The 461,373-nt window shown below is 42.4% G+C and carries 412 protein-coding genes, 6 tRNA genes, 2 other RNA genes, 13 pseudogenes and 2 riboswitches (2 of these 435 cut by a window edge); of the genes and pseudogenes, 230 read left to right on the plus strand and 203 right to left on the minus strand.

Annotated features, from left to right (window positions below; translation table 11 throughout):
* From AC30SF_RS03505 to AC30SF_RS03595, 19 genes and pseudogenes are all read left to right on the plus strand, one after another.
* Positions 1–4,057 carry the 3' portion of a two-partner secretion domain-containing protein gene (locus AC30SF_RS03505; RefSeq protein ID WP_489607566.1) on the plus strand. 7,148 nt of this gene lie to the left of the window's left edge, so the window shows 4,057 of its 11,205 coding nt (coding positions 7,149–11,205); its start codon lies off the left edge, out of view; it ends in the stop codon at positions 4,055–4,057.
* Positions 4,058–4,069: 12 nt separating this feature from the next.
* Positions 4,070–4,342 (plus strand): annotated as a pseudogene (locus tag AC30SF_RS03510) (cytidine deaminase-like fold-containing protein); the annotation flags it as partial.
* Entirely contained in the window at positions 4,332–4,757 is a 426-nt protein-coding gene (locus AC30SF_RS03515; RefSeq protein ID WP_021615123.1) for a DUF6911 family protein, read from the plus strand. The pseudogene AC30SF_RS03510 and the gene AC30SF_RS03515, both read left to right, overlap by 11 nt.
* Positions 4,758–4,943: 186 nt before the next feature.
* Positions 4,944–5,579 (plus strand): hemagglutinin repeat-containing protein, encoded by a 636-nt coding sequence (locus AC30SF_RS03520; protein ID WP_489607567.1) that lies wholly within the window; start codon positions 4,944–4,946, stop codon positions 5,577–5,579.
* 126 nt (positions 5,580–5,705) lie between these two features.
* On the plus strand, positions 5,706–6,155 hold the full coding sequence (locus AC30SF_RS03525; protein WP_489607568.1) for a hypothetical protein: 450 nt from the start codon (positions 5,706–5,708) through the stop codon (positions 6,153–6,155).
* Between the two features lie 931 nt (positions 6,156–7,086).
* Positions 7,087–7,902, plus strand: coding sequence for a hypothetical protein (locus AC30SF_RS03530; protein WP_489607569.1), 816 nt, complete (start codon positions 7,087–7,089; stop codon positions 7,900–7,902).
* 527 nt (positions 7,903–8,429) lie between these two features.
* Positions 8,430–8,621 (plus strand): annotated as a pseudogene (locus tag AC30SF_RS03535) (hemagglutinin repeat-containing protein); the annotation flags it as partial.
* A 27-nt stretch (positions 8,622–8,648) separates the two neighbouring features.
* Complete coding sequence (locus tag AC30SF_RS03540; RefSeq protein WP_489607570.1) at positions 8,649–10,748, plus strand: VENN motif pre-toxin domain-containing protein; 2,100 nt, start codon at positions 8,649–8,651, stop codon at positions 10,746–10,748.
* Positions 10,732–11,190 carry a ribonuclease toxin immunity protein CdiI gene (cdiI, locus tag AC30SF_RS03545; RefSeq protein WP_489607571.1) on the plus strand — a complete coding sequence of 153 codons (459 nt, stop codon included), beginning with the start codon at positions 10,732–10,734 and terminating at the stop codon, positions 11,188–11,190. Before AC30SF_RS03540 ends, cdiI (AC30SF_RS03545) begins: the two co-directional genes overlap by 17 nt.
* 443 nt (positions 11,191–11,633) lie before the next feature.
* Positions 11,634–12,077 carry a ribonuclease toxin immunity protein CdiI gene (gene cdiI / locus AC30SF_RS03550; protein ID WP_489607572.1) on the plus strand — a complete coding sequence of 148 codons (444 nt, stop codon included), beginning with the start codon at positions 11,634–11,636 and terminating at the stop codon, positions 12,075–12,077.
* Entirely contained in the window at positions 12,074–12,502 is a 429-nt protein-coding gene (locus AC30SF_RS03555; RefSeq protein WP_048750219.1) for a hypothetical protein, read from the plus strand. Before cdiI (AC30SF_RS03550) ends, AC30SF_RS03555 begins: the two co-directional genes overlap by 4 nt.
* 261 nt (positions 12,503–12,763) lie before the next feature.
* Positions 12,764–13,159: a hypothetical protein gene (locus AC30SF_RS03560; RefSeq protein ID WP_489606468.1), complete on the plus strand. Its 396-nt coding sequence runs from the start codon at positions 12,764–12,766 to the stop codon at positions 13,157–13,159.
* The gene (locus AC30SF_RS03565) at positions 13,128–13,766 is read left to right on the plus strand and encodes a hypothetical protein (protein ID WP_021615214.1); all 639 of its coding nucleotides are present in this window, start codon (positions 13,128–13,130) and stop codon (positions 13,764–13,766) included. Before AC30SF_RS03560 ends, AC30SF_RS03565 begins: the two co-directional genes overlap by 32 nt.
* A 381-nt stretch (positions 13,767–14,147) precedes the next feature.
* On the plus strand, positions 14,148–17,840 hold the full coding sequence (locus AC30SF_RS03570; RefSeq protein WP_489607573.1) for a hemagglutinin repeat-containing protein: 3,693 nt from the start codon (positions 14,148–14,150) through the stop codon (positions 17,838–17,840).
* A 380-nt stretch (positions 17,841–18,220) separates the two neighbouring features.
* Entirely contained in the window at positions 18,221–18,517 is a 297-nt protein-coding gene (locus AC30SF_RS03575) for a hypothetical protein (RefSeq protein ID WP_489607574.1), read from the plus strand.
* Positions 18,518–18,750: 233 nt separating this feature from the next.
* A complete protein-coding gene (locus AC30SF_RS03580; protein ID WP_485860635.1) occupies positions 18,751–18,957 on the plus strand; it encodes a hypothetical protein in 207 nt (68 codons plus the stop codon).
* 165 nt (positions 18,958–19,122) lie between these two features.
* Positions 19,123–19,470, plus strand: coding sequence for a polymorphic toxin type 50 domain-containing protein (locus AC30SF_RS03585; protein ID WP_489607575.1), 348 nt, complete (start codon positions 19,123–19,125; stop codon positions 19,468–19,470).
* 6 nt (positions 19,471–19,476) lie between these two features.
* Complete coding sequence (locus AC30SF_RS03590; protein ID WP_489607576.1) at positions 19,477–19,779, plus strand: MafI2 family immunity protein; 303 nt, start codon at positions 19,477–19,479, stop codon at positions 19,777–19,779.
* A gap of 695 nt (positions 19,780–20,474) precedes the next feature.
* On the plus strand, positions 20,475–22,154 hold the full coding sequence (locus tag AC30SF_RS03595; protein WP_489607577.1) for an ATP-dependent nuclease: 1,680 nt from the start codon (positions 20,475–20,477) through the stop codon (positions 22,152–22,154).
* A 189-nt stretch (positions 22,155–22,343) separates the two neighbouring features.
* On the opposite strand, the gene metH is transcribed toward AC30SF_RS03595, so the two are convergent.
* Positions 22,344–26,036: a methionine synthase gene (metH, locus tag AC30SF_RS03600; protein ID WP_489608306.1), complete on the minus strand. Its 3,693-nt coding sequence runs from the start codon at positions 26,034–26,036 to the stop codon at positions 22,344–22,346.
* Between the two features lie 216 nt (positions 26,037–26,252).
* Here metH and AC30SF_RS03605 point away from each other — a divergent pair, with 216 nt between their 5' ends.
* The 7 genes from AC30SF_RS03605 (at position 26,253) to pgi (ending at position 34,898) form a co-directional block, all read left to right on the plus strand.
* Complete coding sequence (locus AC30SF_RS03605; protein ID WP_489607578.1) at positions 26,253–27,437, plus strand: lipoprotein-releasing ABC transporter permease subunit; 1,185 nt, start codon at positions 26,253–26,255, stop codon at positions 27,435–27,437.
* 14 nt (positions 27,438–27,451) lie between these two features.
* Positions 27,452–28,138 carry a lipoprotein-releasing ABC transporter ATP-binding protein LolD gene (gene lolD, locus AC30SF_RS03610; RefSeq protein ID WP_489607579.1) on the plus strand — a complete coding sequence of 229 codons (687 nt, stop codon included), beginning with the start codon at positions 27,452–27,454 and terminating at the stop codon, positions 28,136–28,138.
* Positions 28,138–29,388, plus strand: a complete 1,251-nt coding sequence (gene lolE / locus AC30SF_RS03615; protein WP_489607580.1) for a lipoprotein-releasing ABC transporter permease subunit LolE — start codon at positions 28,138–28,140, stop codon at positions 29,386–29,388. Before lolD ends, lolE begins: the two co-directional genes overlap by 1 nt.
* A 102-nt stretch (positions 29,389–29,490) precedes the next feature.
* Positions 29,491–30,573, plus strand: a complete 1,083-nt coding sequence (aroG, locus tag AC30SF_RS03620; RefSeq protein ID WP_489607581.1) for a 3-deoxy-7-phosphoheptulonate synthase AroG — start codon at positions 29,491–29,493, stop codon at positions 30,571–30,573.
* 145 nt (positions 30,574–30,718) lie between these two features.
* Positions 30,719–32,125, plus strand: coding sequence for a replicative DNA helicase (locus tag AC30SF_RS03625; RefSeq protein ID WP_489607582.1), 1,407 nt, complete (start codon positions 30,719–30,721; stop codon positions 32,123–32,125).
* Positions 32,126–32,155: 30 nt separating this feature from the next.
* Positions 32,156–33,232 carry an alanine racemase gene (alr, locus tag AC30SF_RS03630; protein ID WP_489608307.1) on the plus strand — a complete coding sequence of 359 codons (1,077 nt, stop codon included), beginning with the start codon at positions 32,156–32,158 and terminating at the stop codon, positions 33,230–33,232.
* Positions 33,233–33,248: 16 nt separating this feature from the next.
* Positions 33,249–34,898 (plus strand): glucose-6-phosphate isomerase, encoded by a 1,650-nt coding sequence (pgi, locus tag AC30SF_RS03635; RefSeq protein WP_489607583.1) that lies wholly within the window; start codon positions 33,249–33,251, stop codon positions 34,896–34,898.
* Positions 34,899–35,561: 663 nt separating this feature from the next.
* On the opposite strand, the gene AC30SF_RS03640 is transcribed toward pgi, so the two are convergent.
* The 7 genes from AC30SF_RS03640 to serC form a co-directional block, all read right to left on the minus strand.
* A complete protein-coding gene (locus tag AC30SF_RS03640) occupies positions 35,562–40,550 on the minus strand; it encodes a DEAD/DEAH box helicase (protein WP_489608308.1) in 4,989 nt (1,662 codons plus the stop codon).
* Entirely contained in the window at positions 40,483–40,647 is a 165-nt protein-coding gene (locus tag AC30SF_RS03645) for a hypothetical protein (protein WP_489607584.1), read from the minus strand. Before AC30SF_RS03645 ends, AC30SF_RS03640 begins: the two co-directional genes overlap by 68 nt.
* Positions 40,648–40,827: 180 nt before the next feature.
* Entirely contained in the window at positions 40,828–41,178 is a 351-nt protein-coding gene (locus tag AC30SF_RS03650; protein ID WP_489607585.1) for a SirB2 family protein, read from the minus strand.
* Positions 41,179–41,238: 60 nt separating this feature from the next.
* Positions 41,239–43,896 carry a DNA topoisomerase (ATP-hydrolyzing) subunit A gene (gene gyrA, locus AC30SF_RS03655; RefSeq protein WP_489607586.1) on the minus strand — a complete coding sequence of 886 codons (2,658 nt, stop codon included), beginning with the start codon at positions 43,894–43,896 and terminating at the stop codon, positions 41,239–41,241.
* A 139-nt stretch (positions 43,897–44,035) separates the two neighbouring features.
* Positions 44,036–45,358 (minus strand): 3-phosphoshikimate 1-carboxyvinyltransferase, encoded by a 1,323-nt coding sequence (gene aroA, locus AC30SF_RS03660; protein WP_489607587.1) that lies wholly within the window; start codon positions 45,356–45,358, stop codon positions 44,036–44,038.
* A gap of 10 nt (positions 45,359–45,368) precedes the next feature.
* Positions 45,369–46,466, minus strand: coding sequence for a histidinol-phosphate transaminase (gene hisC, locus AC30SF_RS03665; RefSeq protein ID WP_489607588.1), 1,098 nt, complete (start codon positions 46,464–46,466; stop codon positions 45,369–45,371).
* Between the two features lie 80 nt (positions 46,467–46,546).
* Entirely contained in the window at positions 46,547–47,629 is a 1,083-nt protein-coding gene (gene serC, locus AC30SF_RS03670) for a 3-phosphoserine/phosphohydroxythreonine transaminase (RefSeq protein WP_489607589.1), read from the minus strand.
* Between the two features lie 197 nt (positions 47,630–47,826).
* On the opposite strand from serC, the gene AC30SF_RS03675 reads away from it, so the two are divergent.
* From AC30SF_RS03675 to AC30SF_RS03685, 3 genes are all read left to right on the plus strand, one after another.
* Positions 47,827–48,162, plus strand: coding sequence for a DUF496 family protein (locus AC30SF_RS03675; protein WP_021616916.1), 336 nt, complete (start codon positions 47,827–47,829; stop codon positions 48,160–48,162).
* A gap of 75 nt (positions 48,163–48,237) precedes the next feature.
* Complete coding sequence (locus AC30SF_RS03680; RefSeq protein WP_314170939.1) at positions 48,238–48,693, plus strand: DUF3290 family protein; 456 nt, start codon at positions 48,238–48,240, stop codon at positions 48,691–48,693.
* Positions 48,693–49,328, plus strand: coding sequence for a DUF421 domain-containing protein (locus tag AC30SF_RS03685; RefSeq protein ID WP_489607590.1), 636 nt, complete (start codon positions 48,693–48,695; stop codon positions 49,326–49,328). The genes AC30SF_RS03680 and AC30SF_RS03685 overlap by 1 nt, the downstream gene beginning before the upstream one ends.
* Positions 49,329–49,715: 387 nt before the next feature.
* Here AC30SF_RS03685 and modC read toward each other — a convergent pair whose 3' ends face one another.
* From modC to modA, 3 genes are all read right to left on the minus strand, one after another.
* Complete coding sequence (gene modC / locus AC30SF_RS03690) at positions 49,716–50,777, minus strand: molybdenum ABC transporter ATP-binding protein ModC (protein ID WP_489607591.1); 1,062 nt, start codon at positions 50,775–50,777, stop codon at positions 49,716–49,718.
* Positions 50,764–51,492 (minus strand): molybdate ABC transporter permease subunit, encoded by a 729-nt coding sequence (gene modB / locus AC30SF_RS03695; RefSeq protein ID WP_489607592.1) that lies wholly within the window; start codon positions 51,490–51,492, stop codon positions 50,764–50,766. The genes modC and modB overlap by 14 nt, the downstream gene beginning before the upstream one ends.
* 67 nt (positions 51,493–51,559) lie before the next feature.
* Positions 51,560–52,324, minus strand: a complete 765-nt coding sequence (gene modA, locus AC30SF_RS03700; protein WP_489607593.1) for a molybdate ABC transporter substrate-binding protein — start codon at positions 52,322–52,324, stop codon at positions 51,560–51,562.
* Between the two features lie 205 nt (positions 52,325–52,529).
* Here modA and AC30SF_RS03705 point away from each other — a divergent pair, with 205 nt between their 5' ends.
* On the plus strand, positions 52,530–53,309 hold the full coding sequence (locus AC30SF_RS03705; RefSeq protein WP_489607594.1) for a TOBE domain-containing protein: 780 nt from the start codon (positions 52,530–52,532) through the stop codon (positions 53,307–53,309).
* 106 nt (positions 53,310–53,415) lie between these two features.
* On the opposite strand, the gene yfbR is transcribed toward AC30SF_RS03705, so the two are convergent.
* The 6 genes from yfbR to AC30SF_RS03735 form a co-directional block, all read right to left on the minus strand.
* On the minus strand, positions 53,416–54,012 hold the full coding sequence (gene yfbR / locus AC30SF_RS03710; RefSeq protein WP_489607595.1) for a 5'-deoxynucleotidase: 597 nt from the start codon (positions 54,010–54,012) through the stop codon (positions 53,416–53,418).
* Positions 54,013–54,023: 11 nt separating this feature from the next.
* Positions 54,024–55,037: an outer membrane-stress sensor serine endopeptidase DegS gene (gene degS, locus AC30SF_RS03715; RefSeq protein WP_489607596.1), complete on the minus strand. Its 1,014-nt coding sequence runs from the start codon at positions 55,035–55,037 to the stop codon at positions 54,024–54,026.
* Between the two features lie 7 nt (positions 55,038–55,044).
* Positions 55,045–56,169: a bifunctional diaminohydroxyphosphoribosylaminopyrimidine deaminase/5-amino-6-(5-phosphoribosylamino)uracil reductase RibD gene (gene ribD / locus AC30SF_RS03720; protein WP_489607597.1), complete on the minus strand. Its 1,125-nt coding sequence runs from the start codon at positions 56,167–56,169 to the stop codon at positions 55,045–55,047.
* Positions 56,169–56,621 (minus strand): transcriptional regulator NrdR, encoded by a 453-nt coding sequence (nrdR, locus tag AC30SF_RS03725; protein WP_314170931.1) that lies wholly within the window; start codon positions 56,619–56,621, stop codon positions 56,169–56,171. The genes ribD and nrdR overlap by 1 nt, the downstream gene beginning before the upstream one ends.
* Positions 56,622–56,747: 126 nt before the next feature.
* Positions 56,748–57,836 carry a 23S rRNA (cytidine(2498)-2'-O)-methyltransferase RlmM gene (gene rlmM / locus AC30SF_RS03730; protein ID WP_489607598.1) on the minus strand — a complete coding sequence of 363 codons (1,089 nt, stop codon included), beginning with the start codon at positions 57,834–57,836 and terminating at the stop codon, positions 56,748–56,750.
* Positions 57,829–58,734 (minus strand): transcriptional regulator GcvA, encoded by a 906-nt coding sequence (locus tag AC30SF_RS03735; RefSeq protein ID WP_489607599.1) that lies wholly within the window; start codon positions 58,732–58,734, stop codon positions 57,829–57,831. Before AC30SF_RS03735 ends, rlmM begins: the two co-directional genes overlap by 8 nt.
* A gap of 282 nt (positions 58,735–59,016) precedes the next feature.
* Here AC30SF_RS03735 and AC30SF_RS03740 point away from each other — a divergent pair, with 282 nt between their 5' ends.
* Both AC30SF_RS03740 and AC30SF_RS03745 read left to right on the plus strand, forming a co-directional pair.
* Positions 59,017–59,151 (plus strand): hypothetical protein, encoded by a 135-nt coding sequence (locus tag AC30SF_RS03740; RefSeq protein ID WP_296027179.1) that lies wholly within the window; start codon positions 59,017–59,019, stop codon positions 59,149–59,151.
* A 39-nt stretch (positions 59,152–59,190) separates the two neighbouring features.
* Positions 59,191–60,210 carry a branched-chain amino acid aminotransferase gene (locus AC30SF_RS03745; RefSeq protein ID WP_489607600.1) on the plus strand — a complete coding sequence of 340 codons (1,020 nt, stop codon included), beginning with the start codon at positions 59,191–59,193 and terminating at the stop codon, positions 60,208–60,210.
* A gap of 95 nt (positions 60,211–60,305) precedes the next feature.
* On the opposite strand, the gene guaB is transcribed toward AC30SF_RS03745, so the two are convergent.
* Positions 60,306–61,772, minus strand: coding sequence for an IMP dehydrogenase (gene guaB, locus AC30SF_RS03750; protein WP_489607601.1), 1,467 nt, complete (start codon positions 61,770–61,772; stop codon positions 60,306–60,308).
* A 70-nt stretch (positions 61,773–61,842) separates the two neighbouring features.
* Between guaB and birA the strand changes: the two genes are divergently transcribed.
* The gene (birA, locus tag AC30SF_RS03755) at positions 61,843–62,856 is read left to right on the plus strand and encodes a bifunctional biotin--[acetyl-CoA-carboxylase] ligase/biotin operon repressor BirA (RefSeq protein ID WP_489607602.1); all 1,014 of its coding nucleotides are present in this window, start codon (positions 61,843–61,845) and stop codon (positions 62,854–62,856) included.
* Between the two features lie 70 nt (positions 62,857–62,926).
* Here birA and trpA read toward each other — a convergent pair whose 3' ends face one another.
* The 10 genes and pseudogenes from trpA to AC30SF_RS03805 all read right to left on the minus strand — a co-directional run bounded on the left by trpA (position 62,927) and on the right by AC30SF_RS03805 (position 74,477).
* Complete coding sequence (trpA, locus tag AC30SF_RS03760) at positions 62,927–63,733, minus strand: tryptophan synthase subunit alpha (RefSeq protein WP_489607603.1); 807 nt, start codon at positions 63,731–63,733, stop codon at positions 62,927–62,929.
* Entirely contained in the window at positions 63,730–64,929 is a 1,200-nt protein-coding gene (trpB, locus tag AC30SF_RS03765) for a tryptophan synthase subunit beta (RefSeq protein WP_209362716.1), read from the minus strand. Before trpB ends, trpA begins: the two co-directional genes overlap by 4 nt.
* A 9-nt stretch (positions 64,930–64,938) precedes the next feature.
* Entirely contained in the window at positions 64,939–65,379 is a 441-nt protein-coding gene (locus AC30SF_RS03770; RefSeq protein ID WP_448757066.1) for a hypothetical protein, read from the minus strand.
* On the minus strand, positions 65,372–66,127 hold the full coding sequence (locus AC30SF_RS03775; RefSeq protein ID WP_489607604.1) for an SDR family oxidoreductase: 756 nt from the start codon (positions 66,125–66,127) through the stop codon (positions 65,372–65,374). Before AC30SF_RS03775 ends, AC30SF_RS03770 begins: the two co-directional genes overlap by 8 nt.
* Positions 66,128–66,386: 259 nt before the next feature.
* The gene (locus tag AC30SF_RS03780; RefSeq protein ID WP_489607605.1) at positions 66,387–67,898 is read right to left on the minus strand and encodes a fused MFS/spermidine synthase; all 1,512 of its coding nucleotides are present in this window, start codon (positions 67,896–67,898) and stop codon (positions 66,387–66,389) included.
* Positions 67,834–68,501, minus strand: a pseudogene (locus AC30SF_RS03785) (fused MFS/spermidine synthase). The gene AC30SF_RS03780 and the pseudogene AC30SF_RS03785 overlap by 65 nt, the downstream one beginning before the upstream one ends.
* A 32-nt stretch (positions 68,502–68,533) precedes the next feature.
* Positions 68,534–70,159 carry a phosphoethanolamine transferase family protein gene (locus tag AC30SF_RS03790; RefSeq protein WP_489607606.1) on the minus strand — a complete coding sequence of 542 codons (1,626 nt, stop codon included), beginning with the start codon at positions 70,157–70,159 and terminating at the stop codon, positions 68,534–68,536.
* Positions 70,160–70,419: 260 nt separating this feature from the next.
* Positions 70,420–70,911 carry an acetolactate synthase small subunit gene (gene ilvN, locus AC30SF_RS03795; protein ID WP_021616948.1) on the minus strand — a complete coding sequence of 164 codons (492 nt, stop codon included), beginning with the start codon at positions 70,909–70,911 and terminating at the stop codon, positions 70,420–70,422.
* On the minus strand, positions 70,911–72,629 hold the full coding sequence (locus AC30SF_RS03800) for an acetolactate synthase 3 large subunit (protein ID WP_489607607.1): 1,719 nt from the start codon (positions 72,627–72,629) through the stop codon (positions 70,911–70,913). The genes ilvN and AC30SF_RS03800 overlap by 1 nt, the downstream gene beginning before the upstream one ends.
* Positions 72,630–72,944: 315 nt before the next feature.
* Positions 72,945–74,477, minus strand: coding sequence for a Na+/H+ antiporter NhaC family protein (locus tag AC30SF_RS03805; RefSeq protein ID WP_489607608.1), 1,533 nt, complete (start codon positions 74,475–74,477; stop codon positions 72,945–72,947).
* Positions 74,478–74,572: 95 nt separating this feature from the next.
* Positions 74,573–74,745, minus strand: a riboswitch (Lysine riboswitch).
* Between the two features lie 161 nt (positions 74,746–74,906).
* On the opposite strand from AC30SF_RS03805, the gene AC30SF_RS03810 reads away from it, so the two are divergent.
* From AC30SF_RS03810 to ftsH, 4 genes are all read left to right on the plus strand, one after another.
* A complete protein-coding gene (locus AC30SF_RS03810; RefSeq protein ID WP_489607609.1) occupies positions 74,907–75,323 on the plus strand; it encodes an H-NS family histone-like protein in 417 nt (138 codons plus the stop codon).
* Between the two features lie 68 nt (positions 75,324–75,391).
* The gene (purU, locus tag AC30SF_RS03815) at positions 75,392–76,228 is read left to right on the plus strand and encodes a formyltetrahydrofolate deformylase (RefSeq protein WP_489607610.1); all 837 of its coding nucleotides are present in this window, start codon (positions 75,392–75,394) and stop codon (positions 76,226–76,228) included.
* Between the two features lie 161 nt (positions 76,229–76,389).
* Positions 76,390–77,019, plus strand: a complete 630-nt coding sequence (gene rlmE / locus AC30SF_RS03820; protein ID WP_489607611.1) for a 23S rRNA (uridine(2552)-2'-O)-methyltransferase RlmE — start codon at positions 76,390–76,392, stop codon at positions 77,017–77,019.
* A 114-nt stretch (positions 77,020–77,133) separates the two neighbouring features.
* Complete coding sequence (gene ftsH, locus AC30SF_RS03825) at positions 77,134–78,954, plus strand: ATP-dependent zinc metalloprotease FtsH (protein WP_489607612.1); 1,821 nt, start codon at positions 77,134–77,136, stop codon at positions 78,952–78,954.
* Positions 78,955–79,042: 88 nt separating this feature from the next.
* Here ftsH and AC30SF_RS03830 read toward each other — a convergent pair whose 3' ends face one another.
* Positions 79,043–79,489 carry a LexA family protein gene (locus tag AC30SF_RS03830; protein ID WP_489607613.1) on the minus strand — a complete coding sequence of 149 codons (447 nt, stop codon included), beginning with the start codon at positions 79,487–79,489 and terminating at the stop codon, positions 79,043–79,045.
* Positions 79,490–79,716: 227 nt separating this feature from the next.
* Between AC30SF_RS03830 and sstT the strand changes: the two genes are divergently transcribed.
* From sstT to AC30SF_RS03845, 3 genes are all read left to right on the plus strand, one after another.
* Positions 79,717–80,964 (plus strand): serine/threonine transporter SstT, encoded by a 1,248-nt coding sequence (gene sstT, locus AC30SF_RS03835; protein WP_021616957.1) that lies wholly within the window; start codon positions 79,717–79,719, stop codon positions 80,962–80,964.
* Between the two features lie 126 nt (positions 80,965–81,090).
* Entirely contained in the window at positions 81,091–81,621 is a 531-nt protein-coding gene (locus tag AC30SF_RS03840) for a hypothetical protein (RefSeq protein ID WP_021616958.1), read from the plus strand.
* A 172-nt stretch (positions 81,622–81,793) separates the two neighbouring features.
* Positions 81,794–83,737: an ABC transporter ATP-binding protein gene (locus AC30SF_RS03845; protein WP_489607614.1), complete on the plus strand. Its 1,944-nt coding sequence runs from the start codon at positions 81,794–81,796 to the stop codon at positions 83,735–83,737.
* 84 nt (positions 83,738–83,821) lie between these two features.
* On the opposite strand, the gene tdeA is transcribed toward AC30SF_RS03845, so the two are convergent.
* The 3 genes from tdeA to AC30SF_RS03860 form a co-directional block, all read right to left on the minus strand.
* Complete coding sequence (tdeA, locus tag AC30SF_RS03850) at positions 83,822–85,192, minus strand: toxin/drug exporter TdeA (protein WP_489607615.1); 1,371 nt, start codon at positions 85,190–85,192, stop codon at positions 83,822–83,824.
* A gap of 87 nt (positions 85,193–85,279) precedes the next feature.
* Positions 85,280–87,211: a MacB family efflux pump subunit gene (locus tag AC30SF_RS03855; RefSeq protein WP_489607616.1), complete on the minus strand. Its 1,932-nt coding sequence runs from the start codon at positions 87,209–87,211 to the stop codon at positions 85,280–85,282.
* A gap of 19 nt (positions 87,212–87,230) precedes the next feature.
* Entirely contained in the window at positions 87,231–88,406 is a 1,176-nt protein-coding gene (locus tag AC30SF_RS03860) for an efflux RND transporter periplasmic adaptor subunit (protein ID WP_489607617.1), read from the minus strand.
* Between the two features lie 266 nt (positions 88,407–88,672).
* Between AC30SF_RS03860 and glnS the strand changes: the two genes are divergently transcribed.
* The 5 genes from glnS (at position 88,673) to infB (ending at position 95,216) form a co-directional block, all read left to right on the plus strand.
* On the plus strand, positions 88,673–90,343 hold the full coding sequence (gene glnS / locus AC30SF_RS03865) for a glutamine--tRNA ligase (protein WP_489607618.1): 1,671 nt from the start codon (positions 88,673–88,675) through the stop codon (positions 90,341–90,343).
* Between the two features lie 119 nt (positions 90,344–90,462).
* Positions 90,463–90,539: transfer RNA gene (locus tag AC30SF_RS03870), tRNA-Met, on the plus strand.
* 155 nt (positions 90,540–90,694) lie between these two features.
* Positions 90,695–91,150, plus strand: coding sequence for a ribosome maturation factor RimP (rimP, locus tag AC30SF_RS03875; protein ID WP_489607619.1), 456 nt, complete (start codon positions 90,695–90,697; stop codon positions 91,148–91,150).
* Positions 91,151–91,172: 22 nt separating this feature from the next.
* Positions 91,173–92,669, plus strand: coding sequence for a transcription termination factor NusA (gene nusA, locus AC30SF_RS03880; protein ID WP_315544569.1), 1,497 nt, complete (start codon positions 91,173–91,175; stop codon positions 92,667–92,669).
* Positions 92,670–92,684: 15 nt separating this feature from the next.
* A complete protein-coding gene (gene infB / locus AC30SF_RS03885) occupies positions 92,685–95,216 on the plus strand; it encodes a translation initiation factor IF-2 (protein ID WP_489607620.1) in 2,532 nt (843 codons plus the stop codon).
* 511 nt (positions 95,217–95,727) lie between these two features.
* On the opposite strand, the gene AC30SF_RS03890 is transcribed toward infB, so the two are convergent.
* The 4 genes from AC30SF_RS03890 to glpA all read right to left on the minus strand — a co-directional run bounded on the left by AC30SF_RS03890 (position 95,728) and on the right by glpA (position 101,725).
* On the minus strand, positions 95,728–97,251 hold the full coding sequence (locus tag AC30SF_RS03890; protein WP_489607621.1) for a YfcC family protein: 1,524 nt from the start codon (positions 97,249–97,251) through the stop codon (positions 95,728–95,730).
* Positions 97,252–97,470: 219 nt separating this feature from the next.
* On the minus strand, positions 97,471–98,745 hold the full coding sequence (gene glpC / locus AC30SF_RS03895; protein ID WP_489607622.1) for an anaerobic glycerol-3-phosphate dehydrogenase subunit GlpC: 1,275 nt from the start codon (positions 98,743–98,745) through the stop codon (positions 97,471–97,473).
* Between the two features lie 9 nt (positions 98,746–98,754).
* Positions 98,755–100,044, minus strand: coding sequence for a glycerol-3-phosphate dehydrogenase subunit GlpB (gene glpB, locus AC30SF_RS03900; RefSeq protein WP_489607623.1), 1,290 nt, complete (start codon positions 100,042–100,044; stop codon positions 98,755–98,757).
* A complete protein-coding gene (glpA, locus tag AC30SF_RS03905) occupies positions 100,034–101,725 on the minus strand; it encodes an anaerobic glycerol-3-phosphate dehydrogenase subunit A (protein WP_489607624.1) in 1,692 nt (563 codons plus the stop codon). The genes glpB and glpA overlap by 11 nt, the downstream gene beginning before the upstream one ends.
* 290 nt (positions 101,726–102,015) lie before the next feature.
* Between glpA and glpT the strand changes: the two genes are divergently transcribed.
* Together glpT and AC30SF_RS03915 are read left to right on the plus strand one after the other, a co-directional pair.
* Positions 102,016–103,455, plus strand: coding sequence for a glycerol-3-phosphate transporter (gene glpT, locus AC30SF_RS03910; protein ID WP_209362668.1), 1,440 nt, complete (start codon positions 102,016–102,018; stop codon positions 103,453–103,455).
* Positions 103,456–103,875: 420 nt separating this feature from the next.
* Positions 103,876–104,476: pseudogene (locus tag AC30SF_RS03915) on the plus strand (transposase); the annotation flags it as partial.
* Between the two features lie 54 nt (positions 104,477–104,530).
* On the opposite strand, the gene AC30SF_RS03920 reads toward AC30SF_RS03915, so the two are convergent.
* Both AC30SF_RS03920 and AC30SF_RS03925 read right to left on the minus strand, forming a co-directional pair.
* Positions 104,531–105,874: an FAD-dependent oxidoreductase gene (locus tag AC30SF_RS03920; protein WP_109128666.1), complete on the minus strand. Its 1,344-nt coding sequence runs from the start codon at positions 105,872–105,874 to the stop codon at positions 104,531–104,533.
* A gap of 153 nt (positions 105,875–106,027) precedes the next feature.
* The gene (locus AC30SF_RS03925) at positions 106,028–106,927 is read right to left on the minus strand and encodes a LysR family transcriptional regulator (RefSeq protein ID WP_489607625.1); all 900 of its coding nucleotides are present in this window, start codon (positions 106,925–106,927) and stop codon (positions 106,028–106,030) included.
* 120 nt (positions 106,928–107,047) lie between these two features.
* On the opposite strand from AC30SF_RS03925, the gene AC30SF_RS03930 reads away from it, so the two are divergent.
* The 4 genes from AC30SF_RS03930 (at position 107,048) to AC30SF_RS03945 (ending at position 110,441) form a co-directional block, all read left to right on the plus strand.
* Positions 107,048–108,013 carry a TIGR03571 family LLM class oxidoreductase gene (locus tag AC30SF_RS03930; RefSeq protein WP_003742240.1) on the plus strand — a complete coding sequence of 322 codons (966 nt, stop codon included), beginning with the start codon at positions 107,048–107,050 and terminating at the stop codon, positions 108,011–108,013.
* Between the two features lie 100 nt (positions 108,014–108,113).
* Positions 108,114–108,644, plus strand: a complete 531-nt coding sequence (locus AC30SF_RS03935; RefSeq protein ID WP_240075527.1) for an MBL fold metallo-hydrolase — start codon at positions 108,114–108,116, stop codon at positions 108,642–108,644.
* 37 nt (positions 108,645–108,681) lie between these two features.
* Positions 108,682–109,767: a monovalent cation:proton antiporter-2 (CPA2) family protein gene (locus AC30SF_RS03940; protein ID WP_489607626.1), complete on the plus strand. Its 1,086-nt coding sequence runs from the start codon at positions 108,682–108,684 to the stop codon at positions 109,765–109,767.
* 5 nt (positions 109,768–109,772) lie between these two features.
* A complete protein-coding gene (locus AC30SF_RS03945) occupies positions 109,773–110,441 on the plus strand; it encodes an NAD-binding protein (RefSeq protein WP_489607627.1) in 669 nt (222 codons plus the stop codon).
* A gap of 71 nt (positions 110,442–110,512) precedes the next feature.
* On the opposite strand, the gene AC30SF_RS03950 is transcribed toward AC30SF_RS03945, so the two are convergent.
* Complete coding sequence (locus tag AC30SF_RS03950; RefSeq protein WP_489607628.1) at positions 110,513–110,749, minus strand: hypothetical protein; 237 nt, start codon at positions 110,747–110,749, stop codon at positions 110,513–110,515.
* 110 nt (positions 110,750–110,859) lie between these two features.
* Here AC30SF_RS03950 and AC30SF_RS03955 point away from each other — a divergent pair.
* A pseudogene (locus tag AC30SF_RS03955) lies at positions 110,860–111,669 on the plus strand (IS5 family transposase); the annotation flags it as partial.
* A 414-nt stretch (positions 111,670–112,083) separates the two neighbouring features.
* On the opposite strand, the gene pta reads toward AC30SF_RS03955, so the two are convergent.
* Entirely contained in the window at positions 112,084–114,219 is a 2,136-nt protein-coding gene (gene pta, locus AC30SF_RS03960; RefSeq protein ID WP_489607629.1) for a phosphate acetyltransferase, read from the minus strand.
* A 71-nt stretch (positions 114,220–114,290) separates the two neighbouring features.
* The gene (locus tag AC30SF_RS03965; RefSeq protein WP_489607630.1) at positions 114,291–115,493 is read right to left on the minus strand and encodes an acetate kinase; all 1,203 of its coding nucleotides are present in this window, start codon (positions 115,491–115,493) and stop codon (positions 114,291–114,293) included.
* A gap of 292 nt (positions 115,494–115,785) precedes the next feature.
* Here AC30SF_RS03965 and yfbV point away from each other — a divergent pair, with 292 nt between their 5' ends.
* The 3 genes from yfbV to purF all read left to right on the plus strand — a co-directional run bounded on the left by yfbV (position 115,786) and on the right by purF (position 118,478).
* The gene (gene yfbV, locus AC30SF_RS03970; protein ID WP_209362664.1) at positions 115,786–116,229 is read left to right on the plus strand and encodes a terminus macrodomain insulation protein YfbV; all 444 of its coding nucleotides are present in this window, start codon (positions 115,786–115,788) and stop codon (positions 116,227–116,229) included.
* A 178-nt stretch (positions 116,230–116,407) separates the two neighbouring features.
* On the plus strand, positions 116,408–116,953 hold the full coding sequence (locus AC30SF_RS03975) for a CvpA family protein (protein WP_489607631.1): 546 nt from the start codon (positions 116,408–116,410) through the stop codon (positions 116,951–116,953).
* Positions 116,954–116,966: 13 nt separating this feature from the next.
* Positions 116,967–118,478 (plus strand): amidophosphoribosyltransferase, encoded by a 1,512-nt coding sequence (gene purF / locus AC30SF_RS03980; protein WP_489607632.1) that lies wholly within the window; start codon positions 116,967–116,969, stop codon positions 118,476–118,478.
* A 90-nt stretch (positions 118,479–118,568) separates the two neighbouring features.
* Here the strand turns inward: purF and AC30SF_RS03985 are convergent, their stop codons facing one another.
* From AC30SF_RS03985 to AC30SF_RS04000, 4 genes are all read right to left on the minus strand, one after another.
* On the minus strand, positions 118,569–118,874 hold the full coding sequence (locus tag AC30SF_RS03985; protein WP_489607633.1) for an ArsR/SmtB family transcription factor: 306 nt from the start codon (positions 118,872–118,874) through the stop codon (positions 118,569–118,571).
* 114 nt (positions 118,875–118,988) lie between these two features.
* Positions 118,989–119,519, minus strand: coding sequence for a rhodanese family protein (locus AC30SF_RS03990; RefSeq protein ID WP_489607634.1), 531 nt, complete (start codon positions 119,517–119,519; stop codon positions 118,989–118,991).
* Positions 119,520–119,588: 69 nt separating this feature from the next.
* Entirely contained in the window at positions 119,589–119,780 is a 192-nt protein-coding gene (locus AC30SF_RS03995) for a YgaP family membrane protein (RefSeq protein ID WP_290521763.1), read from the minus strand.
* Between the two features lie 565 nt (positions 119,781–120,345).
* Positions 120,346–120,900 carry a nitroreductase family protein gene (locus AC30SF_RS04000; protein ID WP_448757287.1) on the minus strand — a complete coding sequence of 185 codons (555 nt, stop codon included), beginning with the start codon at positions 120,898–120,900 and terminating at the stop codon, positions 120,346–120,348.
* 130 nt (positions 120,901–121,030) lie between these two features.
* Between AC30SF_RS04000 and sppA the strand changes: the two genes are divergently transcribed.
* The 5 genes from sppA (at position 121,031) to dapD (ending at position 126,542) form a co-directional block, all read left to right on the plus strand.
* Complete coding sequence (sppA, locus tag AC30SF_RS04005; RefSeq protein WP_489607635.1) at positions 121,031–122,917, plus strand: signal peptide peptidase SppA; 1,887 nt, start codon at positions 121,031–121,033, stop codon at positions 122,915–122,917.
* Between the two features lie 123 nt (positions 122,918–123,040).
* Complete coding sequence (locus AC30SF_RS04010; RefSeq protein WP_021616807.1) at positions 123,041–123,664, plus strand: L-threonylcarbamoyladenylate synthase; 624 nt, start codon at positions 123,041–123,043, stop codon at positions 123,662–123,664.
* A 38-nt stretch (positions 123,665–123,702) separates the two neighbouring features.
* Entirely contained in the window at positions 123,703–124,683 is a 981-nt protein-coding gene (gene rluB / locus AC30SF_RS04015; RefSeq protein ID WP_489607636.1) for a 23S rRNA pseudouridine(2605) synthase RluB, read from the plus strand.
* 25 nt (positions 124,684–124,708) lie between these two features.
* The gene (gene cysB, locus AC30SF_RS04020; RefSeq protein ID WP_021616805.1) at positions 124,709–125,680 is read left to right on the plus strand and encodes an HTH-type transcriptional regulator CysB; all 972 of its coding nucleotides are present in this window, start codon (positions 124,709–124,711) and stop codon (positions 125,678–125,680) included.
* Between the two features lie 34 nt (positions 125,681–125,714).
* Positions 125,715–126,542, plus strand: coding sequence for a 2,3,4,5-tetrahydropyridine-2,6-dicarboxylate N-succinyltransferase (gene dapD / locus AC30SF_RS04025; protein ID WP_489607637.1), 828 nt, complete (start codon positions 125,715–125,717; stop codon positions 126,540–126,542).
* Between the two features lie 543 nt (positions 126,543–127,085).
* On the opposite strand, the gene lysM is transcribed toward dapD, so the two are convergent.
* Complete coding sequence (lysM, locus tag AC30SF_RS04030) at positions 127,086–127,547, minus strand: peptidoglycan-binding protein LysM (protein WP_489607638.1); 462 nt, start codon at positions 127,545–127,547, stop codon at positions 127,086–127,088.
* Between the two features lie 137 nt (positions 127,548–127,684).
* On the opposite strand from lysM, the gene ypfJ reads away from it, so the two are divergent.
* From ypfJ to AC30SF_RS04050, 4 genes are all read left to right on the plus strand, one after another.
* A complete protein-coding gene (gene ypfJ, locus AC30SF_RS04035) occupies positions 127,685–128,512 on the plus strand; it encodes a KPN_02809 family neutral zinc metallopeptidase (RefSeq protein WP_489607639.1) in 828 nt (275 codons plus the stop codon).
* A 162-nt stretch (positions 128,513–128,674) separates the two neighbouring features.
* A complete protein-coding gene (locus AC30SF_RS04040) occupies positions 128,675–129,109 on the plus strand; it encodes a hypothetical protein (protein ID WP_489607640.1) in 435 nt (144 codons plus the stop codon).
* 290 nt (positions 129,110–129,399) lie between these two features.
* Positions 129,400–129,633: a DUF7683 domain-containing protein gene (locus AC30SF_RS04045; protein ID WP_489607641.1), complete on the plus strand. Its 234-nt coding sequence runs from the start codon at positions 129,400–129,402 to the stop codon at positions 129,631–129,633.
* Positions 129,634–129,763: 130 nt separating this feature from the next.
* The gene (locus tag AC30SF_RS04050; RefSeq protein WP_489607642.1) at positions 129,764–130,441 is read left to right on the plus strand and encodes a hypothetical protein; all 678 of its coding nucleotides are present in this window, start codon (positions 129,764–129,766) and stop codon (positions 130,439–130,441) included.
* A gap of 150 nt (positions 130,442–130,591) precedes the next feature.
* Here the strand turns inward: AC30SF_RS04050 and AC30SF_RS04055 are convergent, their stop codons facing one another.
* From AC30SF_RS04055 to AC30SF_RS04070, 4 genes are all read right to left on the minus strand, one after another.
* Positions 130,592–131,266, minus strand: a complete 675-nt coding sequence (locus tag AC30SF_RS04055) for a DUF799 domain-containing protein (protein ID WP_489607643.1) — start codon at positions 131,264–131,266, stop codon at positions 130,592–130,594.
* The gene (locus AC30SF_RS04060; protein ID WP_489607644.1) at positions 131,263–131,673 is read right to left on the minus strand and encodes a DUF4810 domain-containing protein; all 411 of its coding nucleotides are present in this window, start codon (positions 131,671–131,673) and stop codon (positions 131,263–131,265) included. The genes AC30SF_RS04055 and AC30SF_RS04060 overlap by 4 nt, the downstream gene beginning before the upstream one ends.
* A gap of 10 nt (positions 131,674–131,683) precedes the next feature.
* The gene (locus AC30SF_RS04065) at positions 131,684–132,349 is read right to left on the minus strand and encodes a CsgG/HfaB family protein (protein ID WP_314953621.1); all 666 of its coding nucleotides are present in this window, start codon (positions 132,347–132,349) and stop codon (positions 131,684–131,686) included.
* Positions 132,350–132,923: 574 nt separating this feature from the next.
* Complete coding sequence (locus AC30SF_RS04070) at positions 132,924–134,687, minus strand: DUF262 domain-containing protein (RefSeq protein ID WP_489607645.1); 1,764 nt, start codon at positions 134,685–134,687, stop codon at positions 132,924–132,926.
* 624 nt (positions 134,688–135,311) lie between these two features.
* Between AC30SF_RS04070 and AC30SF_RS04075 the strand changes: the two genes are divergently transcribed.
* The 9 genes from AC30SF_RS04075 (at position 135,312) to truA (ending at position 145,889) form a co-directional block, all read left to right on the plus strand.
* On the plus strand, positions 135,312–135,758 hold the full coding sequence (locus AC30SF_RS04075) for a YcgN family cysteine cluster protein (protein WP_489607646.1): 447 nt from the start codon (positions 135,312–135,314) through the stop codon (positions 135,756–135,758).
* Between the two features lie 129 nt (positions 135,759–135,887).
* Entirely contained in the window at positions 135,888–137,198 is a 1,311-nt protein-coding gene (locus tag AC30SF_RS04080) for an NCS2 family permease (protein ID WP_489607647.1), read from the plus strand.
* Positions 137,199–137,200: 2 nt separating this feature from the next.
* Positions 137,201–137,557 (plus strand): DsrE/DsrF/TusD sulfur relay family protein, encoded by a 357-nt coding sequence (locus AC30SF_RS04085; protein WP_111294819.1) that lies wholly within the window; start codon positions 137,201–137,203, stop codon positions 137,555–137,557.
* Between the two features lie 69 nt (positions 137,558–137,626).
* On the plus strand, positions 137,627–141,289 hold the full coding sequence (recB, locus tag AC30SF_RS04090; protein ID WP_489607648.1) for an exodeoxyribonuclease V subunit beta: 3,663 nt from the start codon (positions 137,627–137,629) through the stop codon (positions 141,287–141,289).
* Positions 141,289–143,268, plus strand: coding sequence for an exodeoxyribonuclease V subunit alpha (gene recD / locus AC30SF_RS04095; RefSeq protein WP_489607649.1), 1,980 nt, complete (start codon positions 141,289–141,291; stop codon positions 143,266–143,268). Before recB ends, recD begins: the two co-directional genes overlap by 1 nt.
* Before the next feature lie 10 nt (positions 143,269–143,278).
* The gene (locus AC30SF_RS04100) at positions 143,279–143,875 is read left to right on the plus strand and encodes a class I SAM-dependent methyltransferase (protein WP_489607650.1); all 597 of its coding nucleotides are present in this window, start codon (positions 143,279–143,281) and stop codon (positions 143,873–143,875) included.
* Positions 143,876–144,116: 241 nt separating this feature from the next.
* Positions 144,117–144,545, plus strand: a complete 429-nt coding sequence (gene rplM, locus AC30SF_RS04105; protein ID WP_006718336.1) for a 50S ribosomal protein L13 — start codon at positions 144,117–144,119, stop codon at positions 144,543–144,545.
* 17 nt (positions 144,546–144,562) lie between these two features.
* Entirely contained in the window at positions 144,563–144,955 is a 393-nt protein-coding gene (gene rpsI, locus AC30SF_RS04110) for a 30S ribosomal protein S9 (protein ID WP_005557091.1), read from the plus strand.
* A gap of 148 nt (positions 144,956–145,103) precedes the next feature.
* Positions 145,104–145,889 (plus strand): tRNA pseudouridine(38-40) synthase TruA, encoded by a 786-nt coding sequence (truA, locus tag AC30SF_RS04115; protein ID WP_489607651.1) that lies wholly within the window; start codon positions 145,104–145,106, stop codon positions 145,887–145,889.
* Positions 145,890–145,991: 102 nt separating this feature from the next.
* On the opposite strand, the gene AC30SF_RS04120 is transcribed toward truA, so the two are convergent.
* Entirely contained in the window at positions 145,992–147,449 is a 1,458-nt protein-coding gene (locus tag AC30SF_RS04120; protein WP_489607652.1) for a DASS family sodium-coupled anion symporter, read from the minus strand.
* Between the two features lie 209 nt (positions 147,450–147,658).
* Here AC30SF_RS04120 and AC30SF_RS04125 point away from each other — a divergent pair, with 209 nt between their 5' ends.
* Entirely contained in the window at positions 147,659–148,435 is a 777-nt protein-coding gene (locus AC30SF_RS04125; protein ID WP_489607653.1) for an MmcQ/YjbR family DNA-binding protein, read from the plus strand.
* 76 nt (positions 148,436–148,511) lie between these two features.
* On the opposite strand, the gene AC30SF_RS04130 is transcribed toward AC30SF_RS04125, so the two are convergent.
* The 10 genes from AC30SF_RS04130 to AC30SF_RS04175 all read right to left on the minus strand — a co-directional run bounded on the left by AC30SF_RS04130 (position 148,512) and on the right by AC30SF_RS04175 (position 159,371).
* Positions 148,512–149,996 carry an aldehyde dehydrogenase family protein gene (locus AC30SF_RS04130; protein WP_314401022.1) on the minus strand — a complete coding sequence of 495 codons (1,485 nt, stop codon included), beginning with the start codon at positions 149,994–149,996 and terminating at the stop codon, positions 148,512–148,514.
* 292 nt (positions 149,997–150,288) lie between these two features.
* Positions 150,289–151,710, minus strand: coding sequence for a surface lipoprotein assembly modifier (locus AC30SF_RS04135; protein WP_489607654.1), 1,422 nt, complete (start codon positions 151,708–151,710; stop codon positions 150,289–150,291).
* 66 nt (positions 151,711–151,776) lie between these two features.
* Positions 151,777–152,853, minus strand: coding sequence for a Slam-dependent surface lipoprotein (locus AC30SF_RS04140; protein ID WP_314401024.1), 1,077 nt, complete (start codon positions 152,851–152,853; stop codon positions 151,777–151,779).
* Between the two features lie 399 nt (positions 152,854–153,252).
* Positions 153,253–154,092: an NADPH-dependent 7-cyano-7-deazaguanine reductase QueF gene (gene queF / locus AC30SF_RS04145; protein WP_314401060.1), complete on the minus strand. Its 840-nt coding sequence runs from the start codon at positions 154,090–154,092 to the stop codon at positions 153,253–153,255.
* Positions 154,093–154,182: 90 nt separating this feature from the next.
* A complete protein-coding gene (locus AC30SF_RS04150; protein WP_489607655.1) occupies positions 154,183–155,022 on the minus strand; it encodes a DNA ligase in 840 nt (279 codons plus the stop codon).
* Between the two features lie 161 nt (positions 155,023–155,183).
* Complete coding sequence (locus tag AC30SF_RS04155; protein WP_376922670.1) at positions 155,184–155,927, minus strand: YdcF family protein; 744 nt, start codon at positions 155,925–155,927, stop codon at positions 155,184–155,186.
* 16 nt (positions 155,928–155,943) lie between these two features.
* Positions 155,944–156,198, minus strand: a complete 255-nt coding sequence (locus tag AC30SF_RS04160) for a Txe/YoeB family addiction module toxin (RefSeq protein WP_021616780.1) — start codon at positions 156,196–156,198, stop codon at positions 155,944–155,946.
* Positions 156,195–156,446, minus strand: coding sequence for a type II toxin-antitoxin system Phd/YefM family antitoxin (locus AC30SF_RS04165; protein WP_021616779.1), 252 nt, complete (start codon positions 156,444–156,446; stop codon positions 156,195–156,197). Before AC30SF_RS04165 ends, AC30SF_RS04160 begins: the two co-directional genes overlap by 4 nt.
* 448 nt (positions 156,447–156,894) lie before the next feature.
* Positions 156,895–157,851, minus strand: a complete 957-nt coding sequence (locus tag AC30SF_RS04170) for a polysaccharide pyruvyl transferase family protein (RefSeq protein WP_489607656.1) — start codon at positions 157,849–157,851, stop codon at positions 156,895–156,897.
* A complete protein-coding gene (locus AC30SF_RS04175) occupies positions 157,848–159,371 on the minus strand; it encodes an oligosaccharide flippase family protein (RefSeq protein ID WP_489607657.1) in 1,524 nt (507 codons plus the stop codon). The genes AC30SF_RS04170 and AC30SF_RS04175 overlap by 4 nt, the downstream gene beginning before the upstream one ends.
* A 136-nt stretch (positions 159,372–159,507) precedes the next feature.
* On the opposite strand from AC30SF_RS04175, the gene AC30SF_RS04180 reads away from it, so the two are divergent.
* From AC30SF_RS04180 to AC30SF_RS04275, 20 genes are all read left to right on the plus strand, one after another.
* On the plus strand, positions 159,508–160,278 hold the full coding sequence (locus tag AC30SF_RS04180) for a glycosyltransferase family 25 protein (protein ID WP_489607658.1): 771 nt from the start codon (positions 159,508–159,510) through the stop codon (positions 160,276–160,278).
* A gap of 8 nt (positions 160,279–160,286) precedes the next feature.
* Positions 160,287–161,486: a hypothetical protein gene (locus AC30SF_RS04185; protein WP_489607659.1), complete on the plus strand. Its 1,200-nt coding sequence runs from the start codon at positions 160,287–160,289 to the stop codon at positions 161,484–161,486.
* Positions 161,479–162,360, plus strand: coding sequence for a glycosyltransferase family 2 protein (locus tag AC30SF_RS04190; RefSeq protein ID WP_489607660.1), 882 nt, complete (start codon positions 161,479–161,481; stop codon positions 162,358–162,360). Before AC30SF_RS04185 ends, AC30SF_RS04190 begins: the two co-directional genes overlap by 8 nt.
* Positions 162,361–162,455: 95 nt before the next feature.
* Complete coding sequence (locus tag AC30SF_RS04195) at positions 162,456–163,259, plus strand: glycosyltransferase family 2 protein (protein ID WP_489607661.1); 804 nt, start codon at positions 162,456–162,458, stop codon at positions 163,257–163,259.
* A gap of 1 nt (position 163,260) precedes the next feature.
* On the plus strand, positions 163,261–164,379 hold the full coding sequence (locus tag AC30SF_RS04200; RefSeq protein ID WP_314401038.1) for a lytic murein transglycosylase: 1,119 nt from the start codon (positions 163,261–163,263) through the stop codon (positions 164,377–164,379).
* 22 nt (positions 164,380–164,401) lie between these two features.
* Positions 164,402–165,205 carry an exodeoxyribonuclease III gene (gene xthA / locus AC30SF_RS04205; RefSeq protein WP_489607662.1) on the plus strand — a complete coding sequence of 268 codons (804 nt, stop codon included), beginning with the start codon at positions 164,402–164,404 and terminating at the stop codon, positions 165,203–165,205.
* Positions 165,205–165,993, plus strand: a complete 789-nt coding sequence (locus tag AC30SF_RS04210) for a TIGR01619 family protein (RefSeq protein WP_314401041.1) — start codon at positions 165,205–165,207, stop codon at positions 165,991–165,993. Before xthA ends, AC30SF_RS04210 begins: the two co-directional genes overlap by 1 nt.
* Positions 165,994–166,099: 106 nt before the next feature.
* Complete coding sequence (gene rffG / locus AC30SF_RS04215) at positions 166,100–167,161, plus strand: dTDP-glucose 4,6-dehydratase (RefSeq protein ID WP_314401043.1); 1,062 nt, start codon at positions 166,100–166,102, stop codon at positions 167,159–167,161.
* A gap of 73 nt (positions 167,162–167,234) precedes the next feature.
* Complete coding sequence (gene rfbA, locus AC30SF_RS04220; protein WP_314401045.1) at positions 167,235–168,107, plus strand: glucose-1-phosphate thymidylyltransferase RfbA; 873 nt, start codon at positions 167,235–167,237, stop codon at positions 168,105–168,107.
* Positions 168,107–168,985: a dTDP-4-dehydrorhamnose reductase gene (rfbD, locus tag AC30SF_RS04225; RefSeq protein ID WP_314401047.1), complete on the plus strand. Its 879-nt coding sequence runs from the start codon at positions 168,107–168,109 to the stop codon at positions 168,983–168,985. Before rfbA ends, rfbD begins: the two co-directional genes overlap by 1 nt.
* A 2-nt stretch (positions 168,986–168,987) precedes the next feature.
* The gene (gene rfbC / locus AC30SF_RS04230; protein ID WP_314401049.1) at positions 168,988–169,530 is read left to right on the plus strand and encodes a dTDP-4-dehydrorhamnose 3,5-epimerase; all 543 of its coding nucleotides are present in this window, start codon (positions 168,988–168,990) and stop codon (positions 169,528–169,530) included.
* A 1-nt stretch (position 169,531) separates the two neighbouring features.
* A complete protein-coding gene (locus AC30SF_RS04235) occupies positions 169,532–170,317 on the plus strand; it encodes an ABC transporter permease (RefSeq protein WP_314401051.1) in 786 nt (261 codons plus the stop codon).
* A gap of 6 nt (positions 170,318–170,323) precedes the next feature.
* Positions 170,324–171,067 (plus strand): ABC transporter ATP-binding protein, encoded by a 744-nt coding sequence (locus AC30SF_RS04240; RefSeq protein ID WP_314401052.1) that lies wholly within the window; start codon positions 170,324–170,326, stop codon positions 171,065–171,067.
* 13 nt (positions 171,068–171,080) lie between these two features.
* Positions 171,081–173,000, plus strand: coding sequence for a rhamnan synthesis F family protein (locus AC30SF_RS04245; RefSeq protein ID WP_314401053.1), 1,920 nt, complete (start codon positions 171,081–171,083; stop codon positions 172,998–173,000).
* The gene (locus AC30SF_RS04250) at positions 172,997–173,809 is read left to right on the plus strand and encodes an NAD-dependent epimerase/dehydratase family protein (RefSeq protein WP_314401054.1); all 813 of its coding nucleotides are present in this window, start codon (positions 172,997–172,999) and stop codon (positions 173,807–173,809) included. Before AC30SF_RS04245 ends, AC30SF_RS04250 begins: the two co-directional genes overlap by 4 nt.
* Positions 173,810–173,819: 10 nt before the next feature.
* The gene (locus tag AC30SF_RS04255; RefSeq protein ID WP_314401055.1) at positions 173,820–174,869 is read left to right on the plus strand and encodes an acyltransferase family protein; all 1,050 of its coding nucleotides are present in this window, start codon (positions 173,820–173,822) and stop codon (positions 174,867–174,869) included.
* Positions 174,862–175,746 (plus strand): glycosyltransferase family 2 protein, encoded by an 885-nt coding sequence (locus tag AC30SF_RS04260; protein WP_021616758.1) that lies wholly within the window; start codon positions 174,862–174,864, stop codon positions 175,744–175,746. Before AC30SF_RS04255 ends, AC30SF_RS04260 begins: the two co-directional genes overlap by 8 nt.
* A gap of 9 nt (positions 175,747–175,755) precedes the next feature.
* Positions 175,756–176,679 (plus strand): glycosyltransferase family 2 protein, encoded by a 924-nt coding sequence (locus AC30SF_RS04265; protein ID WP_021616757.1) that lies wholly within the window; start codon positions 175,756–175,758, stop codon positions 176,677–176,679.
* Entirely contained in the window at positions 176,676–178,094 is a 1,419-nt protein-coding gene (gene wbaP / locus AC30SF_RS04270; protein WP_021616756.1) for an undecaprenyl-phosphate galactose phosphotransferase WbaP, read from the plus strand. The genes AC30SF_RS04265 and wbaP overlap by 4 nt, the downstream gene beginning before the upstream one ends.
* Positions 178,095–178,147: 53 nt before the next feature.
* Positions 178,148–179,485 (plus strand): NAD(P)/FAD-dependent oxidoreductase, encoded by a 1,338-nt coding sequence (locus tag AC30SF_RS04275; protein WP_489607663.1) that lies wholly within the window; start codon positions 178,148–178,150, stop codon positions 179,483–179,485.
* Between the two features lie 41 nt (positions 179,486–179,526).
* Here AC30SF_RS04275 and paeA read toward each other — a convergent pair whose 3' ends face one another.
* Positions 179,527–180,840, minus strand: coding sequence for a polyamine export protein PaeA (gene paeA, locus AC30SF_RS04280; protein WP_489607664.1), 1,314 nt, complete (start codon positions 180,838–180,840; stop codon positions 179,527–179,529).
* 24 nt (positions 180,841–180,864) lie between these two features.
* Between paeA and AC30SF_RS04285 the strand changes: the two genes are divergently transcribed.
* The gene (locus AC30SF_RS04285) at positions 180,865–180,990 is read left to right on the plus strand and encodes a hypothetical protein (RefSeq protein ID WP_489607665.1); all 126 of its coding nucleotides are present in this window, start codon (positions 180,865–180,867) and stop codon (positions 180,988–180,990) included.
* Positions 180,991–181,525: 535 nt separating this feature from the next.
* On the opposite strand, the gene AC30SF_RS04290 is transcribed toward AC30SF_RS04285, so the two are convergent.
* On the minus strand, positions 181,526–182,476 hold the full coding sequence (locus AC30SF_RS04290) for an alpha/beta hydrolase (RefSeq protein WP_489607666.1): 951 nt from the start codon (positions 182,474–182,476) through the stop codon (positions 181,526–181,528).
* 71 nt (positions 182,477–182,547) lie between these two features.
* Complete coding sequence (locus AC30SF_RS04295) at positions 182,548–182,883, minus strand: transposase (protein ID WP_489607667.1); 336 nt, start codon at positions 182,881–182,883, stop codon at positions 182,548–182,550.
* Positions 182,884–183,163: 280 nt separating this feature from the next.
* On the opposite strand from AC30SF_RS04295, the gene AC30SF_RS04300 reads away from it, so the two are divergent.
* Positions 183,164–185,191: a BCCT family transporter gene (locus AC30SF_RS04300; protein ID WP_489607668.1), complete on the plus strand. Its 2,028-nt coding sequence runs from the start codon at positions 183,164–183,166 to the stop codon at positions 185,189–185,191.
* Between the two features lie 80 nt (positions 185,192–185,271).
* Here the strand turns inward: AC30SF_RS04300 and AC30SF_RS04305 are convergent.
* The 3 genes and pseudogenes from AC30SF_RS04305 to AC30SF_RS04315 form a co-directional block, all read right to left on the minus strand.
* Positions 185,272–185,706, minus strand: a pseudogene (locus AC30SF_RS04305) (IS3 family transposase); the annotation flags it as partial.
* Positions 185,679–185,909 (minus strand): IS3 family transposase, encoded by a 231-nt coding sequence (locus tag AC30SF_RS04310; protein WP_489607669.1) that lies wholly within the window; start codon positions 185,907–185,909, stop codon positions 185,679–185,681. The gene AC30SF_RS04310 and the pseudogene AC30SF_RS04305, both read right to left, overlap by 28 nt.
* A gap of 41 nt (positions 185,910–185,950) precedes the next feature.
* A pseudogene (locus AC30SF_RS04315) lies at positions 185,951–186,124 on the minus strand (transposase); the annotation flags it as partial.
* A 255-nt stretch (positions 186,125–186,379) separates the two neighbouring features.
* On the opposite strand from AC30SF_RS04315, the pseudogene AC30SF_RS04320 reads away from it, so the two are divergent.
* Positions 186,380–186,538 (plus strand): annotated as a pseudogene (locus AC30SF_RS04320) (IS200/IS605 family transposase); the annotation flags it as partial.
* 112 nt (positions 186,539–186,650) lie between these two features.
* Here AC30SF_RS04320 and AC30SF_RS04325 read toward each other — a convergent pair.
* From AC30SF_RS04325 to AC30SF_RS04340, 4 genes and pseudogenes are all read right to left on the minus strand, one after another.
* A pseudogene (locus AC30SF_RS04325) lies at positions 186,651–186,854 on the minus strand (transposase); the annotation flags it as partial.
* A 55-nt stretch (positions 186,855–186,909) separates the two neighbouring features.
* The gene (locus AC30SF_RS04330; protein WP_489607670.1) at positions 186,910–188,865 is read right to left on the minus strand and encodes a site-specific recombinase; all 1,956 of its coding nucleotides are present in this window, start codon (positions 188,863–188,865) and stop codon (positions 186,910–186,912) included.
* 114 nt (positions 188,866–188,979) lie between these two features.
* Positions 188,980–189,711 carry an IS3 family transposase gene (locus AC30SF_RS04335; protein WP_489607671.1) on the minus strand — a complete coding sequence of 244 codons (732 nt, stop codon included), beginning with the start codon at positions 189,709–189,711 and terminating at the stop codon, positions 188,980–188,982.
* A complete protein-coding gene (locus tag AC30SF_RS04340; protein WP_489607672.1) occupies positions 189,708–190,082 on the minus strand; it encodes a transposase in 375 nt (124 codons plus the stop codon). Before AC30SF_RS04340 ends, AC30SF_RS04335 begins: the two co-directional genes overlap by 4 nt.
* 205 nt (positions 190,083–190,287) lie before the next feature.
* Between AC30SF_RS04340 and accD the strand changes: the two genes are divergently transcribed.
* Both accD and folC read left to right on the plus strand, forming a co-directional pair.
* Positions 190,288–191,175, plus strand: coding sequence for an acetyl-CoA carboxylase, carboxyltransferase subunit beta (accD, locus tag AC30SF_RS04345; protein WP_489607673.1), 888 nt, complete (start codon positions 190,288–190,290; stop codon positions 191,173–191,175).
* 2 nt (positions 191,176–191,177) lie between these two features.
* Positions 191,178–192,542, plus strand: a complete 1,365-nt coding sequence (gene folC / locus AC30SF_RS04350; RefSeq protein ID WP_489607674.1) for a bifunctional tetrahydrofolate synthase/dihydrofolate synthase — start codon at positions 191,178–191,180, stop codon at positions 192,540–192,542.
* A gap of 60 nt (positions 192,543–192,602) precedes the next feature.
* Here folC and ttcA read toward each other — a convergent pair whose 3' ends face one another.
* Positions 192,603–193,535 carry a tRNA 2-thiocytidine(32) synthetase TtcA gene (ttcA, locus tag AC30SF_RS04355; protein WP_489607675.1) on the minus strand — a complete coding sequence of 311 codons (933 nt, stop codon included), beginning with the start codon at positions 193,533–193,535 and terminating at the stop codon, positions 192,603–192,605.
* 188 nt (positions 193,536–193,723) lie between these two features.
* Here ttcA and AC30SF_RS04360 point away from each other — a divergent pair, with 188 nt between their 5' ends.
* On the plus strand, positions 193,724–194,032 hold the full coding sequence (locus AC30SF_RS04360) for an HI1450 family dsDNA-mimic protein (protein ID WP_489607676.1): 309 nt from the start codon (positions 193,724–193,726) through the stop codon (positions 194,030–194,032).
* 82 nt (positions 194,033–194,114) lie between these two features.
* Here the strand turns inward: AC30SF_RS04360 and AC30SF_RS04365 are convergent, their stop codons facing one another.
* From AC30SF_RS04365 to metX, 3 genes are all read right to left on the minus strand, one after another.
* Positions 194,115–194,651 (minus strand): elongation factor P hydroxylase, encoded by a 537-nt coding sequence (locus tag AC30SF_RS04365; RefSeq protein ID WP_021615240.1) that lies wholly within the window; start codon positions 194,649–194,651, stop codon positions 194,115–194,117.
* Positions 194,652–194,669: 18 nt separating this feature from the next.
* Complete coding sequence (purR, locus tag AC30SF_RS04370) at positions 194,670–195,671, minus strand: HTH-type transcriptional repressor PurR (protein ID WP_209362539.1); 1,002 nt, start codon at positions 195,669–195,671, stop codon at positions 194,670–194,672.
* Positions 195,672–196,004: 333 nt separating this feature from the next.
* Positions 196,005–197,099 (minus strand): homoserine O-acetyltransferase MetX, encoded by a 1,095-nt coding sequence (gene metX / locus AC30SF_RS04375; RefSeq protein ID WP_489607677.1) that lies wholly within the window; start codon positions 197,097–197,099, stop codon positions 196,005–196,007.
* Positions 197,100–197,280: 181 nt separating this feature from the next.
* Between metX and AC30SF_RS04380 the strand changes: the two genes are divergently transcribed.
* Positions 197,281–197,994 carry a SanA/YdcF family protein gene (locus AC30SF_RS04380; RefSeq protein ID WP_489607678.1) on the plus strand — a complete coding sequence of 238 codons (714 nt, stop codon included), beginning with the start codon at positions 197,281–197,283 and terminating at the stop codon, positions 197,992–197,994.
* On the opposite strand, the gene cra is transcribed toward AC30SF_RS04380, so the two are convergent.
* Both cra and ybaK read right to left on the minus strand, forming a co-directional pair.
* Entirely contained in the window at positions 197,978–198,964 is a 987-nt protein-coding gene (gene cra, locus AC30SF_RS04385) for a catabolite repressor/activator (protein WP_489607679.1), read from the minus strand. The genes AC30SF_RS04380 and cra overlap by 17 nt on opposite strands.
* Before the next feature lie 860 nt (positions 198,965–199,824).
* Positions 199,825–200,304 carry a Cys-tRNA(Pro) deacylase gene (gene ybaK, locus AC30SF_RS04390; protein ID WP_489607680.1) on the minus strand — a complete coding sequence of 160 codons (480 nt, stop codon included), beginning with the start codon at positions 200,302–200,304 and terminating at the stop codon, positions 199,825–199,827.
* Positions 200,305–200,363: 59 nt separating this feature from the next.
* Between ybaK and AC30SF_RS04395 the strand changes: the two genes are divergently transcribed.
* From AC30SF_RS04395 to AC30SF_RS04420, 6 genes are all read left to right on the plus strand, one after another.
* Positions 200,364–201,335 carry an oxidoreductase gene (locus AC30SF_RS04395; RefSeq protein ID WP_489607681.1) on the plus strand — a complete coding sequence of 324 codons (972 nt, stop codon included), beginning with the start codon at positions 200,364–200,366 and terminating at the stop codon, positions 201,333–201,335.
* A gap of 117 nt (positions 201,336–201,452) precedes the next feature.
* The gene (locus AC30SF_RS04400) at positions 201,453–201,698 is read left to right on the plus strand and encodes an ATP-binding cassette domain-containing protein (protein WP_021615249.1); all 246 of its coding nucleotides are present in this window, start codon (positions 201,453–201,455) and stop codon (positions 201,696–201,698) included.
* A 107-nt stretch (positions 201,699–201,805) separates the two neighbouring features.
* On the plus strand, positions 201,806–202,531 hold the full coding sequence (locus tag AC30SF_RS04405; RefSeq protein ID WP_489607682.1) for a substrate-binding domain-containing protein: 726 nt from the start codon (positions 201,806–201,808) through the stop codon (positions 202,529–202,531).
* 187 nt (positions 202,532–202,718) lie between these two features.
* Complete coding sequence (locus AC30SF_RS04410) at positions 202,719–204,125, plus strand: YcjX family GTP-binding protein (RefSeq protein ID WP_489607683.1); 1,407 nt, start codon at positions 202,719–202,721, stop codon at positions 204,123–204,125.
* A gap of 10 nt (positions 204,126–204,135) precedes the next feature.
* On the plus strand, positions 204,136–205,230 hold the full coding sequence (locus tag AC30SF_RS04415) for a TIGR01620 family protein (protein ID WP_489607684.1): 1,095 nt from the start codon (positions 204,136–204,138) through the stop codon (positions 205,228–205,230).
* Positions 205,231–205,326: 96 nt separating this feature from the next.
* On the plus strand, positions 205,327–206,298 hold the full coding sequence (locus AC30SF_RS04420; protein ID WP_489607685.1) for a sigma 54-interacting transcriptional regulator: 972 nt from the start codon (positions 205,327–205,329) through the stop codon (positions 206,296–206,298).
* Between the two features lie 159 nt (positions 206,299–206,457).
* Here AC30SF_RS04420 and hfq read toward each other — a convergent pair whose 3' ends face one another.
* The 14 genes from hfq to AC30SF_RS04490 form a co-directional block, all read right to left on the minus strand.
* The gene (gene hfq, locus AC30SF_RS04425) at positions 206,458–206,745 is read right to left on the minus strand and encodes an RNA chaperone Hfq (RefSeq protein WP_489607686.1); all 288 of its coding nucleotides are present in this window, start codon (positions 206,743–206,745) and stop codon (positions 206,458–206,460) included.
* Positions 206,746–206,861: 116 nt separating this feature from the next.
* The gene (gene miaA, locus AC30SF_RS04430; RefSeq protein ID WP_489607687.1) at positions 206,862–207,806 is read right to left on the minus strand and encodes a tRNA (adenosine(37)-N6)-dimethylallyltransferase MiaA; all 945 of its coding nucleotides are present in this window, start codon (positions 207,804–207,806) and stop codon (positions 206,862–206,864) included.
* A gap of 2 nt (positions 207,807–207,808) precedes the next feature.
* Positions 207,809–209,656 carry a DNA mismatch repair endonuclease MutL gene (gene mutL, locus AC30SF_RS04435; RefSeq protein ID WP_489607688.1) on the minus strand — a complete coding sequence of 616 codons (1,848 nt, stop codon included), beginning with the start codon at positions 209,654–209,656 and terminating at the stop codon, positions 207,809–207,811.
* On the minus strand, positions 209,656–210,993 hold the full coding sequence (locus tag AC30SF_RS04440; RefSeq protein ID WP_489607689.1) for a LysM peptidoglycan-binding domain-containing protein: 1,338 nt from the start codon (positions 210,991–210,993) through the stop codon (positions 209,656–209,658). Before AC30SF_RS04440 ends, mutL begins: the two co-directional genes overlap by 1 nt.
* A gap of 14 nt (positions 210,994–211,007) precedes the next feature.
* Positions 211,008–211,484 (minus strand): tRNA (adenosine(37)-N6)-threonylcarbamoyltransferase complex ATPase subunit type 1 TsaE, encoded by a 477-nt coding sequence (tsaE, locus tag AC30SF_RS04445; RefSeq protein ID WP_489607690.1) that lies wholly within the window; start codon positions 211,482–211,484, stop codon positions 211,008–211,010.
* Between the two features lie 195 nt (positions 211,485–211,679).
* Positions 211,680–213,002 carry an ISL3 family transposase gene (locus AC30SF_RS04450; RefSeq protein ID WP_479744502.1) on the minus strand — a complete coding sequence of 441 codons (1,323 nt, stop codon included), beginning with the start codon at positions 213,000–213,002 and terminating at the stop codon, positions 211,680–211,682.
* A 159-nt stretch (positions 213,003–213,161) separates the two neighbouring features.
* A complete protein-coding gene (gene merA / locus AC30SF_RS04455; RefSeq protein ID WP_296026244.1) occupies positions 213,162–214,802 on the minus strand; it encodes a mercury(II) reductase in 1,641 nt (546 codons plus the stop codon).
* 28 nt (positions 214,803–214,830) lie between these two features.
* Entirely contained in the window at positions 214,831–215,223 is a 393-nt protein-coding gene (merR, locus tag AC30SF_RS04460) for a mercury resistance transcriptional regulator MerR (protein ID WP_001863748.1), read from the minus strand.
* A gap of 324 nt (positions 215,224–215,547) precedes the next feature.
* Positions 215,548–216,852: a sodium ion-translocating decarboxylase subunit beta gene (locus AC30SF_RS04465; protein ID WP_489607691.1), complete on the minus strand. Its 1,305-nt coding sequence runs from the start codon at positions 216,850–216,852 to the stop codon at positions 215,548–215,550.
* 10 nt (positions 216,853–216,862) lie between these two features.
* Positions 216,863–218,641, minus strand: a complete 1,779-nt coding sequence (gene oadA, locus AC30SF_RS04470) for a sodium-extruding oxaloacetate decarboxylase subunit alpha (RefSeq protein WP_489607692.1) — start codon at positions 218,639–218,641, stop codon at positions 216,863–216,865.
* 16 nt (positions 218,642–218,657) lie between these two features.
* Positions 218,658–218,924 carry an oxaloacetate decarboxylase subunit gamma gene (locus tag AC30SF_RS04475; protein ID WP_296026251.1) on the minus strand — a complete coding sequence of 89 codons (267 nt, stop codon included), beginning with the start codon at positions 218,922–218,924 and terminating at the stop codon, positions 218,658–218,660.
* Between the two features lie 244 nt (positions 218,925–219,168).
* A tRNA-Lys gene (locus tag AC30SF_RS04480) sits at positions 219,169–219,244 on the minus strand.
* 49 nt (positions 219,245–219,293) lie between these two features.
* Positions 219,294–219,380 (minus strand) — tRNA-Leu (locus tag AC30SF_RS04485).
* Position 219,381: 1 nt separating this feature from the next.
* Positions 219,382–219,457: transfer RNA gene (locus AC30SF_RS04490), tRNA-Gly, on the minus strand.
* A 294-nt stretch (positions 219,458–219,751) separates the two neighbouring features.
* On the opposite strand from AC30SF_RS04490, the gene metF reads away from it, so the two are divergent.
* Positions 219,752–220,636, plus strand: a complete 885-nt coding sequence (gene metF, locus AC30SF_RS04495) for a methylenetetrahydrofolate reductase (RefSeq protein ID WP_295976630.1) — start codon at positions 219,752–219,754, stop codon at positions 220,634–220,636.
* A gap of 58 nt (positions 220,637–220,694) precedes the next feature.
* Here the strand turns inward: metF and rnd are convergent, their stop codons facing one another.
* Positions 220,695–221,846, minus strand: a complete 1,152-nt coding sequence (gene rnd / locus AC30SF_RS04500) for a ribonuclease D (RefSeq protein WP_489607693.1) — start codon at positions 221,844–221,846, stop codon at positions 220,695–220,697.
* 308 nt (positions 221,847–222,154) lie between these two features.
* Between rnd and pyk the strand changes: the two genes are divergently transcribed.
* Positions 222,155–223,594 (plus strand): pyruvate kinase, encoded by a 1,440-nt coding sequence (gene pyk / locus AC30SF_RS04505; protein ID WP_033002350.1) that lies wholly within the window; start codon positions 222,155–222,157, stop codon positions 223,592–223,594.
* A 148-nt stretch (positions 223,595–223,742) separates the two neighbouring features.
* Here pyk and bioD read toward each other — a convergent pair whose 3' ends face one another.
* Entirely contained in the window at positions 223,743–224,471 is a 729-nt protein-coding gene (gene bioD / locus AC30SF_RS04510) for a dethiobiotin synthase (protein ID WP_489607694.1), read from the minus strand.
* 307 nt (positions 224,472–224,778) lie between these two features.
* Between bioD and asnS the strand changes: the two genes are divergently transcribed.
* Positions 224,779–226,182: an asparagine--tRNA ligase gene (gene asnS, locus AC30SF_RS04515; protein WP_489607695.1), complete on the plus strand. Its 1,404-nt coding sequence runs from the start codon at positions 224,779–224,781 to the stop codon at positions 226,180–226,182.
* A gap of 73 nt (positions 226,183–226,255) precedes the next feature.
* On the opposite strand, the gene AC30SF_RS04520 is transcribed toward asnS, so the two are convergent.
* Together AC30SF_RS04520 and rplY are read right to left on the minus strand one after the other, a co-directional pair.
* Positions 226,256–226,759: a hypothetical protein gene (locus AC30SF_RS04520; RefSeq protein WP_021615268.1), complete on the minus strand. Its 504-nt coding sequence runs from the start codon at positions 226,757–226,759 to the stop codon at positions 226,256–226,258.
* A 64-nt stretch (positions 226,760–226,823) separates the two neighbouring features.
* Positions 226,824–227,111 (minus strand): 50S ribosomal protein L25, encoded by a 288-nt coding sequence (rplY, locus tag AC30SF_RS04525; RefSeq protein ID WP_296027948.1) that lies wholly within the window; start codon positions 227,109–227,111, stop codon positions 226,824–226,826.
* Between the two features lie 213 nt (positions 227,112–227,324).
* Here rplY and AC30SF_RS04530 point away from each other — a divergent pair, with 213 nt between their 5' ends.
* Positions 227,325–227,930, plus strand: a complete 606-nt coding sequence (locus AC30SF_RS04530; protein ID WP_021615270.1) for a DedA family protein — start codon at positions 227,325–227,327, stop codon at positions 227,928–227,930.
* A 172-nt stretch (positions 227,931–228,102) separates the two neighbouring features.
* Here the strand turns inward: AC30SF_RS04530 and glnE are convergent, their stop codons facing one another.
* Complete coding sequence (glnE, locus tag AC30SF_RS04535; protein ID WP_489607696.1) at positions 228,103–231,036, minus strand: bifunctional [glutamate--ammonia ligase]-adenylyl-L-tyrosine phosphorylase/[glutamate--ammonia-ligase] adenylyltransferase; 2,934 nt, start codon at positions 231,034–231,036, stop codon at positions 228,103–228,105.
* A gap of 246 nt (positions 231,037–231,282) precedes the next feature.
* Between glnE and cas3 the strand changes: the two genes are divergently transcribed.
* The 10 genes from cas3 (at position 231,283) to AC30SF_RS04585 (ending at position 245,723) form a co-directional block, all read left to right on the plus strand.
* Positions 231,283–233,574, plus strand: coding sequence for a CRISPR-associated helicase Cas3' (cas3, locus tag AC30SF_RS04540; RefSeq protein WP_489607697.1), 2,292 nt, complete (start codon positions 231,283–231,285; stop codon positions 233,572–233,574).
* A 147-nt stretch (positions 233,575–233,721) separates the two neighbouring features.
* Entirely contained in the window at positions 233,722–237,183 is a 3,462-nt protein-coding gene (locus AC30SF_RS04545; protein ID WP_489607698.1) for an SIR2 family NAD-dependent protein deacylase, read from the plus strand.
* Between the two features lie 87 nt (positions 237,184–237,270).
* Positions 237,271–237,945, plus strand: a complete 675-nt coding sequence (gene cas5c, locus AC30SF_RS04550) for a type I-C CRISPR-associated protein Cas5c (protein WP_489607699.1) — start codon at positions 237,271–237,273, stop codon at positions 237,943–237,945.
* Complete coding sequence (cas8c, locus tag AC30SF_RS04555; protein WP_489607700.1) at positions 237,942–239,720, plus strand: type I-C CRISPR-associated protein Cas8c/Csd1; 1,779 nt, start codon at positions 237,942–237,944, stop codon at positions 239,718–239,720. Before cas5c ends, cas8c begins: the two co-directional genes overlap by 4 nt.
* Positions 239,721–239,731: 11 nt before the next feature.
* Positions 239,732–240,598 (plus strand): type I-C CRISPR-associated protein Cas7/Csd2, encoded by an 867-nt coding sequence (cas7c, locus tag AC30SF_RS04560; RefSeq protein ID WP_489607701.1) that lies wholly within the window; start codon positions 239,732–239,734, stop codon positions 240,596–240,598.
* 15 nt (positions 240,599–240,613) lie between these two features.
* Positions 240,614–241,261 (plus strand): CRISPR-associated protein Cas4, encoded by a 648-nt coding sequence (gene cas4, locus AC30SF_RS04565; RefSeq protein ID WP_489607702.1) that lies wholly within the window; start codon positions 240,614–240,616, stop codon positions 241,259–241,261.
* Positions 241,262–241,291: 30 nt separating this feature from the next.
* On the plus strand, positions 241,292–243,238 hold the full coding sequence (locus AC30SF_RS04570) for a DUF2075 domain-containing protein (protein ID WP_489607703.1): 1,947 nt from the start codon (positions 241,292–241,294) through the stop codon (positions 243,236–243,238).
* 38 nt (positions 243,239–243,276) lie between these two features.
* A complete protein-coding gene (cas1c, locus tag AC30SF_RS04575) occupies positions 243,277–244,290 on the plus strand; it encodes a type I-C CRISPR-associated endonuclease Cas1c (RefSeq protein WP_489607704.1) in 1,014 nt (337 codons plus the stop codon).
* A 74-nt stretch (positions 244,291–244,364) separates the two neighbouring features.
* The gene (gene cas2 / locus AC30SF_RS04580) at positions 244,365–244,658 is read left to right on the plus strand and encodes a CRISPR-associated endonuclease Cas2 (protein WP_003685729.1); all 294 of its coding nucleotides are present in this window, start codon (positions 244,365–244,367) and stop codon (positions 244,656–244,658) included.
* Positions 244,659–245,510: 852 nt separating this feature from the next.
* Positions 245,511–245,723 carry a hypothetical protein gene (locus tag AC30SF_RS04585; RefSeq protein WP_314400881.1) on the plus strand — a complete coding sequence of 71 codons (213 nt, stop codon included), beginning with the start codon at positions 245,511–245,513 and terminating at the stop codon, positions 245,721–245,723.
* 284 nt (positions 245,724–246,007) lie between these two features.
* Here AC30SF_RS04585 and cspD read toward each other — a convergent pair whose 3' ends face one another.
* From cspD to AC30SF_RS04605, 4 genes are all read right to left on the minus strand, one after another.
* Complete coding sequence (gene cspD, locus AC30SF_RS04590; RefSeq protein ID WP_489607705.1) at positions 246,008–246,217, minus strand: cold shock domain-containing protein CspD; 210 nt, start codon at positions 246,215–246,217, stop codon at positions 246,008–246,010.
* A gap of 206 nt (positions 246,218–246,423) precedes the next feature.
* Entirely contained in the window at positions 246,424–246,585 is a 162-nt protein-coding gene (locus AC30SF_RS04595; RefSeq protein ID WP_033002552.1) for a YoaH family protein, read from the minus strand.
* A 48-nt stretch (positions 246,586–246,633) separates the two neighbouring features.
* Entirely contained in the window at positions 246,634–247,344 is a 711-nt protein-coding gene (gene truC / locus AC30SF_RS04600; protein WP_489607706.1) for a tRNA pseudouridine(65) synthase TruC, read from the minus strand.
* A complete protein-coding gene (locus tag AC30SF_RS04605; RefSeq protein WP_209362467.1) occupies positions 247,338–247,655 on the minus strand; it encodes a YqcC family protein in 318 nt (105 codons plus the stop codon). Before AC30SF_RS04605 ends, truC begins: the two co-directional genes overlap by 7 nt.
* Before the next feature lie 106 nt (positions 247,656–247,761).
* Between AC30SF_RS04605 and AC30SF_RS04610 the strand changes: the two genes are divergently transcribed.
* The 6 genes from AC30SF_RS04610 to AC30SF_RS04635 all read left to right on the plus strand — a co-directional run bounded on the left by AC30SF_RS04610 (position 247,762) and on the right by AC30SF_RS04635 (position 250,753).
* Complete coding sequence (locus AC30SF_RS04610; protein WP_489607707.1) at positions 247,762–248,544, plus strand: Zn-ribbon-containing protein; 783 nt, start codon at positions 247,762–247,764, stop codon at positions 248,542–248,544.
* 187 nt (positions 248,545–248,731) lie between these two features.
* Positions 248,732–248,817 (plus strand) — tRNA-Leu (locus AC30SF_RS04615).
* Positions 248,818–249,153: 336 nt separating this feature from the next.
* Positions 249,154–249,354 (plus strand): tyrosine-type recombinase/integrase, encoded by a 201-nt coding sequence (locus AC30SF_RS04620; protein ID WP_314116887.1) that lies wholly within the window; start codon positions 249,154–249,156, stop codon positions 249,352–249,354.
* Positions 249,314–249,568, plus strand: coding sequence for a tyrosine-type recombinase/integrase (locus tag AC30SF_RS04625; RefSeq protein WP_314116886.1), 255 nt, complete (start codon positions 249,314–249,316; stop codon positions 249,566–249,568). The genes AC30SF_RS04620 and AC30SF_RS04625 overlap by 41 nt, the downstream gene beginning before the upstream one ends.
* Positions 249,569–250,074: 506 nt before the next feature.
* Positions 250,075–250,458 carry a type II toxin-antitoxin system RelE/ParE family toxin gene (locus AC30SF_RS04630; RefSeq protein ID WP_314116880.1) on the plus strand — a complete coding sequence of 128 codons (384 nt, stop codon included), beginning with the start codon at positions 250,075–250,077 and terminating at the stop codon, positions 250,456–250,458.
* Positions 250,451–250,753 carry a helix-turn-helix domain-containing protein gene (locus tag AC30SF_RS04635; protein WP_314116879.1) on the plus strand — a complete coding sequence of 101 codons (303 nt, stop codon included), beginning with the start codon at positions 250,451–250,453 and terminating at the stop codon, positions 250,751–250,753. Before AC30SF_RS04630 ends, AC30SF_RS04635 begins: the two co-directional genes overlap by 8 nt.
* A gap of 203 nt (positions 250,754–250,956) precedes the next feature.
* On the opposite strand, the gene matP is transcribed toward AC30SF_RS04635, so the two are convergent.
* Positions 250,957–251,403, minus strand: coding sequence for a macrodomain Ter protein MatP (matP, locus tag AC30SF_RS04640; protein WP_314116878.1), 447 nt, complete (start codon positions 251,401–251,403; stop codon positions 250,957–250,959).
* 134 nt (positions 251,404–251,537) lie between these two features.
* Between matP and AC30SF_RS04645 the strand changes: the two genes are divergently transcribed.
* From AC30SF_RS04645 to AC30SF_RS04680, 8 genes are all read left to right on the plus strand, one after another.
* A complete protein-coding gene (locus AC30SF_RS04645) occupies positions 251,538–253,313 on the plus strand; it encodes an AAA family ATPase (protein ID WP_489607708.1) in 1,776 nt (591 codons plus the stop codon).
* A 141-nt stretch (positions 253,314–253,454) separates the two neighbouring features.
* Entirely contained in the window at positions 253,455–253,985 is a 531-nt protein-coding gene (gene fabA, locus AC30SF_RS04650; protein ID WP_489607709.1) for a bifunctional 3-hydroxydecanoyl-ACP dehydratase/trans-2-decenoyl-ACP isomerase, read from the plus strand.
* A gap of 191 nt (positions 253,986–254,176) precedes the next feature.
* Positions 254,177–254,566, plus strand: a complete 390-nt coding sequence (locus AC30SF_RS04655) for a hypothetical protein (protein ID WP_489607710.1) — start codon at positions 254,177–254,179, stop codon at positions 254,564–254,566.
* The gene (glgB, locus tag AC30SF_RS04660) at positions 254,563–256,752 is read left to right on the plus strand and encodes a 1,4-alpha-glucan branching protein GlgB (RefSeq protein WP_489607711.1); all 2,190 of its coding nucleotides are present in this window, start codon (positions 254,563–254,565) and stop codon (positions 256,750–256,752) included. The genes AC30SF_RS04655 and glgB overlap by 4 nt, the downstream gene beginning before the upstream one ends.
* 3 nt (positions 256,753–256,755) lie before the next feature.
* Positions 256,756–258,771, plus strand: coding sequence for a glycogen debranching protein GlgX (glgX, locus tag AC30SF_RS04665; RefSeq protein WP_489607712.1), 2,016 nt, complete (start codon positions 256,756–256,758; stop codon positions 258,769–258,771).
* A gap of 19 nt (positions 258,772–258,790) precedes the next feature.
* Positions 258,791–260,101, plus strand: coding sequence for a glucose-1-phosphate adenylyltransferase (gene glgC / locus AC30SF_RS04670; RefSeq protein WP_489607713.1), 1,311 nt, complete (start codon positions 258,791–258,793; stop codon positions 260,099–260,101).
* A 229-nt stretch (positions 260,102–260,330) separates the two neighbouring features.
* On the plus strand, positions 260,331–261,773 hold the full coding sequence (gene glgA / locus AC30SF_RS04675) for a glycogen synthase GlgA (RefSeq protein ID WP_489607714.1): 1,443 nt from the start codon (positions 260,331–260,333) through the stop codon (positions 261,771–261,773).
* 110 nt (positions 261,774–261,883) lie between these two features.
* Positions 261,884–264,349, plus strand: coding sequence for a glycogen/starch/alpha-glucan phosphorylase (locus tag AC30SF_RS04680; RefSeq protein WP_489607715.1), 2,466 nt, complete (start codon positions 261,884–261,886; stop codon positions 264,347–264,349).
* Between the two features lie 82 nt (positions 264,350–264,431).
* On the opposite strand, the gene AC30SF_RS04685 is transcribed toward AC30SF_RS04680, so the two are convergent.
* Positions 264,432–264,827, minus strand: coding sequence for a pyrimidine dimer DNA glycosylase/endonuclease V (locus AC30SF_RS04685; protein ID WP_489607716.1), 396 nt, complete (start codon positions 264,825–264,827; stop codon positions 264,432–264,434).
* Between the two features lie 38 nt (positions 264,828–264,865).
* Positions 264,866–266,890, minus strand: coding sequence for a bifunctional tRNA (5-methylaminomethyl-2-thiouridine)(34)-methyltransferase MnmC2/FAD-dependent 5-carboxymethylaminomethyl-2-thiouridine(34) oxidoreductase MnmC1 (gene mnmC, locus AC30SF_RS04690; protein ID WP_489607717.1), 2,025 nt, complete (start codon positions 266,888–266,890; stop codon positions 264,866–264,868).
* A 171-nt stretch (positions 266,891–267,061) separates the two neighbouring features.
* On the opposite strand from mnmC, the gene fabB reads away from it, so the two are divergent.
* The gene (gene fabB / locus AC30SF_RS04695; protein ID WP_489607718.1) at positions 267,062–268,282 is read left to right on the plus strand and encodes a beta-ketoacyl-ACP synthase I; all 1,221 of its coding nucleotides are present in this window, start codon (positions 267,062–267,064) and stop codon (positions 268,280–268,282) included.
* A 131-nt stretch (positions 268,283–268,413) separates the two neighbouring features.
* Positions 268,414–269,043 (plus strand): DUF1919 domain-containing protein, encoded by a 630-nt coding sequence (locus AC30SF_RS04700; RefSeq protein ID WP_311462692.1) that lies wholly within the window; start codon positions 268,414–268,416, stop codon positions 269,041–269,043.
* 97 nt (positions 269,044–269,140) lie between these two features.
* Here the strand turns inward: AC30SF_RS04700 and tehB are convergent, their stop codons facing one another.
* Entirely contained in the window at positions 269,141–270,001 is an 861-nt protein-coding gene (gene tehB, locus AC30SF_RS04705) for an SAM-dependent methyltransferase TehB (RefSeq protein ID WP_295973864.1), read from the minus strand.
* A gap of 404 nt (positions 270,002–270,405) precedes the next feature.
* Here tehB and aceE point away from each other — a divergent pair, with 404 nt between their 5' ends.
* The 3 genes from aceE (at position 270,406) to lpdA (ending at position 276,588) form a co-directional block, all read left to right on the plus strand.
* Complete coding sequence (aceE, locus tag AC30SF_RS04710) at positions 270,406–273,063, plus strand: pyruvate dehydrogenase (acetyl-transferring), homodimeric type (protein WP_314116868.1); 2,658 nt, start codon at positions 270,406–270,408, stop codon at positions 273,061–273,063.
* Positions 273,064–273,135: 72 nt separating this feature from the next.
* Complete coding sequence (aceF, locus tag AC30SF_RS04715; protein ID WP_489607719.1) at positions 273,136–275,049, plus strand: pyruvate dehydrogenase complex dihydrolipoyllysine-residue acetyltransferase; 1,914 nt, start codon at positions 273,136–273,138, stop codon at positions 275,047–275,049.
* 114 nt (positions 275,050–275,163) lie between these two features.
* Positions 275,164–276,588, plus strand: a complete 1,425-nt coding sequence (lpdA, locus tag AC30SF_RS04720; RefSeq protein WP_033002559.1) for a dihydrolipoyl dehydrogenase — start codon at positions 275,164–275,166, stop codon at positions 276,586–276,588.
* Positions 276,589–276,765: 177 nt separating this feature from the next.
* Here lpdA and AC30SF_RS04725 read toward each other — a convergent pair whose 3' ends face one another.
* The 3 genes from AC30SF_RS04725 to fnr all read right to left on the minus strand — a co-directional run bounded on the left by AC30SF_RS04725 (position 276,766) and on the right by fnr (position 279,549).
* Positions 276,766–277,596, minus strand: a complete 831-nt coding sequence (locus tag AC30SF_RS04725) for a DUF4198 domain-containing protein (protein ID WP_489607720.1) — start codon at positions 277,594–277,596, stop codon at positions 276,766–276,768.
* Between the two features lie 126 nt (positions 277,597–277,722).
* On the minus strand, positions 277,723–278,655 hold the full coding sequence (gene uspE / locus AC30SF_RS04730) for a universal stress protein UspE (RefSeq protein ID WP_314400907.1): 933 nt from the start codon (positions 278,653–278,655) through the stop codon (positions 277,723–277,725).
* Positions 278,656–278,775: 120 nt separating this feature from the next.
* Positions 278,776–279,549: a fumarate/nitrate reduction transcriptional regulator Fnr gene (fnr, locus tag AC30SF_RS04735; RefSeq protein WP_021616200.1), complete on the minus strand. Its 774-nt coding sequence runs from the start codon at positions 279,547–279,549 to the stop codon at positions 278,776–278,778.
* A gap of 110 nt (positions 279,550–279,659) precedes the next feature.
* Here fnr and AC30SF_RS04740 point away from each other — a divergent pair, with 110 nt between their 5' ends.
* Together AC30SF_RS04740 and dinB are read left to right on the plus strand one after the other, a co-directional pair.
* Positions 279,660–279,806 carry a hypothetical protein gene (locus AC30SF_RS04740; protein ID WP_297929419.1) on the plus strand — a complete coding sequence of 49 codons (147 nt, stop codon included), beginning with the start codon at positions 279,660–279,662 and terminating at the stop codon, positions 279,804–279,806.
* A 17-nt stretch (positions 279,807–279,823) separates the two neighbouring features.
* Positions 279,824–280,906: a DNA polymerase IV gene (gene dinB / locus AC30SF_RS04745; protein WP_489607721.1), complete on the plus strand. Its 1,083-nt coding sequence runs from the start codon at positions 279,824–279,826 to the stop codon at positions 280,904–280,906.
* A 7-nt stretch (positions 280,907–280,913) separates the two neighbouring features.
* Here the strand turns inward: dinB and AC30SF_RS04750 are convergent, their stop codons facing one another.
* Positions 280,914–281,375: an Lrp/AsnC family transcriptional regulator gene (locus tag AC30SF_RS04750; RefSeq protein WP_489607722.1), complete on the minus strand. Its 462-nt coding sequence runs from the start codon at positions 281,373–281,375 to the stop codon at positions 280,914–280,916.
* Positions 281,376–281,513: 138 nt separating this feature from the next.
* Between AC30SF_RS04750 and AC30SF_RS04755 the strand changes: the two genes are divergently transcribed.
* Together AC30SF_RS04755 and AC30SF_RS04760 are read left to right on the plus strand one after the other, a co-directional pair.
* Complete coding sequence (locus AC30SF_RS04755; protein ID WP_489606657.1) at positions 281,514–282,431, plus strand: EamA family transporter; 918 nt, start codon at positions 281,514–281,516, stop codon at positions 282,429–282,431.
* Between the two features lie 490 nt (positions 282,432–282,921).
* On the plus strand, positions 282,922–284,223 hold the full coding sequence (locus AC30SF_RS04760) for an ATP-binding protein (RefSeq protein ID WP_489607723.1): 1,302 nt from the start codon (positions 282,922–282,924) through the stop codon (positions 284,221–284,223).
* Positions 284,224–284,414: 191 nt separating this feature from the next.
* Here AC30SF_RS04760 and AC30SF_RS04765 read toward each other — a convergent pair whose 3' ends face one another.
* Both AC30SF_RS04765 and AC30SF_RS04770 read right to left on the minus strand, forming a co-directional pair.
* Positions 284,415–284,783 carry a rhodanese-like domain-containing protein gene (locus tag AC30SF_RS04765; RefSeq protein WP_109127836.1) on the minus strand — a complete coding sequence of 123 codons (369 nt, stop codon included), beginning with the start codon at positions 284,781–284,783 and terminating at the stop codon, positions 284,415–284,417.
* 217 nt (positions 284,784–285,000) lie between these two features.
* Positions 285,001–285,819, minus strand: a complete 819-nt coding sequence (locus AC30SF_RS04770) for a D-hexose-6-phosphate mutarotase (RefSeq protein WP_489607724.1) — start codon at positions 285,817–285,819, stop codon at positions 285,001–285,003.
* A 73-nt stretch (positions 285,820–285,892) separates the two neighbouring features.
* Between AC30SF_RS04770 and yoaA the strand changes: the two genes are divergently transcribed.
* The 4 genes from yoaA to fadD all read left to right on the plus strand — a co-directional run bounded on the left by yoaA (position 285,893) and on the right by fadD (position 290,908).
* Complete coding sequence (gene yoaA / locus AC30SF_RS04775) at positions 285,893–287,839, plus strand: DNA repair helicase YoaA (protein WP_489607725.1); 1,947 nt, start codon at positions 285,893–285,895, stop codon at positions 287,837–287,839.
* Between the two features lie 2 nt (positions 287,840–287,841).
* Positions 287,842–288,564 (plus strand): tRNA (adenosine(37)-N6)-threonylcarbamoyltransferase complex dimerization subunit type 1 TsaB, encoded by a 723-nt coding sequence (tsaB, locus tag AC30SF_RS04780; RefSeq protein WP_489607726.1) that lies wholly within the window; start codon positions 287,842–287,844, stop codon positions 288,562–288,564.
* Between the two features lie 31 nt (positions 288,565–288,595).
* Positions 288,596–289,150 carry a Slp family lipoprotein gene (locus tag AC30SF_RS04785; RefSeq protein WP_311463592.1) on the plus strand — a complete coding sequence of 185 codons (555 nt, stop codon included), beginning with the start codon at positions 288,596–288,598 and terminating at the stop codon, positions 289,148–289,150.
* A gap of 66 nt (positions 289,151–289,216) precedes the next feature.
* Positions 289,217–290,908 carry a long-chain-fatty-acid--CoA ligase FadD gene (gene fadD / locus AC30SF_RS04790; RefSeq protein WP_489607727.1) on the plus strand — a complete coding sequence of 564 codons (1,692 nt, stop codon included), beginning with the start codon at positions 289,217–289,219 and terminating at the stop codon, positions 290,906–290,908.
* Between the two features lie 250 nt (positions 290,909–291,158).
* Here the strand turns inward: fadD and AC30SF_RS04795 are convergent, their stop codons facing one another.
* Positions 291,159–292,544 carry a cytochrome c peroxidase gene (locus tag AC30SF_RS04795; RefSeq protein ID WP_489607728.1) on the minus strand — a complete coding sequence of 462 codons (1,386 nt, stop codon included), beginning with the start codon at positions 292,542–292,544 and terminating at the stop codon, positions 291,159–291,161.
* Between the two features lie 290 nt (positions 292,545–292,834).
* Between AC30SF_RS04795 and AC30SF_RS04800 the strand changes: the two genes are divergently transcribed.
* Positions 292,835–292,911 (plus strand) — tRNA-Val (locus AC30SF_RS04800).
* A 429-nt stretch (positions 292,912–293,340) separates the two neighbouring features.
* Here AC30SF_RS04800 and AC30SF_RS04805 read toward each other — a convergent pair.
* From AC30SF_RS04805 to purE, 4 genes are all read right to left on the minus strand, one after another.
* Positions 293,341–293,529 carry a TOBE domain-containing protein gene (locus AC30SF_RS04805; protein ID WP_489607729.1) on the minus strand — a complete coding sequence of 63 codons (189 nt, stop codon included), beginning with the start codon at positions 293,527–293,529 and terminating at the stop codon, positions 293,341–293,343.
* A gap of 167 nt (positions 293,530–293,696) precedes the next feature.
* Positions 293,697–294,887 carry an amino acid aminotransferase gene (locus AC30SF_RS04810; protein WP_489607730.1) on the minus strand — a complete coding sequence of 397 codons (1,191 nt, stop codon included), beginning with the start codon at positions 294,885–294,887 and terminating at the stop codon, positions 293,697–293,699.
* A gap of 89 nt (positions 294,888–294,976) precedes the next feature.
* Entirely contained in the window at positions 294,977–296,065 is a 1,089-nt protein-coding gene (gene purK / locus AC30SF_RS04815; protein WP_489607731.1) for a 5-(carboxyamino)imidazole ribonucleotide synthase, read from the minus strand.
* A 141-nt stretch (positions 296,066–296,206) separates the two neighbouring features.
* Positions 296,207–296,704, minus strand: a complete 498-nt coding sequence (purE, locus tag AC30SF_RS04820; RefSeq protein WP_489607732.1) for a 5-(carboxyamino)imidazole ribonucleotide mutase — start codon at positions 296,702–296,704, stop codon at positions 296,207–296,209.
* Positions 296,705–296,856: 152 nt separating this feature from the next.
* Between purE and pepN the strand changes: the two genes are divergently transcribed.
* From pepN to AC30SF_RS04840, 4 genes are all read left to right on the plus strand, one after another.
* Positions 296,857–299,466 carry an aminopeptidase N gene (gene pepN / locus AC30SF_RS04825; RefSeq protein WP_489607733.1) on the plus strand — a complete coding sequence of 870 codons (2,610 nt, stop codon included), beginning with the start codon at positions 296,857–296,859 and terminating at the stop codon, positions 299,464–299,466.
* Between the two features lie 77 nt (positions 299,467–299,543).
* A complete protein-coding gene (gene pyrD, locus AC30SF_RS04830; protein WP_489607734.1) occupies positions 299,544–300,563 on the plus strand; it encodes a quinone-dependent dihydroorotate dehydrogenase in 1,020 nt (339 codons plus the stop codon).
* Positions 300,564–300,575: 12 nt separating this feature from the next.
* Complete coding sequence (locus AC30SF_RS04835) at positions 300,576–301,196, plus strand: Type 1 glutamine amidotransferase-like domain-containing protein (RefSeq protein WP_489607735.1); 621 nt, start codon at positions 300,576–300,578, stop codon at positions 301,194–301,196.
* A gap of 8 nt (positions 301,197–301,204) precedes the next feature.
* Positions 301,205–302,041 (plus strand): PHP domain-containing protein, encoded by an 837-nt coding sequence (locus AC30SF_RS04840; RefSeq protein ID WP_489607736.1) that lies wholly within the window; start codon positions 301,205–301,207, stop codon positions 302,039–302,041.
* Between the two features lie 47 nt (positions 302,042–302,088).
* Here AC30SF_RS04840 and AC30SF_RS04845 read toward each other — a convergent pair whose 3' ends face one another.
* The gene (locus AC30SF_RS04845; protein WP_489607737.1) at positions 302,089–302,985 is read right to left on the minus strand and encodes a LysR family transcriptional regulator; all 897 of its coding nucleotides are present in this window, start codon (positions 302,983–302,985) and stop codon (positions 302,089–302,091) included.
* A gap of 98 nt (positions 302,986–303,083) precedes the next feature.
* On the opposite strand from AC30SF_RS04845, the gene topA reads away from it, so the two are divergent.
* Positions 303,084–305,690: a type I DNA topoisomerase gene (topA, locus tag AC30SF_RS04850; RefSeq protein WP_489607738.1), complete on the plus strand. Its 2,607-nt coding sequence runs from the start codon at positions 303,084–303,086 to the stop codon at positions 305,688–305,690.
* A 100-nt stretch (positions 305,691–305,790) separates the two neighbouring features.
* Here the strand turns inward: topA and ftnA (AC30SF_RS04855) are convergent, their stop codons facing one another.
* From ftnA (AC30SF_RS04855) to AC30SF_RS04870, 4 genes are all read right to left on the minus strand, one after another.
* The gene (gene ftnA / locus AC30SF_RS04855) at positions 305,791–306,291 is read right to left on the minus strand and encodes a non-heme ferritin (protein ID WP_314171222.1); all 501 of its coding nucleotides are present in this window, start codon (positions 306,289–306,291) and stop codon (positions 305,791–305,793) included.
* Positions 306,292–306,307: 16 nt separating this feature from the next.
* The gene (ftnA, locus tag AC30SF_RS04860) at positions 306,308–306,793 is read right to left on the minus strand and encodes a non-heme ferritin (RefSeq protein ID WP_314116806.1); all 486 of its coding nucleotides are present in this window, start codon (positions 306,791–306,793) and stop codon (positions 306,308–306,310) included.
* A gap of 817 nt (positions 306,794–307,610) precedes the next feature.
* Entirely contained in the window at positions 307,611–309,035 is a 1,425-nt protein-coding gene (gene sbcB / locus AC30SF_RS04865) for an exodeoxyribonuclease I (protein ID WP_489607739.1), read from the minus strand.
* 14 nt (positions 309,036–309,049) lie between these two features.
* A complete protein-coding gene (locus tag AC30SF_RS04870; protein ID WP_489607740.1) occupies positions 309,050–310,003 on the minus strand; it encodes an EamA family transporter in 954 nt (317 codons plus the stop codon).
* A 226-nt stretch (positions 310,004–310,229) separates the two neighbouring features.
* Between AC30SF_RS04870 and AC30SF_RS04875 the strand changes: the two genes are divergently transcribed.
* The 6 genes from AC30SF_RS04875 (at position 310,230) to AC30SF_RS04900 (ending at position 315,062) form a co-directional block, all read left to right on the plus strand.
* Entirely contained in the window at positions 310,230–310,640 is a 411-nt protein-coding gene (locus AC30SF_RS04875) for a CidA/LrgA family protein (protein WP_314116803.1), read from the plus strand.
* Entirely contained in the window at positions 310,637–311,332 is a 696-nt protein-coding gene (locus AC30SF_RS04880; RefSeq protein WP_489607741.1) for a CidB/LrgB family autolysis modulator, read from the plus strand. The genes AC30SF_RS04875 and AC30SF_RS04880 overlap by 4 nt, the downstream gene beginning before the upstream one ends.
* A 1-nt stretch (position 311,333) precedes the next feature.
* On the plus strand, positions 311,334–312,686 hold the full coding sequence (locus AC30SF_RS04885; protein WP_489607742.1) for an anti-phage deoxyguanosine triphosphatase: 1,353 nt from the start codon (positions 311,334–311,336) through the stop codon (positions 312,684–312,686).
* 169 nt (positions 312,687–312,855) lie between these two features.
* Positions 312,856–313,926: a peptide-methionine (R)-S-oxide reductase MsrB gene (gene msrB, locus AC30SF_RS04890; RefSeq protein ID WP_315542730.1), complete on the plus strand. Its 1,071-nt coding sequence runs from the start codon at positions 312,856–312,858 to the stop codon at positions 313,924–313,926.
* 2 nt (positions 313,927–313,928) lie between these two features.
* On the plus strand, positions 313,929–314,570 hold the full coding sequence (locus AC30SF_RS04895; RefSeq protein ID WP_021616234.1) for a cytochrome c biogenesis protein CcdA: 642 nt from the start codon (positions 313,929–313,931) through the stop codon (positions 314,568–314,570).
* 15 nt (positions 314,571–314,585) lie between these two features.
* The gene (locus AC30SF_RS04900; RefSeq protein WP_376922493.1) at positions 314,586–315,062 is read left to right on the plus strand and encodes a redoxin family protein; all 477 of its coding nucleotides are present in this window, start codon (positions 314,586–314,588) and stop codon (positions 315,060–315,062) included.
* 63 nt (positions 315,063–315,125) lie between these two features.
* Here the strand turns inward: AC30SF_RS04900 and AC30SF_RS04905 are convergent, their stop codons facing one another.
* Positions 315,126–317,426 carry a TonB-dependent hemoglobin/transferrin/lactoferrin family receptor gene (locus AC30SF_RS04905; RefSeq protein ID WP_489607743.1) on the minus strand — a complete coding sequence of 767 codons (2,301 nt, stop codon included), beginning with the start codon at positions 317,424–317,426 and terminating at the stop codon, positions 315,126–315,128.
* A gap of 147 nt (positions 317,427–317,573) precedes the next feature.
* Between AC30SF_RS04905 and AC30SF_RS04910 the strand changes: the two genes are divergently transcribed.
* Complete coding sequence (locus tag AC30SF_RS04910) at positions 317,574–318,944, plus strand: transferrin-binding protein-like solute binding protein (protein ID WP_489607744.1); 1,371 nt, start codon at positions 317,574–317,576, stop codon at positions 318,942–318,944.
* A gap of 445 nt (positions 318,945–319,389) precedes the next feature.
* Here the strand turns inward: AC30SF_RS04910 and mukB are convergent, their stop codons facing one another.
* The 11 genes from mukB to htpX form a co-directional block, all read right to left on the minus strand.
* Positions 319,390–323,883 carry a chromosome partition protein MukB gene (mukB, locus tag AC30SF_RS04915; protein WP_489607745.1) on the minus strand — a complete coding sequence of 1,498 codons (4,494 nt, stop codon included), beginning with the start codon at positions 323,881–323,883 and terminating at the stop codon, positions 319,390–319,392.
* The gene (gene mukE, locus AC30SF_RS04920; RefSeq protein ID WP_489607746.1) at positions 323,883–324,623 is read right to left on the minus strand and encodes a chromosome partition protein MukE; all 741 of its coding nucleotides are present in this window, start codon (positions 324,621–324,623) and stop codon (positions 323,883–323,885) included. Before mukE ends, mukB begins: the two co-directional genes overlap by 1 nt.
* Before the next feature lie 20 nt (positions 324,624–324,643).
* Entirely contained in the window at positions 324,644–328,105 is a 3,462-nt protein-coding gene (locus tag AC30SF_RS04925; RefSeq protein WP_489607747.1) for an acyl-[ACP]--phospholipid O-acyltransferase, read from the minus strand.
* A 336-nt stretch (positions 328,106–328,441) separates the two neighbouring features.
* The gene (gene mukF, locus AC30SF_RS04930; RefSeq protein WP_290521775.1) at positions 328,442–329,764 is read right to left on the minus strand and encodes a chromosome partition protein MukF; all 1,323 of its coding nucleotides are present in this window, start codon (positions 329,762–329,764) and stop codon (positions 328,442–328,444) included.
* A 135-nt stretch (positions 329,765–329,899) separates the two neighbouring features.
* The gene (locus tag AC30SF_RS04935) at positions 329,900–330,778 is read right to left on the minus strand and encodes a D-alanyl-D-alanine carboxypeptidase family protein (RefSeq protein ID WP_489607748.1); all 879 of its coding nucleotides are present in this window, start codon (positions 330,776–330,778) and stop codon (positions 329,900–329,902) included.
* Between the two features lie 89 nt (positions 330,779–330,867).
* Complete coding sequence (gene thiI, locus AC30SF_RS04940) at positions 330,868–332,322, minus strand: tRNA uracil 4-sulfurtransferase ThiI (RefSeq protein ID WP_489607749.1); 1,455 nt, start codon at positions 332,320–332,322, stop codon at positions 330,868–330,870.
* Positions 332,323–332,415: 93 nt separating this feature from the next.
* On the minus strand, positions 332,416–332,901 hold the full coding sequence (locus tag AC30SF_RS04945; RefSeq protein ID WP_489607750.1) for a C40 family peptidase: 486 nt from the start codon (positions 332,899–332,901) through the stop codon (positions 332,416–332,418).
* A gap of 60 nt (positions 332,902–332,961) precedes the next feature.
* A complete protein-coding gene (locus AC30SF_RS04950; RefSeq protein ID WP_021616246.1) occupies positions 332,962–333,258 on the minus strand; it encodes an integration host factor subunit alpha in 297 nt (98 codons plus the stop codon).
* 3 nt (positions 333,259–333,261) lie between these two features.
* Positions 333,262–335,652: a phenylalanine--tRNA ligase subunit beta gene (gene pheT, locus AC30SF_RS04955; RefSeq protein WP_489607751.1), complete on the minus strand. Its 2,391-nt coding sequence runs from the start codon at positions 335,650–335,652 to the stop codon at positions 333,262–333,264.
* 19 nt (positions 335,653–335,671) lie between these two features.
* Positions 335,672–336,661, minus strand: coding sequence for a phenylalanine--tRNA ligase subunit alpha (gene pheS / locus AC30SF_RS04960; protein WP_489607752.1), 990 nt, complete (start codon positions 336,659–336,661; stop codon positions 335,672–335,674).
* 241 nt (positions 336,662–336,902) lie between these two features.
* Entirely contained in the window at positions 336,903–337,772 is an 870-nt protein-coding gene (htpX, locus tag AC30SF_RS04965; RefSeq protein ID WP_489607753.1) for a protease HtpX, read from the minus strand.
* Here htpX and AC30SF_RS04970 point away from each other — a divergent pair.
* A complete protein-coding gene (locus AC30SF_RS04970) occupies positions 337,762–337,917 on the plus strand; it encodes a hypothetical protein (RefSeq protein WP_156901101.1) in 156 nt (51 codons plus the stop codon). The genes htpX and AC30SF_RS04970 overlap by 11 nt on opposite strands.
* Positions 337,918–337,935: 18 nt before the next feature.
* Here the strand turns inward: AC30SF_RS04970 and rnpB are convergent.
* Positions 337,936–338,324, minus strand: an RNA gene (rnpB, locus tag AC30SF_RS04975) — RNase P RNA component class A.
* A gap of 122 nt (positions 338,325–338,446) precedes the next feature.
* On the opposite strand from rnpB, the gene AC30SF_RS04980 reads away from it, so the two are divergent.
* Both AC30SF_RS04980 and AC30SF_RS04985 read left to right on the plus strand, forming a co-directional pair.
* Positions 338,447–339,382, plus strand: a complete 936-nt coding sequence (locus tag AC30SF_RS04980) for a KpsF/GutQ family sugar isomerase (RefSeq protein WP_489606624.1) — start codon at positions 338,447–338,449, stop codon at positions 339,380–339,382.
* The gene (locus tag AC30SF_RS04985; RefSeq protein ID WP_489607754.1) at positions 339,382–339,936 is read left to right on the plus strand and encodes a KdsC family phosphatase; all 555 of its coding nucleotides are present in this window, start codon (positions 339,382–339,384) and stop codon (positions 339,934–339,936) included. The genes AC30SF_RS04980 and AC30SF_RS04985 overlap by 1 nt, the downstream gene beginning before the upstream one ends.
* Positions 339,937–340,037: 101 nt before the next feature.
* On the opposite strand, the gene dapB is transcribed toward AC30SF_RS04985, so the two are convergent.
* The 9 genes from dapB to bcp all read right to left on the minus strand — a co-directional run bounded on the left by dapB (position 340,038) and on the right by bcp (position 347,484).
* Entirely contained in the window at positions 340,038–340,850 is an 813-nt protein-coding gene (gene dapB, locus AC30SF_RS04990; protein WP_489607755.1) for a 4-hydroxy-tetrahydrodipicolinate reductase, read from the minus strand.
* An 18-nt stretch (positions 340,851–340,868) separates the two neighbouring features.
* Entirely contained in the window at positions 340,869–341,489 is a 621-nt protein-coding gene (locus tag AC30SF_RS04995; RefSeq protein WP_489607756.1) for a LysE family transporter, read from the minus strand.
* 7 nt (positions 341,490–341,496) lie between these two features.
* The gene (locus AC30SF_RS05000) at positions 341,497–341,988 is read right to left on the minus strand and encodes a phosphatidylglycerophosphatase A family protein (RefSeq protein ID WP_489607757.1); all 492 of its coding nucleotides are present in this window, start codon (positions 341,986–341,988) and stop codon (positions 341,497–341,499) included.
* 10 nt (positions 341,989–341,998) lie between these two features.
* Positions 341,999–342,991 carry a thiamine-phosphate kinase gene (gene thiL / locus AC30SF_RS05005; protein WP_314401423.1) on the minus strand — a complete coding sequence of 331 codons (993 nt, stop codon included), beginning with the start codon at positions 342,989–342,991 and terminating at the stop codon, positions 341,999–342,001.
* A 24-nt stretch (positions 342,992–343,015) separates the two neighbouring features.
* On the minus strand, positions 343,016–343,441 hold the full coding sequence (gene nusB / locus AC30SF_RS05010; protein WP_209362341.1) for a transcription antitermination factor NusB: 426 nt from the start codon (positions 343,439–343,441) through the stop codon (positions 343,016–343,018).
* Positions 343,442–343,447: 6 nt separating this feature from the next.
* On the minus strand, positions 343,448–343,921 hold the full coding sequence (gene ribH / locus AC30SF_RS05015; protein WP_209362331.1) for a 6,7-dimethyl-8-ribityllumazine synthase: 474 nt from the start codon (positions 343,919–343,921) through the stop codon (positions 343,448–343,450).
* 857 nt (positions 343,922–344,778) lie between these two features.
* Positions 344,779–345,666, minus strand: a complete 888-nt coding sequence (gene hflC / locus AC30SF_RS05020; protein WP_376922442.1) for a protease modulator HflC — start codon at positions 345,664–345,666, stop codon at positions 344,779–344,781.
* Positions 345,666–346,931, minus strand: a complete 1,266-nt coding sequence (hflK, locus tag AC30SF_RS05025; RefSeq protein ID WP_489607758.1) for an FtsH protease activity modulator HflK — start codon at positions 346,929–346,931, stop codon at positions 345,666–345,668. Before hflK ends, hflC begins: the two co-directional genes overlap by 1 nt.
* A 79-nt stretch (positions 346,932–347,010) precedes the next feature.
* Positions 347,011–347,484, minus strand: coding sequence for a thioredoxin-dependent thiol peroxidase (gene bcp / locus AC30SF_RS05030; protein WP_021616263.1), 474 nt, complete (start codon positions 347,482–347,484; stop codon positions 347,011–347,013).
* Positions 347,485–347,622: 138 nt separating this feature from the next.
* Here bcp and dapA point away from each other — a divergent pair, with 138 nt between their 5' ends.
* The gene (gene dapA / locus AC30SF_RS05035; protein WP_021616264.1) at positions 347,623–348,516 is read left to right on the plus strand and encodes a 4-hydroxy-tetrahydrodipicolinate synthase; all 894 of its coding nucleotides are present in this window, start codon (positions 347,623–347,625) and stop codon (positions 348,514–348,516) included.
* A 100-nt stretch (positions 348,517–348,616) separates the two neighbouring features.
* Positions 348,617–349,627 (plus strand): NlpB/DapX family lipoprotein, encoded by a 1,011-nt coding sequence (gene bamC, locus AC30SF_RS05040; protein ID WP_448757630.1) that lies wholly within the window; start codon positions 348,617–348,619, stop codon positions 349,625–349,627.
* 591 nt (positions 349,628–350,218) lie between these two features.
* Here bamC and AC30SF_RS05045 read toward each other — a convergent pair.
* The gene (locus AC30SF_RS05045; RefSeq protein ID WP_489607759.1) at positions 350,219–351,745 is read right to left on the minus strand and encodes a catalase; all 1,527 of its coding nucleotides are present in this window, start codon (positions 351,743–351,745) and stop codon (positions 350,219–350,221) included.
* A 238-nt stretch (positions 351,746–351,983) separates the two neighbouring features.
* Here AC30SF_RS05045 and AC30SF_RS05050 point away from each other — a divergent pair, with 238 nt between their 5' ends.
* A complete protein-coding gene (locus AC30SF_RS05050; RefSeq protein WP_489607760.1) occupies positions 351,984–352,313 on the plus strand; it encodes a DMT family transporter in 330 nt (109 codons plus the stop codon).
* A 186-nt stretch (positions 352,314–352,499) separates the two neighbouring features.
* Here the strand turns inward: AC30SF_RS05050 and ygiD are convergent, their stop codons facing one another.
* From ygiD to AC30SF_RS05090, 8 genes are all read right to left on the minus strand, one after another.
* Entirely contained in the window at positions 352,500–353,285 is a 786-nt protein-coding gene (gene ygiD / locus AC30SF_RS05055) for a 4,5-DOPA-extradiol-dioxygenase (RefSeq protein WP_489607761.1), read from the minus strand.
* 489 nt (positions 353,286–353,774) lie between these two features.
* Positions 353,775–354,002: a zinc-binding dehydrogenase gene (locus AC30SF_RS05060; protein WP_489607762.1), complete on the minus strand. Its 228-nt coding sequence runs from the start codon at positions 354,000–354,002 to the stop codon at positions 353,775–353,777.
* Positions 353,999–354,247 (minus strand): hypothetical protein, encoded by a 249-nt coding sequence (locus AC30SF_RS05065; protein ID WP_489607763.1) that lies wholly within the window; start codon positions 354,245–354,247, stop codon positions 353,999–354,001. Before AC30SF_RS05065 ends, AC30SF_RS05060 begins: the two co-directional genes overlap by 4 nt.
* Positions 354,248–354,727: an alcohol dehydrogenase catalytic domain-containing protein gene (locus AC30SF_RS05070; RefSeq protein WP_489607764.1), complete on the minus strand. Its 480-nt coding sequence runs from the start codon at positions 354,725–354,727 to the stop codon at positions 354,248–354,250.
* Positions 354,728–354,774: 47 nt separating this feature from the next.
* Positions 354,775–356,292, minus strand: coding sequence for an ABC transporter permease/substrate-binding protein (locus tag AC30SF_RS05075; protein WP_489607765.1), 1,518 nt, complete (start codon positions 356,290–356,292; stop codon positions 354,775–354,777).
* A 101-nt stretch (positions 356,293–356,393) separates the two neighbouring features.
* Positions 356,394–357,218 (minus strand): ABC transporter ATP-binding protein, encoded by an 825-nt coding sequence (locus AC30SF_RS05080; RefSeq protein ID WP_489607766.1) that lies wholly within the window; start codon positions 357,216–357,218, stop codon positions 356,394–356,396.
* The gene (locus tag AC30SF_RS05085) at positions 357,208–358,068 is read right to left on the minus strand and encodes an SDR family oxidoreductase (RefSeq protein ID WP_489607767.1); all 861 of its coding nucleotides are present in this window, start codon (positions 358,066–358,068) and stop codon (positions 357,208–357,210) included. Before AC30SF_RS05085 ends, AC30SF_RS05080 begins: the two co-directional genes overlap by 11 nt.
* 357 nt (positions 358,069–358,425) lie before the next feature.
* Entirely contained in the window at positions 358,426–359,289 is an 864-nt protein-coding gene (locus AC30SF_RS05090; protein ID WP_489607768.1) for an AraC family transcriptional regulator, read from the minus strand.
* A gap of 130 nt (positions 359,290–359,419) precedes the next feature.
* Here AC30SF_RS05090 and AC30SF_RS05095 point away from each other — a divergent pair, with 130 nt between their 5' ends.
* Positions 359,420–359,638, plus strand: a complete 219-nt coding sequence (locus AC30SF_RS05095; RefSeq protein ID WP_489608328.1) for a hypothetical protein — start codon at positions 359,420–359,422, stop codon at positions 359,636–359,638.
* A 108-nt stretch (positions 359,639–359,746) separates the two neighbouring features.
* Here AC30SF_RS05095 and AC30SF_RS05100 read toward each other — a convergent pair whose 3' ends face one another.
* The 9 genes and pseudogenes from AC30SF_RS05100 to AC30SF_RS05140 all read right to left on the minus strand — a co-directional run bounded on the left by AC30SF_RS05100 (position 359,747) and on the right by AC30SF_RS05140 (position 363,480).
* Complete coding sequence (locus tag AC30SF_RS05100; protein ID WP_049352176.1) at positions 359,747–360,361, minus strand: CadD family cadmium resistance transporter; 615 nt, start codon at positions 360,359–360,361, stop codon at positions 359,747–359,749.
* A 309-nt stretch (positions 360,362–360,670) separates the two neighbouring features.
* Positions 360,671–360,853 carry a hypothetical protein gene (locus AC30SF_RS05105; protein WP_489607769.1) on the minus strand — a complete coding sequence of 61 codons (183 nt, stop codon included), beginning with the start codon at positions 360,851–360,853 and terminating at the stop codon, positions 360,671–360,673.
* Positions 360,854–360,871: 18 nt separating this feature from the next.
* Entirely contained in the window at positions 360,872–361,363 is a 492-nt protein-coding gene (locus tag AC30SF_RS05110) for an ATP-binding cassette domain-containing protein (protein WP_489607770.1), read from the minus strand.
* Positions 361,363–361,491 (minus strand): annotated as a pseudogene (locus AC30SF_RS05115) (ABC transporter permease); the annotation flags it as partial. The pseudogene AC30SF_RS05115 and the gene AC30SF_RS05110, both read right to left, overlap by 1 nt.
* A 304-nt stretch (positions 361,492–361,795) precedes the next feature.
* Positions 361,796–362,026 carry a helix-turn-helix domain-containing protein gene (locus AC30SF_RS05120; protein ID WP_489607771.1) on the minus strand — a complete coding sequence of 77 codons (231 nt, stop codon included), beginning with the start codon at positions 362,024–362,026 and terminating at the stop codon, positions 361,796–361,798.
* Between the two features lie 62 nt (positions 362,027–362,088).
* Complete coding sequence (locus tag AC30SF_RS05125) at positions 362,089–362,619, minus strand: DUF302 domain-containing protein (protein WP_489607772.1); 531 nt, start codon at positions 362,617–362,619, stop codon at positions 362,089–362,091.
* 125 nt (positions 362,620–362,744) lie between these two features.
* Positions 362,745–362,936: pseudogene (locus tag AC30SF_RS05130) on the minus strand (carboxymuconolactone decarboxylase family protein); the annotation flags it as partial.
* Between the two features lie 6 nt (positions 362,937–362,942).
* Positions 362,943–363,092, minus strand: a pseudogene (locus tag AC30SF_RS05135) (RNA methyltransferase substrate-binding domain-containing protein); the annotation flags it as partial.
* Positions 363,093–363,219: 127 nt separating this feature from the next.
* On the minus strand, positions 363,220–363,480 hold the full coding sequence (locus AC30SF_RS05140; RefSeq protein ID WP_226385942.1) for an AzlD family protein: 261 nt from the start codon (positions 363,478–363,480) through the stop codon (positions 363,220–363,222).
* Positions 363,481–364,027: 547 nt separating this feature from the next.
* Between AC30SF_RS05140 and aphA the strand changes: the two genes are divergently transcribed.
* Positions 364,028–364,735, plus strand: coding sequence for an acid phosphatase AphA (gene aphA / locus AC30SF_RS05145; RefSeq protein ID WP_314171275.1), 708 nt, complete (start codon positions 364,028–364,030; stop codon positions 364,733–364,735).
* A gap of 65 nt (positions 364,736–364,800) precedes the next feature.
* On the opposite strand, the gene AC30SF_RS05150 is transcribed toward aphA, so the two are convergent.
* A complete protein-coding gene (locus tag AC30SF_RS05150) occupies positions 364,801–365,145 on the minus strand; it encodes a transposase (protein WP_489607773.1) in 345 nt (114 codons plus the stop codon).
* A 314-nt stretch (positions 365,146–365,459) separates the two neighbouring features.
* Positions 365,460–366,332 carry an MBL fold metallo-hydrolase gene (locus AC30SF_RS05155; protein WP_489607774.1) on the minus strand — a complete coding sequence of 291 codons (873 nt, stop codon included), beginning with the start codon at positions 366,330–366,332 and terminating at the stop codon, positions 365,460–365,462.
* A gap of 140 nt (positions 366,333–366,472) precedes the next feature.
* On the opposite strand from AC30SF_RS05155, the gene AC30SF_RS05160 reads away from it, so the two are divergent.
* The 5 genes from AC30SF_RS05160 (at position 366,473) to cydC (ending at position 373,075) form a co-directional block, all read left to right on the plus strand.
* Complete coding sequence (locus AC30SF_RS05160) at positions 366,473–367,426, plus strand: GlxA family transcriptional regulator (RefSeq protein WP_489607775.1); 954 nt, start codon at positions 366,473–366,475, stop codon at positions 367,424–367,426.
* A gap of 189 nt (positions 367,427–367,615) precedes the next feature.
* Complete coding sequence (locus tag AC30SF_RS05165) at positions 367,616–368,473, plus strand: co-chaperone YbbN (protein WP_479744356.1); 858 nt, start codon at positions 367,616–367,618, stop codon at positions 368,471–368,473.
* 53 nt (positions 368,474–368,526) lie between these two features.
* Positions 368,527–369,483: a thioredoxin-disulfide reductase gene (gene trxB, locus AC30SF_RS05170; protein WP_479744355.1), complete on the plus strand. Its 957-nt coding sequence runs from the start codon at positions 368,527–368,529 to the stop codon at positions 369,481–369,483.
* A gap of 95 nt (positions 369,484–369,578) precedes the next feature.
* Entirely contained in the window at positions 369,579–371,342 is a 1,764-nt protein-coding gene (gene cydD, locus AC30SF_RS05175; protein WP_489607776.1) for a heme ABC transporter permease/ATP-binding protein CydD, read from the plus strand.
* Positions 371,342–373,075 carry a heme ABC transporter ATP-binding protein/permease CydC gene (gene cydC, locus AC30SF_RS05180; RefSeq protein WP_489607777.1) on the plus strand — a complete coding sequence of 578 codons (1,734 nt, stop codon included), beginning with the start codon at positions 371,342–371,344 and terminating at the stop codon, positions 373,073–373,075. The genes cydD and cydC overlap by 1 nt, the downstream gene beginning before the upstream one ends.
* A gap of 23 nt (positions 373,076–373,098) precedes the next feature.
* Here the strand turns inward: cydC and ffs are convergent.
* Positions 373,099–373,197: signal recognition particle sRNA small type (gene ffs / locus AC30SF_RS05185), an RNA gene on the minus strand.
* A gap of 135 nt (positions 373,198–373,332) precedes the next feature.
* On the opposite strand from ffs, the gene tesB reads away from it, so the two are divergent.
* Both tesB and AC30SF_RS05195 read left to right on the plus strand, forming a co-directional pair.
* On the plus strand, positions 373,333–374,199 hold the full coding sequence (tesB, locus tag AC30SF_RS05190) for an acyl-CoA thioesterase II (protein ID WP_032997833.1): 867 nt from the start codon (positions 373,333–373,335) through the stop codon (positions 374,197–374,199).
* 16 nt (positions 374,200–374,215) lie between these two features.
* Positions 374,216–375,088, plus strand: coding sequence for a ferritin-like domain-containing protein (locus AC30SF_RS05195; protein ID WP_489607778.1), 873 nt, complete (start codon positions 374,216–374,218; stop codon positions 375,086–375,088).
* 164 nt (positions 375,089–375,252) lie between these two features.
* Here the strand turns inward: AC30SF_RS05195 and AC30SF_RS05200 are convergent, their stop codons facing one another.
* From AC30SF_RS05200 to pntA, 3 genes are all read right to left on the minus strand, one after another.
* Positions 375,253–375,990, minus strand: a complete 738-nt coding sequence (locus AC30SF_RS05200) for a lipopolysaccharide kinase InaA family protein (protein WP_314170399.1) — start codon at positions 375,988–375,990, stop codon at positions 375,253–375,255.
* A gap of 77 nt (positions 375,991–376,067) precedes the next feature.
* Positions 376,068–377,492, minus strand: a complete 1,425-nt coding sequence (gene pntB / locus AC30SF_RS05205; protein ID WP_109103837.1) for a Re/Si-specific NAD(P)(+) transhydrogenase subunit beta — start codon at positions 377,490–377,492, stop codon at positions 376,068–376,070.
* A 10-nt stretch (positions 377,493–377,502) separates the two neighbouring features.
* Positions 377,503–379,038 (minus strand): Re/Si-specific NAD(P)(+) transhydrogenase subunit alpha, encoded by a 1,536-nt coding sequence (gene pntA, locus AC30SF_RS05210; RefSeq protein WP_489607779.1) that lies wholly within the window; start codon positions 379,036–379,038, stop codon positions 377,503–377,505.
* Positions 379,039–379,337: 299 nt separating this feature from the next.
* Here pntA and sfsA point away from each other — a divergent pair, with 299 nt between their 5' ends.
* The 6 genes from sfsA (at position 379,338) to AC30SF_RS05240 (ending at position 384,580) form a co-directional block, all read left to right on the plus strand.
* Entirely contained in the window at positions 379,338–380,069 is a 732-nt protein-coding gene (sfsA, locus tag AC30SF_RS05215; protein WP_489607780.1) for a DNA/RNA nuclease SfsA, read from the plus strand.
* Positions 380,070–380,303: 234 nt separating this feature from the next.
* Entirely contained in the window at positions 380,304–381,491 is a 1,188-nt protein-coding gene (tyrS, locus tag AC30SF_RS05220) for a tyrosine--tRNA ligase (protein WP_489607781.1), read from the plus strand.
* 89 nt (positions 381,492–381,580) lie between these two features.
* On the plus strand, positions 381,581–382,516 hold the full coding sequence (cscK, locus tag AC30SF_RS05225) for a fructokinase (RefSeq protein WP_489607782.1): 936 nt from the start codon (positions 381,581–381,583) through the stop codon (positions 382,514–382,516).
* Between the two features lie 14 nt (positions 382,517–382,530).
* On the plus strand, positions 382,531–383,001 hold the full coding sequence (locus tag AC30SF_RS05230; protein ID WP_489607783.1) for a thermonuclease family protein: 471 nt from the start codon (positions 382,531–382,533) through the stop codon (positions 382,999–383,001).
* Positions 383,002–383,003: 2 nt separating this feature from the next.
* Complete coding sequence (locus tag AC30SF_RS05235) at positions 383,004–384,203, plus strand: aminotransferase class V-fold PLP-dependent enzyme (RefSeq protein ID WP_489607784.1); 1,200 nt, start codon at positions 383,004–383,006, stop codon at positions 384,201–384,203.
* Positions 384,200–384,580: a SufE family protein gene (locus AC30SF_RS05240; protein ID WP_489607785.1), complete on the plus strand. Its 381-nt coding sequence runs from the start codon at positions 384,200–384,202 to the stop codon at positions 384,578–384,580. Before AC30SF_RS05235 ends, AC30SF_RS05240 begins: the two co-directional genes overlap by 4 nt.
* Before the next feature lie 61 nt (positions 384,581–384,641).
* Here AC30SF_RS05240 and pgsA read toward each other — a convergent pair whose 3' ends face one another.
* Positions 384,642–385,199 (minus strand): CDP-diacylglycerol--glycerol-3-phosphate 3-phosphatidyltransferase, encoded by a 558-nt coding sequence (gene pgsA / locus AC30SF_RS05245; RefSeq protein ID WP_314170391.1) that lies wholly within the window; start codon positions 385,197–385,199, stop codon positions 384,642–384,644.
* 33 nt (positions 385,200–385,232) lie between these two features.
* On the minus strand, positions 385,233–385,355 hold the full coding sequence (locus AC30SF_RS05250; protein ID WP_314116988.1) for a hypothetical protein: 123 nt from the start codon (positions 385,353–385,355) through the stop codon (positions 385,233–385,235).
* Positions 385,356–385,385: 30 nt separating this feature from the next.
* Between AC30SF_RS05250 and metC the strand changes: the two genes are divergently transcribed.
* The 5 genes from metC to AC30SF_RS05275 all read left to right on the plus strand — a co-directional run bounded on the left by metC (position 385,386) and on the right by AC30SF_RS05275 (position 392,156).
* Positions 385,386–386,579 carry a cystathionine beta-lyase gene (metC, locus tag AC30SF_RS05255; RefSeq protein ID WP_489607786.1) on the plus strand — a complete coding sequence of 398 codons (1,194 nt, stop codon included), beginning with the start codon at positions 385,386–385,388 and terminating at the stop codon, positions 386,577–386,579.
* A gap of 214 nt (positions 386,580–386,793) precedes the next feature.
* On the plus strand, positions 386,794–387,864 hold the full coding sequence (locus AC30SF_RS05260; protein WP_489607787.1) for a porin: 1,071 nt from the start codon (positions 386,794–386,796) through the stop codon (positions 387,862–387,864).
* Positions 387,865–388,006: 142 nt separating this feature from the next.
* Entirely contained in the window at positions 388,007–389,035 is a 1,029-nt protein-coding gene (locus tag AC30SF_RS05265) for an ABC transporter substrate-binding protein (protein ID WP_489607788.1), read from the plus strand.
* Between the two features lie 57 nt (positions 389,036–389,092).
* Complete coding sequence (locus AC30SF_RS05270; RefSeq protein WP_489607789.1) at positions 389,093–391,111, plus strand: ABC transporter permease; 2,019 nt, start codon at positions 389,093–389,095, stop codon at positions 391,109–391,111.
* 1 nt (position 391,112) lies between these two features.
* Positions 391,113–392,156: an ATP-binding cassette domain-containing protein gene (locus AC30SF_RS05275; protein WP_489607790.1), complete on the plus strand. Its 1,044-nt coding sequence runs from the start codon at positions 391,113–391,115 to the stop codon at positions 392,154–392,156.
* A 111-nt stretch (positions 392,157–392,267) separates the two neighbouring features.
* Here AC30SF_RS05275 and AC30SF_RS05280 read toward each other — a convergent pair whose 3' ends face one another.
* The 6 genes from AC30SF_RS05280 to moaA all read right to left on the minus strand — a co-directional run bounded on the left by AC30SF_RS05280 (position 392,268) and on the right by moaA (position 395,811).
* Complete coding sequence (locus AC30SF_RS05280; RefSeq protein ID WP_489607791.1) at positions 392,268–392,708, minus strand: ClpXP protease specificity-enhancing factor; 441 nt, start codon at positions 392,706–392,708, stop codon at positions 392,268–392,270.
* Positions 392,709–392,719: 11 nt separating this feature from the next.
* Positions 392,720–393,361 carry a stringent starvation protein SspA gene (gene sspA / locus AC30SF_RS05285; RefSeq protein ID WP_033002374.1) on the minus strand — a complete coding sequence of 214 codons (642 nt, stop codon included), beginning with the start codon at positions 393,359–393,361 and terminating at the stop codon, positions 392,720–392,722.
* A 200-nt stretch (positions 393,362–393,561) separates the two neighbouring features.
* Positions 393,562–394,017: a molybdopterin synthase catalytic subunit MoaE gene (gene moaE / locus AC30SF_RS05290; protein WP_489607792.1), complete on the minus strand. Its 456-nt coding sequence runs from the start codon at positions 394,015–394,017 to the stop codon at positions 393,562–393,564.
* The gene (moaD, locus tag AC30SF_RS05295; RefSeq protein WP_485860807.1) at positions 394,018–394,263 is read right to left on the minus strand and encodes a molybdopterin synthase sulfur carrier subunit; all 246 of its coding nucleotides are present in this window, start codon (positions 394,261–394,263) and stop codon (positions 394,018–394,020) included.
* Positions 394,263–394,745, minus strand: coding sequence for a cyclic pyranopterin monophosphate synthase MoaC (gene moaC, locus AC30SF_RS05300; RefSeq protein ID WP_489607793.1), 483 nt, complete (start codon positions 394,743–394,745; stop codon positions 394,263–394,265). Before moaC ends, moaD begins: the two co-directional genes overlap by 1 nt.
* A gap of 52 nt (positions 394,746–394,797) precedes the next feature.
* Positions 394,798–395,811: a GTP 3',8-cyclase MoaA gene (moaA, locus tag AC30SF_RS05305; protein WP_489607794.1), complete on the minus strand. Its 1,014-nt coding sequence runs from the start codon at positions 395,809–395,811 to the stop codon at positions 394,798–394,800.
* A riboswitch (molybdenum cofactor riboswitch) is annotated at positions 395,800–395,959 on the minus strand. Its footprint overlaps the gene before it by 12 nt.
* Before the next feature lie 223 nt (positions 395,960–396,182).
* On the opposite strand from moaA, the gene AC30SF_RS05310 reads away from it, so the two are divergent.
* From AC30SF_RS05310 to AC30SF_RS05385, 16 genes are all read left to right on the plus strand, one after another.
* Positions 396,183–397,151 carry a gluconeogenesis factor YvcK family protein gene (locus AC30SF_RS05310; protein ID WP_021615331.1) on the plus strand — a complete coding sequence of 323 codons (969 nt, stop codon included), beginning with the start codon at positions 396,183–396,185 and terminating at the stop codon, positions 397,149–397,151.
* A gap of 15 nt (positions 397,152–397,166) precedes the next feature.
* Entirely contained in the window at positions 397,167–397,415 is a 249-nt protein-coding gene (gene yfaE, locus AC30SF_RS05315) for a class I ribonucleotide reductase maintenance protein YfaE (RefSeq protein ID WP_021615332.1), read from the plus strand.
* A gap of 172 nt (positions 397,416–397,587) precedes the next feature.
* Complete coding sequence (trpE, locus tag AC30SF_RS05320; RefSeq protein WP_489607795.1) at positions 397,588–399,135, plus strand: anthranilate synthase component I; 1,548 nt, start codon at positions 397,588–397,590, stop codon at positions 399,133–399,135.
* 10 nt (positions 399,136–399,145) lie between these two features.
* Positions 399,146–399,730: an aminodeoxychorismate/anthranilate synthase component II gene (locus tag AC30SF_RS05325; protein ID WP_021615334.1), complete on the plus strand. Its 585-nt coding sequence runs from the start codon at positions 399,146–399,148 to the stop codon at positions 399,728–399,730.
* Positions 399,731–399,900: 170 nt separating this feature from the next.
* On the plus strand, positions 399,901–400,293 hold the full coding sequence (locus tag AC30SF_RS05330) for a tautomerase family protein (protein ID WP_489607796.1): 393 nt from the start codon (positions 399,901–399,903) through the stop codon (positions 400,291–400,293).
* 11 nt (positions 400,294–400,304) lie between these two features.
* On the plus strand, positions 400,305–401,306 hold the full coding sequence (gene trpD / locus AC30SF_RS05335) for an anthranilate phosphoribosyltransferase (RefSeq protein WP_489607797.1): 1,002 nt from the start codon (positions 400,305–400,307) through the stop codon (positions 401,304–401,306).
* A 34-nt stretch (positions 401,307–401,340) separates the two neighbouring features.
* Positions 401,341–402,771, plus strand: coding sequence for a bifunctional indole-3-glycerol-phosphate synthase TrpC/phosphoribosylanthranilate isomerase TrpF (trpCF, locus tag AC30SF_RS05340; RefSeq protein WP_489607798.1), 1,431 nt, complete (start codon positions 401,341–401,343; stop codon positions 402,769–402,771).
* A gap of 64 nt (positions 402,772–402,835) precedes the next feature.
* Positions 402,836–403,366 carry a hypothetical protein gene (locus tag AC30SF_RS05345; RefSeq protein ID WP_489607799.1) on the plus strand — a complete coding sequence of 177 codons (531 nt, stop codon included), beginning with the start codon at positions 402,836–402,838 and terminating at the stop codon, positions 403,364–403,366.
* A 287-nt stretch (positions 403,367–403,653) separates the two neighbouring features.
* Positions 403,654–404,802: a hydrogenase 2 small subunit gene (gene hybO, locus AC30SF_RS05350; protein WP_485861997.1), complete on the plus strand. Its 1,149-nt coding sequence runs from the start codon at positions 403,654–403,656 to the stop codon at positions 404,800–404,802.
* Position 404,803: 1 nt separating this feature from the next.
* Positions 404,804–405,844, plus strand: coding sequence for a hydrogenase 2 operon protein HybA (hybA, locus tag AC30SF_RS05355; RefSeq protein ID WP_489607800.1), 1,041 nt, complete (start codon positions 404,804–404,806; stop codon positions 405,842–405,844).
* Positions 405,837–407,063: a Ni/Fe-hydrogenase cytochrome b subunit gene (gene hybB / locus AC30SF_RS05360; RefSeq protein ID WP_314170372.1), complete on the plus strand. Its 1,227-nt coding sequence runs from the start codon at positions 405,837–405,839 to the stop codon at positions 407,061–407,063. Before hybA ends, hybB begins: the two co-directional genes overlap by 8 nt.
* Positions 407,063–408,772 (plus strand): hydrogenase 2 large subunit, encoded by a 1,710-nt coding sequence (hybC, locus tag AC30SF_RS05365; RefSeq protein ID WP_489607801.1) that lies wholly within the window; start codon positions 407,063–407,065, stop codon positions 408,770–408,772. The genes hybB and hybC overlap by 1 nt, the downstream gene beginning before the upstream one ends.
* On the plus strand, positions 408,772–409,251 hold the full coding sequence (locus AC30SF_RS05370) for a HyaD/HybD family hydrogenase maturation endopeptidase (RefSeq protein WP_489607802.1): 480 nt from the start codon (positions 408,772–408,774) through the stop codon (positions 409,249–409,251). The genes hybC and AC30SF_RS05370 overlap by 1 nt, the downstream gene beginning before the upstream one ends.
* Positions 409,252–409,479: 228 nt before the next feature.
* Positions 409,480–409,989, plus strand: a complete 510-nt coding sequence (gene hybE, locus AC30SF_RS05375) for a hydrogenase-2 assembly chaperone (protein ID WP_489607803.1) — start codon at positions 409,480–409,482, stop codon at positions 409,987–409,989.
* A 30-nt stretch (positions 409,990–410,019) separates the two neighbouring features.
* Entirely contained in the window at positions 410,020–410,295 is a 276-nt protein-coding gene (gene hybG, locus AC30SF_RS05380; protein WP_489607804.1) for a hydrogenase maturation factor HybG, read from the plus strand.
* 9 nt (positions 410,296–410,304) lie between these two features.
* Positions 410,305–410,796 carry a hypothetical protein gene (locus AC30SF_RS05385; RefSeq protein ID WP_489607805.1) on the plus strand — a complete coding sequence of 164 codons (492 nt, stop codon included), beginning with the start codon at positions 410,305–410,307 and terminating at the stop codon, positions 410,794–410,796.
* A 154-nt stretch (positions 410,797–410,950) separates the two neighbouring features.
* On the opposite strand, the gene AC30SF_RS05390 is transcribed toward AC30SF_RS05385, so the two are convergent.
* The 4 genes from AC30SF_RS05390 to AC30SF_RS05405 all read right to left on the minus strand — a co-directional run bounded on the left by AC30SF_RS05390 (position 410,951) and on the right by AC30SF_RS05405 (position 413,776).
* Positions 410,951–411,544 carry an FMN-dependent NADH-azoreductase gene (locus AC30SF_RS05390; protein ID WP_489607806.1) on the minus strand — a complete coding sequence of 198 codons (594 nt, stop codon included), beginning with the start codon at positions 411,542–411,544 and terminating at the stop codon, positions 410,951–410,953.
* 224 nt (positions 411,545–411,768) lie between these two features.
* Complete coding sequence (locus AC30SF_RS05395; protein WP_489607807.1) at positions 411,769–412,092, minus strand: zinc ribbon domain-containing protein YjdM; 324 nt, start codon at positions 412,090–412,092, stop codon at positions 411,769–411,771.
* A gap of 92 nt (positions 412,093–412,184) precedes the next feature.
* Positions 412,185–413,048, minus strand: a complete 864-nt coding sequence (locus AC30SF_RS05400; protein ID WP_489607808.1) for a DMT family transporter — start codon at positions 413,046–413,048, stop codon at positions 412,185–412,187.
* A 44-nt stretch (positions 413,049–413,092) separates the two neighbouring features.
* On the minus strand, positions 413,093–413,776 hold the full coding sequence (locus AC30SF_RS05405; RefSeq protein WP_489607809.1) for a TIGR01621 family pseudouridine synthase: 684 nt from the start codon (positions 413,774–413,776) through the stop codon (positions 413,093–413,095).
* Positions 413,777–413,909: 133 nt separating this feature from the next.
* Here AC30SF_RS05405 and AC30SF_RS05410 point away from each other — a divergent pair, with 133 nt between their 5' ends.
* From AC30SF_RS05410 to AC30SF_RS05445, 8 genes are all read left to right on the plus strand, one after another.
* Positions 413,910–414,818, plus strand: a complete 909-nt coding sequence (locus AC30SF_RS05410; protein WP_489608309.1) for a LysO family transporter — start codon at positions 413,910–413,912, stop codon at positions 414,816–414,818.
* Between the two features lie 15 nt (positions 414,819–414,833).
* Positions 414,834–416,291, plus strand: coding sequence for a cardiolipin synthase (gene cls, locus AC30SF_RS05415; protein ID WP_489607810.1), 1,458 nt, complete (start codon positions 414,834–414,836; stop codon positions 416,289–416,291).
* Positions 416,292–416,380: 89 nt separating this feature from the next.
* Positions 416,381–417,067 (plus strand): carbonate dehydratase, encoded by a 687-nt coding sequence (gene can / locus AC30SF_RS05420; protein WP_021615355.1) that lies wholly within the window; start codon positions 416,381–416,383, stop codon positions 417,065–417,067.
* Between the two features lie 152 nt (positions 417,068–417,219).
* Positions 417,220–418,908, plus strand: a complete 1,689-nt coding sequence (locus tag AC30SF_RS05425; protein WP_489607811.1) for an ABC transporter substrate-binding protein — start codon at positions 417,220–417,222, stop codon at positions 418,906–418,908.
* The gene (locus AC30SF_RS05430) at positions 418,908–419,873 is read left to right on the plus strand and encodes an ABC transporter permease (RefSeq protein ID WP_489606573.1); all 966 of its coding nucleotides are present in this window, start codon (positions 418,908–418,910) and stop codon (positions 419,871–419,873) included. Before AC30SF_RS05425 ends, AC30SF_RS05430 begins: the two co-directional genes overlap by 1 nt.
* Complete coding sequence (locus AC30SF_RS05435) at positions 419,863–420,750, plus strand: ABC transporter permease subunit (RefSeq protein ID WP_297931345.1); 888 nt, start codon at positions 419,863–419,865, stop codon at positions 420,748–420,750. The genes AC30SF_RS05430 and AC30SF_RS05435 overlap by 11 nt, the downstream gene beginning before the upstream one ends.
* Before the next feature lie 6 nt (positions 420,751–420,756).
* A complete protein-coding gene (locus AC30SF_RS05440) occupies positions 420,757–421,809 on the plus strand; it encodes a peptide ABC transporter ATP-binding protein (protein ID WP_314116896.1) in 1,053 nt (350 codons plus the stop codon).
* A 9-nt stretch (positions 421,810–421,818) separates the two neighbouring features.
* Positions 421,819–422,631 carry a peptide ABC transporter ATP-binding protein gene (locus AC30SF_RS05445; protein WP_021615360.1) on the plus strand — a complete coding sequence of 271 codons (813 nt, stop codon included), beginning with the start codon at positions 421,819–421,821 and terminating at the stop codon, positions 422,629–422,631.
* 96 nt (positions 422,632–422,727) lie between these two features.
* Here AC30SF_RS05445 and rsmI read toward each other — a convergent pair whose 3' ends face one another.
* Entirely contained in the window at positions 422,728–423,576 is an 849-nt protein-coding gene (gene rsmI / locus AC30SF_RS05450) for a 16S rRNA (cytidine(1402)-2'-O)-methyltransferase (RefSeq protein WP_489607812.1), read from the minus strand.
* Positions 423,577–423,650: 74 nt separating this feature from the next.
* On the opposite strand from rsmI, the gene AC30SF_RS05455 reads away from it, so the two are divergent.
* The 4 genes from AC30SF_RS05455 (at position 423,651) to dolP (ending at position 426,980) form a co-directional block, all read left to right on the plus strand.
* Positions 423,651–425,369 (plus strand): penicillin-binding protein activator, encoded by a 1,719-nt coding sequence (locus tag AC30SF_RS05455; protein ID WP_489607813.1) that lies wholly within the window; start codon positions 423,651–423,653, stop codon positions 425,367–425,369.
* 7 nt (positions 425,370–425,376) lie between these two features.
* The gene (locus tag AC30SF_RS05460; protein WP_290521258.1) at positions 425,377–425,736 is read left to right on the plus strand and encodes a YraN family protein; all 360 of its coding nucleotides are present in this window, start codon (positions 425,377–425,379) and stop codon (positions 425,734–425,736) included.
* Between the two features lie 5 nt (positions 425,737–425,741).
* Positions 425,742–426,326 carry a D-sedoheptulose-7-phosphate isomerase gene (locus AC30SF_RS05465; RefSeq protein ID WP_376921858.1) on the plus strand — a complete coding sequence of 195 codons (585 nt, stop codon included), beginning with the start codon at positions 425,742–425,744 and terminating at the stop codon, positions 426,324–426,326.
* 66 nt (positions 426,327–426,392) lie between these two features.
* The gene (gene dolP, locus AC30SF_RS05470) at positions 426,393–426,980 is read left to right on the plus strand and encodes a division/outer membrane stress-associated lipid-binding lipoprotein (RefSeq protein ID WP_209362176.1); all 588 of its coding nucleotides are present in this window, start codon (positions 426,393–426,395) and stop codon (positions 426,978–426,980) included.
* A gap of 136 nt (positions 426,981–427,116) precedes the next feature.
* Here dolP and folK read toward each other — a convergent pair whose 3' ends face one another.
* The 3 genes from folK to dksA all read right to left on the minus strand — a co-directional run bounded on the left by folK (position 427,117) and on the right by dksA (position 429,618).
* Positions 427,117–427,623 carry a 2-amino-4-hydroxy-6-hydroxymethyldihydropteridine diphosphokinase gene (gene folK / locus AC30SF_RS05475; RefSeq protein WP_489607814.1) on the minus strand — a complete coding sequence of 169 codons (507 nt, stop codon included), beginning with the start codon at positions 427,621–427,623 and terminating at the stop codon, positions 427,117–427,119.
* On the minus strand, positions 427,616–429,070 hold the full coding sequence (gene pcnB, locus AC30SF_RS05480; protein ID WP_489607815.1) for a polynucleotide adenylyltransferase PcnB: 1,455 nt from the start codon (positions 429,068–429,070) through the stop codon (positions 427,616–427,618). The genes folK and pcnB overlap by 8 nt, the downstream gene beginning before the upstream one ends.
* 110 nt (positions 429,071–429,180) lie before the next feature.
* A complete protein-coding gene (dksA, locus tag AC30SF_RS05485; RefSeq protein WP_021615370.1) occupies positions 429,181–429,618 on the minus strand; it encodes an RNA polymerase-binding protein DksA in 438 nt (145 codons plus the stop codon).
* Between the two features lie 299 nt (positions 429,619–429,917).
* Here dksA and AC30SF_RS05490 point away from each other — a divergent pair, with 299 nt between their 5' ends.
* The 8 genes from AC30SF_RS05490 (at position 429,918) to AC30SF_RS05525 (ending at position 439,607) form a co-directional block, all read left to right on the plus strand.
* Entirely contained in the window at positions 429,918–432,347 is a 2,430-nt protein-coding gene (locus AC30SF_RS05490; RefSeq protein WP_489607816.1) for a DNA internalization-related competence protein ComEC/Rec2, read from the plus strand.
* A 41-nt stretch (positions 432,348–432,388) separates the two neighbouring features.
* Positions 432,389–434,140: a lipid A ABC transporter ATP-binding protein/permease MsbA gene (msbA, locus tag AC30SF_RS05495; protein ID WP_485860840.1), complete on the plus strand. Its 1,752-nt coding sequence runs from the start codon at positions 432,389–432,391 to the stop codon at positions 434,138–434,140.
* A gap of 18 nt (positions 434,141–434,158) precedes the next feature.
* A complete protein-coding gene (gene lpxK, locus AC30SF_RS05500; protein ID WP_489607817.1) occupies positions 434,159–435,139 on the plus strand; it encodes a tetraacyldisaccharide 4'-kinase in 981 nt (326 codons plus the stop codon).
* A 6-nt stretch (positions 435,140–435,145) separates the two neighbouring features.
* Entirely contained in the window at positions 435,146–435,325 is a 180-nt protein-coding gene (locus AC30SF_RS05505; RefSeq protein WP_314953214.1) for a Trm112 family protein, read from the plus strand.
* A gap of 1 nt (position 435,326) precedes the next feature.
* Positions 435,327–436,103, plus strand: coding sequence for a 3-deoxy-manno-octulosonate cytidylyltransferase (gene kdsB / locus AC30SF_RS05510; RefSeq protein ID WP_489607818.1), 777 nt, complete (start codon positions 435,327–435,329; stop codon positions 436,101–436,103).
* Between the two features lie 218 nt (positions 436,104–436,321).
* Entirely contained in the window at positions 436,322–438,151 is a 1,830-nt protein-coding gene (gene uvrC, locus AC30SF_RS05515; protein ID WP_489608310.1) for an excinuclease ABC subunit UvrC, read from the plus strand.
* A gap of 85 nt (positions 438,152–438,236) precedes the next feature.
* Positions 438,237–438,710 carry a transcriptional regulator ArgR gene (gene argR, locus AC30SF_RS05520; RefSeq protein WP_489607819.1) on the plus strand — a complete coding sequence of 158 codons (474 nt, stop codon included), beginning with the start codon at positions 438,237–438,239 and terminating at the stop codon, positions 438,708–438,710.
* Between the two features lie 6 nt (positions 438,711–438,716).
* A complete protein-coding gene (locus tag AC30SF_RS05525; protein ID WP_489607820.1) occupies positions 438,717–439,607 on the plus strand; it encodes a TIGR01777 family oxidoreductase in 891 nt (296 codons plus the stop codon).
* An 852-nt stretch (positions 439,608–440,459) separates the two neighbouring features.
* On the opposite strand, the gene AC30SF_RS05530 is transcribed toward AC30SF_RS05525, so the two are convergent.
* From AC30SF_RS05530 to greA, 5 genes are all read right to left on the minus strand, one after another.
* Positions 440,460–440,972: an NlpC/P60 family protein gene (locus AC30SF_RS05530; protein WP_314116907.1), complete on the minus strand. Its 513-nt coding sequence runs from the start codon at positions 440,970–440,972 to the stop codon at positions 440,460–440,462.
* 174 nt (positions 440,973–441,146) lie between these two features.
* Positions 441,147–442,001 (minus strand): 3-deoxy-8-phosphooctulonate synthase, encoded by an 855-nt coding sequence (gene kdsA / locus AC30SF_RS05535; protein WP_489607821.1) that lies wholly within the window; start codon positions 441,999–442,001, stop codon positions 441,147–441,149.
* A gap of 9 nt (positions 442,002–442,010) precedes the next feature.
* A complete protein-coding gene (gene prmC / locus AC30SF_RS05540) occupies positions 442,011–442,910 on the minus strand; it encodes a peptide chain release factor N(5)-glutamine methyltransferase (RefSeq protein ID WP_489607822.1) in 900 nt (299 codons plus the stop codon).
* Positions 442,911–442,954: 44 nt separating this feature from the next.
* A complete protein-coding gene (gene prfA, locus AC30SF_RS05545) occupies positions 442,955–444,037 on the minus strand; it encodes a peptide chain release factor 1 (protein WP_489607823.1) in 1,083 nt (360 codons plus the stop codon).
* 156 nt (positions 444,038–444,193) lie between these two features.
* Positions 444,194–444,670, minus strand: coding sequence for a transcription elongation factor GreA (gene greA, locus AC30SF_RS05550; RefSeq protein ID WP_209362153.1), 477 nt, complete (start codon positions 444,668–444,670; stop codon positions 444,194–444,196).
* Between the two features lie 152 nt (positions 444,671–444,822).
* Between greA and dacB the strand changes: the two genes are divergently transcribed.
* The 3 genes from dacB to guaA all read left to right on the plus strand — a co-directional run bounded on the left by dacB (position 444,823) and on the right by guaA (position 448,747).
* Positions 444,823–446,265: a serine-type D-Ala-D-Ala carboxypeptidase gene (gene dacB, locus AC30SF_RS05555; protein ID WP_489607824.1), complete on the plus strand. Its 1,443-nt coding sequence runs from the start codon at positions 444,823–444,825 to the stop codon at positions 446,263–446,265.
* A gap of 209 nt (positions 446,266–446,474) precedes the next feature.
* Entirely contained in the window at positions 446,475–447,179 is a 705-nt protein-coding gene (locus AC30SF_RS05560; RefSeq protein ID WP_489607825.1) for an NYN domain-containing protein, read from the plus strand.
* Positions 447,180–447,187: 8 nt separating this feature from the next.
* Positions 447,188–448,747, plus strand: coding sequence for a glutamine-hydrolyzing GMP synthase (guaA, locus tag AC30SF_RS05565; RefSeq protein ID WP_489607826.1), 1,560 nt, complete (start codon positions 447,188–447,190; stop codon positions 448,745–448,747).
* 121 nt (positions 448,748–448,868) lie between these two features.
* Here guaA and AC30SF_RS05570 read toward each other — a convergent pair whose 3' ends face one another.
* The 15 genes and pseudogenes from AC30SF_RS05570 to AC30SF_RS05640 all read right to left on the minus strand — a co-directional run bounded on the left by AC30SF_RS05570 (position 448,869) and on the right by AC30SF_RS05640 (position 456,946).
* Positions 448,869–449,447: an NAD(P)H-dependent oxidoreductase gene (locus tag AC30SF_RS05570; protein ID WP_489607827.1), complete on the minus strand. Its 579-nt coding sequence runs from the start codon at positions 449,445–449,447 to the stop codon at positions 448,869–448,871.
* A gap of 886 nt (positions 449,448–450,333) precedes the next feature.
* Positions 450,334–450,636 carry a helix-turn-helix domain-containing protein gene (locus AC30SF_RS05575; RefSeq protein WP_005651224.1) on the minus strand — a complete coding sequence of 101 codons (303 nt, stop codon included), beginning with the start codon at positions 450,634–450,636 and terminating at the stop codon, positions 450,334–450,336.
* Positions 450,620–451,003 carry a type II toxin-antitoxin system RelE/ParE family toxin gene (locus tag AC30SF_RS05580; RefSeq protein WP_489607828.1) on the minus strand — a complete coding sequence of 128 codons (384 nt, stop codon included), beginning with the start codon at positions 451,001–451,003 and terminating at the stop codon, positions 450,620–450,622. Before AC30SF_RS05580 ends, AC30SF_RS05575 begins: the two co-directional genes overlap by 17 nt.
* Before the next feature lie 124 nt (positions 451,004–451,127).
* Positions 451,128–451,271: a Mor transcription activator family protein gene (locus tag AC30SF_RS05585; protein ID WP_489607829.1), complete on the minus strand. Its 144-nt coding sequence runs from the start codon at positions 451,269–451,271 to the stop codon at positions 451,128–451,130.
* Positions 451,272–451,474: 203 nt separating this feature from the next.
* Positions 451,475–451,777, minus strand: a complete 303-nt coding sequence (locus AC30SF_RS05590; protein ID WP_489607830.1) for a hypothetical protein — start codon at positions 451,775–451,777, stop codon at positions 451,475–451,477.
* Entirely contained in the window at positions 451,774–452,082 is a 309-nt protein-coding gene (locus AC30SF_RS05595; protein WP_489607831.1) for a hypothetical protein, read from the minus strand. Before AC30SF_RS05595 ends, AC30SF_RS05590 begins: the two co-directional genes overlap by 4 nt.
* Positions 452,072–452,206, minus strand: coding sequence for a hypothetical protein (locus AC30SF_RS05600; protein ID WP_489607832.1), 135 nt, complete (start codon positions 452,204–452,206; stop codon positions 452,072–452,074). The genes AC30SF_RS05595 and AC30SF_RS05600 overlap by 11 nt, the downstream gene beginning before the upstream one ends.
* Before the next feature lie 65 nt (positions 452,207–452,271).
* The gene (locus AC30SF_RS05605; protein ID WP_489607833.1) at positions 452,272–452,454 is read right to left on the minus strand and encodes a DUF2681 domain-containing protein; all 183 of its coding nucleotides are present in this window, start codon (positions 452,452–452,454) and stop codon (positions 452,272–452,274) included.
* Positions 452,454–452,678: a DUF2644 domain-containing protein gene (locus tag AC30SF_RS05610; protein WP_489607834.1), complete on the minus strand. Its 225-nt coding sequence runs from the start codon at positions 452,676–452,678 to the stop codon at positions 452,454–452,456. The genes AC30SF_RS05605 and AC30SF_RS05610 overlap by 1 nt, the downstream gene beginning before the upstream one ends.
* Before the next feature lie 204 nt (positions 452,679–452,882).
* Positions 452,883–453,420 (minus strand): annotated as a pseudogene (locus AC30SF_RS05615) (N-acetylmuramoyl-L-alanine amidase).
* 77 nt (positions 453,421–453,497) lie between these two features.
* Positions 453,498–454,655 (minus strand): hypothetical protein, encoded by a 1,158-nt coding sequence (locus AC30SF_RS05620; RefSeq protein WP_489607835.1) that lies wholly within the window; start codon positions 454,653–454,655, stop codon positions 453,498–453,500.
* Positions 454,652–455,779 carry a nucleoid-associated protein gene (locus tag AC30SF_RS05625; protein ID WP_489607836.1) on the minus strand — a complete coding sequence of 376 codons (1,128 nt, stop codon included), beginning with the start codon at positions 455,777–455,779 and terminating at the stop codon, positions 454,652–454,654. The genes AC30SF_RS05620 and AC30SF_RS05625 overlap by 4 nt, the downstream gene beginning before the upstream one ends.
* Positions 455,780–455,800: 21 nt before the next feature.
* Positions 455,801–456,022 (minus strand): excalibur calcium-binding domain-containing protein, encoded by a 222-nt coding sequence (locus tag AC30SF_RS05630; protein WP_489607837.1) that lies wholly within the window; start codon positions 456,020–456,022, stop codon positions 455,801–455,803.
* A 21-nt stretch (positions 456,023–456,043) separates the two neighbouring features.
* On the minus strand, positions 456,044–456,436 hold the full coding sequence (locus AC30SF_RS05635; RefSeq protein WP_489607838.1) for a hypothetical protein: 393 nt from the start codon (positions 456,434–456,436) through the stop codon (positions 456,044–456,046).
* Positions 456,437–456,946, minus strand: a complete 510-nt coding sequence (locus AC30SF_RS05640; RefSeq protein WP_489607839.1) for a helix-turn-helix domain-containing protein — start codon at positions 456,944–456,946, stop codon at positions 456,437–456,439. It abuts the gene before it with no gap.
* A gap of 110 nt (positions 456,947–457,056) precedes the next feature.
* On the opposite strand from AC30SF_RS05640, the gene AC30SF_RS05645 reads away from it, so the two are divergent.
* The 4 genes from AC30SF_RS05645 to AC30SF_RS05660 all read left to right on the plus strand — a co-directional run bounded on the left by AC30SF_RS05645 (position 457,057) and on the right by AC30SF_RS05660 (position 458,771).
* Complete coding sequence (locus tag AC30SF_RS05645) at positions 457,057–457,248, plus strand: DNA-binding protein (protein ID WP_489607840.1); 192 nt, start codon at positions 457,057–457,059, stop codon at positions 457,246–457,248.
* 84 nt (positions 457,249–457,332) lie between these two features.
* A complete protein-coding gene (locus AC30SF_RS05650) occupies positions 457,333–457,485 on the plus strand; it encodes a hypothetical protein (protein WP_489607841.1) in 153 nt (50 codons plus the stop codon).
* On the plus strand, positions 457,482–457,781 hold the full coding sequence (locus tag AC30SF_RS05655) for an IclR family transcriptional regulator (protein WP_489607842.1): 300 nt from the start codon (positions 457,482–457,484) through the stop codon (positions 457,779–457,781). Before AC30SF_RS05650 ends, AC30SF_RS05655 begins: the two co-directional genes overlap by 4 nt.
* Before the next feature lie 9 nt (positions 457,782–457,790).
* Positions 457,791–458,771 carry a hypothetical protein gene (locus AC30SF_RS05660; protein ID WP_489607843.1) on the plus strand — a complete coding sequence of 327 codons (981 nt, stop codon included), beginning with the start codon at positions 457,791–457,793 and terminating at the stop codon, positions 458,769–458,771.
* A gap of 652 nt (positions 458,772–459,423) precedes the next feature.
* Here the strand turns inward: AC30SF_RS05660 and AC30SF_RS05665 are convergent.
* Positions 459,424–461,373, minus strand: the 3' portion of a protein-coding gene (locus AC30SF_RS05665; RefSeq protein WP_489607844.1) for a calcium-binding protein. It continues 1,419 nt past the right edge of the window; the window shows 1,950 of its 3,369 coding nt (coding positions 1,420–3,369); its start codon lies beyond the right edge, outside the window; it ends in the stop codon at positions 459,424–459,426.

Genomic DNA, 461,373 nt, shown 5'->3' on the forward strand with positions numbered 1-461,373 from the left:
AAATTTCGTGGGCAACTACAGCGACTTTGACAGTCAATATCGAGGTTTAATGGATGCGGGCATCACGTTTGCGCAGAAGTTTAATCTTCGCCCGGGGATTGCGTTGACGCCAAGTCAAGTGGCGCAGTTAACGACAGACATCGTATGGTTTGAAAGCCAACCGGTTTCGCTTGGGAACGGACGCATAGAGCAGGTGCTGGTGCCGAAGATTTATGCGTTAGTGAAGAAAGGGGATGTAACAGGAAACGGCGCTTTACTGTCAGGCAAAAAAGTGACTCACAAAGGCGGGGATTTCACGAACAGCGGCACTGTAGTGGGGCGAGAGTTAGTTCAATTTGACAGCGCAAGCATTCGCAACACAGGCACACTTAGTGGCAGAGCGATAGTCGGGCAGGTGAGCGGTGATGTCGAGAATCTCGGTGGAACGGTAGAAGCGGACAGAGCGATTTTATTGAATATCGCGGGAAACTTTAAGCATAGCAGTACACTCCACACAAGCGAAGTCAATGAAAACGGCTATCAACGCACAGACACGAGACTAGGACGAAAAGGGTTATTGCACGTCAAAGGGGAAGACGGCGAATTACAAGTGTCGGCGAATAATATTGATGTGACGGGCGCAGATATTCTCAATGAAGGAAAAGGGCGAACCTATGTTTCGGCGAAGAACAAGATGAGTTTGGGGACTTTAGAGGTTGGTTTTAGCGAAAAGATGGGCGGTGGCAATCACATCCGCGCCGAGCGCGTGACGGAAAGTCTCATATCACGTGTGAAAGGCAAGGGAGATGTCGTCTTATCGGGTAAAGATATTTGGTCTGCCGGTGCGGAATTAGAGGCTAAGAATAAGTTTATGGCGTTGGCAGAAAACGACTTGGTTCTGGGCACGGCGACAGTTGACAGTGATTTTGAGGAGTTCCATCAAACGAAAAGCGGCAGTTTGGCGAAGACCACGAAGACGCGTTTAGATAAAGTGCAATCCCGCCATCACCTCGGCACCCAAGTGAGCGGCAAAGACGTGATTCTTTCAGCAGGTCATGATGTGAAGGCGAAAGGCATTCAGGCTATTGCGGATGATAATCTCCATGTTCAGGCTGGACATGATGTTGATATTGGCGCGACGACCAATCACTTTAAAGAAGTGCATCAACAAACGAAGAAAACGTCGGGTGTGCTTGCGAGTGGCGGAGGCATCACCTTTGGCTCGAAATCGGAAAAACATCATGTTGAATCGGAAGGTCGGACGCAATCGGATGGGCGAAGCACATTAGGGTCTTTGCATGGGAACATCAGTGTCCAAGCAGGCAATCACGCTCACGTGATGGGCACGGACATGATAACACCGAACACGAATCGTATCGATGTTGAAGCCGCGAGCGTGAAGGTTGAGGCGGGGAAAGATATTATTCATACGAATGAGCGTCATGAATATAAACAATCCGGCGTAAGTTTGGCGGTAAGTACACCGGTCACGGACATGGCGCAAGCGGCGTACAGCAGCGCACAACGTAGTCAACAGGTGACGAATCCGAAACTGAAAGCGCTTTATGCGATGAAAGCGGCGGAAGAAGCGGCAATGGCGGCACAAAATGTCGGTAAGGTGGCAGAGACGTTAGATGCCTTGCGGGCAGGGAATATGCAACAAAACGGAACCACGTCGAGCCCGAGTGTCAAGGTGAGTCTTGGTTACGGTAGCCAAAAACAAACGCAAAGCAGTGAAAGCCAAAGCATTCGCCATCAAAAATCCACATTAAGCACCGGCGTATTAAATGTCAGAGCGCATGGTGAAAAAGTGGTTTTTGAAGGCGTGGATGCGAATGCCAAGTTAATGGCGTTTTCCGGCAAACAAGGGATTGACATCAAAGGGGTGAAAGACGAAGAGCATCAGCGTACGGAGAATAAATCGTCCGGCGGAAGTGTCGGAGTCTTTATGGGGACCAACGGTAATAGTTACGGATTGGGGATAGAGGGGTCGGCGAATGCGGCGAAGGGCAAGTCGAACTCGCATAGCGAACGCTGGCAAAACAGCCATCTGACGGCAGATAAAATCATCACGAACAGTGAGGAAGGGGACTTAACCCTTGATGCGGCGAATCTTAAAGCAAAACGTTGGGAAGCGGATATTCAAAATCTGACGATAACGAGCCGCCAAGATACGGAAAAATACGAATCGAAACAAACGAGCGCAGGTACAAGCGGTTCGGTGGCGTATGGTTCAGGCGTTGGGGTCTCAGTGAATGGGGCATACAGTAAAGCGAAAGTGGATTATGCGCAAGTCAATGAACAAGCCGGGATTCGTGTCGGCGAGGATGGTATAGATGCCAACATCCACAACCATGCTCAACTGAACGCAGCCATCATCGAAAGTAGCGCGGAGGAAAGTAAAAACCGCTTTAAAGCCAAATCGATTTCTACAACAGATATTGAAAACCGCAGTGAGATAAAAACCGAAAGTGCGAGCATCGGTGCGGGCACGGGAGGCATTAACCCGATGCAAGCTATCAGCTCCACCTTAAGTTTATTAGGTAACACCAATGAAAGCGCGCGAAGCACCACCAAATCGGCCATCAGCGGTAACATTCAGATAGAGACGGAAACACCGGAAAATCTGACCGCACTTTCACGGGATACGAAGAATGCGAATCAACGTGTTGAAAAGCAAGATTTACAAAAAGTGCAAGAACGCCAAGAAATGGCGAAAGTGATAGGCGACATCACGAACAACGCGATTAATATTGCCACCTATGAAGAGCGTGAGAAAATCAACAAGCTAGGGCTTGAGAAGTTTAAGCTGGAAGAGAAATACGGAAAAGACAATCCTCAAGCGCAAGAAATCGGTAAACAAATTACCGCGATTCAAAATGACATCGACCGCACTTACGGTATAGGCAGTGAAAAAGGCATGGCGATTCGCGCGGTGACAGCGGCATTACAAGCGGCAGCACAAAACGATACCTCAGGCAGTCTTGTCGCACTGGCTTCGCCTTATCTCAATCAAAAAATCCACGAGATGACGGCAGGCGACACCGCAAAAGACAAAGCGACTAATCTGATGGCGCATGCCCTGCTTTCTGCCGTGGAGTTCCAAGTGACAGGCAAAGACCCATTAACGGGTGCAGTGGCTGGAGTGACAGGGGAAGCAACCGCTGAAATCATTGCGAGAGCTTACGGCAAACCGGTCAGTGAATTAACGGCAAATGAGAAGGAAAACATTAGCATGTTAAGCCAACTGGCGGGCGGATTGGCTGCGGCATTGACGGCGAAGGCGAATGGCACCACAGCAGAGCAAGGGGGGAATTTCCTTGCTGCAAGTTCTGGGGCCGAGACGGCTAAAAGGGCGGTGGAGAATAATTATTTATACAACGGCGAGGTAAATAGTCTCGTTAAGGAATTGGCAAAAGCTGAAAAGGAAGGGAAAGATACAAAACCTATTTTTGAAAAATACGCAAAATTAAGTGAGAAGAATCGACAAGAAATATTGAAGACTTGTGGTAATAATCCAGCTTGTTATATACCACATATTCAGATGATGCAATCAGGTGATGAAGCGGCATATGAAAACTTTAGTTATTTAAGGTTAGGTACTTATTTTAATAATCTAAGCAGAGAAACTCAGGTTAAATTGAGTGATTTTGTGGAATCGGAAAACGGTAAAACAAGAAACCAATTACCAAAGAGCGTACACTATGCAACTTTTGCTTTAGGTGCTGCTGAAGCTGCGGGGTTAGGGGGACTAGCCTTAAAAACTAAGTTACCTAAAGGAGCTAATGCGAATGAGGTATTGCCTATTGTTGGGAAAACAAAAGGATATGAAAAGCATGAGGTTAGAATTTCTTCTGGTGCGGAGAATAATGCTAAAGCTATCCCATTGAAGGAGCAACTATCTAATGAAGTATTAAAAAGTAGAGGAACTAAATTAGAAAATTTAGAAGTATCAGCCAGAGTAGAAATTGATGGTAAGGTTTATGTTGATACCAACCAACGAGCAAGAGGGAATAGATTTTCAGACCCTAATAAATTGACTTTAATTGCACAGAATGTGGCAAATAAAAAACCTTAAAAGAACGGTTCACCTTATCCAAATGCTAATATGCGAGATGCACATGCTGAAATAGGTGCAATTCAACAAGCTTATGAAAAAGGTGTGACTAAAGGAAAAAATATGGTGATCCATGTCCAAGGGCGTGATGTATGTACGCATTGTCGTCAAGACATTGCATCAGCAGCAGAAAAAGCAGGATTAAAATCGGTCATTGTTCATGCTGTTGATGATAAGAACAAACTGAGAACTTATACTTGGATTCAAGGGCAAACATCAATAAAGGAAAATAAGAATGGAAAATAGCTTATTATTTTTTTCATGTGCATATAAATCAGAAGAGGGTGAATGGATAACTTTGGCAGATAGGGATATGGTATCTAAGATTGGTAAAGATAAAATATTATCTATGCTTAACAGCACAAAGAATCATAGATCTGACGTTAGATTAGAAGTTATACCTGAACCAGAAGTAGGCTTGTCTGAATTAAGGATGGAATCAGATGGTGAGAGATATTTATTTACTCTACTTGAATATGGGGATAACGGGAAGTTTTTAATTAGGTCTAAGTCCGATTTTACTGGAGTTCCAAGATTGGTTGATTTTATGGGAGAACCTTTTCCAGCAAGTGAAGTTATAACAGATTTTGATTTTATTAAAAGAGTATTTGTTGAGTTGCTAGAAACAGGAAATGTTTCTTATGAGTTAATGGATATATAATTTATAACGTTGATAGTGTAGCTCTCATATTGTGCTAGTTTCCTATCGTACTGCAAAAATATTTAGTTATTTGATATTTGAATAGCATATACTTTAATAAAGAGCGGTCAATTTTCAAAGAGTTTTAAAACTTCTCAAAAATTGACCGCACTTTTTATTTTCAATGATGCTTATTTTAAGCAAATTTTGATATATCATTCTAACTTTATCAATAACTTAAACTCTATATCCAACTCGGATAGCGAACGTTGGCAAAACAGTTATTTCACTGCAGATAAAATCATCACGAACAGTGAGGAAGGCGACTTAACCCTTGATGCGGCGAATCTTAAAGCAAAACGTTGGGAAGCGGATATTCAAAATCTGACGATAACGAGCCGCCAAGATACGGAAAAATACGAATCGAAACAAACGAGCGCAGGCACAAGCGGCTCGGTGGCGTATGGTTCGGGCGGTAGTGCATCGGTGAATGCGTCTTACAACAAGGCAAAAGTGGATTATGCGCAAGTCAATGAACAAGCCGGAATTAGTGTCGGCGAGGATGGTATAGATGCCAATATCCACAACCATGCCCAACTGAATGCTGCCATCATCGAAAGTAGCGCGGAGGAAAGCAAAAACCGCTTTAAAGCCAAATCGATTTCTACAACAGATATTGAAAACCGCAGTGAGATAAAAACCGAAAGTGCGCGCGTTGGTGCGGGCACGGGAGGCATTAACCCGATGCAAGCTATCAGCTCCACCCTCAGTTTATTAGGTAACACCAATGAAAGCGCGCGCAGCCCCATAGATGGCGCAAGCGTCCACGCTTGTGCTGTTTAATAAAAAAATTGCGAATTTTATCCATAAACGTTGGGAGAACCAATGTTCAAAATCCTTTGGATTTTGTGACCGCACTTTAGTTGGTAGGCACAAGCGAGGACACTTGCGCCATCGTGGTGATTAATAATGTTTGGTATTTTTTTTAAAGATAAAGGTACACCTTTTGATAATGGATATGGAATGCATATTTTGGCTTCGATATCTTTAGGCGAATATGTAGAAGAATTACATATTCCAATAGACTATTGGAGTATTGAAGAATATAGAAATAGCTGGGCTACATCTATAGCTGATGGGATAGAAAAAAAGAAACATTCAGTACTTATTACATCTATGCATGAGCCAGAATCTTTAAATTTTATTTCTACATGGATTGTTTATTATGATGGGGAAATTTCTTATGTTCAAAATAAGATTATATTTGTAGATGATTTCCCAGAGTTTGATTCGTCTAAAATCAATGAATATGTAAATAAACGAGAGGTCTTAAATGAAGATGGTTTTAAGATATCTGAATGGATAGTGAAAACAAAAGATGTAATTGATTTTTATGATAGCATTATCCATTTAGTTTGACTAATTGATTCTAATAAAAAGGCATTATCACCCAAGATAGCGCGCGTCTCCTGACGCGTGCTTGTATCGATTTAAAAAATAAACAAACTGAAGTTATTCATGAAAATAGTGAAGATTTGAATCAAAAAATTGATGTTTTAGGCACACGTTAGGAAACGCACGCCATCGTGGGGGGGGAGTAGAAATAAAGATTATTATGAACCATTATATAGAAATCAAAAATTTTATAATCTTTTAAATGAAGAATATAAATATATTCCTACTAAAATAGGAACTATTGGAGATTCATTGTCTAGTGAATATATAAATAATAAGTTGGAGAAGAATGAGCCCAAAATAAATAACTGGTTAAAAGGTGAGAATGATGCTAAGTAGGTTATTCCAGTACTTGATTTTTACATTTTTTGCATCCGTAGTTTGCTTTATTGGGTTTTCGTTATTTTTAATTCTTATATCCTATATATTAAATTGGGGAGAAATATCTTTAAGTGAAATAAAAGACATTATTTTATTTTTCTTTAATGTGTTTAGTAAGGGATTTCCTTTGCTCTTTTTATCTATACTTATTTCAGATAATTTAAAAAGAAGATGAAAGGTGCTTTAAGAATATCACCAATGATAGCGCCATCGTGGGGGAAGTTTAAATAGAGGTATCCAATATATTTATAATGAGTCTCAAAAAGGAAGTAAATGATGAAAAGAATCATGTTAGATATTCTACTTTCTATTTTTATTGGAGTTTCTTTTTCATTATTATCGTTGATAGTTGGTAGATTGCTTTACAATATTGATAATTCAATATCTATTTTTGAGCTAGAATTGATTGATTTTGGTATAAAAAAACTTTCATTTTTAATCAAAATGACATTGTTTGTATCAAGTCTTTACTTTATTCTTTTTTTCTATGGTAGGAGTTTAAAGTAGCAAGATAATGTACTCAAATAATTATTTAGTCACAATCTTAAATTTTGAAACAAAAATAACAGATGAAGATATGTATTATGCAATCAATGGTAAATATGAAGCGATTGAAAATTATAAAGAGTCGTTTAATGGAAAATTAGCTTATTCTGTTAAGGATGGACTGGAACTTGGAGCAATGATTTATAGCGGTGGTGTACTTTCAAATGCATTAAGCAAATTGCCGGCAAGTGTTAATACATTGAACTTACCAAACAAAGTGGTTTCTGCAACAGCGAAAGTTGGGGATTTTGCTAAAGCACATCCTATTTTGGCTGAAAAACTGACAAATTCAGGCTTAAGTATGACAGCCACTCATTTGGGGAACTCTTATCAAGGTAAAGATACATCAGCCAGTGATTTAGCTTGGAGTGGTACAACAGGATTTATTACTGGTGGAACAAATTTTAAAACGACATTGATAGTGAATACCGTGAGTTCAGGCTTGCAAGGATATTTTGAGTCTAATGAGGATTCAATTAAACATGCTGGTTATAAAGCGGCTTCATCTGCTATCGCAACTTCATTGGGTGGAGCTGTAGGTAAAAGTATGGAAAAAACCGCTGATATGGCTATTCTAAAAGGTCTTAGTAAAAATCGGAGTTATTATAATCCTGAATATAGAAATAGGAACTTTTATTATACTGGTTATGAGGATTATAAGAAATATCCAGTTAGATTGGGGGTTGCAGCTGACTCGTTTACAGGTGAGTCATTAAATAAATTTTTAGAAGGCAATGAGCAAGATATTAGAAACTTTTCCAGAGAGAGTTTATATGCTAAGTAGATTAATGAGTTTTTTAGTTTATTTTACTGGTTATTCTTTGTTCGTTTTTATATTTTGTTTTGTTGGTATGTCTTCTCTTATTATATTATTTAAATTTATTGTGAGTTTTGGAAATATCTCTATGAAAGATATTCTTGACGTATTGTCATTTAACTTATATGGTTTTTCCAGATTATCACCATTAATAGTATTATCAATTCTTATATCTAAAAAACTCAGAGGTGGCTAGTATAGAAAGTGTTTAATTTCTGATGTTAAGTTATTAGAAATTTGTAGTCTGTTTTATATTTAAACAGACTACAAATTAAAATACAGAAGTACAAAGTGCGGTCAATTTTCCAGGGATTTTAAAATCTCCAATGATAGCGCCAGCGTCCACGCTGGTGCTGTTTAATAAAAACATTGTGAATTTTACCCATAACCATCGGCAGAGCCAATATTCAAAATTCTTTGAATTTTTTGACCGCACTTTTAGTTGATAGGCACAAGCGAGGACGCTTGCGCCATCGTGGGGTTCGGCGAATGTAGCGAAGGGCAAGTCGAACTCGCATAGCGAACGCTGGCAAAATAGTCACTTTACTGCAGATAAAATCATCACGAATAGTGAGGAAGGCGACTTAACCCTTGATGCGGCGAATCTTAAAGCAAAACGTTGGGAAGCGGATATTCAAAATCTGACAATCACGAGCCGTCAGGATACGGAAAAATACGAATCGAAACAAACGAGCGCAGGCACAAGCGGCTCGGTGGCGTATGGTTCGGGCGGTAGTGCATCGGTGAATACGTCTTACAACAAGGCAAAAGTGGATTATGCACAAGTCAATGAACAAGCCGGAATTAGTGTCGGCGAGGATGGTATAGATGCCAACATCCACAACCATGCCCAACTGAATGCTGCCATCATCGAAAGTAGCGCGGAGGAAAGTAAAAACCGCTTTAAAGCCAAATCGATTTCTACAACAGATATTGAAAACCGCAGTGAGATAAAAACCGAAAGTGCGAGCATCGGTGCGGGCACGGGAGGCATTAACCCGATGCAAGCTATCAGCTCCACCTTAAGTTTATTAGGTAACACCAATGAAAGCGCGCGAAGCACCACCAAATCGGCCATCAGCGGTAACATTCAGATAGAGACGGAAACACCGGAAAATCTGACCGCACTTTCACGGGATACGAAGAATGCGAATCAACGTGTTGAAAAGCAAGATTTACAAAAAGTGCAAGAACGCCAAGAAATGGCGAAAGTGATAGGCGACATCACGAACAACGCGATTAATATTGCCACCTATGAAGAGCGTGAGAAAATCAACAAGCTAGGGCTTGAGAAGTTTAAGCTGGAAGAGAAATACGGAAAAGACAATCCTCAAGCGCAAGAAATCGGTAAACAAATTACCGCGATTCAAAATGACATCGACCGCACTTACGGTATAGGCAGTGAAAAAGGCATGGCGATTCGCGCGGTGACAGCGGCATTACAAGCGGCAGCACAAAACGATACCTCAGGCAGTCTTGTCGCACTGGCTTCGCCTTATCTCAATCAAAAAATCCACGAGATGACGGCAGGCGACACCGCAAAAGACAAAGCGACTAATCTGATGGCGCATGCCCTGCTTTCTGCCGTGGAGTTCCAAGTGACAGGCAAAGACCCATTAACGGGTGCAGTGGCTGGAGTGACAGGGGAAGCAACCGCTGAAATCATCGCGAGAGCTTATGGCAAACCGGTCAGTGAATTAACGGCAAATGAGAAGGAAAACATTAGCACGTTAAGTCAACTGGCAGGCGGATTGGCTGCGGCATTGACAGCGAAAGCGAATGGCACCACAGCAGAGCAAGGGGGTAATTTCCTTGCAGCGACTTCTGGAGCAGAGACGGCTAAAAGGGCGGTGGAGAATAATTACCTAAGTATTGCAGATGTTCAGGACTTCATTCGAGAACTGAGTAAAGCACAAAAAGAAGGTCGTGATACTAAACCGATTTTAGAGAAATATAAAGGGATTAGTGAGGAAAACCGCCAGCAACTCATAGCGTGTAATGGTAATGTGGCTTGTGAAACGGCACATTTACATGAAATGAACACAGGGGCTGAAGAGCTTGAGAGAAATTTAGGGTTCTTTAGTCGTATGACGGTGTATTATCCAAATGATTTAAATACAGCAAATCGTATTGCACTATCTAATTTAGTTGAACGTGAAAATGCAGAAAGTTTTAGCAAGCTTTCAGATACCACAAAATTTGGTTTGAATGCCATGGAGGCTGGTACAGCAATAGGTTTGGGTGCGGCAGCAGGTTATGCAAAAGTTGGATTAAGCAAAGTTAAGAGCTTAATTAATGGAAAAGATAAAGCTTATCCGACATCGGGGATGGATGGGTATAAGCGTACTAATGTTGGGGATGAGGATTATCCTGAAGGCATTCATTTCAGTATGAATTTGAAAAATCATTTAATCCAAGGGGAAGGAATTAATCAACGAAGAGGTGTTGCTGGAGGACATAATAGAGAAAACTTCCTAAATACTCTTTCCCAGGGAGGCGGTCGAATCGTTAAGGAGGAATCAACAAATGTTGATGGTATTACTCGTATTCATTATGAAATTCCAAGATTAGGAAGAGACGGTAAACCTGATGGGACTTATAAAGCAATATCTAGCCCTAAAACGGTTTATGATCCTCAAAAATACTCTGATAATAATATATTAAAGTGGGGGCAAAGAGCGGCATCAAAAGGATATAAAGAGGCTATGGGAGCTTTTGATGTTAGAGAATATAATGCAACCTATAATGGAATTGAATATAAAATATATTTAAATAAAAAAACAGGAGAGGTTCAAAATGTTCACCCAAGATGATTTTTCTTATATACCAATCAGATCTAAATCATATAATTTTTTTTATAAAGTAAATTTTGATGAAGATAATCCTGAAAGAACAGTAAAGCAATGTTTCTCTGTTTTATATGATTATGGTGTTTTCTTATATGCGGTTTATTTAGTGCTAGTAGATAAGGATGGTTATGCACAAGATGGTTGTTATTGGTATTATCCAGATATGAATAGTCCCGATCCAAGAGACCATTTTGAAGGAGTTTATTTTCAAGATGGATTTAATGATCCTGATTGGATAGCCATTGTAACAGAACAAGAAAATCTAAAATATACAGAAAAAGCTTGTGAAAGATTTCTAGAAATACATCCTGATAAAAAATATAGAGAATTAATAACCTATATGCTAGATTTTGCTAAAAAAGAGATAAATGATCGAGTATTAAGTGAACAGGAGTTTAGAAATTAATTTGGAAAGTAGAGTTTTTAATGAAGAATTAGGAGTTTAAACTTTTATAGTTCCCCCCCCTGATGGCGCAAGCGTCCACGCTTGTGCCATTACAATCTATTATAGTTCTGGAGTTAGCAAAATCCCGAGGCAAGCTCACGAATAAAGTTTACCGGAAAATATAGTGGTATTTGGCGATAAAGTGATTACCTGTTTAAGTTCTTCATTCTCTCCTAGATAGAGCGCGTTTCCTAACGCGTGCTTGTATCTATCTAACAAAAAAATTGATGTTTTCGGCACGCATTAGGAAACGCGCGCTATAGTGGGAGCAAAAGGCTGTAGCTAAAGGTATAGTAATTTACTTGAGAGAAATAGATTAGATCCAAAAGCTTATCAAGATTCACAAAAAATTAACGGTATACAATTTCACTACTATATAAATATGGAAACTAAAGGAGTAACAAATGTACACCCAGAATAGTATTCCCTTATATACAGCCAAAGGAGATGATTCTCGTAGCCCTTTAAATTTTTTTTATGGTGGAACAGGTGACTTAGATGAACCTGAGTTTAGTATAAAAGCCTACTTTAATATTGTTTATTATGAGGGAGATTTTTTAAAAGCTATTTATTCTGTTCTGGTAGAAAAGGATGGATTCTGTGAGGAGGGAGCAGATTGCTATTACCCTGATATGAATAGTCCGTTTCCAGAAGATCACTTTGAAGGGGTAAGGTTTGAGATTGGAGGCTTATGTGATCCTAGATATCAGGTTCATGTATCTGAAGAAATCTGCTTTATGTATTTTAAAAAAGCATGTGAACATTTTTTGGAATTACATCCTGAAAAAGAATATGCAGAGTTTATTTATGATATTTTAAATAATTGGGAACCATCAGAGATGAAATGAAATCACCAGATGGCGCTAGTCTCCTGACGCACGCCATCGTTTGGGGAAAAATAATGGCAAAACGAGTTAATTATGAAACTTTAAAACAATGGTTTTTTGACGATGCTTATATTTGGTGTCAACGTAAATTTACTGAAGGGAAAATAAAGAATTGGCATGGGGAATTTAATGAATGGGGAGGTGCTTTAGATAGTTTTGATGGGCATTTTGATTTGCTAATTGAGAAGTTAATGCTAAATGTAATTTTTATTATAACTAATGGAGCAAGGCATATATTGAGTCATCAGATAGTTTTTAATGAAATACAAGAGATTTTATTGAATAATAACCTTGATGAGCTAGTTTCGGTTTTAGAAGAAGATGAAAAAGAGGATTTTCTTTATGATTTAAATTTGATTTTAAATAATAGGGAGATTGAAGAATAGCAAGTAGTATAATGATATTTACCCAGATATCCCCCCCCTCTGATGGCGCAAGCGTCCACGCTTGTGCTATAACAATCACCAATGATAGCGCCAGCGTCCACGCTGGTGCTGCTTAATAAAAACATTGTGAATTTTACTCATAACCATCGGCAGAGCCAATATTCAAAATTCTTTGAATTTTTTGACCGCACTTTTAGTTGATAGGCACAAGCGAGGACGCTTGCGCCATCGTGGGGTGTTGAGTATCCGGCAGATTATAATTTGCCGACTCACACTGGTGGAAATCAAACGGTAACGAATGATAAAGACAGCCATATTTTGGTAGGCGGTGAAAGTCAGGTTGGGGATTGGAGGGATGGTGTTGTTACTAGAGATAATATTGACTTCACATCTAAACCAAAACAAAAAGTAAATTCGACACAGCCTGGAGATATTGTTAGGACTCCAGATTCTCATCCTGACGACTTTACAAAAGTTAGAGGAGCTAAAAGATTTAAAAATAAATATACAGATGAAATTTGGGAGGTTAGTGATACAAGACATTCTGATAAAACCGGAGAGTGGAAGGTAGGTTTAAATGGGGATTTACCAAATAGAAACAAAAAAATTACAATAGGACGAAGCGATGGAAAATTTATCAAAATTGATAATAAATAATGAGTTATGTTTTAGAAATATTAATTTCAATGGGTTTTCAACTAGTAATAAATGGGTTGGGTATTTTAAAGCAAAGGATTTAAGTGATGTTGGCAATATAAAAAGAGCTTCTGAATTGCTTAAAACCTTCTTTTGTAAAGATTTGGACAACTTTTTTTTACTTAGTGCTTTAGTATATGATGATGATTCAGATATTGATGATGGTATAAGAGAATCTGAGTATTTAGAAGAATACTTATTTTTGTATGAGGAAGCTAAAAAGAGTAATTTTTTGAATGACTATGACGGGGTTTATAAAGAATATTTTGAATCAATTGATTTAAAAGATGAGAAGCAGCCACCAATAAGTATATTTAATATGCATTTTGATTTAAATAAAATTTTCTTATATTGTGAATTAGTTTTAGCTTTCTATTTTGGAAAAATTAGTGGTGGAATTTGTTTTTTAATTAATCCTAAATTAGGTATTGCGCTTTATCCACATGATGATATTGGTTATGGATGTATTTCCCTTACAGAAGATACTTCTTTATCTGAAATGTTTTTAAATTTTTGTAATAAAGATCAATATTTCAGTTCTATTTTTAATGAAGAATTAATAAAGTAGAAATTGAGAGAGCTTTAAAGAAGTATGCTTGTGCCCCCAGATAGCGTGCGTCTCCCGACTCGTGCTCCATCTAACCAAAAATAAACAAACTAAGTTTATTAGTGGAAATACTGAAAAATCTGATTTAGGTAAATTTGATACGTTGTCATCAGATCCCCCCTGATGGCGCAAGCGTCCACGCTTGTGCCATTACAATCTATTATAGTTCCGGAGTTGGCAAAATCCCGAGGCAAGATCGGAAGGTTGGACGCAATCGGATGCCCTATAGATGGCGCAAGCGTCCACGCTTGTGCTGTTTAATAAAAACATTGCGAATTTTACCCATAAACGTTGGGAGAACTAATGTTCAAAATTCTTTGGATTTTGTGACCGCACTTTTAGTTGATAGGCACAAGCGAGGACGCTTGCGCCATCGTGGCGAAGACCACGAAGACGCGCTTAGATAAAGTGCAATCCCGCCATCACCTCGGCACCCAAGTGAGCGGCAAAGACGTACTTCTTTCAGCAGGTCATGATGTGAAGGCGAAAGGCATTCAGGCTATTGCGGATGATAATCTCCATGTTCAGGCTGGACATGATGTTGATATTGGTGCGACGACCAATCACTTTAAAGAAGTGCATCAACAAACGAAGAAAACGTCGGGTGTGCTTGCGAGTGGCGGAGGCATCACCTTGGGTTCGAAATCGGAAAAACATCATGTTGAATCGGAAGGTCGGACGCAATCGGATGGACGAAGCACATTAGGGTCTTTGCATGGAAACATCAGCGTCCAAGCAGGCAATCACGCTCACGTGATGGGCACGGATATGATAACACCGAACACGAATCGTATCGATGTTGAAGCCGCGAGCGTGAAAGTTGAGGCGGGGAAAGATATTATTCATACGAATGAGCGTCATGAGTATAAACAATCTGGCGTAAGTTTGGCGGTAAGTACACCGGTCACGGACATGGCGCAAGCGGCGTACAGCAGCGCACAACGTAGTCAACAGGTGACGAATCCGAAACTGAAAGCGCTTTATGCGATGAAAGCGGCGGAAGAAGCGGCAATGGCGGCACAAAATGTCGGTAAGGTGGCGGAGACCTTAGATGCCTTGCGGGCAGGGAATATGCAACAAAACGGAACCACGTCAAGCCCGAGTGTCAAGGTGAGTCTTGGTTACGGTAGCCAAAAACAAACGCAAAGCAGTGAAAGCCAAAGCATTCGTCATCAAAAATCCACATTAAGCACCGGCGTATTAAATGTCAGAGCGCACGGTGAAAAAGTGGTTTTTGAAGGCGTGGATGCGAATGCCAAGTTAATGGCGCTTTCCGGCAAACAAGGGATTGACATCAAAGGGGTGAAAGACGAAGAGCATCAGCGTACGGAGAATAAATCGTCCGGCGGAAGTGTCGGAGTTTTTGTGGGGACCAATGGTAATAGTTACGGATTGGGGATAGAAGGTTCGGCGAATGTGGCGAAGGGCAAGTCCAACTCGGATAGCGAACGCTGGCAAAATAGTCACTTTACTGCAGATAAAATCATCACGAACAGTGAGGAAGGGGACTTAACCCTTGATGCGGCGAATCTTAAAGCAAAACGTTGGGAAGCGGATATTCAAAATCTGACGATAACGAGCCGCCAAGATACGGAAAAATACGAATCGAAACAAACGAGCGCAGGCACAAGCGGCTCGGTGGCGTATGGTTCGGGCGTTGGGGTATCAGCGAATGGGGCATACAGTAAAGCGAAAGTGGATTATGCACAAGTCAATGAACAAGCCGGGATTCGTGTCGGCGAGGATGGTATGGATGCCAACATCCACAACCATGCTCAACTGAACGCCGCCATCATCGAAAGTCGCGCGGAGGAAAGTAAAAACCGCTTTAAAGCCAAATCGATTTCGACAACAGATATTGAAAACCGCAGTGAGATAAAAACCGAAAGTGCGAGCGTGGGTGCAGGCACGGGAGGCATCAACCCGATGCAGGCGATAAGCTCCACCTTAAGTTTATTGGGCAACACCAATGAAAGCGCGCGCAGCACCACCCAATCAGCCATCAGCGGCAACATTCGGATAGAGACGGAAACACCGGAAAATCTGACCGCACTTTCACGGGATACGAAGAATGCGAATCAACGTGTTGAAAAGCAGGATTTACAAAAAGTGCAAGAACGCCAAGAAATGGCGAAAGTGATAGGCGACATCACGAACAACGCGATTAATATTGCCACGTATGAAGAGCGAGAGAAAATCAACAAGCTAGGGCTTGAGAAGTTTAAGCTGGAAGAGCAAGAAAAAGCCTTGAAGGGGCAGGCTGGTAATGAACAACAGCTTGCCGCCATTAAGCAACAACTGACAAACATTCAAGCTGAAATCACGAAAACTCAAGGTGAAATCGACCGCACTTACGGCATAGGTAGTGAAAAAGGGATGGCGATTCGAGCGGTGACGGCAGCATTACAAGCGGCGGCACAAAATGATACCGCAGGTAGTCTTGTCGCACTGGCTTCGCCTTATCTCAATCAAAAAATCCATGAGATGACGGCAGGCGACACCGCAAAAGACAAAGCGACTAACCTGATGGCACATGCCCTGCTTTCTGCCGTAGAGTTCCAAGTGACAGGCAAAGACCCATTGACGGGGGCAGTGGCAGGAGTGACAGGTGAAGCAACGGCTGAAATCATCGCAAGAGCTTATGGCAAACCGGTCAGTGAATTAACGGCCAATGAGAAGGAAAACATTAGCACGTTAAGTCAATTGGCGGGTGGATTGGCTGCGGCATTGACGGCGAAAGCGAATGGCACCACAGCGGAACAAGGGGGTAACCTCCTTGCGGCGACTTCAGGGGCTGAGACGGCTAAAAGGGCGGTGGAGAATAATTTCTTGAGTGATGCTTCAAGAGCAAGACTGAATGCTTTAAAAGCAAAATACCACCGAGGAGAAAATCTGACAACGAAAGAAGAAAAAGAATTTATTGGTTTAATTCAATCAGATCAGCGTAGTGATGGTCTCTTGGATAAATTTAGAAAAGATCCAAATTCCTTAAATAGCAATGAAAGAAAGGAATTTTTAAGCTATGTAGATCGTTATTACATAGAAACCATTACGGGAAAAACCGCATCGGGTTATAAATTGGCGTCATCAACATCACCTGTTAATGCTAAAAATCGTTTTGAATCAGAATATTTAATTAATGATCCTGTACCCAAACGAGATTACGGTCATTTCCCTTTTGCAGGAACAAATACCCAAAAATCACAGGCGGTGGATTCATTGCCTGAAGAGAGTAAAAACTGGTTAGGTTGGCGTTCAGAAAAACATTCTCGTGATGAAGAAATGTATTATGCAATCAACGGTAAATATGAAGCGATTGAAAATTATAAAGAGTCGTTTAATGGAAAATTAGCTTATTCTGTTAAGGATGGACTGGAACTTGGAGCAATGATTTATAGTGGTAGTGTACTTTCAAATGCATTAAGCAAATTGCCGGCAACTGTTAATGCATTGAACTTACCAAACAAAGTAGTTTCTGCGACTGGTAAGGTGGGGGATTTTGCTAAGAATCATCCTCTTCTGACAGAGAAATTTGCTAACTCAGGTACAAGTATGGGATTTACTTATCTTGGAAATTCATTAAGTGGGAAAGAGACTTCGATGAGCGATCTGGCATGGAGTGCAGGAACTGGTTTTGTTGCGGGAGGAACAAAATTTGGAACAACATTAGCTATTAACTCTGTTAGCGGAGGTGTTCAGGGATATTTTGAAGAAAATGATGAGCCAGTTAAACATGCTGGTTATAAAGCAGCTTCATCCGGTATAGCAACATTAGTCGGTGGAGGTATAGGGAAAGGAATCGAAAAATCAGGATTTAGAGTACTGGTTGGTAATGTTAGTAGAAATAAAGATTATTATGAACCATTATATAGAAATCAAAAATTTTATAATCTTTTAAATGAAGAATATAAATATATTCCTACTAAAATAGGAACTATTGGAGATTCATTGTCTAGTGAATATATAAATAATAAGTTAGAGAAGAATGAGCACAAAATAAATAGCTGGTTAAAAGGTGAGAATGATGCTAAGTAGGTTATTCCAGTACTTGATTTTTACATTTTTTGCATCCGTAGTTTGCTTTATTGGGTTTTCGTTATTTTTAATTCTTATATCCTATATATTAAATTGGGGAGAAATATCTTTAAGTGAAATAAAAGACATTGTTTTATTTTTCTTTAATGTGTTTAGTAAGGGATTTCCTTTACTCTTTTTATCTATATTTATTTCAGATAATTTAAAAAGAAGATGAAAGGTGCTTTAAGAATATCCCCCATAGATGGCGCAAGCGTCCATCCCATGATGGCGCCAGCGTCCACGCTGGTGCTGTTTAATAAAAACATTGTGAATTTTACCCATAAACGTTGGGAGAACCAATGTTCAAAATCCTTTGGATTTTGTGACCGCACTTTTAGTTGATAGGCACAAGCGAGGACGCTTGCGCCATCGTAGGGGCTGCATCTAAAGTTGGGTATCGTTTGGGGAACTTAGTTGAAAATAAATTAGAGCCTATTTTTAATCCTGCTAAGAATAAATATTCTTGGGTTGATTCTGGATATTTAGGTATTTCTTATCAGAAAGAACCTAGTTCCATACCAAGCCGAATAGGTAATATTTCTGATTCTTATATGTCAGAAAGGGTTAATAAATATTTGTCAGATCAAAAAATACTAAAAGATAAGGTATATGAACAAAAAGAAGAGGTTAAATGATGAGATATTTTATTGTTTATTTATTCTCTTGCTTATTATGTTTTATTGTTTTTGAATTGATTCTAGGTATGTTTGATTATTTTATTTATGGGCAGTTTACAGGGGATCTTATACAGGCCGTAATAGCATCTATCATCGTTTCTGTTATAGCTATGGTTATTCATTTGATTTTTGGTATGAAGAAGTAAATCAGAGACTGTGGGAAAAGAGTTGAATAATAAGGAGAATAAAAAATGAGAACTTTATCTTTCTTAATTTGGTCTGGTATCTTTGTGTCTTTTTGTGGTTCTATTTTTATAGGTTTTTTTCTACTTTTAAATTATATTAAATTTAATGAATTTGATTATATCTTACTATTCAAAGTGGCCTTTGTGTTTTTTATTGCTGGTTTTATTATTCCTATACCAGAGTTAATAAAGTTAAGAAATAAAATAAAATGATTATTGGTTGATCCCATAGGTGGCGCAAGCGTCCACGCTTGTGCTGTTTAATAAAAACATTGCGAATTTTACCCATAAATGTTGGGAGAACCAATGTTCAAAATCCTTTGGATTTTGTGACCGCACTTTTAGTTGATAGGCACAAGCGAGGACGCTTGCGCCATCGTGGGGTATAACACCATAAAAGTTAATTTAAATAACTTAGAAATTGAGATATCTAAGCAAAATAGGCACTTAGAAAATACGAATGAGTATAAAGTTTCTCTTGCTAATGGACAACAGAAAAGCCTTATCACTGTAAGTTTAGATTCTTTAAAAGGTTATGTAGGAACTGGACAGCAAGTGGGAAAAATTGAAATTGGGCTTCCAGGCTCTAAAGAAAGGGTGAACTTCAATAAAAATATCGGTATTTATATTGATCCTGTTACAGGAAATCAAACTCCAACAACTATGGGAATTATTCACTATAGTAAAAATGGATATCATATAGTTCCAGCTAAACCAAAGGAATAATAGTCTATGAATAATGAAATTATAAGATTAAGAATTGTTACCCAAAATGCCTTGATAGGCAAAATTACCAGAGAGGTTAGGGGGGTTTATGCAAGAATCAATGAAAATTGTATAAGTATTTATGTTGTTATTGATGGAGATATCTCTAACTATTGGAATGAAGAGATCTATGAAATAGGTACAGATATTATTTCTAATTTCGGTGAATATTATACTATTGATGAGAATTTAGTTAGAATTGATTACCCTAAATATTTATCTTTTGATAATTATATATGTGTATATAAGCGCCATGAAAAATATGAATAAGATTAGAACTATTTATAACAAGAATTTAAAAAGAATTAAGGATTAATAATGTTTGGTATTTTCTTTAAAGATAAAGATACATCAATGATAGCGCCAGTATCCACGCTGGTGCTGCTTAATAAAAACATTTTGAATTTTACTCATAACCATCGGCAGAGCCAATATTCAAAATTCTTTGGATCTTTTGACTGCACTTTTAGCTGATAGGCACCAGCGAGGACGCTTGCGCCATCGTGGGGAAGCTTTTAATTGGTAAATTGGATGTATATTTCCAATTTTATTTGTTTTTCTTTGAATTGGAAACTAAGTTCCAATTTTAGAATTAACAGCAAAATGATGGCGCCAGCGTCCACGCTGGTGCTGTTTAATAAAATCATTGCGAATTTTACTTACAACCATTGGCAGAACGAATATCCAAAATTCTTTGGATTTTTTGGCCGCACTTTTAGCTGAGAGGCACAAGCGAGGACGCTTGCGCCATCTTGGGGGTGATTTATGTGGTGGATTAGTTGTTGCAATAAATCCAAAAAAAGCTGAAAATTTTCATCGAACTTTTTTGTGTTTAACGCTTATGCTGTCGAGCGTTTTCTAACGCGTGCTTTGGACATTAAATAAAGTGCGGTTGATTTTTGAAGTGTTTTGTTGGAATTAGGCACACGCTGGGAAGGGTGCGCTATCGTGAGGGAAAAATAACAATGTTAAATAAGATAAAGTTTAAATCAGGAATCAATCCGTCATCAACTGTTGGATTAGAATTGAACTTAAGCCCAGTTACCGTTTTTATTGGACCAAATAACAGTGGAAAATCACAGGCTTTAATCGAGATAGAAAGATGGGTTACTGAAGGAATAAAAGAATTTTCTAAAATTGTAGAATTTATAGAATTTAAATGTTTTAGTGAACAGGAGGTGATTTGTGAACTATTAAATAGAATTAAGTTACCAGACTCTATTGAGAATAGAAGGCATAGTGAAGAATATGAATATATAGGGAAATATCAAAATAATAGGCAAATATATATTCCTAGCCTAATTAAGCATGCCTCTAACCCTAATGAGATTACAGATGGATATTCAGATCTGTTTTATATGCTTTCTTGTTACACATTAAGGTTGGATGGTTATAATCGATTATCTTTAATTAATCCTCAGCAGTGTGGTGATTTGCTCGAAAAACCAATAAATAATTTTTCAAAATTATTTATTGATGAGGAATTAATGAATAAAGTAAGAAGCGTAGTCTTTGACTCATTTAAGAAATATTTAGTACTTGATCCAACTCATTCAGGGTATTTGAGATTAAGATTATCTTCTGTAGAACCTGCAAATAATATTGAAAAGAGCTTAACAAGTGAAGCAAGAGAATTCCATAAGAATGCCACAATTATTGAAGATGCAAGTGATGGGGTAAAGGCTTTCATTGGAATAATAATATCATTGATTGCTGATGAATCTAAACTGATTTTAATTGATGAACCAGAAGCGTTTTTACATCCAACACTATCCTATAAATTAGGGAAAGAAATAACTTCTTTTGTAAATGATAAACAAAGATTATTTATTTCTACACATAGTGCTAATTTTTTAATGGGATGCGTACAAAATAATATTGGATTAAACATAGTTAGGTTAACTTATGATGTACAAGGTTCAACGGCTAGAGTATTAACACAAGATAAATTAAAGCCATTAATGCAAAACCCCTTATTACGTTCGATTGGTGTTTTTAATGCTCTTTTTTATAATGCTGTTGTAGTTACTGAAGCTGATGCTGATAGAGCTTTTTATCAAGAAATAAATGAACGTCTACTAAAAGATAAGGATCCAAGAGGTATTGAAGGATGTTTGTTTCTAAATGCTCAAAATAAACAAACTGTTTGGGATATTGTTAAGCCATTAAGAGAGTTAGGTATTCCTACTGTTGGGATTGTTGATATTGACGTAATTAAAGAAGGTGGAGATGTTTGGAATAAAGTGCTAAATGGAATATATTTGCCAGAACTCAGCTATGATTCTTATAGAACTAATAGAAGTAAATTAAAACAAGCTTTTGATAAAATTTTAGGAAAAGACATGAAACGTGATGGTGGAGTAAATTTACTAAATGGTTCTGAAAAAGACTTTTGTTTAGATTTTTTTAAAAATTTATCTGAGTATGGGTGTTTGGTTGTTCCTGTTGGTGAAATTGAAAAATGGTTAGAAAGTCTTGATATTGATCGTGGAAAGTCATCTTGGCTAAGGAATATATTTGAGAAAATGGGAGATAATCCTGATTTAGATGAATATGTTAGACCTGCTAATGGAGATGTATGGGATTTTATAGGGGAAGCATCTAAATGGATTAATGCCCCAAACAAAAAAGGTATCCCTGAATAAACTTTCTGATGATAAAAATACCACCTAGTTAGAGGTGGTATTTTTTATTATAACCAGCCAAAGTCTGGCTATAAAAACTATACGCTATGCGTATGGAGCCAAATAGCTTAAGCGGTGAACAGAAAAAATCCTCGCTATATAATGAACAAGGCTGATAACCGAAATTCAACATATAGGAGGATTATAGTCCTACTTCATCGCCACACCCAACCACTTCATCATCTCTCTCTCATCCCAACCTTTACGTTTGGCGTAATCTTGAGCTTGGTCTTCATCGATGCGACCTAAAGTGAAATAGTTACTTGCAGGGTGGGTGAAATACCAACCGCAGACAGAAGCTGCCGGCCACATGGCGTAGCTTTCGGTGAGTTTCATGCCGATGCGTTGTTCCACTTCTAATAAATCCCAAATCAAGGCTTTTTCCGTGTGTTCCGGGCAGCTTGGGTAACCCGGTGCAGGGCGGATGCCCACATAGTTTTCGTTGATTAAGCCTTGGTTGTCGAATTCCTCTTGGGTGTAGCCCCAAATGCGGGTACGGAGTTCGAAGTGCAGGTATTCCGCCATGGCTTCAGCGAGACGGTCGCCTACAGCTTGTAGCAAGATGGCGTTGTAGTCGTCGCCTGCCGCTTTGTAGCCTTCCACTAAATCCATTTCTTCAACGCCGGCACAGACAGCGAACATCCCCATCCAGTCTTTTTTGCCACTTTCGCGATCGGCGATAAAGTCGCTTAAGGCAAAGTTAAATTGGCTTTTGCTGTTTTTGCCACGTTCCGTTTGTTGGCGTAAGCCGTAAGCCGTGCCGATAGGTTGAGTGCGGTCTTCATCGGAGAATAACACCACATCATCGCCCACACGTTCCGCAGGGAAAATACCCAACACGCCGCTTGGGTTAAGTTTGTGGTTTTGTTCGAAAGCATCTAACATCGCTTGCGCATCATTCCACACGCGGCGGGCTTCTTCGCCACTTTCCGGATGATCAAAGGCATCTGGATAGCCACCCATTAAGCCCCACACGCGGAAGAACGGCGACCAGTCGATAAATTTGCGTAGTTCGGCAATCGGCACGTTTTTAAATTCCACAATGCCCGTTTGTTTTGGCGTTGGCGGTACATAATCTGCCCATTCGCCGCTAAAGCCATCAAAACGGTTGGCGCGCGCTTCTTCAATGCTGAGCTGTTTGCGCAGTGGTTTACGATTAGAGAAAGATTGTTGAATTTTCTCGTAATCTTTCTTGAATTGCTCCCACAATGCTGCACGCCCTTCCGGGTTCATCAGCGTGGCACAGACTGTGACCGCACGGGAGGCGTTCGAGGTATAGAACACGCCGTGTTGTTTATATTTTGGATACAGTTTAATGGCGGTATGTTCTTTGGAGGTGGTTGCGCCACCGATTAAAACAGGCAAGTTCAACCCTAAACGCGTCATTTCGCCGAGGAAGTATTCCATTTCGTCTAAAGATGGCGTAATCAAACCGCTCAAGCCGATAAGATCCGCTTTTTCCTCAATGGCGGTTTGAATGATTTTGTCTGCCGGCACCATCACGCCCAAGTCAATTACTTCAAAGTTATTACATTGCAACACCACGCTCACGATGTTTTTACCGATATCGTGCACATCGCCTTTCACGGTGGCGATCACCACTTTGCCGTTGCTGGAGCCTTTTTGTTTTGTGGCGTTGATAAACGGCTCTAAATACGCCACGGATTGTTTCATCACGCGCGCGGATTTCACCACTTGCGGCAGGAACATTTTGCCGTCGCCGAACAAATCGCCTACCACGTCCATGCCCGCCATGAGCGGGCCTTCGATTACCTCTAACGGCGTTGGCAATTTTTGACGCGCTTCTTCGGTATCTTCGATGATGTGCGTAGTAATGCCTTTCACCAGCGCGTGTTTTAAGCGTTCTTCCACCGGCCAAGTACGCCATTCGGACACAGAATCCACCGCACTTTCATCGTTGCCTTGGTTGCGATATTTTTCTGCAATATCCAGTAAACGTTCTGTGCCATCCGACGTGCGGTTTAAGACGGCGTCTTCAATCACATTGCGTAATTCCGGATCAAGATCATCGTAAATTGCAAGCTGTCCTGCGTTTACGATCCCCATGTCCATGCCTTGTTTGATGGCATGATAGAGGAAGACCGCGTGAATCGCTTCGCGCATCACGTTGTTGCCGCGGAAGGAGAAGGACACGTTTGATACACCGCCGGAAATCTTGGCGTGTGGCAAGCTGCGTTTAATGCGACCTGTGGCGTTAATGAAATCTACGCCGTAATTGTTGTGTTCTTCAATCCCGGTGCCGATGGCGAAAATGTTCGGGTCAAAAATGATGTCTTCCGGCGGGAAACCGACTTGGTTGACTAAGATGTTATAGGCACGGGTACAGATTTCTACTTTGCGATCTTCAGTGTCTGCTTGCCCCACTTCGTCGAACGCCATCACGACCACCGCCGCGCCATATTTACGCACCAGTTTGGCGTGTTCGATAAAGATTTCTTCGCCTTCTTTCAACGAGATGGAGTTCACAATCGGTTTACCTTGCACCGATTGCAAACCTGCCTCAATCACTTCCCATTTGGAGGAATCGATCATCACCGGCACTTTAGCCGCATCGGGTTCGGTCGCCATAATGTTGAGGAAACGGGTCATGCATTTTTTGCCGTCGAGCAAGGCTTCGTCCATATTGACGTCGATCACTTGTGCCCCGTTTTCTACTTGGTCGATGGCAATTTCAATGGCTTCGGCAAATTTGTCTTCTTTAATTAAGCGTTTGAATTTCGCCGAACCCGTCACGTTATTACGTTCTCCCACGTTCACGAACAGGCTTTCATCATCAATGTTAAGCGGTTCTAAACCGGATAAACGCATGGCGGTTTTAATTTGTGGCAATTTGCGTGGTGGGATGTTTTCTACCGCATTGGCAAAGGCTTTGATGTGTTCCGGTGTGGTGCCGCAACAGCCACCGATAATGTTTACAAAGCCGCTTTCCGCCCATTCTTTAAGGTGTGCCGCCATGTCTTCCGCACCGAGATCGTAGCCGCCGAAGGCATTCGGCAAGCCCGCGTTCGGGTGTACGGAAACATAGGTTTCGCTGATTTTGGAAAGTTGTTCGACATACTGGCGTAATTCTTTCGGGCCTAACGCACAGTTCAAACCGAATGTCAGCGGTTTGGCGTGGCGCAGGGAGTTGTAGAACGCTTCGGTAGTTTGTCCGGAAAGGGTACGGCCGGAAGCATCAGTAATGGTGCCGGAAATCATGATCGGCAATTCCACGCCTAATTCTTCAAATACGGTTTCGATGGCAAATACCGCGGCTTTGGCATTTAGCGTGTCGAAAATGGTTTCGATCATAATTAAATCAGCACCGCCCTCGATTAAGCCACGTGTCGCTTCTGAATAGGCATCTACTAGTTCCATAAAAGTGACGTTACGGAAGCCCGGATCGTTTACGTTCGGGGAAATGGATGCGGTACGGTTAGTCGGGCCGAGAATCCCCGCCACGAATCTTGGTTTTTCCGGCGTGCTGTATTTATCCGCCGCCAAACGTGCCAGTTTTGCGCCGGCAAAGTTGAGTTCGTAAGCAATGGATTGCAAGTCGTAATCCGCTTGTGCGATGGTGGTGGAGCTGAAGGTATTGGTTTCGATAATGTCCGCACCGGCTTCTAAATATTTTTCATGAATGGCGGAAATGAGTAACGGTTGGGTGAGGGTCAGCAAATCATTATTGCCGCGTAAATCGACCGCACTTTCTTTAAAGCGTTCACCACGGAAATCCGATTCGGTGAGTTTATATTTTTGGATCATCGTGCCCATGGCGCCGTCTAAAATTAAGATACGTTGGGCAAGGGCATTTTTTAGTATTTCAGTGGTGTTTTTCAAAATAAGCTTTCCGTTTGTTAGAGTTCAAATAAATGGGAGGAATAGTAGGAAGATGTGCTTGCGCTGTCAAATGTTATCTCTCTAAAAGTGCGGTGATTTTTTTGCGTGTTTTTACTACAGGCTTAAGCGAATTCTTTGCTGATTTTCTGCTTTTTATCTTGGTCTATGCTAAACTAGCGCGCAATTTTTTCCGTATTTTTGAATGATTTCTTATTCGTTATGAGTTTATCTACCCCTCTTTTTATTGCATTGCGCTATTGGCGGGCAAAAAGTGCTGATCGTTTTGGACGGTTGGTAACAAATTTAGCCAGTTTCGGCATTGTGCTTGGCGTGATGGCATTGATTATTGTGCTGTCTGTGATGAATGGTTTGGAAGGCTATCAAAAACAACAGGTGCTTTCTTCCATTCCACACGCCATTGTTAGCCCAAACGGCAAGGTGAAGATCGACGATGCCGAACCGCCGATGCCAAATTTCGTGCAAAAAGCCGTGCCGATAAACATGACCAATGTGATTTTTCAAACCGCAAGTGGTGTTAGCGCAGGACAAGTGATTGGAATTCGACAATTTTCAGATGACCCGATTTTGTCTGCTTTATCCGAACCGCATTTTAAGGATTTGCTTCCGACAGGTGAGTTTAAAATCATTATTGGCGATCAACTGGCGCAAAAATTAAACCTGCATGTCGGCGACAAAGTGCGTTTGATGATTACCGAAAACAGCCAATACACGCCTTTCGGGCGCGTGCCGTTGCAGCGTTTATTTACCGTCAGCGAAATCTATTTTGATGCAGGGCATGCGTCAGGGTATGAAGCCTTCGCCAATTTAACGGACATTGGGCGTTTAATGCGCATTCAGCCGGGTGAAGCCCAAGGTTTCCGCTTATTTTTAACGGATCCGTTCCAAATTACCGAGCTGCCGGCAGCATTTCCCTCAGCCGTGCAAATCACCGATTGGCGCACGCAAAAAGGCGAGTTTTTCCAAGCGGTGCGTATGGAAAAAAATATGATGGGCTTGTTGGTGAGCTTAATTATCGTGGTGGCAGTATCCAATATTATTACGTCTTTAAGCCTGATGGTGGTGGACAAACAGGGCGAGATCGCCATTTTGCAAACCCTCGGTTTAACGAAAGGACAGGTGCGTTCCATCTTCATTTATCAAGGTTTATTGGTGGGGTTAATGGGTACCTTGGCGGGCGCTATATTGGGCGTGTTAGTGACGTTAAATTTGGATGCCATTGTGAATCTCTTAGGCGCAAAAACACTCTATTTACCGACCGCACTTGAGCCGTGGCAAATCCTGACGATTATCGTGTTTTCCTTATTATTGTCATTGTTATCCACCCTTTATCCTGCCTATCGCGCCGCGAAAGTGGAACCGGCAGAAGCCTTGCGCTACGAATAAAAAGAGATGAAAAAATGAATACAGCATTATTATCTTGCCAAAATGTGAGTAAATTTTACCAAGAAGGCACCCAACAAACGGAAGTGCTAAAACAGGTGTCTTTTTCTATGCAACCGAGTGAGTTGGTCGCGATTGTGGGCAGTTCAGGTTCGGGCAAAAGTACGTTGCTGCACACCTTGGGCGGCTTGGATCAACCTAGCAGCGGTGAAGTGTTTATTAAAGGGCAATCGTTGCAACAAATGAGCCCGAACGCCTTGGCGAAGTTGCGCAATCAATATTTAGGGTTTGTGTATCAGTTTCATCATTTAATGGCAGATTTTACCGCACTTGAGAACGTGATGATGCCGATGCTTATTGGGCAACAAAATAAAACAGAAGCGCAGGATCGCGCCGAACAGATCTTAAGTGCGGTCGGTTTACAGCACAGAATTTCACATCGCCCGTCTGCGCTATCCGGCGGAGAACGCCAACGTGTGGCGATTGCCCGTGCGTTGGTGAATAATCCGGCATTGGTATTGGCGGACGAACCTACCGGGAATTTGGACCACAAAACCACGGAAAGCATTTTTGAGTTGATTCAACAGCTTAACCAAGAAAAACAGATTGCGTTCTTATTGGTGACCCATGACTTGAATTTGGCGGAAAAATTGAATCGCCGTTTAATTATGCAAGACGGTGTGTTATGCGAGGAAACTGCCTGATGAATACGCCATTTTTTATTAGTTGGCGCTATCAACGCAGTAAGCATAAAAACCGTTTAGTGTCGCTAATTTCATTTTTTTCCAGCATGGGCATTGCCTTGGGCGTGGCGGTGTTAATTATCGGCTTAAGCGCCATGAACGGCTTTGAACGCGAGCTCAATCAACGGATTTTGGCGGTCGTGCCACATGCGGAAATTTCCTCTGCCAACGGGCAAAGCAATGCACCGATCGATCATTGGCAACATCTTGCCGCTAAGTTGAAACAAAATCCGCAAATCATTGGCGTTTCGCCTTTTGTCAGTTTTACCGCTCTTGTGGAAAACGGCGCGAAATTAAAAGTAGTGCAAATTAAAGGCGTGGAAACGGCATTGCAGGATCAAGTGAGTTCCCTTGGGCGTTTTGTGTTAAATCAAGGATGGCAAAATTTTGCGCAACATGGCGGTTTGGTGCTGGGTTCCGGTATTGCAAGGGATTTGGATGTGCAAGAAGGGGATTGGGTTTCCTTGTTAATTTCACAACAGACAGGCTCGGAAAATTTGAAGCAGCCGTTGCGTGAACGGATTCAAGTAACCGGCATTTTGCGTTTAGATGGACAGCTGGATCATAGCTATGCCTTGATGCCCTTGGCGCAGGCGCAGCAGTTGATGAATTATCAAGCGGAACAGGTGAGCGGAGTAGAATTGAAAACCGCCGATCCGTTTAACATTCAAACCCTTGATTATTCCATGTTGCAAGATTACCCGCAGATGCTCTATCTGCAAAACTGGATCAGTAAATTCGGCTATATGTATCGCGATATTCAGCTGATTCGCACGGTGATGTATATTGCCATGGTGCTGGTGATTGGGGTGGCGTGTTTTAATATCGTGTCCACGCTCATCATGGCGGTGAAAGATAAAGCGGGCGACATTGCCATCATGCGTACCCTTGGGGCGAATAATGGGTTTATTAAGCGTATTTTTATTTGGTATGGCTTGCAGGCGGGCATGAAAGGCTGTCTGATTGGCATTGTGTTGGGCGTGATTTTGGCCTTAAATTTGACCGCACTTATACAGGGGCTAGAAGGTATTATCGGTAGAAAATTATTATCCGACGGCATTTATTTCGTGGACTTCCTGCCAACCGAACTCCATTGGCAAGATGTGTTGCTGGTGTTGCTTTCTGCGTTAATTCTCAGTTTATTTGCCAGCCTTTATCCGGCAAATCGTGCGGCAAAATTGGAACCGGCACAGGTATTAAGCGGTTATTAAAAAAGAAATTAAATAAACTAGTTTACTAGTACAAATTGCAGTGGTAGAGTAATACCACTTTCTCGGATATTTTGGATTTTTATGAAGATAAGTGAGTGAAAAATGAACACAAAAAACGATATTTCCATTGAAAATGACGATACGCGAATTGGCAAAATTGAACAGGTATTACCTCCGATTGCCTTGCTAGAAAAATATCCGGCAAGCAGCGTTGCGGTGAAAACCGTGGAAAATGCCCGTCACGAAGCGCATAAAATTATTCATGGTGAAGATGATCGTTTACTTGTGGTGATCGGGCCTTGTTCCATTCACGATCCCAAAGCCGCATTAGAATATGCGAAACGCATTAAATTAATGCGCGAAAAATACCAAGATACCTTACAAATTATTATGCGCGTGTATTTTGAAAAACCACGTACTACGGTGGGCTGGAAAGGCCTCATTAATGACCCATACTTAAATAATACCTATGCGTTGAACGACGGTTTGCGTATGGCGCGTAAATTATTGTCTGATATTAACGATTTAGCGGTGCCGACGGCAGGGGAGTTTTTGGACATGATCACGCCGCAATATTTAGCGGATTTCATGAGCTGGGGCGCGATTGGGGCGAGAACCACCGAATCCCAAGTGCATCGTGAATTGGCTTCCGGTTTATCTTGTGCCGTTGGCTTTAAAAATGCGACCAACGGTGGCGTAAAAATTGCCTTAGATGCGATTGGTGCCGCAGAAGCACCACATCATTTTTTGTCTGTCACGAAGTTTGGTCATTCTGCTATCGTTTCCACGAAAGGTAACGAAGACTGCCATATTATTTTACGCGGTGGCGACAATGGCCCAAATTACAGCGAACAAGATGTTGTCGAGGTGTGCGATGAACTTGCCAAAGCAGGTTATAGAGCCCATGTCATGGTGGATTTCAGCCATGCCAACAGCTGCAAACAATTCAAAAAACAATTGGATGTGAGCCGTGAAGTGGCACGTCAAATTGCCGCAGGATCTAATAAAATTTTTGGTGTGATGATTGAAAGCCATTTGGTGGAAGGGCGTCAAGATTTGGTGGAAGGCAAACCCTTAACTTACGGCCAAAGCATTACCGACAGCTGTATCGGTTGGGAAGACAGTGAAAAAGTCTTACAAGAGTTATCCGATGCGGTGGCGGCAAAACGCAAATTAAACGGCTGATCTTTCTTTTCATCCGTTCATTTCAAACAAAAGTGCGGTGGATTTTCAGAGCGAATTTCCACCGCACTTTTTTTGACTTTTAAGTTAAACCAACCCCGGATTTGGTATATCATATAGGGACTTGTTTTTATCCACTGAGGCAATAATGGCGTCTAAGAATTCTCCTCCTGCGAAAGACCAAAACACCACCAATTTGAATATTCCTCCTCATTCTATCGAAGCTGAACAAGCTGTGTTGGGCAGTATTTTGCTGAACAACATGTATTGGGATGATGTGGCTGAAAATGTGGTGAAAGAGGATTTTTACCGCTTTGAACATCGTCTGATTTTTGAGGAAATGGAAAAGCTGATTGTCCAGCAATCGCCGGTGGATTTAATTACCTTAGAACAGGCACTAAAAAGTCGCGAAGTCATCGAACAGGTGGGCGGTTTTGCTTATTTGGCGGAGCTTTCTAATAACACGCCGAGTGCTGCCAACGTGGTAGCTTATGCTAATGTGGTGCGAGAAAAGGCGATCATGCGCGAGTTGATTTCCGTTGGGAACAAAATTGCGCAAAACAGCTATTCTCCGAAAGGGCAGGATGTGAAACATTTGCTGGATGAGGCGGAGCGAGAAGTCTTTGCCATTGCTGAGAAGCGCGCATCCGGTACTGAAGGCCCTCAAAATATCATTTCCATTCTGGAAAACACCATCAATAAAATCGAACAACTTAGTCAAATTAAAGATCATTCCGGTGTTACCGGCGTTTCCACCGGTTTCAAAGATTTAGATAAGAAAACGGCAGGTTTGCAAAAATCCGACCTGATTATTGTGGCGGCGCGTCCTTCCATGGGGAAAACCACCTTTGCCATGAACCTGTGTGAAAATGCGGCGTTAGGCAGCGATAAACCCGTATTGGTGTTCAGTTTAGAGATGCCGGCGGAGCAAATTATGATGCGTAGCTTGGCGTCACTTTCACGCGTGGATCAAACGAAAATTCGTACCGGTCAGGGCTTGGATGATAACGATTGGGCAAAAATTTCCAGCACCATGGGGATGCTTGCGAAAAAACCGAATTTGTTTATTGACGATTCTTCCGGTTTAACGCCGACGGAGTTACGTTCCCGTGCCAGACGGGTTTATCGTGAAAATAACGGCTTAAGTTTAATCATGGTGGACTACCTTCAATTAATGCGTGCCCCGGCTTTTTCTGAAAATCGTACCTTAGAAATTGCAGAAATTTCTCGTTCTTTAAAAGCATTAGCAAAAGAATTAGAAGTGCCGGTGATCGCCCTGTCACAATTAAACCGTACCTTGGAAAACCGTCAGGATAAACGCCCGGTCAACTCAGACTTGCGGGAATCAGGCTCTATTGAGCAGGATGCGGACTTGATTATGTTTATTTATCGTGACGAAGTGTATAACCGCGAGTCAGAAGAAAAAGGCATTGCGGAAATTATTATCGGTAAACAGCGTAACGGGCCGATTGGACGGGTGAAGTTGGCATTCCAGGGCAATTTTTCCCGTTTTGATAACTTAGCAGAACATCATCATTATGATGACGAATATTAGATAACAGAGTAAAAGAGATAAAAAATGCACATGAAACCTGCAACAGCCAAAATCAGTTCTGTTGCGTTAAAACACAATATTCAAACCATTAAACAAAAAGCCCCAAACAGTAAAATTATTGCGGTGGTAAAAGCCAATGCTTACGGACACGGTGTCGTGTTTGTGTCTTCAGCGGTCGAAAGTCTGGTGGATTGCTTTGGCGTGGCGCGTTTAGAAGAAGCACTAAAATTACGCTCCAATGGCATTACCAAACCAATTTTGCTGTTAGAAGGTTTTTTCTCTTCCAAAGACCTACCGATTTTAGCCGTTAATAACATTCAAACTGTCGTGCATAGCCAAGAACAGTTAGAGGCTCTTGAAGAAGCCCAAACGCCTAATCCGGTGAAAGTGTGGTTGAAAATTGATACGGGAATGCACCGATTGGGCGTGCATTTGGATGAGGTGGACAACTTTTATCAAAAACTCAAATCGCTTCCGTGTGTTGATCCGAATATTGGCTTTGTCAGCCATTTCAGCCGTGCTGATGAGCTAGAGTGCGGTTACACAGAAAAACAATTAAGCCGCTTTTTACAGGCAACGGAAGGTAAATCCGGTGAACGAAGTATATCTGCTTCCGGCGGTATTTTATTCTGGCAGGATGCGCATTTAGACTGGATTCGTCCGGGCATTATTATGTACGGCATTTCACCGAATAATACAGCGGGTAAAGAATACGGTTTAACGCCGGTGATGAATTTAACCTCCTCTTTAATCGCCGTGCGCGAACATAAAAAAGGTGAACCGGTGGGATACGGCGGGGTTTGGACAAGTGAAAAAGACACGAAAATCGGTGTAGTGGCGATTGGTTATGGTGATGGTTATCCGCGCGATGTACCACAAGGAACACCGGTTTACTTGAATGGTCGCCGCGTGCCGATTGTGGGCAAAGTGTCCATGGATATGCTCACTGTGGATCTGGGCGCAGACAGTCAAGACAAGGTCGGTGATGAAGTGATCTTGTGGGGGAAAGAATTACCGATTGAAGAAATAGCAGAAATTACGGGCGTTATCAGTTATGAATTAATCACCAAATTAACCCCGCGTGTATTAACCGAATACATTGATTAAATTGAAAGGAGTGCTTATGCAAAATATCAATCCAACCCAAACGAACGCATGGAAAGCGTTAACCCAACATCATGCGCAACGTAAGAATACAACGATTCAAGATTTATTTGCGCAAGAAAAAGATCGTTTCGCCAACTATTCATTAACTTTTAACAACGAGATTTTGGTCGATTTTTCCAAAAATAACCTGACTCAAGAAACCCTTGGTTTATTGCGTCAACTCACTGAAGAGTGTGGTTTAACGCAAGCCAAAGAAGCCATGTTCAACGGCGAGAAAATCAATCGTACGGAAAATCGTGCCGTATTACATACTGCACTTCGTAACCGTTCCAATACGCCGGTTTTCGTGGATGGCAAAGATGTGATGCCGGAAGTCAATGCCGTGCTCGCCAAAATGAAATCGTTCTGTGAACGTGTGATTTCCGGTGAATGGAAAGGTTATACCGGCAAAGCCATTACTGATGTGATCAATATCGGTATCGGCGGTTCCGATCTTGGCCCTTACATGGTTACCGAAGCTTTGCGCCCGTATAAAAATCATTTAACCATGCATTTTGTGTCTAACGTGGACGGTACACACATCGCGGAAACACTGAAAAAAGTGAATCCGGAAACCACTTTAATTTTAGTGGCGTCCAAAACGTTCACCACCCAAGAAACCATGACGAATGCGCTATCTGCTCGTGATTGGTTCCTCGCCGTAGCAAAAGATCCTGCCCATGTGGCAAAACACTTTGCAGCGCTTTCAACCAATGCAAAAGCGGTCGCAGAATTCGGCATTGATACCAACAATATGTTTGAATTCTGGGATTGGGTTGGCGGTCGTTATTCTTTATGGTCTGCTATTGGTTTGTCTATTGCACTTTCTATCGGCTTTGAAAACTTTGAAGCGTTATTAAGCGGTGCCCATGAAATGGATAAACATTTCCGCCATGCGCCGTTAGCACAAAATATTCCGACAACGCTGGCTTTAGTGGGCTTGTGGAACACCAACTTCTTGGGCGCACAAACGGAAGCGATTTTACCGTACGACCAATATTTACACCGTTTTGCCGCCTACTTCCAACAAGGCAATATGGAATCCAACGGAAAGTACGTTGATCGCAATGGCAAGGTGATTCATGATTATCAAACCGGTCCAATTATTTGGGGTGAACCGGGCACGAACGGTCAGCACGCGTTTTATCAATTGATTCACCAAGGCACCACATTAATTCCTTGTGATTTCATTGCACCGGCGCAAAGCCACAATCCGTTGTCTGATCATCACAACAAATTGCTTTCCAACTTCTTTGCCCAAACCGAAGCGTTGGCATTTGGTAAAACCAAAGAACAAGTGGAAGCCGAATTCTTGAATGCAGGCAAAACCTTGGCAGACGTGAAAGACATCGTACCGTTTAAAGTTTTCACCGGTAACAAACCGACCAACTCCATTTTGTTACAAAAAATCACACCGTTTAGTTTAGGCGCGTTGATTGCCATGTACGAACACAAAATTTTCGTACAAGGCGTGTTGTTCAACATTTACAGCTTTGACCAATGGGGCGTGGAACTAGGTAAACAACTTGCCAACCGAATTCTGCCGGAATTGGTGAACAACGAGAAAGTGGAAAGCCACGACAGTTCAACCAACGGCTTGATTAATCAATTCAAAGCTTGGCGTTAAGCTCTCCATTGAGTGCCTTTCATTGGGAATAATGGGAGGCACTAGATGTGGAATGACAAAAAAAGTGCGGTGAAATTTCACCGCACCTTTTTTTGTTATAGGAAGATAAACCTTAATGCGTAATTCACGATGTCATGCATAGCGTGCAACTTGTTGTACGAATGATTAACTTCGATGTGTAATTCACGGTTTCGTGTGTAACGTGCAACCTGTTGCACGAATGATTAACCTCGATGCTTAATTCATGATTTCATGCGTAGCGTGCAACTTGTTGCACGAAATCGTGAATGCCCGAAAGGGGTAAATAACGTTCCGTGCGTGGTTTGGTCGTGCAACAAGTTGCACGCTACGATGCTAGATTTGGAATGACAACAAAGTGCGGTGAAATATCACCGCACTTTGTTGTTATAGGAAGATAAACCTTAATGCGTAATTCACGGTTTAATGCGTAACATGCAACGTGTTGCACGAATGATTAACTTCGATGTGTAATTCAGATTCCATGCGTAGCGTGCAACTTGTTGCACGAAATCGTGAATGCCCGAAAGGGGTAAATAACGTTCCGTGCGTAGTTTGGTCGTGCAACAAGTTGCACGCTACGATTCTGGATGTGGAATGACAAAAAAAGTGCGGTGAAATTTCACCGCACTTTGTTCTGTGTAATTAAATCTCCAATTTCGGCAATGCTCTCACAATTCGCATCGTTTCTAAACTTACCGTCACTACTCGTAAGAACAATTCCATTGAATAGCGAGGATTGTTCATTGTTTCAATTGCCCAGTCGTTGGCATCATTAACGATTCCACTAGCTTTATCAGTTTTCACTGATTGGCGCTCCATGACCCACTCCAACGCTGGTTTGCCATTGATTACATAATCGTAGGCTTCTTCAGGAATATTGGTAAGCGTAAATTGGCTGTTGTAAATAATAGTGGTTTTGTCATCGACTTTTTTGCCTGTTTCTTCATCGGTTTTCTTGCCGAATTTCATTTTTTCTACATAGAAATCTTCGCCTACGCCGCCGCTGATTTGGTCGCCCAGTAATTTTAATCCACCTTTAAATAGCACGTCTTGATACATCGGCACGCTTTCGTAATTTAAGTGTAATTCCGCCAACTCACGTCCCGCTTGTGAAAACGCCCAAAAATCTACCGTACTTTTTACGCAAGGAATGCGTGGCAACTGTTTACTTAGGTTGTCCGCATATTTTTCACGATATTCCTCGCTATGCAGTAAGCCGTAGATATAGTAGAACATATCTTCCTTATCAAAATCCTCATTCGGATAAGCCGCTTTAAAATGTGTAAGTGCTTCATCTGTAATTGCATCGCGGCGTTGGTAGTTTTCGCTGTTTTCCTCTTTTTCATAGAGATAGAGAGGGAAGCATTGACTATCACCAATTAAATGCAGATCTGGTGTAATATCTGTCATTATTGTTGAAAATCCTTTTCCTCCAGTAACGGTTAGACAGATTACTTTGTTTTTTGAGTTATTTTCAGGAAACAATTGCGGAATTTGGTAAATGCTATTATTTAACATTCTATCAAAATAGAGATATTGTTTATGATAAGGTCTGTATAAGCTAAATCTTATGTTTTTATCGTCAAATAATGCCTTATTACCTCTTTCTAATTGAGCAATTAAATCACCAGACCAACTAATCTTTTTAGCATCTAAATCTATAAAATCATTTGCTTTTAAATTATCTTCATCTTCTTTCCTAGCTAGAAAATGACGAACTTGTTGGTTATAAAACTCAACCATTGATGAAATATTTTTTTCTAAGCTTTGTTTAGATAAATTGTAGCACCACGCATCTCGATTTGTTTTTACTCCAGAAGAATAATTTTCAAAAATTACAGATGAGTTTTTATCTTTTTTATCACCAATAGAAAGATAAGTATCAAAATTAGGATCACGTTGATTAAGCCAATCATTGAATTGGTCAGGAATAATTTGCACCCAACCATTTTGTGCAGAAATACCGTTAACACTTTGAAAATTTTCGATTATTTCGAGTTTTTGCTCACGGTTAAGATAATCACCAATATCGTGGAAATAAATTTTCCCGTGTTTCTCCTCATTTGGATTTTTCACTAAAATAGAAATAGCAATAGGTGCACGGCTCCCAGAACCAAAAATTTTTCCACCTTCCTTACGTGAACGTTCGCCAGAAGTACGTTGATTACCACGTAAATGGAAAATATAGAGTGAGCTAAATTCTTCGGCTAAACATTTGCGTAAACCATCGGCGGAGTTACTTTCTAAATAACCGCCATTGGTAACAAAACCAATCACACCATTGTTTTCTATACGATCTGAAGCCCAGCGAATTGCACGAATATAACTATCATATAATGAAATGGTTAAATTGGCTGTTGAATATTTATCATAACTTTCTTCAATACGTTGATCTAAATGCTGATAAGCAATATTAGCATTATTATCATTAGCGGATTCTTGCCCAGCTGAATACGGCGGATTTCCAATGATTACTTGAATATCCAACGCTTTTTGACGTTTTCGACGGTCACTATTGACTTGCAGAATTTCGTCTACCAAATCTTCTTTTTCATACATTTGGAAGGTGTCTGTTAAGCAAATACCTTCAAATGGCTGGTAATCAGTAGAATTTTCTTGCGTGTTTACAGAATGTTCAGCAAGCAAGGCGTGATAGACCGATTCTATGTTAATTGCTGCGATGTAATAGGCGAGTAGCACGATTTCATTGGCGTGAATTTCGTGATACTTCAACGGTAATTTTTCCGGTGGAATAATACCGCTTTGAAGTAATCTGGTGATGAATGTTCCTGTACCTGTAAACGGATCGATGATTTGTACCCCTTTATCGGCAAGGCTGGCATTAAATTCGTTATTCAACACATCTTCTACTGAGCGGATAATAAAATCAACTACTTCCACTGGTGTGTAAACAATGCCTAAACGCTCTGCCATTTTCGGGAAGGCTTTGGTGAAGAAGTTATCATAAAGAGTGCGGATAATTTCCTGTTTATTTTCAATAGAACTGATTCCACCAATTCGAATTTTGGTTTCTTCATAAAAATCTCGTAGTGGTTTATTTTCAACCTCAAGATTTTTTTCTTCTAACAAGCGGACGACATCTTGCATCGCTATTGACATTGGATTGTGCAGAGTAAAGTTTTCATTGGCAAAAAGAGCATCAAAAACAGGTTTCGTAATTAAATGTTGTGCTAACATTTCGATCACTTCATTATCGGTAAGAGCACCGTTTAAGTCATCTCGCAATTCATTGGTAAACTTATTAAAAATCTCACGCTCTTGGGTGTTTTCAGGATTGTTTAAAATGCTGCTAATACGTGCTATATGGGTGTTGGCAATTTTAGCAACACTTTCTCCCCATTCAGCCCAGTAATCTCGTCTTCCACATTTTTTTACAATTTTGGCAATTAAAGCTCGTTCGATTTCACCAATTTCAAATTCCATTTCAAGCTGAGTTTCACCATTAAAGGAACTGTTGTCACGGTTACCAATGTTTTTTTCACCTTTACCTGATGCTTTCTTCACTTTCGTTGGTTTTTGTTTTTGCTTCGCTAAAACTTGGCTAACAACAGAAATGACTTCAATTTTATCTTTTGCTGCTCCATCAAATTCCATTTTGTTAATCATTGCATCAAAACGGTCGTCGTGTGCGCGTAGAGCGTTGAGCACTTGCCAAACCACTTTGTAGTTTTCATTTTTCTCAAGAGCCTTATCAGGTTCTATACCAGCAGGAATGACGACAGGTAAAATGACATAACCACGTTTTTTACCGGGAGCATTACGCATTACACGTCCGACAGATTGCACTACATCAACTTGTGAGCTTCTCGGTGTTAGGAATAAAACGGCATCCAAGGCGGGTACATCCACACCTTCAGATAAACAACGAACATTCGAAAGAATACGGCAAGTGTTGTCTTTCTGTTCTGCTTTTAACCATTCGATTTTGGATGATTTTTCACTGGCATTCATTCCGCCATCTACATGTTCCGCTTCACACTTAAGCAACAATGAATTATCAGGTCTGAAATCAGGATTTTGTTCTTCTAATGCTGCAATTTCTTGTTTCTGGTAAGCATCAACCACATTACTAAAAATCTCAGCAATATTTTTGGAGCTAACTTTGTGAGTTTTTCCTTTATATTCTTTTTCAATTACTTGGCAAAAAGCAACCGCTCTTTTCATTGGTTCTTCATCGCCTAATTCGTCCATAATGCCGTATTTAGACAAAGCTTTCCAACAGCCGACAATTTTTGCCGCATCATCGACTTGAATTTCTGTGCCTTCAAAGAGTTTTTCTAAGCGTTGGTGAATATGGCTTTCTTCTACGGCTAAAACGAGCACTTTGTAATCAACTAATAGATTTTGTTTAACTGCACTTGAAAAGCTGATGGTGTAAAGGTCTTGCCCGAATTTAGTTTCATCGTCCATTGAGTAAACGGTGACACCTTCGGTTTTCTTGGCGTCTTCAGTATAAATACGCGGTGTTGCCGTCATATAAAGGCGTTTTTGGGCTTTAATGTAATCGTTGTTATGTACGCGAACGAATGCAGATTCTTCTTTATCGTCAAAACTCGCCCCTGTTGTTCGGTGAGCTTCATCACAGATGATGAGATCAAATTCGCCTAAGCCTTGTTGCTGAGCCTGGTGAATCACATCAATGGAATGATAAGTAGAAAATACGACCGTCATGGCTAAGTCACGGCTTTGTGCATTCACTGCTTTTATTAGTGATTTTGCGTTCGTTGTGGCAGGGTATTGCAATTCATGATTAAGCTGTTGTACACGATCATCTTCATTTTTTACTTTTCCTTGTTTCCCTACATCGCTATCGGAACAAACGGCAAAGCAATGTAATGGATATTCAGATTCTTGTGTCCATTCAGTTAAACTTTGAGAAAGTAAAGCAAGGCTTGGCACTAAGAAAAGCACTTTTTTGCCATTACCTGCGATATTTTCGGCAATTTTTAAGGAGGTAAAGGTTTTTCCCGTGCCGCATGCCATAATGAGTTTACCTCTATCTGCATTTTTTAAACCATTGCGCACGGCAGATAAGGCACTCTTTTGATGTTCACGTAGCGATTTTTTCGGTTTTAGTGGGATTTCTTTTTGGAAGGCAAAATTCTCCCAGTCAATTGCACTGTGTTCTAAGTCAGAGCGATTTATGACCGTAACAGGTGGATTTTGGTTAGAGAGTGAAGCATAAGCGTTTTCTGTCCAATGGTCGGTGGTGGCAACAATAATCCGATGTTGGAAATAGCTTTTGCCTGAAGCAGTAAAGAAACTATCAATATCTGCTTTGCTAATGCGATGATCTTGAGCGTAGTTTTTACATTGAATGGCGTGATTTTCACCATCGTGAGTAACAGCAACAAGGTCAATACCAGTATCATTAGAAGGGAGGTTGGGGTAGTATTTTTCAATCCAATCTTTAAAAGTAAGAACTTCTTTATAGTAAACGCTGTAAAAAGGTTCATTTTGTAAATACAGCTGAATTAAATCCTCAAAATAGGTGCCTTTTTCACGCTCGGAAAGGGAATGTTGTTGAAAGTCAGCTAGAAGTTTAGATAATCCTTGCTGATTGCTGATTGCTGATTGCTGATTGCTGATTGCTGATTGCTGATTGCTGATTGCTGATTGCTGATTGCTGATTGCTGATTGCTGATTGCTGATTGCTGATTGCTGATTGCTGATTGCTGATTGCTGATTGCTGATTGCTGATTGCCATAGTAAAACCTTAGATGAGTGATGATAAATAAAATTCTGAAATTTTACTTAAGTATTATGTAAATAACAATTTTAAAAATGAGGAACTTATGTAAGGTTTAAAGTGTCGATTAGAGGATAAAAATTGTTTCTATGATGCTGATAGAATAATCCGCACGTAAAATGTGCGGATTGTTATTTTTTAATGAAAATAACCAATTAAAATGGTGGCTATCAAGGCGGCAAAGGCTAAGAAGAAAAAGTGCGGTCGGTTTTGAGATTGTTTTTTGCTGAAGAATTTTGCTGAAAAAATAATGTAGCCGCAAAGCAATACAATTTTAGCCATAATCCAACTTTCTAAGCCGAAGTTGAATTGAAATAACATGACAATACCGCTGAGAATTAAGAGCGTATCTGTTAAGTGCGGTAGAATTTTCAAGAGTTTAACGGCACGCCAATTTTTCTGCGTGAGTTGCATTCCGCCTCGCACAATCAATAATCCCAAGCTTAAAAAAGCACAAATAATGTGCAAATAAACCAAATAAATATCCATTTATCCCCCAATATTTAAGGCAGCAATAAAGCACTGCTGCCTTAAAATGATCTTGTGTTGTTATTCTTCGGTATTTTCTACCGCACTTTCTTGTTCACCTTCCTCGTCATCGACATCACAGATACGTTCCAAGCTCACAACATGCTCATTTTCGCCTGTGCGGATTAAGCGAACACCTTGCGTGTTACGTCCGACGATACTGACCTCACTGACTCGGGTACGAACAAGAGTACCGGCATCGGTGATTAACATGATTTGGTCCGTATCAACCACTTGGGTTGCCGCAACGACTTTGCCATTACGTTCACTTACCTTAATGGAAATCACCCCTTTGGTATTACGGGATTTGGTCGGATATTCTTCTAACTTCGTCCGTTTGCCGTAGCCGTTTTGTGTCGCAGTCAGAATTTCGCCATCGTTTTTCGGAATGACTAAAGAAACGACTTTATCGATATTCAGATCTAAGGTTTCTTCTGTGTTATCGTCAGAAACATCTTCAATTTCCACCGCACTTTCATCGTCATTCAGATCATTGGTTAAGGCGAGTTTGATACCGCGTACCCCTGTCGCCAAACGCCCCATTGCACGCACAGCGGATTCGCTGAAACGTACTACGCGACCTTGGGAAGAGAACAACATGATTTCATTGTTGCCGTCGGTAATATCTACACCGATCAATTCATCTTCGTCGCGTAAGTTCAGTGCGATGATACCACTAGAACGTGGACGGCTGAATTCGGTTAACGCGATTTTCTTCACAATACCGCCGGCAGTTGCCATGACGACGAATTTATCTTCTTCATAAGCGGTCACCGGTAAAATGGCGGTAATACGTTCATTTTCATTGAGCGGTAAAATATTGACGATTGGTCGTCCGCGCGAGCCACGGCTGGCTTGCGGAAGTTGGTATACTTTTAACCAATATAAGCGTCCACGACTGGAGAAACAAAGAATGGTGTCATGGGTATTGGCAACCAAGAGTTTCTCAATGAAATCCTCTTCTTTCATTTTTGTCGCGGATTTACCTTTGCCACCTCGACGTTGTGCTTCGTAATCGCTAATCGGTTGATATTTCACGTAACCTTCGTGAGAAAGTGTTACCACCACATCTTCTTGGGCGATTAAATCTTCTAAATTAATGTCGCCGGAAGCGGCCGTAATTTCTGTTCTGCGCGGATCGTTAAATTGTTCGCGGATTTGTTCCAATTCTTCACGAATTACTTCCATTAAGCGTTCAGGACTGCGTAGGATATAGAGTAATTCACCGATGGCTTCCAATAATTTTTTGTATTCGTCTAGGATTTCGTCATGACCTAAGTTGGTCAATTTTTGTAAACGTAAATCTAAAATAGCTTGGGCTTGGACTTCGGTCAAATAATATAAACCGTCACGGATACCATATTGTTCGTCTAAATCTTCCGGGCGAGCAGCATCGACACCGGTTGCTGCCAACATCTCTGCCACATGACCAAGTTGCCATGGACGGGCAAGCAATTCACGTTTAGCGTTTTCAGGATTTGGCGCTTGACGAATTAGCTCAATAATTGGATCCACATTGGCTAACGCAATGGCAAGACCTTCCAAAATATGGCTGCGTTCACGGGCTTTGCGTAATTCAAAGATAGTACGGCGGGTTACCACTTCGCGGCGGTGTAACACGAATGCTTCAATGAGTTGTTTTAAATTTAAGAGTTTCGGCTGACCATGGTCTAACGCCACGATATTAATCCCGAAAGTGACCTGCATTTGCGTGAGGGCATACAAGTTGTTTAATACCACTTCACCCACAGCATCGCGCTTGATTTCAATGACGATACGCATACCGTCTTTATCTGATTCATCGCGTAAACCGCTAATGCCTTCAATTTTCTTCTCTTTGACGAATTCCGCAATTTTTTCGATTAATTTGGCTTTGTTAACTTGATACGGAATTTCGTTAACGATGATGCTTTCACGGCCTTTTTCATCAGTTTCAATTTCCGCACGGGCGCGGACATAAATTTTACCACGACCAGTCTTATAGGCTTCTTCAATACCTTTACGACCATTAATCAATGCGGCTGTTGGGAAATCCGGGCCGGGAATGTGACTCATCAATTCATCAATGGTGATGTCGTTATTTTCGATATAAGCCAAGCAACCGTCTAATACTTCGCCTAGGTTGTGTGGTGGAATATTGGTCGCCATCCCGACAGCAATCCCGGAGGAGCCGTTGACCAATAAGGCAGGGACTTTGGTTGGTAACACTTCAGGAATTTGTTCCGAACCATCATAGTTTGGCACGAAATTGACGGTTTCTTTATCGAGATCTGCCAATAATTCGTGGGCGATTTTGGTCATACGGGCTTCCGTATAACGCATTGCCGCTGGCGCATCACCATCTACAGAACCGAAGTTACCTTGACCGTCCACTAACATATAACGCAAGGAGAAGGGTTGTGCCATACGCACCAAGGTATCATATACCGCGCTATCACCGTGTGGGTGGTATTTACCGATGACGTCACCCACAATACGGGCAGATTTACGGTAAGGTTTATTGTAGGCATTGCCCCCTTCGTGCATAGCAAATAACACGCGGCGGTGTACCGGTTTTAAGCCGTCACGTACATCAGGCAAGGCACGTCCTACAATAACGGACATGGCGTAATCGAGGTATGAAGATTTCAGCTCTTCTTCAATACTGACCGGCGTAATATCTTGGACGAAATCAGACATTTAGAACTTCCTAATCATTAAATTTAATGTGAAAAAATTGGCGTGATTATAGCACGGAAAGGGCTTTCTTCTAAATTAAATCTTGTAATGAAGACAGAAAAGCGCCCCTCAGTGTATTTGAGTGGCGCTTGGCATAATATTATTGAGGGACGTGTTGAACGATGGCTAAAAATTCCTCAAAAAATGTTGGGAACGTTTTTGCCGTACAGTCCGGATCCAAAATGGTGATCGGCGTGTCGGATAATGCCACTAAGGCGAAACACATTGCCATGCGGTGATCGTTATAGGTTTCGATTTCTGCTGCCTTAAAATCTGTTAATTTTAAGGGTTGAATACGAATAAAATCCTCGCCTTCTTCCACATCAGCGCCCACTTTTCTCAGTTCGGTTGCCATGGCGGTTAAGCGATCCGTTTCTTTCACCCGCCAGTTATAAATGTTACGAATCACGGTTTCCCCTTCGGCAAACAACGCAGTCGTGGCAATGGTCATGGCCGCATCAGGAATATGGTTCATGTCCATATCCACGCCGTGTAAGGGGGCTTGTTCCGCTTCAATGAAATCCTCGCCCCAGGTGATTTTTGCCCCCATTTTTTCTAATACGTCGGCAAATAAACGGTCGCCTTGAATACTGTTTTTGCCGATACCTGTGACTTTCACTTTGCCTTTAATTGCACCTGCCGCCAAGAAATAGGACGCCGAGGAGGCATCGCCTTCCACCAAAAAGGTGCCGGGGGATTGGTAAGATTGTTTACCTTTCACGAGAAAGCGTTGATAGTTTTGATTTTCAACTTCCACACCGAAGATTTTCATCATGTTAAGGGTGATGTCGATGTACGGTTTGGAAACCAAATCGCCAACAATTTCAATTTCACTGTCGCCTTCCGCAAGGGGGGCGGCCATTAAAAGTGCGGTCAAAAATTGTGATGAAATAGAGCCATCGATTTTAATCGTACTACCACGCAAGCCTGTGTTACGAATGGCAATCGGTGGATAGCCCTCGTTTTCTAAATAACGAATGTCTGCGCCTGCCTGCAACAATGCATCCACTAAGTGCTGAATCGGGCGCTCTTTCATGCGCGGTTCACCGGTTAATATCACTTCATTTTGTACAGAAGCGCCTTCGCGCGCCAAACAAAGTGCCGCTGCTAACGGACGCATGGCGGTGCCTGCATTGCCTAAAAATAACGCTAAGCCGTCATGCCATTGAAAGGCGCCACCTAAGCCCTGTACCTCGCAGACGGATTTATCGTCAGATAGTGAATATTGCACGCCGAGGTGTTTTAAGGCATTGAGCATATGGCGGATATCATCGCTGTCTAATAAATTAGTGACGTTAGTCGTGCCTTGAGCCAACGCAGCCAATAATAAGGCACGGTTGGACAGACTTTTCGAGCCGGGCAGATTGATCGTACCTTCCACATGGTGGATCGGGTTAAGGGTAATGGAAGTGGCGTGTTGCATAAGTTGTCCGTTATAAGCCTAAAATGTCGCTAAGTGCGGTTAAAAAACGCTGATTTTCTTCCGGCAAGCCGATGCTGATGCGCAAATGGTTTGGCAAACCATAACCGGCAAGTGGACGCACGATTACGCCTTTGCATAACAGCGCTTGATAAATCGGTGCGGCAGGTTGTTGCAAGTCCAACATCACAAAATTGCCTTTGGACGGCACATAACGCAAGCCTTTTTCATCAAAGAAGTTTTGCAATAATTGCAAGCCAATTCGATTATTTTCCGCCACTTTGGCGACAAATTCATCGTCTTGAATGGCAGCGGTGGCGGCGGCCAGGGCAAGACTGTTGCAGTTAAAGGGTTGGCGTACACGATTGAGTAAGCCCGCAATTTCTGTCGAGGAAACCGCATAACCAATGCGCAAACCGGCTAAACCATAGGCTTTGGAGAGGGTTCGGCACACAATCAGGTTCGGGTATTTTGCTAACAAACCGAAAGAATCCACGCGCTCGCTCGGTTCAGTAAATTCCACATAAGCTTCGTCCAACGCCACGATCACTTGTGGCGGCACTTGGGCCAAAAAGTCCGCAATTTCTACCGCACTTGAGAAAGTACCTGTCGGGTTATTTGGGTTAGCGAGGTAAATTAATTTTGTTTTTGGCGTGATCGCTTTCAGAAAAGCAGTCAAATCATTGCCGTAATTTTTCGCCGGAATTTCTACCCGTTTAGCATTCAAGGCTTGGCTAATCAACGGATAAACAATGAAGCCATATTGGGAATAAATGACTTCGTCTTGCTCGGAGGCAAAGGTGTGGGCGATGAGTTCAATTAAATCGTTGGAGCCGTTGCCAAGGGTGATTTGTTCCGGTTGTAAACCGAATTTTTCCACGACAGCTTGTTTGAAATAAAACCCGTTGGAATCGGGGTAAAGATGAAGGTTGTCTAATTGCGCCTGAATAGCTTTTTGGGCGCTGGGCGGTAAGCCGAACGGATTTTCGTTTGAGGCGAGTTTGATGATATTTTTAATGCCTAATTCGCGTTCTAATTCTTCAATGGGCTTACCGGCTTGGTAAGGTGAAAGCGCTTTTACGCCCGCATTGGCACGATCAAGATATTGCATAAGATGCTCCGAGTAGTCATAAAGAATAAAGAAAGTGCGGTGGATTTTTACGATGAATTTCGACCGCACTTTTAAGAGGGCTAAGCGTTTTCTTTGGCAAATTTTTGCATGAATTGAATCAATGCTTGTACGCCTTCAATCGGCATGGCGTTATAAATGGAGGCGCGCATACCGCCTAACACTTTGTGCCCTTTTAACGCTTGCAATCCCGCTGCCGTGGCTTCGGCAACAAATTTTGCATTCAATTCGTCATTGCCCGTGGTGAACGTTACGTTCATTAAAGAGCGGTTGGCTTTTGCCACGTTATTTTGGTAGAAATCGCTACCGTCTAAATAATCGTAAAGCAAGTTGGCTTTTGCCTGATTGCGTTGTTCGATTTCCGGTAAGCCGCCGATAGACAACAAATGTTTGAACACTAACGCGCATAAATACCAAGCGAATGTTGGTGGCGTATTGATCATAGAATCGCTGTTTTTCTGCGTTTCATAATTCCAAATGGATGGCGTGGCTTTGCGCGCTTTGCCAATTAAATCATCACGCACGATAACGAGGGTGATCCCTGCCGGGCCAAGGTTTTTTTGCGCCCCGGCATAAATTAAGCCGAATTTGCTGATATCTACTTTGCGGGAAAGAATGGTAGAGGAGAAGTCACCTACCAATACAGCGTTGCCGACGTTTGGCACATCAAAAATTTCTACGCCACTGATGGTTTCGTTCGGACAGTAGTGAACATAATCGTATTGTTCGGCAATGTCGCTGAAATCAAGGGATTTGACTTTGAGTTCATCGCCCGGTTCTAAGATGTTGATTTCGTCAATTTCGCCGAAAGCACGGGCTTCTTTTGCTGCAGTAGCAGACCAGTGGCCGCTGTTTAAATACAACGCTTTGCCGTTTTCACGCAATAAATTCATTGGAATGGCGGCGAATTGACCGCGTGCGCCGCCTTGTAAAAATAGTACTTGGTAGTTTTCAGGAATGTTATAGAGTTTACGAAAATCTGCTTGGGATTGGGCGATTAATTCCATGAACAATTTGCCGCGGTGGCTCACTTCCATGACCGAGGTGCCTTGCCCCTGCCAGTTTAATAATTCTTGTTGTGCTTGTTCTAAAACTGCTTTGGGCATCATTGCCGGACCGGCACTGAAATTAAATACATTTGCCATGGGATTTCCTCTGATTTAGTGAAAAATTGATTTCAGTTTTATCACCTCACCGTTTTCTAATCAATGATTTTTACGGAAATTTTTTGAATTTATCGGGAGGGGAAATAATCCCCTTTTAAAACGGGGAATTTTTTGACGAAATCCACAAAAAAGGCTACATTATCGCCAATTCATTTTTACTATAAGGGAGCAAATCAATGGAAAACGTCAACAAGTCTTTTCAGGATGTTTTGGAGTATGTGCGTATGTATCGCTTAAAAAATAAACTGTTGCGCGATATGGACGATAACAATCGTAAGATTCGCGATAACCAAAAACGTGTATTGCTATTAGATAATTTAAATCAATATATCCGTGATGATATGCGAATTGAAGATGTTCGCGCCATTATCGAAAATATGCGTGACGACTACGAGAATCGGGTGGATGACTACGTTATCCGTAATGCAGAATTGTCTAAACAACGTCGTGAAATTAGCAGTAAAATGAAAATGCAAGCTAAATCTGCGTGTGAATCGGCTAAAAAAGCATAGCCGTTAAGACTTAGTTCAAGAAGTTCAAGAAAATGGTGACTTAGTTCACCATTTATTTTTTTATTGGAATCATGTATGTCCTTTTTTTCTTATTTTTATTTCGAAAGTCAGATGCATTTTCAGGGATACCTGAAATATGTTGTCATCTTCATTGCGCTTTGCGCATTATTATTTGTCACCGTCTTATATTTACGTCATCAGTTAGAAACAAAATACCGCGATTTAAGCATCATTTTTTTACTTTTGATCATTTTCTTGTTTGGCGTGCAATATAGTCAATACGAGCAAAATCAAGTATATGCGAACGATACGTCACGCATGGTAACATTTTTAACTTCCGTGAAAGAATCACAACAGGTGGAGGCAGAAGAGATTCGGGTCAATAGCCGGAGCTTAAGTAATGGGATGATTTTGAATATTCAAGATAAATATTATGAGGTGCATTTCAATAATGATTTTACCGCCTACAATTTATTACCGATCCATTTGGTGAACCCAAATATTAACGTTATCGACAAGGAGGGGAATTAATGGAAGGTTATACCTTGTTAGGCATTAAGTTAGTCATGGGCATTATTGGTTTAGTGCTGCAAATCAACTTGATGGGAAAAGGCAATTTGGCGCCGACGTCCGCCATGGATCAAGTGCAAAATTATGTGTTAGGCGGTATTATCGGCGGTGTGATTTATAGTGATAGCATCGGCGTATTGCAATTTTCGTTAGTCTTGGTACTTTGGACGTTGCTTATTTTCACCTTGCGGTTTATTAAGAATCATAACCAATTTGTGAAGTCGATCATCGACGGTAAACCGGTTTCGGTGATTTTAAACGGCAAAGTGCAAACCGCAGAATGTATGCGCAATAGCATTTCCGCCAATGATCTGATGTTTAAGTTAAGAGCGTCCGGTGTGTATGAAATTGCCTCGGTAAAACGTGCTGTATTGGAGCAAAATGGTCAGCTTTCCATTATTCAATATGGCGATGAAAGTTTGCGTTATCCGCTTATTGTGGATGGGCAATTAGACTCCGATGTTTTAGACATCATCAACAAAGATGAAGACTGGGTGAAAGCGCAGCTGGAAGAACAGAAACTGGATCTGAATAAAGTCTATATCGGTGAATACCTAAACGGTAAGTTAATTACGCATTTGTATGAAAAGGCATAACAAAAACGCCTCTTAAAGAGACCGCACTTTATGCGTGAATGCTAAAGTGCGGTCTTTTTTTATTTATGGATTTAGTACGTAGCGTGCAACTTGTTGCACGACCAAACCACGCACGAAACGTTATTTACCCTTTTCGGGCATTCACGATTTCATACGTAGCGTGCAACTTGTTGCACGAATGATTAACCCCGATGCGTAATTCATGATTTCGTACGTAGCGTGCAACTTGTTGCACGAATGATTAATCTCGATGCGCAATTCATGTAGCGTGCATCTTGATGCACGACCAAACAAACCACGCACGGAACGTTATTTACCCTTTCGGGTATTCACGATTTCGTGCAACAAGTTGCACGCTACGATTTGCGGTCTTTTTTATCTGTGGATTTAGGCCGACATCACGGAAATCGCTTTAATTTGCGCATAAACCAATTGCCCCAGTTGTAACGCTAAATCATGGAACGACCATTTACTGATACTTGCCCAAAGATGTTTTCCGCCAATATCCAGTTTTAAATCTACGCGATTTTCCAGCTCTAAAATCTTAACAATCCGTCCATACAATGTGTTACGAATACTCGATTGTTCTACTTTATTCAAACTAATCGACACATCAGAACTATGAATGCAAATTCGCACATTGTCATTGATCTGCGCCTCAACTTGATGAATCCAAATGTGCTGATCGCCAATCGAAAGTGCGGTCATTTTATAAGAGGGATTATGCATAAAAACAGGCAAAGAAAGCACCGCACTTTGCTCGTTTTCTTGCTTCCAAGGAAGAAACAGCGGACTTTCCCAAATATTTTCTAACACATCATAAGCTTCAACTTTGCCATTAGTCAGCAATACAACCCGCTCGGCTAAACGCAGTAATTCATCAAGACTGTGAGTGACATATAAAATCGGAATGCTAATTTCTTTCGATAGCCGTTCCAGATAATTCATCAACTCAAGTTTGCGCGGTAAATCTAACGCAGAAAGCGGTTCATCCATTAATAAAATTTCCGGATCCGTCAATAATGCCCGCCCAATAGCAACTCGTTGTTTTTCACCACCGGATAAGGTTATCGGATAGCGTTTTAACAAATGGCCGATACCTAGCAACTCAACAATATAGTTAAATTCATCTTTGCTGGTATTTTTCATGCCATAACGCAAATTACCATTCACCGTATAATGAGGAAATAAGCGGGCATCCTGAAAAACATAGCCAATATTGCGCTGATTGATCGGCACACAAACATTTTCTGCCGAATTAAACAATTCACGATCATTCAACGCAATCACGCCTTCATCCGGATTAATCAATCCGCTGACAAGATTAATGAGAGAAGACTTCCCCGAACCGGACAAACCAAAAAGTGCGGTGACGCCTTGCGAGGGAATATCTAAATGCGCTTCGAGGGATAAAGTGCCTAACTGTTTTTTTACATCAATGTGCAGCATCGCTTTGTCCTAATCTTTTTTGCATACGTTTTGCCAACCATTCTGATAACAATAAAGAAATCAGCGATAACATCACAGCAAAAACACATAATCTGGCTGCTTGTTCTTCTGCCCCTGGTGTTTGAATAAAGGAATACATCGCCAAGGGAATAGTTTGGGTTTCGCCGGCAATATTGGAAACAAAGGTGATAGTCGCGCCAAATTCCCCTAAAGAGCGGGCAAAACCGAGCACGATTCCGGCGAGAATGCCCGGTAAAGATAACGGTAATGTAATGGTTAAAAACACCCGCCACGCAGAAGCCCCTAGAGTTCTGGCGGCCTGTTCCAATTTTAAATCAATACTTTCAAGGGAAAGTCGAATAGCACGCACGACCAAAGGGAATGCCACCACCGCAGAAGCTAATACAGCCCCTTTCCAGCTAAATCCAAAGGTCAATCCAAACCATTGATATAAATATTTACCGATAAAGCCATTGCGTCCCATGGCAACCAGTAAGAGATAACCAATGACGACCGGCGGCAACACCAAAGGCAAGTGAATAATCCCGCCCACAATGGATTTGCCATAAAAATCTTTTCGTGCCAAAAGCCATGCCACCAAAACAGCAACAGGTAAACTCCATACCATCGCACTGACGGAGACTTCCAAACTCAAGCGAATGGCATCGATTTCTAATGGGCTCAAGCCCAATAACACCAGAAACTCTGTAAGCAAAATTCAATTCTCTATATAAACAAAGCGTAGCACAATGGCTACGCTTAATGAGTCAAAGCGAGTCTGTTTATTTTACAGAGAAACCGTAATCAGCAAATACTTTTTTCGCTTCGGGCGATTCTAAGTATTTCAAGAATGCTTGCGTTTCTGCATTGTTGTGATCTTTTAAAATCGCAACCGGATAATCTGCCGGTTTGTAAGAATCTTGTGGGAACACGCCAATCGCTTTCACTTCTTTGCTCACTTTCGCATCAGTTGCGTACACAATACCTAAAGGTGCTTCACCACGTTCCACTAAGGCTAATGCTGCGCGTACGTCTTTCGCACGAGCTAATTTGTCTTTAACTTGATCCCATAAGTTTAATTTAGTTAACGCTTCTTCCGCATATTGACCGGCAGGTACGTGTGCCGGGTCACCCACAGACAAATAAGCATCTTTTAATTGCTTGATCCATTCGCCTTTCGCGACATCCACGTTTTGTAATTTGCTGTCTTTTTGTGAGATTAAAACCAGCTCATTACCCACTAATAATTTTTCAGTTTCTTTAACGGTTAAGCCTTTATCAGAAAGGTATTTCATCCATTTTGTGCTGGCTGAAATAAATAAATCCGCAGGCGCACCTTCTTCAATTTGTTTTGCTAAAGTTGAAGAGGACGCAAAAGAAAATACCACTTCGTCTTTTGGATTTACTTTTTTGTAATCTTCAGCCACTTGTTTTAGTGAATCAGTCATTGACGCTGCAGCAAACACAGTCACTTTTGCTTGTGCAGAAAGAGAGAAGACTAAACAAGCCGCGGCTAAACCGGCTGCGATTTTTGAATATTTAAACATAGTAAAAACTCCATTTTGGTTGGTTAACAAGTTATATATAGCATAAATTATACAACGAAAATAGAGAAATAAAAGGCGTATAACCCATTATTTAAAAAACAAAATATGGCCTAACCTTTCAGAGGTAGGGTTAAACATTCTTATTCTTTTAGAAATATAGTATGATGTGCCGCATATAGTCGTCAGCGCAATTTTGAGGAACACAATGAACGGAACAGAAATTTTACTCACCATCAAACTGAAAGAAACCCTTTTCGCCGATCCTAAACGCATCCGTTTATTACAAGAAATTGAAAAATGCGGTTCCATCAATCAAGCGGCTAAAAATGCCAATGTCAGTTATAAAAGCGCTTGGGATCACCTTGAAGCCATGAACCAAATTAGCCCCAAACCATTGCTAGAACGCAATATTGGTGGGCGAAATGGTGGCGGAACAGCATTAACCGTTTATGCGCAACGCTTATTGAAACTCTATGACTTATTAGAACAAACCCAAGAAAAAGCCTTTGATATTCTGCATGATGAAAAAGTGCCGTTAAACAGTTTGCTCTCTGCTATGGCGCGTTTTTCTTTACAAACCAGTGCCAGAAACCAATTTTTTGGCAAAGTACAAGCATTAAGATTTGAAGATATTCACTGTTTTGTTGACATTCTTTTAGAAGATTTTGACAAACCGCTGACAGTCTCTATCACCGAAAAAAGTGCGGTGCGTTTAAAACTTGAATCTGACAAAGAAGTAATGGTGATGTTTAAAGCACCATGGGTCAAAATTACCGCCAATCCGCAAGAGAATTTGCCAAATCAATTTAAAGCCAAGGTCACCTCCATTATTGACAAAGGTAAAGCCGGTGAAGCGATTTTAGTGTTAGAAGACTCGAACATCGAGTTCTGTGCAACGCTCACCAAAGATCAACATGTGGAAATCAATCAGTCCGTTTGGGCTTCTGTTGATCCGGAACAAGTGATTATTGCGACGCTTTATTAATCTCTAAAGACAAAAAGTGCGGTGATTTTTCACCGCACTTTTGCGAGCAAGGTAATAAAAAATCTCCGCCCTTTTTACTTGGGCAGAGATTTTTTATACGTCAAATTTACAACGCAATTTCATCAATGGATTTGCCAAAACTCGGTACAAACACCTGCAAAAAATAAGCCATTTCCGGGCTTTGCCATTGATCCATCAATGTTTCTAACCGCACTTTTGCCGATTTAAATTCCTGATTGCCGTTTTCCAGCTCAAATTTTACCTTAATATAAGCACAAATTAAATCCGCCTGCTTCACAATGTGCTTTTCTTCCTCAGCAAAACATTGATTATCCAAGTAAGGCAAAAAATCGGCTTGTAATGCTTCCGGCAGTAAACTCATTAAATGCAACTCGGCAGCGGTTTCAATTTGTTTATAGGCGTGCGTGATCTCTTCATTGAAATATTTGATTGGTGTAGGCAAATCGCCGGTGAAAATTTCCGAGGTGTCGTGATACATCGCCATGACAGCAATGCGATCCGCGTTGAGTTGCGCACCGTAAAAACGATTTTTAATTAACGCCAACGCATGAGCAACAAAAGCCACCTGCAAGCTGTGTTCCGCTAAATTCTCTCGTTCAATATTGCGCATGAGCGACCAGCGCTGAATCAATCTTAGGCGATCCAAACAGGCGAAAAAATGACTGGTTTTAATTTGTTCCATGTCACAACCCACTAATTAAAAGTATATTCTTCGATAACCACAGGAATCTTATACACTTGTCCCAAGCGGGAAATCTCAACCTGAACCTGTGTATTCGGGCGCATATCGGCGATAAGTTTCATCATGTCTGCCGGCGAACGTGCCTCGACCTCATTGATTTTCAGAATAATATCGCCTGCCTGTAACCCGGCTTTTGCTGCCGGGCTATTCGGAATAATGCTGGTGATGAGCACACCTTGCGAAGATGCCCCTTGCCCATTGCTAAATAAAATATCCGTTTGTACGCCAAAATACCCCCGAATGACACGTCCATCACGAATAATTTTTTTCATGACATCATTGGCTAAATCAATCGGGATTGCAAAATTTAAGCCTTCCGCAATTTCATTGGCGGTTTTACCAATACTTAAGGTGCTGATACCCAATAGCTCACCGGCAGAATTAATTAACGCCCCACCGGAATTACCTCGGTTAATGGACGCATCAGTTTGGATAAAGTTTTGGCGACCCAGTGCTTCACCAACCGCACTACGCCCTACCGCACTAACAATCCCTTGCGACACACTTTGCCCCAAATTGTATGGATTACCAATGGCCAGCGCCACATCGCCCACATGCACAGGGCGATTGGGATTTTGTGGAATCGTGGATAAGTTATCCGCTTTGATTTTTAACACGGCTAAATCCGTTAACGCATCCGAACCAATCAATGCCGCATCAAAAATATTGCCGTTTTGCAATGCCACCACAATTTGATCGGCATTTTGAATCACGTGCTTATTAGTCAGAATGTAACCGTCTTTTGACATGATCACGCCGGACCCCAAGTTATTCACTTGGAATTGAGAGGAAGAGGAAGTAAAGGCTTGATTATAAACATTCACCACGGCAGGCGAGGCAATACGCACAGCATCCCGATAAGAAGCAACATCATGTTGAGAGTCAGTGATTTTAGGCATGACATACAAAATCACGGCAGCAGAAGCCAAGCCGATAATCGCCGAATGAAAAAGTTTCTTTAGCATCAGTTCCTCATTTTCTTATATAAATTAACTTGAGATCATCGCCAACAGGCTCGCAAGATTGTAGTTGCCATAAAGGCGCATCGGCAAGTTGCGTTAAATTAGGCAAATGGCATAAATCTCTAGCTTGATCGCCTAACAATTTGGGCGCCATATAAATAATCAGTTCATCCACCAGATTTTCAGCAATTAATGCACCGGCTAAAGTCGCGCCGGCTTCCACCCAAAGGGTGTTAATTTGACGTTTGCCTAACTCTGCCATCAATGCCTGCAAGCGCGTTTCGCCTTGATTTCGGTCTAATTGCAAGTAATCACTAAAGACTGGAAAGCCAGTAAGCGGATAATCATCTTCACCCACCAACCAAACCGGTGATTCCGTTAAAAACACCTTAAAATCCGACCGCACTTTGTGGCCAGAATCCAAAATCACACGCACCGGTTGGTGTAATTTTTCTTGTGGATAGACGGCTTTTACGTCAGGAGGTAATTCTTCCCAACGTACATTTAAGCTGGGATCATCCGCCAGCACCGTTTGTGAAGTGGATAAGATCGCAGAAGCCTTGGCGCGATATTGCTGTACATCCGCCCTTGCCTGTGCGCCGGTAATCCATTTGCTTTCGCCACTTGCCATGGCAGTTTTGCCATCAATACTCATGGCCAGTTTTAACTGCACGAAAGGTTTGCCGGTGCGCATGCGTTTTAAAAAACCTTTGTTTAGCTGTTCGGCATTTTCTTCCAATAATCCCACCGCACTTTCAATGCCTGCATCGCTTAAAATCTGTAACCCTTTGCCCGCCACTTGTGGGTTCGGATCGCACATCGCCGCAATCACTTTACTCACGCCGGCTTCAACCAAGCCTTTCGCACAAGGCGGCGTACGCCCAAAATGAGAACAAGGCTCTAAGGTGACATAAGCTGTTGCGCCACGGGCCTTTTCCCCGGCTTCACGTAATGCCATCACTTCCGCATGCGGCTCACCGGCTTTAGCATGAAATCCTTTGCCGACAACCTCGCCGTCTTTCACTAACACGCAGCCCACGGAGGGATTTGGCGTTGTGGTGAATTCGCCCTGTTTGGCTAAATCAAGCGCCAGTTGCATAAAAGCAACATCTTGCGGGCTGAATTGTGTCTTCATCAATGATCCTTTAAGTTTTCGATTTCTTGGCTAAATTCGTTGATATTATCAAAACTCAAATAGACGGAGGCAAAACGGATATACGCCACTTTATCTAAATGCTTTAATTCTTCCATCACTAACGTGCCCACCAGTTGACTTGGCACTTCGCGCTCACCGGTCGCACGCAATTTATGAATAATGCGGCTAATGGCTTTTTCCACATCGTCCGCACTCACAGGGCGTTTTTCCAAGGCATGTTGAATACCACGACGTAATTTATCTTCATTAAACGGCTCTCGATTGCCGTTATTTTTAATCACTTTTGGCACAATCAATTCTGCCGTTTCAAAGGTCGTAAAACGTTCGTGACACTGACCGCACTCTCTGCGGCGACGCACCTGAAAACCGTCAGAAACCAAACGACTGTCGATCACTTTGGTTTCTTCTGTCGAACAAAAAGGACAACGCATACTTGTCTCCCATCATAAATAGCGAAAAAAACAACCGCACTTTGGCGTAAACTGTCCCAGTATTTTACACATCATTGGCACAACGTGCGGAATAAAAACAACCTTTTTAGGTTGATTTCACGATGCCTAGAGTAAACGCAAGTAAACCGTGATTTCTTCCCGATCGTGATACAGGTGTTTTGCCTGTAACTGGAATTTTAGCCCCTGTTGGGACAATTTATCCGCAATCAATTGCAGACATTGTTGTACTTCCGCATAGCGTTTTTTCATTGGCAGCTTCAAATTAAAGATCATGCTATGACACCAACCGTTCAACAGCCATTTCACCATTAACTCGGCAATTCGGCTTGGCTGCTCCACCATGTCGCACACCAGCCAATCAATTTTACGTCGTTTCGGCGGCTGAAACTTAAAACCGTCTTCCGCGCAATGCTCAATACGCCCCGTATCATGCAAACTGGCTGCCATTTTGCCGTGATCGACAGCATATACAAACAATCCACGTTTCACTAACTGATATGTCCAACCGCCCGGGCAAGCGCCAAGATCCACGGCATACATGGTTTCGTTAAGTAATTCGGCTTCTTTTTGGCGCGGAATAAAATTCAAAATGGCTTCTTCCAATTTTAATGTCGAACGGCTTGGCGCATCGGCGGGGAATTTTAAACGTTGAATCCCCATTAAGTGCGCAGAATGATTGTGATTGTAAGAGTAGCCCACATAACACGCATTATTTTGTAAGAAAAAAACATGTAATGTCAGACCGCACTTTAGATGATTTTTAGCACTCAGCCAGCCTTGCTTTTTCAACGCTTGGCGCAGTGGCACAGTGAATTTACGGCAAAATCCCAGTAATTCTTTCGCTTCATTCGTATCAGCAGTTTCTACCCATAATTCATTGCTGTTTGTTAATGGAATGCTTTCCGCAATTTGCTGATATTGTTGAAGAATCGGGGTAATACGATCCTGTTGCGGTAAATCCGTCAGCAAATCGGAAACCACGATCATTTGACGCGCAAAAATCAGTTGTTGAAAGGGCAATTCTCGCGCCAATAAATCTGCCTCACCGGGCTGATAACATTCAAAAATCACATAACCGCTGTTTTCGGTGACACGGGCGAAGCCAAAGACGCCTTTTTCTGCTGCTTTATCGGTGATTTCTGCCGCCAACTCGCGCTCAAATCCCATCCGACAATATAATGCCAACTTATTCATTTTCTTGTTTATTTTCTTCTTGGTTAATGGTTTGAATGATCCAGGAACGAAACGCTACAATGCGCTCATCATTACTGTTATCTAAATGATTAACTACATAAAAGGATTTCGGATCCCGCAAATGGGGATCAAATACCGGTTGTAAATTGCCGTTGTCCAACTCTTGTTGCGCTAAAAGTCGATTGGCAAGCACGATGCCTTGTTCATGAATTGCCGCTTGCAACGCCATGAACGTATGACTAAAGATTGGGCCTTGCTGAATATTTAATTCCTCCAACGCCAAAGCATTCGCCATATGTTGCCAATTATCGCGGGTATGAATGTGCAACAAGGTATGCTGTTTTAAATCCTGTGGTTGATGAATCGGCTTTTGTGCCAATAACTTCGGTGAGGCGAGAATAAGCAAATCTTCTTCCACCAAGGGATCCACTTGTAAGTTATCCCAGTTGCCTTTACCGTAATAAATCGCAACATCAATATCTTGGCTAAGCAAGCCTTCATCTTGATCGACCCCTTTTAAGCGCACTTCAATGTCGGGATACAATTTATTAAATTCGCTCAAACGTGGTACCAGCCATTGAATACCGAAGGTTTGCGGCACGCTGATGGTTAAATGTTTATCATTTTTTAAGGCCAGCAATTTATCCGTTGCCTCAACCAAACGGTGTAGGATTTTCGTGATGTCGGCATAATAGGCTTTGCCAAAATCCGTTAATTCCAGCGCACGATTTTTGCGTTTAAATAATGTAACGCCTAAGAAATCTTCCAGCAGTTTGATTTGATGGCTAATTGCCGCTTGCGTCACAAACAATTCATCTGCCGCTTTTGTGAAACTTAAAAATCGGGCGGCAGATTCAAATGCTTTGAGTGAATTTAAAGGTGGCAAACGTTTATACATAGTATTTCTCAGTGATTCATTTTTTAGAAAACAATCAGATTATTTTTTTTAATCAGTTTGATAAAAAAATCTCTTTTGCCCATTATGCGCATTCTACTTAGAATGAAACCATACTTAAGTCGTGATTTCTTCTTTGTTAAGATTTTCAATTAAGTATGATGTTGTGTTTGCATATTGTTTGGTTTTTCCAAACGTGAGTAACGAAAGTTACACTTTCTTTTCATTTCCTGTATATTCGGCCATTTTCGCCAGACACCGCTCCGCAAAAGAGCGGTGTTTTTTATGCAAAATTCTACCATAGTTAGCCGTTTATTTCTTGCGCTAGTTCACAAAACGCCAAAAACAACGCCGTTATTATTTCAAAAATTCAGCGATTTTTACGATGAAAATATTTTCAATCCAGATGGAATGGTGTAGATTAAAAACGATTTAATCGAAATATATTAAGGAAATAGCATGTCAGACTTACTTGATTGGAAAAATCTCGGATTCAGTTATATCAAAACAGATTATCGTTTTATCGCCAGTTGGAAAGACGGCAAATGGGACAACGGTGAATTAACGACAGATAGCACATTACATATTCACGAAGGTTCTACAGCACTGCATTACGGACAACAATGTTTCGAAGGTTTAAAAGCGTATCGTTGCAAAGACGGCTCCATCAACCTTTTCCGTCCGGATCAAAACGCGAAACGTATGCAAAACACCTGTGATCGCCTGTTAATGCCACAAGTGCCAACGGAATTATTTATTCGCGCCTGTAAAGAAGTGGTCAAAGCCAACGAAAAATGGGTTGCTCCCTATGGCACAGGTGCTACACTTTATCTTCGTCCATTCGTTATCGGTGTCGGTGAAAACATCGGCGTACGCCCTGCACTGGAATACCTTTTCTGTGTCTTCTGTTGTCCGGTTGGTGCTTATTTCAAAGGTGGCATGAAACCGTCTAATTTCTTGGTAACCGATTATGACCGTGCCGCACCGCATGGCACCGGTGGCGTCAAAGTCGGCGGAAACTACGCAGCAAGCCTATTACCACATGAACTTGCTGCAAAACGCCAATTTGCCGATGCCATTTATCTTGATCCGAAAACCCATACCAAAATTGAAGAAGTGGGCGCGGCAAACTTCTTCGGCATTACGCGCGATAATAAATTTATCACACCACGTTCAGACTCCATTTTGCCAAGTATTACCAAATATTCCTTGCTTCACTTAGCCAAAGAACGTTTAGGCATGGAAACCATTGAAGGCGATGTCTATATCAATGAACTCGATAAATTCGCTGAAGCAGGCGCTTGCGGAACCGCCGCGGTTATTTCACCTATCGGCGGCATTCAATATGGCGATGACTTCCATGTGTTCTATTCAGAAACCGAAGTCGGTCCAATGACTAAACGTCTTTACGATGAACTCACCGGCATTCAATTTGGCGATGTCGAAGCGCCGGAAGGCTGGATTGTGAAAGTCGAGTAGTGAGACATTAAAAATACCGAAAAGATAAAGTGCGGTGGATTTAAAACTATTTTAAAAATCCACCGCACTTTTTTATTTGTTATTCGAAAGCCCAATTAGCTCATACGATAGTTCGGGGCTTCTTTGGTGATGGTGACATCATGCACGTGGCTTTCTTTAATGCCTGCACCACTGATGCGCACGAACTGGGCTTTTGTGCGTAATTCATCGATGGTGGCGCAGCCGGTTAAGCCCATGCAAGAACGCAATCCGCCCATTTGTTGGTGAATGATTTCTTTGAGCAAGCCTTTATAAGGAATACGGCCTTCAATACCTTCCGGCACTAATTTGTCGGCAGCATTATCGGATTGGAAATAACGGTCGCTTGAGCCTTTCGCCATGGCGCCAAGAGAGCCCATGCCACGATAAGATTTGAACGCACGGCCTTGATACAATTCAATTTCGCCCGGTGCTTCTTCTGTACCGGCAAACATAGAACCGACCATGACACAACTGGCGCCTGCCGCAAGCGCTTTCGCGATGTCGCCGGAGTAACGGATACCGCCGTCGGCAATGACCGGAATGCCGCGATCTTTTAAGGCTTCAGCCGCATCAGAAATGGCGGTAATTTGTGGCACGCCCACGCCGGTGACAATACGGGTGGTACAAATAGAGCCTGGGCCAATCCCCACTTTGACTGCGCTAGCGCCGGCATCCGCCAAGGCGAGTGCACCTTCTGCAGTGGCGACGTTACCGGCAACAATCGGTAGATTCGGGTATTTTGCGCGAGTTTCACGTACACGTTGTAATACGCCTTCGGAGTGACCGTGAGAAGAGTCGATTAATAAGACATCGACGCCTGCTTTGACTAAGGCATCAATCCGTTCTTCGTTGCCTGGGCCTGCGCCAACCGCTGCGCCTACGCGTAAACGACCGAATTCGTCTTTACAGGCATTTGGTTTTTGTTCCGCTTTTTGATAGTCCTTTAAGGTGATCATGCCTTTTAATTTGAAGTTATCATCAACAATTAAGACTTTCTCTACGCGATGTTCGTGCATTAATTGGAAAATTTCTTCACGTTTAGCCCCTTCTTTGGCGGTGACAAGGCGAGATTTTGGTGTCATGAAATCGGCAACGGTTTTGTTTAAATCAGAAACAAAGCGGGTATCGCGACCGGTGATAATACCGACCAAATTACCTTCAGCATCGACAACCGGATAGCCGGCAAAGCCATTTTTCTGTGCAATGGCTTTTAATTCGCTGATGGTTAATGTGGGTGTTACCGTAATGGGATCGGAAACCACACCGCTTTCAAATTTTTTCACTTTACGCACACGATCCACTTGGCGTTCAATGGACATATTTTTATGAATAAAGCCAATACCGCCTTCTTGTGCAAGGGAAATAGCCAATTTCGTTTCGGTTACCGTGTCCATTGCCGCTGACAACATAGGAATGTTTAGGCGAATCGTTGAGGTTAAGTGAGTAGAAAGGTTGGCTGTGTTAGGTAACACAGTGGAGTGAGCTGGAACAAGAAGAACATCGTCAAATGTGAGGGCTTCTTTTAAGATGCGTAATGCCATTGCAATATCTCTCTTTAAGTTAAAATGATGAAAAAATATTGCGAGCGGATTATACAGATCCATCCTGTCTTTGAAAAGAAAAAATGATAAAAAATTTGCGTTTTTAGCGTATGATAACCACCGTTTAGACGCTGAGAAACAGGATGGGTTTATGGCGAAATTACTAGAATTATTGACAAGCGATGTAGAAAATTCATTGGAAAATTTGACCGCACTTTTAGCTTGCAGCAAAGAGGAATTATTCGCAGAAGTGCGCCAAATGGAGCAACAAGGACTTCATTTTACACTAGAAAACGAGCATCTTTATGTGATCCCGGAATTACCTTTATTAAATGAAAAACGTCTGGCGGAGGCGTTAAAACCTTATCATGTGGTGGTTAAACCGGTCATTTCTTCAACCAATCAATATTTATTAGAGAATGTTGCTCACCTTCAAAAAGGGGATCTTTGCTTGGCTGAATATCAAACCGCCGGGCGTGGTCGTCGTGGGCGGCAATGGATTTCGCCTTTTGCCGGGCAAATTATCATGAGTTTTTACTGGCAATTGGATCCTCGTAAACCTTTGGATGGGTTAAGTACGGTGATTGGCTTGGCGATTGTGCAGGCGTTGGTTGAATTGGACATGTACGGATTTCAAGTTAAATGGCCGAATGATATTTTGGTCAATGAGCGAAAACTTGCCGGTATTTTGGTGGAAATTGTTAATCGCCCTAACGGTAAACTCAATTTGGTTGTTGGCATTGGCATGAATGTTTCTCTTGGACAAGAAAAACAAATCGATCAACCTTGGGCGGAGTTGACAGAATTTTTCCCACGTATTGATCGTGAAAAACTGATCATACAAATGGTCAATACCATTTATCGTTATTTAGCACGTTTTGAACAGCACGGTATTGATGCGGAAATGCAACAACAATGGCTGGAATATGATGCCTATTTAGGCACAGAAGTGAATGTGATAAGCGAAAAAAGCACTATTTCAGGTATTGAACAGGGGATTAATGCACAAGGTCATTTATGTCTCATGACAGAAAAGGGCGTGCAATATTTTAATGCAGGCGAAGTTTCGTTACGGAAAAAGTAAAAGGTGATGAAAAAGCACCTTAGCAAAGATTAATTCGTTAAGGTGCCATATTTAAGGGAATTATTTTCCGTTACTTCGTGGCGGCTTTCATGTTGCGAACAAACTCACCAAGCTCATTTAGACACTGAGCGTGATTACCCAAATTTCGCTCAATGATTTTTACGGTTGCTGAACCGGAAATCGCACCGGCTGCACCAAGTTGTAATGCCTCTTTTACTTGCGATGGTTGAGCAATGCCGAAACCTTGCAGAATCGGTGGGGCATGGTGAGCCTTGAGTTGTTCAACAAGGGTATCTAAGTTAGCCGCATGCGCTTGGTTTTCCGCACTGGTGACGCCGGCACGAGAAACCAGATAAGTATAGCCTTTGCTGCTTTGCGCTACACCTTGAACGGTTTTTTCATCCGCATTCGGTGGGCAAATAAAGACAGGTTGAATACTGTGCTTTTTGGCTGCTTGGACATAGTCTTCTTTTGCCAATAATGGAATATCCGCCACTAAAACGGCATCCACACCGACTTCCGCACAACGTTGATAAAAATTATCCAAGCCTTTGGCAAAAATTAAATTCGCACAAAGCAACAGGCTAATGGGAATCTCCGGATATTTCGACCGCACTTTGGCAAGTAATTTAAAGCTGTCTTCCGTGCTATGCTCGGCGTTGAGCGCACGATTATTCGCGGCTTGAATTACCGGACCATCCAATAAGGGATCGGAAAAGGGAAAACCCAACTCTAAGGCATCTGCGCCGTTATCCACGAGGGTACAAATAATCTCAAAAGAACGATCAAAGGTTGGATCGCATAAGGTAACGAAAGGAACAAATGCGCCTTCATTTTTCGCGCGTAACTGGGCAAATGTGGTTTCAAAACGGCTCATGATTGCATTCCTTTTTCTTTTAATACTTTATCAACAGTGAAGATATCTTTATCGCCACGACCGGATAAATTCACCACTAAAATTTGTGCTTTATTCGGTTCTTGACGGATCATTTTTAAGGCATGCGCAAGGGCGTGAGAGCTTTCTAATGCCGGAATAATGCCCTCATGTTTTGCCAGTGCTTGGAACGCATTTAAGGCTTCGTCATCGGTAATGCTTGGGTATTCTGCGCGACCAATACTTTGCAAATAGGCGTGTTGCGGGCCGACAGAAGGGAAGTCTAGCCCCGCTGAAATCGAGTAGGATTCTTCCACTTGTCCGTCTTCCGTTTGCATTAATGGCGATTTCATCCCGAAATAAATGCCGACTTTGGCATGCCCCAATGGCGCACCATGTTCACCTGTTTCAATGCCGTGACCGGCAGGTTCTACGCCAATTAAACGTACATTCGGTTCATCAATAAAATCCGTAAACATACCGATGGCGTTTGAACCGCCACCTACGGCTGCAATTACCGCATCCGGCAGGCGACCTTCTTTTTCTAAGATTTGACGTTTGGTTTCTTCGCCAATCATTTTTTGGAATTCGCGCACAATGGTTGGGAAGGGGTGAGGGCCTGCCGCCGTACCCAACAAATAATGAGTGTTTTCATAATTGGCTGACCAGTCACGCATGGCTTCACAGCAGGCATCTTTTAAGGAGCAAGAACCTTTTTGCACCGGCACCACTTCAGCCCCCATTAAACGCATCCGGAACACATTCGGTGATTGGCGTTCTACGTCTTTTGCCCCCATATAAATGCGGCAAGGCATATCCAACATGGCACAAGCAAGGGCCGTCGCGACGCCATGTTGCCCTGCGCCGGTTTCCGCAATAATGCGAGTTTTCCCCATGCGTTTTGCCAATAAAATCTGGCCTAGCACTTGGTTAGTTTTATGAGCACCGCCGTGGAGCAAATCTTCACGTTTTAAATAAATTTTGGCTTTCGTGCCTTTGGTTAAATTACGGCAAAGGGTAAGTGCGGTCGGTCTGCCGGCATAATTTTTTAGGAGATCCTGAAATTCACGTTGAAATTCGGGATCGTCTTTGGCTTCAACAAACGCTTTTTCTAATTGTTGTAGCACCGGTATGAGAATCTCCGGCACATACATTCCACCAAATTCGCCGAAATAAGGGTTTAAAATCGTGTCTGACATAGGTTTTCCTTATGACATTAAAAACAGGCTGTCGTAGATTTTGTAGAAATTTATGACAGCGAATAAAACAACAAATACACTTGAAATCAGTTGAATTAACCAAAAAATTGCCCAAAGTAAAAAGGTTGCCATTGGGCTAAAACCAATCTCGGCAAGGATATTTTGTTGCTTTAAGTAAAAACTCCGTAAACTAAGTAAGTAAGCAGAGAGCATAATTAACAATGGAATGGCGACAAAGCAGCGGATGACATAATAGACGATGTCGATTAAATCAGGCTCATTAATGTAGAAAAATAATCCTTTTCTAAACTCCGGATCTTTAATGTATTCCGTCATCACCATATACAGCACAAAAAACAGCAAGGCAGGCGTTAGCCCACGTAAAAAGGCTAAATAAGGCTCAGTAATTTCAGTTAAAAAGCGGGAAAGTTTGCTGGGTTGTTTAGTCATTTTTGCTCACTTTTAACGGGTTAAAGGTTTGTGCCGTCGGCATGACTTCAATGCGGTTAATATTCACGTGCTCCGGTTGTTGATTAAGCCATAGGACGATATTGGCAATATCTTGTGGCGTGACATATTGCACGTTTTCATACACTTGTGCTGCGCGGGCATCGTCGCCTTTAAATCGCACGTTGGAAAATTCCGTGCCGCCACATAAACCGGGTTCTACATTGGAAACACGTACATTGGTGCCGGCCAAATCTGCACGGAGGTTTAAACTGAATTGTTTCACGAAAGCTTTTGTGCCGCCGTAAACGTTGCCGCCCGGATAGGCGTAATTGCCGGCAATCGAGCCTAAATTGATGATATGCCCTTGATTACGCGCGACCATTTGCGGCAAAACCAAACGGGTTACGGTGACCAAACCTTTCACGTTGGTATCGATCATTTTTTCCCAGTCATCTAAATCGGACTTATCCGCTGTTTCTAAGCCAAGAGCAAGGCCTGCGTTATTCACCAATAAATCAATGGCTTGTAATTCTGCCGGCAGTGTCTTTAATGCCTTTTCAGCTGCGTGACGATCAGAAATATCAAAGGCGAGAGGAAAGAATTTATTGCCGTATTCTTGTTCTAATTGCGTTAAACGTTCTTGTCTTCTTCCTGTACCGATGACTAAATAACCGGCTTTTAACAATATGCGACAAATGGCGTTCCCAAAACCGGCAGTAGCGCCTGTGACTAATGCAATTTTTGTCATGTTGATTTCTCCTTATTGTGGAATTGGTGTACGGCAACATTGATTTAAAAAATGACCGCACTTTTTACGATGAACAACATACTACTACACTAGTACAAAAAAATATAGGGTTTTCTGCAAAGATTTGAAAAAGAGGCACGATCTAAAAAAGAGGCATGAGAAGTGCGGTAATTTTTTTCGCTATTTTTGAGTGGCGATACCGCAAAGCATCATGGCAACAAAATGAATCAAGGAGACCTAGACCTCCTTGGTATTCACACTATTGATTAAAGGCACCATATTTATATTCTGTAATCATATTGGTATCGGTGATCACTTCCGGTTTGCGATTTAACGAGGAAAAATCGATCTTTTCGTATGGGATTAATGGTTTGCCATAAATTTGAGATGCCGCATTTTCTAGCTCTGCTTGAGAACTGAATACCGGTTGCACATTTTCCCATTTTAATTGGGATAGATTGTATTCCACTTGCTCTTTAGTGAGTTCAGGAATTGGATTCAATGAAGCTAATGACATATTCATATAGCTATAGCTGTATGGGAAAACCGCTTTTGAGGTATAGTGAGCGTCAAGGGAACTGGTCGTATTAAAATAAATAAAACCATTCGGATTTAAATGCGCTTTTGCTAGCTTTAAAAATTCTTGACTTAGCAAATTGCTTGAATAATTTCGCCAGTGGAATGTTGTATTCATCAGAATAAAATCAAATTTTTTCTCCGGATTTTTATTTAACCAACGACGGCCATCATCCGTAATCAGATTAACGCGTTTATCTTGTAGGAATTTTTGCATTTCAGGATACATACCGGCAAGTTGCGGATAGGCAGGGTTAAGTTCAATAACCGTCATGGATTCTAATTCCGGCATGGAGGTAAGTACCCTTGTCCATGATGCTGTACTTAAGCCAATCACTAAAATATTTTTGGCGTGAGGCGCAATAACCGGTAATAAGTAGGCACGTTCGATACCATTATGGTTATTTGTCAAGCTGGTATTTAACATGCCATCATAAACATTACCACCAAAAACCAGTTCATCGTTTTTATCGTTTAAATAAACTTGAATAAAGCCATGTTTATTTTCAATTAATTTCTCTAATTTTAATGGTTTTCCATCATCATCCATCCTTTTTGCCAGTGAATGAATGATTTCTTCAGGTAAAGTGAGGGTTGTTGTAATCACCATGATACTTGCAATGGCAGTCGCTATTTTTAACCATTTTTCTTTTACACAAAGCATGGCAGTCAACAACGTGATGAATATAATGAGAAAATAGGTTTGTTGCGTGGTAAAAATATCTAAAAGGTAAAAACCAATCAGTATTGGTGAGATGGTACAGCCGACAACATTGGCAAAATAAACATTAGAAATTGCCGCGCCGGTTTTCTTTTGTTCTGCACCAAGGTGATGCACAATTGGGAAAACAATTCCCCGTGCTAATGCACAAAAGAAAATGGAAATAATAAAAATACCGAATATACCTTGAATTGGGAAATAAATTAATATCGCAATTGCCAAACAATCAAGTAGTGCTGAAAAAATAAAGGAATAACCAATATAGTTGATATTTCCTTTACCGGATTGACATAGATTTTTACCAATCAGAGAACCGCAGGCAATACCTAATAAAAATAGCGCAAGTGTTAATGAAAAAATTTGCGGAAGAGAGGCACCATAGAAACTAAATAATCTAATCCAAATCACCTCAAGCCCTAAGCTGAGAAAACCACTTAAGAAGGACAGGATAATAGCTTTTTTCGTGATTGTCATGATTTACCCCTTTCTTCCGTATTTAATAAAAATAATTGTTGCAACAAGACAGTTAACGATTGCTGCTAAATAAATCACTTGAGTAATGGTTAAGTGATTAAATAGGAAAAAAACAACACTTATACAAGCAAATGCTGCACCTAATGTGTTGGTAAAATATAGCCAGCCAATATTATTCCCGATATTATCAAAATGTTGGTTCAAATATTGTGTTAATAGCGGTAATGTACTTCCCATGAGAAATGTTGGGAAAAGCAGCAATATAAAGTTAGACAAAGCAACAGTTGTCACACTTGAGTGCAAGAATAACGCTTTGACGAACTCAATTAAGGTCGGGCTTGCGAAACCAAAGATGCCAATACCAATCTCGGTCAGGGCAAAATAAAGAATGATATGTTTAGGAAATTTATCCGCTATACGCCCACCAAAGTAAGCACCGATACCAAGACCCGCCATAAAAACGGCGATAATAATAGTAATAGATTCTAGATCCACACCAAAGGCGGTGAATAACATTCTCTGCCAAGCGATTTGATAGATTAATGCGGCAAAGCCTGACATAAAAAAGACAGCTTTTACTGTTTTAGCACTATATTGATTCATCATGTTACCTTAATCCTAATATAAGTAATAGATTAAAATGTTGGAATGTTATCATCCTTTAATGTGTCATAAGGAATATTTTCTTCAAAGTTAAAAACTTTAATTTCTTCATCATCTTTATTTGAAAAGAAATTATAATGGGGATTTAACTCTTTTGTCTCTACGCCTATCCATTGAGAGAAACCATAAATAAAGTTAAATGCACTTCGTTTAAGATTAACTACCTCCCGAACCTTATCATCACTAGATATTTTAACAAAAGGAACGTCAAAGTTTTGTTTGTATTTGTCACCAAAATCTAAATCAACTTCTTTTTTATTTTCTTTATGCGTATGAGATAAACCATGATCTGAAAAATAAATTAACGAATAAGGCTCATTTTGTTCTTTTAATAAAGTCACTGTTTCCTCAATCAATTTATCTGTTTTTAAAATTGTGTTTACATAACAAGAGAGACTCTCATTAATAAATTCCAGCTTTTTCTCTTCTTCTTTAAGTCGCTGACAAAAATTACGGTGCGAACCCATTAAATGAATGACGAAAAGTCTTACATTATTTGAGTAAGTTTTTTCCTTGAATCTGGTTTTTAGTTCATCTAATAATGCCATATCATCGGCATTATTGGTCGTAAAACCGCCTTTTTTAGTGAAGTAATGAAAATCGGCAGTCACACCTAACCGACTGGCAAGCGTATCATATTTACCAATGCTGCCTTGATTGGATAACCAAAATGTTTTTATGCCGGCCATTTTAGCTAACGTAATAATATTATAAGAGTAATCTTTTTTGCCCTTATCTTTGGGGTTGAAATGTAATGTATTTAACAGTGAATGGTAAGTGGCAGGTGCACTAGAAATGTAACCTGCATTAATATATCCCTTTGTTTTATCTAAAAATGGTGTGGTGGGTAAATGAAAACCATAAGTTGACATATAGTCTCTTCTCGCACTTTCACCAATAATTAAAACATAGTTTTTATATTGAGGTTTTGCCGAAATAATATGCCAAGGTGGAGTAATATTTTGCACGTTTTCAAGATCGCTTTTATCATGATAATAATCAGCAATACTTTCAATGATGTTAGCATAAAATGAAATGAGATTAACTGGGCTATTAGCCAATGTCCAGTGTGCATCCACTTTATCATTGGATACATTTTGAATATAGAACTGGGTTGGCACCCAGATCACACTGAAGATTGTCACAATAGCAAGAAAGCCGTTTAAGATTTTTTTATGTTTTTGTTCTTTTGCTGAGATTTCTACTTGGTTAATCGCATATTTTTTTAGTTTATATAAAACATAAAAAGAGAATATAAATAATATAGGTAATCCTAAATTAGATAATTTAAGTTTTCCTAAAAATTCAAAAGATTCTGCCGGGTTAGTTTCAAAAAACGCGGCAATAATACCGGAATTTGGCTTGCCATAAGATAAATAGACAGGATAATAAAGAGATAATGTTATTGTAATAAACGTGACAAAATACCAAAATATTTTCTGATTAAATGAAAAAATTAAGTAATAGAGGATGTATATAACAAATAATCCATAAAAAATGCTATCTTCAGGAGAAATAGTTTGGGTGAGAAAAGAAAACCACAATAGCCATAACCAAAATAGGCGAGAACGTAGATAATTAAGAAAATTTTTAGACATAAGTAAATAAAATGTAAAATTTTCCGTATTTTATACGTAATGACTTATTGACTCAATGATTATTATGGAGAGTAGTGTAAAGATTTGTTAAAGTTTTGTCAGTTTTATCTGTATTTAGAAAGGGAATGAACGAATTGATTAAGCCCCACGATTGGGGCTTAGGTATTATGCGATGTTTAGCCTTCTTTGTTCAAGTTAAATTCAACGCTTGGGACAAAAAACATTTTAAATTTCAACCGCACTTAAGGTGGATATGACGGCTATAAATAGCCTTTTTCACCTCGTGGTAAGCTCACTAAACCGGAGCGGACGATTTCGATGACAACGGCTTCTTCTTTCAGAGTGTTTACAAAGGCATCAAGTTTATCTTTAGTGCCGGTGAGTTGGATAATGTAAGACTTCGTGGTAACGTCTACAATTTGTGCACGGAAAATATCCGTCAAACGTTTCAGTTCTTCCCGCGCTACGCCTTGCGCACGAACTTTAATTAACATCACTTCACGCTCAACGTGTTCACTGTCGCTTAAATTAATCACTTTGAACACATCCACCAATTTGTGCAATTGCTTTTCAATTTGCTCCAACACTTGTTCATCGCCGTAGGTTTCAATAGTCATACGGGATAATGTTGGATCATCTGTGGGGGCCACAGTCAGGCTTTCGATGTTGAAAGCGCGTTGTGAGAATAAGGCGACGACGCGGGATAACGCGCCTGATTCATTTTCGAGTAATACGGATAAAATTCTACGCATTATGCATTCTCCGGTTTAGTTAAAATCATTTCATTCATGGCGCCTCCACGCACTTGCATTGGGTAAACGTGTTCGTTGGCATCAACGTTGATGTCAACAAAGACCAGTTTATTTTTAATGCTGAACGCTTGTTTAAGCTTTTCTTCCAATTCTTCCGGTTTGGCGATTTGAATACCCACATGATCATAGGCTTCTGCTAATTTTACGAAATCCGGCAATGAATTCATGTAAGTTTGCGAATGGCGACCGGAATAAATCAAATCCTGCCATTGTTTCACCATGCCGAGGAAATGGTTGTTCAAACAAATAATAACGATAGGAATGTCATATTGCTTCGCAGTAGAAAGCTCTTGAATATTCATTTGAATACTCCCATCACCGGTAATACAAACTACCGTTGCTTTTGGATCAGCCAGTTTGACACCAAGCGCTGCAGGCAAACCGAAGCCCATCGTGCCAAGCCCACCGGAGTTGATCCAACGACGTGGTTTGTCGAACGGGTAGTGTAATGCAGCAAACATTTGATGTTGCCCTACATCCGATGCCATATAAGCATTACCTTGAGTTAAACGATAGATGGTTTCAATCACTTGCTGAGGTTTGATTACGCCGCTGTGACGATCGAAATCTAAGCATTTCACGGCTTTCCATTGTTCGATTTGTTTCCACCAATCCGTTAAATCCGATTGAGACTTCGCAAGGTTTTCATCTTCTAATAATGATAAAAATTCCTCTAATACGCTTTCTGCGCTGCCGACAATCGGAATCGCCACCGGTACGGTTTTGGAAATGGAGGTGGGATCCACATCCACATGAATCACTTTGGCATGTGGGCAATATTTTGCGAGATTATTGGTGGTGCGATCGTCAAAGCGAACGCCGATACCTAAAATCAAGTCGCTGTTATGCATTGCCGTATTGGCTTCATAAGTGCCGTGCATACCAAGCATCCCGAGGAATTGTCTATCCGTGCCGGGGAAAGCACCTAGACCCATAAGAGAAGAGGTGACCGGCAAATTTAACTGTTTAGCAAAGCGTGTTAAGGCATCGTGGCAGTTGGCTGAGATCACACCACCGCCCACGAAAAGCACCGGTTTTTTTGCCACCAATAAGGCTTTTAAGGCTTTTTTGATTTGCCCTTTGTGACCTTGCACCGTTGGGCTGTAAGAACGCAAAGTGACTTCTTCCGGATAAGTGTAGGCAAATTTGTTTAATGGATTAACAACATCTTTTGGTAAATCAATGACCACAGGGCCGGGGCGGCCGGTGGAGGCAATATAAAAGGCTTTTTTTATGATAGTCGGAATGTCTTCCGAGTTTTTAACTAAAAAGCTGTGTTTCACGACCGGACGGGAGATGCCTATCATGTCGCATTCTTGGAAGGCATCACTACCAATTAACCCCGATGGTACTTGTCCGGAAAGTACCACTAACGGAATGGAATCCGCATACGCCGTGGCAATACCGGTAATGGCATTGGTGGCGCCAGGGCCGGAGGTGACTAAAACACACCCCACTTTGCCGGTAGCTCGTGCATAGCCGTCAGCCATGTGTACTGCCGCTTGTTCGTGGCGTACTAAAATGTGTTCGATGCCCCCTAAAGTATGGATGGCATCGTAAATATCTAAAACCGCCCCACCCGGATAACCAAATAAAAATTCAACACCTTGATCACGCAAGGATTGAACGACCATTTCTGCTCCCGATAATTTCTTCATTTTTACCTCTTCCTATTTGCTTTAAAAAGTATCGCTTTTTTTGACCGCACTTTTATACCGATAGTATAAGTTTGGTGCATTGCGGTTTAATGGGGATTATTCTTAACGAAAAGAGGTTTGCTTGTCTATTGAAAAGTTAAGCGAGGATTTAGTTTTTTAGCCTATTTTACGAGATAAAATTCCGTATGAATTTGTATTTTTAAAATTTTATAAATTAATTTTTAGTTTAGATAGAAAAAATGCGACTTTATGTCGCATTTTATAAAAATTACAGAATTTAATTTTAAATTTAATTTTTGTGCGCGAGATCACAATTTAGCGCTTTTTAAAGATAAACACGAGTAAGGTGAGCACGGCACCTGTAGTAATAAAACCAAGTAAGCCCGAGTAGGTGAACCCCACTACAACATAACCTGCAATAGTTGCTATTGCCACGGTAAGGGCATAAGGCAATTGGGAGGTGACGTGATCCATGTGGTCGCATTTTGCCCCAGTGGAAGACAAAATGGTGGTATCGGATACCGGTGAGCAGTGGTCACCGCAAACAGCTCCTGCCATCACTGCGGATAAGCAAGGCAACATAAATTCTACAGATCCCGGCATGGCGTGAGAGGCAATGGCCGCAGCGATTGGCAACATAATACCGAATGTTCCCCAGCTGGTGCCGGTAGAGAACGCCATGACAGAAGCTAAAATAAATAACAATGCCGGCAATAAGGCAAGTGGCAATGTATCAGAAACTAAAGACGCTAAATAAGCACCGGTTTTCACATCACTTACCACATTATTAATTGTCCATGCGAAGAATAGAATGAGAATTGCACCGGACATGGATTTAATTCCCACGCCCCAAGCTTTAACATATTCGGAAGCATTCACCAAACGATCGGCAAAAATACACAGTGATGCAACCAAAACCGCACTTAAACCCCCAGTAACTAATGACACGCCAACAGTGGTATTTTCAAATGCCCCTAAGATAGAGAAAGGTTTGCCGTCAGCCGCTAAGGCTTCATTACCAGTATACATCATGGCAGAAACGGTCACGATAATTAAGGTTAAAATCGGTAATACAAGATTACGCACATGGCCTTTTACCTCAGAAGATTGTGTTTCGGTAATTTCTTCTGCACTTAATGCTAATTTTTCATGTTTTGCCATCGCACCGATATCAAAAGAAAAATAGGCAACAAAAAAGACCATGATGATTGAGAAAATCGCGTAATAGTTCATGGCGCTCATTGCCATAAACGCCCCAATGGGTGAGTAGCCGGTAATGGAGTAGGTGGCTAATAAACCTGCAATAAGCGTAATAATGTAAGCGCCCCAGCTGGATACCGGCATTAATACGCACATTGGCGCAGCAGTCGAATCTAAAATATAAGCTAACTTCGCGCGAGAAACTTTGAATTTATCGGTAATTGGACGCGCAATCGCACCCACCGCTAAGCTGTGGAAATAATCATCAATAAAGGTGATAAAAACTAAAGAGGCTGCCACTAATTTAGCACCACGGCGACCTTTGATGTGCTTTTGCGCCCATTCAGCAAAGGCTCGGTTACTGCCGGACATGCTTAAAAGTGCGGTCAAAACGCCAAGCAATAATAAGAAAAGCAGAATGTTAATGTTGTTGCTATTTAATCCACCTTCTTTAATGAAGAGGGAAGCAATATTATTTTTTAAATACACTAAGGTATTTAACGGTTCAAAATTTGCCAGCATGGCGGCGCCGACTAAGATACCCACGCTCAAAGAAAGGAGCACTTTACGCGTAATAATCGCTAATGCTAATGCAAACAATGGGGGAATAATTGACCAAATTGACGATGAGTAATCGATGAGTTCCATATGGTGTTCTACCTAAAATTAAGGGAGAACCACTGACTTTAAATACTTAGAATAACTAGAAATAATTTAAAAAGGCAGGCAAATAAAGACCTAACCTAACCAGTAGCGCTCCATAGTTTGATTGACTATGACAGTGACGGTTCTTTCGAAGACGCCACCAACCAGCTAAAACGACTCTTAACTGATTTCGGCAAACGTTCCTTTCCATTTTCTTCATCGTTATCCACTCTGAAAATATACTTATAACGTTTGCACCTCTACGTATGTATAGGACGCTATAAGACTACAATAAAAACAGAGAAATGCCAATATAAAAGAGATGTCATTGATATAAAATAATTTAAGAAATAGATATTTACCTTGGTATATAATTTGTTTATCATAATTCGGGTTCCAGTTTACTTATATTAATACCAGAGGAGAAAATTAATGAGTGAAGTATTGAAAGTATTGTCTAATATCCGTAGCTTGCGTCTTGCTACGCGTGATTTTTCTGTAGAGCAATTAGAAAATCTTCTTGAAAAGATTGAGACGCTTGTTTCTGAGAAAAAAGTAGAGTTAGCGAAAGCTCAAGAAGAAGAAAATGCACGCCAAGAACGGATAGCAAAATATAAAGAATTACTTGAAAAAGAAGGAATTTCTAGACAAGAATTAGCTGAAATTTTAGGTTTGGATGTCTCTGAAAAAGTCAGCGGTGTTTCTAAAAAACGTTCAGCAAGACCCGCAAAATATCAATATGTTGATGAAAATGGCATAACAAAAACGTGGACCGGTCAAGGCAGAACACCGAAGGCAATTCAGGCGCAATTAGATCAAGGAAAGCCTTTGTCCTCTTTTGAAATTTAATTGATAATAATGACTAAAAGAGACCCATTTTTATGGGTTTCTTTTTTTATCAAGATGACACAGAATTTATGATTGAGAATAAAATACTATTAACCGACTGTTCGGATGCGATTGGGTTAATCTCCAAAATTACCAATATTTGTTATAAGCACCAATTAAATATTGTGCATAATAATGAATTTGTTGATTTTGAAACTAAGCATTTTTTCATGCGTACGGAACTCCAAGGCATTTTTAATGAAGAAACCTTGTTGGCCGATTTGGCATTGAGTTTACCTGAAGGGACCAATTGCCGTCTCATTAGTACAAAACGTAAACGAATTGTGATTTTAGTCACGAAAGAAGCGCATTGTTTAGGCGATATTTTGATGAAAAATTACTATGGCGGTCTTGATGTGGAGATTGCTGCAGTGATTGGAAATCATGATTCATTGCGTACGTTGGCAGAACGTTTTGATGTACCCTATTTTTGTATTAGTCATCAGAATTTGACTCGTGAAGAACACGATGCATTGCTCGCCGAAAAAATTGACGAATTTGCTCCGGATTACATTGTACTGGCGAAGTATATGCGCGTACTAAACCCTAAATTTGTGGCACGTTATCCTAATCGCGTTATCAATATTCACCACTCATTCTTACCGGCATTCATTGGTGCGAAACCTTATCAACAAGCTTATGAACGCGGCGTGAAAATTATTGGTGCAACAGCGCATTTTATTAATAATGAGTTGGATCAAGGACCGATTATTATGCAGAATGTGATCAATATTGACCATACTTATAGCGCGGAAGCCATGATGAAGGCTGGACGTGATGTAGAAAAAACAGTATTGAGCCGAGCCTTAGATTTGGCATTGCACGATCGCATTTTCGTCTATAAGAATAAAACGATCATTTTATAGACCGCACTTTAATTGTTACAATAAGTACCTTTCTGATTTACGCCACCTTTCTGTCAAAAATCGAGGAAAGGTGGATTTTTTTTATTAATCATGATTTGAGGCTTGAAAACTCAATCTTAAGCCTTTATATACAAGAACATTAAAAAAACATAAGACAGGTTATGGGCAAGAAAAAACGCTCGGCGAGTTCTACTCGCTGGTTAAATGAACATTTTAAAGATCCTTTTGTACAAAAAGCGCATAAACAAAAGTTGCGTTCCCGTGCATATTTTAAACTTGATGAAATCCAGCAAACAGACCGTTTATTTAAACCGGGTATGACAGTGGTCGATCTTGGTGCCGCTCCGGGTGGTTGGTCGCAGTATGTCGTCAGCCAAATTGGTCGGAATGGACGCGTTATCGCATGCGATATTTTGGAGATGGATCCCATTGTCGGGGTTGATTTCCTACAAGGGGATTTCCGTGATGAAAATGTCCTGAGTGCTTTGCTAGAACGCGTTGGCGAAGAAAAAGTCGATGTGGTGATGTCGGATATGGCGCCTAATTTCAGTGGAATGCCATCAGTGGATATTCCACGCGCAATGTATTTGGTCGAGCTTGCATTGGATATGTGCAAACAGGTGTTGGCGAACAAAGGCAGTTTTGTTGTAAAAGTTTTTCAGGGTGAAGGTTTTGATGAATACTTAAAAGAGATTCGTTCTCTCTTTAGTGTGGTAAAAGTTCGGAAACCTGAGGCCTCTCGAGATCGCTCTCGGGAAGTTTATATCGTTGCAAGCGGCTATAAGTTTTAATGGTGAAGTCACAAAGAAAGACAATCAATTTGATAACTTTCACTTTCGAAACAAATATAGTAACCTTGCGACATTTTATTAACTTTATAAGTATGGAGTAATGCCTTGAACGATATGGCAAAAAGTTTAATTCTTTGGGTTGTTGTTGCTGTCGTAATGATGACGGCATATCAAAGTTTTAATTCGGCTTCTAACGGCAATTTAACGGACTATACCACTTTTATTACTGATATTGAAAATGGTCAGGTGCGTCAGGCTAAGTTTGAAGACAATGAAATTTTAGTTACCAAAGCAGATGGAGCTAAATATACCACTGTCATTCCTTTAGAAGATAAAAACTTATTGAATGATTTATTAAATAAAAAAGTTAAAGTAGAAGGCACCCCTCAGGAGAGAAGAGGATTATTATCTCAAATCTTGATTGCTTGGTTCCCGATGCTGTTATTAATTGGTGTTTGGGTTTTCTTCATGCGTCAAATGCAAGGCGGTGGCGGTAAAGCCATGAGCTTTGGTAAAAGCCGCGCGCGTATGATGACACAAGAGCAAATTAAAACCACTTTTGCCGATGTAGCCGGTTGTGATGAAGCAAAAGAAGAAGTGGCTGAAATCGTTGACTTTTTACGTGAACCGAAAAAATTCCAAAATCTTGGCGGTAAAATTCCAAAAGGGATTTTAATGGTTGGCCCTCCGGGTACGGGTAAAACCTTATTGGCGAAAGCCATTGCCGGGGAAGCAAAAGTCCCTTTCTTCACGATTTCCGGTTCTGATTTCGTTGAAATGTTTGTGGGGGTCGGGGCTTCTCGTGTGCGCGATATGTTTGAACAAGCGAAGAAAAATGCACCTTGTTTGATTTTTATCGACGAAATCGATGCCGTTGGTCGCCAACGTGGTGCTGGTCTTGGAGGCGGTCACGATGAGCGTGAACAAACCTTAAACCAAATGTTGGTTGAAATGGATGGCTTTGAAGGCAATGAAGGGGTCATCGTCATCGCAGCGACTAACCGCCCTGATGTACTTGACCCAGCATTAACCCGTCCCGGACGTTTTGACCGTCAAGTTGTGGTTGGTTTGCCTGATGTTAAAGGCCGTGAGCAAATCTTAAAAGTGCATATGCGAAAAGTCCCTGTTGGGCCGGATGTTGATGCAATGACGCTTGCGCGTGGTACGCCAGGTTATTCCGGTGCGGATTTGGCAAACTTGGTGAATGAGGCAGCGTTATTTGCTGCACGCACCAATAAACGTATCGTTACGATGGTTGAGTTTGAAAAAGCTAAAGATAAAATCAACATGGGACCTGAACGTCGGACCATGATCATGACTGACAAGCAAAAAGAGTCCACCGCATATCATGAAGCGGGTCATGCCATTGTTGGTTATTTAGTGCCGGAACATGATCCTGTGCATAAAGTGACAATCATTCCGCGCGGACGTGCTTTAGGTGTAACCTTCTTCTTACCGGAAGGCGACCAAATCAGTATCAGTCAAAAACAATTAGAAAGTAAACTTTCTACATTGTATGCAGGACGTTTAGCAGAAGACTTAATTTACGGCGAAGAAAATATTTCGACAGGTGCTTCTAACGATATTAAAGTGGCCACCAATATTGCTCGTAACATGGTTACTCAATGGGGTTTCTCCGATAAACTTGGTCCAATTCTTTATACTGAGGATGACGGGGAAGTGTTCTTGGGCCGTTCCATGGCGAAAGCAAAACACATGTCTGATGAAACTGCGCATGTGATCGATGAGGAAGTCCGTGCGATTGTGACACGTAATTATGCTCGTGCGAGACAAATTTTAATCGACAATATGGATATTTTACACGCCATGAAAGATGCGTTAGTAAAATATGAAACCATTGAAGAAGAGCAAATCAAACAGTTGATGAATCGCCAACCGGTCACACCGCCGGCAGGCTGGGAAGAGTCTAAATAGCGAGTATTTCGCTTAGTTTAGCTGCCTTCACAAGGTTTATGTATTTCTTGTGAAGGCAGTGATTTAATAAGCCATAAGAAAGGAAGATTTACGCAATAAAATGCGTTCTTTTTCGAGGGAGTTGGTGAATAATGTTTGTGACCACCCCAACGATAGGAAGATTATTCCAGTTAGACGTTTTAATATTTTCTTTGCCTTTATCTAACGACAAAAAGACGAATTCGCCGTCTGTGTAAGCGATCAATTCATAAAGACAAAAATTATTTTCAATCTCCATCACCACGAATTCTCCGATAAACACCTTATCACTCTTTTCAACGACTAACATATCACCCGCTTCAATTCCCCATGCTAATAGATTGGGGTTGGTGATATGAATAAAACATGTCTGTTTTGGGTGTTTTACACAATACAAGTTGAGGTCGAGTTTTTTGCGATAGTGGAATTTTTCTGATTTTTGTTCTTCAAAAAAAGGAAGCGGTTGATAGGATGAACCGCTGTAGTTCATTGAAACAAGCGTATTATTGTTATTCATGGTAATTCCTTAGCGTAAGCCTAAATTTTCTATATTTCAATTTTACTGTGTTTATATACAGTATGTCAACGTATTGCTGTGCTTTCTCATCTTGCTTATACCAATAAAAATTTGATCTGTTCTGTTTTCTTTAATTGAAATTTAGGCTATCTTTAATTTCCTCAGGGGAATCACATGTGATTCAAAGACTCATCGCAACTTTATTTGCACAACATCATTAATTTAATATGAAAACATCACGTTTAATTTCTTTATTTTTTCAGGGCAATTTGGTCAAACGGATTGCCATTGGCTTGGTTTTAGGTATCGTTGTTGCTCTCGTTACGCCTATTTTGGAACCATCACTCGGTTTTAACTTGGCAAGCGAAGTCGGCGTACTTGGCCAGATCTTTGTGCGCTCACTCCGCGCAGTTGCGCCATTATTAATTTTTGTTTTAGTCATGGCGGCAATTGCCAATAAAAAGGTGGGAACACAAACCAGCATGAAATCTATCATTGTGCTTTATTTGCTCGGTACTTTCTTGGCCGCATTAGTCGCCGTGATTGCCTCTTTCTTATTTCCGGTAGAAGTGGCACTTTCTGTCAAAGAAGATATAGCGTCGGCGCCTAAAGGGGTTGGCACAGTGTTATTAGATCTTGTATTTAATGTCGTGGACAACCCGCTAAATGCCATTTTTAAAGCGAATTTTATTGGTGTATTGGCGTGGTCAATCGGTTTAGGCTTAGCACTTCGTCATGCCTCAGACACAACAAAAAATGTGGTATCAGATTTTTCTGAAGCCGTGTCTAAGATTGTTTATGTCATCATCACATTTGCTCCTATTGGTGTATTTGGCTTGGTTGCTCAAACACTTGCAGATAAAGGATTAGTAGCGTTAGGCGGTTATGCTCAGTTATTAAGTGTTTTAATTGGTGCAATGCTATTTGTCGCCTTTGTCGTGAATCCAATTTTAGTCTTCTGGAAAATTCGTCGTAACCCTTATCCACTTGTTTGGACTTGTTTGCGTGAAAGTGGATTAACCGCATTTTTTACCCGTAGTTCAGCAGCAAATATTCCGGTGAATATTAATTTGGCAAAACGTTTGAATTTAGATGAAGAAACTTATTCTGTGTCTATTCCGTTAGGCGCGACCATTAATATGGCCGGTGCGGCAATTACCATTACGATTCTTACACTTGCAGCAGCGAATACATTAGGCATTGAGGTTTCTTTCAGTAGTGCAATTTTGCTCAGTATTGTTGCAAGTTTATGCGCATGTGGTGCTTCCGGTGTGGCCGGTGGATCCTTGCTATTGATTCCTTTAGCCTGTAGCTTATTCGGTATTTCCGATGATGTCGCCGCGCAAATGATTGGGGTCGGCTTTATTATTGGTATCCTGCAAGATTCAACAGAAACCGCATTGAACTCTTCTACAGACGTTCTGTTTACAGCGGCAGCCTGTATTGCAGATGAAAATAAGAAAACAACAGCATAATTGCAGAGAAAGGGTAGAGATGTTCTACCCTTTGTCTTTTATGGATATATAAAATCTCATTTATTTTGCTAAGGGGATCGGGTAGAATTTCAGAAAAATAAACAGCTTAATAAGGTAGTTACGATAATGAAATTAATGAAAGTCATCGCTTTAGTCTCGTTTGCTTCTATTGTAGTGGTCGGTACAGCGCTGGCGGCGAAACAAGGGATAAAACCCAAAGGATCGGAATCCGCCTCTTCAGCACCACAGGCAACGCAAACCACACAGAAGAATACGAATGACACGCCTCTCTCGCTTTTCCAAAAACACGTTAATATTCATTTTGAAGAGCGGAAATTTATTGTTAACGAAGATAACCAAGCCTATGTTCTGGCAAAATATTCTATTGAGAATCTGGGGAATAAGCCGATCAAATCGCTTTACTGGATTGCATCATATTGGCATGACCAACACATGCTTTATTCTCAGGATATTCCTCTCGATTTTGCAAAACCGCTAGCGGCGAAATCTAAAGCGACGGTTAACTTACGCATTCCGTTTAATAAAATTCAAGATGAATACCGCACGTTGTTTACTAATTCACAGGATGTCTCCGTGTATTCTGTTCCTCGTAGTGTAACCTTTGTGGATGGACAACAAATCAATGTCGCGAATTAATTGACGTTGATATAAAACGCAAAATATCTTGAGGGTATTTTGCGTTTTGTTTTTTTACCTTAGCGCACAAAATGTGTGGCTAAAGATGATCGAGATCTGATATTGGCAATATCATTGCGTTAAAAGTGCGGTCATTTTTTTCAATATTTTTTCATTTTTTATAGGATTTTTTGTGGCACTTATCAGCTTAACCAACGGATATCTTTCTTTCAGCGATGCCCCTTTATTGGATCATGCCGAACTACATATTGAGCCTAATGAGCGCGTGTGTTTAGTCGGTCGCAATGGCGCCGGCAAATCTACGTTGCTTAAAATCATTGCCGGCGATGTCATCATGGATGACGGCAAAGTACAGTATGAAAAAGACTTGGTGGTGTCCCGTTTAGAGCAGGATCCGCCGCGCCATGCCGAGGGCAACGTGTTTGATTATGTGGCGGAAGGCATTGAGCATTTGGCGGATTTGCTGAAGGAATACCATCATATTTCCATGCAGTTAGAGCAGGATTATAGCGAGCAGACATTAAACCAGCTTGCCCAAATTCAAGCAAAATTGGAACACGCTAACGGCTGGCAATTTGAAAATAAAATCAATGAAGTGTTACAAAAACTTGAATTAAATCCGAATACGAAACTTGCTGATTTATCCGGTGGTTGGTTGCGTAAAGCCGCTTTGGCGCGCGCCTTAGTGTGTAATCCGGATGTGTTGTTGTTAGATGAGCCGACTAACCACTTGGATGTAGATGCCATCGAATGGCTGGAAAATTTCCTGATGGAATTTGGCGGGAGCATTGTGTTTATTTCTCACGACCGTTCTTTCATTCGCAAAATGGCAACCCGCATCGTGGATTTAGATCGCGGCAAATTGGTGTCTTACCCCGGCAACTACGATTTATACCTTACCGCAAAAGAAGAAAACTTGCGGGTAGAAGCGTTACAAAATGAGTTATTTGATAAACGCTTAGCGCAAGAAGAAGTCTGGATTCGCCAAGGCATCAAAGCCCGTCGTACCCGTAACGAAGGGCGCGTGCGCGCGTTAAAAGCCATGCGCGAAGAACGTCGTCAACGTCGTGACGTGATGGGGACCGCAAAATTGCAATTAGACACGTCTAGTCGCTCCGGCAAAATCGTATTTGAAATGGAAAACGTCAGTTACGATATTGACGGCAAACAATTACTTAAAGATTTTAGCACCACCATTTTACGCGGCGACAAAATCGCTTTAGTCGGCCCGAACGGTTGTGGTAAAACCACCTTTATCAAATTGCTGCTCGGTGAAATTCAACCCACAAGCGGTTCCATTCGCTGCGGAACCAAATTAGATATTGCCTATTTTGATCAATATCGTGCCGATCTTGATCCAGAAAAATCCGTCATGGATAACGTTGCCGATGGCAAGCAGGATGTGGAAGTCAACGGCATCAAACGCCATGTGTTGGGCTATTTGCAAGATTTCTTGTTCCCACCGAAACGCGCCATGACGCCGGTAAAAGCCCTTTCTGGTGGTGAACGTAACCGCTTGTTATTGGCAAAATTATTATTAAAACCGAATAATTTATTGATTCTCGACGAACCGACTAACGACTTGGACGTAGAAACGTTAGAGCTTTTGGAGGAAATCCTCACCGATTACCAAGGCACATTGCTCATCGTCAGCCACGACCGTCAATTCATCGATAACACCGCGACAGAATGCTACATCTTTGAAGGCAACGGTGTGTTGAACAAATACGTTGGTGGCTTCTTCGATGCCAAACAGCAACAAGCCAATTATTTTGCTCAAAAAGCAGAACAGAATACTGCGGTACAGAAAAAAGTGGAGCCGAAAAAAGAAGAAAGTGCGGTGGAAAATAAAGCTTTTTCCAATAAACCCAAATCCGTTAAACTTTCTTACAAAGAACAGCGCGAATTGGAACAACTCCCGCAACTGTTGGAAGATTTAGAAGAAAAAATCACCGCACTTCAAACCGAAATCGGTGACCCGAATTTCTTCCAACAATCTCACGATGTGACGGATGCCAAACTGAAAGCCTTGGCTGACGCCGAGGCCGAACTGGAAATGGCATTTATGCGTTGGGAAGCATTGGAAGAGAAGAAAAATTTGGCGGAAGGGAGGTAGCTGAGTTTTAGAAAGCAAATCAAAGTGCGGTCATTTTTCAGGATGGTTTAAAACATCTGAAATATATTGACCGCACTTTTTTGTTTAACGAGCGTAGTAACCTGCCATGGAGCTGTAAACGGCATTTTCTGCCTGAATCACGTTGAATTTGGCTTGCAAAATGGAAAGCTGGGAGGCTTTTTCTGTATTGGCCGCCGTCAACCATTCGCGCAATTCAGACACGCCTGCGTTATAGCGGTTGCGATAATATTGCGTGATGCGTTGGTTGTAATTGTACGTTTGTTGCACGTTGCTAAAGTGGCTTTGTGCTTGAGTGAATGCGTAGTAGTTGGTATCTACGTCATTTAACGCGGTAGTGATACTTTTTTCATAGTTTAAACGGGCTGTTTCGTAATCCGCTTCAGAGATTTTCACGTTCCATTTAACCGTGTTCCAGTTTAAGAACGGCAATGTAATGCCAACGTTGCCGGCGCCAATGGAGGAGAACGTGGTTGCCCCGGTTTGATTGGTGGCATTACGGCTTAAACTCCCGCCCAAGGTAATTTCCGGGAACCAGCTTTTTTCAGTGGCTTTGGCATTTTTGAATGCACTGCTTAAACGGGCTTGATAACCTTTCACATCAGGGCGGTTGGCGATCACGGAAACCGGCACGTTTAAATTCACACCCACGGTTTTTACGCTCAAAATATGCGGGAAGTTGATGTTTAATGCGTCATCCGGTTTTAAGTTAAGTAAATTGCGTAAGGTTTTTTCTGCGTTTTTACGGTTGGTTTGCAAGGTGATCAAATTATTACGCGCCGTTAATACCGCTTGTTGCGCCTGATCTACGCTAGCACTGTCTGCGACACCTTGCGCCAAGCGATTTTTCATGATGTTGCTGATGTCGGTGTAATACTTGATGCTTTCTTGAGTGGTGCTAATGGCATCGTTCAAATAGGCAATTTGGTAGTAAGTTGTCACCACCGAGTTGATTAAAGAAAGACGGGTAGATTCCATGTCTTCAATGGTGGCTTTATGTGACCATTCCGCCGCATCGGCGGTATCTGCTAAACGACGCCATAAGTCCAACGTATAAGACACATTTAACGCGCCGGTATGCGTGATTGCTGAATTGCCGCCATGATTAATGTCTTTTTGGGCAGAGGATTTTGCCGAACCGCTAAAGGCCGGAATCAAGTTTGCACCGGCAAGGTTGGCGCTATACAGCGCACGGTTGACGGAAACCGCTGCTTTGGCTAAGTCTTTGTTATTTGCAAGGGCTTGTTCGACCACACGGTTGAGTTGTGCATCGTTATAAAGCGCCCACCAGTTGTCTTTAATGTTGTATTGCTTGGTAATATCTTCATATTGTTTGTAATTATCGAGGCTGGCTTGATAAGAATCGCCGATATTGGCACAGCCGGCGAGCGTTGTTGCCATCACTACTGCAAGGGCTAATTTTTTCATTTCTAACATTTTTTATCCTTCTTTAAGGTTCAAGGGGGCTATCGTATGCCTCAAAAGTGCGGTCGATTTTAACCGCATTTTTAGGTTTTACAAAATCTATTCACGGGCTAATGCCGTGATCGGATCCAATTGTGCTGCACGTTTTGCCGGGGTGTAGCCGAACACTACGCCGATTAAGCTGGAAAAAGCGACTGCGGCAATAATCGAACCGCCAGAAAATGCCATGGTGAAATCGGTCATAAAGGTGTTAAACAGCACTCCAATCGCACCGGAAAGCAAAATACCGGTGACACCGCCGATGAGGCAAATCAACACGGCTTCAATTAAAAATTGTTGCAGGATGTTGGATTGTCTTGCGCCGATTGCCATGCGCACGCCGATTTCTTTGGTACGTTCTGTCACTGACACCAACATAATATTCATCACGCCAATCCCGCCGACGATCAAGGAAATAAAGGCGATAGAGGAGATAAGCAATTTCATCGTGCCGGTAGTGCTTTCGATGGTTTGTTTAATGGTGTCGCTGTTCATGATGAAGAAGTCTTTTTTGCCGTGGCGTAGCGTCAGCAATTCCGTAATGCCTTTTTCTGCGGCTGTTGAGTTGATCTCTTCCGCCACTTTTACCGTAATCGAACCAATTTTTTTACTGCCTGAAATACGGTTCATGACGGTGGTGTAGGGTGCATAAAGATTCAAGGAACTGCTGGCGCCACCCAGTTGACGGTCGGTCACGACACCGATAATACGCAACGGACGTTTATTAAACATCACCACTTTGCCAAGCGGATCTTCATTGGGGAAAATGGCTTTTTTGGCACTTTCGTCAATTAACGCTACTTGCGCGTTTTCTGCGACATCTTGCGCGGAGAGTAGGCGACCTTGTTTTAATTTTAAACCTTCAACATCAAAAGATTCTTCGCTCACACCTTTTAAGGACGTCGTCGAAAACGCTTTATTCGCATAAATCAAGGTGCCGCTTGACGCGCTATTCGGCGTAACGCTTTGCACATAGGTTTGTTGGCTTAATGTGTTGGCATCGCTAACGGTAAGATTTTGCATTTGTTCCGCACGGCGATCGCCAAAGCCGGTGCCGTTAAAAATGGTGATGGTGTTTGTGCCGATGCCGCGAATATTTTCCAGAATTTTTTGTTGTGATCCATTGCCCAACGCGACCACAGACACCACAGAAGTAATCCCAATAATAATACCAAGCATGGTGAGCAAAGAACGCATTTTATGTGCCACAATGGCGCTAACAGACATGCGAAAGGCTTCCATCAGCTGATCTTTGCTGAAGCCAAAACGTCCTTTAAAAACACCTGAATTTTTGACCGCACTTTTCACCGGCTGGGCTTGTGTGTCACTGATAATTTCGCCGTCTTTGATTTCAATCATCCGATTGGCGCTGGCAGCGATATGCTTGTCGTGGGTGACCATAATAATGGTATGGCCTTCTTGGTGCAGTTGACGCAAAATTTCCAACACGTTTTCACCGCTTTGCGAATCCAACGCACCGGTGGGTTCATCCGCTAAAATGATTTCCCCCCCGTTCATTAGGGCGCGGGCGATACTTACACGTTGTTGTTGTCCGCCGGAGAGTTGATTCGGCTTATTCTGCCATTTATCGCTTAATCCCAGTTTTTCCAATAATTGTTTGGCGCGTTCCAAACGTTGGTTGTGGGGCATACCTGCATAAATTGCCGGTAATGCCACGTTTTCTGCTGCGGTAAGGCTGCTCAATAAATTGTAACGCTGGAAAATAAACCCGAATTTTTGGCTGCGTAAATCGGAAAGCTGATCAGCGGTTAATTCAATAGTTTCTTTATCGTCGATTTTGTACGAACCGCTGGTCGCCGTATCGAGGCAACCAATAATGTTCATCAACGTGGATTTGCCCGAACCCGATTGCCCGATAATGGCAACGAAATCGCCTTTTTCGATATTTAATGAAATGTCTTTCAGAATATGAACACGATTTTCGCCGGCACCAAAGTAGCGGTTGATGTTTTTCATTTCAATGATATTCATGGGAAATTTCCACCGCACTTTAGAAAATTCGTGGCCCACGCATATTGCCGACGGCTTCGCCGGCAGCCACTTGTGACACAATGACTTTTTCGCCTTCAGCAACGCCGGATTTAATTTCCGTTTGATAATCGTTTTGTACGCCGATTTCTACTTCACGTTGTTCCGGTTGGTTGTTGCTGTTTAATACCTTCACAAAGGTTTTACCGTTTTGCGTTTGAATTGCCATATTCGGCACGGATAGCACATTTTGCGCGTTGGCAATTTTGATGTTGTTTTCTGTGGTCATGCCGATGCGCAAAATCTGGTTGGGATTTTCTACGATAATGTTGGCGTAGTAATAAACTGCGCTGTTACTGGTGTTTGACGTTGAACTTGTGGTGCTGGACGTAGAGCTATTGCTAATCGTCGTTGTCGCCGGATCAACGGATTCAATTTTGGCGTGATAAAGGGTTTTGCTGTCGGACAAAATACTGAAAGTGACCTCTTGTCCGGCTTTCACTTTCGTAATATCGCCTTCGGAAATTTCTGGTTTAATGCGCATTTTGCTTAAATCCGCCACTTTGACGATGGTCGGCGTAGTTTGATTGGAGTTTACCGTTTGGCCTTCAGAAACCGGCGTAGCAATCACTGTGCCGTCAATCGGTGAGGTGATTTTGGTGTAGCCTACATTGGTTTCCGCAGTATTCACTTCAATTTCTGCTTGTTTGATGTTTTCCTGCACCACATTCATTTCCGCTTTGGCGTTATCTAAGGTCGCTTTTGCGCTGTTTAAGCTGTCCAAGGACGTACCTTTTTGTGCATATAACTTGGATAAACGATGGTAATTAGAAAGCGCTACATCATAAGCGGTTTTACGTGCGACAAACTGGGCTTGGTAGCTTGCAAGCGCCGCTTTTCGGGTGTTTAGCGTGTTGATTTGGGTGGTGGAATCAATCTCCGCAATCAAATCGCCTTTTTTCACTTGCTGACCTAAAGCCACATAGAGTTTAGTAACTTTACCGGAAACCTGCGCGCCCACATCAACGGTGTTGATACTTTCAATTGAGCCGGTCGCTACCACATTTTTTTCAATGTCGCCACGTTGCACGGTTTCCGTTAAATAGGTGGTTTTAGGCGTGGAATCGCCCATAAAAAAATAACCGCCGGCGATCACCGCGGCAGCCAGTGCGGCCATTATCCAATGTTTTTTCGTCATATTTTCTCAAGGGTTAAGGAAACAGTGAAAATAGAATACAGGAGAACGATTAAGGAAATCTTAATTATTAATGAATGAACGTTCATTTAGTGGCGCATTTTAATGGGAAATTAAATTTTTTGCACGAGAAATTTCAAAAGTCCACGCAAGATTTTGCCTTGTGCTGAAACAAATAACACTGCGATTCCTTAGATAAATTTCAGCTTTCAAGGAAAAATGTGTAGAATAGTGCGGTTATTTTTTTATGCGTTTTAATTGAGAAAATTATGAGTACAGAAACTATCTTAGAAACGACGGAAAATGCCCGTCCGCACAATTTTATTACCCAAATTATTGATGAAGATTTAGCGTCCGGTAAACACCAACGCGTTCACACCCGTTTTCCGCCTGAGCCAAACGGCTATTTGCACATCGGCCATGCCAAATCTATCTGCTTAAACTTCGGTTTAGCAAAAGAATATAACGGTTTATGTAACCTCCGTTTTGACGATACTAATCCGGTGAAAGAAGATGTGGAATATGTAGATTCCATCAAAGCCGATGTGGAATGGTTGGGTTTCAAATGGGAAGGTGAGCCGCGTTATGCTTCCGATTATTTTGATGCACTTTATGGTTATGCCATTGAATTGATCAAAAAAGGATTGGCGTATGTGGACGAACTTTCACCGGATGAAATGCGCGAATATCGCGGCACGTTAACCGAGCCAGGGAAAAACAGCCCGTATCGTGATCGTAGCGTAGAAGAAAACCTCGCGTTATTCGAGCGAATGAAAAACGGTGAATTTGCAGAAGGCACGCTGAGTTTGCGTGCGAAAATCGACATGGCGTCGCCGTTTATGGTAATGCGCGACCCGGTGATTTATCGTATTAAATTTGCCAGCCACCACCAAACCGGCGACAAATGGTGCATTTATCCAATGTACGATTTTACCCACTGTATTTCCGATGCCATCGAACGCATTACACACTCATTATGTACTCTTGAATTCCAAGACAACCGCCGTTTATATGACTGGGTGTTGGAAAATATCAGTATTGAGCGCCCATTGCCGCACCAATATGAATTCTCCCGTTTAAATTTAGAAGGCACGTTAACCTCTAAACGTAAATTATTAAAACTGGTAAACGATGAAATTGTGGACGGTTGGAATGATCCGCGTATGCCAACCATTTCAGGTTTACGTCGTCGCGGTTATACGCCGGCGTCATTGCGTGAATTCTGCCGTCGTATTGGTGTAACCAAACAAGATAACGTGGTGGAATACAGCGCATTGGAAGCCTGTATTCGTGATGATTTAAACCAAAATGCGCCGCGTGCCATGGCCGTTATCGATCCTGTCCGTGTAGTGATTGAAAATTTTGAAGGCGAAGAAATGTTAACTGCGCCGAATCACCCGAATCGTCCGGAATTAGGCGAACGCCAATTGCCATTCACCAAAGAAATTTACATCGATCGTGCAGATTTCCGTGAAGAAGCCAACAAACAATATAAACGCTTAGTGTTAGGCAAAGAAGTGCGTTTGCGTAATGCTTATGTGATTAAAGCAGAACGTGTGGAAAAAGATGCTAACGGTGAAATCACCACGATTTTCTGTACCTACGATCCGGAAACCTTAGGTAAAAACCCGGCAGATGGTCGCAAAGTGAAAGGCGTAATCCACTGGGTTTCCGCCACGCACAACCACCCGGCAGAATTCCGTTTATATGAACGCCTTTTCACCGTGCCAAACCCGGGCGCAGAAGAAAACATCGAAAGCGTGCTAAATCCAACGTCCTTAGTGGTGAAACACGGTTTTGTCGAACAAAGCCTTGGCAATGTGGAAGCAGAAAAAGGCTACCAATTTGAACGTGAAGGCTATTTCTGTGCAGACAGCAAAGACAGCCACCCGGAACATTTGGTGTTTAACTTAACGGTGAGCTTAAAAGAAGGTTTTTAACCCCATCACCGATTAAAAAGTGCGGTGGATTTTTCAGATGTTTTTCCCCATAGACTTTTGTGTGAATTAAATCTTGCTATTTTGTGAGTAAGCGGCTATAATGCGCCCCATATTTCGGACGCGGGGTGGAGCAGCTTGGTAGCTCGTCGGGCTCATAACCCGAAGGTCGTTGGTTCAAATCCAGCCCCCGCAACCAATCACAAGTTCAGTAAAAAGAACCCCAATTTTGGGGTTTTTTTGTACGATAAATTTGTTGTTTAAGTATCAACGCATGATATGTAATTGGTTGATAATTATTGAAAAACTGGGCTGTAAGCCCTTTTTTTATGTCTGTCGTTTGAGGAGGCTGTTTTGGCAACTTTAGAACAAAAATTACAAGAATTATTACAAGGTTCGGTTGAAGATCTTGGTTGCGAGCTTTGGGGCATTGAATATCAACGTGTCGGTCGCTATTTAACCGTGCGTTTATTTATTGATAAAGAAGGTGGCGTAACCGTAGAAGATTGTGCTGATGTCAGCCGTCAAGTGAGCGCTGTGTTGGATGTGGAAGATCCAATTGCCGATAAATATAACCTAGAAGTGTCTTCACCGGGTTTAGATCGCCCATTATTTACCTTGGCGCAATATGCTCATTATATCGGCCAGGACATTGTCGTGCATTTGCGCATTCCGGTAGCGGATCGTCGTAAATGGCAAGGCGAATTAGCAAAAATTGAAAATGACATGATTACGCTGATTGTGGATAAACAAGAGCAAGTTTTAGCGTTTGGTAACATTCAAAAAGCCAACGTTGTTGCGAAATTTTAAATTTAAAGAAGGATAAAAAAGCATGAGTAAAGAAATTTTATTAGCAGCCGAAGCGGTGTCCAATGAAAAATTATTGCCACGTGAAAAAATCTTTGAAGCCTTAGAAAGTGCGATTGCGCTTTCTACTAAGAAAAAATATGAATACGAAGTTGATGTGCGAGTTGCGATTAATCCGAAAACCGGAGAATTTGATACCTTCCGCCGTTGGGTTGTTGTGGAAAATGTGATGAACCCGACTAAGGAAATTACATTAGAAGCGGCGCGTTTGGAAAATCCGGATATTCAATTAGGCGACTATGTGGAAGATCAAATTGAATCCATCGCCTTTGATCGTATTGCCATGCAAACTGCGCGTCAGGTTATCAGCACCAAAATTCGTGAAGCGGAACGCAGCAAAATTGTCGATCAATTCCGTGCAAAAGAGGGGCAAATTGTCACGGCAACAGTGAAGAAAAGTAACCGAGACAGCGTTATTTTAGATGTAAATGGTGAAGAGGGTAATAAAGCCGAAGCTGTGATGTTGCGCGAAGATATGTTGCCACGTGAAAACTTCCGTCCGGGTGACCGTGTGCGTGGTGTGCTATATAAAGTGAGTCCGGAAAGCAAAGGCGCACAATTATTCGTAACACGCGCGAAGCCGGAAATGTTAGTGGAATTATTCCGTTTGGAAGTGCCTGAAATTGGCGAAGAATTAATTGAAATTAGAAGTGCCGCCCGTGATCCGGGTTCTCGTGCCAAAATTGCAGTAAAAAGCAACGACAAACGGATTGATCCGGTTGGTGCTTGTGTCGGTATGCGTGGTTCGCGCGTGCAGGCGATTACCAATGAATTAGGCGGTGAGCGTGTGGATATCGTCCTTTGGGATGACAATCCGGCACAATTTGTGATTAATGCAATGGCGCCGGCAGATGTAAGTTCTATCGTGGTTGATGAAGACAAGCACGCAATGGATATTGCGGTAGAAGATGCTAACTTGGCGCAAGCGATTGGACGTAACGGTCAAAACGTACGCTTGGCAACGCAATTAACCGGTTGGACATTAAATGTGATGACTACTGAAGAATTAAGCGAAAAACATCAGGCAGAAGATAATAAAGTCTTAAATTTATTTATTGACGCATTAGAAATTGATGAAGAATTTGCGCAATTACTCATTGATGAAGGTTTCTCAACATTGGAAGAATTGGCTTATGTACCGGTTCGTGAGTTAACGGCAATTGACGGTTTGGAAGACGAGGATTTAGTCGAAGAGTTACAAACTCGTGCGAAAAATGCGATCACTGCAAAAGCGTTGGCAGAAGAAGAAGCCTTAAAACAAGCGAAAATTGAAGATCGTTTATTAAACCTTGACGGCATGAATCGTCATATCGCATTTAAATTGGCAGAAAAACACATTACGACATTGGAAGAATTAGCCGAGCAGGGCGTTGATGATTTAACCGATATTGAAGAACTCAGTGCCGAACAAGCGGCAGATTTAATTATGGCAGCCCGAAATATTTGTTGGTTCACTGAGTAATGAGGGAGTGAAAAGATGACTGAAGAATTAAAAACGAATGCACCCAAGAAATTAAGTTTAAAGCCACGTACAAAAACCACGGTGAGCACAACCAGTGCCTCCGGTAAAAGCAAGGAAGTTCAGGTTGAAGTGCGTAAGAAACGTACAGTTCCAACCGAAGCTGCATTGAAAGCAGAAGAGGCAGCAAAATTAAAAGCACAGCAGGAAGCTGAACAAAAAGCGGCTGAGCAAAAGGCGGCGGAAGATAAAGCTGCAAAAGAGAAAGCGGCTAAAGAAAAAGCAGTGAAGGAAAAAGAAGCAGCAGAGAAAGCGAAACAAACGCAAGTGAAACAAGCACAAAGTGCGGTTAATAATCCGGTTAAATCAGCTGATCCGGAAAAAGAAAAACGTAAAGCTGAAGAAGCGGAATTACGTCGTAAAGCGGAAGAGGTTGCTCGTCAAAAAGTGGAAGAGCAAGCTCGCAAAGCGGCAGAAGAAGCAAAACGTTATGCGGAACGTTCCGATGACGAATCTCATAGCCATGCGGATGATTATTCCGACTACAATTTAACATCAAGCTATGCGCTTGAGGCGGAAGATGAAGAAGAACGCCGTAACGAAAATCGTGGTCGCGGTAAAAATAAAGTTGCCAAAGCGAAAAAAGGCGGCCGTGATGATGAAAGTAATAAAAATGAGCGTGAATCTAATCGCCGCAATCAAAAAGATGCAAAAAATCTAAAAGGTGGCAAAGGTAAGCAGGCGAAGAAGGGCAGTGCCTTACAGCAAGCTTTCACGAAACCGGCTCAAGCGGTGAACCGTGATGTGGTGATTGGAGAAACGATCACTGTTGCCGAACTTGCCAACAAAATGGCAGTAAAAGCCACTGAAGTGATTAAAACCATGATGAAAATGGGGGCAATGGCAACCATTAACCAAGTGATCGACCAAGAAACCGCGCAACTTGTTGCAGAAGAAATGGGTCACAAGGTCATCGTTCGTAAAGAGAATGAATTGGAAGAAGCGGTCATGAGCGATCGTGATGTGGATGCCGAATTAGTGACGCGTGCGCCAGTGGTCACTATTATGGGACACGTTGACCACGGTAAAACATCTTTGCTTGACTATATTCGTAAAGCCAAAGTTGCTGCGGGCGAAGCTGGTGGGATTACCCAACATATCGGTGCTTATCACGTCGAAACCGATAATGGCAAAATGATTACTTTCTTAGATACACCGGGGCACGCAGCGTTTACCTCTATGCGTGCACGCGGTGCGAAAGCGACAGACATCGTGGTGCTCGTGGTTGCCGCAGATGACGGCGTGATGCCACAAACCATTGAAGCGATCCAACACGCCAAAGCGGCCGGTGTGCCGATTGTGGTTGCGGTGAACAAAATCGATAAACCGGAAGCTAATCCGGAACGTGTTGAGCAAGAGTTATTGCAATATGACGTGATTGCAGAAAAATTTGGTGGCGATGTGCAATTTGTCTATGTGTCTGCGAAAAAAGGGACCGGCGTTGATGAATTACTTGAGGCGATCTTATTGCAATCTGAAGTCCTTGAATTAACCGCCGTGAAAAATGCGATGGCAACCGGTGTGGTCATTGAGTCTTACTTAGATAAAGGTCGTGGCCCGGTAGCCACTATCTTGGTGCAATCCGGTACGCTAACCAAAGGCGACATTTTACTTTGTGGCTTTGAATACGGACGCGTACGTGCAATGCGTGATGAAAACGGCAAAGAAATTAACGAAGCCGGTCCGGCGATTCCAGTGGAAGTGCTTGGCCTTTCCGGTGTGCCTGCTGCCGGTGATGAAGCGACCGTAGTGCGTGATGAGAAAAAAGCACGCGAAGTTGCCTTATACCGTCAAGGCAAATTCCGCGAAGTAAAACTTGCTCGTCAGCAAAAAGCCAAATTGGAAAATATGTTCAGCAATATGGCAGAAGGCGATGTGGCAGAACTCAATGTCATTGTGAAAGCTGACGTACAAGGTTCTGTGGAAGCTATCGTTCAATCCTTAATGGAGCTTTCAACGGATGAAGTGAAAGTGAAAGTGGTCGGTTCCGGCGTGGGCGGTATTACTGAAACAGATGCGACTTTAGCGGCCGCGTCCAATGCGATCATTGTCGGCTTTAACGTGCGTGCAGACGGCTCAGCTCGCCGTATTATCGAAAATGAAAATATTGATTTACGTTATTATTCCATCATTTATGAATTGCTTAACGAAATCAAAGCGGCTATGAGCGGTATGCTACAACCTGAATTCAAACAAGAAATTATTGGTATGGCTGAAGTGCGTGATGTATTCCGTCATCCGAAGTTTGGTGCGATCGCCGGTTGTATGGTAACTGAAGGTATTGTGAAACGTAACAACCCAATTCGTGTCTTGCGCGATAACGTGGTGATCTTTGAAGGTGAACTAGAATCGCTTCGCCGTTTCAAAGATGACGTATCTGAAGTGCGTAATGGTATGGAATGTGGTATCGGCGTGAAGAATTACAATGACGTAAAAGTCGGCGACCAGATTGAAGTCTTCGAAGTGGTTGAGGTTAAACGCTCGATTTAATTTCCAAAAAAATGCGATCAAATGTGATCGCATTTTTTTTAGAAAAACGATTTAATTTATTCCCATTATTCGTGCAACAAGTTGTACGCTACGAAGCAAAACACGCCTTAAAGCCACCGCAGTTGTAGCGTGCATCTTGATTCACGAAATCCGTATTGTTTTAAATCCGATAACGATCAAAACACGCCTTAATGTTACCACAGTTGTAGCGTGCATCTTGATGCACGAAATCCGTATTGTTTTAAATCCGATGACGATTAAAATACGCCTTAAAGCCACCGCAGTTGTAGCGTGCATCTTGCTACACGAAATCCGTATTGTTTTAAATCTGATAACGATCAAAACAGGTCTTAAAGTTACCGCACTTTTTAAATAAATGATGAGATTAAGTGCGTCTATTCGTGCAACAAGTTGCACGCTACGGAGACTATCAAAATAGGTATTAACGTTACCACAGTTGTAGCGTGTATCTTGATGCACGAAATCTCTATTTTTGCATCTTGATGCGGGTTTAATGGCCGTACATGATCACTTGAATGATTAACAAAATGGATGAAATCACAAATTGGCAGCCGACAATCGGCATGACGAATTTAATCCATTTATTGAACGGAATATTCAGCATTTGTAAGGTTACCAGCACCAAACCTGTGGGCGCAAGGAAGAGCATGATGTATTGCCCCCAGTTGTAAGCTGAAACCACGATGTCTCTTGGAATACCGACGGTATCGGCTAATGGCGCCATAATTGGCATGGACAGTACGGCAAGGCCGGAAGAGGAGGGCACGATGAGACCCAAGAAGATAAAAATCAGAAGTTGCCCGATAATAAAAATGCTGCCGTGCATACCGCTTACCAAGTGCGACAGATAATCAAGAATTGTGTCAGAGATCATGCCTTGTTCCAAAATAATGTTGACAGCACGAGCCAGGCCAATAATCAGTGTTACGCCCACGAGTTCGGAAGCTCCGTGTGTGAAGCCGTGGATGAGTTCTTTTTCAGGTAATCCGCTGATAAACATAATGAGAATAGTGATTGCCAAGAAGGAGGCGGCCATTTGAGGAAACCACCAGCCACCGAACATGACGCCCCATACCATAAGTGGGAATGCGCAGCAGAATAAAATCAGAATGAGTTTTCTTTTAAAGGTGAAGTCAACGGTGGCGTTGGGATCGATATCTTTCATGTAGTGATCATAGAAGGCTTGACGATCTTCGTAGGTGTAAGAGAATGCGGGATTGGCAGTCAGTTTTTTGCAATACCATCTCATATAAACAATGACGCAAATTCCGCCCAATATCAGTCCGATGGCACGGAATCCGATGCCTTCAGTGAAAGGAATGCCGGCGGCATTTGAGGCGATGACAACGGAGAATGGATTAATGGTGGAAAATGCGGTACCCATTGACGCCGCAAGGAAGATAGCGCCGACGCATACAATGGCATCGTACCCTAGTGCTAAAAACACCGGTACAAGAATCGGGTAAAACGCGACGGCTTCTTCCTCGATGCCGCAAGCCGTTCCTCCCAGTAGCATTAACACGCACACCGCAAACACCACAGAAAATTCGTTGCCTTTTGTCTTTTTTGCCAGCGACATTAAGCCGGCATTAAATGCACCGGTTTTATTGATCACGCCAATCATACCGCCTAAGATAAAAATAAAGACCATAATATCTGCCACTTCAATGGTGCCATCCACCATGGCATGGAGCATATCGATGGCATTTTTTTCGTGTTGTGTAACGCGTTGATAAGTATCGGGAATGGCAATGGGTTTTTTGATAATGCCGTTGGTGAAATGGGAAAGCTGAATTTTAATATTAAATTGATTGAGGGTTTGTTCGGTTGCAGGATAGCGTTGATCAGGGTTTCCGTAGGTTTTGACAATGAACTGTTTCTCAGTGTTGTCGTAGGACAGTTTGGAATAAGCGCCCGAGGGAATAAGCCAAGTTAAACCAATGGCCATTAGAAGAATGATAAAAAGAATGCTAAATGCGGAAGGAAAAGTCATCTTTTTCGTCGATGTTTCCATGATGAAACGCTCCTTGTGTTCGGATTAGTGAATAAACCGAGCGCGCATTCTACACAGACAACAGGGAAAAAGCAAAGATTAAATGGTTGTGATTTCCTGTAATAACAGGGTACGCAATCGTTTACCTAGGTTAAGCGGATTAAACCATGTCTGCGCTTAAAAGCGTAAGTAAAAAAGAAATAAAAAATCCACCGCACTTTGTATGGGGTGGATTGAGGATTATTGATTCATTGACATACACAACAACGTCAATGGATGGATACAGGTTACATTAGATGACATATCGATCTGCCATTTACAAGTTTGGCATTCTGAAATCACATAATCAAATCCACCTGCATTGATATGATCAAATAGTGTTTTCCCGATAGCTTGAGACACTTCATAGTTTTCCGCCTTGAAACCGTATGTCCCGGCGATACCACAACATTGTGATGGCAACATCACCACTTCTAATCCCGGAATTTGTTTTAACACTTCCAAGGTGTACGGTGCCCAACCGGCTTTATCCACGTGACACGCAGTGTGATAAGCCACGCGTAATTTCAATGGTTTAAGCGGTAAGGTTTTACCTTCTTTAAAGAGTTGATATAAGAATGGTGTCACCATGTGAATATGCGGACGAACTTTTGCATTGTCGATACCTAAAATATGATGATATTCATCACGTAAATTTAAGGCACAACTTGATGCTTCGCTGATTACATCCAAGCCATTTTCATCCACCATTTTGCCAATGTAATCGGTGTTAAATTGCGCAATTTTTTTCGCACGTTCTGGGAATTGGTTCACGCTTAATGGCAAGCCACAGCATTTTTCTTTTTCCAATAACACCACACCAATATCCATGGCATTGAACACTTGAATAAATTCTTTACCCAATTGTGGATTATTGTAGTTCACATAACAACCGTGATAATACGCCACTTTGCGTTCGAATTTTTGTTGGCTTGCCAACATTTTCTTCATATACCAACTACGGAACGTGCCAAAGGAATATTTTGGTAATGTACGATGACGGCTGATTTTCAATGCTTTTTCCAACACAAATTTTGTCGCTTTTAAGCCTGTGAGAGTGTTCACAATCGGCGCAAGCGGTGTGTTAAGTGTACCCATAATATCGGTGTTACTTAAAATCGCATCACGTAATTTTTGCACAGCCGGTTTGTGTTGTTGAGCAAGATATTTGTTTCTTGCGCGAACGATAATATCACCAATTTTGACATCAGACGGACACGCAATTTCACAACGTTTACAGTTAGTACAATATTTCAAGGCTTCATCATAAAGCTCGGCTGATTTTAAGCGTAAACGCTCACCATCCGGCCCCGATTGTTTTGGACCTGGATAGTTTGGATTCTGACGCGAAACCGGACATACTGCGGTACACGCCGTACATTTAATACAACTTTCAAAACTCTCATCAAACGCATGATGATGTTGTGGTGCATTAAGGGATTGTTTTGCATTATCAATTAATTGTTGAATGTTCATAACGCCTCCTTAATGTGTGTTGTGAAGAATTTCATCAGCAACAGCAAGTGCTGTTACCACTGCCACGCCAGAACCACAACCAAGCTCTAACGCATTGAAACCACCAATCACATTACCCACCGCATATAAATTCGTTAAAAATTGACCGCTCTTTTGGACTTGGCATTGCGCATTAATCGCCACGCCCGCAGATTGGTACGGTTGTGGATTTGAGAAACGATGATCAGTCCAAGTAAAGCGATCGGTATCGTTAAAGCCTGCTACACCGATAATGTCAGAATGGAATACGGGCTCGTAGATTTTATCGAATTCAGAAACTAAACCTTTACTGAAGAAACTGCCTGACGCTAAGACGAAATGCTCTGCCGTGATTTCTTCCTCTTCGTGCAAACGCGTTTGAATAGCGCGAACTTTGTTGCCATGAAAATGTGCTTTTAATGCGCTATCACCATTCATCATGAGTCCACCTAATTTCTCAAAACGATGACGTAATTGGATACGTTGGCGCATACCTAATAAAGAAGGCGGTAAGGTTGGTAATTCAAATAATGGTAAGCCAGTTGCTTTGCGAAGTGATTCCATAAACTCTTGATTTTCTAAACCGAAACAAGCCGGCAAGAAAATGGCTTCAGTGCCTTTCGCCGCATCTTTCATTTCAGCCACAAGATCATCAAATTTCAATTTATATTCTAAAACTTGTGCAATGTTTACACTGCGGAATTCACGCGAATTTGCGCGCAATTGATCCAATTCAGGAATATTTAAAAAGCCTGTTTTCACTTCACAATGGGCAAACTGTGGATTCAGCGTGAGGTTATCTGCCAATAATTCTGGTTGGAAATCGTGATAGCCTTCAATGCCTAAAACCGCAATTTTTTTATACGGGAATGGGGTTTCGCCTTGTACGGTTGGCACACTATTTGGTGAAAGCCATGCACCACGTAAACTCCCTAAACCCGTTACTCGAAGATGATTTTCTGCACTTGAGCCAATTAAATCTAAATTTAACGATTCCGCTAATTTTTCAAAATCTTGCGCTTTCGCTAATACGCGTTCAGCCCCCATAATGCTATAAGGGTGTTGTGGTAATTGAGCGCAAAGTGCGGTCAAATTTTCAGAAATATTTTTAACAAACGCACCATTTGGTAAACGGCTTAATAAATCCAATGAGCCAGATGCAAAATCAATCGCCGCTTGGCCGTTATTGATAATGACACAACGTTTGCCTTGTTCTTGTAGGGCGATGCCGCAAGTTAAACCTGCAAGGCCACCACCAATAATCACTACATCAAAATTCATTGTTATCCGTCCCTTGCTGTTTGTCAGTTTCAAGCGGTTGAACATCATTTAAGCCCAACACACTGCCATACATCCATGAAGTAAATTCGGCTTCACGAATCGCTTCACCCCATGCAATAGGTTCGATACCGCGCCAACGCTCTTCCATAAAGGACGTTAATTGTGTGGTGGATTGGCGAGGGGTTGCCACATTGAAGCGGTTCATTAAACCTGCCGCACGGCACGCACAAAGCTCAGCTTGGCAAGTCCCCATACCCACACGAGTACGGCGACGTAAATCTACTAAGTTATTGACATTTAATTCATCCACAGCATAACGAACTTCGCCCGCGGTCACGGCTTCACATTCACATACCATTGAACGATCGAGACGTTCTTTATCTAATAAGCGAGTAGCACGAGAACCATGACGATATACGGCTGAATAACGAATCGTACTTGGAAGAGAAATGACTTTCTGATTGGTTTCTGCACGGCTTTCACTTGAACCCGGTAGTGGACGCTCTGCAGTTGTACAACGTGCTGTTTTATTGAGTTTTTTACAAACCAGATCCGTTGCCCATTCAGCCATTAAGCGATAAGTCATTAATTTACCGCCAGTGATGGTGATAAAGCCGTCTAAGCCGTCACGTTCTGCGTGGTCAAGTAACACGATACCACGGCTTACGTTACGACCAGATGGGTCATCATCTGTCGCCACTAACGGACGTACCCCCGCATAAGCACGTAATACGCGAGTATGACGCAAGCTTGGTGCGAGTTTTTCCCCTTCACGGAAAAGAATATCCACTTCTTCTGGGGTCACTTCCATATTGTCGATTTGATCGTAAGGAATACGGCTAGAGGTTGTACCAATAACGCAAATGGTATCACCCGGTACAAGAATGTCCGCATCCGCAGGTTTACGACAACGGTTAATGACCATTTTGTTGATGCGATGTCCCATGACAAGTAATGCGCCTTTGGCCGGGAACATTTTGATTTTAAGATTCGCATATTCTGCGATGCCTTGTCCCCAAATACCGCCTGCATTAACGACTAATGGCGCAAAGAATTTGCGATTTACGCGATTTTTGTGATCGTAAACATCCACGCCAATTACTTTGCCACCTTCCCGAATTAAGCTTTTTACTTCGCAATAAGTGAACATTTTTGCGCCGTTTTCAGTGGCATCCATCACATTAGATGCCGTTAAGCGGAAAGGATCGATTGAACCATCTGGCACAACTACTGCACCGACTAAATCTGGGTTTACTGATGGTTCCATAATTTTGGCAAGTTGAGGATCAATGGCAACGGCCTCAATACCGGATTTGGTACAACTTTCGATGAAGGTTTTTTGATAATCAAGGGAATCTTCGGGTAAGGTGATAAATAAACCTTCTGTTTCATCCACACAATGACGAGCGATATTGCGCAGAATTCGGTTTTCTTTAATACATTCTTCTGCGGATTCCTGATCGTTGACGGCATAACGCGCACCACTATGTAACAAACCATGATTACGGCCTGTTGCGCCTGTCGCAATATCACGACGCTCTAATAAAATACAGTCAATGCCACGCAATGCGCAGTCACGAGCAATCCCCGCACCTGTTGCACCACCACCAATGATAATCACATCCGTCGAAATCGGGGAAAAATCTCCCGCATCACGATACAGATTAGGCGATAATCCCATTGTTACCCCCAAGCCAAAATATGAATAAAAAGAAACGTAAAAACGGTTATAAACTGAGTGGCTATTGTAGGGAAGTGCGGTTAAATTCACAACATTTTGAGCGAAAAAGAAAGCTATTTTGTGAGAGGGATCACATAATTTTCGAATTCGCTCATTTGTTAAAAAATATTTTGTGAAATGCATCACATTTTTGAATTATTTCCCTGTTTAATTTCTGTTTTTATTTTATCATGCACGCTATCCCCAGTATGGGGGTGGACTCATAATTAAAATGATTTTGGAGAGAAATTATGTTTGGACCATTTAAACCCGCTCCGCATATTGCGGAACTTCCAGCGGAGAAAATTGATTCCACGTATAAACGCTTACGTTGGCAAGTGTTTGCAGGGATTTTCTTTGGTTATGCCGCATACTATTTTGTGCGTGCAAACTTCGACTTGGCACAACCGGGCTTAATTCAAGCCGGCTTGTACTCAAAAGCGGAATTAGGTGTTATCGGCTCTGCAGCCGGTCTTGCCTATGGTTTGTCTAAATTCGTCATGGCGGGGATGTCTGACCGTTCGAACCCGCGTGTGTTCTTACCATTTGGTTTATTGCTTTCTGGTCTTTGTATGACCATGATGGGGGTATTCCCATGGGCTACTTCAGGCATTGCCATCATGTGGGTCATGATCTTCTTAAATGGTTGGTTCCAAGGGATGGGGTGGCCTCCATGTGGTCGTACTATGGTGCACTGGTGGTCTAAATCAGAACGCGGTACTATCGTATCTATCTGGAATACCGCGCACAATATCGGTGGTATGATGCCGGGCGCCATGGTGCTATTAGCCAGTGCGATTTTCTTCAGTACTCACGGTGTTGAAGCACAAGCCAAAGATATTTGGCAACAATCCCTCTATTATCCGGGTATTGCAGCAATGCTTTGTGCGATTCCGGTGTATTTCGTGATGCGTGATACGCCACAATCTTGTGGTTTACCGTCAATCGAAAAATGGCGTAATGACTACCCAGATGACTATAACGAAAAAACGTACGAAAACGATTTAAGCACAAAAGAAATCTTCGTCACTTATGTATTGAAAAACAAATTGTTATGGTACATCGCGATTGCTAACGTATTCGTATACTTAATCCGCTACGGCGTATTGAAATGGTCTCCGGTTTACTTAAGTGAAGTCAAACACTTCAACATCAAAGGTACCGCATGGGCTTACACAATCTATGAATTAGCAGCGGTTCCAGGTACATTATTATGTGGTTGGGTATCCGATAAAGTCTTCAAAGGTAAACGTGGTTTAACCGGTTTCATCTTCATGATCTTAACTACAGCTGCTGTAGTGGCATACTGGATGAACCCAGCGACACCTGAAGCAGAGCTTGCAAACTACTCTGCTTGGTATGAAAACCCATATCAATTAACTGACTTCGTATTAATGACCTTAATCGGTTTCTTAATCTACGGTCCTGTAATGTTAATCGGCTTACACGCTCTTGAGCTTGCACCGAAAAAGGCAGCAGGTACAGCAGCAGGTTTCACCGGTTTATTCGGTTACTTAGGTGGTACTGTGTCAGCGTCAGCGGTTATCGGTTGGGCAGCACAACACTACGGTTGGGACGGTGGTTTCTACGTCATGATCGGTGGTGGTGTTTTAGCGGTGTTATTACTCTTCATCGTAATGGTGGAAGAAGGTAAACACAAAGCGAAATTAGGTGAACACTACGGTAAATAATCGTCAATGAGTTCAAAATGAAAGCGCCTTTCGGGGCGCTTTTTTATGCGTAAACATTTTCGGAATTGCGATAAATTAAAGGAATAACAATCCGCATATAAAACGTGCAGTTAATATGTTCTTTCGTTGATAAATTATCTTGAACCATGTCAATCGTAGCGTGCAACTTGTTGCACGAAATCGTGAATGCTCAAAAAGTTAAATAACGTTCCGTGCGTGGTTTGTTCGTGCAACAAGTTGCACGCTACGCACGAAATCGTGAATTCTCAAAAGGTTAAATAACGTTCCATGCGTGTTTTTCTCGTGCATCAAGATGCACGCTACGTACGAAATCGTGAATGCCCGAAAGGTTAAATAGAGACCTTTGCAAAATTCCCCAAAATCCCCTAAATTCCCACCAAGACATTTAGGGGATTTTTCATGAGCACCTTCTTCCAACAAACCGCACAAGCCATGATCGCCAAACACATCGATCGCTTCCCACTATTGAAGTTGGATCAAGTGATTGATTGGCAGCCGATCAAACAGTACCTGAATCGTCAAAGAACCCGTTACCTTAGAGACCACCGCGGCCGTCCAGCCATCCCCTGCTGTCCATGTTCAAAGCCGTCCTGCTCGGACAATGGCACAGCCTCTCCGATCCCGAACTCGAACACAGCCTCATTACCCGCATCGACTTCAACCTGTTTTGCCGTTTCGACGAGTTGAGCCTCCCCGATTACAGCACCTTATGCCGCTACCGCAACTGGCGGCGCAAGACGATGCCCTGTCCGAATTGCTGCAACTGATTAACCGCCAACTGACCGAAAAAGGCCTAAAAGTAGAGAAAGTATCCGCCGCCGTCATTGACGCCACCATTATTCAAACCGCTGGCGGCAAACAGCGTCAGGCCATAGAAGTCGATGACGAAGGACAAGTCAGCGGTCAAACCACACCGAGTAAAGACAAAGATGCCCGTTGGACAAAGAAAAACGGTTTATACAGACTCGGTTACAAACAACATACCCGCATCGATTCTGAAATCGCTTTCAGATGGCATTTCCGTATCAAGTGCGGTCGTTTTACAACCAGTTTTTTAGCAGCCCGCGAACAAATCGTTCAGCCCTTCGGCGATGGTCGGGTGGGTGAAGATTTGGTTTTTGACATAGCGGGCAGGGACGCGGAAATCGATTGCCATTTTAAACAGGTTGATGATTTCGTGCGCTTCGGCGCAGAACAGGGTTACGCCGAGGATTTCGCCGCTGTGCGCGTCCACCACGGCTTTGAGCAGGCCGTCGGTTTGGTTGAGGATTTTGGCTTTCGGAATCGCGTCGGCTTTCAGTTTCAACACTTTCACCTCGCGCCCCGATTGCTGCGCGGCGGTTTCGGTTAAGCCGATATGGGCGAGCGGCGGCTCGGTAAAGGTGGCGGTCGGGAACGGGGTGCGGTCGGCGCGGTTGCGTTTACCGTCGCCGAAAAGCTGTTCGCGCACGATGCGGTAGTCGTCGAGCGAGATGTAGGTGAACATCGGGCTGCCCGCCACGTCGCCCATCGCCCAGATGTGGTTTTTGCCTTGCACGCGCAGATGGTCGTCAACGAGGATGAAGCCGCGCGGGTCGGTTTCGATGCCCGCGTTTGCCAAGCCCAATCCTTGCGTGTTCGGCACGCGGCCTACGCCCACCAGCACCGCGTCGGCGGTAAATTCGCCTTGCGAGGTGATGACGCTGGTGTCCGCCGTATTGTCGCGGAACGCTTCAATTTTCACGCCTTGCAACACCTTGATGCCTTTGCTGTTTAATACGCGCAGCATTTCTTCGGCGATGTCGCGATCTTCACGCGGCAGGAAGCGGTCGCCGCCGTCGAGAATCGTGATTTCGCTGCCGAAGGCGCGGAACATAAAGGCAAATTCCAAGCCGATGTAGCCGCCGCCGATGATGACGAGGCGGTCGGGGCGTTGGGTAAGCGAAAGCACGCCGGTGCTGTCGAGTACGCGCGGGCTGTCTTCGCCCGCCACGCCCAGGCGGCGCGGGGTGGCACCGGTGTTGATGAAAATGCGTTCGGCGGTAAGGGTTTGCTCGCCGCCGTCTGGGTCAGTCAGTTTGACCGTGCGATCGTCGAGAAACTCGGCGCGCGCGTTGAGCACGGTTACGCCGTCCAGATTGTCCAGTTTGGCGAAATTGGCAGCGCGCAATTTCGGAATCAGGGTGTTTTTCGCGTTCATCGCCGCCGCAAACACCGCCGCTTTGTCGGTGTTATGCCCGCGCTGCTCGCTCTCGACAATCAGTTTTTTGCTGGGAATACAGCCGATGTTGATGCAAGTGCCGCCGTACATCTGCGCCGACTGTTCCACCAGCACGACCTGCTGCCCGTGTTTCGCCAAATCCGCCGCCAGCGTTTTGCCCGCTTTGCCAAAGCCGATAATAAGATTTTGTGTATGCATAATTTGTCTCCGTGAAATGATGGATTGCGCGCCAATTATAGACCTTATCGATTTATTTTTGCAAAGGTCTCAGGCCGTCTGAAACCCGGAATTAGGTTTTCAGACGGCCTTTTTTGTTTTTCAGGCAGCTTTTTTGGAATGGCCGGCGGCATCTCAGACGGCCTTCCCCCACGCTTCCCCCATCATATCCACCAACGCCCGCACTTTGGGCGAGAGCTGTTTGCGGCTGGGGTACACCGCCATCACGGGCACGGGTTTGGGTTGGAAATCGGATAAAACGCTTTTCAGGCTGCCTGAATCAAGGCTTGTTTGCACCAGATAATGCGGCAGCTGGACGATGCCGAATGCGGACAGCGCGAGTTCCAGCAGGGCTTCGCCGTTGTCGGTGCTGAAACGTCCGCTGCCTTGAAAGGTGGTTTCTTTGCCTTTTTGTTGGAAATGCCAGCGGCTGACGCGGCCGCCGTGGAGAAAATGCAGGCATTGGTGGTGCGCCAAATCGTCGGGGCTTTGCGGCGTGCCGTGTTGAACGAGGTAGCCGGGGGCGGCGCAGGTGAGCATTTTTTGTTGCGCCACGGTGCGGGCGATCAGGCTGTCGCATTGGGGCGGATTGCCGTTACGCAGGGCGAGGTCGTAGCCGTCTGAAATCAGGTCGGCGTAGTCGTCGGTGAGCGAGAGTTCGACGCTGGTTTGCGGATAGCGGTGGAGAAAATCCGCCAACAGCGGCGGCAAGATGGTTTTGCCCAACACCAGCGGCGCGCTGATTTTCAGACGGCCTTGCGGCTTGATGCTGCGTTGGGCGAGGCATTGCTCGGCGTTGTCCAATTCTTCCAGCACGGCGGTGCAGCGTTCGTAAAACAGCCGCCCTTCGTCGGTGGGCGCAAGGTTGCGCGTATTGCGCTGCAAAAGGCACACGTTCAACCGCGCTTCAAGGCGGGCGATGCGTTTACCGATGGTGGAACGCGTGAGCCCGAGTTGTTTGGCGGCGGCGGTAAACGAGCCTCTTTTTACGCTGGCGACAAAGGCGGTCATATCGTTGAGATTGTTGAGTTCCATAAATTTTTCTTGCGCAGATCGGGCATTTGGTATTTTCTTGCCCGAGATTAGGGAAGCACATTCCCGAATAAAACAAATATACTTCATCACGTGCAAAAACTCATCACAAGGAGCAAAACAATGACTGCGCTGAAATTACCCGAACGCCTGCAAAACCATCGCGGTTTCGCCCGCACTTTCCAACCGGGCAAACTCACATTGGGCCTGATTGCGCCCTTCAAAGGCTATCCCGACAGCCCCGTGCCCGAAATGGACGACTTCGCCACCGTGATAAAAGCCGCCGACCAAAGCGGCATTGCCACGCTGTGGGTGCGCGATGTGCCGTTTTACGACCCGAGTTTTGGCGATGTCGCGCAGATTTACGACCCGTCGGTAACGCTGGGTTATCTCGCCGCGCTCACCCAAAACGTTGCGCTCGGCTCGGCGGGCTATGTGTCGCCGCTGCGCGAACCGGTGCTCACCGCCAAAGAAGCCGCGTCGGTGGAACAAATCAGCGGCGGCCGCTTCCTGCTCGGCTTGGCCAGCGGCGACCGCCCCACCGAATACCCCGCCTTTGCCTCCGATTTCAACAACCGCGCCGAACGCTACCGCGAAGCGTGGCAAATCATCCGCCGCCTGACGCAGGAAAAATTCCCCGCGTTCAATAGCGAACACTACGGCAGATTCAGCGGCAATTTGGACTTGGTGCCCAAACCCGCACACGGTTTGCCGATGCTCGCTATTGGCCGCGCCCGCCAAGAGCTGGAATGGATTGCCCGAGAAAGCGACGCATGGATTTGGTACGGCATCGCTCCCGAAAAACTGGGCGACATCGTCAACACGCTCAAAGAATTGGGCGACGGCGAAACCTGGAAACCCTTTGGCGTAGCGAATTTCGTCGAACTCTTGGAAGACCCGAACGCGCCCGCCGAGTTCTACAACAACATCTACCTGCGCGGCGGCGCCAAAGGCATCGTCGAATTCTGGCAAAAACAGCAAGCCGACGGCGTGGCGCACATCACCGTGAACTTAAAACCTACACGGCGCGGCGCGCTGGAAACCATTCAGGATTTCGCCGAAAACGTGATGCCGCATTTTGCGGTGTGAGATTTGGGGGTTTCAGGCAACCTGAAACGCCGTCTGAACGCCCCCTAGTCCTCCTTTATAAATGGAGGAGGGAACTTTTTAGGTTTTCAGGCTGCCTGAAATGCCGTCTGAAACCCTACGCGGCTTGGCAACGCTAGCGCGTGAAGCCGTAGCGCCTTATGCCAAAGCAGGTAAAGTGCGTTTTTATCAGAGTGGCGAAGAAGTCGTACCCGGAATGCGCTCGCGCCCCAGCCCCGGTCATACGCCTGGGCACAATGGCATCGAGTTCACTTCAAAAGGACAAACCATGCTGGTGTGGGGCGATTTGATGCACAACCACACACTGCAAATGCTTGATCCCGAAATCGCCATTGAGTTTGACAGCGACCCCAAACAGGCACGCGCCAGCCGCCAAGACGCGCTCAAAGATGCCGCCACACGTAAAATCTGGATAGCTGGCGCACATATGCCCTTCCCTAGCATCGGACACATCCGTGCCGAAAGCAACGGCGCTACACTTGGCTGCCGGTGGAATATACCCCGATCGAAATCGACGGCAAAGTGCAATAATTTAACAAAAACCGACCGCACTTTTCTAAGAGGAAGCCGTCAAATGACGGCTTTCTTGTGTTACGGCGATTTTTCTTTATAATACGAAAAATTTTTATGAATTAACAAAGGCAGGAATTATGGCGGTAGAAGCGGCTGACGGCGATTTATTGCACGTGGTGGAGTTATTGGGGGCGGCGGTAGTTGCCGTGCCGTTATTTAAACGTTTAGGTCTAGGCTCGATTCTGGGTTATTTGGCTGCGGGGCTGATTATCGGACCCTTCGGATTAAAGCTCATTACCGATTCCCACGCTATTTTGCATATTGCGGAATTCGGCGTGGTGATGTTTCTGTTTTTGATCGGGCTGGAAATGAAGCCGTCGCATTTATGGAAATTGCGTAATCAGATTTTCGGCTTGGGTACCCTGCAGGTGACGCTTTCCAGTCTGTTCCTTACCCTAATCGGGCTAGCTTACGGTTTTTCTTTAGTGATGTCGTTTATTTCGGCGGTAGGTTTTACACTCACCTCCACCGCAATGGTCATGCAGATTATGGACGAACGTCATGAAATCAGCACACCGCAAGGTCAGCGCATTGTCTCCATTTTGCTGTTTGAAGATTTGCTGATTGTGCCCATGCTGGCGATTGTAGCATTTCTAGCGCCCGATAATCCCAATGCCGTTGCCGATGCCGTACCGCTATGGCAGAAAATCGGTGTTGCCGCGCTTTCTTTGGCAGCGTTGATTGCGACAGGTATTTGGCTGCTCAATCCGCTGTTTAAAATTCTGGCAAAATCCAAAGCACGCGAGGTGATGACTGCCGCCGCGCTGCTGGTGGTACTCGGTGCGGCTTATTTAATGGAGCTGGGCGGTCTGTCTATGGCGATGGGTGCGTTTCTGGCGGGAGTGCTGCTGTCGGAATCCGACTTCCGTCATCAGCTTGAAGCGGATATCGAACCGTTCCGAGGCCTTTTGCTCGGGCTGTTTTTCTTAGCTGTCGGGATGTCGCTGGATGTGGCAACGGTGCTCAATAACTGGAAGGTAATTCTTTCCGCCACTGTACTGATGATTATCTTGAAATGCTTTGCCATTTATGGAGTGGCGCGTTTTGCCAAAGCAAGCCATCTCACCGCGATACACCGCGCCGTACTGATGTCGCAGGGCGGTGAATTCGCCTTCGTATTACTCGCCTCCGCTGACAACGGGCGATTAATGCGGAAGTGCTAGCGAATATGACGGCAATCGTGGTGCTCTCCATGATTACGACACCCTTCAGCGTTATGCTGTTCGACCGCTATTTCAAAGAACCCAGCGCAGCTGTGGCAGTGGACGATGTGGAAGAACATGCGGGCGAACTCAACGGCAACGTGCTGATTATCGGATTCGGGCGCATGGGGCAGGTGGTCAGCCAAATGCCGCTAGCCTACGGTGCCACCATTTCCATTCTGGACAACGATCCCGACATCATCAACGTCGCACGCGAATACGGTTTCAAAGTCTATTACGGCGAAGCTACCCGCGCCGACGTGCTGCATGCCAGCGGCGTGGAACACACCGACATCGTAGCGGTATGCGTGGACAACGGAGAAAGTGCGGTCAGAATTGTGGAAAATATTCATCATATCAACCCGAACGCCAAGGTGTTCGTGCGCGCCTGGGATAGACGCAATGCGCTGGCCCTAGTGAAAGCGGAAGCGGATTTCGTAGTGCGCGAAACCTTCTATTCTTCCATGAAAATGGGCGATGAAATCGTCAAGGCATTGGGTGCTAGCGTGCAGGAATTACGTGCCGTACACGACAAAGTACGCGACGCCGACAAAGAACGCTTCGCTTTGGAAATTGCCGGAAAGGAATTTGAAGGGCGCAGATTACTGTTGGGGAATATAAAGAAAAATTCGTAAAATAGACCGCACTTTTGTAGCTGCAAGCGATGGAATTTAAGCGAAAAATTGCAAAAATTCCACCGCACTTTTTACGCCCGTTCGGAACGCAGGCGGTGTTGGCGGATGTTTTTCAGCAGGCGGAACAGTTCCGCCCACGCGGAGCGTTTCGGCTGCGGGGTGTTGCCTGTGCCGATGAGCTTCATTTGATAAGCATACCAGCCCAGTTCGAGAAAGCCGCCGAGCTTGCGATCGATGAATCCCAAGCCTGTGCGGACGGCGGGCAATTCCGCTTTTGCCAATCCGCCCGATAACATCGGTTGCGGCAAATCGGGAATGAGTGCAAATAGTATTTCAGACGGCCTTTTAAGGTTTCTACATCTATATTTTAGTCGGCGAACTGTTTTTTCATTCGTTCGCGTCGCTCTTGCACTTCTACGGACAATGGCACAGCCTCTCCGATCCCGAACTCGAACACAGCCTCATCACCCGCATCGATTTCAACCTGTTTTGCCGTTTCGACGAACTGAGCATCCCCGATTACAGCACCTTATGCCGCTACCGCAACCGGCTGGCGCAAGACGACACCCTGTCCGAATTGCTGGAACTGATTAACCGCCAACTGACCGAAAAAGGCCTAAAAGTAGAGAAAGCATCTGCGGCCGTTGTTGACGCCACCATTATTCAGACCGCCGGCAGCAAACAGCGTCAAGCCATAGAAGTCGATGACGAAGGACAAGTCAGCGGCCAAACCACACCGAGCAAAGATAAAGATGCCCGTTGGACAAAGAAAAACGGTTTATACAGACTCGGTTACAAACAACATACCCGCACCGATGAGGAAGGCTATATCGAGAAACTGCACATCACCCCAGCCAATACCCATGAGTGCAACCACCTGTCACCTTTGCTGGAAGGTATAGCCGAAGATACGACCGTCTATGCCGATAAAGGCTATGACAGTGCGGAAAACTGACAACATCTGGAAGAGCGTCGACTGCAGGATGGCATTATGCGCAAAGCCCACCGCAACCGCCCGCTGACGGAAGCGCAAACCAAACGCAACCGATATTTGTCGAAGACCCGTTATGTGGTCGAACAAAGCTTCGGGACGCTGCACCGCAAATTCCGCTACGCCCGGGCAGCCTATTTTGGTCTGCTCAAAGTGAGTGCGCAAAGCCATCTGAAGGCGATGTGTTTGAACCTGTTGAAAGCCGCTAACAGGCTAAGTGTGCCTGTTTGCGCCTAAAAGGCGGCCGGATTCCTGATTATCAGGTATCCGGGGAGGATTAAGGGGGTATTTGAATAGAATCAGTGGATATTTGAAACAAAAACAGCCGAAAATCTGTGTTTAGGTTTCGGCTGTTGGAGGAAAGGCTTTTTTGCAAAGGTCTCAAATAACGTTCCGTGTGTGGTTTATTTGTGCAACAAGTTGCACGCTACGTACGAAATTGTGTATGCCCTAGTTACATAACGTTCTGTGCGTGGTTTATGCGTGCATCAAGATGCACGCTACGTACTGACCGCACTTTTTACTGTGAATAAGTAGTTTATTTGGATAAAAAAATGGATGAATTAATTCAATTATTTAGGTAAATAAAAAAGGCTTTCATCATGAAAGCCTTTTCTTTTGCACGAAAGTGCGGTGTGTTTTTCAAGCGTTTTATTGTGTTGCTTGAATTGCCGTTAATGCAATGGTGTACACGATGTCATCAACCAACGCACCACGGGACAAGTCGTTCACCGGTTTGCGCATACCTTGGAGCATCGGGCCGATAGAAACAAGGTCGGCGGAACGTTGAACCGCTTTATAGGTGGTGTTACCGGTATTTAAATCCGGGAAGATGAATACCGTGGCTTGACCGGCAACCGGAGAATTTGGTGCTTTAGAGCGTGCCACATCTTCCATTACTGCCGCATCGTATTGTAATGGGCCATCGATGAGTAAGTCAGGACGTTTTTCTTTCGCAATACGCGTCGCTTCTTTTACTTTTTCAACGTCTGCACCGCTACCGGAAGAGCCGGTAGAGTAAGAGATCATCGCCACTTTCGGATCGATACCGAAGGATTTCGCCGATTCGGCAGATTGAATGGCAATTTCGGCTAATTGCTCTGCGGTCGGATCCGGGTTTACCGCGCAGTCACCGTAAACCAACACTTGATCCGGTAATAACATGAAGAAGATGGAAGAGATAATGGAGCTACCCGGTGCGGTTTTGATAATTTGCATCGGTGGACGAATGGTGTTGGCTGTGGTGTGAACTGCACCGGAGACCAAGCCATCCACTTCGTTGGCTTCCAACATCATGGTGCCAAGTACAACGTTGTCTTCCAATTGTTCACGTGCCATGGTTTCTGTCATGCCTTTGGCTTTACGTAATTCCACTAAACGTGCGACATAGTTTTCACGCACGCTTGTCGGGTCAACAACAGTGATGCCTTTGACTAATTTTACGCCTTGCGATTCGGCAACGCGTTGCACTTCTTCTGGATTTGCTAACAAGATACATTCTGCGATACCGCGTTCGGCACATAAGATGGCCGCTTTGATGGTACGTGGTTCATCCCCTTCCGGTAATACAATGCGTTTATTCGCCGCACGGGCTAATTCCGTTAATTGGAAACGGAATGCCGGTGGTGATAAACGACGTAAACGGCTTGAAGCTTCAACTAATCCGTTAACGAAGGCGGCATCTAATTTTTCGCTGGTGTAGCGTTTGATGTTTTCAATGCGCTCTTTATCGTCAACCGGTACTTCAAGATTAAAGTTTTGTAGGCTTAAAGCGGTTTGCCAGGTGTTGCCTTCAATACGGAAAACCGGCAATTTTTTGTTTTCAAAAACATGCTGACAAAGTTTGTTGATTTGAGGATCTAATTTGTAACCGCCGGTTAATAATAAACCGCCGATTTCAATACCGTTGGACACCGCAAGTGCCGCTGCCACGATCACATCCGGGCGGTCAGCAGAAACCACGAGTAAGCTTCCGGCACGGAAATGTTCCACCATGTTTGGCAAACTTCTTGCACAGAAAGTGATACCGCGAATACGACGGTTTACATCGCCTTCATTAAGAATAGATGCGCCTAAATGTTTAATTAAATCAATCGCACGGGTTGCAATAAGATCAGCAGACCATGGGATACATGCCAATAAGTTGAGTTGGCTTTGAGCGAATAATTTTACCAACTCGGATTCGCTGTTGTGGCTGTGTTGGAAAGAATCGAAAATTTCGCTTAAATCTGGGCGGGTTCTGCCGGATTCATCCACTGGCGCATTGAATTTGTTCACGATCACGCCAAGAAGATTTTTATTGTTTTGACCGCCAAATAGAGAAGCTGCGGCTTCAACACGTTCTTTTAATTGTGCCGGGGTTTCTGTGGCCGGTGCTGCAACTAATACGATTTCTGCATCAAGTGCTTGGGCGATTTCATAGTTAATGCTGTTGGCAAAAGGATGTTTACGGGTTGGAATCAAGCCTTCCACAATGACAATTTCATTGTTTTTAGCCAGACGTTGATGATTTTCAACGATTTTTTCTAATAAAACATCAGATTGATTCTGACCGATCAGTGATTCTGCCACGCTTAGCATAAACGGCTCAGTGGTTTCTAGGCCTGTATTAGTGCGTACGATAGCCGTTGTGCGGTCGATAATATCTTCACCGGTATTTGGTTGGGAAATGGGTTTCATGAAACCGACTTTGGCACCTTTTTGTTCAAGTGCATTGATTACACCAAGGCTTACGCTGGTTAAACCCACGCCGGTACTAATCGGAATTAAAATAATTGTACGAGACATAATTTACCTTCGATTGAAATAGAGAGTGAAAAAGAAACTGCCGAATACATCGGCAGTTTATTGATTACGTTTTAGATACAAAGACGTGCGGTGTCTTGTGCGATCACTAATTCTTCATTGGTTGGAATCACCATGGCGATTGGGGTGTTGTCAGCGGTAATCACGCCTTCGTTACCAAAACGGGCAGCCATGTTTTTCTCATTATCCAATTTATAACCGAACAATTTTAAGTGCGCTAAGGTGAGTTCGCGTACGTGCGCAGAGTTTTCACCAATACCACCGGTAAAGACGATGGCATCCAAACGCTCACCGATAACGGCCATGTAAGAACCGATGTATTTCGCTAAACGGTAGCAATAAACATCTAATGCACGTTTTGCCGGGATTTCTTTGTCGTAGTTGTCTTCGGCATAACGGCAGTCGCTAGTGACTTCGGTTAAACCAAGCAAACCGGATTTTTTCGTTAAGGTGGTGTTGATTTCTTCAACGGACATGCCGAGGGTGTCGTGCATGTAGAAAACGATAGCCGGGTCAATGTCACCACAACGGGTACCCATGACTAAACCTTCTAACGGGGTTAAACCCATAGAGGTATCGATACATTCGCCATGACGAATTGCGGATACGGAACCGCCGTTACCTAAGTGGCAAGTGATCACGTTTACTTTGTCTTCTGCGACGCCTAAACGTTTTGCTGCTTCACGGCTGACATAATAGTGGCTTGTACCGTGTGCACCGTAACGACGAACACCGTGTTCGCGATATAAAGAGTAAGGTAATGCGTATAAGTACGCTTCTTCCGGCATGGTTTGATGGAATGCAGTATCAAATACCACCACGTTTTTCTCTTTCAAATGCGGGAAGAGTTTGAATGCTTCTTTGATACCGATTAAGTGTGCCGGATTGTGTAATGGGGCAAATTGAATTGCATCTTCGATGCCTTTAACCACTTCATCAGTAACGATAACAGAGGATGTGAATTTTTCACCGCCGTGTACGATACGGTGACCGATAGCAACAACGCCTTTTTGTAATTCAGGATCAAGCGAGAAAATGTTATTAACAACAAAATTTAACGCTTCGGCGTGAGCGGCACCGGCACCTAAATCAGCCTGTCCTTTTTCGCCGTGTAATTTCCATTTGATACGGGCTTCAGGTAAGTAAAACGCTTCGGCTAAGCCGGACAATTTTTCTTCGCCGGTGGCAGGATTCAAAATAGAAAATTTTAATGAAGAGCTACCACAATTGAGGATTAGGACTAATTTTTCAGACATAAGCGACCTATACGGGTTTGAGTTAAACAAAATCCGTCCAAATAGTGAACGAATAATAGAAAATTAAACCGCCATAGAATACACCCTTCACCTTTTAAAATAAATTCTTAACATCAAAAAATGCGACCTGAATCAAAAAAATTTAGCAATTTTTTTACATTTCGTAAGTGATTCATTTTTCCTGAAAAAAGATTACCAAAGAAGAGGTATGAATATGGAAAATTAAAAAATCCGTCGGTTTATGTTATGTTGAGCAATCTGACATTGAATTGACACAAAGGATAAGCAGGACATGGGTTTTTATCGCACATTAAAAGCGGGACAACACTATTTAAACATTTGGCCTTTAGAGCCTAAATTAGGCGCTATCTTCCCCGAAAATCGCGTTATTAAAGCCACTTTATTTGCCCAGAAAATGATGCCGTTTCTTGCGGTTTTATTTGTGGTGTGGCAGCAAATATATGCACGAGGGGATAATATGGCGCTTGCTGTTGCCGTATTGAGTGCATTATTTGCGTTATGTTTACCGCTACAGGGATTTTATTGGCTGGGCAAACGCGCACAAACGCCATTGTCCCCTCAAAGTGCGGTCGGTTTTCACCACGTTTTGGAAAAATTAAAAGAAAAGCAAGAAGTCATACCGAATTTTTCCGATAAGCCTACTTATTTGGATTTAGCCAACTTACTGAAAATGGCTCAGAAAAAATTACCACGGGATTTTTGGCAAGATCTTTAATTCCCCGGTTTTTTCTATATTCCCAAACATAACAATGGTATAGTGATGCCCCTTTGCTTCTTTTATGCAAAAGGGCGTTTTTTAGCGCATAAATTTTTGCGCAAACGTTTCCGTTTTTTGCTAGAATACCGCCCGTTGCAAATAGAAGTGTCGTTTTCAATACTTTAGAGATGGTTTGATGATTGATTATATTATTATCGGCATTATTGTTTTTTCCGTTCTTGTCAGCTTATTGCGCGGTTTTGTCCGCGAAGTGATGTCATTAGCCAGTTGGGTTGTGGCATTTTTTATTGCAAGTAATTTTTATGTGTATCTGGCGGGTTTATTAACCTCCATTGAATCCTTGTATATCCGTAACGGTGTCGCCATTGCGATCTTATTTATTGCCTCATTGATTGTCGGCGGCATCGTAAATTATGTGTTAGGTCAGTTAGTGGATCGCACCGGTTTAAGTGGTACAGACCGAGTCCTTGGCGCTTGCTTCGGGCTATTACGTGGCGTGCTTATTGTGGCGGCAATGTTATTTTTCTTGGATATATTCACCGCATCAAATCAAAGTGATTGGTGGAAAGAGTCAAAATTAATACCGCACTTTCGTTTTGTGGTGGATTGGTTCTTCCAACAAATACAAGCCAATTCCAGTTTTTTAAATTCAACCTTGAATTTGGAGCAAGTGACCACACCGGCTTCAAATCCAACCCCAACTTCAACGCAGAATCAGTAGAGGAACAACGTGTATGTGCGGTATTGTCGGTATTGTCAGCCAAACCCCGGTAAATCAAGCCATTTATGATGCCTTAACGGTATTACAACATCGTGGGCAGGATGCGGCGGGCATTGTCACCATTGATGACGAAAATCGCTTTCGTTTGCGTAAGGCGAACGGCTTGGTGAGTGATGTGTTTCAACAAGTGCATATGTTGCGCTTGGCGGGCAATACCGGTATCGGTCATGTACGCTATCCGACAGCAGGAAGTTCCAGCGTCTCTGAAGCGCAGCCGTTTTATGTAAACTCGCCTTATGGCTTAACCTTGGTACATAACGGAAATTTGACCAATTCATTGGAATTAAAAGAGAAATTATTTAATCTTGCACGCCGTCACGTTAACACGAATTCTGATTCGGAACTTTTACTGAATATTTTGGCATACCATTTGGATCAACCGCAAAAATACGCGTTAACGCCGCAAGATATTTTTAATGCAGTGAAACGAACCCATGAAGATATTCGTGGCGCGTATGCCTGTATTGCGATGATCATTGATCATGGCATGGTGGCGTTTCGTGATCCCCATGGTATTCGTCCTTTGGTGTTAGGTAAACGTGAAGAGCATGGCAAAACCGAGTATATGTTCGCTTCGGAAAGCGTGGCGTTAGATGTTGTGGGATTTGAGTTTGTGCGTGATGTGGCGCCGGGAGAAGCCATTTTTATTACGTTCAATGGTGAGTTGTATGCACAACAATGTGCTGACAATCCTGTGTTAACGCCGTGTATTTTTGAATATGTCTATTTTGCCCGTCCGGATTCTTGCATTGATGGTGTTTCCGTGTATGCCGCCCGCGTGCATATGGGACAACGTTTAGGGGAGAAAATCGCTCGTGAATGGCAAGATATCGACATTGATGTCGTGATCCCTGTGCCGGAAACCTCAAATGATATTGCATTGCGTATTGCTAATGTGTTGAACAAACCTTATCGCCAAGGCTTTGTAAAAAACCGTTATGTTGGTCGTACATTCATTATGCCGGGGCAAGCGCAACGCGTGAGTTCGGTTCGCCGTAAATTAAATACCATTGCCGCAGAGTTTAAAGGCAAAAATGTCTTGTTGGTGGATGATTCTATCGTGCGGGGAACCACCTCTGAACAAATTGTGGAGATGGCTCGCTCAGCCGGCGCGAAAAAAGTGTATTTTGCTTCCGCCGCACCGGAAATTCGCTATCCGAATGTGTATGGCATCGATATGCCAACACGCAGCGAATTAATCGCCTATAAACGTAACACCGATGAAATTGCAAAACTGATTGGTGTTGATAAATTAGTGTTCCAAGACTTAGCGGATTTAACCGGTTCCGTACAACAAGAAAATCCGGCTATTCAAGCATTTGATTGCTCGGTGTTTACCGGCTGTTATGTTACCGGCGATATTACAGAAGCCTATTTGGATAATATTGCTGAACAACGTAATGATGCGGCAAAGAAAAAACGCGAAAAGGATTCTTCTAATCTTGAGATGCACAATGAGAGATAAAGAGGAAATGGTTTAGATAAACTTGTCCAAGTTAAACGATACAAAAAACGCAGCGTTAAATCTGCGTTTTTTTGTATTGGGTGATGAGAATCATACTTTTTCGGAGGGAACTTCACAGAAAAAGCGATGTAATACGTTGATCATCTCAGCAACTTTCGGATCTTTAATGTAATACACGCGCTCCCGATGTTTGACCTCGCTCGCCACTAATCCGGCTTTACGTAAAAGGGCTAATTGGTTCGACATGGCTGCCTGCGGCATATTCAATTTGACGGTTAATTCGGTGACGTTATAGCGTTGTTCGTGTAAACAACACAAAATCGCCAAGCGATTCGGATTGGCCAACAATTTTAAAAAGGTACTGGCTTCGTGACTTTTTTCGAAAATATCTTTCATCAGATCCTATTTCAGTATTTACACATTGTGGGAATAAGAGCGCGCATTTTACACGTCCTGTCCGCTGAAACCAATAACTGATCCGTTTTTTTAGCAATTCCACGCGCTAATTGGTTAGCGTCGGTTCCATGGCATAAGAGAGAGAAGTTTTGCCATACCACAAAAACCGCTTATTCCGGCAAAGGTGAGGCCGGCACCGACAAATGCGGGTAGCCAATAAAAATAAGGCGAAATCCACCACCCCAACAACGAGCCCAGTAAAATTAAGCTTCCTGCCACGATTTGGACTTGGCGCATAATCTCAATGGGTTGTGACGGATTAAATCGCGTAGCAAGCCCGGCGTTTTTCCAACCGGTTATCCCATCTTGAAGCAGATAAGCTTCACAATGATTTTCTTGTGCCAACTTTTTCAAAAAGTCAGCTTGGCCGGCGGTTCTTGCCCCGGATTCACAGTGAAAAATAAGGCAACTTCCTTGTTTTAAGGTTTTGCTCAATCCTTGATGTTGTAATTCGGCCAGCGGTTGTAGAATTGAACCGTCGATATGTTCGCGGTGATATTCTTCCGGTTGACGAATATCGATTAATATGGCGCCGGCAGCTAATTTGTCTTTTGCTTCCATGGCGGAAATGATGGAAATCGTCATCGTATGTGTTTTTCTCAGAATCAATAAACAAGCGGCATCATTACCAAGAGGAAATGATGCCTTAATGCATTATTTTTTTAATGGGCAGGTGTTAATGCCAAGTAATGAATAAAGACCACAGCGTGAGAAGAGTCCGGTCAATAACGGCACAACACCAATCCATCCCCACCAACCGATGACGTTCGTTAACGTGAGTGCGATAAGAACGACCCCTAATAGGATACGGATGACTTTATCTATACCACCAACGTTTTTGTTCATATTTGTCTCCTTAGTTTACATTAATAATTAACAAAAATTTAACATATAAAGATTATATTATATGATGTGAATGATTGTCAAAATTTTTTTACGCATTGAGCTTATTTTTTATAACAACAAATGAGGAGCAGCATGAGAAAGCTTCATTTGTCATATTAAAATAACAAAAAAACAGACCGCACTTTGATTGCTTAGAATCGTAGCGTGCAACTTGTTGCACGAAATCATGAATGCCCGAAAGCGTTAAATAACATTCCGTGCGTAATTTGGTCGTGCATCAAGATGCACGCTACGCATGAAATCGTGAATTACGCATCGAGGTTAATTATTCGTGCAACAAGTTGCACGCTACGAGGGGGTAAATAATCGTCCTATATGTTGAGTTTCGGTTGTCAGCCTTGTTCATTATGTAGCAGGGATTTTTCTGTTCATCGCTTAAGCTATTTAGCTCCATAGGCTATGCGTATGGTTTTTATAGCCAGACCTTGGCTGGCTATAATAAAAAACAGACCGCACTTTGATTGCTTCGTCAAGTGCGGTCTGTTTTTGGGGTATTTTTACAACATTAAAGAGAAGACACAAGGCCATCTAAATTTAACGTTTTTTTCTCTCTTTCCAATTTATCTTCAGCAGATCCGATCATCAAAAAGCCGATGATTTTATCTGCGGTATCGCATTGGAATGCTTGGCGTAAGTCGCTCCCGTCCAGCCAAGGGCCGCTAACCCAAACGTTTTTAAAGCCTAAGGCATTCGCCGCTAATTGAATGGCATAGGTCGCGCAACCTGCACAAAGCAACTGTTCCCATTCCGGAACTTTTTTAATATTCGGATCGATTTTGGCAACAACACCGATGATCATCGGGGCGCGGGTCGCTAGGTTTTCGGCTTTTTTCAAGCGTTCTTCACCCAGGTTCAGCTCATGTACGGCGCTTTTTAATAAACGGCTTAATTCCGTCATTTTATCTTGCTCAATGACAATAAAACGATAAGGTTGCAGCCTGCCATGATCAGGGCTGCGCAATGCCGCTTGAAACATTTGGGTTAATTGGTGTTTATCGGGGGCTGGAGCGCTCAGTTTTTTCTCCGAATAACGCTCGGTAAGCAATTTTAATGCATCCATGATTGTCCTTCATTTGTGGGTGAGACGAAAAGTGCGGTGGATTATAGCACAGTTTATTTTTTCCGCGTGTTTATTGCGCAGGCGGTTTGTGGTATTTTAAGCATCCTTTTGGATCGCTTTTTGAGGTGGTATGAACGTCATTTTATCTTGTATTAAGTTCGCTTGGCGAATATTAAATTTTATTCGTGATTTGGTCATGAATTTGGTGTTTCTTGTTTTCGTTTTAGTGCTTTTATCTGTTGCAACCTTGATGATTGGCGCAGATAAGTCGGAAAAAACTGTGCTAAGAGGTGATCAAGGGGCGTTATTGCTCAATTTAGATGGCTATTTAGCCGATAATCGCGATGAGAAAAACGATTTCAAAACCCTTTTAAAAGAGCTGGATGGGCAAAATATTCCGCAACAATATTCTACTTTTGATATGGTATATGCGATTGATTCTGCCGCACAAGACGACAATATTCGCGGTTTAGTGCTGGATTTGAATTTTTTCCAAGGCGGTGATTTGCCGGCGCTGGAATATGTGGGCGAGGCGATTGAAAATTTCAAAGAAAGCGGCAAACAGGTGATTGCTTATGCGGATAACTATAATCAAGCGCAATATTTCCTTGCCAGTTATGCCGATGAAATTTATATGAACCCGACAGGTTCCGTGTCTATTGATGGTTTGGCACAGGAAACGCTGTATTTTAAAGATATGCTCGATAAACTCGAAGTGAACCCGCACGTCTTTCGCGTAGGCACCTACAAATCGGCAGTTGAACCGTATTTACGCAATGAGATGTCCGATGAAGCCAAGGCGAATTTACAACGTTGGTTAAATACCATGTGGAATCATTATAAGCAACGTGTGGCAGAGAATCGTGATATTCAACAAAGTGCCGTTGCACCGGACGCGCATACGTTTTTAACCGAATTGAAAGCGTTAAAAGGTGATACCGCGGCCTATGTGAAGCAACGCAAGCTCGTAACCGGCGCAATAGATCGTTTAAATTTAGATAAAAAACTGACCGCACTTTTTGGTGAAGATAAGGATCATCATCCGAAAATGGTGGATTACGAGAGATATTTAGCCTCTTTGCCGGATCGTATGCATGGGGAAACCGACAACCAGATTGCAGTAGTGAATGTAGAAGGTGCTATTATTGATGGTGACAGCGACGAAGAAAATGTGGGTGGCGATACAGTTGCCAAATTGTTACGCCAAGCTTATGACGATGACAAAGTGAAAGGCGTGGTGTTGCGTGTCAATAGCCCCGGTGGCAGTGCGTTTGCCTCGGAGATCATTCGTCAAGAAGTGGCACATTTACAAAATGCCGGCAAACCTGTGGTGGTTTCCATGGGCGGTATGGCAGCTTCAGGTGGCTATTGGATTTCCTCTACAGCCGATTATATTGTCGCCGATAAAAATACGATTACCGGCTCAATCGGCATTTTTGCCATGTTGCCGACCTTTGAGAACACCATTAAGAAAATGGGGATTACCGCAGATGGCGTAAAAACCTCTGATTTAAGGTTCAGTTCATTATTCTCACCTTTATCGCCAACCTTAAATGATGTTATTCAGTTGGAAATTGAACATGGCTACGATCAATTTTTAACGAAAGTCAGTGAGGGGCGCCATTTAACCAAGGCGCAAGTGGATAATATTGCGCAAGGTCAGGTTTGGCTAGGCTCTGAAGCGCTTGAACATAAATTGGTAGATGAGCTTGGGACATTAGATACGGCCATCGGTAAGACGATTGAATTAGTGAATGAAAAACGGGCAGAAAAAGATAAACTCGATGAAGCCTCATTCTCAGTGGAATGGATTGTGGATGAAGACAGCTCATTATTGAAAAAAATGTTACGTGACTTCAAAGGCGATGCGAAAACTTGGGCGCAAGGTTTCGTGCTTGAAAGCGTTGGATTACCGAAAGCGTTCACGCAGTTAACCAAACCGCTTGGCACATTAACTCGCTTTAACGACCCAAAAGGGCAATATTTGTATTGTTTGACCTGTGGTTCAGTGAAGTAAAGTGCGGTCAATTTTTCAATCATTTTAAATCGGCGTGATATAGGGTTTCTGTAAAACAAACCGTTATCCCGCCTTATTTGAAACTGGTATAATGCCTCGCTATTTACTCGGAGAGTGAAGAATATGAGTCAATTTTTTTATATCCATCCCGAAAATCCGCAAGCCCGATTGATTAATCAGGCAGTTGAAATTTTGCGTAACGGCGGTGTCATCGTGTATCCGACCGATTCCGGTTACGCCTTGGGATGTATGATCGGCGATAAGCACGCCATGGATCGTATCGTGCAAATTCGCCAGCTACCGGAAGGGCACAATTTTACGTTGGTGTGTAGTGATTTGTCAGAATTATCCAATTATTCGTTGGTGACCAATTCTGCCTATCGTTTAATTAAAAATAACACGCCCGGTCGTTATACGTTTATTTTAACGGCTACGAAAGAATTGCCACGTCGTTTAATGACATCGAAACGTAAAACCATCGGCATTCGTGTACCGGATAATCAAATCGCCCTAGATTTATTGAAAGCCTTAGGCGAGCCGATTTTGTCTTGTTCTTTGATGTTGCCGAATGAAGAACATATCACCCAATCGGATCCGGAAGAAATCCGTGATCGTTTGGAACGTCAGGTAGATTTAATTATTCACGGTGGTTATTTAGGGCAAGAACCCACCACAGTGGTGGATTTAACCGAAAGTACACCGGTGATTTTACGCGAAGGCAGCGGCGCCATTACACCATTTATTTAATCGATAACAGACGCTTGGGAAAGCGACAACGAGGATTTATGAAAGCCACAACACAAAAACGCACGTCAAATCGACCGCACTTTTCAGCCAATAATAAAGAAAAAACGATGGGAGCCAAACCCCGTCAATCTGCGCTCAAACCTGTCAATAAATCCATGGCAGCAGAGGGCGAAAAATTACAAAAAGTCTTAGCCCGTGCTGGGCAAGGTTCCCGCCGTGAAATCGAAGCCATCATTGCAGAAAATCGCGTGAGCGTGGACGGCAAAATCGCGACCTTAGGCGATCGCATTAACGTGCATTCCGGCGTAAAAGTGCGGATTGACGGCAACTTGATCAATCTTACCCAAGCACAAAAAGAAGTGTGTCGGGTGTTAATGTATTACAAACCGGAAGGGGAGCTTTGCACCCGCCATGATCCGGAAGGGCGCGCAACGGTGTTTGATCGCTTGCCTCGTTTAAACGGCGCACGTTGGATTGCGGTGGGGCGTTTGGATATTAACACCTCGGGTTTATTGTTATTCACAACGGATGGCGAACTGGCAAACCGCTTAATGCACCCAAGCCGTGAAGTGGAGCGAGAATATTCCGTGCGTGTCTTCGGGCAAGTGGATGAAGCGATGTTAGCTCGCTTAAAAAAAGGCGTGCAATTAGAAGATGGCCCGGCAAATTTTAAAGACATTAAATTTGTGGGTGGCGTGGGGATGAACCAGTGGTTTGATGTGACGTTGATGGAAGGGCGCAACCGTGAAGTTCGTCGTTTGTGGGAATCTCAAGGCATTCAAGTCAGCCGCTTGATTCGCATTCGTTATGGCAATATTAAATTAATGAAAACCTTGCCGCGTGGCGGTTGGCAGGAAATGGCGTTAGATGAAGTGAATTATTTGCGTGATTTAGTGGGGCTACCACCGGAAACAGAAACAAAAGTTGATGCCCATAAACAACGCCGTAAACCGAAAGCCGGACAGATTCGTAAAGCCGTCAAACGCTATTCGGAACTCAGTAAACGTTATAAAAAATAGTGCTCATGATTAACGAGAGGAAACCATGAAATTTCAGCAACTTCGCTATGTGGTTGAGATTGTGAATCAAAATTTTAATGTGACGGAAGCGGCAAATGCCCTGTTTACCTCACAACCAGGAATCAGTAAGCAAGTTCGCTTATTAGAAAGCGAGCTTGGATTGGAAATTTTTGAGCGTAACGGCAAACATATTAAAGGGCTAACGCCTCCGGGAAAGCGCATTGTCGCCATTTCTCGAGAATTAATGATGAAAATGCAAGGCATTCGTTCAATTGCCGATGAATATACGAAGCCGGATCATGGGATGTTACGCATTGCCACAACGAATACGCAAGCACGTTATATGTTGCCATCGGTGGTGGAGCGTTTTTCTAAGCGTTACCCGAATGTGAGTCTGCATATTCATCAAGGTTCGCCTTCACAAATTTACGATGCGCTATTATCAGATGAAGTGGATTTGGCGATCACCACCGAAGCGCAGTATTTATTTGATGGGGTAGTCTTATTGCCTTGTTATTTATGGAATCGTTCTGTGATCGTAAGGCCTGATCACCCCTTAGCGAAATGCGAACAGCTGACCATTGAAGAATTAGGCAAATACCCACTGGTAACCTATACGTTTGGTTTCACCGGCGTATCGGATTTAGATTATGCGTTTAATGGCGCTGGGATTTTGCCAAATATCGTCTTTACGGCAACGGATGCCGATATTATTAAAACCTATGTACGCATGGGATTGGGCGTAGGTATCATGGCATCCATGGCGCATACTGCAGCAGATACGGATCTCGTTGCCATTAAAGCGGATCATCTCTTCCGCCCAAGCATGACCCAAATCGCTTTTAAGAACAGTGCGTTCTTACGTAATTATATGTATGATTTTATTACTTATTTTTCACCGCACTTAACCCGTGAAAACGTAGAAAAAGCAGAACGTCTGCACGATAATAATGCGGTGAAAAAACTTTTTGATAACGTCACATTAGATGTTTTATAACGTTTATTTAACTCACATTGATATAGGAAAAAACATGTCAAATTTACAACAAATCATTGAAAATGCGTTTGAGAAACGCGCAGAAATTACACCGAAAACCGTTGATGAACAAACCCGTGCTGCCATTGAAGAAGTGATCGAAGGCTTAGATTGTGGCAAATACCGTGTCGCCGAAAAAATTGATGGTGAATGGGGCACTCACCAATGGTTGAAGAAGGCGGTGTTGCTCTCTTTCCGTATCAATGACAATCACATTATTGATGGCGCAGAAACCAAATACTACGACAAAGTCGCTTTAAAATTTGCCGATTACACAGAAGAACGTTTTCAACAAGAAGGTTTCCGTGTCGTGCCTTCTGCCACCGTTCGCAAAGGCGCATACATTGCTAAAAACACAGTATTAATGCCATCTTACGTGAATATTGGGGCGTATGTGGGCGAAGGTACAATGGTGGATACTTGGGCAACAGTCGGATCTTGCGCACAGATTGGTAAAAACGTCCACCTCTCCGGTGGCGTAGGGATCGGTGGCGTGTTAGAGCCATTACAAGCCAACCCAACCATTATCGGCGATAACTGCTTTATCGGCGCACGTTCTGAAGTAGTAGAAGGGGTGATTGTTGAAGACGGTTGTGTCATTTCCATGGGTGTCTTTATCGGGCAGTCCACCAAAATTTATGATCGTGAAACCGGCGAAATTCACTATGGTCGCGTGCCGGCAGGTTCCGTTGTAGTGTCCGGTAGCCTACCGTCAAAATGCGGTAAATACAGTCTTTATTGTGCCGTTATCGTGAAAAAAGTGGATGCCAAAACCTTAGGCAAAGTCGGTATTAACGAGTTATTGCGTTCTATTGAAGAATAGTTAAAACACAATAAAAAAAGACCGCACTTATACCATCAAGTGCGGTCGTCTATTTAAACGTTTTTAAATCATACTATAAGTACGTAGCGTGCATCTTGATGCACGAAGAAACCACATACAGAACGTTATTTACCCCTTTCGGGCATTCACGATTTCGTACGTAGCGTGCATCTTGATGCACGATGAAACCACATACAGAACGTTATTTACCCCTTTCGGGTATTTACAATTTCGTGCGTAGCGTGCATCTTGATGCACGACAAACCACGCACAGAACGTTATTTACCCCTTTCGGGCATTCACGATTTCGTGCGTAGCGTGCAACTTGTTGCACGACCAAACCACGCAAGGAACGTTATTTAACCCTTTTAGGTTTCACAATTTCGTACGTAGCATGCAACTTGTTGCACGACCAAACCACGCACAGAACGTTATTTAACCCTTTCGGGTATTTACAATTTCGTGCAACAAGTTGCACGCTACGATTCACTTAAAACACAATAAAAAAAGACCGCACTTATGTCATCAAGTGCGGTCGTTTATTCAAAAGTTTTTAATAACACTATAAGCTTTCCGTAAACGAATTTTTTGCCCCGGGAAGATTTTATCTGCGTCTTTAATTACTTCTTTATTTGCCGTTACGATCGCCGTGTATTTATTGCCGTCACCGTAATGTTTTTCAGCGATTTTCCAAAGGGTATCGCCTTTTTGGATGACATAAAATTCATCATCGCCGGCAAGGTTTTCACCGTTTTTTACCGTCACGTCATCAATATTGACGTTACTGATGCCGATGATGTTACCCGCCATTAATACCGCTTTTTCTAACGCATCGGCAGAGCTCGCCACGCCCGAAATTTTCGCCACGCCGTTTTCGACTTTCACCGCCACATCCGCAACGCCCGGGTTGTCTTCGTTAATGTGGTTGGTTACTGCGGCGGAAGCCTCTTCTTCTTTGCTAAAAATTTTTTTGCCAATATCGCCGACAAAATCAAATAATCCCATTTTTATCTCCTTATTGATTCATTGAGGGGATCTCAACATACCCAATTCAGCCGTATAAGTCTAGGAATAAAATGTTAGGTGGGAAAAAGGGTTCTAGATTAAAATAGCGCGAATTTAATTTGAAAATAGGAAAGCTTATGCGTTGGCAAGGTCGTAGAGAAAGTTCAAATGTGGAAGATAGACGCTCCTCGGGCGGTGGTTTCGGTGGCGGAAAACCGACCGGTATTTTGGGGCTGATCATTATTTTGGTCGGCGCTTATTATGGCGTGGATTTATCAGGTTTGGTCGGTGAGATGGAGGTGGGCACTACGCAAAGTTCACCTTTGCAATCACAGCAAGAAGACCAATTATTTAAACTCTCTAAAGTGGTGCTGGGCGACACAGAGGAAGTGTGGTCCACATACTTTTCCAAAAATAACAGACAATATGTAGAACCTCGAATGGTTATCTACAACGGCGTAACCCCGACGGCGTGCGGCACGGGGCAATCTGCCATGGGGCCATTTTATTGTCCGAATGATCAACGGGTCTATTTGGATTTATCGTTTTATAACGACATGAAAAATAAACTGGGTGCAGCCGGCGAATCTGCGTTTGCTTATGTGATTGCCCATGAAGTGGGGCATCATGTACAGAATTTATTCGGCACGTTGACACAAGTGCATCGTCTGCAAAGTCGTTCATCCCGAGCAGAAGCAAATCAACTTTCCGTGAAATTGGAACTTCAGGCGGATTGCTATGCCGGCGTGTGGGCATCACAAGCGGTAAAAAGCGGTTTATTTGAACGTGGCGATATTGAAAAAGCGTTTAATGCCGCGGAATCGGTAGGCGATGATCGTTTGCAAAAACGCAGCCAAGGTTATGTGGTTCCTGATAGTTTCACCCATGGCACCTCAGCCCAGCGTTTGCAATGGTTTAAAGTGGGGCTAACTAGCGGCAATCCGGCACAATGTAATCCCTTTTAGCGGTTGGCAGAAATAAAAAGTGCGGTGAATTTTTGAGGCGTTTTTCAATGCAGAAAAACATATTGAAAACTGACCGCACTTATTCATCAAAAAGGCTGATATTGACGGTGTGTCGAAATCGGCCTTTGATTTATTCAAATCAGATAGCGTAGGGGATAAGTAATGTTTTTATCATTAAATAATTCAATGATTCTTGTTTTTGATTTGAAACAGAATAATTTAAAAAATAAAGAGTATGTTAAGAATGTTCAGTTATTAATGTTGGATAATAAGCCTTTCGGCTTGAAAGGTAAATATGGTTTATATGATTCTAGTGAGTGGTGGGAGAATATTAAAGAAGGAGTTCTACCAAATAGGGTTATTAGAGGAGAGATAATTAGATTATATAAATCTGGTCAAGGTAATAATGGAAGATTTAATGCATTTGAATTAATGTTAGGTGATGGTAGTAAATGGACATCTGGTATTTATGTAAATGATGAATCTGACTTTAAACTATTTAAAATAGGGAAAAAAGTATCAATATTTTATATTCTTGAAGAGCTTAAAACTGGGGATGTAATAGATTTAGTTGTTGAAATGTCAGTTAGCATTTAGGAAATGTTTTAGAGAATAGGTATTTTAAAAGGTTAGATCTGAATAAGTATCATGAATAGCTTAAAAGGTTATGCATATTTACCCCAGATAGGGCGCGTCCCCAATGATAGCGCAAGCGTCCACGCTTGTGCTGTTTAATAAAAAAATTGCGAATTTTACCCATAAACGTTGAGAGAACTAATGTTCAAAATCCTTTGGATTTTGTGACCGCACTTTTAGTTGATAGGCACAAGCGAGGACGCTTGCGCCATCGTGGGGGAGATAGAACCATAGTATAGAGATGATATGATATGATGCAAAAAGTTAGAAGATATATTGAAATATATAGTAATGTTACTGATGAAATCCTTTTAAGAATAGAAATAAAAATAGGCGCAAATCAGATAAAGGAATTTATATCTATTGATTCAGATGATCCTGATGCATTGGGAGTTTATTCATTAAATGATAATGACTTAAAGAAATTTGGGATCACTAATTATGATGGAGCTTCTATAAGCTTTTTCATAACTTCTGAGTTATAGGTCATAATGTTAATTTACTAATAGATGTCTTTAATATGATACTATAATAGTATCATTTGAAAATTATTTTAGCTTGACAGTTTAATGTGCGAAAAATTATGGCATAAACTTATAAATAGGTAAGACAAAGATGATTATCGGAAACCCAGGGGTATATGATAGAAAAGGGGACTTTAATAGCTTTGCTATTCAAATATCTAATATTTTAGATACAGATTACTTTTCAGTTAACCTGTGTATTGATATGAACATTTATCCACCTCAATTGGCTTCTAATAAAGCAAGCTATCTTATTGATTACTTTCATCCTGAATTAGAAATTTTTTCCAATATAAATGATGAGTTATTTCATTTAGATGATAGGGATTTAATGATTAATCTAATGGCAAATGGATTTGGGTATATATATGCTATTGAGCAGTTAATAAAAGACAATAAAATTGATTATCAAGAATTTGTAGATAATGAAGATGTTTTTTTTGAAAAATTGAATCTAGTTAAACAGAGTGGAGAGGTAAACCCATATTTATGGGAGATAGACTATATGGAGTATGTAAACAAAGGGTTTTATCCGTTTATAATAAATAGCTCTAGCGGTTTTTCTAAAGTAATTGTTATTTTTAATAAGAATAGAAATTATAATTTAGATTATATTGAGGATAGATTATCGCTTTCTAACATAAGATCAAGTAAGAGTGTCGATTTCTTTGATGAACAATTTTGGGATGTAAAGGTTTCTTGTGTTAAGAGTGATGAGTTAAATCTAATAATTAATAAGGTTCATTCTGTGTTGAGTAGTTTTAAATAATATAATATGTTCCAAGATAGCGCGCGTTTCCTAACGCGTGCTTGTATCCCATTAAAATAGATAAACAAAGTATAACTGACCGCACTTATTCATCAAAAAGGCTGATTTTGACGGTGTGTCGAAATCAGCCTTTGGTTTATGTAAAGGGGATTATTTAGGCATCTTTAATTGAGGATCTTGTCCGTATAATGGATGTCTTGGGCCGTAAAGCAAGCAGCCATTACAAGAACGACCTAACATATTTCCGGTTGCCCATCCTGCCACTTTATATCCTTTATCAGACACGTTATTGGCAATCTGTTTAACGACTGCGGTTACCAGCATAGCAAGCGCGTTACCGTTGTTATTGCTTTCAGCATCGTCCGCATAGCCTTTGCCTTCCCACAAGGTTTTACTATTGCGTAAGTCAACGAGTTTGCCACTCACTTTCACTCTGGTCACGCTGTCGAACACTTGGTAATTCACACCGTAGTCGTCCACATTAATGTAGAGCACGGCATCGGCACCAAAAATCTCGCGTAATTTTTGTGGGTTGACGTTATGAATTTCTTGCGCTTGTGTTAACCCGTTATTTTTAAAGGTTTGATAAACAAGAGCCGGTGGAAAAACATAGTAACCATTTTCAGCCAATGGCGAAATGGCTTGTGCCAACACAGCCGGGGAGCCTTTTACATCATTGGTTGTATCGGTTGGAAGCAATACAAGAATAGAGTGCGGTTTGCTCTCTAAATAGTTGGTGTAGTCATACGGCGTTGGCTTCATTGTAGAACACGCAGAAAGCAAAAATGCGCAAGTCATGGCTAAATAGAGTGAAATTTTTCTCATTTTTTCTCTCCTTTTTTCGTTTTTTTATTTGCGCGATTTTCTTGGGCTGTCTCTACTTTTTTTCCTTTATTTAACAGGAAATTGATGTATTGCGTCGATTCAGGAAATAGGCTCATTTCTTTTTGATATGATTCAGCCATTTTTCCCGGATTCCCTAATTGCCCATAAAGAAGTCCAATTTGTGCGTATAAACCGGGTGGCACTTTGTTACCGCCATCCAGTTGAGCCAGTTCTTCTAATTTTTGCAGTTGTTCTTGCGGATCACCTTCTTGTGTTAGGTGTTGATAAACAGAAGAAGGATAAACATCACCATTCCAAGTGTAGAGCGAGTGTTGTTTGTTCCCTGATGAACATGCCGTCAATACAGCAACGGCAGACAAACATGCAAGAAGTGTTAATTTCTTCATCATCTAACCCTTAATTAGCCGGTTTCCATTGACCTGCTTCAACTCCTGAAACAAGGTTGTTTACCGCTTCACGAATAGCTAAATCTAATACTTTACCATTGAGTGTAGAGTCGTATCCTGATGTACCGCCAAAGCCTAATACTTCACGGTTGGAAAGATTGTATTCGCCGGCACCTTGAACGGAATAAACCACTTCGGATGTTTGGGTGTTGACAATATTTAAGGTGACTTTTGCGTAAGCCACTTGTTGTTTTCCCCGACCTAAAATACCAAATAATTGTTGGTCGCCAACGGTTTTACGGCCAAATTCCGTTACATCACCGGTAACCACATAATTTGCGCCTTTTAAGGTTTGTTTTTTACCTTTGATTTTCGCTTCTGCGGCAGTTTCAGACATATTGGTGCGATCTAACACACTAAAACGGCCTGATTGTTGTAAATGAGAAACTAAAATCGTTTTTGCTTGATTTCCTAATTGATCGCCATCAGAGAATACGCCATTTTGATAGCTTGAACGGTTGTCAAATTTGCCGACAGAAATCGGCGCTTTTACGCCATGATAAGCCGTGTTGTAGCTGGTGACTTTTTGTACTTCTACGGTACGGGAGCCTTCAGTTGCACAGCCTGCTAATGCTAAAATACTTGCTGATAATAAAACCGGATAGAATTTTTTCATCATAGAATCCTTATATATTTATGAATAAAAAGTGACCTGAATATCAAGATCGTTGCATTTTAAAGAATTTATTGTTCCTTCGCTATCGAATTTTCTGCGGAATTTATGTAAGTTAATCATCTTTTAGCGGTTTTTTATCAGTTTTAAAAAACAATTTAAAAACGCACCGCACTTTATTAAACCAATCAGGAGAAACCTTGTGTTATTTAAAAAAATATTCGGCATGATTCAATTTAGCGGCTATAAAAGTTTTTCCGGCTTATACGATACCCCTGATGGCGCAAGCGTCCACGCTTGAGCCATTACAATCTATTATACCTAGATAGCGCGCGTCTCCTGACGCGTGCTTACATCTAGCTAAAAATAAATAAACTGAATGAAGTTATTCATGAAAATAGTAAAAATCTGAATTAAATGAAATTGATGTTTTGGGCACGCGTCAGGAGACGCGCGCCATCGAGGGGGCAGATCAACTTCTCTGTTCCTTTATCAAATTAATAATGCATGCTTCTCTGCATGAATTCGTAGCTAATCATATGTAAAGAAACAGTGCTTTTACAAGTCACATTGTAGACTACTTCATGCCAAAAGCAGTAATAATAGAATTATAAAACTGACTAGCCAACTCTTTTGCTCGTTTTTCAGAAGATTTCTGATCCCAACCTGCACTATTTCTATACTTAGAAACAAAATCTCTAACTATCTCTAATTCTGACTCCTCAAATAATTTTAATTTAGCTTTAAAACTTTTCGAATCACATTTTGAGTTGATTTCTGGTCCTAAGGGTATAAGGTTACCTATTCTATGCTCCCAAGCTTTCTTAGCACTTCCTTTTATTTGAGATTGCGGAGTAATATGTTCTAAACTCATATTGTTTATAGATAATTCCCCAGTATTTCGATACACAAACATCTCAAGATGCATAAATATAAGGTTAATCGTTTCTTTATCTTTCAAGAAAGAGAGTTTCGTAAACTTATCTAAAACAAGAGATTCTGGTATTAGTTTTAGTTTTTCTTTAAGTTTCGCCTCTAACTCTCTTATAATTGTTACTATTTCTTTATTATCTCCTGTGCATTTATAAATTCTTCTGGCATATGTAGCATAGCTTCTTTCTAGACCTGATTTAGGAGAGGATGTTATTCCAGAATGAATAAAATGAAATATTGATATTTTATTAAGAATATCTTTTAAATTTTTTAAACTGATTCTTTTATTCTTCCATAACTGAAGCAATACAAGAATTAACGGTCTTGCTATTTTAATATTAAAAACCTCTAGTTTTTTTAGCGATTCATAAATCTCCTTATGCTCCAAATTCTTCCAGTCTTCTTTATTAGGTAATGCTATCTTTAGATACTGTTGTGATGAATTTAATAAGTCGAGTAAAAACTCATTATATTTTTCTTCACTGCATTCCACCTCATCTAGAAAACTTCCATAAATATCAGACTCAGAAGCTCTCTTGTACTTTGCATTCCAATACTGATAGAAAAAGTAGGTTAATGTTTCATTTTTAATACTCTGAATATTTTCTTTTATACTAATCCAACTTTCCTTTGCAAAATCACTGGGATGAGTAGAATCTAAAACAGAAAATAATTCATTTTTTATAAGATCAATATACTCTAAATTTTTTCCTTTAGCATTCAAAGTTTGAAATATCTTTTGCGAATCTTTCTTATTATCTACCGTGATATAAATTGTTTCACATAATTTTAACTGCTCTCGTAAAACCTGCAAAAAACCCAAAGGGTCATTTTTTCCATTGCCATTTACTATTTCATCTTTAATTTTATTATAAAAGAAATTATAGGCCTTATTTAACCTCTTATTTTCAAGAGGCGAAAGATCAATGCTATTTTTAGATGCTTTATTCTTTTTTCTAAATTGTATTTCATTAGGAAGGAATTCACTATTGTTTTCACTTTTTAATTTAAAAAATGGATCATCATTTGTATCTTTTCCTTCGATGTATCTATAACAGGTATTACTAAATTTTTCGTATTCCTTTCCATTTTGTGCTGTTTTAGCCAATTCATCTCCAATATTAACCAAAGCAGATAAAAAGATAGTTATCGTTGTAATTCTTTGTTGCCCATCAATAATATAATATTTTGAATCTGTATCTTTTATTAAAACTAATGATCCTATAAAATATTCCTTAGCTTTGAATGGGGTACATTCATAATCAATCTGTTCATTAATATCCTCCCAAAATTCCTGGATCTGTTCTTCTTCTTCCCAAGAATATTCTCTTTGATATCTTGGTACAACATACTCTCTCTCTAAACTTAAGATATCCTGTATAATTTTAGGTTCCGCATTAAAATTCATTATATATTCTCCAATAAAAACAGATAGTAGGTGAAATATTATCTATTTTTTATTAAAATTTCTGTGAGCAATCTCACATTATTTGAAATTTACTTTAGCATTTTTAAAAATTTGCATCTCCGCTACACTTTCTCACAAACCTTCCGAGTACCATTAGTTGCTCACTGCATAGAGGGCACGTTCTAGGTACGGCATCATTGCTGCAATATGACCGTCTACGTTTAATCCCCCTTGATGGCGCAAGCGTCCACGCTTGTGCCATTACAATCTATTATACCCAGATAGCGCGCGTCTCCTGACGCGTGCTTACATCTAGCTAAAAATAAATAAACTGAATGAAGTTATTCATGAAAATAGTAAAAATCTGAATTAAATGAAATTGATGTTTTGGGCATGCGTCAGGAGACGCGCGCCATCGAGGATTTTGATGAAGAAGGGCGTTTGTCTCAGCTGAAAGGGTAGTGTGAGAGAAAGTGCGGTCAATATTGAGGATGTTTTTTAATTGAAAAAACACGTTGGATTTTGACCGCACTTTTGTGTTTTTACGACTAGGGCGGCATTTGTCACAAGTGATATTCCTGACTATAATTCCTGCGTTTAAAATCAAATCATGTCAATATTCCTATGCAATTAGAACCTAATTTTTGGCAGCGCAAAAAACTACTTGAGATGAACGATGACGAATGGGAGGCATTATGTGATGGTTGCGGCAAGTGTTGTTATCGTAAATACATTGATGGCGAAGGCAAATATGAGTGTTTGTATTACACCCGTATCGCATGCAATTTATTGGATTTGGAAACAGGGAAGTGTGGTAATTATTCGAAACGTTTTGAGTTAGAAGAGGATTGCACCAAACTGACCAAAGACAATTTACCTGAATTTGGTTGGCTGCCAACGACTTGTGCCTATCGTTTGCTTTATGAAGGAAAATCGTTGCCGTCATGGCACCCGTTAATTAGCGGCGATCCTGAAAGCGTTAAACGTGCAGGCGTGTTAATCCAAAACGGCATTCATGAATGTGATGTGATTGATTGGTTTGAGTTTGTTGTGGATGAAGATGACATGTAACTCTTGCCGGGCATTTGACAATAAACCCGTCGCAGTCTTTCTGATCTTTTGCTAGAATCAGCGGGAAAAACACCTTTCTTATAACCTTGTTTTTCATCGTTTTTATTTTATCTCTGATTGGAAATTACAATGGAAAATCAATCTTTTCTACAACAATTCTTTAAATTAAAAGAAAAAGGAACCTCCTCCAAAACGGAAATTATTGCCGGAATCACCACTTTTTTCACCATGGTGTATATCGTTTTCGTGAACCCGTCTGTGTTGGGGGATGCGGGCATGGATAAGCAAGTTGTCTTTGTGACTACTTGTTTAATCGCAGGCTTCGGTACGATTGCCATGGGGTTATTCAGTAACTTGCCTATCGCGTTAGCGCCGGCAATGGGCTTGAATGCCTTCTTTGCTTATGTGGTGGTCGGTAAACTTGGCTATTCCTGGCAAGTGGGCATGGGCACCATTTTCTGGGGTTCTGTCGGCTTATTGCTATTGACTCTCTTCCAAATCCGTTATTGGTTGATGGCATCTATTCCGCTCAGTTTACGGGTCGGCATTGGTGCGGGGATTGGTTTCTTTATCGCCTTAATTGGTTTCAAAAATATGGGCTTGGTTGTTGCAAATCCTGCAACCTTGGTTGCTTTAGGCGATCTACACAGTCCGCAAGTGTTATTGGGCATTCTTGGCTTCTTTATTATCGTGGTGTTGGCAGCACGCAATATTTATTCCGGCGTGTTAATTTCTATCGCAACGGTGACCGCACTTGCATTGTATTTTGACGAAAGCGTGATGTTCCATGGCATCGTTTCCATGCCGCCGGCATTAACTCAAGTGGTTGGCCAAGTGGATATTGCCGGTGCTTTGGATACAGCACTTATTGGTATCATCTTCTCTTTCTTATTAGTGAACTTATTTGACTCTTCCGGTACCTTGCTCGGCGTGACAGACAAAGCAGGTTTTAGCGATGAAAAAGGGCATTTCCCGAAAATGAAACAAGCTTTATATGTTGATAGCGCAAGCGCCGTTGTTGGTTCTTATATCGGTACTTCTGCGATCAGTACTTACATTGAAAGTGGTGCAGGCGTGTCTGTCGGTGGACGTACCGGTATGACAGCGGTTGTTGTCGGGGTATTGTTTTTACTGACGATCTTCTTCTCACCATTGGCCGGTATGGTACCTGCTTATGCTACAGCGGGCGCATTGGTTTATGTGGGTATTTTGATGGCATCCAGCTTAATTAAAGTGCAATGGGACGACTTAACAGAAGCGACTCCTGCCTTTATTACTGCTGCGATGATGCCATTTACATACTCCATCACCGAAGGAATTGCTTTTGGTTTCATCAGCTATTGTGTGATGAAACTCGGAACGGGGCGTTGGCGCGAAGTGAATGCACCGGTTTGGGTGGTTTCTTTATTATTCTTAATTAAATTTATCTGGGTAGGTTAATGATGCAAAAACTTCTTTTTATTTTAAATGAATCGCCATACGGCACAGAAAAAAGCTTCAACGCATTGCGTTTAGCCGTGAATTTGCAGGAAGAACATGGCAAGGAAGTAGAAATTAAAGTGTTCTGTTTTGGTGATTCTGTGTTAAGTGGCATTGCCGGTCAGCATCCAAATGAAGGGTCTAACGTACAACAAGTGATGGAAATCTTGGTGGCACAAGGCGCAGAAGTTAAACTTTGCACAAGCTGTACCAAAGCGCGCGGTTTATTTGAAGCCAAATTAATTGACGGCATTACTCGTGGCACTTTAGATGATGTTTCCAAATGGACGTTATGGGCAGATAAAGTCGTTAATTTCTAACGAGGCTATTGGGCGGATTGAGTTCCGCCCTTATTTTATTCAAAATTTTTCATTCGCTTAATCTTAACCATGCAACAACTCAATCCGATCTCCATTCCATTAAATGCTGTCAGTTTAATTGAAGCTTCTGCCGGTACAGGCAAAACCTACACCATGGGTTCCCTTTATTTACGTTTGTTACTGCAAGCGGGAGAAAATACCTTTCCCTATGCATTGAATGTCGAGCAAATTTTGGTGGTGACCTTCACTGAAATGGCAACAGAGGAGCTTAAGCGCAAAATTCGTGAACGTATTTACGATGCCAAACAAAAATTGACGGCTTATCAGCAGACGCAAGATTCTGCGGTGTTTGGACAGGATGATTTTTTACGCGAATTGGTTGCGAGCATCACCGACTTACCGCTTGCCATTCAACGCCTGACCTTGGCGGAACAGAACATGGATTTGGCGGCGATCTATACCATTCATGGTTTCTGTCGCCGAATGCTGATGCAATACGCCTTCAATTCAGGCGTTCATTTCAATCTAGAATTAAGCGGTGAAGAAGATGAGTTGTTGTTGCACTTAGCACAAAAAATTTGGCGTGAGTATTTTTATTCACAGCCTTATGCGGTTGCCGAGTTTATTCAAAAGAATTTGGTTTCGCCAAGCAATATTGTTAAAAACATTAAAAAATTTGCCGGGACAGAATTAAAACTCCCGGAAAAACGACCGCACTTTTTTGAGGGGACTTTCGAGGAATTTCTTTCAAAACTTACTGATTACTCGCAAGCATTAATCGCTCAAACTCAGGAATTAAAGCAAAAATGGCTAGAAAAAGAGGTGGAAATTACGGAGTTGATTGAAACAGAAATCAACACCAAATATAAGAATGCGAAAGAACAAAAATTAAACCGTCGCAGTTTTACATCGGCAACTCGCCCGAAATGGCTTGCCGCCATGAAACGTTGGGCGGAAAACGAAAAAGCAGATTTCCCGGATTGTTTTTACCGCTTCGGGCAAACGGCAATGGATGAACAGAAAGGTGAAGAAGCACAGGAAGCGTTGAGTCACCCGCTTTTCATCAAAATTGATGAGTTGTTAGCATTTTCCGAACAACAGGCTTTACTATCTCAAGCGCTATGGTTTCATTATTTAGAAACGCTGAATGGGCAGCTAGCCGAATACAAACTCAACCATAGCGAAAAAAGTTTTTATGATTTATTGCGCTTGTTAAAAGAAGCTTTATGCCATTCGAATAATACTGAATTTGCGCAGTTGATTCGTTATCAATACCCGTTTGCCATGATTGATGAATTTCAAGATACGGATGCGGTGCAATATCAGATCTTTTCTAAGGTGTATGTAGAGCCACAGCGATTAGAACCGGTGACTGATAACGGCTTTATTATGATCGGCGACCCAAAGCAGGCGATTTATAAATTCCGTGGCGCAGACATTTTTACTTACTTTAAAGCGGCTGATGAAGCACAGCAGCGTTTCAATCTAGGAAAAAATTACCGCTCTCACCAAGATGTCGTGCAATGTGTCAATCATTTGTTTGATTTTACCGAACAGCCTCCGTTTTTATATGAAAAGATTCCATTCTTACCAGTCGAATCTAAAGACGATCATCCGAAATTTTGGTTAAACGGTGAAGTGGAACCTGCCGTGCGGTTTTATGTGGATGAAGTTTCCGTAAAAGAGAATATGGCGAAAGCCTGTGCCGTTTCTATTCAACATTGGTTGCAAAGTGCGGTGGAAAATACCGCTGATTTTCGTTCCGATGAAAAAGGCGTCGAAAAAACCTTAAAACCGGAAAGTATTGCAGTATTGGTGCGTAGTCGCAAAGAAGCTGATTTGGTAAAAAATGCGTTACGTCGTCTTGGCATTGCCTCCGTGTTTTTGTCTGAAAATAGCAATGTGTTTGATAGTAAAGCAGCAAAGGATCTGTTGTTGATTTTACGGGCCTGTCTTAATCCGTTTTCCGAACGCAATATTTTAAATGCTGTTGCAACGGCGATTTTTGCGCAAACGGCGGCAGATATTCAGCGTATTCGTTTAGACGAAAACCGTTGGGAATATTGGGTCGAAAAATTTATTCATTATCAAAGAACGTGGCAAAAACAAGGTGTATTAGTGATGTTGCACCAGTTGTTCCTACAAGAAAAAATCACTGAAAAATTGTATCCCACCGTGGATGGTAAGCGTCTGGTGACTGATTTGCTACATTTGGCAGAATTATTGCAAGAAGCGGCAACGTTGAACGAAAGTGAAGCGGCATTATTACGTTGGTTTGAAAAGCAAATTCAAGGGGAAGATCGACAAAATGAACAACAAGTGCGGTTGGAAAGCGAGTTGCAGTTGGTCAAAATTGTCACGATTCATAAATCTAAAGGGTTGGAATACGATTTAGTTTGGTTGCCGTTTATTGGTTATGCCTCCAAATTTAGGCTTGAACACATTTCTACTTATTACGACCAAGATCGGTACGACGTGCTGTGGGATATTGATGGTTCTCATGAAAAGGATGTAAAACAAGAGGATTTTGCCGAACAACTTCGTTTACTCTATGTGGCGCTGACCCGAGCGAAATATCAGTTGAATATCGGTGTGCCGAAAACCTTTGAGGAAAAGTGGAGTGCCTTGTTATATGTGCTCACTCAAGGGGAAATTCAAACAAATGAGAAACTGACAGCCTACGACAGCTTGCCACTATTAGAAAAGTTGGTTCAACGTGCCCCACAGGGAAGTATTCAGATTTCTGAAACCTCGGCATTAAAAGCGCTAGATGCACCAATGCAGTCGGAGACTCAAGCGCCATTAAACGCGGCAACATTCACCGGTCATATTGAACAAAACTGGACGGTGACCAGTTTCAGCGCCATTGAGGCGATTCATCAAAATAAAAAATATTACAAAGAACAGCTAGCAGCAGAAAGTGCGGTCGCTTTTGAGCCTGTTTTTGATGGCGGCAAAGATTACGATTTTAACGAGCAAGCGACAGAAACCATGGAGGAAAGTGTGAACCATGAATCTGCCTATCCTTTCGGTTATTCACCTTTTGATTTTCCGCACGGGATTAAAATTGGTACAGCGTTGCACCGTTTCTTGGAAAAATATGATTTTAGTCAGCCGTTAAATGAAGACAAAGTGCAAAAACTCTGCCAATGGTTACAGTTAGAGGAAACTTGGTTGCCATCCTTACAACAATGGATGAAGGCGATCTTAGATACGCCGTTAAGTGCGGATGATCCAACGTTGAAGCTGAATAATTTATCTCGCCAGCAATGTGTGAAAGAAATGCAGTTTTATTTGAAACTCAATCGGGTATTTGATGTGACGGCATTTAATCGCGCGTTGCAAAAACATCACCATTTGCCATCGGAAGCGCTGCAATTTGATGCCATTAAAGGCATGTTACGCGGTTTTATGGATTTGGTTTTCTGCCATAACGGTAAATATTATTTGGTGGATTATAAATCGAATTTTCTCGGTGTCGATCCGCAAAACTATGTTGGTAAAAGCCTTGAGCAAGCCATGCTGGCAAACCATTACGACTGGCAATATTTATTTTACACGCTGGCATTGCACCGTTATTTGCAACAACGTGACGCAAATTATGACTACGAAACCCATTTTGGCGGTGTGTTTTATTGTTTCTTACGTGGCATGAACGGGGAAAATCAGGACGGTGTGTTTTTTGATAAACCGGATTATGCGTTAATTCAAGCCTTGGAGAATTTGTTCTGATGTTAACTTTATTATCTCAACTCAAAGAAAAAGGCATTATTAACGCCGCCGATTATTATTTCGCCGAGTTTATTCACCGTAAACAGCAACCGTTTAATTATGCCCCATCTGTGCAAAACTTGGCGGTGTTGATGGCGGCATTGTGTAATTTCAATTATCGCCAAGGCAATACCTGCCTTCTGTTGAATCAGTCCACCGAACAGGATTTATTCGGTTTACAGGATTATTTCAACGAGCGTATTTATTTAACGGAAATTCAGCAAAAAATTGATTATGTGCCGATTTCACAATGGCAATCTACCTTGCAAAAGGTACAACACATCGCCTTTACGGATTTGCCATTACAGCAAATTGCACCTTTGGTGTTGCAGTTTAATTGCTTGTATTTTTATCGCGTGTGGCAAGACGAATTTCGAATTGCCGATTATTTCAAAAGTGCGGTCTGTTTTGAGCCTGTTTTTTCAGAAGGACAACTCACACAAATTGCATCGATTCTTCATCGCTATTTTCAGGAAGAACAGGGCATTGATTGGCAGAAAATCGCCGTTGCTATGGCGTTACGTCAGCGTTTTTGTTTAATTACCGGCGGGCCGGGAACGGGGAAAACAACGACCGTAACGAAGTTGCTTTTAACCTTGCAAGAACTGCATCAAAACGGCTTACGTATTAAATTGGTTGCGCCAACAGGTAAAGCGGCAGCGCGTTTAACGGAATCTATTGTGGATGCCGTGGAACGTTTAAAACAGACATTTGCACAGGAACCAAGTAAGCGGGAAATCATCGAAAATCTGCAAATTCCGATGAGCGCAGAAACGATCCATCGTTTGCTTGGTGTGCGTTTTTTTAGTGAAGAAACCCGGTATCACGCCCAGAATCCATTGCCGTTGGATGTGTTGGTAGTGGATGAGGCGTCCATGATCGATCTCACTTTAATGGCTAAATTACTTAATGCGCTCAAACCGGAAACCAAACTGATTTTGTTGGGCGATAAAGATCAACTTGCTTCCGTAGAAGCCGGTGCTATTTTGGGGGAATTAGGGCGTTTTGTGAATGCGGCAAAACCGACATACAGTTCGTCGATGGCGCACTATTTGCAGGCAACAACAGGGATGACATTGCCATCAGAAGATAAGATAAACGCCATTAGCGACAGCATTTGTTATTTACAAGTCAGTCGCCGGTTTGGGGCTAATCCGGAAGTAGGCGAGTTGGCAACGGCGGTGAATTTAGGTAATGCGACCAAGAGTTGGCATTTATTGCAACAATATCAGCAACATCAAGATAAGCATTGTGGTGTGTACTTAACGGATTTTGCGCGTTATTTGAGTCATAAAGACGACATGCAACAGCGTAAAGCTTGTGTGAAATTGATTGTCGATCGTGCCGCGGAAGAATACGCGCGCTATTTGCAACAAATTCCGTCTGATGGCGTGCTTCAGGAAGATAAAGTGCGGTCAATTTTTGCTGCGTTTAATCACATCCGTTTTTTAACCGCATTACGCGTAGGCGAGTTTGGGGTCGAACAGCTAAATTTGGCTATTGCAGAAAAATTGCGTCAAAAACGGTTGTTACAATTTCATCAGGAACGGGAATGGTATATCGGCAAGCCGATTATGGTGACGCAAAATGACAGCGGAGTCGGCTTGTATAACGGCGACATCGGTATTTATTTAGGCCATGGACGCGTGTGGTTCGAACAGGGGCAAAATAGCTACAAAAAGGTGTTGGCTAGTCGCGTACCGAATCATGAAACGGCATTTGTGATGACCGTACATAAATCTCAAGGTTCCGAATTTCCACATACGTTCCTGATTTTACCGTTAGAAAATAGCCCGGTCTTATCCAAAGAGCTGGTTTACACGGGAATCACCCGCACCAAGGATTTCCTCACGGTGTTTGCGTTACAAAGTGTGTGGGAAAGTGCGGTGAAAAATCCGGTACAACGACAAAGCGGATTAGGGCAGTTATTAGAAGAATAAAGGAAAATACATGACAAAATGGGATGAGCGTTATCAAACGGAAGAATATATTTTTGGCACGGAACCTAATGAATTTATCGCTAGAATTAAGCCTTACTTGCCAACCTCTGGAAGAGCCTTAGATCTTGCTACGGGAGAAGGACGCAATGGCATCTTTTTAGCCCGTCACGGATTAGAAACGGAAGGCGTGGATCTCTCTCAAGTGGGATTGCGAAAAGCGCAATCATTGGCGCATCGGTATCAGGTACCGTTCACAACGAGATTAGCCAATATTGCCGAAATGACGATGCCCACGGCGCATTATTCGGTGATTACGTCCGTCTTTTGCCATTTTATGGAACCTGAAAGGACTCAAGTCATGCAACGCATTGTGAATGCCTTGCAACCGGGCGGCTTGTTTGCCGGCGTCTTTTATCATCCTGATCAACTTCGTTATGGTACCGGCGGGCCTAGCCATGTTGAAATGCTCGGCACCTTGGAGGAGATGCAACAAGCATTATTGGGGCTGGAATGGCTATTGGCAGAGCATGATGTGCGAGAAATGAATGAAGGCAGCCGTCATGTCGGCGCCAGTTCTGTGATTTGTCTGTTAGGGCGCAAACCCTAGATTTTTTATTTGACAGTGACGAATAAAAAGACAAAGTGCGGTCAAAATTTATCGTATTTTTCCTGTAAAACCGTTAGCTTTTCGGTGAAATTTTCTATATAATTGTCCGACCCTGTGAATGCTGCGGATTCCCACCGCGCATTATTTTGTCGAGATCGCACTCGAAGGGGTGAAGATTAAGATAACTGGTTGTGCTTTTTTAAGCACTGGGTATTAATATTATTATATTGGTAATTAATTAATGAAAACTTTTGTAGCAAAACCAGAAACGGTTAAACGCGACTGGTATGTAGTAGATGCGACAGGTAAAACTTTAGGTCGTTTGGCGACTGAATTAGCGCGTCGTCTTCGTGGTAAACATAAAGCTGAATATACTCCGCACGTTGACACAGGTGATTACATCATCGTGATTAACGCGGACAAAGTTGCTGTAACCGGTAACAAAGACAGCGATAAAATTTACTACTGGCACACAGGCTATGTAGGCGGTATCAAACAAGCGACTTTCAAAGAAATGATCGCACGCCGTCCTGAAGCAGTGATTGAAATTGCGGTTAAAGGTATGTTGCCAAAAGGTCCATTAGGCCGTGCAATGTTCCGTAAATTAAAAGTGTACGCAGGTGCTGAACACCAACACGCTGCACAACAACCACAAGTCTTAGATATTTAATCACGAGGTTTTAGGATATGGCAGAGAATCAAAACTACGGCACAGGTCGCCGCAAAAGCTCTTCAGCTCGTGTATTTATCAAACCGGGCAATGGTAAGATCACCATCAACCAACGTGAATTAGACGTATATTTCGGTCGTGAAACTGCTCGCATGGTAGTTCGTCAACCGTTAGAATTGGTTGAATTAACTGATAAATTAGACCTATACATCACCGTTAAAGGTGGTGGTATTTCCGGTCAAGCGGGTGCAATTCGTCATGGTATTACCCGTGCATTGATGGAATACGATGAAACCTTACGCCCAGCACTTCGTGCAGCAGGCTTCGTTACTCGTGACGCACGTCGCGTTGAACGTAAAAAAGTGGGTTTACACAAAGCACGTCGTCGTCCACAATACTCCAAACGTTAATTTTTATACGTTTTCCCAAAAGCAGAGAGCAATCTCTGCTTTTTTTATGTGTGAAATTCAGCAAAAGTGCGGTGGGTTTTTAGAATGTTTTGAGATCCGCCAAGCCTTGTTATAATGCACGCCGTTTTAAGTAAAATCAGGGCAGAACATGAAAATTGCATTAGGTGTGGAATACGACGGAAAACAGTATTTCGGTTGGCAGAAACAAGAAAAAGTGGCAAGCGTACAGGCTGAACTGGAACGGGCGATTTCCACCGTTGCCGATGAAGACATCAGTATTTTCTGTGCAGGTCGTACGGATTCCGGCGTACATGCCACTGGGCAGGTGATCCATTTTGAAACGACTGCTCATCGTCCTGAGAAAGCCTGGAGTTTTGGTGTCAATGCGAATTTGCCCGATGATATTGCTGTGCGATGGGCGAAAGTGGTTGATGATGATTTTCATGCCCGTTTTAGTGCTACCGCCCGTCGTTATCGTTATATTTTATATTGTAATAAACTGCGTTCAGCCATTTTGCCGCAAGGCGTGACGCATTGTCATTTGGAACTCGATCATCAATTAATGTACCAGGCGGGACAGGCGTTGCTCGGTGAAAATGATTTCAGTTCTTTCCGCGCCGCGCAATGCCAATCCAATACGCCGTGGCGTAATGTGCACCATTTAAACGTTAGTCGCCTAGGGCAATATATCATCGTGGATATTCAAGCAAACGCGTTTGTTCATCACATGGTGCGTAACATTGTGGGGAGCTTGATTGAGGTGGGTTGCGGCAATCAACCGGTGGAATGGTTAGCTTGGTTGTTGGCTCAGCAAGATCGTACTCTCGCGGCACCGACGGCTAAACCGGAAGGATTATATTTGGTCAATGTGCTTTATCCCGACCGATTTGCGTTGCCGAAAATGCCGATGGGGCCATTATTTCTCGCAGATTAATTTAAAAAATACTGAAAAAAGTGACCGCACTTTAGGTTGAAAAATAAAGTGCGGTCATTTTTTTATAAGAATTTTAGGTGAGTTCTAAAGCGCAATGCGGCTTTACCACCAACCTAATAGCTTCATCCATAACCCCCCGACACCAAACCAGATAATGAAGGATACGATGGAGGTGGCAAAGCTGACGCCCCACCATTGACCGGTTGAGTTATAACCGGAACCATAGAGGGCTGGGCCAGGGCCTCCGGCGTATTGGGTTAAGCTCATTGAGAGGGTTGAGGTATAACCTAAGCCGAGAGCGGCAATAATCGGAGGGGTGCCAACGGCAATGGCTGCCGCAACGAATGCCAAGTACATGGCGGAAATGTGTGCCATGGCAGAAGCGAAAAAGTAGCGAGTGTAGAAATACACTAAGACTAAAATCGTAAAGGCAACCGGCCAACTGAATGCCCCCACAGAGGAGGAAATATGGCTTGAAATCCAAGCAATGGCACCGTATTTATTCAATGCATTTGCCATCATCACCAAAACCGCAAACCAGAACATGGTGTCCCATGCGGTGGTTTCAGCAACGATATTTTTCCAACTCATGATGTTTGTCAGTAATAAAATCACCAAACCGATAAAGGCGGAAACTGTTGCCGGAATATGGAAGACCAAATCACCTACGGTCCATAAGAACAACAATAAGATGAAATCAAGCGCCAAAATCCATTCTGCTTTGCTCATTGGTCCCATATTATGCAATTCTTCACGCGCCATTTCTGCCATTTTCGGTGTGTCTTTGAGTTCAGGCGGGTAAATCAAATAGACGAAATAAGGCAATACGATCAAACTGATAACGCCCGGTACGATGGCTCCTAAGAACCAAGTCATCCACGTAATTTCAACGCCTTGACCTTTGGCAAGTTCCGCGATTAACGGGTTGCCCGCCATGGCAGTGAGGAACATGGTACACACGATAGTGTCGATTTGTGATACGGCGATGGCAAGAAATGCACCGGCACGTCTGGCGGTTGGGCCGGGTTTGGAATCGTAGGCATCAGCGATGGACTGCATGATGGGATACATGATACCGCCACCACGCGCAGAGGCAGACGGAATCCCCGGGCCAATGACCACATCGGCTAATGCGATACCATAAGCAACGCCCATCATTTTTTTACCGAAACGTGCGACGAAATAGAGGGCAATGCGTTTCCCCAAGCCGGTTTTGATGACCGCCCGAGATAAAAACATCGCAATGGCGATTAACCAAATGGTTCCGTTGGAAAAACCGGATAACATGCCCACTTCCCCTTTGGCGGGAGATAATGGTGTTAGGCCGGTTAAACCGCTAATGACGAGTGCAACTAAGGTTGCCGCCCCCATAGGCATGGCTTTGGCAATAATTGCCACAATGGTTGCAACAAAGAGGGCAAGCATACCCCATGCTTTGGCAGAAAGGCCTTCCGGTATTGGAATCAGCCAAATTGCCATCCCGACAATCACTGAAAGCAGTAACCCTTGCCATTTGAAGCCCATTTTTACTTCAATTGGCGCAATTGTTTTCCCTTCCATATAACTCCTCCGAGTTTATTAATTAGAGTGAGATTGCTCTCTGCGGTGAATAATCCATTATTCATATGATTAAATTGAGTCCTTTCTCAAGGAATATAATATGCCTGTTGAACTAAAAAGCACAATAATGATGTGGAAATTAATGTCTTTTATTTTGAGGACTAAGTTGGCGTAAAATGATGTTATCAAAGTAATAAGAGGAATATGGAATGGCTGAGCTAACCCAACAAGTTTTCGAGTATGTCTTCACCCAATATGGCACTAAACCGGAATATTTGTGGAAGACCCATCCAGATTATGCGGTGTTGCGTCATGCCGATAATCGAAAATGGTATGCCATTGTGATGAATGTCGAAAAATCGTCATTAGGGCTAAGCGGCACGGGGAAATTGGCGGTGATGAACGTGAAATGTTCCCCTGAAATGCTGAGCGTATTTTTGCCGCAACCAGGTTTCCTACCGGCGTATCACATGAATAAAAATCATTGGCTGACGGTGTTGTTAGATGGCTCTGTAGATAAAAACACTGTATTGTTTTTATTAAATACTAGTTTTGATCTCACCGCTACCCGACAGGTGAAAAAACAGCTTGGGATCACCCGTTATACGGAGTGGATCGTGCCGGCTAATCCGAAATATTACGATGTGGAGAAAGATTTGCGCGAAGGTGGAGAAATTTACTGGAAGCAGAGTAACAATATTGCGGTAGATGATATTGTATATATGTACGTCACTGAACCTACAGGGGCTATTTGCTATAAATGTGTAGTGTTGGAGGTAAACATTCCCTATCACCAAAAACGAACGGATGATTTACAGGTGAAGCGGGTGATGAAAATTCGTTGTTTGAAAGAATACGATAAGCGTCTTATTCCCCGCGCGAAAATGGCGCAATTCGGTGTCAGTGCCGTACGCGGACCTCGGCATATGCCGTATGCATTAAAACAGGAAATTGAGCTGTTGTGCGAAGAGTCCTGCGAAAAGTAAAAACATATGAAAAATAAACCGCACTTTGAAGGCAAAAATCAAAGTGCGGTTTGTTTTTAGGCTGAAAGTGAAAAGATTAATACATGCCTTCGCGTTCTTCACGGGTGCTGATAAAGATATTTTTCACCTGTGTATAAGCGGCAAGCATCATTTTATGGGTTTCACGACCGATACCGGAGGTTTTATAACCGCCGAATGGTGCGCCGGCCGGTAAACGGTTATAGCAGTTCACCCAAACACGACCGGTTTCGAGTGCGCGTGCAACCCGTAGGGCACGGTTAATGTTATATGTCCACACCGCACCGCCTAGGCCATAATCACTGTCATTTGCCATTTGGATCACATCTGCTTCATCTTTAAACTTGATCACCACAGCAACCGGCCCAAAAATTTCTTCTTGCGCGACACGTTTTTTGTTGTCCGGCGCCAAAATTAAAGTTGGTTGGAAAAATTCGCCGCGAGCCAATACCGGATCGGTTGATTTGCCCCCACCAAGGATGATTTGGCAACCTTCTTCTTTGGCAATATCCACGTATTTACTAATCACCTTAATTTGATTTCCGTTTACTTGTGCGCCCATTTGCGTGTCATCTTCCCAAGGCAAGCCAACTTTGACTTTCTTAAATTCTTCTTTTAATGCCGCGATGAATTTATCGTAAATGCTTTCTTGTACGAAGATCCGTGAACCGGCACAACACACTTGCCCTTGGTTGAAGAGAATCCCTTTTTGTGCGCCTTCCAATGCTTTATCAAATGGCATATCGTCAAAGAAAATATTGGCGGATTTGCCACCTAATTCCAAGGTGGATGGAATCAACATTTCAGCGGCAGCCATACCAATTTTTCGACCGATTTCGGTGGAACCGGTGAACGCCAGTTTGCTGAATCCAGGATGACGCAGCATATATTCGCCGGATTTGGAACCCTTGCCGGTAATGACATTGAAGACCCCTTTCGGCAATAAGTGATTAATTTTTTGTGCTAAGGAAAGCAGACTCAATGAAGTGGAAGATGAAGGGTGAATTACAACGGTACAACCTGCCGCCAACGCCGGCGCAATTTTCCATGCGGCCATTAAGAACGGGAAGTTCCACGGAATAATTTGACCAACAACGCCAATCGGCTCGCGTAAAATCAACGACAAGTCTTCGTTATCCAGTTGGTTGGCAACGCCTTCTTCAGAACGAATCACACTGGCAAAATAGCGGAAATGATCGGATGCCAACGGAATATCTGCAGCACGCGTTTCGCGAATTGGTTTACCGTTATCCAGTGTTTCTTGCAAGGCAAATAACTCGGTATTTTCGTCAATAATGTCTGCGATTTTATTTAAAATCGTGGCACGTTCGGCTGCACTGGTATTTTTCCAGGTTTTAAAGGCTTCTTTTGCCGCATTCACAGCGGCATCCACATCCGCATCGGTGGCGTCAATAAAGGTCGCTAATGCATCGCCATTTGCAGGGTTATGTGCTGTTAAGGTGTTACCTTCTGAACCATTCGTCCATTCGCCGTTGATCAATAAACCATAGTGTTTGTCAAAGACATTAAGATCTTTTGTCATCTGTTTTCTCCTTTTTTCTACGTGATGAATCAAAGTGATACCTGCTCTTTTTACATCCTCAGGTCTTTACTATTTTGTCCCAAAAAGAGGACAGTGGTTCAATTTGAGCACAAGACAAGACTTAAAACTGTGAGATAGATCACATTTTAGCGGTGATGAGGAAAGGTAGAAAAAATTGATTTGATAGATGGACAAAGCGAAGTGAAGAGAAAATACCTTGAAAAGAGACCGCACTTTGAAGGCGAAAATCAAAGTGCGGTCATGTTTTCTATTTTATTTTGGGTAACTTCCTTTAGAAATTACGCTCAACAGACACAAACCATTCTCCGCTGGTGCGTGAATAAAATTCCGGGATATTACTGTCAATTTTCCGGTAACGATAATTTAACTTAGGAATAAAACCTTTCCATTGCATTTTGTTATGCCATAGACTGGCGTTAAAATCATATTCCTTGTCTTGTCGTTTTTTCGTTGGAAAATAGAAGTTTTTTGCTCGAAAGTCACGTTTGACATACCGAATGCTTAAGCGTGTCGCGAAATCCTTGATTTGCCAGACGGTACCGAGATTAACACCTCGACGAAGTGAGGACTCTGCTTTGTCTTTGCTGCGATCTAGGCTACCTTCCACACCGACGAAAAGTAACCAATTCGGTTTTGCCTGATAACTTAATGAGAGCGTTGCACCGTTAATATAACCGTTGTGACGGCGTGCAACATTGGCATCCGCATAGCGTTTTTGCGTGTGGGAAAGCGTGCCGGAGAACGACCAAAGTTCGGTCAATTCACGGCGTAAATCTGCGGTAATGCCATAATTTTGGCTATAGCGTGGTGCGCCTAACCAATTTTGCTCAAAAAACGGCGTCAATCCTAAAGATTGTAAGGCGGAACGATGACGATAGCCTAATGCGGCGTAAAGTGATTTTTCGCTATAATCTTGATTATCCCAGTAATGCACACCACCAAAACGGCTGTTTACCGTCATAAAATGATTACCGGAGACATTGATTTCACGGCTTAACCCAAGTCCGTACCGAAAACCATGCGCTTTTTGTGGCAAAGAGTCTTTGTCTTTTTTAAAGCGCAATTTACCTAGCAAAATATCTTGTTGGGATGACGCGTTATTCACGTTGTCGGTTTGGGTATATTGCCATTCTACATCCGCTTTCCAGCCCTGACGTTCCTTCATTGTCTCTAAGTAACGCTGAGTAAATTGTTGCATGGCTGGAGATAATGCTGGCTTAGCACGCTCAAGTTCTGCTTTAGCTTGGAGATATTGTTTATTTTCAAACAACATTACGCCTAAATCGAAACGGGGATAAGCCAGTTCCGGTTTGTCGTGAAGGATTTTTTGATAAAGCGCAATTGCACCGTTGTAGTCACGCTCTGCCCGCAACATTGCCCCTAGGGCATAACGATATAGTGTGACATCGTGTTGAGGTTGCGATTGATAAAGCGGCAACGTTTGTTTCAATATTCCCCATTGTTGTTTTACCACACTATAATTGATCAGTTTTTCCAGCTTAGTTTGCGTGTTGTCATTTTGTTCAAATGCCATCGGTACTGAAAGTGCGGTGTCTTTTGGTTGCGTTTTTAATTGCGGTTCTTCATTCTTTAGAACGTTGTTATTTTCAAAGAAAATGGGTTGTAGCACGCGAAGTGTTTCAGCTTGAGTAGCTAAGGGAAGTAGAATGATAAAATAGGGAAGTTTTTTCATAGTCGATTAGAAAGTAATGCCGTTTAAACCGAAGTTCAAACGGCATTTTTATATTAAAGGAAAAGTTTATTTTTGGATTTCACTACGTGTACCGCCGAAGCCAAAGTAATCAGCACCCCCTAAAGTGACTTTACCACCAATTTCCTCCGCATTCTTACCGAAGAAATCTAAAGAATACTCACCTGGCTCTCTACCGCGTTGTGCACCAGCTGAAATTCCAGTGCCTGAAATCTTACCTTCTTTTAATACTATGTTATCTCCCAAACCAGTAATCGTTCCTGAACCTGTTTTATTCGTAAAGTTGACAGTGTAGGAAAGGTTACCTAGATGTTCATCAACTTGTGTAGGTGGGGTAGTCGGTTCTTGAGCCGGGTGATAAAATGTTCCATCAAAAGCTTTCCCTGAGTAGGTTGCAGTGCCTTCTTGGGGAAGATTTGCCGGTTCAGTTTTTAGCCCTCTTGTCTCAATTTTTGAGTTGGAAAACTCAGGATATGCAAGAGATCCTGTATTGTTATTATAAGTTTGTTCAATTTCATACTCAGCTAGAATGACAGAGTATTTTTGGTTGTAAACCATGTGACGATGAAAGTGTTTCTGCGTCTGTTCATCTGTTGGGGTGGTAATATGATTCGTATCATGGCGCATAATTTTGCCTTCTGGATATGCGTCGGCAGAAATGCCTTTTAGCTGATTAATTTCTTGTTCTAGTTTTTCAGCAGCTTCTTTAGCTTTACGAGCTTCTTCAGCTTTCTGTTCAGCCGCTTCTTTAGCTTTGCGGGCTTCTTCAGCTTTCTGTTCAGCCGCTTCTTTAGCTTTACGGGCTTCTTCAGCTTTTTGTGCAGCTTCATTTGCTTTACGAGTGTCTTCGGCTTTCTGTTCAGCCGCTTCTTTAGCTTTGCGGGCCTCTTCCGCTTTTTGTTCTGCCTCTTCTTTTGCTTTGCGCGCTTCTTCCGCTTTCTGTGCTGCGGCTTCTTTCGCTTTGCGTGCTTCTTCGGCTTTTTGCGCATCAGCTACTTTTTTCTGCGACTGTTCGTTTTGAATATTCGGTTTGTTTGGTGTTGTATCGGTATTATTACCACCGCTTCCGCAAGCGGTGAGTGAGAATAAAATTGCTGCAGCAATGGTTGTGTTTTTAAAGTTCATGTAAAACCTCGATATAAATGTAGAATTAAAGTTCTTAAGATTATAAGTTGATGTTAATTGTGTGTGCAATTAATCAATAGTTATAATAGGCTATCGAATTAAGGTAGTAACTTATCTCCACCCAATATAGCTGATTCAACTCATTTATGTGGTTTAGAGATTATGTGCTTTAGAGAGTAGCAATCTTAAAAACGCTGTTCGGCAGTTGTCATTAATCCTCGCTCATAAAGAGGAATTGTTGGCGTAAAAAGAGAAGATTGTCGCCGGATTAGAATGAAAAACTGAGATGTAAGGTATATTCGGGGAAAAATAGAGGATTAATGACGAAAAACAGTTAAAAATAAGACCGCACTTTGAGCAAGATATTCAAAAGTGCGGTGCGTTTTCAAAATGGATTGACTATTGTCTTGCCAATCTTACATTTTGTGGCAGTGGCTCAAAGTTGGAGCGATAAGGGTTAATGTCCAAACCGCCACGGCGGGTATAACGGGCGTAAACGGTGAGTTTTTCCGGTTTGGCGTACTGCATGAGGTTGCAGAAAATACGCTCGACACATTGCTCGTGGAATTCGTTATGTTGGCGGAAAGAAATGATGTAGCGCAATAGTTGTTCGCGGTTAATTTGCTTGCCGACATAATGAATTTGCAGGCTGCCCCAGTCCGGTTGTTGCGTGATGAGGCAGTTAGATTTGAGTAAGTGGCTGACTAACGTTTCTTCGACCAGATGCTCACCGGTGCAATGATTCAGTAAGGCGGCATTAAAGGCATAATCCCGAACCTCGATGTCCTGTGCATCAATACAATCACCCGACAAGGCGACAATCGGTTGCGCGGTGTAATCCGCCAGCGAATTTAACCGCACGTTGACTTCGCCTTGGGCGCAATCTTGCAGATCACGCTGTAACGTTTGTTGGACGTCGGCGAAATCGGTGAATGTTGTTTGGTTAAAGCTGTTTAAATAGAGTTTAAAACTTTTGGATTCGATCAAATTTTCACTGCGAAAATCGATGCTGACATCCGCAATCGCCACTTGCGGCACGCCTTTCGGGTTGAGCCATGAAATTTCGTATGCCGTCCAAATATCCGCACCAATCGTAAAAGGTTGCGTGGCGGTGATGTTGAGTTGATCGCGATTTAATCGGCGTGGAACCGGTTGTAATAAAGTGCGGTCGTATTTTTCTGAATATTTTGTTTGTTGACCGAGTTTAAGGGCATTGAGGCTTTTGTCTTGATAGTGCATAGGCAGCTTACTGATCTTGTCGTTAAAATAAGGCTGGCATGATGCCATTTTAACTGTTGGAAGTCAAAAGACGCGGATTGTTATGATGCCTTACTCTGCGCGGTGTTTTTCATCGGAAAGACTTACACGTCGCCAAAAGGTCGCAAATCTTGGTTTGCCTTTGTTTGTTAAGCCACGGTATTTATAGCTGATTTGTGAACCAATAGGCGGCGGATTCGTTCTATCCTCCAATTTGAATCCGGAACCAATTTTGAATTGACCACGGTGATTCTCGCAGGTAATTGATCCCATGACATTTTCAAATTGCCCTTTGCCGGCATGATGAGAAATCACCGTGCATTCTTCATCAAGTGCGGTCTTTAATTTGAGAATTTGTGCGCTGCGTTTTCTTTCGTAAGGCGCATTAGGGTTACGAATCACGATGCCTTCGCCTTTTTGTTGTTCCACTTGTTGTAAGAATTGTTGAATGTGTTGTGAATTTTCAATGGGGATTTGTTCGATAATTTCGATGGGCGCCATTGGGTGTTGTGCTAAATAGGATTTTAATTGCGCTAAGCGTTCAAATAAATTGCCTTTGGCATCAGGCACATCAAACACATGAAGCTTTAGCTTATGCCAACCTTTATCCTGTTGAGAACGAACAATCGAGGAAATTTCCGTAAATTGATCACGTTGGCTAAATAATTCGCCATCAATGGCAAACGGCGGAAATTCCGCTAAAAAATCCTTTGGTGGCGATAGTGTTATTCCACCTCGAGTAAAAAGCTGTTTGCCGTCCCAATAACCACGGACACCATCCAATTTTTCACTCATTACCCATCCTGTCACATTTTGGTTTTTGTATGTCTCTAAAAGCATTAAGTCAGGTTTGTCTGCGTAACAAATGAGGTGAAAAAAGAAGAGGGTGAGAAAGAGGATAATTTGGCGCATAGCAGGTTCCATTAAATAAAAAGAACGTTATCGAAGCAATAAGCGTAGTGCGATGCGGTGTGTCATATTTTGCGATATGGATCGAAAATCAAAAGAAAGGTGATAAAAAATACGCCCTGTTTGGGCGTATTCGGCAAATCAAAGTGCGGTCGAAAATGAGATTATTTTTCTTTCCAATAACCGATCCACTCTTTCAGTAATTGCATATTTTTTGCCATCGCACCGGCTTGAGGCACAAAGTGCATCATGTTTAATCCGTAAGAGTCCGGAGTAATGCCTTCGCCTACGCTTGCCGGCAAGACATCAAAGCCTTGCTGTTGAAACAAGAGTTTTGCCCGTTGCATATGCCATTCATTCGTCACTAGAATGATTTTATGGATGCCTTCTTTCTCTAGTAATTGACGGGTATATAAGGCATTTTCTTTGGTGGTTAAAGATTTTTCTTCTAGCCATTTCGTCGGCACATTAAAGAACGTCTGTAATTCTTGGGCAGAAACCTTGCCTTCTGAGGCACCGGTCGGGCTGACACCGCTAATCAACAAGGGCAGTTGCGTTTCTTTTTGCAAATAAGCGGCGTAGCGCAAACGTTCCAGCTGTGTGGCAGAAGATGCCAGTGGCGCATAGAGTTCTTTGCTATCACGCACACCACCGCCCAATAACACAATGGCTTGTGCTTGTTTATAATCGTTTAAGGTTAAATGATCTTCGGTGACTAAGCTGTCTTTTAACGTTTGTGCCGTATAGGGAATGCTGACCAGATAGAGCAACACAATGCCGGAAAAAGCACAAAGGCGGCTTAGTGTTTTGTATTTAAAGACTGAAAATAAAAGCGAGAATAGCCATAAAATCAAAATATTAAATGGCGGTAGCATCATGGCGGTGATGAGTTTTTTTAGTTCAAACATAGTGTTAATAAACGTATTAATAATGATAGCGACATTGAATGATCGTTAAGTGCGTATCAGAAATATGATAAACAATTCGATGTTCTCTATCTATTCTTCTTGACCAAAGACCACTTAATTGATGTTTTAGCGGTTCAGGATCGCCTAACCCCTCAAAAGGGGTTCTGAGAATGTTTTGAATTAATTTATGAATGCGAGATAACACTTTTTTATCAGTTTGTTGCCAATAGAGATAATCATCCCAAGCGTTTTCTGTCCAAGCTAAAATCATTCTTGCAATTCTCGTTCAATGACGTTACCTGAATTTAATTGCTGAAGGGATTCTAATAATCGGTTACGGTTTTTAGGGCTACGCAATAAATAAGCCGTTTCTTCATAAGCAGCAAAATCTTCTAAGCTCATGACAACGGCATGTTTGCCATTTTGTCTGGTGATCATGACCGGGCTGTGATTCGCAACGACTTGGTCGAGTGTTGTGGCTAATTCCGCGCGGAATGCTGAATAACTGATGACGTTCATTGGTTGTTCCTTATACAAAAGTTGTACAAATTATTGCACAACAAAGAACCTGCTTCAATAACAATCCACAGGTAAAACGTGCGGTTTTATACTTCCCTTAAAGGGGGCAAATAACGTTCCGTGCGTGATTTGGTCGTGCATTAAGATGCACGCTACGCACGAAATCATGAATTACGCATTGAGGTTAATCATTCGTGCAACAAGTTGCACGCTACGCACGAAATTGTGAATGACGTATCGAGGTTTAATCATTCGTGCAACAAGTTGCACGCTACGTATGAAATCGTGAATTACGCATCGAGGTTTAGTCATTCGTGCAACAAGTTGCACGCTACGCACGAAATCGTGAATTACACATCGAGGTTTAATCATTCGTGCAACAAGTTGCACGCGATGAGGGGGAAATTCCTCCTATAATGAGAAAAAAGGCGTATTCCACGCCATTTTCTTATCGATAAAACGCAACAAAATCCAATGTTTTTGTCCATAAATTGGCGTAGCCGGTGTTTTTGCCGTAAGAGTTATCACAAACCACGTTTGGAATTTCCAATAGACAAGAAAAAATATGGCCGTGCAGGCGGGTGGTGGTGATGTTGTCATAACTTAGGAAGTTTTTGGCTACCCGTTGCACAATGCGTAAGGTATAGTTTTTCCAATATTGATGAACAAGATCTTTTAGCCAACTGATATTGTGTCGCTTGGCAAATTTTGCTAAACGCCAGCTTACTGCCAAGACGAAGTCATCCTGACCGGATAAAATGTCATCCCAATCTTTGATATGGCTGCCGGCAGGCAATTGTGCCGTAATATTTTTTTCAATATCGCTGGCTTCAATGTCTTTGCGTAAGAAATATAGCGATTGCCCGGTTTGGGTATTTTTTGTCGGTAACGTGCCGTACAGTTCATGTGCCATGTCTGGTGATAAATATACGTTTGGTGAAAACTGTTTAAAGGCATTTGCCGTTCTTTCATCACGTGCCAGCAAATGACAATCTTGATGCTGCATGAAAAGTGCGGCGGATTTTTCCAACGTTTCTTGGCTTTTATAGAAAAGGGTTTGTGGTAACACAATCACCCGATTATTCGGGAATGTCCGTATAATGGTTTCCCGTAAATTTTGGTGCTGTGGATAAAGATCGCCGAAATTACCACCGCCGTGTAATAAAATGGTGGTATTTGGTGTAATTTTCTGTTTCAGTTCTTCGATGTCCATATCGAATTCACTGCGTTTTAAGGCCACATGAATATGGTGATCCGTAAAAAACTGTTCTGTTCCGTGATAAATCAATAAATCGCCCACGTTTAAATGCAACGGGTAATCAAGATAAAAAACATCGTTTTTATCTTTAATTAAATCTGCAATCGGGGCTAACTTGTTTTTTAAATCAATGAGTTGTTGATTCATCTTTTCACTCTTTTTCTTAAATAGCTAAATAAAAAGTCTTTTTCAGTTTTGTTGAGTCCCATTACGAGAATCACTGAAATTAACACAACTTCAAGCAGGATAGCTTCTCCTACAAATTCTAAGAATGAGTAGGTTCGCTGTGTGTCCGAGAAATAAATTAAGCCTAATAATAAGGCGAAAACTAAGCTGATATTTGTTAAGTATGAGACAAATTCTTTGCGATTAAATTTAATTCTTTTGTTAATAAAGTAGAGACGATAAAGCTGCATCAAAAGTGCGGTGCAGAATTTTCCAATAAAGGCATAGACCGGATTGTAGCCTAAAGTAAACAGATAATAGGCAAGCGGCACGGTGCAAAGATCGATAATCGCCAAGATAACGTTGTATTGTTTAATGGTTTTTGAACCGATAGCCAACGCGGTCATCCAGAATGACCCCGCCATGGCACTGATGAGGGAACAAACAAGCGTGGCTTGTACGAGTTTATCGGTATATATTGGCACATGATCGCCCAGCCATAATGTCAGCAATGTGTGGCTGAAATACAACACCGGTGCAGATAAAATGGCGATTAAGTAGAAAGAATATTTTGAGGTGCCCAAGATTAGCTTTTTATTTCGCTCATAGTCTTTTGCCGCATAGGATTGCACCAGCTGCGGGTTAAACGCCACTTGGAAGTTGTTCACAAAACTATACACGGCGGTATCCACTTGCGTCGCAATGCCGACCGCCGCATTTGCGGCAACGCCGAAGAACAGGTTGGTCACCATATTCAGCCCTTGCGTTGATCCTACATAAGCGAGTTGTCCCACCAGCATCCAGCCGGAAAAGCTCATCATTTCTTTGGTGGTATGTAAATCTTTCTCAAAATGGAAACGGGTTTCCGTGTAGAAAGCCTTGCGTGTGAAACGAAAATAAAGGGTAAACACCAATAGGCTGACACACAACAACAAGAGGCTATAAGAAATCAGTTTGTCGTAGTGTTCGATATGCATCAAGATAAAGATCGCCGTCAGTTTAAAGGCGGTTTCAGCTAATCCCAGCCAGGCATAAAAAGCCATTCTTTCATGGGCAACAATCATGGCGTTAAAGGGCACTTTGATAATTTCAATCAAGGCAATGACCAAGGCGACCTGATAAACAATATTGGCCGCTTGCATACGTGCGGCAGGAATAATTAATTTATGGTTAAGGAACCACAGCCCAACGGTTTCTGCCAATACCACCACAACCAACATGATCAATAAGTGATTGAGAATACTGATGTTAAACACTTTATTAATGCGCTTGCTGTCGTTGGAGGCTTTTTCGACGTTAATGAAACGTTGTGTGGTGGCAGTCATGGTGCCGTTAAAGAAGGAGAATAAAATCACCACGCCCATGACAATGTTGTAGATCCCGAAATCTTCCACGCCTAATACGCGCAACACCACGCGTGAGATATACAGCATCGCGCCCATATTGAACAACATACGGACATAAAGAAAGAGGGTATTTTTAGCAATGGTTTTGTTGGACATCGGGAAAATCGAACTTGTGTTTTTGCCGTAAAATAGGTGGGGGATTATAGATTTCTTTAGTATAATCAGCAATCTTTTATGCAACTATTTCCCCTTAATAGCATCAAATGGGAAATGGATTTTAACTGAGATAATTATGAATAAATATTTGATTTCACTTGATAAAGATGTTCAGCGCCGTGAGCTGTTTTTTACTCAACCCGATACCGCCGATTTCGCAGTTTTTTCAGCGATTAATACCATGCAAAAAGAATGGGATGCGTTGGCAGAGGTGTTTAACCCAGCGAAGTTTGAACAGCATTATGGACGCAATGTCACAAAAGGCGAAATTGGTTGTACATTAAGCCATTTAGCGGTTTATCGTCAGATCGTAGAAGATCAAAATGTGGCAGAGAATGACTATGCATTGATCTGTGAAGATGATGCCTTGTTCAATGCAAATTTATCGCCAAAAACGACCGCACTTTTAACTGAAAAGTGTGATGCGGATATTGTATTAATTGGACAATCCAAAATTGCGGAATTTGACGATGTGGAATTAGAGATTAATTATCCAACCACCTTTTCTTTTTTACGTCAAACCGTTGGGGATGTTACCGTCGCGTATCCGTATAAAAGTTATTTTGCCGGCACGGTGGCATATTTAATTAAAAAATCTGCGGCACGTACATTTTTAAAACAACTTGAACAGGAAAAACCGTTTTGGCTTGCGGATGATTTCTTATTATTTGAAACGAAATTCCAGATTAATAACAATGTAGTTCGCCCGCTTGTGGCTATTGAAAACCCACAATTAGTGAGTAATTTGGAAGCCATTCGTGGTTCAAAATCCAATAATTTGGTGAAGAAATTAATGAAATATCCGCTCAAAAAAATCTTAGCGGTGAAAAAGAATTTAGGAAAATAACGTAAAAAATGACCGCACTTTTTAACCTTTTTTATCTTTACGATCCTTGGCTGTTCCATGTCGTACGAATGTCATTCGTCGCGGGCTTGGCAGCACTGGTTGTTTTGGCTTATCAGTACATTAAAAAGCAGAAACCACAAGGCATCATTCTGTCTTTAGACAGTCTTGCTGTTTTAGGCGGATTGATTGTTTTCAGTGTGATTCCGCTATTGCTTAATGGCACAAAAGATCTTTCTGTTATCACCATGTATGTGAAGGAATTGATTTTATTCTTATTAGGCGTGGGACTTTATAATGCGTTTTATGCCAATGCAAACGGACAACAACGAGTCGTGCGAGATTTGCAAATTGGCGTGGTGGTGCAGTTTATCGTAGGCGTGATTGGCTTACTGGGCGCGTCATTTATGATTGATTTCTTACTTTCAACCAATGCGGTGTTGCCTGCACGTTTTTATGGTTCAGAGCAGGAGTATCGCTTATATAACATCACTGCAACCGCCTTTTTTCAGCTGAGTTTATTCTATTTAATGCTGTTGCATTTTTTGCTGGCTTACAATGCTAAACATAATACGCTTCCAAGTGTTTTAGTGTTTTTTATGCTATGTATTGGATTGATTTCAGGGCGTACATTTCTATTATTATCGGTCGTGAGCATTTTTGTGTATTTCAAATGGCGTTATGTGCCATCGCTTATTGCATTTGCTATTTTGGTATTGTTATTGGCGTATTTCTTACCAGAAAATCCTTATGTGGCACATGCTTTAGAACCTGTGATCAATTTATTACACGGAGAAGGCTTTGTGAGTTCTTCAACGGATACGCTCATGAAAAACCATTTGTTTATGCCGACATTAAAACAATTTATTCAAGGTGACGGGATGTATATGACAGGGCAGTTGGAAGTCGGCCGTTATTATGGTCATACAGATTCCGGTTTCTTACGCCAAATTCTTTATGGTGGCCTGTCTTATGCTTTGGTGTGTTTTGCTGTGACTTTCTATTTTGTCCGCAAAGTCGCCTTAAATTGGTTTGATGGCAGTTGGAAATTTATCCTTTCTGCTTTCGTGATTTTAGCGTTCTGTAATATCAAAGCGGATACCTTTGCTTTCCCTGGCATTATGTTCGTTATGTTGATGTTCTTATCGCTTTTTGGCACTCACGGTAAACAACTGATTTTATTTAAACAAAAGGAGCCGAAAGATGTTTAGTATCATCGTGCCTTCTTATAATCGGAAAGACGAAATTCCTGCCTTATTGGAAAGTTTAACCAAGCAGAGTTCCTATAATTTTGACGTCGTGATTGTGGATGATTGCTCAAAAGAACCTGTTGCAGTGACACAATCGTATCCATTTGCAGTTAAAGTGATTCGTAACGAAACCAATCAAGGCGCGGCAGAAAGCCGTAATATCGGGGCAAGAAATGCCGATAATGAATGGCTGCTATTTCTTGATGACGATGATCGTTTTGCAAATGATAAATGTCAGAAATTAGCCGATGTGATTGCTGATCATCCCGATGTGAATTTTATTTATCATCCGGCTAAATGTGAAATGGTCAATGAAGGTTTTAGCTATGTGACAACCCCAATTGAGCCGCAAGAGATTAGCGTAGAGCGAATTCTATTGGCGAATAAAATCGGTGGTATGCCAATGATTGGGGTGAAAAAAGATCTGTTTTTAAAAATCGGCGGATTATCCACCGCACTTCGTTCTTTGGAAGATTATGATTTCTTGCTGAAACTTGTACAAGATCCAACGTTTAAAGCGTACAAAGTGGCAGAACCATTAACTTATTGTACCTTCCATACCAAGCGTTCAAGTGTTTCTACGGATACCACCAATACGCAAAAAGCGATTGATTATATCCGTGAACATTATGTGAAAATGGCAGAACAAGAAAAGCATTTTGCCATCAACGCACAATATATGTTGGCTTACCCACATATAATGAATTTATCCCGTAAAGCGGCTTTTTACTATTTTGAGATTTTTAAATTAACGAAAAGTATTAAGCAGCTAGTCATTGCCTTGGTAGTTTTAATTTCACCTAAATTGGCAATTAATTTGAAACGGTTTATGTGATGTTTGTGGGGCAGGCTTCATGCCTATCCTATGTCAAAATTGAATGTGTAAGGACAGACATAAAGTCTGTCCCTACGAAGACAAAGAGAAAAGAGATGAAATTTTCAGTTTTAATGTCCTTATACGTTAAGGAAAATCCACAATATTTAAGAGAATGTTTTGAAAGTTTAGTGGCTCAAACCCATCCAGCAGATGAGATCGTGTTGGTGTTTGATGGGGCGGTGACACCAGAACTGGAAGCCGTGGTTTCTGAATTTGAAACAAGATTGCCGCTTCATTTAGTGAAGTTGCCGAAAAACCTGGGATTGGGTAAAGCCTTAAATGAAGGATTAAAACATTGTTCACACGATTGGGTCTTTCGTATGGACACCGATGACATTTGTGTGCCGGAGCGCTTTGAAAAGCAAGTGGCATTTATTGAACAACATCCGGAAACGATCATTTTCGGCGGACAAATCGCTGAATTTGGTGACAATGTGAACGACATTGTGGCATATCGTCATGTGCCGACTGAAGCGCAAGAGATTGTAAAATTTACCCAAAAACGTTGTCCGTTCAATCACATGACGGTGGCGTATCAAAAAAGTGCGGTCATTAATTGTGGTGGATATGAAGATTTACAGGAAGATTATTACCTGTGGATTAAGCTTGTGGCACAAGGTCAAAAAGTGGCAAACTTGCCGGATATTTTAGTTTATGCTCGTGTCGGTAACGGCATGGTAGGACGCCGTCGTGGTTTAAATCAAGCGAAAGCAGAATGGCGTTTATTTAAATTGAAATATCGTTTAGGTATTCAAGGCTTATTTTCCGGCTTGTTTACGTTTGCCTTGCGCTTTGGTTCCCGTTTAGTTCCAACCGTCTTATTACAACGGATTTACCAAACATTTTTGAGAAAATAATATGATGAAATTGACAACCTTTTTAAAACTCTCTTCCATTTTGACCGCACTTTCTTTAGCCGGCTGTTCAAGTGATGTGACTTCCGCTGCATCGGGCAACGGAATTCATCGTGTGGATCTTCATGCGAGCTACAATAAACCGCGCACCTTAGAAAACTTTCAGGATTATGTAAATTTCTTGAAAGGTAAAGCCGCCGCAGAAGGCGTATCGGAGGCGGTATTGAAGGCGCAAAATAACATTAACTATATTCAAAAATCTGTGGATTTAGACGATCAACAAGCGGGACGAATTCGTAAACGTGATCCTAATGCACCGCCGGTGGTCAATCCCAATGGCACGACCAATTACTTAAATCGTGTGTTAACACAAAACAAAGTGGATATTGCGGTCTCAAAATATTGGGCGCAACTGCCGCAACTGGAAAAGGCAAGCCGACGATTTGGCGTACCGAAAAATTATTTGATGGCGTTGTGGGGTATGGAAAGCAGCTTCGGTCATTATCAAGGCAAGTATGACGTGTTATCTGTGTTGGCTACCTTAGCTTTTGATGGCCGCCGCGAAGCCTTATTCAGTAAAGAATTTATTGCTGCCATGAAAATGCTGCAACGGGATCATATCCAACGCCACCAAATGTTGGGTTCTTGGGCAGGTGCCATGGGGCAAACGCAATTCATGCCAAGTTCTTATTTGAATTATGCTGCTGATGGAAACGGCGATGGCATGAAAAATATTTGGACAGAACACTATGACGTGTTTGCCTCTATTGCCAATTATTTACACACCGAGGGCTGGAACCCAAATTTGCCTTGGGGCATTGAAGTGACCGTAAATCAACCGATTGATATGGCACTCTCCGGCACGGAAGAGGGGAAACAGCGTCGCTTAACCGATTGGCAAAATCGAGGTGTCAGCCTGAAATTCCAAACGCCGGAAACGCAGCAAAAATTGACCGCACTTTCTCAAACGGATCTGTGGTTGGTGAGACCGGATCGGGAATTAGGGCGAGCGTTTTTAGTGTCAAATAACTATCGCACGCTATTGCATTGGAACAAGTCGAATTATTTCGCAATCAGTATCGGTATGTTTGCCGATAGAATTCAACAACGTGTAGGCGAGTAACATAATTAAATAAGGAATGGATATGAAAGTGATGTCATTTAACATCAATGGATTAAGAGCAAGACCACATCAATTAGAAGAAATCATCGATAAATATCAACCGGATGTCTTGGGGTTACAAGAAATTAAAGTGGCGGATGAAGTCTTCCCTTATGAGTTGGTGGATCATCTTGGCTATCACGTCAACCATTTTGGTCAAAAAGGGCATTATGGTGTGGCTTTGTTGAGTAAACAGGCGCCGTTATTGGTGAGAAAAGGTTTCCCGACCGATGATGAAGAAGCGCAAAAACGCATTATCATGATTGACTTAGACACGCCATTTGGTCAATTAACAGTGATTAACGGCTATTTCCCACAAGGTGAAAGCCGCGAACATCCAACCAAATTCCCGGCAAAACAAAAATTCTATGCGGATTTACAACGCTATTTGGAACAAGATCACAATGCACAAAACCCGGTGATCATTATGGGCGATATGAACATCAGCCCATCTGATTTGGACATTGGTATCGGCGAAGAAAATCGTAAACGTTGGTTGCGCACCGGTAAATGTTCCTTCTTGCCGGAAGAGCGCGAATGGTATCAGCGTTTATATGCGTATGGCTTGGAAGACACCTTCCGTTATTTAAATCCGACAGTAAATGACAAATTCTCGTGGTTTGATTACCGCTCCAAAGGATTTGATGATAATCGCGGTTTACGCATTGACCATATTTTGGCAAATAAAGCGTTGACAGCGCATTGCGTGGATGCCGGGATTGCGCTTGATATTCGGGCGATGGACAAACCATCAGATCATGCACCTATTTGGGCGGAGTTTAAGTAATGCCATTAAAAAATCCTGAACAACATTGGCAAAATTACCGTACGGTTATCAACGGCAATATGGCCTCTTGCACCGTGAATTTAGATATTTTTGAACAATTTACCCCAGATAAATACAATAAAATTGTACAGGTTTCATTGCCTTACGAGGCGGATGAAAATACGATGCCGACGTTAGATGAACATCATCGAGTGGTTAAAGAATTATTCAAAATTTTGGTGCAAATTTCGGCGTTACCAGAATTGCTTTATGCTGGGCATATTTTCACGGAAGGCTATTTAAAGCTTTATTTTTATTGTGATGAAACCACCGCACTTTTCGATGTACTTGACCAATTTAAAGACGACATTGAGGAGATTACAGTGCAAGAGGATCCCAATTGGGATACCTACTTTGATTTTTTATTGCCATCACCGTTAGAAATGAAACTCAATATGACAGAAGAAATTTTGTCTATGTTGCTACAAAACGGCAGAGATCTTGCGGACACTTACCTTGTTGAGCATACCTTCCACTTCGCAGAAGAGCCACAAATGTTCCAGTTTATGGAAGAGGTCAATTTGAGCGATCTTTCCTACAATACGATAAGTTACAGTAGCGCTCCGATGATTTTTGAGGATGAAGATGACAACGAAGGGTTATATATCGTTAAAATCGAACAGGAAATGACGTTAGATAACGATGATATTTTCCGTTATGTGGAGCAGTTTGAACGATTGGCGGAAAAATTTTCCGGTGAATATGTAGGCTGGGAAAGCGATACGATAAGCCAAGGAAAGGTGAATTAATGGTGGTGAGGGATGTTTATAAATTTACGTAAAAAAAGAGGCATTCTTTTTTTTCAATGTTCCTGTATAATTAGTAGAACTTATAACAAAAAAGATGAGAAAAATTATGAAGAAAATTTTAGTTACCGGTGGTGCGGGGTTTATTGGTTCTGCGGTTGTTCGCCATATTATTGAAAATACACAAGACAGCGTGGTGAATGTCGATAAGCTTACTTATGCCGGAAATTTAGAATCTCTAGAATCTGTGGAGAATAATTTACGCTATACTTTTGAACAAGTGGATATTTGCGATGCCAAAGCATTAGCGCGCGTATTTGAACAACATAAGCCTGATGCGGTCATGCATTTAGCGGCAGAAAGTCATGTTGATCGTTCTATTGATGGGCCTGCTGCTTTTATTGAAACAAATATTGTTGGTACTTACACGTTATTAGAAGCCGCGCGTGCTTATTGGAATACATTAAGCAATGAGGGAAAAACAGCGTTCCGTTTTCATCATATTTCAACAGATGAGGTGTACGGTGATTTAGAGGGAACAGATGATTTGTTCACTGAAACGACACCTTATGCACCTAGCAGTCCTTATTCAGCCTCTAAAGCGTCAAGTGATCATTTAGTTCGTGCATGGCTACGTACCTATGGCTTACCAACAATTGTGACTAATTGCTCAAACAACTATGGGCCTTTCCATTTCCCTGAAAAACTTATTCCATTAATGATTTTAAATGCATTAGATGGTAAACCACTGCCTGTCTATGGCAATGGTCAACAGATTCGTGATTGGTTATTTGTAGAAGACCATGCCCGCGCATTATATAAAGTTGTTACAGAAGGCAAAGTAGGCGAAACCTATAATATCGGTGGGCATAATGAAAAAGCGAATATTGACGTGGTTCGCACTATTTGCCAGCTATTAGAAGAGCTTGTTCCAAATAAACCTAAAGGCGTGGTGAAATACGAAGACTTAATTACTTATGTAAAAGATCGTCCTGGCCATGATGTACGCTATGCAATTGATGCAGCCAAAATTGGTCGAGAATTAGGTTGGAAACCACAAGAAACTTTTGAATCAGGTATTCGCAAAACGGTAGAATGGTATTTAAATAACAAAAAATGGTGGACTCGCGTATTAGATGGCTCATATAACCGTGAGCGTTTAGGTAATTAATAATTTACAAGCGGTGAGTTTTTAAGGAAATTTATGAAGAATAAAATCTGACCGCACTTTTAAAGGTACACTAATGAAAGGTATTATTCTCGCTGGCGGTTCTGGAACACGCCTCTATCCGATTACTCGAGGAGTGTCTAAACAGCTTTTACCGGTTTACGATAAACCAATGATTTATTATCCGCTTTCTGTGCTAATGTTAGCGGGAATTCGTGATATTTTAATTATCACAACACCCGAAGATAACGACAGTTTCAAGCGTTTATTAGGAAATGGCTCAGACTTTGGTGTAAATTTACAATACGCAATTCAACCAAGCCCTGATGGGTTAGCTCAAGCATTTCTTATCGGTGAAGAGTTTATTAATGGTGATAGTTGTTGCTTAGTACTGGGCGATAACATTTTTTACGGTCAACACTTCAGTCAAATGTTGCAAGAAGCGGTAGCTCAACCTTATGGCGCAACGGTTTTTGGCTATCTAGTAAAAGATCCAGAGCGTTTTGGTGTAGTAGAATTTGATGAAAATTTTAAAGCGATTTCGATTGAAGAAAAACCCGCACAACCAAAATCTAATTATGCGGTAACTGGTTTATATTTCTATGATAATAGGGTAGTGGAATTTGCGAAACAAGTGAAACCATCCGCTCGTGGTGAATTGGAAATTACTACCCTTAACGAAATGTATTTAAACGATGGTTCGCTTAATGTAAAACTGCTCGGTCGTGGCTTTGCATGGTTAGATACCGGTACTCATGAAAGCTTGCATGAAGCGGCTTCATTTGTTCGCACTATTGAAAAGGTGCAAGGTTTGCAAGTGGCATGTTTAGAAGAAATCGCGTGGCGTAATGGTTGGCTTACTTCCGAAGAAGTGGAAAAACTTGCCAAGCCAATGGCAAAAAATGAGTATGGTCAATATTTGTTGCGTTTAATTAAGGAGAACAAATAATGGCAAAATTCCTCATTACAGGAGCGCATGGGCAAGTAGGCTATTGTTTGGTGCAACAACTACAAGGTAAACATGAAATTCTTGCTGTAGATCGTGATGAACTGGATATTACAGATGAAACTGCAGTTAAAAAAACGATTAAAAATTTTCACCCTAATGTGATTATTAATGCTGCCGCATATACGGCTGTGGATCGTGCAGAAACTGAAGTAGAGCTTTCTGAAGCCATTAATGTAAAAGGCCCAAAATACTTAGCGAAAGCGGCTAAGTCTATTGATGCAGCGATTCTACATATTTCGACTGACTATGTTTTTGATGGGCAGATTGAATGTAAATATAAAGAAACTGATACAACTGCTCCGCAAAGCGTTTATGGCAGAACCAAACTTGAGGGGGAGCAAGCCGTTGCAGAAACTAACGATAAATTTATTGTGCTTCGTACTGCTTGGGTATTTGGTGAGCATGGTAATAACTTCGTGAAAACTATGCTTCGCTTATCAAAAACTCGAGATACATTGAGTGTTGTTGCTGATCAAATTGGCGGACCGACTTATGCAGCTGATGTTGCAAGAGTACTAATTCATATTGCAGAACAAATTATTAAAGGCAAAAATATTGAATATGGTATCTATAACTTTACAGGTGAACCTTATGTTAGCTGGTATGATTTTGCGAAAGCAATTTTTTCTGAAGCAGTTTCACAAAAAGTACTCAAAAAGGCCCCAATTGTAAATCCAATTACTACTGCTGACTATCCAACTCCAGCAAAACGTCCGGCTAACTCACGCCTAGATTTAACTAAAATTCAGCAAGTTTTTGATATTCAGCCAAGTAATTGGCAAAAGGCATTGAAAAATATTAAAGCATATGTGGAGTAAATATGAGAGTTATTGATACAAAAATTCCCGATGTCAAATTATTAGAGCCACAAGTATTTGGCGATGAGCGTGGTTTCTTTATGGAAACCTTTCGCGATGAATGGTTTAAAGAAAATGTAGCAAACCGTACTTTTGTGCAAGAAAATCACTCTAAATCTGTAAAAGGGGTATTACGAGGTTTACATTATCAAACCGAAAACACACAAGGCAAATTAGTGCGCGTGGTGTCTGGTGCGGTGTTTGATGTGGCTGTGGATATGCGTGAAAACTCCCCTACATTCGGTAAATGGGTGGGGGAAGTGTTATCTGCAGAAAATAAACGTCAATTATGGGTACCAGAAGGTTTTGCACACGGTTTTTATGTGCTAACTGATGAGGCAGAATTTACCTATAAATGCACTGATTATTACAATCCAAAAGCTGAGCATTCTTTAATTTGGAATGATGAAACTGTTGGGATTGAATGGCCTTTAGAGGGCGAACCGAGTTTGTCAGCAAAAGATTTAGCTGGAAAAATTTTAAAGGATGCTATGATATTTAAATAAGATGTTGCTTATGAAATCTTTTATAAATCAAGTTAAATATATTGAATTATTGAGGCAGCTTGTTCTTAAGGATATTAAACTAAAATATAGAAGAAGTTATTTAGGCTATATTTGGAGTATTTTAAATCCTTTGCTGATGATGATTGTATTAACAGTAGTTTTTTCAAACTTATTTAAATTTGATATTCCTAATTTTTCAGCCTATCTGCTTACAGGGCAATTAATTTTTGGTTTTGTTTCAGAAGCGACTTCTAGTTCTGTAACAGCTATTGTTCATAATGCTTCTTTAATTAAAAAGACATATGTACCAAAGTATATTTTTGTTTTATCTAAAATAACAAGTTCATTAGTTAATATGCTGTTTGCAATGATAGCCCTAATTCTTGTAATGATTTTTACTCAAGTAGAAATTACATTGAATGTTTTATGGGTTCCTATAATTTTCTTAGAACTTTATATTTTTAGTTTAGGATTAGGATTAATTTTATCGGCTTCAACTGTATTTTTTAGAGATATTCAATATTTATGGGGTGTTTTTACTTCTATTTGGATGTATTTAACCCCTATAATCTATCCTGTGTCTATTATTTCTCAAGAATATCGTTGGTGGTATGATAACCTTAATCCTATGGTGAATTATGTTGAGCAATTTAGAGATGTAATTCTAAATAGTCAGAGTTTGTCAATAGAGTCTTTATCTCAAGGTTTTATTATATCGATAATTCTATTATTATTCGGCATTTGGTTTTTTAATCGTAAAGAAAATGAGTTTATACTTTATATCTAAATAATTATGAATGATATAGTGATTGAAGTGAAAAATGCTACAGTAAGATTTAATAAATCAGCTGAAAGTATTAGTGGTTTAAAAGAATATATTATTAAGATGTTAAAAAGAGATCTAATGTTTCAAGAGTTCTTAGCACTTAAGAATATTAATTTTACTGTAAAACGAGGGGAATCTTGGGGCTTGATTGGGAAGAATGGTTCAGGAAAATCTACCTTACTTAAATTAATTTCAGGAATTATCAGACCTTACCAAGGAAGTGTAACAGTCAATGGCTCTATTTCACCATTAATTGAATTAGGCGCTGGCTTTGATCTGGAATTGACTGCAAGAGAAAATATTTTTCTTAATGGGGCATTATTAGGCTATAGTAAAAGATTTATTGAATCTCATTTCCAAGAGATTGTTGACTTTGCAGAATTAAATGATTTTATTGATGTTCCTATTAAGAATTTTTCTTCAGGTATGTCTGCTAGATTAGGATTTGCTGTTGCAACAGTCCAGAAACCTGACATTTTGATTGTTGATGAAGTATTAGCTGTAGGTGATTTTGCCTTTCAACAAAAATGTAAAGAGAGAATGGAGAACTTGTTGAGTAATGGCACAACATTGCTATTTGTTTCTCATTCAATTGAGCAAGTTAAAGAGTTATGCTCTAAAGCTATTTGGATTGATAATGGTGAAGTTCGAGCTATTGGAGAAACTCATTCTGTTTCTCAAGAATATATGTCTTATATAACTAATAACTAAACTTAAGGAAAAAATGAAAAGATTAGCGATTTATTTGTTTTATGATCATGATGGTATCATTGATGATTATATCCCATATAAACTTGAAAAATTAAAAGAATTTGTTCAGGATATCTGGTTTGTATCAAACTCTGGATTAACTGTTGAATCACGTAAAAAAATCCAACATTGTACAGATTATATTATGTGTCGTGAGAACGTTGGGTTTGATGTGGGAGGGTATAAAGAAGCTATTGAAAAAATTGGCTTTGATAAACTTGCTTCATATGATGAAGTTATTTTCTTAAACTATACTTTTTTTGCTCCTATCTTTCCTTTTTCTGAGTTATTTGAATGGGCAGAAAATCAAGATGTCGATTTCTGGGGAATTACGGATCATGCAGAAGTGAGACCTAATCCATTTACTGGTCATGGAGTTATGCATAAGCATATTCAATCTCATTTTATTGCAATTAGAAGAAAACTATTAAAGTCCTATGAGTTTATTGAATATTGGAAAAATATGCCTTCTATTAATTCGTATTCAGACTCTATTAACTATCATGAATCTAGATTTACTCATTATTTTCATGAGAAAGGCTTTAGTTACAGTATTTATATTGATTCAGATGATTACTCTACTAAATATCCAACATTTAATGAAATTAATAATACTCTAAAAGCTCGATGCCCGATTCTTAAAAAACGGCCGTTCTTTCATGATCCTCTTTACCATGATTCAGAATGTTTATTTTTGAGACGCTCGTTAGAACTTATTGAATCAGAATCGGATTATGATACATCATTAATTTTTCAGAATATATTAAGAATTAGCAAACCTAAAGATTTAGCTACAAACTTATCTTTATTAAAGATTTTTGACTCAAGCAATGAAGTTGAACTGCGTAAGGATATAAAAATACTGGTTATTTTGCATATGTATTATGCGGATCTAATAGATGATTTGTCATCGTATTTAGATAATATTCCATGTTCATATGACTTACTCATAACTACAAGCTCAGAAGATAATAAAAGATCTTTGCTTAATAGTGAAAAAATTAAGAATAAAAACATTAATAACTTAGATATAAGGGTTGTTAAGGAAAATAGAGGAAGAGATATGTCTTCCTTGCTAATTACCTGCAAAGATAAGGTGTTATCTGAGGATTACGATTGGATCTGCCGTCTACATTCTAAGAAATCACCGCAGGCAGGGTTTGCAGCCTCTGAACATTTTAAAGAGATGATGTATCTAAATTTGCTAAAAGATAGATGCTATACATCAAAAGTAATTCATTTTTTAGATAGTAATAAAAATATTGGCTTTGCAATGCCTCCAATGTTACATATTGGATATCCTACTTTAGGTCATAGTTGGTTTGGTAATAAGATATATTCTCTTGAATTAGCTAAGAGATTAAAAATTAATGTACCGTTTGATGATTTTTCTCCATATACGGCATATGGTTCGATGTATTGGTTTAGACCTCAAGCACTAAAAAAATTATTTGAATACAACTGGAAATTTGAAGATTTTCACGCTGAACCAATGCCTATAGATAATACCTTATCTCATGGGTTAGAGAGAATATTAGCTTATGTAGCTCATGATGCTGGATATGTTGCTTATAATATAATGTCATCAGAAATGGCAGAATTAAATTACACAAAATTAGAGTATAAAACGCAGAGATTAGTAGGAAGTTTATCCAATGGTGATGTCCCACATCAAATTAGATTGCTTGAGTCGGCTAGATTGTTTGGTTTTTCTAATTCTAATTCTAATGGTGAAGGGCAAAGTTTTATAACAAAAAGTTTCTTAATTAATATTGTTAGATTAACCAAAATGCACGTTTTAGCTAATTATCCAAGGTTGGCCAATATAACGAGAAGTCCATATAGAAGAATTCGATTTTATTATCACCACTTAAAAGGAAAATTTAAAAAATGAGAATTATGGTAACTGGTGCAAATGGTTATATAGGTAGAAATGTAGTTAAAAATTTACTGAATAAAGGTCATAAAGTCACTGCAATACTTTTTGATGGGGAGATGCCTCATATTTTTTTAAATGGTGCAAAATTATTTTATGGTAATATTTTTTCACTATCACAAAATGAAAAATCTAAATTAGTTCAAGATTCAGAATGTTTGTTACACTTAGCTTGGCAAGCAGGATTTAATCACCGTGATCCTTCGCATTTAGCTAATGTAATGAAACATTATGAATTTTTAACATCTGTAGCAGAATTAGGTATAAAAAATATCTCTGTAGCAGGAACAATGCATGAGGTCGGATACTTTGTTGGACCTATTGATGAAAATACACCTTGTAATCCTAGAAGTCCTTATGGAATTGCAAAAAACTTCTTGCGCCAAGCGATGTTTGATTTTGCAAGTGTAACTCCAGAACTCAATTTACAGTGGTTACGTTTCTATTACATTACAGGGGATGATCGATTTAATAATTCTATCTTTTCAAAAATATTAAAAGCAGAAGATGAAGAGCAAGAGTTTTTTCCATTGAACAGTGGTGAAATGCTTTATGATTTTGTTGATATTGGAGAACTGTCAGAACAAATCGAAGAAAGAATTTCAAGCAAACAGTCTGGTATATTTAACTGTTGCTCAGGTAAACCAAAGAGCTTACGAACAGCAGTAGAAGAGTTTATTACAGTACATAACCTGAAAATTAAGCCTAAATATAACGTTTTCCCTGCTCGCCCTTATGATTCCATGGCTGTGTGGGGGAAAAAATAGGTAGAAATTTATGAAGGAAAAATTTTTCTATATTGATTTTATTAAAGTTATTTCTTGCATTGCTGTAATGTTATTTCATTTGGATATGCATTCTTTTTATGCAGATAATAATGCTCCGTTATTTTTTGGACTAAAATTTTTAGGAATGAATGTTGGTGATATCGCAGTATCTCTCTTTATTATATCTTCTGGTTTTGGTTTGGGGCTGTCAGCTAAAGAAAATTTTTCTCTAACCTCTTATATAAGAAAGCGGTTTCTAGCTATTTATCCTTCGTATTGGCTTAGTTATGCTGTTGTTGCGTTATTATTTATATTATTGAGTAAGCCAATAGGTGAAGGTGTTCCAGCTATTAAGTTCTTGTTAACAATAATCGGTTTAGATGGACTATTCCTTTATAAATTTCCTACTTACTACTTGGTTGGTGAATGGTATACTGGATATATGTTAATAACATATATGTTTTTTCCAATCTTATTTCTATATGGTTTAAAAAAGCCTTTGTTATCATTTCTCCTTTTAATAGGATTAGTTGTTTCTTTGCATATAAAATATGGGGCTATATTTGAAATGTGGGAACCAATAAACCCTCTGATGCGATTACCAGAGTTCTTTTTTGGTATTTGTTTTGCTCAAAATATTAGGAAAGACAAGTTACTAAGAGGAATCTTGACAGTTGTTGCTCTAGCTATCCTAGTAAATACATCAATTTTACTAGATAAAATACCATATCATTTTGTGCTTATTATGGTTGGAATTTCTTTCTTTATTATTATATCTAGCGTATTTGATGTAAATTTTATTCCTAAATATATGAGAGAACTATTTAGCCAGTTATCTCGTTACAGCTTTCTAGCATTTTTAGTTCATCATCAAATTTTATTACTTTTTTATAGTGCATTTGATGTCGCTCATTCAAATAATTTTGTGAAATTTTCTATATTAATAACTGTAATAACATTAAGTTTTTTTTATGGTTACTTAGTCTATCCATTAGTTAATTACATAACAGAAAAACTAAATAATTTACTCTTTTATCGAAAAAAAGAATCATATGGATAAAGCATTTCAATATGATGTAATTGTATGCACCTTCAACGGTGCATCTTTTATATCTTCACAATTAGAAAGTATTTTATCGCAAACCATTTTGCCTCAAAAAATTATTGTGTCTGATGATGGATCTTGTGATGAGACGCTTTCTATTGTCAGAAATACCTTTGCTAATGCTAATTTTACTGCTTATGACATTATGCAAGGTCCGAAAAAAGGCGTGATTGCTAATTTTTTGTTTGCATTAAAACATTGTGAGGCAGACTTTACCTTTTTATCGGATCAAGATGATATTTGGCATACTAATAAAATCGTTGCGTTTGCCAAGATTGCGGAAAAGCAAAATAATGCTATACCAACACTCATCTTTAGCGACGCACGTTTGATTGATGAACAAAATCACGAAATTGCGCCTAGTTTTTTTGCTTATCAGGCTTTAAGTGCCAAATGCTTAAGTGACGACTCGATTTTGTACAAAAACTGTGTGCAAGGTGCCGCCTGTATGATCAATCGTGCTTTACGTAATTTAGCACTAGATTCTTTATCCTATACTCAACTTTCTGAACTTTATATGCACGATTGGTGGTTGGCACTGTTAGCGCGCTATTATGGTGAAACACAATTTATAGATAAGCCTTTGCTAGATTATCGTCAACATTGCCAAAATCAAGTGGGAGTGTTTAACCATAAATTGCGTCTATTTTATTATTTTATTCGATTTAAGTCTTACTGGAAAAATATTCGTCAGGCAATCCGGCAAGTTAAAATGTTTGAGCAATTTGCTACACAATATGGCAAACCACATTGTTTACCTCCCTCTTCAAAAAGAGAGTACCAAAGTGTGCCAAAATTAAAGCAGTGGCTATTATCTCTTTTGGTAAAATAAGGAAGAAGAATGACTGCTCTTTCGTTTGCATTATGCGTACCAACCTACAATGCGGGCAATCAATGGCAGGATTGGGTTCATGCCTATCAATCTCAATCCTTGAAAGCCAGTCAAGTGATTGTAATTGATTCCTCTTCTTTTGATGAGACAGTCAAATTATCAGAAGAGGCAGGGTTTTGTGTACATTCGATTTCACTATCGGCGTTTAATCACGGGGGAACGCGCAATCAAGCGGTCAAATTTTCGGAAGATTTTGCAGATATTGTGGTGTTTATGACCCAAGATGCAATTTTGGCATCTTCTGATTCATTGGTTAATTTACTTGCGCCTTTTTCCGATCCTAAAGTGGCTGCTGTTTGTGGGCGACAGTTACCACATCATAATGCAACACCGTTAGCCGCTCATGCCCGTTATTTTAACTATCCGTCTGAATCAAAAGTGAAATCTCAGGCGGATATTTCTATACTTGGAATAAAGACAGCATTTATGTCAAATTCTTTTGCGGCTTATCGCCTATCCGTTTTTGAGGAATTAGGTGGATTTCCGGATAATACTATTTTAGCGGAAGATATGTATTTAACGGCAAAAATGATTTTATCGGGGTATAAAGTTGCCTATTGCGCGGAGGCAACAGTATTTCACAGTCATAACTATACATTAAAACAAGAGTTTCAACGTTATTTTGATACTGGTGTATTTCAGCGTGATCAGGCATGGATCCAACAAACCTTCGGTAAAGCAGCCTCGGAGGGGAAAAAGTTCGTGCTTTCGGAATTAAAATTTCTATCTAAAAATGCACCGCACTTATTACCTAAAGCGCTATTATCAACATTTGCCAAATGGGTTGGTTTTAAATTAGGTTATCATTATAAAAAGCTACCTTATGCATGGTGTAGGTGGCTAAGTATGCACAAGGGATATTGGAAAAAATGACAAAGGTGCAATATTCAACGCCTCTCATCAATAAGGCAAGTTTAATTCTGACAGATTGTTGTTCGTTTGTTTTTTCGATTGTTGTTGGTTACTGGCTTTCTCCGTTAGATGATTTTTCTCGCGATGTCTTAGAATTTAAAGGATCTATTTATCGTGTCGGGTCTTTTATACTCGCTATGTTGGCTTGTATTGTAATTCTTTGGATATTTTATCGCCATTATACATATAGAAAGCCATTTTGGGATGAATTGAAAGATATTTATTTCTCTATTTTTGTTATTTCTTTTATTAATTTAGCATTATTAGTTTTTGCTAAGATTCATGATCCCACCGAAACTTGGATATCTGTCTATATCGTATTGTTCCTTTGCTTTCCAATTTTTCGTTTTTTTTGTAAGAAAATCCTGAAAATAATGAAATTATGGGAAATGCCCAGTGTCATTATCGGCACAGGGGGTAATGCATTTCGTGCTTACAAAGCTATTCAGCAAGAAACCAATTTAGGTTATAAAGTAAACGCGTTTGTATCTGACCAGAAAATAGGGGTTTTTGCTAAGCATGTCGATTTTATTTCTGAGCAAGTGTTTTTGACACAATTAAATCATTATGAAAAAGTATTTATTGCTTTAGAGAGTAATGAGTCGGACTTATTGGCTTACTGGGTAAAAAAACTGTCTGCTTTGAATTTTCGTAATGTATCCATTATTCCTGCATTACAAGGTATTCCTCTTTATGGTGCAGAAATTTCACATTTCTTTAGCTCAGAAACAATTGTATTACGTATTCCAAATAATCTTGCCAAACGTTCTACTCGCTTTGTAAAACGTTCTTTTGATATTATTGTTTCTGGGGCGCTATTATTTTTGCTTGCACCGTTATTCTTCTGTTTATTTTTAATTATTCGAAAAGATGGCGGAAATGTTGTTTATAGCCAAGTGAGAGTGGGTCGTAACTGTAAGACATTCAAATGCTATAAATTCCGTACAATGGTTGTGGATTCACAACAAGCTTTGAGAGACATCTTGGCAAGAGATCCTGAAGCTCGTCAGCAGTGGAATAAAGAATTTAAACTTAAGAATGATCCTCGCATTACACCAATAGGTAATATTTTGCGTAAAACCAGTCTTGATGAATTACCTCAATTATGGAATGTGTTTAAAGGTGAAATGAGCCTGGTTGGCCCCCGTCCTGTCACAAGGTTAGAGTTGAAGTACTACGGAGATGATCTTATTTATTATAAAATGGTCCGACCGGGCATTTCTGGTTTATGGCAAGTTAGTGGACGTAATGATGTAGATTATTCTACTCGGGTTTATTTAGATGCCTGGTATGTAAAAAATTGGTCTTTGTGGAATGATATTGTCATTCTCGCTAAAACGGTAAATATTGTATTGAGACGTAAAGGGGCCTATTGAGCTATTGTGTAACTTTTTTGTGTTTAGTTTAATTATTTTTTTAGGAAAAACTTATGAAAAACATCGTTATTGTCGGTGGGGGAGCCGGTGGTTTAGAGCTGGCGACTTATTTAGGAAATAAATTGGGGCGTAAAAAGCGTGCAAATGTGACGTTGATTGATCGTAACCAAACGCATTTATGGAAGCCGTTATTACACGAATTGGCGACAGGTGCCTTGGATGATGGGGTAGAGGCGTTGAGTTATCGTGCGCATGCGCATAATCATCATTTCCATTTTGAGCAAGGGTCTATGGTGGGGTTAAATCGTCAACATAAATATGTAGAACTTGCGCCGGTATATGGTGAAGACGGCGATATGATAGTGGTTTCCCGTCGTATTCCTTACGATTATTTGGTCATTGCTATCGGAAGTAAATCGAATGATTTCAATACGAAAGGTGTTGCGGAGAATTGCATCTTTTTAGATAGCCCGGCACAAGCGATGCGCTTTCAACAGAAAATGTTGGAATTATTCTTAAAATTCCGTGAAAACCAAGCGTTGGATGATATTGGCGAAGAAGAAAGCAAGCAGCAATTAGCCGAGGACGGTCACATTAATATTGCGATTGTGGGCGCCGGTGCGACGGGTGTTGAGCTGTCTGCCGAGCTATATAATGCCGCAGAGCATCTGTCTTCCTATGGTTATGGCGAAATTGACAGCAGTCGTTTAAAAGTTACCTTGATTGAGGCAGGTCCTCGAATTTTACCGGCTTTGCCTGAACGCATTTCTAATGATGCAACAGAAGAATTAAGCAAGTTAGGTGTAAAAGTAAAAACCAATACCATGATCGTCGAGGCAGATAAAAAATGCTTGATTACCAAAGATGGTAGCCAAATTCCGGCAGATTTAATCGTGTGGTCAGCAGGTATTCGTACATCGTCGATTACTCAAAACTTTGATGGTTTAGAGATTAATCGAATTAATCAATTAGTTGTGAAGAAAACCCTGCAAACGACAGAAGATGACACGATTTTTGCCATGGGCGATTGCTGTTTCTTTATGCAAGATGATGGCAAGCCTATTCCGCCGAAAGCGCAAGCGGCTCATCAAATGGCCAGTTTCTGTGCGAAAAACATCATTGCCTTATTTGAAGGGAAGCCGCTGAAAGAATTTAAATATAACGATAAAGGATCGTTGGTTTCATTATCCGAATTTACCGCATTTGGTGCATTAGGTGGCAAATTAACCGGTGGTTCATCGATGACCATCGAAGGTAAAATTGCCCAATGGATGTACGTTTCCCTGTACCGTATGCACCAAGCGGCTTTGCATGGGTGTTTTAAAACCGGCTTAATTATTGTGGTCGGCCGTTTAAATCGCTTCTTGCGTCCATCCTTAAAACTGCATTAATTCAAACGCGTCTTTAGGTTAGCCTGCGGCGAAATGGCAGGCTAATTTGTCGTTGTCTCTTCCTGCGGTAAGTCTTTACGAAAAGACACCATCAGTTGGTCGATTTTGAAATTCTCGGTGTCGATAATTTCAAATTTATAGCGATCGAACAACACGAAATCGGTTTTTTTCGGGATTTTGCGTAGCATATACATCATAAAACCGGCGATCGTTTCGTAGTTCTCGTCATGCGGGAAGGCTTCAATATCCAAGGCGCGTTTCACATCTTCCAATGGGGTCGCGCCATCAATAAGCCAAGAATCTTCATCACGGCGAATAATTTGTTCTTCTTCATTGGAAACCAATTCGCCCATCACAATGCTCATTACATCATTTAATGTCACAATACCCACAACCAGAGCATATTCATTCACAATAATGGCAAAATCTTCTCCGGTAGATTTGAACAGTTCCAACACTTCATATAAAGACAGCGTGTCCGGCACGAATAACGGTTTGCGTAATAAGCGATGATCAGTTACCTGCACTTGTTCTTCTTTTAAGAATAAGGTGAGCAAGCTGTGCGATTCCACATAGCCTAGAATGTGATCTAAACCTTTATCGCAAATAATTAATTTAGAGTGAGAGTTTTTTGTCAGAGTATCCAGCACCTGTTGACGATTAAAAGTGCGGTCTAAAAACACAATGTTTTCGCGCGTGGTCATGGTAGAGGTTACCGTGCGCTGTTGCATATCGAAAATGTTCTCGATGAGATAATGTTCTTGCGCTTTTAGCACACCGGCCTCAGCACCGGCATCTACCACGGCGACAATATCTTCCGGCGTCATGCTTTCTACTCGCACCGTAGAGATTTTAAATAGACGGAAAATGACATTCGCTAATGAATCGAAAATCCAAACAATCGGCTTCAGCAGGAAAATGCAAACTTGCATAATACGCACCGTGCGCAACGCCATTGCTTCAGGATTGAGCAGCGCCAAGCGTTTTGGCATTAAATCTGCGAATAAAATAAAAGAAGCCGTGACAATGATAAATGCCAGCCACGAAGCGGCACTTTCCGCCCAAGGCGCATCCGTGTATTGATTAATGAAAGCTTGTAAATAGACACGAATTGTCGCTTCGCCAATCACACCGCCAAGCACGGCAACCATATTCAAACCAATTTGTACGACCGTGATAAAACGCCCCGGTTGTTCTTGTAATTTCAATACCAACGCCGCTTTGGTGTTACCTTCGTTCACCATGTTTTGCAATTTAATGCGACGTGCGCCCGCCAAGGAAATTTCAGCGGAGGAGACGATAGCACTGATAATAATCAGCAGAATTAAAATGAAAATAGCAGACCATAAACTCATCATATTTTGACTCACTCTGACCTAATGGGAAAAATGATTGGATTGTATCATAACATCATGAAACACAAGAAATCGGTTGAGGGTTTTGTCAGCTTAGGCGGAGAAGAACAATGTGACGAATATGCAATGGCATTCGCGGAGCGCGTTTAAACGTACATAATCAGAAAAATAAAGCAAATTCGAATAAGAATGAATAGGACGAATAACAATCCGCATGTAAAACGTGCGGTTTTTAGGCTCCCCTATAAGGGCCTATACTTCACAAGTCCCTCAAGGGGCTTGTGAAAACCGGTAACTGTGTTTATTTTCATATCACTATTTTAGTGAATCGTAGCGTGCAACTTGTTGCACGAAATCATGAGTGCCCGAAAGCGTTAAATAACGTTCCGTGCGTAATTTGGTCGTGCATCAAGATGCACGATACGCATGAAATCGTGAATTATGCATCGAGGTTAATTATTCGTGCAACAAGTTGCACGCTACGAGGGGTTAAATAATCGTCCTATATGTTGAATTTTGGTTGTCAGCCTTGTCAATTATATAGCGAGGATTTTTTCTGTTCATCGCTTAAGCTATTTGGCTCCATATGCATAGCGTATGGTTTTTATAACCAGACTTTGGTTGGCTATAAATAAAGACAAAGTGCGGTGAGAAAGTACAACATTTTTTCACCGCACTTTGATGTTTAAAATTCACAATCTTTTTGTGTTTTACAGCGAGAAAAAAGCCACTTCAAACCATCTAATAAAGCAGGCATGACACTGGTCATATGGGTTTCTTCAGGATAAATTTTACTCACAACGGATAGCTTATCATTAGGTAGTGCATTCAGTTTTTCCGCTAAATTGTTGACTTGTGTCACCATGGCGCGCTGATCTAGCTGCTTTTGTCGTTGAGGATCTTGTTTCATATAGGGCGCCAATTTTTGTTCATATTCCCCAGCGGTGAAACGCACGCCAATATTCTCTTTTATGTTTTGCAGATGTTCGGAAAATGCAGGAAAATCTTGCAAAATCCGTTGTTGATTCCACCAGATTGAAGGGCTGGCGATAAGATAGTTGCGGAATCCATTCGGGTGATTAAACAAACTATATAAACTAAATAAGCCGCCATAAGAATGTCCGAAAATGTTTTGTTGCGCCGCGTTAATTGAAAAACGGCGATGTAAATCCGGTGCTAATTCTTTCTGAATAAAGCGATAAAAATTTTCTGCACCACCAAATTTTTTATTGGTTTTATCGCCGGTATTATCGTAACGTTCTGACGGCGGCGTATAATCTTGCGCGCGTTCTGCTGGATTAAGAAGTTGAGTATTCGGGTAGCCGATGCCGACGATTAAAAATGGCACGGCATTGGTTTCTTGCGCGCGCGCCATCATGTTTTGCGCCATGCTGGCAGCCGCCGGAAAAAGGGCATCGCCATCTAATACATAAAGGACGGAATAGCCGATATGCTTTACTTCTCCAACAGGCATCACCTGAATGCGATAATCTTTTTTCGTAAATTGGCTGTGAAGCACATATTCTTGCGCATTAGGGATGATCGCCGGTTCTAAATTGCCGGCAGAAGTCGCTTGATGCCCCTCGGCAAGATTAAAGAAGACACCACAAGAAAGTGCCAATAATAACGGTTTCATACGTGTTCCTTTGTGAGATTTTTGCGCTAGCGTAGCAAAATGATCTGCCCCCCAAAAGTTGGACAGGTTAGTTAACTTAAATATTGAGCTCGGTATTGCACCGGGCTCAATCCTTTGAAAGCAAGTTTAATTCGTTTTTGGTTGTAATACACTAAATATTCTTCAATTTCAGCCTGTAATTCAGCGATTGAATGATAAGTCCGTGAGTAAAAACACGCTGATTTTAGTATCGCAAAAAAACTTTCAATCACCGTATTATCGTAGCAATTTTCTCGGCGGCTCATACTTTGAACCGCTTTACCTTCCAACATCTTTACCCATTCCGCCGAGCCATACAATACGCCTTGGTCGCTATGAATAATCGGGCATTCTGTCGGTTTAATCCTACTAAGCCCTTGTTCTAACATCTTTTTTACCAATGAAAACTTCGGGCTTAACGATTTTTCTGGCCGCACTTTTTCTTTTACGCCATTTAAATTTTCGTTAATTTGAAAAAATAATGATATTTTGTTAGTATAAGTTTCGTATTTGGAAACAGTCCACTCAAATCCTACTGAGCGTTTCCTTCAAAATCGCACCTCTCCGTGCTATCATTTGCGATGGTTCCATCTCACCATTTAGGGCTTAAGGCCTTATTTTATTTAATCTGATTTTATTTTTATTCACTTAATTTTTAAGGGGGAAGCGTTGTCTTTATCTAAATTTATGGAAAAGCAAACGTCGTTCAATCCTTTAGTGATTGGTGTAACGTTATTTTTTGTGGTGTTACTCGTTGCGATGATTTTAATCGCTCCAGAACAAACGCAAACTTTATTAAATACCGCCAAATCGGGCATTTTTGCCAACTTTAGTTGGTTTTACGTCTTAGCATTCTCAGTGTTTTTGGGCTTTTTAGTCATTTTATCAGTCAGTAGCCTAGGTAATATCAAATTAGGCAATGATGAAGAAGAGCCTGAATTCGGTTTTCTCTCTTGGTTGGCAATGTTATTTGCTGCCGGCATGGGTGTAGGGTTGATGTTCTTTGGTGTCGCAGAGCCATTGACGCATTACTTATCTGATATTACCACAGGTAGCGCAGAGCATAAGCAACAAGAAGCATTGTTACACACCTTATTCCACTGGGGAATTCATGCCTGGGCGGTGTATGGCACGATTGCGTTGGCATTGGCTTACTTTGGATTCCGTTACAAATTACCTTTGGCATTACGTTCTTGTTTCTATCCGTTATTGAAAGAGCGTATTAATGGCAAGTTAGGTGATCTTATCGACATTATGGCGTTACTTGCCACCTTATTTGGTGTTATCACGACATTAGGTTTTGGTGCATCACAATTGGGTGCAGGCTTACATCAATTAGGTTGGATTAGTGAAAATAGCTTCAGCTTACAAATGGTTGTGATTGCTGTGGTAATGAGTTTAGGGACATTTTCCGCGATTTCTGGCGTAGGGAAAGGGGTAAAAATCTTAAGTGAGTTGAATTTAACACTCGCTTTCTCTTTGTTGATTTTCGTCTTAGTGGCGGGACCGACACTTTATTTGTTATCAGCTTTTAGCGACAACATCGGAACGTATCTTAGCAACTTAGTAAAATTAAGTTTCAAAACCTATGTGTATGAACAAGAACATACAGACTGGTTTAGCGGTTGGACAATTCTGTATTGGGCATGGTGGTGTTCTTGGGCGCCATTTGTCGGTTTATTTATTGCTCGTATTTCGAAAGGGCGTACAATTCGTGAATTTATTTTCGGCGTGTTGGTTATTCCTAGCATGTTCGGTATCTTGTGGTTTACCGTATTTGGTAATACAGCCATTTGGTTGAATGATGGTGAAGCTGCAGGTACGTTAGGGCAAATGATTTCTTCGCCTGAAACGTTGCTCTTTAAGTTCTTAGATTATTTACCGCTTTCTGGCGTGACGGGCTTAGTGAGTTTGGTGGTGATTTCTTTATTCTTTATCACCTCAGCAGACTCCGGTATTTATGTATTAAATAACATTGCATCACGCGATAAAAGCCTTGCAGCACCTCGTTGGCAGGCCGTGATGTGGGGCATATTAATGTCAGTTGTCGCCATTGTTTTAATGCAATCGGGTGGTTTGGCTAATCTACAGGCAATGACACTATTAGTAGCGTTACCTTTCGCCATGTTGATGTTGTTGATGTGTTTTAGTTTATGGAAAGGCTTGAATGCGGATAAAAAATATTTTGATACCAAAGTTAATCCAACCAGTATTTTCTGGACGGGGGATAAGTGGAAAGAACGTTTGGAACAAATGATGAACCAAACGCAAGAAAAAGATATTTTACGCTTCCTTAAACATACGGTATTACCGGCTATGCGTGAGCTACGCCAAGAATTAATTGGTAAATATGAATTGAGTGTACAAATTAACACGTTATTTGAACAAGATGAGCCTGCAGTGGAATTGGTCATTCAAAAAGAATCGATGCGAGACTTTATGTATGGGGTGAAATCTATCGGTCGTGAGGTGTCAGAGCAATTAATTAATGATGATAACTTGCCACATATCCAGCATAGTATGACTTATGAGCCATACACCTATTTCTTTGATGGACGAGTGGGTTATGATGTGCAATATATGGATCAAGATGAATTAATTGCCGATATGTTGAAACATTATGAACGTTATTTAAGTTTGCTAGATGATGTTGGTCAAGAATTGATGGCACACGAGCAAACAGAACTGGCTGAATAATAAGACTAAAGTGCGGTTAAAAATCCTCTAAATTTTTAACCGCGCTTTGATCTGCCTCCCCAAAAAGTTGGACAGGTTAGTTAACTTAAATATTGAGCTCGGTATTGCACCGGGCTCAATCCTTTGAAAGCAGGTTTAATTCGTTTTTGGTTGTAATACACTAAATATTCTTCAATTTCAGCCTGTAATTCAGTGATTGAATGATAAGTCCGTGAGTAAAAACACTCTGATTTTAGTATCGCAAAAAAGCTTTCAATCACCGCATTGTCGTAACAATTTCCTCGGCGGCCCATACTTTGAACCGCTTTACCTTCCAACATTTTCATCCATTCCGTCGTGCCATACAATACACCTTGGTCGCTATGAATAATCAGGCATTCTGTCGGTTTAATCCTACTAAGCCCTTGTTCTAACATCTTTTTTACCAATGAAAACTTCGGGCGTGTCGCAAAGTTATAGGCAATAATTTCTCGGTTAGCCAAGTCCATCAACGGTGAAAAATAAAGCTTTTCTTGCGTAAAATGGAATGAATACCTAACGCATTCATTAGTCTTAACACCGTCTTATGATTCAAGTGGAAACCCATTTGGCGTAATTTAAACGTCATGGGGCGATAACCATCTCGGTTTCTGCTCTTTTTGTACAGCGATAAGATAGTCTCTTTTACCTCGTGATAATTTCGCTTAATCTCTTTATAGTAAAAGCTTGAACGAGGCATTTTAGCCACACGAAGTAAATCATTTAATGCGTAGTTTGGCTTCAATCTTTCAATGATTTTTCTTTTTTCTGTCGTTGTTTTTGACGGTCGAGCGCCTCCAACTCCTTTAGGTAAGCGATCTCCGCACGCGCCAAGGCGAGTTCTCGTTGTAACTTTTTAAACGCTTTAGGTGAAAAGTCTGTTGTTTCCGGGATTTCAATGTCTTTCTTTTTCATTATAGCCAGGCAAAGTCTGGCTATAAAAACCATACGCTATGCGTATGGAGACAAATAGCTTAAGCGATGAACAGAAAAAATCCTCGCTATATAATGAACAAGGCTGACAACCAAAATTCAACATATAGGAGGATTATTTACCCCTCGTAGCGTGCATCTTGATGCACGACCGAATCACGCACGGAACGTTATTTAACCCTTTCGGGCATTCACGATTTCGTGCAACAAGTTGCACGCTATAATTCACTAAAATAGAGATATGAAAATAGACATTTCCGAGTGAAAGGATTTTTTGTCAGCATCGTGGGCTTAAATACAAAAGTTATGAAGATCTATATAAGGAATCAAGAAAAAGAAGATATGGTTCAAGATAATTTATCAACGGAAGAACATATTGACCCCTTTAAGGGGTAGTCAAGGAAGTAATTAGACACGGTTGTCAGTTTTCACAAGCCCCTTGAGGGGCTTGTGAAGTATAGGCCCTTATAGGGGAGCCTAAAAACCGCACGTTTTACGTGCGGATTGTTATTTTTGACTTCACTATTTTCGGGGTTTGAAGGTTTGTATGAGGCGATTTTACGCCATCAAGCCCTCTTTCCCGAAATGCTTTTAGCCAATAAATGACGAGCGCATGGGAAATTTGATGAAGTTTAGCCACCTCACGGATACCATACTCCTGTTCGGTGACGAGTTTGATAATTTTCAAACGAAATTGATAAGAGTAGGATATAATCTGCACCTCAAAATAGGTGTCCAGGTTTTCGGGTGCAGATCACTTAAGCCGATTATTTATCTAATTGAACGGGAAAAAATAAGCTCAATGGTCGTTTTTTCACAATTTGACAAACTTCATGCCAAATTGCCCACCAGCTGTCAATTTCCGTATTTAAAGAGCGCAGTGCGACCCAAAGTGTCAATGAAAAACTGACTATTAAATTCACTAAACCAATCAGCAACACAAAAGCAATGCATTGTAAAAAGAATGGATAGGCAAATTGTCCACTGACTGCACTATATCCTAAATTCGCTGATGAAAATGCAACATGACGAATATCTAACGGGAGATGAGTTAAATATCCCACTAAACCGGTAAGCCCAAGTAACATACCAAAACAGAAGTTACCAATAAGCGAACCATAATTCTCATGCATATAATTAGCAAATTTAACGCGAGACTTCTCAGACATCAATTTTTTTAATAACGGATGTTGTGCTAAACGCATGCGCATATTCAAATAATTGCTACGATTATCAAAATAGCCAGAAATAATTCCGGAGCAGAATAACCATACACCTGCAATAGCTGCGAACCATAAAGAACCATCTAAAGGATCAATACGGTGTAATTGATAGGCTATTTTCTCTGAATTCATCAATGGCTCACCTGTTTGATGTTGATAAACAAAAGCAATTAATGCCGCTAATCCCATAGCAACTACTACATTGCCTAAAACGGCCACGCTTTGGGAACGAAATACATCCACTAATAACTGGGCTAATTTCATATTTAATGTTTTGCCTTGTGGATTTTTCTCTACTGCCTCAGCAAAACGAGCAGCTGTCATGGCTGGCTGTTTGGTTGCAACCGTGAAATGCAACATAAAGATCACCATAAAACCGAAGCCGTAATTTAAACCTTCGGCAAGACCTTTCCAGACTTTATCATCAATAATGCTGCCTAAATAGGTTTTAAATAGCGCCATCAGTGCAATTAATACACCACCACCTGCCGCAGAATAAAACATTGCCCAGTACTCTTTTTTATCTCGCGTAATGTAATGCTCGCCATGATCGCCCGCATTTTGGGTAATGCTACGTGAAATTAATCTTGAGCTTTGTTTCCATAATCGGGTGATGCTATGTTTTTCTGCTGCTGCGCGGGCAAAACAGCCGGTTAATAACAATATTCGTCGTGGTAAATAGCGATTTGAAACAAAAATCGCCATCAAGGTTTCTAATCGTTCTAAGGTCTGAGAAAGACGCTCCAATAAATAAGCTGTATTTAAAGAAGAGCCCACCACTGCCCCACGATTTTGCAAACGCTCAACCAGTCTTTGACATTGGCTAAACATTACCTGTAAATGGCTATTATCAAAAACGGTTGATTGGCGACGCGCCTGTAACCAATTCACCACTTCATGATGCAATGCCACAAAAGGGGAATCAGCATTCAGCAGAGAGGGTTCCATTCGCATCAGTTCAGGATCCATATCTTCAGCCGCAATCCAAATTGAAAGCATTTCAATGGCAAATAATCCTTCACTTTCAATATGGTTTCTTAAACGTTCACGATCTTTTTGTTCTGTATAACGGGTTAAAACGCCAAATACGCCTCGCCACGTTTTTAAGGGAACGGCATCAATCCAGCGGGCATCATTTTTATCACTGAACAATAAATAAAAAATATCACGTAAATCATTAATATCTTTAAAAGAGGGGTTAAAACGCTCATAAATACGCGTTTTCATCTCCTGTCCAAAACCGCCACGTGTAAGAATACCGCTACTAATAAACAAGGGGTAAAGGCGTAAACCACATAACCAACCACATAATAATTTCGAAACAGAACAGCCTAATTCTTTATCGTTCTTTAAGATAAACTTAAACAAATGCAAGGTCGGAGAAATTTTTTCTGTGGGGCTGCTACGTAATAATTGGCACAAGCCCTCCACGAGACCAAAGGCATCGTTTTCCGCCACTTTGTTACGCAAAAATTGCGGTAAGGTATCGATTTTAATCATGAGCTTCCCCCTCATATCGTTTATATTCAAAAGCGTGACATTATACAGCGCTGTTGGATAAAGTAAAAATTAGCGGAAAAAGCGATCTGTCCCCCAAAAAGTTGGACAGGTTAGTTAACTTAAATATTCTTCAATTTCAGCCTGTAATTCACCGATTGAATGATAGCTCCGTGAGTAAAAACACTCGGATTTTAATATCGCCAAAAAGCTTTCAACCACCGCATTATCGTAGCAATTTCCTCGGCGACTCATACTTTGAACCGCTTTCCCCTCCAATATTTTCACCCATTCTGCCGTGCCATACAATACGCCTTGGTCGCTATGAATAATCGGGCATTCTGTCGGTTTAAGCCGACTAAGCCCTTGTGCTAACATCTTTTTTACCAATGAAAACTTCGGGCGTGTCGCAAAGTTATAGGCAATAATTTCTCGGTTAGCCAAGTCCATCAATGGTGAAAAATAAAGCTTTTCTTGCCCAACATGAAATTCCGTTACATCCGTTACCCATTTTTGATTGAGTGCCGTTGCTGTAAAATCACGATTCAGCAAATTCGGGGCAATATGCGATGTTTTCCCGCGTTTTCCATGTCTTTTTTTGCGTAAAATGGAATGAATACCTAACGCATTCATTAGTCTTAACACCGTCTTATGATTCAAATTAAAACCTATTTGACGTAATTTACACGTCATGGGGCGATAACCATCTCGGTTTCTGCTCTTTTTGTACAGCGATAAGATAGCCTCTTTTACCTCGTGATAAGTTCGCTTAATCTCTTTATAGTAAAAGCTTGAGCGAGGCATTTTAGCCACATGAAGTAAATCATTTAACGCATGGTCTGGCTTCAATCTTTCAATGAGTTTTCTTTTTTCTGTCGTTGTTTTTGACGGTCGAGATTCTCCAACTCCTTTAGGTAAGCAATCTCCGCACGAGCCAAGGCGAGTTCTCGTTGTAACTTTTTAAACACTTTAGGGGAAAAGTCTGTTGTTTCCGGGATTTCAATGTCTTTCTTTTTCATTTTTGACTTCACTATTTTCGGTGTTTGAAGGTTTGTATAAGGCGATTTTACGCCATTAATCCCTCTTTCCCGAAATGCTTTTAGCCAATAAATGACGAGAGCGTGGGAAATTTGATGAAGTTTAGCCACCTCACGGATACCATACTTCTGTTCGGTGACGAGTTTGATAATTTTCAAACGAAATTGATAAGAGTAGGACATAATCTGCACTTCAAAATAGGTGTCCAGGTTTTCGGGTGCAGATCAAAGTGCGGTCAGTTTTTCTAACGTTTTTATCAGATAAAAATACTCGGGAAAATGACCGCACTTGATGACTAATCAGATCAGTATAAATTGCTATAAAATTTTTTAAAATTATGGTCTAATAGCCCACAATTTTTTGTTAATCAAGAGAAAAAGGTTAAATATGAGCTGGATTGATAGAATTTTTAGTAAAAGCACTTCGTCTTCTTCCCGCAAGGCCAATGTACCTGAAGGCGTGTGGACAAAATGTACCTCATGCGAACAGGTGCTATATCGTGAAGAATTAAAGCGTCATTTGGAAGTTTGCCCGAAATGCGGCCACCATATGCGCATTGATGCGCGTGAACGTTTATTGGGCTTATTGGATCAAAACAGCGCACAAGAATTAGCGGCAGAGTTAGAACCGAAAGATATCTTGAAATTCAAAGACTTGAAGAAATATAAAGATCGTATTACCGCCGCTCAGAAAGATACCGGCGAAAAAGATGCCTTAATTGCATTTTACGGTACGTTATACAATATGCCGATTGTGGCTGCTGCCTCTAACTTTAGCTTTATGGGCGGCTCCATGGGATCTGTGGTAGGGGCGAAATTTGTCAAAGCCGCAGAAAAAGCCATTGAAGAAAATTGTCCGTTTGTCTGTTTCTCTGCCAGTGGTGGCGCACGTATGCAGGAAGCCTTGTTCTCCCTGATGCAAATGGCAAAAACCAGCGCCGTGTTGGCTAAAATGCGTGAAAAAGGCGTGCCATTCATTTCCGTCTTAACGGATCCAACACTAGGTGGCGTTTCTGCAAGTTTCGCGATGTTGGGCGATATCAACATTGCTGAACCAAAAGCATTAATCGGTTTTGCCGGCCCTCGCGTGATTGAACAAACCGTGCGTGAAAAATTGCCGGAAGGCTTCCAACGCAGTGAATTTTTATTGGAAAAAGGCGCTATCGACATGATCGTAAAACGTGCTGATATGCGTAATACCTTGGCGAGTTTGGTCAGCAAACTGATGAATAAGCCATCTCCTTTTGTGGAAAGCGAATTAATCACAGAAGAATAAATATGAACACAATGTTAAAAGCCACTTCGCCACTCGACGAGTGGCTTTCTTATTTGGAAAACAGCCATTTTAAAGCGATTGATTTAGGGCTGGAACGCATTAAATCTGTCGCCCAAGAATTGGATTTGCTCACGCCAGCGCCTTTCGTGATTACCGTGGGCGGTACAAATGGTAAAGGTACCACTTGTCGTTTGTTAGAAACTATGTTATTGAATGCCGGTTATCGTGTCGGCGTGTATTCTTCTCCCCATTTGTTACGTTATAACGAACGTGTTCGTATTCAGAATCACGAGTTGGATGATACACAGCACACGGCGTCTTTTGCGTATATTGAGCAAAATAAAACGCAATCATTAACGTATTTTGAATTCAGCACGTTGTCTGCGTTACATTTGTTTAAACAGGCAAAATTGGATGTGGTGATTTTAGAAGTCGGGCTAGGCGGTCGCTTGGATGCCACGAATATCGTGGACAATGATATGGCGGTCATTACCAGTATTGACATTGATCATACGGATTTCCTCGGTTCTACGCGCGATCAAATCGGTTTTGAAAAAGCGGGAATTTTCCGTGCCAATAAACCGGTGATTATCGGTGAACCCAACATTCCGCAAAGCATGTTGGCGCATGCCGAAACATTAGGTTGCCAATTATTTTGTCGTCACCTTGATTGGCATTTTTGCCAACAGGAACAAAACTGGACATGGCAAACCACGCGTGAAGACGAAAAAGTGCGGTGGAATTTGCTCGCGGATTTACCGCTTTGCCACATTCCGTTAGCTAATGCGGCAACTGCATTGGCGGCAGTCCAAAAATTGCCGTTTGAAATTTCTCTTGAAACCGTGAAAAAATCCTTGCTTGAGGTGGAACTCACCGGGCGTTTTCAAACGATGAAACCGGAAAGCTTAACGCATTTAGCACAAGTGGTTCAGCGTGAAGTGGAAGCCCTACTACCACGTATGATAATTGATGTGGGGCATAATCCGCACGCAGCACGTTATTTGGCAGAAAAACTGACCGCACTTAAAGCCCAATCGCAAGGAAAACTGATTGCGGTTTGCGGTATTTTAAAAGATAAAGATGCGGCAGGTGTGTTGACACCTTTACTTCCACTTGTGGATGAATGGCACTGCGTCACGTTAGGGGGGTATCGCGGGCAAGAGGGGAAAGCATTATTGCTCACCTTGCGACAAGTTGCCGAACAACAGCATTTGACGACGGTGCAGGGCAGCAGTGCCGATTCTGTGGCAGAAGGCGTGAAAAGTGCGGTGGAAATGGCTAATAAAAATGATACTGTGCTGGTCTTTGGCTCTTTTCATACTGTAGGTGAGTTTTTGACATTGAGTCAGCCATCAAGGTCGATATAAACAAAAATAGCACTGAGAAGCATATCAGTGCTATTTTTTTGCGTTTGTTTGATAGTGTTTTTATTTGACTTCTTTAAAGGCAATCATACCTTGTTCAGTGAAATCGGCCTGATCGTCATCGTTAAATGGCATCGGGGTGATCTTTTCTTCATCAAATGCCGTGTCCCCTTCGATGCCATCAAATAACTGACCCTGTTTTATGCCTTTAAAATCAAAGCATTTCGGATCACATAAATGCGAAAGAGTAATGTTTTGCATGGCGCTAAACATGGTTTCTAAACGGCCCGGATATTGGCGATCCCACGTATTTAGCATTTCTTTGACGACTTGACGTTGTAAGTTAGGTTGAGAACCACAGAGATTGCAAGGAATAATCGGGAACGCTTTCGCGGTGGCATATTTTTCAATGTCTTTCTCTTTGCAATACGCCAGCGGACGAATCACAATGTGCTTGCCATCGTCAGAAATCAATTTAGGTGGCATGGATTTTAATTTTCCGCCGTAGAACATATTGAGAAACAGCGTTGCCAACATATCATCACGATGATGCCCTAAGGCGATTTTAGTTGCGCCTAATTCGGTCGCCGTACGGTATAAAATTCCACGACGTAAACGCGAGCAAAGCGAGCAGGTGGTTTTACCTTCGGGGATTTTTTCTTTCACGATGCCGTAGGTATTTTCTTCAACAATTTTGTAATTCACGCCGATTTTTTGTAAATATGTCGGCAGAACGTGTTCCGGAAAGCCCGGTTGTTTTTGGTCTAAATTCACCGCCACGATCTCGAAATTGACCGGTGCGTTTTGTTGTAGATTGAGCAAAATATCCAATAGGGTATAGCTGTCTTTGCCGCCGGAAAGGTATACCATCACTTTATCGCCTTCCTCGATCATATTGAAATCGGCAATGGCATTGCCGACGTTACGGCGCAGGCGTTTTTGTAATTTATTGAAATTGTAATTTTGTTTTTTTTCGATTGAGTTTGCTGTATTCATTGTGTTTATTCGGTTATCTGGAAAGCGGCTCATTATATACGAAGCCTTAAGGTTTGTATAAATGAATTAAAACGATCTTAAAACACACCGCACTTGGTGTGAGAAATTAAGAAAACGACCGGTCTTGGGGCAGAATATGCTATGATTCCCCTCAATTTTATTAATGAAACTGAAATAGGACTGAACGAATGAAACTTGATCCTGATATGGCCATTGACATGGCTTACGATATTTTCCTTGAAATGGCACCAGAGAATCTTTCTCCGGCAGATATTCTGTTGTTTAACCTTCAATTTGAAGATCGCGGTGCGGTTGAATTTGTTGAAACGGCGGAGAATTGGGAAGAGGAAATCGGGGTTTTAATCGATCCGGAGGCTTATGCGGAAGTGTGGATTGGGTTGGTGAATGCGCAAGATGTGATGGATGACGTTTTTGCCAAATTCCTGATTTCTCATGAAGAAAAGGATCGCCAATATCATATTATCTGGAAAGAATAATGGAAAAAAACACCGCACTTTTAGGCTTCAGAAAAGAAAGAATACGTAAAAGTGCGGTTAAAAATGAGAGAGAATCACTGAGTTAGATTTTGGTGACATCAAATTTGGCTAGGTCAATGGTATCTTCCGTACCATAGAATTTCGCCAGCGCCTGACGGAGTGTTTCGGCACGTTTCGGTAAGCCTGCTGAGGCATAATGTTGCACTTGTCGATAAACGGCGAGTTTAAACGGTTGGGTGTCGCCGGGCTGACCATTGAGATTATCCGAGCTTGCAAAATAACGAAAATTTGCCGCGGTAGCAAGAATCCATTCTAAGGCTTGTGGTTTGACTTCAACTTGCTCAAATAATCGTTGCTGTTCTTCCGTTCTGCCATCGGGTTCGTACCAATAGCCAAAATCCTCCAATTTGCGACGTTCTTTTCCGGCGACTAACCAATGAGCAATTTCGTGTAGTCCGCTACTATAAAAACCGCGAGCAAAATAGATGGCATTATAGGGGCAAGTGTCATTTGCCGGCACATATAAGGGTTCATCGCCACCTTTAACCAATTTCGTGTTGTATTCTTGTTCAAAACATTGATTAAAAATCGCGATTAAATCGTTAATGTCATGTTCCATGCCTGTCTCCCAAAAGCTTTACGAGATTTTTTTCACTGATTTGCGAACGACCAGTTCGGGGTGGATTTCAATCGTTTCCCTCTGTTCAGATTTGTGGTTAATGCGTTCAAATAACAAATTGACCGCCTGAACGCCTAAGCGGGATTTGGATTGGTGAATCGTTGTGAGCGGTGGTGCATAAAAACGGGAGGCGTGAATATTATCATAGCCAATGATTGAAATATCATCCGGCACACGCAAGCCTTTTTCGCCAATAGCGGAAATTGCGCCTAATGCCATCACGTCATTGCAACAAAATACGGCTGTTGGCAAGGTGTCTTGCCGTAAAATTTTGTTCATGCATTCATAGCCGTCTTCCGGTTCAAAAAAACCTTCCATCACCCAATTGGGGTTGATGGTTAATCCGGCTTCTTGCATGGCGTGCACAAAGCCTTCGTAACGGGTTTTTGCTGTGGTTTTGGAGAGTTCACCGGCAATAATCCCAATGTGTTTATGACCATTTTCAATAAGATGTTGAGTGGCTAAATAACCGCCATTAAAACTGTTGTCTTGAATGATATCCGTATCAACATTCGGGCCCCAATCCATGACAACCATTGGGATGGTTTCAAAGTTAGTTAAGATATTCAAGGAATCCGGCAAATACTCCGAACACATTACTAAAATGCCATCTACTCGTTTTTGAGCAAGCATATCCAAATGATTGCGGATTTTTTCTGCGTTATTTTGCGTATTGCACAGAAAGAGCGAATATCCTTGGCGGTAGCAATGTTCTTCTACGGCATGAATAATTTCTGCAAAATAAGGCGTTTCGCTGGTGGTAACAATCATACCGATGGATTTCGTGGTATTAATTTTTAGGCTACGCGCTACCGCACTTGGCGAATAATTGAGATCTTTAATGGCTTGTAAGACTAATTTCTCGGTATCCTCTGCAACAAAGCGAGTTTTGTTGATCACGTGCGAGACAGTGGTGGTGGAAACGCCGGCCATTTTGGCGACATCTTTGATCGTTGCCATAATTTGCTCCGTAAAAAAAATTTGAGCTATTATAAAGAGGGAAGGAGGATTGGTTAAGGGCGGAAAGGCAAAATTTTGTACTTTGTCACACTTTTTCAGATTAGGCTGGCGTTTCGCGTAAATTTTTTGTTAAAATGTGGCAAGTTTCATACTAGATCAATGATTAACGAGGTTAAAAATGGGTACTTTTGGTTATGCCATGATGATGGTTGTGTTGTCTTTAAGTGTTGTTGTGATTTTGGCCACATCAATTTTTTAGACAGAAAATCACGAAAAATAAACCGCACTTTAAGAGGAATTCAGCGGATTTCATCTTAAAGTGCGGTTTGTTTTTTATGTATTTAAGGTGTTGCCAGCCAAGCCGTCACGAATTTTCTTTTCAAAAAACGCGTAGTCCACCAAAAACGCATCATGCCCGTAATCGGAGGCAAATTCATGATACGTCAAACGCACCCCACTTTGTTCTAATAATTGCTTACTTTTACGCAATTCCGGCAGCTTAAAAAGTTGATCGTTTTCTACCGCAACGAGGGTGTAAGCGGCTTTGATGCGAGAAAGTGCCGTGTTCAAATCGGCATACCCGATGCTGGGATCGTATAAATCTAACGCGCGCAATAAATGCAAATAGCTATTGGCATCGAATCGGGCAAGAAATTTCTGTCCTTGATAACTTAAATAGGATTCCACTTGGAAATAATCGCCCTGTAAATTCCCCTCCGCTTTGGTGGCGCGACCAAAGGCTTTATTTAATTGTATATCGGTGCGATAAGTGAGCATACCCAGCATACGCGCAATGGCGAGCCCTTTATCCGGTTTTTCGCCATCATAATAATCGCCATTGTTGAAATGCGGATCGTTAATGACAGCTTGTCGCATGACATGATTAAATCCGATGGCTTCTGCGCTGAAAGAAAGGGAAGAGCAAAGATTGACCACATTAGAGACAAAATCCGGGTAATCAATCGCCCATTGAGTGGCTTGCATACCGCCGAAAGAGCCACCAATAATGGCGTGTAAATGCGGGATTTCGAGGGTATCCAGCAAGGCTTTTTGTACTTTGATTAAATCTTGCACCATCACAGAAGGAAATTGACTGCCATAAGGGCGGTTGGTTTTCGGATTAAGCGAAGCTGGACCGGTAGTGCCTTTACAGCCGCCGAGAACATTCGAACAAATAAAGAAATAACGGGAGGTGTCTAATGCCAAACCATCACCCATAAAATTTTGCCACCAGCCTTCTTGATGTTGCTCTTTCGCAAAATAGGGTTCGGCATCACCGGTTAATGCATGACAAATCAATACCGCATTGCTTTTCTCCGCATTGAGCTCACCATAGGTTTGGTAGGCGACATCAATATGATCAAGTTGGCCACCTAAGAGGAGATCTAAGGGTTGCTGGGTAAAAAGCGTTGTTGTTTTAATTGTCATTGCCGGCATTTGGGTTATCAAGAATAGGCGCATAAACTACCGCTTGCCTTGGCGCTTGTCAAGGAAATTTAGCCATCTAAACATCTAGAAGTTTTGAAGTCTGTAGAAACAAAGATTACGCTTGAATTTCCGTGTTGTTTTGATTATTTTGTTAATAATCATTTTTATCTGAATCACCTCAATGAAATTGGCTTTAAAAGAAACGTTACAAAACCTGTTTGACAGATTGCACATTAAGCGAATCGTGCGCTATTTGAGTGGATTTATGGCGTTTTCTGTTTTTTTATTGATTATCGTAGATGCCATGATTGGTTATTATGTTCGGGAGAACATTTATTACGATATTGCCAAAATCCCAAATCGCCCTTACGGCTTAGTGCTTGGCACATCAAAGTACTTTGCCAATAACGCATTGAATCTGTTTTATCATAATCGCTTGTTAGCGGCACAACGTCTATTTGAAGCGAGAAAAGTGGATTATTTATTGTTAAGCGGAGACAATCGCACGCGCCAATACAATGAGCCACGAACGATGCTTAAAGATCTGAAAAGAATGGGCGTACCGCCGGAATTTATTTATTTAGATTTCGCCGGATTTCGTACATTGGATTCGGTGGTTCGCGCCGATCAAGTCTTTCAGGCACATTCTTTTACCATTATTTCGCAGAAGTTCCATTGTGAGCGTGCCTTGTTTATTGCAAAATTCCACAAGATCGACGCCATTTGTTTTGTCGCCGATTATCCGCAAGTGTCTTCTTGGGTGAGAATCAGAGAGTTTTTTGCACGCCTACAGGCAGTTTGGGATATTCTCATCGAAAAAGAACCGCACTTTTTGGGAGAACCGGAACCGCTTCCCCCACCACTTAGCATTCCGAGTATCAACAGTGATACTTAACAATTTTCCGCATTAAAGGCGTTGTGTTCACCGTGTTTTTATGTTTTTTCGAGAGCGCATTCAACGCAAGATTTAACAACGAGCGCGATATTTTGTCGTAATCTTGCACACTGCAAATCACGGCATTTTCCAATAATTCCAACATTTCAAAATGCCCAAAGGTCGCAATCATGAGTTGAGACGGAATATGCCCTTGTCGCTGTAATAACACCAGTAACACGCCTTCTAACAGCGTAAAAGAAGTGGTAAAAATCGAGGTCGGTAATTCATTTTGATCTAACCAACGGGAAAATGCGGTGGCCGCATGGTTTTTATGGAAGTTATCCGTGTACAAATAGGTTGCGCTAATGTTTTTCCCGTTTAACGCCCGACGAAAGCCTTTTTCACGGGCTTGGCTGATGGGCAATTCAGGTAATGCGCCAAAAAACAGAATACGTTGTTGTTTGGCTTGCTTGACTAGCTCATGGCTTAACCGATAGGCATCGCCTTCATCGTCCGTTAAAAGATTCACGACATTGGGCGATAGAATTTGGCGATCAAAACCGATCACCGGAATGTTGGTGTGCTGATAAAAATCCGTGTTGTAAGGCAATGCGGAAGAGACCACCAAGGCATCAATTTGGCGTTGTAACAAGTGTTTTACGCAGTCTTCTTCATTTTTAACTTTATCGTTAGAGCAAGAAATCAGTAATTGATAGCCGATTTCTCTTAAATGATTTTCTAAATTGTTAGCAATTTTGGCATAACTGATATTCTCAAAATCCGGAATAATTAAACCGATGGTTTTACTTTTGCCTACACGTAGGCTGGCGGCCATTGCATTGGGTTTAAAATCATATTGTTTAATCAAGGCTTCCACTTTTTTGATGGTGCTATCACTCACACGGTATCGCTTGGCTTTTCCGTTTACAACATAGCTCACCGTTGTGCAAGAGACACCGGCAAGTTTGGCAATTTCATCTAATTTCACATTAACTCCTTATAAATGTCAGAAATAGAGAATTTGATAGGGTAAGGTAGAGTTTACGCCTTTAGCGCATGTAAAAAACAGACATCCATCACAGTTTTAGAAGCGCTTTATAAAGTGCGGTTCATTTTTGCACCTTTTGGCAGAAAAACCTATAAAAAAACTCAAGAATTATGTGTGAATCACGGAAAATGCCAGTCTTAAAGCGTATCGGTCATTTAAAGTTTCATAAAAAATGACCGCACTTTATTTACCCCGTAGCGTGCATCTTGTTGCACGAATGATTAATCTCGATGCACAATTCATGATTTCGCTCGTAGCGTGCATCTTGATGCACGACAGAATCCATCACGGAGCGAACTAAAGTGCGGTGATTTTTGGAAGTGTTTTTTCAACCAACGTATTATCAACAGTCAAGCGCGTTATTCATTTCGTGCAACAAGTTGCACGCTACGATTTATGATTTCCTGCGTAGCGTGCATCTTGATGCACGACAGAATCAATCACGGAACGAACTAAAGTGCAGTGATTTTGGGAAGTATTTTTTCAATCAACGTATTATCAACCGTCAAGCGCGTTATTCATTTCGTGCAACAAGTTGCACGCTACGATTTATGATTTCCTGCGTAGCGTGCATTTTGATGCACGACAGAATCAATCACGGAACGAAATAAAGTGTGGTGATTTTTGGAAGTATTTTTTCAACCAACGTATTATCAATCGTCAAGCACGTTATTCATTTCGTGCAACAAGTTGCACGCTACGGTTCTATAAAAAAATTCAAAAATTATGTGTAAATCACGGAAAATACCAACACTTAAAGCGTGTCGATTATTTAAAATTTTATAAAAAATGACCGCACTTTATTTTTCATCCAGAATGTCAAGAAATGGTGCATTGACTATTTTTGCCAAATCTTGTGGGGCGAGTTCTACGCTTAATCCGCGTTTGCCGCCGGAGACAAAAATTGTGTCAAAATTGAGGGCGGATTGTTCAATTACGGTGGCGATGCGTTTCTTTTGCCCTAATGGGCTGATGCCGCCCACCAAATAACCCGTGCTTTTCTGGGCGGCCTCTTTGTCTGCCATATCGACTTTTTTCGCGCCTAAGGCTTTGGCGGCTTTTTTTAAGCTTAACATATGGCTGGTTGGCAACACGAAACAAGCCAGTTTTTTCTGATCACCGTTTTCGGCGACCAATAAGGTTTTGAAGGATTGGTCTGGGTTAATACCAAGTTTTTCGGCGGCCTCATCGCCAAAATGGGTATTGTCAGGATCGTGATCGTAGTGATGTAGGGTAAAAGGAACGTTGTGCTTTTTCAGTAAGTCAATTGCCGGCGTCATTGTATTTCCTTGTGATAATTCAGTAGAATGTAGCCTTTTATTTTACTGCGGAGAGAAAAATGAGTACAAGATTAAATGTCGCCCTCGTCGCCGAATTTGATTTATGCGAGAAGTTAGCAGAAGCATTAGAGCAGAGTTGTTTAGAAATTGAAAAGGTATCCGTCGTGGAACTTTTCCCTTTTGCCGAAGAACAAGGCATTCGTTTTAATAATAAAAGCGTGGCACAAATTGCGTTAGATGAAACCGAATGGTCGGATTTTGATTACGTTTTTTTCGCCGGTGAATTAGCGCACGCGACACACATTGCCAAAGCCGCGAGTGCAGGGTGCATGGTGATTGACTTGAACGGCGTATGCGCAACGTTAAATGATGTGCCGGTGATCGTACCAAGTGTTAATAACGAACAGTTGATTTCACTACAACGTAACATTGTTTCGTTGCCTGATCAGCAAGTAACCCAATTTATTTTCTCCGTGTCACAATTAGCACGTGATGCAAACCTATCACAAGTGTTAGTTACGTCATTATTACCGGCTTCCTATATTAACAGTGAAACCGTCTCAAAACTTGCCGGTCAAACGGCGCAATTGTTAAACGGCATTCCGCTCGACGAAGAACAGCAACGCTTGGCTTTTGATGTGTTTCCATCGACAAAACACGCCGTAAATTTGGCGACGCAAGTGGAAAAAATCTTCCCGCAATTGCGAAATGTGATCTTCCATCAAGTACAAGTGCCAGTGTTTTATGGCATGGCGCAAACAGTGACATTGTTATCCGACTATGAATTGGATATGCAATCACAAATCAACGCATGGCAAGACAATGCGTTGGTGGATTTCAATGAAACCCAATTATTCACACCGGTAACCAACGGTGAAGCAGAAGCCGGGGAAGCCGCCAAGTTACATATCGGCGGGCTTACAGCAGTGGAAAATGGCGTTCAATTCTGGTTAGTGGCAGACGAACAACGCTTTGATATTGCCTTATTAGGCGTGAAATTGGCTGAATTGGTGTATCAAAAAGGGTATTGATTGAAATTAAGTGCGATTGTTTTCTCACGCGTTTGAAATTTCTCCGCCTGTGATAAAGTGGTTTAGTCTATCGACCACTTTATTTTTTAAGTAATGTTATCGTTCAACTAAAATACCATGGCTTCCGAATGCAAATTAATGCCATTGGATGAGCCGACCTCTGCTTTGGATTTAGCGAATCAAAATACTGTGTTATCGTTATTGCAACAGTGGGTGAAAGAACATAGATTAACGGTCATATTGACAATGCATCAACTGAATCATGTGGTTGCCGTGGCGAATAAAGTTTTGTTGATGAATAAGCAAAACCTGTTATTTGGCCAAACTGATGATGTGTTGACGGCAGAGAATTTGACACAGTGATTTCATTTACCCATGTTGGTGCAGGAAGCTCACTATCAAAACCATGAATTTACGCATTTTGTCCCTGTGTACGACAGCGTATTAAGTGGCTTTCATAGGATCAAAAAATGTTGAATTTAACGATTTTTAGCGCAGGCAGTTTTCGTCATGTTTTAAATGAGCTCGTGACGATTTTCAAGCAGAAAAACCCGGTGGAAGTTCATTTACATTTAGCGCCGGCGGGGTTGTTGCGACAACGCCTGGAAGCTGATGAATACTGTGATATTTTTATTAGTGCTAATTTGCAAAATATCAACATCCTATCTGCTACGAAATGTATTTATAACCAGCAAATCCTCGCCTTTAATCAACTGATTCTTACCACTTTAAATACCGAACATTATCAACACCGCGATACATTAGATATTTTGTTTGATGAATCCTTGCGTTTGGCAACCTCCACGCCTATTGCGGATCCTTGTGGGGATTACACTTGGCACTTGTTTGAACTGTTAGAAAAAGCCTATCCCGAACCTGGTCGTTTATTAAAACAGCGTGCGATGCCGTTGGTGGGGGGTGAAAAAAGTGCGTTGGTTATTCCGCAAGGTGAAATTGCCTCTAAGTATATTTTGCAAAACAATCATGCGGATATGATGATTGGTTACGCCAATTATATGTACAAATTAGCAAATGAAAATCTGCGTTTTTATCCTTTCCCACCTGAATTTAATATCAAGGCGACCTATTCTGCTGCGCAACTGAGTGAGAATGTGATTACCCGTTTATTTTTTCAGTTTTTAATGTCAGATACGGCAAAACGCATTATGTATCAACATGGCTTTTTGGCAGAATAAAAACGTAACGAAAATGATGCATAAATCGCTTATGTGATTGATTCGCCTCATACGCCGCGAGCAAACCCTTCTCAAAATTCTCTTGTTTTGACCGCACTTTTCTTTTATTTCCAAGCAAATTAAGCCCATCTTCATTTTTTCGGTATAATGTCTCCCATTATTGACGTCATATATTAAGAAGACGAGTATGCTAAATCATCTGCAAAAAGAATTAAACGAGCTGGTTAATCGTGGTTTGGATCGGACCTTACGCATTGCCGTGACGGGGTTGAGTAGAAGTGGGAAAACTGCGTTTATTACTAGCTTAATGAATCAAATGTTACACATTAATCGAGTGGATAACGGGCATTTGCCACTCTTTGATGCTGCCCGCCAACACCGAATTCTGGCGGTACAACGAGTGCCTCAATTAGATTTATCGATCCCGCGTTTTGATTATGAAGGAAATTTGAATGCCTTATCTCAAGACCCACCGATTTGGCCGCAATCTACCCGAGGCGTGAGTGAAACCCGTTTAGCGATCCGTTATCAACGAAGTGATGGCTTGCTGCGTCATTTGAAAGAAAAAGGCACGTTATATTTAGATATTTTTGATTATCCCGGTGAATGGTTGTTGGATTTGCCCTTATTGGATTTAGGGTTTGAAGAATGGTCGTTGGAATTACAACGACAACTTAACGGCACACACGCAGCGTTGGTGCAGTCTTGGTTAACGAAAATGGCCAAAATTCAGCTGACTGATGCCGCAGATGAAGACATTTTGGCGCAGCTTGCCAAAGATTACACTGATTATTTGTGGCAATGTAAGAAACAAGGGTTGCATTTTATTCAGCCGGGACGCTTTGTGTTACCCGGTGAGCTTGAGGGTGCGCCTGCCTTGCAATTCTTCCCATTATTGCATTTGAGTGCGTCACAATGGCAACAGCTAAAGCGTGAGGCGAAAAGTGACAGTTATTTTGCTGTGTTGACTAAACGCTATGAGTATTATCGTCAGCATATTGTAAAAGGGTTTTACGAAAATTATTTTGAGACCTTTGATCGACAAGTTATTTTGGCGGATTGCTTAACACCGTTAAATCATAGCCGACAAGCTTTTAGCGATATGCAACAGGCGCTACATCAGCTCTTTCGCAATTTTCATTATGGCAAACGGCATCTTTTAAATCGTCTTTTTTCGCCGAAAATTGATAAATTGATGTTTATTGCTACCAAGGCGGATCATATCACTACAGACCAACTGCCGAATTTAATTGGCTTGATGCGTCAGTTAGTACAAGAAGGTGGGCGTTATGTCGAATTTGCCGATATTGTGACGGATTACACCGCAATTGCATCTATCCGTGCGACACAACAAGTGATGGTGAATCAAAACGGTCAATCATTTAAAGCGCTGCAAGGCATTCGTTCTTCTGATAAGCAGAAAGTGACACTTTATCCGGGCAGTGTGCCGGGACGATTGCCGAGTGCCGATTTTTGGCAAAATCAGAAATTTGAATTCGACCAATTTGAACCGTGCCGTTTAGAACAAGGCGAAAATATACCGCACTTGCGAATGGATGCGGTGTTGCAATTTTTGTTGGGCGATAAATTGTAGGAGGCAGGTCGTGGAGAAAAAAGTGTTTACACAAAATGAAAGCGATATGAATGAGGATCTCAATGCGCAATCGGCATTTATCGCCAAACAGGAATTTCACGAAGCGCAGGCAGTACCTGACACAGAGGAGGCGAATGGGATTTTTGAAGGCGAATTGTTAGAACAACAATTTGAGCAGAGTCTGCAACCGAAACCGCGTTGGTGGAAAAAAATATTAGGTGGTGTGAGTCTCTTATTTTTTGTCGCCTCTGTGGCACAATCGGTACAATGGCTGGTGGATGCCTGGCAACAAAATCAATGGATTTATTTTGCCTTTTCCTTGGTCGCTTGTGCCGTTATTTTACTCGGCATCTCGGCGATTGTCGGCGAATGGCGGCGTTTGGCGAAATTACGCCATCGGGCAGAAATTCAAACACTAAGCCAACAATGGCTGAAAAGTGCGGTCAATTTTAAAGATGTTTTTTCATCTGCGGAACATCAACAGGCGGTCAGCTTATGCCAAGACGTGAGCAAATTAGTTCATATTGATAGGCAAAACCCTGATTTTATGCAATGGCAAAAACAAATTCATGAAGCCTATTCCGCCCATGAGATTTTGCATTTATTTAGTCAAAATGTGCTACAGCCTGTGGATAAACAAGCCAAAAAATTGATCACCAAAGCCTCGACGGAATCGGCAGCGTTGGTGGCAATTAGTCCGTTGGCGTTGGTGGATATTTTCTTCATCGCATGGCGCAACATTCGTTTGATTAACCAGATTGCACAGATTTATGGCATTGAGTTGGGCTATTTTAGTCGTATTCGTTTGTTGCGTATGGTCTTGGTGAATATGGCGTTTGCCGGGGCGACGGAATTGATTCAGGATTTAGGCGTGAATTGGTTATCGCAAGATCTGACGGCAAAATTGTCAGCGCGTGCCGCGCAAGGTATTGGTGTGGGCATATTGACTGCCCGTTTAGGTATTAAAGCCATGGAATTTTGCCGCCCGCTGGCATTTCAATCAAATGAAAAACCTCGTTTATCACAATTGCATAAAGAATTGCTCAGTCATTTAAGTAGCACAGTCTTAGATCAAGTTAAATTTAAGCAAAAAGAGAACGTGTAAACCATTGCCTAAGCTGTCAATAAATCTTGCCAAAGGCGTTGGCGATTTTTCTTCATCAGGTTATTATTAGGCCGTTTTTCAATTTCTGAGACGTATATGACAACTTCAAAAAACACCGAACCTTTTGCACAAATTGTCAGCCAAAATCCACGAATGCAAGAGGTGATTGAGAAAGCGAAAAAGTTTGCTTTGCTGGATGCTCCTTTGCTCATTCAAGGCGAAACCGGTACGGGCAAAGAGGTGATCGCAAAGGCGTGTCATGATTTTAGCGAACGTCGTGATCATGCGTTTTTGGCTGTCAATTGTGCCGGCATTCCGAGGGAAGATGCAGAAACGGAGATGTTTGGGCGTCGAAATAAAGACGGTGAATTTATCGGTTTTTTTGAATATGCCGATGGTGGTACCGTTCTGTTAGACGGGGTAGAGGAGTTGCCGTTGACCTTGCAGGCGAAGTTGTTGCGTTTTTTGAGTGACGGCACGTTTCGTCGTGTGGGGGAGGAAGAGGAACGTTATGCCAACGTGCGGGTGATTTGTACTGCCCAACAGCCGTTACAACATTATGTAGAGCTAGGCAAAATGCGCAGTGATTTGTTTCATCGGCTGAATGTGTTGAGTTTAACGTTGCCTTTGCTGCGTGAGCGTCAGGAAGATATTGCGCTGTTAAGCCATCAGTTCATTCAAGAAATTAGTGAAAAACTCGGCATTTTTCCACCGTACTTAGATGAGCATCTCTTGCGATATTTACAAGACTATCCTTGGCCGGGCAATCTTCGTGAGCTTTATAATGCCTTATATCGTGCCTGTTCTTTATGCCAAAACAACCGGTTGAAGATTGAGGATTTAGGATTAGCGCCACAAAATTCCCATGGGCAGGAGACAGCGTCGTTTATTGATGAATTTATCACAGAAGACAGTACGTTGGATGAGATAGTTGGGCGTTTTGAGGCAGCGGTACTTCATAAATTTTATGCAAAATATCCCAGTTCCAGAAAACTGGCCACTCGCTTGGGGGTATCTCATACGGCAATTGCCAATAAATTACGTCAATACGGTATTGGAAAATCGTAATTGTTTGGCTGAGGTAGTGAATGGCGCGATCTAACATGAGAGGCGGAGATTGGCGGAAGGGTGAAAGAAAAAATGCGGTGAACACGTTAAGAATTCACCGCATTTTTAGTTTAAGTTAACACAGTCTGATGCCGTTTAATGCAGTTCTATACTATTTAATTATTCTGCTGGCTCATCCGTGTTGGTTTCTACAGAAGAAAGCGCTTGTTGGCTTGGTTGCTGTGGTGCGGTGTTATGATGTCCTACCGTCCGTGCCGGCACAACAGTTGAAATCGCGTGTTTATAAACCATTTGATTGACAGTGTTCTTTAATAAAATCACGAATTGGTCAAACGATTCGATTTGCCCTTGTAATTTAATGCCGTTGACTAAATAAATTGAAACAGGAATACGTTCACGACGTAATGCATTCAAGTAAGGATCTTGTAGAGATTGTCCTTTTGCCATTTTTCTTTCCTTCTTTTTGTAAAAAATGATGAATTAAAACAATACAGCAAGCTGTATGCCTCCGCGAATCAATATAGCAACAATTATACTGAAAGTCACTAGGCGCAATCTGTGTTTTACGCTTTCGTTGAAACCGAGGTTAATACTTTTTCAAGGGCTTGAGCCGGTTGCAAACTATCCAACCATTGAATCGGTGATGTCCAACCACGTAGCCAAGTGATCTGGCGTTTTGCTAGTTGGCGGGTGGCGCAGATACCACGAAAAACCATCTCATCGTGATCATAATCACCGCGTAAATATTCCCACATTTGGCGATAACCCACGCAGCGAATAGACGGCAGGTTCTCGTTTAAGTCGGGACGACGGTACAATTTTTCGACCTCTTGCTGAAAACCAAGTTCAATCATTTTGTGAAAACGTTGCTCAATTCGACGATGTAAGACCTCTCGTTGTTCCGGTGCAATCGCAAATTGCAGAATGTCATACGGCAAGGCTTCGCCTTTTTGTGCCGTTAATTCCGTTAAGGTCTTACCAGTTAAATAAAAGACTTCTAATGCGCGGTTAATCCGTTGCGAGTCATTCGGGTTAATACGTTGTGCTGAAATTGGATCGATTTTACTGAGTTCTTGATGTAATCCACCCCAACCGATAAGTGCTGCTTTTGCCTCAATTTCCGACCGCACTTTTTCGTCAGCGGAGGGGAGGGGCGACAGACCTTCCAATAAGGCTTTGTAATACAACATTGTGCCGCCCACCAATAAGGGAATTTTGCCTTGTGCGCTAATCTCTTGCATTTCGCGTAAAGCATCTGTGCGGAAATTCGCTGCAGAATAACTTTCCGCCGGATCGCAAATATCAATTAAACGATGAGGTGCCAGTGCCAGTTCGGCTTTTGAGGGTTTCGCCGTGCCAATGTCCATGCCGCGATAAATCAGGGCAGAATCGACGCTGATAACTTCGACGGGCAATTGTTGGCGCAACTGAATAGCCAAATCCGTTTTACCGGAGGCGGTTGGCCCCATTAAAAAAATCGCTAAAGGTTTGTGTTCTGAATGCTGCATAGTTAGCGGGTTAATTGAGTTAAATAAGGCTGCCAGTCAATTTCTACCAGTAAATCTAACAGGCGAATTTGCTGCTGTTTCGCGAGTAACTGTTCTGTTTCAGTCAGTAAATTTACCGCATCGGCAAGCACGGTGATTGGCGCTGATTCCAACGGGGCTAAAAGTGCGGTCAAAAATTCAGGTAAATTTTTGAAAGATTGATTTAATAACGACACAATCATGTGTTGTAAGTTTTGTTGGCGCAAATGTACCGATACTTTTTGTAACGTGATTTTGTGTTGCGCCGCTTCTTCCATAAACACAAAGCCGATTTGCTCGAAAAAGGCTTTTTGTTGAAGCCATGCCTGCCATTGCGCATCTGATAAACGGAAAATAATCGGAATCAACAATGGCTGGGAAGTCGGCGCTAAAGTTAAATTTAACGTTTGTTTTAGCTGTTGCAAACGCGCAAGTGAGAGCAAGTAAAAGCGTTGTTCTTGCTGTAATAACAAGGCTTCATGTTGGATTAATGCAAGGGCGTGCAAGAAATGGGTATTTGGCTTTTTGACTTCGGTTACGTTGGTTTGCACGTGTTTTTCCGAAGATGCCCACAACGCGTCATGCGCCTCGAGTACCTTCGGTGTTATCGGCTCACGAGAGGCCGAACCACTATAAAAGTGCGGTGGATTTTTTTGCTGTTTTTGTGGTTCGTGATGTCTGTTTTCCCAGTAAGTATTCGCAGAATGAACTGTCGGCTGGGCAAAGATATTTTGGCCTGCAGCCGAACGATTAGGTTTTGTCTGTGTGGAAACTTCCCATACACCGGCGGGTTCTTCTACGCGATATTCTGTTGCAGGCGTATTCAACGGCATTGGCTCGGAGGCCAACGCATTGCTGATGCCTTGGGTGATGAAATCATGTACCAAACGAGATTGCTGGAAACGCACTTCATGCTTAGTAGGATGGACGTTCACATCAACATCGTTGGGATTGAGATCAATAAACAGCACAAAAGCAGGGTACTGCTCGTTGGTTAAATAGTCGGCATAGGCTTGTCGAATGGCGTGGGTAATGATTTTATCGCGCACCATTCGCCCATTCACATAACAATAATTGAAGTCATTTTGCGGACGATGAAAGTGGGGCGTAGCGACCCAACCGGACAAATGCAGATCATCGTGTTTCCAATCAATTTGCAACGCATTCTGAATAAAATCATCGCCACAAATCGCCGCAACTCGTTTTAATTTTTGTTCATTCGTAACCGCACTTTTGTATTGGCGTAACACTTTGCCATTATGCGTGAGGGTAAAACTGATATTAAATTTGGCTAATGCAATACGGCGAATGACTTCATCAATATGAGAAAATTCGGTTTTCTCGGAACGTAAAAATTTGCGGCGGGCAGGGGTGTTAAAAAATAAATTTGCCACTTCAACTGTCGTTCCCACCGGATGGGATGCGGGTTGAATAGTCGTTTCCATGTCGCGACCTTGGGCGTACACCTGCCAAGCTTCATTTTGTTCTGCAGTACGAGAGGTGAGGGTTAAACGGGAAACAGAACTGATGCTGGCAAGGGCTTCGCCACGGAATCCCAAACTTAAAATGGCTTCCAAATCGGCAAGATCGGCGATTTTACTGGTGGCGTGACGGGCAAGCGCTAAAGCCAATTCTTCTTTGGCGATACCAATGCCGTTGTCGCGAATGCGGATAAGGCTTGCACCGCCGTTTTCAATATCAATTTGAATTTTATCGGCACCGGCATCCAGGCTGTTTTCCACCAATTCTTTTACCACCGAAGCAGGGCGTTCTACCACTTCTCCGGCAGCAATTTGGTTGGCTAATTGTGGCGATAAAATACGTATGGTCATTATTTCTTCCCTGGATTATCGTCAAGCAGTTGGATTTTTTGTCCGCTGAATACTTTGCCGTCTTTTAATTTAGGATTTAATTTCAACAGTTTATTCGGTGAAACTTTATATTCACGCGCGATGGAGTAAAGGGTTTCATCTTGCTTGACAATATGAAATTTCGGCATGGCTTTTTTCACATCCGACGGGTTGTTTTCGGACGTTTTAGTGGCTTTATCAGCAGCCGCACGTGAATTTTTTACGTCTTTCCCTTGTGCAAGTTTATTCATTGACTCTGTTTTATTTGTCTGTGCTTTTTTATTCTCGGCTTCCGGTTTTGCAGTTGCCGGAATTTTAAGGGTTTCGCCCACCAAGAGTTCTTTCCGCGTTAATTGATTTAACGCCAAAATCGCTTTAGCGGAGACGTGATATTTTTCGGCAAGCTTACTCAACGCCTCCCCATCCTTAACTTTATGACGAATGCCACTATCTCGAATGTCCGGTGCGTTAATGTCAGCGGTTTTGTTTTCAAGTGCGGTAGATTTTTCCGGTGTTTTTTCCTTGCTATCCTCAACGATTCTCGGTTCATTTCTGAAGTGCTTACGACGATATTCCACTAAACCGTTATAAATCGCTTTGGCAATTTGCTTGCGATAGGCGGAGGTGCTGAGCTTGAGTTCTTCTTCTGAATTTGATAAAAAACCGGTTTCCACCAAAATAGACGGAATGTCCGGAGAACGTAAAACACCAAGGCTGGCATGGCGTGGTGTTGCACGATTTAGCGAGGCGATCTGGGAAAAATGGCGCAAAACAATGCTACCTAATTCATAGCCGACACGTTGACTGTGACCAAATTGCAGATCCAACACCGTTTGATCTAAATACTTTTCATTGTGGGAGGCCAATACGCGACCTGCACCGCCTAATAATTCTGAGCGTTTTTCATGATCTTCCAACCATTGTCCCATTTCATCGTTGGCGCGACGATTCGACAACACCCACACGGAAGCGCCTCGTAAATTGGACGCTTCGGAAGAGTCGGCGTGAATTGACACCAAATAATTGGCTTTGTATTTTCGTGCGATTTCCGAACGTTCCGGCACCGAAATATAGTAATCACCGTTGCGGGTTAATACTGCACGGAACGAGGGATCTTTATCCAACAAGGCTTTGAGTTCCTTGGCGATAGATAGCGTGACATTTTTTTCATAAATTTTGAGGTTACGCCCGATAGCACCGGGATCTTTGCCACCATGACCGGGATCGATAGCAATCGTCCAAGTATTAGCTGAGGCGAGTGTCGCCCAAAAAAGAAGACCGTATATCAGAATAAATCTCATTATATTTGTGATTTTCATGTGCGATAACATTGCTAAGTAAGTTGTTGGATGATTTGTTGCCCCATTGTAGATTGAGCGACTAATTCGATATTTCGTGCATTTTCTGCATAACCAATATTAACCAGCAAATCCGGTGGAGACAGAAGATCTGCCCCTTTTTCTGCCCATTCAATTAAGCAAATCGTGTTGTCTGCGAAATAATCACGAATGCCCATAAATTCCAATTCTTCCGGATCAGACAAGCGATACAAATCGAAGTGGTAAATGATTTTCTCGCCGATGGCATATTCCTCCACTAACGTATAGGTTGGGCTTTTCACATTGCCCGAATAACCTAATCCTTGAATCATGCCACGGCTTAAGGTAGTTTTACCTGCGCCAAGATCGCCGTTTAAATAAAGCGTAACGTTTTGCTGACTCGGAAGTCGGCAGATGGCGTTGATAAGCTGATTGCCAAAAGCACACATCGCATTTTCATGAGGAATATATTGCGTAAATCTTTCTGTCATGGCGGTATTTACTGGGAAAAAATAGGGCTAGATTGTACCGCACTTTCACTGATTTATGTAGTTTTCCGGCGGCAAGTGAATGATTTTTCTTTGGTTTGTTGCAATAAACCTATCATGTTGCGTCTTGAAAGGGAGACGTATCAATAAAAGTGCGGTTGTTTTTTGGGGTATTCGGATTTTATGGTGGAAAAGGGCTTATAAATCACCCTTCTCCAAATTCTTAATAAGTGTGGAAAAATCGACACCTAAGTTGTCTGTAATGTCGTGATCATTCACTTCATACCAATTGAAAGTATCGTATAACATAGCTTTATTGAAAGCACTTGAATTAAATCGTGGCTTACGCTTTTTATGGAGCTTCTCATTGAAAAGGATTTTGGCTCGTAAGGCATCAAACGAGTAACCTCTACCCATTCGCTCTACCTGCCTAATAATGCTGTTAATTGACTCCGTATAAGCATCAGTGAGCCTTTTATCAAAGTAGTTGAATATTTCAACATGCCAGTTGTCTACGGCTCTCACGAGGTCTTTATATGCGTCTTTAGAGTTGCTGGACATACAACGGTGTCTCCATTGACTATAACGAAGATGACCTTCATCTGGATCAGGAGTATCCCATATCCAGTAAAACTCTTCTTTGAGTTCATAGGCTTCTTTTAAAGCAGGAAGATTACCTAACCAAGTATCTAAGAGGAATGATTCACGTTCATTTAGATCGTGTTTACGCTTTAGAAGGATAAACCTTTCACGCATAAGGGTACGTCTTTCTTTTTGGCTCATATGGGCTTTCAAAGACTTTCTGACGTTATCTAAGGCTTGATTAGCCATTCTAACTACATGAAACTTATCTACGACAACTTTAGCGTGTGGAAGGATAGTGTTCACTGCGTCTTTGTAGGGCTTCCACATATCCATTGTGACGTACTCAATGTAAGTCCTGTCACTGATTTCTGAAAGACGTTGGATGACTGTTTCCTTGTTACGGTTAGGCTTGATGTCATAAATAGTCCTGCGTTCAATATTAGTCAATACAAGCCGAGGTCTACGGATAATATGTATCTCGTCTATCCCAAGCCACTTAGGAGTTTCAAACTGGTATTCACGTTCTTTGAGTGCCACATAGTCCTTAAAAACGTTCCTAATGGTTTTCTCGTCAACACCAACGCTTTCTGCGACTTCTACAAAGGTCTTAGACATGGATTGCTCTTGAATGGACTTTAAAAGCCTTTTGGTCATACTACGCTTTTCATCTACAGATATTAGGCGTTCCCAGAAGGTAGATCCGCATTCACGACACTTGTATCGTCTACGGTTCAATTGTAAGCCCACTCGCTTTAAACGAATGGGCAAATCCATAATTAGTTGATTTCTTGAACTGTGTTTGTACAACTTGTCAAAACCACATTCAGGACAACGTTCAGGTGGTCCGACTGCTTCAACTTTAAACATCATATCGGTTTCATTTTCTTGTGGCGGTTCTATTGTTTTAATGTCTGGTAGGGATAATAAGTCTGACATATTATTCATCCTTTATTACTCTGCGGTGTTAAGGTATCAATTATAGATTTGATGTCGAAATCATCAGTGTTAAATTATTTTTGTGACCACAAATTCACTTAGAAAATCCCTTAAAGCATTAGCTGGTTCACTTGAATAGGGAGTTGTAAAAAAGTTCCCTTAGCCTGCACAACAAGATAATTTCGAAATATCTTTATCGAACGTAAGTGCAACTAATTTTAGCCCTTCAGCCATTGTTAAATATGGTGCTAGGGTTTCTGTTAAATCTTCTATCGTTAAGCCAAATTTAACAGCTAATGATGCTGCATAGATGACATCTCCTGCATTTTCAGATACAATATGAACCCCTAATACTTTTAGGGTTTCTGCATCTGCTACTAGTTTAAATACACCGGTTGTTTCACGGTTTACAATTGCTCTTGGAACAGCATCTAAAGGTAATACAGATGTCTTCACATCATACCCTTTCTCTTTTGCTTGTTCTTCTGTTAAACCAACCGTTGCAACCGTCGGATTCGTAAACGTAACAGCAGGAACTACCGATAAATCTATTTTTTTGTTTAATCCACCAATAGCATTATCAGTAATAATTCCACCTTCATAGGCTGCTACATATACAAATTGTGGTCCTAAAGTCACATCTCCTGCTGCATAAATCTTTTCATTACTTGTTTGACCAAAATCATTGATCAGGATTTCATTATTTTTTCCAGTTTCAACACCTGCTGCACTTAAATTTAAAGAATCCGTATTTGGTTTTCTTCCAGTGGCAACAAGTAACTGATCTGATTCAATGACTTCTCTACTGCCATTTACTGTTACGTAAACCCTTTTTATCTCTCCACTTTGTTCAACACGCTCAAAAGTTGCCCCTTTGACAAGGTTTATACCCTGTTCAATTAACGCTTTTTCAACTGACTCTGAAATCTCAGGATCATACTCCTTTAAAAGTCGCTCACTTCTTTGCATAAGCGTTATTTCTGAACCTAAATGATGAAATAGTTGTCCAAGCTCCATTCCAATGTATCCTGAACCAATTACAGTTAATCGTTTTGGTATTTTCTTTAACTCAAGAAGTGTTGTACTAGTTAAATAGTCCATTTTTTCAAGTCCTGAAATTTGGGGCAATGAAGGCGATGCACCTGTTGCAATTAAAAAGCGTTTTGCAGATAACTTTGCCCCATTGACCTCAACCGTACTAGCATCAACGAATTTTGCTTCACCTTTAATTAAATCAAAATTATATTCATCAATTAAATCCATATATTTTTGATTCCGAAGTTCGCTCACCAATTTATCCTTTTGCGTGATTAAACTAGCTAAATCCACTTCTCCAGCGGATGTTTGTAAACCTATAAACGGATTGTCTTTTGATAAATGATTGATTTCCCCTGCCCTAAGAAGAGTTTTTGACGGAACACAGCCAATATTCACACAGGTTCCCCCAACCGTTCCACGCTCAATCATTCCAACTTTTGCACCGTATTCTATAGCTTTAATTGCCGAAGAAAAGGCAGCAGCACCAGAACCAATAATAAGAAGGTCATAATTGTCTTCATTAATTAATGCCACGTTTTCTAGTGATGATACTTCTTCAATTTCTCCGGCTTGGTAATTTGCTTCATCAATCGCCTTTATTGCACTTTCAACCTCAATATCATCGGGCAGTTCAAATACTGCTTCACCACGACGATAACTAGACTCAATATTTTTAGCACCTATCTTTTCAAGTGCTGTTTCTACGTGTTTTTCACAACCCGTACAAGTCATTCCTGAAATGTTTACCTTAAATTTATTCATAAAAAAGCTCCTTTCGTTAATTAATCTCTCATGTTAATGTTTCTATTATTGGACACGAATGTAATTGCTTTTCATCTGGACATCGTTGTTTTAAGTCGTCTAACATAGTTTCAATTCGTTTTAAATCCTCTATTTGTTTTTGCACTTCCTTTTGTTTTTTAGAAACAAATTCGAACATATCTTGACAACGAACTTCATCTTTATCTACAACACCAAGTAATTTATAAATCTCGCTTAAAGAGAAACCAAGTTCCTGTATTCGTTTAATAAACCCAACACGCTTAACGTCATCATATGAATATATCCGATAACCAGCTTCCGTTCGGTGAGGTTCTTGTAATAAATTTTTTCGCTCGTAATATCTGATCGTTTCTTTATTAACTCCACATTTATCTGCAAACTCACTAATGCGATAAATCATCTTATTTCATCCCCTGAATATTATAAACCATGTACCATAGTACACGGTCAAGTAAATTGGACTATTTTATTTTTTTCCCAAAGTATCACTCGTATGTGATTGATACTTTTATATAATACTATTGATTATCCTAACATCCCACCAGAAAATCCGATTTAAACACCAGTTGTTTTTAAACTATTAAGAAAGTAATTCCACTATATATTCCGAAGACCCGTTTTTTGTAATGAATTGATGGGAAAGAAAAAAGCACGCCTGAGAATCGCGTGCTTTTTTACTTGGAATGAACCTAAAGTGCGGTGCTTTTTTGCCGCATTTTCAATGCTACATCATTGCACCCACATATTTCAACATCACTCCGGCGGCAATGGCGGAACCAATCACACCGGCAACGTTAGGTCCCATGGCATGCATGAGTAGGAAGTTTTGGTTATCTGCTTCCAGTCCGATTTTGTTGGAAACCCGTGCTGCCATGGGTACGGCAGACACACCGGCAGAACCGATGAGTGGGTTAATTTTATTTTTGCTGAATTTGTTCATCAATTTCGCCATTAATACACCGCTGCCGGTACCGATCCCGAAGGCAATCACACCAAGAATCAAAATACCCAAGGTTTGCGGTTGTAGGAATTTATCAGCGATGAGTTTAGAACCCACAGACAAACCAAGCACGATGGTGACGATGTTAATCAAGGCATTTTGCGTGGTATCGCTTAAACGTTCTACCACACCACTGACGCGCATGAGGTTACCGAAACAGAACATCCCGAGCAATGGAGCGGCATCCGGTAAAAGCAAACCAACGAGCAACAGCAAAATCACCGGGAATAACACTTTTTCACGATTGCTCACATGACGCATTTGTGTCATGCGGATCTTGCGTTCTTCTTCCGTGGTTAAGGCTTTCATGATCGGTGGCTGAATCAATGGCACTAACGCCATGTAGGAATAAGCCGCCACAGCAATGGCACCAAGCAATTCCGGCGCGAGTTTACTGGTGAGGTAAATCGCGGTCGGGCCGTCTGCACCACCGATAATACCGATGGAGGCCGCTTGTGGGAGCGTGAATTCGATAATACCGAAATAGTTCAATGCCAATGCACCGAGTACGGTCGCGAAAATACCGAACTGTGCTGCTGCACCAAGCAGTAACGTTTTCGGATTTGCCAATAACGGGCCGAAGTCTGTCATCGCGCCTACGCCCATGAAAATCACTAACGGCGCAATGCCATAACCGATAGCCACTTTATAGAACAACGCCAAGATCCCGGCGCTGTATCCCATATCCATCGACAAGGCTTCCAGTTGATTTACGGTAGAGCCGGAAGCTGTCGCAAGTGCAGTTTTAATGAGCACCGGATCAGCGGCGACACCTAATTTCGCAGCAATCACGGCAATTTGCTCCGGTGAACCAAGATGAAGCAAATTCTCTAATGCCGTCATGGCAAGCCCGGCTTCAGGAATGTTTGATAACAATCCACCAAAACCGATAGGCAATAACAGCAATGGCTCAAACTTGCGTGCGATGGCAAGCCACAAGAGGAGCAAGCTGATAACGATCATCACCGCTTGTCCCCATTGCAAATGGAACAGCCCCATACCCTGAATTAATGCAATAATGCTATCCATAGGTAACTCCTTAGACGAGGTTCATAACGGTATCACCCACCGCGACGGCATCGCCGGCTTTGACACAAATACTACGCACGGTACCGGCTTGTGCCGCTTTGACTTCGGTTTCCATTTTCATGGCTTCAAGAATGAATAACACATCGCCTGCCGCGACAGTTTGGCCTTCTGTTGCAACGACTTTCCAAATGTTACCCGCCATTGGCGCCGTTACCGGTGTGCCACCACTGGTTGGCGCTGGTGCTGCTGGTGCTGTGGTTGTTGCTACGTGTGAAATGTCGCCGCCTTCACTGACTTTCACCACAAAGGCTTTGCCTTCTAATTCCACGGTATAAATGGCGGAGCCAGAAGCCGCAGGTGTAGCTTTAGAAACAGGTTTATTTTCCACCGCACTTTCATTACCGGTTGGTGCCGGTTCAAAGGCTGCAGGGTTGTTGCGGTTTTCTAAGAATTTCCAAGCGATTTGAGGGAAAAGCGCCACGATTAAAGCATCGTCCACCGCGTTATCTGCTAATTTCACCCCTTTCGCTTTGGCTTGTTCGGCAACTTCAGCTTCAATTTTCGCCATTTCAGGCGCAATATGATCGGCAGGACGGTCAGTCACCGGAGCTGCACCTTCTAATACGCGAGCTTGTAATGCGCTATCTACCGGTGCAGGTGTTTTACCGTATTCACCTTTTAAAATACCGGCAGTTTCTTTCGCGATGGTTTTATAGCGTTCGCCGGTGAGCACATTAATGACTGATTGTGTGCCGACGATTTGAGAGGTTGGCGTCACAAGCGGAATGTAACCTAAATCTTTGCGTACGCGTGGGATTTCTTCTAAAACCAAATCCAATTTGTCGGAAGCGTTTTGTTGTTTTAATTGATTTTCCAAGTTGGTGAGCATACCCCCGGGTACTTGTGCCACTAAAATACGGCTATCTACGCCACGTAGCTGACCTTCAAATTTGGCATATTTTTTACGCACATTACGGAAATATGCGGCAATTTTTTCCAAGCGCGGAATATCTAAGCCGGTGTCATATTCGGTGCCTTGCAAGGTCGCTACCATGGATTCTGTCGCCGGATGACCGTAGGTGCCGGACATAGAAGAAATTGCGGTATCAATACCATCTACGCCCGCTTCAACGGCTTTTAACAGCGCCATTTCTGCCATGCCGGTAGTGGAGTGGCAATGTAAATGCAATTCGACATCAAAACGTTTTTTGATTTCGCGCACTAAGTCTGCCGCCGCCATTGGGTTCAAAATACCTGACATATCTTTAATCACCAAGCTGTCGATACCGATTTCCAATAATTGTTCGGTGGTATCGAGCCAAGTTTGCATGGTGTGTACCGGGCTGGTGGTGTAACTTAATGTCCCTTGTGCATGACCGCCGAATTTACGCACGGCTTGCAATGCCGCTTTCATATTACGAGGATCGTTGAGTGCATCAAATACGCGGAACACATCCATACCGTTTGCTACGCAACGTTCGACGAAACGTTCTACCACGTCATCGGCATAGTGGCGATAACCTAAGAGGTTTTGACCACGTAACAGCATTTGTAATGGGGTTTTCGGACAGGCTTTTTTCAATTCACGCAAACGTACCCAAGGATCTTCGCCTAAGAAACGAATACAACTGTCAAAGGTTGCACCACCCCAAGCTTCTAACGACCAATAGCCAATGTTGTCTAATTCTTGTGCGATCGGCAACATGTCATCAAGACGTAAACGGGTCGCGAAAAGCGATTGGTGAGCATCACGAAGTACCAGTTCGGTCATTTTAATTTTTTTAGTCATAGTAAAATCCTTATTTTTATTTGAACTGTTGGGTACGGCGATGGTGCGCGATAGCCGCTGCAATTACAGGGCGCAAACGCTCAAAATCGTCAGTAGGTGCCGCAGAAAGTGCGGTGGCATTTGAAGGCGTTTTGGGTGAGGGGAGAGGTTCGGGAAAAAAGCGGTTGATAAGTTTAGACATGAGTCCAATTGCCCAAATTAAAATGAGCAAAAAGACCAACACAAAGCCCATCCCTGAGAACATCAGATTAATTCCTTCACCGAAAAGTTCTGCTGAAGTCATTCGTTATATCCTTATATTTAATATGGGATTTTTATTTTATCTGAATTGTTTTAACAAAACTGTGATTGAGATCATAAATTAGAGACTTGAAGAAAGGTGGAATTTTATGTGTTTTTCAAGTGGGAGAGAGAGGATAATGCGCTTAGAGCAAATTTAAAGGAATGAGAATAGTGCGCATTAAAGCATTTTAATTTAGGAGATTAGGAGATATTGACTTGAATAATAGATTCAGAACGAGTAAATTTGGTGGGTCGTGAAGGATTCGAACCTTCGACCAACGGATTAAAAGTCCGCTGCTCTACCGACTGAGCTAACGACCCAACGATATGATTTATTTGGAGAATTTTAAAGGATAGATTGTATTTAAAATGGTGCCCGAGGCCAGACTTGAACTGGCACGCCTCGAAAGGCGAGGGATTTTAAATCCCTTGTGTCTACCGATTCCACCACTCGGGCTTGGAGCGGGAAACGAGGCTCGAACTCGCGACCCCGACCTTGGCAAGGTCGTGCTCTACCAACTGAGCTATTCCCGCATAATTATCTAGCAACGCTAAACAACGTGGCGCATTTTACGCATTTATGAATGGGAGTCAAATAAAATTTCTAAAATTTCAATCAACTGCTTAAAAAAAACTCAATTCATGCTGTTTATGAAATAAAGGCACAATTTTTATGACTTCTTTAGGTGATCTTTGGTTAAATGACATCATCCTTATTATTTTTATGAATTAAATTCATAAAAATAATAAAATATTTAAAATTGACACATATGCGCTTTCCGTTTAACTTACGGAAGTATTATTCTTGGCTATAAATAAGGGATTTTTATGAGTTATGCAAAAGAAATTGATAATTTAAACCAGCATTTAGCGAGTTTGGATGGCAAGATTAACGTTTCCTTTGAATTTTTTCCGCCGAAAAATGAAAAGATGGAAAATCTTCTGTGGGAATCAATTCATCGTTTAAAAGTGCTAAAACCTAAGTTTGTCTCTGTTACTTACGGCGCAAACTCCGGTGAACGGGATCGTACTCACAGTGTTGTTAAAAATATTAAACAGCAGACAGGGTTAGAGGCTGCGCCTCATTTAACCGGAATTGATGCCACACCCGATGAGTTACGCGCCATTGCCAAGGATTATTGGGATAATGGCATTCGTCGCATTGTTGCATTACGCGGCGATATCCCTCCAGGTTATAACAAGCCGCCTTTCTATGCCTCAGATTTAGTGGCGTTATTACGTTCCGTTGCCGATTTTGACATTTCCGTTGCGGCATATCCAGAAGTGCATCCGGAAGCGAAATCAGCACAAGCTGACCTGATCAATTTAAAAAGAAAGATTGATGCCGGCGCAAACCACGTGATCACGCAATTTTTCTTTGATATAGACAGTTATTTACGTTTCCGAGATCGCTGTGCTTCTATTGGTATTGATACGGAAATTGTGCCGGGCATTTTGCCGGTAACGAATTTTAAACAGTTACAAAAAATGGCGTCTGTTACAAACGTCAAAATTCCGGCGTGGATGGCAAAAATGTATGATGGCTTGGATGAGGATCAAACTACGCGTAATCTCGTTGCCGCCAGCATTGCCATTGATATGGTACGTGTGTTATCTCGTGAAGGCGTAAACGATTTCCACTTCTACACATTAAACCGCAGTGAATTAACTTACGCCATTTGCCATCTTTTAGGCGTTCGGGCGAGTCTTTAAGTCCCCGTAAATAAAGTGCCACAGTTAAGTGGCGCTTTTACTTTCCATTTCTCACAATTTAAAGGGTTTTCAATACGTTTAATAACGCATCGCCAAAAGGTTGTCGCCAACCTTGTAATAACTCTGGAAGATCCTCTTTGTTGGCGTTTAACCAATGCCATTTCATTAAATTTTCTAAGCTACGTCGGCTTGCAATTAACTCTTGCGGTAAGTTTTCAGGGGTAATTTCCTTGAGTTTCTGTTGCAAGGCTTTCAGTGCCGTTTTATAGCGCGGATCATCGGTTAATCGCTGAATCATTGGGGGATAATCCTTGGGATCGATGCGCTTAACCTGTTCAAGCAACTGTAAGAGTTTTTTACCATGAATTCGCACTTCTGATGTGCTCAACCCCAATTCTAACAATGCTGATGTGCTTTTCGGAGTATATTTTGCCACCGCCCATAAATTTTCTGAACGCACTACGAAATTTAACGCGAGATCCCGTTTCATGGCTTCTTGCATACGCCATTTGGCGAGAATTTTTAATCGCATTAATTCCAATGAATTGAGCTTCCAAGCATTTGGAATCGCAAAATAAGCGGTGTCAGGATCTTTCCCGGAGTGTGCGCGTTTATTGAGCAAAAATTCACATTCATTTTTGACCGCACTTTGCCACTCGGTTTGCGCCAGTTGGGCTTGCATTTGTTGATATAACGGCAACAAATACCATACATCTGCTGCCGCATAGCGCAATTGGGTATCTGATAACGGACGAGCCAACCAATCGGTGCGGGAAGCGCCTTTATCAATTTCAATTTGGAAATACTGTTGCACTAATGTGGCAAATCCCGGTGAATTCGCAAAGCCTAAAAAATTGGCCATTACTTGGGTATCACACATCGGTTGGGGGAGTTGTTGGAAAGTGTGTTGAAAAACTTCCAGATCTTCCCCACAGGCATGTAACACTTTAGTCACGTGGTCATCGGCAAGTAAGGCAATGAAAGGGGAAAAATCTTGAATCGTTGTTGGGTCGATGAGTGCCACCTCATCACCGGCGTAAAGCTGAACTAAGCCAAGCTGAGGGTAAAGGGTTCGCGTGCGAACAAATTCAGTGTCTAAAGCCACCGCACTTTGCTGTCTAGCGAATGCGCAAACCTCTGCCAAGGCGCTATCTTCAGTAATGAGTTTAAAGTGCGGTGGATTTTGGCATTCTTTGGGTTGAGATATCATATGTCTATTCGATTATAAAGTCAGGGTTAAGCAATTTTAACATGTCGAGAGAAATTCGGGCGGGCACCTTAGCGTGGAATTTATGTCAGGTCAACTTTTCTTTTTGTGTGAAAGTTAACCAATGTTGCCGTGCTGTAATCATGAGAATGCAGTATGTTATGGGCAAATCAACCACGTCATTTCTAAAATGTGATCTCGATCTAATTTTATTTTAGGCGTATAATGCGACGCAGTTTTTTTATGTGATGATGAAGTCATCGCACATATTAATAAAAATTTTATAATACAAATAGTTACGGAGAATTTTAATGTCTAGAAGACTCAGAAGAACGAAAATTGTATGTACTATGGGGCCGGCAACCGACCGTGGTAACAATTTGGAAAAAATTATTGCCGCTGGGGCGAATGTCGTGCGTATGAATTTCTCGCATGGGACACCGGAAGACCATATTGCCCGTGCTGAGAAAGTACGCGAAATTGCGAAGAAATTAGGAAAAACGGTTGCGATCTTAGGTGACTTACAAGGCCCGAAAATTCGGGTATCTACCTTTAAAGACGGTAAAATTTTCTTAAATATCGGCGACAAATTTGTTTTAGATGCTGAGTTACCGAAAGGTGAGGGAACACAAGAAGTGGTTGGTTTAGACTATAAAACCTTACCTCAAGATGTCGTACCGGGCGATATTCTTTTATTAGACGATGGTCGCGTTCAATTAAAAGTGTTATCCACCGAAGGCGCAAAAGTTTTCACCGAAGTAACCGTTGGTGGACCGTTATCAAATAATAAAGGTATCAATAAATTAGGTGGCGGCTTATCAGCTGATGCATTAACAGAGAAAGATAAAGCCGATATTATCACCGCTGCCCGCATTGGGGTGGATTATTTGGCCGTTTCTTTCCCGCGTTCCGGTGAGGACTTAAATTATGCCCGTCAATTAGCGAGAGACGCCGGCTTGAATGCAAAAATCGTTGCCAAAGTGGAACGTGCCGAAGCGGTAGCTACCGATGAAGCGATGGATGACATCATTTTAGCGTCCGATGTTATCATGGTTGCCCGCGGGGACTTAGGGGTTGAAATCGGTGATCCGGAATTAGTCGCCGTTCAGAAAAAATTGATTCGTCGCTCTCGCCAATTAAATCGTGTGGTGATTACTGCAACGCAAATGATGGAATCAATGATCAGTAATCCAATGCCAACCCGTGCAGAAGTCATGGACGTGGCAAATGCCGTATTAGACGGTACTGACGCGGTTATGCTGTCTGCGGAAACAGCTGCCGGTCAATATCCAGCGGAAACGGTGGCGTCTATGGCAAAAGTATGCTTAGGGGCAGAAAAAATGCCGGGAGCCAGCGTGTCACACCATCGTATAAATGTCGAATTTGATGATATTGAGGAAACGATTGCAATGTCGGCAATGTTCGCAGCGAATCATATGAAAGGGGTGAGTGCTATTATTGCCATGAGTAGTAGTGGTCGTACGCCATTGTTAATGTCTCGAATCAGTTCTGGTTTGCCTATTTTTGCGTTATCTCGTCACCAAGAAACCTTAAATTTGTGTGCGTTATATCGCGGTGTAACACCGGTGCTTTATGATGACATCAGCCGCACAATGGAAGGGGCGCAAAAAGCCATTTCCTTGTTAAAAGATAAAGGCTTCTTAATGGCAGGGGATGTAGTGTTATTAACTCAAGGGGCAGAATTTGCAGACAGCGGTTCAAATACCTGTCGTATTCTGACAGTAGAGTAATTGTTAAAGAAGGCTTAGTAAGTTTACTAAGCCTTCTGTTTTTGATGAAATCGATTAAATATAGTTAATTTTCACCGCACTTAATGTTCACTGCACTTAACTTTTTACCGCACTGGGTCTTCACCGTGTTTTCTGCTGTTTACCGTTTTTATGCGACCCATTCTGTTCGCATATACGTCAATCGATCAAGCCCTGTAATAAAGTGGCTTAAGTCTTGTTCTTCAGGTCGATGAATATAGGCAATTTCACCGAGCAATGGCGCATCTATTTTTTGTTTTAACGTTTCAATAATTTCAGCATAATGACCGAGGCCGGGGTTAATTCGATTTGCAACCCATCCCAATAATGGCAGATTCTTGCTAAGTATTGATTGCACAGTCAATAAGGCATGATTAATACATCCTTCTTTAATTCCCACCACGACGATAGTTGGCATATTGTGTTCAGCAACCCAGTCGGCAAAACTATAGTCTTTATTAATGGGCGTCAACCAACCGAAAGCTCCTTCGACAGTAACCGAGGAATATTTGGCGGATAGCCGCGCTAAATCTGCATTCAGCTTCTCGATTTTAACCCGTTGACTTTCTTCTGTTAAAATAGGGATCGTATGCAAGAATGTGTAACTATTGACTTCTTCATAGGTAACATTTTCGCGTGTGCTATTCATCAACGTTAGAACATCAGAATTATCTTTCGTTTCATAGTCACTTTCTTCCTGCAAAGACTTCAGCGAATATATCGGTTCATCTTGCCCGAATGCAATTGGCTTGTACCCAACGACTTGGATACCCGATTTTTGCAAAGCTTGCATGATTGCACGTGTTACAATCGTTTTGCCAACATTCGTATCTGTTCCTGTGATAAAAAAACTACTCATCATCATCCTCTTTTCTACTTTAGTCGTGAGATTCTAGATGAAAAAGGGTGATGTTATTTTGAGATAAAACAATATTTAATAAATTTATCGATCTTTTTGTATAAAATGCATGAAGATATCCCGATTATTTATGCTTTTATGTCATCAAAATAAATCCGGATTAATCAGGAAGGATTTTGATCAAAATGAGGCATGTTCACTATCCGCATTGCCTTAAAAAATAAAAGCATCAATAGATTTTGGTAAATTTTCTAACTTAAGGTAAACTAGTGCAGTTCTAGAAAAATGGATTAAATTTGAGGTATATATGACAAAAATTGCATCAATTGTAGATGTGCTACAGGGCAAAATCGCAATTGGCGAAAAAGTGACTGTACGCGGTTGGGTACGCACCCGTCGCGATTCCAAAGCCGGTCTATCTTTCCTTGCTGTTTATGACGGTTCTTGCTTTGCCCCCATCCAAGCCATCGTAAATAATGATATCGTTAATTATGAATCTGAAGTATTGCGTTTAACTACTGGTTGTTCCGTTATTGTAACAGGGACGGTGGTTGAATCGCCGGCTGAAGGCCAAGCCGTTGAGTTACAAGCAGAGAAGGTGGAAGTTACCGGCTGGGTCGAAGATCCGGAAACCTACCCAATGGCAGCAAAACGCCATTCAATCGAATATTTACGCGAAGTAGCACACTTGCGTCCTCGCACAAATATCATTGGGGCTGTTGCACGTGTACGTCATTGTTTGGCTCAAGCCATTCATCGCTTCTTCCACGAGCAAGGTTTCTATTGGGTGGCAACGCCGTTAATCACCGCTTCCGATACGGAAGGTGCGGGCGAAATGTTCCGTGTTTCTACGTTAGATTTAGAAAACTTACCGCGCACAGATAAAGGTGCGGTGGATTTTAGCCAAGATTTCTTCGGTAAAGAATCGTTCTTAACCGTATCCGGTCAATTAAACGGTGAAACTTACGCTTGTGCGTTAAGTAAGATCTATACGTTTGGACCAACATTCCGCGCCGAAAACTCCAACACAACCCGTCACTTGGCAGAATTCTGGATGATTGAACCTGAAGTGGCTTTTGCAACGCTCGCCGATAACGCAAAACTTGCCGAAGATATGTTGAAATATGTTTTCCGTGCTGTGTTAACTGAGCGTCGTGATGATTTGGAGTTCTTTGCTAAACATGTTGATGATGATGTCATTAATCGTTTAGAACGTTTCATTCATTCCGATTTCGCCCAAGTAGATTACACCGATGCCATTGAGATTTTATTAAAATCCGGCAAAACATTTGAATTCCCGGTTTCTTGGGGGATCGACCTTTCTTCCGAACATGAACGCTATTTAGCGGAAGAATATTTCAAATCGCCTGTTGTGGTGAAAAACTATCCGAAAGACATCAAAGCCTTCTATATGCGTTTAAACGATGACGGAAAAACCGTTGCAGCGATGGATGTGTTGGCTCCGGGAATCGGTGAAATCATTGGTGGTTCACAACGTGAAGAGCGTTTAGATGTATTGGATAAACGTATGGAAGAAATGGGCTTAAATCCTGAAGATTATTGGTGGTACCGCGATTTACGCCGTTATGGTACTGTACCGCACTCCGGCTTTGGTTTAGGTTTTGAACGGTTGATTGTTTATGTAACCGGTTTACAAAACATTCGTGATGTGATTCCATTCCCACGTGCACCACGTAACGCAAACTTCTAATTCTAACAAGAAATAAAAATCCCCTTATTCTTCACGAAAAGGGGATTTTTTATGGAGATTGGCTTAAGCAGAATTATTGTGCTTTAGCATTTCCATTAAATTTTTTCTCTAATGCAAGGCTTTGCTCTTGTAGTTTCGCCATGGCATCTTTTAATTTTTCTGCTTTTGCTAAATAAGCTTTTTGTTGTTCTTCCGTTGGCTCGCTTAAGCTCACATTCGCTTGATCAACCAATAAATCGCTTGCTAAGCTAAGCACGGTTTTTGTTTGTTCTTTGACTTCATTAATTGAAGCAGATTGAATTTTTAACGATTCTAAGCTAGCAATTGTGTTTTTTACAGAGTTATTAAAGGTATCAATCGCTTCTTGGATCTTTTTATTGTCTTTGGCTTGTACCGCCACCATAAGATCTTGTTGGAATTTTTGTTGGGATTGTAGCTGTGTTTGCTCTTGGTTTCTGTTCCATTCAATTAACGCATTATAATCAGCCGTTTCAACTGCAGGATCTACCGCTTTATCACAAGCAGCCAAAAAAACAGCAAATAAAGCAACAGCACCAAATTTAATTAATTTTTTCATAATCTATCCTTTATGTAATAGTGGTATATAAAAAACTCCAGAGGCCATCTGGAGTTTTTATCAATTATGCACGTTTGAAGTCAATGTGCACAAGTTTCGGCTTAAATGGGTGACGTTGCATTGCTTGCACTTTCACAGCCACCTCTTTACCATCAATCACTAATGTGATGACGTCTGAATAGAAAGCATCATGCGCTTGCGCATTGTTTAGTTCATCATGACTTAAAATGATAGATACAGGCTCTTCCTTGCCACCATAAACGATAGCTGGGATTTGACCGTTGTGACGCAGGCGGCGGCTCGCACCCTTACCTTGCGCTGTACGAACTTCAGCGTTAAATTTAAATGCCATTTTAGTGTTCTCTTTTTAAAGATTTAAACGAATAAAAATCGCAGGCGACCCAGCGATTTCACAAAATTTGCTCAAAGTCTGAACTTTGAGGCTGGTGATTATAATAAATTCGTATAGGTAATGCAAACTCAATCAAGCACTTTTTCCTAGCCATATTCAGGCAAGATGGGATAAAATGGGCGGGTTATTTTTAGTTTTAGGACGCTTTTATTCATGGAATTTCTGATTAATTTTTTTAGCAATTACGGTTATTTCGCCGTGTTATTTGTTTTGATTATCTGTGGTTTTGGCGTACCGATTCCGGAAGATATTACATTAGTTTCCGGCGGCGTTATTTCCGGTTTGGGATATGCAAATGTGCACATCATGTTAGTCGTAAGCTTGCTTGGTGTGTTGCTAGGCGATAGCACGATGTATTGGCTTGGTCGCATTTATGGTACTAAAATTCTACGTTTTAGACCTATTCGTCGCTTTTTGACTTTAGATCGTTTGCGCATGGTACGTAGTAAATTCGATCAATATGGCAATCGTGTATTATTTGTCGCGCGATTTTTACCCGGTTTACGCGCCCCGATTTACATGGTTGCCGGAATCACCCGACGGGTGAGTTTTACGCGTTTTGTATTATTAGATTTTTGTGCTGCGATTATTTCCGTGCCAATTTGGGTTTATCTCGGTGATTTTGGTGCCAGCAATTTAGATTGGCTACACGCACAAATTAAGAAAGGCCAATCAGTGATTTATATCTTAATCGCGCTCCTTGTGGTTTATCTTGTTTGGAAATGGCATAAAAATCGCAAGAAAGCCCAACAAAGTTAAATGAGTCCTGCGAAGGGATAGAGATGTCTCCAGCAATGAGACCATAGAGTAGAGTCGCCGATTTTGATGAAAAATCGGCGCTAACACAGCTAAAAGTGCGGTCAGTTTTCAACGTAATTTTTAACACGGCGATAAAAACGGATCCACACATTATCTCAAAAAGAAACTTGCCTTATCCCAATAATTTCTTCCAAATCTCTCGCACAAACGCCCGTTCTGCACAAAATTCCGACGCGTCCACCACAGAGGGTAAACCGAGTAAATTTAAATGGTGAATACGGTTGCGCAGATCCACATAACATTGTTTTAAGCGTTCGCTGTCAGAATCGGAAATTACGTCATGTTCCGCCATGATCTCGAAAATCCGCACATTGTCTGACCAGCGAGTGAGGGCTGGCTGTTGCGGCGAATGCGCCAACACCAAATATTGTGCGATAAATTCAATGTCCGTAATGCCGCCTTGGTCGGTTTTAATGTTGAATTGGGCGTCATCATGTTTTGCCAAATGTTCATACATTTTTTCCCGCATTTCGCCGACATCCTGTTTCAGTTGAACTAAGTCACGCGGGGCAGAAAGCACGTTGTGACGAATGGTTTCAAATTCATCTCGGAGTTTCTGTTCGCCGAACACTGCACGGCTACGCACCAAGGCTTGTTTTTCCCAGGTCCAGGCTTCGTTCAGTTGATAGTTTTCAAAGGCGGCGAAAGAGCAACCAAGCAATCCCGCATCGCCCGACGGGCGCAGGCGCATATCCACGTCATATAAAATCCCGGCGCTGGTATTCATGCTGAAAATACTGACGATTTTTTGGGCTAAACGTAAATAAAATTGGTTGCTGTCGATGACTTTTTTGCCTCCAACGGTTTGACTGTTGCCGGCGGGATCGTATAAGAAGACAAGATCCAAATCGGATTTATAGCCCAATTCAATGCCGCCCAATTTGCCGTAACCCACCACGAGGAAGTTTTTTTCCCCTTCCGCCAAATGTTCTGGCACCCCAAAACGCACGGCGATTTGTTGCCACGCCAAATTGACCACCGCACTGATAATCGCCTCAGCCAAATAAGTGAGATGATCGCTCACTTTCATTACCGGCAACACACCGAGAATATCGGCAGCGGCAATGCGGAGCAGGGCAGCGTGCTTAAACTGGCGCAAGCCGTCGATGAATTGTTCTTCGTCATCTTGCGGCAGGCGCAATAAATATTGCTGTAATTCGGAAGCGTACTCGGTAAAGTGCGGTGGATTTCGCAGGGATTTTTGATCGAGCAATTCATCGAGCAAAATCGGGTGGCGAGCCACTTGTTCTGCAATAAATTTTGATTGGGCACACAGTTCGATAAGCTGCGTCAAGGCTTGTGGATTCTCTGCTAACAGTTCGAGGTAAGTGGTACGCGTGAGAATTTTTTCAATAATCGTCAAAATCCGTGGCAGTAACACCGGGCTGTTGGGCGCGTGTAAAACTTGTTCCAGCAGGTTTGGCATTAAGCGATTGAGCACTGCCCGCCCGCGTACACCAATGGCATAACGAGGCAATTCGTTGCGAAATTGCAACAGGCGATCCAACACCGCATCTTGTTCCGTCTCCGGCACGCTGTTTTGTTGCAAAATGCCGAGCAATTCCTGTTCGTCAAAATCCGTTTCGAGGAAATCTTCCCACGCATTTTCCGATGTATTTTCTTCTTGTTCATCGCCAATTAATGACTGAAAAACCGACCGCACTTTGCGCTGATGTTCGTGTAACACGGCGAGAAAACTCGCCCAATCGTGAATCGGGTAGGTGACGGAAACACTTTCTTGTTGCGCACCCCATTGGGTAAATTCCGCGCAGGCGAAGATTAAACGTTGACGATCCAATTCATTGTCTGGCAGTTGTTGGGTTTGTTGATCTTTGATGGCTTGCAGCACATTTTCCGCGCGACGTAGAAATAAATAGGCGTGGCGCAAATCGGATTCCTGTTCGCTGGAAATTAAATTCAGCTTGCTCAGTTCCGGCAATAAATTCAGCAATTCGTGCTGTTGCAAGGCAATTTCCCGCCCACCGCGAATTAACTGGAAAACCTGCACGATAAACTCAATTTCACGAATGCCACCCGCGCCCAATTTGATGTTATCGGTGAGATTGCGGCGGCGTACTTCCCGTTCGATTTTTTGTTTCATCTCGCGCAATGCTTGAATCACGCTGAAATCAATGTAGCGACGATATACAAACGGGCGCAATAAATTTTGTAAAACGGTGATATTGGGATCCGTTGCTTGCGCGCCTAAAATGCGACCTTTGATCATGGCGTAACGTTCCCAATCGCGCCCTTGATCCTGATAATACTGCTCCATGGCGTTAAAACTGAGTGCCAGCGCGCCACTGTCGCCAAAGGGACGTAAACGCATATCCGTGCGGTACACAAAACCATCGGCGGTGTATTGATCTAACGCGTTAATCAAGCGTTGCCCCAAACGGGTGAAAAACTTCGCATTATCCACACTGCGGCGTGCCCCCACGGTTTCCCCTTGGCTTGGATACGTAAAAATCAAATCAATGTCGGAAGAAAAATTCAGCTCAAAGCCACCCAATTTCCCCATGCCGAGAATATATAGCTGCTGCGCGTTGCCCTGCGCATCCATCGGCGTGCCCATTTCTTCACAAGCCCGTGCATAAAGCCAATCGCGTGCACCAATAATCAGGCTTTCCGCCAGTTGCGACAAGCGAATAAAAACCTGTTCCACCGTGGCGAAATTAAGACTTTGGCAAACACTCAACTTCACCATTTCACGGGCGCGAAACAGACGTAATTCCCGGTAAAGTTGCTCTTCCGTTTGCACATGCTGTAACACCTCATCCAACCGCTCGGCGTACTGGTCACAATCCTCAAAGTGCGGTAGTTTTTCCCAACATTTTGCTAAAAACGCCGGCTGTTTCTGCCACGCCTCCGCCACAAAATCCGACATCGCCACCGCCACAGCCATTTGCCCGATATTTGTTGCGGGATCTTCTCTTTGTTGTTCAATTTGTTCAAACAAAGTGGAATTGAATTTTTCCGGAAAAGAGTGAATTAAAACCTCGGCGAGAGAACGGAGTTTATCGGCAAATTGAGCAACAAAAGACATGGTGAATCCTTATGAAAAATGGTGCGTAAACTTTAGCATGAAATGGCGAAAATTTCAGGGGAGAAAAAGTGTGATTGGGGTCTCAGAATGAGGGAAAGGTGTTAGATGATATGCAATATTTTTGATACGCTCTGACTACAAGTAAGTGTGATGTTATGTTTCTAAAAAATCTAAATTTATTCTTAAAGAAACCACGTCTTATTTATTAAATAAAAATGATGGTGTATTAAACCTTAGGAAGTCACTATGTCCCAATCTGTTATTCGCTACGCCCATTCCGCGCAAGACAAATTCGGTAATCTCTTACCTTACGAACATTGGCAAACCTTGCAAAGCCATTCGGTCAATGTTGGTGAAATGGCGGCGGAGTTTGCTCGGGTATTTGGTGCGCAGGAAATTGCCTGCCAGACGGGACAGCTTCATGACTTAGGGAAATATTCGGAAGCCTTTAACCACCGATTACATGGTGGCCCATCAGTCGATCATGCTACCGCCGGAGCGAAAATTGCGGTAGAACGTTGGGGAAATGTAATCGGCAAACTGATGGCGTTTTGCATTGCGGGGCACCATGCGGGGTTGGCTAATGGATGTGGTGAGGGCAATAACCGCAGTACTTTGAAACAGCGTCTAGCTTTACAATTTGGCGAAGATATTCCCGCCCTCGATAACCTGTGGCAACAAGAAATCAAGCTCCCTCAAAACCTGCCCGCACCGCCACTCAAAGCCGACGCGCATCATCCTTTTTTCTCCTACGCCTTTTTCACCCGAATGCTCTATTCCTGCTTGGTGGATGCCGATTATCTCGACACCGAAGTCTTTTATTCAAACCTAGAAAACAAAGCCGTCGAGCGCGGCGGTTATCCCGATTTAAACGCCTTACAACACAATTTCAATCAATTCATCAACGCTTTCAGACGACGTATAGCCCAAGCTTCAGAGCAAACCGAAGCCGAAAAACGCAACGCCGTTTTAAACCGCCTGCGTGGTGAAATCCTCGATTACGCCGTAGAACAAGCGGCGCAACCGCAAGGACTGTTTACGCTCACCGTGCCGACCGGCGGCGGCAAAACCTTCACTTCCATGGCATTCGCGCTGGAACATGCCAAACGGCACGGAATGCGGCGCGTGATTTACGTCATCCCGTTCACCAGCATCATCGAACAAAATGCCGCCGAATTTCGCAAAGCCTTTGGCGAATTGGGCGAACAAGCCGTGTTGGAACACCACAGCACTTTCGACGACGACAAACTGCAAAATGAGGCCACCAAAGACAAATTGTGCCTTGCTTCGGAAAACTGGGACGCGCCGATTGTCGTGACCACCGCCGTGCAATTCTTCGAATCCCTCTTTGCCGACCGCTCCTCGCGCTGCCGCAAGCTGCACAACATCGCAGGCTCCGTCATCATCCTCGACGAAGCGCAAATGCTACCGCTCAATCTTTTGCTGCCCATCATGCAAGCCATCAAAGAATTGGCGCAGAACTATCATTGCTCTGTCGTCATGTGCACCGCCACCCAGCCAGCCGTGCAATCCGAAAACGGCTTCTATCGAGGCTTTGAAAACGTGCGCGAAATCGCCCCAAAACCGACCGCACTTTTCGACAAACTGCGCCGCACCACCGTGCAACACATCGGCACACAAACCGACGCCGACTTGCTCGCCAAATTTGCCGAACACCCGCAAATGCTCGTCATCGTCAACAACCGCCGCCATGCCCGCAGCCTGTACGACCAAGCCAAACACCTTGACGGCACGTTCCACCTGACCACGTTAATGTGCGCCAAACACCGCAGTCAAAAGCTCGATGAAATCCGAGGCCGTCTGAAAAACGGCGAACCCTGCCGCGTTATCGCCACCTCCTTAATCGAAGCCGGCGTTGATGTGGATTTTCCGCTGGTGATGCGCGCCGAAGCAGGTTTAGACAGCGTTGCTCAAGCCGCAGGACGCTGCAACCGCGAAGGCAAAAGGCCGTCTGAAAACAGCTTTGTCTGGATATTCGCACCTGAAGAACAATGGAAAGCCCCGCCCGAACTTGCCGCCCAAGCCGCCGTTATGCGCCTGACCGCCGACAGTTTTTCAGACGACCTCTTATCCACCCAAGCCGTCGCCGCCTACTTCGCCGAGCTTTATCAATTAAAAGGCAGTGAACTGGATAATAAAAAAATCCTGAAAATGCACAACGATACAGGGCAAAGCCTCGATTTCCCATTCCAAACCATCGCCGACAAATTCCGCATGATCGAAAGCCACATGCAGCCGCTGATTATTCCGTTCGATGTTGAGGCCGAAAGCCTCATTAGCAGCCTGCACCACGCCGACCACATCGGCGGGCTCTTACGCAAACTGCAACCCTACACCGTCCAAATCCCCGAAAAAGCCCTCGCCGCTTTATATAAAGCAGGGCGTATCGAACCGATTAACGAGAAAAACTTCGGCAAACAGTTTTATACGCTGATTGGGCTGGATTTGTATGATGATGTAGCTGGGCTTTCTTGGGAGGATATGGAGTTTTTGAAGGGGGAGAATTTGGTGTTTTAAGGAAAATTATTTTGATTAATTGAGAAGATAATTACATAGGAATTCAGAATAATTAAAGACATTACACAACTTGATGACTATACAAAATTAAAAAAACTTGCTTCTGCTCTTTGGCAACAAAATAACTCTTATCATGGTGCAGCTATTATGATAGGTGCAGGTTTTAGTAGAAGTGCTGCGACAACAGGAGATAGCAATAAAAAGCTTCCGCTTTGGTTTAATTTTTCTGAACTATTAATTAAAGAATTGAGTTCAAATAGCTCAGATCCATTACGACTAGCTGAAGAATACAATGCATATTTCGGTAAACAAGCGTTACATGATTTAATCAAGAAGGAAATTAATGATTCAGCCTGGATACCGGGGGAACTATATAAATCCTTACTAGAATTACCATGGTCAGAGGTTTTGACTACAAACTGGGATACTTTGCTTGAACGTGCTTCAGAAGAAATTCATCAGCCTGTATATAGTATTGTTTCAAAACAGGAAGATCTTTCAAGTGCAAGATCACCTCGTATCGTGAAATTGCATGGCACTATCGATGTAAGTAAAGATTTGATTTTTACTCAGGAAGATTACCGTAAATATCCGCAACAATATGCAGCATTTGTGAACTTTGCTCGGCAAGTATTTATTGAAAATGAACTATGTCTAATGGGTTTCTCTGGAGATGACCCAAATTTCTTACAGTGGGCTGGTTGGGTTAGAGATCATTTAACTAGTCATTCTAGACGGATTTACCTCGTTGGAGCTTTAGGATTAAATTCTTCAAAACAGAAATATTTAGAGTCGCTCAATATCGCACCAATAGATTTATATAGTTTGGTTAAAGATTATGATGATGCAGATATGCGTCATTTTAAGGCCACAGAAATATTTTTTCAGACCTTGCAAAAACTAAAACCTAAGAATAAATGGGAATGGGAGCCAAGCAAGCTACAGCGAATGGAAATGACAGAAGAAGAATTAAATAGGCGTTATCAAGATCATGAGCATGCAGCTCATCTCCTTGAAAGGCAATTAGTTCCTTTGGAAAAGGATAGATTGTCTTACCCTGAGTGGTTGGTATGTCCAAATTTATTGAGATTTACCTTGCATATGCAGTTAACAGATCCTTGGCCTAATCCTGATAATTTGTCAAGAATGAATAAAGATTCAAGAGCTAAGCTGCTGTATGAAATAGCTTGGCATTATAAAGTAACTTTTGAAATTCTTCCAAATTGGTTGGTAAATGAACTGCTAACAGTATGTGATCTTGATAAACCTTGTTGTTTAACAAAGAAACAACAATTAGATATTGCGCTTCTTTTATTGAAAAATACACGTTGGATGGAACAGTCAGAAAGTAAAGATATTATTCTAATAACAAGACGTATATTGGAAAAAGGAAAAGAATATTGGACAGAAATTGATAACGAATTGTCCTATTATTCCGCTATTTTAGCGCGGGATTCATTTGATTATCCAGCTTTAGAGAAATATGCAGAAGAAATTACCACTAATGATCCTATTTGGAAGTTAAAAAAGGCTTCTTTATTTGCAGAGCTTGGAAATTTTGAAGAAGGTAAACACTTAATAAGTGAAGCATATAGTGATTTACTTAAACAGTATAGAAATAATCATGGTTCTATTTATTTGCTCTCTCGTCTAGCTTGGGCATACTGGTTAGCTAGAGGTATTAACTTGAGTGAACTGGAAGAGAAAATTAGAATTTTCTCTTTTGATTATAAAGAATCTAAATGTGATCCTTGGGATTACATAGAACACATGCAGAAAAAAATTACCAGAAAATTAGCAAAGCAACAAGAACAAGAGATTGAGCCTTTATTTGAACCAGGGCATTACAAAGATAACTCCAATACTGTAACTTGGAGTAATGAATTACACCCACTACTTCTACTAGAAGGTATATCTAATACTGTTGGACTACCATTACGTTGGCAGCATACAAATTTTCTTGTCGATTCAGCTGCAAAAATTGCCGAGTTAACTGAAATTGATAATACCCAACGTTTCTCTCTTGCTATTAGAGCCGCCAGTAGTGAGACATCTAATGTCTTAAAAAGAGTATTTTCTAGAATTCAAATTGCGTGTTTATCTCAGGACGAGGCTAATTTTTTAATAGAAAAAACTATATCTTCAATTGAATATTGGTCTGAAAAGCGAGAGGCTCAATCGAGCATAAGCGGTATTACACGCCATGCAATTGACCGCTTACGTGTTTTTATTGAAGTATTAGCTAGAATTTCTGTAAGAGCAACATCTGAACAAGCTAAGCAAATTTTTCGCTTAGCAGTTTCTTTAGGACAGAATAAGAAATTTCAACACCTATGGCTATTTGATTCAATTAAGGATTTAATTAAATTTTCTCTTAAAAGTATTCCTGACGATGAGCAACATGAGGTGTTACTTGATGCATTATCCTATCCACTTGAAACAGAAATTCAAAAAAATGAATATGGTAAGTGGGCTAATCCTGTCATAGATAATCCGGGTAAGCGTAAGCAAAATATTTTTATTGATAAACGCATTGGTGAAATTATAGATAGTATAGAAAAAAATTCTTCTAAAAATGCTCCAGCATTGTTAAGACTATTACCTTTAATAAAGAGTAAGTTCCTTACCGAAAAAGAATGCAGACAAATTGCATTAAATATATGGGGAGATAATCCTGATTATAAAAATATACCTAAAACAGGATTGCTTAATTACGTTCTACTTGAATTACCAAACATGGATTATTTGTCGGTAAAAGCATTAGTTAGAGAATATTTATTTGAACAGAAGGAAGAAAACTTGTTTAAATTGGATTTTTTAATGGATGTAGTTAATGCAGCACTTGGAAAAAATGTTAAGGAATTGCCAAGTCAAGAACAGGCTGTGAATTATTTCGAAAAACTAACCTCTTGGAGATTACCCGAAAAAGATGATAGTGAAATAGGGTTTTCTAAAAATATAAATTCTGAAACGGCTGAATTAATTAGTGAAGTATTAGCGCGTTCCATTGTGCCTGCATTGTCAAAAGAAGCATTAACTGAAGAAAATTTTCAGAAGTTGTGTGATATGCATATAGTACTTGATAAAGCGGAAATTCTGATGGCGTATCCATATTTTGCTGTATCAGATGAAAGTTTTATTTGTCGCACGGAGGGATTGATTAAGAAGGGGTTCCAATCTATAGAAGGTCATAAATTAGCGTATGCCTCTTATGCTCTGTTAACTTGGAGAGAACTTCAAGATTTACCTGTGATAAATAGGTTAATTAAGCGACTGATTTACATGATTAGTTCAAATCAAAAACAAGGGTTAGCCCCACTCCTTTGGACGGCTAATCAGATGTATAAAAAAGAATATCTTTCAGGTGAAGATATTGAATCACTTAGTGAAATTCTTCCAGTTATTTTTGATAGCACTAATTACGGGAGAATTCCCCCATATAATCAGGAGTCTGTAAGTATTTCACTTGTGCGTGCAGCTTGCGTTAGATTGGCTAGAGATATTTTGAATAAAGAGCAAAATGATGATGTGGATTTAAAAAGAATATTGGAAATGGCGAAAAACGATCCCCTTCCAGAAGTGAGATTCGCAGAAATTACAGATATATAAAAATATCATTCAAAAGTGCGGGCAATTTTCCCAACGTTTTCAAAACGTCGTCTGAAACCGCACTTCCCCAACCACAAGGAGAACCAAATGAACCAAATCCGCCTACACGTTTGGGGCGATTATGCCTGTTTTACCCGTCCGGAGATGAAGGTGGAGCGGGTGTCTTATGATGTCATCACGCCGTCGGCGGCGCGCGGGATTTTGGCGGCGGTGCATTGGAAGCCCGCGATTCGGTGGGTGATTGACCGGATTTATGTGTTGAAACCGATTCGCTTTGAGTCGGTGCGGCGCAATGAGTTGGGCGGCAAGATTTCGGCGGGCAAGGTTAGCGGCGCGATGAAGCGCAAGAGCGTTGCCGATTTATATACGCTGATTGAAGATGACCGCCAGCAGCGTGCGGCGACAGTGCTTAAAGACGTGGCGTATGTGATTGAAGCCCATGCGGTGCTGACGGCAAAAGCGGGGGCGGATGAGACCGTTACTAAACATATTGAGATGTTCAAACGCCGTGCGAAAAAAGGGCAATGCTTTCAGCAGCCTTGTTTGGGCGTGCGTGAGTTTCCTGCCGATTTTGCGTTGATTGACGAAGGCGAGCCGCTGCTGCTGTCGGCGTTATCGGAAAGCGAGGCAAACCGCGATTTGGGCTGGATGCTGCACGATATTGATTTTGACCACGGCAACACGCCGCATTTTTTCCGCGCGCAAATGAAAGACGGCGTGATTGATGTGCCGCCGTTTTACGCCGAGGAGGTGAAAGCATGATTCTTGCGTCCCTTGCCCGCTATTACCGCCGTTTGGCAGCGGAGACCGATGAAATGGGCAACCCGAAAGTGCCGCCTTATGGCTTTAGCGAGGAGAAAATCGGCTGGATTCTGGTGTTGGATAAAGAAGGTCGTCTGAAAACCGTTGTGCCGAATCTGACTGCCGATAAAAAGCCGCAGCCGAAGCTGATGAGTGTGCCGCGCCCTGAAAAACGCACGTCGGGTATCAAACCGAATTTTTTGTGGGATAAGACCGCCTACGCGCTTGGCGTGGAAGCCAATAAAAACAAAGCCGAAGCGAAAGAAAAACCGTTTACGTCGTCTGAAAAAACCTTTGGCGCCTTTAAGCAATACCATCTTGATTTACTGCAAAACAGCGACGATGAAGCCTTGCAAGCCTTGTGCCGTTTTCTGCAAAACTGGCAGCCTGCACATTTCGCTACCGAAAACCTGCCTGCCGAAATGCTCGATGCCAACATTGCATTTTCTCTTGAAAAACCGACCGCACTTATCCATAAACGCGAAGCCGCACAAACCTTGTGGGCAGGCTGCCTGAAAAGCGACGAAGCACTCGAAGGCTTGTGCCTGATTAGCGGCGACACCGCCCCGATTGCACGGCTGTATCCGGCGATTAAAGGCGTGTTTGGCGGGCAAAGTTCCGGCGGTTCGATTATTTCGTTTAATAAAGAAGCCTTTGCTTCGTTTGGCAAGGAGCAAGGCGCAAATGCGCCTGTTTCCGAACAATCCGCGTTTGCCTACACCACTGCGCTGAACTATCTGTTGCGCCGCGAAAATAATCACTGTTTGACCATCGGCGATGCCAGCACGGTCTTTTGGGCGGAAGCGGATGATAACGCCACGGCGCAGGCTGCTGAAGGCTTCTTCGCGCACGTGTTCACGCCGCCGGATGACGAACAAGAAAGCGCTAAAATTTTCAACGTATTGGAACAAATCGGCAAAGGTCGTCCGCTGCAAGAAATTACGCCCGAACTCTCTCCCAATACCCGTTTTTATATCTTAGGGCTTGCCCCTAATGCCGCACGAATTTCTGTTCGGTTTTGGCTGGATACCACCTTTGGGCAGCTGGCGGAAAATTTGGCGCAGCATTGGCAAGATTTAGCCCTTGAACCTTGCGCGTGGAAAACGCCGCCGTCTATTTGGCGACTCTTATTGCAAACTGCCGTATTGGGCAAAAGCGAAAATATCTCGCCCGTATTGGCAGGTGAGATGACCCGCGCCGTGATTTGCGGCACGCCGTACCCCTTAAGTTTGCTGTCGCAACTGATTACCCGAATCCGCGCCGACGGCGACGTGAACGGTCTGCGCGTGGCAATGATGAAAGCCGTATTAGAGCGGCGTTTTAGAAAAGGTTTTATCGAAGAAGGAGTTCCTATGAGTTTGAACAATGAAAGCCCGAATCGCGCCTATCTTTTAGGGCGGCTGTTTGCCGTGTTGGAGCGCATTCAATATCAGGCGTTGGGCGAATTAAATGCCGGCATTGCCGACCGCTATTACGGCTCTGCATCCGCCGTGCCGTTTTCCGTTTTTCCGCGCCTTTTGTCGGGTGCAAAACACCATTTATCGCGCTTGCGTAAAGACAAAGCCGGCATGGCGGTGAATTTGGATAAAGATTTGGGCGAAATCATTGCCAAACTGCCCGAAACCTTTCCGCGCCATTTGAGCATTGACGAACAAGGTCGTTTCGCCATCGGCTATTACCATCAAAAACAAAGCTATTTTGCTAAAAAAGAAACCGCTGAAACCATTGAAAACTAAGGAGCCAGAAAATGTCTGCTATTCAAAACCGCTATGAATTTGTTTACTTTTTTGATGTAACCAACGGCAACCCCAACGGCGATCCCGATGCGGGCAATATGCCGCGTCTTGACCCCGAATCCAGCAAAGGCTTGGTAACCGATGTCTGTCTGAAACGCAAAATCCGTAATTTTGTCGAAATCAGCAGCGAAAACGAAGCCGGTTACGAAATCTACGTCAAAGAAAAAAGCGTGTTGAACCTGCAAAACAAACGCGCTTATGAAGCGCTTGGCATTGAATCTGAAGCCAAAAAACTGCCGAAGGACGAAGCTAAAGCCCGCGACATTACCGCGTGGATGTGTAAAAACTTCTTCGATATCCGTACCTTCGGTGCGGTGATGACCACCGAAGTCAACAGCGGACAAGTACGCGGCCCTGTACAACTGGCGTTCGCCCAATCCATCGACCCGATTGTGCCGCTGGAAGTTTCGATCACCCGCATGGCAGTAACCAACGAAAAAGACTTGGAAAAAGAACGCACTATGGGGCGTAAATACATCGTCCCTTACGCGCTCTACCGCGTGCACGGTTTTATCTCCGCCAACCTTGCCGCCAAAACCGATTTTTCAGACGACGACTTAGCCAAACTCTGGCAAGCCCTGACGCTGATGTTTGAACACGACCGCTCCGCCGCCCGTGGTGAAATGGCAGCACGCAAACTGATTGTTTTCAAACACGACAGCGCGCTCGGCAGCCAGCCTGCACATAAATTGTTTGATGCCGTGAAAGTCGAACGCATAAACGGCGAATCAGGTACGCCTGCAAGCGGTTTTGGCGATTACAACATCAGCGTGGTTTCAGACGGCCTGAATGGCGTGAGTGTGGAAGAGCTGCTTTAAAAAACGTTCAAAAAAATGATCGCACTTTCAACCGAAAGCCAAAGGGAAAATCAGAACACGCGCCTGATTCCCCTTTCTGCCTTGCAACACTACGCCTTCTGCCCGCGCCAATGCGCGCTGATTCACAACGAGCAGGCGTGGGCGGAGAACTATTTGACCGCGCAGGGCAAGGCGCTGCATGAGCGGGTGGATTCGGGCGAACCCGAAACGCGCAAGGGCGTGCGTTTTGAGCGGACGATGCATGTATCGGCGGAGAAACTGGGCATCAGCGGCGTATTGGATTTGGTGGAGGTGGACACGAAAACAGGCCGTCTGAAACCTGTGGAATACAAACGCGGCAAGCCCAAACCCGACCCGATGGACGAAATCCAGCTTTGCGCCCAAGGCTTGTGCCTAGAAGAAATGACGGGGCAAACCGTCTCTGAGGGCGCGCTGTGGTATATGCAAACCCGCCACCGTGTTCCCGTCGTATTTTCAGACGACCTGCGCGCCCAAACACTCGCCACCATCGCCGCCGTGCGCGAACTCCTAAACAGCGGACAAACCCCGCCGCCCGATTATAGCAAACGCTGCAAAGCCTGCTCGCTGGTGGAAATTTGCCAACCGGAGTTGCTGGGGAAACGGGATAAGTCAAAGAATTATATTGAAGAACTATTTTTGTAAGAAATACAATTAATATTAGGTAGATAAATTATGTTAAGAGCTTATTACGGTAAAAGTATTGCTGATTTTATCCAGGAAGATAACCAAAAAATTTTAGGTGAACTAAGTGAACAACATCAAAATAATAAACTAGAAATTTTGCAAAAAAATGCATGGAAACAGCAAATTACCATTTTAAAGTCAAAATTAGCAAAACTAACTGGTTATATTTATTTTGAATTTTCAATTCCAAGAATGGGGAAGCGTGTTGATAATATTGTCATTCTTGGAGATAAGATTTTTTTGCTAGAGTTTAAAATTGGCAGCGAACAATATGATAAGCATGCCATTGACCAAGTGATTGACTATGCGCTTGATTTACGAAATTTCCATGAAGGTAGCCATCATGCAAATTTAATACCTGTATTAATTGCAGAAAAAGCATCAAAAAAATTCAAAAATAATTTTCAGGAAGCTCAAAATCTAAATCAGGCAATTTTATTGAATGCACAGAATTTGCGTGAGTTTTTCAAGCCTTATAATTCAACTAGTCTAATGGATGTTTTAGCTTGGGAGCAATCTTCATACAAACCAACGCCTACCATTATTGAAGCGGCACAAGCACTTTATCAAAATCATGATGTTGCAGAAATCACGCGTTCAGATGCTGGTGCAAAAAATTTGTCAGCTACGGCTAATTGTATTAGTAACATTATTGAGCAAGCCAAACAAGGGAATAAAAAAGCTATTTGTTTTGTTACTGGTGTTCCAGGTGCAGGGAAGACATTGGCTGGGCTCAATATTGCTAATCAGCGTTTAAAAGTAGCAGAAGATGAGCACGCTGTTTTCTTATCAGGAAATGGCCCGTTGGTACAAGTTTTGCAAGAGGCTTTGGCAAGAGATAGTGTCATTAAAAATAAAATCAAAAAAGAAAATGCATTAAAGGCAACCAAAGCATTCATTCAAAATATTCATCATTTTAGAGATGAATATTTGGAAAATTTACAGGCACCAACTGAAAAAGTTGTGGTATTTGATGAAGCACAACGAGCGTGGAATCAACATCAAACTTGTAAATTTATGCGTCAAAAACGCGGACGGCCAGATTTTAATAAGTCTGAACCAGGATTTTTGATTGAGGTAATGAATCGCCATCAAGATTGGTGTGTGATAGTTTGCTTGATTGGAGGAGGTCAAGAAATCAACACAGGGGAAGCAGGTCTTGTTGCCTGGATGCAAGCTTTGAAATCTTCTGACATAGATTGGCAGGTGCATTATTCTAATTTAATTGTCAATCAAGACAATTATTTACAAGATACTGCAATAAAAAACTGGTTATCTACGACAGGCGTTAAGCAAAACCATTTACATCTGGCTACTTCAGTGCGTTCGTTTCGGTCAGAAAAAGTTTCGGCATGGGTACACGCGTTATTAGACATGGATGAGCAGGCCAAGTCACTTTGGAAAGAAATTAAAAGCAATTATCCTATTGTACTTACAAGAGATTTGCAAAAGGCTAAAGCATGGGTAAAGGCACAAGCCAAAGGAAGTGAGCGTTATGGCTTGGTGGCTTCATCTGGGGCGCGTCGTCTGAAAGCATTAGGAGTGCATGTCAAAAATGAAATCGACGTGGCCAATTGGTTTTTAAATCCCAAAGATGATGTGCGTTCCTCTTATTTTTTAGAAGATGTGGCAACAGAGTTTGACGTTCAAGGACTTGAGCTTGATTGGGTATGTCTAGCTTGGGGAGAAAATTTCTATTATCAGGATAACCAGTGGTGCTACCAATCCTTTAAAGGGTACAAATGGCAAAATATCAATAAAGAAGAGGATAAACAGTTTACTAAAAATGCTTATCGAGTTTTATTGACTAGAGCGAGGCAGGGCATGGTAATCTGGATTCCAGAAGGCAGTGAAAATGATAACACACGTCAAAAAGAGTTTTATGATGGAACATATCAATATTTAAAATCTATAGGCATAAATGGACTAGTTTAACTGTAAGTAAACTGCGGTCAAACCCCAAGGAGTCTCCCATGCGCAAACTGCAAAACACGCTCTATATCACCACCCAAGGCAGCTATCTGCATAAGGAGCGGGAGACGCTGGTGGTGGAGCAGGAGCGTAAGAAGGTGGCGCAGTTGCCGGTGCATTCCATCGGGCATATTTTCTGTTTTGGGAATGTGCTGGTGTCGCCGTTTTTGCTGGGGTTTTGCGGCGAAAATAATGTGAATTTGGCGTTTTTTACCGAAAATGGGCGTTATTTGGGACGGCTTCAGGGACGGCAGAGCGGTAATGTGCTGTTGCGTCGGGCGCAGTATCGGGTGTCGGAGCAAAATCCTGTGCCGATTGCGCGCAATATCATTGTGGCGAAGATTCAGGCGAGTAAGCGGGTGCTTCAGCGGCAGATTCGCAATTACGGCGAGAATGCGGCGATTCAAAGTGCGGTCGATGCTTTGAACATTTCGCTGCGGCAGTTGAAGGGCGCGGTGGAGCTGGACGTGGTGCGCGGTATTGAGGGCGATGCGGCGGCGCGTTATTTTGGCGTGTTCGGGCAGCTTTTGAGCGAAAAAAGCGGCTTTTCTTTTGACGGGCGCAACCGCCGTCCGCCCAGAGACGGGGTGAACGCGCTGTTGTCGTTTGTGTACAGTCTGTTAGGCAAGGACATCAGCGGCGCGCTGCAAGGCGTGGGGCTGGATCCGCAGGTGGACTTTCTGCACGCCGACCGACCGGGGCGCGACAGCTTGGCGCAGGATATTTTGGAAGAATTCCGTGCGTGGTGGGCGGACAGGTTGGTGTTGTCGCTGATTAACCGAGGGCAAATTAAACCGCAGGATTTTGTTACCGAGGCAAGCGGTGCGGTGAGCTTAAAAGCCGATGCGCGTAAGCTCTTGTTCCAAGCTTTGCAGGCGAAAAAGCAGGAGAAAATTGTGCATCCATTTTTGGGTGAAGAAGTGGAAATCGGTTTGCTGCCGTATATTCAGGCAATGCTGCTGGCGCGCCATTTGCGTGGGGATCTGGCGGAATATCCGCCGTTTTTGATGAGATAGGTTAGCAGGTCGTCCAAAAATAGGCTGGATGTTTTCAGACGACTTTTAAAGCAGCCTGCACATGGGAATACAAAATGCTGATGCTGATTACTTACGATATTTCGCTGGAAGACGCGGAAGGACAGGCAAGGCTGCGGCGCGTGGCAAAATTGTGTTTGGACTACGGTGTGCGCGTGCAGTATTCAGTGTTCGAATGCGACATTGCGCCCGACCAGTGGGTTGTTTTAAAAGACAAACTTTTGAAAACCTACAACCCCGAAACCGACAGCCTGCGCTTTTACCATCTGGGCAGCAAATGGCGGCGCAAAGTGGAACACCACGGCGCAAAACCAGCGGTGGATGTGTTTAAGGATACGTTGATTGTGTGAATCGCCAACCTGCAGTTCTCATGAAAATGCGGCAGGGTTGGCGAATTGGGATTGTTCTTTAACAATCAGGATATTGCGAATGCGGGTGTAACGGAAGAGGCTGTGTTATACTCGCGCTCGCGCTTTTCTTGGGAGCTTAGCGAAATCGGGGCTGCGAAACCTGATGGAGCAAGACTTTTGAGAGAGGCTCAGCCGCCTTCAGGCGGCTGCGTGTTGAAACTTTTACCACTTTGTGGCTGATGGTCGCTGTTTTAAGGGCAGCCGCTTTCGCGCGGCTGTGTGTTGAAACTCTTGCTTCCGGAGATAAATCACCCACAAAATCATGCAGCCGCCTTCGTGCGGCTGTGTGTTGAAACTGAAAAAGTGATTGTTTTCATAATTTAATTTCCGCAGCCGCCTTCGCGCGGCTGTGTGTTGAAACATATTCCGGACGGTAAAAAAGACGGTCTGCAAGTTATGCAGCCGCCTCCGCGCGGCTGTGTGTTGAAACGCCGATACTTTTATTTCTTGCTGTTGCCCCTGACAGCAGCCGCCTTCGCGCGGCTGTGTGTTGAAACCATCAGCAATTTGCCGATGTCGCTTTGCGGTGCTTGCAGCCACCTTCACGCGGCTGTTTGTTGAAATGAGTTTTCGCTCTTTCGGGTAGCTATCCCTAAGTGCATTTGCCTCTGCGCGTTCTGTGAGCCATGTTTTCGTGCAACAAGTTGCACGCTACGAGGGATATTACATTTTCTAAGTCTTGCGTTGTCAGTTGCGTTTAAACGTTTTAAAATCGTTTTGCTTTAGTTCAAGGTTAGTGTTGAACTTAATCTTAAATGTGAATGTTAAATTATCTGCCATGAGGTAACCTTTATGGATAAAGACATTGATGTCCATTGGATTGGTTGGGTGGTTGTGTTGTTGCCGTATGAAATCGGTTTGTTATTTATGTTGTTTGGTTCAGCGACATTGATTCAGGTGGTGTTTTTCGGCACATTTTCGTACCTTGTCATCCTTGGTGTTATTGCTTTCTTCCGCAATCCTAAAGATGTCATACTGCTTTTGATTATCGGCTCGAAACTTTAAAAGTTGACCGCACTTTAAGATGCGCTGAGTACCGTATGATGAGCATGATATTGCTGTGCGATTTATTGATGGATAATAGGGATAATGGCGTTGTATTTTAATTTTCTACGTAACATAAGATTTAACCGATAGCCTCTGATTTCCTTAATGTATTTTTTGCTATTAAATTTTAATGAACATGTCACCGTTATGGTGTAGAGCAGGGGAGTCTTTAATCAAAAGGCCAAGTCCTGTATTAAACTTAGCCTTTAGATTAAATAGATTCTATTTGGGAGAATGAATTATTATTCTGCTATCGGGATAATTTTTGTAGCGTGGGAACCTTTGTCGCCGTGAATGACTTCAAATTGTACTTTTTGACCTGCTTTTAGAGAGCGGTAGCCTTCCATTTCAATAATAGAATAGTGTGCAAAAATATCGGTATCACTGCCTTCTGCAGAAATAAAGCCAAATCCTTTTGCATTATTAAACCATTTAACAACACCAACTTCCATAATTTACACCTCTTATGGTTTTAGTTCTTCTCGAACCACATTTACTTCAATAAGACATACAGCCCTATCACCTTAATTTGCTGGTGATCATCTTTAAATAAATTTACTGTGTATGCAATAAGAAAAGTTTCAAAATCAAACAGAGATCACAAAAATTCATAAAATAATGTGCAAAAACCCTTCAGCTTTTCTTCTTTGATGGCGAATTATTTGTGATTTTGTGTATTTTTATTCTGTTCCCGTAATTGTTTTGCCACTAAGGCAATAGCTTCTCCGCTGCCAATGCCTTGCGCCATGAGTTCTTGAATTTTTTCAACGGCACGTTGTTGCTGTTCATGGGTGAGATTTAGCAAATCGTTGTCTAGCATTTTTGTCTTTCCTTTCATTTAAAAGTGCGGTGATTTTTTGCAATGTTTTTACCATTGAAAAGTCTGAATGAGATTTTGCCATTGCGCATCCAGTCCAGCTTGAATTGTCATCGGACGTTGAGTCAATGGATGAACAAAGGTTAATTTTTCTGCGTGTAACAGTAAACGGGCGCAGCCGGTGTGTTCCATTAATGCACGATTTTGATGCAAATCGCCATATTGTGTATCCCCTAAAATGGGGTGAAAAATATGTTTCATGTGACGACGCAACTGATGCTTACGTCCGGTTTGCGGAATTAAACGCACAAGAGAATAACGGGAAGTGGCATAGCGCCCTACACCGTAAGGCATTTCCACGGTCTGCAATCCTTCGTAAAAAGTGACCGCACTTTGTGGTGCTTTATCCGGTTGGGAGAATTTATCGGCAATTTTATCTAACTGAACCTTGAGCGGATAATCAATTTCGCCATGCCCTGTCACATATCCTCTCACTACCGCGAGATACTGCTTTTCTATTTGTTTTTGCTCAAACTGTTGGCATAACATATTCGCTATTTCACTGTTTAAGGCAAACAGCAGAACGCCGGAGGTCGGACGATCTAAGCGATGAATCGGATAAACGCGCTGCCCGATTTGATCGCGTAAGGTTTGCATCACAAATTGGGTTTCATGGCGATGAAGCCAACTGCGATGTACCAACATTCCCGCCGGTTTGTTTACGGCGACCAATACATCATCCTGATATAAAATCTCTAACATGGTTGTTGCAGCAGCTTTTCAATTTCTATGATCGGGATTAATAGTTCCGCCAAATAATCTTCTTCTTTCAATGCCTCTTCTAAATAAGGGCTAATCGCAATTTGGCTTGGCAAGGGCGCCTGACTTTCCAATAGGGCGTACATACGTGGAATAAAAATCCATTGCAGCCATTCTGTTGGCTGCATTGTATCCAGTGCAAAAGGTTGTTCGCTTAAAAAAGCCTCTGCGTTTGGCGGCATACTTTGCCATAATGCCAAACGTGTCATCGTATGCTGTAAATGTTGTAAATGTAATCGAGTTTGTTGATGCATAAAACACCTCATAAAATAAGCGCGTCATTGTAGAAGATTTCATGCTTTTGCGCCAGTTACACAAATTTCGTGTAAAATTTCAATTTTTATATTAACGTGATCCATTATGTATTTAATTGAAGCCTTCTTTTCTCTCCAGTCGAGTGATTTTTCATTGGAAAAACAAGCCTATTGCGTTAATCAAGTAATTGAACAATGGCGTTATAACGGGCAGATTATTGGACGTGAAATTCCACAATTTCTTGCCGAGCAGGAAAATCAACAAGGCTTGGCAGTGCGTGTGACTTGTCCTGAGCAAACTTCATTATTAGCGGAATTTAACAATCAGCCGGTCACACAAGCCCTTCTAGAAGCAGAAAAGTGCGGTGTGTTTTTCGAGAGTTTTCAAATCGTTGCGGAAGATCTTAATTCCGACATGACCGCAACAGAACCGCCTTCTTGGCAATTACTCTATACGACCTATTTGCAGTCTTGTTCCCCTTTACATAGCGGTGATACGTTGCAACCGATTCCGTTATATAAACAGCTAAAAAACATACCACACTTGGCAATGGATATGATCAAGTGGCAAGAAAATTGGCAGGCGTGTGATCAGTTGCAAATGAATGGTTCGGTGTTAGAACAAGAGGCTTTGGCGCAAATTAGCAATACGCAAACTCCATTGTTCAAACATGGCTATTACCTCGCTCAAGAAATCACTCGCCAAAGTGGCATTCCCACATACTATTATTTGTATCGAATCGGCGGAGAAAGCCGAGAAGCCGAGTTAGACTCCCATTGCCCCTTATGCAAACGGCCGTGGACGCTGGAGCAACCACTGTTTGACTTCTTATATTTTAAATGCGATCACTGCCGTCTTGTTTCCAATCTTTCATGGCACTGGCAATGACCCTCATTGTAACAGGAGGCTGAAATCATTGGTGAGCGTGCGATGAAGGGTGAGAAAAAGTGGCCTTGGGAGTATCGATAAAGTTAAAATTTGAGCAATTAAATACATGACGAGATTTTTTGCTTGCAACAACGAGATAAATCCTTATAATCGGCATCCGTTCTTAACAAGAAAACTTATCAGTGTTGCCTGGGTGGCGAAATTGGTAGACGCAGCGGATTCAAAATCCGCCGTTGAATAAACGTGTCGGTTCGAGTCCGACCCTAGGCACCAATGATAAGTTTCATAAAAAAATAAAGCCGCTTTTTAAAGCGGCTTTTTCTTTGCTATTTAGCCATTAAAATCAATGACTTACAATTCTATAAGCTTCATTTGAAGATTCTTTTTACTGTATATATTGACAGTAGTTTACATTCAGTTTATTGTTTTTATATGATCGCAAGCGATCACAGAAACGGGAGATTGAGCCTATTTTGCTCCCATGTTTGTGCCTGATTTTTGGTGTGTGTTTAGGTGGTTAAAATGGCGACAATTAGCCGAAAAAATAGCGGTTGGCGTGTGTAAATTAACCTCGTGGGCGCGACAATTTTGTTTGCCATTGAAACTGCCATGCGTACTGGCGAAATCTGTAATGCCACTTGGGAAAATCTCAACTTAAAACAACGTCTATTGCATATCCCTACATCAAAAAACGGTTATCCGAGAGAAGTGCCGCTTTCAAGCAAAGCGATAGAGATTATCAATCATCTTGTACAAGTAAAATCTGTTGATGATCATCATATATTCCAATTGCAATCACACATCGCTTGATGCTGTCTTCCGTCAAATAAAAGAAAAAGCAGGCTTGGAAGATTCGAATTTACATTTTCACGACACTCGACGGGAAGCGTTGAGCCACTTGTCTAAAAAAGTGGATGTGATGACGCTTGCAAAGACAAAGATTAATGGGCATAGAGATATAAGGATTTTACTCAATACATATTGTGCGCCCGATATGTCCGAGGTGGCTAATTTATTAGGATAAATAAAAAGTGCGGTCGATTTGATCTGTTCCTCAATTGTTGATTGTTGAGTCTAACTTTTAAGGTGAAGATCACTTATTTCTTGGGGTAAGCAAACTCAACATCTTTTCACCGAAATTTGCAGGGCAAATTAGCGGTGTGGGAGGAACAATTGCAAGATGGCTACTTTCACTACTTAAACTATTACTAATGCTTCTTTCTCCTACGGGACGCTTTTATGGCAATGGCATTTGATCTACAAATACTGGATAAGTCAAAGCCTTCTTCGGTGGCTTCTGGGAAGGATTAAAATCACGGAGGGGGGCAGGTACTTAAAAAATTCAAATCGCATGGGAATTTATTCGGCGTGGTCGTCGGCTGGATTGAAAAAGCCGTGAAATTGTTTACTAACTTACTTTCATCGGTGCAAAGTACATAGAAAGACCTAGATGTCGCCGCAAGCCCTTTTTGTTGAAGCCAGTATCTAATTTTGCTAATATACTCTTAAAGGTGACAACAATCACAGCCAATGAGAATATTTAAAACCAAAGCCTTTGATAAATTCGCGCAGAAAAACCACATCACCGATGATGATCTGTTTGATGCGGTCATGCGCGCGGAGCAAGGTTTGATCGATGCCGATTTGGGCGGCAACATCATCAAACAACGCATTGCAAGAGAAGGTCAGGGGCGCAGTGGTGGTTTCCGTTCCTTTATTGTTTATAGGCTCAATGAAAACAGCTATTTTGTCGCTGTTATCAGCAAAAATACCCGTGACAATATTTCGGCGCAAGAATTAATGGCGTTGAAAGAATTGGCGAAAGCCTACGCCAAGTTAACACCGCAGCAAATTGAATCACAAGTGAAAAACGGGTTGTTTATTGAAGTATTACCGGAGGGAAAAAATGAGTGAAATCTTAGCAATGATCCATGAAAATGCGGCAGATTTGCATGAGGCCGGATTGATAGATAAAAAAACGATGAAAAAATTTGATGAATTGTGTTTAACGCCGGTGCCTGCTTTTACGCCAGACGAAATTAAAGCCATTCGCGAAAAAGAACGGGTTTCGCAAACCGTGTTCGCCCACTATCTCAACGTGAGCAAAAACATGATCTCTGAATGGGAGCGGGGTGTCAAAAAACCCACGGGCACAGCACTAAAACTTTTAACTCTCGTGCAACACAAAGGCATTGAAATCCTCGTCTAATCCTACATAAAAAAGCAAGCCCACCGTGCTTGCTTTTTTGTTGCGCTAAATTCCACACCTCAACCCACTCGCACTTTCTGCCCACATCGCCAAAAATACGGATTATTTAATCTGTAAGACTACCCATTTACGTCTGATCTTCTACATATAATGTGCTTTTTATCACATAAATGAAGTGAATTTGCACCATAAATTGCCTCTATTTATTTTAATAAATCTTTTAATCCGGCTTTCATGGCGGACATTTGGCTTTCGTATAGCGCTTTTTTCTCACGCTCATCAATCATATACATGATGGTTTCTGAGAGCGTCATTTTCATTTTACGTGAATATTTAGATAAACGTAGCCAAACGGCATATTCCAAATCAATGGATTTTTTCTTGGTAGATTGTTTTTCAGCATTAAAAAAACGCTTTCTTCTGGCGCGGATGGCTTGATCGAGTTTAGTCACCAATTCTGGCGCTAAATGGGTTTTTATCCATTCTTCAATTTTTTGCGGGTAGTTTTGGCAGTCGATGAGTTGTTTTACAATGTCTTCTTGTAAACTTTTTTCCATGTAACGGGTGATATTTTCCCCTTCACGGGCTTTTTTGGTTAAATAGACCCACTTCCAATGCGCTTCTTGATTTTCTAACTTTTGATATTTCATTTTTTTACATGATTTTAGTGACGTGGTAACTGCGTAACTATACGCTTTTTATGGCGGATTTTCCAGCAAATTTTCCTCGATACGCATAAATATGCGATAATGTTGCCAAATAACCTTTAACTTAGAGAGTCGTCGTGTCTTCATCTTATAATACTTTGCCTTGGCAGGAACTTCGTCCGACATTGAGCGTGTCGGAAATCCCTTCACATTCTCAAGATTTTTTTGCATTACAACCTCGCGCAGAAAAAGCGATTCGTCATTTCATTAAAAATTCCTACCGCACTTTATTGGTGCTTAAAGCAGATGATCAGGCAGAATATGTGCCGTTATTGGAACAATTGATTCAATCAGAAAAGCCCGAGCCGGAGTTGTGTGGCGTGCAATATGTGATTGAACAAGGGGATTCTTTTTCTTTTCCTCGTATTTCAGCCGAACCGGTGCAGTCTTATAACGACAATTTTGCTGCGCAAAAAAGAGTGGTAACCGCATTATATTTCGATCAGTTTCAGTTATTTGGCTCCGTGAAAATTCACGCGACCTCGCACGACATTCAGCTGAATCCAGGCTTAGTTCATCAGGTGAATAGCGGTGTTTTAATTGTCACTGCCGGCGCATTATTGGCGCAATTTGATTTATGGCAACGACTCAAACATATTCTCACCACCGGCGTGTTTAACTGGTATTCCGCACATCCATTTAAAACCTTGCCTTGTGACATTCCAAGTTATCCGTTGCGGTTAAAAGTCATTGTCTTAGGCAATCGTACAGAATTGGCAACATTGGAAGAGTTGGAAGAAGATCTTTATCATTTGGCGGATTATGCGGAAATCGAGAGTTATTGCCGTGTTGCCAATGCGGAGCAACAGCAACAATGGATGGGTTATGTTCAGTCCGTAGCGCAACAACATCAATTGCCGATGTTGGATTTGAGCGGCTTTAATAAACTTTATCAATTATTGGTACGTGACAGTGAAAATCGTGAATTGATTAATATCTCGCCGTTGATGTTAAAAAATATCTTGACGGAGACGGCTCTTTTAACGCAGTCCACCTCCTTAAGTGCGGTGGATTTTGAGCGTTATTTTTTACATAAAGCAGAGCAATTTGGCTTTTTGCGTGAACAAACGTACGACAGCATTTTGCAGGAACAAATTTATGTGGCGACCGAAGGCGAAATGGTGGGGCAGATTAACGGGTTGTCTGTCATTGAATATCCGGGGACGCCGTTAGTTTTTGGTGAGCCTTCTCGGATTAGTTGTATTGTGCAATATGGTGATGGTGAAGTCGTAGACGTGGAGCGCAAAACCGAATTGGCGGGGAATATTCACAGCAAAGGCATTTTAATTGCAGAAGCCTGTTTAGCAAATATTTTAGAATTGCCTTCTCAGTTGCCGTTTTCGGCTTCCTTAGTTTTTGAGCAATCTTACGGCGAAATTGATGGCGACAGCGCATCTTTAGCCGGCTTTTGTGTGTTGGTCAGCGCCTTGTCCGATTTGCCATTACCACAATCTATTGCTATCACGGGAGCGATCGATCAGTTTGGCTTGGTGCATTCTGTTGGGGGCGTAAATGAAAAAATTGAAGGCTTTTTTACCATTTGTCAGCGTCGCGGACTGACCGGTAAACAGGGTGTGATTATTCCGAGTGCCGTGGTGAATCAACTGAGTTTATCTGAAGCCGTGATTAGTGCGGTGAAAAATCAGACATTTTTTATCTATCCCGTAGAAGCCGTGGATCAGGCCTGTGAAATTTTGTTACAACGTGACTTAGTGGAACAAGATGATAAAGACTATACACCGGATACCCTGCCATTGGCTCGCTTAATTCATCAACGCATTAATCAATATGCCGATCGGCAGTCACATCGAGAGGGTTTTTGGGATTTGTTGTTTTCCCGCAAAAGCCATTAATTCAAAATTGCCATTAAAAATTAACTGATCGGACAAGTTAGGCGTACAAGTGTTAGCTATTCTAAATGTAGTGAGGCTTTGTTAGAATCCGCGCAACGTTTATATTTTAACAACACATTGACTTTTTATAGGATTTTAATAATGAACACTTGTACACCAAACATTAAAGACAGTTATTCTTACGAAGATTTATTAGCCTCCGGACGTGGAGAACTGTTTGGTAAAGAAGGTCCACAACTTCCTGCGCCAACTATGCTAATGATGGATCGTATTGTGAAAATGACTGAAGATGGTGGTACATTTGGTAAAGGTTACATTGAAGCCGAACTTGACATCCATCCTGATTTACCGTTTTTCGCTTGTCATTTTATCGGCGATCCCGTTATGCCGGGCTGTTTAGGCTTAGATGCCATGTGGCAATTAGTCGGCTTCTTCCTTGGTTGGGTCGGTGGCAAAGGCAAAGGTCGTGCGTTAGGTGTTGGCGAAGTGAAATTCACTGGGCAAATTCTGCCAACCGCCCAAAAAGTGGTTTATCGCATTAATATGAAACGTGTTATCAACCGCAAATTAGTGATGGGCATGGCAGACGGCGAAGTAGAGGTGGACGGTCGTGTTATCTACACCGCAACAGATTTGAAAGTCGGTTTATTCCAAGATACTTCCAGTTTTTAACAGCGAAACGATATAAAATGAGAAAGCGAGATCGAAGGATCTCGCTTTTGTTTTAATAAGATGTCATTGATGTCACGTGATTTTTTGACGGAGATCACTAATTTCAACTAAAAGCGTTGTAATTCTTTCTGCCTCTTCTAGAATACTCATAAAGCGTTAGTTTTAGGCTGTATTTTAGTTGTAGGTGCCGTATGCAAGTTTTCAATTCTCCAGCACAAATTGCCGAAGCAATCGGTGTTTCTTCTTCTCATTTAGCGCATTTACTGATAGACGCGCGTTTGATTTATGCCCCTCCGGAAACACGGCATGATTTCACCGCACTTTGGCAACTGCCAAGTCATCGGATAAACGCAGTATCTTATGAGGCTTTCACACGTATCTCTCTTGTTTTATTCATATTATCATTCCCTCATCATCGCTTAAACCTTTCAGCTTCTCGTCAAAGAGAAACCTTTCCGATTCACCAACACGCGCTTTTACCATTCAATTTGCCCTGTTTATTGGCGTTGAGCAATATGCAAATCGCGTTCCTTTTCTCTTCATTTATTAAGCCCGCAGAGCTTAGCGAGGATTTATTATGACTCAACTCGTTGCACAATCCGTGATTAATCAATTCTTTGATGGAACACATTCGGATCCTTTTTCCGTATTGGGTATGCACGAAACCGATAACGGCATTGAAATTCGTGCTTTATTGCCGGATGCGTGTCGTGTCAGCGTCATTGATAAAGAAAATCAAGACACCGTCTGTGAATTGGATTGCTTAGATGACAGAGGTTTTTTTGCCGGCGTTGTGCCACAAACCCATGATTTCTTTGCTTATCAATTACAAGTGTATTGGGGCAAGGAATCGCAAATCCTTGAAGACCCTTACCGTTATCATTTGATGATGAATGATTTGGATGAATGGCTTTTAGCTGAAGGCTCATTCTTGCGTCCGTATGAAGTGTTAGGTGCGCATTTTATCGAATGTGATGGTGTTTCCGGTGTGAATTTCCGTTTGTGGGCACCGAATGCTAAACGGGTTTCTGTGGTGGGAGATTTCAACTATTGGGACGGTCGCCGCCATCCGATGCGCTTACATCCGGCAAGCGGCGTATGGGAATTATTCCTACCGAAAGTCGCATTAGGGCAGTTGTATAAATTCGAATTAATTGATTGCCACGGCAATTTGCGCTTAAAAGCCGACCCTTATGCCTTCAGTTCACAGTTACGTCCTGATACAGCGTCACAAATTAGTGCGTTACCGGACATTGTGCCAATGACAGAAGCCCGCCGTAAAGCCAACCAATGGGATCAACCGATTTCCATTTATGAAGTGCACCTAGGGTCTTGGCGCCGTAATTTAGAAAATAACTTCTGGCTAGATTACGACCAAATCGGCGATGAATTGATTCCTTATGTAAAAGAAATGGGCTTTACACACATTGAGTTTTTACCGCTTTCCGAATTCCCGTTTGACGGTTCTTGGGGCTACCAACCACTAGGCCTGTATTCTCCAACCAGCCGTTTTGGTACACCGGAAGGGTTTAAACGTTTAGTTGAACGTGCCCATGAAGCCGGCATTAACGTAATTTTGGACTGGGTACCGGGTCATTTCCCAAGCGATACCCATGGTTTAGTGGCTTTTGACGGCACGGCATTATATGAACATGCCGATCCGCGCGAAGGATTCCATCAAGACTGGAACACGCTCATTTACAACTATGGTCGCAACGAAGTGAAAAACTTCTTGTCCAGTAACGCCTTATATTGGATTGAGCGTTTCGGGATTGACGGTATTCGTGTCGATGCGGTGGCCTCCATGATTTATCGTGATTACAGCCGTGCCGAAGGCGAATGGATTCCGAACCAATACGGCGGACGGGAAAATTTAGAAGCCATTGAATTCTTAAAACACACCAACTGGAAAATTCATAGTGAAGTGCAAGGGGCGGTTTCCATTGCGGAAGAATCAACCTCGTTTGCCGGTGTAACACATCCAACCGAAAAGGGGGGCTTAGGCTTTAATTTCAAATGGAATATGGGCTGGATGAATGACACCCTTTCTTACATGGAAAAAGATCCGATCTATCGCCAATATCACCACAACCAAATGACTTTCGGCATGGTGTATCAATACAGCGAAAACTTTGTATTACCACTTTCTCATGACGAAGTGGTGCATGGCAAATGTTCCTTAATCGGTAAAATGCCGGGGGATGCGTGGCAAAAATTCGCGAACTTACGCGCTTATTACGGTTATATGTGGGGCTATCCGGGTAAAAAATTATTGTTCATGGGAAATGAATTTGCCCAAGGCCGTGAATGGAATTACCGCGAAAGTCTAGATTGGTTCTTATTGGATGAATCCATCGGCGGAAGATGGCACATCGGTATGCAACAGTTGGTGAAAGACCTCAATAAAATTTATCGCGAAAACGCACCGCTCTTTGAACTGGATTCTGATCCGCAAGGTTTCGATTGGTTGGTCGTGGATGATGCGCAAAACTCTGTATTTGCCTTTGAACGACGTAGCAGCAAAGGCGAGCGCATTATTGTGATCAGTAACTTTACGCCGGTGCCACGTCATGATTATCGCATTGGCGTGAATGTTGCCGGTCAATATCACGAAATTTTAAATACGGATTCATCCTTTTACGAAGGTTCAAATCTTGGCAATTGCGGTGCAGTGGAAAGTGAGGCAATCCCAAGCCACGGACGAGATCATTCTATTTCTGTTTCTATTCCGCCATTGGCAACCCTCTATTTGAAATACCAAGGATAAAGCATGGTTGCAGTAAAAAATCAGGGCAAGGCTTATCCGTTCGGTTATAGCCAACATGAAGAAAACGGCGAGCAAATCACTAACTTTGCGCTGTATTCTTCTGTGGCGGATGCCGTGGAGTTGTGTCTGTTCGAGAACGGCAAAAAAGAGCAGCGTTTTGCTATGCATCGTAGCGAAAATGTTTGGCATATTGCGCTTAGTGGCGTAGCTCAGGGGACGCAGTACGGTTTTAGAATCACCGCCGAAAATGACCGCACTTTAGCCAATCCAAACAAGCTTATGCTTGATCCTTATGCAAAAGCCGTGGTGGGTAAACCGGATTTAAGTTCGGCAGAAGTGCGGTCGATTTTTCAGTTAAATGATCCACGAGATAACGCTGAATTTGCGCCGAAAGGTCAAATCATTGAGACGGCATTTGACTGGCAACACGATAAAGCCCCGAAAACGCCTTGGGCTGAGACGATAATTTATGAACTCAGCGTAAAAGGCTTTAGCCAATTACGTGCAGATCTCCCTGAAAAATTACGCGGAACTTATGCCGGTTTGGCGCAACCGCAAAGTGTGGCGTATTTAAAAGAATTAGGTGTTACGGCAGTGGAGTTGTTGCCAATTAATTACCACGTAAACGAACCGCACTTGCAAGAAAAAGGATTACAAAATTATTGGGGTTATAACCCGTTGGCAATGTTTGCCGTAGAGCCAAAGTATTGTTCCGGAGAAAACCGTGAAAACCCGTTATATGAATTCAAAAGCATGGTGAAAGCGTTACATGAAACGGGCATTGAAGTAATTTTAGATGTGGTATTTAACCACACGGCAGAATCGGAAAAACCGTTCCCAACCTTTAGCCAACGTGGCATTGATGATCGGACGTATTATTGGCAAAACGAGCAAGGCGAATATATTAACTGGACAGGTTGCGGCAATATGCTGAACCTCGCCAATGACATCACCCGCAAATGGGTAGTGGATTGCCTTCGTTATTGGGTGGAAGAATGCCATGTAGATGGTTTCCGTTTTGATTTAGGCACGGTGTTAGGGCGTGAGTCGCCGGATTTCAACCCGCACGCCAAACTGTTTGAGGATATTGCGCAAACGCCGAGTTTGCAGCAGGTGAAATTCATCAGCGAGCCTTGGGATATTGGTCATTACGGTTATCAATTAGGGCGTTTTCCCCATTATTTTGCCGAATGGAACGACCGCTTCCGTGATGATATGTGTCGTTTTTGGTTATGGAAAAGTGGGGAAGTGGGCGCATTTGCCGAACGTTTTGCCGGCTCAAGTGATCTGTTCAAGCGAGAAACACGCTTGCCACACACCACCCTGAATTTTATTACTGCTCACGATGGTTTTACGTTACGCGATTTGGTCAGTTATAACCATAAACATAACGAAGCCAACGGCGAAGATAATCGCGATGGTCGCAATGAAAATTACAGTTACAACCATGGCATTGAAGGCAGTCAATTAGATCGAAATGACGAGCACCAAAGTGCGGTAGAAAATCAGCGCGTTTTAGCGCAAAGCGGATTATTGGCAAGTTTGTTATTGGGCAACGGCACACCAATGTTGCTTGCCGGTGACGAATTCGGCAACACGCAATTCGGTAACAATAACGCCTATTGTCAGGATAATGAAATCACATGGCTGAAATGGCAGGATTTCAATCAGGAATTATTTGACTTGACCAAACAACTGATTGCAACACGAAAACAAATTCAAAGTTTGCAACGGGATGTTTGGTGGTCAGATGAAAATGTCACTTGGCTCAACATTGAAGGGAAATCAATGCAAGTCGAAGATTGGCATCATCGGGAAAGCAAGGCGCTGCAAGTGGTATTAGATCAGCGATGGCTTTTCTTAATCAATGCGAAAGCAGAACCGCAGTCTTTTACATTGCCAAACGAGATAAATGGCCAATGGAAAGCTAAGGCAGGAACAACAAACTTAACGATTCAACAACAGCAAGTTGAAGTGGGTGGTATGGCGTTTTGTGTGTTGGAAAATATGGATAATTAAAAAAATAACGGAGTTTATTATGAAAAACGGTCTTTCCCAACTTCCTAACAAATATGATTTAGTCAAAAATACGCTTGTGCTGATTTTAGCAGGTGGTCGTGGCTCACGCCTGCACGAATTAACGGATAAACGTGCAAAACCGGCACTGTATTTTGGGGGAAATCGCCGAATCATCGATTTCGCGTTGTCCAACTGTATTAATTCCGGCTTAAATCGTATTGGGGTTGTCACACAATATGCTGCACACTCTTTATTACGTCATTTACAAAAAGGGTGGTCTTTCTTGCCACAAGAACGGGGTGAATTCATTGATATGCTCCCGGCGCGCCAACAAATTGATGATTCCACGTGGTATCGTGGCACAGCCGATGCGGTATATCAAAACATGGCGATTATTCGAGATCACTACAAACCGAAATATATTCTCATTCTTGCCGGCGACCATATTTATAAACAAGACTATAGCCAAATGTTGTTAGATCATGTCGCCAGTGGGGCAAAATGTACCGTGGGTTGTATTGAAGTGCCACGCTCCGAGGCCCATGAATTTGGCGTGATGGCAGTCAACGAAAATCTAAAAGTGAAAGCGTTCGTAGAAAAACCAAAAGATCCACCGGCAATGGTGGGCAAACCGGAAACTTCATTGGCATCCATGGGGATTTATGTGTTTAATGCGGATTATCTTTATGAAATGCTAAATAAAGAAGTGAACACGCCTTGCACCTCTCATGACTTTGGTAAAGACGTATTGCCGAAATGTTTGGAAGAAGGCACGTTATACGCCCATCCGTTTAGTCGTTCCTGCATGGGACGTAACACGGAAGGCGATATTTATTGGCGCGATGTGGGGACATTAGACAGCTTCTGGCAATCGAATATCGACTTGGTGTCTGAACATCCGCAATTAGATATTTATGACCAAACTTGGCCGATTCGCGGTAACCCGGTGCAAGCCTATCCGTCTAAATTCTTTTATAAAAATGCCAATGTTAAGCCGGTGGATAACTCTCTTATTGGCGGCGGTTGTGTCATTACTGATGCATCAATCAGCTATTCTGTGTTATTTGATCGGATTAAAATTAACGAAGGTTCTGTGATTGATCATTCTGTGATCTTGCCTGAAGTGACGATTGGCAAAAATTGCATATTGAAACATTGTATCGTGGATCGCCATTGTGTCATTCCGGACGGTATGCAAATTGGTGTGGATCGTGAATTGGACAGTAAACGTTTCCGTATCAGTTCAACCGGCAAAGTGATTTTAGTCACACCGTCTATGTTGAAAAAATTAGAAGGACAAGATGTGTTCTCGGAAGAACATTTAGACTAACGTGAAAGTGCGGTCTGTTTTCAACACGTTTTGATTTTTACTCGCTCCTTCGGAGCCGTTGGCAAAGCCAACGTTCAAAATCCTTTGGATTTTGTGACCGCACTTTAAGAAGGCAAATGCAGGCGCAAGCGTCTTCGCTTGTGCCTGTAACAGAATTGTTTATAACGGCACGCGTTAGAAAACGCGCGTCATCTTCGGTGCCATTTTGGTGCCATATTAGGTAAATAAAATGAAAGTATTGCACGTTTGCTCGGAGTTATATCCTTTACTGAAAACCGGCGGATTAGCCGATGTGATGGGGGCATTGCCCTTTGCTCAAAAAGAAATTGGTATTGATGCGCGTATTTTGTTGCCGGCGTATCCGGCGATTGCGGCGGGCATTCCAAATACGTCAGTTGTTGCGGAATGGGATAATTTTGCCGGCCACATTGTTTTGCGTTACGGTGAATATCATGGCGTTGGCGTTTATCTTATTGACGCACTGCACTTGTATGGACGGGAAGGCAATCCGTATCATGATGGCTATTACAATGATTATGGCGATAACTATAAACGTTTTGCATTATTAGGCTGGGTGGGGGCGGAGTTGTCCACCGGATTAGATTACTGGTGGCGCGCTGACGTGGTTCATGCCCATGACTGGCATGCTGGTTTAACGGCAGCCTATTTATTTAATAAAGGTCGTCCGGCTAAATCGGTTTTCACTATTCATAATTTGGCGTATCAAGGGCAATTTGATTATCGCCATTTAGTTGAAATCGGCTTGCCACACAGCATGTTCCATGTGAATGGCTTGGAATTGTTTGGCCAAATTTCCTATTTAAAAGCCGGGCTTTATTATTCCGATGTAGTGACTGCCGTAAGCCCGACTTATGCAAAAGAAATTACCACACCGGAATTTGCGTATGGCTTACAAGGATTGCTTTCTACTTTGGATCATGAAGGGCGTTTGGTGGGCATTCTAAATGGGGTGGACGAAAAAATTTGGCATCCGATGAACGATCAGTATATTCAACATCATTACAAGTTGAAGTACATGGGAGGTAAGGCAAAAAATAAAGCGGATTTACAGGCTTATTTTCACCTTCCTGCGCAATCTGAGGCATTATTGTTTGTCATGGTGACCCGTTTAACAGAACAAAAAGGCGTGGATTTATTGCTAGAAAGCGCGGATGAAATTGTTAAACAGGGCGGACAGTTGGCGATTCTTGGTTCAGGCGCACCGCACTTAGAAGCCGGTATTCGTCAATTAGCGGAAACCTATCCGCAAAATATTGCCGTTAAAATTGGCTATGATGAAGCGTTGTCACATCTCATGGTTGCCGGTGGCGATGTCATTTTAGTCCCAAGCCGTTTTGAACCTTGCGGTTTAACCCAGCTTTACGGTTTAAAATACGGTACGTTACCTCTTGTTCGCGCCACCGGTGGTTTAGCGGATACCGTTGTCAATAGTACCGCAGAAAATATTCAAGCTCGAACAGCAACCGGTTTTGTTTTCTCTCACGCAACGGCCGAGGATCTCCGTAATGCCTTGCAGGCAGCGTTTGCGTTATGGAAAAAACAACGTTTATGGACAACGGTTCGTGTAACTGCAATGGAACAAGATTTCAGTTGGCAAATCTCTGCAACCCACTACCAACATTTATATCAACGAATTTTATCTCACTCATGAAACACCTATGTTCTGCGTAAAGAAAAATAATCTTTGCGCAGAAGAGTGTTGTTTTTTTATCTTGAATGATTAAAATTCATCCGCTTTTCATTTACTGAGGATGTTTTCTTATGATAATGGATAATTTTGATTCTCCATTCCTGTACAATCGACCTGAAGTCAATGTTGATTCATTGAAAAAAACGATTGTTTATAAACTGATTTTTTTAATTGGTCGCTCTCCTAAAGAGGCGAGCCAACGAGATTGGCTCAATGCCACGTTATACGCGGTGCGGGATTTCGTCACCGAAGGTTGGATCACCACCGCGCGTGAAGCCAGAGCTGAAGACGCACGTCGTGTGTATTATTTATCAATGGAATTTCTGATTGGTCGTACGTTATCCAATGCCATGATTGCAGAAGGATTGTACGACATCGCCAAAGAAGCCCTTTCCGAATTAAACGTTGATTTAGAAGAGATTATTGAAAAAGAAGTGGATCCGGGCTTAGGTAACGGTGGTTTAGGTCGTTTAGCCGCCTGTTTCATGGATTCTATTGCCACCTTAGGCTTACCGGGCATGGGCTACGGTATTCGTTATGAATATGGAATGTTCCGTCAAAAAATTGAAGACGGACAACAAGTTGAACGTCCGGATGCGTGGTTAGAAAAAGGGGCTCCTTGGGAATTTATTCGTCCGTCTAAACGTTTTACCGTTTCTTTCGGCGGTAACATTCATTTTGAAGATAAAAAATGTATTTGGAATAAAGGCGAAGAAGTGACCGCACTTGCTTATGACCAAGTGATTCCGGGCTATCAAAATGACTCTGCCGCCACATTACGTTTGTGGGCTGCTCATGCTGGCGAACTGTTTAACTTAGAAGATTTTAACCGCGGTCAACACATTGCGGCGGTGGAAAGCCGCGCCTCTATTAAAAATCTTTCTCGTGTGCTTTATCCGGATGATTCCACTTGGAACGGTCGTGAATTACGTTTGCGTCAAGAATATTTCTTAGTTTCTGCGTCATTGCAAGATATTATCCGCCGTCATAAACGCACACATAGCAGCTTGGAAAATTTAGCAGATAAAGTGGCAATTCATTTAAATGATACCCATCCGGCATTAGCGATTCCGGAATTGATGCGCATTTTAATTGATGAAGAAGGCTTTTCATGGCAGAAAGCCTGGGATATGACCCGTCGTATTTTCTCTTATACATGTCACACCTTGATGTCTGAAGCCTTGGAAACATGGCCGGTGGAAATGATGGCGAAAATCTTACCGCGTCATTTACAGATGATTTTTGAAATTAACGATCATTTCTTGGAATACGTTAAAACCTATATTACCACTGACCTGGATTTCATTCGCCGCGTTTCTTTAATCGAAGAAGGGTATCAGCGCAAAGTGCGCATGGGGTGGTTATCCGTGGTGGGATCACATAAAGTCAATGGCGTGGCGGCAATTCATTCTGATTTAATGGTGACATCGACTTTTGCGGATTTCGCACGTATTTATCCGGAACGTTTCACCAACGTTACAAATGGGATCACCCCACGTCGTTGGCTTGCCGTGGCGAACCCACAATTAGCGTCGTTGTTTGATAAATATATCGGTTCTGATTGGCGTTGTGATTTAAGCCAAATCGAAAAATTAAAACAATACGCCCATGAAGCGGATTTCAAACACGCCATTGCCGATATTAAATTTGCCAATAAAGTGAAATTGGCAAATTACGTGAAGAAAACCTTAGACATTGATCTTGATCCACATGCGTTATTTGACGTTCAAGTAAAACGTATTCACGAATATAAACGTCAAATTCTGAACGTGTTGCACATTATTGCTCGTTACAACGCCATGTTAGAGCATCCGGAAAAAGATTGGCAACCTCGCGTGTTTATTTTAGCCGGTAAAGCCGCTTCGGCGTATTACGCAGCGAAACAAACCATCCATTTAATTAATGATGTGGCGAATATTATTAATCACGATACCCGTTTGGGTGGTCGCTTAAAAGTGGTCTTCATCCCGAACTACAGCGTCAGTTTAGCTCAATTGATCATTCCGGCTGCAGATATTTCTGAACAAATTTCTTTAGCCGGTACAGAAGCCTCCGGTACCAGTAACATGAAATTTGCGTTAAATGGGGCTTTAACCTTGGGGACATTGGATGGGGCGAATGTCGAGATTTTGGAAAATGTCGGCAAAGACCACATCTTTATTTTCGGCAATACCGTTGAGCAAGTTGAGAAGTTACGTCGCGATGGTTACCATCCATTTGATTTTTACCAAAATGATGGGGAACTGAGAAACGTTGTGGATCAAATCATTAATGGGCACTTTTCACCGAATGATCCCAATCGTTATCAACAACTGTTACAGGGCTTACAATATCACGATTTCTACCAAGCCTTTGCTGATTTCCGCAGCTATGTGGAGACACAAAAATGGGTGGATGAAAAATATAAAAACCGTGATGCCTGGATTGACAGCACGATTCAAAATATCGTCAACATGGGTTATTTCTCTTCCGACCGTACCATTAAGGAATACGCCGAAAATATTTGGCACATTAAGCCATTAAATCTCGAGAAGTAATTTCCCGATAAAAATAAACCCCATTCGAATTTGAATGGGGTTTTGTTTTACATTGTTAAAATACGTCAAAAACGCACCGCACTTATTTGGCTGCAAGTGGCTGATGTGCTGTAAATCTTGCTTTTTGGGGCATGCGTTCTTGAATCCTTTGACGATTTATTTCAAGTGCTGCATCGGTCGGCTGATAATCAAGCCAAAGTTCAGGTGATGAGGGCAATGTTTCAGGCCAAATATATTGAACGTTAAAACCACGCGCTTTACATTCCTTATGTAATTCATCATATCGCCTTTTCAAAAACGCCATTTTATTAAAGAAAAATCTCACATGACCTTCACCTAATTTATATTCCTCCGGTTGTCCTTTTAAGTGAAATTTCCCTTTGGCGACAGCATTCGGAATGCGTGTCAGTTCGCGGTGTTCCGCCAGTAAATGCTGATCGCATAGCTCTTTGGGTGGAATTAGATTAATTCGAGTCATAATGATCGTTCCAAGTATAAAAGTTAAAAATTATTGTCTTAAGACGATAAATTCTCAATCGACGTGCCTTTCAACAATTTACGCATCCAACTGCGACTTGCGGATAGGTGGTGAATTAAGTCTTCGCTCAGCGGCAACGGTTCGTTATAAATAAGCGAAGCCAAAGTTTCGCCGAGTATCGGAGCGGAGGTTAAACCGCGTGAGCCGAGGGCGCCAATGAGAAATAAATTTGCAAATACGGCAGCCGGTGGAATCGGTTGTTTACGACGAAGCAAATTAAACAGATTTTTATAATTCACGCATTGCTGTTCAAAATTTGGCACATTGCCGACCATCGGGATTCGATCCCGCACGGCGCAACGCACGCCGATTCGCGCCAGATTGGCAGAGGTATCCACCGCTTTCACCCAAGGCATACCGTCTAGGTTCTTTTGGATTTTTTCCTGATTTTCCCGCTGTTCCTGTTCACTAAAGGTGCGGTCAGCGCAATCACGCACATGGCTGGCACCAATGCAATGGCTGGTTTTCGCCTGATCAGCCGGAGTGAGGTAGCCGTCATAACAGAGCACCGATTGTAGTTTTAGTAGATTTTCCGATGTGGAAATCTGGCTAACTTGTCCGCGCACAGCATAAAGTGGTAGTGACTGTGTTTGCGGAAATTCATGTAGTTGATGACCATTGGCGAGGACAACGATTTGATGATAGAACCTGTCGTTTTCAGCATTCGTCACTAGCCAGCCATTTTCTTGTGCGGAAAGTGCGGTCACTTTTTGCGACGTTTTTATGACGAGCCCACGTTGTTGCAAATAAGCAAATAGATTCTGCACAAATTGTTGCGGCGCAAGCCATCCGCCTTGTGGAATAAATCCGCCGCCGCAAGGCAACGGGAGGCCGACTTTCTCGCTTAGTTCTGCTTGGCTTAGGGGTTGATAGAGGCTTTCAGGCAGCTGAAGTTGCGAAACTTTCTGTAATTTAACCGCACTTTTTTCGTTATATCCGCACAGTGCCACACCACAAAATTCATGTTCAAATTCAATAAGATTTTCGGCGTTACGTAATTGTTGTAACCCGTAAGCGAAAGCCTGTATGTAAAAGCGAATGTTGCGTTCGTCATCATCGCTCAGTTGCGGATAAAACGCACCTTGTTTGTTACCGGAGGCGTTCATCGCCGGCTGTGGATCTTCACAATAAAGGGTGACGTTCGCACCACGTTGCATTAAGGCGAATGCGGTAAATAAGGAGGCTATGCCACCACCCACAATGGCAACATCCGCCACGCCTTCAAACTGAGCGGGTTGTGGCAGGTACCACGGCGTGAAAAGTGCGGTGAGTTTTTCAAGTGTTTTTTCGCCTGCCAAACACTCCCGTTTTTTGCCGTAACCTTTGCGCTTTTGCACGCTGAAACCGGCACTTTCCAAGCCTTTGCGTACCGCACTTGCCGCCGTAAAGGTAGCGAATGTGCCTTGCGGTTTGGTGTAACGGTACATTTGCGTATAAAGTGCGTCATTCCACATATCAGGATTTTTACTCGGAGCAAATCCGTCTAAAAACCACGCATCGATTTTATCACGCATATAATCGCCGAGCTGTGGCAAATTGTCGTGAATATCACCAAACCAAAGATCGAGCGTGGTTTCCTCAAAATGAAAACGATAGCAACCTTCAATGGGATCCAACCAATGCTGCTGTAATTGTGCGGAGAGAGAGGCAAATTGCGGGTAATGTTGATGAGCACGCGATAGGGCTTCTGCGGTTAGCGGATATTTTTCAAAGGAAATAAAAAACAGGCGTTGTAGCGTTGCTTGTGGAAATTGTTGGCGAAATTCACGAAAAAGCGTGGTGACCGCTAAAAAATTGAGCCCTGTACCAAAGCCGGTTTCAGCAATAATAAAATACGCTTGTTCATGTTTCTGCCAACGTTGCCATAGTTGATTGCCTTGTTGGAAAACATAACGACTTTCTTTTAAGCCGTCTTGATTAGAGAAATAAACATCGTCAAATTGGTCGGAAATGGGCGTATTTTCTTGATTAAAATGAATCTCGGCATGAGTCACTAAGCGCATTGGGCGTGATTTCCTTTCGTTGCTTTTGAAGTGTTGTATATGATACGCCTAATTGCCCTAACTGGTCGAACGTTATAATTAATGCTTGCAATATTTTGATTTCATAGTAAATTGCGTTCAGCTAACAAATGTAAGTCGAAAATCAATTTCCCAACTCATAAGGAATAACGAATGAAAAGAGCAGTAATTACCGGATTTGGTATTATCTCCAGTATTGGTAACAACAAAGAAGAAGTCTTGGCTTCATTAAAAGCCGGCAAATCCGGTATTGAAATCGTCCCTGAATTTATTGACATGAAAATGCGCAGCCATGTTGCCGGAACGATTAAATTAAATCCGAGCGAGTTAATCGATCGTAAAGTGTATCGCTTCATGGGCGATGCGGCAGCCTATGCTTACCTTTCTATGAAAGAGGCTATTGAAGATGCAGGGTTAACGGAAGAGCTAGTGTCTAACGAACGTACCGGCTTGGTTATCGGCGCCGGCACAGGTTCTGCCCATAACCAGTTAGTGGCTTGTGATGCTGTGCGTGGTCCGCGCGGTGTGAAAGCCATTGGCCCTTATGCCGTCACGAAAACAATGGCATCCAGCGTATCTGCTTGCTTAGCGACTCCATACAAAATCAAGGGTGTGAGTTACAGTATCAGTTCCGCTTGTGCCACTTCAGCGCACTGTATTGGTAACGCATTAGAACTCATCCAATTAGGTAAACAAGACATCGTTTTCGCCGGTGGTGCAGAAGAATTGTCTTGGGAATGTGCGACCGAATTTGATGCGATGGGCGCAGTGTCAACCAAATATAATGAAACTCCAACGAAAGCGTCCCGTGCGTATGACGCAAACCGTGATGGTTTTGTCATTGCCGGTGGCGGTGCCGTGGTTGTTGTGGAAGAATTGGAACACGCGCTTGCCCGTGGTGCGAAAATTTACGCGGAAATCGTGGGTTATGGTGCGACTTCCGATGGTTATGACATGGTGGCGCCAAGCGGTGAAGGCGCAGAACGTTGCATGAAACAAGCCATGGCAACTGTTGACACACCAATCGATTACATCAACGTGCACGGTACATCAACGCCAGTCGGTGATGTGAAAGAATTGGGCGCGATTAAAAACGTATTTGGCAATAAAATGCCGGCGATTTCTTCCACCAAGTCCATGACAGGCCACTCTTTAGGGGCTGCCGGTGCGCACGAAGCAATTTATACCTTGTTAATGTTAGATAATGATTTTATCGCACCAAGCATTAACATTGAAACCTTAGATGAACAAGCCGTGGGTTGCAACATTGTGACTGAAACAAAAGAAAATGCCGGTTTACAAACCGTGATGTCTAACAGTTTCGGTTTTGGTGGCACGAATGCCACACTCGTGTTTAAACGTTATAACGGTTAAATTTGACTGAGAACAACTCCCCTGAATGTAAAATTTAGGGGAGTCTGTTTTTATGGCATCATCGTTCATAGCGAACGCCTAGTGATTTTCCTCAATGTGTTGTGGTCGTATTGCGTTATTTGGAGGCAATGATGTCCTTATTTTCAAAATTCAAAAGTGCGGTGAATCAATTTCATCGAAAATCTATTAATCGTCATTTAAAAAAACGGTTGCAAAATCATGGGATGTCTGTGCTATCAAGCAACTGTGTCGGTGCATTCATCTTGCATGATTTGAATGAGCCTTTTAATTCGCCTTTTGTCAATTTATATGTAAAGCCACGAGATTTTATCCGTTATTTACAAAATATGGCTTTTTATCACCAGCAAACATTGGAATTCAAACCGAGCGACAAGCCTTACCCTGTCGGTTGGTTGGGAGATGTTCCTATCCATTTTATGCACTACCGCAATGCGCAAGAGGCGAAAGAGAAGTGGGAAACACGTTTAAAACGGATTAATCTTGATAATCTTTTTATTATCATGACAGATAAAGATAGCCCTCAAGGGGTGAGTTATGAAGAGCTCGAAGCCTTTGATCGGTTGCCATTTAAAAACAAAGTGGTATTTACGCATAAACCTTACCCGCAGTTGGCATCTGCCGTGTATATTCCGGGGTTTGAGCAAAGCGATCAAGTCGGGGATTTATTCGCATTTTCGGGCTGGAACGGTAAAAAATATTATGACCAATTTGATTATGTAACATGGTTTAATCAAGGGTAAATATAAAAAATCTGCGTCTTAATACATGACATAAGACGCAGATTTTTCATATTACGCAGTAATAAAGTGCGGTCTTTTTCTGTTCTAAATCGGCAAACTATTTCTTTCTTGCCAACATGGTTACAAATTTCATTTTATAGCGATTGCCGTTTTCATCGGTTTTGTGCAGTTCACCCATGTTTTCGTTGTATTCCAAGAATTCCCAATCTTTGTAGTATTCTTTCAATTCATTTTCACCAAAAGTAAATGAAAATGGCAGTGGGCAAGGCACTTCCGGAGTGGACATGGCAGCCACGATTAAATTGTAACCACCCGGATTGGTGTGGTTTTGCATGTTTTCAAGAATTGCCGGTACGCGAGCACGATCGAGGAACATAAAGACCACCGTCGACACAATAAAATCGTAGTTTTCTTGAATGTTTGCTTCGTTGATATTGTAAAGTGCGGTCTGAATTTTTAGATTTTCTTTCTCTTTGACTTCGTTTAGAAATTGAAGACTGTTTTCATTGTGATCCCAAGCGGTGACATCATAGCCGAGTAAACTCAAATAGAGAGAGTTACGACCTTGTCCACAACCTAAATCCAACACTTTACAAGGTTTGATGATTTTAGCGGCATCGACCACATCACCGTGCGTGGCGGTCATATTGTATTTCTTGCTGAAGTAGTCTTCCTTGGTGCAATAAAATTCCAGAAAACATTCCAAATCATCGGAAAGGGCTTCAACACGATGCCATTGTTGCGGTTCAACAAAAGGTGTTTCATCTTGTGAGGTGAAAATGTGTTCGCTCACAATATTGCCATTTTCTGTGAGGACATAAAATTTAAGTTTACCTTTTAATACGGTGAGTTTTCCCCAAGTGCCGACTTTTGTGTTGTGTTTTTCTTGAAACATTTTTGGCAAGCTGTCTTTGGTCCAAACCGGCATTTTTTTATAGCAAATAAGTTCGTTTTGCATTTTTTTCTCCAAATTTTAGGGTGTTAATAGTTGAGTTTAATGGTAGGTTAATTACGTGAAATACGCAATATTTAATTCTTTTTCAAACGAAGAGATGATAAAAATCAAGCATTTTAGAAAGTGCGGTTGTTTTTTAAGGATTTTATGGGACATTACAATTTTTGATATATTAATTTATATAACGTTAGTTTAAAACTATGCAAATATGGGGTATTTTCAAGTGAAGAGAGAAAAATTACTATCATTTTTTCAAAAAATCTAATAACATTTACATTATTTGTTAAAAATTTGTAATGTCAGTTTTTGGCAAATTAGGCTTTTTTTAGTGATCAATTTCGTTGTTTAATTTCTATTAAAAATTAGGGTTAAACGTACTTCTAACTTAACAAAATAAGGAAAAAACTATGTCAGAATTGTTAAAAAATGACGTAGATCCGATCGAGACTAACGATTGGTTGGCATCAATTGATTCGTTAATTCGTGAGGAAGGCATTGAGCGCGCTCAGTTCATTATCGATCAAGTTATGCAACAAGCTCGCGCCGGTGGCGTTTCTTTACCAAGCGGGATTACAACCGATTATGTGAATACCATTCCTGTGTCAGAACAACCGGCGTATCCGGGCAATTTAGACATTGAACGTCGCATTCGTTCTTATGTTCGTTGGAATGCGGTGATGATGGTGTTACGTGGTCAGAAAAAAGATCTGGATTTAGGCGGTCACTTATCCACTTATCAATCTGCTGCGACGATGTATGAAGTTGGTTTTAACCATTTCTTCAAAGCGGCAACAGAGAAAAATGGCGGTGACTTAGTCTTCTTCCAAGGCCACGCAGCACCGGGGATGTATGCTCGTGCTTTCTTAGAAGGACGTTTAACGGAAGAACAATTAGACAACTTCCGTCAAGAAGTGCATGGCAAAGGCTTGTCTTCTTACCCTCACCCGAAATTAATGCCGGATTTCTGGCAATTCTCAACCGTTTCTATGGGTTTAGGCCCGGTGAACGCCATTTATCAAGCCCGTTTCTTAAAATACTTACAAAATCGTGGTTTGAAAGACACTGCTGATCAAAAAGTGTATGCCTTCTTAGGCGATGGTGAGATGGATGAAATTGAATCTAAAGGTGCATTAACTTTCGCTGCTCGCGAACATTTAGATAACTTAATTTTCGTCATTTCCTGTAACTTACAACGCTTAGACGGCCCGGTAAACGGTAACGGTAAAATCGTTCAAGAATTAGAAGGTTTATTCGTGGGTGCCGGTTGGGAAGTAATCAAAGTGATGTGGGGTAGCCGTTGGGATAAATTATTTGCTAAAGACACCACTGGTAAACTCACCCAATTAATGATGGAAGTGGTTGATGGTGACTACTTAACCTTCAAATCTAAAGACGGTGCTTACGTACGTGAACACTTCTTCGGTCGTTACCCAGAAACAGCGGCATTAGTTGCTGATATGACTGATGATGAAATTTGGGCGTTACAACGTGGCGGTCATGATCCGCTTAAAGTGTTTGCTGCATTTAAGAAAGCACAAAATGCCGGTAAACCGGTCGTGATTTTAGTTCATTCTGTCAAAGGCTATAAAATTGCTGAAGCAGAAAGTAAAAACACCGCACACCAATCCAAAAAAATGTCTGCTGAGAGTATCAAAGCTTATCGCGACTACTTCCACATTCCAGTGAAAGATGAAGATTTGGAAAAATTGCCATATGTGACTTTCCCTGAAGGTTCTGAAGAATATAAATACTTGCACGAACGTCGCAAAGCTTTACAAGGTTATTTACCGGCACGTCACCCGAAATTTACCGTGGACTTCAAAGCACCTGAGCTTTCTGAATTCTCGGCGTTGTTAGAAGCGCAACCGCGTCCGATTTCAACCACAATGGCATTTGTTCGTTTCTTAAACACTTTATTAAAAGATAAAGAAGTGGGCAAACATATCGTTCCAATCGTGGCAGACGAAGCGCGTACTTTCGGTATGGAAGGGTTATTCCGTCAAATCGGTATTTATAACCCGCATGGTCAAAACTATGTGCCATCCGACCGTGATTTAGTGGCTTACTATCGCGAAGCGAAAGATGGTCAAGTCTTACAAGAAGGGATCAACGAATTAGGTGCAACGTCTTCTTGGTTAGCGGCAGCAACGTCTTATTCTGTGAGCAATATGCCGATGATCCCATTCTTCATTTACTACTCCATGTTCGGTTTCCAACGTGTGGGTGACTTGATGTGGGCAGCCGGTGACCAATTGGCTCGTGGTTTCATGATCGGGGGTACGTCAGGCCGTACAACATTGAACGGTGAAGGTTTACAACACGAAGATGGTCACAGCCACATTCAATCTTTAACGATTCCTAACTGTGTGTCTTATGACCCGGCATTTGCTTATGAAGTGGCGGTTATCATGCAAGACGGTATTAACCGTATGTATGGTGAAAAACAGGAAGATGTGTTCTATTACATCACCACGTTAAACGAAATTTACGATCAACCAGCGATGCCAAAAGGTGCGGAAGAAGGTATTCGTAAAGGTCTTTATAAATTTGAACGCGTACAAGGAAAAGGTAAAGGCGAAGTGCAATTACTTGGTTCCGGTGCGATCTTGCGTCATGTACGTGAAGCAGCTCAAATTTTGGCTAACGACTACGGCATCAGCTCTGATGTTTATAGTGCGCCATCCTTCACTGAAGCGGCTCGCGAAGGCGCGGATGCGGTTCGTTGGAATATGTTACATCCAACCGAAACACCACGTGTGCCATACGTTGCTCAAGTGATGAACGACAAGCCTGCCGTTGCAGCAACCGACTACATGAAGCTTTTTGCTGAACAGATTCGCGCTTATGTACCGGCTAAACATTATCATGTGTTGGGTACGGATGGTTTCGGTCGTTCCGATAGCCGTGCGAACTTGCGTGACCACTTTGAAGTAGATGCACATCACGTTGTGGTTGCCGCATTACATGTGTTGGCACAAGAAGGCACAGTTGATAAGAAAGTGGTTGCCGAAGCAATCGCAAAATACGGTATCGATCCTGAAAGATTGAATCCGTTATACGCATAAAAAATAACGAAAAAAACGACCGCACTTGATAAAAGTGCGGTTGGTTTTCCAAACGTTTAAAAGGTAAAAAAAATGGCTAAACAAATTCAAATTCCGGATATCGGTAGTGATGAAGTGACCGTTACCGAAGTGATGGTAAAAGTTGGAGATACGATTACTGCGGATCAATCCATCATCAATGTTGAAGGTGATAAGGCGTCGATGGAAGTACCGGCACCTGAAGCGGGCGTGGTTAAAGAAGTGTTAGTGAAAGTGGGAGATAAAGTGACCACCGGCACGCCTATGTTGGTACTAGATAGCGCTGACGCGGCACCTGCACAAGCTGCTCAACCGGCCGCAGCACCTGCCGCAGCACCTGCCGCTGCGCCGACTACTGCACAAGTAGTTGATGTGAATGTACCGGATATCGGTTCTGATGAAGTCAACGTTACCGATATCATGGTCAACGTAGGCGATCGTGTTGAAGTGGATCAATCCATTATTAACGTTGAAGGCGATAAAGCGTCTATGGAAGTGCCAGCACCGGTTGCCGGTATCGTGAAAGAAATCATTATTAAAGTGGGCGATAAAGTGTCCACCGGCACATTGATTATGCGTTTTGAAGTTGCCGGCAGTGCGTCTGCTTCAGCACCAGCGGCCTCTGCGCCAGCTGCTGCACCTGCAGCACCGGTTGCCGGTGGTGTGAAGGATGTAAACGTTCCAGATATTGGTGGTGACGAAGTCAATGTCACTGAAATTATGGTAAAAGTGGGCGATAGCATCACAGAAGAGCAGTCATTAATTACCGTTGAAGGTGACAAAGCTTCGATGGAAGTGCCTGCACCATTTGCCGGTGTGGTTAAAGAAATTTTAGTGAAAGCGGGTGACAAAGTGTCAACCGGTTCCTTGATCATGCGCTTTGAAGTCGCTGGTGCTGCTCCGGCTGTTGCTGTTGCACCACAAGCGGCCGCACCGGCGCCTCAAGCTGTGGCGGCTACCGCACCGGCTGCGCAATCAGGCAATGTCTCCGGGTTAACCCAAGATCAAGTGGTTGCAAGCGCAGGCTATGCGCACGCTACACCGGTGATTCGTCGTCTTGCACGTGAATTCGGTGTAAACCTTGATAAAGTAAAAGGTACCGGTCGTAAAGGTCGTATCGTTAAAGAAGATATTCAAGCCTATGTGAAAACTGCTGTAAAAGCATTTGAAACCGGTACGGTTTCTGCTGCAGCCGCAGGTAATGGCGTGGCAAATGGTGCAGGTTTAGGCTTGTTACCATGGCCGAAAGTGGACTTCAGCAAATTTGGTGAAGTGGAAGAAGTTGAGTTAAGCCGTATTAACAAAATCTCCGGCGCAAACTTACACCGTAACTGGGTTATGATTCCACACGTAACGCACTTTGATCGCACCGACATCACCGACTTAGAAGCTTTCCGTAAAGAGCAGAACAAGATTGTTGAAAAACAAAAATTGGATGTGAAAATCACGCCAGTAGTGTTCATTATGAAAGCGGTAGCAAAAGCATTAGAAGCGTTCCCACGTTTCAATAGCTCTATCTCTGAAGATGGCCAAAAATTAACGCTGAAAAAATACATCAACATTGGCGTGGCAGTAGATACACCAAACGGTTTAGTCGTGCCTGTCTTTAAAAATGTGAACAAAAAAGGCATTATCGAGCTTTCTCGCGAATTAATGGAAGTTTCTAAAAAAGCCCGTGACGGTAAACTTTCCGGTTCCGATATGCAAGGCGGTTGTTTCACCATTTCAAGCTTAGGCGGTATTGGTACAACGCACTTTACGCCTATCGTGAATGCGCCTGAAGTGGCAATTTTGGGTGTTTCTAAATCTGAAATGCAACCGATTTGGAACGGTAAAGAGTTCGAACCTCGCTTAATGCTTCCGTTATCATTGTCTTTCGACCACCGTGTCATCGATGGTGCAGATGGTGCGCGTTTCTTAAGCTATATTAATGGTGTATTAGCGGATTTACGTCGCTTAGTCATGTAATCTGTAGGGTGGGTTTCAGCCCACCGATTAATGAGATCTCTTGGTGGGCTGAAAGCCCGCCCTACAAAGATCGCAAAGTGCAGTCGAAAATTTGAACGTTTTTACGAGGTAAAAATGAGTAAAGAAATTAAAACCCAAGTCGTGGTGCTTGGTGCCGGCCCTGCTGGTTATTCAGCAGCGTTCCGTTGTGCGGATTTAGGCTTAGAAACCGTATTAGTTGAGCGTTATTCAACCCTTGGTGGGGTATGTTTAAACGTGGGTTGTATTCCTTCTAAAGCATTATTGCACGTTGCAAAAGTGATTGAAGAAGCAAAACACGCAACAAAAAATGGTATTTACTTCGGTGAACCACGTATTGATTTAGATGAAGTGCGTGCCGGGAAAGAAGCGGTTGTAGCGAAATTAACCGGTGGTTTAGCCGGGATGGCTAAAGCGCGTAAAGTCACTGTGGTTGAAGGTTTGGCGGCATTTACGGATCCGCATACGTTAGTGGCACGCGATCGTGATGGTCACCCAACAACAATCAAATTTGATAACGCGATTATTGCAGCCGGTTCTCGCCCAATTCAATTACCTTTCATTCCACATGAAGATCCTCGTATTTGGGATTCAACAGATGCGCTTAAATTAAAAGAAGTGCCGAAAAAACTTCTTATTATGGGCGGTGGTATTATCGGTTTGGAAATGGGGACAGTTTATCACGCATTAGGATCGGAAATTGAAGTGGTAGAAATGTTCGACCAAGTTATCCCTGCTGCGGATAAAGATGTTGTGGCAATTTATACCAAACAAATCGAGAAAAAATTCAAGTTAATGCTTGAAACCAAAGTTACCGCGGTTGAAGCAAAAGATGATGGCATCTATGTTTCAATGGAAGGCAAAGCCTGTAACGATACTAAACGTTATGATGCAGTGTTAGTGGCGATTGGCCGTACACCAAACGGCAAATTAATTGATGCCGGCAAAGCAGGCGTTGAAGTGGATGAGCGTGGTTTCATTCATGTGGATAAACAAATGCGTACCAATGTGCCTCATATTTTCGCAATCGGTGATATTGTAGGTCAACCGATGTTGGCGCATAAAGGTGTTCATGAAGGTCACGTTGCAGCGGAAGTTATTGCCGGACAAAAACATTACTTCGATCCGAAAGTGATTCCATCTATCGCTTATACTGAACCAGAAGTGGCTTGGGTGGGTAAAACTGAGAAAGAATGTAAACAAGAAGGCTTAAACTACGAAGTGGCTAAATTCCCTTGGGCGGCATCCGGTCGTGCGATTGCCTCTGAATGTTCAGAAGGGATGACCAAATTAATCTTTGATAAAGACACTCATCGCATACTTGGTGGTGCCATCGTGGGTGTGAACGGTGGTGAATTATTAGGTGAAATTGGTCTTGCGATTGAAATGGGTTGTGATGCAGAAGATATTGCATTAACGATTCATGCCCACCCAACACTTCATGAATCTGTTGGTCTTGCGGCTGAAGTGTTTGAAGGTTCAATTACTGACCTTCCAAATGCCAAAGCGAAGAAAAAATGATAAAGTGGATTAAAATCATTAAATCATCATAAAAAAGAAGAGTTTCCCGCTTAGAAAATATCGCTAAAAAGGAAACTCTTATTTTATGCTTATTATGCTGACATGCTTATTGGCAGAGAATAAAAAAGCATTTCCACTTGTGTTAGCGGAAATGCTCATTAAGTCATGATAATGCCACTAGTGATGATGTTCGTGCGGTGTATATTGCGCGCGTTTTTCACCCACCGGCAAGACCAATGTCGCATAACTGGCTGAATGTTGGCACACTTTAGGGTCGCTAAAGGCTGTTTTATGTACCACTTTGACTTTCCATAATCCTTCAATTAATGGTAAGAAATTCACTTTGCCGTCTTTATCCGTTTTGCTGGAAAAACCCTGAATTTCACGGTGATCTTCAGCAGATTCAATATCTTTAACAACCACGGTGTCTGCTGTTGCAATTACGGTTTCACCAGCCAATGGTTTACCTTTATAGAAAATCTGTAATGGGAAAACTTCACCTTCTTTGAGTTCAGCAGGATTTTTGAGTGGCACAATTTCTAATTCTTGACCTAATTTTTCTTTAAATACCGTTGAATCAGCTTTATCACCGACGGTCACTAAGCTTTTACCAAACATTTGCGTTTGTTCACAATACGTGGCATCCGTCATTTGTTGCATATTTTCTTGCTTCCAGCCCTTTGCATTTTGCGACCAAAATGTTGGTTTATAGGTCGCGCTTACCCAATACGAACCTTCTGCCAATGGCTTTTCTGTAGTGTATTGGTAATTTTCCCCTTGTTGTTTGAGTTCGCTGGTCATGCCATTTTTATCGGTTAATTCAAGTGGTGCAAAAAAATGCAAGCGATCTGCTGCAATTTTCTCAGCATACGGAAAATGATGACCGTAGGCTAATTCCGCATTAAGTGCCTCTTTTGTGTCAATATGTGCCGGCGCGACAACCCAAGCTTCATGTGCTTGTGCTAAACCGGCTAATCCTAATAATGTGATCAGTAATGATTTTCTCATTCTTTGTTTCCTTTTTGATGGGTGATTAATTAAAAATCAAAATAAAAAGTAATTTCGCAGTGTGAAAAAAGTAATGTAAAAAAAAGGAGTAGTCAATAAAAATATGCACTACTCCTAAAATTTATCTTAATTGTCCTTTTTTGATGGCTTTATGGCTAATAAATTACAGTTTAATTTACTAATTACGTGTTCTGCCGTGTTACCTAAGAAAGCCGCAGATAGACCTGTTCGTCCAATCGTTCCAAGAATAACCAATTCCGCTTCTAGTTTTTCTGCTACTTGAGGAATAACGTCTTCCGGGAAACCTTCTAGAACATGCGTATGATCATCGCTTATCCCATATTTCTGGCGTAATGCTTTCATATTTAACAAATACTGTCCGCGTAATCCGCTATTACAGTCGCCAGTGCTAAATTCCGGTAAGTCAATCGCCATATTAATCGGGGTTGGCGGATAGGCAGTAACCAGATGAATATTGCCTCGGTCTAAGGAATCGGCTAAGTCCATACTGAGTGAAACCAATTCATCATTAAATGAGCTATGTGCTTCGTTTTCATCATCAGAAACGTTTACTGCGACCAAAATACGACGTTGATGTTTCCAGTCACCGTCTTTCACCACCAAAATTGGCGTAGGACATTTACGCAAAATTTGCCAATCTACTGGGGTAACAATTAAAGATTTCAAGCTTTCTTCTGCTTTCGTGTATTTCACCACTAAATCATAATTATGGGTTTCCACTTCGCGAGTAACGGCTTCTGCTTCATTGCTGTGCCAAACCACAGTAGAGGAGAATTGGATGCCGTCAGAGGCGTATTTTTCAATATACGGTTGAATCGCTAACTTGCGTTGTTCAATGACGTTATGACGCATTTCTGTCCGCTCTTCAGAAGAAAGGAGCGCCGACATTTCGTAAGATAAGTCATAAATGGCAAGGAATAGGGTAATATTGACGGGATTTGGGCTTTTTTGCTCTTGTGCTAAGCGAACGGCTCTCGCAAGGGCGTATTGTTTGTCATTTTCCGGGTTTAAGACCACCAGTATATTATTGAATTTCATACACAACCTCCATTATTGCGATGACAAATAGGGTAGAACATATTTGCTGAAATAACAAGGTACGGTCTTTAAAAAGGTGATCTAGTGCAACATTTTTGCTGCACTAGTAACAAGGCTGGCTTAGATAACCATTTTGATTTTTGTTTTATTGGTACCGGATAATTCGATTAATTCAGCCATATTATTAATCGTAATGTATTTACCTTGAACCGATAGAATACCCAATTTCTGGAAACGGCCTAACAACCGACTGATGGTTTCGACCGTTAAGCCGAGATAGTTACCAATATCACCACGCGTCATGGTTAAACGGAATTCGCGGGCAGAAAAGCCACGTGCGGAATAACGCTGGGAGAGGTTATAAATAAAGGCGGCCAAGCGTTCCTCTGCGTTCATTTTCGACAATAATAAAATCATTTCTTGATCGCTTTTGATTTCATTACTCATCAAACGCATAATTTGTTGGCGTAATTTCGGCATTTTGCCAGATAAATCATCTAAAATATCAAAGGGAATTTCACACACCATCGCCGTTTCTAGCGCTTGAGCGAAACTAGGATGCTGCATATTCATAATAGCATCAAAGCCAACTAAATCACCGGGCAAGTGAAATGAGGTGATCTGCTCTTCACCGGTTTCGCTAATGGTATAAGATTTAATCGTGCCGGAACGAATAGCATAGATTGACGTCAGTTCATCACCGGCTTTGAACAGGACTTGGGATTTCTGAATGGGCTTCTTGCGCTCAATAATATTGTCTAACTGGTTCAACTCGTGCTCATTGAGTGTAAAAGGAATACACAACTGACTAATACTGCAGTTTTGACAATGGATAGCACATCCTCCTGATTGAACTCGACGTCCTAATTTTGTCTCTGTCGTTAGAATTTTCATCTGTTCCCCAAATTCAAAGAAAACGTATTAAAAATGGTGTAAAATTGATCTGCCTCAATAATACCACTAAATGGTCAATTTAAGAAGTATAAAACACCGAGCGAGGATTTATGGCTGCCGAAAAACTCACGAAAAAACGCTTAATTCAGATTCTTATCATGTTGATAATATTACTGATTGCATTCTTTTATCGCACTTTTTCCTATCAACCTGAAATACCGCCTCAAGAAACATCGCAAAAAGCCACCGCACTTTAGTTGTCTGAACTTTAGTTATGTCTGATATGTTGAATGACAAACCCAGAAAAATTATCCATATTGATATGGATTGTTTTTATGCTTCCGTTGAAATACGCGAAAATCCCGCATTAGCCGATAAGCCAGTTGCGGTGGGAGGGCGTGCCGAACAACGAGGGGTGTTGAGCACTTGTAATTATATTGCCCGTCAATTTGGGTTACATAGTGCAATGCCTACTGCCCAAGCCTTAAAACTGTGTCCGAATTTGGTGTTGTTGCCGGTGAATATGCCATTGTATCGTGCGGTTTCTCAACAAATTCATCAAATCTTTCAACGTTATACCACGATTATTGAGCCACTTTCGTTGGATGAGGCTTATTTAGATGTGACCGATTGTGATAAATGCGCGGGTTCCGCCACATGGATTGCGCAGGAAATTCGTCAGGCGATTTTCAATGAACTTCATCTTACTGCTTCTGCCGGCATCGCGCCGTTAAAATTCCTCGCCAAAATCGCCTCTGAGCAAAATAAACCGAACGGACAATTTGTGATTGAGCCAAAAGAGGTGAGTGAATTTATCGCCAATTTGCCTTTAAGGAAAATTCCCGGTGTGGGCAAAGTCACCGCGGAAAAATTACGGCAAATGGGATTGGTGTGCTGTGCTGATGTACAGAAAACAGATCGTCACCTGCTATTAAATTTATTCGGCAAAATGGGGCAGCGCATTTGGCAATATAGCCATGGTATTGATGAGCGGGAAATTCAACCGCACCGTGAGCGCAAATCTGTGGGCGTGGAAACCACCTTATTAAGTAATATTCATCAGTTGGAAGAAGGCGTTGACGTGTTGGCAACCCTCTATCCACAGTTAGTGAAGCGCGTGCAACGTGCTTGCCCGGAGATGCCTTTGGCGCAATTAAGAAAAATTGGTGTGAAACTCAAATTTGAAGATTTTCAAGTGACGACATTGGAGAAAAGTGCGGTGGCATTTTCACATGAAAATTTTCAACAATTGTTGGGGCAAATTTGGACACGTCGGCAGGGGAGAAGCATTCGCTTAATCGGCTTGCACGTCACCTTGCCGGAAGAAAAAGTCTCAGAACAAATGAGCCTTTGGTAAGGGTACACTACAGAATAATTTTGCTTTCTGCCTTAAAGAAATTCATCACAAACTGGCTTTTGTAGCCTTTCACATGTGCGCCGCCGATTAGCACTTCGTGAATAAAACGGTGATAGCTTGTCATATCTTCCGTATGTACCAACAGCAAATAATCATAATCGCCGGAAATTTCATAACAGGCGATCACATCCTTCTCCCCGCGCATTTTGCGTTCGAATTCATCTTGATAATGAGATTGTTGATTATCTAACTCCACCAACACAAATACGCTAATGGATTTCCCCACGGCAGAAGGAGAGACTATCGCCACTTGTTTAGTGATGACGTGACGTTGTTTTAGTAGCTGAATACGGCGTTGGCAGGTGGCAATGGTACTGTTAACCCGATCAGCCAGTTCTTTTAGCGGAAGGGTGGCATCCGTTTGTAATTCATTAAGAATCGCCCGATCAAGTTTATCTAAGTGGTACATAATTTCACCGTTTGAGAATTTTTACCAAAATTAACGCAAATTTTGAGAAATTATCTCATTATTCCCAATTAATTGAAATGGGTTATTTAGCGCGTTAAGTATAATGGCTACCGAATTAACCTAAGGTGGAGAAGAATCATGCAAGCAGTATCTAAAGGCGTGTGGCTGTGTATTTTTTCGCAAAGTTTATTTGGCATTATGTATTTATTCAGCGCATGGATGTTGCCGTTAAATGGTACGGATGTTTTTGTTTTGCGCATGATCGGATCATTATTTGCCATATTGGCGATCTTATTACCCATAATGGGCTTATCCGGTTTGAAAACCTTTATTCGCAATGAATTAGGGTCAAGTTGGAAACGTTGGTTAACCTTTTTAATGGGCAGCGCCTTGGCAGGCAGTCAGTTTTGGTTATTTATGTGGGCGCCGGTGAATGGCGAAGGCGTAAATGTAGCGGTGGGCTACTTTTTATTTCCGTTAGTCATGGCATTTGGCGGTTATTTATGGTTTAAAGAACGCTTAACCTTATTACAAAAAATGGCGTTATTTTTAGCTGCACTGGGTGTCGCCCATGAATTGTGGACGACACAAACCTTCTCTTGGACCAGCCTATGGGTTTGCTTAGGTTATCCACCGTATTATTTAAGCCGTCGCGCTATGAAAACACCGGCGTTGCAAGGCTTAACGTTAGATATTATTTTTATTTCGATTCCCTGCTTTATTTACTTGGCATTTCAACCGAATGTAACAGATTTACTGGTCAGCGATTCGCGCTATTGGTTATTCGTGCCATTATTGGGATTAATTAGCGCCGTTTCAGTGACTGCCAATCTAAAATCCGGTCTATTGTTGCCGGTGAGTTTATTTTCCATGATGAGCTATCTTGAACCAAGCCTGCTTTTTTTATTCGCCATTTGGTTCTTACACACACCGGTGAATGAATCCGCCTATTTAACCTATTTTTTCATTTGGAGCGGATTGCTGTTGTTAATGTTAAACAGCCTCTACCATTGGCGCTTTTCCACCCGCAGGACGTTACATACAAAAACGGTCTAAAGCAATCAATCATCTCTTCTGTAGCGTGCAACTTGTTGCACGAAATCGTGAATGCCTGAAGGGGTTAAAACAACGTTCCATGCGTGGGTTGGTCGTGCAACAAGTTGCACGCTACGCATGAAATCGTAAATTACGTATCGAGGTTAATCATTCGTGCAACAAGTTGCACGCTACGCACGAAATCGTGAATTACGTATCGAGATTAATTATTCGTGTATCAAGATACGCAATACGCACAAAATCATGAATTACATATTGAGGTTAATCATTCGTGCAACAAGTTGCATGCGACGAGAGGGTAAATATTATGCTAGCGTATGGTTTTTATAGCCAGACGTTGGCTGGCGATAATTAAAAACTTTTCCATTGAAGAAATGTTAACTTATTGCATTTTTACGTTGAAAAAAGTGTTTCTTATATGGATTTTTTCGTTAGAAAAAATGTTTTAAGCTCGCTATAATCTATTCAATTCATCACTTTGAGAAACATTATGCAGCGAAAAATTATCCAATCCTTAGAAAAATGGAAGCACAAAACCAACCGCAAGCCATTGATTATCCAAGGGGCAAGGCAGGTTGGTAAAACTTGGGCGATGAAACACTTTGGCGAGACATCCTTTGAGAAAGTGGCGTATATCAACTTTGATAATAACCCTCGTATGAAAACGTTATTTTCAGGCGACTATGATATTGATCGCTTGATACTTGGCTTAAAAATTGAAAGCGGTGTCGATATTCAAGCGGAAAATACCCTGATTATTTTTGATGAAGTGCAAGAAGTCCCACAAGCATTATCTTCACTCAAATATTTTTACGAAAATGCGCCGCAGTTTTATATTATCGCAGCGGGGTCATTGCTGGGAGTATCGTTACATCATCAAGCGTCATTTCCTGTCGGCAAGGTGGACTTTCTACCGCTTTATCCCATGGATTTTCACGAATTTCTAACCGCACTTGGCAAACAAGATTTGGTGAAATTGCTGGAATTAAAAGACTGGTCGCTAATTTCAGCCATGAAAACCACCTATATTGATTTACTCCGTCTATATTATTTTGTCGGCGGTATGCCCGAAGCGGTAAAAGTATTTATCGAAACACAAAATGTCGATGAAGTGCGTCAAATACAGCGTAATTTATTGATGGCATATGAACAAGATTTTTCCAAACATATTCACGACGGGCAAACTGTGCAAAAAGTGCGGTCAATTTGGGCATCTATTCCTGAACAGCTTGCCAAAGAAAATAAAAAATTCATTTATTCCCAACTTCAAAAAGGGGCGCGGAGCAAAGATTATGAAATTGCGTTGCAATGGCTAAAAGACAGCGGTTTGGTGCATCGTGTGCCTCGTGTGAAAAAGCCACATTTGCCCCTTTCCGCCTATGAAGATAATGCCTTTAAATTGTATGGCTTAGATGTGGGATTGCTTGCCGCACAAAGCAATTTAGATGCCAGTGTACTGCTAGAGGGTAGCCGTATCTTCAGCGAATTTAAAGGCGCATTGACTGAACAATACGTCCTGCAACAACTGATTGCCACACAAGACAACCCGGTGTTTTATTGGGCAACTGAAAAAGGCACGGCAGAGGTCGATTTTGTTGTGCAACGTAAGCAAGCTGTAATTCCGATTGAAGTCAAAGCGGAAGAAAATTTAAAAGCGAAAAGTTTAAAAGTGTATGTAGAACAATTTCAGTCTGAGAAAGCAATTCGCTTTTCCATGGCAGACTATCGGGAACAGGATTGGATGGTGAATGTGCCGTTGTATAATATTGAATCTATCCTAGACGAAAATTAAGGGAGCTATGATGATTGATAATACATTTATTGCAGTCGGCATACCATCTTCTTATCCTAGTAAGGATTCTCCTAATAAAATGGTTAATGACATATGTTTTGAGCCTCTTGATTAAACAAATATACTTACAAAAAATCCCCTAAATACTCCAGTGAGAAATTTAGGGGATTGTTATTTTAAATAAGGCGTGCTTATTTCATCCCTTTTTTAACCAAATCCTCATAACCGCCATGGTTGGTAACGTTGGTGTAACCTGCTTTTTTCAGTGCGTTTAACGCCACTTCTGCACGGCGACCGCTGCGGCAGTAGAGGTTGATAGGTGCGTCTTTATCCGGGCTAACGGATTGGATGCGTTCAAGGATTTGATCGTGCGGAATGTTAATCGCATCTTGTAAATGGCCTGCGTTAAATTCTTCGGCAGAGCGAACATCAATCCAAACACCTTTTGTGTTTGCTTGTTGCGCCATCGCTTTTTCTGTTTCTGGCATAGAAGCTGCTGAGGCAGCTAAGGGGGCTGTCATCGCAGCAGCGAAAACGACTGCAGTCATTAATTTTTTCATGATTTAATCTCCTTTTATATGGATGGTTATGTGTTTTAAACCGCCCACTATGTTACTCATAAACTCGACAGTAATAAATGGCAAAGTAGGTTAAAAATAAAACATTTTACGAATTGCTTTGATAGGGAGCTAAGGGGATTTAAGGGAATTTAGCCAAAGCTCAAGCGATCAGATGTTGAGTGTTGAAAAACATCTAAAAATCTGACCGCACTTTGAACTATTTCACACTCAATCTCACCGCCACGGTTTCGCCAGACTGAAGATAGCGATGGATTCGTGCGGTTTCTACGCACACCATGGTTTGATAGCCGTTTTCAGCCATGTTGCTTGTGGCTTTGTGCCATGGGTTCCATAACACCACATCGCTGGCATTGTGATGTGTCACGAATAGGGTGCGTTGGTTGGTTTGGTCGTGAATTTCCGTTGGTTCCTGTGGGGCGACATAAATGCAATCCACGTTTTCATTGATGGTGCGTGGTGAAGGCACGGTTTCCTGCGATTGGGTCAGGGAGTTAAAACAGGTTGTTGGCAGGTTGACGATCGTTGTGTTAGCGATGTTGCCAATGTTGAAATAACTGTGTAGCGCCAGTTGCACGTTTTCCATGCCGGTTTCGCCGTAGTGAGTAAAGCGTACATCGCAATGTTCGGTGAACAGCATTTCAATTTTAGCCAAGATGAGGTGGTGTTTTGAAAACAACGAAAAAACCAACCGCACTTTGTCACTGCCAATCTCATAGTCGCTTAGTTGCCACAGGCTGGTGCGCGCGAAACCGTGCGCCGGTGTGCCGGCATTATTAAACCATGGATAGCAAATCGGGATGCCGCCACGAATTGCCGTGCCGGCGTTAAACGGCTCGATGTCGCTTAACCACAATACATCTTGCTTGCTGTGCGCCGGTTGCCAACTGAATAAATGCGCCCCTTGCAAGGCGATTTTGGCGGTGCCGACGGCGTGGTGTAAATGTAAAACGGGAATGTCGTTGTAAGCATATAAGCTCAATTCCGGCGTGATTTGTTGTTGTAATTGAATGTTCATCGTTTTGTCCTTATTGATTCAGAAAGAGGGGAAATCTGCTATACTGTGCCGACTTTTTAACAGGTGAAAAATAATGGCGTATTCAAAACAAATTAGCAAGGCGTTTTCCCCAGACGGTGCATTGAGCGCCCATATCAAGGGCTTTCGTCCCCGCGCAGAACAGCTCGACATGGCGACGGCGGTGGGCAAGGCGATTGAACAGCAAGGGGCGTTAGTGGTGGAAGCCGGCACGGGTACGGGCAAAACCTTTGCGTATTTGGCGCCGGCGTTATTGGCGAAAAAGAAAACCATCATTTCCACCGGTTCTAAAAATTTACAGGATCAGCTGTTCAATCGCGACTTGCCCGCCATTCAAAAAGCCCTCAGGTATAGCGGCAAAATTGCTTTGCTCAAAGGGCGAGCCAATTATTTATGTTTAGAACGTTTGGAACAGGTGATAGCACAAGGCGTGCTGGGTGACCGCAGTGTGCTGCACGATTTATCCAAAGTGCGCAAATGGCGCAATGCCACGAAGACCGGGGATTTGTCGGAATGTATTGAAATTGCCGAAGACAGCCCGATTTTGCCTCAACTCACCAGCACGGCGGAAAGTTGTTTGGGGAGTGATTGCCCCAATTATGCGGATTGTTTTGTGGCATTGGCGCGTAAAAAAGCGTTGAATGCGGATTTGGTGGTGGTCAATCATCACTTATTTTTTGCTGACATGGCAGTGAAAGAAAACGGCTTCGGCGAATTGATTCCAAATGCAGAAGTGATTGTGTTTGATGAAGCGCACCAACTGCCTGATATCGCCAGCCAATATTTTGGTCAATCGGTGACATCCCGCCAACTTTTTGATTTGTGCAAAGACATTCAAATTACCTACCGCACTGAAGTGAAAGACATGAAACAGCTTGGTGTGGCGGCAGATCAGCTGTTAAAAATCGTACAGGATTTTCGTTTAATGTTGGGTGAAGGCAATTTGCGCGGTAATTGGCGACAAATGCTACAACAAAGTGCGGTCAAAAAAGCCTTTGATTTTTTACTGGAAAAACTGAATTTCACCGCTGAAGTGGTGAAATTAAGCTTGGGGCGTTCACAAACGCTGGACAGCATTTTTGAGCGCATTGCGCAGTTACAAAATTTACTTAAACGCCTGACGGAAACAGAAATTACCGGCTATTGCTATTGGTTTGAATGTATCGGTCGCCAGTTTGGGCTGCATATTACCCCGCTCACCGTAGCGGATAAATTCGGTGAGCAAATGGCAAAACAAAAATGCGCCTGGATTTTCACCTCAGCCACGCTGGAAGTAGGTGGCACTTTTGCCCATTTTTGCCAGCGTTTAGGTATTCAACAGGCTGCGCAAAAAATTCTGCCGAGCCCTTTTAATTATGCAGAGCAATCCTTGCTTTGCGTGCCACGTTATCTACCGGCAACCAATCACAGCGGCACGTTCACTCAATTAGGCAAAATGTTACTGCCGATTATCGAAGCCAACCAAGGCCGTTGTTTTGTGCTTTGCACGTCGTACGCCATGATGCGTAGCCTAGCGGATTATTTTCGTGAAAGCAGTGAACTGACGATTTTATTGCAGGGCGAAACGGCGAAAACGACGCTGTTGGAACAATTTATTTCACAATCCCACAGCGTGCTGGTGGCAACTTCCAGTTTTTGGGAGGGCGTGGATGTGCGGGGCGATGCGTTGTCATTGGTGATTATCGATAAATTGCCGTTTACTGCGCCTGACGAGCCTTTACTGAAAGCACGTATTGAAGATTGTCGCTTGCAGGGCGGTGATCCGTTTAACGATATTCAAATTCCCGAAGCGGTGATTACCTTGAAGCAGGGCGTAGGGCGGTTAATTCGTGATGTGACCGATCGCGGTGCTGTGATTATTTGCGATAACCGCTTGGTGATGCGACCTTATGGGGAAACCTTTTTACGCAGTTTGCCGAATTTTAAACGTACGCGGGATTTGCACAAAGTGGTACAATTCTTAACAACGTTAAAGACAGACGATAACAACGAATCAATATAAATATGAAAAATGTCACATTATTAGCTTTAGATACCGCAACAGAGGCTTGTTCGGTTGCTTTGTTACGCGGCGGTGAAAAAACACATTTAACGCAATTTGCACAGCGCGAACACACCAAGCATATTTTGCCGATGGTGGATGAAATTTTGGCTCAAGCAGGCATTACGCTACATCAAGTGGATGCCTTGGTTTTCGGTCGTGGCCCGGGTAGCTTTACCGGTGTGCGCATTGGTGCCGGCATTGCGCAAGGCTTAGCCTTTGGGGCTGATTTGCCAGTGATTCCGGTGTCCAATTTGGCCGCCATGGCACAAGCTGCCTATGCGAAATATCAGGCAGAAAATGTGCTGACAGCCATTGATGCCCGTATGAATGAAGTGTATTTTGCCCAATGGCAGGCGCAAAAAGTGCGGTCAGATTTCGGCGAGTTTTTAGATTGGCAGCCGATGATTGCCGAGCAGGTTTGTAGCCCGTCAAAAGTCATTGAGCAAGTCGCTCAACAACATCATGAAAATGCCGTTTTAGCAGGAACCGGCTGGGCGGCTTATCCTGAGTTAAAAGAAGCGAATCTTGGTAAAGCGACAGAGATCACCTTGCCTTCCGCTTTATATATGTTGGATTTGGCATTGCCAAAATGGTTTGCCGGCGAGACCATCAGCCCGTTGGAGATTGAACCGATTTACTTACGTAATGAAGTGACGTGGAAGAAATTGCCGGGGCGAGAATAGATTTTAATCACCTTTTGAGAGGAGCATTAAAATGAGCAAAAAAATAGGGTTAATATTGACCGCACTTTCTCTTGTTTTAACCGGTTGTGTGTCGGCGCCGCAAGGGTTAGAACCAAAACAATTTGATGCGTTAAATTTAAATAACATTCAACCGCAAGATTACGACTGCCGTTGTGTGAAAGTGCGTTTGGGCGGCAAAGTGATTTCCGCTACCGCCTTAAAAAATCAGACAAAAGTGGAAGTGTTGAATCAAACTGTCGCGTATTTCTCTGCAAAACCGATGATTGATAGCCACAGCAATGGGCGATTTATTGCCTACTTAAACGGTTTTGTGGACCCGGAAAACTTAAAAGATCAATACATTACCGTTGCCGGCGTGCTAAGTGGCAAAGAGCAGGGCAAAATTGATCAAGCGGATTACCGCTATCCGGTGGTGCAGGCACATCAATATCGTCTTTGGAAGCTCGTGCAAGAATATTATTACGATCCGGATGATATGGATGATTACGGGCCGTTTTATCCATACGGTTGGGGCGCACCGAGATTCATGTGGGCCGAACCACGTCTTCGCTATAATTTGTATTAACTTTGGGCGGAATGTTAGAATTCCGCCTCATTTCATAAAAATAAAGAAAAAAGATTAGGCATCACTATGACTAAACCTTGGTTTCAAAATTATCCGGAAGGTTCTGAGCGTGAATTGGATACGTCAGAATATGATTCGATTTTAGATATGTTTGATAAAGCGATTCGCGAACATCCCGACCGTGCTGCGTATATTAATATGGGGCAAGTGTTAACGTTTCGTAAATTGGAAGAACGCAGCCGTGCTTTTGCAGCCTATTTGCAAAATGAATTGAAGTTGGAGCGTGGTGAGCGTGTGGCATTAATGATGCCGAATTTGTTGCAATATCCAATCGCCTTGTTTGGTATTTTACGCGCGGGTCTTGTGGTGGTGAACGTGAATCCGCTTTACACACCACGCGAGTTAGAACACCAACTTCAAGACAGTGGTGCTAAAGCCATTGTGGTGGTGTCTAACTTTGCTTCTACCTTAGAAAAAATTGTTTTTAACACCTCCGTGAAACACGTTATTTTGACCCGTATGGGCGATCAGTTGTCTTTTGGTAAACGCACATTAGTGAACTTCGTGGTGAAATACGTGAAGAAACTCGTGCCAAAATATAAGTTGCCAAATGCGGTCACGTTCCGTGAAGTGTTGAGTGTGGGTAAATATCGTCAATATGTCCGTCCGCAAATAGAACGCAATGATTTGGCCTTTTTGCAATACACCGGTGGTACGACGGGCGTAGCAAAAGGCGCGATGTTGTCGCACGGCAATATTATCGTGAATGTGTTCCAAGCCAAGTGGATTGCCCATCCTTTTGTGGGCGATCGGAGTCGTGAACGATTAGCCATTTTGGCCTTGCCTCTGTATCACGTTTTTGCCCTCACCGTGAACTGCTTGTTGTTTATTGAATTGGGGGTGACTGCCGTATTAATTACGAACCCGCGTGATATTCCGGGCTTTGTTAAAGAACTGAAAAAATATCCGTTTGTGGCGATTACCGGCGTGAATACCTTGTTTAACGCCTTGCTAAACAATGACGAGTTGAAGAACGTGAATTTCTCTGCCTTAAAACTTTCAGTGGGCGGCGGCATGGCGATTCACCAATCCGTTGCCACCCGTTGGCATGAATTGACCGGTTGTAACATTATTGAAGGTTACGGCATGACGGAATGCTCTCCGCTCATTGCGGCGTGCCCGGTGAATGTGGTGAAGCATAACGGCAGTATTGGTGTGCCGGTGCCGAATACGGACATTCGCATTTTGAAAGAAGACGGCACTGAAGCGGCTCTCGGTGAAGCCGGGGAGTTGTGGGTGAAAGGCGAACAGGTGATGCAAGGCTATTGGCAACGCCCGGAAGCCACCGCAGAAGTGATCAAAGACGGTTGGATGGCAACCGGTGATATTGTGATCATGGATGAAAGTTACAGCTTGCGTATTGTGGATCGCAAAAAAGACATGATTTTGGTGTCCGGTTTTAACGTGTATCCGAACGAAATCGAAGATGTGGCGATGTTAAACAATAAAGTGGCGGAAGTGGCGGCAATTGGCGTGCCAAATGAGGTATCCGGGGAAACCATCAAACTCTTCGTGGTGAAGAAAGAGGAAAGTTTAACCCGCGATGAATTACGACAACACTGTCGTAAATATTTAACCGGCTACAAAATTCCAAAAGACATTGAGTTCCGTGAGACATTGCCGAAAACCAACGTGGGTAAAATTTTACGTCGTGTTTTACGTGATGAAGAAATGGCGAAACGTGCGACAACTGCCTAAATTATTTTATTAATCAATTCGAGAGAATGTCGCTTTACAGCACATTCTCTCCTTTATTTCTATGACATATCAAATAAAAGAATGTAACAGTTCGTAGCACGACCAAATTACGCACGGAACGTTATTTAACTCTTTCGGACATTCATGATTTCGTGCAACAAGTTGCACGCTACGATTCTAAAAAAGTGCGGTGAGTTTTTATGACGTTTAAAAACGTGTTGAAAATCCACCGCACTTTTATTCATGGCGATTATTGCAATTTCTTACCTTCAAACTCACCATTGAGACTTTCTAAGAAAGAAGTAATGTCATCAATGTCTTGCTGTTGCGGTTTCACATTACTTTGATATTTCAGCATGATACGAACAGCTTCTTTCAAGTCTTTTGCAGAGGCATCATGCATATAAGGCGCAGTTAATGCGATATTACGCAATGACGGCACTTTAAAGCGATGCATATCATACGGATCCTTGGTTTGAGCGAAACGACCTTGATCGGCTTCAGTGATTGGTGTGCCACGATCTTTGAAGTAATCACCGTAAATACCCATGTATTCGTAAGATTGGCCGCCCATATTCACACCGGTATGGCAGGTATCGCATTTATATTTTTTAAATAATTCGTAGCCTTTTAATTGCTGTTCATTTAATGCGGTTTTATCGCCTTTTAAGTAGCGGTCAAAATCGCTATTTGGGGTGATCAAGGTTTTTTCATATTCACCGATCGCGTGGGTTAATGTCGCTTGGCTCACTTCAGGATAGACTTTTAAAAATTCTTCCTTGAATTCTTCATCCTGTTTAAATTTTGCTACGATGTCATCCCATGAATGGCTGCCCATTTCGACCGGATTAATGGGTGGTCCTCCCGCTTGTGCGGCAAGATCGATTGCGCGGCCATCCCAGAATTGAACAAAGTTAAATGCGGCATTAAATACGGTTGGCGCATTGATACCCCCTTTTTTACCGTCAATACCGGTGGAGACATCTAAGCGGTCAACTCCACCTTTGTCAAGCTGGTGACAGCTGTGGCATTGAACGGTGCCATCTGCAGAGAGGCGGTCATCCATAAAGAGTTTGCGACCAAGTTCTACTTTGGCAGGATCGGTCATAATAGCATCGGGAATTGGTTGGATCAGATTGTGGGGGGTGGCGCCTTGCGTATTTGCCGGCAAAAAGGCCTTGCGTTGCTCACGAATCCAATTTAATAACGTGTTTTTTTCGTTTTCATCCGGACGGCTTCCCCAGTGAACATGGCGGAATTTAGCTACCGGCATTTCGTTATTTTCAATCACGCGTTCAAGTTTTGCTAAATCCACTTCAGATAATTTACTCGGATCTTTTAAGCCATCCAGTAATTTATTTAATAAAAAGACGCGTTTACCTGATTCAATATCATGGCTTAAGACAGAATCTGCGAAGGGAAGGTTCGCGTAGAAAGGCAAATCAGCATTCGAGGTATGACAATACTGGCAGCCATTATCAAACAAAATTTTGGCAACCTTCTGTTGTTCGGCAGAGTAATTACCCTCAGCAAGTAATTTTTCTGACTGTCCTTTATCATATTGATGGATATATCCAACAACGCCTAAATAACCGGCAATCGCAATGACAGCGGCTTTAAGTGCAAATTTTTTCATCCTTTGTGCTCCAATGTTAGAAAAGTAAAAACAGCAGCGCGATTTTGACGAAAAACTAAATCTAAATATATGATTTAAATCAATAAAAATGATTTGAAAAAACGATGGGTGAAATTGATTGCATTAATCAAAAAGAGGTATTTTATGAAATAACTTGTCATTGAAGCATGGTAAACCCAAACACCAAAAGGAAAATTCCGTTTTTTTGTATATTTTTTTTGCATTTAGTCAACAAATACGATAAAAAGCTTGTGTTAATACAAAAAGCTAGATATTATCGCACGCAATTTGCGACCGTAGCTCAGTTGGTTAGAGCACCACCTTGACATGGTGGGGGTCACTGGTTCGAGTCCAGCCGGTCGCACCATATTTTCCTTTCATAAAGTATCATAAAGTTCCATTCATCATATAAAATCAAATATTTATAGCCTTTTTGTTTGTTTTATTGTCTCGTAGAGTTTCATAGAGTATCATTCAATTTCATGATTTTAGTATTACATTTAGCATCATAACTTCAGTTTTTCTGCGTTTGTAATACCAAAAATACGTTCGTATTACGGATCTAAGATATAGCGATTCTAGAATCGTAGCGTGCAACTTGTTGCACGAAATCGTGAATATTAAATAACGTTCCGTGCGTGGTTTGGTCGTGCATCAAGATGCACGCTACGCACGAGATCTTGAATTACGCATAGCCCATGATTTTTATAGTCTGGCTATAAATAAAAAACAACCGCACTTTTTCAAGTACGGTTGTTTTATCTTTAATTAAGAATAAATTATTCTACGCCAACCATTAAGTCGCTTTGATAATTGCATAAGCGTCTTTGCCTACCGCTAAACCTAATTCTTTTACCGCTTCAAGAGAGATGGTGGAAGAAATCACGTTGCCAACACCGATATCAAGGTGAACGATTGCGTTTACAGAACCGCTTTCGATTGAAACAACTTTACCTTTTAATTGGTTTCTTGCACTAATTTTCATAGAAATTTCCTTGTGTTGATGCCTAAGAGAGGTAGCCAAAAATGATAGAAAACTAATCGCACTTTGTTTTTGAGAGAGAAAAGTGCGGTCAGTTTTGAGACTGTTTTTCAGAAAACAAAAAACGGCATCTATTTTGATGCCGTTTTCTTTTAAAGCGCGGTTAAAAATTACAACACTTTGACAATGCTTTCGCAGAGGTAACGAATGTTGTCTTCGGTAATGCCGGCAACGTTGATACGACCTGAACGTACCGCATAAATTGCAAATTCTTCTTTCAAGCGATCCACTTGTTCTGTGGTTAAGCCACTGAAAGAGAACATACCGTTTTGGTTGATGATGAAGCTAAAGTCTTGTTGTGCACCGTATTCTTTAAGCAATTCAACAAAACGGTGACGCATTTTTTTGATGCGGTCGCGCATTTCGGTGAGTTCGTTTTCCCAGTCTTGGCGTAATTTTGCATCATTTAATACCAATGCAACGGTATTTGCCCCGTGAGAAGATGGGTTAGAGTAGAGGGTGCGGATAATGACTTTCACTTGAGTTAATGCTGTCGCGGCGATATCGGAGTTTTCTGCCACCACCGTGAATGCACCAACACGTTCATTGTATAAACCGAAGTTTTTAGAGAAGGAGCTTGCCACTAAAAGTTCTTTGTGATTTTTCGCGAAAGCGCGTAAACCGTAAGCATCTTCTTCTAAACCGTGGGCAAAGCCTTGATAAGCGAAGTCGAATAATGGCAACCAGCCTTTTTGTGCAGACATTTCAGCCAGTTTGTCCCATTGTTCCGGCGTTGGGTCGATACCGGTCGGGTTGTGGCAGCAACCGTGAAGTAAAACCACATCGCCTTCACCGGCTTGGCTTAAATCGGCAATTAAGTTGTCCCAGTCTAAGGCTTTGCGCTCGGCATCGTAATAACGGTATTCGCGAATATTGATGCCCACCGCTTTGAAAATCGCATTGTGGTTTGGCCAGGTTGGAGTGCTTATCCACACATTTTGGCTGTTAGTTTGGCGTTTAACGAACTCTGCAGCAATGCGAAGCGCACCGGTGCCACCTAAACTTTGTACGGTTCTTGCACGATTGTTTTTCACAATGTCAGAGTTGGCACCGAACAATAATTCTTTGGTGCGTGCGTTAAAATCGGCAACGCCGTCAATCGGCAAGTAGTTTTTGGTATTTTCTTGTTCTAATAAACGTCTTTCTGCTTCTTTTACCGCTTTAACAATCGGGGTATTGCCTTTGTCATCTTTATAGACACCGATACCTAAATTAATCTTGTTACTGCGGGTTTCAGATTTAAATGCTTCGCCTAAACCTAAAATTGGATCCGCCGGTGCGGCAGTAATCTTTTCAAACATAGTGTTATCCTCGGATGGTGGGTGAAAAATTATTTTAGTTATACTGCTCGGTGTTCTTTTTGACAAGCAATATGTTTCAAATATGTTAACTATATCAACTTATTTTTTGCCCATTGCAAACCGGATTGATAGTCTTCCGGTAGTTCCGCCGCTAATTTGTCTAATTGTGCGATAATCACCTTTTTATCCGGATGGGAAAGGTTAATGTGACCCACTTTGCGTCCCGGACGGACTTCTTTGCCATACCAGTGTAATTGTGCAAAGGGCGTATTTAGCCATTGTGGGTTATGCGCAGTGCCAATTAAATTCACCATTACGCTTGGCGCAGAGACCTTTAATTGCGGCGTCGGTAAATCTAACAATGCCCGCAAATGCAATTCAAATTGACTCACAGCGCAGCCCAGTTGTGTCCAATGACCACTGTTATGTACGCGTGGCGCAAGCTCATTAATTAAAAGCTGATCGCCTACCACAAAACATTCCATTGCCATCACGCCCACATAATTGAGCGCATTCATGATTTTGCCTAACATCATTTCAGCTTGCTGTTGCTGTGCGGCTTGTTGTGGGAAAGTGACGTCCATGACACTGTAACGTAAAATACCATTTTGCTGTAAATTGTGGGTGACCGGATAAAAACGGGTATCGCCGTTTCGGAAACGGGCACCCACGAGAGACACTTCGTAATCAAAGGGAATGAATTTTTCCGCAATGGTTTCTCCGAACAGATCTTCCGTGATTTGAGCTTTGTTTTCATCAGACACAATCCACTGTCCACGTCCGTCATAACCACCCATGCGACGTTTAACGACAACTTTCTCACCAATATGCTGAAATACCTCCGCCCATTGCGATGGTTCTTTTAGCAGACACCAAGGCGAAGTCGGAAGGTGTAATTTATCTAATAAGGTTTTTTGGCTTAAGCGATCGGCTAATTGTGCAAAGACTTTTTGATTGACGAAATTGGCGTGATTACCGAGAAGTGTGGTGAGTGGCGTTTGTTCCCAACGTTCGATTTCCGCAGTAATAATATCATCAGGCGATAATTCAAACACCGGCGCATCGAAAGGCAACGGTTGAACATGAATATCTAAAGGTGCACCGGCATAGCGTAACATTCTGCCGAGCTGTCCATTGCCAAGCACATAAATCGTCGGGTAGAGGGCGGATTTTTGCATAGTATTCTCATTGATTTTTATTGATGGCACAAACGTTCATGTTTGCACTACCTTTAGTTACTTATTAAAAAACACGGAAAAAAAATGACCGCACTTTTTAGGTTGAGCATGGATAAAGTGCGGTAGATATTTTCGTTGTTTTTAACGTCGCGGGTCCGGATTGTCTAACACGCTTTGTGTTTGCGCCTGTCTGAACTCATGTAAGCGTTGGGCTAATTCTGCATTATTCATCGCCAAAATTTGCGCAGCTAATAAGCCTGCGTTTGCTGCACCGGCAGGCCCGATGGCAAGAGTGCCGACAGGAATCCCTTTGGGCATTTGCACGATAGAATAGAGGCTATCGACACCACTTAAAATTGAGCTTTTCACTGGAACGCCAAGTACGGGGACGATGGTTTTAGCAGCAATCATGCCCGGCAAATGGGCTGCACCGCCAGCACCGGCAATAATCACTTGATAACCCTTTTGATGTGCGGTTTCGGCAAACTGGAAGAGTTTATCGGGGGTGCGGTGTGCAGAAACAATCTCTACGTGATAAGGAACTTGTAATTGATCGAGGATTTGCGTGGCTTCTTGCATGGTTGCCCAATCACTTTGAGAACCCATTACAATCGCGACTTTTGGGGATGTTAAAGACATTTTTGCCTCATTCTTGGAGATAAAAAACGGCGCTAGAATAGCATAATGCGCAAACGTTTGCGATAACTTTGCCAAAGAAAATCCATTTGCAACTTAATGCTAAAAATCATATCCTTAACGGCACTTTTTAGCCCTTAGAATTAGGTTGTTTTATGCTCGCTAAAGCCAAATATAGAAAAGATTATCAAACTCCCGATTTCACGGTAACCGATATCCATCTCGATTTTCAATTAGAACCGGAAAAGACCCTGGTGGTTGCCACAAGCCAATATCAACGTCTTAATCCAAACAGCACCACCCTGTGCCTAGACGGACAGGATTTTCAATTTTCTTCCATTAAATTAAATGGAACACCCTTTACACAATATCAACAAGATCCGGAAAGTTTGACGCTAAATCTTGAGCAAATCGATGCAAATCAGTTTGAATTGGAAATTACAACAATTTTAAATCCGGCAGCCAATACATCACTACAAGGTTTGTATCAATCCGGTGACTCTTTTTGTACACAATGTGAAGCGGAGGGCTTTCGTCAAATTACCTATATGCTAGACCGTCCGGATGTCTTAGCGCGTTACACCACGAAAATTACCGCCGATAAAGCGAAATATCCTTTTTTACTTTCTAATGGCAATCGCATTAACAGCGGCGATTTAGACGATGGCCGCCATTGGGTTGAATGGAATGACCCATTCCCGAAACCAAGTTATTTATTTGCGTTAGTGGCAGGCGATTTTGATGTGCTGAAAGATCAATTCATCACGAAAAGTGGTCGTGAAGTGGCATTAGAATTGTATGTGAATCGTGGCAATTTAGATCGCGCTGATTGGGCAATGCAAAGTTTAAAACGTGCTATGAAATGGGATGAAGAACGTTTTGATTTAGAATATGACCTCGACATTTACATGATTGTCGCCGTGGATTTCTTCAACATGGGCGCCATGGAAAATAAAGGGCTGAATATTTTTAATGATAAATATGTCTTGGCAAATCCACAAACGGCAACCGATGACGACTATTTAGCCATTGAAAGTGTCATTGCGCATGAATATTTCCACAACTGGACAGGGAATCGAGTCACTTGCCGTGATTGGTTTCAACTAAGTTTAAAAGAAGGGTTAACGGTTTTCCGTGACCAAGAATTTTCCTCTGACACAGGCTCCCGCCCGGTAAATCGCATTAATAACGTGAAGTTTTTGCGTACCGTACAATTTGCTGAAGACGCAGGACCGATGGCACACCCGATTCGCCCGGAAAAAGTGATTGAAATGAATAACTTCTATACGGTTACTGTGTACGAAAAAGGCGCGGAAGTGATTCGTATGTTGCATACCTTATTAGGCGAAGAAGGCTTTCAAAAGGGCATGAAGTTATATATTGCGGAAAACGATGGCAAAGCGGCAACCTGTGAAGATTTTGTGTCTGCCATGGAGCGCGCCAATAATTTGGATTTAGCCCAGTTCCGCCGCTGGTACAGCCAATCCGGCACGCCGGAGTTGACCATCAGTGATCGTTACGATGAAAAAAATCACGTTTATCAATTACAGGTTTCTCAATTAACGCCACCAACGGCAGATCAAATGGAAAAAGTGAATTTACACATTCCGTTGAAAATTGCGTTATATGATGAAAAAGGTGCAGCACAAACCCTTTATGATGCCAATGGTGTTGTGGATAATGTGTTAAACATTACACAAAAAGACCAAACCTTTGAATTTCATAATCTTTACACTAAGCCGATTCCAGCCTTGTTATACGATTTCTCTGCACCAGTGAAATTGGATTATGATTATTCCTCTTCACAACTGATTACCTTGCTAAAATGTGCTGAAAATGGCTTTATTCGTTGGGATGCGGCGCAAATGTTACTGGCTTCTGAGTTACGACGTAACGTCTCTCACTATCAACAAGGACAACCGCTAGAATTATCGGCGGAAACGGCAGCCGTGTTTTATCAAGTTTTAGATAATTATCAAAAGGATATTGAGTTAACCAGTTTGATTCTCACGTTGCCGAAAGCGACAGAATTTGCGGAATTATTTAAAACCATTGATCCGGATGCCATCAGCGCTGCCAGGGAGTTTATGGCTGTCGCAATTGCAGACAGCTTACAAGAGGTATTGTTAAGAACTTACAACGCCATTCGTTTGGATGAATACAACATCAATCGGGAAGACATTGCTTTACGCAAACTACGTAATGTCTGTTTAAGCTATTTAGCCTACACCAATATTGGCAATAATCTGGTGAACAAACATTACACCTATTCCAATAACATGACCGATACACTCGCCGCCTTAACTTCTGCGACACAAGCGAAGTTGGCTTGTCGAGATGGGTTATTAGCAGATTTTGAGCAAAAATGGCATCACGACGGCTTAGTCATGGATAAATGGTTTGCTTTACAAGCGACTCGTCCGGAAGACAATGTATTGCAAAACGTCATTCAACTGATGGAACATCCAAGTTTTAACTTTAACAACCCGAATCGCTTGCGTGCTTTAGTGGGGACATTCGCTAATCAAAACTTGAAAGCTTTCCATGCGATTGATGGTTCCGGCTATCGTTTCTTAACGGAAATTTTAATTAAACTGAACAAAAGCAACCCACAGGTGGCTTCTCGGTTAATTGAGGCGTTAATTCGTTTTGCACGTTATGATGCGCAGCGCCAAACCTTAATGAAACGTGCGCTAGAACGCATTAGTGAGACAGCGGATTTATCTCGCGATTTATTTGAGAAAATCGAAAAAGCGTTACAGTAAACATGAAAAGTGCGGTTAAATTTAACCGCACTTTTTCTATTCTTTTCACAGTTAACTATCCGGAGAGATAAACGAGTATGTATTCTTTCATTCGTAAAGGAATTTTTTCCCTTGATCCAGAAGAAGCCCATAATTTAGTGATAAAAGCCCTTGGCTTAGCAGGACATTCGCCAGTTCATTTTTTATTAAAACAACTTCTAAATTGTCCACAAGGTAAGCCGAAAACCGTCATGGGGATTGAATTTAAAAATCCTATTGGTCTGGCAGCGGGTGCAGATAAAAATGCGGAAGCGATCGATGGTTTTGGTGCCATGGGATTTGGTTTTATTGAAGTGGGCACCGTGACGCCATTAGCGCAAGAGGGCAATGCCAAACCACGCCAATTTCGTTTGATTGAAGCTGAAGGCATTATTAATCGAAACGGTTTCAATAATTATGGTATCGATCAGCTGATTGAAAATGTCAAAAAATCCCACTATGACGGCGTGTTGGGAATCAACATTGGTAAAAATAAACTGACGCCCTTAGAACAAGGGAAAGATGATTATCTGATTTGTTTGAATAAAGCCTATAACTACGCCGGTTATATTACCGTGAATATTTCTTCGCCTAATACGCCGGATTTACGCCAGCTGCAATATGGTGATTATTTTGATGATTTGTTGAAAAGCATTAAATCCCGTCAACAAGAATTAGCGACACAATACGGCAAATATGTGCCGATTGCAGTGAAAATTGCACCGGATTTAACGGAAAGTGAGTTAATTCAAATTGCCGATACCTTGCTGCGTCATAAAATGGACGGTGTCATTGCGACCAATACGACGATTTCTCGCGACAACGTCACATATTTAAAAAATGCTGAGCAGCAGGGCGGATTAAGCGGAAAACCCTTACAACAGAAAAGCACAGAAATTATTAAACGATTACACCAAGAACTCAAAGGGCAGATCCACATTATTGGCAGCGGCGGCATTGATGGCGTGCAAAATGCTCAAGAAAAAATCCAAGCCGGCGCCGAGCTTTTGCAAGTGTATTCAGGCTTGATTTATCATGGACCGAGATTAGTTAAAGAATTGGTTCAAGCAATTAAATAAGAGAGTAACGAGATGAAAACCTTATTTTTAACTTCTTATTTTTCAGGTGTGGGAAATCTGTTTAGAAATTTTATACAAGAACAAATATTAGCCAAACAGGTATTATTTATCCCAACTGCCGGCAATGTAGAGCATTATGTAGGCTATATTGATGAAGCGAAATATGTGTTTCAGACATTAGGATTCTCCGTAGATATTTTAGATATTGCCAATACATCTGAAGTGGTTATCAAGGAAAAAATAAAACAAACACCATATCTGTATATTTCAGGTGGCAATACGTTTTATCTGTTACAAGAATTAAAGAAAAAAAATTTACTTGAGTTGATTAACTTACGAATTTCAGAAGGAATGGTGTATATCGGAGAATCTGCAGGAGCAATAATTACTGCTGGTAATATTAAATACAACCAAATTATGGATGATAAGATGGTTGCTTCCGAATTGACTGATTATTCTTCACTCAATCTCGTTAATTTTGCCATTGTGCCACATTATGGTGAGTTTCCTTTTGAAGAAAGTGCAATGGAAACCATTCGGGCTTATCAATCCACATACAATTTATTTCCAATCAATAATCATCAAGCGGTTATTGTTAAAGAAAATAATTATGAAATTAGAACAGAATCGTAGGTTAACACATGACAAAATACGATTTACATTGCCATAGTACAGCTTCCGATGGGATATTATCGCCTACTGAGGTGGTTTTGCGTGCTCATGAAAAAGGCGTGAATGTACTGGCATTGACCGATCATGATACGGTAGCCGGCGTACCTGAAGCCCGTAAACAGGCTGAGGCGTTAGGCATTCAGCTCATTAATGGGGTAGAGTTATCGACCCTTTGGGAAGGTCATTCTATTCATATTGTGGGATTAGGGTTCGATCTTTCACATGAAAAAATGACCGCACTTTTAGCTGAGCAAGCGAAATTACGCGAGATTCGAGCTCAGGAAATCGGGGCAAAGTTAGAAAAAATCGGTGTAGAAAATGCTTACTCGGAGGCAAAAAAATTAGCCGGCGAAGGAGAAGTGACCCGAGCGCATTATGCCCGCCATTTAGTGCAAATTGGCAAAGTTTCTAACGATGGTCAAGCCTTTAAACGTTATTTGGGGCAGGGTAAATCTGCTTATGTCAAGCCACTGTGGGTTGATATTCCAACGACCATTGACATCATCCATCAAGCCGGTGGGCTTGCCGTGTTTGCGCATCCGTTGCGTTATACCATGACCATGAAATGGGTACGAAAACTGACGGAGAGTTTTAAAGCATGGGGCGGTGATGCCATTGAAATTTCCGGTTGTGGACAAAGTCGCGACCAGTATCAATTATTGGTAAAACTCGCGGAAGAACATCAACTTGCCGGCTCTATGGGGTCTGATTTCCATTTTCCTTGTGCATGGGTGGAGTTAGGCAGACTCGCACCGTTGCCGGAGCACATTCCTTTTGTTTTAGACATAAAAAATGACCTTGCTTAATTGCAAGGTCATGTAAAACGAAAATGTACTTAAAAAGGACCGCACTTTTACGGTTTTGTCTTACATAAATCCAGCTGAGTAATAAAATCAATGAAGGCTTTGACTTTGGCAGCAAGATGACGGCGGTGCGGATAAACAATGTGTAGATCTAAATCTTGTTGTCGGTAGTCCTCTAAAATTTCTACCAATTTTCCCGAAGCCAATTCTTCCTCAATAAAGAAGCGTGGCGTGTTAATAATGCCAACACCGTCAACACATAATGAAGCAAGCGTTAAGCCATTATTACAGACCAGTTTGGAACGCATTTTAACGCGCTGAATTTTGTTGTGTTTGTTGAATTCCCAATAAATTTGGTTGCCTGTAGCTTTGTATAAAAGGCAGTCGTGATGTTCTAATTCTTCCGGCGTTTGCGGGGTGCCGTGTTTGGCAAGGTATGCCGGCGATGCTACAAAATGCATAGAAGAGGTTGCGACTTTTCGGGCAACCAGTGAGCTATCTTGCAAATAGCCGATTCGTAAAGCCAAATCAAATCCTTCACTCACCAGATCGATAACGCGGTCATTAAACTCAATATCGATATGTAAATTGGGATGCGCTTTAACAAAACTCGCTAAATTGGGCGTAATAAATCGCAAACCGAAATCGCGTGGCACGGAAACCGTTAAATTGCCATAAAGGGAGGTAGAGAGATTGCTGATGCTGGATTCAGCCTCTTCCAATTCCAATAAAATGGGCTGGCAACGCTGATAATAGAGGCTGCCGGCTTCCGTTGGCACAATCTTACGGGTGGTTCGTTGTAACAAACGTATTTTTAACTGTTCTTCTAATTGAGACACCAGTTTGCTTGCCATGGCAACAGAGATATTTTGCAGTGCGGCCGCTTTGGTAAAACTTTGAGTTTCAATCACTTTACAAAAAATTGAAATTGCATTGAGTTTGTCCATTTATCGCGCCTTTTGGAAAAAAGTAGTTGACCTGACTAAAGATAGTTAGCAATATATCGGGCAATTTTACACAAATTAAACAGAATTAGGTAATAATAATGAGTAAATCCTTGGTTATTGTGGAGTCACCGGCAAAGGCGAAAACCATTAATAAATATTTAGGAAACAATTATGTGGTGAAATCCAGTGTCGGGCATATTCGTGATTTACCCACGGTAGGTTCTGCAAGCGGTGAAAAAGCCAAGCCGATCTCAACCAAAGGGTTAAGTGCCGAAGAAAAGCAGGCGCTAAAACAAAAGAAAGAACAAGATGCCTTAGTCAAACGTATGGGCGTTGACCCATATCACAGTTGGAAAGCCAATTACCAAATTTTACCGGGCAAAGAAAAAGTTGTTGCCGAATTAAAGTCTCTCGCTAAAAATGCCGATCATATTTACCTCGCCACCGACTTGGATAGGGAAGGAGAGGCCATTGCATGGCATTTACGTGAAGTCATTGGCGGTGATGATGAACGCTTTAGCCGAGTGGTATTTAATGAAATTACGAAAAATGCGATCAAACAAGCCTTTGAACATCCTGAGCAGTTAAATATGGATCGTGTGAACGCCCAACAAACCCGTCGTTTTTTAGATCGCGTAGTGGGGTTCATGGTGTCGCCATTACTTTGGAAAAAAGTGGCAAGAGGATTATCTGCCGGACGCGTTCAGTCTGTTGCGGTAAAATTAATTGTGGAACGTGAACGGGAAATTAAAGCCTTTGTACCACAAGAATACTGGGAAGTTTCTGTGTTAACCGACACCGCAAAACATGAACAGATTCGTTTGGATGTGGTGCAGTTTAAAGGTAAAAAATTTGAGCCGAAAAATGCGGAACAGGCACAAAGTGCGGTGGATTTTTTAGCTAAATCTAATTATGTCATTTCTGATTTAGAAACGAAACCGACCAGTTCTAAAGCGCGCGCACCGTTTATTACCTCAACATTACAACAAACAGCCAGCACCCGTTTAGGTTTTGGTGTGAAGAAAACCATGATGTTGGCACAGCGTTTATATGAAGCCGGTTATATTACTTATATGCGTACGGACTCGACTAATCTGAGTCAAGATGCGTTAAATATGGTGCGCAGTTATATCGAAAAACATTATGGCGCACCTTATTTGCCGACCAAGCCGAATTTCTATTCCAGCAAAGAAAATGCACAAGAAGCCCACGAGGCGATTCGTCCATCAGATATTCAAATTGGTTCGAATGATTTAGTGGGGATGGAAAAAGATGCAGTGCGTTTATATGATTTAATTTGGCGCCAGTTTGTAGCCTGCCAAATGCCGCCGGCTCAATATGACAGTACCACTTTAACAGTCAGAGCAGGGGATTACACCTTAACGGCCAAAGGGCGTATTTTACGCTTTGATGGTTGGACGAAAGTATTGCCACAATCCGGAAAATCAGCGGAAGATCAGGCCTTGCCTGATGTGGCCGTAAATACCACACTGAATTTGTTAAGTGTGGAACCTCAACAGTATTTCACAAAACCACCGGCACGTTTTTCTGAAGCTGCATTAGTAAAAGAGCTGGAAAAACGGGGGATTGGCCGACCTTCGACTTATGCGGCCATTATTTCTACGATTCAAGAACGCGGTTACGTGCGTACAGAAAATCGCCGTTTTTATGCAGAAAAAATGGGGGAAATTGTGACCGATCGCTTAAATCAGTCGTTTGCTGATTTAATGAGTTACGATTTCACTGCCAATATGGAAGATGTGTTAGACCAAATTGCTTCCGGTACAAAAGACTGGAAAACGGAATTAAACCAATTCTTCAAAGATTTTTCTACGCAGTTGACCAAGGCAGAATTAGATGAATTAGAAGGGGGGATGCGCCCGAATAATTTGGTCGAAACAGATATTGTTTGCCCGACTTGTGGCCGTAATATGGCAATTCGAACCGCCAGTACCGGTGTATTTTTAGGTTGTACCGGATATGCCTTACCGCCAAAGGAACGTTGCAAAACCACCATTAACTTGATTCCGGAAGCCGAATTATTAAACGTGTTAGATGAAGCGTCTGAAACCAAAGCATTAATGGAGCGTAAGCGTTGCCCGAAATGTGGTACAGCAATGGATAGCTATATTCTTGATCCACATCGTAAATTGCATATTTGTGGTAACAATCCGAATTGTGACGGTTATTTAATTGAAGAAGGTAAATTCAAAATTAAAGGTTATGATGGCCCGGTTGTTGAATGTGATAAATGTGGCAGCGATATGCATCTAAAACTCGGTCGTTTTGGTAAATACATGGCTTGTACGCAATGCGATAACACCCGTAAGATTTTGAAAAATGGTGAAGTTGCACCACCGAAAGAAGATCCGATTCATTTCCCGGAATTAAAATGTGAAAAATCCGATGCGTATTTTGTACTCCGTGATGGTGCCAGCGGTGTATTTATGTCTGCGCATAACTTTCCAAAATCCCGTGAAACGCGCGCACCAAAAGTTGCAGAGTTAGCATTATATCGTGATCGTTTGCCGGAGAAATTGCGCTACTTAGCCGATGCACCACAAGTCGATCCGGAAGGCAACGCAGCCATTATTCGTTTTAGTCGCAAAGAAAAACGCCAATATGTTACCTCTGAAAAAAATGGCAAAGCCACCAAATGGATTGTCGATTTTGTGGATGGCAAGTGGGTCGAGCGGAAGAAATAATTGCGTAGAGTAAATTTCATCCGATAATTTAGCATTTATCGGATGAGATATGATAAAAAAGGCTAAGTTGTAAAAACTAGCCTTTTTTGTTTTAGAAAGTTTAGTTGCTTGCTGTTGCTAATGCCGCTAAATCTTTATCAACAAGGAACAAGCCTTTACCATCTTCACCAAGAAGATTTAATTTATCCAAAATACGACTAAATAATTTCTCTTCTTCATGTTGTTCTGCAACATACCATTGTAAGAAGTTGAATGCAGAGTAGTCTTTCTCTTCAAAAGTTCTACCGACCAACTCATTGATCTTACTGGTAATTAATTTTTCATGTTGATACGTTAATTCAAGGACTTCTTTTAATGATTTAAATTGATGTGGTGGCTCATCAATTTGAGTAATCACTGCCAACGCACCTGTTTCATTTAAATAGGTAAATAATTTACGCATATGTTGCATTTCTTCGGCAGCATGCGCAGATAAAAATTTAGCCGCGCCTTCAAAACCTTGTTGTTCACACCATGCACTCATTTGTAAATATAAATTTGAAGAATAAAATTCCAAATTCATTTGGTCATTTAATAGTTTAACAACGCTATTTGATAACATCTTATTTCTCCTATTCTTATAACGTTTTTAATTCACGGTCAATGTAATAAAGTGCGGTACCGCTGTCACCGAGAAGTTTAAATTTATCCACAATGCTGTTAAATAATTTTTCTTCTTCATGTTGTTCTGCAACATACCATTGCAAGAAATTAAAAGTAGAGTAGTCTTTTTCAGCGAAAGTGCACTCAACTAACTCATTAATTTTTGAGGTCACAAGTTTTTCGTGCTCAAGCGTTGTCTCAAAAACTTCTTTTAATGAAGTATAATCGTGTTTAGGTGCATCAATTTTACCTAATAACGGCATTCCGCTGGTTTCACTGACATAAGTAAATAGCTTTTGCATATGTTCTAATTCTTCATCAGCATGACGAAGTAAGAACGCTGCCGCACCTTCATAACCATGGTTATCGCACCATGCACTCATTTGTAAATAAACATTTGATGAATAAAACTCAAGGTTAATTTGTTCATTTAATTTGGTCGTAATTGCTTTGCTAAGCATAACTAACTCCTTTCCTTAATGATTTATAAGACAATCACAATACAACTTAATTTGCTGGGCGCATTCTATACACCTAATTGATAATCGTCAAACTATTTTTTCATTTATGCGTGATAACTTATTAATTTTAAATGTATTTATAACAACAACAATTCTCATTTAGATATTTTTCTTGAAATGAATTCTCAATTGCAATCAGGTTGACAGATTATGTTATGTATTTCGATAAAAAGAAGATGGTAAACATCTATATTGATTGTATGCATATCCCATTCAATTCTTCCTTCCTGAAAATAGATTTTAACGTCTAACGATGTTAACGATTCAAAATCTCAAAAATCTCGATGCGATAATGTTACACGGTAATAAGAGTAGTGAAGTTAAATTGTGACTTTTGATAATATATTATTTAACATAATATACATTATGCGAAATTAGTTATCGGGTGAGCAAAGGCTACGGATTAAGAAGATCACAGACTTATTCACAAGTCACACGTGCTAGTCAAACTAGACAGAATCTTGTTTTAATAAGGTATGTCACAAATAAAAAATAAAGTTATAGACTTTCATTTTGAAATGTCAATTTTCTTTCAAGAGAAAATGAATTTGAAAATAATATGAGATAGAGATTGTGCTACGTAAAAAGAGATTGCGCTACGTAAAATCTGAGTCGGTTGGTAGATTGATTATGTGAGATTTTTAAAATACATAAAAAACACGCTGAATGTTATCCAGCGTGTTTTCTGATTACGGGCTATTTAGTGACGTTGTCTCTTTTATACTGTTAAAAACATTAAAAAATTTAACCGCACTTTCTAACCAATGAGTTTACTGCCATATTCATAAACTTTTTGTAATAAAATCAGCTTCTCTTCATTGTTTGCATGTTGTGCGGCTAATGCTTGAAGACTTTGCTCAAATTGTAAAATTTCAGAGTCTAGTTTTTTCCGACAATATTTTTGCCATTTAATTTGTTCAGAACGGTTTAAGGTGCGATAAAAATGTCTGGCACGATAATGAAATAACAATTGAGGGATTCTTGGGTCTTGAAAACTCAGATTATGTTCAGCAAGCTTTTCAGGCTCCAAAGTGCGTAAAATCGCCATATTGTTTTTATCTGCATCACTAAAAAAGCCATTATAAAGCTCGGTTTCAACATTATCAGATGCCTCAAATTCACGTTCTTGTTGAAAAATATCCATGACTTTCTGGCGAATATCCTGAGATGCCAACAAACGTTGCTGATTTTGCATACATAATGCTCTATCAATCCCTAAACGTTCGGCATTTTGGGGCAATAAGGTTTTCTCCGGCGCCACAATAGGACATTTATTGATATGAATGAGCTTTAACGGAACAGGAAGCACGCCTGCCTCTAACAACGTTTCTTTCTTTGTATAAAGATTTTCACGCAACTCCTCTGCCGATTTTGTTAGCAGATCATCAATATTGGCTGTTAAATCACATACGATCACCGCATTTTTATTCGTTGGATGCCATGCTAAAGGCGCAATTAATGTCGTATTTCCACGATAATTGCCTAACATCCCCGACACATGCACTAACGGCGTCATTTCTGCAGTATTAATGAGCTTTTCAATCTCTTTTTTTCCACGATTTTCAAAGAAATAGTGAAATAACTTCGGTTGTTTTTGCTTAATTAACTTTGCCATTTCAATGGTAGCATACACATCGGACATGGCATCATGCGCATTGGTATGCTCTACTCCATTGGCTTTTGTCAATTTTTCTAAACGAAAACTCGGCATACCTTCATCATCTAAAGGCCATTCAATGCCATCAGGACGCAAGGCATAACACGCTCGCACTAAATCCAACAAATCCCAGCGGGAATTACCATTTTTCCAACTATATTCATAAGGGTCTATAAAATTGCGATAAAAAGTATAGCGTGTCATTTCATCGTCATAACGAATATTATTAAAGCCCATGACACAGGTATTTGGTTGGCTGAATTCCTGTAAAATCCGCGCAGCAAAATCTGGTTCCGGTAGGCCTTTTTCATTACACTCCTGCGGTGTAATGCCTGTCACTAACACCGCTTCCGGTGAAGGCAAATAATCGTTGGTTTGCTTGCAATACAACACAACGGGCTCACCGATAATATTAAAATCCGCATCTGTACGAATGCCGCCAAATTGCGCCGGGCGATCGGTTGCCGGATTGACACCAAAACTTTCATAGTCATAAATGAAAAAGCTGAAATCGTTTTTTGCCATTATTTTTCTCAAATTTAAGCCAAGATTTTATCTAGATAATACAAACAGAAAATTGCACACAAACTGAAAACAATACCTAACCAGTTAACTTTGCTGATTTTTTCTTTAAAAATTAATGCGCCGGTAATCGTACCTAAACAAATCACCCCAATGTTCATGCCGGCAAAAACCAATGTCGGATTCGAGCCAAAACTCTGGTGAGCTTTAATATAGAAAAGAATATTAAAGAAATTCAGCACACCTAAAATAATGCCGCCCACAAAACTGGCGACATTCCATTGAGTGCGTTTGAATAACAAGTAAATAAACATAATGCAGGCAGCCAAGGAAAACGCAATGAATAGCGTCGTTGGGAATGCTCCCCCACTTTTTGCGACTTGTTTAAACAAAATATCGATGATGCCATAACCAAACCACACACCAACTAAGCCCAAAACACCTCGAAAATTATTCGTAAGCTCACTTGTTCGCTTACTCACCCCTTCGGGGCCGTTGGTATAACCAACGTTCAAAAAACGTTGTTTTTTGTCGACCGCACTTTGTTGATTCGGTTTGCTTAAAAGACAAAACAACCCGACAAATGCCAACACAATACCGACGACTTTTGATTGGCTTAAGGTTTCGTGGAAAATCAAAAACGCAGCGAGAATGGGTAAAAATAAGGATAAGCGTTGTGCCGCATCAGAACGTACAATACCGGCAAATTCTACGGCTTTAGACATAATAATAAACACGCTTGGCAATAAAATACCTAATGCTAAGAAAATCGGCGTATTTTCGCTTTGTACGATAAAGTCAGTAAATTCAAGCCCTTTGAAATCCGGTTTTAATAAAAACCAACTCAGTGACAACGCCACAATATAGTTAAAGGCAATGGCTTGTTGAATCTCGATATGACGTTTGCGCGCAACTTTTAGTAAGACAGACACCGCAACGCTACAGAGAACGGCAATGATAAGGTTAAACATTTTTTATCCTAAATTTTACGATATAAAACAAATACGTGAAGTTTGCCAATTATCGTTATAGTGAGGCAATTTATCAACGATAAAATGAGGCTTTTAGGATCCTATCTAACAAACGCAGAAAATTTGTCATAAAAAATTCCCCCGAAGTACTAACCTAAGTACTAAAATAGGCGTAGAATGGCTTTGCATCTTTATTTTAAAGTTTAAAAAAAAGTTGAGTTTATTTATGTATCGGAAAGCGTTTGAATTAGCAAGATCGTTGCTCATTCTTTATCTTATGCTCTATCTTGGCGGTTTAGTCGCCCATTACGTACCTATTGGTATTCCATCGAGTATTTGGGGATTATTACTGCTGTTTACCTGCTTAATTTTGCGTATCGTCAAAGTGGAGTGGGTGATATTTTCCTCTCGTCTTTTAATTCGTTATATGGCGCTTTTGTTTGTGCCGGTCAGTGTGGGAATCGTCAAATATTCCGGCTTGCTCATGGATCAAATGAAAGAATTGTTGTTGCCGAATATTGTCAGTACTTGCGTTACCTTGGTTGTAATCGGTTTACTTTCTGATTATTTGTTTTCCCTCAAATCCTTTACGCACCTCAAACATAAAATCATGAAAAAACGGGCGAAGGAGGAATGATGTCTTATCTTGTTTATGCATATACGTTATTGACAATTTTAGCTTTCACGTTGGCAGTGAAAATCAATCAACGCTGGAAATCGGTGGTATTAAATAGCTTTGTGTTAACCGTATTGATGTTAGTGGCTGTCTTGCTGATCTTTCATTTGCCTTATGATAGTTATATGGCTGGTAATGCGCCGCTCAATAATTTGTTAGGCGTCAGTATTGTGGCATTGGCAGTGCCGTTATATGAGCAACTTCGACAAATCAGCCGTCACTGGCAGATTATTTTAATTACCACGGTGTCCGCGTCTCTCTTAGCCATGTTTAGTGGTGCGGTATTGGCGTTACTTCTTGGCGCGAAACCGGATATTGTGGCGACCATTTTACCGAAATCCATTACCACACCGATTGCCATGGCAGTATCTGAAAATTTGGGCGGGATTCCTTCCGTTGCTGCGGTGGGTGTCGTTGTTGCAGGTCTGCAAGGATCGATTTTTGGCTATTTACTCTTGAATAAAATCGGTTTAAAAAATCAAGAAGCGATCGGTTTATCAGTCGGGGCGATTTCACATGCGCTAGGCACGGTAAGTTGCATAGAAAATAATGCAAAAGCAGGGAGTTACAGTTCCATTTCTTTAGTATTGTGCGGTATCATTAGCTCAATTTTGGCACCTCTTGTCTTCAAATTGATCTACGCGTTGGTATAGCATGAAAAATCAAATTAATCCCCGTTGGCAGCAGCGTTTTATCGATGATAAACCACGGGAAAAAGACCACCGTCCGCCATTCCGTCGTGATCGCGGGCGTATTCTCCATTCCGCCGCTTTTCGCTGTTTACAGGCAAAAACGCAAATTCATGCTGTGGGCGAAAATGATTTTTACCGCACTCGATTAACCCACTCTTTGGAAGTGGCACAAATCGGCAGCAGCCTTGTGGCGCAACTCAAATTTGCTGAAGCCTTTGTCACCTTGGCACAACAACTTTCAACCGATACAAGTGAGCTAAAACAACAACTTAGCCCTTTATTACCGACCAATGATTTAATCGAAAGTTTGTGTTTTGCGCACGACATCGGCCATCCGCCTTTTGGGCATGGTGGCGAAGTGGCACTCAATTATATGATGCGCCATAATGGCGGTTTTGAGGGAAATGCACAGACTTTTCGCTTGCTCACCAAGCTTGAACCTTACACGCCTAATGCGGGGATGAATTTAACCCGTCGCACTATTCTTGGCATTGTGAAATACCCGACCATTTTGGATGTCTCTTCCGCACAATATGATCAATTCGCGGAAAGCCAATACAGTGATCCTCGTTATGTCAAAATCGCTGACTGGCGACCAGGGAAAGGATTATTCCGTGACGATCTTGACATGTTTAACTGGTTGCTCGAGCCGCTTTCTGAACGTGATCGTGCGTTATTCGGTTCACTCCAAAAAGTGCGGTCAAATCCGCAAGAGATTTTAAAGACCCGTTTCAAATCCCTCGACTGTAGCATTATGGAACTGGCGGATGACATCGCTTATGGTGTGCATGATTTGGAAGATGCCATCGTCGTCGGTGTGGTCAATGTGCAGCAATGGCAAGAGGCCTTGAATGCATTGAAAGACTGTCAATCAGATTGGATGCGACAACATATTGACGATATCAGTGCAAAACTGTTTTCTGATCAACATTACTTACGTAAAAACGCTATCGGTGCGTTAGTGAATTATTTCATCACCAATGTGCGTTGGAAAATTCAATCTGAATTTTGCGATCCGCTGTTGCGTTATAACGCAGAATTACCATCAGAAGTGGTGGGCGTGTTAAAAGTATTCAAAAATTTTGTCCAGAAATACGTGATCAATAATGTGGAAACGCAACGTGTAGAATATAAAGGTCAGCGTATTTTGACGGAGCTGTTCCAAATTTTTGATTCGGATCCGCAACGATTACTTCCAACCAATACCGCCAACCGCTGGCGGAATGCAGAAGAAAACGGTAAAAAACGCGTGATTTGCGATTACATTGCCGGTATGTCAGATGCGTATGCATTGAAAGTGTATCACCAGCTTTAAGCGCCTTTTCGGGCGTGCATGACATGAGCTCATCTGCGCCCTTCTCCCCTAGCTTCACTCCTCTTTTCTGTCTTTTTTGAAAAAATATGTAAGTAATTTGCAGTCGCACCGTCTAACATAAATGAAAGGGTACCATTTTCATTATTTCATCTGTAATAAAGGAATTATTATGAAAAAATCAAAATTAGTCCTGATATTGACCGCACTTTTATCCAGTGCAGCAATCCCGACAAGTGTTATGGCAGAAAATCACGTTCAACCCACCATGGAGAAAAGCAATATGTCTGAAGCAACAAAAGATCTTCACGAGATTTATTTAGCCGGTGGCTGTTTCTGGGGCATTGAGGCTTACATGGAACGTATTTATGGCGTGGAAGATGCCGTGTCCGGCTATGCTAACGGCAAAGGTGACAAAACCAGTTATCAAATGATCGGGATTACGGATCATGCAGAAACGGTAAAAGTGACCTATGATCGCAATAAAATTTCGCTAGATAAATTACTGAAATATTATTTTCAAGTGATTGATCCGACCAGTGTCAACAAACAAGGCAACGACCGTGGCAGACAATATCGCACAGGCATTTATTATCAAGATGCGGCAGATAAGCCACTGATTGAAAAAGAAATTGCCGCACTGCAAGAAAAATACAAAAACAAAATTCAAATTGAAGTAGAACCGTTACGCAATTACGTGTTAGCGGAAGACTATCATCAAGATTATTTAAAGAAAAACCCGAATGGCTATTGCCACATTGATTTGGAGCAAGCCAATAACGTCATCATTGACGAAAAAGACTACCCAAAACCAAGCGATGCGGAACTCAAAGCAAAATTAACCCCGTTGCAATATAGCGTGACGCAAAACAAAAATACCGAACATTCTTTCAGCAATGAATATTGGGATAACTTCAAACCGGGTATTTATGTGGATGTCACTACCGGCGAACCGTTGTTCTCCTCAAAAGATAAATTTGAGTCCGGTTGCGGTTGGCCGAGTTTTACCAAACCAATTGCCAAAGAGGTGGTGACTTATCAAGACGATCACAGCTTTAATATGCTCAGAACGGAAGTCATCAGCCGTAGCGGAAAAGCTCATTTAGGTCATGTGTTTGATGATGGCCCGAAAGATAAAGGCGGTTTGCGCTATTGTATTAACAGCGCCTCCATCAAATTCATTCCATTAGAAGACATGGCAAAGGAAAACTATGGCTACCTGATTAATGCAGTGAAGGAGTAAAAATGTTTGATCAGCAATTATTAATCGGCACGGTTTTCCTTGCCGGGCTTGCCTCCTTTTTGTCGCCTTGTATCTTCCCTATTATTCCCATTTATTTTGGGATTTTGGCGAAAGGCGGCAGAAAGATTCTGAACACCTTTTTGTTCATTGCGGGCTTGTCCTTAACCTTTGTGAGCCTTGGATTTAGCTTCGGTTTTCTCGGCAATTTGTTCTTTAATGACAACGTCAGAATCATTGCCGGCATTATCGTCATTATTTTAGGGATTCACCAATTAGGCATTATCAAGTTGAATTTCTTAGAAAGAACCAAAGTGGTGGAAGTAAAAACCGAAGGCAAAAGTGCCTCCTTTGAAGCCTTCTTCTTAGGGCTAACATTTAGCCTTGGCTGGACACCTTGTATCGGTCCGATTTTGGCTTCCGTGTTGGCACTTTCCGGTGACGAAGGATCTGCATTATATGGTGCAGGAATGATGTTGGTTTATGTACTCGGCTTGGCTACCCCGTTTGTGCTGTTCTCTTTGTTTTCCCAAGAACTGCTCAAACGCAGCAAAGCACTGAATAAACACTTGGGTAAATTCAAAATTGTCGGCGGATTATTAATTATCGTCATGGGCGTTTTACTCATCACCAATAATTTACAATAAAAGGAAATATTAACTATGAAAAAAATCATTGCATTATTCTTACTCGCATTCAGCGTAAATAGCTTTGCCGAAGGAGAAAACACATTGAAAGACGTTCAATTTAAAGACTTAAATAATAACGTGGTTACACTCGATCAAGTGACCACCAAAGGCAAACCGGTTTACGTCAAAACATGGGCGTCTTGGTGCCCGATTTGTCTTGCCGGCTTAGCGGAAATTAACGAACTGAGTGCCGATCAAAGCAAAAACTTTGATGTGATCACCATCGTTTCTCCGGGAGCCAAAGGCGAAAAGGAAACCCAAGATTTCATTGAGTGGTACAAAGGGTTGGATTACAAAAACATCATTGTATTATTAGATGAAAACGGCGAAACCATTAAACGAGGCAAAGTGCGTGGTTATCCGTCCAGTTTAGTATTGGATGCCAATTTCACACTGCAAAAAACATTGCCGGGACATTTAGGCACCGCACAAATTAAACAATTATTTTAAGAAAAAAGCCCTGAGATATCAGGGCTTTCTTGTTTAGAATGACTTGAACCAAGTCTTGATAAATTAGAAACGAATTTCAATAGAACCGGCAACATTACGTCCCGGTGCATAAAAACGCTCTAACCCTTTTCTGTCTTTATCCACGGAGTCGGTTGTACTCACTTTGTTAATCCCGCGTAAGGTATCCCATGTGTGATATTTACGATTCAAGATGTTATACACCCCGGCTCGTAATGTGACATGACGATTGACTTTATAAAAGCCATATAAATCGAATAACACGGCGGAACCATTAAGATAAGGATAAGTTTTAACCTCTCTCACAAAATTTGAAGTATATTGGACAACTTGCGCATCTTTGGCTTTTTTCGCTCCAAGATAGCTCGCTTTGGCATTAATGCCCCAACGTGCATTCGGATCTTCATAACCAACGCCTAAAATGACTTTAATCGGCTGAATAGACAGCAAACTTGCTTCCGTGCCACTTAATTTTCCTTTGGCATAACCAAGATTAGCAAGGAATTTCCAGCCTTGTGGAATTGCCGAAATCACCTGATCTAAGTTAACTTTACTATTGAACTCCAAACCGGAAATCCGTGCGCGATCAATATTGACTGCCTGTTGTGCGATGGTGGTGTAATAAGGTTGCTGACCATAGCTGGCACTATGCGAATTATAAAATTTATTCCATTTTTTATAGGTTGATTCCTGTTCAGTAAGGAAGTTTTTATAGCGGGTATGATAAACATTTAGCCCAAAGAGACCTAATTGATGCGCCGCTTGAATGTGAATAGACTGATTTAATGCCTGTTCAGCTTTTAAATCCGGATTCGGAATCCAGTTACCGGCAGGATGTTCATAAGAAAAATACATTTCAGATGCTGTTGGAATACGGAAACCGCTGGAAACGTTATAACCGACTTTCCAAATATCATTAAGTTGTGCGTCTAGCCCTAATGATCCACTTAGACTTTGAAAGGTATTTGAAGCCGGTTTACGACTACAAGCACGGCAAGTGGCTTTTAAATCCTGTGGTACTAATTCGTCCCAGTCATAACGAACGCCTAATTGACTAGAGAACATATCATTCCATGTAACGCTATCTTGTAATTGAGCAAAAAACGAACGTGTTCTTACCGGATGCTGAATAGATTCGCTATCTTTTGCACTACTGCCCTTATCGTTGGGATATTCATGGTTGTTACGGTTATCAAAATCTTTTTGCGAAATTCCGCTTCTTAATGTGAATTGATGACTTCCCCAAGGGCTTTCCCATGGCATAAGTTCAGCACGTAATGAGGCACGCATAAAACGTGTATTCATATGCGTATCTTGAATTTCATATAAATGCTTTTGCGGTAAAAGTTCTGTAAAATCAGAATTATAGCGTCGTCCGCCTTTATAGTTTTTTGAACCAATATCTGTTTTTTGCCAATCTAAATCGGTTCTTAAATAACTTAACCAACGATTATTTTCCGGAAAATATTCATAGGCTAAATTGGCGTTATAGCGTTTTCCAATATCTTTAGACTCACGCCAAGAACTGAGATTGAGCGTATAAGATTTTTCATCAATAAAATTATCCGCACTTTGACCGTTAAATGACGCACTCACACGATGTGACGGCGTAATAAAATACCCCATCTTTGCTAAATAACTGTGATTTTTATGATGTGACGGATCAGGAATTCCTCTCGCATTGCCGGAGATGTCCTCACCATTGCCACGACTTTTCATCTCATGGCCATTGCGATAAGAATAAAGTAATGTTGCATCAAATTTATCATCTTTATAGGCAACACCTAATGTGTTTGTCCATTCGCGATTTTTACTGGCATAACCATTTTTAAGCAAGACACCCCACTTTTGTTCCGGCAGAATAATATCATCTGCCCCTAAAGTGCGGTAATTTACCGAACCGCCTAATGAACCACTTCCGGCATTGAAAGAATCCGCACCACGCATAATATCAATGCCTTGCACCAATTCAGGATCGATACTCAAACGTGAACTATTAAAATTACCATAACGCGCGTAAAGTGAATTTTCTTCTGAATCAGGTAAATTCACCCCATCAATACTAATACCAACGCGATTGCCTTCAACGCCACGCATCGCAAAGCCTTTATTGCGCCGACCATTATCACTAATGCCGACATCGGTGGCATAACGCACCAAGTCATAATTATCCGAGATCAGCTCTTCTTGAATCACTTTACGTGTCTTTTTGATTTGATTCGCTTTGACTTCAGTCGCATTTCCATCAACGGTAATAGTATCTAATGCGGTTTGTTCTTCTGCATATGCTTGCAAACCTACTAGCACGCATAATGCACCTAAGGAAAGAGGATATTTAAGAGGCATATATTCACCTGAGAGTTAATTAAGTAATACTGCGATAAAGTTTACAAAAATTAGATAAATTTGACAATGCTATTGCAAATTATTCTCATTTTTTGTAGATTATATAGCTGTCTATTTAATCTATAAACTCATTTAAAGGACTTTCCTATGAATAAACTTCAACCCTCAATCATTGCACTCTCTTGTATTATGGCATTAAGTGCGTGTTCTTCCAGTTCAAAAGGCGGTACAGACAATTCTGAACAAATTCGCCAAACCGAAATTGAACTCAACCAAAAAATTGCAGAAGCCAATAAAAAAGCGGAAGATGCCGTGAAAAAGGCGGAAGAAGCAGCAAAAGCGAATAGCCAAAAACAAACTGAATCAGGCAAAAAAGCTGAAGAGGCAACTCAAACAGAAAAACCACAAAGCCAACAAACTGACACAGAGAAAAGTACTGCTCAAGAGACACTGAAAAAAGCGGAAGAGGCTGCTAAAGCTGCACAAGCCAATAATCAAAAGACTGAAGCTGAGAAAAATGCCGCTCAAGAAGCACTGAAAAAAGCCGAAGAGGCCGCTAAAGCCGCACAAGCCAGCAGCCAAAAAACTGAAGCCGAGAAAAAAGCAGCTCAAGAAGCACTGAAAAAAGCCGAAGAGGCAGCTAAAGCCGCACAAGCTAAGAGCCAAAAGACTGAAGCTGAGAAAAACGCTGCACAAGAGGCATTAAAAAAAGCCGAAGAGGCAGCCAAAGCGGCACAAGCCAACAGCCAAAAAACTGAATCCGAGAAAAATGCTGCACAAGAAGCACAGAAAGAGGCTGAAAAACGTTTAAAACAATTAGAAACGTTACAAGCTAATGAAAAATCACGTATTCCGCTCAGTGATAAAATTTTTGGTGGCGCTAGTGGTGAAATGACGGAAACAATCTCCGGCGGCACGTTAGTGGGTAAACAAAATAGCCCTGCCCGTCTTTTAACACGAGATATCCGTGATCTGGCCATCATTGATGAAAATGGCAGAATTGTTGATATCAATATTCTAAGAAGAGCCATCGATGAGTTCGGTGATAAAGTCTATGATCCCTATAATCTCCAAAAAGAAGGCCAAACTATTTTAAGTAATGATAACTTTAAATCCAGTGCATTCGGAACCTATGTTGACAATCTAACCGGCAATCAATACTTCTTTGCCCAAGGTCTGCCGACCGCTGTTGCGCAAATTCCTACTGCAGGTAGCGCTGAATATAAAGGAGGGGCTGTTTATAAGAAAGATGGCGATAGAAATTTCAGTGAGAGAACTGAAATGAAAGCGACCGCTGATTTTGCCAATAAAGTCATTGACATTAATATCATGAAGAAAACCAATGCCGTGCCGGAAATGCATTTTGGCGGTAAAATTACTGCGAATAGCTTTGCCGGTGAGGTAAATGGTATCAAAACCCAAGGGGGATTCTTCGGTGAAAATGCTCAAGAAATGGGTGGATTATTCACCAATGAGGCGGATCAATCTCGCGGTGCATTTGGTGGTATAAAACAATAATATTGCCATAACGCGATCAAAAAAACCTGTGACTGAGAAACACTCAGCACAGGTTTTTTATTATACCTATTGTACGAATGATTAACCTCGATGCGTAATTCACGATTTCATACGTAGCGTGCAACTTGTTGCACGACCAAATCACACACGGAACGTTATTTAACCCTTCCGGACATTCCCGATTTAGCGCGTAGCGTGCATCTTGATGCACGACCAAATCATGCACGGAACGTTATTTAACTCTTTCGGGCATTCACGATTTCATACGTAGCGTGCATCTTGATGCACGACCAAATCACGCACGGAACGTTATTTAACCCTTTCGGATATTCACGATTTCGGGCATTCATGATTTCGTGCAACAAGTTGCACGCTACGATTCTAGATTTTTGGGGGCAGATCAAAAAACACTTCGTTTTTTAACCGCACTTCTTTATTTATTAAACTACTCTGTTGCACCAAATCCGCGTAATCCGACCACATGAACATGTTCGTGATTACCGGAGATTTTACGCACCAGTTTATAGGTGGTACCTTTTTCCGGGCTGATGTTTTCCGGTGCAGCAATCAATAGTTGCATATCCAGGCGTTCGCATAGCTCAAATAAAGTAGAAATGGATTTCGCATCAAGACGAGCCGCTTCATCTAGGAATAATAAACGGCACGGCACGATGTCTTTGCCGCGAATACGACGGCTTTCTTCTTCCCAGCTTTGTACCACCATTAAGAGGATGGACATACCGGTACCGATAGCTTCCCCGGTGGATAATGCGCCGCTTTCTGCGCGTAACCAACCATCTGCGCCACGGTAAACTTCCACTTCTAAGTCAAGGTAATTACGGTAATCCAATAATTCTTCACCGATAGTTTGCGCGGTGCGTTGCCCTACATCAATATGCGGGTTAAGGCGTTGATACAGCTTCGCAATGGCCTCAGAGAAAGTCATGCGGTTGTCACTGAACAGATCTTGATAATCCGACTGATTGCCGGATAACGCATCTAACAACATAGCATGCGTATCCCGAATGTTCACCACTAAACGTACCGATTTCACCTGACCAAAGGCGATATTTTGTAGGCCTTGGTTTAGCATACGAATGCGATTTTGTTCGCGTTGAATGGTTTTACGCATGATATTCGCCACACTTTCAGAACTGATCGCCAATTTTTGTTCACGACCGGTCAATTCTTCCGTTAAGCGGGAAAGCTCGATTTCCATTTGTTCAATTGCATCAATCGGGTCATCGGTTTTCAGAATATCCTGACGAATACGTTCGCGCAGATGTTGATATACGGCGATAAAGAACCGCACTTTATTTTCCGGTTTACGGCTATCTTCCGACAAACGTAAGGCATCACGCAGATATTCGTTATCAGCAACTGCCGTACGCAATGCACCTAGCGCTTTATCCGACATGGAACGTAATTCATCTGCGGATAAATAGGCTAATTCACGACGATTTAAACGTTTTTCTACATCAGAATTACGGGATAAACGAAGCACCACACACCAACTCATTTTCGCCGCCGTCACCAACTCACGCTGGGTTTTATAATCACGTTCTGCTTTACGAATACGGCGAGTCAGATTTTCCGCTTCACTTTCGATAAGGGTGAGTTGTTTTTCAATGTAAGAACGACGTTGACGATTGGTGGAAAGTTGTTGATATAACTCGTCGCGACGAATTTTGGCACGTTCTTCTGCGCCTTCATCAGCACGCACACCCAATTCACCAATTTCTTGCATCAATTCCTGCAACATTTGATTTTTACTGTTGAAAGAACTTTGCAATTGAATCAACACTTGATTGTACTGCGCATATTGCGCTTGAACCTGACGTAATTGTTCGCGCTGAATTTCACGTTGTTGCTGCATTTGTTCTAAACGCGCGCGTAACTGTTCGTTTAATTCAGAGGTTTCCGTTTGTACGCTTTCCGCATAATTGAAATGCGCTTTGCGTTGCACCACATCCGCCAAGGCAAAGACTTTTTGTTGCACTTGTTTTTGTAGCTGAATGGCTTGTTCATAATCGGCTTTTAAGTGCTCGTAATTTTCCGGGTCGCTTTGCAACGTGGTAGCAATCGGTTCTAATTGTGACAACGTGACGCCGTGTTGACGGATAAATAATTCATCCTGCTCTGCCAAATCTAATTGCTCACGGCATTCTTCAATGCGATCAGTTAAGCTATCATCAGCCAATAATGGCAATTGTGGAATTAATTTATTCAACAACTGCATTCTTTCTTTCGCCTCATCTAAACGAAGACGAATTTGCTGCTCTCCAATCACCAATTGATTAAGCTCGCGTTCAATTTCATTACGTTGTTGATTGGTCTGCGCCATCAGTTGTTCCGGATTGGCTTGGAATGCCAAGGCTAAATGCAGGCCAACAAACTGACTGAAATGCTCATGTAAACGCTGACATTTTTGCACGTCAAAAGCACGTTGTGCGTACTGCTCCGCCACTTCCTCACGTTTAGCCTGTAATTCTTCCAAATGTTTTTCACGGGCAGCACGGCCGAACAACGGAATTTCAGGGAATTTGGAATAACGCAATTCACGATCGGACACCTGAACAACCACACCAAGCTCTAACTCTTGCGCGGAAAGTACGCTGTCGTCAAATGCTGCCGGATCGCCCTCGATTAAATACAAATCTTCCGGACAATCTTCCAAATTAGCGAGTTGCTCTTTCACCGCATTCAAATCACGCACCACAATGGCGTGGCGCGCCGGGCCGTATAAAGCGGAGAAATAAGGCGCGTCTTCGATCGGCACATCATCGTATAATTCAGACAGCAACACGCCACCGAAACATTCTGCCAGCACATTCAAACGGGCATCTTCCGAACCATCCGGCTGACTTAAACGGCTAATTTGCTCGTCTAATTGCTGACGTTGAAGTTCTAGCTGGTCGCGTGCCATGGTTAATTCGCGCTCTTTGGTCAGCTGTGATTGCATGAAATTCATCACATCCTGACTGTCTGCGAATTGTTTTCCGCTTTGCTCCTGCAAGCGTTCCAATGCGGCTTGAGCGGTTAACCAAGCTGGCGCTTTACGGGCGTTTTCATCATAAAGTGCGGTCAAATTTTCACGTTTTTGACGTAGCGTTGAACGTTGCTCAACTAGATCAGAAAGTTCGGCAGATAAATCTTCAATTAAGGCTTCTTGATCGCCATAGAACGCTTCCAATTCATCCGCCGTTTCTAAGCTTTGATTCGCACGTTGATTAAAATCGTTTAATAATCTCACCGCACTTTGTTGTTGATTTAAACGTTGTTCTAATTCATGTAACTTAGCACGTAATTGCGGCGTTTGTTGCGCTTGGAGCTTTTGTGTCGGATATTCGCGTAACAATTCTTTGGCACTTTCCCACGCGGCAGAACGTGGCACCTCACCGGCGATTTTACAAACCAATTGATAAGCTTTATCAAATTGCGTTTTCGCCGCCTCGGAAATAGACATTTTTTGCTCTAATTCAAGCACGTTATCCGTCAATGCTTCCGCTTGCGCTTCAAATTCTTCGTGATATGCCTCCACGTTTTTTACCGATAAATCGGCTAATCCGCACAAGGTCTTGGCTTTTTCTAAGGCTTGAATGGCTTGCTGATATTGCAATGCGCGAGTTTGTTGTGCATCAAGAGCTTGCTGATAATCTGCTAATTGGGAACGCAGGTTGTCAACTTCTTGTTCTGTTTGTTCAAATTGCGCCTGACTTTCTTCCAATTGCTCGTTGGCGGTTTCAACCACCATTTTCTGCTCTTCTAAGCGCTCGGTCAGTTCGTTGACATCCTCTTGATAACGAGAGATTTTTTCCTGATGACGCAATGCATTTAATACCAAATTCAGGTGATCAAGCGCGCTTTGGTGATCTACTTCTAATGCTTTTTCATTTTCCGCTAACTCAGCGGCTTCACGACTTAATTCAACCAAACGATGTTGTGATAAATCCTGTTCAGACTTGGCTTTATACCACTCCTGACGGAAATTTAATGCGGTTTCAATATTGCCACGACGCTCGTTGGCATTTCGCATATAGTCCGCCGCCACATAATTAGTGGACTCAGTAATTAAATGTTTAAACAAATCGCGGTCAGCTTGGGTCACTTTAATGGCTTCCAACGTCATGCGGTTTTCACGTAAAGCACTTTCCATGTCTTGGAAGGCTTTTTTCACGCCTAAGTTTTCCGGCAATAAATAATCACGCAAGGAACGGGTAATCGCACTGGAAATACCGCCGTATAAAGAGGCTTCGATCAGTTTATAGAATTTGCTACGGTCTGAAGAAGAACGTAAGCGTTTTGGAATAATCCCCAAATCAAACATCATGCCGTGGTAATCGGTGATGGAATGATATTGTTTAAATTGGGCACCTCCCTGCTCAACTTTGTCTTTGAGTTCATTTAAGGTCAGTACGCGCGCTTGACGTTCGTTAATGGTTTCGGTGAAAAGTGCGGTCGGATTGACAGACAATTCTACGCCTTGAATAGAAAAGGTTTTTAAATCCACTTTTTTATCACGGCCGGCAACCTGTTGCAGACGGACACCGACAATAATCCGTTGATGACGGGAGTTGATGGTATCCAACGCCGCGTAACACACGCCCGGACGCAATTTACCGTGCAAACCTTTATCACGCGAACCACTTGTGGCACCGGCTTCCGTGGTGTTACGGAAGTGCAATAAGGTTAAGTCCGGAATCAACGCTGTCACAAATCCAGCCATGGTGGTAGATTTACCGGCACCGTTACCACCTGAAAGTGTGGTCACCAATTCGTCTAAATCAAAGGTACGGGCAAAGAAACCGTTCCAGTTGATGAGTGTTAAAGAACGGAACTTACCGCGTTCTACCCCACTGTTTTGGTTAAAGATGACCGGCGCGACATCAGAGGATGCTATATCCATTACTTCATTTTCCAGAGATAATTCTTCAGTCATTATTCTTGTTCCTCTTCTACGAATTCGTCTTCAACGTCAGTCTCGTTTTCACTGCTTTCTGTATCACGTTGTAATGCGGCTTTTTCAGCTTGTAAAGATTGTGGCGTTGCGGCTTCACCATCGCGAATTAAGCGTAATTGTGCTTCAATCGGATCATCTCCGACACGCACTTCTGCGCCAAAACGGAATACCGATTCAGAAATGGTAAACTTGCCGCTGTTCGGTTCGCCTACGGTATAAATCATGCCTAAACGACGCAAACGACCGATTGCCGCACGCACTTTTTCTGCTAATTTTTGTTTATCCAAATCGGAACCACTGGAACGTTGATTCACCGCTTTCAGTAACTTGCCTTCATCCGCTAAATTCAGTAACTCGTCATACACTTCCTGAGTACTAAAAATGCCTTGTTGAGCTAGTCGCTCCGGGCTTAAATACAAATAACACAACACCTTACCCACTAACATTTCCAATTCCGTTAACACAGAACGGGCAATGAGTGTTGTCGCTTTCGGACGCAAATAGAAAAAACCTTCCGGCGCACGAATCAGTTCCACGTTATAACGACGATAGAACAGATCCAGTTCCGTTTGAAAATCAAGTAAAAAGGCGTGGTTGTCTAACTGTTCTGTACTAATATGTTTACCGGAACGCAACTGGCTGTCCACCGCCGGAAATAACGGATTGGCAATGGCAACTGCCAATTTTGGGGAAATTACTTCAAGGTTATTTTCTGTCATGTTGTTTCTCTGTTTTGGGGTTATTCGTTATTTTCTACTAATGTCATGGCGAGTTTTTTCGCTCCTTTGAAATCCACTTTGCCGCTTGCCAACGTTGGGATTTCATCTACTTTAAAGACAAAAGACGGTTGCATTAACGGCGGTATAGCTGAGTTTTTTAAGATGTTGATGACCTCATTAATGTCTAATTCGGTTTTTACTAAAAGCACCACAGCTTCGCCTTTTTTCTCATCAGGTACATTAGCGGCAGTGAACTGTACATCGTCATTTAAGACTTGTGCGATTTGCTCTTCCACACTGCCTAAACTGATCATTTCGCCCCCTACTTTAGCAAAGCGGGAATAACGGTCAACAATGGTAATAAAACCGTTTTCATCAATATGTCCTTTATCGCCGGTTTTGTAATAACGCACACCGTTGATTTCGGCAATGACATCCGCAGTTTTCTCCGCATCGTTTAAGTATCCTTTCATCACTTGCCCGCCGCCAATTAAAATTAAACCGTCTTCGCCTGTTGCCAATTCCTGCAAACTTTCCGGATCAACAATTTTAATGATGGTGCCCGGCAACGGTAAACCGACGGAACCCTGCTTATTGAAAGTGAGTTCTTTTAAGGTTTCTTTTTCTAAAATATTCGGCATATTCACGGCAGCAACCGGGGCGGTTTCCGTCGTGCCGTAACCCTCATAAATCTCTAAGCCGAATTTCAAACGAAATGCTTCTTTCACATCGGTTTTCAGTTTTTCTGCACCGGCAACTACCATGCGAACGTTCTGGAACATCAGCGGATGCAGTTTTTTATTCTTAATATAAAGACGGAAGAACGTTGAAGTGCCGAATAAAATACTCGCGTTGTGTCGCGCTGCCATTTTCCCAACAGTTGCACCATCCGTCGGATCGGGCACGCTGACCATTTTTACGCCTTCACATAGTGGAAGTAACGTTGTCACAGTTAAACCGAAAGAATGGAAAATCGGTAATGAGTTTAAAATCACATCATCTTTTCTGAAGTTTAATAAATCACTGATTTGACGGATATTGGTCAGCAGGTTTTTATGAGTCAATTCAATGCCTTTCGGTTCCCCTTCACTACCGCTACTAAACAGGATAGTTGCCGTGTCATCCAGGCTCACATCAGCAAAATTAAGCAACTTAATCCAGCTTGCAGGCATTAAAAGTGCGGTCAAAAATGCCAACGTTTTTTGTGTCTTGCTAACGGCTTTGCCTAATTCTTCCATCATCACCGCTTTATCTGCTAATAACGCCTGATAATCAAAGCCTTTACCGCTTAATTTAGTGAGAAATTTTTCAGAAGTGATCACTTGTTGAATATTGGCTTTTTTCAGTGCCAATGCCATGCTTTGTTCGCTCAGGGTATAATTTAGATTTACCGGTACCTTGCCGTTCACAAATAACACCATATTCACAATGGCACCCATAGCAGAGCTTGGCAACAATACGCCGACATTTTTTTCATTCGTCAGGGTTTGTTTAAATAGCTTACTGAAAACCAACACTGCGCTGATAAATTTGGCATTGGTAAGTTCGGTCCCCATACTATCGGCAACGCATTCACGCAATAAATTACCTTTCGCCATATCCAACCAATAATGAGTTAATGGTTGTTGGCGTGCAATAAAGTTTTCCCAAGAGGAAAAAGACAACTCCACCACTTTCTGTTTCATGGCAACGTGATCGATAAACTCACGAATGGGTTTACCGAAAGCAACGATAATATCGCGTTTGCCGCGCTGTTTAGTGAGTTCCTTATAATGCGCATCAGCTCGAGAGAAACTCGACCCCCATAATCCCCGCAAATAGAACGGCACAACACAGACATCTTGCCATTCTTTAATGCTAAGCTCATAACCACGTTGAAATTCGTTAATTTGACCGTTATAACTGATATGCCCTTCCGGGAATAAGGCGACCACTTCGCCGTTTTCTAAATATTGGCGAATGGTTTCGATACTTTCCTTGCTGGAGCCCGCGCCAATCGGAATCACCTTAAAGAACTTGAAAATCCAAGTGAGATACCATTTGTTATAAATACCACGATACATCACAAACTTAATGGCACGTGGGCTGGCAGCTTGTAAAACTAACCAATCAATCCAACTGATATGGTTACCTAACAATAACACGCCTCCGCTTTGCGGTAAGTTTTTCAAACCTTCAACATGGAAGCGATAACCGGTTTTTAAAAAGACTAATAAAAATAAACGGGTGAATAGATGCGGCACTTGTAAAATGGCATATAAAGATCCAATAAAACAGACTACAGCAACAAATATGAATAAACCGGTAGTTGAAATATTCGCATACACAAAAGCGATGCTGAGCGACAAGAAGCCAATCATCGCAATGTTTTGCACGAAGTTATTACCGGCAAGGATTTTGCCCATGCTTGCTTCCGGCGCGAAGAATTGAATAGTGGCATTCAATGGCACAATCAATAAACCGCCGAATAAACCGAAACAGAACGAACAGAAACTAATAATGACAACGCTACTGGAAGACGCTAAGAAAAATAAAGATAAGCACATGCCTAATGCCCCAAAGGGAACAATACCCAATTCAATATGGTATTTCGACATGGCGCCGGCAATGTATGAACCCAAAATTAACCCAATGCCGCTGATGGCTAAAATCATTTGAATGACTAATGCGTTGTCGTCATTAAACAACATTTTATAATGTGCAGGGAATGCAGCCACAATAACTTGAGAAACACCCCAGAAAATACTTAACCCGATAATGCTCAACCAAATATTTTTATCTGAACGCACTAGTTTGACGTTTTCTTTTAAATAGCTTAACGAGAAATATTTTTTAGCACTAAATTGCGTTTTTTCTTCACTTTCTGCCGCTGAGAAGAATGGGAGCTTAAAAGCAAAAATAACTTCCAAAGCACTAAAAATAACGATAAGAAAACCAATGAAATAAATACTGGAAAGAATGTCTGATGGATTATCACTTGCGACATAAATAACTTCAAAAATATACGAAAAAGCAAAGGAACTAAATAAAATCGCTACAATGGTTAAGGCTTGAATCATCCCATTCGCTGCCCCCAAATGCTCCGTACCAACGATAGATTTGATAATCCCATATTTAGCCGGAGAATAGACCGCACTTTGGGCCGACAAAATCAGCGTTAAAATAAAAGCAATTTCAAAAGCACCGGCTAAATAACTTAGAAAAATCGCAAAAGAAATGAATACACCAACAATGGCAGCATAGCGAATGACTTTAGTATGAGAATATTTGTCGTTAATAAAACCAGCAGGAGAAAATAAGAATACAAACGGCAATAAGATCATTGCATTGACTAATGCGGTTAATACCACCAAGGTATCACCATCAAAACTTTTGAGAAGCACATTTTGAATAGTGATTTTATGTGCCAAATCTACACTGGCATTTAGAAATGCAATGGCTAGATAAGGTAAAAAACCTCGGATTTTCAGTAATTCTTTCATAATGTTTCCGTTATTGTTTTAATTCTCGTTTTTGTTTTTCTAATAAAAATGGTATCTCATCACCATTCCAATCCAGTGGGGATTTCACGATTTCACAAAATTCGACATTTTTTCAAATTCGTCATTCGATACATCAGGACCATCATCCCACATTACTAGAGGAGCATAAAACATCACTTGGGTCGTAAATTCTTTCTTGATAAAAAGCATACTCATTACCGAACTCATCTTCAATTGTAACGATGCCAACATAAGAATGAAGTCACAATATAAGTACGGTTAAAAATTTAAGCGTTTTGTGTTTTATAAAAAACGTTCCTAAAAACGACCGCACTTTTAATATTTATCAATGATATGCGCCTGAACTTCGGCACCATCCTCATTAATACCTGCCCAATTCGGATAGATTCCGGCGAGGTCATCGCTTGCCATACCTAAACGCACCGCCTGATCCACAATAATACGTGCCACATCAAAATGTTGTGACAACGGGTAATGTTCGAGCTGTTGTTTTAAGACAATGCTTAAATTAATCGGACGATTTTGCTCACGGTAATTAACAAGCAACGTTTGCATATGTTCTACAATTTGCTCGCGAATATCGGCTAAAGATTCGTATTGTAATTCTTCCGGCAATTCACCTAGCGCGTCTTCTTCACGTAAGGCTAATTCTTCATCGCGCAAGTCCACCAAACGTTCTGCTTGCGCTGTCCATAAGAACCAAGGGTTGTCAAAATAATGATGAATAGAATGGCGTAAACGTTGGGAAAAGACACGGTTCTTGTCCATATCGATGGCAGTACGGATAAATTTATGCACATGGCGGTCGTAGCCGATCCATAAGTCGATAGCTTGCTGTCCCCAGCTGATGATGCGGTCTAATTTCGTTTGTAAATTGGTGATTAATTCATCAACAAAATACAATTCTTGGCGACCGATCACACAATCTTGAATGCGTAATAACTGCGCCTGTAACTTGTCGCCTGCCGCATTTAGCGTGTCTTGGAGTTCCCGTAAATTCCCGGAAGTTTCATCTAATAATTGTTCACAGCTGGAAATGGCTGCCTGCCAATTTTTTGTTAATAGCGCGGCAATTTCCTCTTTAATGCTTTGTTGATTTTCATCCATAATGCGCTGTGACAAGTCAATGCTGTCAAAAATTTCAGCAACAGAATATTTCAATGGAGCAAACACATGACGACGCCAATAATGCTCATCACCATCTTCTTCGGCAGCCTCAGACGCACGCTGGATTTCATCGGCCACAATGGAGAGCTGAACGGAAAGACGTAAAGCAGAAAATTCGCGTTGACGAATGTAATAATCAGAGACCCCTACCCCCAACGGCGTTAAGCGATAAATCGCCAATCCTTCGGTAAACTCACTACTAAAGCGATTAAGAAAACGCTGTTTTACCAATTCGTTAATGGCATTATTGGCACGTGTGGCGACCATGTCTTTCGATAAATCAAATGCAGTGGAAATATGGCGAAAAATATCAATTAAATCGCTTTCCAAGATTTCACCGTCAAAACGTTCATCGTTATAAATTGCAATCGCCAATAGAAACGCTAATCGTTCTGTCGGTAAATTTAAAGAAAATTCACGTTCTTTCGCCCAAGAGACCAGTTCAGGAATGGTTTGTGATGTGTCAAGCATTAGGGATCTCACAGCAGTGTTATATCAACAAAAAATTGCGGGAATTATACAGGAATTTGTGCTTTCTAACAGCTTGAAAGTAGGAAGTGCGGTCAAAAAAAGCCACGTTTTCACCACTCAGCAGATCAATTCCGATTATTCCGTCACCTTTTTGATCAAGGCGTCCATCCCTTCTTCATCATAGCCTTCTTCGTATTGCACATCCTCAACAAAATCACTGAGCACTTTATTATTTAATGCGGTGCAGCCGTATTTTTCCAGTTTATTCTTGGTGAAATTAGAACGCGAAGCGGAAGAGGCGTTATTCAGGCTTATCACACCGATGATGGCTTGATTGCAAGGCACTTTATTGACGAATACCAAATTGTATCCTGATTCGCGGATGTAACCGGTTTTATTCACTGCCGCACTGAATATTTCATCCCGCACCAATTTGTTGGTATTTTTCACAAAAACACGGCGCTTTCCCGTGTTGATGTGGGTTGAAGAAAGATTAGAAAGGTAGTTAATTTCGGCTTTATTCAGCGAATATTTAGCCAATTTGACTAAATCCAACGCGCTAGACACATTGCCGGTAGATAACCCGGAACTGTCGCTAAAATGAGTGGATGTCATGCCTAATGTTCGTGCCTTTTCATTCATCTTTTGAATAAATTGCGCACGGCTCATACCTGCTGAACGGGATAATGCATGGGCGGCGTAATTATCAGAATGCACCAACATGGCTTTTAATAATTCATGGCAGGCGATGGGAGTGCCTTTGGGTAAGGTCGTGTGCGTGCCTTTGATATGGTCGATATCCTCACCGGTAATGGACGTTGTGCAACGCGCATTTCGATTATGTTCTAGAAAGACAATCGCCGTCATCAACTTTGTCACAGAGGCGATAGGTTGCACGCTGTTTGGTTGGTGAGTTTCCAGCATTCGGTTATTGGTAAAATCATAGACAATATAAGACTGCGCCATTACCAAAGTCGGAAAGAAAAGCGCAGTGAAGAAAAGCGGTTTTAACATAATTCTTAAGCGTTTTTTGTATTTATCGACGGGATAGGTATGATAATTTTCTTATCACCATCCCGCCATCCTTTAAAGTGCGGTCGATTTTAACGTGATTTTTTAAACACACTCACGTTATTAAATCCACTTTCTTTCAAATACAGCGCCTGCAATTTGCTCATGACGCCACGCTCGCAATACAGCACGTAATGCTTACTTTGATCCAACTCAGCGAATTGACCGGAAAGTTTATAGAACGGCAGCAGAATCATTGCTTGATGTTCAATGTGCAACGGGTTTTCGTCGATTTCTTCCGGGCTACGAATATCAATAATCACGTCATTTTCACCCAACACAGACACGGTATCCACAGAAACGACCTCTTTCTCCGCTTGCTCTGCAATTTGGCGAATATCTAAATATTGCGCATTTTCCACCGCACTTTCCAAGACGGCAAAATTGAAATTACCTTCTTCTTGTTCAATTTTCGCTTTTATCGCTTTCACTGTCGGATTTTTGGAAATCACGCCGCAAAATTCCGGCATGGATTTGGCGATATCATCGGTGCCGATATGTTTTGCCATGGCGATGATTTGTTCTTTGTCGTGTGTAATTAACGGGCGTAACACCAACACCTCAGCGGCTTCATCAATTAAACGCAAATTGGTTAAGGTTTGGCTGGAAACCTGCCCTAGCGCCTCGCCGGTCACAATCGCCTGAATATCAAAACGTTGCGCCACTTTAGACGCTGCACGCACCATCATCCGTTTAAGCACCACCCCCATTTGCCCGTTATCCACGTTTTCCAGGATCTCGCCTACCACGCCTTCAAAATTGATTGCCACGAAACGCACTTTGTGGGAACTGCCGTAACGTTGCCAAATGTGATACGCCATTTGTTTTACGCCAATTTCGTGTGCTGCGCCGCCTAAATTAAAGAAGCAATAATGCACGCGTGAACCACGACGTAACAACATATAACTGGATACGCCGGAGTCAAATCCGCCGGAAATGAGCGACAACACATCTTCCTGCGTGCCAATCGGATAACCACCGATGCCTTCATAACGGGCACGCACCAGCATCATTTTGTCATCTTCAATTTCAATACGCACCGTCACATCTGGATTTTTCAGTTGTACTTTGGCGCTGGCAATATGTTGATTTAATCCGCCACCGATGTAACGCTCGGCTTCCAATGAATTAAATTCATGTTTGCCTTTACGTTTTACTCGCACGCAAAAGGTCTTATTTTCTAATTGGGATGCCACATCCGACAGTGTTTGCTCAAAAATCTCATGCAAGTTCGCGAAAGGCTTCTCTTCCACTTGCAGAAAATGGTGAATGCCCGGAATGCGTTGTAATTGCTCGATAAGCATCGGTAAATTCGCGTCGATTTTCGACCGCACTTCGATGTAATCCCAATGCTTTATTACCGCGACCGTATCATCATATTTTGTTAATACATTACGGATATTGTTGGTCAGAATTTTCACGAACCGTTTCCGCACAGATTCGCTTTTAATCATAATTTCAGGAAATAATTTGATAATAAATTTCATGTTGTACTACTTTCTTGTGATATAAACATGGCGAGTCTTACGACGAAGATCTGTTCGCCCTGATCTGTTCGCACTGGTGAGAAAAGCGGTATTTTAGATTCGTCTCGCTTGCCAATAGGTTTTTCGCCAGTAATCACTGTTTAAGGAAGAATAAACCACTCCGCCTTTTGTTGAGGCGTGCAGGAATTTGTCTTCTTTGACATAAATGCCGACATGATAACCGTTTGGCCCACGCCCAGTTTTAAAGAAAACCAAATCCCCGGTTTGAATATCTTCTTTTTCAATATATTGCCCATAATTGGCTTGCTCTTTAGTTTGACGAGGCAATTTTATGCCAAAACGATCGAAAAACGTGGTCTGTACAAAACCGGAACAATCTACTCCCTTACGCCCCCGTCCACCAAGCACATAAGGCGTCCCTGCCCATTCATGTTGTTGTTCGCTTAATAAGGCAATCGCCATGATGGGATCGTTAATTTGCCCTTTGTAATTAAGCTTTGAAGACTGATAGCCGATGCCGGAACAGGCACTTAATGCCAGTACGCAACCGCAAAACACTAAAGATTTTAAAATACGCATTGATGAGTGATCTCAAACTAAAAAGCTATCAACAAGATGATTATTGATAGCTTATATTGATTAGGCTTTCGGTTTAACTTTTTCGACCCGATTGCGCAATTTTTGTCCCGGTTTAAATACCACGACACGGCGGGCAGAAACCGGCACGCTTTCACCGGTTTTTGGATTCCGTCCCGGGCGAGAGGCTTTATCGCGCAACTCAAAATTACCAAATCCGGATAATTTCACGTCATTCCCTGTTTCTAACGCAACGCGAATTTCTTCAAAGAAACTTTCAACCAAATCCTTGGCTTCGCGCTTGCTGAAATGAAATTTCTCAATCAGATTCTCGGCGAGTTCTACTTTAGTTAATGTCATAGTTTAATCTCTCAAGTAAGCATTAAAACGTTGTTTTAACTCAGATAATACCGCTGAAATTACTGCGTTAATTTCATCTTCTTCAAGGGTTTTTTCATTGTCTTGAATCACGAGACTTATCGCTAAGCTCTTATGACCTTCTGCGACGCCACTACCTTGGTAAACGTCAAATAAATTCACTTGCGTTAATTTATCGCCACCAGCCACACGACAAGCGTCTAATACATCGTCTGCCGCCACAGTCTCCGCAACCACAAGGGCTAAATCACGACGGTTCGCCGGGAAGCGAGAAATCTCTTTGGCTTTTGCAATATCACGGCGAGAAATAGATGCAATGGAAATTTCACATACAAACGCCTTGCCGTTGATACCAATTTTTTGTGCAATAGTCGGATGAAGTTGACCGATAAAGCCAATTTCTTCGCCGTCTAACATAATTGCAGCAGATTGCCCCGGATGTAATGCTGTGTATGATTTTGCTACAAATTTTGCGCGATTTCCAGCAGAACTTAATGAAAGTAAATTTTCAATATATCCTTTTAAATCATAGAAATCGGCAGGCGCTGCTTTTTCGCTCCATTGCTCATTCGCTTTAGAACCGGTCATCACTGCCGCAAAAACGTGTTCTTGGCGTACACCAAATTCGGCTTTTTCATCCGGTATAAAACGTAAACCAAATTCAAATAAACGCACGCGATTTTGTTGACGATTTTGATTATAAATCACAGCACCAAGCAAGCCGGTTAGTAAAGAAACCCGCATCGCGGACATTTCAACAGAAATCGGGTTCGGTAGAATAAGCGGTTTAATTTCCGGATGTAACAAACTTTGAATTTTCGGATCAACAAAGCTATAAGTAATGGCTTCATAAAAATCGCAACTCACTAATGCCGCTTTGATTCGCGATAATTCAATATCCGCTTCGCTATGCTCACGCATGCGCAAATGGGCCAACGGCGCATTATTTGGAATGCTGTTATAACCATAAATACGCGCCACTTCTTCAATTAAATCTTCTTCGATTTCAATATCGAAACGCCAAGATGGCGCAACCGCTGTCCAACTGTCGTTGGCGTAAGAAACCTGCAAACCAAGACGTTGTAAAATATCCGTTACCGTTTCTGTTTCAATATGATGTCCAAGTAATGCATCTAATTTGTGACGTTGTAATGTAACTTGTTGACGTTTTGGTAAATGCGCTTCATTTGTTACTTCACAAATTTCACCGGCTTCACCACCACAAATGTCTAATAAAAGTGCGGTCGCTCTTTCCATTGCTTTGCGTGGCAGCTCAAAATCCACACCACGTTCAAAGCGATGAGACGAATCTGTATGCAAACCATATTGGCGTGCGCGACCGGTAATCGCTAATGGCGCAAAAAATGCCGCTTCTAAAATCACATCTTTTGTGTTTTCTACATTCACACCACTGGCTTCACCACCAAAAATACCCGCCATTGCCAATGCACCATTTTGGTCGGCAATCACTAAAGTATTCGGTTGAAGTTTCGCTGTCGTGCCATCTAACAATACAAGCGCTTCATTTTCTTTCGCCATGCGAACTTGTACTGGCTGTGCCACTTTTGCCATATCAAAAGCATGCATTGGTTGACCGAGTTCAAGCAAAATATAGTTCGTCACATCCACAATCGGATCGATAGAACGAATGCCACAGCGACGCAATTTTTCTTGCATCCACATTGGTGATTGCGCTTTAACGTTGACATTCTTAATTACACGTAATAAATAACGTGGGCAGGCTTCGGCAGCTTGAACGTCAATTTGAACTTTATCGCTAATGGTCGGTTTAACCACCTCAAAGTGTGGTGGGTTTTCATGGAGTTTATTCACCACAGCCAATTCACGTGCCACGCCGGCAATGCTTAAGCAATCCGCACGGTTTGGCGTTAAGCTAATTTCAATGGCGTTATCATCTAATTTTAAATAATCGCGTAGATTGGTTCCGATAGGCGCATCTTGTGGCAATTCGATAATCCCATTGGCATCAGATTCAATACCCAGTTCGCTGAATGAGCAAAGCATGCCTTCGGAAGGTTGTCCGCGTAATTTGGTTTTCTTGATTTTGAAATCACCCGGTAATTCAGCGCCTTCTACCGCACAAGCGACTTTCAAGCCTTGACGACAATTCGGTGCACCACACACGATGTCTAACAAACGCTCGCCACCCACATTCACTTTGGTCACGCGTAATTTATCCGCATCAGGATGTTGTGCACATTCCACCACTTCGCCCACCACAACACCCGTGAAATCGCCGGCCACTTTTTCTACTCCGTCAACTTCCAAGCCTAACATGGTAATTTGTTCGCAAAGTTGTTCCGTAGAAATCGCCGGATTAACCCATTCGCGTACCCATTGTTCACTAAATTTCATACTTATCTCTCACTCAAAATTATTTAAACTGTTTCAAAAAGCGCAAATCATTCTCGAAGAATGAACGTAAATCTGTGACGTTGTAGCGTAACATAGTTAAACGCTCTACCCCCATGCCCACTGCAAAGCCAGAGTATTCATTTGGGTCAATGCCGACATTGCGTAAAACGTTAGGATGCACCATACCGCAACCCAACACTTCTAGCCATTTGCCGTTTTTACCCATGACATCCACTTCGGCAGAAGGCTCTGTGAATGGGAAGTAAGACGGACGGAAACGCACTTGCAAGTCTTCTTCAAAGAAAGCGCGTAAGAAATCGTGCAATAAGCCTTTTAATTCGGTGAAATTGGCGTGTTTGTCCACATACAACAATTCAATTTGATGGAACATCGGTGTGTGGGTTTGATCGTAATCGTTACGATACACGCGCCCCGGCGCCATAATGCGAATTGGCGGTTGTTGTTTTTGCATGGTGCGAATTTGCACACCGGAAGTTTGCGTTCTTAACAATAATTCGGGATTAAACCAGAACGTATCGTGATCGGCACGCGCAGGATGATGTTTAGGAATATTTAAGGCATCAAAATTATAATAATCGCTTTCGATTTCAGGACCGGACTCCACAGAAAAACCCAGTTCAGAGAAGAATTTGGTGACACGCTCAATGGTAATCGAAACCGGATGTAAACAGCCCATTTCCACTTTACGCCCCGGTAAACTCACATCAATGCGTTCGTTTTCCAATTGTGCATTTAATCGAGCTTGTTCCCATTCTGCTTTTTTCGCATTTAAGAAATCTAATGCGGCTTGTTTGGCTTCGTTAATTTTCGCGCCCATTGCCGGACGTTCTTCCGCCGCCACATTGCGCAATTCTTGCATTAATTGGGTAAAATGCCCTTTCTTACCAAAATACTCCACGCGAATTTCATCAAGCGCTGCAAGGCTTTTATCTTCAATGTTGTCTATGGCATTTCTTGCTTTTTCCACAAGATCTTTAAGATGCTGCATAAATATCCTCTGTGATGATGAATTTATCTAAAATTCTGTCAATAATAATACTAACTGTTTAGAAAATCACGCAATTTATCTATGACTGAGGAAATTATTCCGTAACAAAACGAAGATTTATCGAGAAAAATGACCGCACTTTATTCTTCCATTTGCCTTTCTCATGAAACTTTTCAGCCATTTTCTTGGGATAAAAAATAGAGGCTTAAAAAAGCCTCTATTTATTAAAGATAAATTTTACTTAAGGTAACTGTTGCAATGCTTCAATCCGTTTTTCCAACGGCGGGTGGCTTAAGAATAATTCTGTTAAGCCGCCACCACGTTTACCGTTAATGGCAAATGCCGCCAAGGTGGAACCTTCTAGCTCTTCCGGTTCATGCAAGTTTTGTAAGCGTTTTAGCGCATCAATCATTTTTTGCTTACCCACTAAATTCGCCGAACCTGCATCAGCTCTGAATTCCCGTTGACGAGAGAACCACATGGCGATCATGCTTGCCAAGAAACCGAAGACCACTTCCAACACCATCGAAACTAAGAAATAGATTCCTGAATTGTTTGAACTTTCGTTATCCTGATTACGAGAACTCGCGACTACGTTGGCAATGAGGCGTGATAAGAAAATCACGAAGGTATTGAGAACGCCTTGTAGTAACGCCATAGTCACCATATCACCGTTTTTAATATGACTAACTTCGTGCGCTAAGACGGCTTCGGCTTCGCCACGAGTCATTTTATTTAACAATCCGGTACTCACCGCCACTAACGAATTGTTTTTGCTTGCACCGGTGGCAAACGCGTTTACATCAGCAGAATGATAAATCGCCACTTCCGGACGCGGCAAACTGGCACGATCCGCTTGTGAATATACCGTATCCAATAACCAACGTTCTGTTTCGTTGCGTGGTTGTTGAATCACTTCGGCACCCACAGAACGAATTGCCATGGTTTTGGACATAAATAACGAAATAATCGAACCCGCAAAACCAAATAGTGCGGCAAACAGCATTAAACCGCTCGCATCACGAGATTGAATACCGGTTAACGATAAAATGATGTTAAAAACCAACAATACTGCCATGTTGGTCGCAAGGAAAAGTAAAATGCGCATCATCGATGAAAAACTCCTCAATAAAACAGTAATAAAAACACGCTTGGCTATAATGGCGACAAAAAGAGGAAAATCAAGTATGCCAATGAATTCAATGAGAAAAAATGTTTGTTTTATTGGAAAAAGAGAAAAGTGCGGTGAGTTTTGACCGTGTTTTTGAAAAGAAAAAGGGAGTTGGTCGATAAGCCGGGTTCTGTCGTGGACAATCATTCATCTAGGCGCATATTTACACATACGCTCAAGCAACCTACCCGAATCCTGAACGGGCCATTCATTGGATTCCTATTTGGTCTTGCTACGAGTGGAGTTTACCCTGCTGCCAACCGTTACCGGCGGCACGGTGCGCTCTTACCGCACCCTTTCACCCTTACCTGATCCCTTGCGGGCCATCGGCGGTTTGCTCTCTGCTGCACTTGTCGTAGGCTCTCGCCTCCCGGACGTTATCCGGCACTCTGCCCTGTGTAGCCCGGACTTTCCTCCCGCCTACTTGTCCCCTAGGTTACACTTGCGCGAATTTGAGGGCTTCAATAGACCGGCGATTGCCTGACCAACTCAGGCGCGCAGTATAGCGTAAATTCAAGGTGAAATATAGTGTTACGTAAAAAGTTGGGCTAGAATGAACGCCATAAAAACAGGCCTAAAAAACACCGCACTTTTGTGCCAATAAGGAAACTTCCATGGATTATTTACAGATCGCTCGGGAAACGCTGGGCGTTGAAGAAAAAGCCCTCGGGCAACTCAGCGAAAAATTAGACGACACCTTCACTGAGGTTGTTGATTTAATTTTAAATTGCAAAGGACGCTTAGTAATCGGCGGTATCGGCAAATCCGGTTTAGTGGGGAAAAAAATGGTCGCCACCTTTGCTTCCACCGGCACACCGAGTTTTTTCCTGCATCCTACGGAAGCCTTTCACGGTGATTTAGGCATGCTGAAACCCATTGATGTGGTGATGCTCATTTCTTACAGCGGCGAAACCGACGATGTAAACAAACTCATTCCAAGCCTAAAAAACTTCGGCAACAAAATCATTGCGCTCACGTCCAATAAAAATTCCACTTTAGCGCGTCATGCGGATTATGTGTTGGACATTCGCGTAGAACGGGAAGTCTGCCCGAACAATCTTGCCCCGACCACCTCCGTGGTTGTGACCATGGCATTGGGCGATGCGTTAGCGGTTTGTTTAATGCGCGCCCGTGATTTCCAACCGGAAGATTTTGCAAAATTCCATCCGGGCGGCAGCTTAGGCCGCCGTTTGTTATGCCGCGTGAAAGATCAAATGCAAACCCGTTTACCGATTGCCGCCTTAACGACCTCCTTCACCGATTGCTTAACCATTATGAATGAAGGTCGTATGGGCGTAGCGTTGGTCATGGAGCAACAGCAATTACGCGGTATTATCACCGATGGTGACATTCGCCGTGCATTAACGGCCAACGGTGCTAACACACTGAGCAAAACCGCACAGGAATTGATGACCTCTCATCCAAAAACTATCCATCAGGATACCTATTTATCTGAAGCGGAAAATTACATGAAAGCGCACAAAATTCATTCTTTGGTTGTGGTGGATGATGCACAAAATGTGGTCGGTTTAGTGGAGTTCTCAAGCTAATGACAACGGAATTACAAGAAAAATTAAAACAGGTGAAATTCGTTATCACCGATGTGGACGGCGTATTAACGGACGGTTTACTGCACTACGATGCAAACGGCGAAGCGCTCAAGAGTTTCCATGTGCGCGATGGTTTAGGCATTCGCATGTTGATGGAAGCCGGCATTCAGGTCGCTGTATTATCCGGACGTGATTCGGCAATTTTGCGCAAACGCATTACCGATTTAGGCATTAAACTCGCTTTTTTAGGCAAACTGGAAAAAGAAAGCGCCTGTTTTGAATTATGCCGTCAAGCCGGTGTTGCGCCGGAGCAAACGGCTTACATTGGCGATGACAGCGTTGATCTCCCCGCTTTCGCTGTTTGTGGACTTTCCTTCGCGGTTGCCGATGCACCGGAATATGTCAAAAACTTTGCCGATTACACCTTAGGCTTAGGCGGTGGCAAAGGCGCCTTCCGTGAAATGTCCGATATGATTCTAAACGCCCAAGGCAAAGCCGAAATTTACAATTCAGCACAAGGATTTTTGAAGACGGCGAAAAAGATGGCGCAGTAAAAACGCCATAAAAAACGACCGCACTTTAAGCCCTTCTTTCAACCGAAGCCATTCTCTCAAAGTTCTCAAAGTGCGGCTCAATTATGCGGTCTTTTCGTAGCTTATAAATTATTTAAGTCCAAGACGTCCGTCATATCAAACAAGCCGTTGTTTTTTCCTTCAAGCCATTTGGCGGCACGTACGGCGCCGTTCGCAAAGGTCATACGGCTAGACGCTTTGTGAGCAATTTCAACGCGTTCGCCGATGTCGGCAAACCAAACGCTATGTTCGCCCACCACATCGGAAGCGCGGATCGTTGAAAAACCGATTTCATCTCGTTTGCGTTCACCGATAATGCCGTCACGGCAAAATACGCCGTGGGTTTTCAAATCACGCCCCAACGTTTTGGCGATGTGTTCGCCCATGGAAAGTGCGGTACCGGACGGCGCATCCACTTTGTGACGATGATGCGCTTCAATAATTTCAATATCGCAATAATTGCCCATCACTTTGGCTGCTTTTTCCAATAATTTGAACACCAGATTCACGCCCACGCTGAAGTTAGAGGCAAGCACTACACCAATCTGTTCTGCTGCGGCTTTAATTGCCGCTTTGCCTGCGTCATCAAAACCTGTTGTGCCGATAATGATGTTTTTCTGATTCGCCACACAAAACGCCAAATGTTCTAAGGTGCCTTCCGGACGGGTGAAATCAATCAGCACATCAAATTGTTCTTTGGCGGCGTTTAAATCATCGCCCACCTGAATGCCTAAGTGACCAATGCCCGCCAACTCACCGGCATCCGCACCGACCAAGGAAGAGCCTTTGCGCTCAAATGCCGCGCCTAATGCCACGCCTTCTGCGTTTTGTACTGCTTGAATTAACTGACGCCCCATGCGTCCACCTGCGCCTACGATGGCAATTCTTAACGCCATAATCTTCTCCGATTTAAACTAATCCACGATTTTCAACGCACCACTGTAAATGAGGTACGCGCCAAATAAAATAAAAATCACGCCGGAAACATTGTCAATATAGCGACTATATCGGCTATAAAAACGCTTGGTAAACGGACGTGAAAACAAAATGGAAATCACATAGAAATAAACAAACGTTTCCAGTGTGATAAGCAAAAGTGCGGTCAAAATTTGCCAGGTTTCTGTGATGTTGACGAGGACAAAAGACATCACGCTGCTGAAATAAATCACCACTTTGGCATTGGATAAATTCACTAACAAGCCTTTGATGATTTCATTTTTAGATTCGGTGTTTTGTCGCGAATTGGTTTCAACAAATACCGCGTTGGTTGTGATCCGAGCCATTTTTACACCGAGATAAAACAAATAGCTACCGCCGAATACCATGACAATGCCCTGCAACGCCGGCATCGTTTTGAACACAATCGCCAAGCCTAACACTGCAGCCGTCGCCCAAATAGACACGCCAATTGTAATGCCGATTACACCATAAATTGCCGCTCGCCGAGAATGTATTGCAGCAGCACGGCTGACATAAAAGAAATCAGGCCCGGGCGAAAGTAATCCCACTAAATGGACGAACATTAAATGTAACATGCTGTCGCTAGATAAAATGCGCTAAGGCAAGAATGACGAGAATGCTATAACCTGCTGCCAAAATATCATCCACCATAATGCCGAAGCCGTTGGTGAGTTTTTCATCGAAATAGCGAATCGGATAAGGTTTTAAAATATCAAACAAACGGAAGGTTACAAACGCAATCGCACACCAAAATAAGGACACTTGCGGAACGGCTAACAGCACCAAGAAAACAGCAACAATTTCATCCCACACAATGCTGCCGTGATCGTGTACGCCCATATCGTGGCTGGTGCGTTCGCATAACCCAATGCCAAGAAAGAAACAAAGTGCGGTCAAGATAAAAAACGTTTTTGCACCCAGCCAAGGCAATAATAATGCGCCAACGATCACGCCCACTAAACTGCCCCATGTACCGGGCGCGGGATGCAACAAACCGAAGCCAAAGCCCAGTGCGAGAAAATGAATAGGATTGCGCAACGTCACCCGTTCGAGGGGATTTTGTGGTACAGCCATAATAAAAGACCTATTTAAAATGATCGAAACCGCCAGCGAATTCGACTTCTACCCGTTGACCATGGCGTTGGAATTGAATCCGATTTTTGTTTTTTGGGTGAATTGCACGAATTTGTCCAATGCAAGTATAGTTCACGCCAATATGCGCCAATGCCTTAGCTAATTTGGCTTTGTTGCTATCCGGCACAGTAAAACAAAGTTCGTAATCTTCGCCGCCACTCAAAGCATATTGCTCCGCCTTTGCCAAACCAAATTCACTGACTAATTCAGCCGATAGCGGCAATTTATCTAACTCAATTACCGCACCACATTGGCTACGTTCTAAGATATGCGTTAAATCCGCCACACAACCATCAGAAATATCAATCGCCGAACTGGCTAAGCGTGTTAAAGAAAGCGCCATGCCCAGCAGCACTCTCGGCGTTGGACGCAGATGACGATGAATCAGAAATTCTTGTGCAGAATTCACCGCACTTTTACCTTGTAATAAATAAGACAATCCGCCTGCACTATCGCCCAAGGTGCCGGATACATAGATCCAATCGCCAACATTGGCATTGTGGCGACACAGTGCTTTATCTTTCGCGATAATGCCTTGCGCGGTAATGGTAATGCTTAACGGGCCTCTGGTCGTATCTCCGCCAATGAGATCCACGTTATAGTGATCGAGAATTGAAAAAAAACTTTCACTAAATTCTGTCAACCACGCATGATCGATATTGGGTATCGTCAAGGCTAAGGAGATCCAAGCCGGTTCTGCACCCATCGCCGCGAGATCACTCAAATTACTCGCCACAGCTTTATACGCTAAATCCGCAGGTCGGATACTCGGTAAAAAATGCACGCCTTCAACCATCGTGTCTGTTGTAATGGCGAGGTGTTGATTTCGATTCAGTTCGGTAACGGCACAATCATCACCGACCGAAAGAAGGACATCTTTGCGAGGCGCACGCTTAGAGGCAGTAAAATAACGTTGAATAATATCAAACTCCCCTTCTCTCATTGCGCCTCCCTGTCTTAATGAAAATTAACGTCGTACAAGTGGTGCAATTTTATCCAATACACCATTAATGTATTTATGACTTTCGTCTGCGCCGAACACTTTGGCAACTTCAATCGCCTCGTTGATTACCACTTTATACGGCACATCCACCTCAAATTGCAGCTCATACACCGCTAAACGCAAAACAGCTTTCTCAACCGGATCTAATTCCGCTAAACTGCGATCCAAATAGCCTTGCATGGTACGTTCTACCGCTTCTACGTTCTCTACGGTTTGGCGAAATAATTTACGGAAATACGGGGTATCTACGCCCTTCATGTCTTGTTCGGTCATGAAGTTAAGTTCGATGATTTCCGGTGAGTTCTGCGAAATTGCCCAAGAATATAGGGCTTGTACGGCACATTCACGGGCACGGCGACGAGGAGAAATTTTTTTCACTTGTTCGGTCATCGTAAATTACACCGCCTGAATTTGATTTAAAAGATTCACCATTTCTAACGCAACCAATGCGGCCTCTGCGCCTTTATTACCGGCTTTTGTACCGGCACGTTCAATGGCTTGTTCAATGTTTTCTGTCGTCAATACGCCAAATGCTACCGGAATGTCAGATTCCATCGCCACTTTGCCTAAACCACTGCTGGCTTCGCCTGCCACATATTCAAAATGCGCTGTGCCACCACGAATCACCGTGCCTAATGCAACGATTGCATCAAATTTTTTGCTTTCCGCTAATCGACGGGCAACTAATGGCAATTCATACGCGCCCGGCACACGAACCAACGTAATATTTTCATCTTTTACTTGACCGATGCGTTTCAACGCATCCAATGCGCCTTCCAAAAGGCTTTCATTAATAAAGCTGTTAAAACGCCCGATAACCACGGCGATTTTTGCATTTGGTGCAGCAATCTGCCCCTCTAAAATGTTCATATACTTTCCTACATTGTCGTAATAAAAAATTGCGTGCGGATTCTAGCATAGAATTCCGCTATCAGCAGTAAGAAAAGTCAATGTGCGGTTAAAAACACTGCAAATCTAATAACATCAATCACGATAAATGTCCTCATACTTTTACTACCGTTGCCATCATCTAGGCGCAAAAAACACGCTTTTTTATCACCGCACTTCCTTTTTTCATCGCAAAAGAAATGTGCACTAAATAACAATCCGCACGTAAAACGTGCGGTTTTTAGGCTCCCCTATAAGGGCTTATACTTCATAAGTCTCTCAAAGGGCTTGTGAAAGCTGGCAACCGTGTTTATTTTTTAGTGAATCGTAGCGTGCAACTTGTTGCACGAAATCGTGAATATCGGAATGGGTTAAATAACATTCCGTACGTGGTTTGGTCGTGCATCAAGATGCACGCTACGTACGAAATCGTGAATTACACATCGAAGTTAATCATTCGTGCAACAAGTTGCACGCTACGCATGAAATCGTGAATTACGCATTGAGGTTAATCATTCGTGCAACAAGTTGCACGCTACGCACGAAATCGTGAATTACACATCGAAGTTAATCATTCGTGCAACAAGTTGCACGCTACGCATGAAATCATGAATTACGCATCAAGGTTAATCATTCATGCAACAAGTTGCACGCTATGGGGAGGACTCCATACGCATCGCGTATGGTTTTTATAGTCAGACTTTGACTGGCTATAATAAAAGTGCGGTGAGATTCTGAAAAATTTTCAAAAATCTCACCGCACTTTTTTATTATTTACATAAACCGCCCTTTATTGTTGGAGGTATCTGCACAATGTTGAGCGGCGATTTTATGTTTGATTATTTACTTGGCGATTGCATAAAACGGAAGAAATCACTGTCCGGTTTTAGAATGAGCAAGTTATCGGAATTAGCAAAGCTGCTTTCATAGGCTTTAAGGCTACGAATAAATCCATAAAATTCCGGTTCTTTACCAAACGCTTCTGCAAAAATCTTCGCCGCTGTGGCGTCCCCTTCCCCGCGTAATTCTTGGGCAGTTTTTTCTGCGTTAGCGATAATCAAGGTCACTTTACGATCCACGTCTGCTTGAATAAATGCGGCTTTTTCTTTACCTTGCGAACGGTGTTCACGAGCAACGGCATCACGTTCTGCACGCATCCGTTGATAAATAGAAGAAGACACCTCATCCGGCAAGTTAATTTGCTTAATTCGCACATCAAGCACTTCAATGCCTAGCTCGGCCGTGCTGTCTTGTCCGCTATTTAACGCCTTTTTCGCCCCTTCCATGAGTTCGCCTCGTGTGCCGGAAACAATGTCTTTGATCGTGCGTGAACCAATTTCGGAACGCAAACGGTCATTGACTTTACGACGCAGTAAATTCGCGGCTTGTGCATAGTCGCCACCGCCGGTGGAGGTGAAAAAACGGCCGAAGTCATTAATACGCCATTTTACATAGGAATCCACCAACAGGTCTTTTTTCTCTACGGTTACAAAGCGATCCGCTTGACCGTCTAGGGTTTGTAGGCGCGCATCAAGCACTTTGATGTTATCAATAAATGGGATTTTAAAATGCAATCCCGGGTTATAAATAGCCACTTTATTATCGGCATCGCGTTGTACTTTGCCAAAGCGTAACATGATGCCTCGCGTGCCTTCGGTGACAACCACAATGCTGGAATACACCACAGCAATCATAATAAAAATGATCGGTAATACAAATTTACGCATTAATAAGTTCTCCCTTGACGGTCATTATCTCCTCTTGATTCCACCGGTCTGAGTGTTGTTGCTTGTTCGTGTGGACGAGAAACATTGCTGGAATTGACCGCACTTTGTTGTGTCTCATGTATCTCATTCGCACTCTGGCTATTTGAAGGAATGTGAGAGGCTTTTCCTTTCAATAATTGCTCCAACGGTAGTACGGTTAAATTATTGCCACTACCGCTATCTAGCATCACTTTCGGCGTATTCGCCATCACTTTTTCCATGGATTGAATATACAAGCGCTCGCGGAAAACTTCCGGTGCCGCTTTAAATTCCGCTAAAAGCGGTTGGAAGCGCTCAACTTCCCCTTTAGCATCCAACACGACGCGATCTTTATACGCAGTCGCCTCTTCCAAAATACGCTGAGCATTACCACGCGCAATCGGTTCTTTCTCCCGCGCATAGGCTTCTGCTTCACGAATGTAACGCTGCTCGTCTTCTTGTGCTTTAATCGCATCGTCAAAGGCATCTTTCACCTCTTCCGGTGGACGGGCAGATTGGAAGTTCACATCAATCACTTCTAATCCCATGTTATATGGCTCAATGATCTGATTTAATGCCTTCCAAGTATTTTCACGCACTACTGAACGACCGGTCGTTAAAATATCGTTCATCGTCATATGCCCAATTACGTAACGCAATGCGCTATCTGTCGCTTGATTCAAGCTGTCATTGGCGTTGACGGCACTAAATAAATATTTCGCCGGATCCTGAATACGATACTGCACGGTCATTTCGACTTTGACCATGTTTTCGTCTTGCGTCAGCATCGCACCTTGGGTTTTTAACTCCAATACGCGTTCTACGTTCACCGGAATGACGCGATCGATAAAGGTCGGTTTCCAGTTTAAGCCGGGTTGTTCAATGGAATGAAAATGCCCTAAACGCAAGACAACTCCACGTTCGGCTTCTTTGACCGTATAAAAACCGCTGGCGGCCCATAAAATGACACCTGCCGCAATGGCAATCGGCAACAGCTTACCAACGCCCCCGGAAAAGGCGTTTGACGAATTCGTATTATTTGCACCGCCCTTGCCGCTTAATTTTTTCAATAAATTATTGAAAATATCCTCTAAATCCGGTGGGGATTGTTGATTGTCTTTTTGTGAATTGGAAGAGCGATCCCAATTCGAACGGCCTTCATTTTGGTCGGACGTGTTATTCTCCGATGATTGCCCGTTTTGCTTTGGTTTGCTCCAAGGATCTTGATCCGAACCATTTAACGACATTGTTTTCTCCGTTTGTCAAAAAAATGTTACAAGTCTAAACAAAATCTCATATTAAGTCTAATGATGTCATTTGATTTTATTATGAATTTGAGCTCAGGTAGTTCAATATGACTTCATGATGCTGGGTTGTTTTGAATTTATCAAAAACCTGTTCAATTTTTCCCTGCTCATCAATTAAAAAACTGACGCGATGAATGCCATCAAATGTGCGTCCCATAAATTTTTTCTCACCCCAGACACCAAATTGTTCGGCGACTTCGTGGGTTTCATCCGATAATAGCATGAAATTTAACGCTTTTTTATCGGCAAATTGAGCTAATTTCTGTGGCTTATCCGGACTGATGCCTAAAATAATAAGATTAAATTTATCCAATTCAGCTTTGCTATCACGCAAGCCACAAGCTTGAGTCGTACATCCGGGAGTTAAGGCTTTCGGATAAAAATAAACTAGCACTTTCTTTCCACGAAATTGCGCCAAAGAAACGGGCTCGCCATTTTGATTTAATAATGTAAATAATGGTGCATCATCACCTCTGTTTAATTGCTTTAACACCTAGGTTAACTCCTCTAAAAAATAAAAAAATTGCTTGCAAATTATGGCTATTTTAGCGATCTTAAGCGAACCTTAGCAAGCAACCCTCATCTTTCATACTTAATTAGCATAATAGAATAACAATAATCGGAGGCTTTTATGTCAAATGCGCCTTTACTGCAAGGCAGTATCGTTGCCTTGGTCACACCAATGAATAATCATGGCGAAGTGGATTTTGAAAACTTAAAACAACTGGTTGAATATCACGTTCAAGCCGGTACGGATGCTATCGTTTCTGTGGGAACCACCGGCGAATCAGCGACATTAAGCATTGAAGAAAATGTTAAAGTGATCTTAAAAACAGTTGAATTTGCTGCTGGCCGAATTCCGGTTATTGCAGGCACCGGTGCCAACGCCACAAGCGAAGCTGTGACCATGACGAAATTATTAAATAACAGTGGCATCGTAGGGTGTTTATCCGTCGTGCCTTACTACAACAAACCGACGCAAGAAGGAATGTATCAACACTTCAAAGCCATTGCGGAATGCACGGATATTCCTCAAATTCTTTATAACGTTCCCGGCAGAACCGGCAGCGACTTGCTTCCTGAAACCGTGGGACGATTGTCCGCCATTCCGAATATCATTGGCATCAAAGAAGCAACCGGCGACATTAGCCGAGTGCAAAAGATTAAACAACTTGCCGGAAAAGATTTCTTCGTCTTTAGTGGCGATGACGCTTCCTGTTTAGAAGCCATGAAATTAGGCGCAGAAGGGGTGATTTCCGTTACCTCTAACGTTGCGCCGAAAGCCATGGCTGAAATGTGTCGCTTAGCCCGCCAAGGTCAATTTAGCGAAGCAGAAACCATTAATCAACGTTTAATGCCGTTACACAAAAACCTATTTATTGAATCCAACCCAATTCCGGTGAAATGGGCATGCTATAAACTGGGTCTGATTGCCGATCCAACATTGCGTTTGCCACTTACCCTACTCAGTGAATCTGCCCAACCTGTTGTGTTAGATGCATTAAACTTTGCCGGATTACGCTAAAATATACGCTCAAGGCCGTCATCAGGCCTTGAATGCCTTTATGATTTATCTGTCCAAAACAGACGTTTAACTTTTCAGTTGTCATAATCAAGGATAATTTATGAAAAAATGGCTATTAACGGTTGCCGTGATTTCTACGCTAACCGCCTGCTCTGCAAGCAATGAAAGCAAACAACAAGCTGGAGATACCTACCAAAAATCCAATGTGGATTTGCCTCGCCTTAATCCGCTTGCCAGTGGCGGTGTCAAGTTACCGACTGCCAGCACAGAATATCAATTGCCACAGATTAAAGTGAACAAAGAGGATAAGGTCGATATTCGCCCACCTTCTATTCCTTTAGCCATCATTCATGATTCCATTACACGATTTGATGGCGAACGCGCGCTTATTGCCTATACGTCAGATCAGCAAAAGATTTACAATTTAAAACAAATTGAACGCCTACTCAAAGAGCAAAATATCCAATACACAAGAGAGAATGGAAAACTGCTCACTGATTGGGCTGCCACCGGGCGAAGCGATGATTTGAAAAACACGCAAATTCGCTATCAAATCGAAGAAGTCGATACGGAACAAGCTGCAGCGTTGATGGTTTCTGTTTTGCAAATGAAACGCAATGAGACCATTTACACGCCTTCCATTACAGATAAACAACGGTATGCCTCTGATCGCCTAAATCAACTTATCGGCGAATTAAATGCAGCCTACCAAAAACAACAACAGGATCTGAGTGCATCTACCACTGCGCCTATCGCCTCGCATATCGCAACGGATACCAATGGCAGAACTGCGCTCATTCTGTCCGCACCGTTTGATGCCGCATGGGAAAAATTAGGCGAGACACTCCCAAAACTTGGGTTTGAAATCAAAAAAGACATGAGCGCTCGCGGAATTCGAGAGCTTTATTACAAACCATTATCGCAAAAAGCCTGGCAGCAAATTAGCTCGCAAGCATTACCTAATCTAGGCAAAGGCAGCTATCAAATGCAACTTGCCGCGTTGAATAAACAACAAAGTGCGGTCGTGATTTCAGAAGAAAAAAAATCAGCACTGGCAAATGAGCAAGCGCAAATTATTTATCAATCACTTCAACGTTTACTCAATCAATAACAATCCGCACGTAAAACGTGCGGTTTTTAAATTCCCCTATTAAGCTAAGCGCCTCTACTTCACAAGCTCCTCAAGGGGCTTGTGAAAACTGGCAATCCTGCCTATTTTTTAGTGAATCGTAGCGTGCAACTTGTTGCACGAAATCGTGAATGCCCAAAAGAGTTAAATAACGTTCCGTGCGTGGTTTGGTCGTGCATCAAGATGCACGCGACGCATGAAATCATGAATTACACATCGAGGTTAATTATTCGTGCTAAAGGAGCTTGTGAAAACTGACAATCTTGTCTATTTTTTAGTGAATCGTAGCGTGCAACTTGTTGCACGAAATCGTGAATGCCCAAAAAGGTTAAATAACGTTCTGTGCGTGGTTTGGTCGTGCATCAAGATGCACGCTACGAAATCGTGAATTTACGCATTGAGGTTAATCATTCGTGCAACTTGTTGCACGCTATGACATCGTGAATTACGCATTGAGGTTAATAAACGTCCGCAAAAAGCTGACGATCATATAAAAATGACCGCACTTTTTTGCATTACGGTCAAAAGTGCGGTCAGATTTTCAGACGTTTTTATTGTGTACGGTATCGCAGATTACAATAGCCCCGGTTGACCTAATGCCGGATCCACTTCACGAGCGTTTAACGCATCTTCCACGGTTAAGCCCAAGGCTTTCGCAACGCCTTCACCATACGCCGGATCACACCAATGACAGTTACGAATATGACGATATTTGATGAAATCAGGTGCATCCCCCATCGCGGCAGCCGTATTGTTGAACAATGCTTGTTTTTGCTCTGGATTCATGAGGTTAAATAATGCACGCGGTTGGCTAAAGTAGTCGTCATCATCCTGACGGAAATCCCAGTGCGCCGCATCGCCATTAATACGAAGTGGTGGTTCGGCAAAATCCGGTTGTTGTTGCCATTGATTAAAACTATTCGGTTCATAGTGCGGCAAGCTACCATAGTTACCATCAACACGACCAAAACCATCACGTTGGTTGCTGTGCACCGGGCAACGTGGACGATTTACCGGAATTTGACGGTAGTTCACCCCTAAACGATAACGTTGTGCATCGGCATAGTTGAATAAACGCGCTTGCAACATTTTATCCGGGCTTGCACCAATTCCCGGCACTAAGTTACTCGGTGCAAAGGCAGATTGTTCCACATCAGCAAAGAAGTTTTCCGGATTGCGGTTAAGTTCAAACTCCCCTACTTCAATTAATGGATAGTCTTTTTTCGGCCATATTTTGGTTAAATCGAATGGGTGGTAAGGCACTTTTTCCGCATCGGCTTCAGGCATGATTTGTACGTATAACGTCCATTTCGGGAAATCACCCCGTTCAATCGCTTCATACAGATCGCGTTGATGACTTTCACGGTCATTTGCAATAACGGCAGCGGCTTCTGCATCCGTTAAGTTTTTAATGCCTTGTTGAGTACGGAAGTGGAATTTCACCCAAAAACGTTCGCCTGCTTCGTTCCAGAAACTGTAAGTATGTGAACCGAAACCGTGCATATGGCGATAGCTTGCCGGAATACCGCGATCACTCATGACAATAGTGACTTGGTGCAATGATTCCGGCAATAATGTCCAAAAGTCCCAGTTGTTAGTAGCTGAACGCATATTCGTGCGAGGATCACGTTTTACCGCTTTGTTTAAATCTGGGAATTTACGCGGATCACGTAAGAAGAATACCGGCGTGTTGTTACCCACTAAATCCCAGTTCCCTTCTTCGGTATAGAATTTTAAAGCAAAACCACGAATATCACGTTCCGCATCTGCAGCACCACGTTCACCGGCAACGGTCGTAAAGCGTGCAAACATTTCCGTTTTTTTGCCGACTTCACTGAAAATTTTTGCGCGAGTATATTTAGTAATGTCGTGTGTAACAGTAAAGGTACCAAATGCACCGGAACCTTTCGCGTGCATACGACGCTCCGGAATCACTTCACGCACAAAATCTGCTAATTTTTCATTTAGCCATAAATCTTGTGAGAGTAATGGACCGCGAGGGCCGGCAGTTAAACTGTTTTGGTTATCGGCAACAGGCGCGCCGTTACCCATCGTTAAAGGCGTGCTGGTTAGATGAGAAAAAGGGCATTTAGCACTCATAGAAAACTCCTTAATAAATAGTATTAGCTTAAAGTAAATATCGCCAAGCATAATACAGAAAGGTTTTACCGATTGAAATCTATTAAATCAATTTGAAAACCCTATTTAAAAAAGAATTACGACAGCATAATGCAAATTTGCTATATTCCGCCCAAAATTGACGTTTTTTCATGAACGGTTCAATCGCATTCTAAAGTGCGGTCATTTTTTAGAAAGATTTTACAAACGGAGAGAAAATATGAATCCTTGGCTTTTACTGGGTAGCTCTATCGGCTTGGAAGTCATCGCCACCAATTTGCTGAAATTAAGCGATGGTTTTACCAAACCGCTTCCCACCATAAGTGCGTTATTGATTTATGCCTTATCGTTTTATTTGGTCTCCATCGTCTTCCGTAGCCTGCCTGTCGGCTTGGTCTATGCCGTTTGGTCCGGCGTAGGGATCATTTTGACAGCGATGGTTGCCTACTTTGCCTTTGGACAAAAACTCGATATGCCCGCTATGTTAGGAATTGCCCTGATTATTTCCGGCGTGCTGGTGATTAATCTATTTTCGACAACGAATCACTAATTTTCAGAACATAACGTGATTGCTATCACCTTCAAAGCAAGAAGCGCTCTCATTGTGCCTTCTCATACTCGGATCCGTGCATGAACGGTGCCTCAAACTTGGCAACGGAAAGCGAGATGCCCGCCACTGCTCCGCCCCATTACAATGCCAATTTATGGCATTTCAACATAAAGTGTTGCGTTCATTTTACCCTACCAACACAGAGGTCATACTCAATGAACCGGCAATCAAATGATCATTAAAAAATGCCACTTTTTCATCCGGCTCCCGTAGCGCCATCACATACAAGAGAGGCAAATAGTGATCCGGAGTGGGGACAGAAAGCGCCGCATTTTCACCAAATTGCTCATAATGCACCAATTCATCGTCATTTTGTGTGGTCATTGCGTGATTAATGTGATCACGGAACGCATACGCCCAGTCATAACCTGCACCGATTTGATCAATATGTTCCCAGCTTATTGCTCTCAGATTATGCACAATGTTGCCACTACCGATAATCAACACGCCCTCTTCACGCAAAGCAGCCAATTTTTTTGCCAAATTGAAATGCCACTGTACAGGTTGCAAACGGTTAAGACTCAGTTGCACCACAGGGATATCGGCATCGGGATACAGAAACTTCAACACCGCCCATGCGCCATGATCAAAACCGCGCGTCGGATTCAGCTCCACATTTTCCGGCTGCAATAACGACCGCACTTGCTCCGCCAATTCAGGCGAACCAGGCGCCGGATATTGCACTTGGCTGAGTTCTTCAGGAAAGCCGTAGAAATCGTAAATCATTTTAGGGTGTTCGCCCGATGTCACTTGCAAACGACTGCTATACCAATGCGCCGAAATCATCAAAATCGCTTTGGGTTTGGCAAATTTTTGCGTAATCAGGCTAAGATTTTGGTTGAAAGAATTTTCCTTATCCAACACATTCATAGGGCTACCATGCCCAACAAACAAGACCGGCATTTTTTTCATGATTTTCTCCTCGTTATTTGATGTGGCAAATTGTACAGATAAATGATTAAGCAATAAACTGCGCTTTATGAACAACATTTTTTACTGATAGAAAATAATGAAATATTTTTTGACCTTACGACAAAATAACAATCCGCACGTAAAACATGCGGTTTTTAGGCTCTCCTATAAGGGCCTATACTTCACAAGCTCCTCAAGGGGATTGTGAAAACTGGTAACCTTGTTTATTTTCATATCACTATTTTAATGAATCGTAGCGTGCAATTTGTTGCACGAAATCATGAATACCCGGAAGGGTGAAATAACGTTCCGTGTGTAATTTGGTCGTGCAACAAGTTGCACGCTACGCACAAAATCGTGAAAGAGTGATCAAATTTCAAAGAATTTTTATAAATCTTCCTCAAAACTTTACCGCTTAGCTATCCCCCATAGCAAACAGCTGTATAAATCTATGCCTAAAAATTTGATTTGATGGAATTTTAGATAGCCCTATTCATTGACTACCACCACTTTCCCAAATCCGGCCGCGCTTTGCAAAAAGCGGTGGGCTTCGGAAACTTGTTCCAATGAAAACACGCGTTCAATTAAGATTTTCACATCAAACCGCCGGATATAGTCAAACATCACATCCAGCTTGGCTTGCGACACATTGCCCGAATAAAAGGCGGTGAGATAGCTGTTGTTTTTGAGTTCGATAATTGGATCAAAATCGTTCACGCCCCACACGTTACCAAGCTGCCCGTATTGCAGACGATGCCGTGCTCGTTGATGTGGGAGAAAGAATCACGCAAAGTTGCCGGCCCGACCAATTCTAGAATTTTGTCGTAGCGTTGGTCAGTTTGTATTTTGCCATCGACTTCAGTAATCACTTCGTCAAATCCGACCGCTTGCAAACGGGTAGCTTTGGCAGGATTTCGCGTTGAACCGTGCAGTACGACATGCGGAAACTGTGCTTTGAGCAACTATGCAAAGGCTATGCCCACGCCGCTGCCTGCACCTCGCACCAGCACACGATCTTGCGGCGCGATACGAAGCTGCTGCAATGAACCGAATGCGGTGTAGTAGGTCTCTGGAATTGCGGCAAGGGTTGTCCAATCCAAATCGGTATGAACGGGGTAAATTTGCTCGTTGGGCAGCAACACATATTCGGCGTAGCTGCCATCAAAGGCGCGCCCCATTTCGCCCATAATAGAGACGACCTTTTGTCCGACCGCCAGCGCGGGCGTGGAACTTTGCGCCACTTCGCCTACACATTCAATGCCCAAAATGCGCGGGAATTGGACAGACGGCGATTTGCCTTCGCGCGTGAAAATCTCAGAATGGTTGATGCCGAAGCCTTTGATTTTTACCAGTGACCAACCCTCTTTGATATCAGGTGTTGGCACGTCTTGATAAATCAGTTGTTCCGGGCCGCAGGCTTGGTAGATTTTTACAGCTTTCATAATATCTCCCTAAGAATCTGATGCTTTCAGGTAGCCTACTGCTAATTTTACTTTCCTAACAACCCATTTTTCTCTAAATAATCCCTCGCTACGCTTTCCGCGCTTTCGCCTTGCACTTTCACGCGGTAGTTCATCTCGCTCATTTCCTCTTCGCTAATTTTTCCCGCCAGTCGGTTAAGTGCGGTCACAATTTGAGGATTTTTTTCGGCAAATTCCGCTTTCATCAGTGGCGCGCCCTGATAGGCTGGAAACAGAGAAATATCATCTTTCAGTAGGCGCAATTGATATTGTTTCAACTCAGCATCGGTAGAAAAGGCTTCCACTAGGTCGATTTTGTCATTCAGCAGCGCCGTATAGCGCAGGGCAGGTTCTAGGCTAACAATATGTTTTAGCGTGATACCGGCAGCCTGCATGCCTTTATAGCCGTCCGCTCGGTCGATAAATTCCAGTGAGAAACCTGCTCGGATATCGGGTGCTACCTGCTTCAAGTCGCTGATTGTCTTCAGTTGGTGCGATGCACCGTAGCTTTCTTTGACTGCCAACGCGTAAGTGTTCTGATAAGACATCGGTGGTAGAAACTCTAACTGATATTGTTCCGCCAATAATTGTTTGCCCCGTTGATAGGTTTCATCTGGCGACAAATGGCGGTTTTTCTGTTCAGGTGGTACTTGTACTAAGGCTTCCAGCACGGTGCCGGTGAATTCAGGATAAATGTCGATTTCGCCACTATTCAGTGCGTTAAACAGGAAAGTGGTTTTGCCGAAATTAGGTTTGACTGTGACTTTCACATTCGGATTTTCACGTTCAATCAAGAATTTATACATATTAATCAGAATATCCGGCTCGCTACCCATTTTGCCGGCAACCACCACGTTTTTTGTGGCAGGCGTAAATGAAATCTGCGACAGACCGAGTGCGCCGAAGCCCACAGTCAATGCAAGAACAATCGGCAACTTGCGTCGCGATTTCTGCAACAGCCCGATAATGCCGCTTACGCCGACAGCCAGTAACGCGGAGAGCAATGCGCCGGTAAACGTCATCGTCATGTTGTTTCGGTCGATGCCGAGCAGAATCAGGTTGCCCAAGCCGCCTGCACCGATTAACGCTGCCAGTGTTGCCGTGCCGACAATAAGCACTGCCGCTGTGCGGATGCCCGAAATCATGGCTGGTAATGCCATCGGTAGCTCAATCCGCCATAGCGACTGCCAACGTGACAGGCCGAATGCGGTGTACGCATCTTGAATCGATTGGTCGATTTGGGTCAGCCCCAAATAGGTATTTTGAAAAATCGGCAACAGCGCGTATAGCGTGAGCGCAATCAAGACGGGCGGTGATCCAATGCCGACAAATGGAATCAGCAAACCCAGCAGTGCCAAAGACGGGATGGTTTGCAATATATTGGTGAACTGCAATACCGCTTCCGCTGCCCGCTGTCTGCGCGCAAACAACACGGCGGTAGGCACCGCAATCGCCACTGCCGCGAGCAAAGCCAGTCCGGAAAGCCATAAATGCGTAAGCAGCATTTGCCAAAGTTCTGCCGAGGTAACGTTTAGGGATGAGAACATAGTTTTAAATTTTATAGTTAGTATGTTGAATAATAGATGTTTATGTTTGCTTTACAGCAAGGTGTTAGCGCCTTGAAAGAGGTTTCAGACGGCCTTCACCATCATAACACCGCCCTTCTTACAGCTTCCTGTCCCTGTTTATCCAACCGTAAGAATTGGTGGATGATGCGTTGGGCATCGGGTGCGTCGGCGGTGGAAAACAGCGATTGCACGTAATCGTTTGCCGGCTGCTTTTTGATTTCTTCAGGTGTGCCGATTTGTACCAGTTTGCCGTTATGCATTACACCGATACGGCAAGCGAGTTTGGCGGCTTCCTGCATATCATGGGTAACGAAAACGATAGTGGTGCCAAATTTTTGGTGAATCATAGCAATCTGGTCTTGCAGCACGGTGCGCACCAACGGGTCGAGCGCGGAAAACGGTTCATCCATCAGCAGTACTTGGGGCTTGGCGGCAATGGCGCGCAAAATGCCGATGCGCTGCTGTTCACCGCCGGAAAGTTCATGCGGATAGCGGTCTCGGTAGTGCGCAGGGTCAAGTTCCACCAACTCCAATAATTCATTCACACGCGTTTTGCGTTCGGCTTTCGGCCAGCCCAGTACGTCGGGCATGAGCGCGATGTTTTCTGCCACAGTCATCGTGGGAAAAAGCGCGATTTGCTGCAATACATAGCCGATTTGGTGGCGCAGCTGACGGATGTCGTAGTCTTTAATCCGTTTGCCGTGCAGATAAACGTTGCCATCGGTCGGTTCAATTAGCGCGTTAATCATGCGTAAAGTAGTGGATTTTCCGCTGCCCGAACCGCCCACCAACACGAAAAATTCACCCTCATAAATAGTCAAATCCAAATCGCGCACAGCATATTTGCCATCATACTGCTTGCCTACGCCACGAAATTCAATAAACGGGACAAGATTATTTTGCATATTGTGCCCTTACTACGTCTTCAAAATTAAGCGGTGCGCATCCCAACAACTGTGGTAGGACGTCTGAAACGGCGGCAAGTTCGCCTTTGGCAATGGCAGTGTAGGTAGAAACCCACGCTTCAATCTGCCAATCGGGCGTGTCAGGGTACGCGGATTTGCGGCTGGCGAAGGCTTCTTCTAGGGTTTCGTTGTGGTAGCGGTGCGGTTTGCCGGTGATTTCGGTTAAGACGGCGGCTATTTCAGCAAAACTTAATGATTGGGAACCTGTCAGCGTGTAGGTCTGATTGTCGTGGCGGTGGTTGCCGCACGCGATGTCGGCGATGACGTTTGCCGCTGCTTGGGCGACATCGCGCTGCGAAACGCAGGTAACGCGCCCGTCGTCAGCAGGGCCTGCGATGATGCCGTCTGCGTTGGCAATCGTTGCCATCATCTCGCTGTAAAAATTGTCGCGCAGAAAGGTGTAGCGCATATTCGTTTGCCGGATTACATTTTCGGTAACCGCATGAGTGCGCGCCAGCGTGAAGGTGCTGTCCAACGCCGCCTGCGCAAAAGAGAGATAGACCATGTGTTTCACGCCCGCTTCCGAAGCAGACTGCACCAAAGTCAAATGCTCCTGCTCGCGTGTTGGGCTTTCGGCGGCAGACACCATAAACAGCACATCCACCCCGTTTAACCCCTGCTTGGCAAGCTCCCAATCGCCATAGGCAAACCGCCGCGCCTCGCAGTTTGGTAGTTCGGGGGCTTTGGCGGGGTTACGCAGTGGCAGAATTAGCGGCAGTCCGCGTGAATTGAGGTGCCGGGCGACCATGCCGCCGATGTTGCCGCTGGCGCCGGTGATGGCGATGTTCATGAGGAACTCCTTGGGGAACTGTGTAGATATAAGATAAGGGTAGCTGAAAAAGTAGCTTTAGGGTAGTAGGAAGTTTGTATTCAGGTAAAGCAACGCTCAATTGGCCACTTTCTATCAATAGCACAGCATCACCGGAAAGTAACAGTGCCAACCCCATGTCGGCGCAGACCTATTCTCGTGTCTCCAACGAGGAATCATGACCACATGGGGCATTTCCTGCAGTTGATTAAAATAAAAAATTCGGTATTTATCTGAATTTAATTCCTAGATAGATCGTGGTAGAACGATTTTTGAATAACAAATACAAAAGTGCGGTCAAATTCCAACGTGTTTTTGCCATCTATCTTTAATACTCATCTATTTAATATCCCCCTTCGGTGCATGCCCGAAATACCGTTTATATTCACGGCTGAATTGGCTAGGTGATTCGTAGCCGACTTGGTAAGCGGCTTCAGTAATGCCTCGCCCTTCTTGTGCGATCAGTCGTCTGGCTTCCATCAAACGTAAGGATTTTTGGTATTGCAGCGGTGAAAGGCTGGTTATCCTCTTGAAATGACTATGAAATCCAGATAATGACATACCACTTAAATTTGCCAAGGTTTCCACGGTGATGGTTTCACTGAAATGCTGTTGCAGATAATGGGTGGCTTGGGCTATTTTTTTGGTGTGCGATCCATTGCTTACCATAGCTTTAAATTTGCCACCTTGCTCGCCTGTAAGGAGCCGATAATAAATTTCTTGTTGGATAAGCGGTGCAAGAAACCCAATATCTTTTGGATTTTCGTGCAAGAATAATAAGCGTTCAACAGCATTTTTGAGAGATTCATCCAAATGCCATTGTGCAAAACCTTCGTCGCCCTGTTGAACATCATCTGCAAGGTTTGGATTTGCTAATAAAATCTTGCTAACGCTTTCAATATCAATTTTCATCGACATCACTAAAAACGGCTTTTGCGGCTCTGCATATTTAATCTCGCCACGCATCGGTATGTTTACTGGGCAAAACATAAAATGTTGATTATCAAATCGGTAGCATTGTTCGCCTAGCTGCACTTCACGTTCTCCGCTTAACACGATGCAAATGCTCGGCTCTTGAATAATACCTTCGTAACAAAATGGTTGATCTGAATGGCGAAGAAATAAGCCTTTAATCGGTGATGAATAGAGTTCGTTATGTGGAATAACTTTTAATAAGCGTTCTATCGTTTCAGTTGAGAACATAATTTTGTAGGAATAGGCAAATAATTTGGATGAATCATATAACACTTCATATTGCCGTTCAATATAATGAACTCACTTTCAACGGCAGTACGCCAAAACATTTAACCAATATTGAATTGAGGACAATATCATGAAAATTTTCTACAAAACCTCAGCAACAGCAATCGGCGGTCGTGATGGCCATACACAAGTAGATGACGGTTCAATTGGCTTTGATTTGGTTTCATTTCAAAATGACGGCACCGGAGCTGATGAAAAACACCAACGCGCCGAGTATGGCAAGCACCGCCGCACCAACGAAAAACGGCCGCATGGGGTGGGTGAAAAACTTATTCATGGTTTGGCTTAATTCTGCATGAAGATGCTTTCGAATATGGATTTATTGGGCGGACAGGGTTGTATCTTGTATTGAAGAAGCAAGCCGAAGGTTTGTCAGATACTCAAATGCCCGTATCATTCATATTATTGATATTATTGTTTGAATTGTATTATTTTCAATAATAATAAATAACCCTAAACCAATATAAATAACAGCCATTATCCAACGACTAAACTTCTCTATAATTTCACCAACACCTGAAATATTAGCCAATCTTTGTGCTGTATATACTAAAACAAAAATCAATATTAAAAATACAAGAAGAGTAACTAATAAGTCGACAAGATCTAAAGTCACAAAGTAAGGAACAAAAAGTCCAATATTATCTGCACCACAACTAGCAACTGTAACCAAAGCAACAATACCGACTAATTTTGACAACCCTTTTTCATCCAATTCTTTTTTAGCTCTTTTTTCGCCCTCACAATCGTCGTAAATAGCAACTTTAATACCTAAGTAAATCGGTATTAAACCTAATAAACCCAACACCCATTTTTCCGGAACATAATTCAAAACAAAAGCTAGAAATAAACTAACTAATATTAAAATTACAGAACCTAAATATTGTCCGATATAAATATCTCGATATTCTTTTCTAGTATTTGCTCTAGCAAAAAATATTAATAGTATTACCAACAAATCTACTGCTGTAGCAATATATAAAACAGCAGCAGTAATCACAGTCGAAAACATAAAGCACCTTATAATGAATCCCCTGCCCCCTTGGCACCACGGCTTTTTCAAAAACCGAATCGCGTTCGGATAACAGATTCGTATCTTTCGCTAAAGAGGCAAGCCTGCGGCTTGCTTACCCTCTCCCTAGCCCTCTCCCACGGGGAGAGGGAATTGGGCTGTCGAGCCTGAACATTTTCAGGTTTACCTGACATCTGATTCCCAATTCTACGGCTCTCTGATTTTGAGAAACCTGATCCCCTTTCCCCGTGGGAGAGGGTTAGGGAGAGGGCAACGAACCGCAAGGTTTGTCAGAAATTTAAATTCCTATCACTCATAATAATGAATCCCCTGAAACTCTCTTGCCACCACGGCTTCTTCAAAAGCCGAATCGCGTTTGGACAGCGGCGTAGGCAGGGTAATCACGTTTTGCACGTTCATGCCCTTAGTGGAAAGCAGCATAATTTCATGGCTCAGGCGTGCGGCTTCGAAGCGGTCGTGCGTTACCAGCATACACGCCATGCCCTGCCGCTAGATTTTTTCCACCAGCATGGCGACCAAAATATCGCGCAAATCGCGGTCCAAACCGACGAACGGCTCGTCCAGCAAGGCAAGGTCGCAGCCGCACAGCAGCAGGCGCAAAAATGCTACCCGTTTCGCCATGCTGCCGGACAATTCGGTCGGATATTTGTTCAAATCGCCCGCAGTCAGCCCGACTTTCGCCGCCAGCGCGATGATTTCGCCTTCATCGGGTTTGTCCATAAAAATAGCGATATTCTGCATCGCGGTCAAGTTTTCCGGCAGGCGGTTTTCCTGAAACAGAAAACCCGTTTTGCGGAAAGTATTGCGTATCGTGCCCGATTTCGGCGTTTCCAAGCCCGCAATCAAACGCAAAACCGTCGTCTTGCCACAGCCGCTCGGCCCGAACAAAGCTTTCACTTCGCCATGTTGCAGGTTCAAACTGAAATCGTGCACGATGGGGTCACGGAGAATTTCAAAACGCACGTTTTCAAGACAGAGCATCACCTTCTCCACGGCATAAACAAAATTTCCAAAGGCTTGGTAATCAGGTATTCAAACAGTGACACAAACACGATAACCAACACCACATAAGCCATCACCGTCGAAGTCCCCCTGATAGCGCAAGCGTCCTCGCTTGTGCCATTACAATCTATTGTGGTTTCGGAGTTAGCAAAATCCCGAGGCAAGCTCACGAATAAAGTTTACCGGAAAAGTGATATTTGGCGATAAAGTGATTACCTGTTTAAGTTCTTCAATTTTCTTCTAATGACAAAAAAGTGCGGTTATAAAATCAAAAGGATTCTGAACGTTGGCTTTGCCAACGGCTCCCCAGATAGCCCCTCCTTCTGACGCGTAGTTTTATCTATCTAAAAAATAAGCAAATTGAAGTTATTCATGAAAATAGTAAAAATCTGAATCAAACGAAATTGATTTTCAGGCACGCGTTAGGGAACGCGCGCTATCGTGGGGATGTTCGAGTGCGCCGATGCCGCCTTCTTGATAGGCGCGTATCCATCGTCGCAGGTGGGTTCGGGAGATGCCGTAATGATCTGCGGTACGCTGTTGGCTGCGTATATGCAGGAGTGGAGTACGGCTTGGTATTTGAAGTGTAATGTATATTTGCTCATAAAAAACTGCACCTTGTGAGTTGGAGGGGATGTCCAACTTTTGGGGTGCAGTTCAGGGTTTGCTCAGGTTTTCAGACGACCTTCGGATTTGGGCGAACCTTATTCCGTTACCGTTTTACGGATGAGCTTTTCCGCATTGGCGAGTGTGTTTTCCACTTCGGCGAACTCTATTTTACTGCCCGACACCAACGCGCGCGTATCGTTGAATACGACTTGGACTGCGCCGTCGGCTTCGGTAACGAGGACGCGCAACGGCAGTTGCAGGGCGAAGGCGGGATCTTTTTGCATCAGCGGCGTACCGGCTTTGGGCGTGCCGAAAACGATGACTTTCGCGGGCTGCATGTCCAAACCACTTTGTCGCGCTGCGGCTTGGTGGTCGATGACGGCGAACACGGTCATGCCTTTTTCTTTAACGGCGGTTTCCAAACGGCGGACGGTATCGTCGAAGCTGTATTTGCTGACGGCGGTATGGGTTTGATTCATGGCTGAACTTTGTCGGGAATCGGTTTGTCGGGCTGCATCGCCGCTATGTGAAGCGTTGGCGGCTTTAGCAGCGGGCGCGGCATAGGATACGGCTGCAGGAAGGACGAGTGCGGCGGCAGTCAGCGCAGCAGTCAGTAATTTTTTCATAGTTGTTTCTCCAAACGGTTGAATAAAGACATCAATCTAAACGGTTCGGCGGCAAAAAGCAATGCCCGTCAGCAAAAGGGTCGTCTGAAACGGGAGTGGTTTTCAGACGACCCTTTGAGACAAAATCAACGCTGCACGTCAACCGCTTCCAATGCGCGCAGGGCGTAAGTGTAGGCTGCGCCTGCGTTCAGGGCGATAGCGGTTGCCAGCGCGCCGGTGATTTCGCTTTCAGTCGCGCCCGCTTTGGCGGCTGCGGCGGCATGTACGCTGATGCAGCTTTCGCAACGGGTAGTGATGGCGACGGCGATGGCAAAGTATACGCGCACGTTTTCGTTTGCCGCTTTCTCCAACACGTCGCGCGTGCGGGCATCGTTTTTGCCTTCTTGGACGTAGAGTTCGGTAATCGATTTCGGGTTTTGCCACAGGCGGGCGTTGACGGCGTGGAAGCCGTAGATGAGTCTTTGGTTTGCCATGATTTTGCTTTATAAAAAATTTCAGACGACATTATAACAAGATAAGGTCGTCTGAAAGGGAAAGGTCGTCTGAAAACAAGTGTAACCGGTATAACGAAAACGCAGCCGCCTACCGCATCAAATACCCCTACAGCCCAGAACTGCCGACGCCGATCAACACGGTAACCAACATGGAAAACCTGCTTGCGGCAAGCACGGTCAGTGCAATGGCAATCAATTCGTGCGGTTTGTTGGACACGAAATAAGGCGCGATGACGTAAATCAACATGCAACCCGGCGCAGCTTCCATCACGATTTGTGCGCGGCGGCTTAAGGTACGGTTGCGCAAGGCGAAAAAACCAATAAGGCGGGTGGAATACGTTACCGCCAGCATGCCGGCAAACAGCAGGAACGACTACCAAGAGAGCAAATCCTTCATTCTTTCCCCCTGATAGCGCAAGCGTCCTCGCTTGTGCCATTACAATCTATTGTGGTTTCGGAGTTAGCAAAATCCCGAGGCAAGCTCACGAATAAAGTTTACCGGAAAAGTGATATTTGGCGATAAAGTGATTACCTGTTTAAATTCTTCATTTTCTTCTAATGACAAAAAAGTGCGGTCATAAAATCAAAAGGATTCTGAACGTTGGCTTTGCCAACGGCTCACCAGATACCCCCCCCTTCTGACGCGTAGTTTTATCTATCTAAAAAATAAGCAAACTGAAGCTATTCATTAAAATAGTAAAAATCTGAATCAAACGAAATTGATTTTCAGGCACGCGTTAGGAAACGCGCGCTATCGTGGGGAAAAACAATATTGGTTATTTATTCACCAATCACATGATAAAAATGTGATCACGGTCAGAATTTTGTATAGCAAACGATTGCTTGAAATTGCATAATAGAACAAAAAAGGTAGGATTGCCGCCGATATATTCACAATCTCATCAGGAGTCACTATGAAAAATCTTGTTAAACTTTCTCTTGTCGCCCTTTTAACCGCGGCAGCAATTCCCGCCATGGCGGCCAAAACCGAACCTTATACCAATCAAGGTACCAATGCCCGTGAAATGCTCGTGGAACAACCAATCCACTGGATTTCCGTTGAGCAACTGAAAAAAGAATTGGAAGGTAAAGCACCGATCAATGTAAGTTTTGATATTGACGATACCGTGCTATTCAGTAGCCCTTGTTTTTATCACGGACAACAAAAATATTCTCCGGGCAAACATGATTACTTAAAAAACCAAGATTTCTGGAATGAAGTAAATGCGGGTTGTGACCAATATTCTATTCCAAAACAAATTGCTGTGGATTTAATTAATATGCACCAAGCCCGTGGCGACCAAATTTATTTCATCACCGGACGCACTGCCGGCGATAAAGATGGCGTTACCCCAGTATTACAAAAAGCCTTTAATATTAAAGACATGCACCCGGTAGAATTCATGGGTGGGCGTGAGCTTAGCACCAAATACAACAAAACTCCTGGCATTATCAAACACAAAGTTACCATTCACTACGGCGACAGTGACGACGATATTCTTGCTGCCAAAGAAGCCGGCGTTCGCGGCATCCGCCTCATGCGCGCTGCTAACTCCACTTACCAACCAATGCCAACCCTTGGCGGATATGGTGAAGAAGTGTTAATTAACTCAAGCTATTAATTTTTAAAAAACACATAAAAAATTGACCGCACTTTGATCTGCCCCCCAAAAGTTGGACAGGTTAGTTAACTTAAATATTGAGCTCGGTATTGCACCGGGCTCAATCCTTTTAAATCGAGTTTAATTCGTTTTTGGTTGTAATACACTAAATATTCTTCAATTTCAGCCTGTAATTCAGTGATTGAATGATAGCTCCGTGAGTAAAAACACTCTGATTTTAGTATCGCAAAAAAACTTTCAATCACCGCATTATCGTAGCAATTTCCTCGGCGGCTCATACTTTGAACCGCTTTACCCTCCAACATTTTCACCCATTCCGCCGAACCATACAATACGCCTTGGTCGCTATGAATAATCGGGCATTCTGTCGGTTTAAGAATTGTAGCGTGCAACTTGTTGCACGAAATCATGAATGCCCGAAAGGGTTAAATAACGTTCCGTGCGTGATTCGGTCGTGCATCAAGATGCACGCTACGAGGGGTAAATAATCCTCCTATATGTTGAATTTTGGTTGTCAGCCTTGTTCATTATATCGCGAGGATTTTTTTCTGTTCATCGCTTAAGCTATTTGTCTCCATACGCATAGCGTATGGTTTTTATAGCCTGACTTTGCCTGGCTATAATCAAAGGCCGTCTGAAAATTCAGACGGCTTTTTTATAACGAAGTGCGGTTAAATTTTTAGGTGTTTTTTGTGAATTATCCTAAGAACTCAACCACTTGTTTTTAAAACTTCACTGTTTCACCATCTTCTGGAATTGCTACATTTTCAAGCTTATTTGCTTGGACAAATTGGCGTAAATCCTTACGGTAAACAGACATATGATTTACTGCATCCATGTGCACCGTGATAAGTTTTGTATTTGGTAGCATGTTACGAGCATGAGCAACATCTTGTAACCCCATAATAATGCCGTCATTCGGAAAAGCTAAGGTACGCGCATCACCGGTGTTCATAATCATTACATCAGGTTTATAACGATTAATGGCTTTGTTTACTTCGGCAGTCCAAATTGTGTCACCAACTAAGTAAACAGTTGGATGACCTTTCGCTTGGAATATTACGCCCATCGCCTCATCTAAAATCTCAGCCAATTGTGGCACAGCGTACATTTCCGTTGTACCGTGAGAACCACCGGTTTTATTTAAAATAATACCTTCAAACTCCACCGGTTTTTCCAACGATAAACTGGTTATGTTTGTAAAACCTTGTGCTTTGAGTAAGTCGCCATCCCGTTCATGCTGCACAAAAATTTTGATGGATTTAGGTAAAATTTTTTGTGCTACCTCATCCCAATGATCTTCATGTGTATGAGTCAAAATAATGGCATCAACATCTTTGAAAGTATCTTCTGCTTTCATCGGCAATTCCACAAGTGGATTACGCAAATGGCTATTTAATGTCCCTTCAAAGCCTGCATAACGTCCTTTTTCAGCAAGCATCGGGTCAATTAAAAAAGTTTTCCCTGCATAGTTCAGGCGACCAGTAGCATTGCGGATATGTTGGTAGCTATCAGTGTTTTTAGAGGCAAGATCTATGGCGAAAGTATTTGCGCTAATAGCCAATGCTGTAGTGCTAATTAAGGTTTTTAAGTTCATTGTTTTTCCTTTTCTATACGTTATTGAATGAATAAACATATTATAGTGAGAACAAGATTGCGTAAAAATGGATAAAAAATCAATAAACGTAATAATCGGGTCATTTTTGTGTTATGCTCATATCAAAGTAGGAGAATAAAATGAATACACCCACAGTTGCTTTGATTGTGTATGAACAAATGATGCCCATTCATTTTGCGATGGCATATTCCGTTTTTTCTATGTCGGATTTAAACGGCAAGCCGTTATTTGACTGTAAAATCGTTAGCGATTCAGACAACCTGACAAACTCGCTATTTCACATACATTTAGATGGTGGTTTAGAATGGTTAGAAAATGCCGATATTGTTGTGATGACTGGATGGCATGATACTCAAGTGATGCCGAGCGAGGCTTTATTAACAGCGTTGCGGCAAGCATATCAGCGTGGTGCAACAGTGGTGGGTTTATGTTATGGCGCCTATGTGTTAGCGTGCAGTGGCCTACTTAACGGCAAAAAAGCAACCACACATTGGCTAGGTGATAGTGATTTTACTAATCGTTTTCCGCAGGTGAAATGGGATTTAAATCCTATTTATTTGGAACAAGATCGACTGATTACCTCAGCAGGAACAGCCGCTTCAATGGATTGTTGCCTTTCTATTGTCCGTAAATTATATGGCGTGAAAATTGCCAATCATATTGCCCGAATACTGGTTATTCCCCCTCATCGTGAAGGCGGACAAGCACAATTTATTGAACGCCCTATTTCTCGTTCCACACCTAATCATAATATCAATGCGTTGCTTGCTTATTTAAATGAAAATCTGACCGCACTTCATTCGACTAATAGCCTTGCCGAACGTTTGTCAATGAGTCGTAGCACTTTCACCCGACATTTTCGTAAAGCAACCGGAATGTCATTAAATCAATGGTTAATTGAAGCAAGGCTACAACGAGCAAGAGAGCTTTTGGAAAGCACAGATTTATCTATTACTGACATTGCAGAACAAAGTGGATTTCATAGCGATACCGCCTTGCGTCAGCACTTCTTGAAAAAACATAAGATTTCACCAAATCGCTGGCGTAAGCAGTTTCAAATTGAGGATGTTTAGAGCTTTTTATTTTAAAGTGCGGTCAGATCTTGAGGAGATTTTGCGTTTTTAAACCCTATCCGGATCGCCTTTATGCGAGTGGCTAATATTACAATCCTTTAAGATGCTATACCCTGAAAAACACTAAAAAATTCCACCGCACTTTGCTATAATGCGCAGCATTCATTTCATTAAAAATAAGAGAAGAATATGACGGATTTTCCTGCCATTCGTGACCTCAACGAGCAAAATCTCAACGAAATTTTACAGCTTTCACAACATCATCCTTTGGTGATCACGTTTTATGCGCCAAGCCATGCAGATTCTGTGGCGTTTGTGAAAACCTTGGAAAATTATGCCAACCAATACCAAGGGCAATTTGTGTTAGCCAAAGTGAATTGTGAGAAAGAACAAATGGTGGCGGCGCAGTTTCGTATTCAAGCCTTGCCGACCACTTATTTATTCAGAGACGGGCAAGCGTTGGATGCCTTTCAAGGTGCGTTGGATAACACCACCTTGCAACAGCGTTTGAGTGTGATTTTGCCGAAAGAAGAAGAAATTAAATTTAATCAGGCATTGGATTTGCTTGCGGTGGAAAATTATGCGCAGGCATTGCCGTTGTTGAAAGAAGCGTGGGAGTTGTCTGATCAGAAAAACAGTGAGATCGCACTACTCTATGCGGAAACCTATATCGCGATGAAAAAAACTGAGCCTGCGCAACAGATTTTGAACAAGATCCCATTGCAAGATCGTGACAGTCGCTGGCAAGGTTTACAGGCGCAAATTGATTTGTTGATTAAAGCTGCAGATACGCCGGAAATTCAACAATTACAGGAAGAATTTGCGAAACAGCCAACCCATGATCTTGCGTTGAAATTGGCCTTGCAATTACACCAAGCTAACCGCAACGAAGAAGCCTTGGACTTGTTATTTACCATTTTACGTCAAGATTTAGGCGCAGAGGACGGCAAAATTAAGCAGGAATTTTTATCCATCTTGGCCGCCATCGGCAACAACGATCCGGTAACCAATAAATACCGCCGATTGCTCTATTCGTTGTTGTACTGATGGGAAATCTTCTATAATAGCGCTCGCAAATATTACGTTGATAAGGATTGATTATGTCAGATATTAAACACGCACAATTACTCATTTTAGGTTCCGGCCCTGCCGGTTACACTGCGGCTATTTATGCGGCACGCGCCAATTTAAAACCGGTACTCGTCACCGGTTTACAACAAGGTGGACAGCTCACCACTACCAGCGAAATTGAAAACTGGCCGGGAGATTTCGGTGAAACGACCGGCCCGGAATTAATGCAAAGAATGTTGCAACACGCAGAAAAATTTGAGACCGAGATCATCTTCGATCATATTAACCGCGTGGATTTATCTTCCCGCCCATTCAAATTATACGGCGATGCACAAACCTTTAGCTGCGATGCGTTAATTATCGCCACCGGTGCCTCTGCCCGTTATTTAGGCTTGCCTTCCGAAGAAAACTTCAAAGGCCGTGGCGTTTCCGCTTGTGCCACTTGTGACGGTTTCTTCTATCGCAACAAACCGGTTGCCGTCATCGGTGGCGGTAATACGGCCGTGGAAGAAGCACTCTATTTAGCCAACATTGCTTCTGAGGTGCATTTAATCCATCGCCGCGACAGTTTCCGCGCAGAAAAAATTCTTATCGACCGCTTATACAAAAAAGTGGAAGAAGGCAAAATCGTGCTGCATACCAACCGCACTTTAGATGAAGTGTTGGGCGACAACATGGGCGTAACCGGCGTACGTTTGAAAGACGTGCAATCCGCCGCAACGGAAGAGATCGCATTAGACGGCGTCTTCGTGGCCATCGGCCATGCACCGAATACGGAAATTTTCCAAGACCAGCTGGAATTAAACAACGGCTATATCGTGGTGAAATCCGGTTTAGACGGCAATGCAACCGCCACTTCCGTGGAAGGTGTTTTTGCCGCAGGCGATGTGATGGATCACAACTATCGTCAAGCCATTACCTCTGCCGGCACCGGCTGCATGGCGGCATTAGATGCCGAGCGTTATTTGGATGCGCAAAAAGCATAACTGTTCGGTTATCGCACCGAGACAACACATTGTGCAATACAGGGTGGGCAATAACGCCCACCTTCCGTTTTTCTGTTTCTGATAAAACATAACTTATGGATAAATTTCGTCAAAAATATTTGCAACAATGGCTTCGCACACAGCAAAAGCCGATTAAAAAATATTTGAATCTCAACATTCTGCTCGCCACGTTCTCTTCAGTGATTTTAGTGGGGCAGACTTATCTCTTGGCCTCTTTACTGCATAAGCTCATTATTCTGGGCGAACCGGCCACCGGTTTAGCGCCTTACTTTATCGGCTTAGTCGTCGGCTTTGCGCTACGTGCGCTGATTTTGTGGATCCGAGAAAAAATCGGCTTCAAGTGCGGTCAATTATTACGGAATATTATTCGTCAGCAAATTTTGGATAAAATCCATCAAGTTGGCCCGGCAACGATTAACAATAAACCTGCCGGAAGCTGGGCAACCATCATGTTGGAACAGGTGGAAAACTTGCATAATTTCTACGCCCGCTATTTACCGCAACAAGCGCTTTCCGCCATTGTACCAATGATTATTCTGATTGCCGTGTTCCCGTTAAACTGGGCAGCCGGTTTGATTTTAATGGGCACCGCGCCGCTGATCCCTATCTTCATGATTTTGGTCGGCAAAGCGGCGGCAGACAGCAGCCAAAAGAACATGGATACCCTTGCGCGGTTAAGCGGTCAATTCCTCGATCGTCTGCGCGGTTTGGAAACCTTGCGTTTATTCGACCGCACTTCCGAGCAAACCCGCCATATTGAAAACAGCACGGAAGATTTCCGTGAAACTACCATGGATGTGCTAAAAATGGCGTTCCTCTCCTCTGCTGTTCTTGAGTTTTTCACTTCGATTTCTATTGCATTAATGGCAGTGTATTTCGGTTTCAGTTATTTAGGGCAAGTAGAATTCGGTAGTTATGGCATGCCGATTACGCTCTTTATCGGTTTCTTCTGCCTCATTCTTGCACCGGAGTTTTATCAACCATTACGCGACCTCGGCACCTATTATCATGACCGTGCCGCTGGTATCGGTGCGGCAGATGCCATTGTAGATTTCTTGGAAGAAGATTATTTAATCGCCCAAGGCGACAGCAAAGCGGCATTTGAAAGCCAAAGTGCGGTGGAAATTTCAGGTGAAAATGTGGTGGTCTTGTCGCCACAAGGCAAACCGCTAACAGAGGCGCTGAATTTCCATATTCCGGCGCAGAGCCACATCGCGATTGTGGGACAAAGCGGTGCCGGAAAAACCTCGCTGATCAATGCCATTTTGGGCTTTTTACCTTATGAAGGCAGCCTGAAAATCAACGGGCAAGAATTGCGCGATGTCGATTTAGCCCAATGGCGCAAACACATTGCATGGGTCGGACAAAACCCGTTGTTGTTGCAAGGCACGATTAAAGAGAATTTATTATTGGGCGACATTCAAGCTTCTGCGCAAGAAATTGATCAGGCGTTGGCATTAGCGCAAGCGAAAGAATTTACCGACCGTCTCGGCTTAGAGGCAGAAATTAAAGAAGGTGGCATTGGTGTGTCCGTCGGGCAAGCACAACGTTTGGCCGTTGCACGTGCGCTACTACGCAAAGGCAATTTGTTGTTATTAGATGAACCGACTGCCAGCCTTGATGCGCAATCGGAAAATCAGGTATTACAAGCCTTGCAACACATCAGTCGCCAACAAACAACCGTGATGATCACCCACCGCATTGAAGATCTGAAACAATGCGACACCATTTTAGTGATGCGTCACGGACAAATTATTCAGCAGGGGCATTTTGACCAACTGCAACATCAAGGTTTCTTCGCCGAATTATTGGCACAACGACAACAGGATATTAACTAATGCGTGCTTTATTGCCTTTTATTCGTTTATTTAAATTTGCCAAACTGCCATTAATTTTCGGTGGTTTGTTAATGATTCTAGGGCTTGCCTCCAGCATCGGGTTGCTTACCCTTTCGGGCTGGTTCTTGGCGGCAACCGCCATTGCCGGCTTGGGTTCGCTCTTTAACTTTTTCTATCCGTCCGCTAGCGTACGCGGTTTAGCCATCGGGCGCACGGTGGCGCGCTATTTTGAAAAAGTCGTCACTCACGATGCCACTTTCCGCGTGTTAGCCAAATTACGCGTGCAAGTGTTTAGCAAAATTATTCCGTTAAGCCCGAGCGTGCTCAATCGCTATCGTAACAGTGATTTATTAAACCGTTTGGTCGCCGATGTGGATACCTTGGACGGCCTTTATCTTCGCCTGATTGCGCCGTTTATCAGCGCCATTGTGGTGATTACCTTAATTACCCTTGGATTAAGCTTTGTTCATGTGCCGCTCGCACTGTTCCTTGGCCTCACGTTACTGACCTTGTTACTGGTGATCCCAACCATTTTTTACCATCTAGGCAACAAATTCGGCGCAAAATTAACCCAATCCCGCGCGCTTTACCGCACGCAATTTGTGGAATTTATTCAGGCACAAGCAGAACTGTTGTTATTTAACGGAGAAGAAAAACTAAAAGGCAAATTAAGCAAAACCGAACAGCAATGGCAAGCCTATCAACAACAGGAAGCAAATTTATCGGGATTTTCCACCGCACTTTTGTTGTTTGCCAACGGCTTGGTGTTATGTATTGTGATGTGGTTTGCCGCACAAGTGGATTTGGGCAGCGATGAATACCGCACCGCGTTGATTGGCTTGTTTGCCTTTGCCGCCCTCGCCTCCTTTGAAATTTTAATGCCGATCGGCGCTGCATTTTTGCACATCGGGCAAATGGTAGCATCAGCTGAACGGGTGACAGATATTATCGAACAGCAACCACTGGTAGATTTTTCCGGCACGCAACTTATCGACAGCCAAACCCAAGCGCCGTTATTGCAAATTAATCACGTTCATTTCACTTATCCGCAACGCGATAACCCGGCATTAGTGGACTTAAATCTCCATATTCAAGCCGGTGAAAAACTCGCCATTTTAGGAAAAACCGGCAGCGGAAAATCGACACTACTTCAATTATTGGTACGCAATTATGATGCCAACCAAGGAGAAATCTTATTCGCCGGCAAGCGCATTCAAGCCTATAGCGAAAGCAGTTTACGCCAACAATTTTGTTTCTTAACGCAACGCGTGCATGTGTTTAGCGATACGTTGCGTAACAACTTGCAACTGGCTAACCATGCGCCGTTGAGTGATGAAAAAATGGTTGCCGTGCTACAACAAGTGGGCTTAGAAAAATTGGTGAATCAAGAACAAGGATTGGATTTATGGCTGGGAGACGGCGGTCGTCCGTTATCGGGCGGTGAACAACGTCGTTTAGGCTTAGCGCGGGTGCTATTAAATGATGCGCCGATCTTACTCTTAGATGAACCGACAGAAGGCTTGGATCGCGAAACCGAACGCAATATTCTGCAAGCGATTTTGGCTCACAGTGTCGGTAAAACCTTGATTATGGTGACACACCGTTTAACCGCCATTGAGCAGTTTGATCAACTTGTGGTGATCGATAACAGTCGATTAATTGAACAAGGTTCGTACAGCGAATTGATCAATAAAGAAAATGGCTTTTTCAAGCAACTGACACAACGTATTTAAAAGGAAAGGCTGGAAAGGTGGAAACCTTCCCGGCTTAGTCTCGGCACACGAAAATTCTGACTCTGGCTGCTTTCTTCCGAACCTGACCTGGTAAACCAGACTTCATTGCGAGGGACCGAAAAGGTTTCCATTGAATTAACCGCAAGATTTGATAGCGCGATTAAGGCTTCGCATTATGCAATAAGCCCTATTGAATTGCAAATGTTATCTCCGGATCACATCATAACAGCCTGAACTTTAAACAAACGAGGAAAATCATGACCGCACTTAATCAACTTATCGAACTGTTAAAACTGGAAAAAATCGACGATTTACTTTTTCGCGGCGCAAGCCAAGATCTCGGCTTTCGCCAAGTGTTCGGTGGTCAAGTCGTGGCGCAGGCGCTTTCTGCTGCGATTCAAGTCGCCCCTCAAGATCGTTTTTTACATTCTTGCCACGCCTATTTTCTCTCGCCGGGCGACAGTCAATATCCGATTATTTATGATGTCGAAATTTTACGCGAGGGCAGAAATTTCACGGCGATGCGGGTAAAAGCCATTCAACATAAATCACCGATTTGTCACATTACCGCCTCTTTCCAAACCTTGGAACAAGGCTTTGAACACCAAAGCGAAATGCCAAAGGTAGAAGCCCCTGATGCTTTAATGTCAGAAAGCTCGGTCATTCAGCAAATGGCACAAACCATTCCGGAAGCCGTGCGCGATAAATTTACGGCAGAGCGTCCATTTGATATTCGCACCAAATATTTAAATAACCCGTTCCGCGGACATAAACTACCTCCACAACAATATTCTTGGGTACGCACCAATGGCGAAGCACCGACAGACTATCGCATTCAACAATGTCTGCTTGCCTACTTCTCTGATTTTCATTGTATTTTGACCGCACTTCATCCCCATGAAAAAGGCTTTTTACAAAAAGGCATGAAAGTCGCCACCATCGACCATTCTATTTGGTTTCATCGCCCGTTTGATATGAATGATTGGCTGTTATATGCCATTGAAAGTAACAACGCCTATGCCGCTCGTGGCCTTGCGCGTGGTCAATTTTTTGCGGCAGATGGCAGATTAATTGCGACCACCCAACAAGAAGGGTTAATTCGTTACGTTCCGGAAGAACAATAAAAAACGAGGAAAAAAAATGACCGCACTTTATGCCGCTCAAGATTTTTGGCATGCCGTTACCACAGCACTGCAAACCAAAGATCCGTTAGAAAAATGCCGCTTAGTGAATCATCTTTATGATGCGCTATTACCGCAGATTAAATTGACGGAATTATCCGATTTTCCGGAAGTCACGCCACAAATGGATCTTGCCGGTATTCCGCAGAAGCCGCTGCTCGTTGCACCGAAAGATGTGCCGAAACGTTCTTTCGCCACAGAAGAAGGTTATGCCACAACGTTGCACGCTATTGCCCATATTGAATTTAATGCCATTAATTTAGGCTTAGATGCTGCTTGGCGTTTTGGCAGAAATGCACAACAAGAATTAGGCGAAGGTATGGCATTTGTAAAGGATTGGCTACGTGTCGCACGTGAAGAAAGTACCCATTTTTCCTTAGTCAACGCGCATTTGCATACCCTTGGATATCAATATGGCGATTTTGAAGCGCACGCCGGTTTATGGGAAATGGCACAGGCTACCGCGCACGATATTTGGGAACGAATGGCATTAGTACCACGTGTACTGGAAGCGCGCGGACTGGATGCCACACCTGTGTTACAAGAAAAAATTGCACAACGGAAAGACATGGCCGCCGTCAAAATTTTAGATGTGATTTTAACGGATGAGATCGGACACGTTTATATCGGCAATCATTGGTATCACGCGCTTTCCGCCAAACGCGGATTAGATGCTATGAAATGTTTTACCGAACTGCTACATAAATATCGTATTGTAATTTTTAAAGGGGTAATCAATACTGATGCCCGTTTACAAGCCGGGTTCACTCAACATGAATTAGATTGGATTTATGAAGTGGAACAGACATTAAAGTCGTACATTAAGCAGTAAAAAATAAAATGCCCGATAAGAAATATTATCGGGCATTTTTTTAGAATCGAACGCCAGTGCCAACACCCACGCCAACACCGACTTCATTAGAACCGCCACCAACACCGACGGAACAGGCGCTGAGAGTCCAAACAATAAATAATGTCATGATAATTTTTTTTCATTTAGTCCTCTTTTTTCACTTGTTCAATATTCTGGTATAGCCGATAAATCCCGATAAGATCGCGCTTGGCGATAGATTTAAAGGGCAACAATAAATAGTAAATACAACGATAATGTTCTACGGATGCCAACATATCCAGCCACTCCTGTGGCTCGCAACATTCACGGTATTTTCGCATAACATCGCAAATGATCTCATCGGACAATTCATCTTCACGACATAAATTATAGATAAACAGCAACAAATCACGCGCTTTTTGCTTACTTAAAGCCCGCTTGGTCGCATTCACTTCAAAATCAATAAACAACACTTGACCATCACGCCATAGAATATCGCGAATTGCCGGACGTCCGTGCACCAACCCTTGTTGATGCAAAGTCGCCAATGCCACCGCCGCATCTAATAAAATAGCGCGTTTTTGTTGTTCGGAAAGATGAAGCCCCATCCAATAGGCCACACTGTTTCCGCCGTCCTCCAACACTAAGAAATCCTCACCAAACATTTCAAGGTGCGGCACCGGCGCTTGATGTTCCTCAAGATATTGCAAACTTTGAATTTCGTTTTTAAAGGCTTGTTTCGGTTTTGGTTTCAAAAAATGCCACACACCGTGTAATTGTTCCGGTTGTTTCAACCAAAAATCTTTATCGTTATAAGTAAAATGATATACGCGCTCACCTTTATGCTCGGCAAGCACTTGCTGAACATATTCCTCAAAAGGCAATGCAGATAATTGCGACATATTTTCGTTCCTCACAAACATAAAGTGCGGTCAAAATTAACCGCACTTTTATTTTTTAGCTTGTCATCCAAAGCGCGTTACAACGCTTTTAAGATGTCATCCACACGTTCTTTCGCATCACCAAACAGCATTTGGGTGTTTTCTTTGAAGAACAATGGATTTTGTACGCCGGCGTAACCGGTATTCATAGAACGTTTGAATACCACCACGTTAGCCGCTTTCCACACTTCCAATACCGGCATGCCGGCGATTGGGCTGTGCGGATCGTCCATTGCCGCAGGGTTGACGGTGTCATTCGCGCCGATAACTAAGACGGTGTCGGTGTCAGCGAAATCATCATTGATTTCATCCATTTCCAACACAATATCGTAAGGTACTTTGGCTTCCGCCAATAACACGTTCATGTGGCCCGGCAAACGTCCGGCAACCGGGTGGATACCGAAACGCACGTTCACGCCGCGTTCGCGTAATTTTTGAGTGATTTCTGCCACCGGATATTGCGCTTGTGCCACTGCCATGCCGTATCCCGGGGTGATGATCACAGAGCTGGAATTTTTCAACAATTCCGCTACTTCTTCTGCGGTGGTTTCACGGTGTTCACCTTGTTCGGTCTCGGAAGACACTTGAACATCATTACCAAAACCACCGGCAATAACGCTGATGAAAGAGCGGTTCATCGCTTTACACATGATGTAAGACAAGATCGCACCGGAAGAGCCAACAAGCGCACCGGTCACGATTAACAAGTCATTGCTAAGCATGAAACCTGCCGCCGCAGCCGCCCAACCGGAATAGGAGTTCAACATAGACACTACCACCGGCATGTCTGCACCACCGATAGAGGCCACTAAATGCCAACCAAATGCAAGGGCAATCACAGTCATGATTAATACCGGGAAGATATTTTCCGGCTCACTTAAGAACGCCACCATTAACAAGGCGGAAACGATAAGCGCGGCTAAGTTTAATTTATGACGGTGTGGCAACATTAAGGCTTTGGAATTGATTTTTCCGCTTAATTTACCGAATGCCACCACGGAGCCGGTGAAGGTCACCGCACCGATGAAGATCCCTAAAAATACTTCCACGTTATGCACGCTGGCAAGCGCAGCTTGTTCTGCAAGGAATTTCGCTTGTTCTACGTCATTTAAACCGCTCGGCATGGTTGGGATATCATGCAAACCGTAGCTGTTATAGCCCACCAATACGGCAGCTAAACCGACGAAACTGTGCAAGATCGCCACCAATTCCGGCATTTCTGTCATTTCGACTTTTAATGCACGTTGAATACCAATCGCGCCACCAATCACCATCGCAATGATGATCCACAATGTGCCTTCGGATTTTGGTCCGAAAATAGTGGCGATGAGCGCAATCCCCATCCCGATAATGCCGTACCAGCACCCTGCTTTCGCCGTTTCGTGTTTAGAAAGACCGGCTAAGCTCATAATGAAGAGCAACGCTGCCACAATATATGCAGCTTGTACAAAACCTTCTGACATGATTTTCTCCTTAGCCTTTTCTAAACATGGAAAGCATACGTTGAGTGACGCGGAAGCCACCAAAAATGTTGATGCTTGCCACTAAAATCGCAATAAACGCCAACACACTAATGAAGAAATGACCTTGTGAAATTTGCAATAACGCCCCCACGATGATAATCCCTGAAATCGCATTGGTTACCGCCATCAATGGGGTATGTAGCGCATGGCTCACATTCCAAACCACATAGTAACCCACGACACAAGCCAAGACGAACACGGTGAAGTGAGAAAGGAAAGCCGCCGGTGCAATAGACGTGAGCCATAAGAAAAGCACACCCACTGCCGCCATAATGCCGTATTTTTTACGCGGATCCGTTGGTTTTTCCTCTTCTTTTTTGACCGCACTTGCCGCTTTCACTTGTTGTTGCGGTTGCGCAGACACTTGAATTGGTGGTGCCGGCCATGTCACTTCGCCATCACGAATGACTGTTACGCCACGCAATACCACATCGTTGAAATTGATGTCAATTTGACCGTCTTTGTTTTTGCAAAGCAATTTCAACAAGTTAACCAGGTTGGTACCGTAAAGTTGGGAAGATTGCGTTGGTAAACGGCTTGGTAAATCGGTGTAACCAATGATTTTCACTTGATTATCGGTGACCACCACTTCGCCGGCTTTACTCAATTCACAGTTACCGCCGGTTGCTGCCGCCAAATCGACGATCACGCTACCCGGTTTCATGGACTCCACCATTTCTTTGGTGATTAAGCGCGGTGCCGGTCTGCCCGGAATTAATGCGGTGGTAATAATAATGTCCACTTCTTTTGCTTGTTCTGCATAAAGGGCAAGTGCGCGACGATTGAATTCCTCGGACATCACTTTCGCATAACCATCGCCACTGCCGCCTTCTTCTTTGAAATCGATTTCAAGGAAGCTGGCTCCCATACTTTCTACTTGTTCTTTTACTTCCAGACGGGAGTCAAAGGCACGTACGATAGCACCAAGGCTGTTTGCTGCACCAATCGCGGCAAGACCGGCAACACCCGCACCAATCACCAACACTTTTGCCGGCGGTACTTTACCTGCTGCGGTAATTTGTCCGGTGAAGAAACTGCCAAATTCATGTGCGGCTTCCACCACAGCACGATAACCGGCAATATTTGCCATTGAACTTAATGCATCCAATGCTTGCGCACGTGAAATACGCGGCACGGCATCCATCGCCAACACATTGATTTTTTTCGCTGACAGTTTTTCCATGAGCTGCGGATTTTGCGCAGGCCAGATAAAGCTGACTAAGGTTGCCCCTTCTTTAATTAAAGCGATTTCATCATCAGTCGGCGCGTTGACTTTAAAAATAATGTCCGCTTGCCAAACCTGTGCGGCATCACCGACTTTCGCACCGGCAGCTACAAATGCCTGATCTTCAAAACTGGCTTTGAAACCCGCATCATGTTCAACAATTACGTCGAAACCGAGCTTCAAAATTTGCTGAACCGTTTTCGGCGTTGCCGCCACACGACTTTCATTATCAAGCCGTTCTCTAGGTACACCAATTAACATAATGATTCCCTTTGATTGGTTAAGATTTAGGTAACAAACTTACCCGCCCGAAATGACCCCTCTCGGCAGTCAAATTAGCCCTCACTCTACCATTGTTCCCTCAAAAATTAAAAAAATTTTTCGGCTTTTTATTCAATATGTGATCCCTATTACACTTTACACAAGGCTATAAAAACATTAGAAATTCATTCCATCCTTTGCTATCTTAGCGTGCGAATCTTTTGGCTACCGCTTCACACTCGGTCAGTTAAAAAACACGGAAAAACTTAACCGCACTTTGATGCTCAAGATCAAATACAATGCAATTACCCCCTCTACAATTAGCCACCTTAATCCGCCGTTACAAACGTTTCTTAACCGATGTACAACTGCCGAACGGCGACATCACCACGCTACACTGTGCCAACACCGGTGCCATGATCGGCTGTGGTGCAGAAGGCGACACCGTCTGGTATTCCACCTCCGACAGCGCCACACGAAAATACCCAAGCTCATGGGAATTAACGCAATTAGCAAATGGTAATCTGGTTTGCATTAACACGCACCGTTCTAATCAGCTCACCTTGGATGCTTTACAGAAAAAACAAATTCTCGAACTGGCTATGTATGATGAAATTCACCCGGAAGTAAAATACGGCGAAGAAAACAGCCGTATTGATTTTCTGTTGAAAGGTAACGATCTGCCCGATTGCTATGTGGAAGTGAAATCCATTACCTATGTGGATAACAACAAAAAACTCGGTATGTTTCCTGATGCCGTCACGACACGCGGACAAAAACACTTGCGCGAACTGATCGCCATGAAAAAACAAGGTCATCGCGCAGTGATTTTCTTCTGTGGGTTACACGATGGCTTCGATCATTTCCAAATCGCGAAACACATTGATCCGAAATATCACGAACTCTTTCTCCATGCGCTCAATGAAGGGGTTGAGGCTTACGCCTATGCAGCTGAATTTGAAAAAACGCAGGGAATTCCGACCGCACTTCATCTCACAAAAGTCGTACCACTTCAGCTAAATGGGATTTAATTGAATTATCTGAGAATTATTTTCATTAAAGTGCTTGACATTAATTTTGAGAATAATTATCATTTAATCATTCAAACAACAATAGATAATCACTCCAACTTCAACGCCTCATCCCCCACAAGAGGCGTTTTTTTTTCGCCTGAAATCTGCCCTTTCCCTTAAAAATAATTCAAATTTAGCGAATAATCTCTATAATGTAGCCTTTCGGTAAATTGAATAACATTAGGAAAAGACATGACTGATATGAATACCGTTCTCGCAGAACTAAAACGCGGCGTAGATGAAATTCTTTCTGAACAGGATTTAATTGAAAAACTTAAAGAAAATCGCCCATTGCGCGTGAAACTCGGCGCAGACCCAACCGCACCGGATATTCATTTAGGTCACACTGTGGTATTAAACAAATTACGTCAATTCCAACAATTAGGCCACGAAGTTTATTTCTTAATCGGTGACTTCACCGGCATGGTAGGTGACCCATCCGGCAAAAATGCTACCCGTCCACCGCTTAGCCGCGAAGATGTGTTATGCAATGCGGAAACCTACAAACAACAAATTTACAAAATTCTCGATCCGCAAAAAACCCGCATCGTATTCAACTCTGAATGGTTGGGTAAATTAGGCACCGAAGGCATGATTCGTTTAGCGAGCAACTACACTGTTGCCCGAATGTTGGAACGTGATGATTTCAAAAAACGTTTCTCTAACAATCAACCGATTGCGATTCATGAATTTATTTACCCGCTCTTGCAAGGTCATGATTCTGTTGCGTTGGAAGCCGATGTTGAGTTAGGCGGAACCGATCAAAAATTCAACTTATTAGTGGGTCGCGAATTACAAAAATCTGCCGGTCAAAAACCACAAGTGGCGATTACCCTGCCGTTATTAGTGGGCTTGGATGGCGAGAAAAAAATGTCCAAATCTCTCGGCAACTATATCGGTGTCACCGAAGCGCCAAGCGAAATGTTCGGCAAAATCATGTCCATTTCCGATGACTTAATGTGGGATTGGTATAACCTGCTTTCTTTCCGTCCATTAGCTGAAATCGCCCAATTGAAAGCAGATGTGGCAAACGGCAAAAATCCACGGGATGTAAAAATATTATTGGCAAAAGAAATCATTGCCCGTTTCCATGATGACGCGGCGGCAGAAGCGGCTGAACAAGAGTTTATCAACCGCTTCCAAAAAGGCGCGATGCCGGATGACATGCCTGAATTTACCTTGGAAGGCGAAATCGGGCTTGCCAACTTGTTAAAAGAAGCCGGTTTAGTGGCTTCGACTTCCGAAGCCAACCGCATGGTACAGCAAGGCGGCGTGAAAATTGACGGTGAAAAAGTGGAAGATGCTAAACTTGTTATCCGTGCCTCAACTGCGGTTTACCAAGTGGGTAAACGCAAGTTCGCCAAAGTTACGGTGAAATAAAAACATCACAAAAATGAACCGCACTTATGTCATCATAAAGTGCGGTTATTTTTATCTGCGTTTTTTAGGGTTAACACAAGGAGCAGAATATGCATCAAAAGATCTGGGTATTAGGTGATGCCGTAGTGGATTTAATCCCCGACGGAGAAAATCATTACTTGCGCTGTGCCGGCGGTGCACCGGCAAACGTGGCGGTAGGCATCGCCCGTTTAGGTGGTGAAAGTGCGTTTATCGGTCGCGTGGGCAAAGATCCCTTGGGCGAATTTATGCAACAAACCCTGCAACAGGAAAACGTACAAACCAGCCATATGATTCTTGATCCGCAACAGCGTACTTCTACGGTTATCGTTGGGTTAGATAACGGCGAACGGAGCTTTACCTTTATGGTGAATCCCAGTGCCGACCAATTTTTACAAGTGGCGGATTTACCGAATTTCCAACCAAACGAATGGCTACATTGTTGCTCCATTGCTTTAATCAATAACCCTTCGCGCGAAACCACTTTTGAAGCGATTCGCCGCATTAAAGCCGCGGGCGGATTCTTCTCTTTTGATCCCAATTTGCGCGAATCCCTTTGGGCAAGTTTTGACGACATGAAGCAAACCGTCATGCAAGCGGTGACATTGGCAGACGTATTGAAATTTTCAGAAGAAGAATTAACGCTGCTCACCGACACCCAAACCTTAGACGACGCGTTTGAAAAAATCACCGCACTTTATCCGGAAAAATTAATCATTGTGACCTTGGGCAAAGACGGTGCACGCTATCATTTAGACGGTAAACAAGATGTGGTTGCCGGCAAAGCCTTAAAACCGGTTGACACCACAGGTGCAGGCGATGCCTTTGTCGGCGGTCTTCTTGCCGGGCTTTCACAGCATGCAAATTGGAAAGAAATTTCTGTGCTTGAGCAAATTCTCCGTCAGGCTAACGCTTGTGGCGCATTAGCTACCACGGCAAAAGGCGCGATGTCTGCCTTGCCAAATAAGGCGCAACTGGCAGCATTTTGTGACAACGTCGCACTGTAACAAATATCTTCACGATGCGATATTTTCTGTGTTTTTTCTGTGTTATTCTCCCCCTCGCTTTGCAAGCGCGCATGGCAGATTGTTTTGTGGTGGGGATTAGCGACGGCGACACGTTCACCTGTTTAACGGCGAATCTCAAACCCATTAAAGTGCGGTTAGCCGAAATCGATGCACCAGAAAAAGCACAGCCTTTCGGGAAAAAATCCCGCCAAATGCTGGGTTCACTGATTCACAAACGCCATGTCACCTTGGCAATTCAAGGCTACGACCGCTATCAGCGCACCTTGGCAACGGTGTATGATAGACAAGGGCAAAACATTAATTTAATCATGGTGCAACAAGGCATGGCGTGGGCCTATCGGCAATATTTACAGGATGTTGCCTATTTACAGGCGGAACAAACCGCAAGAGAACATCGACGCGGTTTATGGCGCGATCCCTCGCCTATTGAACCCCATTTATGGCGTCAACAACAAAGAAGGTAAAAATGCATTTTGATCCTCTGATATTTCGTCAAGACTTTCCCTACTTCACTCATGACGAGGCAGTGATTTATCTTGATAATGCCGCAACCACTCTCAAACCGCAGTGCTTAATCGAGGCAACGGTTGCCTTTTATCAATCCGCCGGTTCGGTGCATCGCAGTCAATATGACGAAAAACAGACCGCACTTTATGAACAGGCTCGTCGCCGAGTTAAACAGCTTATTCATGCCGAAAGCGAACAGGCAGTGATCTGGACATCCGGCACAACGCAAGCCATTAACACGGTGGCAAACGGTTTATTGCCGCATCTCAATGCCGGCGATGAAATCATCATCAGTGAAGCGGATCATCATGCCAATTTCGTCACGTGGCACCAAGTGGCAAAGAAAACCGGTGCAATCATTCATGTCTTGCCAATATTGGATAATTGGCTGATTGACACCAATGCCTTATTGCAAAAACTCAGCCCTCGCACCAAATTAGTGGCATTAAATTTTGCCTCTAATGTCACCGGCACGCTGCAACCTGTTCAACAATTGATCGAATTGATTCGTGCGCACAGTGCTGCACGGGTTTTAGTGGATGCGGCACAAGCCATTAGCCATATCAAAATAGACTTAGCAGAATTAGACGCTGACTTTATTGCCTTTTCCGCCCATAAAATTTACGGGCCGACCGGACTTGGCGTATTAAGCGGAAAATTGGATGCGTTAAATTTATTACAGCCCTTGCAGTACGGCGGCAAGATGATTAGCAAAGTGAGCAAACAACACATCACCTTTGCCGAACTGCCTTATCGCTTGGAAGCCGGTACACCAAATATTGCCGCCGTGATTGGCTTTAACGCCGTGTTAGAATGGTTAAGCCAATGGGAGATTGGCGAAATGGAAGAAAACGCCGTACGCTTGGCAGAAATGACCCGTCAACGTTTATCCTCTTATCAACAATGCAAATTATTTAACTCACCGCAACCCAGTTCGGTCGTCAGCTTTGTCTTCGAGGATGTCAACGCGTTTGATTTAGCCACGCTACTTGCCGAACAAAATATCGCGTTACGTGTTGGTGAACATTGCGCACAGCCTTATTTGGCAAGATTAGGACAAGCGGCGACCCTGCGCTTATCTTTCGCCCCTTATAATATCGATTCGGATGTTGAGGCATTTTTTAAGGCTTTAGAGAAAAGTTTAGAATTATTACGATGAACATTGAACAACAATTAATGAACGCCAAAACATGGGAAGAACGCTACCGTTTGATTATTCAAGCCGGCAAAAATCTCCCCATACCAAATGAAAATGAACTCACCCAGATGGACAGCATTCCGGGTTGCGAAGTACAGGTATGGTTTAAATTTACCAAAAAAAACGACCGCACTTTTCACTTTCAGGCCTATAGTGAAGCGCGGATTATGAATGGTTTACTCTGGATTTTATTGCAGTACATTGAAAACAAAAGCGCAGAACAATTGCGCGACTTTGACTTAACCGCCTATTTCACGCAACTTGGCATTGCTCAACGTTTAAGCTCAACCCGCCTGAACGGTTTAAAACACATTGAACAGATTTTGCATCATTTGTAAAAGCGATTTGAGGACAAGATTCTAGGCTAACTTACAAAGTTAGCCTAACGTCACAAATACATTATTTTGGTAGGTCGTCTAAGAGACTGTCTTTTGCCGCAGTGAGGTATTGCAGCATAGACCAAATCGTCAAAATCGCCGCAATATAAAGTAGGATAATGGCAGCGACTTCCATGTAAACGTTATAACGCCACAATAAACCGCCCAAGGCTAACATTTGTGACGTGGTTTTCACTTTGCCTAACCAAGACACCGCCACTTTGCTGCGACTGCCCAATTCCGCCATCCATTCGCGCAAGGCGGAGATAATAATTTCACGGGAAATCACCACAATCGCCGGCAGCGTAATCCAAAAGGTATGGTTGTACTCCACCACTAAAACAAGCCCGGCAACTACCATCACTTTATCCGCTACCGGATCTAAAAATGCACCAAAACGCGTAGTTTGTTTCCATTTGCGAGCGAGATAGCCGTCCAGCCAGTCGGTGACACCGGCGATAAAGAAAATAAAGGTGGTTAAAAAAGGCGCCCAATCAAAAGGAAGATAGAAAGCAATAATGAAGAAAGGAATTAAAATAACTCGAAATATCGTTAAAAAAATGGGGATGTTTAATTTCATAATTCGCGTTCTAGCCGAGGATGAGTTGTGGCTTTATTCTAAATCAGATTGCGCCACTTTTAAATGCCTCCTATGTAAATTTGCGTAAAAAGGAACTAGTTCCAAAACAAATTTAGCGTTAATATTTTTACCCGAAAAAACAACCGCACTTTTCATCCATTTTCCCCTTTTTTGTAGGATATTATCATGTCAAAAAAATCATTAGCCACCGCCTTAGTCCACGCCGGAAGAAAAAAACGCTACACCCAAGGCTCAGTTAACCCGGTTGTGCAACGGGCATCCTCTCTTGTCTTTGATTGCTTAGAAGATAAAAAGCACGCCACCCTTCATCGTGCGAAAGGTGAACTTTTTTATGGTCGCCGAGGCACCTTAACCCATTTTGCGTTACAAGATGCGATGACCGAATTAGAAGGCGGCGCAGGCTGCTATTTATACCCTTGTGGTGCAGCGGCAGTCACGAATAGCATTCTTTCTTTTGTGAAAAACGGGGATCATGTGCTAATGACCGGTGCCGCTTATGAGCCGACACAGGATTTCTGCAATGTCGTATTAAAAAAATTAGGCGTAAGCACGACCTTTTATGATCCGATGTTAGGCGAGAAAATTGCCGATTTAGTCCAACCGAATACAAAGGTTTTATTTCTCGAAGCCCCAAGCTCACTCACCATGGAAGTTCCCGACATTCCGGCAATCGTTTCCGCCGTGCGCAACATCAATCCGAACATCGTTATTATGATAGATAATACTTGGGCGGCCGGTGTGTTGTTCAAAGCGTTAGAACATGGCATTGATATTTCAATTCAGGCAGGCACGAAATATTTAGTAGGTCATTCCGATGTGATGATTGGCACGGCAGTGGCTAATACCCGTTGCTGGGATCAACTACGCGAACACTCTTATCTAATGGGTCAAATGGTGGATGCCGACAGCGCCTATACCACAGCACGCGGATTGCGTACGCTCAATATTCGCTTAAAACAACACGAAGAAAGCAGCATAAAAGTAGCGCAATGGTTGGCACAACAACCGGAAGTGAAAGCAGTGTATCACCCTGCCTTGCCAAGTTGCCCCGGCAATGCTTTTTTTAAACGGGATTTTACCGGTTCAAGCGGATTATTCTCTTTTGAGTTAAAACAAAAATTAACACAACAACAGCTTGAAGCCTTTATGAATCATTTTGAGTTATTCACCATGGCTTATTCTTGGGGCGGCTTTGAATCTTTGATTTTATATAATCAACCGGAGGAAGTTGCTAAAATCCGTCCGAATATTCCGCGAAAATTAGAAGGCACCTTAATTCGTATCCATATTGGCTTAGAAGATGTGGATGATTTAATTGAAGATTTACGCGCAGGATTTAAACGATTAGCACAAAATTAAGGTGACGATTTATTAGACAGCCTTACCTTAAAACTGTGATCTGTGTCAGAAAATGGAGAGAAAAAAGTAAGGTTACTGTTGACACGCTTATTTTTCTTTGCCAAGATCGTGACACTTCAAAAGAAGTAGTCTGAATGATTCATTGATGCTAATTTAATGAAAAAGTTCAAAACTGACCTTAATAACAAATAATTTCTGAAAAGGAATGAAGATTATGAAAAAGACAGTAATCGCATTAGCAATCGCTGCTTTCGCAGCAACCGGCGCAGCAAACGCTGCAACAGTTTATAACCAAGATGGTACTAAAGTTGAACTTGGTGGTTCTGCTCGTATCTTCTTAGGAAAATTAGGCAAAGATCAACGTGGCGACCTCGTGAACGATGGTTCCCGTATTAAAATCAATGCAACTCACACATTAGATAATGGTTTGTCTGCATTCGTAGGCTATGAAACTCGTTTTAAAGAATCTCAGGAAAACCAAAATCAAGAAGAAGGTGCAGATTCTAGTTTTGGAAATATCACCACTAACAAATTATTTGTCGGTTTCGGTTTTGAAAACGTGGGTAAATTAAGTTTTGGTCGTCAAGCCACTACTGCAGATGATGTATTAGGCGATAGCTTGTACTATCGTTCTGGTAAATACAATCCTTTAACTACTGGTGCGGACAAATCTGTTAAATTCCGTTCTGCTGAGTTTGAAGGCTTCAGCTTTGGTGCAGACTATCTGTTCGGTCACGCTAAAAAGATTGATAAAGATAATAACTACAAAAATGGTTATGGTCTAAGTGCATTCTATAACTACGATTTCGCAGAAAAACATAAAGTTGACTTTGCTGTGGGCTACACTGTTGATCAATTAGATTCAGCTACAAGCGCTAAAACAGAACAAAAAAATCATAACTGGTTACTTGCAACTCACTATCAGTTAAATGATTTCTATTTTGGCGCTGCTTATGGTCAAGGTGTAAGCAAACATAGAACCGGATCTGACACAGATAAAGGCAAATACATCTTCTTAGAAAGTAAATATGACTTATCTGATGTTGCAGGTATCCCATCAACTGTTGGTTTACAATGGGTTCGTTTAGGTACTAAATATGATAGTAAAGCTACAGCACAAGATGATGGCAAAACTATTAAAAACCAATACATCGCAATGGCTGACTATAAGTTAAGCAAAAATGTCGTTCCTTACGTACAATATACACGTGCAACTAAAAAATATGAGGATGGTCACCGTACCGGTGAAAACATCTACGGTGCAGGTTTACGTGTACACTTCTAATTTGAGTTAACACTCATTAAAAAGGCCGACATGATGTCGGCTTTTTTTTTAAATAAACTTCGTCTTTTCTCTGTTAAACAGAATCCAAAAATAGCATATAATCGTTTAACAGCGTGACTTTTCAGTTTTGGAGGATGGCAAAATGCAAAAATGGTTTAAACAGAGTTTAGGTTTGGTGTGTCTTTCGTCTTTATTTTTTAGCCAACAGACGGCGGCGGAAGGACGTTTGACCGTGTATTGCACGGTGCAAAATGCGCTGTGTGAAAAAGTGACGACGCAGTTCGGTGAAAAATATGACGTGAAAACCGAATTTGTACATGGCGGCACGGAAACCATTTTTGGCAAGATCAACGCTGAGAAAGACAATCCGCAGGCAGATTTTTGGTATGGCGGCACCATTGAGCCGCATTTCCAGGCGGGCGAATTGGGTTTGTTAGAAGCCTACCGTTCGCCAAAACAAGCGGAAATCTTACCGCAGTTTAAGTCGCTCATGGCAGAAAAAGGCGATTTCACGTCTGCTGTCTATATGCTGGTGTTGGGCTTTGGTGTGAATACACAAAAATTGGCGCAACTAGGATTGCCTGCGCCACAAACCTGGGAAGATTTGCTCAAACCGGAATACAAAGGTGAAATTCAACTGCCGGATCCACGCGCTTCCGGTACGACTTATACGATCATGGCAACCTTGATTCAACTTTGGGGCGAAGAAAAAGCCTTTGATTATTTGAAAAAGCTTAATGAAAATGTCTCGCAATATGTGAAAAGTAATTTGGTGACAGCAAATTTATCCCGTGGTGAAAGTGCGGTGAGTGTGGGTTTTGTGCATGCGTATGCCACGGAAAAAGAAAAAGGTGCGCCGGTGGAAACGGTGATTCCACAAGGCAAAACCGGTTATGCGTTGGGTGGTGCAAGTATTATTAAAGGCGCACGCAACCTCGATAATGCCAAACTTTTTATGGATTTCGTGTTATCCAAAGAGGTGCAGGAAATGCCATGGCGTGATTTCGGTTTATATCAAATCCCAACCAATGCCAATGCGGAATCTTCACCAAAATCCGTTGACCCGAAAAAATTAGATTTTGTTGAATTTGATTTTGTGAAATTCGGTTCTAAAGACGAAGGCAAGCGATTAATTAATAAATGGCTGGCTGACATCAAATTATCGAAATAATCCTACCTATGCTCGGCGCAATAGCTGTGCCGAGCAAAATCTTATGCTGACGTATCCATGCTAAAACACCGATTCCATCAACCTATCACTTGGATTTTGCTCGCTTTTCTGGCATTTGCTTGTTTGCCGGTGCGCGCCTTGGATTATGGTCTTTTCGGGGCAACCGCCAAAGAATATTTCGCTGCGATGGGATGGTCGCAAGTCAATATCAGTTGGTTGTGGTTTGCCGCGCTGCTGATATTTCCTTTACTTCAGCGATACGCTGATTCTCGTCGTTCCGCAAAAATAACCGTTATTTTGACCGCACTTTTAGTCTTCTTCATTTGGTTCTCTGCGGAGACTTATGCTTTCCGCTTCGGTTATGCGGTGATTTTCCTGTTTATGGCCATCGGCGCGGTATTTGTCAATGCCTTGGCGCGTTTAGGTTTTTTGCGTGGAGATCGCTTTTTATTGGCAGTCGCTACAGGGCTTGCCGTCTTGGTTATCGGCTTTATTTTTTATCCGATAAGCGCATTATTTACGATCTTTTTTACCGGCAAATCCGGTGAGTTTGGCACTGTTGTTACGCTATTAAATCACCTCGGCTTATGGAAAGTTATTGGTAATTCCTTAGCGGTCTCCTCTGCCGTGGGTTTGTGTTCTGTTGCCTTTGCCCTCGTTTTGGCGTTGTACACCACAAGAATTGCCAAACGCAGTTTGTTTATCAGTAAGATCTTTTCCTTATTGCCGATGGTGACGCCGCCATTTGTGGTGAGTTTAGGCGTGATGTTGATGTTTGGGCGCTCAGGCTATGTCATTCAATTTCTCGGGCAACATTTTAGTGTGAGTCCGAATTGGCTTTATGGCTTTAACGGTATTCTGATTTCCCACACGTTGGCACTCACGCCAATGGCCTTTATGTTGTTGGAAGGTGCATTAAAAAACCTTTCCCCGAAATTGGAAGAAGCCGCCGTCATGCTCGGTGCAAATCGTTGGCAGAGTTTCCGTTTTATCGTGTTACCTTTGTTAAAACCGGCACTCGCGAATGCTTTTTTGATTGTCATGGTGCAATCTTTGGCGGATTTCAGCTCGCCTTTTGTGTTGGGTGGCAATTTTGACGTGTTGGCAACGCAAATTTATTTTTACATTGTGGGGGCACAAAACGACTATTTCTCTGCAAGTGCCTTGGGGATTATTTTATTAAGCATTTCCCTCGGGATTTTCTGGCTGCAATATCATTTTATCGGGCGGAAAAATTACGTTACGCTCTCGGGCAAAGGGTTTGAAGGTCGAAGCACGCCTTTATCTTTCGGTTTAAAAATTACCGTTGTGAGCATTTTTGCTGCCTGGGTTGCTTTCAATGCGTTATTGTATGGCAGTATTTTTTACGGCAGCGTGATGCAGAACTGGGGTGTTAATCACACCTTTACTTTACAACATTACATCACGTTATTCGGGCAAGGCTGGAAGAACGGCGCCATTCCGTCTTTATTGCAAACCGTCTTGTTCGCCGTGATTGCCGCCCCTTTTACGGCAGTGAGTGGCTTTTTGTTGGCTTATTTCTTTTCTCGTCATCGTTTCTTCGGACAAAAACACATTGAATTTCTCACGCTACTCAGTTTTGCTGTGCCGGGAACGGTTGCCGGGGTGTCTTACATCCTTGCGTTCAATAATGTCCCGCTCTATTTAACCGGCACCGGGGCGATCATTGTGCTTTCGATGGTTACGCGCAATATGCCCATTGGTTTACGTGCCGCATTAGTGAATTTTAAACAACTGGATCCGGCATTAGATGAAGCGGCCTATTCTTTAAAAGCCAGCGCTTTTCAAACCTTGCGTTTTATTACCTTGCCTTTATTGAAGCCTGCTTTATTGTCTGCCTTGGTGACCAGTTTTGTGCGTGCGATGACGACCATTAGCGCGATTATTTTCTTAGTTACACCAAGCACTCGCGTGGCAACTTCGTTTATTTTAAATCGGGTGGAAGACGGCGATTACGGCTTAGCCGTGGCCTATGGCGCCAGTTTAATTGTGATTATGATGCTGGTTATCGGCTTATTTGGTCGATGGGTCGGTGAGACAAAATTAGGACGATAACATGACACAACATATTGAATTAAAACAGGTTTATAAAGCTTTTGGCGCAACGAAAGTATTGCAAGATTTCAATCTTACCTTTGAAAAAGGTAAATTTACGACTTTATTGGGTGCATCAGGTTGTGGCAAAACCACCATTCTGCGTCTGATTGCCGGCTTGGAAGATCTCGATCAAGGGCAAATTTTATGCAACGGAAAGGATATTAGCCAGCTACCGCCACAACAGCGAGGCGTGGGGATTGTTTTTCAATCCTACGCGCTTTTCCCTCATTTAACGGTGGGGGAAAATGTAGCATTTGGTTTAAAAATGCAGGAAAGTCCTTCCTCAGATATCACAGAAAAAGTCAGTCAAGCATTAAAAATGGTGGAACTTGAAGGGTTTGAACATCGCCGTATCGAACAACTTTCCGGTGGACAACAACAACGTGTCGCCTTGGCGCGGGCGTTGGTGATTGCGCCACAAATTTTATTATTTGATGAGCCGTTAAGTAATTTGGATACCCATTTGCGCCGTACAATGCGTGAGATGATTCGCCATTTACAACAAAAACTGGGTATTACGGTGCTTTATGTGACTCATGATCAAACGGAGGCCTTTGCTGTTTCTGATGCCGTGGTTGTCATCAATCAAGGCAAAGTCGAGCAAATCGGTTCGCCAAATGCGCTCTATCATCACCCGACATCCCGTTTTACGGCAAACTTCATGGGCGAAGCGTCTTTCTTTCCGGTAAGCGTAAAAAACGGAAACTATCTTCTGGCAGAAAATGCGTTGTCGATTGAATCAGAGGTGCCACCGCCGGAGGGAAACTATGTGCTCGGTATTCGCCCGGAAGGTGTGTTATTGACACTCAGCGGCGAACCGGCGGAACGTTGTGAAGTGCAATCGGCGATTTCTATGGGGAGTTATTGGGAGATTCAGGTGAAATGGTATGGTTTGCCATTATTGGTGCATTTAAATCCCAATGATTACACGCCAAATCAGCCCGAGTATTTCGTTAAATTGCGGTCTATTGGCTGGTTTGTGTTAGCGGAGGAGAACGTTTAATGCCATAAAAAAGGCATCAAAATCCACCGCACTTTAAATGTTCCAGCCATAAAAAAAGATACCTAAGTGCGGTATCTTTTTTCAATATTTTTTAATCTGGTGATCGAGCAACTATTTCACAATACGTAAGTGAGATGTTGATTTCTCTGCCTTTTTCGGTTTATCCGTTTTATCAACGACCTTCTCAAATCCAATCGGTTGCTCTTCAACTTGCTCCGGCTTATCATAAGCCTCTTCTGGCTCAAACATTACGCCATCGCCATTCTCTCGCGCATAAATCGCGAGCGCTGCTCCCATTGGAATATAAATATCCTGTGGCACTCCCCGAAAACGGGCGTTAAATTGAATGAAATCATTGGTTAGCTGTAAATTTCCGGTGGCATTGGCAGACAAGTTCAACACAATTTGCCCATCTTTGACATATTCCACCGGCACTTTGACGCCCCAGTAAGTGGCATCAACCACCAAATAGGGTGTAAAATCATTATCGATCAACCAGTCATAATAAGCCTTTAACAGGTAAGGACGTTTTGGAGAGGATTGATATTCCATGAGATCGCCTATTATTTTTCATCCATTAAGTTTTTCGGCGCTAATTCCCCTACGGATTGCAAGAAAGAATCACGCGTAAATACACGGGACATATAGCTTTTCACAGCCTTGCTACCGGCACCGCTAAATTCCACACCCAATTCTTGCATACGCCACAATAACGGCGCGACATAACAATCGATAAGACTAAATTCATCGTTCATAAAATAGGTATTTTGACTAAAGATCGGTGCAATCGCCAGAATTTCTTCTTTGAGTTGTTTTAATGCTTGTGCTCGTTCAGCTTCGGATGCGGCATTTTGTGCAGTTTCTAACGTTGGATACCAGTCCTGTTCAATACGCAACATTAACAAACGGCTTTTCCCACGTGCTACCGGATAAACCGGCATTAACGGCGGATGCGGAAAACGTTCATCCAAATATTCCATAATAATTCGTGAATTAAATAAGACTAAATCACGATCCAGTAAGGTTGGCACCGTGCCGTATGGATTAAGTTCCATTAAATCTTCCGGCAAGGCTTGCGGATCTACAATTTCCGTTTCATAAGCGACGCCTTTCTCAGCCAACACAATACGCACTTGGTGACAATAAATATCGGTTTTATTTGAAAATAGCGTCATTACAGAACGTTTATTTGCAGAACTTGTCATCTATTCCTCCGACGACTCAAAAATAACAAAAATATTCGGTTGGTCTCTTGCCATACCAAGAAAAGCGGTCGTTTATTCTATCACAAAGCAAGTGGCTTTTTCCAAGAAAAAGCCGGATTTTAGCTTTATCGCCATAAAAAATATCCGCTTCAGTAACGAAACGGATATTTTTAATCTTCTTTCTAAACGGTAAGAAAGGATTATTTCCACTTATCGGCAGCCGCATAATCACTGTCGCGACCTTCAATCCAACGCTCCCCTTTTTCGGTTTGTTCTTTTTTCCAAAAAGGCGCTTTGGTTTTCAAATAATCCATAATAAATTCATTGGCGTGATACGCATCGCCACGATGCGCAGACGCGGTTCCCACCAACACAATTTCATCACCGGTGTTCAATTCACCTACACGATGAATGATGGAAATCTTTTGTAAATCCCACCGCGCTTTTGCCTGTTGGGCAATGTCCCTCAAGGCTTTATGCGTCATTGCCGGGTAATGTTCCAAATACAAACTACTGACTTCATCCCCTAAGTTCATATCACGCACTTTGCCCACAAACATTACCGTAGCACCAACCGAATTTTCTTCGCTCAACCAACGATAAACGGCATTTTGATCGAACGTATGCTCTTGCACGGAAATTTGAATATCGTTCATTTAGCCCCCGGTCACCGGTGGGAAAAACGCAATTTCATCACCATTTTTGACCGCACTTTCTAACGGCATTAAGGTTTGATTGATGGCCACCAAAAGTTTATCCGATTGCAATGCCAACGCCCATTTATCACCTTTCGCCGCAAGATGTTGACGTAATTCTTCTACCGTGGCGAAATGTTCGTTTACTTCAATGGCATCCAAACCGATTAATTCTCGAGTTTGAGCAAAAAATAAAACGCGTAACATTATTTCTCCTCCGCAATAAAATGCCCGGATTTTCCACCGCGCTTTTCCAACAAACGCACCGTTTCAATCACCATGTCTTTTTGTACCGCTTTACACATATCGTAAATGGTTAATGCGGCAACGCTTGCGGCAGTTAACGCTTCCATTTCTACGCCGGTTTTACCGCTTAATTTGCACAGGCTTTCAATGCGCACTTGATTGGTTTCAGGAAGTGCGGTCAAACTCACTTCGACTTTAGAAAGTAAAAGCGGATGACACAGCGGAATCAGTTCCCAAGTGCGTTTCGCCGCTTGAATACCGGCAATTCGGGCGGTAGCAAACACATCGCCCTTGTGGTGTTGTCCGGAGAGGATCATTTGTAAGGTTTCCGGCGCCATACGAATATAGGCTTCAGCACGCGCCTCGCGAACCGTGTCGGCTTTGGCGGAAACATCCACCATATTCGCCTCGCCATTCGCATTAATGTGAGTCAATGTGGTCATGATAATTTAAAAGTGCGGTTGGTTTTCTTGATGTTTTCAGTAGCGGCGGTAATTAGCCGCCGATACTGGCTAAATGATTACGCACGCCGCTATCGCCAACATGCAAATAATGGTGTTCACGCTTACCTTGTAACGCTGAGAAAATTCTTGATTGCAAAAGCATTTGTTGCTCATCAGATTGTAACAAATCACGTAAATCAATCCCTTCTTCACCAAATAAGCAAAGGTGCAATTTTCCTTTGGCAGAAACTCTCAAACGGTTACAGCTGGCGCAGAAATTTTTCTCATAAGGCATGATTAAGCCGATTTCGCCCATATAATCCGGGTGACGAAAAACTTTTGCCGGACCGTCAGAACGATTTTTTATCTGCAATTGCCAGCCGTCTTGCAAGAGTTTCTGTTCTAAAATCTGTCCCGATAAATGATGTTTTTGGAAGAAAGAATTCATTTCACCGGTTTGCATCAACTCGATAAAACGCATTTGAATCGGCTTATTTTTAATCCATGCCAAGAAACCGGAAAAGTCTTTATCATTCAAATCTTTCATTAAGACAGAATTGACTTTGACTTTTTGATAGCCGCATTCGAAGGCGCGATCAATCCCCCGCATAATGTCATCAAATTTATCGACACCGGTAATGCGCTGGAACATTCTGGCATCAAGGCTATCCACACTGACGTTAATAGACGTTACACCGGCTTGTTTCCAATCGGCGACATCTTTCAGCAAACGAAAACCGTTTGTGGTCAGTGCGATTTGTTTGATACCGTCAATGCTACGAATGCTTTCGACAATTGGCAGGAAATCTTTACGTAAGGTCGGTTCGCCACCGGTAATACGGACTTTTTCCGTTCCCATCACCGCAAAGCTACTAACCAAGCGACGAATTTCGTCCAAGGTTAAAAAGCTCGGCTTATTGGGTTCCGGTTGATAACCGTCAGGTAGGCAATAATTGCAACGGAAATTACACATATCGGTAATCGAGAGTCGCAAATAATAGTATTCACGCTGGAACGAATCAACAAGTTGAGGCGCGCCAACATTTTTGATTGGAATGGTTTGCATTTGACACCTTTCTAAAAACGGAGAGGATAAATCGTTTCCAACGTATCCCTGAATAATACCGACTTCGTATTATTGGCATTACCACCCTATTTTGTGTTCAATACTGTGCGCAAAACGTAGGTAAGTAAGCTCGGAGTTATATGCGATAAATAAATTTTGTTGCATTGTAAAAGATTCACGAAAACAAATGCAATCAATTAATTTAATTTAAGGGGAAAATTGAGAAATTTCTTTAAAATCAATTATATATGTTTTTATATAGCGGAGATTTTATAGTCAAAAAGAGGTATCTCATTGTAAAGTTATGCCATTCAACTTCTCTATTTAAAATAGATCATTATAATGGGGCCAACAAAAAATAAGGAACTCTCATGGCGGATTTTAAAAGCTATCAACAACACGAAAATCTTAATCGACTGACAAACATCGTGGCTATCGGTGGCGGGCATGGATTAGGTCGTGTCATGTCAGCATTGAGTTTTATGAAAGAACGCCTTACTGCAATTGTGACCACCACTGATAACGGCGGATCTACCGGACGAATTCGCATGGAACACGGCGGCATTGCCTGGGGTGACTTGCGTAACTGCTTAAATCAAATCATCACCGAACCCAGTACCGCCTCCGCCTTATTTGAATATCGTTTTCGCGGCAATGGTGAATTAGCCGGGCATAACCTCGGCAATCTCATGTTAAAAGCGCTGGAAGATATGCAAATTCGCCCAACAGAAGCCGTCAATCTCATTCGTGAATTATTACACGTGAGATCCTTTATTATTCCCATGTCCGAGCAACCGGTGCATCTTGCTGCGGTATTAAACGGCGGTAGCAGCGTTGTGGGGGAAGTCAGTGTTGATAGCTTAACCGAACTCCCTAAATCCCTCTTTTTAGTGCCTTATGCCACAGCCACACCGGAAGCGATTCAAGCTTTACGGGAAGCGGAACTTATTTTATTCGGCCCCGGCAGTTTCCTCACCAGTATTATGCCACCACTTCTTCTTCCGGAAATCGCTGAGCAACTCAGACAAAGCCACGCGAAAAAGATCTTTATTGATAATTTAGGCACAGAACTGGGCCCTGCCGCAACCCTTTCTCTCGCCGATCGCATTCAGTGGCTCCACGAGATTGTCGGTCAACCGATGATTGATGGCGCAATCACTTCAACGGATGTCACTATGGAGCCCGCACTGAACTTCACCATTCTCACTGGTCGTTTAAACGCTGACGATATAGCATATCGGCACGACCGTACACTTCTTTGCGCGGCGATTGATGAATTAGTAGGGATGTTATATACACCTCAAGAAGAGGAAATTATGCCTCCCTTTGCGGAAATGTAATGCGTTTTATCCATAATGAAAATTCACTTATTACGACGCCAACAAATTATTGAACACGATAATGCCCTTCCCCTATTAACGCGTTTAGAACAGCTCGGCATTCAACATGAATATCAATGCCGCAGCGGTTATTGCGGCGCTTGTCGGGTTAAATTAAAAAAAGGACGGGTTTCTTACAAAGAGCCGCCCCTCGCCTTTTTGTTGGAGGATGAAATCTTGCTTTGTTGCTGCCACGTAGAAGAAGATTTAGAAATCGATTTATAAAATACCGCCAAAATCCACCGCACTTTTCAATTCTATCTTTAGAAGGATGTTCCCTCGCCTTTTTAAACGCACTGCGACCCGATTCCTCAACAAAAAATCGATTTCTCCTTGACTTTTGATTTTTGCACTAGTTTAATAGTGCAACTTGATTTTATGTTTTAAGGAAATGAGAATGTCATCTGCTTTTATTCAAACATTCACACAAAACGTTGCTTATCACAGCGACCCTACCGCCATTTTCGCCACCTTATGTGAAAACAAACCGAATACGCTACTGTTAGAATCTGCCGAAATTTCCAGCAAAAACAGTCTGAAAAGTTTATTACTCGTTAACGCGGCCATAAAAATTTCCTGTTTGGGACAACGCGTGACTTTTCATGCGTTGACCGACAACGGTGCCTCCGTATTGCCGTTAATTGCGCAAAAGCTTTCAGCACTGGTAAACGTAACATCCCAAACAAGCACCGAACTGCAAGTAGCATTCAAACCTGCCGACAATAATGCAGACGAAGACAGCAAATTATTGGCACACGGCATTTTCGACGGGTTGCGTTGTTTCACCGAACTTTATCAGGCAAGCTCGTTGCCGGTTTTTTTAGGCGGATTATTTGCCTATGACTTGGTGGCAAATTTCATTCCGATGGAAAACATCACTTTGCAAGATGATGGCATTACCTGTCCGGATTATTGTTTTTATTTAGCGGAACAGTTACTGGTGATCGACCATCAATTGCAACAAGCGGAATTACAAACCTTTTGTTTTGCACAAAATGCGTTGGCTACGTTGCAACAGAACGCACAAGACATTGCCAAAAAACTCTTGGAAATTCGACCGCACTTGAGCCTCAAACCGGCTTCTACCGAGGTTGCCATTAATTTAGATGATGATAAATTCAAAAAAATTATTGAACGCCTGAAGCAACATATTTATTGCGGCGACGTGTTCCAAATTGTGCCGTCCCGTCGTTTCTCCCTTGAATGCCCGAATACGCTGGCAACTTATCGTCAGCTAAAACAGAACAACCCAAGCCCGTATATGTTTTTTATTCAGGACGAGGATTTCACTCTATTCGGTGCTTCACCAGAAAGTGCCTTGAAATATTCGCAAACTACCCGTCAGTTGGAAATCTACCCGATTGCCGGCTCCCGCCCGCGCGGTTTTGATGCTGACGGCAATATCGATCCCGAATTAGATTCCCGTTTAGAATTGGAATTGCGTTTGGATCATAAAGAACAGGCGGAACATTTGATGTTGGTGGATTTAGCGCGTAACGACATCGCCCGCGTGTGCGACAGTAAAACCCGCCATGTGAAAGATTTAATGCAGGTGGATCGTTATTCGCACATTATGCACCTTGTCTCTCGCGTAGTGGGCAAACTTCGCCCTGAACTGGATGCGTTACACGCTTATCAAGCCTGCATGAACATGGGGACGCTAACCGGTGCACCGAAAATCAAAGCTATGCAGTTAATTTATCAATTTGAACAACAAAAACGCCACAGTTACGGTGGCGCCGTGGGCTATTTACAATCTGATGGCAATTTTGACACCTGTATTGTGATTCGCTCTGCCTTCGTGCAAAACGGCATTGCCCATGTGCAAGCCGGTTGCGGTACGGTGTTGGATTCCGACCTGCAAATGGAGGCCGATGAAACCCGTCACAAAGCCCGTGCGGTCATCAACGCCATCGTACAAACCAATAAGAAAGCGAATCAATAGGAGTAATATCATGGCAACCATTTTATTTTTAGATAACTTTGATTCCTTTACTTACAATTTAGTGGATCAATTTCGCGGATTGGGACATCAGGTTCACATTTACCGCAACGATTGCGATTTAGCGATTTTAGAAAAAAATGCTTTAGCACAGCCGGACACGATTCTCGCCCTCTCCCCCGGGCCGGGCACACCGGATGAAGCGGGCAATATGATTCCGTTGATTAAGCGCTTAATCGGCAAAGTACCGATGTTGGGCATTTGTTTGGGGCATCAAGCGTTAATTGAAGCCTTCGGTGGAAAAGTCGTTCACGCAGGTGAAATTTTGCACGGCAAAGTGTCCAGAATTGAACACGACAATGAAGCCATGTTCAAAGGTTTGACCAACCCGATGCCGGTCGCGCGCTATCATTCCCTCATGGGAATTAATTTGCCCGATGAATTGATTCCGAACGCCTCTTATCATGGCATTAATATGGCAATTCGCCACCGCACTTTGCCGATTTGTAGCTTCCAATTCCATCCTGAATCTATTTTAACGGTACAAGGGGCACAGTTATTGGCGCAATCGGTGGAATGGTTGTTGAAACGGAATTAATATCCCACTTCCCCTCTTTAGCAAAGAGGGGTTAGGGGAGATTTGGCAGTCGTCATAAAACAGAGTAAGTTAATAAATTTCATTTGATTTTTATTCAATAACAATATTTTTCCAATCTCCCCAGTTCCTCTTTTCTAAAGAGGGAGATTTTAAATAAAAAAGGACAAAACATGATCACAGTATATGGCTTAAAACGTACCCTTTCCCCTCGCAAATCGGCTGTCGCAGACGTGATTTATAACTGCTTGGAGCTGGGTTTAGATGTTGCCAAAGGCAAGCACGCGCTTCGTTTTATTTGTTTGGAAGACGACGATTTTTACTATCCGCATACCACAAACCGTACCGACAATTACATGGTAATTGAAATCAATTTAATGCAAGGTCGTTTAGAGCAAACCAAAAAACGTTTAATCAAAATGTTGTTCAGTGAATTTGAATACAAATTAGGCATTAGCCCGTTTGACGTGGAAATCACCATCAAAGAGCAACCGGCGCATTGTTGGGGCTTCCGTGGCATGACCGGCGATGAAGCGCGCGATTTGGATTACGATATTCATAAATAAGGACAACGATGATGGAAAACCAAGCTTTATTAGAAAAACTTTATGGCGCACAAACCTTAACCACCACGGAAAGCGAAGCCTTATTTAACGCCATCATGTTGGGTGAATTAAGCAATGAACAAATCTCCGCCATGTTAGTGGCACTAAAAGTGCGTGGCGAAACCATCGATGAAGTCAACGGTGCCGTATTAGCCGCCGTTAAAAATGCCAAACCGTTTCCAACACCCGATTACCCTTTTGCCGACATCGTTGGCACAGGCGGTGACGGCGCCAATACCATCAATATTTCTACGGCATCCGCTATTGTCGCCGCGGCTTGTGGTGTCAAAGTGGCTAAACATGGCAACCGTAGCGTTTCCAGTAAAACCGGTTCAAGCGATTTATTAACCGCACTGGGTGTCAATATTGCTATGCCAACAGAACAAGCCCGCAAAGCATTGGACGACATTGGCATCAGCTTCTTGTTTGCACAGCAATATCACCCGGGCTTCAAATATGTCGTGCCGGTACGCCAAGCCTTAAAAACCCGTACGCTCTTTAATATTCTAGGCCCATTGATTAACCCGGCACGTCCGAAACGTCAATTGCTCGGCGTTTATTCTCCCGAACTCATTGATATTTATGCCAAAACTGTTGCCCAATTAGGACATGAACACACGATTATCGTGCACGGTAGTGGCTTAGACGAAGTGGCCATCCATGGCGCTACAGAAGTGGCGGAAGTGCGTAACGGCGAGATTGAACGTTATACCTTAATACCGCAAGATTTTGGCTTCCAAGTCAAGCCATTGGAAAGTTTGCGCGGTGGCGAACCAACAGAAAATGCGCAAATGATTACCGCAGTTTTACAAGGCAAAGGCAAAGCGGAACACAACCAAGCCGTAGCCATGAACACTGCACTATTATTAAAACTGTTCGGACAAGAAGACATTAAACAAAATGCACAACGGGTATTGGATGTGATTGCACAAGGCAAACCGTTTGAAACTTTACAGAAATTAACAACCTATTAATTTAAAGACCCGTTTTCAAAAATAAGACATAAACATGATCACACAAGACTTTTCCAAACCACTTGAAACCACCACGGTGTTACAAAAAATCGTGCTCGATAAAGCCGAATGGGTAAAAAACAAAGAAGCGGAATTTCCGTTAAGTGAATTTGAAAAAAACATCCAAAAATCCGACCGCGCTTTTTATGATGCGTTAACAAAAGGCACACACCAAAAACCGGCGTACATTTTAGAATGTAAAAAAGCCTCGCCTTCCAAGGGGGTGATTCGCAGTGAATTTAAACCGACAGAAATTGCGCAGGTCTATAAAAACTATGCCAATGCGATTTCTGTGCTGACCGATGAAAAATACTTCCAGGGCAATTTTGCCTACATCAAACAAGTTCGCGACGTTGTCACACAACCGGTGTTGTGCAAAGACTTTATGATCAGTGAATATCAGGTTTATTTGGCGCGGTTTTATCAAGCTGATGCTATTTTACTCATGCTTTCTGTGGTGAACGACGAGACTTATCGCATCTTGGCGGATTTGGCGCATTCTCTCGGCATGGGCGTGTTGACCGAAACCAGTAACGAAGAAGAATTTGAACGCGCCTTGGCGTTAGGGGCGAAAATTATCGGCGTAAATAATCGTAATTTGCACGATTTAAGCGTAGATTTAAACCGCGTGGTGGCATTAACCACCCGATATGCCGACCGCATTCCTTCCGACGTACGAATCATCAGCGAATCAGGCATTTACAATCATCAGCAAGTACGCGAATTGCAACAAGTTGCCCACGGCTTCTTAATTGGTAGCTGTTTGATGGGCAATCCAGATTTAAACAACGCCGTGCGTGAAGTCATTTTCGGTGAAAACAAAGTGTGCGGTTTAACCCGTGCGCAAGACGTAAAAACCGTTTACGAAAGCTGTGCATTATACGGCGGGTTAATTTTTGTCGAAAATTCCAAACGTTGTGTCAGTTTACGCCAAGCCCAAGAATTGGTGACGGCCGCCCCACTTCGTTTTGTGGGCGTGTTTCAAAATCAAGAGATTGATTTTATCGTGAAAATCGCGCAGCAGTTACAGCTCTATGCCGTTCAGTTGCACGGCGATGAAACAGCGGAATTTATCACCGCACTTCGAGCCGAATTGCCTAAAAGAATTCGCATTTGGAAAGCCATTTCCGTGGATGTAACCCATCAAAGTGCGGTGGTTTTTGACGACGTTTCTGCGATTGATCGTTTTGTTTTCGATAGCAAGTCGGGCGCACAACAAGGCGGTACGGGTGAGACTTTCAATTGGTCATTGATTCCGGCACAACTAAAACATAAAATCCTGTTGGCAGGCGGTATTAATCCAAATAATATTGACACTGCGTTAGCACAACATTGTGTTGGAGTGGATCTAAATTCCGGTGTGGAAAGCGCTCCCGGTGTGAAAGACGCTGAAAAAGTGCGGTCGGTTTTTGAGGCAATTTTGTAAAATCGGCAAACATTAATAAGAATAGGCCACGTTTCAATTCATATCATCCTCAACAGGAGATTTTATGAAAAAATTTTTTAATTTTTTTATTACGTTTATTCATCCGTATTCTTGCATAGTGATGATATTTTTTGTTGTGGCCACACTAATGTTAAGCAGTGATCTTATCAATGCTGTAAAAGATGATGTCCCTTTAGAAAATTACCTAGAAACTAAAATTTATCACAATGTTAACGTGACAGTCGAACAAGAAAAAATTTCAGGCAAATTAAATCAATATATTCAAACTAAAAATATGAACGACCGATGCTATGTCGAATATTGCGGTTTTCCTCACGCCGGAAACTTTCAATTATCCAGCATTGAATTCATTCATGTAGATAGACATACTTTCTTAAATAAAAGCTGTTTAGATGCCGAAGAAAAACATTGCTTTCGTAATATTTCCGAGGCTTATATTGAACAGGTCACAAAACAAGAACGGCAAAAGCATGAAAGAGGCGGAATTTTATGGTTAATCTACAGTGCTTCCGCTTTGATTTTCCTCTTCCTACTAGGAAGAAAATATCGATTACCAAACGAATATAAAATATAGTCGCTGATAAAATATCGCATTCATCACACTAAAAGCACGCCACTCCTGATGCGTGCTTTTCTTTTGACTCATCCTATCTCTAAATCCCCTTCCTTCGTCCTCTAAATATCCTGATAACAATCCAGCAAATGAGAAAGACTCTCAATTATTCACAAAAACAAAGGGTTACTGTTTATATTCGGATAAAAAATAGGGATATTCTTGATGATGATCAAATAATGTTCCTCTTGATGAGCATATCATAGCGCCGATAACCCTATATAAAATGTGTGATTTGGAGTGATGATATGCAACGAAGTGATGGATTATTTTCTGCCTTAGCCGATGTTTCTCGTCGGGATTTTATGAAATTATGTACCGCACTTGCAGCAACGATGGGGCTAAGCAGTAAAGCCGGTGCGGAGATGACTAACGCCTTAACGGCACCGGCACGCCCACCGGTGTTATGGATCGGGGCGCAAGAATGTACGGGATGTACGGAATCGCTACTACGCGCTACCCATCCGACAGTGGAAAACTTGGTATTGGAAATGATTTCCTTGGAATACCATGAAACGCTTTCTGCAGCCTTCGGGGAACAAGCTGAAGAGAATAAACACAATGCAATTAAACAGTATTATGGAAAATATGTTTTAGTCGTAGATGGATCTATTCCGGTGAAAGACGGCGGCGTCTATTGTATGGTAGCAGGTAAACCGATTGTAGAACACATTCGCGACGCGGCTAAAGGTGCGGCGGCCATCATTGCCATCGGCTCTTGTGCCGCATGGGGCGGCGTTCCTTCCAGCGGTGGTAATCCAACCGGTGCAAGCAGCTTATCCGAAGTATTACCAAAAGGCACACCGGTCATAAATATTCCGGGCTGTCCGCCAAATCCACATAACTTCCTTGCAACCGTTGCTTACATTCTCACTTATAAGAAATTGCCGGCAATGGACAAGCTTAATCGCCCATTATTCGCTTACGATCGCTTAATTCACGAAAACTGCTATCGCAGACCGCACTTTGATGCCGGGCGCTTTGCCAAAGAGTACGGCGATTATGGTCACCGCAACGGTTGGTGTTTGTATCATCTCGGTTGTAAAGGCCCGGAAACTTACGGTAACTGCTCTACCTTAGAATTCTGTGATGTCGGTGGTAATAACTGGCCGGTTGGTATCGGTCATCCTTGTTATGGTTGTAACGAAAAAGGCGTGGGCTTTACCAAAGGCATTTTCCAATTAGCCGGTGTAGAAAACCCAACACCACGCGTTGAAAAACCGGATGTCAACAACACTGAAGGTTCAGGGGCGACCATGACAGCCATCGGTTTATTAGGCGGTGCTGCGGCAATACTCGCCGGCGTGAGTGTGGTGACTTTACGCGAATTAAGCATTCAACATAAAGCCCGTGTCGAAGCCAAAGCGGCAGAAAAAGAACAACATACAGGTAAATAACATGGATAGACGAAACTTTCTAAAAGCCGGTGTGCTTGGCGGAATTGCTTCCACCTTGCCTGTGTCGAGTGCGCAGGCATCGGACGCGGTTGAGCCCATTCCCGGTGCGCTTGGAATGCTTTACGACTCTACCCTTTGTGTAGGTTGTCAGGCATGCGTGGCGGAATGTCAAAACGTGAACCACACACCAGTAAATCCAAAAGGTGATCAAACCTGGTCAAATAACGACAAACTTACGCCGTTCACACGTAATATTATTCAAGTGTGGACCGATGGTGACGGTAAAAATAAAGACCAAACAGAAAACGGCTATGCTTACGTAAAAAAACAATGTATGCATTGCGTTGACCCAAACTGTGTTGCCGTTTGCCCGGTTCAAGCCCTTACCAAAGATCCCAAAACCGGTATCGTGAAATATGATCCCGATATTTGTACCGGTTGCCGTTATTGCATGGTGGGTTGTCCTTTTGATGTACCAAAATACGACTACGACAATCCGTTCGGCGAAATCAGCAAATGTGAACTTTGTAACCAAAAAGGTGTTGAACGATTGGATAAAGGCGAATTACCGGGTTGTTGCCATGTTTGTCCAACGGGCGCCATCATTTTCGGTACAAGAGAAGAATTATTGGCGGAAGCCAAACGTCGTTTAAGTTTATTACGTGGCACTGAATATGATTACCCACGTCAACACGTTAATAGCACAGATAAATACCGTGCTACCGTGCCGGCATATCAATATCACATCTACGGTGAAAAAGAAGGTGGTGGTACACAGGTACTTGCCTTAAGTGGTGTGCCTTTTGCTAACCTTGGTTTACCGGACTTAGATGAAGTCGCAACAGGTTCTCGTGCGGCGCATTTACAACACTTCTTGTATCGCGGTTTAGCATTGCCATTAGTTGCACTGGCTGGTTTAACCTTTATGACTTACAAAAATATACATGGCGATAAAATCGCTGAGCGTATTGCAGCACAAAAAGAAGCCATGCGTCAGGCACGCAAGGAAATCGAAGAAGCGGAGGATGAGCATCATGAGTAATCCACGTCCGGTAGGCGGTCGCCTAATTTCTGCCGCCATTCTCTTTTTTGCTCCCCTTGCCGTACTTTGCGTTTTATTAATTTTAAAACGTTTGGTTTTTGGTATCGGTTCCGTGACCGCACTTAATGGCGGTTATCCTTGGGGTTTATGGATTGCCTTCGACTTACTTGTCGGTACAGGTTTTGCCTGCGGCGGTTGGGCATTAGCTTGGACAGTGTATATTTTCAACAAAGGGAAATATCACGCTCTTGTGCGCCCGGCATTGCTTGCCAGTTTATTCGGTTATTCCCTCGGTGGTTTATCTATCACCATTGATATGGGACGTTATTGGCATTTACCGTATTTCTACGTTCCGGGGCAGTTCAACACGAATTCCGTGCTATTTGAAACAGCATTTTGTATGACGGTGTATATCATCGTGGTGACCCTAGAATTCGCCCCAGTATGGCTTGGTTTCCTCGGTTTGAAAAAATGGTTTAATAAACTCAATAAAATCATGTTTTTTATCATTGCCTTGGGTGCCTTGTTACCAATGATGCACCAATCTTCCATGGGTTCCTTGATGATTGTAGCCGGTCACAAAGTCCATCCGGTATGGCAAAGCTATGAAGCGCTACCAATTCTCTCCTTGCTGACAGCTTTCATTATGGGCTTCTCTATTGTGATTTTCGAGGGTTCTTTAGTTAAAGCAGGTCTTGCAGGAAAAACACCGGACGAGCGTCATTTATTTACGCAATTAGCACGCGTTACCGCAGGATTAATTTTCTGTTTCTTAGCGGTGCGTTTTGGTGAGTTGATTTACCACGATAAACTGCAAATGGTTGTGGGTTTCGATAAATTAACTCAATTTGAAGCATGGATGTTCTGGATGGAAGTCTGGTTGATGGTATTACCATTACTGACCCTCTTCCTCGGGGAGAAAAAATCAGATTCCCGTTGGTTATTTATTTCGGCCTTAAGCATGTTACTCGGTGCAGCATTATGGCGGATGAACTACTCTCTCATCATGTATAATCCGGGCAACGGCTATCAATATTTCCCATCAGCGGAAGAATTGCTTATTTCAATCGGCTTCGTTTCTATTGAAGTATGTGCCTATATTTTAATCATTCGTTTATTCCCTGTATTGCCGGTATTTAAAGAAAAACATACCGAAGACTCAGAAAAAATTATTGCCGAAAAAGCGGCATTCAGCAAAAAAGTTAGCGGAGCAGAATAATGTCAGAAAAAAAACGTATCTCAATTGACCCAATTACCCGTATTGAAGGGCATTTACGTATTGATTGCGAAATTGAAAACGGCGTCGTCACCAATGCTTGGTCATCCGGTACCATGTGGCGCGGTATGGAAAATATCGTAAAAGGTGCCGACCCACGTGATGCATGGATGATTATGCAACGTATTTGTGGCGTATGTACCACAGTACACGCGATTATCAGCGTGCGTGCCGTAGAAGATGCTATCGGTGCTAAAGTACCAGTCAATGCGCAGTACATTCGCAACATGATTCTTGCTGCACATAGCATTCACGACCATATCGTGCATTTCTATCAACTCTCCGCGATGGACTGGGTGGATATCACCGCTGCGCTAAAAGCTGATCCTGAAAAAGCGGCTGATATGCTAAAAGGCGTATCCACATGGTCATTAAACAGTGCTAACGAATTCCGTAATGTACAGAAAAAAATCCAAGCATTAGTGGATAGCGGACAACTTGGCATTTTCGCTAACGGTTATTTCGGTCATGCGGCAATGAAACTTCCACCAGAAGTCAACCTCATTGCCGTCGCGCACTATTTGCAAGCGCTTGAATGTCAACGTGATGCTAACCGTGTAGTCGCATTACTCGGTAGTAAAACACCACACATTCAAAACTTGGCGATTGGTGGTGTAGCAAACCCAATTAACTTAGATTCCCAAGCGGTACTAAACCAAGAACGTCTCATGTTCGTGAAAGCTTGTATCGACCGCTTAACTGACTTCATTAACCAAGTGTATAAAGTAGATGCAGCAGTATTTGCGGCTTACTATCCTGAATGGTTAAGCTTAGGTAAAACATCTGGCAACTACTTATCTGTACCAGAATACCCAATTGATGCAGATAACTCTAAATTCATGTTAAAAGGTGGTTATATCGAAAACGGCGATTTATCCACTTTCCGTGCAATCGACCAACAAAAAGATGAGTTCGTTGTAAAAGGAATCAAAGAGAGCGGTAAACACGCTTGGTACGAAGATGATGAACCATTAGAACCGTGGGCTGGCTTAACCCGTCCTAAATACACAGGCTGGCAAGATGACGGCAAGTATTCTTGGGTAAAAGCGCCAACCTTCTACGGTAAAGTTGTCGAAGTGGGTCCTCTCGCCTATTTAATGTGTGGTTTGGCTGCGAATGACACGCCAACTGTCAACCACTTCAATGAATTAAAAGGCATTTATGAAAAATTGACTAGTAACACGTTAACTACCGATCAATTACATTCTACCCTTGGACGTATTATCGGTCGTACCGTGCATTGCTGTGCGATCAACGACATTTTAAGTGCGCAATGGCAAATGCTCATTGATAATATCGCGAAAGGTGATATGACGGCGTATATCAAAACAGATATTCCAGCAAGCGGTGAGTTCCGCGGTGTTGGTTTCGGTGAAGTACCACGTGGTATGCTTTCTCACTGGGTTGTCATCAAAGACGGTCGCATTGAAAACTACCAAGCAGTTGTTCCATCTACATGGAATGCGGGCCCACGTAACGAACAAGACCAAATGGGCCCTTATGAGCTTTCCATTATTGGTACACCGGTAGCAGATCCGACTAAACCATTGGAAGTGGTTCGAACCATTCACTCATTCGACCCTTGTATGTCCTGTGCCGTGCACGTAGTTAATACCGAAAACGGTGAAGTGACTGAAGTGAAGGTGTTGTAATGAAGCCGTTAATTCTTGGCGTTGGCAATATTTTATTAAGTGATGAAGGTGTCGGTGTGCGCGTTGTGCAGGAGCTTGAAAAACGCCCTGAAATTCAACCGCACTTTGACATCATCGATGGCGGTACTTGTGGCATGGAATTACTGGATGCTATGGCAAATCGCGAGCATTTGATTATCATCGATGCTGTGCTTGCTAACAAACAGCCGGGTGAGATTATTGTGTTACGTGACGAACAAGTGCCTACCTTTTTTTCACGCAAAATTTCGCCACACCAACTCGGCATTTGTGATGTACTTTCCGCTCTCAAACTGACGGATGAATTTCCACAAAATCTTTGTCTCATCGGTATCCAGCCAGAATCTTTGGAAGCCGGCATTGGATTAACGGAAACGATACAAAAAACATTACCGAATGTTTTTATAGCCTTGAATCAAGTAGTAAAAGAATACGGTTTGAACTTAAACACCCCTCTTTAGAAAAGAGGACGGGGGGAGATTTTAATAAATAGAGACAAGTGTTAAATCTCCCCTAACCCCTCTTTACGAAAGAGGGGAACTTTCTTTAAGATTTCACCTGCTATGCTTTAATCTTATTGATATTGACAAACACCCACTGATAGCGCGCGTCTCTGACGCGTGCTTATTTTATTAATACTTCTGGCACACGTTATAGAACGCACGCCACTATTTTGTGAAAAGTTAACCATGTACCGACACGAAAAAACACCTCAAAATGCCACCGCACTTTTAAACTCTGTTTCTGGCTTTGAAGAAAATCCAACGGAGACTTTCCTTGCTGAAATGCAAAAAATTGTTCCTGAAATGCAAGATCTCCCCTTCTTTCATCACAATATTGAATGTTTCTGCCCAAAATTCGTTTTATTTGAAGGACAATGGGTCGGCTCTGTGTTAACTCCATGGATGATTAGCGTCGTTATTCTGCCGGGCCCGCAACAAACGTGGGAGCCGCGAGAATTAGGCGACAAAATCACCATTCAACTGCCTTACAAAGCCCTTACTTTCACGGTCAGTGGCGTTGAAACCGTACCGCAATATTTAAGCTGCTCCTTGCATTCCCCGCTTGATCCAAACCTTACCAACGAACAAGCAATCCAACTGACACAGGATTGCCTACGCATGATTTTATCCATGCCGACCAAACAAGCGACCTTTGATCCAGATCGCCGCAATTTATTTAAAGCAATGGTAAAATAAGCGCAAATTTTTAATCGGAGTAAATGAATTATGTGTTTAGGTGTACCCGGTCAAATTGTCAAAATCGGCGACAGCGCATTACAACTTGCTACCGTGAATGTTTGTGGTGTGCAACGTGATGTGAATATTTCCCTTATCTGCAGTGATGACCCCAAACCTCTGCTGGGCAAATGGGTTCTCGTCCACGTTGGTTTCGCGATGAGCATTATTGATGAAGAAGAAGCCAAACAAACCCAAGAAGCCCTGCTTGCCATGAGCCAGCTGGAACATGAAGTGGGTGATTTTGGGGGATTGAATCAGCAGTAATGTGAGATATTGAATGGTAATAATTTGAAGAAAAGCAGGCTTTCAGCTTGCTTTTTGTTTTCATCTTTGTTTGCAAGATCCTTCTGCTGGCGCAAGCGTCCTTCGCTTGTGCTTTTTGAATTTACACAAATATATATTTTCAGCACAAGCGTAGACGCTTGCGCTATCGTATGGGATAGCGCGCGTCTCCCGACGCGTGCTTGTAACCCACTAAACTTAGTGGGCGCGCGTCAGGAGACGCGCACCATCAATGCACTATTAAAATATTTAACTTACGCAAAATCCATATTAAAAATCCACCGCACTTTCCTCAGTGTGATGATTTTTCCTTTTTTAGATTTCGTGCAACAAGTTGCACGCTACGGTGATTTTTTCGTTTTTGTAGCGTGCATCTTGATGCACGAAGGATTTTTAACCTATCAATACACTCTGCTAGCGCAAGCGTCCTTCGCTTGTGCCTTTTGGATTTCCACAAATATATATTTTCAGCACAAGCGTTGACACTTGCGCTATCGTATGGGTCGTGTATCAAGAGGCGAACGCCATTGATAAGTTAATTCATATTAAAAATCCACCGCACTTTTTTTCAGTGCGGTGGATTTTTCCTCTCTTTTTTAGATTTCGTACAACAAGTTGCACGCTACGTTTTTGCCGATTAAAGTTCGGTCACGATTTTATCAATTTCAGCTTTGGCGTGCGCCTGTGCTTTGGCAATCGAATCTGCACCTAAGCCAATGCCTTCTGAATAAACGAATTGCACGTCGGTAATGCCTACAAAGCCTAAGATGGTTTTTATGTATGCCGTAACATGATCCGTTGGTTGATTTTGATGGAAGCCACCAAATGCAGATAACACAATGGCTTTTTTGCCTTTTAATAAACCTTGCGGGCCGTTTTCGGTGTATTGGAATGTTACACGTGGACGGGCAATAAAATCAAAATAGCTTTTTAATTGTGTCGGGATGTTGAAATTATACATCGGCGCATTAATCACCACGATATCTGCCTTTTGAATTTCCGCCACCAATTCATCGGATAACGCCAATAAGGCATTTTCAGCTTCTGTGCTTGGTTGACCACGAACGGCTGTGGCTGCCGTTGCATCAAAATGCGGTAATGCGTTTTTAGCAAGATCACGCACAACAACATTATTGTTATCGCCAAGCTTGCTAACCAAATAATCGGATAATTGATTGGTTTGTGAATTGTCTGCCAAAATACTGGATTTTAATACAAGAATATTGCGCATATTTTTTCCTCTTGAAATAGTGAATAAAAAGTGCGGTCATTTTAATGGGTATTTTCGAAAGATAAATAGGACTTTTAGAAAAGCATTATTCATGATCAGTTAATAATCTGCATGACAATTTAAGCGCTATCGTTCTTTCATTTATCGCGAAGACTCACCGCACTTTTGAAAAGTCGTGAACCTAAAAGATGACATCACGCTGTCGTGCTTAGCTCAAAATTAGTTTACGCCTTTTTCAAAAACTCCGATTTCAGCATAATTTTGCCACAATCCACGTTGTGGTCACCACGGGCGAGACGGATGCCTTTAAACTTCGTACCTTTCTTTAAGACCTCAGAGGAGCCTTTGAGTTTGAGGTCTTTAATGAGCAGCACATCATCGCCATCCGCAAGAAGATTGCCGTTGCTGTCTTTGATGATGAGTTGATCGTCATCATGCTCCTCGGCTTCATTGCCGATCCATTCGTGGCCGCAGTCCGGGCAGACAAATTGGATGGAATCGTGATACGTATTTTCGCCTTTACAAGATGGGCAAATTGGATAGTCCATGTGTTTCCTTATTATTTAACAGTGGAATAAAAATTGAAATGCGCGCTATTGTAACGGAACAACACGTATTTTGGGGAATTATTTAACCCGGCTTATCTGCGTATTTTTGCCAACAGGCTAACGGAGACAATAATGACCAATGAGCCGATCCAGAAATTCAGCGTTGGCACGTTGTGCCAGAACAACCAGTCGCAAATACTGGAGAAAATCACGCCGGTGAAAGCAAATGGTGTGATGACATTGGCCGGAGCATATTTGAAAGCGCGGGTCAGCAATAATTGGAAAATCAGGCCGAAACCGCCTACTAATAATAAAAGTACAAAACCCTGTGCGGAGGGGATTGTCCATTGCGTGGCAAAAAATAACGGTAACAAAAGGGAACCCAACAAATGGAAGTAGAACACGATATTTTTCGGCGAATTGTGCTTGTTGAGCTCTTGCAGGCTGATAAATGCCATGGCGGCGAGAAATGCCGCGCCTAAGGCATAACCGATGTGTTGTAGTTCAAAATGCTTAGATGAATCCGTCAGCATGATAATGGAGACGCCCGCAAAGCCAAGGAAACTGCACGCCAGAACTTTTAGCGGGGTTCTTGTTCGTAACACAAACAACAATAAAGGGACGAATAACGCCGAGGTATTCATCAGTAACACGGCGATAGAAATCGGTAAGTATTTGATGGCATAGAACGTCAGCAACATACTGGCAATGCCCGCTAGGTTACGCATAACAAGAAACGGCCATTGGCTGAGTTCGACCTTAAAATCACCGTCACGAATCATAAACGGCAATAAAAAAATAAAGCCGATCAAAAAGCGGGAAAATAAAATTTCGCTGGATGGCAATTCGTCGGAAGCATATTTGACAAACACGCCCATTAAGGCGATGCTGATATAAGCCAACACCATACAAATAATGGCTTTTTGATATGAAGTGGCAGTGAGTTTTTTCGGCATTGACAACATTCCTTGATTAGTAGTGCCAAAAGTGCGGTCACTTTTTAAAGTGTTTTTTCGTTTTCACTGTGAAGATGTTTTTCAATGTCATGCCAAAAACGTTGAAAAAACTCACCGCACTTTTGTCTCTCTTGAAATTCGGGGCTAGTACTAATTTGAACCGCCTCTCCGAAATAGTCAAATGATAATTGATAGGCGTGCAAATAGGTGCGGTCCGCCACCTCTCCGCCATATAATTCGTCACCTAAAATCGGACTCCCCAAACTTTTCATGGCAACGCGAATCTGATGGGTTTTACCGGTTTTGGGATACAGAATGAATAAGCGCAAATTCGGTGCCAAGCTGTGCGACACAAAATCGGTAATGGCAGGATTTTCTTTGCTTTGACACAATTTCCACGCACCACGACGGGCTTTTTGCATATCACCGCTGATTCTGCCCTGCTTTTTCTTCGGTTTTTGGGTGGATAGTGCTAAATAGGTTTTCTGAATCTGATGTTCGGCAAATTTACGCGACAATGTCGCTGCGGCTTTTTCATTTAATGCCAAGATCAACAAGCCGGACGTCACTTTATCCAAACGATGAATCAACCAAACCTGCGGTACGCCCAATTGCTGCGCCACAAGCCGAGTTAACCCCACATCGGCATCATCTTTATGTACGCTTATTCCGTTAGGCTTATTTATTACAATAAAATCAGGATGTTGGAATACAATTTGAAATGTCATGACAGAAAAACCTCAAGAAATGATGCGCTGAATGATACCATGAAAGTAACGGCAGAAACTGCCTGCAATTAGGTGAGAAAACAGAAAAGTGCTATACTTCCCGCACTATACTCGTTTCATGCTGTCGTCAATTATGTTGGAAAGTTTGCTCATTATTTTGGTGCCGATGCTTATCGGCTACGCCTTTAAAATCAAAAATACAAAAATATTACAACAATTTGGCAAAATCACCATGCTACTGTTGTATATGATCTTGTTCATTATGGGCGTGTCCCTTGGACAATTAGATAATTTGGCACAGCAATTGCCGCAAATTGGGATTTACGCGCTAACATTTATTGTTTTTATTCAAGGGCTAACCTTTCTTGGGTTATTTCTCTATGACAAGCTGTTCCCCCAGCCTTTAGCCAAAACAACGGAGAAAATGCCCTCCCGTTGGCGGATTGTGTTGGATTCGTTGAAATTATGCTTAGTGGTGCTTATTGGGTTCTTTATCGGGCTATGGGGCAAAGGTTGGGTGAGCCTGCCGTTTGGCTCCAGCACTTATGTGTTAGTCGTGTTGATTTTTTGCGTCGGCATACAATTACGCAATAACGGTATTTCTATTCGTTCCGTGTTTTTTAATCAACGCGGCATGATAACCGGTGCCATTTTTGTTTTAATGTCGCTACTTGGTGGCATTATCGGTGCGCAAGTACTGAATGTGCCTATTGTGCAAGGTCTTGCAGTGTCTTCAGGGTTAGGCTGGTATTCCCTTTCCAGTGTCACCTTAAACAACGCATGGGGACCAATTTGGGGTAGCATTGCGTTTTTTAATGATTTATCCCGTGAATTGATGAGTTTATTTATTGTGCCGTTATTTATGCAACATTACCGCTCCACCGCAATAGGCTACACAGGTGCCACCGCCATTGATTGCACGTTGCCGATCATTCAAAAAGCCGGTGGCGTGGAAGTCTTACCATTGGCGTTTAGTTTTGGCTTTATTACCAATATTGCACCGCCTATTTTATTGGTCTTTTTTACCTCGGTTCCTTTATAGGGTTTTCATTTTTTTATGACAATTGAACAAATTCTCACTTATATCATCCCCATTTTGGTTTGGATAGTCACCATCACCATCACCTTACGCTTAGTAATAAAAAAACAATCTGTCCCAACCATGCTCTCATGGTTGATTGTCATTTATGTGTTTCCTGTGGTGGGCATTATCGCCTATTTAATTTTTGGTGAAATCAATCTCGGCAAACATCGGGCTGCCATGTTTGAGCAACTCAAGCCTAAATACATGGATTGGTTCAAACACCTTTCTCATTGCGATAATTTAATCAATACGCAAACCAACCTGCTCTACCGCCCGATTTTTGATCTTGCCAATCAACGCCTTGGCATACCTTGCATTTTGGGCAACGAATTGCATATTTTGGATACGCCCGAAAGCATTATGCGAAGCATCATTCATGACATCAATCAGGCAGAAAAATCCATCAATATGGTGTTTTATATTTGGTCTGCTCAAGGCTTGGTGAATGAGGTAACACAGGCATTAATCAACGCTCGACAACGAGGCGTGACTATTCATATTTTGTTGGATTCAGTAGGTAGCCGTGCTTTCTTAAAAAGCGCCGAATGTCAAGTCATGCGTGATAATGGCATTGAAGTGACGGAAACCTTGCACGTCAATTTATTCCGTATGTTCTTTAATCGTATTGATTTACGTCAGCATCGCAAAATTATTGTGATCGATAACCAAATTTCTTATACCGGCAGCATGAACATGGTGGATCCGAAATTCTTCAAAAAAGACAGCAACGTCGGTGAATGGATCGACATTATGGTGCGCATTAACGGCCCGGTATCTGCAGTATTAAACGGTTTACACGCATGGGACTGGGAAATTGAAACAGCCGCTAAACTTCCTCTGGAAGTGCCTGATTGCCCGCTTTTGCCGTTAGAACAAAACAACTCTCATGCAGTACAAATTCTCGCCACCGGTCCTTGTTTTCCTGATGATTTAATGGCGCAATCACTGTCGATTGCAATTTTCTCGGCGCGTAAAAGCATTGTGATCACCTCGCCTTATTTTGTGCCAAGCCATAATATTGCGGAAGCTTTGCGTATTGCGGCTTTACGTGGTGTGGAAGTTTCCATCATTCTACCCAAAGAAAATGACTCCCTCATGGTGCATTGGGCAAGCCGTACATTCTTTGATGATTTACTTGCTGCCGGCGTGAAAATTTATAATTTCAACAAGGGTTTACTGCATACCAAAAGTATGTTGATCGACAACCGATTGGCCTTAGTCGGCACTGTAAACATGGATATGCGCAGTTTCTTGCTGAATTTTGAAGTCACCATGGTGGTGGAAGATCCGGCATTTGCAAACGAAATTTCTTTATTACATGAAAGTTATATTAAAAACGCGGAATTAGTCGATTATGTTACATGGAGCACGCGCTCCGTTTATCAGCGTATCATCGAAAAACTCTTTTTCTTATTTAGCCCGCTTTTGTAAAACATCGCGTCCAATATCACTTTATTCCGTCACCACGCATAATCTGCGCTATACTAAGCGCCTTTTGAGAAACAGGAGAAGAAAAAAGAATGAAAAGAATAGAACAACTCTTTGCAAACAACTACCAATGGGCCACTCAAATGAAAGAGGAAAAATCCACCTATTTTCAAGAACTGGCCGAACATCAACAACCGCACTATTTATGGATTGGCTGTTCAGACAGCCGTGTGCCGGCAGAAAAATTAACCAACCTAGAACCCGGCGAACTCTTCGTACACCGCAATGTGGCAAACCAAGTCATTCACACGGATTTCAACTGCTTATCCGTTGTGCAATATGCGGTCGATGTTTTAAATATCGAGCATATCATCATTTGTGGGCATACCAATTGTGGTGGGATCCATGCAGCCATGAATGATCAAGATTTAGGATTAATTAACAACTGGTTATTACATATTCGTGACATTTGGTTTAAACACAGCCATTTACTGGGTAATTTATCACCGGAACGCCGAGCCGATATGCTCACAAAATTAAACGTGGCAGAACAAGTCTATAACCTCGGAAGAACATCCATCATTAAAAATGCGTGGAAAAGCGGGAAAAAACTGTCCTTGCACGGTTGGGTGTATGACGTAAACGATGGATTTTTAGTGGATCAAGGCGTCATTGCCACCAGCCGAGAATCCTTAGAGATTTCCTACCGAAATGCAATTTCGCGATTACTCAAATTAAATGAAGATGAAATGCTGAAAAAGCAGCATGAACAAGAATAATCTCTGATTGGGCGGTCTTCGCACGGCTTAAAGTGCGGTCGTTTTTCGAGGCAAATCGTGGCAAATTTCAAGAACGGGCATATTCGCTAGAATATCCCCGGAATATAGCTTAAAATTTGACGTTTATTTTCATCGTTTAACTCATGTTTATTATGCGGTATAAAAAACTCGTTATGTCTGTTTGTTGGTTCGCGTTTATGGTGAATACGGTTGTTGCCGCACCGCGCGTGCCTGAAGAACTGACGGATGACGGATTAATTTATTGCACTCACGCTTCCGGTTTTTCCTTCAATCCGCAAACCTCGGATGCCGGCACGAGCATGAATGTGGTGACTGAACAGATTTATAATAAACTTTTCGAGATATCCAATACGGCGATTCCAACGCCCATTTTGGCACAATCTTATTCGATTTCACCTGACGGCAAGATCATTACGATTTATCTGCGCAAAGGCATTAAATTTCATCATACCGATTGGTTTAAACCGACCCGCGATTTTAATGCCGATGATGTGGTGTTTTCATTAAATCGTGTGCTGGGTTATGAAACCTATTTGCCAACGCTGGAACAAAGTGCGGTGAATTATAAAAATCCGCAGTATCGCATTTTTCATGAACAAGCGAAAAAAGTGCGTTTTCCTTATTTTGAAAGCATTAAGTTAAATCAAAAAATCGAATCGGTGAAAGCGTTAAATCCGCACACGGTGCAAATTACCTTATTTAAGCCGGATGCCTCCATTTTGTCTCACTTAGCCAGCCAATATGCCATCATTTTCTCGCAGGAATATGCGGTGCAACTTAATGCGGACGATAATTTGGTGCAACTTGATTTATTACCGGTCGGCACCGGCCCGTACAAGGTCAAAAATTATTTCCGGAATCAATATGTGCGGTTAGAAAAAAACGAGGATTATTGGAAAAAAGACGCCAAAATTAAAAATATTATTATTGATTTATCCACGGATCGTACCGGGCGCTTGGTAAAATTTTTTAATGGCGAATGCCAAATTGCGTCCTATCCTGAAGTCAGCCAATTAGGTTTATTGAAGGAAAACGACAAACGCTATTATGTTAAAAGTGCGGAGGGCATGAATTTAGCCTATTTAGCCTTTAATTTTCAAAATGCTGTCATTCAAGATGAACAGGTTCGCCGTGCGATCGCACAAGCCATTAATCGCCAACGCATTATCAAAACCATTTATCACAATACGGCAACTGTGGCGAATAATATTATTCCGAATATTTCTTGGGCATCCAGCGTAAATACGCCGGATTTTGCTTATGATTTTAATCCGAGCGAAGCCAAGAAAGTCTTACAAGATAAACGGCTCCATTTGAATATGTGGGTGTTAAATGAAGAGCAGGTTTACAACCCGGCGCCACTGAAAACCGCAGAATTGATTAAAGAAGATTTAAATAACGTTGGGGTGAACGTAACGATTCGTTCAGTGACACGGACTTTTCTCATCGACCAGCTGAATAAAAAATCAGAAAACTACGACATGATTTTAACCGGTTGGTTAGCCGGAAACCTCGATCCTGATAGCTTTATGCGACCTATCTTAAGCTGTAACGCGGCCAGTGAAATGACAAACCTCTCCAATTGGTGTGATGAAGATTTTGATCAGTTGATGGATAAAGCATTAGACAGCCCTAATTTATGGGAGCGCGCCCACGTTTATAATCAAGCACAGGAACTTATTCTCTCCAAGCTGCCGATTGTCCCATTGGCAAATATGAAGCGGGTGCTGGTGGTGAATTCACGTGTTCGCCATATTGAAATGAATCCTTTCGGCAGTTTAAATTTCTCGACATTATCATTGCGTAAAGGAGAGAAATAATGTTGCATTCTTTTCTTCGACAAGGTGTTTTCCTGCTGTTAACGGCGTTTATGCTCTCTTTGCTAAGTTATGTGATTTTGATGCAAGATCCATTGAATGCCGAACTGGCTACGCCACACTTTTATCAGGGGTATATTCACTATTTAAACCGTCTTATGCACGGCGATCTCGGCATCAGTTATAACGGTGGTGATCCATTAAAATCCACCATTCTTACGGTGTTGCCACCCACACTTGAGTTATGTTGTTGTGCGATTTTATTGGCCGTTATTTTTGGCATTCCCCTTGGGATACTGGGCGCTGCCTATCAAACGCGTTTTATTGGAAAAACAATCCGCACTTTATCGGCTATCGGTACTGCTTTGCCGGTATTTTGGATCGCACCGATTTTATTGTATTTCTCCGCCATTAACGCTTGGCAAATTTCCGCCATCGGGCAATATAACCTCCTCTATGAAATCAAACCGCTAACCGGTTTCCCGCTGATTGATGTCTGGTTTGTTGATGCACCGTATCGCATTAAAATGATTCAAAATGTATTACAACATTTGGCACTGCCAACATTAGTTCTCAGCATTTTACCCATGATGGAAATCGTACGTTTGGTGCAACAACGTGCCGAAATCGTGCTTCAACAAAACTATGTCAAAATTGTCACCACTCGGGGGTGGTCAAAATTGACCATATTGCGCAAATACGTATTGCGTAATACGTTACCCTTACTCATTCCACAAATGACTCGCCTGTTCACCTTGGTCATCACGCAATGTATGCTGGTTGAAAATACCCTCGGCTGGCCGGGCATTGGACGTTGGCTAATTGATGCGGTCACACAACAGGATTACAACAGCATTTCTGCCGGTATTATTACTATCGGGCTTTGTATTATTTTTATCAAAATTCTTTCGGAAACGCTTATTTTCATTGCGGATCCGTTAAATAAGAAGGGATGGTATGCGAAGTAAAGATCCAAAAGACTTTCGTGAAACGGGCACACTAAAACACATTTGGTCACTGTTCCGCCAAGATCGCATTGCGCTCTTTAGTTTCTACGCACTTTTGTTATTAATTTCGACCGCACTTTTGAGTCCGTTCATTGCGCCTTATTCTGCAGAGACGCAATTTATCGGACAAGAATTAATGCCACCCTCTTGGGCGGCAAACGGAGAAATCGCCTACTTCCTCGGCACAGACGATATTGGTCGCGATGTGCTAAGCCGTATTATCGTTGGAAGTACTTATACTGTGGGGGCATCACTCATTGTGATGATCACAACAGCAATTCTTGGCGGCGGATTAGGCATTTGGGCAGGGATGTCACAAGGAATACAATCACGCATTTTAGGCCATTTATTAGACACGTTTCTCACCATTCCCGTCCTTCTCGTCGCCATTATTATTGCGACATTAATGGAACCCGGCTTGCTCAATGCGATGCTTGCCATTACCCTAGCGCTGCTGCCGTATTTTGTGCATGAAATTTACCGCAGTATTCAACTGGAATTAAAAAAAGAATATGTCTTAATGTTACGCTTAGACGGTATCTCAAAATGGGCTTTATTGAAAAGCACGATCTTGCCAAATATCGCCGTGCAATACATTCAAGAAACCTCTCGCGTCTTCACGATCGCCATTTTAGATATTAGCGCCTTAAGCTTTATCGCCTTAGGTGCTCAACGCCCGGCACCGGAATGGGGCGCAATGATCCGCGATTCTTTAGAATTGATTTATTTAGCGCCATGGACGGTACTCCTTCCCGGTTTTGCGATTATTTTCAGTATTTTAATTGGCTTGATGTTTTCTAACGGATTATGTCGTGCCATTACCAAATATTACGAGTAGGTCATCATGGTTCTTTTGGATATTCGCAATCTTCGGATTGATATTAAAACGCCAAACGGGTTAATTCGCATCGTTGATAACGTCAGTTTCACACTGAATGAAGGCGAAATTTGTGGCTTGGTGGGTGAATCCGGCTCCGGCAAAAGCTTAATTGCCAAAGTCATTTGCAATGCCTTTAAAGATTCTTGGATTGTTACCGCCGATCGTTTCCGTTTTAATGACGTTGAACTGCTCAAACTCACGCCGACCCAACGCCGCCAAATTGTGGGAAAAGAAATTTCCATGGTTTTCCAAGATCCGCTCACCTGCCTCGATCCAAGCCAAAAAATCGGCAAGCAGCTGATTCAAAACATTCCGGGATGGACGTTCAAAGGGCATTGGTGGCAACGTTTATTCGGTTGGCGAAAACGCCGCGCTATAGAATTATTGCACCGTGTCGGCATTAAAGAACACAAAGACATCATGCGCAGTTATCCCCATGAGTTAACCGAAGGGGAAGGACAAAAAGTGATGATTGCCATTGCCGTGGCAAATCAACCGCGCTTGCTCATTGCCGATGAACCGGCCAATTCCGTGGAATCCATTACGCGTGTACAAATTTTCAAGCTATTATCCAGCATGAATCAAAACCAAGGCACATCCATTCTACTGGCCAGCAATGACATCAACAGCATTAGCGAATGGTGTGATGCGTTTGTCGTGCTTTACTGTGGGCAAAATTCAGAGTCCGGTCCCCGAGAGGCGATTTTAGAGAATCCTCACCATCCCTACACACAAGCGTTGCTACATTCGATCCCCGATTTCACGCAGCCACTGCCTTTTAAGAGCCAGTTAGGCACATTAAAAGGCTCGGTTCCGCTACTTGAAGAAATGCCGCTGGGTTGCCGCCTTGGTCCACGTTGTCCTTTTGCACAAAAAAAATGTATTACGAAACCGACCGCACTTCGGGTGAAACAACATGAGTTTTATTGCCACTTTCCGATTAATTTACGGGAAAAGAAAATAAAAGAAACCGAAGTGCCGCAGCCGTTAACGCTCAGCAATGACACGCAGGAGTAAAAGAACGAAATGCACTTACTACACGTTGAAAACCTGACAAAAACCTTCAAAAAAGATCTTGATCTGTTTGGCGACGGTTACTTTCATGCCGTGGAAAATGTGAGCTTTACCTTGGATGCCGGCAAAACATTGGCCATTATCGGGCGTAACGGTTCAGGCAAATCCATGTTGGCTAAAATGATTGTCGGCATTACTGAACCCACTTCAGGCAAAATCTTATTTCAAAATCAGCCCTTGATTTTTGGTGATTATACTTACCGAGCCAAGCATATTCGTATGGTTTTCCAAGATCCGAATACCGCCTTTAATCCGCGGCTGAATGTTGGTCAAATACTTGATGCGCCATTGCTGTTAACCACATCACTTAATGAGCAGCAACGTACTCAAAAAATTTTTGATATCTTAACCTTGGTCGGGATGCACCCAGATCACGTGACGATTAAAATCAATACGCTTTCTATTAGCCAGAAGCAGCGTATTGCCCTTGCCCGTGCGTTAATTCTCGATCCGCAAATTATCATTATTGACGATGCCCTTGGTTCATTAGATGCAACGGTCAAAACACAGCTCACCAACTTAATGTTATCGTTACAAGAAAAATTCGGACTAACCTATATTTATGTGGGGCAACATTTAGGCATCATCAAGCATATTGCCGATGAAGTGTTAGTGATGGAAGAGGGTAAGATGATTGAATATGGCGACACCTATTCTTTATTTACTTCACCGCAAAGTGATGTGACCAAGCGCCTAATCGAAAGCCATTTTGGCAAAATTTTAGACGAAACCTCTTGGGGAGAGACGTTTTTACCGATGATCTAATCGCAAAGTGCGGTAGATTTTCACCGCACTTTCACTTATGCCTAAGTCGCGCCATCTTGTGCAAACTTAACCTTGCCAATACATCGCTTGCACGTATTAACGCAATAATTCCAAGCCAAACTGATAAAGCTGATTTTTCTTGTAGCCATACAATTCCGCCACAATGGCAGCGGCTTTTTTTAACGGCAATTCTTGGCTAATCAAGGTGAGCGCGTGAATGGCTTGCGAAGAGATCGCTTCCGCTTCATCTTCCTTTGGCTCGCCTTCAACAATAACCACCATTTCGCCTTTGGTACGATTCGGATCTTGTGCCAACCAAGGGATTAAATCGGCTAATTTGTCGCCATGGATCGTTTCCCATGTTTTAGTAATTTCACGCGCCAACACCACATAACGCTCGCTGCCAAAGACGCTTTGCATATCCGCCAGACTATCTAAAATGCGATGCGTGGATTCATAAAAAATCAAAGTGCGGTCTTCTTTTGCCACGTTTTTTAATTTATCCACGCGGGCTTTGCTTTTTGCCGGCAAGAAGCCTTCAAAGCAAAAACGATCGGAGGCAATCCCCGAAGCACATAACGCCGTAATCGCCGCACAGGCGCCCGGCAATGGCACAACCTGAATCCCCGCTTGTCGACATTGACGCACCACATGAAATCCGGGATCGCTGATTAATGGCGTACCGGCATCAGAAATCAACGCAATATTCACGCCTTGTAAAAGTTTTTCGACTAACGCACCGGCTTTTTGCTGTTCATTATGATCATGTAAGGCAAAAAACGGCTTTTTAATGCCGTAATGGGCTAATAATAAACCGCTGTGTCGGGTATCTTCCGCTGCAATGAGATCGACTTGTTGAAACGTTTCCAGCGCACGTTGCGTAATATCTTGTAAATTGCCGATAGGCGTTGCGACGATATATAAAATTCCGTTTGAATTGCTCATTTAGACTTCTTTTATTTGCTTTTAGTTAGGGAGATAAGTAAGATCGCTCCAATTGTTTAACCAATGGAGTAATTATGTCTATTCTATTACAACGCATTAATTTAAAAAATCGATTAATGCCTTTTTTGTTCACGCTAATTTTAGCCGGCTGTAATGCCAATTTTATGGGGAATAGCTTCACCAGTGAACTCAAAAAAGATGCGAATGCAAGTTCTGAATTTTATATGAATAAAATTGGGCAAACACAAAAAATCGAAGATCAACAAACCTATAAATTATTAGCCGCGCGTGTACTCGTGACGGAAAACAAAGTGCCTCAAGCCCAAGCGCTATTAAACGAATTAAGCACGCTCAATCCGGATCAATTATTGGATAAATCACTTATTGAAGCGCATATCGCTGCCGTGCAAGGCAACAATCAACTCGCTGAAGATTTATTACGCCGCGTGGATTTAACGCAATTAAGCAGTTCTCAAGTTGGCCGTTATTATGCGGTGAAAGCGCGCGTAGCTGAAAATAAAAATGCCATTATTGATGCGGTGAAAGCACGTATTCAAATGGATCAAGTGCTCACCGATGTACCTCGAAAACAAGAAAATAATGACCGCACTTGGGCGTTATTACGTCAAGCGAATCGCGGTTTATTAAATAATACGCCGGATGAAGGCAATTTAGCCTTAGCTGGCTGGCTGGCGCTCGCCCGTGCTTATAACGATAATTTAAGTCAGCCGACCCAATTAAGCCAAGCTTTGCAAAATTGGAAATCTGCTTATCCGAATCACTCGGCGTCTTATTTATTCCCAACGGAATTACAAGGCTTGTTCAATTTCCAACAAACATCACTTTCTCAAGTCGCCTTGCTTTTACCGCTAAGTGGTAATGGTCAAATTCTCGGTAACACCATTAAATCCGGTTTTGATGCAGCCAAAGGCGACAATACCGCCGTTCAAGTGCAGGTTTATGACACCGTTGCGACCCCTATCAACGATATTATTGCGCAAGCTAAACAAGCCGGTGTTCGTGCGATTATCGGGCCTTTGCTAAAACAAAACGTAGATAGCGTATTAAATAATCCGTCTGCTATTCAGGGCATGGACGTTCTTGCATTGAACTCTACACCAAATGCACGTGCTATTGGTCAAGTTTGCTATTATGGCTTATCTCCTGAAGATGAAGCTGAATCCGCCGCCAATAAAATGTGGAAAGATGGCATTCAAGCACCAATGGTTGCTGTGCCACAAAACGATTTAGGACAACGTACTGCGACAGCATTTAACATTCGTTGGCAACAACTTTCCGGTACTGATGCGAATATTAAATATTACAACCAAACCGGTGATGTGGGTGTCGCGTTACAAGGCCAAAACGTACAAGGCCTTTATGTTGTTGCGAAAAGTGAAGAATTGGCTGATGTGAAATCCGTGATTGATAATAGCGGCAGCAATATCAAATTGTATGCCAGCTCACGCAGCAACTCCTCCAATAACGGACCAGAATACCGCTTGTTAATGAACGGGCTACAATTTAGCGATATTCCGTTCTTCAAAGACACGGATTCTGCACAATATCAAAAAATTGCTACCAATACTAACGGCGACTATTCGTTAATGCGTTTATACGCCATGGGAGCTGACGCTTGGTTGTTAATCAGTCACTTCAATGAACTACGCCAAGTACCGGGTTATCAAATTGACGGCTTAACCGGTAAATTAAGCGCAGGCCCGAACTGCAATATTGAACGTGATATGACTTGGTTCCAATATCAAAATGGTGGCATTCAAGTATTAAACTAAGTTAAAAATGTTTTCTCTAAAACGTCAACAAGGGGCGAGATTTGAACACAAAGCTCGCCTCTTTTTAGAATCTCAAGGCTTAACTTTTCTTGCGGCCAATCAGAATTTCAAATGCGGTGAACTGGATCTCGTCATGTTAGATCAAGACACTATCGTGTTTGTCGAAGTTCGCCAACGTAAAAACGATCACTTCGGCTCTGCCATAGACAGTGTGGATTGGAAAAAACAACAGCGTTGGCTGGATGCTGCCGCACTTTGGTTGGCACAGCGGAAACAAAGTTTAGAAGATACAGACTGCCGTTTTGACTTAGTCGCTTTCGGCAAAACCGACCAAGATATCCAATGGATCCCCAACTTTCTTGATTAATCACTATGCTAAATAAACTCAATGATTTATATGAGGAAAATATTAAAACTCATATTTACGCCAAAAGCCTGTTAAGTACACAAATTGTCGAGGCGGCACAACGCATGATCAGCTGTCTCTTGCAAGGCAATAAAGTGATTGTGTGTGGAGATGGGCGTTCTTATATTAATGCTCAATGCTTAGTAGCGAATTTATTAAATCGTTACGAATTAAAACGCCCGAGCTTTCCTTCTGTTTTATTGAGTTTAGATAGTGCGGTCAGTTCTACCTTTATTTCTGATCTTGCCTTAGAAAAATTATATCAACACCAATTTAACGCCACTGCGCAAAAAGGCGATATGCTGGTGGCATTCGCGCCTTTAGGTAATGAAAAGAACGTGCTCAATATTATTACGCATGCGGTCAATAAGGACATCACAACTCTTGTTTTAACCGGCAGCAGCCACGATCATATTCAAGGCATTTTGACCGAAAATGATTTACACATCGCGGTGCCAAGTGCAAAAGAAAGCCGATTGTTGGAAAATCACTTATTTATTATTAACAGTATTTGTGAACTTATTGATTTTAAACTCTTTTCTCATTCATAGCTTGACAAAAACCGTCCATTCAAGCCACACTAGCGCATAATTACCACACAGACAAAGGAGACAATGATGCTAACAAGTCCATTAAAAAAACTGCTTCTTGTGTTAACGACAGCATGCTTACTACAAGGTTGTGTTGCCGCCGCGATTGGTGGTGCTGCGGTTGCCGGTGCGACAAAAGTTGCCACCGATCCTCGCACTATGGGAACGCAAATTGACGATGAAACGTTAGAACAACGCGTCTATTCCGCCATCAAAAAAGATCCACAAATTAAATCGGAAGCGCGTATTAGTGTCACTGCATATAGTGGTCGTATCTTATTAACCGGTCAAATACCGAATGAAAGTTTGCGCGACGTTGCCACCGGATTAGCCAAAGGCGTACAAAATGTCAACGATGTTTATAATGAAGTTCGTGTAGGAGAGAAAGTTAGTTTTACTCAAATGAGCAAAGACGCTTGGATTACCAGCCAAATTAAATCCAAAATGCTTGTTGATTCCAAAGTGAAAACCAGTGACATCAAAGTGGTAACAGAAAATAATGAAGCCTTCCTTATGGGCAATGTAACCCAAGATCAGGGCAATGCGGCCGCAGAAATTGCGCGTAATGTTTCGGGTGTGACCAAAGTTGTCAAAGTTTTTAATTACTTAAATTAACATTCAAGGGAACGTTATTTAACCCTTTCGGGCATTCACGATTTCGTGCAACAAGTTGCACGCTACAATTCTTATATGACAAAAAGGTGCATGACGCACCTTTTTATTTGCCTTTGACTTAAGTATTTAAGTGCGGTCAATTTTCGAGGTGAATTTCATTTTTGTGTTTCACAATCACCATGTGATGATCCGCAAATTTCTGCGCAAGTGTTTGGATTGATTGTCCATTTGGCAACACAAGATGCGGGGCGATCTCGACCAATGGAATGATCACAAACTCGCGCTGATGCATATCATAATGTGGCACAGTCAGGCGTTCCGACTGAATAATGTGATTTGCATAAAGCAAAATATCCAAATCTAATGTACGCTCTCCCCAACGGCGCAGACGAACACGCCCTTGTTCATGTTCAATACGTTGTAATTCATCCAACAATGCCAGTGGCGCAAGAGAGGTTTCCAAACAGGCAACGGCATTCACATAATCCGGCTGATCTTGTGGCCCAAGCGGCTGACTTTGATAAAAAGAACTTACCGCCGTTAATCTTGAATCAGAAAGCGCATTTAACGCCTGCAATGCGGCTGTCAGTTGCGCCTGAGGATTTGCAAGATTACTTCCTAAGGCAATATACACCTTATTCATGACTCACCTTTTTCGCAGAATGATGTCGCTTACGACGATGATATTTCCGTTTTTTAGGCTGACTCGGTAACTCTTTTACCAAATCTTGTCGTTGGCTTTCGTTGCTAAATTGGTATTCATGCCACCATGCCGCCAATTCTACCGCTTCACCACCCTCAATTTCTGCGCGCATAACCAATAAATCAAAGCCGGCACGGAATTTTGCTTGCTCAATGGCACGTTGTACGGATTTTGGCGTACGTTTTAAAAACTGTAATTGCAATAACCAAATTTCACGAATAACGGCCGTATAGCGACGCGGTACGGCTAAACTTTTACACAATTGCTCAAGTACATCATTTGAGGCTAACGCATAAGCATCGTAATTATTCAGCCCCCCTTCATTTTTTAACACCTCAACCCGTTCACGTAAGGGATACCAAAAAAAGGCGGCAAATAAAAATGCCGGATTGATAGGGAGTTTGTCCGCCACGCGTTCATCCGTTGAAGTTAGCGCACGCAAAATCATTTTTTCCGTCATGCTATCTTCATACTCGGTAAAATAGGGCGTTAATAATGGGAAAAGCGGCTCAAACAAACCATATTGACGTAATAGCCGATAAGTTTTGACGCCATGCCCACTTTGCAATAGCTTCAAGCTTTCTTCAAATAAACGTGCCGGTGGAATATTTTTAAGCAAATGGGCAAGGGATTTAATCGGCGCATCACTGGGTTTATCCAAGAACATATCCAATTTCGCCATAAAGCGAATAGAACGCAACATCCGTACCGGATCTTCCTGATAACGGGTCACCGGATCACCAATTAAACGCAACTTTCCATTTTTTAAATCTTCAATACCGTTAAAGAAATCTTTTAGCGTGTTGTCTTGTGGATTGTAATACAGCGCATTTACGCTAAAATCACGGCGTTCCGCATCTTGCTCCAAGGTGCCATACACGTTATCACGCAACAGCATGCCTTCTTCGCTTTGCTTGGCCAACTTTTCGTTATGATGCTCTGCATGACCGGCGCGAAACGTTGCCACCTCAATAATCTCACGCCCAAACATCACGTGCGCTAATCGAAAACGTCGCCCCACTAAACGGCATTGACGTTGAAAAACCGCTTGAATTTGTTCCGGGCGCGCATTGGTTGCCACATCAAAATCTTTCGGTTTTTTGCCCAGTAATAAATCACGCAAACAACCGCCGACCACATAGGCTTCATAACCTTGGCGTTGTAATTTTTCCACCACCGTTAATGCATTACGATTAAACATCCGCGGTGTAATGCCATGTGCTGAGGCTTTAATGCCATGTTTAACCGCTTTATGCGGTAGATTGCGTTTATTATGAGATCCTCCCTGTGCTTTATTCTTGACAGATTCAGCGGCAACAGAGGGTTTTTTAGATGAGGTTTTGACGTCATTTTGAGCAACAGGATGTTTTTTCGTTTTTTTGCTCAAAAGATTTTTAATATAGGTAAAAATAAGACATCTCCATTATTCGACAATAAAGTAAAAGTGCGGTCTAAAAATAAGATGATTTTTGACCGCACTTTTATTATTTAGTGGCATTAGCCGACCATTTGTTTTTCACGAATTTCCGCTAAGGTTTTACAGTCAATACAAAGATCCGCTGTCGGGCGCGCTTCCAAGCGTTTAATGCCAATTTCCACGCCACAAGATTCGCAATAACCAAAATCGTCGTTATCTAATTTTTTTAAGGTACTTTCGATTTTTTTCATTAATTTACGCTCACGATCGCGAGTACGCAATTCCAAGCTAAATTCCTCTTCTTGCGTTGCTCTATCAGAGGGATCCGGAAAATTAGACGCCTCATCTTGCATATGCGCCACAGTTCGAGACGCTTCATCTCTAATTTGATCATGCCAAGCTTGAAGGATTTTTCTGAAATGCAACACTTGCTGCTCATTCATATACTCTTCGCCTTTTTTCTCTTTATACGGCTCAACACCGGCTAACGCTAATAAGCTCAAAGACGCTTTACTCATTTGTATCTCCTAATAAAAAACGCATCCATTTAACACGTCTAAAACGCCACTTATCTGTGTTGCTTTTGCGGATTATCAAAGTAACACCAAAATTAAAACAGACCCTAGTTTTTGAAAGGCGTAATAAATAACAGAACTTCCTCAAATGATCAAATGAATTTACGTTTCATTTCATCGTTTTTACCTTAATTTTTCTAAATTTGCGATCTTGCACGCATTATTGATTCGCCGGTTTATCTCTCCCCTCGGTTTTCTTTCATATTACGCCTTGAGTTAAATAATAAAGTGCGGTTAAAAACGTGACTATTTCATTAGATAAATTCGCCGGTTGCCTGATTTTCAGCGGATTAACACTGCTCGTTTTACCGGATAATTGGCTTTTATCATGGGAAATGGGTGCCTATATCGCATTTCCGATATTGCTGATAATGTTACTGTGTTATTGCCTTAAATTAACGAGTTCATCCACCTTCCTTGCCTATTGTTTACTGTGTTTAGTGCAACTGGTTTATGTGCATTACCCTGCCCTGTCACTTCTTCAACAAGCGGATAATATCGCCCATCTGCCGAAAACCCTTCACACCGAATTCACCGTGCAAGAAATATTGCATCAACAAGATTTTCAAACGCTGGTCATTGTCGCCAAACTCGCTGAGCATTTGCCGGAACAGCGAATTTATGCGCAATGGAAAGCACCACACAAGGTAAAAATCGGTGAGCGCTATGCAGGAGATTTACGTCTGCGCCCCCTTTCTTCTCGTTTAAATATGCACGGCTTTGATCGCCAACAATGGTACTTTAGTAAACGCATTACTGCGTGGGCGGACGTGAAAAGTGCGGTCAAAATCGATCAGGTTTTTTCATGGCGGCAAAACGCACTTCATCATGCGCTCAAGCAAACAGAACCGCTCTCTCAACAAGGATTGCTATTAGCTCTAGGGTTTGGCGAACGGGCATGGCTTAAAAACGCCACCTGGCAAATTTATCAAAAAACCAATACGGCGCACTTGATCGCGATTTCAGGATTACATATCGGTCTGGCGATGATGTTAGGCTTTGCCTTGGCGCGCTTACTCCAATTTACGTTTCCAACCCATTACATCACCCCAACCTTTCCGATTTTCTGCGGCATGATGTTAGCCCTGCTTTATAGTCAACTTGCCGGACTGGCAATCCCCACGCTACGCGCCATCATTGCCCTCGCTTTACTCTACACGATTCAGTATTTAAGACTGCATTGGACAGTGTGGCAACTGTTATTGCGAGTGGTCGCCCTACTAATTTTTATCGATCCGCTCATGTTGCTTTCCACCAGTTTTTGGCTATCCGTTGGTGCGGTTACCTGTTTAATTGTTTGGTATCAATGTTTTCCGCTCTCCTTATTACACTGGCGCGGCAAACCACTCACGAGTTCCCCTTGGCGAAAAGTGCGGTACGTTTTCGGTTTATTTCATTTGCAACTTGGTTTGCTTTGGTTATTCACGCCGATTCAATTGTTCTTTTTTAACGGTATTTCCTTACACAGTTTTATTGCCAATCTTATTGCCGTGCCACTTTATAGCTTAATTTTAGTGCCGTTGGTGCTGTTTGCTGTGCTCACCCAAGGCAGCTGGAATACATGGTGGCTTGCCAATGATCTGGCAGAAAAAATCACCGCACTTTTAGCCCCGTTGCAGGATCATTGGCTGGCGATTTCTCTTCCCCACAGTTTATGGATTACGCTTGTTTTAACCTGCCTGTTTTTAGGCTTGCTGTATTACGTTTATAAACCCCAGAAACCTCTCTCTTCTACATTGGAATTAGCAAAACTCTCTCGTTTAAAGGGATTTCATCTCGCTGCTGAACGCACCTTAAGTTTTCCCTTACAAAAGACAATTTACGGATTAGGTTTCGGATTGATTGTATTTTGCGGCACAACATTAGCGCACCACTACCTTTCCCGCCCAAATTGGCAATTGGATACCTTAGATGTCGGGCAAGGGTTAGCCACCCTGATCGTGAAAGAGGGCAAAGGCGTGCTATACGACACCGGCGCAAGTTGGGACAGCGGCAGTATGGCACAGTTAGAAATTCTGCCTTATTTACAGCGACAAGGCATTCAGTTGGAATGGCTGATTTTAAGCCATGATGACAACGATCATTCAGGGGGTGCCCGTGCGATGTTATCCGCTTATCCCGACATTCAACTGACCACCGCGTCGCAAAAACGCTATGGCGAAAAAAACACGGCAGAAAACGACCGCACTTTTTGCCTTGCCGGCAAACAATGGGAATGGCAGGGCTTGCGCTTAACTGTACTCTCCCCCGATAACATCGTGCCCCGTGCGGAAAATCCCGATTCCTGTACGCTGCTCTTAACCGACGGCAAACACAATATTTTACTGACAGGCGATGCCGATCTCAGCGTGGAATACAACATTTTACCCAAGCTAGATAAAATCCACGTACTACAAGTGGGACACCACGGCAGCAAAACCTCAACAGGAGAAGCATTAGTGCGCCACATTCAACCAGATATTGCGCTAATTTCCAGTAGCCGTTGGAATCCTTGGCATTTTCCTCATCAAACGGTCATTGATCGTTTAATGCGACACCATGCCAAACTTTATAACACGGCAGAAGACGGGCAAATCCGCGTATTATTTGAAGAAAACGACATCAAAATTCAAACGGCACGGACGGAATTTTCGCCATGGTATCGCAGATTAATTGGCTTGAAGGGCAAATAAAGGTACAATGCGCCATTATTTTTGACCCAACGACAGACATTATGACGCAAGATCACGATCTTTCTACCCTGCAAACCTTCAAACGATTATGGCCGACCATTAGCCCTTATAAAACCGGTCTTATTGCCGCCGGCATCGCTTTAGTGCTCAATGCGTTAACCGATTCCGGTTTAATTTTCTTACTTAAACCCTTGTTAGATGAAGGCTTTGGCAAGGCAGATGCCTATTTCTTAAAGCAAATGTCGGTTTTTGTGGTATTACTGATCATCTTTCGTGGTATTTCCGGATTTGTTTCTAACTATTGTTTGGCGTGGGTATCCGGCAAAGTGGTGATGACCATGCGTCGCCGTTTGTTCAAACACTTAATGTTTATGCCGGTGAGTTTTTTTGATAAAAATGCGACCGGCAAACTGCTCTCCCGCATCACTTATGATTCTGAAGTAATCGCCAATGCCTCTTCAGGTTCCTTGGTGACCATTGTGCGCGAAGGTGTCTATTTGATTTCCCTGTTGGGCATCATGCTTTATACCAGCTGGCAACTGTCGGTGGTGTTGCTGATTATCGGTCCGATTATCGGCGTGTTGATCAGTTTAGTCTCAAAGAAATTCCGTAATCTTAGCCGGAATATGCAAAACTCCATGGGCGATTTAACCTCTACCACAGAGCAAATGTTAAAAGGGCATAAAGTGGTGCTGTCTTTCGGCGGGCAAGTTATCGAGGAGGAACACTTCAATCAAGTGAGCAACGATATGCGCCGTAAAGGGATGAAAATGGCGGCGGCCGATGCCATTGCCGATCCGGTGGTGCAAATCATCGCCTCGTTTGCCCTTGCCGCCGTGTTATACCTCGCGAGTTTCCCTTCCATCATGGATCAAAATTTAAGTGCGGGGACATTTACCGTTGTTTTCTCTTCCATGCTTGCCTTAATGCGTCCGTTAAAATCCTTAACGAACGTCAACGCCCAATTCCAACGCGGCATGGCAGCCTGTCAAACCTTGTTCGGCATTTTAGACATGGAAACGGAAAAAGATACCGGCACGCATAAAGCAGACCATGTGAAAGGTGACCTTGAATTTAAAAATGTCACCTTCCGCTATGAGGGCAAAGACGAACTTGCCTTGGATAACATTTCCTTCCGGATTCCTCATGGCAAAACGGTGGCATTAGTGGGGCGTTCCGGTTCCGGTAAATCGACCATCGCGAATTTAGTCACCCGCTTCTATGATGTTACTCAAGGTGAAATTCTATTAGACGGCGTGAATATTCAAGATTATCGCCTATCGGATTTACGCGAAAATTGCGCCGTTGTCTCACAACAAGTGCACTTATTCAACGACACCATTGCCAATAACATTGCTTATGCAGCTAAAGATAAATATAGCCGTGAAGAAATCATCAACGCAGCAAAAGCGGCTCACGCAATGGAGTTTATCGAACATTTAGAACATGGTTTGGATACCGTTATTGGCGAAAATGGCGCCAGCTTATCCGGCGGTCAACGCCAACGTTTAGCCATTGCCCGTGCATTATTGCGTAATTCACCGGTGTTAATTTTAGATGAAGCGACCTCCGCTTTAGATACGGAATCCGAGCACGCGATTCAAGCCGCATTGGAAGACATTCAAAAAGATCGTACCGTTTTGGTGATCGCGCATCGTTTATCCACCATTGAAAAAGCTGACGAAATTCTTGTCATTGAAAACGGACAAATTAAAGAACGCGGCAACCACCAAGCCCTATTGGCACAAGGCGGTGCGTATAAACAATTACACAGCATGCAGTTCAGTCAATAATTAACCTAAGGAGAAAGTATGCAGTTTTGGTATTCCCGTTCGTGGATCACATGGCTACTGTGCCCTTTCTCCTTGCTATTTTGGCTAATTAGCGCTTTTCGTCGAGCGCTCTTTCGCTTTCATATCTTAAAATCCTATCGCGCATCGGTTCCCGTTGTAGTCGTTGGTAATTTGTCTGTGGGCGGAAACGGAAAAACACCCGCGGTGATTTGGTTGGTCGAAGAACTCCGCAAGTGCGGTCTGAATGTTGGGGTGATTTCTCGAGGTTATGGTAGCCAAACGAAAACCTATCCTTTGTTGGTGACGCCAAGCAGTGATCCTGTGCAAGCCGGTGATGAACCGGTTTTAATTGCCACACGGACCCAAGCTCCCGTTTGCATTTCACCCAATCGCCAACAAGCCATTGAATGTTTATTACAACATACGCCTTGTGATGTCATCATTAGCGATGACGGCTTACAACATTACAAATTACAACGTGATATTGAAATCGTGATCATGGATGCACAACGTGGTTTAGGCAACGGTTTCCTATTGCCGGCAGGCCCGCTACGCGAGTTGCCAAGTCGTTTACACGCTGTTGATTTCATTATTACTAACGGTACAGTGAATCAGTACAGCGACGCGGTGATGTACTTAAAACCACAATACGCCGTCAATTTAGTGACCAATGTGCGACGTCCGTTAAATGAATTTAGCCAAGCTACCGCTATCGCCGGCATCGGCAATCCGCCTCGCTTTTTTACGATGTTAGAACAACAGGGAATCACCTTAAACAAAACCCAAGCCTTTCAAGATCACCAAGCCTTTACGGCATCGTTGTTTGATAAATTCGATAAAAATCAACCGCTCTTCATGACCGAAAAAGATGCTGTGAAGTGTCTCGCCTTTGCGCAAGAAAATTGGTGGTATGTGCCGGTAACCACGGAAATCCAAGGGGCTAAAACCCAGCAACTAATTGAAAAAATCGTGCAAAAGTGCGGTCCAAAATCCAAATAAAACACCATGAATAAGCAATTATTGGATATTCTGGCTTGCCCAACCTGTCACGGGCATTTGGAATACGATGAACAACATCAACGCTTAATTTGTCGCGTTGAAAATCTTGCCTACCCAATTAAACATGGCATTCCGGTGCTGTTAGCAGAACAGGCAGAAACATTAAACCAATCAGAGGAAAAGTAACATGACCCAATTCACTGTAATCATTCCCGCCCGTTACGCCTCCAGCCGTTTACCGGGTAAACCCTTAGCGGACATTGCCGGCAAGCCGATGATTCAACATGTTTTTGAACAAGCCAAACAATCCGGTGCGAGCCGAATTATTATTGCCACGGATAATGAACAAGTGGCTGCCGCTACCAAAAATTTTGGTGCAGAAGTGTGCATGACGGCAGAAAGCCACAACTCCGGTACAGAACGCTTGGCTGAAGTGGTGGAAAAACTGGCGATTCCCGACAACGAAATCATCGTGAACATTCAAGGCGATGAACCCCTGATTCCACCGGTGATCGTCAAACAAGTGGCAGAAAATCTCGCGAAATACCCTGTCAACATGGCAAGCCTTGCGGTTAATATCAATGAGCCTGAGGAATTATTTAATCCCAACGTGGTAAAAGTGCTAACGGATAAAGACGGCTATGTGCTTTATTTCTCCCGTGCAGTGATTCCTTGGGATCGCGATCAATTTGCGCAAATGAACGACGTAGCAAAATTGCAACTGAATACCCAATACCTGCGCCACATTGGGATTTATGCTTACCGCGCCGGTTTCATTAAACACTATGTGCAATGGCAACCGACCGCATTAGAACACATCGAAAAACTGGAACAGCTACGCGTGCTTTGGAACGGCGAAAAAATTCATGTAGAACTTGCCAAAGAAGTGCCGGCTGTGGGCGTGGATACCGCCGAAGATCTGGAAAAAGTGCGGTCGATTTTAGCGAAGAAATCGCATGAATAAAAACGCTCCCCTCTTTAGAAAAGAGGGGCTGGGGGGAGATTTGACAGACAGAATTAACGGAGAAAATAATGTATTTCTCAATGCAATGAAGCAATTTATAATTCTGCCCAATAACCGCTGGCGCGCGTTTCCTAACGCGTGCCGAAAATCGATAAACATAATGACAAGCACACGCTAGGAAGCGTGCGCTATCCAAAGAGATCTTTCCAGTGCCAGATATCACTTTCGATGCCAAAAAATTCCTCGCTAACGTACCGCACTTACCGGGCGTTTATCGTATGTATGACGATAGCAACACAGTGATTTATGTGGGCAAGGCGAAAGATCTGAAAAAACGCTTATCCAGTTATTTTCGTAAGCAGTTAAACAGCAAAAAAACCGAAGCATTGGTGGCGTCAATTCATCATATTGAAACCACAATTACCACCTCGGAAACAGAAGCACTCCTGCTTGAGCACAATTACATTAAAACCTATCAGCCGCGTTATAACGTGTTACTACGGGATGATAAATCCTATCCGTATATTTTATTAACCAAAGAAACGCATCCTCGTATTACGTCTTATCGCGGCGCGAAAAAAATCCAAGGGGAATATTTCGGCCCTTACCCAAACGCCGGCGCGGTGCGTGAAACCTTGTCTTTGTTGCAAAAGCTGTTCCCTATTCGACAATGTGAAAACTCCGTGTATAACAACCGCTCGCGCCCTTGTTTGCAATATCAAATCGGGCGTTGTCTCGCCCCTTGCGTAAAAGGTTATGTGACAGACGAAGCCTATGCGCAGCAGGTAAATTTTGCCCGCTTGTTCTTACAAGGCAAAGATCAACAAGTGTTGGATCATTTGGTCAAACAAATGGAACAGGCAAGTCAGCAACTAAATTTTGAAGAGGCGGCACGGATTCGTGATCAAATTCAGGCGGTGCGCGCGGTGATTGAAAAACAATTTGTCGCTAACGACCGCCATGATGACATTGATATTATCGCCATCGCCTACCAACTGGGTGTGGCTTGCGTGCAAGTGTTGTTTATTCGTCAGGGGAAAATTTTGGGGAATCGTAGTTACTTTCCGAAAGTACCAAGCAATACCAATCTGGCAGAACTCACGGAAACCTTTGTTGGGCAATTTTATTTACAGGCACACCAAGGCAGAACCATTCCGAACACTATTATTGTGGATCAAAAACTGGAAGAAAAAGCCGATTTGGAAACCTTGTTAAGCGACCAAGCAGGGCGAAAAGTTACCATTCAAGATCATGCCAAAGGCGATAAAAGCAAATACCTGCAACTCGCACAAATGAATGCCAAAGCCGCATTAGTGACCAAGTTAAAACAATCTACCTTGCAACATGATCGCTATGCTGCCCTGCAAGAATTACTCGGCATCGATGCCATCAAACGCATGGAATGCTTTGATATCAGCCACACCATGGGCGAACAAACCATCGCGTCCTGCGTGGTGTTCAATCAAGACGGACCGCTAAAATCCGATTACCGTCGTTTCAACATCAGCGGCATCACCAAAGGCGATGACTACGCCGCTATGGAACAGGCTCTGTTAAAACGCTACGACAAAGATTTGGAAGAAGACAAAATCCCCGACATTATTTTTATTGACGGCGGCAAGGGACAACTCAACCGTGCGTTACACGTGTTTGAAAATCTCAAAGTAAAATGGAATAAAAACCGACCGCACTTAATTGGCGTTGCCAAAGGGGTTGATCGTCGTGCCGGCTTGGAAACCCTGATTTTAAGCAAATGGGATAAAGAATTGCATTTGCCCTCAGACAGCCTCGCGCTCCATTTAATCCAACATATCCGCGATGAAAGCCACAATCACGCTATCAGCGGACACCGTAAAAAACGCCAACAACATTTCACCCAAAGCGGATTAGAAAGCATCGAAGGCGTAGGCGCTAAACGTCGCCAAGCTCTTCTCAAATACCTTGGCGGATTACAAGGCGTTAAAAATGCTACTCTCGATGAAATCGCCTCCGTCCCCGGCATTTCAAAAGCGTTGGCAGAAAAGATTTTTGAGACGTTGCAGCATTAAGACTTGCCATGCAAAATAAAGAATAATTTGCTAAAAAGACAATTTTTATGCAAAATCCGTTTATATTTATCTTGCTGGAATTCGTATGCTTAACAAACCTAACACGCTTCTACAGGCGTTTAAAGACTTATTGCGTCAAGAAAAATTCGGCTCGCAGAGCGAAATTGTGACTGAATTGCAAAAACTCGGATTTCATTCGATTAATCAATCGAAAGTCTCCCGAATGCTCACCAAAGTCGGAGCGGTACGCACGCGTAATACTCGCATGGAAATGGTGTATTGCCTTCCCACTGATCTCACCGTGCCACAAGCCGCCAGTTCACTGAAAGAGCTGGTGTTGGATATTGATCATAACAATATGCTGATTGTGATTCATACCAGTCCCGGTGCAGCGCAACTCATTGCTCGTTTACTGGATTCGATCAGCAAAGCCGAAGGCATTTTAGGCAATATTGCCGGGGACGATACCATTTTTGTCACCCCAACCCGCAATACCGATATTCAGCGATTATTTGCCAAAATACAGGCATTATTTGATCATTCCAATGAATCCATTTAGACGCTTATGAGAATTCTTATTACCGGCGCAACCGGCTTTATTGGCACAGCCCTCGTGCCACAACTTTTAGCGCGAAATCATCACCTCACCGCATTTGTGCGCGATATCTCAGCCGCGCAGGCTAAACTCCCCGATTCTCCCAATATCGAATACATTAATACGCTAGATTATTTTCAACACTTAGATCAGTTTGATGCAGTCATTAATCTTGCCGGTGAACCGATTTTTCACCGTAGTTGGACAGATGAACAAAAATGCCGTCTAAAAGACAGTCGCGTTGCTTTAACGCAACAACTGGCGGAGTTAATTAATCGCAGTACGACACCACCTTGTTTTATCTCCGGTTCCGCGACCGGTTATTATGGCGATGGTCAAGAGCAGGTTTTACATGAGGGAAGCGCACCGGCAACAAACTTTATTGGTGAATTATGCCAAGCTTGGGAAGCCGCGGCATTACAGGCTCGCACGCGCGTTTGTATTATGCGAACCGGCATGGTTCTCGGCAAACAAGGTGGGGCGTTGGCTAAAATGCGGCCACTCTATTCTTGTTGTCTCGGTGCGAAACTGGGTTCCGGGCAGCAATATTGGGCATGGATCGCCCTTGAGGATATGGTAAACGCGATGTTATTTTTACTCGAACAGGATACTTGCCAAGGCGTATTTAATCTCGTTGCGCCACACGCCATTCGTCAAAAAGACTTTCACGCTATGCTAGGACGTGCGATCAAACGTCCTCAACAGCCCTTTGCCGCACCGGCATCGATGTTGAAATGTCTTCTTGGGGAACGCGCCTCGCTATTACTGGACAGCCAGCATATTCAGCCTCAACATTTACTTGCGCAAGGCTTTCAATTCCGCTATCCGACATTGTCATCTTATTTGCCTGACCTGATTTAAGCGTTGCTTCAAACGTCATGGTGGAGGTTTATGGTCGTCCAGTGAAAATTATCCCATTTCGTCCAAAGACGCAGATCCTATTGTAGCGTGCAACTTGTGGCACGAAATCGTGAATGCCCGAAAGTGGTAAATAACGTTCCGTGTGTGGTTTGGTCGTGCATCAAGATGCACGCTACGCATGAAATCGCGAATGACGCATCGAGGTAAATCATTCGTGCAACACAAGTTGCACGCTACGCACGAAATCATGAATTACGCATCGAGGTTAAATCCTTCGTGCAACAAGTTGTACGATGAAATCATGAATGACGTATCGAGGTTAATCATTCGTGCAACAAGTTGCACCTTACGCATGAAATCGCAAATGACGCATCGAGGTTTAATCATTCGTGCAACAAGTTGCACGCTACGCATGAAATCGCGAATGACGCATTGAGGTTAATCATTCGTGCATCAAGATGCACGCTACGTATGAAATCATGAATGACGCATTGAGGTTAATCATTCGTGCAACAAGTTGCACGCTACGCATGAAATCGCGAATGACGCATTGAGGTTAATCATTCGTGCATCAAGATGCACGCTACGTATGAAATCATGAATGACGCATTGAGGTTAATCATTCGTGCAACAAGTTGCACGCTACGCACTGACCTGATTTAAGCGTTGCTTCAAACGTCATGATGGATATTTATGGTCGCACTGTGGACATTATCCTATTTTTCGTCAGAATACGTAGACTCTATCAGCAAAAGTGCGGTAAAAAATGAATGTATTTCGTACCGCACTTTATTGCTCTCCATAAAAAAACAGCCGCTTATGATTAAAGCGGCTGTTGATGTTATCTCCAAATTAAAGAACGCGACGAGATTGCGTGTATGTTTTTGCCCAGTAGCTATCATCTAGGGACTCAATAATCACACCACGGCTCGTGCTGGAATGCATAAATCGATTATTACCAATATACACCCCTACATGATTATTTTTACGGAAGAAGACCAAATCGCCTACTTTTAATTCATGCTTCTGAATTTGCTTGCCAACATGGCGTTGTTCCGCAGTGGAACGTGGTAATGCTAAACCGTAGGCTTTGAGAAAGGTTGTTTGCATAAAACCGGAACAGTCGATGCCACCTTTGGTTAGCCCGCCTAAACGATAACGAGTACCTGCCCATTCTTGGTAGATTTTCGCAAGTCGTTTATCGGTAATCTCAGAATATTGACGTGGTTTATTGGTTTTTAGCGTGGTGCTAATGAGTTGATTTAATTGAGCTTCATCTTGTGCCGAGGCTGTTGACTTTTCAGATGTCGTAGAACAAGCCGTTAATACAAATAGCGGAAGAAGAATAAAAAATTTCTTAAACATAGGTAATCGTCGTTATTTTAAAAGTTATTTATACATAAAAATTCTTGGTGATCCTAGCGTAAAATAAAGAAAAAATCCAGAAGAAGCGCAATTTAATTTCATAAAATTCATGTTTTATCGTCTATATCGCGCATAAAAAGAATTTTATGCACGATATATTGAATATTGAAGAGACTAGTTAGAAGTGTCTAATTCAGGGAAGGATTTCACCAAATCATCCACCGCTTTCATTTGTGAAACAAAGGCTTCCAATTTATCTAACGGTAACGCTGACGGGCCATCGCATTTGGCTTTTCTCGGTTCCGGATGAGCCTCTAGGAATAGGCCTGCCAAGCCAACCGCTAAACCGGCACGGGCAAGTTCGGTGACTTGCGCACGACGACCACCCGATGCTGCACCGAACGGGTCACGACATTGCAATGAATGGGTCACATCAAAAATCACCGGGCAACCTTGAGAGACATTTTTCATCACGCTGAAACCCAACATATCAACAATTAAATTGTCATAGCCGAAATTCGTGCCACGATCACACAAAATCACTTTATCGTTGCCGCATTCAGCGATTTTTTCCACGATATTGCCCATTTGTCCCGGACTTAAAAATTGCGGTTTTTTCACATTAATGATCGCACCGGTACGCGCCATCGCTTCGACTAAATCTGTTTGTCGAGCAAGAAATGCCGGTAACTGAATAATATCCGCCACCTCGGCAACCGGTTGGCATTGGTAAATTTCATGTACATCCGTAATGATTTTTACACCGAATGTTTGCTTTAACTCAGCAAAAATTTTCAATCCCTGTTCCATGCCCGGGCCGCGATAAGAATGAATGGAAGAACGGTTCGCCTTATCAAAAGAAGCTTTAAACACATAAGGCACGCCTAATTTTTGCGTTACTTCCACATATTTTTCACACACTTGCATTGCCATATCGCGGCTTTCGAGCACATTCATGCCGCCAAATAAGACAAAGGGTTTATCGTTGGCAATTTGAATATCGCCTAATTGAATGCATTTATTTTGCATATGTCTTCCTTATTTATTTTCAATTTGAGCCCAACAACCTAAGGTTACGCGCTCATTATTTCCGTAATCCCGTAAAGTTTCAATCGATGTCCAAAAATTCTCTTGGAAAATTGACCGCACTTTTTCCCCTTGTTGCCAACCGTGTTCCACCAACAAATAACCGCCTGTTCGCATAAATTTCGGCGCATTGGCGATAATATGACGTAAGTCCGCATAGCCTTCTTCTTCCGCCACTAATGCCGACAAAGGCTCAAAGCGTACATCGCCTTGGGTTAAATGTTCATCCTTTGCATCAATATAAGGCGGATTACTCACAATCAAATCAAATGTGCCTGTCACCTTGTCAAACCAATGGCTTTGTAAAAAACTGACGTCTAACTGATTTTTTTCCGCATTGGATGTCGCCAACGCCACCACATTCGGCATGATATCCACGCCGATAATTTCCGGTTGAATGTGCTGTTTTTGCGCAATGGGTTTCAGTTCAGAGGCTAACGCCAAGGCAATCGCGCCCGTGCCGGTACCCAAATCTAAAATACGAAAACGTTGGGAATATTGACCGCACTTTTGTAACGCCTCTGTGGCAATCGCCACGGCTTTTTCCACCAAAATTTCGGTATCCGGACGCGGAATCAGCGTGCCTGCCGACACATTTAACGGCAACGACCAAAATTCTTTTTCACCGAGAAGATAAGCGATGGGCTCACCTTGCAAACGGCGGGATAAAAGTGCGGTCAGTTTTTCTTGTGTTTTTTCATCCAGCTGCGTCTCGCCAAAAGCCAAAATAAATGCACGCGATTTTTGTGTTACAAATTGCAATAACACTTGTGCATCGGTTTTACCATTTTCAGCGGGATTTGCTTGATTTAACGCTTGCGCGGCGTGTTGCAGCCATTGTTGGTAGTTCATGTTTGTTCAAATAAAATGAACGAGCCGTTAAGCTCGTTCTCTCGTTAATTCTGCTCGGACAATGCCGCCAACTGATCCGCTTGATATTCGGTGATAATCGGCTGAATCAAGTCATCAATTTTACCGTTCATCACTTCATCTAAACGATAAATCGTCAGGTTAATGCGGTGATCCGTCACACGCCCTTGTGGGTAATTGTAGGTACGAATCTTGTCAGAACGGTCACCGGAACCCAAAAGGTTACGACGGGTATCCGCTTGCTCTTGCGCCAATTTTTCCTGTTCTTGTTGTACTAAACGGGAAGCCAGCACGGACAAGGCTTTGGCTTTATTTTTATGTTGTGAACGCTCATCCTGACATTCCACCACCATTCCGGTTGGAATATGGGTAATACGCACGGCGGAATCGGTTTTATTGATGTGCTGACCACCCGCACCGGAGGCACGATAGGTGTCAATACGCAAATCTGACGGGTTAATTTCCGGCATTTCCGATTCTGGCAATTCCGGCATCACCGCAACAGTACACGCCGAGGTATGAATACGCCCTTGTGACTCGGTTTTTGGTACACGTTGTACACGGTGGCCGCCTGATTCAAATTTTAATTGGCCATAGGCACCATCGCCGCTCACAAGCGCAATAATTTCTTTAAATCCGCCCTGCTCGCTTTCGTTTTCACTCAGCACTTCAATACGCCAGCGTTTGGTTTCCGCATAACGGCTATACATACGGAAAAGATCGCCGGCGAAAATCCCGGCTTCATCGCCCCCGGTACCAGCGCGGATCTCAAGGTAGCAGTTATATTCGTCGTTCGGATCTTTCGGTAATAAGAGAATGTGTAAATGCTGCTCAACTTGTTCCAATTCGGCTTTGGATTCTTCAATCTCCATTTGTGCCATTTCTTTCATTTCCGGATCGTCAAGCAGGAGCTGTGCTTCTTCTAAATTGGCATTGAGCTGATTCCAACGATTAAAACTTTTCACCACGTCTTCAAGTTGCGAATATTCTTTGGAATAGGCTCTGAATTTATCTTGATCACTAATGACAGAAGCATCACCAAGCAACGCTTCAAGCTCTTCATAACGTTCTTTTAAGCTATCTAATTTATTGATAATAGAGGGTTTCATTCTTTAACCTTCGAAGGAAAATGGACAGGGAAATAAAAAAATCGGGGCATTCTAGCACAGAATCGGCAGGTTGTTGAACTTTACATATAAAGAAAGGCGCTACTAATGAACATGCGCGCCTTCCCAAACGGATTTTAAGCCTGAATTTAGACGACTTTACACATACTCTACGTCAATAATTTCAAATTCAACCACGCCACCCGGTGTCGTGATATTCACCACATCATCCACTTCTTTGCCAACCAATCCTCGCGCAATCGGTGAATTGACAGAAATCAAGCCATTTTTAATATCCGCTTCATCATCCCCCACAATGCGGTAAGTGACTTCCTCATCCGTGTTGGTGTTGACTAAAACTACCGTCGCACCAAAAATCACTTTGCCGTTATTCGGCATTTTTGTGACATCAATAATTTGGCAATTCGCAAGCTTGCCTTCAATTTCCTGAATGCGACCTTCGCAGAAGCCTTGTTGCTCACGGGCGGCATGGTATTCTGCATTTTCTTTTAAGTCGCCGTGTTCGCGCGCTTCTGCAATGGCTTTGATGATTTCCGGGCGGCGTTCGTTCTTTAAATATTCCAGCTCTTTGCGTAAAAGTTCTGCACCTCGAACCGTCATGGGAATTTGTTGCATATAAGACTTTCCTTAATTTAGATAAAGAAAAACTGTGGGATCGTCATGATCCCCCAGTATCAATTAATCATGTTGCGAGAAAACTTTACTCTCGTCTGTTCGCGTACTATTATTGTTCGTCTTACAAAAAATAGCAACCACAACTCTGAATTATGTATAAGTTTTCACCACGTCGGATCTTCTCAAAAACCCTTTTATTTCTTACCTTAACCGCCTCCGTACACAGCTTCGCCAATGTTGATTTAAACCCCTATCTCAGCAACTTGCCCGAAGGCGCCAATCTGGCATTTATCGCTAAAAACCTGCACCAAGATAAAATTGTCGCTGATTATCACGGGCAAACCTTCATGTTGCCGGCCAGTACACAAAAAGTCTTCACCGCGTTAGCCGCAAAACTCGCCCTTGGCGATTCTTTTCAATTTCAGACCGCACTTTTAACCAACGGAGACATTCAAAACGGACAATTAAACGGCGATTTAATCGTGCGTTTCACCGGTGATCCCGATTTAACCAGTGGACAACTTTTTAATTTATTATCAGAACTGAAAAAGCAAAATATCAATAAAATCACCGGCAATCTCATTTTGGATACCTCCGTATTCACCAGCCATGATCGCGGTTCAGGCTGGATTTGGAACGATTTAACCATGTGTTTTAATGCCCCACCGGCGGCGGTAAACATTGATAATAACTGCTTTTATGTAGATATTGACGCCAACCAATCGCCAGGCGAATCAGTGAAATTTAACGTGCCGTCACAATATCCCATCCAAGTGTTCGGGCAAGTTTATGTGGCGGACAAAGACGAAGCACCTTATTGTCAGTTAGATGCCTTGGTACATGACAACAATCGCTATCAAGTAAAAGGCTGTTTAGCGCGCCAAACCAAACCTTTCGGGTTAAGTTTTGCCGTGCAAGATCCTAATGCCTTTGCCGCCGCAATTATTCAACGTCAGCTCAAACGTCTTAACATTGAATTTAACGGACAAGTACAACAACCCTATCGCCAACAACAAGGGCAAGTATTAGCACAACATTTCTCCAAGCCGTTGCCAGATCTCATCAAAAAAATGATGAAAAAATCCGACAACCAAATCGCCGATGCCTTATTCCGCACGATTGCCTATCAGCAATACAAACGCCCGGCGTCTTTCCAGCTAGGTACATTAGCTATGAAAAGCGTGTTATCTCAAGTAGGCATTAAATTCGGTAACAGCATTATCGCCGACGGTTCAGGCTTATCCCGTCACAACCTCATCGCACCACAAACGATGTTACAGGTGTTAGATTACATTGCGAAAAACGAAGAAACGTTGCATCTATTAGACAGCTTCCCTGTTGCGGGGGTGGACGGCACATTAAGCGGACGTGGCTCTTTAATCAATCCGCCATTAGTCAAAAACGTCATCGCCAAAACCGGCGCACTGAAAGGTGTTTATAATCTGGCAGGTTATCTCACCAACGCGCGCGGTGAAAAAATCGCCTTCGTTCAATTTATCAACGGCTACTCCACTGGCGATCTTGAAAGCAAAACCAAACGCGCCCCTTTGGTACAATTTGAAAGCAGCCTGTATAACGCCTTATATCAAGATTGATGTTGCCAAATCGAAGCAAGAAAAACACCGCAAAAATCCACCGCACTTATCACCGTATTTGGTGCGGTGAAATTATCGCAATCGTTTACGTTAGAGGGGGGAAATGGTAGAATGTGGGGCAATTTCTATAACATAACTATGAGATTAGTTTGACGCTTTATTGTAATTTTTAACAAATAACACTTTGAACCTATCCGTGTAAGGAATATATGCAAAAGACTAAAATTGCTTTACTCATTGATGCTGAAAATGCAAACAGTTCAGCCATTGAGCAAATTATTAACGAAATTGGAAAATATGGAATAATCACTGTAAAACGAATTTATGCAGATTGGACAAATGAAAAAAATAAAAAATGGAAAGATCAGCTAAATTCTTATGCAATTAGACCTATTCAGAAATTTGCTTATACCAAAGGGAAAGGCTCAAGTGATACCGCATTAATTATTGATGCAATGGATCTCCTCCATTTTAAAACTGTCGATTCATTTTGTATTGTTTCTAGTGACAGTGATTATACGGGATTAGCCCATAGAATTAGAGAAGAAGGACTGGATATCATTGGGGTAGGTAAAGAACATACACCTGAGGCATTTAAAAAAGCTTGCACTAAATTTACTAGAGAAGAAAATCTAGTTGCAACAGATTCTAAAACAAAAGTAAATAATGCTCAAAAAACCCATTTGGCTGTTGATTATGCTCAAATTAAAAATGCATTTGAAATGGCTGAAAATGATGATAATGGGATGGCTCTTTTATCAAAATTCTCTGAAGCATTACGTAAAATTGATTCAGAGTTTGATTATCGTTCTTATGGTTACTCTAATTTTAGAGCATTTTGTAAAAGCCTAAATGGGTACGAATTACACTACCATAAAGATGGACAAACAATTTCAATAAAATCTAAAGAATAGGAATAACCATGACCAACATCCACAATCATAAAATCCTCATCCTCGACTTTGGTTCCCAATACACCCAACTTATCGCCCGTCGTGTGCGTGAAATCGGTGTTTATTGCGAACTTTGGGCGTGGGATGTGACTGAACAACAAATCCATGATTTCAACCCAACCGGGATTATTCTTTCTGGTGGCCCGGAAAGCACCACGGAAGAAAACAGCCCACGTGCCCCGGAATATGTTTTTAACGCGGGTGTGCCGGTACTGGGCATTTGCTACGGCATGCAAACCATGGCAATGCAACTTGGCGGTTTAACCGAAACCTCTGATCACCGCGAGTTTGGTTATGCTTCCGTTTTAATGGAAAATGCCACCGCACTTTTCGCCGATCTCAATGACGGCGATAACAAATTGGATGTGTGGATGAGCCATGGCGATAAAGTCACCCGCTTGCCACAAAACTTCCAAGTGACCGGCACAACACCAACTTGCCCGATTGCCGCAATGTCTGATGAAAGCCGTCATTTCTACGGCGTGCAATTCCACCCGGAAGTCACCCACACTAAAAAAGGCTTGGAATTATTAACCAATTTCGTGGTGAACATTTGCGGTTGCGAAACCAAATGGACTGCCGAAAACATCATTGAAGACGCCGTTGCCCGCATTAAAGAGCAAGTAGGCGATGACGAAGTCATTTTAGGCTTATCCGGCGGCGTGGATTCCTCTGTAGTTGCGTTATTATTACATCGCGCCATCGGTAAAAACTTACATTGCGTGTTTGTCGATAACGGTTTATTGCGTTTAAACGAAGGCGATCAAGTCATGGAAATGTTCGGCAATAAATTCGGCTTAAATATCACACGTGTCGATGCAGAAAGTCGTTTCTTAGGCGAACTTGCCGGCGTATCAGATCCGGAAGCGAAACGTAAAATTATCGGTAAAGTGTTCGTAGATGTTTTTGATGATGAGTCGAAAAAACTTACCAACGTCAAATGGTTGGCACAAGGCACCATTTACCCTGACGTAATCGAATCTGCCGCCAGCAAAACCGGCAAAGCCCACGTCATCAAATCCCACCACAACGTAGGCGGCTTGCCGGATTATATGAAACTCGGTTTAGTCGAACCGTTACGTGAATTATTCAAAGATGAAGTGCGTAAAATCGGTCTAGCTTTAGGCTTACCGGCTGAAATGATCAACCGCCACCCATTCCCAGGCCCAGGTTTAGGCGTGCGTGTATTAGGCGAAGTGAAAAAAGAATACTGCGACTTATTACGCCGTGCCGATGCTATCTTTATCGAAGAATTACGCAACAGCGGTTGGTATGAAAAAACCAGCCAAGCCTTCAGTGTGTTCCTGCCGGTGAAATCTGTCGGCGTGATGGGTGATGGACGTAAATATGACTGGGTAATTTCCTTGCGCGCCGTAGAAACAATCGATTTTATGACCGCACATTGGGTACACCTGCCTTATGATTTACTCGGCAAAGTCTCCAACCGTATCATCAACGAAGTGAACGGCATTTCCCGCGTTGTGTACGACATTAGCGGCAAGCCACCAGCAACGATTGAGTGGGAGTAAAAACCTGCATTTTCAAATTTAAACAGCTTGTAACCCTGAGAAATCAGGGTTACTTTTTTTATTGAGAGAGATTCTCTCATCGAACAAAAGACAGACAACAATGATCTGCCACAAGAAATCATTAACCGAACACGTTTTCCAAGTGAGTTTGGTAGTCTGCCAAATATTTTTCCACCTGTGGATTTTTAATCACATCAGTACATAAAAATGTCGGCAAGCGACTCATACCAAGGAATTCATTGAGTTTATGGAAATGCATATATAGCGCATCTACACCTTTGCCTTCGAAAAAATCGCCTTCGCGAGTAAATGCTTCAAGTGGTGCATTCCAAGTGAGCGAAAGCATATGTTTTTTGCCCTGTAACAAGCCTCCTGTGCCATAGCCCTCAGTTGGGTTGACACGATGGCGACCGTCACTTTGATAGAGTTTGCCATGTCCACTGGTCAATACTTCATCGATATATTTTTTCACTGTCCATGGCTCATGCATCCACCAACCGGGCATCTGCCAAATCACGGCATCCATCCAGACAAATTTTTCAACTTCCGTTTCAATATCATACCCGGCATCCATCACCGTTTCTTTGACATGATGCCCCAGCGCAGTCAATACCTCTTTCGCCTTTTGTTGAAGCGTATGATTCAACTTGCCATGGGAATGACCAAAATCTTTTCCACCGTCTAATAACAAAATTTTCATTTTTCCTCCTAAAATACAAATGATGTCTAAAAAGGAACGCTATTATGCCCTTTTACTTTGTATTTAAAAAGCACAAAATCACAGAATACGCTTGCCATAAACACATGACATCAAACTATCACTGCATCCAACGCATTGCACGAATAATAAGCATGAATAAAAGGATTATTCACAAAAAGTGCAGTGGTTTTGGTGAGTATTTTTATGCGTTTAATAAATTTGGTAGGTTATATTTTCGTACTACAGATACTTAGCACGAATAAAAGGCGTTAATGAAACAATTTGGCTTAAAAAGTGAGGTGGTTTTGGTGAGCGTTTTTTATGCTTTTAATGAATTGGGTGAATTATATTTTCGTGCATCAAGATACACGCTACGCACAAAATCATGAATTACGCATCGAGGTTAATGTTTTAATCATTCGTGCAACAAGTTGCACGCTACGAGGGGTAAATAATCCTCCTATATGTTGAATTTTGGTTGTCAGCCTTGTTCATTATATAGCGAGGATTTTTTCTGTTCATCGCTTAAGCTATTTGGCTCCATACGCATAGCGTATAGTTTTTATAGCCAGACTTTGGCTGGCTATAATAAAAAGCTCGCATTTTGCGAGCTTTCTTGAATTGATGATTTATTTTATGATGACATATTTTACACGTTCTTTTTCTCGTGCTATTTGGGCTAAATCATCATAATGTTTATTTATTTGTTTGATTGATTACTATAACTAAGCGAATAACAAAAAATACAGCAAACACCCCCAAAAAAAGCGAGAATATAAGTAAAATCAACTGCAAATAAAAGGAATAATGTTCCTAATGCAATAAGCAGTATAAAAAAGCATTTTGCTGTAAATTGAATGAAATCACGCAACATACTTACCATCTTCTATAAGTTGAAAGTAACTGTTTTTCCTGTGGGTAATTCAACCGATAAATTTAACACACCACCCATTGCTTCAATGTAACGTTTAACTGATGATAATTTAATGTCATTGCCACGTTTTTCAAGGGCAACAACTGACGGCTGAGAAATACTTAATGCTTCTGCCATTTGCTTTTGTGAAAGCTCTAATTCTTCACGAATACGGTAAAGTTGTAACTCCATTCGCATATCGTCTGCCATAGCTTTCACTTTCGCTTGCTTTTCAGCTGGAAGATTATTCATCAGATCTTTAAATTTCACGCTCATTTTCTTGCTCCTTAGTTAATTCAGAAAGGTAATCATCATAGGTTTGTTCCGCTAGGGCAATCATCTCTTTGTAAAAGAGCTTTTCTTTCTTGCCTTTCTTATCTCCGCCACACAAAACAATCGCTTGTCTGACAGGATCGAAAATATAAAATAAACGGAATACCGATAATTTAGACTGTACTCGCAATTCTTTTAAATTAGTATATTTAGAGCTTTGCAGCGTATCCGCATAAGGTCTGCTTAATTGTGGACCTTCTGTTGATAACAATTCCAACCCTGCATAGATTTTTAATACGTCATCTTCTGCCAGCGTTTTTAACCAATTCAAAAGTGGGTCTTGTAAAATTACTTCCCATTCTTGTTTCATATAGCTATTACCTTTCTTATTATTCATATAGATTTTAATCTATATAAAATACAGAAGCAATAGATAATTTAACGATTTGCTAAATAAAAAGGCTCTACAAAATTAGAGCAGTAGAGCCGTTATCTTATATAAACATGTCCGGTTGTTTCTCTTTAATTATCCTATCCTGCACACGCTTAACAATCTTCCTCAAAGCATTCTCAGTCCGATTATAACAACGCCCAAGTTCGCCCCAATTTCGACCGTTAAAACTGTTATAAATATCCAAGTCCGCTGGGCAATCTTATATCTGTAATCTTTAGGAAAGCATATAACTTGCCCGGCATATTCTTCGCTTAGCTCGACATAACCTGAAAAACCGTTCTCGGTTAAAGCGCGTTCCAGCCAGCGGCGGACATCTTCGGGCAATTTATCTATACTTGAACGGGGAGCCATACTCTTTTTTCCTCTCTTGTTCGCTCAAGGCTGCCCTTACGCCCAATACTTTTCAGGGCGGGCAATCCCTGCTTGGCAGTCTATGGTGTATTCCACAATGTCCACGCCTAGACGGTTAATATCGGCAAACCACACGCCGTGCGGTTGTTTGTCGATTTCCACCAGTTTGCGGTCGGCAAGGTATTCCAACTGCTGACGGACTTCGAGGGCGGTGACGTTTGGGTAAATGCCACGCATCACATCAAGTAAAAACTGCTCGCTGGTGGTGTAAGGCATTGCTTTGTGTAATACGTTGAGCAAGTGCCAACGCATACCTTCGCGGCGGGCTTTTTCCATCATTTTGCACTCTCCATTTTGTATAAATCACTTAAGGTTTTATGTAGGGCATCCATTTTGGCTTCCAGCACCGTTTGCCCGCGAATGTAGTCATCTCGCAACACATAAACAAGCGGCAAGAACGACTGCATTTGGTTGAATTGCTTTTCCAATTCTTCCACTTTGTCGTTTACTTTGAGCTGGTTTTGGTGGCGTTCCGACAGTGAGTTTTGGAACTGCAATACTAAAATCTTGGCAAAGCCAAAACAGTAACCTAAGAATGAAAGCAACAACCCCACCAAGTGCCAAAATTCCACGTTAATGGTCATTGTTTGTCTCCTTGCAAATCTCCCGATAAGTCGCGTTATGCACCGCAATTTGGCGTAAGGTTTCGGTGGTGTCTTGACGGCTTGCCTTAATCACACCAAAGACTGCACAGCTGGAGTTAATCACGGAGATCGCCTTGTTGTTGCAGGCGGTTTAATAAGCCCATTGCGATCAGAAGTGCGGTTGTTTTCTTAATTCTTTTTTCTCGTTTCAAAATGTTTCACTTGGGTTTGAGCCACCGCTTTTTCCTGTTGTAGTTGCTCGTTTTGCTTAAACAAGCAGTCGATTTCCTGACTCGCCTTGCGAATTTTGTAACAGGCAATAGCACCGCTGACCAAAACCACCGCAACCCCACCTAAAATTAAGTAAGCCATTATTCTTCACGCCCCCGATTATTTAACGCATTGGCAAAGCCTTTCGTGGCTGCACCGCCAGCACAGAAAATAGCAAACGTAGTGAATAATTCGCCCACATAAGCACAGTCAAGCCACACGGCATAAATCAAAATGCCAGCCATCAATAACGCCCCGAGAAATTGGATAAAGGCGGTGGTAGAAAGGCGACCGTTGTCATTGGTAATCAATTCTTTGAGCGCCATTAGTAACTCCAGCGTAAGTAGAACCATTGGGCAATCGTGCGACCTTTATTGATTGCACGGCTAATTTTGGCGTTGTTGCTTAGTTTTTTCATTTTGTTCTCCGTATTCTTCAAATCTCCCCCCAGCCCCTCTTTTCTAAAGAGGGGGGCTGTTTTTTTTCCGTTTTATAGTTCCCCTCTTTTGTAAAGAGGGGTTAGGGGAGATTTATTTAAATAAATGCTTAACATTCACGACTTCTTCGCTATCTAGCCAGCTCCACACATCAAAGCACAGGCAGTCCTTAATCCATTCGTTTGGCGTGATTGCGCCGTCGCCGTTTAGGTCTGGGCTCAAATCACGATGTCCACAAATACGAGCGCTGGGATATTTGGCTTCAAGCTCACGCAGTAAACGGTGCAGAGCTTTCCATTGAGCTTCGGTATATTCGCCGTGATTGCGTTTGTCTTTGGTAATCCCACCGACCAAGCAGATGCCAAGGCTATTTAAATTATGTACTTTGACGTGTGTGCCCGTTTCGCCTTCTTTGCGACCCGCTTCAACGGTACCGTCGGTGTCAATCACGAAGTGGTAACCAATATGTTGTAAGTGCGGATTGAATTGCTTGTAGTAGCCAGCCAAACGCTGAAAATCACGTTGCTTATGCCAGTCGTCAATGCGTTGCGGTTTGGGGAGCGGTGCAGAGTTGCTTGCCGTTTTGGGTAGCAGAGCAATGGATCACGATTTTGTTGATAGGGAAAGACATAAAAAAACTCCTATTAACTTTTTATAAATTAGTTTAAAAGTTAATAGGAGTTTAGATGTGATAAGGGTTTTGGGCTTTTAAAGCAATTTAGAAAAAAAAGACCAATCAGTTTTAGCTGCTAGATAGCCAATCAAGAATGAAGCGTACCAGAATGCACAGAGAATAATTAACCATAAAAATATCGTTAACCTTTTTTGATTCTTGAATTGGGATGATATAGTCTCTTTATTAGTTTTCCAGACATTGTTTTTTAACTGTGGTGGTAGTTCTTTTTCAAATACTTCAAATTCTTTTTCAATATGAAAAAGATTAGATTGTTGAGTAAAAAGCACTAAGGCACATAGCAACGTATAAACAATTAAAGAAATTGCACTTCCCCAATGCAAATCTATTTTTGCTAAATTAAAGACAGCTGTTGCAACAGGGATCCCCAAGACTTGCGTTACTGATTTCCCTAGTGCATCATTAATTCTGGCTGTAAATTTAAACGTATTTTCTTCAATTTTTTTGACGAACTTACCAAAAGAAAAATCTGTTAAATACAGGTCGTGTTGTGCTATTGCTTCCACTTTAATCTTTACGATATCCGCTAATAAATCACAAATATCGTGTTGCACTCGTCCTTCTTTGTCTATAAGAAAAGCAGTCAATGCTGTTGAAAACGCACTTTTCTTAGAATGAAAATGCTCACTTTCTGTATTATTCCCAAACCAACGGCATAGCTCATCAATCGCATCACGTTGTTCCTGGTTAAATGAGCGCAATAATTGGATAAAATCTTCGATTTTATGTGGAATTAATGACAATTCTGATGAGTTCTTACTAAAAAATACGACTATATTTTGATGAGAATAAAAAATATCCTTTAGCTTTAATGCTAAATGCACAGTAGTTAAAATATTATTTTCATCAATGTAATTGATTTCATCATTTTGACTTTTTGCCCATTGATGCCACAAAATCCTATCCAATCTAGGCTCAGCCGTAATCCAAGGGCTATTGGTAAAAAAATCATCATAACTGGCATATCCTTCAGTAGTTGAAGGCGAATAGGTGAAATGCCGTTCTCCTTCTTGTAACCCACCTTCAAACACAATTTCATAATCTGCATCTCGTAATGCTTGGCATAATTCAAGATCATCTTGATTTTTTATTACACAGATGCCAACGAGTGTCGATGATTCTCGACACTCTAGCGATGTAACTCGTGTAAAAAAATCAGTTAATAATGTCATTGTTCAGTTTCTTCTGCGTTAGGATATTGCTCTTTAAAGCGGTCATAATCATCTTTATCAAGTTCTATTTTAATATATTTTTTATTACTTTCGCTAACCAATTTAACTCTTCTGCCTAAATCTTTGCTACGACCACGGATAGATAACTCGCTTGTTTTACTAGAAAATTTAAATGTTTTTGAATTATTTACAACTTCTTTATTCGGCGAAAAGCTAGAGTCTAACTGAATTTGTTCTGAGGTGCGATAATCACTAAATGTTGGTTTGTCTTCTAATCCTTTCGCTTTCATTTCAGCTTCAATAATAGGATCTATATCATCTTCAATATGAACAGACTTACCTTGTTTATGGCACTCGTCTAGATAGTCATAGACTTTTTTCTGAATCTCAAAGCGGACATCTTCATTCTCAAAAGTCTGCTCACTAAAGCGTTTAAATGCATTGATAAATTGGGTTGTTGCCACTTTATCATTGATTCTTTCACTTACGGGAATAAAATTTTGAATATAGTCTGGCAACTTATTCTTTTTACGTTCAATCCATTGAATATAAGGTTCAGCTATAGCTTCTGTTTGATGATTAAAGTGGTATTTCATTGCTTTTAAATCAATACGAATACCAACCTTTAATGCATCTTTATCAATCATTGTGGTATCAACAAATTCGCCTTTATCAATATTAATTGATTGATTTAGACTAACCAAAGACAACAGCAAATACTCTTTATCTTTGTTATCATCACGATAAAAGATCATCGGAATATGCTCACCTGTTGTGGCTGAATTTTTTTGGATAATGTTATATAGGCTAGTTACAATATCTTGACTTAATACTAAATAATCTGTTGTTGGTTGTAATGCAAATTGATGGGCAACTAAGTCTTTTGATAACGTATCTTTTGTAGTAAAACCTCCACTTACTGAACGATTACTTCCATATCTATTTAACACATCTTCTGCATATTCTACAAAATGCTTTAGAGGAGCATTGTTAGTATGTAATTGTAGACGTTTAATTAGCTGTGCATTCTTTTTATGTTGCGTCTTTTGAATTTGATGAATAATGCCTGCGTGAATAGTGAATGCAGGTGTTACTGGTTGTACTGTTTGTTGTTCAGTTGTCATTTTAATTCCTCAGTTCCTCAATTATTTCTTTTTCTTCCCACCACAAATACTTTCACAAGGCACGCCGTCTTTGTCTCGGTCTAGGCTACTAACACTGCATTGAGTGAGATAGAAATGGGCTTCTTCACAGCTATCCATATCTTTACAGGTGCGTTTGCCTTCGCATTGGAATTGTTCTTTAGCAAATACGGCAGCCGCCACGCCTAGTAGGGCGAAAGCGGCATATTTGAGGGATTTTTTCATTTTGGTTTCCTTAATAATAAATTACTGTTGTTCTGCTGTTTTTAGCCACATGAAAAGCCATAGCAGACCGCCGAAAAAGAACCATGTCATTTCGGGCGAATGAAAGTATTGTGAACCGATATAGCTAATCACAATACTTAATACAAAACCTACTAAGCCAATTAAAGAGCAAAAGCCTTTTTGTTTTTCTCGCTCACGTTGCTCTGCAATCTGTTCTTGCTCATTGAAATACTGCTTAATCCCAAAGGTGCATTTGCCGTTGTAGCAGTATTCATTGAAACGGTAGCTTTCGCCACCGCATTGCGGGCAAATCACAATATGCGGGCTTTTTTTATCAATTTCTTTTTCTGGCTGATGGAAGTGGGCTTCATTGATGTTGTTAAGCTGCTCAACATTGTCAATTTTAAAATCCATTTATTTCCCTTTCTTAAAATGAATACCACCTTCAAGGTGTTCGATGTTGTTTTGTTGTTCAACATTGCCTATGTGCATTTTTGTAGCGGAATTGCCTTGTGTTGTGTTAGCCTTCGCCGCCATTTTGGCAACATTCAAAATCGTTTCTTTGCCTTCCTTATCAGCGGTGCGGAAATACTGCAACAAGAGATTTTCGGCGGGCATTAAATTTTCCATTGGGCGTTCAGGGTCAAAGCGAGGTTCGTCCAACGATGGCATATCTTTCAACATTTCCTGCGCAATGGCTTCATAGGTTTCATGGCGATACCCAAGCAAAATGTAATCTATATCAAGGTTCAGATCAGGACGTTTTGCCATTAGAGCAAAGAGTTCTTTTTCAGGGAAGCTATTTCTAGTTTTTCTTGCACTAAATGCCTTTACTCCCAACCCAAGTATCTCAGCCACATCTTTATCATCTTCTAAATTTAGCTCGTTTTTTAAGCGAAGCAGCTTTTCTTTGAAAGAATCCATAAACCCCCTCTTGCAATTCTTCAAATATAGAATTATTCTATAAATGTAGATTTTAAAATATACTACTGATGTAATTATATCATATAGCAACCACTAACAAGGAGATTTAAATGAATGCGATTAAAACTGCACAACAGGTGAAAGATGAGCTTGTTAGCCAAGTGATCACTATCAAACAATGGACGGAAGCACACGGTTATGACCCTCTATTTGTGTATGTCATTTTAGATGATCGGATTAAAGGTAAGCGTGGCAAATCCCATGAAATCGCCGTGAAACTCGGCTTAAAAGCGGTGGCTTAAACACGCAACCCACCCTTTAACAATTTGGAAAAAACAGCGAAAAATCTAACCGCTCTTTATTTTAGAAAATAATAGGAGAACAAGATGAAACTGTTAAACAGACTAATGAGTTACCTACTCAGAAAACAAGGTTACAAAGTAATTGACCCAATTACCCAAATTGATTTATCCACGCCTGCTTTTATGCGCAACCCCGAAGCAGTGGCACGGTTGAAAGAGAAAGGATTTTTACAATGAAAGAAAAAATTAACGGCACGCAGCGTGCGTTGCAGATTTTAAAAGCCCTAAAAGGGCGAACGATGGACGGCTTAAGCAATAAGGATTTGTGCGAAGTGATTGATGAAACACCGGTGAATATCACCCGCGCTAGGGCGATTTTAGAAAGCGAAGGCTTTTTGCGCAAATTGCCCACCGGCAACTGGACGCTCAGTTTTGCCCTGCTGAACCTTGCGGTGTGTTATGAACAGGATATGCAGGCAGTGAATGAGCGATTTAATGAAATGCGCCACCATGTAGCAACAGGCGGTTTTTAGGAGTAAGCGATGACAGACTTAAGATTAAGTGAACAACAAGATGCGGTGGTAATGGCAAGCCAAGCGATGACACAGAATTTGGCGGAAGCCCACCAAGCGATGGGGATGATTAAAGCATTTGGATTTATGGAAAAATTGCTTACGGTAAGCAATTTAAAGGTACTAAGTGAAATCAAGAACTCTAAGAAATACAATGATTTAAGCTATGTCGGTGGAGATAGTTCACTGCTTACGGTAACCACTTGGGAAGAATTTTGTGGAGCTTGTAATTTATCCCACAAGCACGTTGATGAAAATCTGAGAAACCTATCATCACTCGGCGAAGACTTCCTAGAAACCAGCCAACGCCTCGGCTTAGGCTACCGCGAAATGCAAAAACTTCGCCAACTGCCCGAAGAGGCACGAGCGGAAATTGTGGACGCGGATTATTCAGACACCACCGATAAGGAAGAATTGATTGAGAAAATCGAAGACTTGACCGCCCAACACGCGAAGGAAAAAGAAGCCTTACAAGCCCAACTCAAACGCAAGTCGGACGATTATGAAGCGCAGGCGAAAATGATTGCCACCCCAAATGAGCGAATTAACCATTTAGATTTGGAACTGGCAAAGAAAACCAAAGCGATTGAAACCCAAACGCCTGAACAACGCGGTGGTGTATTACGTGAAGAAGCGGCTGAGATTTCTTACAAAGCGGAAGCAGTGCTACGCGGGCAGGTGTGGACACCCTTTGAAGCCTTAACCGCTCACACGGAAGCCACAGGCATTGACCACAAGCAGTTTATGAGTGGTGTGCTTACCGAATATCAGTTGATTTTGTCGGAACTCAAAGAACGCTTCGGGTTGGATGATACACCAAGCGGCGAAGCCTTACCTGAGTGGGCGCGAGAAGATTATCAGCCTGACGGCAAGTTAGATGAAAGTGTAACGAGCATTTTGGACGAGATTGAGCGTGATGCTCACATTCAAGATGCGGAAGTGGTGGGTTAAGAAAATGCAATGGCAAGATTACCGAGCGTTCTCGCCCAATATGCCGAGCGTGTGGAGAAAGCAGGCTTTGGCGAGAAGGAAAAAATTATTGAAGAAGGCTGTGCGCTCACATTTAGTGACATTACCACTAGAGCCGGGTCGGACTAGCAACCGCCGCAAAAATCCACCGCACTTTTTAATGAAACCAACTTTAAAAAAGGAGTTTAGCAGAGAGCGGCGGTTGATGTGAGCATTAATCACAATAATAAGTACGAGGACAATATGGTGTACAAATTCGAGAGATAATTACTCAGATTAAGTCATTAAATTTCACGTAGCGTTACATCTAAAAAGAGAGAGTTTCATAACACTCTCTTTTTTGTAATTGCGTTTCAATATATGTACATTTATTGCGTCAAATGAGATAGATTTATTGCGCGCGGCATCAGCACGAATAAAAGACGTTAATAAACTAATTTAGTTTGAAAAGTGCGGTGGTTTTGGTGGGTGTTTTTATGCGTTTAATGAATTTGGTGAGTTATATTTTCGTGCATCAAGATGCACGCTACGGTCTCAATGTAGCGTGCAACCTGTTGCATAAATCATGGCATGGATAAAATAACAACATCATGTTTTACATGCTTCGTTAGGCTTTATTCCACGCCCGATTTCATCATCCCCAATAACTTGACACGGCAATCTTGTCCAAATACGTCTGCACTTCATTACTCGGCATTCGAGTAATGTCTCCGCTGTGTTCTCTCTCAAAACCTGCCATGGCTTCAATTAATTTATCCAACTGCGATAAATTTAAGCTTTTGCCATCGGCCAGTTGAATTTGCTCCACTTGGTAATATTCATGTGCATACCAATCTTTTATGGTGAGACTCTCTTTTCCATGCCATTCTTTGATGGTTAAATCGTCTCCTTGTCGGCTGAACCATAACTCGTCCGGGCGGTTGATATGTTCGAACAAGATGCGGTCTTGTTTGCCACTTTGATAGGTGTCATATTCACTGATAACATCTTGTCCGTGGCCTTTGGCAAAAATATAGGTGTCCGCACCGTAGCTGCCGTCAAGCACGTCATTGCCTTTGCCGCCGATTAAGGTGTCGTCACCGTCATGGGCATAAATCCGGTCATTGCCATCACCTCCATGAATCACCGCATTGCTGTCCCAATCTTGAATTTCATCGTCACCATCCGTTCCCATTAATGGTATGCCAATCGTTTTGAGTTCAGCCAAGCTTAATGTGCGGTCGGCAAATTGGAAATTTTCGATTTGATAGTAATCGTCATAGTAAAAATTCCGGATAGTAATTCGATCGTTGCCGTGGTAGCCGAACAGGATTAAGTCATCATTTTCACGACGGAAGCGCACATCGTTGTAATTCACATCGGTGAAACGTAGCGTATCTTGTTTGCCACTTTGATAGGTGTCATATTCGGTGATAACATCTTGTCCGTGACCTTTGGCAAAAATATAGGTGTCTGCGCCGTAGCTGCCGTCAAGCACGTCGTTGCCTTTGCCTCCGGTGAAAAACGAGACTTCGTTTTCATCATGAGCATCGGTTAATTCGTCATCTCCCTCCGTACCGACAAAATTAATGCCCTCTCGGCGCATATCTTCTAAACTTAATGTGCGGTCGGCAAATTGGAAAGTTTCGATTTGGTAGTAATCGTTGTTGTAAAAATTCCGGATAGTAATTCGATCGTTGCCATGGTAACCGAACAGGATTAAGTCATTATTTTCACGACGGAAGCGCACATCGTTGTAATTCACGTCGGTGAAACGTAGCGTGTCTTGTTTGCCACTTTGATAGGTGTCATATTCACTGATAACGTCTTGTCCGTGGCCTTTGGCAAAAATATAGGTGTCTGCGCCGTAACTACCGTCAAGCACGTCGTTGCCTTTGCCGCCGATTAAGGTGTCGTCACCGTCATGGGCATAAATCCGGTCATTGCCATCACCACCATGAATCACCGCATTGCTGTCCCAATCTTGAATTTCATCGTCACCATCCGTTCCCATTAATGGTATGCCAATCGTTTTGAGTTCAGCCAAGCTTAATGTGCGGTCGGCAAATTGGAAATTTTCGATTTGATAGTAATCGTCATAGTAAAAATTCCGGATAGTAATTCGATCGTTGCCGTGGTAGCCGAACAGGATTAAGTCATCATTTTCACGACGGAAGCGCACATCGTTGTAATTCACGTCGGTAAAACGTAGCGTATCTTGTTTGCCACTTTGATAGGTGTCATATTCACTGATAACATCTTGTCCGTGACCTTTGGTAAAAATATAGGTGTCTGCGCCTAATTTCCCTTCTAGAGTATCTTTTCCACGAGAGGCAATAAACACATCATCCTGATCGCTACCTACTAAAATATCATTGATAGAAGTACCTGTAATAACATTGGAATGAATTAAAGATGCGACTTCTTTATTATTTGAGGATAGATATTCTAAATTTTTATTTACCACTTGAAGATAATTAAGATTATATGCACCCAAATTATTAACTATAGAAAGTATGCGATTAGCCTCAATAAAATTATTTGCTTTTATTAATTCAGTAACTTTATTATTAAATCTACTCCAATCAAACTCTAACTCCCCACT

The sequence above is a fragment of the Aggregatibacter valvarum genome, from assembly GCF_980468985.1.

Coding starts and splice junctions, on each gene's coding strand:
- serC (WP_489607589.1), bottom strand. CDS start 47,629: ATGGCAAATGTATTTAATTTCAGTGCCGGTCCGGCAATGATGCCCAAA.
- AC30SF_RS04085 (WP_111294819.1), top strand. CDS start 137,201: ATGCAAAAACTTCTTTTTATTTTAAATGAATCGCCATACGGCACAGAA.
- dolP (WP_209362176.1), top strand. CDS start 426,393: ATGCTAACAAGTCCATTAAAAAAACTGCTTCTTGTGTTAACGACAGCA.
- tesB (WP_032997833.1), top strand. CDS start 373,333: ATGACCGCACTTAATCAACTTATCGAACTGTTAAAACTGGAAAAAATC.
- AC30SF_RS04620 (WP_314116887.1), top strand. CDS start 249,154: ATGCGTACTGGCGAAATCTGTAATGCCACTTGGGAAAATCTCAACTTA.
- AC30SF_RS04595 (WP_033002552.1), bottom strand. CDS start 246,585: ATGCTAGACAACGATTTGCTAAATCTCACCCATGAACAGCAACAACGT.
- oadA (WP_489607692.1), bottom strand. CDS start 218,641: ATGACTAAAAAAATTAAAATGACCGAACTGGTACTTCGTGATGCTCAC.
- AC30SF_RS03675 (WP_021616916.1), top strand. CDS start 47,827: ATGGAAAACGTCAACAAGTCTTTTCAGGATGTTTTGGAGTATGTGCGT.
- cas5c (WP_489607699.1), top strand. CDS start 237,271: ATGAACCAAATCCGCCTACACGTTTGGGGCGATTATGCCTGTTTTACC.
- pntA (WP_489607779.1), bottom strand. CDS start 379,038: ATGTTAATTGGTGTACCTAGAGAACGGCTTGATAATGAAAGTCGTGTG.
- prfA (WP_489607823.1), bottom strand. CDS start 444,037: ATGAAACCCTCTATTATCAATAAATTAGATAGCTTAAAAGAACGTTAT.
- AC30SF_RS05000 (WP_489607757.1), bottom strand. CDS start 341,988: ATGGCTGTACCACAAAATCCCCTCGAACGGGTGACGTTGCGCAATCCT.
- metC (WP_489607786.1), top strand. CDS start 385,386: ATGTCAAAAAAATCATTAGCCACCGCCTTAGTCCACGCCGGAAGAAAA.
- AC30SF_RS04195 (WP_489607661.1), top strand. CDS start 162,456: ATGAAATTTTCAGTTTTAATGTCCTTATACGTTAAGGAAAATCCACAA.
- AC30SF_RS04725 (WP_489607720.1), bottom strand. CDS start 277,596: ATGAGAAAATCATTACTGATCACATTATTAGGATTAGCCGGTTTAGCA.
- AC30SF_RS04395 (WP_489607681.1), top strand. CDS start 200,364: ATGAGTACAAGATTAAATGTCGCCCTCGTCGCCGAATTTGATTTATGC.
- can (WP_021615355.1), top strand. CDS start 416,381: ATGAAAAGAATAGAACAACTCTTTGCAAACAACTACCAATGGGCCACT.
- AC30SF_RS04365 (WP_021615240.1), bottom strand. CDS start 194,651: ATGGAACATGACATTAACGATTTAATCGCGATTTTTAATCAATGTTTT.
- cdiI (WP_489607572.1), top strand. CDS start 11,634: ATGTACACCCAGAATAGTATTCCCTTATATACAGCCAAAGGAGATGAT.
- glpA (WP_489607624.1), bottom strand. CDS start 101,725: ATGGGATTATCGCCTAATCTGTATCGTGATGCGGGAGATTTTTCCCCG.
- AC30SF_RS04360 (WP_489607676.1), top strand. CDS start 193,724: ATGAAACTTGATCCTGATATGGCCATTGACATGGCTTACGATATTTTC.
- recB (WP_489607648.1), top strand. CDS start 137,627: ATGCAACAACTCAATCCGATCTCCATTCCATTAAATGCTGTCAGTTTA.
- AC30SF_RS05560 (WP_489607825.1), top strand. CDS start 446,475: ATGCAAAAGACTAAAATTGCTTTACTCATTGATGCTGAAAATGCAAAC.
- trxB (WP_479744355.1), top strand. CDS start 368,527: ATGTCAGATATTAAACACGCACAATTACTCATTTTAGGTTCCGGCCCT.
- AC30SF_RS05165 (WP_479744356.1), top strand. CDS start 367,616: ATGACGGATTTTCCTGCCATTCGTGACCTCAACGAGCAAAATCTCAAC.
- cas8c (WP_489607700.1), top strand. CDS start 237,942: ATGATTCTTGCGTCCCTTGCCCGCTATTACCGCCGTTTGGCAGCGGAG.
- glpB (WP_489607623.1), bottom strand. CDS start 100,044: ATGAATTTTGATGTAGTGATTATTGGTGGTGGCCTTGCAGGTTTAACT.
- moaC (WP_489607793.1), bottom strand. CDS start 394,745: ATGACCACATTGACTCACATTAATGCGAATGGCGAGGCGAATATGGTG.
- AC30SF_RS04120 (WP_489607652.1), bottom strand. CDS start 147,449: ATGGAAGGGAAAACAATTGCGCCAATTGAAGTAAAAATGGGCTTCAAA.
- lpxK (WP_489607817.1), top strand. CDS start 434,159: ATGCAGTTTTGGTATTCCCGTTCGTGGATCACATGGCTACTGTGCCCT.
- AC30SF_RS03770 (WP_448757066.1), bottom strand. CDS start 65,379: ATGACTAAACAACCCAGCAAACTTTCCCGCTTTTTAACTGAAATTACT.
- yoaA (WP_489607725.1), top strand. CDS start 285,893: ATGGCGTATTCAAAACAAATTAGCAAGGCGTTTTCCCCAGACGGTGCA.
- AC30SF_RS03940 (WP_489607626.1), top strand. CDS start 108,682: ATGGCGGTAGAAGCGGCTGACGGCGATTTATTGCACGTGGTGGAGTTA.
- AC30SF_RS05425 (WP_489607811.1), top strand. CDS start 417,220: ATGCGGTATAAAAAACTCGTTATGTCTGTTTGTTGGTTCGCGTTTATG.
- AC30SF_RS04610 (WP_489607707.1), top strand. CDS start 247,762: ATGTATTTAATTGAAGCCTTCTTTTCTCTCCAGTCGAGTGATTTTTCA.
- AC30SF_RS05075 (WP_489607765.1), bottom strand. CDS start 356,292: ATGTTCTCATCCCTAAACGTTACCTCGGCAGAACTTTGGCAAATGCTG.
- glnE (WP_489607696.1), bottom strand. CDS start 231,036: ATGTCTTTTGTTGCTCAATTTGCCGATAAACTCCGTTCTCTCGCCGAG.
- sspA (WP_033002374.1), bottom strand. CDS start 393,361: ATGACAAGTTCTGCAAATAAACGTTCTGTAATGACGCTATTTTCAAAT.
- AC30SF_RS05160 (WP_489607775.1), top strand. CDS start 366,473: ATGAATACACCCACAGTTGCTTTGATTGTGTATGAACAAATGATGCCC.
- AC30SF_RS03645 (WP_489607584.1), bottom strand. CDS start 40,647: ATGGCAATCAGCAATCAGCAATCAGCAATCAGCAATCAGCAATCAGCA.
- AC30SF_RS04235 (WP_314401051.1), top strand. CDS start 169,532: ATGTTGCTTATGAAATCTTTTATAAATCAAGTTAAATATATTGAATTA.
- AC30SF_RS05235 (WP_489607784.1), top strand. CDS start 383,004: ATGCATTTTGATCCTCTGATATTTCGTCAAGACTTTCCCTACTTCACT.
- kdsA (WP_489607821.1), bottom strand. CDS start 442,001: ATGCAAAATAAATGCATTCAATTAGGCGATATTCAAATTGCCAACGAT.
- ybaK (WP_489607680.1), bottom strand. CDS start 200,304: ATGACGCCGGCAATTGACTTACTGAAAAAGCACAACGTTCCTTTTACC.
- fabB (WP_489607718.1), top strand. CDS start 267,062: ATGAAAAGAGCAGTAATTACCGGATTTGGTATTATCTCCAGTATTGGT.
- AC30SF_RS04925 (WP_489607747.1), bottom strand. CDS start 328,105: ATGAAAGAATTACTGAAAATCCGAGGTTTTTTACCTTATCTAGCCATT.
- AC30SF_RS04980 (WP_489606624.1), top strand. CDS start 338,447: ATGGATTATTTACAGATCGCTCGGGAAACGCTGGGCGTTGAAGAAAAA.
- uspE (WP_314400907.1), bottom strand. CDS start 278,655: ATGAAATTCAATAATATACTGGTGGTCTTAAACCCGGAAAATGACAAA.
- msbA (WP_485860840.1), top strand. CDS start 432,389: ATGACGCAAGATCACGATCTTTCTACCCTGCAAACCTTCAAACGATTA.
- AC30SF_RS04805 (WP_489607729.1), bottom strand. CDS start 293,529: ATGAAAATTAGTGCAAGAAACCAATTAAAAGGTAAAGTTGTTTCAATC.
- AC30SF_RS04530 (WP_021615270.1), top strand. CDS start 227,325: ATGGAATTTCTGATTAATTTTTTTAGCAATTACGGTTATTTCGCCGTG.
- AC30SF_RS04200 (WP_314401038.1), top strand. CDS start 163,261: ATGATGAAATTGACAACCTTTTTAAAACTCTCTTCCATTTTGACCGCA.
- thiL (WP_314401423.1), bottom strand. CDS start 342,991: ATGAGAGAAGGGGAGTTTGATATTATTCAACGTTATTTTACTGCCTCT.
- AC30SF_RS04065 (WP_314953621.1), bottom strand. CDS start 132,349: ATGAAAAAATTCTATCCGGTTTTATTATCAGCAAGTATTTTAGCATTA.
- nusB (WP_209362341.1), bottom strand. CDS start 343,441: ATGACCGAACAAGTGAAAAAAATTTCTCCTCGTCGCCGTGCCCGTGAA.
- hybO (WP_485861997.1), top strand. CDS start 403,654: ATGCAACGAAGTGATGGATTATTTTCTGCCTTAGCCGATGTTTCTCGT.
- nrdR (WP_314170931.1), bottom strand. CDS start 56,621: ATGCGTTGTCCTTTTTGTTCGACAGAAGAAACCAAAGTGATCGACAGT.
- AC30SF_RS03935 (WP_240075527.1), top strand. CDS start 108,114: ATGCCGTCTGAAACCCTACGCGGCTTGGCAACGCTAGCGCGTGAAGCC.
- AC30SF_RS05465 (WP_376921858.1), top strand. CDS start 425,742: ATGCTAAATAAACTCAATGATTTATATGAGGAAAATATTAAAACTCAT.
- AC30SF_RS03740 (WP_296027179.1), top strand. CDS start 59,017: ATGCAAAATTCTACCATAGTTAGCCGTTTATTTCTTGCGCTAGTTCAC.
- AC30SF_RS05410 (WP_489608309.1), top strand. CDS start 413,910: ATGTTGGAAAGTTTGCTCATTATTTTGGTGCCGATGCTTATCGGCTAC.
- ftnA (WP_314116806.1), bottom strand. CDS start 306,793: ATGCTTAGCAAAGCAATTACGACCAAATTAAATGAACAAATTAACCTT.
- AC30SF_RS04125 (WP_489607653.1), top strand. CDS start 147,659: ATGGCTGAGCTAACCCAACAAGTTTTCGAGTATGTCTTCACCCAATAT.
- AC30SF_RS03860 (WP_489607617.1), bottom strand. CDS start 88,406: ATGACGAAAAAACATTGGATAATGGCCGCACTGGCTGCCGCGGTGATC.
- AC30SF_RS04685 (WP_489607716.1), bottom strand. CDS start 264,827: ATGACTCGAATTAATCTAATTCCACCCAAAGAGCTATGCGATCAGCAT.
- AC30SF_RS03800 (WP_489607607.1), bottom strand. CDS start 72,629: ATGAAGAAATTATCGGGAGCAGAAATGGTCGTTCAATCCTTGCGTGAT.
- glgA (WP_489607714.1), top strand. CDS start 260,331: ATGAAAGTATTGCACGTTTGCTCGGAGTTATATCCTTTACTGAAAACC.
- yfaE (WP_021615332.1), top strand. CDS start 397,167: ATGAAAATTCACTTATTACGACGCCAACAAATTATTGAACACGATAAT.
- hflK (WP_489607758.1), bottom strand. CDS start 346,931: ATGTCGTTAAATGGTTCGGATCAAGATCCTTGGAGCAAACCAAAGCAA.
- cls (WP_489607810.1), top strand. CDS start 414,834: ATGACAATTGAACAAATTCTCACTTATATCATCCCCATTTTGGTTTGG.
- fnr (WP_021616200.1), bottom strand. CDS start 279,549: ATGAAAATTCTAACGACAGAGACAAAATTAGGACGTCGAGTTCAATCA.
- AC30SF_RS04175 (WP_489607657.1), bottom strand. CDS start 159,371: ATGTCCAACAAAACCATTGCTAAAAATACCCTCTTTCTTTATGTCCGT.
- AC30SF_RS03925 (WP_489607625.1), bottom strand. CDS start 106,927: ATGGAACTCAACAATCTCAACGATATGACCGCCTTTGTCGCCAGCGTA.
- hflC (WP_376922442.1), bottom strand. CDS start 345,666: ATGCGTAAATTTGTATTACCGATCATTTTTATTATGATTGCTGTGGTG.
- hfq (WP_489607686.1), bottom strand. CDS start 206,745: ATGGCAAAAGGACAATCTCTACAAGATCCTTACTTGAATGCATTACGT.
- AC30SF_RS04140 (WP_314401024.1), bottom strand. CDS start 152,853: ATGAACTTTAAAAACACAACCATTGCTGCAGCAATTTTATTCTCACTC.
- AC30SF_RS05325 (WP_021615334.1), top strand. CDS start 399,146: ATGGCAACCATTTTATTTTTAGATAACTTTGATTCCTTTACTTACAAT.
- AC30SF_RS03525 (WP_489607568.1), top strand. CDS start 5,706: ATGTTTGGTATTTTTTTTAAAGATAAAGGTACACCTTTTGATAATGGA.
- AC30SF_RS03920 (WP_109128666.1), bottom strand. CDS start 105,874: ATGCATACACAAAATCTTATTATCGGCTTTGGCAAAGCGGGCAAAACG.
- fadD (WP_489607727.1), top strand. CDS start 289,217: ATGACTAAACCTTGGTTTCAAAATTATCCGGAAGGTTCTGAGCGTGAA.
- AC30SF_RS04870 (WP_489607740.1), bottom strand. CDS start 310,003: ATGTTTAACCTTATCATTGCCGTTCTCTGTAGCGTTGCGGTGTCTGTC.
- cas1c (WP_489607704.1), top strand. CDS start 243,277: ATGCGCAAACTGCAAAACACGCTCTATATCACCACCCAAGGCAGCTAT.
- modA (WP_489607593.1), bottom strand. CDS start 52,324: ATGTTTAAATATTCAAAAATCGCAGCCGGTTTAGCCGCGGCTTGTTTA.
- glpT (WP_209362668.1), top strand. CDS start 102,016: ATGTTTGGACCATTTAAACCCGCTCCGCATATTGCGGAACTTCCAGCG.
- AC30SF_RS05395 (WP_489607807.1), bottom strand. CDS start 412,092: ATGGACTATCCAATTTGCCCATCTTGTAAAGGCGAAAATACGTATCAC.
- glnS (WP_489607618.1), top strand. CDS start 88,673: ATGAGTACAGAAACTATCTTAGAAACGACGGAAAATGCCCGTCCGCAC.
- glpC (WP_489607622.1), bottom strand. CDS start 98,745: ATGAACATTCAACAATTAATTGATAATGCAAAACAATCCCTTAATGCA.
- recD (WP_489607649.1), top strand. CDS start 141,289: ATGTTAACTTTATTATCTCAACTCAAAGAAAAAGGCATTATTAACGCC.
- sstT (WP_021616957.1), top strand. CDS start 79,717: ATGAAAACATCACGTTTAATTTCTTTATTTTTTCAGGGCAATTTGGTC.
- AC30SF_RS03930 (WP_003742240.1), top strand. CDS start 107,048: ATGACTGCGCTGAAATTACCCGAACGCCTGCAAAACCATCGCGGTTTC.
- trpD (WP_489607797.1), top strand. CDS start 400,305: ATGGAAAACCAAGCTTTATTAGAAAAACTTTATGGCGCACAAACCTTA.
- gyrA (WP_489607586.1), bottom strand. CDS start 43,896: ATGTCTGATTTCGTCCAAGATATTACGCCGGTCAGTATTGAAGAAGAG.
- modC (WP_489607591.1), bottom strand. CDS start 50,777: ATGCTGCACATTGATGTAAAAAAACAGTTAGGCACTTTATCCCTCGAA.
- AC30SF_RS04285 (WP_489607665.1), top strand. CDS start 180,865: ATGGGAAAAATGATTGGATTGTATCATAACATCATGAAACACAAGAAA.
- pta (WP_489607629.1), bottom strand. CDS start 114,219: ATGTCTCGTACAATTATTTTAATTCCGATTAGTACCGGCGTGGGTTTA.
- AC30SF_RS04400 (WP_021615249.1), top strand. CDS start 201,453: ATGGCTTCCGAATGCAAATTAATGCCATTGGATGAGCCGACCTCTGCT.
- AC30SF_RS05575 (WP_005651224.1), bottom strand. CDS start 450,636: ATGAGCGTGAAATTTAAAGATCTGATGAATAATCTTCCAGCTGAAAAG.
- AC30SF_RS04635 (WP_314116879.1), top strand. CDS start 250,451: ATGAGTGAAATCTTAGCAATGATCCATGAAAATGCGGCAGATTTGCAT.
- AC30SF_RS04405 (WP_489607682.1), top strand. CDS start 201,806: ATGTTGAATTTAACGATTTTTAGCGCAGGCAGTTTTCGTCATGTTTTA.
- AC30SF_RS05430 (WP_489606573.1), top strand. CDS start 418,908: ATGTTGCATTCTTTTCTTCGACAAGGTGTTTTCCTGCTGTTAACGGCG.
- mutL (WP_489607688.1), bottom strand. CDS start 209,656: ATGACCATACGTATTTTATCGCCACAATTAGCCAACCAAATTGCTGCC.
- AC30SF_RS05570 (WP_489607827.1), bottom strand. CDS start 449,447: ATGAAAATTTTGTTATTAGACGGTGGAAAAGATTTTGGTCATTCCCAT.
- AC30SF_RS04450 (WP_479744502.1), bottom strand. CDS start 213,002: ATGTCAGACTTATTATCCCTACCAGACATTAAAACAATAGAACCGCCA.
- dinB (WP_489607721.1), top strand. CDS start 279,824: ATGTCTGATATGTTGAATGACAAACCCAGAAAAATTATCCATATTGAT.
- moaE (WP_489607792.1), bottom strand. CDS start 394,017: ATGAACGATATTCAAATTTCCGTGCAAGAGCATACGTTCGATCAAAAT.
- AC30SF_RS04170 (WP_489607656.1), bottom strand. CDS start 157,851: ATGAATCAACAACTCATTGATTTAAAAAACAAGTTAGCCCCGATTGCA.
- sppA (WP_489607635.1), top strand. CDS start 121,031: ATGAACGTCATTTTATCTTGTATTAAGTTCGCTTGGCGAATATTAAAT.
- AC30SF_RS03555 (WP_048750219.1), top strand. CDS start 12,074: ATGAAATCACCAGATGGCGCTAGTCTCCTGACGCACGCCATCGTTTGG.
- lolD (WP_489607579.1), top strand. CDS start 27,452: ATGAATACAGCATTATTATCTTGCCAAAATGTGAGTAAATTTTACCAA.
- AC30SF_RS04700 (WP_311462692.1), top strand. CDS start 268,414: ATGTCCTTATTTTCAAAATTCAAAAGTGCGGTGAATCAATTTCATCGA.
- AC30SF_RS03605 (WP_489607578.1), top strand. CDS start 26,253: ATGAGTTTATCTACCCCTCTTTTTATTGCATTGCGCTATTGGCGGGCA.
- cas4 (WP_489607702.1), top strand. CDS start 240,614: ATGATCGCACTTTCAACCGAAAGCCAAAGGGAAAATCAGAACACGCGC.
- AC30SF_RS04000 (WP_448757287.1), bottom strand. CDS start 120,900: ATGGATGCATTAAAATTGCTTACCGAGCGTTATTCGGAGAAAAAACTG.
- AC30SF_RS04290 (WP_489607666.1), bottom strand. CDS start 182,476: ATGAAACCGTTATTATTGGCACTTTCTTGTGGTGTCTTCTTTAATCTT.
- hybG (WP_489607804.1), top strand. CDS start 410,020: ATGTGTTTAGGTGTACCCGGTCAAATTGTCAAAATCGGCGACAGCGCA.
- fabA (WP_489607709.1), top strand. CDS start 253,455: ATGAACACTTGTACACCAAACATTAAAGACAGTTATTCTTACGAAGAT.
- AC30SF_RS03735 (WP_489607599.1), bottom strand. CDS start 58,734: ATGTATAAACGTTTGCCACCTTTAAATTCACTCAAAGCATTTGAATCT.
- AC30SF_RS04010 (WP_021616807.1), top strand. CDS start 123,041: ATGAGTCAATTTTTTTATATCCATCCCGAAAATCCGCAAGCCCGATTG.
- aroA (WP_489607587.1), bottom strand. CDS start 45,358: ATGCAACACGCCACTTCCATTACCCTTAACCCGATCCACCATGTGGAA.
- AC30SF_RS04570 (WP_489607703.1), top strand. CDS start 241,292: ATGTTAAGAGCTTATTACGGTAAAAGTATTGCTGATTTTATCCAGGAA.
- AC30SF_RS04055 (WP_489607643.1), bottom strand. CDS start 131,266: ATGAGAAAAATTTCACTCTATTTAGCCATGACTTGCGCATTTTTGCTT.
- rplM (WP_006718336.1), top strand. CDS start 144,117: ATGAAAACTTTTGTAGCAAAACCAGAAACGGTTAAACGCGACTGGTAT.
- AC30SF_RS05440 (WP_314116896.1), top strand. CDS start 420,757: ATGGTTCTTTTGGATATTCGCAATCTTCGGATTGATATTAAAACGCCA.
- AC30SF_RS03830 (WP_489607613.1), bottom strand. CDS start 79,489: ATGAATAACAATAATACGCTTGTTTCAATGAACTACAGCGGTTCATCC.
- AC30SF_RS05155 (WP_489607774.1), bottom strand. CDS start 366,332: ATGAACTTAAAAACCTTAATTAGCACTACAGCATTGGCTATTAGCGCA.
- rfbA (WP_314401045.1), top strand. CDS start 167,235: ATGAAAGGTATTATTCTCGCTGGCGGTTCTGGAACACGCCTCTATCCG.
- matP (WP_314116878.1), bottom strand. CDS start 251,403: ATGAAATATCAAAAGTTAGAAAATCAAGAAGCGCATTGGAAGTGGGTC.
- tsaE (WP_489607690.1), bottom strand. CDS start 211,484: ATGACAGAAAGATTTACGCAATATATTCCTCATGAAAATGCGATGTGT.
- merA (WP_296026244.1), bottom strand. CDS start 214,802: ATGAATAAATTTAAGGTAAACATTTCAGGAATGACTTGTACGGGTTGT.
- AC30SF_RS04210 (WP_314401041.1), top strand. CDS start 165,205: ATGCCATTAAAAAATCCTGAACAACATTGGCAAAATTACCGTACGGTT.
- rluB (WP_489607636.1), top strand. CDS start 123,703: ATGAAAGCCACAACACAAAAACGCACGTCAAATCGACCGCACTTTTCA.
- AC30SF_RS04045 (WP_489607641.1), top strand. CDS start 129,400: ATGATGCAAAAAGTTAGAAGATATATTGAAATATATAGTAATGTTACT.
- AC30SF_RS05275 (WP_489607790.1), top strand. CDS start 391,113: ATGACACAACATATTGAATTAAAACAGGTTTATAAAGCTTTTGGCGCA.
- AC30SF_RS04070 (WP_489607645.1), bottom strand. CDS start 134,687: ATGAATTTTAATGCGGAACCTAAAATTATACAGGATATCTTAAGTTTA.
- AC30SF_RS05200 (WP_314170399.1), bottom strand. CDS start 375,990: ATGTCGCAATTATCTGCATTGCCTTTTGAGGAATATGTTCAGCAAGTG.
- AC30SF_RS05610 (WP_489607834.1), bottom strand. CDS start 452,678: ATGGCGCTCAAAGAATTGATTACCAATGACAACGGTCGCCTTTCTACC.
- AC30SF_RS04895 (WP_021616234.1), top strand. CDS start 313,929: ATGTTTGATCAGCAATTATTAATCGGCACGGTTTTCCTTGCCGGGCTT.
- AC30SF_RS04050 (WP_489607642.1), top strand. CDS start 129,764: ATGATTATCGGAAACCCAGGGGTATATGATAGAAAAGGGGACTTTAAT.
- cdiI (WP_489607571.1), top strand. CDS start 10,732: ATGTTCACCCAAGATGATTTTTCTTATATACCAATCAGATCTAAATCA.
- AC30SF_RS04260 (WP_021616758.1), top strand. CDS start 174,862: ATGGATAAAGCATTTCAATATGATGTAATTGTATGCACCTTCAACGGT.
- AC30SF_RS05280 (WP_489607791.1), bottom strand. CDS start 392,708: ATGGAATATCAATCCTCTCCAAAACGTCCTTACCTGTTAAAGGCTTAT.
- trpA (WP_489607603.1), bottom strand. CDS start 63,733: ATGAGCCGTTTTGAAACCACATTTGCCCAGTTACGCGCGAAAAATGAA.
- glgB (WP_489607711.1), top strand. CDS start 254,563: ATGACTCAACTCGTTGCACAATCCGTGATTAATCAATTCTTTGATGGA.
- AC30SF_RS05435 (WP_297931345.1), top strand. CDS start 419,863: ATGCGAAGTAAAGATCCAAAAGACTTTCGTGAAACGGGCACACTAAAA.
- AC30SF_RS05630 (WP_489607837.1), bottom strand. CDS start 456,022: ATGAAAAAATCCCTCAAATATGCCGCTTTCGCCCTACTAGGCGTGGCG.
- AC30SF_RS04935 (WP_489607748.1), bottom strand. CDS start 330,778: ATGTTAAAACCGCTTTTCTTCACTGCGCTTTTCTTTCCGACTTTGGTA.
- AC30SF_RS05310 (WP_021615331.1), top strand. CDS start 396,183: ATGGCGGATTTTAAAAGCTATCAACAACACGAAAATCTTAATCGACTG.
- xthA (WP_489607662.1), top strand. CDS start 164,402: ATGAAAGTGATGTCATTTAACATCAATGGATTAAGAGCAAGACCACAT.
- mukF (WP_290521775.1), bottom strand. CDS start 329,764: ATGCTTGACACATCACAAACCATTCCTGAACTGGTCTCTTGGGCGAAA.
- kdsB (WP_489607818.1), top strand. CDS start 435,327: ATGACCCAATTCACTGTAATCATTCCCGCCCGTTACGCCTCCAGCCGT.
- AC30SF_RS05595 (WP_489607831.1), bottom strand. CDS start 452,082: ATGACCATTAACGTGGAATTTTGGCACTTGGTGGGGTTGTTGCTTTCA.
- AC30SF_RS04880 (WP_489607741.1), top strand. CDS start 310,637: ATGATGTCTTATCTTGTTTATGCATATACGTTATTGACAATTTTAGCT.
- AC30SF_RS04255 (WP_314401055.1), top strand. CDS start 173,820: ATGAAGGAAAAATTTTTCTATATTGATTTTATTAAAGTTATTTCTTGC.
- tdeA (WP_489607615.1), bottom strand. CDS start 85,192: ATGTTAGAAATGAAAAAATTAGCCCTTGCAGTAGTGATGGCAACAACG.
- dapA (WP_021616264.1), top strand. CDS start 347,623: ATGTCAAATGCGCCTTTACTGCAAGGCAGTATCGTTGCCTTGGTCACA.
- ftnA (WP_314171222.1), bottom strand. CDS start 306,291: ATGTTATCAAATAGCGTTGTTAAACTATTAAATGACCAAATGAATTTG.
- merR (WP_001863748.1), bottom strand. CDS start 215,223: ATGATTTATCGCATTAGTGAGTTTGCAGATAAATGTGGAGTTAATAAA.
- AC30SF_RS04180 (WP_489607658.1), top strand. CDS start 159,508: ATGAATAAATATTTGATTTCACTTGATAAAGATGTTCAGCGCCGTGAG.
- tehB (WP_295973864.1), bottom strand. CDS start 270,001: ATGCAAAACGAACTTATTTGCTATAAAAAAATGCCGGTTTGGACCAAA.
- cysB (WP_021616805.1), top strand. CDS start 124,709: ATGAAATTTCAGCAACTTCGCTATGTGGTTGAGATTGTGAATCAAAAT.
- cydC (WP_489607777.1), top strand. CDS start 371,342: ATGCGTGCTTTATTGCCTTTTATTCGTTTATTTAAATTTGCCAAACTG.
- aroG (WP_489607581.1), top strand. CDS start 29,491: ATGAACACAAAAAACGATATTTCCATTGAAAATGACGATACGCGAATT.
- dapB (WP_489607755.1), bottom strand. CDS start 340,850: ATGGCGTTAAGAATTGCCATCGTAGGCGCAGGTGGACGCATGGGGCGT.
- AC30SF_RS04250 (WP_314401054.1), top strand. CDS start 172,997: ATGAGAATTATGGTAACTGGTGCAAATGGTTATATAGGTAGAAATGTA.
- AC30SF_RS04060 (WP_489607644.1), bottom strand. CDS start 131,673: ATGAAGAAATTAACACTTCTTGCATGTTTGTCTGCCGTTGCTGTATTG.
- mukB (WP_489607745.1), bottom strand. CDS start 323,883: ATGACTGAAGAATTATCTCTGGAAAATGAAGTAATGGATATAGCATCC.
- AC30SF_RS04885 (WP_489607742.1), top strand. CDS start 311,334: ATGAAAAATCAAATTAATCCCCGTTGGCAGCAGCGTTTTATCGATGAT.
- AC30SF_RS05505 (WP_314953214.1), top strand. CDS start 435,146: ATGAATAAGCAATTATTGGATATTCTGGCTTGCCCAACCTGTCACGGG.
- pheT (WP_489607751.1), bottom strand. CDS start 335,652: ATGAAATTTAGTGAACAATGGGTACGCGAATGGGTTAATCCGGCGATT.
- cas2 (WP_003685729.1), top strand. CDS start 244,365: ATGCTGATGCTGATTACTTACGATATTTCGCTGGAAGACGCGGAAGGA.
- AC30SF_RS05640 (WP_489607839.1), bottom strand. CDS start 456,946: ATGGATTCTTTCAAAGAAAAGCTGCTTCGCTTAAAAAACGAGCTAAAT.
- AC30SF_RS04900 (WP_376922493.1), top strand. CDS start 314,586: ATGAAAAAAATCATTGCATTATTCTTACTCGCATTCAGCGTAAATAGC.
- AC30SF_RS04945 (WP_489607750.1), bottom strand. CDS start 332,901: ATGCGTATTTTAAAATCTTTAGTGTTTTGCGGTTGCGTACTGGCATTA.
- AC30SF_RS04845 (WP_489607737.1), bottom strand. CDS start 302,985: ATGGACAAACTCAATGCAATTTCAATTTTTTGTAAAGTGATTGAAACT.
- AC30SF_RS04265 (WP_021616757.1), top strand. CDS start 175,756: ATGACTGCTCTTTCGTTTGCATTATGCGTACCAACCTACAATGCGGGC.
- AC30SF_RS04165 (WP_021616779.1), bottom strand. CDS start 156,446: ATGAACGTCATCAGTTATTCAGCATTCCGCGCGGAATTAGCCACAACA.
- AC30SF_RS04755 (WP_489606657.1), top strand. CDS start 281,514: ATGCAAGCAGTATCTAAAGGCGTGTGGCTGTGTATTTTTTCGCAAAGT.
- glgC (WP_489607713.1), top strand. CDS start 258,791: ATGAAAAACGGTCTTTCCCAACTTCCTAACAAATATGATTTAGTCAAA.
- rlmE (WP_489607611.1), top strand. CDS start 76,390: ATGGGCAAGAAAAAACGCTCGGCGAGTTCTACTCGCTGGTTAAATGAA.
- AC30SF_RS04785 (WP_311463592.1), top strand. CDS start 288,596: ATGAGCAAAAAAATAGGGTTAATATTGACCGCACTTTCTCTTGTTTTA.
- AC30SF_RS04810 (WP_489607730.1), bottom strand. CDS start 294,887: ATGTTTGAAAAGATTACTGCCGCACCGGCGGATCCAATTTTAGGTTTA.
- AC30SF_RS05645 (WP_489607840.1), top strand. CDS start 457,057: ATGAATGCGATTAAAACTGCACAACAGGTGAAAGATGAGCTTGTTAGC.
- AC30SF_RS04330 (WP_489607670.1), bottom strand. CDS start 188,865: ATGATTAAAATCGATACCTTACCGCAATTTTTGCGTAACAAAGTGGCG.
- AC30SF_RS05460 (WP_290521258.1), top strand. CDS start 425,377: ATGTTTTCTCTAAAACGTCAACAAGGGGCGAGATTTGAACACAAAGCT.
- AC30SF_RS03780 (WP_489607605.1), bottom strand. CDS start 67,898: ATGACAATCACGAAAAAAGCTATTATCCTGTCCTTCTTAAGTGGTTTT.
- AC30SF_RS04760 (WP_489607723.1), top strand. CDS start 282,922: ATGCAGCGAAAAATTATCCAATCCTTAGAAAAATGGAAGCACAAAACC.
- AC30SF_RS05605 (WP_489607833.1), bottom strand. CDS start 452,454: ATGGCTTACTTAATTTTAGGTGGGGTTGCGGTGGTTTTGGTCAGCGGT.
- truC (WP_489607706.1), bottom strand. CDS start 247,344: ATGTTAGAGATTTTATATCAGGATGATGTATTGGTCGCCGTAAACAAA.
- rplY (WP_296027948.1), bottom strand. CDS start 227,111: ATGGCATTTAAATTTAACGCTGAAGTTCGTACAGCGCAAGGTAAGGGT.
- folK (WP_489607814.1), bottom strand. CDS start 427,623: ATGAATAAGGTGTATATTGCCTTAGGAAGTAATCTTGCAAATCCTCAG.
- AC30SF_RS05050 (WP_489607760.1), top strand. CDS start 351,984: ATGAATCCTTGGCTTTTACTGGGTAGCTCTATCGGCTTGGAAGTCATC.
- AC30SF_RS03945 (WP_489607627.1), top strand. CDS start 109,773: ATGACGGCAATCGTGGTGCTCTCCATGATTACGACACCCTTCAGCGTT.
- rfbC (WP_314401049.1), top strand. CDS start 168,988: ATGAGAGTTATTGATACAAAAATTCCCGATGTCAAATTATTAGAGCCA.
- AC30SF_RS04420 (WP_489607685.1), top strand. CDS start 205,327: ATGACAACTTCAAAAAACACCGAACCTTTTGCACAAATTGTCAGCCAA.
- cas7c (WP_489607701.1), top strand. CDS start 239,732: ATGTCTGCTATTCAAAACCGCTATGAATTTGTTTACTTTTTTGATGTA.
- rffG (WP_314401043.1), top strand. CDS start 166,100: ATGAAGAAAATTTTAGTTACCGGTGGTGCGGGGTTTATTGGTTCTGCG.
- htpX (WP_489607753.1), bottom strand. CDS start 337,772: ATGATGCGCATTTTACTTTTCCTTGCGACCAACATGGCAGTATTGTTG.
- truA (WP_489607651.1), top strand. CDS start 145,104: ATGAAAATTGCATTAGGTGTGGAATACGACGGAAAACAGTATTTCGGT.
- moaA (WP_489607794.1), bottom strand. CDS start 395,811: ATGCAAACCATTCCAATCAAAAATGTTGGCGCGCCTCAACTTGTTGAT.
- miaA (WP_489607687.1), bottom strand. CDS start 207,806: ATGCAGCATTCAGAACACAAACCTTTAGCGATTTTTTTAATGGGGCCA.
- msrB (WP_315542730.1), top strand. CDS start 312,856: ATGAAAAAATCAAAATTAGTCCTGATATTGACCGCACTTTTATCCAGT.
- hybB (WP_314170372.1), top strand. CDS start 405,837: ATGAGTAATCCACGTCCGGTAGGCGGTCGCCTAATTTCTGCCGCCATT.
- purR (WP_209362539.1), bottom strand. CDS start 195,671: ATGGCAACGATCAAAGATGTCGCCAAAATGGCCGGCGTTTCCACCACC.
- purU (WP_489607610.1), top strand. CDS start 75,392: ATGATTGAGAATAAAATACTATTAACCGACTGTTCGGATGCGATTGGG.
- AC30SF_RS05260 (WP_489607787.1), top strand. CDS start 386,794: ATGAAAAAGACAGTAATCGCATTAGCAATCGCTGCTTTCGCAGCAACC.
- AC30SF_RS04075 (WP_489607646.1), top strand. CDS start 135,312: ATGCAATTAGAACCTAATTTTTGGCAGCGCAAAAAACTACTTGAGATG.
- moaD (WP_485860807.1), bottom strand. CDS start 394,263: ATGTTACGCGTTTTATTTTTTGCTCAAACTCGAGAATTAATCGGTTTG.
- AC30SF_RS04740 (WP_297929419.1), top strand. CDS start 279,660: ATGGCTGCCGAAAAACTCACGAAAAAACGCTTAATTCAGATTCTTATC.
- ribD (WP_489607597.1), bottom strand. CDS start 56,169: ATGAAGACACAATTCAGCCCGCAAGATGTTGCTTTTATGCAACTGGCG.
- AC30SF_RS04380 (WP_489607678.1), top strand. CDS start 197,281: ATGAAATTGGCTTTAAAAGAAACGTTACAAAACCTGTTTGACAGATTG.
- prmC (WP_489607822.1), bottom strand. CDS start 442,910: ATGAACTACCAACAATGGCTGCAACACGCCGCGCAAGCGTTAAATCAA.
- hybA (WP_489607800.1), top strand. CDS start 404,804: ATGGATAGACGAAACTTTCTAAAAGCCGGTGTGCTTGGCGGAATTGCT.
- rlmM (WP_489607598.1), bottom strand. CDS start 57,836: ATGAATAAGTTGGCATTATATTGTCGGATGGGATTTGAGCGCGAGTTG.
- AC30SF_RS05530 (WP_314116907.1), bottom strand. CDS start 440,972: ATGTTTAAGAAATTTTTTATTCTTCTTCCGCTATTTGTATTAACGGCT.
- ygiD (WP_489607761.1), bottom strand. CDS start 353,285: ATGAAAAAAATGCCGGTCTTGTTTGTTGGGCATGGTAGCCCTATGAAT.
- AC30SF_RS03580 (WP_485860635.1), top strand. CDS start 18,751: ATGAGAACTTTATCTTTCTTAATTTGGTCTGGTATCTTTGTGTCTTTT.
- metF (WP_295976630.1), top strand. CDS start 219,752: ATGAGTTATGCAAAAGAAATTGATAATTTAAACCAGCATTTAGCGAGT.
- AC30SF_RS03565 (WP_021615214.1), top strand. CDS start 13,128: ATGGAAAATTTATCAAAATTGATAATAAATAATGAGTTATGTTTTAGA.
- yfbV (WP_209362664.1), top strand. CDS start 115,786: ATGGGTTTTTATCGCACATTAAAAGCGGGACAACACTATTTAAACATT.
- AC30SF_RS05100 (WP_049352176.1), bottom strand. CDS start 360,361: ATGTTTTCGACTGTGATTACTGCTGCTGTTTTATATATTGCTACAGCA.
- AC30SF_RS04185 (WP_489607659.1), top strand. CDS start 160,287: ATGACCGCACTTTTTAACCTTTTTTATCTTTACGATCCTTGGCTGTTC.
- AC30SF_RS05655 (WP_489607842.1), top strand. CDS start 457,482: ATGAAAGAAAAAATTAACGGCACGCAGCGTGCGTTGCAGATTTTAAAA.
- AC30SF_RS04910 (WP_489607744.1), top strand. CDS start 317,574: ATGAATAAACTTCAACCCTCAATCATTGCACTCTCTTGTATTATGGCA.
- AC30SF_RS04310 (WP_489607669.1), bottom strand. CDS start 185,909: ATGCCTCGTTCAAGCTTTTACTATAAAGAGATTAAGCGAAATTATCAC.
- cydD (WP_489607776.1), top strand. CDS start 369,579: ATGGATAAATTTCGTCAAAAATATTTGCAACAATGGCTTCGCACACAG.
- AC30SF_RS04950 (WP_021616246.1), bottom strand. CDS start 333,258: ATGACATTAACTAAAGTAGAACTCGCCGAGAATCTGATTGAGAAATTT.
- AC30SF_RS05390 (WP_489607806.1), bottom strand. CDS start 411,544: ATGCGCAATATTCTTGTATTAAAATCCAGTATTTTGGCAGACAATTCA.
- bioD (WP_489607694.1), bottom strand. CDS start 224,471: ATGAGTAGTTTTTTTATCACAGGAACAGATACGAATGTTGGCAAAACG.
- dksA (WP_021615370.1), bottom strand. CDS start 429,618: ATGAGTAAAGCGTCTTTGAGCTTATTAGCGTTAGCCGGTGTTGAGCCG.
- greA (WP_209362153.1), bottom strand. CDS start 444,670: ATGCAACAAATTCCCATGACGGTTCGAGGTGCAGAACTTTTACGCAAA.
- AC30SF_RS05620 (WP_489607835.1), bottom strand. CDS start 454,655: ATGACATTATTAACTGATTTTTTTACACGAGTTACATCGCTAGAGTGT.
- AC30SF_RS04655 (WP_489607710.1), top strand. CDS start 254,177: ATGCAAGTTTTCAATTCTCCAGCACAAATTGCCGAAGCAATCGGTGTT.
- AC30SF_RS05230 (WP_489607783.1), top strand. CDS start 382,531: ATGCGATATTTTCTGTGTTTTTTCTGTGTTATTCTCCCCCTCGCTTTG.
- AC30SF_RS04605 (WP_209362467.1), bottom strand. CDS start 247,655: ATGCATCAACAAACTCGATTACATTTACAACATTTACAGCATACGATG.
- tyrS (WP_489607781.1), top strand. CDS start 380,304: ATGACTGATATGAATACCGTTCTCGCAGAACTAAAACGCGGCGTAGAT.
- rnd (WP_489607693.1), bottom strand. CDS start 221,846: ATGATATCTCAACCCAAAGAATGCCAAAATCCACCGCACTTTAAACTC.
- hybE (WP_489607803.1), top strand. CDS start 409,480: ATGTACCGACACGAAAAAACACCTCAAAATGCCACCGCACTTTTAAAC.
- AC30SF_RS05650 (WP_489607841.1), top strand. CDS start 457,333: ATGAAACTGTTAAACAGACTAATGAGTTACCTACTCAGAAAACAAGGT.
- pgsA (WP_314170391.1), bottom strand. CDS start 385,199: ATGAAATTAAACATCCCCATTTTTTTAACGATATTTCGAGTTATTTTA.
- AC30SF_RS03595 (WP_489607577.1), top strand. CDS start 20,475: ATGTTAAATAAGATAAAGTTTAAATCAGGAATCAATCCGTCATCAACT.
- rsmI (WP_489607812.1), bottom strand. CDS start 423,576: ATGAGCAATTCAAACGGAATTTTATATATCGTCGCAACGCCTATCGGC.
- cas3 (WP_489607697.1), top strand. CDS start 231,283: ATGTCCCAATCTGTTATTCGCTACGCCCATTCCGCGCAAGACAAATTC.
- AC30SF_RS04905 (WP_489607743.1), bottom strand. CDS start 317,426: ATGCCTCTTAAATATCCTCTTTCCTTAGGTGCATTATGCGTGCTAGTA.
- AC30SF_RS05345 (WP_489607799.1), top strand. CDS start 402,836: ATGAAAAAATTTTTTAATTTTTTTATTACGTTTATTCATCCGTATTCT.
- AC30SF_RS04240 (WP_314401052.1), top strand. CDS start 170,324: ATGAATGATATAGTGATTGAAGTGAAAAATGCTACAGTAAGATTTAAT.
- metX (WP_489607677.1), bottom strand. CDS start 197,099: ATGACAATTAAAACAACAACGCTTTTTACCCAGCAACCCTTAGATCTC.
- AC30SF_RS05590 (WP_489607830.1), bottom strand. CDS start 451,777: ATGATGGAAAAAGCCCGCCGCGAAGGTATGCGTTGGCACTTGCTCAAC.
- AC30SF_RS04340 (WP_489607672.1), bottom strand. CDS start 190,082: ATGTCCTACTCTTATCAATTTCGTTTGAAAATTATCAAACTCGTCACC.
- AC30SF_RS04835 (WP_489607735.1), top strand. CDS start 300,576: ATGAAAACCTTATTTTTAACTTCTTATTTTTCAGGTGTGGGAAATCTG.
- pyk (WP_033002350.1), top strand. CDS start 222,155: ATGTCTAGAAGACTCAGAAGAACGAAAATTGTATGTACTATGGGGCCG.
- AC30SF_RS04840 (WP_489607736.1), top strand. CDS start 301,205: ATGACAAAATACGATTTACATTGCCATAGTACAGCTTCCGATGGGATA.
- trpE (WP_489607795.1), top strand. CDS start 397,588: ATGTCATCTGCTTTTATTCAAACATTCACACAAAACGTTGCTTATCAC.
- dacB (WP_489607824.1), top strand. CDS start 444,823: ATGTATAAGTTTTCACCACGTCGGATCTTCTCAAAAACCCTTTTATTT.
- AC30SF_RS03530 (WP_489607569.1), top strand. CDS start 7,087: ATGTACTCAAATAATTATTTAGTCACAATCTTAAATTTTGAAACAAAA.
- yfbR (WP_489607595.1), bottom strand. CDS start 54,012: ATGGAACAAATTAAAACCAGTCATTTTTTCGCCTGTTTGGATCGCCTA.
- purF (WP_489607632.1), top strand. CDS start 116,967: ATGTGCGGTATTGTCGGTATTGTCAGCCAAACCCCGGTAAATCAAGCC.
- bamC (WP_448757630.1), top strand. CDS start 348,617: ATGAAAAAATGGCTATTAACGGTTGCCGTGATTTCTACGCTAACCGCC.
- tsaB (WP_489607726.1), top strand. CDS start 287,842: ATGAAAAATGTCACATTATTAGCTTTAGATACCGCAACAGAGGCTTGT.
- AC30SF_RS05370 (WP_489607802.1), top strand. CDS start 408,772: ATGAAGCCGTTAATTCTTGGCGTTGGCAATATTTTATTAAGTGATGAA.
- ypfJ (WP_489607639.1), top strand. CDS start 127,685: ATGCGTTGGCAAGGTCGTAGAGAAAGTTCAAATGTGGAAGATAGACGC.
- pepN (WP_489607733.1), top strand. CDS start 296,857: ATGCTCGCTAAAGCCAAATATAGAAAAGATTATCAAACTCCCGATTTC.
- trpCF (WP_489607798.1), top strand. CDS start 401,341: ATGATCACACAAGACTTTTCCAAACCACTTGAAACCACCACGGTGTTA.
- topA (WP_489607738.1), top strand. CDS start 303,084: ATGAGTAAATCCTTGGTTATTGTGGAGTCACCGGCAAAGGCGAAAACC.
- paeA (WP_489607664.1), bottom strand. CDS start 180,840: ATGAGTTTATGGTCTGCTATTTTCATTTTAATTCTGCTGATTATTATC.
- rpsI (WP_005557091.1), top strand. CDS start 144,563: ATGGCAGAGAATCAAAACTACGGCACAGGTCGCCGCAAAAGCTCTTCA.
- glgX (WP_489607712.1), top strand. CDS start 256,756: ATGGTTGCAGTAAAAAATCAGGGCAAGGCTTATCCGTTCGGTTATAGC.
- trpB (WP_209362716.1), bottom strand. CDS start 64,929: ATGTCAGACACGATTTTAAACCCTTATTTCGGCGAATTTGGTGGAATG.
- AC30SF_RS03775 (WP_489607604.1), bottom strand. CDS start 66,127: ATGACAAAAATTGCATTAGTCACAGGCGCTACTGCCGGTTTTGGGAAC.
- AC30SF_RS04275 (WP_489607663.1), top strand. CDS start 178,148: ATGAAAAACATCGTTATTGTCGGTGGGGGAGCCGGTGGTTTAGAGCTG.
- AC30SF_RS04680 (WP_489607715.1), top strand. CDS start 261,884: ATGATAATGGATAATTTTGATTCTCCATTCCTGTACAATCGACCTGAA.
- AC30SF_RS03975 (WP_489607631.1), top strand. CDS start 116,408: ATGATTGATTATATTATTATCGGCATTATTGTTTTTTCCGTTCTTGTC.
- AC30SF_RS05445 (WP_021615360.1), top strand. CDS start 421,819: ATGCACTTACTACACGTTGAAAACCTGACAAAAACCTTCAAAAAAGAT.
- AC30SF_RS04245 (WP_314401053.1), top strand. CDS start 171,081: ATGAAAAGATTAGCGATTTATTTGTTTTATGATCATGATGGTATCATT.
- AC30SF_RS04765 (WP_109127836.1), bottom strand. CDS start 284,783: ATGAAAAAATTAATGACTGCAGTCGTTTTCGCTGCTGCGATGACAGCC.
- AC30SF_RS05105 (WP_489607769.1), bottom strand. CDS start 360,853: ATGCTGGTAACGCACGACCGCTTCGAAGCCGCACGCCTGAGCCATGAA.
- AC30SF_RS05405 (WP_489607809.1), bottom strand. CDS start 413,776: ATGACATTTCAAATTGTATTCCAACATCCTGATTTTATTGTAATAAAT.
- AC30SF_RS05110 (WP_489607770.1), bottom strand. CDS start 361,363: ATGCTCTGTCTTGAAAACGTGCGTTTTGAAATTCTCCGTGACCCCATC.
- AC30SF_RS03515 (WP_021615123.1), top strand. CDS start 4,332: ATGGAAAATAGCTTATTATTTTTTTCATGTGCATATAAATCAGAAGAG.
- AC30SF_RS04135 (WP_489607654.1), bottom strand. CDS start 151,710: ATGAAAAAACTTCCCTATTTTATCATTCTACTTCCCTTAGCTACTCAA.
- cspD (WP_489607705.1), bottom strand. CDS start 246,217: ATGGAAGTTGGTGTTGTTAAATGGTTTAATAATGCAAAAGGATTTGGC.
- sfsA (WP_489607780.1), top strand. CDS start 379,338: ATGCAATTACCCCCTCTACAATTAGCCACCTTAATCCGCCGTTACAAA.
- ribH (WP_209362331.1), bottom strand. CDS start 343,921: ATGAACATTTTAGAGGGGCAGATTGCTGCACCAAATGCAAAAATCGCC.
- AC30SF_RS05090 (WP_489607768.1), bottom strand. CDS start 359,289: ATGTTCTCAACTGAAACGATAGAACGCTTATTAAAAGTTATTCCACAT.
- AC30SF_RS04040 (WP_489607640.1), top strand. CDS start 128,675: ATGTTTTTATCATTAAATAATTCAATGATTCTTGTTTTTGATTTGAAA.
- alr (WP_489608307.1), top strand. CDS start 32,156: ATGAAACCTGCAACAGCCAAAATCAGTTCTGTTGCGTTAAAACACAAT.
- accD (WP_489607673.1), top strand. CDS start 190,288: ATGAGCTGGATTGATAGAATTTTTAGTAAAAGCACTTCGTCTTCTTCC.
- folC (WP_489607674.1), top strand. CDS start 191,178: ATGAACACAATGTTAAAAGCCACTTCGCCACTCGACGAGTGGCTTTCT.
- AC30SF_RS05240 (WP_489607785.1), top strand. CDS start 384,200: ATGAACATTGAACAACAATTAATGAACGCCAAAACATGGGAAGAACGC.
- AC30SF_RS04160 (WP_021616780.1), bottom strand. CDS start 156,198: ATGATTTTAGCTTGGACAGAAAACGCTTGGGATGATTATCTCTATTGG.
- pheS (WP_489607752.1), bottom strand. CDS start 336,661: ATGCAGCATCTTAAAGATCTTGTGGAAAAAGCAAGAAATGCCATAGAC.
- guaB (WP_489607601.1), bottom strand. CDS start 61,772: ATGGCATTACGCATCTTAAAAGAAGCCCTCACATTTGACGATGTTCTT.
- AC30SF_RS05635 (WP_489607838.1), bottom strand. CDS start 456,436: ATGGATTTTAAAATTGACAATGTTGAGCAGCTTAACAACATCAATGAA.
- AC30SF_RS03990 (WP_489607634.1), bottom strand. CDS start 119,519: ATGACGATTTCCATCATTTCCGCCATGGAAGCAAAAGACAAATTAGCT.
- cscK (WP_489607782.1), top strand. CDS start 381,581: ATGCATCAAAAGATCTGGGTATTAGGTGATGCCGTAGTGGATTTAATC.
- ttcA (WP_489607675.1), bottom strand. CDS start 193,535: ATGAATACAGCAAACTCAATCGAAAAAAAACAAAATTACAATTTCAAT.
- nusA (WP_315544569.1), top strand. CDS start 91,173: ATGAGTAAAGAAATTTTATTAGCAGCCGAAGCGGTGTCCAATGAAAAA.
- AC30SF_RS03840 (WP_021616958.1), top strand. CDS start 81,091: ATGAAATTAATGAAAGTCATCGCTTTAGTCTCGTTTGCTTCTATTGTA.
- argR (WP_489607819.1), top strand. CDS start 438,237: ATGCTTAACAAACCTAACACGCTTCTACAGGCGTTTAAAGACTTATTG.
- lolE (WP_489607580.1), top strand. CDS start 28,138: ATGAATACGCCATTTTTTATTAGTTGGCGCTATCAACGCAGTAAGCAT.
- AC30SF_RS05625 (WP_489607836.1), bottom strand. CDS start 455,779: ATGACAACTGAACAACAAACAGTACAACCAGTAACACCTGCATTCACT.
- AC30SF_RS03890 (WP_489607621.1), bottom strand. CDS start 97,251: ATGGAAACATCGACGAAAAAGATGACTTTTCCTTCCGCATTTAGCATT.
- AC30SF_RS05195 (WP_489607778.1), top strand. CDS start 374,216: ATGACCGCACTTTATGCCGCTCAAGATTTTTGGCATGCCGTTACCACA.
- AC30SF_RS04970 (WP_156901101.1), top strand. CDS start 337,762: ATGCGCATCATCGATGAAAAACTCCTCAATAAAACAGTAATAAAAACA.
- aphA (WP_314171275.1), top strand. CDS start 364,028: ATGAAAAATCTTGTTAAACTTTCTCTTGTCGCCCTTTTAACCGCGGCA.
- AC30SF_RS03805 (WP_489607608.1), bottom strand. CDS start 74,477: ATGGAACTCATCGATTACTCATCGTCAATTTGGTCAATTATTCCCCCA.
- AC30SF_RS04080 (WP_489607647.1), top strand. CDS start 135,888: ATGGAAAATCAATCTTTTCTACAACAATTCTTTAAATTAAAAGAAAAA.
- AC30SF_RS05125 (WP_489607772.1), bottom strand. CDS start 362,619: ATGAAAAAATTACTGACTGCTGCGCTGACTGCCGCCGCACTCGTCCTT.
- AC30SF_RS03855 (WP_489607616.1), bottom strand. CDS start 87,211: ATGAATATCATTGAAATGAAAAACATCAACCGCTACTTTGGTGCCGGC.
- wbaP (WP_021616756.1), top strand. CDS start 176,676: ATGACAAAGGTGCAATATTCAACGCCTCTCATCAATAAGGCAAGTTTA.
- AC30SF_RS04630 (WP_314116880.1), top strand. CDS start 250,075: ATGAGAATATTTAAAACCAAAGCCTTTGATAAATTCGCGCAGAAAAAC.
- AC30SF_RS04475 (WP_296026251.1), bottom strand. CDS start 218,924: ATGACTTCAGCAGAACTTTTCGGTGAAGGAATTAATCTGATGTTCTCA.
- AC30SF_RS04295 (WP_489607667.1), bottom strand. CDS start 182,883: ATGTTAGAACAAGGGCTTAGTAGGATTAAACCGACAGAATGCCCGATT.
- aceF (WP_489607719.1), top strand. CDS start 273,136: ATGGCTAAACAAATTCAAATTCCGGATATCGGTAGTGATGAAGTGACC.
- ilvN (WP_021616948.1), bottom strand. CDS start 70,911: ATGCGTAGAATTTTATCCGTATTACTCGAAAATGAATCAGGCGCGTTA.
- AC30SF_RS05455 (WP_489607813.1), top strand. CDS start 423,651: ATGTCTATTCTATTACAACGCATTAATTTAAAAAATCGATTAATGCCT.
- AC30SF_RS03810 (WP_489607609.1), top strand. CDS start 74,907: ATGAGTGAAGTATTGAAAGTATTGTCTAATATCCGTAGCTTGCGTCTT.
- AC30SF_RS05070 (WP_489607764.1), bottom strand. CDS start 354,727: ATGAAAGCTGTAAAAATCTACCAAGCCTGCGGCCCGGAACAACTGATT.
- asnS (WP_489607695.1), top strand. CDS start 224,779: ATGACAAAAATTGCATCAATTGTAGATGTGCTACAGGGCAAAATCGCA.
- pgi (WP_489607583.1), top strand. CDS start 33,249: ATGCAAAATATCAATCCAACCCAAACGAACGCATGGAAAGCGTTAACC.
- AC30SF_RS05330 (WP_489607796.1), top strand. CDS start 399,901: ATGATCACAGTATATGGCTTAAAACGTACCCTTTCCCCTCGCAAATCG.
- AC30SF_RS04585 (WP_314400881.1), top strand. CDS start 245,511: ATGGATAAAGACATTGATGTCCATTGGATTGGTTGGGTGGTTGTGTTG.
- AC30SF_RS04625 (WP_314116886.1), top strand. CDS start 249,314: ATGATCATCATATATTCCAATTGCAATCACACATCGCTTGATGCTGTC.
- AC30SF_RS03625 (WP_489607582.1), top strand. CDS start 30,719: ATGGCGTCTAAGAATTCTCCTCCTGCGAAAGACCAAAACACCACCAAT.
- AC30SF_RS05660 (WP_489607843.1), top strand. CDS start 457,791: ATGACAGACTTAAGATTAAGTGAACAACAAGATGCGGTGGTAATGGCA.
- AC30SF_RS03650 (WP_489607585.1), bottom strand. CDS start 41,178: ATGGATATTTATTTGGTTTATTTGCACATTATTTGTGCTTTTTTAAGC.
- AC30SF_RS03995 (WP_290521763.1), bottom strand. CDS start 119,780: ATGAACAAAAACGTTGGTGGTATAGATAAAGTCATCCGTATCCTATTA.
- AC30SF_RS04150 (WP_489607655.1), bottom strand. CDS start 155,022: ATGCGCCAAATTATCCTCTTTCTCACCCTCTTCTTTTTTCACCTCATT.
- rfbD (WP_314401047.1), top strand. CDS start 168,107: ATGGCAAAATTCCTCATTACAGGAGCGCATGGGCAAGTAGGCTATTGT.
- AC30SF_RS03745 (WP_489607600.1), top strand. CDS start 59,191: ATGTCAGACTTACTTGATTGGAAAAATCTCGGATTCAGTTATATCAAA.
- lysM (WP_489607638.1), bottom strand. CDS start 127,547: ATGGGATTATTTGATTTTGTCGGCGATATTGGCAAAAAAATTTTTAGC.
- AC30SF_RS04440 (WP_489607689.1), bottom strand. CDS start 210,993: ATGAAAATCACAAATATAATGAGATTTATTCTGATATACGGTCTTCTT.
- AC30SF_RS05150 (WP_489607773.1), bottom strand. CDS start 365,145: ATGATTTCGTGCAACAAGTTGCACGCTACAATTCTTAAACCGACAGAA.
- AC30SF_RS03685 (WP_489607590.1), top strand. CDS start 48,693: ATGGAAGGTTATACCTTGTTAGGCATTAAGTTAGTCATGGGCATTATT.
- AC30SF_RS05270 (WP_489607789.1), top strand. CDS start 389,093: ATGCTAAAACACCGATTCCATCAACCTATCACTTGGATTTTGCTCGCT.
- queF (WP_314401060.1), bottom strand. CDS start 154,092: ATGCACTATCAAGACAAAAGCCTCAATGCCCTTAAACTCGGTCAACAA.
- AC30SF_RS04795 (WP_489607728.1), bottom strand. CDS start 292,544: ATGAAAAAATTTGCACTTAAAGCCGCTGTCATTGCGATTGCCGGTTAT.
- AC30SF_RS04130 (WP_314401022.1), bottom strand. CDS start 149,996: ATGACAAAAGATCTTAATGTCTTTGACAAACACTATGGTTTATTGATC.
- aceE (WP_314116868.1), top strand. CDS start 270,406: ATGTCAGAATTGTTAAAAAATGACGTAGATCCGATCGAGACTAACGAT.
- AC30SF_RS04520 (WP_021615268.1), bottom strand. CDS start 226,759: ATGAAAAAATTAATTAAATTTGGTGCTGTTGCTTTATTTGCTGTTTTT.
- AC30SF_RS03965 (WP_489607630.1), bottom strand. CDS start 115,493: ATGTCTGAAAAATTAGTCCTAATCCTCAATTGTGGTAGCTCTTCATTA.
- mukE (WP_489607746.1), bottom strand. CDS start 324,623: ATGACAGAAAATAACCTTGAAGTAATTTCCCCAAAATTGGCAGTTGCC.
- AC30SF_RS04155 (WP_376922670.1), bottom strand. CDS start 155,927: ATGTTTGAACTAAAAAAACTCATCACCGCCATGATGCTACCGCCATTT.
- AC30SF_RS04995 (WP_489607756.1), bottom strand. CDS start 341,489: ATGTTACATTTAATGTTCGTCCATTTAGTGGGATTACTTTCGCCCGGG.
- AC30SF_RS04190 (WP_489607660.1), top strand. CDS start 161,479: ATGTTTAGTATCATCGTGCCTTCTTATAATCGGAAAGACGAAATTCCT.
- AC30SF_RS04770 (WP_489607724.1), bottom strand. CDS start 285,819: ATGAACATTCAATTACAACAACAAATCACGCCGGAATTGAGCTTATAT.
- sbcB (WP_489607739.1), bottom strand. CDS start 309,035: ATGGCAAAAAACGATTTCAGCTTTTTCATTTATGACTATGAAAGTTTT.
- AC30SF_RS05265 (WP_489607788.1), top strand. CDS start 388,007: ATGCAAAAATGGTTTAAACAGAGTTTAGGTTTGGTGTGTCTTTCGTCT.
- AC30SF_RS04465 (WP_489607691.1), bottom strand. CDS start 216,852: ATGGATAGCATTATTGCATTAATTCAGGGTATGGGGCTGTTCCATTTG.
- AC30SF_RS03680 (WP_314170939.1), top strand. CDS start 48,238: ATGTCCTTTTTTTCTTATTTTTATTTCGAAAGTCAGATGCATTTTCAG.
- dapD (WP_489607637.1), top strand. CDS start 125,715: ATGTCAAATTTACAACAAATCATTGAAAATGCGTTTGAGAAACGCGCA.
- AC30SF_RS05080 (WP_489607766.1), bottom strand. CDS start 357,218: ATGCAAAATAATCTTGTCCCGTTTATTGAATTTCGTGGCGTAGGCAAG.
- thiI (WP_489607749.1), bottom strand. CDS start 332,322: ATGAAATTTATTATCAAATTATTTCCTGAAATTATGATTAAAAGCGAA.
- AC30SF_RS04875 (WP_314116803.1), top strand. CDS start 310,230: ATGTATCGGAAAGCGTTTGAATTAGCAAGATCGTTGCTCATTCTTTAT.
- AC30SF_RS05580 (WP_489607828.1), bottom strand. CDS start 451,003: ATGAAACAAGAATGGGAAGTAATTTTACAAGACCCACTTTTGAATTGG.
- AC30SF_RS04985 (WP_489607754.1), top strand. CDS start 339,382: ATGACAACGGAATTACAAGAAAAATTAAAACAGGTGAAATTCGTTATC.
- AC30SF_RS04545 (WP_489607698.1), top strand. CDS start 233,722: ATGATAGGTGCAGGTTTTAGTAGAAGTGCTGCGACAACAGGAGATAGC.
- AC30SF_RS05525 (WP_489607820.1), top strand. CDS start 438,717: ATGAGAATTCTTATTACCGGCGCAACCGGCTTTATTGGCACAGCCCTC.
- AC30SF_RS04100 (WP_489607650.1), top strand. CDS start 143,279: ATGACAAAATGGGATGAGCGTTATCAAACGGAAGAATATATTTTTGGC.
- AC30SF_RS03985 (WP_489607633.1), bottom strand. CDS start 118,874: ATGAAAGATATTTTCGAAAAAAGTCACGAAGCCAGTACCTTTTTAAAA.
- mnmC (WP_489607717.1), bottom strand. CDS start 266,890: ATGCGCTTAGTGACTCATGCCGAGATTCATTTTAATCAAGAAAATACG.
- pyrD (WP_489607734.1), top strand. CDS start 299,544: ATGTATTCTTTCATTCGTAAAGGAATTTTTTCCCTTGATCCAGAAGAA.
- AC30SF_RS05085 (WP_489607767.1), bottom strand. CDS start 358,068: ATGAACATCGCCATCACCGGCGCCAGCGGCAACATCGGCGGCATGGTC.
- hisC (WP_489607588.1), bottom strand. CDS start 46,466: ATGCAATATCTTGATCGTGCCAATGCGGGCGTAAAAGCGCTTTCACCT.
- infB (WP_489607620.1), top strand. CDS start 92,685: ATGACTGAAGAATTAAAAACGAATGCACCCAAGAAATTAAGTTTAAAG.
- lpdA (WP_033002559.1), top strand. CDS start 275,164: ATGAGTAAAGAAATTAAAACCCAAGTCGTGGTGCTTGGTGCCGGCCCT.
- purK (WP_489607731.1), bottom strand. CDS start 296,065: ATGCAAAAATCCGCCCTCTACCCGACGATTTATGTGCTTGGCAATGGA.
- AC30SF_RS04410 (WP_489607683.1), top strand. CDS start 202,719: ATGCTAAATCATCTGCAAAAAGAATTAAACGAGCTGGTTAATCGTGGT.
- hybC (WP_489607801.1), top strand. CDS start 407,063: ATGTCAGAAAAAAAACGTATCTCAATTGACCCAATTACCCGTATTGAA.
- degS (WP_489607596.1), bottom strand. CDS start 55,037: ATGCTAAAGAAACTTTTTCATTCGGCGATTATCGGCTTGGCTTCTGCT.
- AC30SF_RS05400 (WP_489607808.1), bottom strand. CDS start 413,048: ATGCCGAAAAAACTCACTGCCACTTCATATCAAAAAGCCATTATTTGT.
- AC30SF_RS03705 (WP_489607594.1), top strand. CDS start 52,530: ATGAACGGAACAGAAATTTTACTCACCATCAAACTGAAAGAAACCCTT.
- AC30SF_RS05095 (WP_489608328.1), top strand. CDS start 359,420: ATGAAAATTTTCTACAAAACCTCAGCAACAGCAATCGGCGGTCGTGAT.
- AC30SF_RS05250 (WP_314116988.1), bottom strand. CDS start 385,355: ATGAAAAGTGCGGTTGTTTTTTCGGGTAAAAATATTAACGCTAAATTT.
- pntB (WP_109103837.1), bottom strand. CDS start 377,492: ATGTCAGAAGGTTTTGTACAAGCTGCATATATTGTGGCAGCGTTGCTC.
- purE (WP_489607732.1), bottom strand. CDS start 296,704: ATGTCTTTAACATCCCCAAAAGTCGCGATTGTAATGGGTTCTCAAAGT.
- AC30SF_RS05045 (WP_489607759.1), bottom strand. CDS start 351,745: ATGAGTGCTAAATGCCCTTTTTCTCATCTAACCAGCACGCCTTTAACG.
- AC30SF_RS03790 (WP_489607606.1), bottom strand. CDS start 70,159: ATGTCTAAAAATTTTCTTAATTATCTACGTTCTCGCCTATTTTGGTTA.
- ftsH (WP_489607612.1), top strand. CDS start 77,134: ATGGCAAAAAGTTTAATTCTTTGGGTTGTTGTTGCTGTCGTAATGATG.
- guaA (WP_489607826.1), top strand. CDS start 447,188: ATGACCAACATCCACAATCATAAAATCCTCATCCTCGACTTTGGTTCC.
- AC30SF_RS04750 (WP_489607722.1), bottom strand. CDS start 281,375: ATGTACCACTTAGATAAACTTGATCGGGCGATTCTTAATGAATTACAA.
- AC30SF_RS03590 (WP_489607576.1), top strand. CDS start 19,477: ATGAATAATGAAATTATAAGATTAAGAATTGTTACCCAAAATGCCTTG.